Source organism: Rhodococcus sp. RCBS9 (assembly GCF_029457415.1).
GTDB lineage: Bacteria > Actinomycetota > Actinomycetes > Mycobacteriales > Mycobacteriaceae > Rhodococcus_F > Rhodococcus_F qingshengii.
In genome coordinates this window covers 5,327,995-5,789,367 of the sequence record NZ_CP120422.1, presented here as the reverse complement: position 1 = coordinate 5,789,367, position 461,373 = coordinate 5,327,995, and the positions used below count along the sequence as shown (strand labels likewise).

The following is a 461,373-nucleotide window of genomic DNA, read 5'->3' as shown; positions in this document are numbered from 1 at the left end:
CGCGCAAGGCAAGAAGCGGGCGCTCACAGTCATCAAGGCCGGTGAGAACCTCTCGCTCATGCTTGCGGCGGCTCAGCTGGGCATCACGATCTGCTCGATCCTCCTCGGTAAGGTCGCCGAGCCCGCCATTGCGCACCTCCTCGAGGTGCCGATGGAAGCCGTCGGCCTGCCCGACGGATTGCTGCACCCGATCTCGTTTGCCATCGCGCTGTCGCTCGTCGTCGTGCTGCACATCCTGCTTGGCGAGATGGTGCCCAAGAACATCGCGTTGGCCGGCCCCGAGAAGACGGCCATGCTGCTCGTTCCCGTGCATCTGGCGTTCATCAAGATCGCTCGCCCGATCATCGCGTTCTACAACCTGTGCGCGAACGGAGTGCTCAAGCTCCTGCGCGTCGAGCCCAAGGACGAACTCGACGTCACGGTCTCGGCGGTGGAGTTGTCCGCGATGATCGGTGAATCGCGATCCGAAGGTCTGATCGACGCCGAAGAACACCGGCGGTTGAAGCAGGCACTCGAATCGACCGATCGGACCGTCTCCGAGGTCCTGATCACTCTCGACAAGGTGCGGACCATTCCCCTCACACCGTCGGGAACAACACTGGGTGAGATCGAGCGTGCGGTCATCGAGACCGGATACTCGCGTTACCCGGTGCGAGCGAGCGACGGATCGCTGGCTGGGTACGTGCACCTCAAGGACGTGCTCGACGAGGTGCTCGACGAGGCCGCTGGACCGGACACCGTCGTTCCGACGTCGGATATCCGACCGCTGCCCATCGTTCCGCTCAGCACACCGCTGGCCGAAGCGTTGGCCGGCCTTCGTCGGGCCAGCTCGCACCTCGGCGCTGTCACGGACGCTGACGGAGTGGTGATCGGTATCGTCGCGCTCGAGGATCTCCTCGAGGAGTACGTCGGAACGGTCCGCGACGGCACGCACCGCGGCACGGATGCTGTTCCCGGACAAAGAAACAGCTGATCGATGACACGTTCGGTGCATTCACTCGCACTCGCGCAGAGCGAGTGGACGGCTCGGCGGGCACTTCACCTCGAGGAGGTGGAGAAGCTCGTCGAGCCGCACCGAGCGCGTCGTAGCGCCGGTATCTCTCACCCGGTGCACGACTTCCTCTTCACGTACTACAACTTCAAACCCGCTCAACTGCGCCGCTGGCACCCCGGGTACGGAGTCGCGCTCGAGAACGCCGCCGAATACGCAGCCTTCTCCGGCTACCGCGTCGACGATTCGGGTACCGCGACAGTCGAGGCCTCAGTACTGGAGCGTCGGCGTCACACAGTCGAATTCGTGTGGAATCTGTTGAATCAGACGTCTGCGCGGCCCGCTGTGCTGGGTTGTTTCGGCCTCCACGAGTGGGCGATGGTCTATCGCGGCGGCGAGGACGCAATCCGTCACCAGTCGGTGCCGCTTCGGCTCGGGTTCGCCGGTACCGACGCGGTCGTCGAATCCCTGCCACTCAAATGCACGCACTACGACGCGTTCCGGTTCTTCACACCGGACGCGGCCCCCAAGAACTCGCTCCCACTTGCACGCGAAACTCAGATCGATCACGAACAGCCGGGCTGCCTGCACGCCGGTATGGACCTGTACAAGTGGAGCTTCAAATTGTTGCCACTCGTCGATTCCGACCTGGTGATGCGGTGCTTCGAACACGCGCTCCTGGCCCGTGAACTCGACATGCGCGCGAGCCCATACGACCTCGCCGAGTACGGGTACTCCCCCATTCGTATCGAAACTCCCGCGGGCCGCGCCGAATACGTGCGTCAGCAACAACAGTTGGCGGATCGTGCTGCGCCGCTCCGCGATACGCTGGCAGAGAAGTGCCGGGAGCTTCTCGGCCACTGAACTGCCGAAAGGCGTCGCATGGATCACGGGTACGGGTTCTATCTCGACGAATACCAGCGTGACGTCGGGGTGCACACCGACGACCGACGCGGGCACATCGAATGCCCGGACGCGGCGGGCTTCCTTGCGGCGCACTTGCCGGTGTTCGACCTCGCTGCGGGCTCGGTAGCGGCGTTCGCCTCGGCGATTCATCGGTCAACCCGCCCGGGCGACGGACACTGGACCCTCGATCCCGAGCGCATCGCCGCGTCCTTCTCGAGCGACCGACTGTTCCGGATCGGCGGCGAGCCGATCAACGGGTTCTCCGAGCACTCGGGGTTCTTTGCCGCCCGCGACGGTTGGGTCCGCACGCACGGCAACTATCCGCACCATCGCGACCGCCTGCTCGCCGTCCTCGCGCTCGATCATGGATCACCCAAAGATGCAGTGGCGCAACGGATATCCGAACTCAGCGCCATCGAGATCGAGCAGCAGGCCGCCGAGATCGGAGCCATCGCGGTCCGTGTTCGTACCGAGACCGAGTGGCGCCTGAGTGAGCAGTGCGCAGCTGCGAGGTCTGCGCCTCTGGTATCCATCCGAGCACGCGACGAGGGAAAACCCCGCACGCATCCGACGCGCCCACGCGTTCTCGACCTGACCCGCGTCATCGCCGGTCCGGTCGCGACGCGTGCCCTGGCGTTGGTCGGCGCTGACGTTCTGCGGATCGATCCCCCGGCGATCCCCGAGATCGGATGGCAGCACCTCGACAGTGGACAGGGCAAGCGGTCGGCGCTTCTCGACCTGAAGTCCTCGGCCGGAGCGGCAGCGTTCCGAGAACTCCTCGAAACCGCAGACGTACTGGTCACCGGCTACCGGCCGGGTGCACTCGAAGCGCTCATCGGGCAGGATCTTCCCGCCCACCTGATTCACGGGCGCGTCAGCGCATGGGGATGGGAAGGTCCGTGGGCGAATCGCCGTGGCTTCGACAGCATCGTGCAGGCCGCGTCCGGCATTTCGTTCCTCGAGGGTGGTGAGAACCCTGGCGCACTTCCGGCGCAGGCACTCGACCACTCGACCGGATACTTCCTGGCAGCGGGGATCCTCGACGCGTTGACACTGCGCTCGCACGACGGCCGTGGCCGCGACGTCGACGTGTCGCTGGCAAGCACAGGCGCTCGTCTTCTCGACGCACCCGGCCGAACCGCCCATCCTGGTCTGCCGACGGCTCCCGGCCTGAATGTTGTTGTCAACCATGCCGACGTGACCACCGCACGACCCGCGCTGGCAGAGTTCGAGGACTACCCCGAACCGGCGCATCCGTGGGGATCGGATCGCGCGGAGTGGGCACACTGAGGGACCGGCACATTCAGGGCAAGATGGACCTGTGAAGTCACATACCTACACACTCGACCTTCAGTGGACGGGCGATCTGGGAACCGGAACGTCCAGCACGCAGGGATATTCGCGCAATCATGCAATATCCGCGGTCGGAAAGCCGGAACTTCTCGGCAGCTCCGATCCCTCGTTCCGCGGTGACGCGCAGCGATGGAACCCCGAGGAACTGCTCGTTGCCTCCCTCGCCCAGTGCCACATGCTCTGGTACCTCGGGCTGGCAGCTGCCGCTGGGGTCGTCGTTCTCGACTACAGCGATCAGCCGGTCGGCAGCATGATCGAGGAATCCGATGGCGGCGGCCAGTTCATCGAAGTGACGTTGAATCCGACGGTGTTGGTCGCGGAGGCGTCGATGGTCGAGAAGGCCCAGGAGCTTCACGGCCCCGCACACACGAAGTGCTTCATCGCTCGGTCGGTGAACTTCCCCGTCCTGCATTCCCCGACGATCCTGGTGGCCACCGATGAGTGACATGCACAAGCTCATCGTCGACGTCGACACCGGTATCGACGACTCGTTGGCGCTTCTCTATCTCCTTGCCAGCCCCGAAGCCGAGATACTGGGGATTGCGAGCACCGCCGGCAACGTTCCGGTGGAACAGGTCGCGGCCAACAACTTGAACTGGCTTGCGCTCTGCGGCGCCCCGGACATCGAGGTTGCACTCGGCGCCCGCGAGCCATTGGTCATACCGTTGCGCACCACCGAGGAGACACACGGTCCGCAAGGAATCGGCCATGCGGTCCTCCCCGATTCGGGTCGCAAGCGCTCGGTCCGAACCGCCACCGACCTCTGGGTGGATCTCGTCCGGGAGTACCCCGGACAACTCACCGGGCTGGTGACGGGGCCGCTCACCAACCTGGCCTTGGCGATCAGACGTGAACCCGATCTGCCGTCTCTGCTGAAGCGACTGGTAGTGATGGGTGGGTCGTTCAACTATCCGGGCAACACGACGCCGACCGCGGAGTGGAACGTCTCGGTCGATCCGCACGCCGCCAAGGAGGTGTTCGACGCGTTCTCCGTCGTACCCGCGCACCGGCGCCCGATCATCTGCGGCCTCAACGTCACCGAATCCATCGAGATGTTCCCCGAACATGTGCGTCGGCTCGCCGAAGCTGCCGGGAGCACCCCGGAAGAGATCATCTCGCCTGACGACGGTCCCGACGTCCGCAGTTCCGCGTCCAACAGCGTGATCAGGCATATGTCCGACGCAATCCGGTTCTACATGGAATTCCACCGTGAATACGACCAGGGATTTCTTGCTCACATGCATGATCCCTTCGCTGCTGCCGTCGCGCTCGATCCGAGCCTGGCGACGCTGAAACCGGCAACGGTAGATGTCGAAACCGAGAGTCCACTGCTGATCGGAACGACGGTCGCGGACTGGGTCGGGCACTGGCAGCGTGAGCCCAACGCGGATATCGCGGTCAGAACCGATCCGGCGGAATTCTTCGATCGACTTGTCCACCGAGTGGGAAATTACGCCCGCGTCGTGGGTTGACCGAGCCGGTCACCGGCTATGCTCGCATGGACAGAACACCAACGAACGAGAACAAAGGACCTGACGTGCAGATTTCCAGCCACGATGCCTCCCCGGCATTTGCGCTCGGATTGATGGCGTTCTGGCCCACTCGTCGTAGCGCATGCTTCGATCAGGCGTGTTGCTGAGCGGCGATTCTCGCTGCCTGCACCCCTGACTTTGTCGCTTCTTCGCTCGGAGTCTGTCTTCTCATGTTCAACCTTCTTTTGTTCACCCTTGTCGGCGTCGGCGCCCAGCTCGTCGACGGCGCCCTCGGTATGGCCTTCGGTGTCACCGCAACCACTCTGTTGATGATCGGTGGCCTCGGTCCGGCTCAGGCCAGCGCCGCTGTTCACCTGGCCGAGGTCGGCACCACCCTCGCTTCGGGTGTGTCGCATTGGAAGTTCAAGAACATCGACTGGAAGCTCGTCGCCAAGCTCGGTGTGCCCGGCGCAGTCGGTGCATTCATCGGCGCAACTGTGCTCTCGGGTCTGTCCACCGAAGCGGCAGTCCCCATCACGGCGACGATCCTGCTGGCCATCGGTATCTATGTGGCACTACGCTTTTCGGTCCGCCCACCGGCCGTCGCGGACGCTCGTACCACCCCGCACACTGCACGTTTCCTGTCCCCACTCGGCCTGTTCGGTGGTTTCATCGATGCATCCGGCGGTGGTGGTTGGGGTCCGATCACCACCAGCACGCTGCTCTCACGAGGAAAGACCGCGCCGCGCACCGTGATCGGCTCGGTCAGCGCCTCGGAGTTTCTGGTCGCGTCAGCCGCGTCGCTGGGATTCCTTGTCGGATTGGGACGTGAGTCGGCGGGAAACCTCCTCGTTGTCGCCGGTCTCGCGCTCGGCGGTGTCATCGCAGCTCCGTTCGCGGCGTGGCTGGTCAGCCGCGTACCTGCAACCTTGCTCGGAACGGCGGTGGGCGGCGTCATCGTGTTGACCAACGCACAGAAGCTGTTCAAATCCTTCGACATCACCGGGGCGGTCACAGTGGCCGGTTACCTGACCATTCTCGGCGCGTGGGCAGCGCTGCTGTTCTACGCGTGGAAGCGGTCCACTCTCACCCCGGCCGAGGCAGAAGGCGATTTCACGGGAGTCGAACTCGCTGTCGAGACCGAACTCACCGAGCCTGCAGTCAAACGCGAACGATAGCTCGTCACAGAAGAAATCCCGGGTATCCGCGCTCGGATACCCGGGATTTCGTTCTTTCCGCGCTAGTTGCTTCCGTCGAACGCGTCGAGAATTCGCCCCGCCGCCAACGCTGCCGTCAGCGAACCGTCACGCACGCTCTGCTCGACGTCGGCCCGGATCGCACGCACCCGATCGTTGCTCGAGAGCCTGCGTAGCAGCTGATCGTTGACCATCGTCCAGGTCCAATCGACCTGTTGCTTGCGACGCTTCTCCTCGAACTGTCCCGCTTCGGTGAGCACCTCACGGTGTTTGGTGACAGTTCCCCAGAACTCGTCCAGCCCGACACCTTCGAGACCGCTCATCGTGATGACGGGCGGCTTCCAGATGGCGTCGTGCGGGTAGATCAGGCGAAGCGCACCCGCCAATTCACGGGCAGCGCCCTTTGCCTCGCGCTCATGCTTGCCATCGGCCTTGTTGACCGCCACCAGATCTGCGAGCTCGAGGACACCCTTCTTGATGCCCTGGAGCTGATCACCGGTACGAGCGAGGGTCAGGAACGTGAAGCAGTCCACCATGTTGGCAACAGTGACTTCGGACTGGCCGACACCCACCGTTTCCACCAGGATGACGTCGAAACCGGCAGCTTCGAGAAGCACGATGGTCTCGCGGGTTGCCTTGGCAACACCACCGAGCGTGCCGGACGTCGGTGACGGCCGGATGTACGCATTCGGTTCGACGGTGAGCCGAGCCATGCGTGTCTTGTCGCCGAGAATCGAGCCGCCGGTGCGGGTGGACGACGGATCGACCGCCAACACCGCAACCCGATGTCCCTTGCTCAGCAAGTACATTCCGAGCGCGTCGATGAAGGTCGACTTGCCGACGCCGGGAACTCCGGTGATGCCGATCCGGTGCGCTCCCCCGGCCTCCGGCAGCAACTTCAGTAGAAGTTGCTGCGCGAGGGCCCGGTGGTCGTCGCGAGTGGACTCGACGAGGGTGATCGCCCGAGCGAGGCCGGCACGCTGATTTCCGCGCACCGCCTCGGCGAGGGAATCAATGTCGATGGGCTGACGTGCCATCTTCAGTGACCCCCTTCTCAGCTGTTGTCGTGACCCAGTTGGGCGGAGAGCTTCTCCAACAATCCGCTGGCAGCGTCGGCGATGACGGTGCCGGGCGGGAAGATGGCAGCAGCGCCGGCCTCGTAGAGTTCGTCGAAGTCACCGGGCGGAATGACGCCGCCGACGACGATCATGATGTCGGGACGACCGGCCGCAGCCAGAGCCTCCCGCAGCGCCGGCACCAAGGTGAGGTGACCGGCTGCCAACGACGACACACCGACTACGTGGACGTCGTTGTCGGCCGCCTGATTGGCGACCTCTTCGGGGGTCTGGAACAGCGGTCCGACGTCGACGTCGAATCCGATGTCCGCGAAGGCCGTGGAGATGACCTTCTGGCCACGGTCGTGACCGTCCTGGCCCATCTTCGCGACGAGGATGCGGGGACGACGTCCCTCGTCATCGGCGAACTTCTCGACCAGTTCCATCGCCTTGCTGATGTTGCTCACCGTTCCTGCCTCGTCGCGGTACACACCACTGATGGTGCGGATCTCGGCCTGGTGGCGTCCGTACACCTTTTCGAGGGCGTCGGAAATCTCGCCGACGGTAGCCATCGCGCGGGCGGCGACGACAGCGAGGGCGAGGAGGTTGTTCTCCATGCCGCCTTCGGTGGATGCGGCAGCTCGAGTAAGGTTCGCCAGTGCGGCCTCGACGGCTTCCGGATCACGTTCCGCGCGAAGACGAACCAACTTCTCGAGCTGTTCCTTCCGGACCTTGGAGTTCTCGACCTTGAGAACTTCGATGGTGTCGACCTCGTCGGGAACGTACTTGTTGACGCCGACGAGCGGCTGCCGACCGGAGTCGATGCGTGCCTGGGTGCGGGCGGCAGCCTCCTCGATGCGCAGCTTCGGGATGCCTTCGTTGATGGCCTGAGCCATTCCGCCGGCTTCCTCGACCTCTTCGATGTGCTTACGAGCCCGGTTGGCGAGTTCGTTGGTGAGCCACTCGACGTAGTACGAGCCACCCCACGGGTCGATGGGACGCACGGTGCCGGATTCCTGCTGCAGCAGCAACTGGGTGTTACGGGCGATGCGGGCGGAGAAGTCCGTCGGCAATGCGATCGCTTCGTCGAGTGCGTTGGTGTGCAAGGACTGAGTGTGGCCCTGGGTGGCAGCCATGGCTTCGACGCAGGTACGCGGAACGTTGTTGAAGACGTCCTGCGCGGTCAGGGACCAGCCGGAGGTCTGCGAGTGGGTACGCAGCGAGAGAGACTTCGCGCTCTTGGGATCGAACTTGGCGACAAGCTCGGCCCACAGGAGGCGTCCGGCGCGGAGCTTGGCGACCTCCATGAAGAAGTTCATGCCGATGGCCCAGAAGAAGGACAGGCGAGGTGCGAACTTGTCGATGTCCATACCGGCGTCGAGGCCGGCGCGGATGTACTCGACGCCGTCGGCGAGGGTGTACGCCAGTTCCAGATCGGCCGTCGCTCCGGCTTCCTGGATGTGGTAGCCCGAGATGGAGATGGAGTTGTACTTCGGCATTTCCGCGCTGGAGTACGCGAAGATGTCCGAGATGATCCGCATCGAGGGCTTCGGCGGATAGATGTAGGTGTTACGAACCATGAACTCTTTGAGGATGTCGTTCTGGATCGTTCCGGCCAGCTTGTCCGGAGTGACACCTTGCTCGCCTGCCGCAGCGACGTACAGCGCGAGAATCGGCAGCACGGCGCCGTTCATCGTCATCGAGACCGAGACCTGCGAGAGGTCGATTCCGTCGAAGAGCTGACGCATGTCGAGGATGGAATCGATTGCGACACCGGCCATTCCGACGTCACCGGCAACGCGAGGATGATCGGAGTCGTAGCCGCGGTGTGTGGCGAGGTCGAAGGCGACCGAGAGACCCTTCTGACCGGCCGCGAGGTTACGACGGTAGAACGCATTCGACTCCGCGGCAGTGGAGAATCCGGCGTACTGGCGAATGGTCCACGGCTGGTTCACGTACATGGTCGGGTACGGACCACGCAGGAACGGCGCTGCGCCCGGGAAGCTGTCGAGCGGGTAACCCGACTCGGCGGCGGCCGTGCGGTCCGCACCGGTGTACACCGGCTTGACGTCGATGCCTTCGGGGGTGGACCAGACAACCTGCTCGGCGGCGTAGTTGTTGGCGTTGGCGCCCTCTTCGATGAGCGCCTGGGCCTGCTCGACCGACGGCGGTGTGGGTGCCGGAGACTGCGGGTCCTCGAGTGGGACCTCGGCGAAACTGCCGATCACGTGCTTGACCTCTCGTGTCGTCACTTGGAGCTTCCCGTCTCGATGAAGTCGAGCAGTTCGGTCAGAGCCGACACTGCGTCGATGCGGGCGGTGAGGAATCCGTCCGGGCGAGAATCGCCGGTCGCGTCGGCGACTGCCTTCTCCGGTCCTGCGAGCAGCACCTTGGTGATGCCGGCGGCGCGAAGTTCGGCGACGGCCGCTGCGGCGCTCTCGCCGTAGCGCTTGTCCGTGCCGCACAGCACGGCGACGGTGGCACCGGAAGCCTTGACTGCAGCGGAGATGGCCTCGGCGCCCACCTCGAGCGGGCCGGGGTTGACTGCGTCGATACCACCCGAAGCGAGCAGGTTGGACGCAAACGTGGTGCGCACGTTGTGTTCTGCAACCGAGCCCAGCGGCGCGAGAAGCGCAGTGGGACGGGCGCCGCCGGCGGCGAGGAACGCGTCCGAACGGTCACGAAGCGCTTCGAATGCAGCTGCGTAGCGGGCGACGGACTGGCCGGGCTCGACGGCTTCGGCGGACAGCGGCGTTTCGCCGAGGTTCGGGAACTCGTTGACACCGGTGACCGTGGTCTTGCGGTGTGCGATGTCGGAGTCGCGCTTGGCCTTGGTAGCGGCGATGCGACCGGAGACGATTCCCGCTTCGAGTGCCGCCAGATATCCGCCGGCTGCTTCGATTTCCTGGAAGAACTCCCACGCGGTGGCGGCGATCTGCTGTGTCAGGTCCTCGACGTACCAAGACCCGGCCGACGGATCGAGGACACGGCCCAGGTGCGACTCCTCGAGCAGGAGCAGCTGTGTGTTGCGCGCGATGCGCGAGGAGAAGGACTTGCTGACACCGAGGGTGCCGTCGGCCAGGGCGACGTCGAACGGAAGAACAGTCACTGCATCTGCTCCGCCGACGCCGGCGCCGAATGCAGCGAGGGTCGTGCGCAGCATGTTCACCCAGGGATCACGCTGAGCCATCATCGCGGCGGAGGTGACTGCGTGCTGCGGCGCTCCACCAAAATCGGAAGCTCCGCAGACCTGGGCGATGCGTGCCCATACGAGACGTGCGGCGCGGAACTTCGCGATGGTCTGGAACTGATCGTCGGTTGCCGCGTAGCGGAAAGCCAACTGCGACAACGCAGCACCGATGGTCAGGCCGCTCTGGGCGGTGAGTGCACGGAGGTACTCGAGGCCGGCGGCGATTGCGGCTCCGAGTTCTTCGGCGTCGCCGGCACCCGCGTTGTGAAAGGCCGTGCCGTCCACGGTGATCGCGTGCACGGTTTCCGCACGAGCGGCGGCGAGGGCGGCCAACTCGACTGCGCCTGCAAATTCGACGTCGGCTGCGCCGGAGAACGAACTGGTCAGCGGTGCTGCACCGAGGTGAACTCGGATACTGCTGCGATCGCTGACACCGTCGCCGGCTTCGCTGCGTGCATCGAGGAGTGAGATGAGTGCTCGGGCTGCATCGTTTGTCGCTGCGCCTGCATCGAGCGTGAGCGGTGCGAGGTCGAGAAGCACGCCCTCGAGCGCAGCGGCGAGGTCGGTGACCGGAACGCCGTCGGCGCCCACCTTCAACCAGAGTGCGCTGACTCCGTTTTCGAGGGCGTCCAGGATGGCGCGATTGGTCTCGGCCGCCGAGGCGGTTCCGAATGCAGCGGAAACCAACCAACCGGCATTGACATCACGGTGAGCGTCGACGCCACGCACGTACGGAAACGTGCCCGGCAAGCTCTGCTCGGGACGCTCGTCGCGTGGGCTGTAGAGCGGTGCGACAGTGACACCGTCGTAGGTGACGGTTTCGAGCAGTTTCTGTGGCTCGGGGCCCAGTTCTGCCGCATCGACTCTGCGGGACTTGGCGAGCACACCGGCTACGGAGCGCTGCCACTCCGCGTACGCCTGCTCGACAGCCTCGGCTTCTGAAGCTAATGACACTGTGTCCGCTCCCTCTCATTTTTTGCGTGAGCGCTTTACCGATAATCGGATTTGTTCGTTAGTTCTGTGATGCTAACCCGCGGTTGAGCCCAGATATCGTGAGGATCACGTCATGTTCTTCACAGGGCTGTTCGTGGCCACTTTCCGACCGGCCGGGCGACGTGCGGATTCGGTCGTTCGTGCACGTGTAACCGGCCCTTACCTAGCGATTGTTCAGCATGTTTGCGGGTTACCCGCGAGTTCGTTTCACTGGCCGGGACTGCAGGTGAAGGCCACTCCGAAAGCCTAGTGGTTTTCGTCACAGCGCCGTTTCATTGTCGCCTGGAGCACGTCGCTTTCCCGCCCCCGTGGCGATGTTCGACTCACGATTGCGGGTCGGCAGTCGGCCCGGTTCACCGTTCGCAGGTAGCCTTGTGACCTGTGATGGGACGCCTGCTGGACCGAAGATTGATCGCAATAGTCCTGGTAGTGCTCGCTTTGTTCCTCGCAGCCCTCCTCGCCCCACATCCCACGGTGTCCCAGGTGCGAGAGTGGGCGGACTCGGTTGGCCCGGCGTTTCCCCTCGTGTTCTTCCTGGTTCATTCGATAGTCACCGTCGCGCCGTTCCCGCGCACCGTCTTCACGCTCAGCGCGGGGGTTCTTTTCGGCTCGGTGACCGGCATCGCTCTTACCGTGGCGGCAACGACTGTGAGCGCCGTTCTGGCCCTCTACCTGGTCCGCGCCATCGGCCGCGACGTCGTGTGGCAACGGATTTCGAGTCCGACGATCCGGCGGGTGGACGAGCGGATCGAAAAGCGGGGGTGGCTGGCCGTCGGGTCTCTGCGCTTGATCGCGTTTGTCCCCTTCTCGGTGGTGAACTACTGCTGCGGCATTTCGTCGATCCGGATCGTGCCCTACATCCTTGCCACCGTCGTCGGCATCTTGCCCGGCACTGTTGGGATTGTCGTTCTGGGCGATGCGCTCTCCGGCGAAGCCGATCCTCGTCTCCTGATTCTGTCCGGGATCTGCATTGCGATCGGCATCGCCGGTCTGGTGTTCGACGCTCGCCGTCAGCCTTCACCGGGCGAAACCATCGTTGACAACGGTCACCCCAAGAGGTTGATTTGATTGAGTCAACCCAAAACGATTGACTATTGAAAGTCAACTATCTAGCATTGACTAATGTTTGTACTGACGGTGGATCAGCGAGGTAGCCGACGGGATGTCGACCGCGTCGGGGACATCATCGACGACATGGCCGATTGCAGGCTCCTGCGGCCGTTCGAGCGCACAGCGGGCGACGAGATTCAAGCGGTGACCGACGATCCGGCGCTACTCGTCCTCGTCGCACTCGAGCTGATTCGGCGCGAGCACTGGAGTGTCGGGATCGGGATCGGTCCCGTCGAGCAGCCTCTCCCACGGCAGACCCGGGCCGGACGCGGACCGGCATTCGAAGCTGCTCGGATCGCCGTCGAGCGAGCCAAGCGAGCTCCGGCCAGAATTGCCGTCGAACAGGCGCCGGCGGATAGCTCACGCGACGAACTCGCCGCAGATGTCGATGCCGCGTTCACCTTGCTCGGAACGATCGTCACGAGACAGACGAAGGACGGACGCGAAGCCATCGCCCTGATGGACAGCGGACTCACTCAGGTCAGCGCAGCGGCCCACCTCGGAATCACCAAACAGGCCATGTCCAAGCGACTCCTGACAGCCGGGTGGCACGCAGAACTCGCCGGGCGCAGACTCGCAGAACGACTTTTGGTCAGACTCCAGCCCTAGACTGCTCACGCTCGCACCGGTACAAACTCGTCGACACAGCAGGGGGCTCGAATACATGGTCGTTCTGGCGTTGATCGCGCTCGCCGTCGCCGCCGCGGCACCAGCAGTTGCAGCGGCACTGGGACCGCTCAGTCGTGGTCGACTCGAAGTCCCCGAATGGGCGTCGTCCGTGGTGGCTCTTCCGGCGCTGGGTGTTGCCGCACTGGCATCGACCCGAACGACCCCGGTCACCGGTTTCGCTCTCGGGGCGACGCTTGTCCTGTGCGTACTTGCCGCCGCCACGGCCGGTGCACCGTTGGTACTTGCCACCTTCAAGATCGCTCGTCGCCAACCGGACGGGAGCCCGGCACCGGACGCCGGACCTCTTCGCGGCGGACGTGTGATCGGCATCCTCGAACGGCTCGCGGTGGCGGCATCGATTCTCGCAACCTGGCCGGAAGGCATCGCGATCGTCTTGGCAGTCAAGGGGCTCGCGCGGTACCCGGAACTTCGCGAACCTCATGCGTCCGAGCAGTTCATCATGGGAACCTTCGTCAGTGTCCTCTGGGCGATCGCCGTATGCGGAACGGGACGGGCACTCATCACGTAGGTGATGAGTGCCCGTCCCGATCAACGTTCGCTACGAGAGGCGTCTACTGGCGCTGGCCACCCTCGGGCGGCTGCCCCTGGTACGGGTACTTCTGCTGGAAATCTTCACGCTCGGGCGGCAGCGGCAACTGACCCGGCCAAGGATTTTCGCCCTGCTGTGGCAACGCGGGATCTACGAATCCAGGCTGCTCGGGCGCACTCTCACGGCGGTGCCTGACCGCAGCTGCCGGGTCTTCGACCGGTGTGCGTGCAGCAACTTCAGCAGCGCGCACTGCTTCCGCGATAGCCGGATCGGATTTGGTCTCGAACCACTCCGCCACCTCGGCTGAATCGTCCTCAGGATTGGGAAGATTCTCTTCGGCGGCCGGCGGCTCGTACCGGAAAACGCCATCCTGCCCTTGCGCGCCAAGCGTTTTGGCAAATCCCTTCAGCGCGTCACCGAAGTCGCTGGGTACGAGCCACACCTTGTTCGCATCGCCTTGCGCCATCTGCGGCAACGTCTGAAGATACTGGTATGCAAGCAATTCCGGAGTCGGCTTACCGGACTTGATTGCAGCAAAAACCTTCTCGATGGCCTTGGCCTCGCCTTGAGCCTGCAAGTACTTGGCCGCGCGGTCACCTTGAGCACGAAGGATCTGGGACTGACGCTCACCCTCGGCGTTGAGGATCGAGGCCTGCTTGTTTCCCTCGGCAGAAAGAATCTGGCTCTGCTTGGCACCCTCGGCGGTCTTGATAGCGGATTCGCGGTGACCTTCAGCCGTCAGAATCATCGCGCGCTTCTCGCGGTCCGCCTTCATCTGCTTTTCCATCGACTCCTGGATCGAGGGCGGCGGATCGATGCTCTTGAGCTCGACGCGGGCCACTCGCAGGCCCCAGCGACCGGTCGCCTCGTCGAGGACACCACGAAGCTGACCGTTGATGGAATCACGCGAGGTAAGCGTCTCTTCGAGGGTCATTCCGCCGACGACGTTTCGCAGCGTGGTGGTCGCCAACTGCTCGACGGCAGCGATGTAGTTGCTGATCTCGTACACCGCAGCTTGCGGATTGGTGACCTGGAAGTACACCACCGTGTCGATGGACAGTGTCAGGTTGTCCTGGGTGATCACCGGCTGCGGTGGGAAGGAGACCACACGCTCACGAAGATCCACCTTGGCGCGCACACGATCGGCGAACGGGATCAAGAACGTGAGCTGCCCGGACACCGTCTTCGAATACCTACCGAGCCGCTCGATCACCGCGGCTTCTGCCTGCGGTACCAGTGCTACCGACTTCGCGACCACCAAGATCACGAATAGCACCAACACACCGAGCACTATGAGTGCTGCCATTAAGGTCCCCTCCAGACGACTGCTGTTGCGCCGTTGATTTCCATCACCGTCACCTTGGTGCCCGGCGGGTACACCTCGGTGGTGTCGTACGGCCTGGCAGTCCACACCTCGCCGTCCAACTTGACCTGCCCGGAATGCTCGCCCACTTCTTCCAGAACCAGAGCGTGCTTACCTTCGAGTGCCTGTATTCCGGTCGGGGTCGGCGGCGGACTACCGAAGCGACGCAACATGATCGGTCGCACGCCCAGGACGAGGGCGGCGGAGAACACTCCGAACATGACGGCGTCGACCCACACCGGGAAGTCGGTGACAGCACTGACACCGGCAGTAGCGAGCGCCCCACCGGCGAGCATCAGCAGGAAGAAATCCCCCACCAGCGCTTCGGCCCCGGCGAGCACCAGTGCTCCGATCAGCCAAATAAGTGCAGCCACAACACCATCTAACCAGAATGTGTGACCCAGGCCGCCGCTACGTCAGTTCGGCTCGGTAACGAAATCGACAAGTTGTTCGACTGCACCGATCAAAGGAGCTTCCAGATCGCGGAAGCTCTCGACCGAGTTGTAGACCCGCCGCCAGCCCTCCTGAGGTGTCCCCCAGCCCAGTTCGCGGCAGATTCCCGTCTTCCAATCCTCGCCGCGTGGAATCTTCGGCCAGGAGGCGATTCCGACAGATTTGGGACGAACAGCCTCCCACACGTCGATGTACGGGTGCCCGGTCACCAACACGTCCGGGCCGAGGCCCTGAGTCAGTTGGGTTTCCTTGGAACCGGTGACCAGGTGGTCGACCAGGACCCCGACGCGGCGGCCGGGACCAGCCCCGAATTCGGCAAGCCGCTCCCCCAGATTGTCGAGTCCTTCGAGATGTTCGACGACAACACCTTCGACGCGAAGATCGTGACCCCACACCCGCTCGACGAGGGCAGCATCGTGTACTCCCTCCACCCAGATCCGGCTGGGCAGTGCCGTGCGGGCGCGTAAGCCTTCGACTCGCGTCGAACCCGAAGCCGACCGTGCGGGTTTGGTGGACACGGGCTTGGGGGCCGGGCGTACGAGGGTGACCGGTGCGCCGTCGATGAGGAAGGCCGCCTCGCGCATCGCGAACAACCGCGTTCGGGAACGACCGTCCTCGAGTCGCACGAAATCGCCGTCGTACGTGCGCTCGAAACCGACTACCGCACCGCAGAATCCCGTCGCCGCATCCTCGACGACAAGATCACGCTCGGCTGCCACTTCAGGCGTCACGCGCTTCTGTTTGCGGGTATGACCCGCAAAAATGTCACCGTATCCGTTGCCACCGCTCACGCCGGATCACGCTAGGTCACAACGCCGGGGCCGCGCATGTCGCCACGCCGAACTAAACTTCACGGTCATGAGTTCTCCCAGCGCAACCCTCACCGTGTGGGCAGCGTCATGGCTCGCCGGCGACGCTGCGCCGGACGACGTCATCGACGCCCTTGCCGCGTGGGCACCGATGCACCTGATCGGCGCCGCCGATGCGGAAACCGCGGTCCGCCACGATCTCGAATGGCCGGGAGTCACGGCTTCCGGTGTGCCCACCCTGCTCAGAATCGCGCGCTCGGAGGCTGCCGAGGTCCGCCTGGTCCTTCCCACGGCCGGTGATGTACGTGGTCTGCCCACCGGGACCGAGTTCGCGCGCGCTGCGATCGCAACGGGTGAAGGGTTACAGATCGGCGCCGTCGGCAAGCCGGGAGTCGGACTCGTGCCGTCGAAGGAAGGCCCGGACGTCCTGCGATGGACGGTCTTCTCCATTCCCACTGTGGCGGGCAGCGCCGAATCGATCGGACTCCGCGAAGCCGAATACGAACTGCGCCAAGCTGTTCGGGACGCAGCCGAGGTGCTCGGCGGGCTTCCGACCGTAGCCACCGGAATGCCTGGAAACGACGCTCGTACGCTGGTCGCCGAAGCCCTGCAGGCCCAGGCCGGACACCGCTGGCCGTCGACACTGTCACCTCGGCATTTACAGGTGATCGACACCGCCGACAACGTGGCAGCCATTCTCACCGTGGCTGCGTCGATATCGACCAATCAGGCCCCGAGCGTGTCCACTGCGCAGAGGCGTGACGACCTGCTGCGACGACTGTGGGACGTTGTTCGCACTGCCCGTGTCGCGTCGGCGAACAGCGTGTCGATCAGAGCTTGAGCACGAAGTTCCGGCGTTTCTCGGCAAACCCGTTGCGGTCACCGAACATGTCGATCTTCATCTCTTCGAGCTCACGCTCCTCGAAGGGCTCCACCGGATCACGTTCCAGTCGAAGACGTTTGCGCTCCAGCATCGATTCCAGCCGATCTCCTTCGAGCAAGTCGGTGGCGACCTCGCGCAACCACGCCTCGAACAGATCCGGCCGCCTGGGGCCGATCGCGTCGACAAGTCCGATGTCCAAGGCTCGACGGATGCCGATCGCACTGCACTCGGCCAGCAGACTGCGGGCCTGCTGCTCGCCGACCCGAGCCGGAAGTGTGTACGTGTGCAGTTCCGAGCCGAACAGGCCCATCGTGGCGTAATGAGGATTGAGAACCACACCGTCCCTGGCCACGACTACGTCGGCTCCAAGCGGGAGCATGACCCCGCCGGCACCGGCGTTGCCTGTGAATGCCGCCACCACAACCTGTTCCGTACAGGTGACGATCGCTTTCGCGATCTCGTTGATGGCCTTGATGTTGGCCCACGCTTCCCCGGCTTGATCCGACGCGGCCTCGATGACGTTGAGGTGGATACCGTTGCTGAATCTGTCGTAGTCACCCGTCAGGACAAGGATCTTGGTGTCCTGCGCGATCGCCCAGCGGAGCCTGGAGGCCAGTCGCGCGCATTGCTTCGTACTCATCGCACCGTTGTAGAAGCGGAACGAGATATATCCGATTTCGCCGTCGCGGTGATAGTCGGTCTCGGGGTAACGACTCTCCCAGACCTGTGGAACGAACACGTCCGGACGTACGACCGCGGTCGACGGAAGTTTGACATTGCCGGCGCCGACGAGCCGCGCATGTCCGATCCAAACGGAGCCCGCACCGGTGGCAACACGTATTGCCTGGTCGAAGTACTCGACGATGGTGCCGGGCGCTGCATCGACGTGGGTATCGAGGTGAGCGTCGTAGACGTAGACCCGGTCGAGCCCCAACTGAACGGCGACGCCGGGAAACCCGTCGGCGGCGTTGACGGCGCGGACGATGCTCGACGCGTCTTGCTCCCAGCTGAAAACGCGATCGGCCTGTTTCATGCTGGGCCTCGATCGGGTCGAAGCCACGGGCCGCGCAACTAGGTCCGATGGGATCGCCTGGAAGTCAGGAGTACGGAAATGTTCGACGACCTCCGTAATGCACTCCATCGCCGCGTCGGTGACTTCCTCGTTGTATACCGAGGATTTGGTTGCCCCGTTCCGGAGTTCGAACGTCCGCCAGGCCCACACCGGCCCGGCGTCGAGTTCCTCAGCGGCCTGCAATGCCGTGACACCCCAGATCGGTTCGCCATCGGTTATCGCCCAGTCCAGCGACGACGGCCCGCGATCTCCGGGCGGGCCGGGATGGATGATGATCGTCGTCCACCGCTGCCAAACAGATTCCGGGACATAGGCTTTCAAAAACGGGCAGATGACGAGGTCAAAATCTCCCGAAGAAGTCGCGGCCAGCACTGCGTCCGCGTCGGCGACGACGGCTGTACGGACTTGGTGTCCCGCCTCGCGAAGAACAAGACCGGCCCGCTGCGAGAGACCGTTGTCGGAGGTGACGAGAAGAAGCACGCTCAACGGTGGCGCGAAGGTCGTACGTGGGCGTGAGCGCCTGAACAGCGCCGCCGTCGCCGCTCGCAGACGGCCCCTGCCCGATACACCTTCACGTAGCTTAGCCGTTGCTACATCGCTGGAAATAGCCACAGAAGTCGTGAGCGCGGCCGATTTGGGCATCGGTCGTACTTCGGGGGTCGAAACCATGAATTCCTGCTCGCATGCTCGGGTATCTGCAGCGCAGACCAGACTCCCCCCAGAGCAGGACCGACGCACCGATAGATTGATTGAGGTATTTAGGGACTTTATACCTACCATCGGTTTGTTTCAATAGCTATTTTCAAGCAAACCGTTTGATCGATCAACCCACAGACTTGTGATTGATCGCGATATGGCGGTCGATGCGAATATGTTCATCCAGCGTCGGGTAGCGCAAACCGGTGTCCTGGCTGTACCCCTGACGGCGCAACCAATCCAGGACGTCGCCCCAGAACCAGATCCCCCCGGCAACCGAGTTGTACGGAATCGGGAAAGGCGTAGCCGCCTGCCGGACCCCTCGCACCCACTGCCCGACAGCTTGCCGCGTCACCCCCGCACGGTCGGCAATGTCCTGACGTGACACCAGATCGGGATGTGTCCGCTGGGGACGCACGCCTGCAGCCACCAACTGGTCCACCACGGTGATAGCCGTTGTCGCCGCTCGCATACCTTCCGAGGTGAGCGTCAGCAGCTGCAGCCCGCGTCGGTCCTCGACCCTTCCGCCCAAGCTCTCTTCGATCGCCTGCTCTTGCGAGACTGTCAGCATCTGAACGATGAATGTGAATTCGTAACGGTGATAGAGGTCTTCGGCCACGCAATGAACATAGCCGTAAGCTGCACTGTTTCCACATGGACACACCCGGGTCCCGCCCCCGCACGCACAATGGGCAGATGATCGACGTGGACGACAGCCAGTTCGAGGACATGGTCAAGCGGGCGCTCGACAGCCTGCCACCGAAATTGGGTGCGGAGATGGCCAATGTCGCAGTGACCGTTCAACTCGAAGGTGGACAACCGGGGCTACTCGGGCTGTATCAGGGCATCCCACTGACCAAGAGAACCACCACGTACGCCGGCGTCCTTCCCGACCGCATCACGATCTACCGCAGGGCCATCTGTGCGATCTGCAGCACCGAAGACGAGGTGATCGAGCAAGTTCGCCGAACAGTGATCCACGAAATCGGCCACCACTTCGGGATCGGAGATCCCCGGTTGCGTGAACTCGGATGGTGACAACCGACTCATCTACAAGTCGGAAATCAGCTAGAGGTTGATAATCGGCGAATTGTCATGTCAGCTGTACCAAGCCCGCAACAATTGAACACTTACAGGAGTTCGCATGGTCAATTTGATCCAGATCGCCCCGAAGAATGCCCCGACGTTCGCGATGAGCCGACAGAAGGCCGCAGAACTGCTGGGCATCTCGGTCGACAGCGTCGCGTTTCTCCTCAAGTCTCGCTATCTCCCGGATCTGGACGCCGGTCGGTTGATCAAGATGGCCAACCAGCCCTGGTTGTACTCGGACGGCGACTTTCCCGTCCTTCAGCAGGGCGCATCCGAACTTGCACCCAAGAAGATGCTGCCCGCACGTAAGTACATCGGCGAGAGCGCAATTCACTCCGACGCCGAATGCGTGGAGGCCAACCAGGGGCAGTGGGCGGGATTCAACGTCGACCATGTGCTCGGCGCCCGCTTCCTGCCTGTGACGCTGCGCAAGTTTCCGGTGTCGGTGCTGCAGATCCACGACGTCAACGACGACGACGAAGAACGCGTCTCGTTTGTCGCGACCCTCGCCGGGCGAGTCCGCGAACTGGGCGCGCCCGAACTCAACTACATAGACCCGTCACTGAGCCCCGAGGATCGACAGATCGTCGAGACGCTCCTCACCTCGCGCAGCACGTCCACCGTTCCCGGGCCCTGCGGAAAGCTCAAGCATCCGAACACCTGAGCGCCGGACCGTCAGCGGGGACGCTGAACGGCCGCGCAGCAATTGACCGCACACGAGAAACCGTTGGTGGTCGAGCCGAGCAGCGGCTCGACCCCCAGTCGCAGTGGCTGCTCGGCCTCGGTCAGTTCCCGAACGAGCGTGGGCACCAGCTGCGCAAAACGCTGATCGCGGCCGGGCGTTGCTGCCCGAACGAAATCCATCCCGAGTTCGGCTGCCTTGTCCTTGGCCTCGGTGTCCAGGTCCCACACCACTTCGAGGTGATCGGAGACGAAACCGACGGGGCACACGATCACGGCGCGAACATCCTTGGCGGACAACGTATCCAGGTGATCACAGATGTCGGGGTCCAGCCACGGAACCTGCGGCGGGCCTGATCGCGACTGCCACACCAGATCGAAATCCTCGGCGCCGACGGCCTCGGCAACCAACTTCGCGGCCTCGGCGACCTGTCGACTGTAGAGGTTTCCGCCCTCTGCCGGCGGCCCTGCATTGCGGTCTGCGGCACTCGGTACCGAATGCGCGGTGAACACCAGGCGCGCAGTATCGCGAGTCGGTTCGGGCAACTCTGCGCGGGCCGCGCGCACACCGTCGGCGAACGCGCCGACGACCAGCGGATGGTCGTAGTACTGGCGAAGTTTTGTCAGCGTCGGTGCGCCGTCACCGACCGCCTCACGGGCGCGGGCGATGTCCTCGTGGTACTGCCGACATCCGGAGTAACCACCCCACGCCGACGTGGCGAACACGGCGGCGTTGCGGACACCGTCCTCGCGCATCTTGGCAACGGTGTCTTCGACCATCGGGTGCCAGTTGCGGTTGCCGAAGTACACGGGCAAATCCACGCCGGCTGCTGCCAGCTCACCTTCGACCCGTTCGATCAGGTCTCGGTTGAGCGCGTTGATGGGCGAAACTCCACCGAAATGCATGTAGTGCTCGACGACGGCGTCGAGCCGCTCCGGTGGCACTCCCCTACCGCGCGTGACGTTTTCGAGGAACGGCCGTACGTCTTCGGGTTTTTCGGGACCGCCGAACGACAAAACGAGAAGAGCATCGAACTGCATGTCCATACTTACGGTCATGAGTTCAATCTTGCGCGATGCCGTTCGGCGGGAGTCACCCGGGTACTCACCTGCGTAGTAGAAGGGGTGCTACTAGCCGACCATCGCGTGGAAGCCGCCGTCGACGTAGATGATCGACGCGGTCGTGCCGGGCAACCAATCCGAGAGAACGGTGCAGACCGTTTTGGCGACCGGCTCGCGATCGTCGACGTCCCAGCCGATGGGCGCAGCACCGTCCCATGCGGTGTTCAGCTTGTCCAACTCCGCGCCCGGACCGGTGCTGTCGCCGGCAATGGCCTTGGCGGCCAGGGTCTTGATCGGGCCGGAGGACACCAGGTTCGAGCGGATGCCGCGGACGCCGACCTCTTTGGCCACGTACCGATTGACGGCCTCGAGGGTTGCCTTGGAGACACCCATCCAGTTGTAGAAGGGCATTGCGCGTGCCGGATCGAAGTCCATTCCGACGATGGACGCGTTGTCGTTGAGCACCGGCAGCAAGGCCTTGGCCAGTGCGCTGTACGAGTAGGCGGACACCTCGAGTGCGACCGCCACGTCTTCCCACGGCGCGTCCATGAACGGGCTTCCCAGGCAGGAGCGGGGAGCGAAGCCGATCGAGTGGACGACGCCGTCGATACCCTCGGGAGCCAGCTCGCGCACACGCTCGGCGAGAGAGGCGAGATCCTCCGAGCTCTGGACGTTGAGCGAGATTGCCGGCGGCACGGGCTGCGGCAGGCGCTGGGCGATGCGGTCGATGAGGCGCAGACGATCGAATCCGGTGATCAGTACCTTCGCGCCCTGCTCCTGCGCGACCTTGGCCACGTGGAACGCGATCGACGAATCGGTGATGATGCCGGTGACAAGAATGGTCTTACCCTCGAGCAAGCCGCCCATGAGATGTCCTCCTGATTTCAGACGTACGAGAAAGGTGTGTGTACGAAAAGCGGGTCAGTGCCCCATGCCGAGTCCACCGTCGACGGGGATGACCGCACCCGAGACGTAGGCCGAATCGTCGGAGGCGAGGAAACTGACAACTGCTGCAACATCTTCCGGCTTTCCGGTCCGCTGCAACGGGATGAACTCGGTGGCCTTGTCCTTGACGTCGTCGCCCAGTGCTGCCGTCATGTCGGTCTCGATGAACCCGGGAGCGACGACGTTGGCGGTGATCGAACGTGAGCCGAGTTCCCTTGTCAGGGAACGAGCGATACCGACGATGCCTGCTTTGGACGCGGCGTAGTTGACCTGGCCGGCTTGTCCTGCCAGACCCACCACAGAGCCGAGGAAGATGAACCGTCCGAAACGCGCGCGCAGCATCGACCGGGTCGCACGCTTCGAGAGGCGGAACGTACCGGTGAGGTTCGCGTCGACGACGCTCGTGAACTGCTCTTCGCTCATTCGCATGATCAGTGTGTCGTCGGTGACGCCGGCATTGGCGACGATGACCTCGACCGGCCCCTGGTGCGCTTCGACCTCTTTGAACGCACGGTCGATCGACTGGGTGTCGGTGACGTCGCACACGACGCCGAACAACCCTTCGGGGACACCGGAACCGCGGTGCGTGACGGCTACCTTGTGGCCGTCTGCGGCGAGCCGCTGAGCGACGGCCAAGCCGATTCCGCGGTTACCGCCGGTGACGAGCACCGAGCGAGGTGTGGTGACGGTCCGTTCGGAAACCACTGTCGTGGGAGGGGTAGACATGGCGATCAACCTATCAATTCTCTGCGGGCCGCGTACCAGCGGTATTTGGACAATTCGGAACTGCTCTCGATCAGGGCAGACGCTGCCTGCGTACCAGGGCAATCGTCAGACCAGCGGTCGCGAACACGACGCCGAGGACCAACCACGGTCGACTCGCGTCTCCTCGTGTCGTCTCGAAACCGATCTGCTCTTCGAGCGTGTCGTACACCTGGCGCAGTTCTTCGAGGCTCGATGCCGTGAAGAAACTTCCGCCGGAAAGGTTGGCGATCTCCTTCAATGACGCGTCGTCGACCGGGACGGGGATTCGGTCTCCTTCGATCTCGACTCGCCCGTATGTCGTTCCGAAGGAAATGGTCGAGATCGGAACGCCCTTGTCCTTGGCCTGACGGGCAGCGGTGAATCCGCCCCGCGGATCGTCCGAGTTCTCGGGAACGGTCTGCTTACCGTCGGACAGCAACACGATGCGCGCCGGTGGCGCCTGGTCGCTGCCGCCGAGAACAGCCGACAGCGTGTCGATCGACTGCAACGAGGTGAAGATCGCTTCGCCCGTCGCCGTTCGCTCACTGAGCTTGAGGTTGTCGATGGCGACCTTCGTCGCGTCACGATTCGTGGTGGGCGACACCAGAACCGAAGCCGTTCCGGCAAATGCGACCAACCCGAGGTTGATGCCGGGAGTCAGACCGTCGGCGAACGACTTCGCAGCTTCCTGCGCTGCTGCCAATCGCGTCGGCTCGACGTCGGTGGCCTGCATCGACAGCGACACGTCGATCACGAGGATCACCGTGGCACGGTTTCGCGGGACCTTCTTGTCTGCCGTCGGACCGGCAAGGGCGACGGTGAAGAACACCAATGCGATGACCATCAGAATCGCCGGAATATGACGCCACCGCCCGGGCCGCGAAGGCGCGACCTTCTCCAACAGTGCGAAGTTCGTGAACCGAAGTGTGTGCTTGGCTCGCTGCTTCTGCACGAGTACGTAACCGACCACCAACGCGGCGATGACAGCGAGGAACAGCAGCCACCACGGTGCGGTGAATTGAGAAAGACTCACGAACGAACGCCCCCAGTTCCGGCGCCGGCACCATAACTGTGTCGGCGTGCCGAGATGAATCTCACGACGTCGGCGATCCAGTCCCGATCGGTGTGCAGGGACATGAGCGGTGCGCCGCAACGACGTAGAGCTTGCCTGACCTCGACGCGGTGCTCGGCGGCGACTCTGGCGAAGTCGGCGCGCAATTGCGGCGTCGTGGTGAATTCTCTGGTCCGGCCGGACTCGGGATCGTGGAGCACCACGTCGCCCACGTCGGGCAGTTCGAGGTCTCGCGGATCGACCACTTCGACACCGAGCACGTCGTGCCGTCCTGAAATGGCGCGCAGCGAGCGTTCCCAGTCGATCGGTCCGAGGAAGTCACTGATGACCACCGCCAGTCCGCGCCGACGCTGTGGGCGTCTGAGCGCTTCGATCGCGCCGACCAGATCACCGCGTACCCCGTCCGGCGCGTGCGGAGTCGTCGCGATCTTGCGGAGCATCGCCTGTGCGTGAATTCGCCCACCGCGGGCCGGAATTCGAGTTGTCTGTGCGCCGGTCGAGATGATGGCGCCGACGCGGTTACCGCCCGAACTGGTCAGGTGAGTGATCGCCGCGGCTGCGGCGACGACCAGGTCGCGCTTCTCGCATCCGGCGGTCCCGAAGTCGAGACTTGCGGACAAGTCGATGACGAGCCACGTCTCGAGCTCACGATCTGCGACAGACTGACGCACGTGTGGGTGCGTCGTCCGTGCGGTGACGGACCAGTCCATCTGCCGCACGTCGTCGCCCGGCTGATACTCGCGGGCATCTCCCGGCTCCGAACCCGGACCGGGAATCAGGCCGAGATGATCGCCGTGCAGCACACCGTCGAGGCGACGGCGAACCGTCAGCTCGAGGGTGCGCAGCGCAGCGGTGAGTTTGGGGTCGCTGAGCTCGCCGGATCGGAACGACGGCGGAGAACCGGTGGATCCGGCGGGTGTCGCCTGGCCACCGTCGCGGCCTTCGGTCACTGCGGGCGACTCATCGTCTCAGCGGTCGCGATCGGCGCGCCGTTGCCCTGCGGATTAGCTGTGCCCTGTGGGTTAGCTGTGCCCGGTGCGTTGAACTGCGGTGCCTGCGGTGCGCCCTGCTGGGGCGGACCGGGAACGGTAGGAACCGGCCGCGCGGCGATCTGCGGCAGTCCGACGGTCTGCAGCACCCGGGCGATGACGGCGTCGGGAGTCACCTCGTCGGCCATGGCGTCGTAGGAAAGAACGAGGCGGTGACGCAACACGTCCGGGATCACCTCGATGACGTCCTGCGGCACTACGTAGTCGCGCCCGCGGACGAGAGCGAGAGCCCGCGACGCGGCGATGATGCCGAGCGTCGCGCGGGGTGAGGCGCCGTACGCGATCCAACCTGCGACGTCCTCGAGTCCGACCTCACGCGGCGTACGCGTAGCGGCGATGACCCGGACAACGTAATCGACGAGCGCGTGGTGAACGAAGACGTTGCTGGCGACGCGTTGGAGCCTGACCAACTCCTCCGGACCGAGGATCTGGTGCGGCTCCGGAGCCGCGACGCCCATCCGGTAGACGATTTCGCGTTCTTCCTCCACTGTCGGGTAATCGACGAGGATCTTGAACAGGAAGCGGTCGCGCTGCGCTTCGGGGAGCGGATAGACGCCCTCGTTCTCGATGGGGTTCTGCGTCGCCATCACCAGGAACGGATCGGGCATGTGGTACCGCTTGCCACCGATCGAGACGTGGCGTTCTGCCATCACCTCGAGGAGCGCGGACTGCACCTTGGCCGGGGCACGGTTGATCTCGTCGGCCAACACGAAGTTGGCGACGACGGGGCCGAGTTCGGTGTCGAACTCCTCGCGGCCCTGACGGTAGATGCGCGTGCCGATCAGGTCGGTGGGCACCAAGTCCGGGGTGAACTGGACGCGGGAGAACGAACCGCCGACGACCTTCGCGAAAGTCTCGACGGCCAGCGTCTTGGCGACACCGGGTACGCCTTCGAGGAGGACGTGCCCCTTGGCGAGAAGTCCGACGAGAATGCGCTCGACAAGCCGGTCCTGCCCGACGATGACTCGCTTGACCTCGTAAATCGCTCGTTCCAAGGTCTGAACGTCGGCTGCCAGGGAAGGTGCTGCTCCGTCCGCACTTCCACTCGCCTTGCTTACGTCGACCGTTCCGACCGAATCTTCACGTGAGGTCACCAAGAATCCATCGCTTTCACCTAGAAAAGTACCGACAGTAACGTGTTCCCCGTCAACTATTCCAGGTAGTTGCGCTCGATGCCGTAACACCACGTCGGGAACTTGATACTTCCCTGACAATGCGGGTGTCAGTGGCATTTCCTCTGACGGTCAGGACACCAGTCGGACGGCGTACGGCGTCATTCCACCCCACCGAACCGGTGAGACCATGACACTCGAACCGGATTGTGGTGCCTCGAGCATCTGACCGTTACCGAGGTAGAGCGCCACGTGTTGGCTGGCGTTGGGGCCGTAGAAGATCATGTCGCCGCGCTTCATCTCCGAAGACGGAACCTGAGTGCCTGCGGTGTACTGGTAGCCGGTGTAGTGCGGCAGCGAGATCCCGATGCCGGCAAAGGCATAAATCATCAAGCCGGAGCAGTCGAACCCGACCTTGTTGAAGTCGCCGTAACTGTCAGCGACGCCGCCGTCACGGATGCCTCGCGTCGGACCGTTCTCGTCGCCGCCGCCCCAGGCATACTGCACGCCTAGCTGAGACATTCCGCGGTCGATGACGGATTCGATTGCAGCGCTTCCGGTGACGGAAGGCTTCGGAGTGGTGGGTTTCGGCGTCGTCGGCTTCGGGGTGGTGGGCTTGGGCGTCGTGACCGTTTCCTCGTCGGTGCCGGTCTCTTCGTCCGTGCCTGTTTCCTCGTCGGTCCCTGTTTCTTCGTCAGTCCAGGTGTCGTCGTCCGGGATGACGGTCGGAGTCGGGTCTTCGACCGCGGTGTGCGGACGCTGGGCTGCTGCCAGTGCGGCAGCTCGATCCTTGGCTGCCTGGTCGGCTGCGGCACGGGCGGCGGCCTGAGCGGCCGCTTCCTTGGCAGCGGCTTCGAGAGCCTTCTGATGAGCTTCCTCGGCGCGGCGCTGTTCGTCCCAGGTCGCGTATGCCTGGCGTTGACCCTGCAAGCCGGCGACGGCGTTGCGGGCGGCGTCGAGCTGAGCCTGGGCAGAGTTGCGCTCGGCTTCGATCGCGGCCTTCTTGGCTACCTGCTGATCGAGAGCGTTGCGCGCGATCTGAATCGCCTGCTCCGCCAGATCCTTCAGCTGCGCGGCGACCTCGGCGGCGGCATCGGCCTGCTGCTTGGCCTGGCGGGTCGCGGAATCCTTGTTCGCCTGCTCGGTACGTGCTCGCTGGAGACCGTCGAGCACTGCACTCTGCGTATTGGCGAGAAGCTTGAGGACCTGGGCGCGGTCGAGAACGTCGCCAGGACCCTTGGCGTCGAGGAACGACGAGATCGACGCAGTATTGGTGCCCTTGACGTAGCTCGAGCGTGCGTACTTGTCGAAGTCCGTCTGAGCGACCTCGATCTGCGCCGACGCGTCCTTCAGAGCTTGTTTCGTGACTCCGACGGCCTGCGCTGCGGAGTCTGCGGCGCCGCGAGCGTTCTGCAGATCCACGAGAGTCTTGTTGACGTCTTCACGCTTGATCGCAACTTCGTTGTCGAGTGCCGACAACTGTTCGTTTGCCGATGCGACTTGATTGATGAGCGCGCTGACGGTGCCGACGCTCGACGAGACCTGCGAATCTGCCGCGGCGATATCCGAGTCACTCGGATTCGGCGGCGGTGGCGGTACGGCCGAGGACATGGCCGGCGTCCCGACGATCAGGGATCCGACGACGCCGAATCCGATGACCAGTTGCGCCAGGCGCATCGATTTACGGGAAGGACCACGACGGGACTCGCCGCCACGTGTTACTTGCCTCACAAATAACTCTCCCTCGCGTGTAACGCCACGGCCCGCTGGGTCGCCGATCCGTGCGGGGAGGGAATGCGCAGACCAAGCACCGGTCGCCCACAACCCGAGAGCTGCTCGTCGACCTGGACGTGTCGTACGAACGCCACCGTCGACACCTCGAGAACAAGGCAACCGACAAGTACGCGTCGAACAACATCAGCCTGTCTGCGACACTTCTTCCCCAAAAAGTGCCAGTTGTACCGTACGACACTCAAGCGTTCTTTGGAAACTTTAGCCACAAATAACACAAACGGTATTTGAGCTGGTCGAATGGCATGCAGGCACCAAAAAGGGCAGGTACTCACCGCAAACAGCAGTGAGTACCTGTTTTCGACGAGTTACTGAAAATCTCGCAAAAGGACCAAGGTCAGACGGAATCGGCCCGGTGGTCGGATGGTGCTGGTGTTTCCGAAGTCGAGGCGATATGTCTGGTTTGCGCGTTTTCTGGCTCTCGCCGCCACTTGACGGCAAAGGTAATTCCGGCAATAACCGCCACCACTGCGATGACAAGGACCGTGTAAAGCGTCCACGGCGGACCTGGCGCCACGATCTCGTGCGAGAAGCGGTCCGCGGTCACGCTTGCGCTTTCGCCGAAAGATCGGTCCTGTGCAGTTTCGAGCTGCACTCGACTGATCGAATCGCTGTAGCTACCCATCCAGTCAGGGCTCAGAACGAGAACCGTTCCGCCTTCTGTTTTGCCGACCGTCGTGGCCAGGTCTCGAAGATCGGACGGCCGGCCCGGATTTGCGTCGACTACTACGACGCTCAAGTCGACACCACGTTCACGAGCGTCGGTCACCACCGCGGTCAGCCCCGCAACATCATCCGCGGGGGCGGAGACGCCGTCCGTCGAAATGTCCGCGAGCACGTCGTCGAGATCGACGTCCGACGGAACAGCGACGTGCAACGGGGACTTCACGTGCACAGGCGCAAAAGCGTGATTTGTAGGAGCAGACATCTCTCATCCGGGTGCTGTTCGGATTCCGTCCACCGCTGAGATGCGGGGAGTTCTTCCGAGGTCGTTTTTCGGCGGCCGACCCGCGACGGGCCTGCATGCACCCTACTTCAGGTCGACTGCCACCAGGCGTCACACACAACCGCCGCGCGTGCCGCCCGAGCGGTAGCTGTGGGTGCGGTCACCCAGCCAAGCCTGCGTTGCGCAGGCCCGCAGTCTGCATGAAGATTGTTTCGGTCAACTTGCCCTGAATTCTCACAGGACAAGCGTACTGTTAGACTTGGACCAAGAGGTACCACCGGTCAGGACAGGTTCTACTGCAGCTCCGATGTTCGGACAGTTCTCACGCGAACTGTGCGATTGGCGTGAGCTACGGAGAATCTTCCCGGCCGAAGTACCTCGCTTCAGCTGCCGACACAGCCCCGTCGGTAGCGACCCTCATAGACGAGTGGAGCAGACGTGAGCACCAGTATCGATTCATTCGGAGCCAAGGGAACCCTCGAGGTCGGTGAGAACTCTTACGAGATCTTCCGCCTCTCGGCCGTCCCCGGCACCGAGAAATTGCCCTATTCCTTGAAGGTTCTCGCCGAGAACCTTCTCCGCACCGAAGACGGCGCCAACATCACCGCGGATCACATCCGCGCAATCGCAAGCTGGGATCCCTCAGCCGAGCCGAGCATCGAAATCCAGTTCACGCCTGCCCGCGTGATCATGCAGGACTTCACCGGCGTTCCTTGCATCGTCGACCTCGCCACCATGCGTGAGGCCGTCACCACCCTCGGCGGCGACCCGAACAAGGTCAACCCGCTCTCCCCCGCCGACATGGTCATCGACCACTCGGTCATCCTCGACGTCTTCGGCCAGGCCGACGCACTCGAGCGCAACGTCGACCTCGAATACGAGCGCAACGGCGAGCGTTACCAGTTCCTCCGTTGGGGCCAGGGCGCATTCGACGACTTCAAGGTCGTCCCCCCGGGAATGGGCATCGTTCACCAGGTCAACATCGAGTACCTGGCACCCACCGTCATGTCGCGTAACGGACAGGCATACCCCGACACCTGTGTCGGCACCGACTCGCACACCACGATGGTCAACGGCCTCGGCGTGCTCGGCTGGGGCGTCGGCGGCATCGAGGCCGAGGCAGCAATGCTCGGCCAGCCCGTCTCCATGCTGATCCCCCGCGTCGTCGGATTCAAGCTCTCCGGTGAGATCAAGCCCGGCGTCACCGCAACCGACGTCGTGCTCACCGCCACCGAGATGCTCCGTAAGCACGGCGTCGTCGGCAAGTTCGTCGAGTTCTACGGCAACGGTGTTGCCGAGGTTCCGCTCGCGAACCGCGCGACGCTGGGCAACATGAGCCCCGAATTCGGTTCCACCGCAGCGATCTTCCCGATCGATGCCGAGACCATCGAATACCTGCGCCTCACCGGCCGCAGCGACGAGCAGCTCGCTCTCGTCGAGGCGTACGCCAAGGAACAGGGCCTGTGGCACAACCCCGACAAGGAACCCGTCTTCTCGGAGTACATCGAGCTGGATCTGGGAACCGTTGTTCCCTCGATCGCCGGCCCGAAGCGCCCGCAGGACCGAATCCTGTTGTCGGAGTCCAAGACTGCGTTCCGCAAGGACATCCACAACTACGTGGAAGAGAACCACCCGACCGAGCACACTCAGCTCGACGAGGCCGTCGAAGAGTCCTTCCCGGCTTCCGATCCCGCGGTTCTGTCGTTTGCCGACGACGGAGCGGTCGACGTTCTCTCTGCTGCCAACGGTGCAGAAGGCCGTCCGAGCAAGCCGGTCGTCGTCAAGTCCGACGCCGGTGAGTTCGTTCTCGACCACGGCGCCGTCGTCGTTGCAGGTATCACCTCCTGCACCAACACGTCCAACCCGTCGGTCATGCTCGGTGCTGCACTGCTCGCACGCAACGCCGTCGAGAAGGGCCTCGCCACCAAGCCGTGGGTCAAGACCAACATGGCTCCCGGTTCGCAGGTCGTCACCGATTACTACGAGAAGGCCGGCCTGTGGCCGTACCTCGAGAAGCTCGGTTACTACCTCGGCGGTTACGGCTGCACCACGTGCATCGGTAACACCGGACCGCTGCCCGAGGCAGTCTCGAAGGCCATCAACGACAACGACCTCTCGGTCACCGCGGTGCTGTCGGGTAACCGTAACTTCGAGGGACGTATCTCCCCCGACGTCAAGATGAACTACCTGGCTTCCCCGCCGCTCGTGATTGCCTACGGCCTCGCCGGAACCATGGACTTCGACTTCGAGACCGATTCGCTCGGTAACGACACCGACGGAAACCCCGTCTACCTCAAGGACATCTGGCCGTCCACGCAGGAAATCGAAGAGACCATCAAGTCCTCGATCGACCAGGACATGTTCCGCAAGTCGTACGCAACCATCTTTGCGGGCGACAGCCGCTGGCAGAACCTCGAAACCCCGAAGGGTGACACCTTCGAGTGGGACGAGAACTCCACCTACGTGCGGAAGCCACCTTACTTCGACGGCATGACGATGGATCCGGCTCCGGTCAAGGACATCAAGGGCGCTCGCGTCCTCGCACTGCTCGGCGACTCGGTCACCACCGACCACATCAGCCCGGCAGGTCCGATCAAGGTCGGCACCCCCGCTGCGCAGTACCTCGACTCCCATGGCGTCGAGCGTGCGGATTACAACTCGCTCGGCTCGCGTCGCGGTAACCACGAGGTCATGATTCGCGGAACGTTCGCGAACATCCGTCTGCGCAACCAGCTCCTCGACGACGTCTCGGGTGGTTACACCCGCGACTTCACGCAGGAAGGCGCACCGCAGGCATTCATCTACGACGCGTCGCAGAACTACCAGGCAGCCGGCATCCCGCTGGTCGTCCTGGGCGGCAAGGAGTACGGTTCCGGATCCTCGCGTGACTGGGCAGCCAAGGGCACCAGCCTGCTCGGCGTCAAGGCCGTCATCACCGAGTCGTTCGAGCGCATCCACCGCTCCAACCTGATCGGCATGGGCGTTGTCCCGCTGCAGTTCCCGGTCGGCGAGTCCGCAGGTTCGCTCAAGCTCGACGGCACCGAGACCTTCGACATCGAAGGTGTCGAGAAGCTCAACGAGGGCGTCACCCCGAAGACCATGAAGGTCACGGCGACGCGCGAGAACGGCGAGAAGGTCGTGTTCGACGCAGTCGTGCGCATCGATACCCCCGGCGAAGCGGATTACTACCGCAACGGCGGCATCCTGCAGTACGTGCTTCGCAACATGATCCGCGGCTAGTAGGCACTACGTGCCTGTGAGCACTTTCGGCCCCTGACGGGTCACAAAGCGCTCACGACCACTTTCGCCGGAAGGCGAACCAGGTTTCATCGGTGGTCGTGAGCGCTTTGTGCACTGAGTCGACATTCAGCGCCTACGGCCGAAAGTGCTCACAGGCAACCCGACAAAGGAGGGATGCCCGTGCCCAAGGTCAGTGAAGACCATCTCGCGGCACGGCGCAGTCAGATCCTTGACGGCGCCCGCCGCTGCTTTGCGGAATACGGCTACGACGGCGCCACAGTTCGCCGTCTCGAAGAAGTCACCGGTTTGTCCCGCGGAGCGATCTTCCATCACTTCAAGGACAAGGACGGCCTGTTCCTCGCTCTCGCAAGCGAGGATGCGAGCCGGATGGCAGATGTCGTCGCCGAAGAGGGCCTCGTCCAGGTCATGCGGGACATGCTCGCGCAGCCCGACCAATTCGATTGGCTGGGAACGCGACTGGAGATAGCGCGTCGACTGCGCAACGACGCCGATTTCCGCGAGAAGTGGTCGCAGCGCTCCGTAGAACTGACGGAAGCGACCAGTGCGCGCCTCGCCAGACAGAAATCGGCCGGTCGGCTCCGTGACGACGTCCCCACCGAAATTCTGATCGGATACCTGGATCTGGTGATGGACGGCCTGGTCGCGAGAATCGCCTCCGGCCACGGCGTCGACAACCTGTCAGCGGTTCTCGATCTGGTCGAGGAATCGGTGCGGCGGAGAGATTGAGGGGCTTCGCCCCTGTGCGCCTTTTTGGTAGTTCCCACTACCAAAAAGGCGCACAGGGGTTTAGGCGAGCTGGATCAGCTCGAGGTACTCCTGCGACCAGTGGTCCTCGTTGCCGTCGGGCAGGAGGATGACTCGCTCGGGGTTGAGGGCCTCGGCAGCGCCCGGATCGTGGGTGACCAGGACGACGGCACCGGTGTAGCTGCGGAGCGCGTCGAGCACCTGCTCGCGTGAGATCGGGTCCAGGTTGTTGGTGGGCTCGTCGAGAAGCAGAACGTTGGCAGCGGACGACACCAGTCCGGCCAGAGCCAGACGCGTCTTTTCACCACCCGAGAGCGTTCCGGCCGGCTGTTCGAGCTGTGGGCCGGTGAACATGAAGGCACCGAGCAGAGAACGCAGTTCCTGCTCCCCTGTGTCCGGCGCGGCGTGGCGGATGTTCTCCCACACGGACGCGTCGTCGTCGAGGGTGTCGTGCTCCTGAGCGAAGTAGCCGACCTTGAGTCCGTGACCGGCGATCAGCTCACCAGCGTCCGCTTTCTCCGCGCCCGCGAGGATGCGGAGCAGTGTGGTCTTACCTGCACCGTTGAGTCCGAGGATAACCACACGAGACCCACGATCGATCGCGAGATCGACACCGGTGAAGATCTCGAGCGAGCCGTACACCTTGGTGAGGTTCTTGCCCATCAGCGGAGTCTTGCCACAAGCGGCGGGTTCGGGGAAACGAATCCGCGCAACCTTGTCCGAGACACGTTCGGCATCGAGGTTCGCCATCAATTTGTCGGCTCGCTTGGCCATGTTCTGAGCCGCGACGGCCTTGGTTGCCTTTGCGCCCATCTTGGCGGCCTGAATCCGCAGCGCACCGGCCTTCTTCTCGGCGTTGGCGCGCTCACGGCGACGACGCTGCTCGTCCGTGGCACGAGCGTCGAGGTACTTCTTCCAGTTCATGTTGTAGACGTCGGCCTCACCGCGGACGGCATCGAGGAACCACACGCGGTTGACGACGTCGTTGAGCAGGTCGACGTCGTGGCTGATGACCACCAGTCCACCCTCGTGGTTCTGGAGGAAGCCACGCAGCCAGGTGATGGAGTCGGCGTCGAGGTGGTTGGTGGGCTCGTCGAGCAGCAGAGTCGTGTCCGAGCGGGCACCGCTGCCGTCGGAGGCGGCGAAGAGGATGCGCGCCAATTCGACGCGACGACGCTGACCGCCGGACAGCGTGCTGAGCGGCTGCCCGAGAATGCGGTCTTCGAGACCGAGGCTGCTGGTGATGCGTGCAGCTTCACTCTCGGCTTCGTATCCGCCGAGGGCCGAGAACCGATCCTCGAGCTGACCGTACTTCTTGACCGCGCGGTCCTGCGATTCCTGATCGAGCACCTCGCCCATCAGAATCTGCTGCTTCTCCATCTCGCGGAGCATCGTGTCGAGGCCACGTGCGGAGAGAACCCGGTCCTTGGCGAGGACGCTCAGGTCGCCCTCTTTGGGGTCCTGCGGGAGGTATCCGAGTTCACCGGTACGTACGACGCTTCCCGCATATGCCTCACCTTCGCCGGCGAGGATGCGCAGTGTGGTCGTCTTTCCGGCTCCGTTACGTCCGACGAGTCCGATCCGGTCGCCCGGCTGGATGCGCAACGAAGGCCCGGGAGCCGTGAGAAGGGTGCGGACACCGGCACGAACTTCGAGGTCAGTGGCGGTAATCAAGCAAACTCCTCAGGAAAAACGACGAATACGGGTAAACAATGCCTGACTACAGACACAAGAACTATCGATTTTACCGTGACCTGACGGTCGTTCCGACCAGCAGCGTGTGAGTCCGCTAACGTTCGGGACATGACTAGCGAAAACAGCACTCGTCCTCGCGACCTCGAAGGCCGTGCCGCCATCGTCACCGGCGCAAGTCGCGGAATCGGCAAAGCTGTCGCCGCCGAACTCCTCGCTCGCGGTGCCGACGTCTTGATCACAGCCCGCAAGCCGGAGCCCCTCGAGGCCGCCGCATCCGAGCTGTCCGCTCTGGGGCACGGCGGAAAGGTCGTCGCATTCGCGGGCAACGCAGCCGATGCCGAAGCCCGCTCCGGTGCCGTCGACCGCGCCGTGTCCGAATTCGGTTCACTCGACATTCTGGTCAACAACACCGGAATCAACCCCGTCCTCGGTTCGCTCATGGAAGCGGACCTCGACGCCGTGCGCAAGATCTTCGACGTGAATGTGGTTGCCGCCCTCGGTTACGTCCAGCAAGCACATCGGGCATGGATGGGCGAACACGGTGGAGCCGTCGTGAACCTGGCAAGTGTGGCCGGGATCCGGTCGACGGGCGTCATCGCGGCGTACGGCGCGTCGAAGGCTGCGCTCATCCGCCTGACGGAAGAACTGGCCTGGCAACTGGGACCGAAGATTCGTGTCAACGCCGTAGCTCCCGGGATCGTCAAGACGCAGTTCGCGGCAGCCCTGGTCGCTGCCGGCGAGGACAAGGCGTCGGCGGGCTACCCGATGAAGCGGCTCGGCACCCCCGAGGACGTTGCCGGCTTGGTCGGCTTCCTCGTCTCCGACGCGGCGGCGTGGATCACGGGCGAAACGGTCCGGGTCGACGGCGGTCTGCTCGCAACGGGATCGATGTAGTGCGCCGGTCGTGAGCACAGACAACTCCTCCGCCGACGTGGTGATCGTCGGTGGCGGCCCGGCCGGGCGGGCACTCGCCACCCGCTGTATCGCCCGGCAACTCACCGTCGTCGTTGTCGATCCGCATCCCCATCGGGTGTGGACGCCGACCTATTCGGCGTGGGCTGACGAGCTGCCGTCGTGGCTGCCGGTCGATGTGATCGCAAGCCGGATCGAACGCCCGAGCGTGTGGACCCGCAGACAGAAAACGCTTGATCGCACATATTGCGTATTGAATACATCTTTACTGCAATCATTTCTCTCGGGCACATCCGTACAGTTCAGAGCCTTGCGTGCTCAAACACTGTCACCTACCGCCGTCCTGTGCGTGGACGGATCGCAGCTGACAGGTTCCGTCGTCATCGACGCCCGGGGTACCGAACTGACGGTGACAACCGCCCAGCAGACCGCCTTCGGAGTGATCGTCGACCGCGCTCTGGCCGATCCGATTCTGGGTGGAGGCGAAGCCTGGTTCATGGACTGGCGAACAGACAACGGCGCCTCCGACGCCGACGCCCCGTCGTTCCTCTATGCGGTCCCACTCGATGACGAGCGAGTCCTCCTCGAGGAGACCTGCCTCGTCGGCCGGCCGGCGTTGGGGCTCCGCGAACTCGAAGCGCGTCTGCGCACCCGGCTTCGCAATCGGGGCTGCGAAGTCCCCGACGACGCACCGGTCGAGCGAGTCCGTTTTGCAGTCGAAGGCCCGAAGGAGTCGTTCCCCGACGGTGTCCTCCGGTTCGGCGGGCGAGGCGGTCTGATGCATCCGGGAACCGGATACAGCGTTGCCTCGTCACTCGCCGAGGCAGACGCTGTCGCCAAAGCAATCGCCGACGGTGGAGATCCCAACGCGGCGCTCTGGCCGCGGTCGGCCAAGGCGGTGTCTGCCCTTCGCCGCGTTGGCCTGAACGCACTTCTCACCCTCGGCTCGGGAGAGGTCGCGACATTCTTCGACACGTTCTTCGATCTACCGGTCGAGGCTCAGCGGTCCTACCTGTCCGATCGGCGGGACGCGTCCGCGACGGCGAAGGTGATGGCAACCCTGTTCCGATCGTCACCGTGGCACGTCCGAAAGACGTTGATGCGCGCGCCGTTTCTGAGGTGAGCACTCCGGACCGACTACTGCGCTCCCATCGAGCCGGCGATCATCGGCCAGGAATTGTGTAGGTCGTCCTGCCAGTAGCCCCACGAGTGGGTTCCGGTCGGCTTGAAGTCGAAGGTCGCGGGGATGCCCAGTGCGTTCAGTCGGTCCGCCAAGCCGTGCGTGCACCCGTTGACCGCGGATTCGATGATGCCGCCGACGACGATCTGATTAAGGAGGGCTCCGGGATTTCCGTTCACATCGGGTGCCTGAAGGTTGTCGTGCGGACCTGGCAGCCCGGATCCGGTGGAAACGTACAGTGCGGTCCCCCGCAACTTCTCCGCGTTCACGACCGGATCGTTCTCGCGCCACCCCGGACCGTCGAACGGTCCCCACATGTTTGTCGGATCAGCGCCACCCCGCGCGCCGACCACCAACCGCACATAGTCCTGACCCGGCTGGGTGGAAGTCTCCGCGCACCCGCTGTAGGCCCCGACACTCCGATAAAGGCCTGGTGCCGAGATCGCGAGATTGAGTACCGACGTCGCCGTCATCGAAATCGCCGCGATGGAGTTGACCCCGTTGGTACCGAACTGCGCATCGATGACGGGCGGCAGTTCGCGAGTGAGGAACGTCTGCCACTTGTTGCGCCCGAGTACGGGATCGTCTTTCTGCCAGTCGGTGTAGTAGCTGAACGCTCCTTCCAGCGGCGTCACGACGTTGACGTTCTTGTCGGCGAAGAAGTCCAGGACATCGGTCCGTCCTTCCCACGTTGCACTGTCCTCGCCACCACCGGCGCCGTTGAGCAGATACAACGTAGGCCGTGGGGCGCTCGTGTCGGCGGGGAGGATCACCTCGAGTGGAATGTCGCGGCCCATCGCATCGGAGTGGACGCTGATGGTTACGGTGCGTGCCGGATCTGCGTTCGCGGGCCAAGGCGCAAACAGCAGTGGAACCAGTGAAATCGCCAGCGCCGCGGTGACGCGTCGACGGTAGGTTCGGATTCTCATCGGAGCGTCCCCCCAGGTGTGCGAGTCGGGTTCTCGAAGCGGATACCCGCTCGATACGCCCCGAACCGACCCATCCACACGCAACGGTTCGGGATCAACCGTGATCGTTTGCCTCGCGCAAACGGCCGGCGGCGACCATCATGGGAGGCATGCGCTCGATTTGGAAAGGCTCGATAGCCTTCGGTCTGGTCAACGTCCCGGTCAAGGTGTACTCGGCGACCGAGGACCACGACATCCGATTTCACCAGGTCCATGCAAAAGACGGTGGCCGCATCAAGTACAACCGTGTGTGTTCCGAGTGCGGAAACACGGTTCAGTTCGCGGACATCGACAAGGCGTACGACTCGGAAGACGGATCGCGCGTCATCTTGAGCGACGAGGACTTCAACAAACTCCCGGCTGCGGAGAAGCACGAGATTCCGGTGCTGGAATTCGTGCCGAACGATCAGATCGATCCGATCTTGTTCGAGAAGAGTTACTTCCTCGAGCCCGATTCGGCGTCGCCGAAGGCGTACGTCCTGCTTTCGACTGTGCTCACCGAGAGTGATCGAACGGCACTGGTGCATTTCACCCTGCGACAGAAGACGCGCCTGGCCGCGATGCGCGCTCGCGACGGTGTTCTGGTGATCCAGACCTTGCTGTGGCCCGACGAAGTTCGTGCAGCAGAGTTCCCTTCCCTCGACGACGTGGAGAAGCCGAAGGCGAAGGAACTGAAGATGGCGCAGACGCTCGTCGAGAGCATGGCGGGCGATTTCGATCCGACCGAGTTCACCGACGACTACCAGCTCCAACTGAGGCAGTTGCTCGACGAGATGATCGAGAACGGCGGCAAGAAGGTCATCCCCGCCGCCGAGGTCGACCAAGAGGGCACCGATGCGGAGGTGGTCGACCTGGTTGCCGCACTGCAGCGCAGTGTGGACGAAGCGAAGTCGAACGCCTCCAAGGCCGGCTCGTCGAAGTCGACCACACCGAGGAAGAAACGAGCCTGAGTCAGCCGCGCACGTCTTGGACCTCGATCAGAGCGTCCAACTCTGCGTCGACGTCCGGGGCCGCGTGACGACCCGTTCCGACCGCAAGGTTGATCACGGGTCCGATCGCCTCCAGACCTGCCTCGGTGAACATTTCGGCGTGTGACGTGGGCACCGGACGGTCGATGATCACCCCGGAGACGAACGGTCGCCACGCCGACGCGGTTCGCAGCGGGTCGAAGGTGTCGGCGTGTGCCGAGAAGAACAGCAGATCGCCCACGAACTTGCCCGGGCGGTATCGGTGAGCCAGTTCGGCGCCGGCGGAGTATTCCTCGAACAGTCGCTCGATCCGATCGCTCGAGACCAAAGGGTGATCGCCGATGGTTTCACGCAAGAGCGCTTCGGCGTCCTCGGATGTCAGATCACGCTCGCCGGTGTCCGGGACCGAGATCCCCAACCCGCCGATCAGTTCGGCGAGAGAAGGCTGCGCGCCCGCCATCGTCGGGTCTTCGAGAACGAAGCTGTCGAGCAGAATCAGGTCGGCGACGCTCTCACCCGCGGCTTGCAACTGCACCGCCGCCGCGTGAGCGATCAATCCGCCGATCGACCACCCCAGCAGGTGATACGGACCGTGCGGCTGAACTCCGCGAATTTCCTCGACGTACCGCGCCGCGAAGTCCTCGATCAGCTCCGCCCGAAATTCGGAGTCCGTCAGGACCGGCGACTGCAGGCCGTAGAGCGGCCGGCTGGAGTCGACGTAGCGATCGAGCGCTCCGTAGCACCAGGCCAATCCGATGGCCGGATGGATGCAGAACAGTGGCTCGGCGCGGCCTTCCGGACGTAGTGGCAGGACTACCGCAAGTGCGGAGGTATCCGCGTCACTTGTCACAACTGTTGCCTCGAGTTCGAAGAGTCTGCGCGCCAATGCCTCCGGAGTCGGGTCGGAGAATATCCACGCGACGGGGACGGTCATGCTGGTGCGTTCTTTGATGGCAGCGACCAAACGCGTTGCCATGAGTGAGTTGCCGCCGAGTTCGAAGAAACTCGAATCGGCGTACGTGTCTACGTCGGCCAGATCGAGTACCTCTGCGAAAGCAGCGCAGATCGCGATCTCGTCGCTGCCTTCCGGACTGCGTCCACTCGGCGACTCCCAGTTGGGAGCAGGCAGAGCGCTGCGATCGAGCTTGCCCGCCGGTGTGGTCGGGACTGCGCCGATCACGACAACAGCGGACGGGATCATGTGCGCAGGCAGCGATATACCTGCGTGACGGCGCAGCGCGGCGGCGTCGAAGTCCGCATGTGCCGGGACGACGTACGCGACGATCCGAGCGTCGACGCCCTCCCCGACGACGACGCTGACAGCCGAATGCACGGACGCTTCCGCTGCCAGCACCGCGTCGATTTCTCCGAGTTCGATTCGGAACCCTCGGATCTTGACCTGGTGGTCTGCGCGTCCGAGGTAGATCAGTGCCCCTGAGCGATCTTCGCGCACAAGATCCCCGGTGCGGTACATCCGAGCGCCTTCGGGTCCATGCGGGTCGGCGACGAAGCGCGCGGCTGTCAGTGCGGGGTTGCCGAGGTACCCGCGGGCGAGACCGTCGCCGCTGACGTAGAGCTCACCGACGACCTGGCCGGGAACCGAGTGCAGTCGGGAATCGAGAATCATCGCGTCCACGCCGCGGATCGGGCCGCCGATCGTCACGGGCTCCCCCGCGACCAGCGAATCACTGATGGTGACTGCGACGGTGGCCTCGGTCGGGCCGTACGCGTTGAACATTCGGCGCCCCGGTGCCCACCGAGATACGAGGTCGGCGGAACAGGCGTCGCCGCCGACGACGACGGCTTCGAGATGGTCGAGCCCGGCGGGATCGACAGTCGCCAAGGCGGCTGGAGTCACGAAAGCATGGGTGATCGTCTGCTCGTCGAGCAGTTCGTGCAATTCGACACCGCCGAGAACTGTCGGCGGCGCTATCACCATCGTTGCGCCGGCGCCGAAAGCCAGAAGGAGCTCGAGAACCGACGCGTCGAAGCTCGTCGAGGCGAAGCTCAGAGCGCGAGAGTGCGCGGTGACGCCGAAACGCTCCCGCTGTTCGTCGGCAAACGCTGCCAGTCCCGCATGAGTGACCAACACGCCCTTGGGTTTTCCTGTCGAGCCCGAGGTGTAGATCAAGTAGGCCGGGTTGTCGAACTCGAGTGGCGCGTCCGGCAGTGTCTCGGAATGGACTGCCTCGATTTCGGTGGTGAATTCGATCGCATCCAACTCGATCCACGATGTGACGCCCGGAAGGCCGGCCGCATACTCGCCCCTGGTGATACCGAGTACCGCTCCACTGTCGGTGAGCATGTGCTCGATCCGCTCGGCGGGGTACGCCGGATCCACGGGAAGAAACACTCCGCCGACTTTCGCTACGGCCCAGAGCGCGATCACATAGTCGGCCGACCTCGGAAGCGCCAGTGCCACAATCATTTCCGGCGCTATTCCGCGAGCGATCAACGCAAACGCCATAGCGTCGGAGCGTCGGTCGAGTTCGCCGTACGTGAGCGAGACGGAAGCGGCGACGTCGACGATTGCCGCAGCGTGCGGATCGGCAGCGCCGCGAAGCAGCAACTCCGGCAAGGTCAAAGCATCGCCGGCCGGACGTCCGGGCAACGCACGCAGGCGACGTCCCGCAAGATCCACGTCACCGACGACGGCGGAGGGCTGGGCAGTCAGTGTCTCGACGATCGTTTCCAGCATCACTGCAAACGACTCCGCCGTATCGGTGTCGAAGAGATCCTTCGCGTAGGTGAGGGAGGCCTCGTAGCCGCCGCCTTCCTCCGCGGTCTGTTCGACAACGGTGAACTGCAGGTCGTACTTGGCGATGTCCGGTGTGATCTCGTGGGCACGAACGGCAAGTCCAGGCAGGTCCCACGTCGTCGGGTGGGCGCCGTGGAACGAGATCATCGTCTGGAACACCGGATGACGGTCGGTGCTCCGGGTCGGCGCCACCACGTCCACGACCTGCTCGAACGGAATGTCCGCGTGGGCGAAGGCGTCGAGATCGACGGAGCGGACAGTACGCAGAACGTCGACGAACGTCGACCCGGGGTCGACCGTCGTGCGCAGTCCCACCGTGCCCACGAACATTCCCACGAGGTCGTCGAGAACTCGGTGTCCTCGCCCGGCGACCGGAGATCCGATCACGATGTCGGTGCTTCGACTCAGCCTGGACAGCAGGACGGCATAGGCAGCGTGCAGCACCATGAACGGCGTCGCCGCATTGGCTCCGGCAACCGCCTCGACCGCGATCCGGGTGTGCGCCGGAAGCGAGACCGCGGTGTGGGCACCGCTCAACGACTGGGTGAGCGGACGCGCTCGATCGCTCGGAAGGTCGATCAATTCAGGTGCGCCCCGCAACGTCTCCCGCCAGTACGACGCCTGTGCCCCGAGCACGCTCTCGGATTCGTTCACCGAGCCCAGCGCTTCCCGCTGCCAGATGGCGAAGTCCGCGTAGTGCACTTCGAGCGGGGTGAACTCGGGAGCGTGTCCCGAACTTCTCGCGACGTAGGCGGTGAGCACGTCCTTCATCAACGGCGCGATCGACCATCCGTCCGCCGCGATGTGGTGGATCACGATGACAAGTGTGTGGTGCTGCGGCGTCGATTCGAGCAGGAGCGCGCGAACGGGAGCTTGGGTCGTGATGTCGAATCCACGCGACGCGAATTCTCTGGCGAGCTCTGCCGGTTCACGGGTGTCCGCATTTCCGTACTCGAGCGAGGTGAATGCATCCTGGATCACCTGGTGTGGACCGGAGTCGGAGTCGGGGAACACCGTGCGCAGGATTTCGTGCCTTTCGATCACGTCGAGGACCGCAGCTTCGAGGGCCGGCACGTCGAGTGCACCGTCGAGGGAGATCGCAGCAGGGACGTTGTACGCGGGTGAGCCGGGATCCATCTGGTTGAGGAACCAGATGCGTGCTTGCGCGTAGGACAGCGGAATTCGCTCGGGGCGGTCTACGGCGGTGATCGGTGGAAGCGCCTTCGCCCCGGCGGATGTGTCGAGCGCGGTGGCAAGTTCCCGAATTTCGGGGTGCTCGAACAGCATTCGGACAGGCACCTGCCTGCCCAACGACTCGCCGAGTCGCTGGGCCAGTCTGGTGGCGAGCAGTGAGTTGCCACCGAGTTCGAAGAAACTGTCCGACGCACTGATCTGTTCGATACCCAGCAGTTCCGCCACGACGCCGGCAACCTGGAGTTCGGTCGCGGTCGTCAGCGGCTCGACACTTCGCTCGGACGAACGCAGTGTCGGCGCCGGCAATGCCGATCGGTCGAGCTTCCCGACGGGGGTCAGCGGTACGTGATCGATCGGGGTGATCGCCGACGGCACCATGAAGGCGGGCAGTGAGCGGCGCGCATGGCTCAGCAGCTCGTCCATCTCGACCGCATCGGCACCGAGCACTACGTACGACGCCAACATCGTCTCACCGGAAGCTGCGTCGACGCCCACGGTGACCGCGAACTCGACGCCGGGGTAAGTGCTGAGGACGGAGTCGATCTCGCCCAGTTCGATGCGGAATCCGCGCACTTTCACCTGGTGATCGGAGCGTCCAACGTATTCGATCGTCCCGAGCGGCGTCCACCGAACCAAGTCACCGGTCCGGTACATGCGGGTGCCGGCCGGGCCGAACGGCGCTGCCACGAATCGCGTCGCCGTCAAGGCGGGTTGGTCGAGGTAGCCGCGGGCAAGTCCCAGGCCGGCGATGTAGAGCTCACCGGTGACCCCGACGGGTACCGGCTGAGCCGAGCCGTCGAGAATTACCGCGGACACGCCGCGGACGGGCCCGCCGATGGTCACGGTCTCCCCCACGCTCAAGGCATCACTGATGCAGACCATGACGGTGGTTTCCGTCGGCCCGTAGCCGTTGAACAATCGGCGACCCGGTGCCCACTTACGGACCAGTTCGGGTGGGCATGCCTCGCCACCGACAACGATCGACTGCAAGACGTCCAGCCCGGTGGGATCGACCGAGGCCAGCGCTGCCGGTGTGATGAACGCGTGGGTCACCTGGTGATCGGTGACCAATTCGGCGAGGTCCTGGCCGCCGTAAACGTCGGGAGAGGCGATCACCATCGTCGCGCCTTCACCGACTGCGAGCAGCAGTTCGAGGATGGATGCGTCGAAGCTCGGTGAGGAGAAGTGCAGCGTCCGCGACTGCGCCGAGATGCCGTAACGCGCCGTCTGCTCGGCCGCCAACGCGCTCAGGCCACGGTGAGTGACGCTGACACCCTTGGGCTTTCCTGTCGATCCGGAGGTGTAGATGATGTAGGCGAGGTTGTCGATTCGGATCGGCGCGGCCGGAACCGGCTGCCCGACACCGTCGCCGTGGATGTCGTCCATTGTCATCCACGGAACCGGGCGGGGCAGTGATTCGATCACCGCTTCCGTCGTCACTCCGCGAGTGGCTCCGGAGTCGGTGAGCATGTGCAGAATGCGATCGGCGGGGTATCGCGGATCGACCGGAACAAACGCGGCGCCGGTCAAGGAAACGCCCCACAAGGCGACGATAGAGTCGATCGAGCGCGGAATCGCGATCGCCACAATGTCTTCGGCACCGATCCCTTCCGTGGTCAGACGGCGGGCAAGCGCCGATGCACGGGCGAAGAGATCTCGGTAGAGCACGGTGGTGTCACCGGATCGAAGGGCCACCGAATCGCCTGAACGGGTGGCGGTCCGCGTCAATATTTCGGCCAAGGTACGCGAGGCTGTCCACGCCGGACCTCGTACCGGCATCAGCGACGCCCGCTCGAGGGTGCTGAGGAAATCTAGGTCGCCGATCGCGGTCTCCGGATCTGCGGCGACGGCGCGGGCCACCGACTGCACACGCGCGGCGATCGTTTCCGCGGTGGCAATGTCGAAGAGCGCCTCGGCGAACCTGAGCGACCCGGTGATCTCGGTCTTCTCGGAATCGCCTGCCAGCAGGGTGAACTCGAGGTCGAACTTCGCGACGGACGGTTCGAGTGCTTGCGCTTCGAGATGCGCGTCGTGGACCGTGACCTGCGGCGAGACCACATTCTGGTGGTACGACAGCATGACCTGAAACAGGGGGTGTCGCGTAGTGGACCGGTCGAGATCGAGGGCGTCGACCAGCACCTCGAAGGGCAGCTCGGGGTGCGCGAAGGCGGCAAGGTCGCGTTCACGGACGACCTCGAGCAGGGAGGTGAACGACGCTCGGTGATCGACCGGCGTCCGAAGCGGTACCGAATTGACGAACATCCCGATCAGGGAATCCAGCTCGGGTCGCCCGCGGCCTGCCACCGGGGTGCCGACCACCACGTCGTCGGTTGCACCGAGACGCGCGAGAACAACCGCCAGGATCGCGTGTACGACCATGAACTGCGTCGAGCCACTGCGCCTCGCCAAGGCGGCGAGACGCTCCCCGGTCGCCGCGTCGATGACGATCGGCACCGATCCGACGGCGGTCGTGGAGACAGATCCGCGTGGGCGATCGACCGGTAGCAGTACCTCGTCCGGGGCACCAGCCATGGCAGTGGTCCAGAAGGTCAGTTCGCGGGCAGCCAGAGACTCCTGGTCGCCGACCTGTCCGAGCGAGTCTTGCTGCCACACCGCGTAGTCGGCGTACTGCACGTCGAGCGGTGTGAAAACCGGGGCGTCTCCGACGACGCGTGCGGAGTACGCCGCGACGAAATCTGCCGCAAAGGGAGTCAGGGACCAGCCGTCGAAGGCGATGTGATGGATGACGACGACCAGTACGTGAGCGCCGGCGTCCTCGCGCACCAGCATGGCCCGAATCGGCAGATCCGAACCGAGATCGAACCCACGCGCCGCGAACTCCGTCGTCGCCACGTCGACACCTTCGGATCCGCAGTAGCGCTCGACGGAGAACTGCACGTCGGAGAGCGCTCGGATGACCTGGCTCGGGCCGTCGGCGCTGTCGACGTAGATCGTTCGAAGCACCTCATGGCGTGCAATGACGTCCGTAAGCGCCTCCTCGAGTGCATCGCCGTGGATGTCTCCGGTGATGCGGATCGCGAACGGAATGTTGTAGACCGCGGACTGGGGGTCGAAGCGATTGACGAACCACAGGCGCTGTTGCGCGGCGGAGAGCGGTAGGCGGTCCGGCCGAGCACCGGCGCTCAGGGCAGGTCGATCGTCTGATGCTTCGGCGCTCGCCGCCAGACGTGCAGCGAGCGCTTCGACGGTCGGTGCTTCGAAGATCGAGCGCACGTCCACGGTGAGTCCCGTCGCTGCGCTCAACCGCGCGGACACCTGCGTCGCGACGAGCGAGTTGCCCCCGAGATCGAAGAAGCTGTCTCCAGCTCGGACCTCGGGTACGTCGAGCAGTGAAGCAAAAACGTCGGCAACGGTTCGTTCGAGTCCGGCCTCGGGTTCACGGCCCGTTCCGAGGATTTCGCGCGGTATCGGCGTCGGCAACGCTCTGCGATCGAGTTTGCCGACCGGAGTCAACGGAATGGCGTCGATCGGGGTGATCGACGACGGAATCATGTAGCGCGGCAGCGTGTCGGCGAGTCCCACGAACAGCGACTCGATATCAGCGTCGCCGCTCAGCAACACGTACGACGCCAGAGTGGTACCCGCGGCGGATTCGACGGGAATCGTCGTGGCGAACTGGACGAGGGGGGAATCCATCAGAGCAGCGTCGATCTCGCCGAGTTCGATGCGGAACCCGCGGATCTTGAGCTGATGATCGCTGCGGCCCACGTAGCGAAGGGTCAGGTCCTTGGTCCAGCGGACCAGGTCACCGGTTCTGTACATCCGGGCACCGGGCGTCGAGTACGGATGCGCGACAAACCGATCCGACGTCAGCGCGGGACGAAGGTGGTAACCACGTGCAAGGCCCGGCCCACCGATGTACAGCTCGCCGACGCCGCCGATCGGGACCGGTTGCAGCCGAGAGTCGAGCACCACGGCGTCGATTCCGCGGATGGGACCGCCGATGGTGATCGGCTCCCCCGGTGAGAGTGGGTCACTGATGGCAACCATGACAGTGGTTTCGGTCGGACCGTATCCGTTGTGCAGTCTGCGCCCGTTGCCCCAGCTCGAGACCAATTCCGGCGTGCACACGTCGCCGCCGACGACTACGCATTCCAGTGCCGTCACGCCCGCCGGATCGACGGTCGCCAGCGCAGCCGGAGTAATGAAGGCATGAGTGACCTCGTGGCTTCGGAGGAACTCGCTCAACGCCTCCCCTCCATAGATGTCGGGAGGGGCGATCACCATCGTCGCGCCGGTCGAACCGGCGAGCAGTAGCTCGAGTACGGCGCCGTCGAAGCTCGGTGACGCAAAATGCAGAGTTCGCGACCCGGCGGTGATCCGGTACCGATCCTGTTGTTCGCGAGCAAGATTGGCCAAACCCGCGTGAGTGACGACGGTGCCCTTCGGCACTCCGGTCGAGCCGGAGGTGTAGATGACGTACGCAGCCGACGCCGCAGTGATCGACGCTGTTCTGTCAGCGTCGTCGATGGCAGCGTCGGAGTAGGCGGCACATTCTGCAACCGTGTCCGCGTCGCCGAGGTCGATCCAGACTGCGACGTTCCCACCGGCTGCCGGACCGGCCGCAACCTCGGCGGACCGAATTCCGATCCGCACACCCGAATCCGCGAGCATGTGCGCAACTCGATCTGCGGGATAACGGGGATCGACCGGGACGAAAACGCCACCGGCTTTGGTGACCGACCAGACTGCGAGCACGGAGTCGACCGATCGGGCAACTGCCAGTGCGACCGGTGTCTCGGGGCCGACGCCCAGGTCCATGAGGTATCGAGCGATCCGATTCGATCGACGCTCCAGCTCCCCGTACGAGAGTGAGCGCTCGGAGTCTTCGAGGGCGATCGCGTCGGGATACTTCCTCGCGGTGTCTCCGAGGATCTGCGCCAGCGTCGATTCGCCCACCGAAGCCACACCGCGTCGCGGCAACGTCGCGGCACTCTCCCGCGATCCGAGTACACGAAGGTCACCAACCGGTGCAGTCGGTTCCGACACTGCCGATTCCACGAGGGTCACGAAGTTTCGCGCCAACGCTTCGACGGTCGCGCTGTCGAACAGGTCGGTGGAATAGGTGAACGTGGCATCGATCCCAGCTGCAGCTCCGGCCTCGTGACGTTCGGTGACGGTGAGCTCGAGGTCGAACTTGGTCAGCCCCGTCTCGACTGCCCGCGCCGTCATCGACACCCCGGCCAGTTCGGCAGTGTGGGTGGTGGCTATCCGCGAGGTGATGGCCGCTTGAAAGACCGGGTGGTGCGCAGGCGAGCGGTCCAGTTCGAGCGCGTCCACGACGACGTCGAAAGGCACGTCCGCATTGTCGAAGGCATCCACGTCGACGGCCCTGACCTGCGACAGGTGTGCGGCAAACGTTGCGTCCCGATCGACGACGGTCCGCAAGGCCAGAGTGTTGACGAACATGCCGACGAGCAGATCGAGAGATCTGTCCCCTCGTCCGGCCACCGGTGTTCCGATGACGATGTCGTCCGTGCCGCTGTACCTGGCCAGAAGCAGGGCGAAGCACGCGTGCAGGGCGATGAACGGCGTGGCGTCGTGATCGGCGGCGAGTACAACGAGCTTCTGATGCGTGGAAGCGCCGATTCTGATGTCGACTCCGGCTCCGCGCATGGTCGGGTCGAGTGCGCGCGGACGGTCCGTCGGCAGGTGGAGCTGCTCGGGCGCTCCCGCCAGCTGCTGCTTCCAGAACGCGATCTGTGAGTGGGCAAGTGAATCGGTGGATGACGCGTCGCCGAGGTGTTCTCGGTGCCAGAGCGTGTAGTCGGCGTACTGCACCGGAAGGGGTGCCCACTGCGGGCTGTTGCCGCCGACGCGGGCGGCGTAGGCGCCGGTGAGATCAGCAGCCAACGGCGCGAGCGACCAACCGTCGGCCACCATGTGGTGCAGAACCACTACGAGGACAGCTTCCTCGTCATCGCCTTCCTTCTCGGCGGCGACAGTGATCAGCAGGTAGCGCACCGGACGTTCGCGGACCAGATCGAAACCGGCCGAAGAGAATTCGAAGATCACTCTCTCGAGGCTTCCGCGTTCCACGTCGATCGACTCGAGCCCTGCGATCCCCTCGCCCAGGCCCAGAACCTTCTGCGTCGCGTTGTCCCCGATCTGAGGAAACACGGTGCGTAGTGACTCGTGACGTGTCACGACGTCCACGATCGCGGCACTGAGTGCGTCGGGATCGACGGCGCCGCGCAACGACACCGCCAGTGGAATGTTGTACGCACCTGATTCCGGTGCCACGCGGTTCAGGAACCACAGTCGCTGCTGCGCGGGAGCGAGAGGCAGTACAGCAGGCCGGGCCACGACCTGAATACCGTCGGCGTCCGGGGTCTGTGCCGCACGCTCGATCGTCGCCGCGATCCCAGACACCGTGGGATGGTCGAAGAGTGCACGCAGCGGCATTTTAACCCCGGTGGCTTCGGTCAAGCGCGCTACCGCCGTCGTCGCTACCAGCGAGTTTCCGCCCAGATGGAAGAAATTATCGTCGAGTCCGAGCGGTCCACTACTCAGGATGTCAGCCAGAACCGCCGCAACCTTGCCCTCGGTCGGGGTCGTCGGGGGTCGGAAGACCTTGGTGGAGGCCAGGATAGGCGAAGGCAGCGCACGCCGGTCCAGTTTTCCGTTGGTGGTCAACGGAATCGAATCGAGGACCATGAAGGCATCGGGAACCATGTAGGTCGGGAGGGCTTCGGCGGCGTGAGCTCGGAGGGCGTCGGCGTCCACGACGTCGGAAGCGGTCACATAGGTCACGAGAGCGCCGCCCGCCGGCGTCGGAGCCACGACGGTCACGGCATCGTCGATTCCCGGCGCGCTGAGGATGACGGAGTCGATTTCGCCGAGTTCGATCCGGAATCCGCGGATCTTGACCTGCGCGTCGCCGCGTCCGAGGTACTCGAGTTGTCCGGGCACAATCCATCGTGCGCGGTCGCCGGACCGGTACAACCGTCGTCCGCCGGCATTGAACGGATCGGCAACGAACCGGCCCGCGGTGAGGTCTGGACGGCCCAGATAGCCACGGGCGAGTTGACCGCCCGCGACATAGATCTCCCCCGCGATCCCCACCGGGACCGGGGAGAGATGCTCGTCGAGCAGGTACACACGAAGTCCGTCGATCGCGTCACCGATCCGGCTGCCGGTCAGCGCACTCGCGCTCGCCCGGTCGAGTTCGAGATGGGTGACGTGCACCGTCGTCTCGGTGATGCCGTACATGTTGACGAGTGCAGGCGCGGATTCCGTGTGACTTTCGTACCCCGGGTGATTGTCGTACCAGCGCCCGAGTCGACGCAGGTCCAAGGCTTCGCCACCGAAGATCACGTACCGGAGCCGGGTCTCCGAATCGGCCCGAAGGTCGGCTTCGATGTACTGGTAGAAGGCCGAGGGCGTCTGATTGAGCACGGTGACGCCTTCTGCGGCGACCAGCGCCCGGAAGGCGTCAGGGTCGCGTGATACCTCGTGATCGACCAGGACCAGCGTTCCGCCGTGGAGCAGCGCGCCCCACAGTTCCCAGACCGAGAAGTCGAAGGCGAACGAGTGGAACATCGTCCACACGTCGTTGCCGTCGAATCCGAATTCGACGTGCGTGTTCTCGAACAATCGCACCACGGTGGCGTGGGTGACGGAGACGCCCTTGGGTCGGCCCGTCGACCCCGAGGTGTAGATCACGTACGCCAGATTGTCGGCTCCGTGTCCGCGCGGGCGCTCATCGGTTTCCAGACTCTCACCGGAGTACTCGTCGGACTCGACCCCGACGACCACCACGTCAGAGTTCGGGAAGGCGGAGTTCGGGAAAGTGGAGTTCGGGAAAGTGGAATCGGAGATGACGCACACCGGTTGCGCATCCTCGACCACATACGCCAAACGCTCGGCGGGGTGCGCACCATCGAGTGGGAGGTATCCGCCGCCGGCCTTCACTACCGCGACAGCGGCAACGATCATGTCCACGGATTTCGGCAGCATGATTCCGACCAACGACTCGGATCGCACGCCATGATCGACGAGCTTGCGCGCCAACTGATTCGATCGTCGATCGAGTTCGCGGTACGACACGCGCTCGCTACCTGCGACAACGGCGATCGCTTCCGGGGTCGCCCGAATGCGGTCGGAAAGGATCTCGGAGAGCGTTCGGACCGGGGTCATCGGCAGAACGGGCGGCACCAGCGCCTGGCGCGCGTCCGGGCGCAGTAGATCCACTGAGCCGAGCGCCGAGTGCGGAGCACCGACCATCGCGGTCAAGATTCGTAGATAACGGTCGGCGAGGTCCTCGGCTTGCTCCTTCGTGCCGAGCCAATCCAGAACACCGGAGATCGGCTGATCGAAATCGGCATGCTCACCAGTCGGAATCGCCAGGGAGACAAACAGTTCCGGCACGGTGGCCAGATCCGATCCGATAGGCGCACCGACCATGAGCCCCGGAAATCTCGGGTGAGCATCCAGCGGCTCCTCGAAGCAGACCATCGCCCGGAACAACGGGCCCGTCTCGACCCAGCGGCCGTCACCGAGTGCGGCGGTCACCGAAGACAGAAGAATGTCTGCGTGTTCGAGAGCTTCGATTGCGACGGTGTCCACCGCACCGACCAGGTCGGTGAGCGTCATGGTGTTCGACACCGTCGAGCGAAGCACCAACTGGTTGGCGAACATCGAGACGAAATCGTCCGGATTGGAGGCGCCGTACCCTCGGACCGAGACGCCGATCGACACCTCGTCGGCCGAACCGACGCGGCGCAGCAGTCCGGCCATCGCAGACTGGAACAGCACGAACAGACTCGTGTTCATCGTCGTCGCCATCGTCTCGAGGCTCCGGCAGAGGCCTGCCTCGATCTCGAGGGGCGTGGACGTTCGACCGGTTCCGGCGACGACCGGCAAACCCAGTTCCTCGGCGGGGTTCGACAAGGTCGCAGACCAGTACTCGACGTTGCGGGCGTGTTGGACTTCGGCGATCCATTTCCCCGCGGCGTCGGGGTCGATGTCCATCAATCGAGTTCCCGATTCTGCGGCGCAGAATAATTCGAGGAATTCGAGGAAACGCCGGTGGTGACGCGAGATGTCCTCGTTGGTGTACAGGTCTGGGTTCGCGGCGAAGTCGATCTGGATCTCTTCGGCTGCGGAAGTCTGATAGACGTTGACGGAGAGGTCTTCGATCGGCCCGGTCGAGATCACGTTCAGTTCGCCGTGCGCGTCCCCGAGAGTGATTCCGGAATGGAACAGCATGAGGTTGATCAACGGCCCGTGGAAGCCTCGTCCGTCGGCAATGCTGTGATCACCGGCGTTGAGGTCGCGTCGTAGGTCCTCGTGGCGGTACTTCTGATGACGCAGTGCGCCGGTGAGTTCGATCTTCACCTCGTGCAGCAGGTCCCCGACCGCGAAATGCGGATCGACGCTCGCACGTATCGGGACGACGTTCGACATCATTCCGCCGGACCTGCGAGCAGCTTTTGTCGTCCGCCCCGAGACCGGCAGGCTGAGGACCACGTCGCGGGTCCCGGTGGCCCGGGCGAGGTAAGCCGCCAGAGCACCGATCACCACTGACGACGTCGTCACATCGTGGGCGGAGGCCAGCCGTTCGAGGGAGCTCCGCAGTTCCGTAGGTACCGTCGCCGACCGTAGGCGAGACCATGCCTGCGACGGAGCAGTCGAGGACGCGAGCGAGGTTCCGCCCGGTTTGTCGGCCATCTTGGTGTTCCAGTAGTCGCGATCGCGCTCCCACCGCGTGGAGCCCAGATAGTCGGCCTCTGCCTTCACCAACGATTGGAGGGGGGCAGTTACCGCTGGGGGAACTGGTAGATCGCGCACCACAGCGGTGTAGATCTCGGCTGTGCGGTTCATCATCGACATCGCGCCGAAACCGTCGAGCGCTACGTGATGAATACGGCTGTACCAGTAGTAATGGTCGTCGCGAAGCACCAGGACTGCCAGCCTGACCAGGCGATCGGTGAACGGATCGATGGCAGCAGTGTGCTCTCTGCGCATCCATTCCTGCGCTGCAGATTCCGGATCCGATTCGGCGCGAAGATCGACCACGTCGAGGGAGTCGTCCATGTCGAGATCGAGCCACTGACGCGCAACCCCGTCCACCTCGACCAGGCGCAGATATCCGGAGCCGATCTCACGGCCGGTCTGTTTGCTGGCAGCGGTCAGCAGTTCGATGTCGAGTGGGCCGTCCACGTCCACGTACTGAGCGATGCTGACGGGAATCTCGGGTCGAAGCTGTTGTGCGACAAGCAGGGAAAGTTGCGCGGCAGAAAGAGGGAAGGTGAGTTCGTCGTCCGGACGAGCTGCGGAAACGATTCCTCGGTCGGGACTGCCATCCACACGAATCTCCCTCTTACAACTTGATCATGATGCAAACAGGTTTATGCGTCCGCTGGACGCTTCGAACTGATCGGGGCACTTCGAAAATGAGACGAATACTTTGGAAAGCTCGGGTGGAAACTGGCAAATCGCCCGCCGGAGATCACATCGTGACAATCAGCTGCGATGTTACCGATCAGTCAGCTTCCAGCAAATATTCATCAAACAACCATTTGGGACTATTGTCCTGAATATCATGGCTAAAACGGCCCTATATAACAAACCGAAGCGCCGGTACCCGACGAACGGGCACCGACGCTCCGGTGAAATGTATTCAGTTGATCGTGCCGAGGTTGCTTGTCAGACCGTGAAGCCGAGTGCGCGCAGTTGCTCGCGTCCGTCTTCGGTGATCTTGTCCGGTCCCCACGGCGGCAACCACACCCAGTTGATCTTCATGTCGGTACACAGATCGCTACGCACAAGTGCGCCGCGCGCCTGGTCCTCGATCACGTCGGTCAACGGGCACGCCGCCGACGTCAAAGTCATGTCGATCGTGACGACACCGTCGTCTTCGAAGAGTCCGTAGACCAAGCCGAGATCGACGACGTTGATTCCCAGTTCGGGATCGACGACGTCGCGCATCGCTTCTTCGAGTTCGTCGAGTCGCTCAGGCGACGGGACAGTGCCACTGCCCTGTGCGCCACCGAATTCCGCAGTGGAATCGGGATTCGGATTCACCGGAGCGCCGACCTCGGCGTCCTGCACTGGTTGTGTCTCGGTCATGATCCCTGTCCTTCAGTCGTGTCGACCAATTCACTGCTGCTGTCCGCCGTCGACACAGCACTGCCGTCGACAATCTGGACTACAGCATCCTTGAATGCCATCCATCCGAGCAAGGCGCACTTCACGCGTGCCGGGTACTTCGAGACACCGACGAACGCGATGCCGTCGCCGAGAACGTCCTCGTCCCCCTCGACGGTGCCCCGACTGCTCACCATCTCGTTGAACGCCGTCACCGTCTTCAGTGCGTCGGTGACCTGCATCCCGATGACGAGGTCGTTGAGCACCGACGTCGACGCCTGGCTGATCGAACAACCCTGACCGTCGTACGAGACGTCGGAGACCGTTCCGTCCTCGGATATCTGGACGCGCAACGTCACCTCGTCGCCACACGTCGGGTTGACGTGGTGCACCTCGGCGCCGAACGGCTCACGGAGTCCGCGGCCGTGCGGATGTTTGTAGTGATCGAGGATCACTTCCTGATACATCTGCTCCATGCGCATGATTCAGTTCAACTCCCCTGCGACACCGAAAAATTCCTGCGCACGCTTGATCGCGGCAACGAGAACATCGATTTCCGCGGTGGTGTTGTAGAGCGCAAACGACGCACGGGCCGTCGCAGCGACACCGAACTTACGATGCAGCGGCCACGCACAATGGTGTCCGACGCGAATCGCGACGCCCTCGTCGTCGAGGATCTGTCCGAGGTCGTGGGCGTGAATACCGTCCACGACAAAGGAAATCGCTCCGCCGCGGTTCTCGGACGTCTGCGGTCCGATGATGCGCAGACCTTCGATCGCCGACAACTTTTCGAGAGCAGCCTCCACCAACACGTGCTCGTGCGCGGCGACTGCGTCCATCCCGAAGGTGTTCAGGTAATCCACGGCAGCGCCCAACCCGACCACCTGTGAGGTCATCGGTACGCCGGCTTCGAAACGCTGAGGCGGTGGCGCGTAAGTGCTGACCTCCATGGTGACCGTCTCGATCATCGACCCGCCGGTGATGAACGGAGGCATCGCTGCCAGCAGTTCACGACGGCCGTAGAGAACTCCGACCCCCGAAGGGCCGAGCATCTTGTGGCCCGAGAACGCCGCGTAGTCCACTCCCAGTTCGTGGAAGTCGACGGCCATGTGAGGCACCGACTGGCACGCGTCGAGCACGACGAGTGCACCGACGGCGCGTGCTCGTCGCACCAATTCCTCGACGGGCGCGATCGCGCCGGTCACGTTGGACTGGTGGGTGAACGAAACGACCTTCACCGCGTCTGTCAGCTCCAGCGAATCGAGATCGATCCGGCCGTCGTCGGTGACGCCGTACCACTTGAGCGTCGCGCCGGTTCGGCGCGCAAGTTCCTGCCAGGGAACGAGGTTGGCGTGGTGTTCGAGTTCGGTGATGACGATTTCGTCGCCAGGACCGACATGGCGGTCGAAGCGATCGTCACCGAGAACGTAGGTCACCAGATTGAGAGCCTCGGTGGCGTTCTTGGTGAACACCAACTCGTCCGAATCCGCACCCACGAAGGAAGCGATGGTGGCGCGAGCATTCTCGTACGCGTCAGTCGCCTCTTCTGCGAGCTGATGAGCACCCCGGTGTACTGCCGCGTTACACGTGGTCAGGAAGTCCCGTTCGGCATCGAGAACCTGGACCGGACGCTGTGAGGTAGCGCCGGAATCCAAGTACACCAAAGGTTTTCCGTCGCGCACGGTTCGCGCCAGGATCGGGAAGTCGGCCCGAACCGCTGTGACGTCGAGCTCGCGCACCGAGGTGGTCATCGTGATTACGCTCCCTGGGTAGCTGCGGTGTCCGCGGTGAAACGAACGTAGCCGTTGGTCTCGAGCTCGTCGGCCAGCTCCGGTCCACCGGACTCGACGATGCGGCCACCGACGAACACGTGAACGAAGTCGGGGTTGATGTAGCGCAGAATGCGCGTGTAGTGCGTGATCAGCAGAACGCCGCCGTTCTCGCGCTCCTTGTAGCGGTTGACGCCTTCCGAGACGGTGCGCAGAGCGTCGACGTCGAGGCCGGAGTCGGTCTCGTCGAGGATCGCGATCTTCGGCTTGAGCATGCCCAACTGCAGGATCTCGTGGCGCTTCTTCTCGCCACCGGAGAAGCCTTCGTTGACCGAGCGCTCGATGAACGAGGGATCGATCTCGAGCTCGCTGAGGGCTTCCTTGACTTCCTTGACCCAGTGGCGCAGCTTGGGAGCCTCGCCTCGCACGGCCGTAGCGGCGGTGCGCAGGAAGTTGGACATGGAAACGCCGGGAACCTCGACGGGGTACTGCATGGCCAGGAAGAGCCCGGCACGCGCACGCTCGTCGACGCTCATTGCGAGGACGTCTTCACCGTTGAGGGTGATGGAGCCGGACGTGACCTGGTACTTGGGGTGACCGGCGATGGCGTACGACAGAGTCGACTTGCCGGAGCCGTTGGGGCCCATGATCGCGTGGGTCTCCCCCGAGCGGACCGTCAGGTCGACGCCCTTGAGGATCTGGATGGGCTCGGCGTTGGCATCGGAGTTGGCGACCTCGACGTGCAGGTCACGAACCTCGAGGACCGAGGTGGTGGTGTTGTCACTGGTAGACATGAAATTCCTTCAAGATGAGGCGGGCGAGCGTAGCGACGGGGTGGTGTCGCCGGCGGGGCGGTCAGGAGCCGACGGCTGCGAGTTCGGCTTCGACTGCGGCTTCGAGGCGATCGCGCACCTCGGGAACAGCGATCTTGTTGATGATTTCGTGGAAGAACCCACGTACGACCAGACGACGAGCCTGATCCTCCGGGATACCACGAGCACGCAGGTAGAACAGCTGCTCGTCGTCGAAACGTCCCGTTGCACTTGCGTGGCCGGCCCCGACGATCTCACCGGTTTCGATTTCGAGGTTCGGAACCGAGTCGGCGCGGGCGCCGTCGGTCAGCACCAGGTTGCGGTTGAGCTCGAACGTGTCGGTGCCCTCCGCTGCGGCGCGGATGAGAACGTCGCCGATCCACACGGTGTGCGCGTCGGGCTTGCCGGATCCGGGATCTCCCTGAAGCGCACCCTTGTAGACCACGTTGGACTTGCAGTTGGGCTGCGAATGGTCCACCAGCAGACGCTGTTCCAGATGCTGGCCGGCGTCGGCGAAGTACAGGCCGAGCAGTTCGGCGTCGCCGCCCGGTCCGTCGTACTTGACGGTGGCGGACAGGCGAACCAGGTCGCCGCCCAGGCTGATCGAGGTGTATCGAAGCACTGCGTCGCGGTTCAGGCGAGCGTGGTGTGACGTCACGTGAACTGCGTCGTCCGCCCAGTCCTGGATGGCCACCACCGTCAGCTGCGCACTGTCACCGAGAACGAATTCGATGTTCTCCGCGAAGGTTCCGCTGCCGCGCTGGTCGATCACGAACGTCGCCTTGGCGAACTGCGCCAGACGAATCTGGGTGTGTCCGTAGGCGACGTTGTCGACTCCGGGGCCGGTCATGGTGACCACGACGGGCTTCTCGACCTCGACCTCGGCGCCAACCGAGATGACCGTTGCCGTCTCGAAGCTCGAATACGCCTGCGCTGCAATGCGATCAGCGGGAACGCCGGCTTTGCCCAGACGTGCGTCGTCACGGCCGACGGTCTCGACGGTGATGTCGCTTCCGCCGTCGACCTCGACGGTGACCTGTCCGTTGGCGACGGCGCTGCCGTCGTGCAATCCCCGGAGACGACGCAGCGGGGTGAACCGCCAGATCTCGTCACGTCCGCCGGGAACCTCGAAAGCATTGACGTCGAACGAGGAGAACTGCTCACCCTTGTTCGTGATGGGTGAGCCTGTGGCTGCACCCTTTACAGGAGCGGTCGGGTTCTCCCCGGCAACAGCTCCGATGACTCCGGTCTCTGGCGTGGTCACTAACCCACAGCCCCTTCCATCTGAAGTTCGATAAGGCGGTTGAGCTCGAGCGCGTACTCCATCGGGAGTTCCTTCGCGATGGGCTCGACGAATCCACGCACGATGGTGGCCATCGCCTCGTCCTCGGTCAGTCCGCGGCTCATCAGGTAGAAGAGCTGATCGTCACTGACCTTCGAAACGGTGGCCTCGTGACCCATGGTGACGTCGTCCTCGCGGATGTCGACGTACGGGTAGGTGTCGCTTCGGCTGATCTGGTCGACCAGCAGAGCGTCACACTTGACGGTCGACTTGGAGCCGTGGGCACCCTTGTTGACCTGCACCAGACCGCGGTACGACGCACGTCCACCACCACGGGCGACAGACTTGCTGATGATGGTCGAGGACGTGTGCGGCGCGAGGTGGAGCATCTTGGCGCCGGTGTCCTGGTGCTGGCCCTCGCCGGAGAACGCAACGGAGAGAACCTCACCGCGGGCGTACTCGCCCATCAGCCACACGGCCGGGTACTTCATGGTGACCTTGGAGCCGATGTTGCCGTCGACCCACTCCATGGATCCGCCGGCCTCGACCTTGGTGCGCTTGGTCACCAGGTTGTAGACGTTGTTGGACCAGTTCTGGATGGTCGTGTAGCGGCAGTGGCCGCCCTTCTTCACGATGATCTCGACGACGGCCGAGTGCAGTGAATCGGACTTGTAGATCGGCGCGGTGCAACCCTCGACATAGTGCACGGAGGCATCTTCGTCGACGATGATCAGGGTGCGCTCGAACTGACCCATGTTCTCGGTGTTGATGCGGAAGTACGCCTGCAACGGGATGTCCACGTGGACTCCCGGCGGAACGTAGATGAACGAGCCACCGGACCACACGGCGGTGTTCAGCGCGGAGAACTTGTTGTCGCCGGCCGGGATGACCGATCCGAAGTACTCCTTGAACAGCTCCGGGTGCTGCTTGAGACCGGTGTCCGTGTCGAGGAAGATGACGCCCTGCTCCTCGAGGTCCTCACGGATCGAGTGGTAGACGACCTCGGACTCGTACTGAGCTGCGACGCCGGCAACGAGGCGCTGCTTCTCCGCCTCGGGGATGCCGAGCTTGTCGTACGTGTTCTTGATGTCCTCGGGCAGGTCTTCCCACGACTCGGCCTGCTTCTCGCTGGACCGGACGAAGTACTTGATGTTGTCGAAGTGAATACCTTCGAGGTCGCTGCCCCAGTTCGGCATCGGCTTCTTGTCGAAGGTGCGCAGCGCCTTGAGGCGGATGTCGAGCATCCACTCGGGCTCGCTCTTCTTGGCGGAGATGTCCCGCACGACAGCCTCGGACAACCCGCGCTGCGCGCTGGCTCCGGCTTCGTCGGAATCGGACCAGCCGTAGCCGTAATGACCGAGGGACGCGATGGTCTCTTCCTGCGTGAGCGGCTCGGTGCCTGCTGCCGCAGTGGTAGTCGCCTGGTCTGATGTGACGGTCATGCGAGCTCCTTCCGGAGTCTTGTTTCTTGACGGCTGCTCGGGTTCAGCGAGGGCTGGTCGCTGTGGTCGAGCAGTTCTGACTTTGAAGAACTAGCTGAAAAATCTCTATTCGAACGCTGCACGGTGGCAACGCTCTGTAGAACACTCTGGTCCGGTCATCTACTCCCGGTGGACACGAGGGGCACGTGCGTCGTGCAGGCGCAGTCACCGTTGGCGATGGTCGCCAGACGCTGAACATGAGTCCCGAGCAATTGCCGGAATGCTTGCTGCTCTGCCTCGCACAGTTCCGGAAACTCTTCTGCCACATGGGAAACCGGGCAATGGTGTTGGCAGATCTGCACGCCGTTGCCGACCGGCCGGGTCGACGCTGCGAACCCCACCGCGTTGAAGGCTTCGGCGATTGCGTCCGCTGTCGCCTCGACGTTGTCGACATCTGTCGGATCAGCCGGTTCGACGTCGCCGACGATCGCCTGAACCCGACGCTTGGCGAACTCCTCGATTGCCGCGTCTCCGCCGATTTCACGGAGTTGCCGCATCGCGGCTCCCGCCAGATCGTCGTAGGTGTGGCCGAGGCGGCCGCGGCCGGTCGCGGTGATCTGGAACTGCTTGGCGGGACGACCTCGTCCGCGCTGACGCAGCGACGCCGCCGAAGCGGTACGGGCTTCGCCGGACTCGATCAACGCATCCAAGTGACGTCGGACACCTGCGGCACTCAAACCGAGGCGCGTGCCGATTTCGGAGGCGGTAATGGGGCCTTCTTCGAGTAGCAGCTTGACCACTGCGGCCCGGGTCTGGCCTTCGACGCTCACCGTCACCGGATTTGCGGCAGCACTCGGCGAGGTCGCTACAGTGGGCTGACCTGCAACTTCCTTGCTTCGAGGGTCTGACGCATTTCTTTTCACAACACAAGTGTGACGGAATTCTTTTCGCAGGTCTACTAAGGGCAACCTGCATTACATTCGGGAATATCCGGACAACGTACGTTGTTTGTGCTTGTCTGTCCGGCTGGATGGAGCCGCTACGCTGCCTGGTGTGCCGCAGACCCCCGAGAAGACGACGACCGCGCGATCGGCGCGCGCGATCCTGCTGGAAAAACCCAAGGCACTCGCGCTTTCCACAATCGGCGTTCGACCTTTCGGATCCGCTCCCCGGCAGAGTATGGCCGCGGTGCTGCACGGCGACGAGGACGAGCGCCCTGGCCTGAACGCGAAGGAAACCGCACAACTGCGAGGGATTCGCCGATTCGGCGCAACCGGCGCGGTCTTGATGGCAGTCGGAGCGCTCGGCGCCGGCGCACAACCCGTCCTGCAGAATCCGACCGCAGGACTTCGAGTCCTCAGCCTTCCCGGACGTATGCCGACGGTCTCACTCACCATGACGATGACCGGAACCGTGCTCGTCGTTCTGGCCTGGCTGATGATGGGCCGATTTGCAGTCGGGGACATACGCAGCCGTTCCGGCGCACCGCGGCGCATGACCCGTTCCCAGTTGGACCGCACACTCCTGCTGTGGATCCTGCCGCTCTCGGTCGCACCGCCGATGTTCAGCCGCGACGTCTACTCGTATCTGGCTCAAAGCGAAATCGCGGCCCGTGGACTCGATCCGTACGCCATCGGCCCCAAGGCGGCACTGGGCGTCGACCACGTTCTCACCCGCACGGTTCCGACGATCTGGCGCGACACCCCGGCTCCGTACGGTCCGTTCTTCCTGTGGCTGGGACGCGGGATCAGCTCACTGACCGGCGACAACATCGTGGCCGGAATCTTCTTGCACCGCTTGCTCGCATTGGCCGGCGTCGCGCTCATCGTGTGGGCGATACCGCGACTGGCCAAGCGATGCGGTGTCTCTGCCGTCAGTTCGCTCTGGCTCGGTGCCGCGAACCCGCTGTTGCTCTTCCACTTGGTGGCCGGCATCCACAACGAAGCGCTCATGCTCGGGTTGATGCTCGCCGGAATCGAGATCGCCCTCCGCGCAGTCGAAGGGTCCGGGCCCATCCGTGGGCGAGCGCTGTTCTATCTCGTTGCGGGATCAGGTTTGATCGCGTTGTCGTCGACCGTCAAAATTCCGTCCTTGCTTGCGCTGGGATTTGTCGGCATGGCCTTGGCTCGGCGTTGGGGTGGAACCTGGAAAGCCCTGGCGGGAGCCGCGATTCTCCTGGGCATCGTTGCCGCTGTCGTCACGTTTGTCATCAGCGTGGCCAGTGGGCTCGGTATGGGTTGGATCAACACCCTCGACACCGCCACGGCAGTCCGGAGTTGGATGTCCATCCCGACGCTCCTGGGCGTCGGCACGGGATTGGCCGGTGTACTACTCGGACTCGGCGATCACACGACGGCGATCCTCACGATCACGCGGCCCATCGCAACTCTCGTCGCCATGCTCGTCACCGCACGGATGATGATCTCGGTGTACATGGGCCGCATCCACCCGGTCGGCGGACTCGGCATCGCGCTCGGCGCGATCGTTCTCCTGTTCCCCGTCGTTCAGCCGTGGTACCTGCTGTGGGCGATCCTTCCGTTGGCGGCGTGGGCCACCGCGCCGATTTTCCGCATCCCTGCCGTCGTCTTCACCTCGATCGTCAGCGTCATGTTGATGTCCAACGGCGCCGAATACCTTCCGTTCATGATCGTGCAGGCCGTCATCGCGACCATCCTCACCGCCGGAACGCTCATCGTCTTCACCCGCAATTCACTCCCCTGGCGTAGCGACAAGCCAGTAGCGGAGATCACGAAAGGCGGACCGGTAGACGAAGACAACTCGGCGGGGGCTTACGCTGATTCCCCGTGACCTCGAGAGCCTCCAGATCGTCGACGCCGGCGGTACAGATCCAGGGTGTCGTCAAGTCCTTCGACGGTGTTCGAGCCGTCGACGGTATCGATCTCACTGTCGAGACGGCCCAGGTCGTTGCCCTGCTCGGCCCCAACGGAGCCGGTAAGACAACCACCGTCGAGATGTGCGAAGGGTTTGTCACCCCCGATGCCGGCACGGTTCGAGTGCTCGGTCTCGACCCCATCGCCGACTCCGGTGAAGTCCGCTCGCGAATCGGCGTCATGCTGCAGGGCGGCGGCGCGTACCCCGGGTCCAAGGCCGGGGAAATGCTCGACCTCGTGGCCGCATACTCGGCCGACCCGCTCGATCCCGCCTGGCTCCTTTCCAAACTCGGCCTCACCGATGCGCGCAAGACCCCGTACCGCCGCCTCTCCGGAGGCCAGCAGCAACGACTGTCCCTGGCGTGCGCGCTGGTCGGGCGTCCCGAGTTGGTATTTCTGGACGAACCCACCGCCGGCCTCGACGCTCAGGCGCGCCTGCTCGTGTGGGAACTCATCGACGCTCTGCGACGCGACGGCGTGAGCGTCCTGCTCACCACACACCTCATGGACGAGGCCGAAGCGCTCGCCGACGAACTGGTCATCATCGACCACGGCAAGATCGTCGCGTCGGGAACGCCGGCCGAGGTCACCAGCAAGGGCGCCGAAGGACAACTCCGTCTGACGACGATTCCCGGTTTGAGCCTCGATTCGCTGGCCGGTTCACTCCCCGGGTTCCGCATCGAGGAATCCAACCCCGGCACCTACGTCGTCGAAGGTGCAATCGATCCGGCAACCGTGGCAACAGTTGCGACGTGGTGTGCCGATCAGGACGTGCTGATCAACGACATTCGCGTCGATCAACGGAGTCTGGAAGACGTCTTCCTCGAATTGACGGGCCGGGAACTGAGGGGATGACGGAGATCAAGGTCATGAACGAAACAGCGTCGAACGGCCAGAGCAGTCCCATCAGCGTTGCCAGAGACCGACGGCTCGCCGAGAACCGCTTCGAGCCACGCACCTTCTCGCCGGATCCCCGCCCCAATTCGGCGGCCAAAATGCTGGCGGCGCAGACCAAACTGGAGCTGACTCTTCTGCTCCGCAACGGTGAGCAGTTGCTGCTCACCATGTTCATCCCGATCACCCTGCTCATCGGACTGTGTCTACTCCCGATCGGCGATTTGGGCGATTCTCGGGTCGATACCGTGCTCCCTGGTGTCATGATGGTTGCCGTGATGTCGACGGCGTTCACCGGACAGGCCATCGCCGTCGGATTCGACCGCCGATACGGCGCGCTCAAGCGACTCGGTGCAACGCCGCTACCGCGGTGGGGAATCATCGCAGGCAAGAGCGCTGCCGTCATCATCGTCGTGGCTCTGCAGTCACTCTTGCTCGGCGCTATTGGTTTGGCGTTGGGATGGCGTCCGTCGTTCGTCGAACTTGTACTCGGCGCAGTGGTCATTGCCATCGGTACTGTCACATTTGCAGCGCTTGGCCTACTGCTCGGCGGTACTTTGCGAGCAGAGATCGTTCTCGCTCTCGCCAACATCCTGTGGTTCATCATGGTGGGCATCGGCAGTGTGGTCTTCGCCAGTGGTGAACTTCCGACCGCCGTCCACACGCTGGTCCGCATTGTTCCGTCCGGCGCTCTCGCACACGCACTCGAAGCGGCCCTCGACACCTCGATGGACTGGTTCTCGATTCTCGTACTTCTCATCTGGGCCGCAGTGGCCGGAGTCTGCGCAGCAAGGTGGTTCAAGTTCACGTGAGTACACGACGGACAGCTCAGATCGTCGGCTGTGTGGCCGCAACAGTCATGTTGTGTGCCGGACCCGCAACGGCGACCCCTTCGGTGTCCGGTCCCCTCGCACCTGCAAATCCGTACCTCGGTCCCGTCGGTACTTCCACCATGCACGGTGACGCGGGCTCGTCCGACGTCACGCCGCTGCCTGGTCCAGGAACCGGCCCACACGAGGTGACAGCTTTCCCGATGATGGCCGCCTGCCCGACGGTCCTCCAGGGTTCCGACGGCATGGTCGTCTCGCTCTGCACGACGATGATCGGCCAGATCCCGACCATCCATTTGATCGATCCGAAGGCCGACGCCACGCCGTTGGGTAGATCCGTAGCACAACTGCCGCTCGCGAAGGGCAGTCTGCTCGGCGGCGTCTACGCCTACCTCGACAACGAGAACCGTCTCGTAGCCGTCGACGGAAACCGTCAACTGGTCCGCATTTCCCATGCGCAGAATCCGGACGGCAGTTGGCGGCTGGAACTCGCGGAGGTCATCGATCTCAGTGGTGCGGTTGCCGCCGACGACAACGTCACCGGCCTCGCTCCGGACTGGGACGGCAATGTCTGGTTCGCCACCGGGCACGGCACCGTCGGGTATGTCGGCGCGGATCGAATCGCGCACAGCATTGCGCTCCCCGAAGGTGAACAGGTGCAGAACAGCATCTCCACCTCCCCGACGGGCACTGCCGTCGCAACGACCCACGCGCTCTACCAACTGAAGCGAAATGGCGACGAGGTCGTCATCGACTGGCGTCAGCCGTACGACCGCGGGCCGGCCCGTAATCCGGGTCAGCTCAGCTGGGGAACCGGATCGACGCCGACATACTTCGGCCCGTCGACGGGCAGCGATTTCTTGACCATCGTCGACAACGCCCACCCGACAGTGAGCTTGCATGTCTATCGCGCTGACACGGGCGCCGAGGTGTGCACGCAGCCGGTGTTGTCCGCTGCCAGCCAGGACGGCTCACCGAGCGGCAGCGAGAACTCCCCCGTCGGCATCGGTCATTCCGTCTACGTCGCCGGCACTTACGGATACCCGTACCCCACGACTCCTGAAGGTGCCGGTCCAGCGGTCCCCGCCACGGCACCCTTCAACGGCGGAATGACCCGCGTCGACATCGATCCGGCCGGTTGCCATGTCGTGTGGGACAACACGATTCGTAGCTCCGCGGTACCCCACCTCTCGACGGCTGACGGCTCGATTTACACGGTGACACGGGACGGTGCTCCGAACACCTCTCCGCTGGACGGTTACTCCTTCGCGGTGATCGACTCGAAGGACGGGGCGCAGATAGGTTCGACTCCCCTGCCGTCGACCATCCTCAACGACACCCTTCAGATGTCTGCACTCATCACCGAGTCGGGCGAGTACTTCCAGGGAACGATCTCGGGAATCGTGCGAGTTCGCGCGAACTGACGCGAGCTGGCCCCACGGCTGCGCAGTTCTGGTCTCGACGAGTCGGGGCAGGCGCGGAGCGAGGGGGCCCAACGACGCGGGGCAGGCGCGGAGCGAGCTGGCCCCAACGACGCGGGGCAGGCGCGGAGCGAGCTGGCCCCAACGACGCGGGGCAGGCGCGGAGCGAGCTGGCCCCAACGACGCGGGGCAGGCGCGGAGCGAGCTGGCCCCAACGACACTGTGTAGTTGATGGGGAACTACGATCGTTGGCGTGGTGAATCGTGTGTATGCCGGATTTTTACGCTTGGTGGATCGACTACCTCTCCCCTCGCTGAAAACGCAGAAAATCATCGCGTTCATCGTGATCCTGACGCAGGGCGGCATCGCTGTCACCGGCGCGGTGGTGCGCGTGACGGACTCGGGACTCGGTTGCCCGACGTGGCCGCAGTGCTTCCCCGGTAGCTTCGTCCCGGTCGGCCACGGACAGGTCGCGGTGATTCACCAAGCCGTCGAGTTCGGCAACCGCCTGCTGACCTTCCTGGTCGTCATCGTCGCCGCTGCGATCGTGCTTGCGGTGACTCGCGCTCGCCGACGCAAAGAGGTGCTTGTCTACGCCTGGATGATGCCGCTCGGCACTGTCGTTCAGGCAGTGATCGGCGGTATCACCGTCCTCACAGGCTTGCTGTGGTGGACGGTCGCCATTCACCTGGTTGCGTCGATGCTGATGGTCTGGGTTGCCACGGTGATGTACGCGAAGATCGCGGAACCCGACGAAGCAACAACTCTGGTCGTGATGCCGAAGCCGCTGCGCTGGCTTACCGCGCTGTCAGGTGTCGCGCTCGCCGGCGTTTTGGTCGCTGGAACTCTCGTAACGGGCGCAGGCCCGCACGCCGGCGACAAGGGGCTGGACCGGACGGTGCCTCGCCTGGAGATCGAGATCGTGACGCTAGTCCATCTGCACTCACAGCTTCTGGTCGGATATCTCGCGCTGGTCGTGGGTCTGACCTTCGGCCTGTATGCGGTCGGGACATCCGCAGCCGTGAAGATCCGTCTGAAGGTCCTGCTGGGACTGATCCTCGCGCAGTCGCTCATCGGTGTCGTGCAGTACTTCACCGATGTGCCGGAAGTTCTGGTGATCATGCACGTCGCCGGTGCGGGACTGTGCACGGCTGCGACCGCAGCAGTTTGGGCTGCGGGTAAGACCCGCCAGTACACGCCGACCAATTCGCCCATACCAGCTGTCTGACGCTTCAAGACACGTGTGGGGCGTAGGAACACCAAAAGGTGTTCCTACGCCCCACACGTCATTTCAGGATTCGTTGCGAGCTTTCGGGAACCGAGTCTGGTTGGCGACCCAACCGGCCATCTTCTTGAAATGGCCTTCCTGCGGGGTGACGATGCTCGTCAGTTCGCGCTCCCACTCGGCGACGGTGACGTTGTCGAAGGACGCGACGACCGCGTTTGCCGTGGCGAGGTCCTCGACGACCTGATCACCGAGGATGCCGTCGGCACCTACGAGGGTGATGCGAACGCCGGCCAGGCCGACCGGCTGGATGACGGCGCTGGCGGAGCCGCCGTGCTCGGCGACGAACTTGGTGATGGCGTTCACCGTGGACTTCGGCAGTTCCGGCGCGGACGGGGTGGCGTCCGACTTCTCGGTATCGGTGCTCATGACTCGACAATACTGGTCGGTAGCCCGGAAGCGACACCAGGCATGGACTGAGCGTCGGCCGCCTCGGGTGTAGAACAGAAACCATGCGAGCCATCTACGTGACCGAGACCGGCGGACCAGACGTTCTGACTCTGACCGAACAACCCGAACCGACACCCGGCCCAGGCGATCTACTCGTCAAGACCGAAGCGATCGGCATCAATTTCATCGACACGTACTTCCGAATGGGCCAGTACAAGCGTCCGCTCCCCTACATTCCCGGCGACGAGGGCAGCGGTGTTGTCGAAGCTGTCGGCTCCGACGTCAACGAATTCTCCGTGGGCGACCGGGTCGCGTGGGCCGCTGCCACTGGCAGCTATGCCGAGAAGGTGGCTGTTCCCGCCGCAGTCGCCGTGAAAGTGCCTGACGGTGTCCCTGCATCGGCCGCAGCGTCGGCGCTCCTGCAGGGGATGACGGCGCACTACCTCGCGAAGTCGACGTATCCGATCCAGAGCGGCGACACCGTGCTCGTGCACGCAGGCGCGGGCGGCGTCGGGTTGATCCTGACGCAGATGGCCGTCAGCCTCGGGGCGAAGGTCATCACGACTGTGTCATCGGATGCAAAGGAAGAACTCTCGCGCGGCGCGGGTGCCTCGGAGGTTCTGCGGTACGACGAGGACATCGCAGCGCGAGTCCGGGAGTTGACCGGCGGCGAAGGAGTAGCGGCGGCATACGACGGGGTCGGCGCGACAACTTTTGATTCGAGCTTGGCTTCCGTGCGCATCCGCGGCACGGTCGCTTTGTTCGGTGCGGCCAGTGGACCGGTTCCGCCGGTTGATCCGCAGCGGCTCAATTCGTCGGGTTCGCTGTTCCTGACGCGTCCGACGCTCGCGCATCACATTCGCACTCGAGAGGAACTGACCTGGCGTGCCGGCGATGTCTTCGACGCCATTGCGGCCGGGAAACTCGATATTCGCGTCGGCGCCGAGTATCCCCTCGCCGATGCGGCAACAGCGCATCGGGATCTGGAAGGTCGAGCAACGACCGGGTCGATCGTTCTGATCCCCTAGCGAAGTGCTGTGCGCCTTTATTAACCGCCCGCGGTTAATAAAGGCGCACAGCAGAATCAGCTGAGCATGTCGCTGATCGTCTGCAGTCCGAGAACCGAGTCGACAGCGAGGCCGACGAACACGATCGCAAGATAGTTGTTGGACTGCAGGAACAGGCGGAGCGGTTTGACCTGGGCACCACCGCGAACGCTGCGGTACAGCTGATGTGCCATGAGCAGGAACCACGCACCGGCAACGATGGTGATGGCGGCGTAGATGACTCCCGATGCGGGCACGAGGACAAGCGTCGTGACGACCATTGCCCAGCTGTAGAACAGAATCTGCTTGGTGACGTGCTCTTCGGTGGCGATCACCGGAAGCATGGGAACACCGGCAGCTTTGTAGTCCTCTTTGTATCGCATCGCCAGCGCCCAGGTGTGCGGCGGCGTCCAGAAGAAGATGATCAGGAACAGCACGACGGGCTGCCAGCTCAGCGAACCGGTGACAGCGGCCCAGCCCACAAGGACGGGCATACATCCGGCTGCGCCACCCCAGATGACGTTCTGCCAGGTACGACGCTTGAGAACCATCGTGTAGATGAGGACGTAGAACGCGATCGTGATCACGACGAGGATGCCGGCCAAGAGGTTGGCTCGCCACCACAGCCACAGGAACGACGCGAGTCCGAGAAGGAGCCCGAAGACGAGCGCGTTGCGCGTCGGCACCGCCTCGCGGGCCAGCGGACGCTTCGCCGTGCGCTTCATGACCTTGTCGATGTCGGCGTCGACGACGCAGTTGAGCGAGTTCGCACTCGCCGCGCCCATCCAGCCACCGAAGAGGGTGCTGAGGATCAGAACGATGTCGACTGTTCCGCGATCGGCCAGCAGCATTGCCGGAATGGTTGCCACCAACAGCAATTCGATCACTCGCGGCTTCGTGAGCGCGATATAAGCCAGAACCTTGCCCGTTGCGCGACCCCACACCGTATCGGTATTGGTCGCCCGCGGGGCGGCACCTGGGCTGCCGAAGCCATGTCCGCTCGGCTGTTGCCCTGTCCGCACGTTCTCTCCTTGCACCACGCGTTACCGCACTAACTCTTCACGACACACTGCTGACACTGTTCTCTACTACGAACGATGGTAGACCGCAGCCATTGAGGAACCGAATCGACCCGGACAGCCAGGACCATTAGGCTGGGTTACGCAGTGGAGGGACACCCCACCCTCGCAATCCACGTACACCATGTCAGGAGACATCTGCCAGTGTCGATCACAGACGAGATCCACGTCCTCACGCAACCCGTCCACCCCTCGGACTGGACCGACCTGGACACCAAGGCTGTCGATACCGCCCGCGTGCTCGCCGCCGACGCGGTTCAGAAGGTCGGCAACGGCCATCCCGGAACTGCAATGAGCTTGGCGCCGTTGGCATACACCCTCTTCCAGCGCGTCATGCGCCACGATCCTTCGGATGCAGAATGGGTCGGCCGTGACCGCTTCGTTCTCTCCTGTGGCCATTCATCCTTGACGCTGTACACCCAGCTCTACCTGTCGGGCTACGGTCTCGAGCTCGCTGACCTCGAAGCTCTCCGCACGTGGGGCGCACTGACCCCCGGCCACCCCGAGGTCGGCCACACCGTCGGCGTCGAGATGACCACCGGTCCGCTGGGCCAGGGCCTTGCGTCCGCAGTCGGTATGGCGATGGCTGCGCGTCGTGAGCGTGGGTTGTTCGATCCGGAGACCCCGGTCGGCTCCTCCCCCTTCGACCATCACATCTACGTGATCGCGTCCGACGGTGACATCGAAGAAGGCGTTACGTCCGAGGCCTCGTCTCTCGCCGGTGTCCAGGAACTGGGCAACCTCATCGTCTTCTACGACGACAACAAGATCTCCATCGAGCACGACACCACCATCGCTCTCGGCGAAGACGTCGGAAAGCGATACGAGGCATACGGCTGGCACGTTCAGCACGTCGAAGGTGGCGAGAACGTCTCCGGCATCCTCGACGCGGTTGCCGCGGCCAAGGCCGTCGTCGATCGTCCCTCCATCATCTTGCTCCGCACCATCATCGGTTTCCCGGCTCCGAAGAAGATGAACACCGGCGACGTCCACGGCTCCGCTCTCGGTGCCGACGAAGTTGCAGCGGTCAAGGAAGCCCTCGGCTTCGATCCGGCCAGGTCCTTCGACGTCGACGCCGACGCTCTGGCTCACGCCCGTGAGGTCGTCTCCCGCGGCGCCGACGCACGCAAGGCATGGCAGGTCGAGTTCGACGCGTGGGCTGCACGTGAGACTGAGCGCAAGGAACTCTTCGACCGCCTGTTCGCCGGTGAGTTCCCCGCCGGCTGGGCCGACGCTCTCCCGACCTACGAGGCCGACGCCAAGGGCGTTGCGACTCGCAAGGCCTCCGGTTCGGCACTCAACGCGCTCGGACCGATCCTGCCCGAGCTGTGGGGCGGCTCCGCCGACCTCGCCGGCAGCAACAACACCACCATCAAGGGCGCAGATTCGTTCGGCCCGTTCTCCATCTCCACCAACGACTGGAATGCGCAGCCTTACGGCCGCACGCTCCACTTCGGCATCCGCGAGCACGCGATGGGCTCGATCCTCAACGGCATCGCGCTTCACGGACCCACCCGCCCGTACGGCGGAACCTTCATGGTCTTCTCCGACTACATGCGTCCGGCGGTTCGCCTGGCCGCACTGATGAAGACTGCCGTCACCTACGTCTGGACCCACGACTCCATCGGTCTCGGCGAAGACGGCCCGACCCACCAGCCGGTCGAGCACCTCGCTGCTCTTCGTGCGATCCCGAACCTCGCCGTCGTCCGCCCGGGTGACGCCAACGAGACCTCGTTCGCATGGCAGGCAGCACTCGAGAACAAGACGGGCCCGACGGCTCTGGCACTCACTCGCCAGGACATCCCGGTTCTCGAAGGCACCAAGGAGAAGGCTGCCGAGGGTGTCAAGCGCGGCGCTTACGTCCTCGTCGACGCAGCCAACGGTTCGCCCGAGGTCATCTTGCTGGCGACCGGTTCCGAACTGCATCTGGCCACCGAGGCTCGCGAAACCCTCGAAGCTCAGGGCGTCGCAACCCGCGTCGTTTCCGTGCCGTGCCTCGATTGGTTCCTCGAGCAGGATCAGGCGTACCGCGACGAGGTCATTCCGCCCGCCGTGCGCGCGCGTGTGTCCGTCGAAGCCGGCATCGCGATGCCGTGGTGGCGCATCCTCGGCGACGCCGGTCAGGCCGTCTCGCTCGAGCACTACGGCGCTTCCGCCGATTACAAGACCTTGTTCCGGGAGTTCGGCATCACTGCCGACGCGACTGTCGAAGCCGCGCAGCGCTCCCTCGCAGCTGTGAAGGGATGATCTCGATGACACAGAACGTGAATACCGAAAAGCTCTCCGCTGCAGGCGTTTCCATCTGGCTCGACGACCTCTCGCGGGATCGCATCCAGTCCGGCAACCTGCAGAACCTCATCGACACGAAGTCGATCGTGGGTGTCACGACCAACCCGTCGATCTTCCAGGCGGCACTGTCCAAGGGATCGGCGTACGACGCTCAGGTCCGTGAGCTCGCACAGCGCGGCGCCGATGTCGACGCCACCATCACCGCGGTGACCACCGACGACGTGCGTGCTGCGTGCGACATCCTGGCTCCGCAGTTCGAGGCGTCGAACGGCGTCGACGGCCGCGTGTCCATCGAAGTCGATCCTCGCCTGGCTCACGACACCGACGCCACCGTCGCGCAGGCGATCGAGCTGCACAAGATCGTCGATCGTCCGAACGTCCTGATCAAGATCCCCGCGACGCTGGCAGGCATTCCCGCCATCGCCAAGGTGATCGGTGAGGGCATCAGCGTCAACGTCACCTTGATCTTCTCGGTCGAGCGCTACGAAGCTGTCATGGGCGCATACCTGGAAGGTCTGGACACCGCCAAGGCTGCCGGCCGCGACATCTCGTCCATCGAGTCGGTCGCCTCGTTCTTCGTCTCCCGCGTGGATTCCGAGATCGACAACCGCCTCACGGCAATCGGCACGCCGGAAGCCCTCGAGCTTCGTGGCAAGGCTGCACTCGCAAACGCGCGTCTGGCGTACAACGCGTACCAGCAGATCTTCGAGGTGCAGCCGCGCTTCCAGGCTCTTCTGGCCGACGGCGCCAAGGCTCAGCGTCCGCTGTGGGCGTCGACCGGCGTGAAGAACCCGGATTACCCTGACACTCTCTACGTCACCGAGTTGGTTGCGCCGAACACGGTCAACACCATGCCGGAGAAGACGCTCGACGCTCTCGCCGACCACGGCGAGATCACCGGCGACACGATCTCGGGCACCGCTCAGGAGTCACAGGCGGTCTTCGATCAGCTCGCTGCAGTCGGCATCGATCTTGCGGACGTGTTCAAGGTCCTCGAGACAGAGGGCGTCGACAAGTTCGAGGTGTCCTGGAACGAGTTGCTCGACGCAACCGCCGAGCAGCTCCGCGCAGCAACCCAGAAGAGCTGAGCCTGTGAGCGATTCCGCGGCGGCATCAGATTGGGTGAATCCCCTTCGGGACAGCACCGACAAACGGCTTCCGCACATTGCGGGGCCCTGCGCCCTGGTGATTTTCGGTGTTACCGGCGACCTTGCCAGGCGCAAGCTCATGCCCGCCATCTACGACCTCGCCAACCGTGGACTGTTGCCGCCCGGATTCGCTCTGGTCGGGTTCGCCCGGCGTGACTGGACGGACGAGGACTTCGCGAACGTCGTCCTCGAAGCAGTCAAGGACGGTGCTCGCACCAAGTTCCGTCAGGACGTCTGGGAGAGGCTCGCTGAAGGTATCCGGTTCGTGGAGGGCAGTTTCGACGAGGCCGAGGCCTTCCAGAACCTGTCCGACACGTTGGCAACGCTCGACAACGAACGTGGTATCGGCGGCAATCACGGTTTCTACCTTGCGATTCCGCCCAACGCGTTTCCTCAGGTGCTCGAGCAACTGTCGGCGTCGGGCCTCGCGCAGGCCGAGGACGGTCAGTGGCGACGAGTCGTCATCGAGAAGCCGTTCGGCCACGACCTCGAGAGCGCTCGCGAACTGAACGCCGTCGTCAACAAGGTGTTCCCCGAGGACACGGTCTTCCGTATCGACCACTACCTCGGTAAGGAAACCGTCCAGAACATTCTGGCTCTGCGCTTCGCGAACCAGTTGTTCGATCCGATCTGGAACGCGCACTACGTCGACCACGTTCAGATCACGATGGCCGAGGACATCGGCCTCGGTGGACGCGCCGGGTACTACGACGGCATCGGCGCGGCCCGTGACGTGATCCAGAACCACCTGCTGCAGTTGCTCGCGTTCACGGCGATGGAAGAACCCATCAGCTTCGAGCCGCTCAATCTGCAGGCGGAGAAGATCAAGGTCCTCTCGGCCACTCGCCTTGCCGAGCCCCTCGACGAGACCACCGCACGCGGCCAGTACGCGGGCGGCTGGCAGGGTGGGCTGCCGGTGGTCGGGCTCCTCGAAGAAGACGGCTTCGCAGCGGACTCCATCACGGAGACCTTTGCCGCCATCACCCTCGAGGTCGACACCCGCCGCTGGGCGGGTGTGCCGTTCTACCTGCGCACGGGCAAACGACTCGGACGCCGTGTCACCGAGATCGCGGTGGTGTTCAAACGTGCACCGCACCTACCGTTCGACAAGACGATGACCGAAGACCTCGGCCAGAACGCTCTGGTCATCCGCGTGCAGCCCGACGAGGGTGTCACCATGCGGTTCGGTTCGAAGGTTCCCGGATCGAGCATGGAAGTCCGTGACGTCAACATGGACTTCTCGTACGGCCAGGCTTTCACCGAGTCGTCACCGGAGGCGTACGAGCGACTCATTCTCGACGTGTTGCTCGGTGAGCCGTCACTCTTCCCGGTCAACGCCGAAGTCGAATTGTCTTGGGAAATCCTCGATCCCGTCCTCGAACACTGGGCTGCCGGCGGTAAGCCGGAACCCTACGAGGCCGGAACGTGGGGACCACCGTCTGCGGACGAAATGATGCAACGCACCGGACGCGAATGGAGGCGACCCTAGTGATTCTCGATTTGCCGTCCACCACCACGGTCCAGGTCAGCAAGAAACTGGTCGAGGTACGTAAGACCGGCGGCGCTGTCACCTTGGGACGAGTGTTGACGCTCGTCGTCTGCACCAGGGACACCGGGAATGCCGAGGAAGCCATCGAGGCCGCCAACGAAGCAAGCCGCGAGCACCCATGCCGCGTCATCGTGCTTCTGCGTGGCGACGAGCAGAGTGAGCCCAGGCTCGATGCTCAGATCCGTGTCGGCGGGGACGCCGGCGCCTCGGAGGTTGTCGTGTTGCGTCTCTACGGTCCGCTTGCGGATCACGAGAGCAGCGTCGTCATCCCGTTCCTGCTCCCCGATACACCGGTAGTCGCGTGGTGGCCCCTCGAGGCACCCGAGATTCCGGCCAAGGATCCCGTCGGGAAGCTCGCGATACGGCGCATCACCGATGCCACCGGCGCCCCCGATCCGACCGCCACCATCAAGGGGCGACTCGCGTCGTACACCGCCGGCGATACCGATCTCGCCTGGAGTCGCGTCACCTACTGGCGCGCGCTCCTCGCGTCGGCTCTCGATCAGCCGCCGCACGAGAAGATCACCTCAGCGGTGGTCTCCGGTCTCAAAACCGAACCGGCACTGGATATTCTCGCCGGTTGGTTGGCGGCCAAGATCGACGGTCCGGTCATTCGACGTACGGGTGAGCTGACGGTCGAGTTGAAGCTCGAGACCCGCAGTATCTCCATCAGTCGTCCGCAGGAGGGCACGACCGCTACGTTGATCCGCACCGGTCAGCCTGACGCGCTGGTTTCTCTGGGTCGTCGAGAGACACGCGATTGCCTCGCCGAGGAATTGCGTCGGCTCGATCCGGACGAGATCTACGAAGAAGCTCTGGCCGGATTGGAGAAGGTGACCTATGAGTGATGTTGTCGTGGAGAAGTTTTCCGACGCCGGCCAACTTGTCGACGCTGCCGCCGCACGCCTGGTCACGACCATCGTCGATGCCCAGAAGGCTCGCGGGTTTGCGTCCATCGTGCTGACTGGCGGTGGAACCGGCATCGCACTTCTCGAGAAGTTGCGTGAAGCTCCCGGCGACATCGACTGGTCGCAGATCGATCTGTACTGGGGCGACGAACGGTTCCTGCCGTCCGGCGATCCCGAGCGGAACGAAGTGCAAGCACGTGAGGCGCTTCTCGATCATGTGCCGGTCGATCCCGACAGGGTACATGCGATGGCCGCATCCGACGGTATCTACGACGGTGATCCACACGGGGCGGCGACGGCGTACGAACAACTGCTGGGCGCTCAGGCACACGGGAATCAGGTTCCGACGTTCGACGTGCACCTGCTCGGTATGGGCGGCGAAGGACACGTCAACTCGTTGTTCCCGCACACCGACGCTGTTCGCGAAGAAGCGCGTTTCGTAGTCGCGGTGACGGACTCCCCCAAGCCGCCACCGGTGCGGATCACCCTCACGTTGCCTGCTGTTCGGCGAGCCAAAGAGGTCTGGCTGCTCGTCTCGGGTGCTGCAAAGGCCGAGGCCGTTGCCAAAGCCGTCGGAGGTGCTTCGGCCGAGGACTGGCCGTCCGCCGGCGCCACCGGTTTGGTTGCGACACGTTGGTTCCTCGATACGGACGCTGCCTCGCAGCTTCCCTGATCTGATTTCACAGATCTGATTTCACACCGGTCGGGAATCGTCTTCCGGCGATTCCCGGCTTGGTGGTACGTCGACGACTTTCTCACCGTGGCGACTTTCGACTACCCGCCGAGTCCGGATCCGATGCGAATTTCCTTTTGACGGAACGGAACTCAATCCCGAGATCCCGTTTCTCCAACCGGCACTGCGCCCCACACAACGATTCATCTCTCCCCCTGCCTCCTTCATCCGAGTGATTACTACCTTGGACGCCGCGAAGTAAGGTTCGGTTCCGCAGATCGCGTTCACTCTTGAACGAAGCAATCCAGGCGAGAACAATCGAACAATGTCGTGGACACCGAATCCGGACGCACTTCGCGGGCGAGTGGCTGTAGTTGCCGGGGCGACGAGGGGCGCCGGACGCGGAATCGCCGCGGCCTTGGGCGAGGCCGGTGCAACCGTCATCTGCACTGGTCGGAGCACATCTGCCGGAATTCTTCAGTCGGACTATCCGCGCGGAGAGACCATCGAAGAGACGGCAGAGTTGGTCACCGAACTGGGCGGCGTCGGCGTGCCGATTGCCGTCGATCATCTCAAGAGCAAACAAGTGGCTGATCTCGCCGAACGCTTGCGAATCGACTATCACCATATCGACATCTTGGTCAACGACATCTGGGGCGCGGAATTACTCAAGGGTGGGCCGGCGGAGTGGAACACGCCGGTATGGGAACACGATCTGGACAAGGGGTTTCACATTCTGCGCCTGGCGATCGACACCCACATCACCACGTCGCACCACCTCCTGCCGCTCATGACCGATAGGCCAGGCGGACTGGTCGCCGAAATAACCGATGGCACTACCGAATACAACGCATCGAACTATCGTATCTCGGTGTTCTACGACTTGGCCAAGGTGTCCGTGAACAGGCTCGCATTTTCGCAAGGCCACGAACTTGCCCCGTTCGGATGTACTGCCGTCGCCATCACTCCCGGGTTCCTGCGATCGGAGATGATGCTGGACAATTTTGGTGTCGGCGAATCGAATTGGCGGGACGCTCTGTTGCCGGAGCGGGATGGTCCGACTGCGCCCGCGGATTTCGCACGCTCCGAGTCACCAAGATTCATCGGACGTGCGATCGCGGCCATCGCTGCCGATCCGAATCGACAGCGATGGAATCAGCGATCGGTCAGTTCAGGCGAACTCGGAACGGAATACGGGTTCACCGACGCGGACGGCAGCCGCCCCGATTTCTGGCGGACCAAATGAATCCGGCTGCGATTATGATCCGCGCATGGCCGAATTCGTGACGATCGACGAATACATCGCTTCGTTTCCCACCGACGTGCAACCAGCCCTCGAGAGTATCCGCGAGACGATTCACAACACGGTTCCAGGCCTCGATGAGACCATCAGCTATCAGATGCCGACCATGACGGTGAACGGAAAGAACCTGATTCACTTCGCAGGCTGGAAAAACCACATCTCGATGTACCCGCTCCCGGCGGGTGACGCCGAGTTCGAGAAGTCCGTCGACCCTTACCGGGCTGCGAAATCAACCGTGAAGTTCCCGCTGAACAGACCGATCCCTCTCGATCTCGTGGCTCGGATCGTCGAATTGCTCGCGCAGCGCCACTAACGTCCGTTCTCGTCGGAGCCTTGTGAGAACGTATGGCTGTGCAGAGACAACCCATCCGCCGCATCAAGGCCGGGCCATCGTCGGGCGCCGACGTAGGCAGCTGGCCGATGACGGTGCCTGCAGTCGCGCAGATCGTTCAGCACGGTCTCGAGCTTCCACCGGGTGTCACCATTCTGGTCGGCGAAAACGGAGCGGGAAAGTCGACCGTCATCGAAATTATTGCCGCCGTTCTCGGTCTCAACGCCGAAGGCGGGTCGACCAATACGCGGCATCAGACTCGATCGAGTGAACCGGGCGGCCTCGACCTTGTGATCGAGCGGAGTCCCGGAGCATCGAAGTGGGCGTACTACCTCCGAGACGAAACCCTGCACGGTTTGTACACGTACTTGGAGGACAACCCCAATCCCAAGCGACCTGAACCGCTTTACCATCACCTCTCCCACGGTGAGGCGCTGCTCGAGATCCTGTCGTCGAGGACCTCCGACGGCGGCTTCTATCTCATCGACGAACCCGATGCCGCACTCTCCTTCCAAGGAACCCTGACACTGGCGGCGCTGCTCGGCGAGCTGGTGGAATCCGGCGCGCAGGCGGTGATCGCGACGCACTCGCCGATCATCGCGGCGCTGCCGAACGCCAACCTGCTCGAGATCGGAGAATGGGGAATCCGAGCCTCGAGCTGGGAGGACCTCGATCTGGTGTCGAACTGGCAGCGGTTCCTTCACGACCCGCACACGTACCTGCGCCATCTGATCTAACCTGGAACTCCACCCCAGGAGGCCTCCATGGCATACGACAAAGCGCTGGCTGAGCGTATCCGCGATGCGCTCTCGGGCGAGGACGACGTCGAGGAAGTAAAGATGTTCGGTGGGCTGAGCTTCATGGTGAACGGGAAGCTGGCCGCCAGTGCGAACTCACACGGCAACATCATGGTTCGGTGTGACCCCGATCGAGTCGACGAGCTTCTGACGCACAAGGGTGCAAGCTGGCCCGAGATGCGGGGTAAGCCGATGAGCAAGGGATGGATCGTCGTCGACCGAACCGGGACGAGTTCGAACGTCGAATTCAACGCGTGGATCAAGGAAGCTCTGGACTTCGTTCACTGACAGCTAGCGCGCGATGCTAAAGGTAGCTGCTGAGACCCTGCTCGCGCAGTGTCGCAGCGATCCGCGCCATCTCCGGAGGGCACAGAGATCGACGGTTCGCGATATTGAGTGCACCTAGCCGGTCGCGAAGTACAGACCGCGCTGTTGCACTGCGCTGCGGGCAGCCCCACAGTGCCGTGCACACAACGGGGATAAGCAGCAGCGCAATGACTGCTCATAGGATGGCGACGACCGCCGCCAAAAGGAAGATGAGGGGCACGTGTAACTCCCGCGGTAGTGCGGGAACGTGACACGAAATTATCTACGCGCAGAGCCGATCTCGCTGGTTTACTGATGTCTAGAATCAACCGGCCACCGGTGGGACCGCGAGTGACTTGTGGATGGGTCGCCACCAGGTGCCCCCGGGATTCGCCTACCCAAAATAGTCGAGTAGCCCACGATCGAACCAGATCCCTTGCTGTTTCGCGCATTCTGCGCAGTAGCAGAACAAGGAATGCAGTAGCAGAACAAGGAATTGGGTCCCGAACACTCGAAGAGTTGGACCGGAGAGCGGCTCGTACGAGTAGGCGCTCGACGGTCCTCGCGCAAAGATCTGCCCAGTCTTGCGCGGGCACGGAAGCGATGAATGAACCGGTGTCCCGTAGCGCTAGCTCGAGATGGTCTATGTCAAGACGGCCGCAGCGGGAAACCATAGCCGCCACGATGGACGAGGCCTTTCCCGACAGGGTCGGCAAGCAGAGAACAATAGGACCGATGACACACTGCCCGGGCTGAACCGCAATAGATCGAAGCTCCCCTTGGAGCTCCAGGGGCCCTCCGCAGGGTCTTCGATCACGCGAATCTTCGTGAGGTCGAACCCTGGTGGGATGGTGCAGCGCGACGACTCCCCATCAGCTGAACTGGCCACATCGAGCGTGCACCCAGACATACTTGGGTCCGCCAGATGTTCGCTTATTCCTGTGTCTTTCCTGGGGAACCACAGGGTACTCACTAGTCGAGAAAGTAGGCGAGGACCTTCTCGTCGGAATCCAAGACCTCTTCCGATGCCACCCCGAGATCGAGTGCGAGCTCTACGGATCCGAGGAGGGCGACCTCCAGGTCAGGTGAGAAGGCCCGTTCGAGCAACCCGAGGTAGTCGGACATTCTCGCATCGAGCTTCTCGATGAGCTCCCCGTACTCAGCGGCGAGTTGCTCGTCGAGCGCCCGCTGTTCGCCGACGTATTGCGCGATCAGCGAAGCCTCCCGCTGGGAGAGGGAGGACGAGACGGTCTTGTACATGATGATGCCGACGGTGTTGCCGATCACGGCGCCGAGGACGGGCACTGGGATGAGAGCCTGCCCGACGCAGGAGGACAGGGCGCTGACGGCGGTCTCGAGGCAGACGAGCTCCGCGTTCTCGATGAACTCGAGCTCGTCGATCTCGCCACGACGAAGCTTGTTCGCCTGCTCCGCGACGCCGAAGGCCGCGGTGACGATCGAGCTGGCGACAGCGGCGGAGGTGGCGGTGAAGTTCGTAAGCCAGTAGATGCTGAACCCTCGGACACCGCCTTTGGCGACGCCGAAACCGCCTTCGCCCGCGATGTCGGCCCAGTCCCCACCAGTGAAATCTCTGAGATGCTTCCCCGCACGCCGTCTCTCGACCAAGGCCAGCACCACGGCGGTCCCGCCCTCGATCGCGGCGGCCGCAAGGGTGGCCTTCGTGCCCTCGCGCAGGGTCGGGCGGCTTTCCTGGTAGGCATCGCCGCGCAGGGACTGGTCGGTGGAGCGGAGGGAACCCTCCTCTGTCTCCAGCGTTGCGCTGTAAGCGCCCTTCTGCACCTCGGAGTACTCCAGGTGCGAGGGTTCGAGGGACTCGATGCCGACAGAGCCTTCGTCGAAGAATGCGTGGATCCGGTTCCAGTCCTTGAGCGAGGGGCCGTCGCCGCCGAGTGTCAGGAGCTTGCCAGCATCCTCGCGTGGCATGGCGTGCAGCTTCCGGATCACCTCGAAGTGGTCGCGGGGGATCTGGTATTTTCCACCGTTTTCGACGAAGTCGGGATACTTCTCGAGGTGTTCGGCGATCGCGCCGAGGCCGAAGCGGCCGCCGGCCGCGACGAACTTCTGCTGAATCTCCACGCCGCCGCGCATCAGGTCCACGGGGCCGTTGTCATTGACCCACTGATAGACAGGGACGTTACCGAGGATCTGGCTGCGAGCGTTGCCGAGGCCCACCTCTGCGACCTCGGCGATGAAGCCGTGCATGCCCTTGACTCCGCCGCGATTAGCGGCAACCACCTCGAGGTCGATTCTCCGCATCGCGTCGTGGAGGCTGGCGAGCGCGTCCAGGAGGTTCACGTCCTGCCGGTTGAGGGCGCTCAGCAGGTTTTCCAGTCGGAGCTGGTTGAGGTAGTTCACCCAGGCAGCGACAGCCTGTTCCTGGTTGCTCTTGCCTAGTGTTGCAGCGTCACTCGTCAGTGTTGCCGCGTCACTCGTCATCGGGGTCCTGCTCGATTCGCTTGCCCAGCAGGGCCGCGCCTGCCTTTGTGTTGTTCACCAGCGCGGCGAGCTGGGACTGCTGCGGCGCAGGCAGCGCGCGGAAGTCGGCGCCGAAGTATCCCAGCGCGTCGCCGTAGCTCTGCAGGAGCAGCTCACGAAGGGAGGTGGTGCGCCGGAGGAGGTCGTCGATCTGAGCGTCCATGCCCTTGACGAGCACGGTGTTCTGCTTCACCGCGGTCAGCGCCTCCTGTTTCGCCGCGCGGTTCTCGAACTTGTTCTTCGCGAACAGCCCGATTGATGCGAGGAGGGTGGCCCCCGCGACTGTCCAGCCGACGGGGCCGGCCAGAGCGAGCAAGGCGCCACCTGCCGCAGTGCCTCCGCCTCCGGCCGCGATGGCTCCTCCTCCGAGCCAGGCCAGAGCAGCCTTGGTCGCGACGGCTCCGGAGAGAGTGGAGATCGCGGTGCCGGTCGATGCGGTACCGAAGGTGGTGGCGACCCACAATGCAGCTGTCGGAGCCATGCTCGCGACCGCGGCGCCCGCGGTGAACCCAGCGCCTGCTCCGGCAGCCGACTTGCGCGCGGCTTCGAGGTCCTTGCGTGCGAACTCCTCCGCCTCCAGGAAGTCGGTCTTGTGGACGTGGATCTCGTCGAAGTCGGTCTCGAACGTCTTGGGGGTGTGAGCGACGCTGTTCACCAGCAGCTCGACGAGCTCGATCAGATCCGTCGAGCGTTCGCGCTGGCGTAGGAGAGAAAGGCCCTTGTCGTTCATCGAAGTGAACGCGCCGTTGTACTGGGCTATGGCCTCCTCGTAGGGGTCTGGCTTCTTCGTGGTCAGCTTCCCGCCGTTGCCTACGGCGACGTCCTCGAGGTCGCTGGTCTGCTCGATCAGCTGCTTTGAGCTATTCCGCGCGAACTTTCCGAAGCTGCCAACAGCTTTGTCAAAGCCCTGTTTGGCCTTGTCCATCCTGAGCGGTTCAACCATCGAGATCTCCGAACTCCCTTGTTGTGTTCCTGGCAACAGGACAGTATCGGACACGCCAGACAAAGTGGACGCACCGGTTGGTTTCAAAGTGACTAATTACGCCATGACTCCCCCAACTAATGCCATCGCTCTGCGGCCGCCCCTTGGCGGCTATGGGCCACTTGCGACAACCGGGCCTCCTCGCGTCCCAGACGAACCGGCCTTCGGCCTTCATTGCGGAAGTTCTTCGCTTTGTCCCGTCTACGAATCGGCGACGTGCACAAATTGGCAGTTTCGTAAGGTAAGCGCCTCGATGATGCGGGCGCTGCCCATCATCGAACTCGATCGACTGGCCGCGGAGTTTCCAGCGGCCAGGGCCACACGGCCCTCCTGGACCACCGGTTGAAATTCTTGTAGATCGCGTTCCAGTTCCGCCTACCGCGGGTTCGATCAATTTCGCTCGATTCGGCAAAAGTGAACTGGGCGGCCCTTAGACTCCGGAAAAGCATCGGATTGGGCGGCTCGACGCCGCGGAGGAAAGGTGGTCCGTCGCGTGACGTTCACACCCAATCAGCCGGATCACCAACACGCCTTCGGGTTTCAGACGCCGTCGACCCGCGCAATTCCCTCCCTCATGCCCGACCGTTTCGGACCTAGCCTCATCGGATCGCTCTGGGCGTGCGCCGGGATCGTCGCCGGAAGCCTCGGCCCGTGGACGTCATCCTCCGCACTGGACCACAGTGGTATCGACGAATGCGGAGTGATCACTCTCGTCCTCGCTCTCTGCGCGGTGACCGCGCTGATCACCCTCATGGTTCGAGACGTCACGCCCGAGATCAAGAATCACTGCACCGGCCCTTTGGTCGGAATCGCGGTCTTGATCGTTGCCGTCGGAAACGCCGCGTCCATCGTGCGACGTAGTACCGAGTTCGCAGGGCACACTGCCGGACCGTCCATCGGGTGGGGACTGTGGGTGGTCATCGCGTCCGCAGTGATCCTGTGCATCATGTCGTCGACCGTCGCGCACATGATCAGGTTTCAGGCAGCAATGATCACAAGGTCTTGATCAGACCGCCGTCGATCACGAAATCCGCGCCTGTCACGTTCCCCGCACGATCGCTGGCGAGGAACAACACCAGGTCGGCAACCTCTTCGGGGAAGGTGAACCGCCCAGTCTCGGCTCCGGCCGCGGCGCTTTCGACGATGTCGTCGGCGGCTGATCCGCTCGCCTTCGCCAGCGTCGAGGCCACTCCGTGCTTGCCGAGCCACAACTCCGTTTGCACCGGGCCAGGGCTGACGGTATTGACGCGGATCCCCTGCCCGCCCAGTTCTTTCGACAACGACTTCGAGAAGTTGGTCAACGCCGCTTTGGCGGCGCTGTAGTCGATCACCGTGGGGTCAGGTAAGAATGCGTTGACCGAACTGATCGTCACGATGCTCCCGCCACCTCGGCGGATCAACTCCGGCAGCGCAGCGCGAACAGTGCGTACAGCCGACAAGAACGTCAGATTGAACGACGCCGCCCACTCTTCGTCTGTGATGGCCGCGAAACCGCTCGTTCTCGGGGTGACGGCGCCGACGTTGTTGACCAGGATGTCGACGCCGCCCCTCACTGCTGCAACCTCGAGCAGTCGGGTTGATCCTTCGACACTCGCGAGGTCGACGCCGACAAAGGTGACGGCGCCGCCGGACTGCAGCGATTCGAGTTCCGGCGAGAGCGTCCGCGAGCCCGCGACGACGTGGACTCCCTCGGCCACCAGGGCCCGAGTGATCGCCAACCCGATACCTTTTCCCGCGCCGGTAACGACGGCAGTTCGTCCGTCCAATTGCAGATCCACTGCGGTCCCCGTTCGGTCCGGTGTGCAGCGTTGGGTGTGCGTGCGACAGCTCTAGAGTCGCCGCACGCACCCCCTGGTAAACCTGCAGAACCAGCCGCTGTTACCTAGCCACTGTTACGAAGCGCAGTGGCCAGGCCGTTCATCGTCAGCTGGATACCCCGACGCACCTGATCGCTCTCGTCGCCGGAACGGTACCGACGGATCAGCTCGACCTGTAGATGGTTGAGAGGTTCGAGGTACGGGAACCGGTTGTGGACCGAACGCTCGAGGCCCGAGTTGTCGGCAAAGAGGTTCTCGTTGCCCGTGATTGCCTTGTACATGCGAATTGTGCGTTCGTGCTCGTCGGTGATCATTCCGAAGACTCGATCGCGCAGTTCGGCGTCGGGCACGAGGTCCGCGTACCGGGCCGCCAAACCGAGATCCGACTTCGACATCACCATGGCCATGTTCGAGAGCACGGTTCGGAAGAACGGCCACTTCTCGTACAGGGCCGTCAACGTGGCAAGCCGAGTGTCGTCTCCGTCTATCCATCTTTCGAACGCGGCGCCGGTTCCGTACCAACCCGGAAGCATCACGCGAGACTGACTCCACGAGAGCACCCAGGGAATCGCTCGCAGGTCGGAGATCGCCTTGGTCTGCTTGCGAGAGGCCGGACGAGAGCCGATGTTGAGTGCCCCGATCTCGGCGACCGGTGTCGACGCTTCGAAGTACTGCACGAATCCTGGTGTGTCGTGCACCAGTTCGCTGTACGCAGTGCGGGCGAGGGCAGCAAGCTCGTCCAGTACCGCATAGGCCGCGTCTGCATCGCTGCCGAGACCTTCTACGTCGAGCAACGTCGACTCGATAGTCGCTGCGATCAGTGTTTCGAGGTTGCGATGCGCCAGGCGCGGTTCGGCGTACTTGGCGGCAATCACCTCACCCTGCTCGGTGATTCGCAAAGAACCAGCGACTGCACCGGGAGGCTGGGCCAGAATCGCTTCGTAGCTCGGTCCGCCGCCACGTCCGACGGTTCCGCCGCGGCCGTGGAAGAGCCTCAACCTGATTCCGCTCTTACGCGCGGCATCGACGAGGTCGAGTTCGGCACGGTACAGCGCCCAGTTGGCTGCCAGGTACCCGCCGTCCTTGTTCGAGTCGGAGTACCCGAGCATCACTTCTTGACTGTCACCACGGGAACGGACGATCGCACGATAGATCGGGATGTCGAGCGTCGCCAGCAATGTGTCGGCGCCGCCCTGCAGATCCTCGATCGTCTCGAACAACGGCACGATGCCGATCGGGCACGAGGGCTCGCTACCGACGCCCGGATCGAGCACCCCGACCTCTTTGAGCAGCACTGCGGCCTCGAGCATGTCACTGACCGAGGTACACATGCTGATGATGTAGTTGGGTACCGCACCCGCTCCGAGAACCCGCACTGCCTTGGCACCGGCCGCCATGATGGCCAGTTCCTTGGTGGTCAATTCGCTGAACTCGGCGTCCGGCGAAGTCAGTGGTCGCCGCGTCGTCAACTCGGCCGACAGCAATTCGACTCGATCGGCTTCCGGCAAGGACGCGTAGTCCGGGTGAACTCCGGCCCACGCCAGAAGTTCTGCGACGACGCTTTCGTGTACCTCGGAGTTCTGCCGCATGTCCAGACCGGACAGGTGAAAGCCGAACACCTCCACCGCTTCTCGGAGCCGATCGAGTCGATCGTCGGCGATGGTCTCGTCACCGAAACGACGCAACGAGGTGTCGATGATTCCGAGATCCCGCTGCAACTGTGCCGGGTCGGTGTACGCCTCGAGTCCGTCGTCGGACCCGTGGGCGGGCAACTCCCCCAGTACCGTCAGTGCTGTGGCGCTCAAGCGCCCGCGGATACCGCGAATCGCGCGACGGTACGGCTCGTCGGCCCTGAAGGCAGAGTCGTCGCCGGAGGTAGACGCCAGCAGATCGAGTTCGGGCGTGACGGAAACCAGCCGCGCCGACATCGACAGTTCACGCTCGAGATGTTCGAGTTCCTCGAGGTGATGCTCGAGAGCAGTCGCCGCAGCGCGCGACGTGGCGCGCTGGACGATTTCGCCGGTCACGTACGGATTGCCGTCTCGGTCACCGCCGATCCACGAACCCGGCCTCAGGATCGGTTCCGGCAGGAGCCCGGCGTCCGGCCAACGAGTGCGCAGAGCTTTGCGAACCTCGGCGTTGATCTTCGGAATCACCTCGAACAACGCTGCGTCGTAGTAGCGCAGGCCTACCTCGATTTCATCCTGGATGCGGAGGCGGCTGAGCCGGATCAGAGCCGTCTGCCACAGGGTCAGGATCTGACGGCGCAATTGCAGATCGACATCAGCGGTTTCTGCGACGCTCAGCGCCGTGCGCTCGCGGTATCGCATCAACTCGGTGATCCGACTCTGCGTCTCGAACACCGTACGGCGTCGAGTCTCCGTCGGGTGAGCGGTGATGACGGGTGAGACCAGGGCGCCCCGCAGCGCTTCTTCGACGGTGGCCGAATCGATATCGGCTGCATCAAGTTTGGTGTACGTGGCCGCGAGAGTGCTGTCGCGGGGCGGTTCCCCCGCATTGACGTGGATGGCCCGTCGACGCTCGCGATGGATGTCCTCGGCCAGGTTGGCGAGCAGTGCGAAGTGACTGAACGCCCGGATGACGGGAATGGCGTCGTCCGTACTGATTTCGGCGAACAGCGACACCAGTTCGGCGCGATCGATCTCCGAACGACGGACTCGGAACGACTCGACACGGGCTCGCTCGACCAGATCGAACACATTGTCGCCGGCTTGCTCTCGCACTATTTGTCCGAGTATTCCGCCGAGAAGCCGGATGTCTTCGCGCAGCGGCTCGGTGGCCTCTCGCGGTGTTTCTCGATGCGACGCGGTTTCAGTCATCACACAATTATCGACCGAAACAAAGAACCCCGCTCGATAGGCGGGGTTCCGTGTCTGAAATTCGTGTGTGAAAAACTACCGGCTGTAAGTCATGAGCCGAGAATCAGGCGAACTTGATCTCCAGGCCGATGCCGACGATCGAAATGAGCCAGATCAACGCGGTGAAGACCGTCAACCGGTCGAGGTTCTTCTCGACAACAGTCGATCCGGACAGGCTGGACTGGACACCGCCACCGAACAGACTCGACAAACCGCCGCCCTTACCGCGATGCAGGAGCACCAAGGCGATGAGGAGCAAGCTGGTGATGACCAGCAGGATATCCAGGAACAGTTTCATGTCTGTCTACGTCCACCAATCCAATAGGGACAACTACAACCGATAACACCATACAGGCGCGCGCAGATAGCCTGACCACATACCCGCCTCGCACATAACTTTGCACCCGGCCAGGCACGACTCTTGGTCAGTGGCATCGATCACACTGTCGAGATACCGATTCAGTAGTTTTTCAGTTGACGCGACTCTACCTCCGAAAGGCCGGCTCCATGCTTTCCGACACTGCCCTGCCCGACACACCACGTCTGGCTTCGATTCACAACTTCCGCGACGTGGCCGGCCCCGGGTACGTCACGACCAGCGGACAGGCGATGAGCCGCGGAGTCTTCTACCGTGCAAACGTACTGACGCCCTCGCCCGAGGATCTTGCAATCGTGGAATCGCTGGGGCTGACCGCCGTCTATGACGTGCGCTCCGAAACCGAGGCGAACGAAACTCCCGACATCGTGCCGGCGCCGGCGATGTACGCCCACATTCCCATCCTGTCCGGAAACATCCACGCCGAAGCGATGGCTCTCCGAACAGCGGACGCTGCAACAGCTTTCATGCAGAACATCAATCGCAGCTTTGTCGCAGACCCCGTCACTCGGAACGGATTTTCGCAGTTGTTCGCCGCCCTGGCGACCACCGCGGGGCCGCAACTCTTCCACTGCACGGCGGGCAAGGACCGAACAGGTTGGGCGGCAGCACTACTGCAGACACTCGCTGGTGTACCGCGCGAAACGATCACGGCGGACTACCTGCTCACGAACACGTACTCGGCCGAGTACATCGATGCAACAGTCGCGAAGATCGCCGCTGCCACAGATGCAGACAAGGGCGAGGTGATCCGGTTGCTGCTTTCCGTCGACGCGAGTTACCTGGGCGCTGCCTTCGAGCAGGTCGAGCACCACTACGGGACCGTCGAGAACTATCTGACCGCCGGGTTGGAGCTTGCTCCCGAACTCGTCGGCGCTCTGGAAACCAAACTGGTGAGCTGAATCGCGAACAAAAAACTGCGGGCGTGTAACCTAGTCGGTCACACACCCGCAGTCTTAGTCTCGAGCAGTTTCAGCTCACTACCCGATCATCACGGGAGTGGACCGCCTGCAGCGATCGCAGACAGTGTCGCGAACTCGTCAGCCTTGAGTGACGCGCCTCCGACAAGAGCGCCGTCGACGTCGGCCTGGCCGACGATCTCTCCGACGTTCTTGGAGCTGACGCTACCGCCGTACAGAACGCGAACGCCGGCCGCGACCTCGGCGTCGGCAAGTTCGGCCACTGTTGCTCGTACCGCAGCACACACTTCCTGTGCATCGGCGGCAGAAGCGACACGGCCGGTGCCGATGGCCCAGACAGGTTCGTACGCAATGACGATCTTGGAGATCTCCTCCGCGCTCAGGCCCGCCAACGAACCCTTGAGCTGTTCGACGTTGTAGGCGACATGCTCGCCCGCTTCGCGGATCTCGAGGCCTTCGCCGATGCACACGATCGGCGTGAGGCCGTTCTTGAGAGCGGCCTTCGTCTTCGCGAGGACGGTCTCGTTGGTCTCACCGTGAAGGGTGCGACGCTCGGAGTGACCGACCACGACGAAGGTGCAACCGAGCTTGGCCAGCATGGAGCCGCTGATCTCGCCCGTGAACGCACCCGAGTCATGAGCCGAGACATCTTGCGCGCCGTACGTGAGGAGGAGCTTGTCGCCCTCGATCAGCGTCTGGACGCTTCGGATGTCGGTGAACGGCGGGATGACCGTGACGTCCACTTTGTCGAAGTACTTCGCAGGCAAAGAGAAAGCGATCTTCTGCACCAGGGCGATAGCCTCGAGGTGGTTCAGATTCATCTTCCAGTTGCCGGCGATCAACGGCTTACGTGCCATGTCGGATCAGCCTTCCAGTACTGCGATGCCAGGCAGCTCTTTGCCCTCGAGGTACTCGAGGGAAGCGCCACCACCGGTGGAAATGTGCGAGAAGCCCTCGTCCGGGATACCGAGCTGACGAACGGCTGCTGCGGAGTCGCCGCCGCCGACGACGCTGAAGGCGCCCTTCTCGGTTGCCTCCACGATTGCCTCGGCGACACCGCGGGTGCCTGCCTCGAACTTCGGGAACTCGAACACGCCCATCGGGCCGTTCCAGAACACCGTCTTGGCGCCGGTCAGGATCGCGGCAAAGCGCTTGACCGACTCCGGTCCGATGTCCAGACCCATCCAGCCGTCGGGAATCTTGTCGAACGGAACGATCTTCGACTCGGCATCGGCCGAGAAGGAGTCCGCGACGACAACATCCTGAGGGATGTGGATGACGTCGGCGTACCGGTCGAGGAGATCCTTGCAGGTCTCGATCATGGACTCTTCGCACAGCGAATTGCCCACGGACACACCCTGAGCCGCGAGGAACGTGTAGAACATTCCGCCGCCGATCACCAGAGTGTCGACCTTCGGCGCCAGTGCCTCGATGACGGCCAGCTTGTCCGAGACCTTGGAGCCACCGAGCACCACCGCGTACGGACGCGCCGCGTCCTGCGTGAGCTTGGCGAGCACCTCGACCTCGGCGCCGACCAGGTATCCGGCGTAATGCGGGAGCAGCTTCGCGACGTCGAAGACCGACGCCTGCTTACGGTGAACAACACCGAATCCGTCGGAGACGAATGCGCCGTCGTCACCGACCAGCTCGACGAGAGCCTTGGCGAGCTTGACCCGCTCGGCTTCGTCCTTGCTGGTCTCGCGAGGGTCGAAACGGATGTTCTCGAGCATCAGGACGTCACCGTCGGTGAGTCCTTCGGAACGAGCCAGCGCGTCCTGTCCCACGACGTCACCGGCGAGTTGCACGTTGCGACCGAGGATTTCGGCCAACTTCGCGGCAACCGGTGCGAGGGAGAACTTGGGATCGGGCTGACCGTCGGGGCGCCCGAGGTGCGCGGTCACGATGACCTTCGCTCCACCCTCGGCAAGTGCCCGCAGGGTGGGAGCGGACGCGACGATGCGACCCGGGTCCGTGATTTCTCCGCCATCCAACGGGACGTTGAGGTCGGAACGCACCAGTACGGTGCGCCCTTCGACCCCAGCGTCCAGCAGATCCTTCAGCGTCTGAACTGCCACTGTTATCGAAACTCCGCTCAGAGAGACTTGGCGACGAGGCCGATGAGGTCGGCGAGGCGGTTGGAGTAGCCCCACTCGTTGTCGTACCAGGAGACGATCTTGACCTGGTCGTCGATGACCTTCGTCAGACCCGAGTCGAAGATCGACGAGTGCGGGTCGGTGACGATGTCCGAGGAGACGATCGGTGCGTCGGTGTACTTCAGGATGCCCTTGAGGGGTCCTTCGGCAGCAGCCTTCATCGCAGCGTTGATCTCGTCGGCGGTGGCCGACTTCTTCAGGTTCGCGGTGAGGTCGGTGACCGAGCCCGTGGGGATCGGCACGCGCAGTGCGTAGCCGTCGAGCTTGCCGAGCAGCTGCGGGAGAACCAGGCCGATTGCCTTGGCTGCACCGGTACCGGTGGGAACGATGTTGAGGGCAGCTGCGCGGGCGCGACGGAGGTCTGCGTGCGGAGCGTCCTGCAGGTTCTGATCCTGGGTGTACGCGTGGATCGTGGTCATCAGACCCTTGACGATGCCGAACTCGTCGTCGAGAACCTTGGCGATGGGGCCGAGGCAGTTGGTGGTGCACGACGCGTTGGAGATGATGTTCTGGCTGCCGTCGTACTTGTCGTCGTTGACGCCCATCACGATGGTGATGTCTTCACCCTTGGCCGGAGCCGAGATGATGACCTTCTTGGCGCCGGCTTCGAGGTGTCCCTTGGCCTTTGCGGCGTCGGTGAAGATGCCGGTGGACTCGACGACGACGTCGACGCCCAGCTCGCCCCAGGGAAGTTCGTTCAACGGGCCACGGTGTGCGAGGGCCTTGATGCGCTGATCGCCGACGACGATCGTGTCGTCACCGTCGAGCGACACGTCGTACGGCAAACGGCCGAGGATGGAGTCGTACTTCAGCAGGTGAGCGAGCGTCGCGTTGTCAGTCAGGTCGTTGACTGCCACGATCTCGATATCGGTGGTTCCGAGCGCCTTCTGCGCATCCACCGCCCTGAAGAAGTTACGTCCGATACGGCCGAAACCGTTTACGCCAACCCGGACAGTCACAATTCGCTCCTTTGACCATGATTCTGGTGTGCAACTTGACCCACGCATACTCCGAATCCGTGTGTGCACGACGCGGACGTGGGGTTCATCGGTCGATGTGACTCATACCCTAATGCGCGTGGCCCGAACGTGCGCAGCCCACCCTGACGGAGGGCAGGTCACCCCTCTTCGAGTAGCTCCACATTCACTGCGGATTCGGTGTCGGGTATGCCCGTTTCCTTGGCCTTGCGATCAGCCATCGACAGCAGGCGACGGATACGTCCGGCAACGGCGTCCTTGGTCATCGGCGGGTCGGCCAACTGGCCGAGTTCTTCGAGGGACGCCTGCCGATGCTCGACGCGCAGTGCACCCGCCGCCGCGAGGTGATCGGGCACGTCCTCACCGAGGATCTCCAACGCACGCTCGACGCGCGCAGCAGCCGCAACGGCAGCGCGAGCAGAGCGTCGCAGGTTTGCGTCGTCGAAATTGGCGAGACGATTGGCGGTGGCGCGGACCTCGCGTCGCATCCGCCTCTCCTCCCACACCAGACGTGTGTCCTGGGCTCCCATTCGGGTCAGGAGATCGCCGATGGCCTCACCGTCGCGGATCACCACACGATCCGTTCCGCGAACCTCACGTGCCTTCGCCGAGATCCCCAGACGCCGCGCAGCTCCAACCAGAGCAAGTGCGGCTTCCGGGCCCGGGCAGCTCACTTCGAGCGCCGACGAACGGCCGGGTTCGGTCAGGGAACCGTGCGCGAGGAACGCACCGCGCCACGCTGCTTCGGCGTCGCCGACACTTCCGCCGACGACCTGCGCAGGCAAGCCGCGAACCGGGCGCCCGCGAAGATCGAGCAGTCCCGTCTGGCGCGCGAGGGCCTCACCCTCCTTCGCCACACGCACGATGTAGCGAGCGGACTTTCGAAGCCCGCCCGCACTGAGTACGTGTACATCGGCACTGTAGGTGAACAGGTCGAATATCTCCCGGCGCAGACGTCGCGCCGTGGAGCCCAGATCCACCTCTGCTTCGACGACCACCCGGCCGCCGACGATGTGGAGCCCACCGGCAAAGCGCAGCAACGCGGAGACCTCTGCCTTGCGGCAGCTGACCTGAGTCACCACTAACCGGCTCAGTTCGTCCTTGACCTCCGCTGTCATTGCCACGAAGCGTTCTCCCTCTGTTCTTCGGATTGCTGTTCTTGCAGGGAAGACTGTGTCGAATCCCCTACTGCCGCACTGCTCGACAGTTCAGCCAGTACATCGGCCAGTTTTGCCGGATCGTGTACATGCGCTGCGCCCGGTGAGGTGTCCGCGACATCCGCGTACCTGACTTCGGCTGAAAATTGATCCGCCGCACGCTGCAGATGTTCACGTTCACGCCCGGCCGGTACCGACGCCGAGTCGACCACCACGTAGTCGACCCGGAAATCGGGCACGTGTTGGGAGAGTACGTGCAGGTGACGCTCCGCGGAGAATCCGGCGGTCTCCCCCGGCTCGGGTGCGAGATTGAGCACCAGTACCTTTCGAGCCGTCGTCGACGACAGTGATTCGACGAGTTCGGGTACCAGGACGTGTGGGATCACGCTCGAGAACCACGATCCCGGGCCGAGAACCACGAGATCGGCACGATCGATCGCAGTCACGGCATCGGGGCACGCGGGCGGATTGGACGGGAGCAGTCTCACACGCCGAACCTTGCCCGGGGTGGTCGCGACGGCAACCTGTCCACGAATGCAGCGGCTGACGCGGGGGTCCTCTTCGAGTCCCTGAACGTCGGCTTCGATCTCGAGCGCGATCGGCGACATCGGCAGCACACGGCCACGGATTCGCAGCAGTCGCGCCATCTCGTCGAGCGCGACGACCGGATCGCCGAGCACCTCGGTCAGTCCGGCCAGGATGAGATTGCCCACCGAGTGCCCGGCAAGTGCGCCGACACCGCCGAAGCGATGCTGAATGGTCCGAGTCCAGTCGACTATCTCGGGTTCGTCCGACGCGAGAGCTGCCAGCGCCATCCGGAGGTCTCCAGGCGGGATGACGCCGAGTTCGGCGCGCAGCCGGCCCGACGAACCACCGTCGTCGGCGACCGTGACCACGGCGGTGACGTCGACCGTCAAGCGTCTGACGGCCTGGAGCGTGGCGAACAATCCGTGCCCGCCGCCGAGCGCGACGATGGCCGGCCCCTCGGGTGTCTCCCGCGAGCGATGTGTCGGTTCACTCATTCGCGCCCCAGATCCCGGTGCACGATGCTGACCGAGATGTCGTCCTCGGAACCCAAACGCCTCGCGAGAGCTTCGGACATGGCTACGCTTCGGTGCTTACCGCCGGTGCATCCGACCGCAATTGTCATGTAGCGCTTTCCTTCTCGTCGATATCCGGCGATCGTCAAATCCACCAGATGTCGGTAGGTGTCGAGATAGTCTTCCGCGCCCTCGCGCGACAACACGTAGTCGCGAACGTCGGCGTCCTGACCGGTGTGCGGGCGAAGTTCAGGGATCCAGTGGGGATTGGGCAGGAAACGAACGTCACAGACGAGATCGGCGTCCATGGGCAGGCCGTACTTGAATCCGAACGACTGGACCGTCACCTTCATCGTTCGGTTGGCATCGTTTCCGAACGCCGTTTCGATCTTCTGACGCAGCTGATGCGCCTTCAGTGCCGACGTGTCGATGACCAGATCGGCGGCCGCCTTCACCACGGCCAACTGCCGACGCTCGGCTGCGATCCCTTCGGACAACGTGCCGTCGATGCCGTCGTTCTGCAACGGATGACTGCGGCGCACCTGTTCGAACCGTCGGATCAACACGTCGTCCGACGCTTCGAGGTACAGCACCCGAGTGTGGATCGGTTCCGCCTCGAGTTCGGTGAGCACCCACCCGAGATCGCCGGTGAAGAGTCGACTCCGCACGTCGATCACGACGGCGAGACGATCGACCGGCGGATCGGAGGTCAAGCTCAGACCGACCATTCGGGAAATGAGCTCAGGTGGCAAATTGTCCGCGACATACCAGCCGAGGTCTTCGAGCACCTTGGCAGCGGTACTCAAACCTGCTCCGGACAATCCCGTCACCAGCAGGAAATCCATCGTTCGACTGTCTTTGGCGCTGTCGGTAGTCACTGTGCACTCGGCCCCGTCGTCGGCATGGACAATTCTCGCGACTCGGAGCCCTCGTCATCGCTACCGGATTCGGCGCTGGGCGCGTCAGCAGACGTAACAGACGATTCGGATTCCGTGTCCAGCTCATCATCCCCTACCGCGGCTGGCAGCGCTCGAGCTTCAGCACCCGCGTCGGCTGCAGCCGAATCCGTGCCGAGTGCGGCCAGAACTGCTGTGGCGGTGGTCTCACCGATACCGGGGACCTGCATGATCTCCTCGACCGTTGCCGTTTTCAGCTTCGCCACGGAACCGAAGTGAGCCACCAGAGCGGTTCGACGAGTTTCACCGAGCCCCTTGACCGAATCCAGAGCCGAAGCCGTCATCCGCCTCGAGCGTTTGCTGCGATGGAACGTGATCGCGAAGCGGTGGGCTTCGTCTCGGATGCGCTGCAGTAGATACAACGACTCGCTCGTCCGAGGGAGGATGACCGGATCTTCTTCCCCCGGTACCCATACCTCTTCGAGTCTTTTGGCCAACCCGACTACCGCGACGTCGGTCACCCCCAACTCGTCGAGGACCGCCGCTGCCGCCGTGACCTGAGGGGCGCCGCCGTCCACGACGAACAGATTGGGCGGATAGGCGAACCGCCGAGGCCGGCCCGTCGCCGGGTCGATCGCCGCTTCGGGAGCCAGGTCCCTACCGTCCGAGTCCATGGTCGACGCCGACGCCGCGAGGACGCCCAGGTCGCGGTTGTGGCGCAGGAACCGCCGACGCGTGATCTCGGCGATACTCGCGACGTCGTCGGAATGACCGTCGCCGGCGGCTTCCTTGATCGCGTAGTGGCGGTAGTCCGACTTACGCGGGAGCCCGTCCTCGAACACGACCAGTGACGCCACGACGTCGGTTCCCTGGACGTGACTGATGTCGATGCATTCGATTCGTAGCGGAGCCGAGTCCAGGTCCAGTGCTTCCTGGATGCCCTGCAGCGCCGCGGAACGCGAAGTGAAGTCGCCGGCGCGCTTGAGCTTGTGCTGCGCCAGAGCCTCTTTCGCGTTTCGCTGGACTGTTTCGGCGAGGTCTTTCTTGTCGCCGCGTTGCGGAACCCGCAGTTGCACTTGCGATCCCCGAAGCTTGCTCAGCCACGCCTGGATCTCGGTCGCGTTTGCCGGCAGAACCGGCACCAGAACTTCCTTGGGAACTGCGCTGATCCCGGCCTCGGAACCCGCTCCCGGGTCGAGGGCCGCCTGCTCCCCGTAGAACTGGGTGAGGAACTGCTCGACCAGGATCGGCAGGTCGGACTCGGCGTCGAGTGCGGCCCAGTCGATGGCGTCGCCTGCCTTCTCCACGACCCATCCACGCTGACCCCGCACGCGTCCGCCCCGCACGTGGAACACCTGAACGGCGGCTTCGAGATCATCAGTGGCAAAGGCGACGAGATCGGCGTCGGTGCCGTCACCGAGTACGACGGCCTGCTTCTCGAGCGCCTTGCGCAAAGCCCCGATATCGTCACGCAGACGGGCTGCGGTCTCGAAGTCGAGGTCCTCGGAAGCCTGCTGCATGCGCTTTTCGAGATCTTTGACCAACTTGTCCGTGCGGCCGGCGAGGAAGTCGCAGAAATCTTCGACGATCTGACGATGCTCCTCGGCGCTGACTCGCCCGACGCAGGGCGCCGAGCACTTGTCGATGTAGCCGAGCAGACACGGCCGGCCGATCTGGTTGTGTCGTTTGAAGACTCCGGACGAGCACGTTCGTGCGGGAAAGACTCGTAGCAGCAGATCGAGTGTTTCGCGGATGGCCCAGGCATGGGAGTAGGGACCGAAGTACCGGACACCCTTGCGCCGCGGACCGCGGTAGACGAACAAGCGCGGGAACTCTTCGTTGAGCGTCACCGCGAGAACCGGATACGTCTTGTCGTCGCGGTACCGAACGTTGAACCGCGGATCGAATTCCTTGATCCAGTTGTACTCGAGCTGAAGCGCTTCGACTTCGGTACTGACGACGGTCCACTCGACGCTGCCGGCGGTGGTCACCATCTGCCGAGTACGGGGATGCAGTGTCGTGACGTCCGCGAAGTACGAGTTCAAACGTGAACGGAGGCTTTTCGCCTTTCCGACGTAAATGACCCGACCATGCGGATCGCGAAATTTGTAGACGCCCGGCGCAGCCGGAATGGTTCCGGTAGCGGGGCGGTAAGTCGAGGGATCCGGCACGGCTTCAGGTTAGTCGCCGCCACCGACCGACTCGGAAACGCGCAGGATGCGGGCACCGAACCGGTCGGAAGACGTCAGTTGCTCTTGTGCGCGACCGGTGCGTAGCGGTCGGCCAGTTCGCGGAACTTACCGACCGTGTCGACGGCGTACTCGCGGTCGTTGGACTGGATCGCCATCACTGCCATGTACTCGTCGTCGGGCAATTCGATGCGTGCCCAGGCGGCACCGTCGGGGAACGAGAGTCCCTCGAACAGATCCCAGTCGACGATCTTCTCGCCCAGGATGTTTCGTACGGCAATACCCTGCTTGCCCACCTTGACCCGGGGCCGCGTCAACATCAGCACACCGAGAGCCAGAATGGTGCCGATGCCTGCCATCGCGATCTGGTCCGCGGCACGGAAGTACACGCCGGTGGACCCCTGGCGAAGCAGGAGTGCCAGTGTGACGTGAACGATCACCAGGAGGACGGCAACTCCGATCGCGTATCGCGTCGACTTACGCGGTGACGCGATCAGTTCCCAGTTCTCGTTGTCGCCGGGTGTACTCATCGAAACGAATCCTCGGTCCATGGTGCTCGGAGATGGCGCAGGGTCACTGCGGTGTCCAGTGCGGCGGCGCAGGCCTGTGCGCCCTTGTCCTCGACGCTACCCGGCAGACCCGAACGGTCAAGAGCCTGCTGCTCGGTGTCGGTGGTCAGGACACCGTTCCCCACGGGGGTGCTTTCGTCGAGCGAGACGCGTGTGAGGCCCGCGGTGACCGCGTCGCACACGTACTCGAAGTGCGGCGTGCCGCCGCGGATGACAACACCGAGAGCGACGACGGCGTCGTGCGTGCGCGCCAATGCCTGCGCAACGACCGGCAGTTCGATCGCGCCGGCGACACGGACCAGTGTCACGTCCTTGATCTGTGCTTCCTGCGCGACGCGCTGCGCGCCGGCGATCAGGGCCTCGGAGATCGTCGCGTGCCACTGCCCGGCAACGATCGCCAGCTTCAGATCCTTGGCCTCGGCGATCGCGAGCTGCGGCTGACCTTCGCCGCTCACAGTGCGGTTCCCGGCTGTGCGGTGTTCTGGTTCGCCTCGTACTCGTCCAGTCCGATCAGATCGTGCCCCATCCGATCGCGCTTGGTGCGCAGGTAGGTGAGGTTCTCCGCATTCGCGCGCAGCGGCATCGGAACACGATCGGTGATCTGCAGGCCGTAGCCGTCCAGACCCACACGCTTGGCCGGGTTGTTGGTCAGCAGACGCATCGACGAGATCCCCAGATCGACGAGGATCTGGGCACCGATGCCGTAGTCACGGGCGTCCGCCGGTAGGCCGAGTTCGAGATTGGCGTCGACGGTGTCGGAACCGGCGTCCTGGAGCTGGTAGGCCTGCAGCTTGTGCATGAGACCGATGCCACGACCCTCGTGCCCGCGCATGTACAGAACAACGCCGCGGCCCTCCTGGGCGACCATGTCCAGTGCGGCGTCGAGCTGCGGGCCGCAATCGCACCGCAGCGAACCGAAGACGTCGCCGGTGAGGCACTCGGAGTGAACGCGGACGAGTACGTCGCTACCGTCTCCGTCGGGGCCTGCGATGTCGCCGCGCACCAGCGCAACGTGCTCGACCTCGTCGTAGATGCTCGTGTAGCCGACAGCGGTGAACTCACCGTGGCGGGTGGGGATGCGGGCCTCGGCGATACGCAGCACGTGCTTCTCGTGCTTGCGACGCCACGCGATGAGGTCCGCGATCGAGATCAGAGCAAGGTTGTGTTCGTCGGCAAATACTCGCAGCTCGTCGGTCTGAGCCATTGCGCCTTCGTCCTTCTGGCTGACGATTTCGCAGATGACGCCGGCAGGACGCAGGTCCGCCATGCGGGCGAGGTCGACTGCAGCTTCCGTGTGGCCAGGACGACGCAGTACTCCGCCTTCCTTCGCGCGGAGCGGAACGACGTGACCGGGGCGAGTGAAATCGTTGGCACCGGATTCGGGGTTGGCGAGCAGACGCATCGTCGCAGCGCGGTCCGACGCCGAGATGCCGGTACCGATTCCCTCACGGGCGTCGACGGTGACGGTGTACGCCGTGCCGTGCTTGTCCTGGTTGGTGGCGTACATCGGGGGCAGGCCCAGCCGATCGCAATCGTCACCGTCGAGCGGCACGCACAGGTAGCCGGAGGTGTACCGGACCATGAACGCCACCAGTTCCGGGGTGGCTTTCTCGGCGGCGAAGATGAGGTCGCCCTCGTTCTCGCGATCCTCGTCGTCCACGACGACAACAGCTTTACCTGCAGCGATATCTGCTACTGCGCGCTCGATACTGTCGAACCTGGTCACGTGCTCGCACTCCAAAGTCTTGACTTTTCACATCATCGAATACAACAAGTGCATCCGACGGATGCACTGACAACCCTACGACCAATCGGACGGGTCCGATCAGCCTGGTCCTACCGACCGGCAGAGTGAAGCCGCTCGACGTACTTCGCGATCACGTCCACCTCGAGGTTGACCGGCGTACCGACCACAGCGGTTCCGAGCGTCGTCAACTCGAGCGTTGTCGGGATCAGCGAGATCTCGAAGTACTCGAACCCGCGGTCTCCGCCCAGCGCGGAGACCGTCAGCGAGACTCCGTCGACGGTGATCGAACCCTTCTCCACGACGTAACGGGAAATGGAGTCGGGCAGTGCGATCCGCACTACCTCCCAGTTCTCGGACGGCGAGCGGGAAATGACGTGGCCTGTTCCATCGACATGCCCTTGAACCAGGTGGCCGCCGAGTCGGCTGTTCAGCGCCGCGGCACGCTCGAGGTTGACGCGAGAGCCGACATCCAATTTCGCCAGGCTCGAGCGGTTCAGGGTTTCCTGCATGACATCTGCGGTGAACGAACCGTCGGCAAGCACGTCGACCACCGTCAGGCACACTCCGTTGACCGCGATCGAATCACCGTGGCCGGCGTCGGAGGTGACCAGTGGCCCGCGCACCGTGAAACGTGCAGCATCGACCAGTTCTTCCTTGGCGACGATTTCGCCGAGTTCTTCCACAATTCCTGTGAACACGCGCCCTACTCCTCGTTCCCCGGAGCAGAACTCTCCGGAACCAGACTCAACAAAATATCGGGGCCGATCGTTACCGCAGACTCCAAACGGAATCGGTGGGCGTCGGTGATGGTGTGCACTCCGGCATCGACGAGTGCGGAGGCGCCCGCGCCGAGCAGGATCGGAGCGATGTATGCCTCTATGACGTCGACATATCCGGCGGCAAGGAATGCTCCGGCTAGACGGGGCCCACCCTCGAGAAGTACGTCCGTGTACTCCCCCAACGCCTCGACTACTTCGTCGACGTTGTCGGTGTTGAGCACCAGAGTCGGTGCGGTGTCGTCGAGAATGCTTGCCGTCGAGGGTATTTCGCGCTTTCCGACGACGACACGAACGGGCTGGTGCGCCGCGAGCTCACCGGTGGGCTGACGTGCGGTCAGCCACGGATCGTCGGCGAACACGGTGCCGGTACCGACCACGATCGCATCGATCTGCGCTCGCTGCGCATGCACGCGCGCCCTCGCCTGCGGACCGGTGATCCACTGACTCGTTCCGTCCTCGGCGGCGCTGCGTCCGTCCAGACTGGCCGCGTACTTCCACGTGATGTGCGGGCGACCGGTGCGCTGTTTGTGCAGCCAGGCCCGCAGTGGACCAGCTTCCACCTCGGATGCTCGCAGTCCGGCCGTGACGCTGATTCCAGCGCGCATGAGCGTCGCTGCGCCGCCGGAAGCCTCGGGATTGGGATCACCGACGGCGTAGACAACCGCCGAGACTCCGGCGTCGATCAATGCCTGCGAGCAAGGGCCGGTTCGTCCCTGGTGATTGCACGGTTCCAGTGTCACCACGGCCGTACCGCCACGTGCCGCATCGCCGGCCTCGTCGAGAGCCACGACCTCCGCGTGCGGTCCACCGGGCGGTTGCGTCATACCGACGCCCGCGATGGTTCCGTCGGCAGCGAGGATGACCGCGCCGACCGGTGGGTTGGGGCTGGTGAATCCGCGCGCGGAATCAGCTGCGGCCAGCGCGATCTGCATCGCGGCGTCGAGATCAGCCGTCGACGCCTGTCCACCCTTTGCCATCGAGCGGCTCAGACCGACAGCGTCAGGTGCGGCGACGCCGAGGCGGCCTGCGCGCGCAGCTTGCGCACCGCCTCACCGGGATCACTCGCTCCGTACACCGCCGAACCGGCGACGAAGCAGTCGATCCCTGCTTCGGCGGCCTGCTCGATCGTGGAAGCGTTGATGCCGCCGTCGATTTCGACAAGGAGCGTCAGCTCACCCGAGTCGACGAGCTTTCGAACTGCGCGTGCCTTGTCGAGCACCTGAGGCATGAAGGACTGACCACCGAATCCGGGTTCGACGCTCATGATCAAGAGGGTGTCGAAGTCCTCGAGGATTTCCAGGTAGTCGTCGATCGGGGTTCCAGGCTTGATGCTCAGCCCCGCCTTGGCACCAGCTGCACGAATATCGCGGGCAACCGAACGCGGATCGTCGGTGGCCTCGGCGTGAAACGTGACGTTGTACGCACCGGCCTCGGCGTACGGCGGCGCCCAGCGCTCCGGATTCTCGATCATGAGATGGCAGTCGAGCGGAATATCCGTCGCCTTCAGCAGACTCTCGACCACCGGCAGACCCAGCGTGAGATTGGGAACGAAATGCGCGTCCATCACGTCGACGTGAAGCCAGTCGGAGCCGGACACGGCAGTCGCTTCATCAGCGAGTCGAGCAAAATCTGCGGACAGAATGGACGGTGCAATCATCGGGGAAGCCACGACGCCGAGTTTAGCTGTGTCTCATTGCCGACCGTGCATGCACATCGGAGCCGGTGAAATCCGATCAGTTCTTGACGACGGTGTGGAGCTTTCGCACCTTGGCCGGTGCCTTGATACGCCACGCGTCTTCGAGCATCTCACCCAACTGCACCTCGTCGATCAGTTCGAGGTGCACCAGGATCGAGCCGTGCCCGTGATAGTGATCGGTGGTGAAGAAAGCCGCCTCGCCACTGGCGAGTAGCGCCTCCTTCTCGTCCAGACCGCACATCACGACCAAAGCACCCTCCGCTTCGGTGCGGAGCCGCGCAAAAGTTTTACCTGCCACCTTGAGTGCCGGGGTGTTGTACGAGGTCGACTCTTCCACGGAGGGAAGAGCCGAACCCAGTACTACAACCTGTTCCCACGTAACCATGTAGGCACCATACGACTACCGATGCCCAGAAGTCATCCGATCAGGCCAGCGGCTTGCGCAAAGCGGCCATGAACATAGCGTCCGTGCCGTGTCGATGCGGCCACAACTGAACCGACGATCCGTCTCCGACGTCCGGGACACCTGGCACCAATTCCTTGGTGTCGAGTTCCACGACGCCGTGACGCCGCACCGCATCGGCGACCACTGCCAGCGTTTCCGACAAGTGCGGCGAGCACGTGGAGTACAGCACCACTCCGCCGGGGCGAACCAGTTCGATTGCGGCAGCAAGCAATTCACGCTGCAACTTCACGAGCGGAGCCACATCGGACGGCTGGCGACGCCAACGTGCCTCCGGGCGCCGACGCAGCGCACCCAACCCGGTGCAGGGAGCGTCGACGAGGATGCGGTCGTATCCGGGTTCGAGCCCGGATTCGCGGCCGTCCGCCACGTGTACGTCCACGGGAAGCTCGCGAGTGGTCTTGCGAATCAACTCGGCACGGTGTTCGACGGGCTCGACGGCGTCGAGTCGCCCGCCTTCGATACCGGCGAGAGCGCCGAGAAGCGCTGCCTTACCGCCCGGACCTGCGCAGAGATCGAGCCAGCGTCCGGAGTCTTCACCTTCGAGAGGAGCAATGCTGAGGGCGCGGGCCACCAGCTGACTGCCCTCGTCCTGCACGCCCGCCAAGCCTTGGCGGACCGCCTCGAGCTGTCCGGGGTCACCGCCGTCGAGATGCACGGCGTACGGCGAGTACGGCCCGATCTCGCCGCCGGTCACCAGTGCTAGCTCCTCGGCGGAGATCTCGCCGGGGCGGGCGACGAGGTGTACTGCAGGGCGGGCGTCGTCGGCGATCAGGACGTCTTCGAGTTCACCGGCAGCAGCGCCGAGCGAGTCGGCAAATACCTGCGCGATCCACAGGGGGTGAGCGTGCTCGAAGGCGAGCCGGCCGACCGGGTCCTTCGGGGCCAGCAGCTCGACCCACTCCTCCTGGGTGCGTTCGGAAACACGGCGCAGGACCGCATTGACGAATCCTGCTCGGCCCTGGCCGTTTTCGGCGCGGACCAGATCGACCGAGGTTGCGACGGCAGCGTGCGGTGCGACACGAGTGCGCAGCAATTGGTACGAGCCGAGTCGGAGTACATCGAGCAGCGTTCCGTCGATCTCTTCGATCGGCCGACCCGCTGCATGGGCGATCACCGCATCCAGCAGTCCCTGAGCACGTGCCGCGCCGTACGCCAGTTCGGTTGCCAGCGCAGCGTCGCGTGCGTCGAGTTTGCGGTCACGCAGGAGCCCTGGCAGAACCAGGTTCGCGTACGCGTCACGCTCACGGACCGCGCGCAGGACGTCACGCGCCGCCAGACGCGGTTGATCGAGCCCGGCGGTTGCCGGATCAGGCCGCTTGGCCTGCTTCGGCTTGGTGTTCTTGGCGCCGCCGCCGTTCTTGGCTCCGGGACCCTGTGTCCGCCGTGCCGGTCGTCGTGATTCGGTCACTGTGCTCGTACCTCCGCGTCGAGTCGGGCACCGCGTGCCCAGTCCCCTGCCGACATCAATTTCTTGCCCGGGGGCTGAATCTGCCCGAGTCGCACCGCGGTGGTCGCGGTACCGATGTACAGACCATCCTTGCGTACCGAGATCTCACCGACTGCCAGGGTCTCGTCCGTGACGGTGATCGGGCCGACCTTGACTCGAAGATCACCGATCATCGTCCATGCCCCGGGTGCGGGTGTGACGGCTCGGATATGCCGGTCCACTGTGCGAGCGGGCAGTTCCCACCGCACGCGGGCCGCGTCCACCGTCACCTTGGGGGCATACGAGACGCCGTCGGCAGACTGCGGAACCGCGTTGATCTCGCCGGCCTCGAGTCCGTCGAGTACCGATTCGAGGAGGGCAGCGCCGTTTTCCGCGAGACGTCCGAGCAGGTCGCCCGCCGTATCGGTGTCGCGAATCCGCTCGGTCATCACTCCGTACACGGGGCCGGTATCCATCCCGGCTTCCAAACGGAACGCGCTCGCACCCGTCACCTCGTCACCGGCACTGATCGCGGCCTGCACCGGCGCGGCGCCGCGCCACGCGGGAAGCAACGAGAAATGCAGATTGACCCAACCGTATTTCGGAATGTCGAGGACGTTCTGTGGCAACAGGTTTCCGTAGGCGACGACGGGTGCACAGTCCGGTTCGAGGCGGGCGAGTTCGGCCGCGAAGTCGGGATCGGACGCCTTGGCCGGCGTCAGCACCGGGATGCCGTGCTCGTCGGCAAGCAGACCGATCGGCGATCGGGTGACTTTTCGACCGCGGCCCGCCACAGCGTCCGGACGCGTGACGACGGCTACCACTTCGTGGTCGGCGGATTCGATGAGCCGACGCAGTGAAGGAACCGCGGGTTCGGGTGTTCCGGCGAACACGACGCGCATGTCAGCTCTCCCGTTTCGTTGGGCTCTTCGGACTCTGATCAGCCGATCGGCCTGTCGAACGCGGTGGACTGCAACTCACGAAAATGCTCCCGGATGTGTCGGTGGGTGGAACTGTCAGTCTAAGGACTGCGAGAGCTACGACCTACCTCGCGCCGCACCGAACCACTTTCTCAGCAATTTCTTTGATCAGAACCCTGCACATTCACCGGTCCTCGGTATTGACTGTTTCTGTCGTCGCCACTCGGCGGAGGCTGATACGGGATACACCGATCACACGGAGGAACTTAGATGGCAGGCATCGACAGTAAGTTCGACAAGGCCTACGCAGGAAAGTCCGTCGAAGAATTGGCGGACGCCCCGGTCGCGGCACTCAACGGCGTAAGCGATTCGGACGCAGAACATTTGAAGGCAGCGTTCAACATCAAGACCGTCCGCGACCTCGGAACGAACAAGTTCTTCCTGTGGGCGCAGGCCACTGCCAAGCTCGCCGAGTAAACATCCCGACCCACGTGATCTCGGTGCTCACGAGTTAGCAGCTCACGAATTTGCAGCTCACGAATTTGCGTCGATGACCACTTGCGGAATATCCGTGCCGAGCGGCACCGCGCTGCACGAAGCGTGCCGCTCGGCATCGGGGTCGAGGACCGTCCGGATGACGTCGATCACGTAGGGGTCGTACGGCATGCGGAAGTGGCCGGTCAGGTTCGACGGGCACAGATCCTGGAGGACGATGTTTTCTGCACCGGCATCGCGGAGCGCGATGTTCGAGGACGGCTGGATCATCTCGTCGACAGTGGACCCGATGGTCGTGTAGCGCACTCCGGGTACGGTGTCGCCGCCGTCGTTGAGGGCGTTCAACATATCCGACCCCTGCATCTGCTCACGGACAGCTCGCGAAAAGACGTCTTCGACAAAGTCCTCTCCGCCGGGGATCGCGCGGACGATCGGAACCAACCCGAACATCACCCCGCCGTAGGTCGGCGAAGCCAAACCGACCCAATGATCGACGTAGGCGTCGCCGCCCATCTTGTTGACGTAGTACCGCGTCACCGTCGCGCCTTGGGAATAGCCGATCACGTCGACCTTGTCCGCTCCGGTCGCGGTCAGCACCTGATCGACGAAAGAACCGAACGCGGTGGCACTACCGACTATGTCGCCGACGCCGTAGGTCTCGTGTGCGACGTCCCCGTCTTCTTCTTTGATCGCACCGCCGTAATTGAGAGCGAAGACGCAGTAGCCGTCAGCTGCCAGTGCCGGCGACAGGGCCGCCCAATCCGCGTACGCCTCGGTGTCGGTTCCGTGGGCGAGTACAACCGGTCGGGGATGCGTGGCGGAAGGCTCACAGCCGAAATCGTTCGATCCGGCAGGTGCGGATCCTGGATGAGCATGAGCGAATGCGGTGGCTACCGAACGCGACACCTGGCCTGGGCCGATGACGAGGGGAACATCCATCGCGTCGGCACTCGCAGACGGGAGCGTCGGTGCTGCAGCCGATATCGCCGGCGGTGCTCCAATCAGCAGCGCCACTGCTACCGAAAATGTCAGTCCCACAGACCGTTTGACGCCAGACATTGTTCCTGCTCCTGCTCTGATCCTACGAGGGAGCTGACCGTAACACCAGAAACTTCGAGGCGCATACCCTACCGAACAGTAGGTATCCGACGTCTCAATTGCCGCCTTCATCGGAGTCATCACCGGCAAGCACTCGGTAGAGCGATTTGCGCGCCTCGACAAGCACGTCGGCTGCGGCCTTGACCTGCGCTGGTGTGCCTACAGCAGCCACTTGACCGGCCGCGCCCATCAGCTGGCCGATCAGTTCTCGAAGGTCCTGCTCCGGCTCCCCTACGCTGAGACGAACGTCATCCCACGGCGCCCCGAGATCGGCGCGATGTTCCTCGACGTACGCGACGCCTTCTTCTGTCAGCTTGGCGGTTTTGCGGCCGGCAACCTTTTCGATGATCACCAGTCCTTCGTCCTCGAGTTGGGACAGCGCGGGATAAATGGAGCCCGGACTCGGCTTCCAGACGCCGCCGCTGCGCTCGACGATCTGCTGAATCAATTCGTAGCCGTGCATCGGCTCTTCCGCGATCAACAGCAGAATCGCAGCGCGCACATCTCCTCGACGACCTCGTCCGCCACGTCCTCGCCCGCGACCGAACTGAGCGCCCGGACCGAAGCCGGGGCCGGGTCCGCCGTCTGGACCGAAACGCCCCCGCCGATGGCCTCTGCGTGGCATGTCACCGAAGCCCGGCCGCTCGTGCGGTCGACCGCGTCGTCCACCGTCTCGATCGCCGGGACCATCGCCCGACGCGCCGTCGTCCGTCGGCACCCACATCACAAATGGTGGCCGTTGCTCACGGCCGAAACCGCCGAAGAAACCGCGCCGGCCGAACATCCCCTCGTTCGGGAAACTTGCATCCATCGTCGAACCTCCATCACTATCGTTGATAGTTCGACGATATATCGTCATATCGGGTAGCGCAAGGATTCCTCCGACAACTCGAAACTCAGCCGATGCGGCGTGGGTCGATCTGAATGCGGACCGGACCCGAAGACTTCCGCGCACTGCGCGCGGCCCTCGCATGTGCCAGAGCGTCCGCAAGGCCGCGACCGTCCTTGCGTGGAACGCGGACCAGCATTCGCTCCGGCGCGACACCGCTCTCGTCCTCACCGGAATACGGAAGCCTCTCCCCCGCAGGCAGTTCCACTGGTCCGAGCAGTACAGCACTTGCCGGCAGATCAGCTGAATCCACCAACTCCGCAATTGCCGCGGATCCACCGTCGATCGCAGCCATGTGAACGGCCGGAGGAAAGCCGACCTCGTCTCGCTCCTCGAATTGAGACTGTGCGTGCCCCACTGGATCCCATCGGACCAACGCCTGCACCGTCGGGATACCCGAGTCTGCGACAACCACAACTTCACCGCCTTCGGACAGCGGAATCACCATGGCAGCAGCCGACATCCAGCGTCTGAGTGTTTCCTCGGCGGCGCGAAGATCGGGCCGGCCGAGCAGTGCCCAGCCGTCGAGCAAGAGCGCGGCGCCGTAGCCGCCGGTCATCACCGGCTCCGCACCCACTGTCGAGACCACCAACGCGGGCCCATGTGGCAGTTCCTTGACCACATCACTGCCCCCGGACAGAACAACTTTCACACCGGGAAACGCCCGCCCGAGTTCTTCGGCGGTCCGGCCGGCACCGACCACCACTGCGCGCAACGCTTTCGCCCCGCACGCGTGACATCGGTAGGCGGCATCGGCAACCCCGCACCAGCGGCACGCCGGTGTCCCGGCGCCGTCGGGACCTGCCGCAGCGGGAAGAGCCAGTGGGCCGTTGCACCGACGGCACCGTGCCGGGGCACGGCACTTTCCGCAGGCCAGGGTCGGTACGTACCCCCGCCGAGGCACCTGCACCAGGACTCCGTTGCCCTCACCCAGAGCGCGCCGGGCGGCCGCGAATGCAATAGCGGGCAAACGAGCCGCTCTGGCTCCCGGATCGCGGGCCAAGGCTTGATCGCTGTCGGCGAGCGCGGTGATCTTGGGTGCGTGGGCACGAACGACGTCCCGCGTAGCGACCAGATCGTGCGCCCATCCCGAGTCGACGAGTACCTGCGCTTCTGCCGTACGGGAGAACCCACCGATCACGACGGCGCACCCGGCGACGTAGCCACGCAGGACGGCAACTTCGCGGGCATGTGGATACGGCGACCGCGGCTCGGACAAGTTGTCGTCGCCGTCGTCCCAGACGACGACAAGACCGGTCTCGGCCGTCGGCGCAAAAACAGCACTCCGCGTGCCGACGACGATCCGGGCGGTCCCGCGCAGTGCAGCGAGCCACCTTCGGTATCGCATGGCCGGCCCCAGGCCCGCGGACAGACCTACCACCGCATCCGCTCCGGAGAGTTCGGTACAAGCGGCGACGACGCGGTCCAGGTCGCGTTGATCGGGCACAACCAGGATCGCGGATTTACCACTTGCCGCTACGGCCCCGGCCAGTTCGGCCAGGCGCAGTGGCCAGTTTTCACCAGGCAACGCCTGCCAGACCGCACGTGGGCTTTTCGACTCGCGAATGGCGGACAGGAAGGCGTCACCGAATCTGTAGAGATGCCAACCATTTTCGATCGGTTCAGGAGCGGACGGCGGCTCGGCGGGCCCCCACGGTTCCGCCTCGACCTTCGCGTGCCGCGGCGGTACCGCCAAACGGAGAACATCGGCACGGGTTCCGGCATAACGCTCCGCCACACGATCGACGACTTGCGCGATTTCGGCCGTCAAGACCCGCTCGGACGAGATGACGCGTTCGAGCCAGCCGAACTTCCCCTGATGGTCACTGGTCGCCTCGCGCGAGACGATGAAACCGTCCACCAGACGACCAGCGAAGCGGATGCGCACCCGGACTCCGGGCTGCGCATCCGCTTCGAGTTCACGAGGAACGAGGTAGTCGAATTCACGGTCGAGGTGAGCGAGCGGGAGCATCGGCAGCACCCGGGCGACCGGATCGACTTCTGCCGCTACTCTTTCCGCGCCCACCCGCGCCCCGTCTGTACGTCAGTGATCAGAGACCAGCTGCGCTACGCAGCTTGTCGGCGCGATCGGTGCTCTCCCACGGGAGGTCGATATCGGTGCGACCGAAGTGACCGTATGCCGCCGTCTGCGCGTAGATCGGGCGCAGCAGGTCGAGGTCGCGGATGATCGCTCCCGGACGCAGGTCGAAGATCTCGGTGATCGCCTTCTGGATCCGTGCCGGATCGGTCTTCTCGGTGCCGAAGGTTTCGACGAAGAGTCCGACCGGAGCTGCCTTGCCGATGGCGTAGGCGACCTGAACCTCGATGCGGTCGGCCAGACCTGCGGCAACAGCGTTCTTGGCCACCCAGCGCATGGCGTAGGCAGCGCTGCGGTCGACCTTTGACGGGTCCTTGCCGGAGAACGCGCCGCCACCGTGGCGAGCCATTCCGCCGTAGGTGTCGACGATGATCTTGCGCCCGGTCAAACCGGCGTCACCCATCGGGCCACCGAGGACGAACTTGCCCGTCGGGTTCACCAGCAGACGAACATCGGAGGTGTCGAGATCGGTGAGGTTGACGTCGGTCAGCACCGAGTGAAGCACCTTCTCACGAAGATCGGGCGTCAACAGGTTGTCGAGGTCGATGTCAGCGGCATGCTGGGTGGAGATGACCACGGTGTCGAGACGGACAGCCTTGTCACCGTCGTACTCGATGGTGACCTGGGTCTTGCCGTCCGGGCGCAGGTACGGCAGCACGCCGGACTTACGGACCTCGGTCAACCGGCGAGAGAGACGATGAGCCAGCGCGATGGGCAGCGGCATCAGTTCCGGCGTGTCGGTGGTGGCGTAGCCGAACATCAGGCCCTGGTCGCCCGCACCCTGACGGTCGATCTCGTCGTCGCTGATTCCGTCGACGCGAGCCTCGTGCGAGTGATCGACACCCTGCGCGATCTCGGGCGACTGGGCGCCGATCGCGACGTTGACGCCGCACGAATTTCCGTCGAAGCCCTTTGCGGAGCTGTCGTAGCCGATTTCGAGGACTGTGTCGCGCACGATCTTCGGAATGTCCGCGTACGCAGTGGTCGTGACCTCACCGGCTACGTGAACCTGGCCGGTGGTGACCAGTGTCTCGACGGCCACGCGGGCGCGCGGGTCCTGGGTGAGCAGCGCGTCGAGGATCGAGTCGCTGATCGCGTCACAGATCTTGTCCGGGTGCCCCTCGGTGACGGACTCGCTGGTGAATAGCCGACTGCCGGACTTGCTCACAGATCTCCCTCTCGACGACTGAGTTCTTGACTACAGCTTATTGAAGTATCCGAATCACCGTTCGGTGACCGTTTTGTCATGCTTTGTTAGCTGGGGGCTGAGCCGACGATAACGGTTGGACCGCCTGCGCAACACCCTTGTACTCACCCGATTATCGTGGGGTAACTCTCACCACCGGGCGCGTGTCGCTACTCGGGAAAGAGCTTGACCAGGGCGTCGAGTACTCGACTGGCCATCAAAGCCTTGGATCCGTGTTCGAGAGCGGACTCCGAGCCGTCGGAACCGAGCAACCAACCGTCGTTGTGATCGACCTCGAACGCCTTGCCCTCGCCGACCGCATTGACCACGAGGAGATCGCAACCTTTGCGGGCAAGCTTGGAGCGGGCATAGGTGAGAACGTCACCATGGGCGTCACCGGTCTCAGCGGCGAATCCGACGATCACCGTTCGAGCATCCAAGTCGCCGTCACGACGCGCTTCGACGAGACCGGCGAGGATGTCGGCATTTCTGGTGAGGCTGATCGAGTCGGGTTCGTTTGCGCCCTTCTTGATCTTGCTGCCTTCGACGGTGGTGGGGCGGAAGTCCGCGACAGCCGCAGCCATGACGACTCCGTCGTGTCCCGGTGCGTGCTTTTCCACTGCCAACCGGAGATCTTCGGCCGTCTTGATGTGCACGACGTCGACAGCGGCGGGGTCGGCGAGATCAGCCGTGTACCCGGCGATCAGTGTCACGTGCGCGCCGCGTTGCGCGGCAAGACGGGCGAGCGCGTAGCCCTGCTTGCCCGAGCTGCGATTACCGAGAAAGCGCACGGGATCGAGCGGCTCGCGAGTACCGCCGGCGGTGACCAGAATGCGGCGACCCTCCAGGTCGCGCGGCAACGCGTCCGAGCGCTCGAGGAGCAACGATGCCAACCCGACGATCTCGTCGGGTTCGGGAAGTCGACCGGCTCCGGTGTCTTTCCCGGTCAAACGCCCGGAGGCAGGTTCGATCACGTGGACGCCGCGCGAACGCAGTGTCGCCACGTTCGAGACCGTTGCGGGGTGCTCCCACATCTCGGTGTGCATTGCTGGGGCGAAGACGACCGGACAGCGCGCGGTCAACAAAGTGGCCGTCAACAGGTCGTCTGCGCGACCCATGACCGCTCGCGCCATCAGATCAGCGGTTGCCGGCGCGATGACGACCAGATCGGCTTCCTGTCCGAGACGGACATGCGGAACCTGCGGGACGTCGTTGAAGACGCCGGTGTGAACCGGGTTGCCGGAGAGTGCTTCGAACGTCGCGCGCCCGACGAACTCCAGAGCGGATTCAGTCGGAATCACGCGGACGTGATGACCGCTCTCGGTGAAGCTGCGGATGATCGAGCACGCCTTGTACGCGGCGATACCCCCACCGACACCGACGACAATGCGCTTACGTATCGATGTGGGCGCGTCGGACACTCCCCCGACACCCGAACGAGGTTCGGGTGCGGCAGATGTGGTGCTCACTCGCCTTCGGTGTGCTCGAGGAGATCAGCGTGGATTTCACGCAACGCGATGGACAGCGGCTTTTCCTGCAGACCGGGCTCGACCAGAGGTCCGACGTATTCGAGGATGCCGTCACCGAGCTGGTTGTAGTAGTCGTTGATCTGGCGCGCGCGCTTGGCCGAGTAGATGACCAGGGCGTACTTGGAAGAGGTGCGTTCGAGCAACTCGTCGATCGGCGGGTTGGTGATGCCGAGCGGGGTGTCGTAGGCAGGCAGAGCGCCCTGACCTGCTGCGGACGCGGCTGAAGTGCTGCTCACTCTTGTGTCTCCTGAATTAGATCTTCATTGAAGAACTAGTTTTATCGATCCGGATATCTGAGAAACGGGGTGGAAATCGGTTCCCGAAGGGTGCGGAATCAGTTCCCAACCAACAAGGATACCAACTCATCGCAAGCACGGCTTACATCCTCGTTCACGATGACCGTGTCGAACTCGTCCTGTGCGGCCAATTCCACTCGGGCCGTCTCGAGTCGGCGCGCCACGACGTCTTCCGTTTCGGTTCCACGTCCGGTCAGCCGTTGCACCAGAACGTCCCAGCTCGGTGGAGCCATGAACACCAACAGAGCCTCGGGCATCGCCTTGCGGACAGCTCGTGCTCCGGCGAGATCGACCTCGACGAGAACGGGCTTTCCAGCTTCGAGCGCTTCTTCGACCGGAGCTGCGGGGGTGCCGGAGCGCTGCAGGCCGCCGTGGATTTCCGCCCATTCGAGAAGTTCACCGGAGTCGATCATCCGTTGAAATTCTTCACGGGAGGTGAATCGGTAGTCCTTGCCGTCCACTTCACCTGGACGGGGATCGCGAGTGGTCGCCGAAACACTGAAAACGAGTTCAGGCAACCGAGTTCTCAGCTCGCGAACGACGCTGGACTTACCGACAGCCGAAGGGCCGGCCAGTACAACCAGCCGACCCCTCCGCACTGCGGTCTTACTCTCTGACACTGTTGCGTCAGCAATCATCAGACACTGCCGCGTCAGCAATCATCACTTGTCGGCTCAGGCCTCGAAGTCAAACTTGGTGAGCAGAGCCTTGCGCTGCCGATCACCGAGGCCACGAAGGCGACGGGTCGGTGCAATCTCCAGCTCGGTCATGATCTCCTGAGCCTTGACCTTGCCCACCTTGGGCAGCGCCTCGAGCAGTGCCGAAACCTTCATCTTGCCCAAGATTTCGTTGTCTTCGGCGTCCTTGAGGACCTGCTTGAGGTCGGTGCCGCCACGCTTCAGGCGCTCCTTGAGCTCAGCCCTGGCCTTGCGGGCAGCAGCTGCCTTCTCCAAAGCAGCAGCGCGCTGCTCATCAGTCAACTGGGGAAGGGCCACGGTTCCTCCGTCTCGTCGTGTGCAAATTTTGTCTATTCCGCTGATAACCAGCAGCGATAGCGACCGTACTCACGCCTGGCGCGAATTGCTAACCCACCCCCCGCGGTCCGATGCAGATCGCGGTGGGTTATGCGCGTCGAATCGATGTCACGGATCGTCACCGTTTTCGGCTGGATCGAGACGAATTCGACGCCACACGAACGTGCGTACAGTACCGAAATAGACTGTAACACAATGTATTTCGACCCATAGCGTGCGACACCCCCGTGCGAGTGTGCGAAATCGTTACCTGCGGGAATGAACGTGGTCGCCGACACATCCAAAATTTTCGAGCATTTTCGGCGCCTATGCGCGTGTCGCGGCCCGTTTTCAGGTCTGCAGCGACGATTTCGGATCGCCGGCGTCGACCGTCTCGGGTTCGATGCGACTCACGCCGGGGGCGGCCAGAGCGAGCACTACCGCGAGGCTCGCCCAGAGCAATGAATTCTCCAGCACGAAGCCGACTACCGGGATATCCATGTCCGCGCCGACTCGAGGAAGCCGAAACAGCACTACGACAGCGGTGAGACCGATCGCGATCCAGGACCACACAGGGACCGATCGAGTGCCCTCCCCCACGCCAGACTTGATCGGAACGAGGAGTACACCGACCGCCGGCACCAACCACACGAAATGGTGCGTCCAGGCAATGGGAGTCACGATTGCCGCCAGCAGAGCCACCACCGTGAAACCGGCGAGATCGCCCCGCAGGCGCTGAGCGCGCCGCGTCGCGACAATTCCGAGGACACCCAACACCGCACAGGCGACGAGCCATGCCGGACCCACCAGGCCCTCGGGAAGTAGCCGCAAGGCCATTCCACGCACGGACTGGTTACCGAACACGGACGGGTCACCGACGGCGACGCGCCCCGAGAGTGAGGCGATGTCGCCGAAGTAGTCGATCGTCTGGCGTGGGAGAACCGCAAAGCCCAGAGCCGTGGCGCCGAGGAAGCCGGCGAGGCCGCCCGCAACTGCTTTCCAGCGCCCGGTGATCACGTAGTAACCGATGTAGACGAGTGGCACCAGTTTGACCGCGCCGGCGATCCCCACCAGCACGCCCTCGGGAATCCACCGTGGTCGAGCCAGCACGTCGATCAAGCACAGGAGAGTCAGAAACAACCCGACCTGGCCGTACCCGAGGTGATCGGAGATCGGCGATGCCGCCGTCCACAGGACCAGGAAACCCACGTAGACGACGACTGGCCGCTTACGTGTGAACGGGACTTCGCGATAGCTGAGCACGATGATCGCGGCCAGCATCAGGAGGCTGACGAAACTCCATCCCCACTGGACCGCACCCCAGGAACCCAGGGCGACTGGAACGGCGACGAGCGCAGCGAAGGGCGGATACGTGAACGGCAGTCTCGCGTTGAACGACTCGTCGTACAGGTTCGAGCCGTCGAGGACGGCCTGACCCGCTGTCCGGTACACGGCGAGATCGTCGCCGTGTACGCCGGTGACGGATTGGAACCCGGTGGCCAGCAGCGCGCACGCCGCGACGAGAAGTCCGATCTGCCACCAACGATTCACCGACGGACGGTACCACCGGGTTCCACCGCTCGAACGAGCCTCGAGGTCACTCACGGATCAGTTCGCCAATGCGGCTTCGATCTCGTCTCGGTCACGCATTGCTGCCTCCCGAAGTGCCGATACCGAAGGACCATGCTTGAGCACCCCACGGGAAGTGTTCGGCAGCAGGAGCTCGGTCGATCCCGCGAAGATGTCTGCGAGATCCGCTGCCGTCGCACCCTGAGCGCCGAGTCCCGGAGCGAGAATCGGGCCGTTGAACTGCGACAGGTCCAGACCGTGGTCCCGAGTTGCACCGACCACCAGTCCGACGGTGTCACGGCCGTCGCCGTTCGCATCGACCGCAGCGTCGACGATCGACTGAGCCACGCTCACACCGTCAGTCGACGACTGTTGAAGTACGCCGCCTTCCGGATTGGAGGTTCGTGCCAGGACGAAGATCCCGCGGGCGTTCTGCCGTGCCAGTTCGAGTGTCGGAGTCAGCGCCCCGAATCCCAGGTACGGCGAAACGGTGACCGAGTCGGAGGCCAACGGCGAATCACCCAACCAGGCTTGCGCGTACGCGTCCATCGTCGAACCGATGTCACCGCGCTTGGCATCCGCGACGACCAGAGTTCCCGCATCGCGAAGAACCGAGATGGTCCGCTCCAACACGGCGAAGCCGGCGCTGCCGTAAGCCTCGAAGAACGCGACCTGAGGTTTGACCAGTCCGACCTCACCGGTGAAGGCCTCGACGCAGATCTCGGCGAAAGTCTCGAGACCTTCGGCCGTACGCGGCAGTCCCCACGCGTCGAGAAGCGCGGGATGCGGGTCGATACCGACGCACAGCCGCCCCCGGTCCGCGATCGCGGACCGGAGACGCTGCCCCCAACTGTGACTCACGACTGCTGTGCCGGCTGACGAAGACCTGCGTGCAATTCCTGCAGGGAGTGAACTCCGATGTCGCCGCGAATGGCTGCTTCGATGCCCTGCACGGCAGCCGAGGCGCCCTGCACCGTCGTGATGCACGGGATGTTCGACGCAACCGCTGCGCTTCGGATCTCGTAGCCGTCGACACGCGGGCCGTTGTTGCCGTACGGCGTGTTGATGACCATGGCGACCTCGCCGCTGCGGATCTGGTCGACGATGGTCTCGGCACCGGCCGGAACATCTTCACCCGACTGCTTGTACACCTGCTTGCACTCGATACCGTTGCGCCGCAAAACATCTGCGGTTCCTTCGGTGGCAAGAATGGTGAATCCGAGGTCTGCCAGGCGCTTGACCGGGAAGATCAGCGAACGCTTGTCCTTGTTGGCGACCGAGACGAACACCGCGCCCGTGGTGGGCAACGAACCGTAGGCGGCAGTCTGCGACTTGGCAAAAGCCGTACCGAAGTCGAAGTCGATTCCCATGACTTCACCGGTGGACTTCATTTCCGGGCTGAGCAAGGTATCCACGCCGGTACCGTCGGCGCGGCGGAAGCGGTTGAACGGCAACACAGCTTCCTTGACCGCGATCGGTGCACCGGCCGGGGTGTTTCCGCCGTCGCCCTTCGCCGGCAGAATGCCGCTCGCACGCAGTTCCGCGATGGATTCGCCGAGCATGACGCGGGCGCATGCCTTGGCCAGCTGGACGGCCGTCGCCTTGGACACGAACGGAACCGTGCGGCTGGCGCGGGGATTTGCTTCCAGCACGTAGAGGATGTCGTCCTTGAGGGCGTACTGGACGTTGAGCAGGCCCTTGACGCCGATGCCCTTCGCGAGAGCCTCGGTGGAGCGGCGGACGTTCTCGAGATCCGCCCGGCCCAGAGTGATGGGCGGGAGCGCACACGCCGAGTCACCGGAGTGAATGCCGGCTTCCTCGATGTGCTCCATGACGCCGCCGAGGTACACCTCGGTGCCGTCACACAGAGCGTCGACGTCGATCTCGACCGCGTCTTCGAGGAAGCGGTCGACCAGGACCGGACGATCGTCGGAGATCTCCGTGGCGCGCGAGATGTAGTCGGCGAGGGAAGCCTCGTCGTAGACGATCTCCATGCCGCGTCCACCGAGCACGTACGACGGACGCACCAGCACCGGGTAGCCGATGCCTGCTGCGATCTCGCGGGCGCCGTCGAACGTGGTGGCGGTACCGAACTTCGGTGCAGGCAGACCGGCTTCGGTGAGCACGCGACCGAATTCGCCGCGGTCCTCCGCCAGGTCGATGGCTGCGGGGCTGGTTCCCACGATGGGGACGCCGGCAGCTTCGAGACGCTTCGCCAGTCCGAGCGGGGTCTGGCCGCCGAGCTGGACGATGACGCCGGCAACGGTTCCCGACTGCGCCTCCGCGCGGTAGACCTCGAAGACGTCCTCGAACGTCAGCGGCTCGAAGTACAGGCGATCAGCGGTGTCGTAGTCCGTGGAGACGGTCTCGGGGTTGCAGTTGACCATGACGGTCTCGTACCCGGCCTCGGACAGCGTCTGCGCCGCGTGGACACACGAGTAGTCGAACTCGATGCCCTGACCGATGCGGTTGGGGCCGGATCCGAGGATCAGAACCTTGGGTCGCTCGGTCTGCGGAGCAACTTCGGACTCGGCCTCGGGATCGAGCTCGTAGGTCGAGTAGTGGTACGGCGTCTTGGCCTCGAACTCTGCGGCGCAGGTGTCGACGGTCTTGTAGACGGGGCGCACGCCCAGCTGATCACGCAGAGCGCGAACGGCGTCCTCACCTGCGTGCGTGTCACCACCGAGTTCGGGGCGCAGAGCCGCGATCTGGCGGTCCGAGATGCCGTGGTACTTGGCCTGACGCAGGGAAGCCTCGTCGAAAGACTCTGCAGCGCGCAGCTTTTCACCGAGCTCGTGAATCTGCTGGAACTGGTCGAGGAACCACGGATCGATCTTGGTGGCGTCGAAGAGCTGCTCGACAGTTGCGCCGAGCGCGAATGCCTTCTCGATGCCGTACATGCGGCCGTCCTGCGGAACGCTCAGATCGGCGAGCAGTGCATCCAGGCTCTCCGTCTCGATGTCGGCGCCGGTCCAGTAACCCGCACGCTTGGTCTCGAGCGAACGCATGACCTTGCCGAAAGCCTCGGTGAAGTTGCGGCCGATGCTCATGGCCTCGCCCACCGACTTCATCGTGGTGGTCAGAGTTCCGTCGGCACCGGGGAACTTCTCGAAAGCGAACCGCGGAGCCTTGACGACGACGTAGTCGAGCGTCGGCTCGAAGCAAGCCGGGGTTTCCTTGGTGATGTCGTTGACGATCTCGTCGAGCGTGTAGCCGATGGCAAGCTTGGCCGCCATCTTCGCGATCGGGTAACCGGTCGCCTTCGACGCCAGAGCCGACGAGCGGGAGACACGCGGGTTCATCTCGATGACGACCAGGCGGCCGTCCTTCGGGTCCATCGCGAACTGGATGTTGCAGCCGCCGGTGTCGACGCCCACCTCACGCAGAATGTCGATGGAAAGGTCGCGCATCGCCTGGTACTCGCGGTCGGTCAGCGTCATCGCCGGGGCGACGGTGACCGAGTCTCCGGTGTGGACACCGACCGGGTCGACGTTCTCGATGGAGCAGACGATCACGACGTTGTCGCGACTGTCGCGCATGAGCTCGAGTTCGTATTCCTTCCAGCCGAGGATGGATTCCTCGATCAGGACGTTCGCCGTCGGCGACGCGGCCAGACCGCCACCGGCGATGCGGTTGAGATCGTCGACGTCGTACGCCATGCCGGAACCGAGGCCGCCCATGGTGAAGGACGGACGCACGACAACCGGGTAGCCGAGTTCGGCGACCGTGGCGTGTACTTCGTCCATCGTGTAGCAAACTGCGGACTTCGCGGATTCGCCACCGACCTTGGCGACGATGTCCTTGAACTTCTGGCGATCCTCGCCGCGCTGAATGGCGTCGAAGTCTGCGCCGATCAGTTCGACGTCGTACTTCTCGAGGATGCCCTGCTCGTGCAGCGCCACTGCGGCGTTGAGCGCAGTCTGACCGCCGAGCGTCGCGAGGACGGCGTCGATCTTGTTGCCCTGCAAGGCTTCCTTGGCGATGACCTTCTCGAGGAACTCGGCCGTGATCGGCTCGACGTACGTGGCGTCGGCGAACTCGGGGTCCGTCATGATGGTGGCCGGGTTGGAGTTGACCAGGCTGACGCGCAGGCCCTCCTCCTGGAGGACGCGGCAGGCCTGGGTGCCCGAGTAGTCGAACTCGCAGGCCTGACCGATGACGATCGGACCGGAGCCGATTACCAGGATGTGCTTGAGATCTGTACGGCGTGGCATTAGTTCTTGACTCCGGTTTCTTTCCGTGCGGAGAGCAGGCTGGTGAAGCGGTCGAAGAGGTACGCGGCGTCGTGCGGGCCGGCTGCCGCCTCGGGGTGGTACTGCACCGAGAAGGCCGAATCGTCCAGCAGGCGAACACCTTCGACGGCTCCGTCGTTGGCGCAGGTGTGGCTGACCACCGCGCGGCCGAACGGGGTGTCGAATTCCTGACCGGCTTCGCCTTCGAGCGCGAAGCCGTGGTTCTGAGCGGTGATCGCGATGCGACCGGTCTGATGCTCGATCACCGGGATGTTGATTCCGCGGTGGCCGAACTTCATCTTGTAGGTGCTCAGGCCCAGGGCGCGGCCCAGGATCTGGTTGCCGAAGCAGATACCGAACAGCGGCAAGCCCTGTCCGATGACCTCTTTCGTGAGGTGGACTGCGCCGTCGGCGGTGGCTGGGTCACCGGGACCGTTGGAGAGGAACACTCCGTCGGCCTTCAGGTCGAGGATCTGTTCGAGACTCGCGTTGGACGGCAACACGTGGACGCGGATACCGCGCTCGGCGAACATGCGCGGGGTGTTGGTCTTGATACCGAGGTCGATGGCGGCAACCGTGTACAGCGCCTCCCCGCCCTTCGGCTCGACGACGTAGCCGCTGGTGGTGCTGACCTCACCGGCAAGATCGGCGCCGAGCATGGTCGGCTGATCCTGAACCCGTCGGACCAGTTCGTCATCGGCGGCGATGGCTTCACCGGAAAAAATTCCGGCCTTCATCGAACCGCGAGTACGCAGGTGGCGAACCAGGGCGCGGGTGTCGATCCCGGCGATTCCGACGATGCCCTGCTCTTCGAGCTTGGCCTGGAGCGAACCGGTTGCACGCCAGCTCGAGGTGACGCGCGAGGGGTCACGAACGACGTACCCGGCAACCCAGATCTTGGCGCCGGCACGCTCGCCGGTCGGTCCAACCGACTCGTCGTCTTCGTCGTTCCAGCCGGTGTTGCCGATCTGCGGTGCGGTGGAGACGACGATCTGGCGGTGGTAGCTGGGATCGGTGAGCGTTTCCTGGTAGCCGGTCATTCCGGTGCTGAACACCGCTTCGCCCAGGGTCTGTCCAACCGCACCGAAGGTGGTTCCGCGGAACACCCGTCCGTCTTCGAGGACCAGTACTGCGGGGCTGTTGTCAAAGCCGCTCATGCGTTCTTTCCGTTCTGCTCGATGTCGCCAGAGCTTGCGTCTTCGTTGTCATTCGTCTTGTTCGAAGCGGTCTTGTTCGAAGCAGTCACCGGCTTGACCCAGTCCGGATAAACCGTCTTGTCGTCACCGCGCACGCCCGTGTCGATCTCGGTTCCGCTCGGCAATTCCCAGCGAATCACCAGGACGCCGTCCTTGCTCATGACCTTGCCGGCAAGACCGTTCTCCGTGCGGATCGCGCGGATCGACTTCTCCGGAATCCAGATCGCCGACGCGCCGTCACGCTCGACCAGAATTCCGCCGCTGTAGCGGCTGATCTCGCAGGTGGCGCGGAAACCGAGGTCGCCGACGGCGATTCGGTCCTGCCAACTGGGTGCGATGGTGCTGCCGACGTACAGGCCGGTGGTCGGCAGGACGAGCAGTTCACCCAGGGTTGCCGGTACCGTCGGCAGTTCGCCGATCTTGTCTTTCTGGCGTCGAGCGCGTCCACGCCAGCCGACGTACATCAGGCCGATCATCGCGACCCAGAAGATCGCCAGACCGATGATCCACAGTGCTCTGTCCATGACGCGCTACTCCTCGCTACTCCGCAGCCGCACATTCCCGTCGTGTGCGGTGATGCGGCCACGTAACAGTGTGGTCGTGACCCGAGCGGGCAATGTCATCGACTCGTACGGAGTGTTATGCGCGACACTCGCCAGGTCGGGACCGTGGACCGTCCACTCGGCCGACGGATCGACCAATGTCAGGTTCGCGGGCTCCCCCACCTCGATGGGACGGCCCTGATCGTCGAGGCCGACGATTGCCGCGGGGCGCTCGCTCATGACCCGGGCAACACCGCGCCAGTCCAACAGGCCGGGCTGGACCATCGTCTGCACGATGATCGAGAGTGCGGTCTCGAGGCCGAGCATTCCAGGGCGAGCGGCTGCGAACTCGCAGCACTTGTCCTGCTCGGCGTGCGGAGCATGGTCGGTCGCGACGCAGTCGATGATTCCCTCGGCCAGACCCTTGCGCAGCGCGGCAACGTCACTGGCCTCACGCAAGGGCGGGTTGACCTTGTTGATCGCGTCGTACGTCTCGAGCCGTGAATCGTCGAGGAGCAGGTGATGCGGGGTGACCTCGGCGGTGATCGAAATCCCTTGGCTGCGAGCCCACTTCACGAGTTCGACGGTTCCGGCGGTGGAGGCGTGGCAGATGTGAACGCGGGCGCCGGCGTCACGCGCGAGCAGTGCGTCGCGGGCCACGATCGATTCTTCGGCTGCTCGCGGCCATCCGGCCAGGCCGAGACGCGCGGCCGTGGGGCCCTCGTGGGCGACCGCACCGACGGTCAAGCGCGGCTCTTCCGCGTGCTGGGCGATCAGGACGCCCAGTGAGCTGGAGTATTCGAGCGCGCGACGCATGATCAGTGGGTCGTAGACGCAGTGGCCGTCGTCGGAGAACATCTTGACCTTGCCGACGCCTGCGGCCATGGTCGCCATCTCGGCGAGTTGCTTGCCTTCCAGGCCTGCTGTGACTGCGCCGACGGGGTGGACGTCGACGAGGCCGACTTCCTGCCCGCGTCGCCAGACGTGATCGGTGATGACCACCGAATCGGCGACGGGACTCGTGTTGGCCATCGCGAAGACCGCGGTGTATCCACCCAGAGCCGCTGCCGAGCTTCCGGTTTCGATGGTCTCGGTGTCTTCGCGGCCGGGCTCACGCAGATGTGTGTGCAGGTCCACGAAGCCGGGAAGCAGGATCTGCCCGCCGGCATCGATCACCTCGGATGCCGTGGCCGGATCGAGGTCCACGCCGATCTCGAGGATCGTGCCGTCGCCGACGAGTACGTCGGTGGGCTCACCTTCTCCGTAGATCAGGACTCCGCGGAGCAGGACACTCACGGGTGATTCTCCGTTCTCGTTTCTGGTCACAGCGCACCGTCCTCCGACCCGACCAGCAGTCGGAACAAGACAGCCATGCGCATGTGTACGCCGTTGGTAACCTGTTGCAGTACAGCAGTTTTGGAGGAATCGGCAACGGCGGATGCAATCTCCATGCCGCGCAGCATCGGGCCGGGGTGCAGGACCACCGCGTGATCGGCCAGCATCGCCAGCCGCTTCTCGGACAGGCCGTAGTTGATCGAGTACTCGCGCTGCGACGGGAAGAAGCCACCGTTCATGCGTTCGGCCTGAACCCGCAGCATCAGCACCGCGTCGAGTCCGGGCAGTTCCGCGTCGAGCGAATGCGAGACCGTGACCGGCCACGTGTGCGCACCGACCGGCAGCAGTGTCGGCGGCGCAACAAGAACAACCTCGGCACCGAGCATCGAGAGCAGCAGTGCGTTGGAGCGGGCGACACGGCTGTGCAGGATGTCGCCGACGATGGCGATCCGCTTGCCCTCGATGTCGCCGAGACGCTGGCGAAGGGTCAAAGCGTCGAGAAGCGCCTGAGTGGGGTGCTCGTGCGTGCCGTCACCTGCGTTGATGACTGCCGGGCCACCGTCGTCGGCCGCTCCGGTCCACTTTGCGATCTGGTGGGCGGCGCCCGAAGCCGGGTGGCGCACGATGAGTGCGTCGGCACCGGCCGCGCGCAGGGTCATCGCGGTATCGCGCAGGGATTCACCTTTGGACACCGAGGAACTGGATGCGCTGACATTGATGACGTCGGCACTCATCCATTTGCCTGCCACCTCGAAAGACACCCGGGTGCGCGTCGAGTTCTCGAAGAACACCGTCATGACCGTGCGTCCGCGCAGCGTCGGGAGCTTGCGTACCTCTCGTCCCAGAAGTGCCTGCTCGAACCGTTCTGCCTCGTCGAGAAGTTCTACCGCGGACTCACGATCGAGGTCCGCGATGGAAAGTAGGTGCTTCACGCGCTCTTACCCCCGGAGATGACTACCGCTTCCCTGCCGTCGTGCTCCTGGAGGAGAACCTTGACGTCCTCGGACCTCGCGGTCGGGACGTTCTTGCCGACGTAGTCGGCGCGCAGCGGGAGTTCGCGGTGACCACGATCCACGAGCACTGCGAGTTGGACCGCGCGGGGGCGGCCCAGATCGCGCAACGCGTCAAGTGCCGAGCGCACGGTGCGACCGGAGAAGAGGACGTCGTCCACGAGAACGACCAGCGCATTGTCGACGCCACCTTCGGGGACGGACGTGCGCTCGAGCGGGCGGTGCGGCTTGTTCCGGAGATCGTCGCGGTAGAGGGTGATGTCGAGAGATCCGATGGGAAGACGCACACCGGAGAATTCTTCGATCTTGGCGCGCAGTCGCGTGGCGAGGGTGGTTCCACGCGTCGGGATCCCGATCAGGACCACACGAGGGGCAGTTCCCTCGGGTCCGTCGAGTGCGGTCTTCTCGATGATCTCGTGAGCGATCCGCGCGATGGTCCGGCCCACATCCTGGGCGGACAACAATTCGCGGGTTTCGCTACCTGCCTCGGCACCGACCGGCGCCTTCGAGTTACCTGGACCTGCAAGATCGGATGGGCGAGACCCTTCGGGCACGCTCATGCAGCGACCTCCTTCTCCGCCTCACTGGACGGATCGTTAAAGGATGTCTGACGGTCCCCACCCTATCAGCCGACAGACCTGATCCCGCCGTGCGAGCAGCGACTCCGACCGGTTGTGTGCAGACACACAACGCGCTCGGTGACACTCGCACGGCGGTGGTGGAACAAAACTTGCTACTCGGTACCCGAATCCGATTCCTGCGCGCGCTGGGAGGTCGCGGCCGCAGCCGATCGAACCTGCGGCGCAACGAGAACGACCTGGCCGAGGATTCCGTTGACGAATCCCGGAGAGTCGTCCGTCGAGAGCTGCTTCGCGAGTTCGACGGCCTCGTCCACGGCGACAACCGGCGGAACGTCCGTCGCGTGGAAGAGCTCCCACACGGCGATACGCAGAATCGCACGGTCGACGGCGGGCAGACGCTCGAGCGTCCAGTCCTGCAGATGCGAGGAGATGACCTGATCGATCCGGTCCAGATTCTCCGCAACGCCGGACACCAACGTGACGGTGTAGGCCGCTACGGGTGCTACCGCGTCGTCCTTGACGGACAGATCGGAACGCTCCGACGCCAGTGCGACCGGATCGAGGTCACGTGCCTCGGCTTCGAAGAGGAAGTCGACGGCACGCTTGCGCGCCTTGTGGCGTGCACCGAGTTTCTTATGTGTGCCGGACACTCAGGAATTCACACGCCCGAGGTAGTTGCCGTCACGAGAATCGACCTTGAGCTTGTCACCGGTGTTGATGAAGAGCGGGACGTTGATCTCGGCACCGGTCTCGAGGGTCGCAGGCTTGGTGCCGCCGGTGGAGCGGTCGCCCTGCAGGCCCGGATCGGTGTGCTTGACGACGAGCTCGACGGTGACCGGAAGCTCGACGAAGAGGGGAACGTCTTCGTGGGTCGCGACCTGGACTGCCATGTTCTCGAGCAGGAAACGCGACTGGTCGCCGACGGTGGATTCGCTGATCGACACCTGGTCGTAGGTGTCGCCGTCCATGAAGATGTAGTCGCTGCCGTCGTGGTACAGGTACGTCATGTCACGACGGTCGACCGTGGCGGTCTCGACCTTCACACCGGCGTTGAACGTCTTGTCCACTACCTTGCCCGAGAGCACGTTCTTGAGCTTGGTGCGCACGAAGGCAGGGCCCTTGCCGGGCTTGACGTGCTGGAACTCGATGATCGTCCACAGCTGGCCTTCGATCTGCAGAACCAGACCATTCTTGAAATCACTGGTGGAAGCCACTTGCTTCGCGTCTCCTAGGGGTCGGGAAACCGTCTCAGACGACGGTAAGGTCTTTTGCGGTCAGTGTGAGCAGCTCTGGCCCCTGCTCACGAACAACGAGCGTGTCCTCGATCCGTACACCTCCGCGCCCGGAGAAGTACACGCCCGGCTCGACGGTCACCGCCGCGCCGGAAAGAAGTGTACCGGTGCCGAGCTTGCCGATCCCCGGTGCTTCGTGGATTTCGAGCCCCACACCGTGGCCGAGGCCGTGCAGGAACAACTCGCCGTAGCCTGCATCGTCGATCACCGCACGGGCGACGGCGTCGACTGCCGCACATTCGACACCCGGCGCGAGCGCGTCGCAACCGGCAGCTTGCGAACGCGCGACGAGCTCGTAGATCTCCCGTTGCCAATCGGAAACGGACTCGAGCACGTAGGTCCGTGTCATGTCCGAGTGGTACCCACCGACCTGGGCTCCGAAGTCGAGTTTGACGAAGTCACCCGACGCCAGGATCGCATCGGTCGGTCGGTGATGCGGAATCGCCGAGTTGGCGCCGGCCGCCACGATCGTCTCGAAGGAAATACCGTCCGCCCCGTTGTCGAGCATCAGATTTTCCAGCTCGCGGCCGACCTCTCGTTCCGTTCGGCCAGGTCGCAGGCCACCGCGAGCGATCAACTGCGCCAACGCGACATCGGCTGCGGTGCACGCGGCTCGCAACAACTCCACCTCGTACTCGTCCTTGACCATGCGCAATTGTTCGACGAGTCCGCTCACCGGTTCGAACCGGATCTTCGGCGCTGCTTCGGTCCAAGCCCGATGTTCGGCGAACGTCGCCACATGTGACTCGAACGCAAGAACGGGCGCCGTGGACTTCTCGATCAAGTGCGCAGCACTCGAACGGGCGATTTCGGCCCGAAGGTCCGGCACCTGCTCTGACACCTGCGTCACGTAGCGGCCGTCGGTGCAGATCACCGTCTCACGCTCGTCGGACGCTGAATCCGATGCACTGACGACGAGCGCCGCATTGGAACCGGTGAAACCGGTGAGGTATCTGATGTTGAGGAGATCTGTGACGAGAATCGCGTCGAGTTCGCGCTCCGAGAGGAGGCGTCTGAGGGATTCACGGCGTGTTCTGAAGTCGACCGGCATCCCTCGAACCTACCGCCCGCGCAGACCTGCCGATCAACTCGAAACTCGCGGTTACAGCAATAAGTGTGGGTTAGGCCACAAGGTGTAATGGGTTCTAGTTAGGCTGTACCCATGAATGCGTGGTTGGTACGTGGCCTCGGCATGGCCCTGATACATGTTGTGTTTCGTGCGTTGCTCGGTGCAGCGATCGCACAGTGGCCACTTCAGGGGTCCACCCTGCGCTGGCTGTCCCTGTTGATCGTCATCGTCTTCGCCGCGATCTGGGGTGGTATCGACGGCATTCGTGACCGCCGGAACTTCCCCGAACCCGAGGACGGCGCCGATCTGACCATGCTGTGGCTCAAGGCCGCATTGGTCGGCGGGTTCGTCTCCGGCGCTGCCAGCTGGGCACTCAGCCTCGTCCCCTCCCTCGAACTGACCCAGCAGGGCTTGTTCTTCGAGGTGACCTCCGGTGCGGCGTTCACGATCCTTCTCATCTTCGTCCCCGCCATGATCGCCATCACTGTCGGACGCTTCTTCGTCAGCCGTGAACAGCGCAAGAACGGAACAGCTCCGCAGACCCCGTCCCACGAGCGTCACCACGAACCGGTGCCCGTCAGCGAGGGCTACGACTCCCCCACCGAGCAGCACGCATACAGCGGAGCCGCCATGTCCGTCGAGGAATCCGACGCCGATACCGCGGTCTTCCCGGCGATCGATCTGGGCAAGCGCGAGCAGTAACGCCCGCCGTCCACACAACCGAATGCGGCCCCGAGGATATTCTCCTCGGGGCCGCATTCGTGTGACTGTTTTTTCGACTTGCCTCGTTCAGCCTCGCTCGGCGAGGAACCTGATCGCCAGCGGATACGCGGCGACGCCGAGTCCGACGATCACTCCGGTCGCAATCGGACTCAGGTAGGAGTGGTGCCGAAACTCTTCTCGCGCATGAACGTTCGAGATGTGTACCTCGACGAGACCTGCGGTCAGTTCGGCGCATGCATCTCGCAGGACCACCGACGTGTGCGTCAAGCCACCGGCATTGAGGATCACCGGTTCCCCCGCGTCCGCCGCGTCGTGGATCCAACCGAGCAGATCGCCTTCGTGATCGCTCTGACGGACGATCACCTCGACACCGAGCTCCTTGCCTGCCGCGACGCACAATTCGATCAGATCGTCGTGTGTGGTCGCGCCGTAGACCTCGGGCTGACGCTTACCCAGACGCCCCAGATTGGGTCCGTTGACGACGTTGATCCTCACAGCAGGACCGTTCCGCCGGCCGGCCGCGCATCGCGGGCAATCGCGGAGTACGCCGCAACCAGCAGACTCGGATCCGGCCCCTCGAGGCGACCCGGCTTGGCCAGTCCGTCGAGGACCACGAAACGCAGCAGCCCGGCACGGTTCTTCTTGTCGGTCTGCATTCCCTTCATCAGATCGCCGAACGCATCACCGTCGTACGACGTCGGCAGCCCGACGAGATCGAGGATCGACTTGTGACGATCCGCGGTGGCGTCGTCGAGTCGGCCCGCGAGCCGTCCGAGTTCGGCAGCGAAGACCAGGCCGACGGAGACAGCGGCACCGTGGCGCCACTTGTAGCGCTCACGACGTTCGATCGCGTGGCCGAGGGTGTGGCCGTAGTTGAGGATTTCGCGCAGATCCGACTCGCGCAGGTCCGCGGCCACGACCTTGGCCTTGACCTCTACGGAGCGCCGAATCAACTCGGGCAGAACAGTTCCCGACGGATCGAGAGCTGCCTTGGGATCGGCTTCGATGAGATCCAGGATCACCGGGTCGGCGATGAATCCGGTCTTGATGACCTCGGCCATACCTGCAACGATCTCGTTGTGCGGCACAGTCTCGAGCGTCGCGAGATCGATGAACACCGCTCCCGGTTCGTGGAACGAACCGACGAGGTTCTTGCCCGCTTCGGTGTTGATACCGGTCTTGCCGCCCACTGCTGCGTCGACCATCGCGAGCAAGGTGGTGGGGACGTGAACTACCTTGACACCGCGCATCCACGTAGCCGCGACGAAGCCGGTGAGGTCGGTCGCCGCTCCCCCGCCCAAGCTCATGATCGCGTCGCTGCGAGTCAGGCCGATCCGGCCGAGCACGTCCCAGCAGAAGCCCGCGACAGCAAGATCCTTGCCGTCCTCGGCATCGGGGATCTCGATACGGTGGGCGTCGATTCCCTTCTCCGCCAACGCAGCCCGTACGGCCTCCGCGGTCTCTGCCAGCGGCGGCTGATGGAAGATCGCGACAGTGCGCGCGCCGTCGAACTCGGCAACGAGATCACCGAGCAGGCCGCGGCCGATCACGACCGGGTAAGGACTTGCGGTCTTCACCTCTACACGTACGGGTTCGGTCACTGCTCCACTACTCCGCTCCGGTTGTTCATTTGTCTTGAAGTTTCGACACCAGTTGCCCGACGACACGCGCCGGACTTCGGCCGTCGGTCCGAATCCGAATCGTGGCCGAACGCCGGTACAGCGGACGACGACGCCTCATCAACTCCTGGTACTTGACCTTGGGATCTCCGCCGGCCAGCAGCGGGCGATGATTGTTCGCCCCCGTGCGGCGAAGCCCTTCGGCGACACTGATCTCGAGGTAGATGACCGTGTGCCCCTGGAGCAGTTCGCGCGTGCGATCGGAGAGGATCGCACCACCGCCGAGCGAGACGATTCCGTCGGTGGACTGCAATGCTTCGCGAACCACCGATTCCTCGATTTCACGAAACCGAGGCTCTCCGTCATGGGTGAAGATCTCCGGGATCGTCCTACCCGTGGTCCGTTCGATCTCGGCGTCGGTATCGACCAACTCGAGTTCGAGTGCCTGCGCGAGACGTCGACCGATGGTCGATTTGCCGGCACCGGGCGGACCGATGAGTACAGCCTTCGGCTTCATCGATACGTGAGTCCTATCGAGGCGGTCGGGCTGCGATGCCCTCGGCGTAACGACGGTAGTTGGCAGTGGTTTCAGCAATGGAATCACCACCGAACTTTTCGAGTGCGGCCTGAGCCACCACGAGCGCGACCATCGACTCGGCGACGACGCCGGCGGCCGGAACCGCGCACACGTCGCTGCGCTGGTGGATGGCAACCGCTTCCTCGCCGCTCTCCATGTCGACCGTCGCCAGAGCGCGCGGAACCGTCGAGATCGGCTTCATCGCGGCGCGAACTCGAAGAGCCTCACCATTGGTCATGCCACCTTCGATACCGCCTGCGCGGTTCGTGGAGCGCACGATGCCGTCCGGGCCCGGGCGGATTTCGTCGTGAGCTTCGCTGCCACGACGGCGCGCGGTCTCGAAGCCGTCGCCGACCTCGACACCCTTGATGGCCTGAATTCCCATGAGAGCAGCAGCAAGTCGTGAATCGAGACGCTCGGCGCCGCTGACGAAAGTGCCGAGTCCGACCGGCAGGCCGTGGATGACGACCTCCACGACGCCACCGAGGGTGTCGCCGTCCTTCTTCGCCGATTCGATTTCGGCGATCATCGACTCTTCTGCAGCCTTGTCGAATGCGCGGACCGGGCTCGCGTCGATCGCGTCGAGATCCTTGCCCTCCGGCACGGGTCCGACGTACGGCTCGGAAGCACCGATGGAAATAACGTGTGAAACGACCTCGGCACCGAATACCTGACGCAGGAAGGACCGTGCGACGGTTCCAGCGGCCACGCGGGCTGCGGTCTCGCGAGCGCTGGCGCGCTCGAGGACGGGACGCGCATCGTTGAAGCCGTACTTGAGCATGCCGCTGTAATCGGCGTGTCCGGGACGCGGGCGCGTCAACGGGGCATTGCGAGCCTGATCGGCGAGCAGGTCCGGGTCGACCGGGTCGGCGGACATGATGGTTTCCCACTTGGGCCACTCGGTGTTGCCGATCTCGATGGCCACGGGGCCACCGAGCGTAAATCCGTGGCGGACACCGCCGATGATGGTGACCTTGTCGGCCTCGAACTTCATCCGTGCGCCACGGCCGTAACCGAGTCGACGACGGGCAAGTTCCGACGAGATGGCCTCAGAGGTCACTTCGACCCCCGCGACCATGCCCTCGAGCATCGCGACGAGGGCGGGACCATGGGATTCTCCGGCAGTTATCCAACGCAGCACGCCGACCATCTTTCCACGTCGCAGACCTCAGTTGTCACAGTGGTCCTCCCGGTGAACACAGATGGCCCACACGCACGAGGCGTGTGGGCCATCTCAGAGGTACCTGTGGGTCTAGAACAGGCGGAATCCTCCACCGTTTGCGTTGATGTCAGCCAAACCGATGTTGATGTCCGCCGAGTTGTCGGGAGCGTGGAACGGCGGCGGAAGCGGCTCGAAGCAGTACGGCGGGTAGCCGTTGCTGATCAAGCCCACCAGGCGGTCACCGACGACGAGCGGTCCACCGGAATCACCGGGAATCGAGCACGTGTGCTCGACGATCTCACCGTAGACGGAGTCGTAACCCCAGGTGATACCGCACGTGTTGCCGGTCGAACGGCCTTCCTTGCACACGATCGTGCCCGGGGCCGGCGGGGCGCCGATTCCGTTGATCGTCGTGCCGCCGACGGTACGCAGCGGAGCTACCTTGGCGTCGTCGAGATCGATCACGGCGATGTCCGAGACCGGACTCGAGTAAGAGAACCGACCGATGGGTCCGGCCTCGGGCAGGTACTCGGCGAACACCCGGTCCCCGACAACTCCGCAGTGTCCGGCGGTGAGTGCCACGAGAGAACCGGCGTTGTCGTAGCCGACCGCGGTCAACGTGCATGCTGCAACTCGGTCAGGATCGGAGTGATCCACGTCCGGCAGCAGGATTCCTGAGCCCCCGCCCAGTGCCACCGATGAAGGTGCAGGCGCGGCGCCGGCGACGCCCGCTCCTGCAGCCACAGCCGCCAAACAGGCTGCCGCAGCGACGAAAAGCCTTGTGCGCATAGGTTCCCCCGATAATCGAGTGCGAAACGAGATTCGTTTTGTCCCATTTCCGAAACCTCAGTGAACGTCAGGGTGTGGACATTCGGCAAGTCCGACTCGCCGCATACTGGGACCGCGCGCTGGCAATACCCGCATTTATGAAACCGACGGTTACGTCTTTCCTGCAGTTCACCGTCCGTCGTTGAACGGTCAATAACGCCAGACTTCTCGCGGATGTTGCACTCGTCACGTCAGCCAGGCAAACGCAATCGAACCGCAGGCTGCCAGGCACATCGAGGGTCCGTGCGCAATGGGCGAATTGTGGGCTACCGGCCCTCGTCTTCGCAGTTCCAGCGCGGTGCCCAGCGTTGCGGTGAGCACCGAGGCAGACACCAACGACCACAGCCAGGCGTCCGCTCCCACCAATCCGGTCACGGCGCCCAGAGGAAGCGAGAGCTTCACATCGCCGACGCCCATGGAACCAGGCGACATCACGTGCGCCAGGAGGTGGATTCCGGCGAGCAGTGCCGACCCCACCACCGCCACCCACACCGTTCCCGACACCGTCGCGTAGACCATCACGACGGCGTAGCCCGGCAGCGTGAAACTGTTGGGCAGCCGACGCACAGCCAGGTCGACAGTCGAGATCGCGACGCACCACCACACCACGGCGAGACCGGAAAATAACTGCACCACCGAGGTATTCAGCGCACCGACGACAACCCAGCCTGTTGCGACGGCGCACTGCGGCACACAACAGAAAGTCACGACTGGTCGATAACCGTGTCGCCGCAACCAATTGTCGACGATCGCCCGAGCTCCGAAGCCAGCGACTACCCCCGAGCCTGCCAAGACCATCAACGTCCACATGGTTTCGAGCTTGGCGTCTGCCGTTCGCCAGCGGCAGACTACGAATCGTCTTGTGGACTACCTCGACACTGTGAACAGACCTAAGCGATAGCGGCTGCCATCGCCTCTCGCGGAGCGGGCTTGCCCGTGAACTGCTCTACCTGCCCGAAGGCCTGATTGAGCAACATCTCGAGGCCACCGATCACCGTGCCACCGGCCGCCTCGACAACCGAAGCAAGTGGCGTCGGCCAGGGGTTGTAGATCGCGTCGAGGACAAATCGCGCCTTCCCCAATTGCTGGGCAAAGGGCGCTGCCGCTTCCGCGGGAACGGTACTGACCAAGACCGAGGATTCGGCACAGATCCCGCCTAGCCGTGCGTCGTCGAAGGCGACCAGATCAATGTCCAACCCGACAGCACCGCCGCATTCGATGGCACCGGATGCGCGCCCCGGATCACGCGCGACCACGGTGACTGTCCGAACTCCCATGTCGGCCAACGCGACCAATGCCGGCCGCGCGGTGCCGCCCGCGCCGACAACTACCGCCGAAGTGCCGCTGAGATCGCCGACACCGCCGGCGATCAACGCACCGCTGACTCCGTCGACGTCCGTGCAGTCGGCACGCCAACCGCCGTCGATGCGAACCAGGGTGTTGGCCGAGCCGATGGTCACCGCTCGCGGTGTGCGTTCGGTGGCATATTCGAGTGCTGCGATCTTGCCCGGCATCGTCACCGAGAGGCCGATCCATTCGGGGCCGAGTGAGTCGACGAGGGCAGGCAACTGCTCGCCGGTGCATTCGATCCGCTCGTAGGTCCAATCGCTCAGCCCCAAAGCCGCGTACGCCGCAAGATGCAGCAACGGGGACTTCGAGTGAGCGATCGGGCTTCCGAGAACTGCCGCCTTACGGGGCGTCGCGAGCGAAGTCGCGGTACTACCGTCCACTGTCGAGAATCCCACTTTGCTGTGCCAGTTCGATGTTGGCCAAATGCTCCTCGTAGCTCTTGGTGAAGAGCGTCTGGCCTTCCTTGTTGATCGTGACGAAGTACAACCAGTCACCGGCCGCCGGCGATTCCACGGCCTTCAGTGCGTCGATGCTCGGCGAAGCGATGGGCGTTGCAGGCAGACCCGGCATTGCGTACGTGTTCCACGGCGTGACGCGCTCACGGTCGGCATCCGTGGTTGCGACCTCGGTGGTGTCGAGTGAATAGTTGACCGTGGAGTCGAACTGCAGAGGCTGATCGACTGCGAGTCGGTTGACGATCACCCGCGCGACCTTGGCCATGTCAGCGGGCAACGCCTCACGCTCGACCAGCGACGCTGCCACCAACAACTGGTACGGAGACATTCCGACCCCGCTGCCGGCTGTCAGAATTCCCGTGGCCTCGTACTTGGCGGCGCTACCCTCGACCAACGACCGCAGGATCTCGGTCGGTGTCGCAGTGGGATCGAAATCCCAACTGCTGGCGGCGATCAGGCCTTCGAGCTGACGGTCCTTGTCCGGCACGCTCTTGACCGACGACATCGCCCATTCGGGCACGCCGAGCGAAGCCAGATCGGAAGATGCTCCCGCAGTGTTCAATTCGTCTGTCGAGACACATTTCTGAGCGGAAACCGGGCCGACACAACTCGCCTCGGAAATGAGGTTGTAGATGCCCTTCTTGAGCGAGCCGGTCTGCGCGTCCGAACTGTCGTGCAGCTGACGCCCTTCGGCGATGACAACACTGCCGACTCGGGAGTCCGGGGCAACCAAGGTGTCGAGTGCGCTCGCGGCGCTACTCTGCACCGGCACCTGGTAGAAGCCGGGTTGCACCTTCTGGATCTCAGACGGATTGGCGATCGCCGCGTTGTAGAAAGCAGCGGAACTCGCGACGACGTTCTTCGCCTCGAGCGTCGCACCGATCTCCGATGCAGTTTCTCCACTGTTGATCTGGATGACCACGGGTGCGCCGCCGGGGCCGGCAAAATCCTCCGCGGTCTTGTTGCGATCCATGTACCAGAGAGCGCCGTATGCACCGACACCGAGGACTGCGATCACCAACACCAGCAGGGCGAGAACGCCGACCTTCTTGCCACGCTTGGCGCGCTTGTTGCGCGCTTCGCGTTGCTTGCGTGCCTCGGCTCGCGACATATGCGGCGGATCGATGTTCTGCGGCAGTGCACGCATGACCATGGTCTCGTCGTTGTCGAAGTCGAACGAACTGGTGGGCCGGCTTCCGCCGCCCTCATCCCACCGCGCGTTCACAGATCGCCCTCCAGTGCAGCGTCCTTCGACGACTCCCCTGGTTTCACAGCTCTACTCCGCTCGTCCAGCCAGCCTTGCAGGATTTCCACCGCCGCAGCCTGATCGATCATCGGTCGCTGGCCGCGTGCCTTGACTCCACTTTCGCGGAGATTGCGCGCAGCCGTGACGGTCGTCAGTCGTTCGTCGGACAGTCTCACCGGGATCGGTTCGACGGCCCGCTGCAGTCGTTTGGCGAATGCAGTCGCGATACCGGCGGCTTTACCTTGCTCACCGCGCAGCGTCTGTGGCAGTCCGACGATAACCTCAACGGCCTCGTATTCGGACACGATGGCGATAATGCGCCGGATATCCGGCGCGTCGGGCCCACGCTCCTTCGAGCGTGGAACCGTTTCCACCGGTGTCGCGAGGATGCCGTCGGGGTCGCTGGACGCGACGCCGATGCGAACACTGCCCACGTCGATGGCGATGCGCCGCCCGCGACCAGGGTCGTCGATGCCGGGGCGATCGGGACCCTGCTGCGTAGCCATCACCGTCAGCTGCCGCCCGCCAGCTCTCCGACTCTGTCCCGGATCGCATCGAGCGCCGCCGGGATTCCTGCGGAGTCCGAACCCGAACCCTGGGCCATGTCGGGCTTTCCGCCGCCGCGGCCGCCGATCTTGGGACCGAACGACGCGACCAGCTCACCGGCCTTCACACCGAGACCTTGAGCTGCCTTGCTCGAGGCGACCACGAACGGAACCTTGCCGTCGACGTCACCGAGCAGAGCTACGACGGCAGGTTCGGAGCCGAGGCGACCCTTGATGTCCGTGACGAGGCTGCGCAGGTCGTTTCCGCCGACTCCGGCGGGAGCAGGCTCGGCGATGACGAGGACACTGCCGATGCGCTTGGCCTTGGCGACGTACTCGCCTGCTGACGCCAGCACTGCCTTGGCCTTTGTCTGTTCGAGTTCCTTCTCGGCCACCTTGAGTCGCTCGACGAGCGCCTCGACGCGGGCGGGCACCTCTTCCGAAGGAACCTTCAGCGAGGAGGAGAGTCCGGCCAGGAGCGCGCGTTCCTTGGCGAGGTAGCGGTAGGAGTCCAAACCGACGTACGCCTCGACGCGTCGGATTCCGGAGCCGACCGACTGTTCACCGAGCAGCGTTACCTGACCGATCTGTGCGGAGCTTCCGACGTGAGTGCCACCGCACAGTTCCATCGAGAACGGGCCGCCGATTTCGACGACACGAACCTCGTCGCCGTAGTTCTCACCGAAGAGTGCCATCGCACCCATCGCCTTGGCCTTGTCGAGATCCGTGACAAATGTGTTGACCGCGTAGTTCGACGCCACGGCTTCGTTGGTGAGTGCCTCGATGTCCTGCTTCTGGGAGTCGGACAGCGCGCCCTGCCAGGAGAAGTCGAAGCGGAGGTAACCCGGCTTGTTGAGCGAGCCTGCCTGCACCGCGTTGGGGCCGAGCACCTGACGCAGCGCCGCGTGCACCATGTGGGTACCGGAGTGCCCCTGGGTTGCACCCTTGCGCCACTCGGCGTCGACGTGCGCGAGCACGACGTCGCCCTCGGTGATCTCGCCCTTCTGCACCGTCACCTTGTGCGTCCAGACCTTCTTGGCGATCTTCTGTACGTCGTTGACCTTGGCTTCGAGGCCCGGCGCGGTGAGCGAACCGATGTCGGCGATCTGTCCACCGGACTCTGCGTAGAGCGGGCTGCGGTCGAGGATGACCTCGACGTCCTGACCGGCCTTCGCGACCGGGACACGGACGCCGTCGACGATCAGTGCGAGGACGTGAGCCTCGGAGACCAGCTCGTCGAAACCGGTGAACTCGGTGGCGCCTCGGTCGAGCAGTTCCTTGTAGACCGTGAGGTCGGCGTGGGCGTGCTTACGAGCCTGAGCGTCGTCCTTGGCGCGCTTGCGCTGCTCGGCCATGAGCGTGCGGAAGCCGTCCTCGTCCACGGTGAGACCGGCCTCGGACGCCATCTCGAGCGTGAGATCGATCGGGAAGCCGTAGGTGTCGTGCAGTGCAAATGCCTGATCGCCGGCGATGACCGACTTTCCGGACGACTTGACCGTCTCGGCAGCATTCTCGAACAGAGCAGAACCCGAAGCCAGCGTCTTGAGGAACGCGGTCTCCTCGCCGACGGCGACGTTCTCGATGCGCGTGAAGTCGGTTTCCAAAACCGGGTACGACGGCGCCATCGTGTCGCGGACGACGACCATGAACTCGCGCATGGTGGGCTGCTCGCTGCCGAGCAGTTTGGCCGAACGCACGATGCGACGCAGCAACCGGCGCAGGACGTAGCCGCGGCCGTAGTTGCCGGGGTTCACACCGTCGGCGATCAACATCGCTGCGGTGCGTGCGTGGTCGGCGATGACGCGGAAACGGACGTCTGAAGTGTGGTCGGTCCCGTAGACACTGCCGGTCAGTTCGGCGGCCTTGTCGATGACGGGGCGGAGAAGATCTGTCTCGTAGACGTTTTCGACGCCCTGCAGGAGGAACGCAACGCGCTCGACGCCCATGCCGGTGTCGATGTTCTTCTTCGGCAACGGTCCGAGGATCGGGTAGTCGCCCTTGTTGGTGCCCTCGCCGCGCTCGTTCTGCATGAACACGAGGTTCCAGATCTCGATGTAGCGATCCTCGTCGGCTTCGGGGCCACCCTCGACGCCGTATTCGGCGCCGCGGTCGTAGAAGATCTCCGAGCAGGGGCCGCACGGCCCGGGAATGCCCATGGACCAGTAGTTGTCCTTCATGCCGCGGCGCTGGATGCGCTCTTCGGGCACTCCTACCTCGTCGCGCCAGATCGAGAATGCTTCGTCGTCGTCGAGGTAGACGGTGGCCCACAGGCGCGTGGGATCGATGCCGTATCCGCCGTCCTCGACCGAACCTGTCAGCAACTGCCAGGCGTGGGAGATGGCTTCCTTCTTGAAGTAGTCACCGAAGGAGAAGTTGCCCGCCATCTGGAAGAAGGTGTTGTGGCGGGTGGTGATGCCGACCTCTTCGATGTCCAGGGTGCGGACGCACTTCTGCACGGACGTCGCCCGTGAGTAGGACGGCGTCTGCTGCCCGAGGAAGAACGGCACGAACGGAACCATGCCCGCGTTGACGAACAGAAGGTTCGGGTCGTCGAGAATCAGCGAGGCGCTGGGCACCTCGGTGTGGCCGGCCTTGACGAAGTGGTCGAGGAATCGCCTGCGGATCTCGTGGGTTTGCACTAACCGGTCCTTACCTTCAAGAGCGTCGAGCTATGGGTGTCCAGACTAACGCGTCGGCCGGTGGAACCTGGCAGGCGTCAGCCACGAACTATTCGGCGAAGTTTGCTCACCCGATCGGCGATCTCCCGCTCGTTGCCGTGCGCGGTGGGCTGGTAATAGTCGACACCCACCAGATCGTCCGGTGGATACTGTTGCCGCAGAACACCATCACGTGTGTCGTGCGGGTACTTGTATCCGACTGCGTTGCCCAATTGCTCGGCGCCCTTGTAGTGCCCGTCACGCAGGTGCGGCGGTACCAGTCCGGATTTTCCGGCGGCCACGTCGGCCATGGCCGCGCCGAGTGCGGCGATGACCGCACCCGATTTGGGAGCCGTCGCCAGATGAATGGTGGCCTGTGCCAGCGCCAGACGAGCCTCCGGCATACCGATCAGCTGCACTGCCTGCGCCGCGGCGGTGGCAGTCTGCAGCGCCATCGGATCAGCCATGCCGATGTCTTCGCTGGCGTGAACCACCAGACGCCGTGCGATGAAGCGAGGGTCTTCGCCCGCGGTCAGCATCCGTGCGAGGTAGTGCAGGGCGGCGTCGACGTCTGATCCACGAATGCTCTTGATGAATGCACTGATGACGTCGTAGTGCTGATCTCCGGCACGGTCGTACCGAACCGCGGCCTTGTCGACACTGGCCTCGACGGTCGCGAGGTCGAGCACCACCGGGCCCGAAGCGTCACCTGCGGTGTCCAGTGCAGCCCCGGCGGCAGCCTCGAGTGCCGTCAGGGCTCGGCGGGCGTCGCCGGCCGCCAGACGAACGAGGTGTTCCATCGCGTCGTCGTCGATCGTGATCGCTCCGCCGAACCCGCGTTCGTCGGCGACAGCGCGCTCGAGCAGTTCCTGGACATCCGCAGCGGTGAGCGATTGCAGTTGCAGGACCAACGAGCGCGACAACAGAGCGGAGACGACCGAGAACGACGGGTTCTCGGTGGTCGCGCCGACCAAGAGCACGATGCGGTTCTCGACCGCGGCGAGCAAGGCGTCCTGCTGGGTCTTGGAGAAGCGATGAACTTCGTCGATGAACAAGACGGTTTGTTCGCCGTTCAGCAGGCGGCGGCGCGCGAGTTCGATGACACCGCGGACTTCTTTGACTCCGGCGGACAGAGCCGACAGAGCCTCGAACCGGCGGCCGGTAGCACCCGAGATCAACGATGCGAGCGTGGTCTTGCCGGTGCCGGGAGGTCCGTACAGAAGTACCGATGCGGCGCCGGACCCCTCGACCATTCTGCGGAGTGGCGCGCCGGGCCCGAGTAAGTGCTGTTGACCGACAACTTCACCAAGAGTGAGCGGACGCATGCGGACAGCCAGAGGAGCTCCGGGCGGCACCGAGGACAGGGCGCGCTCGGCTACAGACACGACATCTGGTTCGTCGACGATCGCGGATTCCTCCGGAGTTGCCTCGAACAGGCCGTCTTCCGCCACCACGCCGTCTTTCGCCCCCACACTGTCTTCCGCTTGCCAATCGCTCACGAATCGACGCTACTAGAGACCACCGACGCCCGACACAATCCGCTGTTCCGCCAGCCCTCACCCAGTCGTGAATCCGCATTGGATAGCGTTGTCGCCATGAGCACCTCCGAGATCGCCACCGTCCTCGCGTGGCACGATGCACTCAACTCCCAAGACGTCGACACTCTGCTGCAGTTGTCGAGTGACGACATCGAGGTAGGCGGCCCCAAGGGCGCGAGCCAGGGACTCGCTGCCCTGCGCGAGTGGGCCACCAACGCCGGCATCACGCTCGTCCCCGGAAAGATGTACGTCCACCACGGCGTGGTCGTCGTCGAACAGACCGCAACGTGGGCGGCCGAACCGGACAAGTCCGCGACCCTGGCCTCTGCTTTCCGAGTCGTGGCCGACCAGGTGACGTCGACGTTCCGGCATCCCGATCTGGCGACGGCGCTCGCGGCGACGGACCTGTCCGAGAACGATCTGGTCTCCGACAACTGAGCGGACTCGACCGAGAAAGGGCGCTCGTGCTTCGTGCACGGGCGCCCTTCTGTGTGTGATCGGTCAGGGCCTCAGCTGAACTCGGTCCGCAGCGCCGCCACGACGTCGCGGGCGTGTGCCTCGACGGCGGCGTTGCCGGCGAGCTGAGCCGAGCGTGCGAGCCTGGCCCAGCGTCCGACCAGTGCGTCGGCGCGTGGAATCGAGAGATAATGTTCGCGGACGGCGGCGATACGCGAATGATCCTCGGGCAGGTACAGATAGGTACTGAGCCAGACCCAGATGAGTTGGGCCTCGACAATCCGGCGGCCCAATTCGGCCTCGTCGGCCAGGGCGGGCCACATCCCCACGACCTCGGCCCGCCAGGCATCGACCATCGCCGACGCCCGCTCTTCGGTCAGGTCGATGTTGCACAGGCAACCGGGGAAAGACACCAACGCGTAGGTGATGTCGAGGAGGGCATCGCGGTAGCCACCCCACTCGTAGTCGAGGAACTGCACGCCGTCGTCGTTGACGATGATGTTGTCGGGGCACAGGTCCGACGGACTGAAGGCACGGAACCGGCCACCGCTGAACAGTGTCTGCGCATGCTGAACCTGCTCGAGAATGTCCGAACTCACATCGATGCCGAGACTTTCCACCAGCATCGCGGGAACACCGGCCACGGCACGTCCCACCTGATCCGCAACTTCATCGGAGCAATGGGCAACCTCGGCTCGACGCAGCAGTGCGGTGAAGTCGTCCTCCCGGCCGACGGTCGCGGCGTGCATGCGTCCCATTGCCTGAGCCATGGCCATCAACGTGTAAGTGACGGTGTCCGGGTCGGAGTCTTCGAGTCGGACGCTGATTGCGGTGGCGTCGCCGAGATCACTCAGGATCAGGAGGCGAGCATCGAGGTCGGACGCCAACAGTTCGGCGCCGGGGCGTGCGTCCTTGGCAAGCGCGTTGGCGAACTGATACGACACCGCTTCACGAAGGAATGCGGTCTCGACGTCGAAGTCACCTTCGGACGCGGCCGGGAGCGCAATCGCTGTTTTGGTAGCTCCCTGGAAGTTGTCGCGGACCTGCTTGATCACCAAAGTTCGGGGCAGGGAGAACGGGTTCTCGGCGACACGAACGCGCAGCACGACGGTGCGGCCACTCCCCCCGAGATCTACGGGATCCACCAGGGTTACGGGTGCCCCTGTGCGGCGTGTCAGCAACTGCTCAGCAGCTGCGACGACTTCGGAAACGGGGTCTGCCAGTAATGCGGTCATCACCGACCAACTTACCCGTTAGTGACTCCGATCATGCCCAGCTCGTCCGCTCGCAGCGGAGAATTCAAGGCCTCACAGCAACAGAAATTGCCGACTACCTGCGGCGATGACAAAAGTCCCCAATCGCCACACCGGCACACAGTTCTCTCGAGAATTTTGCTGTCGGTGAGCAGAACTCCGAACCTGCGACGTCATGGAGTTTTGTCCTCGTCGACAAATCGAGAAATGCCTTTCAACGCTGCTTCGAATTCCTCGTCGGCCCGGGTTCTGAGCCAGAGAACAAGCACGCAGGCAGTGACGATCCCGAGCAGGTTGACAGCCAGTTGCAGAGACGACAACCCGGCGATCCGCCATTCTCCGTTTGCTGCCGCAACCACCGCGAAACCGGCGGCAGGAACCGTGGTGACAGAGATGAACACCCCGACCAAGGCAGCGGACTTCGACGAGACGAGTGCCAGCATCCCAGCCGCACCGGCAAGAAGCGCGACGACAAACGAAATGGGCCCGACCTTGTATACGAAATCGACCTCGTGGAGTGACTCGAGACTGACGACGTCCATCCATCCGAAGAACTTCACCACGAACGTTGCGGCAAGCGTCACGCCCATCGCGATGGGGAATCCGACGGCAAGCGCGAGAATCGAACGCCGACGCAACCGTCGATCCCGCCGTACGAGTGCGACTGCCAAAGCAGCCAGCGGACCGAACTCCGGACCGACGACCATGGCGCCGACGATCGTGATCTGAGAGTCGGTCACGACGCCGATCGCGGCCAGCAGACACGCAATGGTCAGGAACGCGACGAACAATCCGTTGAGAGTCGACTCTTCGCGAGTGCGGGACAGCAATTCCTCCCACACGACGGAATCCGCGGGATCACCAGGCACGTCACGCTCGGCTTTGCGCGCCGCCGCCGACAACACCGTCTCAACCGGTACGAGCGTCATTCCGCCGTCCTCGGCGACGCCGAGTTCGTTCAGGGCATCGACGACGTCGTTTGCCGCCTCACGGGCGACGTCGGCCTCCACCATGTCGCCGGCAGGATGAACCGCGACGTCGCGCATCACGACGATGTGTGTCGCGCCCCGCTGCGACGCGAGCGCACCGAGAACTTGCTCGGTGCGCTCGGTCGGGCAGATCACCCGCAAATGCAGCATGGCGATCCGGTGTCGGCTCTACTTGGCTTCGCCGGTGTCGCCTTCGGACTTCTTGTCCTCTGACTTTTTCTCGGGCTTCGCGTCGATGCCCGATTCCTTGCGCTGCTGAGCCGAGATCGGTGCCGGAGCATCCGTCAGCGGGTCGACGCCGCCGCCGGACTTCGGGAACGCGATGACCTCACGGATGGAATCCATGCCGGCGAGGAGCGCGGTGATGCGGTCCCAGCCGAATGCGATTCCGCCGTGCGGCGGCGCACCGAAGGCGAAGGCGTCGAGGAGGAAGCCGAACTGCTCCTGCGCCTCGTCCTCGGAGATACCCATCACCTTGAACACTCGTTCCTGAATGTCCTTGCGGTGGATACGAATACTGCCGCCGCCGATCTCGTTGCCGTTGCAGACGATGTCGTACGCGTAGGCGAGAGCGGAATCCGGATCGGTGTCGAACGTGTCGAAGAACTCCGGCTTCGGCGACGTGAACGCGTGGTGCACGGCGGTCCACGCGGAGTGGCCGAGAGCGACGTCACCGGATGCAGTGGCGTCGGCGGTCGGCTCGAACATCGGAGCGTCGACGATCCACACGAAGGCCCACGCGTCAGGATCGATGAGGTCCTTCTTGCGGGCGATCTCACCACGGGCAGCGCCGAGGAGGGCGCGCATCGGCTTCGTTGCACCAGCTGCGAAGAAGACGCAGTCTCCCGGCTGAGCTCCGACGTGGGCGGCCAGGCCCTCACGCTCGGCGTCGGTCAGGTTCTTGGCAACAGGTCCACCGAGAGTGCCGTCTTCACCGACCAACACGTACGCCAGACCCTTGGCCCCACGCTGCTTGGCCCATTCCTGCCAGGCGTCGAGTTGCTTGCGCGGCTGGCTTGCACCGCCGGGCATCACAACGGCGCCGACGTACTCCGCCTGGAACACGCGGAACGTCGTGTCCTTGAAGAAGTCCATGCACTCGACGAGTTCGATGTCGAAACGCAGGTCCGGCTTGTCGCTGCCGTAACGACGCATTGCCTCGGTGTAGGTCATGCGGTCGATCGGCGTCTTGATCTCGTGGCCGACGAGCTTCCAGAGCGCCGTGAGGATTTCCTCGGCGAGCAGGATGATGTCGTCCTGGTTGACGAAAGCCATCTCGATGTCGAGCTGAGTGAACTCGGGCTGGCGATCGGCGCGGAAATCCTCGTCGCGGTAGCAACGTGCGATCTGGTAGTAGCGCTCGATGCCGCCGACCATGAGGAGCTGCTTGAACAGCTGCGGGCTCTGCGGCAGTGCGTAGAAGCTACCGGGCTGAAGGCGCGACGGCACCAGGAAGTCACGGGCACCCTCGGGCGTCGAGCGCGTGAGCGTCGGAGTCTCGACCTCGACGAACTCGTGATGCGCGAGAACGCCGCGCGCTGCAGCACTTACCTTGGAGCGCAAGCGAATTGCGGAGCCGGGGCCTTCACGACGCAGGTCGAGGTAGCGGTACTTGAGGCGCGCTTCTTCGCCGACCTGATCGTCGAGCTGGAACGGCAGCGGTGCGCTTTCGTTGAGAACCTCGAGTTCTGTGGCGTTGACCTCGATCGCTCCGGTGGGGATCTCGAAGTTCTGGTTGCCCTCGGGGCGAACCTCGACCGTTCCGGTCACGCGAACGCAGTATTCCGCGCGCAGACGGTGCGCCTGCTCGGCCACGTCACCTGCCCGGAAAACTACCTGCGCAACTCCGGATGCATCACGGAGATCGATGAAGATCACTCCGCCGTGATCACGACGCCTGGCTACCCAACCGGTGAGCGTTACGGTCTGCTCTGCCTGCTCGGGTCGCAATGAACCGGCGAGATGTGTGCGCAGCACGGGATTCCTTTCGAACTACTTCCAATAACCGACGACCGACTACTTTGCCTGCGATCCTACGGAGCGAACTGCACAGAGCGGAAACGCGGACCCGCATCGCATGCGAAGCTATCTCCAGAAGTGACGGCAAGCACTTGTTCACGACAGCAGAAAGCGGACATAGATGACCTTCAACGAGGGGGCCCGCGGCGAAGCGGGACGCGTTCAGGTTCAAGGCGGCGGGGGTGGCGGTGGCCGCGGCGGCAAAATCGCGATCGGCGGTGGCGCGGGCGGCATCATCGTTCTGATCCTGGCGCTGTTGTTCGGCGGTGACCCCGGCTCATTACTGGGCACGTCCACCGAGACTTCGAGTTCGTCGACCGGACTGTCGTCGGTCGACGAGTGCACCGGCGCTCAGGCCAACGCCGATGTGAACTGCCGAGTAACGCTGACCGTCGGAAGCCTCGACGACGTTTGGGAACAGCAGTTGGTGAAGCAGACCGGCACGGCGTACGTGCGTCCCGAAGTTGTCTTGTTCAGCGGTTCGGTCAACACCGGTTGCGGCCAGGCGTCGAGTGACGTCGGTCCGTTCTACTGCCCGGCGGACCAAACGGCGTACTTCGACACGAGTTTCTTCCAACTACTCGTCGACCGTTTCGGTTCCAGCGCCGGACCGCTCGCACAGGAGTACGTGGTCGCGCACGAGTTCGGACATCACATCCAGAATCAGCTCGGCGACATCGGCCGCGCGCAGGCCGACCCGCAGGGTGAGCAGTCGGGTGCGGTTCGCACCGAACTCCAGGCCGATTGCTACGCCGGCGTCTGGGCACATTTTGCGGACACGATTCCCGACGAAGCGACCGGTCAACCATTCCTGAAGCCCTTGTCCGAGAGCGATATTCGAGACGCCCTCTCGGCGGCGTCATCGGTGGGCGACGACCGCATCCAGAAGTCCACGACCGGTCGGGTCAACCCCGAAGGCTGGACACACGGCTCCTCCGCACAGCGGCAGGCGTGGTTCAAGACCGGATACCAGACCGGCCAGATTTCGTCGTGTGACACGTACTCGGCGCGGGATCTGAACAACCCGCCCGACCTCAAGCGATAGCGAACCTCCGAAACCATCCCACCGACAATTTTTTCTGTCTTGACAGATTCAGTTGTCGGTGGGATGGTTTTCTCATGTTGGACGTAGCAGTCATCGATCGCCCCGGAGCTGCCGAGGCGTCGCTCGATCCGATTCGGCAACGGATTCTGGCCGAATTGGCGGTGCCGGGATCGGCATCCTCGCTGGCGCCCCGGATCGGGCTGACACGCCAGAAGGTGAACTATCACCTGCGCACTCTCGAAGACCACGGACTTGTCGAGCTCGTCGAGGAACGCAAGCGAGGCAACATGACCGAGCGAATCATGCAGGCCAGTGCCGCGTCGTACGTCATATCCCCTGCCGCCATGTCGGCGCTCGCCCCGGACCCGGGCCGGTTCCCCGATCAACTCTCGGCGCGCTGGCTCGTCAGTCTCGCAGCGCGGATCGTCCGAGAGGTCGGCGAACTGATCGCCGGAGCAACTGCAGCCGGAAAACCGTTGGCGTCCTTTGCCATCGACAGCGACATCACCTTTGCCACGGCGGCCGACCGTGCCGCCTTCGCCGGCGAACTCGGCGAGTCGATCAACTCACTCGTCGCCAAGTATCACGACGGCAATTCCGAAGGCGGACGCAAACACCGCCTCGTTGTCGCCCTGCATCCCAGCCTCACCACACCCCAAACCATCACAACCCAAGCGATCGACGCGCCCGAAACGGAGAAGTAGCAATGTCCGAGAAATTCGAAATCCGCCGCGAGGTGGTCGTCCCAGGAACCCCCGAGCAGATCTGGGCCGCCATCTCGGCCGAAACGGCCGGCTGGATGTTCCCCTCCCCTCTCGAGATCCCCGCCGACGGCAGCCGCCCGGACAGCCCGATCATCGCCACGTGGGAGCCACCCCGCGAACTCGCCATCCACATGCAAGGCCCCGACGGCTGGTTCAACAACCTTGAATACGTCGTCGAGGCCCGCGACGAGAGCACCGCCGTTGTCCGCTACGTCCACGCCGGAGTGTTTGCCGATGACTGGGACAACCAGTACGACGGCGCGAGCAAGCACACGGACTTCTACCTGCACAGTCTCGGCCAATACGTGCGGTACTTCGCCGGAAAACCCGTCACCTATGTCTCGGCCGAAGGCCCGGAATCCTCGTCCGCGCCGCAAGCGATGGGAACGCTTCGCAGCGCCCTCGGAATCACCTCGGGCGCCGCTGTCGGTGACTCCGCGTCGGTGGAAGTCCCCGGAATCGGAACCGTCGACGCGATTGTCGACTACATCAACGACTGGTTCATCGGCTTGCGCACCGAGGACGCATTGCTGCGGTTCTACGGCCGAAATGCTTTCGGCGGCAACGTCGACGCGGCCCATCACCTCTTCGCAGAGGGCGCTGACGGTGGATCAGCAACGGCAGCGTGGCAGGGCTGGCTCGACGGCGTGTTCGCCTGAGTCGTCACACTCCCCGCTCTGCTGACACGCGACCGTCGTCGATCGCGGTCAGCAGAGCGGCATGATCGCGTGCATTGCGCTTGGCGTAGGCAGCCGCGAACTCCCCGATCGCGAAATCGAATTCGGTTCCGTCGCCGAGATATTCGGCGATCGCTATCCGATCGGACGAGCGAGCGTGTGCGTAGGCAAGGACCCTGGCGCACAGGCGCCCGTAGAGTTCCAGCCCCTGCGGCACCATCTCTTCGATGACTGCCGACCCTTTACCGTCACGCAGTTGACGAATGTAGAAATCGTGCTCACCCTCGTCGAGCCCCGGCCCTCGTTCCCAGCCGAGAAAGATGTCGCTTGTCGCTTGCATCAAGCGTTGCCCGTTGACGACGCGTTCCCCTTCGTTCTTGAAGGTCGGACCATCGACGTAGCCGGACAATACCGAGGGTTGCGCTTCCTTGACCTGCAGGATCAACGGATCGTCGTCGTCGACGCCTTTCATGAGGATCATCCATGCGCGTGTTCCGACGCTCCCGACACCGACAACCTTCCGCGCAATGTGCGTCATCTCGAAGCTTTCGAGCAACACCCGACGGTCCCACTGCAGCGTGCTCCGATACGACCGAACGCGCTGACGTAGCAACTCCTCGATCTGCGTGAGATCGGTCCCTGCGAACAACTCGTTTGCGGGCACGATCAGCGGCGGATCACTGATGAATTGCCGCCGGCCGTCGACGATTTCGGTGAACTTGCCTGCCGCCTGCACACTGTCGCGGCGACGAGCCTTGTCCAGCGTCGCTTGTGTGCGAGCAAGCATGCGCTTCTTCAGGTCGATCTGGAGAGCCTCGAGCCCGTCCTCGGGTGCGATGTGCGAGTACCAGACTGCAAGATTTCCCAATCCTGCCTGGGTGATCATGGTTTCCCGATACTCGGCCGCGCATCCGCGAACGATCTTCTTCCGCTCCTTGCCCGAAAATCCGTTGTCCTTTGCGGCGATCACCAAACTTGCGGCCAGTCGTTTCACGTCCCATTCGAACGGTCCCGGGTACGTTTCGTCGAAGTCGTTGATGTCGAACGCGAGTTTTCGCTCGGGCGTCGCATAGATACCGAAGTTGCTCAGGTGCGCGTCGCCGCAGAGTTGGCTGGCAAGACCCGAATCCGGACTGCGTGACAAATCGTCGGCCATCACCAGAGCAGCGCCGCGGAAGAACGAGAACCGCGATGCCGACATCCGCCCGTATCGGATGGGCACCAGGTCCTGTACCCGCGACTTCGCCTGCAATTCGAGCAGTGATATCGGATCACGGTCACTCTCTGCCAGATCCGCGAGCGCGGCCAATGGCGTATCTCTACGCGCCTGACGGCCGCGCGCCCGCCTTTCGTCGACCGTGAGATGCTCGGTACGCACTGCTGTCATCTGCCCGACCTTTCACTCGCAACGGCTATCGCTACGAACTCGACGCGTCGGGCGTCGTGCGGCCTCCTGATCCGCGCGCTGCGCGTACCAGGAGTTCCGGACTTGACACCAACGCCTTGCGCCACGGAAGTACCCCGTCGATCTCGATCTGAATCGACAGGCTCAGCACGGTCCGAATAAGAACGATCATGCCCAGAACTGCGGCGTCTGTCAGCGACGGCGACGACGTCACCGTCTTCACCAGATCAGCGGCGACAAGGATCTCGAGGCCGAGAAGGATGACCGCGCCCATGGTCTCGCGCAGAGTACGAAACGCCGAACTACCGTCCCGCGTTCGACTCCATGCGCGCCCCGCGATCACGAATGCGAACACGAACCCGAGAACCATGGCGACAACACCGAGTACCTCGAACCATTCGGTGACCAGCTCGAAGAACCTGATTTTGTCCATGGTCATGATTCTCGAGGTAATGCACCGATAAGTCGAGGTGACACGACGGCGTCAGCTGAAGATCCGCTCGATGTCGTCGAGTCGCAGCTCGGTCGCGCGGGGAGAATAGCCCGAGCCCCACAGGCTGTCGTCGACGTAATGGACGTTCCCCGAGCGGACAGCGGGAAGACGCTCCCAGAGCGGGTTCATCGCCAACTGCGCGCGGACGTCCTGCTGGTCCTGGAATGCGCCCACGATGATCACGTCGCTGGTCACCTGATCGAGTTGCTCCGCTGTGAGTGTGCGCGTGAACTCCTCCGATGTAGCTCGTTCGCCGGGGAAACCGAGGGCGTCGAGAAGAGCGTCGACCTGGTTGTAGACGACACCGTTCTCGCCGGTGCGGAGGAGGGTCACCGACGGCAACGAACCGAGGGCGGAGAGTCGATCCTTGATTGTGAGGAGGCGGTCTTCCGTTCGCGCGTTCAATTCGGCCGCCGCGTCTTCGCGTCGGACCGCGACGCCCATCGAGGTGACCAATTTCTTCATCTCGTCCCACGTGAGGAACCCGTTGAAGCCGGCGAACACCGGCACGCCTGTGGCAGAGAGTTCGTCGTAAGACTTTGCTGCGTAAGCATTTCCGGCCGTCAGGAGCATGACGATCAGATCCGGCGACACGCCGATGATTGCTTCCTTGTTCCACGTTCCCGCCGTGCCGAGGTTCGGGATGTTCGCAGCCTCCGGCATCGTGCGCAACACCGCGTCACCGCTCACACCCTCGAGACCGAAGAAGCCGCCGACGATCTTCTCCGGCGGCACACCGAGGTCGAGCACCGTCGCCATGGCGCTGACATGGGCGATGACCATTCGCTGCGGATCCGAAGGGATCTCGACACTGCCCGTCTCGTCCTGCACCGTGACGAGACCGCCTGACTCCAAGCCATTTTCGTCACTGCTGCACGCTGCCAGCAAGGTCGCGGCCGCGGCACCGAGCCCGGCGCCGAGGAAACCCCTGCGCGTCAGCGCATCGACGATGCGTTTCCACTGCTCCTCTGTATCGAGTGCGGTGTTATCGAGTGCGGGCGCCAGGCAGATCGAGTTCGGCACAGTTCGGTCCATTCGTTCGAGCGGTCGAGAATCACCTCGATTGTGGCTATCGAACCGTCGAAACTGAACAGGATTTCGAGCCGACAACTATCGCTGTCCGGTCACACCTTCTTGACGACGCTCGACTTCAATTGCATCGGTCCGATGCCGTCGACCTTGCAGTCGATGTCGTGGTCACCAACACCCTGAACAAGGCGGATGTTGCGAACTTTCGTACCTGACTTGATGCCGGTCGGACTGCCCTTCACCTTGAGCGTCTTGACGACCGTCACCGTGTCGCCGTCCGCAAGAATGTTGCCTACGGCATCTTTCACCACACCCAGGTCCTCGCCGGCACTATCGGTCGGCGCCCACTCGTGCGCGCAGGACGGGCAGACCATCAACGCGCCCATCTCGTAGGTGTATTCGCCGGCGCATTCAGGGCAAGGGGGCAAGGTGTCTTCCACGCGGTTCATCCTATCCACCAGGCACCCGATCCCCATTTTTGCATTTCATGAGGCATTCTTGGGCGAAATATTGCATTCGATGAAACTTTGCACTCTGTGCAATTATGGATGAAATGGGAACCGAAACTCTCGGATTGCGCGAACGAAAACGAATTGCGACGAGGCAGCTGATCGAGCACACCGCCGTCGAACTCGTTCTCGACCTGGGCTATGACGAAGTGACCGTCGAGAAAATCTGCGAAGCCTGCAATCTGTCGACCCGCACGTTCTTCAACTACTTCCCCACCAAGGACGCAGCGATCGGTGGGCTCATGCTCGTCGTGCCAAGTGAGACGACCATGCTCACGCTCATCGGCGAGCACCCGGACGATCCGCTGCGCGGCGCCCTCGCGGTATTCGAGGCGGCGATGCAAATCGTCGACGAGCGACCCGATCTGCTCGCGCATCGACGCGAATTGTTCGAGCGTCATCCCACGCTGTTGCAACAACATCTGGCCACCTTCCACGATCTTGAAGACACGCTCACCCGGATCCTCACGCGGGAGTTGTCGAACAGAACCGAGTATCGCCGCCTGCACTCGGACACAGCCGCTGCCGACGAAGCCACAGCAACGGTCATCACCGCAGGCGCCGCGATGCGTTACGTCTTCCGAAAATGGCAGAACAGTGAACGGGCAAGCCCCAGAACAGATTTGCTCGATCCGGCACTACTCCTGATGGCTCGAATACTGAGGTCCGAGAGCTGATCCACACTCTCGCACCCGCCGTCACTCAACTAAGGAACTACATGTCCACTCGAGAAGCTGCGACCGTCGAGCCCGACGGCACGCATACCGACACCGAGGCCTCGCCGGACAAACGGTCGATCATCCTCGTTTTTGTCGGGCTGATGATCACGATGCTTCTGGCTTCGCTCGACCAGATGATCTTCAGTACCGCTTTGCCCACCATCGTGGGCGAATTGAACGGCGTCAACCACATGGTCTGGGTGACGACGGCATACATCCTCGCCTCGACCGTCATGATGCCGGTGTACGGAAAACTCGGTGACCTGATCGGCCGCAAGGGCCTCTTCATCGGCGCCATCAGCATTTTCATCGTCGGTTCGGTGATCGGCGGTCTGTCCCACGACATGACCACACTCATCGCTGGTCGAGCCGTGCAGGGACTCGGCGGCGGCGGATTGATCCTGCTGTCCCAGGCGATCATCGCCGACGTCGTCCCCGCCAGGCAACGCGGCCGGTACATGGGTGCGATGGGCGGGGTGTTCGCACTGGCTTCGGTTGCCGGTCCCCTACTCGGCGGCTGGTTCACCGAAGGCATCGGTTGGCGTTGGGCCTTCTGGATCAACATCCCCCTAGGCCTACTCGCCATCGCGAGCGCGATGGCATTTCTGCACCTGCGGAAGCCGAACCTCGGCAAGCCTCGCATCGACTATCTGGGCATGGTTCTCGTCGCGACGGCAGCGACGTGTCTGATCCTGTTCACGACCTGGGGCGGAAACACCTACGCCTGGGGATCGGCCGTCATCATCGGGTTGATCGTCGGCTGCGTCGTGACGGCAGTGGCTTTTGTCTTCGTCGAAAAGCGTGCCGACGAACCGGTGATTCCGATGCACCTGTTCGCTCAGCGCAACTTCGTGTTGACCACCGTCGCCGGCCTGATCATCGGAATCGCCATGTTCGGTGCGCTCGCTTACCTGCCGACCTACATCCAAATGGTGACAGGCAAGAACGCCACCGAAGCTGGATTGATGATGATTCCCATGATGGCGGGCCTGCTCGTCGCCTCCATCGGGTCCGGCCAGCTGGTCAGCAAGACCGGCCGCTACAAGATCTTCCCCATCGTCGGAACATCCATCGTCGCTGTTGCTCTGGTCCTGCTCTCACGTCTGACGCCGTCGACCTCACTGCTGGTCTTCGGTTGCTACATCGCACTCATGGGTATCGGACTCGGCCTCGTCATGCAGATCTTGATCTTGATCGTGCAGAACACCTTCCCCGCGGCCGAAGTGGGAACGGCCACCGCGTCGAACAACTTCTTCCGCCAGATCGGTGCGTCGTTGGGCAGCGCGATCGTGGGCAGCCTGTTCGCCTCGCATCTGACCAATCTCCTGGCCGAGCGACTCCCGGCGAATGGCGGCGCGGTCGGTGGTGACGAGAACTCCTTGACCCCGGGAATCCTTTGGAAGTTGCCGAGCCAGGTTCGCGAGATCATCGTCGGTGCATACAACGACGCGCTGGCGCCGATCTTCCTGTACCTCGTCCCCTTGGTCATCGCGGCGGTTGTCCTGTTGCTCTTCGTCAAGGAGAAGCCCCTCGCGACGACGATCGATCGCTCGGCGCCCCCGCTCGAGTAATTGACTATCGTGGCGTGATGTCGCACGCACCGAATACGCCCAGACGCACTCTCGCTGTTCTGGGCGTATTCGGCGTTGTGGTGGTCGTAGTTGTCGCCGGCGCACTGTGGTGGTTCGCGCGCGGCGACGACGCTCTTGCCGGCGAGAATCTCGATTCGTTCCCGGCCGTCGACCACAGCATTCTCAGCGCTCAGCAGAGTGCGCTACTGGGCGTCCTCGAGCAGGAGTGGGAGTCAGGGAGTCCCGGCACCAAATACGCCGAGGGTGTCGAAGAATCGTGGTGTGCCGATTTCGTGAGCTGGTCGATGAACCAGATCGGCACGCCGTTCTCGAACCCCAACTCAGGGTCGTGGCGCATCCCCGGGGTGTACACGCTGCAGGAGTATTACGAGTCCGTCGACGCGTTTGTCCCCTACGGTCGGGACTACCAACCCAAGGTCGGCGACACGATCCTGTACGGCGACTCGAGCCCCTTCGGCCAACACGTCAACGTCGTTCTGGTCAACGACGGCGGCACTCTGACGACCGTCGGCGGCAACGAGAACAACAAGGTCATGCTCCATCGCATCGTCCCGTCGGAAGTCCCGGGGATCGTCGGGTTCGGCGTCATCTGAGCCCGAGCCCCACCGTCGTTGCTTGATGGTTCTTGCGAAGTGCAGAGGTGAGGCTACAGATTCGGGGTTGCCGTTGGATGGGACTTGCTATCAACCAATATTCGGATAATTCGGTGTTTCCGTCATTGACAGATATTAGACATCTGTGAAGAAGTTTCCCTGCCAACTAGATTCGTATCCAGCTGTCCCCCACCCAGAACAGGAATTCGATGCGCCCTGGTGAGCTGACCACCCTCGAGCAGATACAGCTCATGGCCCGCGCTGCTGCTGCGCAGGTCATGAGCACGCCGTCGATGCTCCGACTGCGGCTCGGCCGCTACCCCACTCGCACACCCGAGCTGCGCAAACGCCCACTCCCCGACACCAAGCTGTGCAGCGAAGCGCTCGATCACGCCAGAGGAACCCTGTCCCCCGCGGTCTTGAACCACAGCCTGCGCTGCTGGATCTGGGCCGACGCCTTCGCGCAGATCGATGCGATCGAGTACGACCCCGAAGATCTCTTCACTGCGTGCGCCCTTCACGATGTCGGACTGGGCGCAGAAGGATCGGCCGAGCACGGGTGTTTCACCTACATCAGTGCCGCAGACGCAGAAGAACTCGCGACCAGAGTGGGAACTTCGGAGAGGTCGGTACAGCGAATCGGCGAAGCGATCCGTCTGCACATGGATCTGACCGTCGACCGCGGCGCGGGCGCTGACGCCTACCTACTGCATGCCGCAGCGCATTTCGACGTTGCCGGTCGGCGTGCGCCCGAAATTCCGCGAGCAACTGTTGATGCAACAATCGCGGAGTACCCGCGAACAGGGTTCACCGACGAGTTCGCGCAGTCGATGCGGCGCGAGGTCGAGCTTCGTCCTCACTCTCGCGCGGCGACGCTCTGGAGATCGGGAATGGCCTTGCCGTTGCGTACCAATCCCCTGGATTGGAAGAGCCGGTAACTACGAAAAGTCCTCGAGCACTGCGGTTCGCGCCCCTCCGACGTTCCCGGTATTCACCACGCCAACGGGTTCGATCAACATCACCTCCGCTTCGTCCTCGGCGATCGGGCAATGTTCGACTCCGCGCGGTACCACGAACAGTTCACCGGGCCCCAGCGAAACATCTCCGTCGCGCAGTTGGATTCGGATCTGCCCCTTTGTCACCAGGAACATTTCGTCGGTGTCGGTGTGGGAGTGCCAGACGAATTCACCTTTGATCTTGACGATCTTGATCTCGTAATCATTGAGGGCCGCAATCTTCTTGGGCGACCAGTGCTCGGTGAACTGACCGAACTTCTCGCGGAGCGATACCGCTGTTGCCGAACTGTTCATGTTGTTCCTCCCTCGGGCGCGCCACCATCGCGATGACGACCCCGCCACTCTTCGTCACCCGAGGCAGCTGCGTCTTGTACGTTTCTGACATGGATCCCCGCGGCGCACAGATCACCGCGTGGGCACCGGGCCTCGCGGGAATCACCGAGGTCTTCCATGCCGATTTCGTCGGACACGCCTATCCCAAACACACGCACGATCAGTGGTCTCTGATGCTCGTCGACCGCGGCACGATTGCATACGACCTCGATCATCGCGCTCATGGCGCGGCACCCGAGATCGTGACTCTGTTGCCGCCAGGCATCGCACACGACGGAGTTCCGGTCACCGAGGCCGGATTTCGTCAACGAATCCTCTACCTCGACACGTCAGTTCTCGGCGAGGTCCTCATAGGCCCGGCGGTGGACAGCCCCGAGATTCGAGACCCTCTGCTGCGCCATCGCATCGATCAACTGCACTCTGCACTCGGCCCGGACGGCGAATCACTCGAGGCCGAAAGTCGCCTGGGATTCCTCGCTGAAAGATTGAACGAGATCCTCACACCGGCCACAGGTCGATCCCGTCACACGCGGACCGTTGACGAACGCGTTGCCGATCAACTTCGGGACCTGCTCGATGCGCGACTCACAACGGGAATCACGATGCGGGAAGCGTCGAACATCCTGCAGCGGAACCCCACGTATCTGATCAAGAACTTCGCGAAGCATTTCGGGCTTCCGCCTCACAAGTACGTGACGGGACGACGAATCGATCTGGCGCGACGAGCAATCCTCGCCGGGCGCGAATTGGCGGACGTGGCCGTCGACGTCGGATTCCACGATCAATCCCACCTGTCGCGGCACTTCGTCAAGCATGTCGGGGCGCCGCCCGGCAAATACTCACTGAACGTGGCCAGTGGAGCGCGCTAGTCGCAGCACCTGGCACCGGTTTCGTCGAGCAGGCACTGGTTCCGGTCAGCTGGAGTCTGTGTCCACTGAATGAAAACGGTGTCAGGTCCCAACGATCAAGCAGCCGTCTCGAGGTCGACCAGGAGGAAGTCCTCGCGCCGCGGCCCGTATTCACGATCGGTCAGCTGATACGAGCGCAACGCGCGAGGTGCACGGGCCAACTCGTAGAAGCGCTCGGAGCCAGGCACGAGTTGCCTCGTAGCCCAACCCCAGTTCGGGCCGTGCGGAAACTTCGGGTCGGGCAGCATGTCGGACTCCATCGACATGAGCCGCAGGCGCCGAACTACCCCGGTCGTGGCGGCACTCTCGTCGAAATCGATCCATGCCTGACGGGCATTTGTGTCGTCACGAGGAGTTCCGGCGCGTAGTTGCAAAGCGCCCGCGGCTTCGATCCGAGAAGGCAACGGTGGTTCGGCGTCGAACATGAATTGCAGTGCAGCGACGCGAGCGATCGCCGGCTGGACCGGCTCCCGAATGCCTGACCCGTCGCGAGGCAGTCTCCACATCAATGGTTTCGAACTCGTGCGCACTTCCGCCGTCAAGACCCACGCCGGCTCGACTACCGCCCACCTGCTCGGGCTGTCGACATTCCAGGAGAGTCCCCATCGGACGGTCTCCCCCAATTCGGGAGGGACAAACCACCGAAGACGCAGACCGTCGATGACTACCGGCGTGATCATCGTGTCGAGGTTCGCCGACGCACCGACCATTCGACCGGCTCGACCGCATCGTCCAGCCCGAGAACCACGCGAGCTGCATTGCGCCCTTGATCGAACAGGGACTGGCGAACCGTTGTCAGGCCGGCGTCCGATGCGGCTGTTGTGTCGTCCCATCCGACGACTGCGACATCGTCGGGCAGCGCGAGGCCGAGTTCGCGGATCGCGTCCAAAACCCCCAGAGCCAGTTCGTCACTCATCGCCAAGATGACATCGGGCCTTCGGCTCTCGGGAACGTCGAGCAGGGACCGAGCCATCCGCGCACCCTCGCTCCGCTCGTTGACGGTGACCACCCCCACCCGCACCGAGGACCAATCGAGGCCCGCATCGCGGACGGCGCGCTCGTAGCCCTCGAGCCGATGGCGGGACACCGGAAAGAACGCTTCACCTGGATCCACGTCCATCCGAATCTCGGACCGACGCTCACGATCCCACGGAAGGCTGATCACCGCGGGCCGCTGCGCCCCCGACAACCCGACTGCCGCGATCGCAACGGCGCCGGCAACATCGTCCATCCCGACGAGATCCACACCCTCGTGCAACGGACCACCCTGGATGCATGCGGGTTTTCCGGTGCCGACAATCGCGTCGAGGATGGGATCGTCGAAGACGGTGGTCCAGACGACAAAACCGTCTACTGCTGCGTCGCGAACTCTGTCGACGTCTCCCGGTTTCCCCGAGTTCGGCAGCATCATCAGCCCGGCGTTCGCGTCCAGGCACGCTTCGGCGACTCCCGAGAGGAATCGCCGAGCTACTGCGTCTTCGAAGGCGTACGTCAGCTTCTCGCTGAAGACGACCGCGATGTTGTTGAATTTCCCGCTCCGCAAGGACTGCGCCGCCCGGTTCGGGCCCGCGTACTCGAGCTCTTCGGCGGCGGCGAACACCTTGGCCCGCGTTGATTCAGACACGCGCTCGGGCTGCGCGAAGGAGTACGACACCGACATCACCGACACGCCTGCGGCCTTGGCGACGTCGGCCATCGTCGGACGACTCGAACGCTGCGCACGTATGGCCATGAGCCTCAGCATAGCGAGTGCAAAATATCCATTGCGCAGTTGTGTATCGATACATGTATCGTTACACAACATGACTGCTCGACTGCCGAAGGCAACCACGCTACGGCTGATGACACTGGCCGGAGCAGCCTTCGCCTACGTGACGGCCGAAATGCTCCCCGTCGGACTGCTCAGCGAAATCTCGACGGACCTCGACGTCACCGAAGGGCGTGTCGGCCTACTGCTGACCTTCTACGCATACGGTGTCGCGGTCTTGACGCTTCCGCTGATCGGAGCGGTCAAAACCTGGCCGCGACGACGCGTCGTCGTTCTGACGGTGGCCACCCTCGCGGTGTCGCAACTGGTCGCAGCATTGGCCGTCAACTATCCGATGCTCGTGATCGGACGATTGCTCTGCGCTGCGACGCACGGAGTGTTCTGGGCTGTCGTTGCACCGGTCGCTGCCACCCTGGTTCCGCGCGGACAACAGGGCAAGGCCATCGCGATGGTGTATGCCGGTACGTCTCTCGCTTTTGTTCTCGGAGGACCCCTGTCTTCGGCGATCGGCCAGTCCTGGGGTTGGCGGACCGCGTCGGCGGCAATCGGTGTGGTGGCAGTGGGCATTGCTTTCTCACTGCATCGTGCGTTGCCAGAAATGCCGGTCGATCAACACCATCGGAGTAAGCGAGACAAACCGAAGCCGACACCGGCGATGAAACGGGCACTCGCCGTCATCTGCGCGGCAACGCTGTTTGCCGCCCTTGGGCAATTCGCTTCGTACACGTTCTTCACACTTCTGGTGGAGGAAAGCCTCGGCTCGTCCGGTGGCATCCGTACCGCGATGCTTCTGGTCTACGGCGCCGCCGGCGCCGTCGGAGTGTGGGTCGCCGGCAAGTACTACGACCGCCAACCACGCCTCTTCACGCTCATCTCGATCGCGACGGTGGCAGGCGCGCTGGCCATCTTCTGGCTCTTGGCGCCGTCGATGGGAGCGTTCGCTGTCGTCGCCACGATCTTGTGGGGTGCGGCGTTCACCACCGTTCCGATCTGCCTCCAGTCCTCGGTTCTGCGCGCCGTCCCTATCGGGACCGACCGTGCCTCGGCCATCTACGTTGTCGTGTTCCAGATCGCGATTGCAACGGGCGCTCTGCTCGGTGCGGCCGTCGTCGACAGTGGCGGGCTCTCACATCTGGCGGGCATCGGGGTCGCTCTGATGATCGCTTCGTTGGCGATAGTCGGGTTCGGCCGACGCGCGTTTCCCCAGGAACCGGAACGGTCTACTCACTCCCCCACCGACGCGCCGGCCGGACTCTCGTCGTAGATCAGGGTGTATCGCCAGAACAGTCGTCTCCTGATCCGGCTACCTGGCAGACACAACGAGGCCGCGCGTCGGACGTCAGCCATCGACTCCCCCGGTTCCGCGGTGGGAGCTGTCATCGCCTTCAGTGGCTCGGAGGCAACCCGTCGATGCTTGACGACGCCGACGACGGGATTGCACACGGTCGCCAACACCGACAGGAGTGCGTCGGTGGCTGTGGTCGATCGATAACACCCGACCACGACGAGCCGCCCGCCCGGTTCGAGCAGGCTACTCAGCTGCTTCATCGACTCTTCGAGTGGCAGATGATGCAACGCTGCGACGACTGTGATCGCGTCGTACTTCGCCTCGGATGCAAAGTCCTCGATCCGCTGCGCGTCGAAGATCACGTTCTCGTCGTCGACAAACCTTGCGCGCACGGCGGCCGAGGTTGTCAGGTCGGGTTCCACACCGACCACCACGTCGAACCGCCGACGCAAGAGGTCGATCAGATTGCCGGTCCCGCACCCCACGTCGAGAGCGCGACCGGACCTGACCCCGCGCAGATTACGTAGAACCCACCGGCCGTAGTGATCGTTGTGACTCCACGGATGGCGTCGGTTGAAACCGTCCACGCGAGCAATCACACCCATACCCGACGGTATCAATCCGAGCCTGCGCACCGGCCGTCACAACCGCGGGTCGACCGGCTCCGATTCGAGAGCCAACACCGCGAACACGGCCTGGTGCGCTCGCCACAAAGGTTCACGGTCGACGAGCCTGGATACCGCCTCCATGCCGAGCGCGTACTCGCGCAGCGCCATCGACTGCTTGTGTCCGAGGTTGCGATTGCGTAGCCGAGCAAGTGTCGACGGTTCGAGGTAGTCGGCACCGTAGATCAACCGTAGGTACTCCCGGCCGCGGACCTTGATCCCTGGCTGAACCTTCGCGTCGTACCCCCGCGGTCCGTGAATCTGATTCGCCAGCGGTTTGACGACCATCCCCTCACCACCGTCGCCGGTGAGCGACTCCCACCACTTCGTCGCTTCGAACACCGAGTCCTCGGAACCGAGATCGACCACCAGGCGACGTGTAGTGGTAAATCGACTCGGGTCGGCCGCGGCCAGGCGGTCCGAAATACCGAGGTGCCATTCGTGATCCCGTTCCCCGTACGACTGGCCCTCGGCCGCCAGAATCTGGAACGGCGCGATGGTGACGCCGTCCAGTCCGTTCGTCGGCCACACGTACCGTCGGTACGCCTCGCCGAAGCGCTCGATACTGGCGGCCCGAACAGTTGTCTTTTCGAACATCTCCGCCACGTCCAGGCCCCGCGACCCGGCCCGCGCCAACACGGCCTCGCGAGCTGTGAGGTCTGATCGCCCGGCCGCCGCGACCGACGCGTACTGCGAGCGCAGCAGACCTTCCGCTTTGACGTTCCACGGCAACAGTTCGCAGTCGAGGAGCAGCCAGTCGGTGCCCAACTCTTCCCACAACCCAGCGGAGGTGACTGCGGCGGCGACGTCGTCGATCAACTGCTGAGTCAGGTCGTCGTCGAAGAACTGGCGGCCGGTGCGGGTGTGCACCATCCCGGTGAGCGCATCCGGAGCGTCGAAGCGGGACTGAGCAACCGATCGATCACGGCACACGAGCACCACTGCCCGCGAACCCATGTGCTTCTCTTCGCAGATCACTGTTCCGATTCCGCCGGCCAGGTATGCGTCGAACGCGGTCGACGGGTGTTCCAGATAGTCATCGGATTGGGCGCTCGCGCAGGGCGCCATGGTCGGCGGTAGGTACCGCAGCCATTGCGGCGCGACCGCGAATCGGCTCATCACTTCCAGGGCGCCGGCAGCGTTGTCGGTGCGAACGGACACTCGACCGCGCAGTTCGGTGTCGACGCCGGTCGTTTCGAGGACGTCGGCGAGATCGAGCACGTCCGGATCACGAGTCGGCGGTGCCAGCGGTACCACCGGCTCGTACCAAACCTGCTCCGCCGGAACCGACACGATCTCTCGTTCCGGGTATCGAAGAGCCGTGAGGGATCCACCGAACACACAGCCGGTGTCGAGGCACGCGGTGTTGTTGATCCATTCCACCTCGTGCACCGGCGTGTGACCGTAGAGGACCATGGCTGATCCTCGGTAGTCCTGCGCCCACGGGTATCGAACGGGTAAGCCGAATTCGTCCGTTTCACCGGTGGTTTCACCGTAGAGCGCAAAGCTTCGCACTCGGCCGGACGCCCTGTTGTGGTAGTCCTCCTTGAGACCGGCGTGCGCAACCACGAGTTTGCCGTCGTCCAGAACGAGGTGCGCGACGAGCCCGTCACAGAAGTCGACGACGCTGTCCCGGAACTCCGCCGACTCGGTGGCAATCTGCTCGAGGGTCTCGGCGAGTCCGTGACTCGGCGTGACCTTCTTGCCGCGCAGCGCCTTGACGAGTTTGTTCTCGTGGTTACCCGGAACCGCTATCGCGTGTCCCGCCGCGACCATCCCCATGACCAGACGCAGCACACCGACCGAATCCGGACCTCGATCCACGTAGTCACCGAGGAAGACGGCAGTTCGCCCGACCGGCGGCACCGCATCGACAGCTCTGCCATCCGTCCCGAAGTCGATGGTGTAGCCGAGTTTCACGAGGAGCGTCTCGAGCTCGCTTCGACATCCGTGGATGTCACCGATGACGTCGAACGGACCACGCTCGACACGCAGATCGCTGCGGAGCGGGTGGCGCAAGAATGTGGCTTCGGAAACCGCGTCCTCACCTCTGAGTATGTGAACCGAACGGAAACCTTCCTTGCCCAACCCGCGAAGCGAGCGAGTCAGCTGTTGGTGCTGGCGGCGAATGACGTCGCGTCCGAACGTCCGATCAGAGCGTGCGTCGTTGCGCGCAGAACAGACCGATTCCGGAATATCGAGCACGACTGCCACCGGCAGTATGTCGTGCTCGCGAGCCAACGCAACGAGTCGCTTGCGCGCGGCGGGCTGGACGTTGGTCGCGTCGACCACCGTGAGGCGTCCGCGTCGCAAACGCTTGGCCGCGACGAACTCCAGCACTTCGAAAGCATCGGACGTCGACTCCTGTGAGTTCGGATCATCACTGACCCACCCTCTGAATGTGTCACTCGAGAGAGTTTCGAACTCACCGAAGTGACGCGCCGCGAAGGTCGACTTTCCCGAGCCACTGACGCCGATGAGTACTACCAGGGCGAGATCTGGAATCTCGTACACCGTCATGACGTTCGTGCCTCCTTCGTGAAGATTGCCATCTGTGTCGGCCCGCCAAGGACCGGATCAATTGCTCCGACAAATTCGAACTCCACGCAATAGCCGTGGACTCGGGCCGTTTCGGTTGCCCAGTCGCGGAATTGGGTTCGGGAGAACTCGAACCTGTGATCGGGGTGCCTGAACTCTCCCGCGGCCAATGCCGGATACAGCACGTTGTAGTCGGCATTCGGAGTAGTCAGCAGCACATACTGCGGTGCTGCGTCCACGAAGACCGATCTGACCAGCGCCGGCAGGCGCGCCGTGTCGACGTGCTCGACCACCTCCATCAGCACGGCTGCGTCGAAGCCTTTCAAGCGTGCGTCGCGGTACGTCGCGGACGACTGCATCAAAGACACACGTTCACGTTGGGCGTCGGACATTTCGGAGAACTTCAATCTGCGTTGCGCCCGTGTCAGTTCGCGCGCGCTCACATCGACGCCGACAAGTTTGTCGAATTGAGCGTGCGGCATCAGCACCTCGATCAGTTTGCCTTCGCCGCAACCGATGTCGACAATCGTTCTGACGTGCAGTCGCTGAAGCGTCGCCAAAACTGCGTCGACGCGAAGCCGTGCCAGCGGCGGATCCGGTCGCGGTACTTCGATCTGCGCCTCTGCTTGTTCGGGAATCAGTCGATCGACCACCGATTCGACCAGGTCGCGTCGACGCGCCAGGTAGCGGGACATGATCAGCGCGGAATCCGGATGCGACGCCAACCACTCTCCAGCGACGCGGATCAACTTGTCTGCCTCGTCGGGTCCCACCCAGTAGTGCTTCACGTCGTCGAGGACCGGCAACAGCACGTAGAGGTGCCGAAGGGCACTCTGCACCGTGTGTTCCCCGGTGAGCGTCAACGACACGAAGTCGGAGTTTCCCCACGTCGGCAGGTGCGGATCAAGCTGCACCGGTATCGCGGTCACATCCCAGCCCAGCGGCTCGAACAACCGACGAGGCAATTCCGCATCGCCGCCACACGGAACCACCGGAATCGAGACGGTCAACGCGAGTTCGGTTCCGACGAGTTCCGGGTGCGACTTGCACGTTCCCGTCAACGCGGTGCGAAACAGCTTCGACAGAGCAACCGAGAGTATGGACGACGCCGCATACGGCCGATCATTGACATACTCACCCAGCGAAAAGTTGTCGCCACTCTTGCCGCGTCGATACCTACTCTGCACAAGTTCGATGGGGTCGACCTCCACAATCACTGCCACCGTGGTCTTTTCGGCTGAGGCCTCCGGGTACAGAACCGTGGCGGTGCCGATCGCCAAGTCGAAGCTTTGCACGCGGTCGGGATGTTTGTGCAGCAGGTAGCTCAACGCGGTCGCATCAGGAGTCTGCGGGGTCGGGGTGGACGTCAGTGTGAGTAGCACCAGGCGAATGTAGCCCGGCAAACGTCCGGGGCGCCTCCGATTTACGCGCCCGCGGCCGTCAGAACAAAGTGAGAGCTGCTCCCGCACCCACCAGTTCCCGGGGCGCCTCACGCGGCTCACTGCCAGCTGCACTGACGTCTCGATGCTCCGAACGACCACCCAACCCATGGCGCTCGACCAATGGCTCGACACGGCTTGCGAGCCAACGCTTGTATTCGGGAGTGACATACGCGCCCCGCCCGTACAGCTCGCGGTAGCGACGGATGAGCGCCGGATGTTCCTGAGCAAGCCAATTCATGAACCAACCCCGAGTACTCCCCCGCAGGTGCATCGGGAAGACCGTCACACTCGTCGCACCGGCTTCGGACAGTGCCTCGAACAGCCCGTCGAGATGACTGGTGGAATCGGTGAGGAACGGAATGACCGGCGCCACCATGACATTGCACGAGAATCCCGCGTCGGTGATGGCGCGGATCATCTCGAGACGCGCCCGCGGCGACGGGGTACCAGGCTCGATCTGCTTCTGAAGTGCAGCGTCGTTGATCGCCAACGACACTCCGATTCCGACGTCGACCTGCGCCGCCGCCATTTTCAACAGCGGCAGGTCCCGTCGGAGCAAAGTTCCCTTCGTCAAGATCGAGAAGGGAGTTCCGGATTCGGTCAACGCGCGAATAATGCCGGGCATCAAGCGGTATCGGCCCTCCGCTCGCTGATAGGGATCGGTGTTGGTACCCAGTGCCACCGCCTCCCGCTTCCAGGACTTTCGCGCCAACTCTTTGCGGAGCACCGCGGCAATGTTCGTCTTCACGACCACTTGGGAATCGAAATCCGCGCCGGCGTCGAGGTCGAGATACTCGTGACTCGGTCTCGCGAAACAATATCGGCATGCGTGCGAGCAACCACGAAAAGCGTTGACGGTGAAGCTGAACGGCAACGTCGACTCTTCGGGCATCTTGTTGAGCGCGCTCTTGCAGAGCACCTCGTGAAACGTGATTCCCTCGAACTCGGGAGTCTGCACGGAGCGAACCAACCCGGCTCGTTCGAGTCCGGGTAGCGCTCCGTCATCTGCATCCAATGCCTGACCCGACCACCTCATGGCCCCAAGTCGAACACTTGTTCTAAGGTATGTCAAGATGGAGCGAATACCCGACCGTGCCTCACCACGGCCGGGAAGTTGTTGGCAGAATTCGGTGCATGTCGAACAGAATCAATATTTCGTCCGGTTCCGAATGGGAACCCAAGATCGGTTACTCCCGTGCCGTGCGCATCGGTAACCAGATCGCAGTCTCCGGCACCACCGCTCCTGGTGAGACCCTCACAGATCAGACCCGCGCGGCGCTCGAAACTATCAAGGCAGCACTTGCCGAGGCCGGCGCCTCGCTCGACGACGTCATCCGCACTCGCATGTACCTGCGCGACATGACGCAGTGGGAGCAGGCCGCTCTCGCGCACGGTGAAGTGTTCGGCGAGATTCGTCCCGCCACGACGATCCTCGAGGTCAGCTCGCTGATCGACCCCGCTCTGCTCATCGAGATCGAGGCCGACGCGGTTCTCAGCTGATCGCCAATCCGGACATTTGTGAAATGGGCGCCTAGTCTGAGCCGATGAAACCGATGCGGCTGTATCCGTTGACGCTCGCGCTCGGCATCACCGCCGCTTTCCTCTCGCCCGGTTCTGCACTCGCAGAACCGGGCGAGAGTCTTTCGACGGCTTGCGGCAGCCAGTTGAGCAATGCCGAGGTGGGCCGGATTGCCGAACTCAGCGACGTCACGACCCTGAACGGTGCCGGACTGCCTCGGCTCGAGACCGCTGTCGAACGTCATCGTGAGATCACGTCGATCCTCGTCTCACACCACGATTGGCGAGGCTTGTTCTCCATCGGCCTGGACGCTGTCGAACACGAGGCGGTGATGCCGCTGCAGCGAGACCCTGCGGCCTTCGCCGATGACGAGTGGGCCCATTCCGTCAGCTTCGAATTGCTGCGCAGGTACCTGGTGAACGTCCATGCAGAGTTCACCGGTACTCCCACCGATCCGGCGTGGAGCAACTACTTCGCCCTGACACGTCAGTGCGACGCCAGTCCAGCACGGGTCGCCATGGCCGGCTACAACGCGCATCTCACCGTCGACCTCGCTCACGCCGTCGCCACGTCCGGAACCACTGCGGAGGATGTCCCCGATTTTTACAAGATCGTCGATTCCATTGCCGTCAAGGGTGGTTCGATCGTGACCCTCACCAAGGCCGAGTACGACGCCGATCTGGGGCCGCTCTGGCGGTTCTACTTCGTCGGCGAAGGACTCGACCGATTGGCCGGAAACTCGCAGCCCTCGGAATTGTTGCTCCGCGCCGCCGACAGCGGATACAACACCATCACGCTGGCCAACGGATTCGCCCTCCAGAATCCGCAGACACGTCCTGGCGCAGAACAGGAGATCGACGCGCTCTGGCGTACTACAGATTCCGCTCTCGACGTACTCTCGCGACTCGGTGGTCTCTGACATCTCACCCTCCGATGCCTGAACCGGACACACCTGCGACAATGACCCCATGACGGGGCACTCGACGGGGCAAGGCATGCAGAGTCCCGCCATGCGCCGGGTGCGAGACCTGTTGCGCGGGCCCGCAATTGTCTGCGATGGCCGGGCAACCATCCGCGAGGCCGCGAAGTTGATGACCGATGCGGGCCGCCGCGCTGTTGTGATCCCGACGGAGACAACCGGTTTCGGAATCTTCACCGAAGGTGACCTACGTGCTCGTGTGGTAGTCGGTGGTATCGACAGCAATCAGCCGGTATCAACGGTGATGACGCCGTCAGCAGTGACAGTCGATCCGGATCGATTGGGCGCCGACGCCGTGACCGACATGCTCGAGTACGGATTGCGCCATCTCCCGGTCGTGACCGAGGCAGGCGCACTGATGGGCGTGCTCGAACTCAGCGACCTCCTGACTTCGGCCACCAATCAGGGTTTCGAACTGCGCGCAGCGCTCGCCACAGCACAGGATGACGCCCACCTCGTCGAAACAGCCCGCGCGGTCCCTGTTCTGGTGACGGAATTGGTGGCGTCACGGGTCTCACCGCTCGACATCGGTGCGACGCTGGCGGTGCTGATCGACGTGACGGTCAGGCGCGCCATCGAATTGGTGGTGGGCGGAGATGAGCGACCGGATTTCGCGTGGCTGTCGCTCGGCAGCGTCGCCAGACGTGAAGCGCTCCCCTCTTCGGATATCGACAGTGCGCTGGTGTGGGGCGGCGAATCTCATCACGAGGGAGCCGACGCCGCGAAGACCATCCACGACATCCTCGATCTCTGCGGGTTCCCTCGCGACACCAAGAACGCCGTCGCGACCCAGGCCAGGTTCGCTCGGACGCTCCCACAATGGCGCACTGCGCTGCGGAAATGGGTATCCAATCCGTACCAGGACCAGGCCCTGGTCATGTTGTCGATGCTGGCGGATGCCCGCGTCGTCGCGGGCGATCCGGCGTTGGATCCTCGCCCTGCGGCGTTGGATCAACTGCGACTGCACCCGGCCGTCATGCGACTGCTCCTTCGCGAAGCCGTCGGAGACAAGGCAAAGCTCCATTCGTTCAAGGACGTGATGACGCGTCGGACCGGAACCGTCGACCTCAAAGCCAGCGCCGTCCAACCGATCGTGAACATCGCTCGTTGGGCGGGGATTTCCGTGGGCGCCCGCACGAGTTCGACACTCGAACGCCTCAAGGCTGCAGCGGGAAGCGGTTTCCTACTCGACGACGACGCCCAGGTACTGATCGAATCTTTCGAGGTGTTGCAGCAGATTCGTGTCCGCCACCAGACCGATCAGTTCGCGGCAGGTCGGCCACCGACCGACGAAGTCGTGATCTCCGAACTCACTCCGCTCTCGCGGAGCTTGCTGAGCAATGCAGTGCGCGAGGTCGCAGGTGTGCAACGACGACTCGAATATGCCGCGTCCGCGTCGGCGCTACCCGACATCGATCCGTGAATCGCACTGCGCTCGAACAGGTTCTGGCGGCGGAGCGCCTCGAAGGCTGGGATCCGAGCGATGAACAGATCGCGGAACTCGAGGCCGTGATGATCGGGATGCTCTCTCGGCGTGAGTATTTCGAGCAGGAATTGGCGCGAGCCGTCGGCCTCTCGTCAGCAATTCCCCCGCGAATCCGCTGGCGACGATCAGCGCCGTACGTCTATCGCGGTACATCGGTTCTCGAGAACAATTTCGACGTACGAGATCCCGCCGCACTGCAATCACTCGAGTTCGCGGCGACCGCGCTTCGCCTGGGTGAGGCGCATCTCGGCAGCGACCTCGTACCGCACACGCGAGACACAGCCGAACTTCTCCTACTTCACCAGCACGTTTTCCAAGATCTGTACCAGTGGGCCGGCCACATCAGAACCGTCGACATCAGGAAAGGTGCGGCAACGTTTGCTCCGGTCTCGGCGATTCGGAACTACCTGTCCGAGGTGGAAGAGATCATCGCCGCCGTCGATTGGGTAGCGCTCGATAACGGCGCTGCGTCGTTCGCGCTCGCATCGGTGTACTCGACGCTCAATCATGCCCACCCGTTTCGGGAAGGAAACGGGCGAACCGGAACCCTCTTCCTGCACCGACTCGCCGCGGACACCCGGTATCAGCTCGACTTGTCGCGGGTGAGCAGAACCGAGTGGGTATCCGCGTCGAGGGATTCTGCGCCTTTCCGGCCCACCGGAACCCCGTCACCTCGCCCGTTCACCGATCTGTTCAATCGCGCGCTGACTCGCTGACGCAGACATCTGCAACCGTTCCAGGCGGACTGAACACCGTTACTGCTGAGTGAGCACCGCTTCCGCCACACTCGAAGCGGTGCTCACTCTAAGACGACTGTGCTCACTCGACCATCAACCGGGCAGCGCGAACTCCCCTGCGTCGGACCAGCGCTGACGCTCGGCCCCGAACGCGACGGACTGCATCGCGCGGAACTCCTCGATCGAGCGCGAGTTCGACGCGAGGAACTCCTGATGCTCGGCCAGCGAGAAGCTGCCGTCCTCGATCTCGACGCCCCCGCCGCGGCCGGCGGCGGTGTCCGCGCGCAGATCCATCAACTCTTCCGGCTCGACGGGGTACCAGGAGATCCGGTCGAAGAATCGCAGCAACCACGGAGTGCCCTCCTCGAACGGCCCGGACTTCGCGGGGTGGCGGTGATTCCACACCTGCGTCGTACGTCCGACGAACTGGTACCCGCCTGGGCCTTCCATGCCGTAGATGCAGAGGTACGCCCCACCGATCCCGACGGCGTTTTCGGGGGTCCAGGTGCGGGCGGGGTTGTACTTGGTCGTGACCAGACGATGACGCGGATCGAGCGGCGTCGCGACCGGCGCTCCGAGGTAGACGTCACCGAGTCCGAGCACCATGTATTCGGCGCCGAAGACGGTGTCGAACACGTCGTTCACGGATTCGAGACCGTTCATCCGGCGGATGAACTCGATGTTCCACGGGCACCACGGCGCGTCGGCGCGAACCCCGTGCATGTACCGCTGGATCGCTTCGCGCGTTGCCGGGTCGTCCCACGACAGTGGCATCCGCACAGTGCGACTGGGCACAACGAGTTCGTTGGCCGCCGGCAAGGTGTCCTCCGCCTCGGCGAGCATTCCCATCAGCTTGCGGACGGGCAGCACGTCCGGGTCAACGCGGACCTGCAGGCTGCGGATTCCCGGGGTGAGATCGAGTAGTCCGGCCGGCTTCTCGGCTTCGAGTCGCTGATGCAGTGCATGAGCACGCGCACGTAACGCCAGGTCGAGATTCATGTCGCCGTATTCGACCAAAACGTTGTCGTCGCCTGAGCGCCGGTACGTGACCGTGGTGTCGCCGTCACGACGGGCTATGACGCCGTCGTCGCCGTCACCACCAGAGGAATGAACAACCGAATTGGACGCTCGACGCGATACTCCGAGGTCACGCCGGGAGGCTGCCCGTTCGGCGCGGACCGGCACGAAGCGAATCTTGTTCCCGGGAGCCAACTGTCCGAGCTTCCAGCGATCAGCGGACACCACTGTGATCGGGCAGACGAAGCCGCCGAGGCTCGGTCCGTCTGGTCCGAGGAGGATGGGCGTGTCGCCGGTGAAGTCGAGTGCACCGATCGAATACGCGTTGTCGTGGATGTTCGAAGGGTGAAGTCCCGCTTCGCCGCCGGTGGTTCTGGCCCAGTCTGGTTTCGGACCTATCAACCGGACACCGGTGCGGTCGGAGTTGTAGTGGACCTCGTACTCGGTCGCGTACAGCGTGTCGATGTCGGAGCGGGTGAAGAACTCCGGCGCCCCGTGCGGGCCCTCGGTCACCGCAAGTTCCCAGCACGTGTGTATCGCCGGAACATGCTCGGCGGGAACAGCTCCCGCGACCCCGGTCGCCTGTCCGAGTTTGAGAACGTCTCCTGCCCGCAGAGTCCTACCTTCGTGTCCCCCAAACCTGCCCAGGGTGAAGGTCGACGCACTGCCGAGATAGTCGTCGGTCTCGATTCCGCCCTGTACGAGTACGTAGATGCGCAGTCCCGGGCCGCTGACCGTTCCGACGTCGAGCACCGATCCAGCGGGGACGAGAACGGGACGCCACTGACCGTGTACGACGCCGTCGACGGTCACCGACACCGGGGCACCTGTGATGCAGACCGTGGTGTCTTCGTCGAACGTCATGGCAGGTCCGGCCATCGCGCATTCGATGCCGGGGGCGCCTTCGGGGTTTCCGAGTGCGGTGTTTCCCAACCGAAACGACAGGTCGTCCATCGGGCCCGATGGTGGGACTCCGATCTGCCAGTATCCGACGCGTCCTGGATAGTCCTGAACCGTCGTCAGCATTCCGGGACGCACGATGGTCAGTTTTGCGTTCATTCGTCTGCTCCCGGCCGTGTGACGATCATGCGGACGGCCGTGGGATCGAAGCCGTTGCACGGGTTGTTGATCTGCGGGCAGTTGGACACGAGGACGAGCACGTCACGTTCGGCACGCAACGCGAGCCGCTTGCCTGGTGCCGACAGTCCGTCGACGATTCCGAGTGTGCCGTCGGGGTCGACCGGGACGTTCATGAAGAAGTTGATGTTGGACACCAGGTCCCGCTTACCGAGCCCCCATTTTGCGCCCTCGACGAGGAAGTTCTCGACGCACGCGTGCTGATGCTTGGTGTGGTGGCCGTATCGCAGGGTGTTCGATTCCTGTGAGCACGCGCCGCCGACGGTGTCGTGGTTTCCGACCTCGTCTGCGACCAGGGTCATGAGTGGAGTTCCGTCGTCACTGCGGAGCACGGAGCCTGTGGACAGAAACAGGTTCTTCTGGGCTGTGACCGTCGCTGCTGCCGAGTACCGAACGCTGTGATCGTCACCGGCGTAGACGAGGGTGTCGACGGCTTGATTTCCGTGTAGATCGACGATGGTCAGAACGTCACCGGCACGGACAACTGCGGACCACGGCCCGAATGCGTCAGCAATCTCGTCGAGGATCACCGTTCCGGGAACGAGGGCGGGGACATCCAAGGTGGTGGTCATGCGATCTCCTCCAGGTTCGAAGCCGTCCAGGCATCTTCGGTATTGAGCACTGCGCGTTGGTATTCCGGCCCGAGATCGTCAAGGCCGCCGAGTTCGTCGGCCGCGTTCCACGCGAGCACTTCGAGGGACGTGGTGGGAAACTGCGGCGCCGGATCGAGTGGGTGCGCGGTGTTGGCGATCATCACGATGACGGGCAGGTGGATCAGAAGGTCGACCGTTGCGCCCGAGCCGGCGGACCCCGTACTGGTGAGAGCGCCGTCCGCCTCGACGCGGACACCATGGAAGAAGGACAACGGCGGCGCAATGTCCTGCGGCCCGAGCCCGTTTTTCGCGGCAGCGACGGTGAACAGTTCACGACCGGCGGGTGAGGCACTGTGCAGCGAACCCTGCCCGTACTTCGCCTCGTTGGTGGCGCGTGACGTCGTTCCGCAGAACGCGTCGTGGTGACCCGACGTGTCTGCGACCACGGTCGCAAGTACTCGCCCCTGATCGGAGAGCAACGGGTGCCCGACGCCGAGATAGGCCTGCCATGGCACCTTGACGGTATCGGCGACGTTGAGACGCTCCCAGGGGGCGTCGGCGCGATAGAGCAAGATGTTTGCGCAGGCGCTGCCAGCGATGTCGCGAAGTCGCAATCGGGTTCCACGTGCGAGAACCTTGGTCGTGTACCGCCCACCCGGCACGGTCTCAGCCCAGGTCAGACGTTCGGGAGCGACGTCTTCGGGTGGGTTCGGCCAACGCGTTGCCGGCAATACGGGCATGGAATCGGTGATCGTTCCAGCTTGAGACCGGGCATGCTCGCGTGCTCCGGCGGTGGTCTGAGTACTCATGGTCAGGCTCCGATCGTGACGGGATTCGGGGTGGCGCGGCCACGTGGGAAGCAAGCGACTCCCAGCCCCACGACCAGCGCTACCGTGATGGGCGCGGCCCACTGCAGAATGGGGTACTCCCCGGTGGGGTTGAAGATCTCGGCTCGTGGCCAGGACAGGTTGATCACCATCAGCGTGCCGTACACAACCGCGGCGATGTTGACCGGAACTCCCCAGATGCCCAGGGAGAAAAGCTTTTTGCCTTCGGCGTCGAACTTGGGGCCGACTGCCGTGCGAGGCCATCCCTTGAGACGCTGAACCAGCAGCGGCACCGTCACCATGAGGTAGGCCAAGTAGATCAAGATGATGCATACGCTGGACAGGGTTGCAAAAATTGCCGAGTTGCCCACGTTGACGGCCAGGACGGCAATGCAGACCAGACCGATGAGGACGGACGGCGCGATAGGTGTTCCGGTGCGGGGGTTGACCTTTGCCAGTACCTGCGAGGCAGGAAGCCGCCCGTCGCGGGCCATCGAGAACATCAGCCGTGAAGCAGCAGTCTGAATGGCCAAGGTGCACACGAACACTGCGATCGAGACGTCGATCAACAAGACCGTGCCCCACGGGGAACTGAGAATCGATGTCAGTACGTACGGCAAACCTTCCGTGGCCAGGCGTCCGTCGGTGAGTGAGGGCGCTGCCATCAACGCGCCGAGGATCATCAAGCCGCCGCCGAGCGCGGAAGCGGACAGTGCAAGCCGGATCGTACGAGGTGCGACGCGTCGGGGGTTGCGGGTCTCCTCGGCCAGTTCGCCTGCCGAACCGAAGCCGACCATGACGTAAGCAGCCATCAGTCCGGACATGATCCACGCCCAGGCGTATCCGGGCTGACCGCCGGCACTGCCGGTGTCGAAGACGACGTCCGGTCCGCGCTGAGCGTGGGTGAAGAACATCCCGATCACTGCGATCACACCGACGATTTCGCAGGTCACGCCGATGTTGTTAATACGCGACATCCAATTGACGCCGATGCAGTTGATGAAGGTGGTCAGAACCAGAAGTACCGATCCGAGCAGCACGGCGTTGGCGGCACCACTCGATGAGGTGAGTGCGCTGTCCTCGCCGATGATCTGGAACCCGCTCCACACATTGGGGAGCACGACCTGCAAGGCGATCGCGGCGGCCGATGCAGTGACGATCTGAGCGAGAATCATGAACCAACCGGCGAACCAGCCGACGATCTCACCACCCATCCGCCGCGACCACTGGTAGATGGCACCCGAAATCGGATATCTGGCAGCAAGTTCCGCGAAGTTGAGAGCGACCATGAACTGACCGATGAAGACGACCGGCCACGTCCAGAAGAATGCCGGACCCGCGAAACCGAAACCGAGGCCGAACAATTGGAAGATCGTGGTCAGGATGGAGACGAAGGAGAAGCCCGCGGCGAAAGACGCGAACTTTCCCAGCGATCGATGCAGCTGCTGCTCGTAGCCGAACTCCGCGAGGTCACCGTCGTCGTGAGGCGAAGAGGCGAGTGCGGATGCGGTGATGGGCTGCGCAGCCGGGGTGGTTGCACTCAACGGCGTACTCCTTCGGCGAAGCGATTCAGAGGCGAATAACTGTCGATTGATAGTTTTCGCGAAATCCACTCGCCGCAGGTGACGCCCGCGTATACGATTCGCCTGATTCTGTAACAGGCTCGTTGAGTACGTTTCGAGCACGTGACCGAATGCTCACAGCTGCGGCCATCCCGCACGTAAGGCCGCAGCCTGCCACTATGGAAGGCGTGACCAACGCCGGCCCCGGACGACCCCGCCTGACCGCTCGCCGACGCCCGGGTGGCACTGCCCGGGCGGAGATCTTGGATGCAGCCGCTGAACTGTTCACCACCCGAGGCTTCGCCGCGACGTCCACACGCCACATCGCCGAAGCAGTCGGAATGCGTCAGGCGTCGCTGTACAACCATTTCGCCACCAAGGACGACATTCTGGTTGCACTTCTCGCCGACACCGTGACGCCGGCGCTCGACTTCGCGGAGAATCTCAGGCCACTCGGCACCTCACCCGAGGTGAAGCTGTACGCACTTTCGTACATCGACGCGGCACAACTGATCACCGGACGGTGGAACCTCGGCGTCCTTTATCTCTTACCGGAACTGAGAAGTGACAGGTTCATGTCGTTCCGAGCCGATCGCGATCGGCTTCGCGAGCAATACCGGGCACTCGCCCAGGATGTGCTCGACGCGATTGACGATCCATCATCAACGCACCTGGCCGAGCTTCCGTTTCGCCTGGTAGAAAGCGTGATCAGCGCGCGAGCCGACGCGCTCGAAGGCACCCCGATTCCCGACGCCGCTGTCATCGCCGGGTCGGCGCTGCACATTCTTGGGTGGCGCCAGGATCTTGACCCCATCCATACGGAAGCGGCAACGCTCATTGCGAACGCAGAAACGCCGAAATTGTCCGGGGCTGCATCGGCTCCGGACAATTTCGACGCATTGAGGACCTAAACGGCCACGAGACTAGACCGAGAGGGACTGTCCCGGGAAGATCAGGTTGATGTTCGGAACCTGGCTGGCGAGGTTCTCGAGCGAGATGCCGTGTGCAGCAGCGATCTTCGACAGGGTGTCGCCTGCCTTGACCACGTAGTTGCCGCTTCCGGTGCTTGCTGCCGGAGCCGACTCGACGGAAGCCTCAGCGGTGACGGGGGCGGCTGCGGCCTCGTAGTTGCCTGCGGTGGTGCCGGTGGTCAGGTACTGACCGCAGACGGGCCATGCGCCGACGCCCTGGCCTGCGAGAACGTTCTCGGCGACACGGATCTGCTCGGCCTGGCTGGCGTTGGCAGCGTTGCCCGATCCACCGAATGCGTTCCAGGTGCTCTGCGTGAACTGCAGACCACCGTAGAAGCCGTTTCCGGTGTTGGCGGCCCAGTTACCGGAGGACTCGCAGTTTGCGACTCCGGACCAGTCGTGGCCGGCTGCCGAAGCGGTGCCGGTGCTCATGGCGAGCGGGATCGCGACGACTGCGCCTGCGGTTGCAACTGCGCCGAGGGCGCGCTTGAAGGTGATGCTGGTCATTGGGTAAATCCTCTCCGCTACCGCGGACGAGGTCGGCCCGGACGCTTTCACGTCTCGTCGATCGACTCGTCTGTTTCACTCCTGCCCCGCGAAGGTTTCGGGAGTACCGGACCCGCGGGGCAGAAGCACGCAGTTGCGGGTCGGTGTTTGCCCGGTAGTTTCGGGCTGTCAACGACCGTAGGTGATGGTCACGGATTGGTCACGGGGCAGTTTTCCGGCACTGCTGTACCAGACTCAGTCGAAACTCGAGCAATAACCACAGGTCAACTAATTGATTCGAGCTTCAACCATACCGATCGTTATCCGTCCGTTATGTGGCAACCGTCACGGTGATTTTGTGACCCACCACACCGAAACAGGCCGTGTCGGACCGCCAACGAGGATCCTGGGGATGTTAAGAGATTCCTGGCAACGGGAAAAACCAACCGCCCCAATCATTATGGAGAATGGACTGGTGATCATCGCAGTAGAAGGACCCAGCGCCGCCGGCAAGACCACCTGGTGCCGAACCCAACTCGGTGGCGAATCCGCGGCGGAGAGATTCGTCGCCGAGTATCAGCCCACCGGGTTCGAGCCGGACGGTACGGATCTCGACCTTCAGGCAAGTTACTGGACAACGGTCAATTCGAAGCGATGGTCGCAAGCGGAAGATCTCGAAGCGAGAACCGGTATCGCGCTCTGCGACAGCGACCCGCTGAAACTGCACTACAGCTGGTGTCTCGCTGCGGTGGGCGCAGCACCTCGGGAGCGATTCGAGTACGAGCTCGCGGCAGTCGAGACAGCTTTCGAGCACCTCGAACTGGGTTTCGCGGATCTGACCGTCATCTCGATACCGTCACCGGAGCAGCTTCTACTTCAGCGCGAAGGTGACCCCAGCCGCCGCCGACGGCATTTCGAGCTTCACGCGGCGCTCGCCGAGCCCCTCACCCACTGGTACTCGGCGGTGAACAGGGTAGATCCAGGTCGCGTTGTGTGGCGCTTTCCGACACAGCTCGATCTTTCGCGCTGTCCCCCACCTCGATCGGATCGCAGCGATCTGGGCCTTCTTCGCGCCGTGATCGACGAATTGCCGCCTCTCCCCAGGTAGGGAGCGGCTGCTCGATCTCAGCGCGCTCGTTCGACCCTGGCCTCGTCCCACACCGGAGACTCGCTCTCGTACACGTTCCCGTCCGATCCGAATACCAGGAACCTGTCGAACGCGCGCGCGAACCAGCGATCGTGCGTGACCGAGATGACCGTGCCGGCAAACTGAGCAATGCCCTGCTCGAGCGCATCCGCCGAATGAAGGTCGAGGTTGTCGGTCGGTTCGTCGAGCAACAACATCGTGGCGCCGGAGAGCTCGAGGAGCAGAATCTGCAATCGTGCCTGCTGACCGCCGGACAGGTCGTCGTACTTCTGTTCCGCAGCTTGGGACAATCCGTAACGGTCCAGCGCGCGGCTCGCCGCTTCGCGTCCCATTCCGCTGCGGTGTTCGTCGCCCATGTGCAGGATCTCGAGCAGCGTGTTTCCGGTCAGATCGGGCCTGGAGTGTGTCTGCGCAAACAATCCGGGACGTACCCGGGCACCCAGCGTCGCAGCACCCCCGTGCTCGACCGGCGCGATGTCGAGCGCCTCGACGGGCAGATGCTCGCTCCCCGGATCGGTCCCCCCACCCGCCAAGAGCCGAAGGAAATGCGACTTTCCGGATCCATTGGAGCCCAGCACGGCAACCCGATCTCCGTACCAGATCTCGGTGTCGAAAGGCTTCATCAATCCGGTCAGCTCGAGATCTTGACATACCAACGCGCGCTTGGCGGTTCGCCCGCCCGCCAGCCGAACCGTCACCTTCTGCTGAAGTGGAATCGCTTCGGGTGGCCCTGCCTCCTCGAACTTCGCCAACCTCGTTTGCGAGGCGTGATACCGCGCAGCGACGCCGTCGTTGAACTTGGCCTTTTCACGCAATCGCAGAACCAGGGCACGCAGTTTCGCGTGCTCCTCGTCCCAGCGTCGGCGCAGTTCTTCGAATCGAGCGTTGCGATCCTCGCGGGCTTGGTGGTAGCTGGCCAGCCCAGCACCGTGGGTCCACGACGTTGCGCCGCTGATTCCGGGCTCGAGCGTCACGATGTGGGTGGCCGCGTTGGCGATCAGTTCGCGGTCGTGGCTGACGAACAAAACCACTTTCGACGATTCCGAGATCGTCTTTTCCAGCCATCGCTTGCCCGGAACATCGAGGTAGTTGTCCGGCTCGTCCAGTAGGAGTGCGTCGTCGGGCCCAGCGAACAGTGCTTCGAGAACCAACCGTTTCTGCTCGCCACCACTGAGGGAGTTGGCCGCGCGCCACTTCGCACGGTCATAGGGAACACCGAGAGCCGCGGTAGTGACCTTGTCCCAGAAGTCTTCGGTCTCGTAGCCGCCCACGTCGGCCCAATCGGCCAGCGCATGCGAATACTTCATTTGAGTTGATTCCTCGTCGCGCTCGATCATCGCGTTTTCTGCCGTATCGAGCGCCAGTGCTGCGTCCCGGATCCGTGCCGGCGAGACGGACAACAGAAGATCGCGCACGGTGGACTCGTCGCGAACCTGGCCGACGAATTGCCGCATCACGCCCAGTGTTCCGGATCGAGTGACAGCGCCCTCGTCGGCGACGACGTCTCCGGCGACAATGCGGAGCAACGTCGTCTTACCAGTCCCGTTGGGGCCTATCAGTGCAGTTTTTGCACCGTTGCCGACCCGAAAGCTGACACCGCTGAGCAGTTGCCGACCATCAGGGAGAAAGTAGTCGACGTCGGCGATGTTGAGGTGGGTCACGCTGTCAAGAGAACCCTACCCACGGCGATCTGCCAAACCATTATTCCTGCCTTCGGTCTCGAGCTCACTACCGTCGCGGGATCGTCCGACCGCATCGAGCGCCGCCAGATATCCGAAAACCATTGCGGGACCGATAGTTGCACCTGGACCGGCATAGGTATGACCCATCACCGGTGAGCTGGTGTTACCTGCTGCATAGAGCCCGTCGATGACCGAACCGTCGGCGCGCAACGCTCGCGCGCGAGCGTCCGTGTTGATGCCGCCTTTGGTCCCCAGGTCTCCAGGCACCATCTTCGCGGCATAGAACGGACCCTTCGTAAGTTCTCCGAGGCTGGGGTTGGGCTTGTTGGTGCAGTCGCCGTAGTAGTGGTCGTATCTGCTTGTCCCACGGCCGAAGTCGCGATCGACTCCGTCGCGCGCGTGACTGTTGAATCGTGTGATGGTGGCGGACAGCGCATCGCCCGGCACTCCGATCTCGGCAGCGAGTTCGGCAATCGATCCAGCTCGCACAATCGCACCCGATTCGATCCACGACCGAGGTATCGGCCTGCGCGCCGGAACCCCCGCGAACAGGTAACGGTCACGGTACGTCTGATCGAAGATCAGCCAAGCCGGGATGTTCTCAGCGGGTCCTTCACCTCGGCCGTACTTTCCGCCGAACATGGCGTGTGCCGCTTCGACATAGGGAAGCGACTCGTTCATGAAGCGCTGACCGCTGGCGTTGACCATGAGGCTGCGAGGCAACGAGCGTTCCGCCAAGGCGAACCACGGGCCTTTGGGCAGTGGAATCGACGGGGCCCACCACGCGTCGTCCATGTACGAAATTGCGGCGTCGACGCGTAGAGCTGCACGGATACCGTCCCCGGTATTGGTCGGTGCCCCGAGAGTCCACTGCGCGCTACTCGGCCGGCGCTGGTACTCGCCTCGCATGTCGTCGTTGTTGTCGAACCCGCCGCACGCGAGGATGACACCGCATCGAGCATGCATGGTGGTCTGCACTCCCCCGGACTCGAGTCGCACACCCACGACACGATCACTGTCGGTCACCAAATCCACAAGCCTCGTCCCGAGCTCCACCGTCACTCCGGCGTCCCGAACTCCGAGCATCAGTTCGGCCATGAGCGCCGGCCCGAGCCCGATCAGCTTCTTCTTCCGAGCTCTTGCGGCCAGGGATCTCATTCCTACCCGAAGCATCCGCACCGGACCCCGCCAATGCCGGATCCCCGTGCTCAGCCAACGGTAATCAGATTGTTGGACAACCATGTTGAGCGGAACCTTCATGTACGGCGGATGAAGTGTCGCAAGATCGTCGCCCAGAGCTCGCGCGTCGAACGGGCGCGGCTCGCACGAGCGGCCGCTTGCACGTCCGCCAGGTGCCTCGGGAAAGTAGTCGGAGTACCCCTTCACCCATTCGAGCTCCAACGCAGAGTGACGAATCAGGAAATCGAGGGCTTCCGGACCCCGATCGATATACGTGTCGATTCGGTCGGCGTCTGCATCCTCTCCGACAATGCTCTTCAGATATGTTCGTGCAGAGTCGATATCATCTGTCGGCGCCTCGCGGCGAAGTATCGAGTTTCCCGGAATCCACACGCCGCCCCCGGACCGGGACGACGAACCGCCCCAGTATTCGGACTTCTCCACGAGTATCGTCGAGAGTCCGTTGCGGGCTGCGGTGATGGCTGCGGACATGCCGGCAGCCCCCGATCCGACAACAACTACATCCACTACGGGCGGCACGGCGCCCTGAGAGTTCTCGTCCATCACTGGTCACGACCTTTCGTGTCATCTTCGTCCTGCGCGTGCCACCGGGATCCTCGAACAGCGTCTAGCGCCCCCTCGACGCACACGGGAAGTGATGCCCCGCGCTTGTGAGGGTTACGTATCCATTGCCGATAACCGAACTCCGCCGCCGCCAACATCAAATGAACGAGAAGTCCTGGGCGGCTGTCGTTTTCCGGATCGAGTTGCATAAGTTGTGCCACCAACTCGACCAGCCGATCACGATGTTCGGGCGCGATCAGCGCGACTCGATCCATCAGGTGCGGCGCGGTACGGAACGCCGATCGCCACTGATCGATCTCCGAGGACTCGAAAGCATTGGAACGCTCGAGGATTGCCCGTGAGATCGCAAGATCAGCCGACTCGGATGCCGGGCGCTCCTCGAGGAGCGTCACGATTCCGGCACCGCCCTGCCTGACCGGATCCAACAGCAGATCCTCCTTGTTACGGACGTGCCGGAAGTACGTACTCGCCGATACCCCCGCTGCCGCCGCAATCTGCTCGGTGGTCACATCCTCGAAACCGTCACGCGCGAACAGATCGAATGCCGCACGTTGAATGTCTGCTCGCACCTGCAACCGCTGTCTCTCCCGTAGTGACATCAGCAACGTCCTCCCGCCTCGGCCGAGATCCGGCCGTTCTCGATAATGCGAGTCTCACCTATTGTGACAGTCACTGTCAATATCCAATTCTCTGTCAGATATCAGCAGACCCGGGCATTTCGTTGACAGGGCATTCGATGCCACGACAAGCTTCGAAGATGAAACGATGGTTCGCGGCGGGCTTCGGAACGGCGATCGTCTCGCGATCGCTACTGCGCCAAGCGCTGATCTTCAAGTTCCGACGCGACGTCCGCGCGCTCAATTCCGGCAACTATCAGCCGCTGTTGAATTCCTATCACCGCGACGCGGTGCTGAGATTCGCGGATGGTGATCACCGGTGGTCAGGAGTGCATTCCGGACGGGACCGAATCGAGACGTTTCTCCAAGAATTTGTCGATGCGGGGCTTCAAGGCGCGGTCACCGAAGCGTATTTCGGTGGTCCACTCTGGCGCATGACCCTGCTCGCCCGTTTCGACGACCGAGCCCTCGGCCCCGACGGCACCGTCATCTATCGAAATCGAACAGTGCTTCTCGTTCGGACTAAGTGGGAAAGATCATCGAGCAAGAGGACTACTACGAGGACACCGCCAGAATCGGTGACTTCGACAGGCGGCTCCGCGAAATCGAAGCCGGACGAGCCTGTGGCACAGTCGTGGAATGACAGACGTCAGGATTGACCGCCACCGAAAGCTGTCGGCGTTCCTGTCTTCCCAGAACGATGTCGAACTGGCCCGACTGGTCGACACCGTTCAAATCTCGAGTGTCGGCGTAGGTGGCGCCGCAGGAGTGATCAGGGTCTATGACAACAGGCTCAACGGCGTTCCGGTATTCACCAAACGCATCCCACTGAGCGTGCGGGAAATCGCCGAGGTGGGCTCTACTTCCAACCATTTCGATCTGCCGACGTTCTGCCAGTACGGCATTGGTGGCCCAAGCTTCAACGCCTGGCGAGAACTGGCCGCGAACATCGTGGTCACCGATGCCGTTCTGGCCGGCGAAACACAGTCGTTCCCAATGCTTTACCACTGGCGGATACTTCCCGGACGTTCGCCCGTTGCGGCCGAACACGCCGACATCGATTCCGTTCACACCGCCGGCGCCAGCCGTGAAGTGCGGACCCGTCTCGAAGCGCTTGCCGCTGCGCCGTGCAGCCTCGTACTGTTCTGCGAGTACATCGAACACCCGATCTCGAATTGGCTGGAAGACAACCCGTCCGCCAAAGCTGCCGAAGTCGAGCGACAGTTTTCGGAGATCGTGGCATTCTTGCGCGATCGACAGTTGCTGCACATGGACGGACATTTCGGCAACATGCGCACCGACATGGAGCGGATCTATCTCACCGACTTCGGACTGGCCACATCCCCACACTTCGACCTGTCGACTGCCGAGCACGACTTCGTCCGGCGCCACGCCACTCATGACGCCGACTACGCCGCCATGCTTCTGGTCAACTGGCTGGTGACCGAGGTCTGCGGGGTACCGAGGCCGACGAGCGGCGGACCAGTCGCCCGCAACCAGTACGTACGACGATGCGCCACAGGTCATATTCCAGGTGATGTGACACCAGAGGTGGCCGCGATCGTGACACGGCACGCGCCCGTCGCTGCGAGGATGAACGACTTCTACTGGCGATTGTTCGACGGCGACTTCGATGGGCCCTACCCGCAGGCCGCGCCAGTTCCGACTTCCGGTCGAGCACAGGGTTTTCCCTGAACTGCCGTATTCACATCTCAGGGTTCATGTCATCCTCGGGACCGATGTGCTGGTCAGTGCCGGTAGGGCACAGTTCTCCTCATGATTGAACTGAGGGGATTGACCAAGGTTTACGGACCGACGAAAGCGGTGGACGATTTGTCGTTCACAGTCAAGCCGGGCATCGTGACGGGCTTTCTGGGCCCGAACGGTGCCGGTAAGTCGACGACGATGCGGATGATCCTGGGTTTGGATCAGCCGACGTCGGGTGCGGCGTTGATCGAGGGCAAGCCGTACCGGGAGCTCAAGACGCCGTTGCGGACGGTGGGTGCGTTGTTGGATGCGAAGTGGGTGCACCCCAATCGCAGTGCGCGGGCGCATCTGCAGTGGATGGCTGCTTCGAACGGGATCCTGAAGTCCCGCGTCGACGAGGTGCTCGGGTTGGTCGGGTTGTCCGAGGTGGCGGGTAAGAAGGCCGGCGGGTTCTCGCTCGGTATGTCGCAGCGTCTGGGGTTGGCGGGTGCGTTGTTGGGGGATCCGAAGGTGTTGTTGTTCGACGAGCCGGTCAACGGTCTCGATCCGGAGGGCATCGTCTGGATTCGTAAGTTCATGCAGCGGTTGGCGGCTGAGGGCCGCACGGTGTTGGTGTCGAGTCACCTTCTGTCGGAGATGGCGCTCACGGCGGAGCAGTTGGTGGTGATCGGTCGGGGTCGGTTGATTTCGGATTCGACGGTGGCGGAGTTCGTGGATCGTTCGTCGGAGTCGACGGTGCGCGTGCGCAGCCCACAATTGGACGCTCTCCATGCCGCATTGACTGCCCAGGGACTGACTGTCCGCGAGGAACATTCAGGATCGGAGCCGGTGTTGGTGGTCGTGGATTCGACCACCGATGTGATCGGTGGTTTGGCTGGTTCGCAGGGAATCGTGTTGCACGAGTTGGCTTCTGTGCAGGGATCGCTCGAGGATGCGTTCATGAAGTTGACCGGAGACGATGTCCAGTACCACGCATCCGGTATCGATCCGGGCGCCGGAGCCCACCACGCAAACACACAGCACGCTATGGGAGGTGCACTGTAATGGCTGTTCTCAGTGCTGAACGTATCAAGATCACCACGACCAAGTCGCCGCTGTGGTGCACGATCACAATCATCGTCCTAGGGTTGGGCGTCGCCTGGATGATCGGGCGTTCGTCGAGTTCGAGCATTCAGGCGTACAACGACGAAGCCGCATCAGGAACTCCTGATTTCGAGAAATTCCTCCCCACGTTCAACGACGCGGGGCTAGGAGTATCCGGATTCGGCGTCATGGTCCTGATGATCATGGCAGCGCTCGCGATCACCAGCGAGTACCGCTTCGGCATCATCCGTACCACCTTCCAGGCCATCCCGAGTCGGGCTTCGGTTCTGATCGCCAAAGCCGGCCTGATCGGGGCTTTCGGCGCGGTGCTGTCCTTCGTTCTCATGCTCGGCGCGGTATTCATCACCAAAGCTGCGGCAGGCTCTGAAGGCTCCACCAATCTGGCACTGGACAACGCCGACGCCTGGCGCGCCGTTTACGGCGTACCGATCTTCGCGTTCCTCTGCGTTGCCCTTGCCATCGCCGTCGGAGCACTCCTTCGTCAGTCCGCCGGCGCCATTGCACTACTGCTGCTGTGGCCACTGCTCATCGAGAGCCTGTTCGGCATGTTCGGATCCTTCGGCAGAAACGTCACACCGTTCCTCCCGTTCGCCAACGCCGACCACTTCCTCTCTTCGGGTTCGAGCACCAATTTCCATTGGGGCCCTTGGGGAAGCTTGTTCTACTTCGCAGCGTTTGTGCTGGTGATATTCGGAATCAGCATCGCCGTCGTCAACAAGCGCGACGCCTGACCGAGTCGCAAACCGACCAAGACCAAAACTGGCCGCACCGGAGCCCTTCCGGTGCGGCCAGTTTCGCGTTGACAGAACCCGCAGCGCTTGTCGATCACGCCAAGGAACAGGGCACGCGCGGGTTCGCGTCACTCTGCCCCGCGGACGCGGCACCTCGAAATAAGACCTGGTCGAGTTCCTGGCAGACTGACCTTACGCGTCAGCGTTCCAGTTGCGCGGCAAGCTCTTTCATCCAATCGAGGAATGCCTGCGGGCCGTCGAACTGGACGCCGTCGACAGCAGCCACTTCCGGTGCGATGTCGTCGCCCTTGACCACCAACGCTTCTCCACCCGAGGCAAGGACAGCGGCAAAGGCCGGTAGGTCACCCCGGTCGTCGCCCGCGTACGCGACGACGTCGACCCCTGCGGCCGCGATCGCGCGAAGGAGGCCTGTCCCCTTGTCCTCCTCAACGGGTGGGCGCAATTCCTCGACCAACTTGCCGGGCTCACGCCGCAACCCGGTCCGGCTCGCGATTTCTGTCGTCGCTGCTTCCACCAGGCGCTGCGCGACCGCACGATCCGCGGCCCGACGCCAATGCACGGCCACCGCAAGGCCTTTGCTCTCGACATGGATGCCAGGAATTGCCGGAGAGTCGAACAAGCGTCGCAATTCGGCTTCTGCTTCGGCGACAGCATCACTGAACGCCGCGACGGCCGGAAGCACGTGGATTCCGTCGTCCGTCCAGGTCTCGACGCCGTAGGAACCCATGAGCACAACGGAATTCAAGCTGAGCCGCTCTCGCAAGAACGACACCGGCCGTCCCGAGAGCAAGCCGACAACACCGAGATGCTCGGCCAGGGTCGCAAGCACGTCTTCGGCGCCGGGCAGTAGCGCACTCGCCGACGGATCGTCGACGATGGGTGCAAGCACGCCGTCGAAATCCATCACCAGTCCACAGCGAGCTGGATCGGACGTGAGTCGGAGGATGACGTCCGAAGCGGTTCGCATGGTTCGAGTGTGCCAAATCGATCGCACTCGCAATACCAACACCGGAGCCGAATGTAATCTCTGCCACTTCGTCCAGGTTGTCCGGAACCGCTGAGTAGGTCGCGTCGTCTCCCTGTAAGGGCCCACAGTGGTCCGCTAAAGTTCTCACGACGCTTACCAACTGGGGGGTAATGATGAGCGAATTGACTGTCGCCACTGACGGCATCCGAAAGTACGGCTCGACGTCGACCGAAGCGGCAGGACGCATCGCGCAGGCCGCCGCCGTCGATCTGGGTGCAAACATCGCAGCAGTCGCACCGGCCGTGGGCCCCGTCGGGATCGAATTTCTCGAAGCATTCGCGCGCGCTCAGGCCACACACACCAAAGATGTTGCAGCACTCGCCACGTTCTACGCCGGCAACGCCGCGACGGCCGGTGCAGCCGCGCAGGCCTACGACACCACAGATCATGCAATCGCAACAGATCTGACCGCTGCGGCCGGATCGACGGGCGCGACCGCGTGAGCACCGAAGACGACTCGACGACCGTCATCGAATTCCTTCACGGTGGCGCTCCTGCCCCGGTACTGCCGAACAATGTGGTCGAATCGATGCTCGCCGGCATACCGGTACCGGCACTCCCCGGAATCGAAGATCTGTTCGCGCCCTTGATCGAACTCGGGAAGAGTCTCGGCACAGGCTCTTTTGCGGGCATCGATCCCGTCGGCATCTTCGATCAGGCGTCCACTCTCATCGACCACGCCATGGGACTGTCCCGAAGCGCGGTCGCCGACGTGGGCCAGACCTGGAACAGCACCGGCAGTGACGCCGCGACCGAACTGTCGCGATCCGCCCAGAACAGCGGCGCAGAATTGAGCGAACGCGGAACCGCGATATCGAAAACTGCTGCCGCCGCCGCGGAATCGGTGCAGCGAGGCAACGCGAATCTCGCGGCAATCGCGCAGTCCTTCGCCACCACGGTTGCAGCTGCCGCGCCCATCGCGTGGACACCACCAGGACAGGCGATGTTGCTTGCCTCGGCAGCTGAACACATGCAGGCAGCCGTCGCGGCGGTGACTCGGACGCGTGGGGAGATGCTCGGGCACACCGCAGCCATGAACGCCCTTGCCGGACCGATCCCCGTGCCGACCCCACCGACCAGTGAGGCACTCTCCAACCTGGTCACTGCGGAGGCAATCAACAACGCCGCCCGTCAGATCGCCCAACCTCTTTCTGCCTCAACCGATGCCGGTGATGCGCCGTACTCCACCCACCCGGACTCCACTCAGCCAGGCACAGAGGCTGTTCGAACTTCGGCTGCACGGGCCGGCGCCGGGCTTCCGACCGGCGTCGACAAGCTGTGGGGCGCAGGCAATCCGTCGACGTCACTCGCAGCCGGCGCGTCGCCGTCACCCAGTGCGACGGCAAGCTCTGGCGGAGCATGGGTGAGCGGAAGCGGTGGCACTACCGGCGGAATGGTGAGGGGTGCAGCGGGAGTTGCTGCAGTTCAACCGGTTCCGGTAACAACGCCCGGCCTGGGTGCACCATCGTCGGCAGTCGCCAGTAGCGGCATGTCGCCGGGCGGCATGCTGGGCGGTGGACCCCGCGGATCTCGGGACGACGAGTCGTCACGCACTACCCCGAGGTATCTCGTCACTGCCGGCGACGAGAATTCGATGGTCGACGATCTGCCGATGGTGTCGCCGCCCGTGCTCGGGGCTGACGATCCCGATCAGTACCTGTTCCGAGATCTCTGATCAAGACAAACCTCAGACGAAGCCCAACTCCCGCACCGCCGCACGCTCCTGCTCCAGTTCGCTGACGGACAGGTCAATCCGTTCGCGCGAGAAGTCGTCGATCGCGAGGTCGGGAACGATAGCGAACTCGCCATCGGCACAGGTCACCGGGAAGGACGAGATCAATCCTTCGGGCACCCCGTAGGAACCGTCCGAACAGACGGCCATGGATACCCAGTCGTCCTCGGCGGTGCCGATCACCCAGTCGCGGACGTGGTCGATCGACGCACTGGCCGCACTCGCCGCAGAGGACGATCCCCGCGCAGCGATGATGGCGGTGCCTCGCACCTGCACAGTCGGGATGAAATCGTTCTCCACCCAGTCGCGGTCGTCGATCACCGCGAGTGCAGGCTCACCTGCGACAGTCGCGTGGGACAGGTCCGGGTACTGCGTCGCCGAATGGTTTCCCCAGACGGACACCTTGCGCACCGACGACGCACGAACCCCGGTCTTCTTCACCACCTGCGCGATCGCTCGGTTGTGGTCGAGACGTGTCAGCGCACTGAACCGAGCATCGGGCACATCCGGTGCATTGTTCATCGCGATGAGCGCGTTGGTGTTGGCCGGGTTTCCCACGACCAGTACCTTGACGTCCGAGGCTGCGTTGTTGTTGATCGCCTTCCCATGCGCTGTGAATATCGCGCCGTTCGCACTCAGCAAGTCGGCACGCTCCATCCCCTTGCTCCGCGGACGTGCGCCGACCAGCATCCCGACGTTCGCGCGGGAGAAGGCGACATCGGGATCGTCAGTGATGTCGATGGAGCTCAGCAACGGAAATGCGCCGTCTTCGAGTTCCATCGCAACGCCTTCGGCAGCGGACACGGCGGCAGGAATCTCGAGCAGTCGAAGTTTGATCGGGACGTCAGCGCCGAGCATCTCCCCCGCAGCTATGCGGAAAAGCATTCCGTATGCGATCTGACCCGACGCTCCGGTTACCGTGACGGTTACGGGCGCAATACTCATTGCCGACTCCTCACCTGCCGTTTTCACGACTGTCCGTTCTACAACGCTGTAAGAACGGTTTCCACGCTAGTCGAGTAAACCGGCCACTTCGTGGTCTGTCAGTGTGGTTCTCGGCACTCGTCCCTCCGCCGTCACGAGTTCGACGGCGCGGTAGAGCGGACGCTCGGCGAGTCCGGCGCCGCGGGCTTCGGCACGCAACTGTTCGATCAGCACCGAGGACAACGCGGCAGCCGGTACCAACTCGCTGGCCGCCAGCGCGTCGGCGAGCTTGCGGAGTGCAAGGATCTCCAACTCGCGCCCACCCCCCGCGGTATACAGCGCGAGCGGGATCCGCACGGTGGACCGTCCGTCGCCGAGCGTCAAGCTGACTTCGCTGATCCGGCCGGATCGCACCGTCAATGCCGCCGTGAGTACCTCGGCCACGTCGACGACGTTGGTTCGAAAACCAGCTTGCGCACGAACTCTGTTGCCGTACAACGTGATGTGCCGGCGCAGCGTCATCAGGATCGCAAGTGACGTCGGCACCGCGATGACGGCACCGACGATCACTCCAACGGTCGCCGTCGAGAACACACTGACGATCAACCCGACGACCACACCGAACACCACGACAACAACGGCGAATTTCTTCAACCGCGGCGCGATCAACGCCACGGGAACCAGATCGAGCGAAACCGGTTCGGCCTCAGTGCTCAACGAGTTCCCCGAGCTTGTCGACAACCTGGTCGAGCGCCACTGTCTCCTGCTCACCTGTTGCCAACTGTTTGACAACGACAACGCCCTCTTCGAGTTCACGCTCGCCGAGAACCAAAGCGATCGCGGCACCCGAACGATCAGCTGCCTTCATCGAGCCCTTCACGCCACGGTTTCCGTACGCCAGGTCGACGCGAATCCCATTGGCACGCAACTGATGTGCGATCTTCACCAGTGCAGCCTTCGCCTCGGCACCCATCGGTACACAGAAGACGTCGACACGCGCCGCTGGCGCAACGGACTTGCCCTCGGCCTCGAGCGCGAGAACCGTGCGGTCGACGCCGATTCCGAACCCGATGCCCGAGAGCGGCTGTCCACCCAGCTGTTCCATCAGACCGTCGTAACGACCACCACCACCGATTCCGGACTGCGCACCCAGTCCGTCGTGCACGAATTCGAAGGTTGTCTTGGTGTAGTAGTCGAGGCCGCGGACCATGCGCGGGTTGACGACGTACGGAACGCCCAATGCGTCCAGGTGCGCGAGCACCTCGTCGAAGTGCGCCTTGCAGCTCTCGGACAGGTGATCGAGCATCAGCGGTGCGCCGGCCGTCATCTCGCGTACATCCGGGCGCTTGTCGTCGAGCACGCGGAGCGGGTTGATCTCGGCACGTCGACGCGTGTCTTCGTCGAGCGGGAGTGCAAAGAGAAACTCCTGAAGCAGTTCGCGATACTGCGGCCGGCAGGTGTCGTCACCGAGAGAGGTGATTTCGAGGCGGAAGCCGTCGAGCCCCAACGACCGGAATCCGGCGTCGGCGATCGCGATGACCTCAGCGTCGAGCGCGGGGTCGTCGATCCCGATGGCTTCTACGCCGACCTGCTGCAACTGGCGGTAGCGACCGGCCTGCGGGCGCTCGTAGCGGAAGAACGGGCCCGCGTAACTGACCTTGACCGGCAACTGTCCACGATCGAGGCTGTGCTCGATGACCGCACGCATGACTCCGGCGGTTCCCTCGGGACGCAACGTCACCGAACGGTCACCGCGGTCGGCGAATGTGTACATCTCTTTGCTGACGACGTCGGTCGACTCACCGACACCGCGAGCGAACAGGCCGGTGTCCTCGAAGATCGGCAATTCGATGTGGCCGTATCCGGCCAACCTCGCGGCGCGCGTCAAACCGTCACGAACGGCGACGAATTCGGCTGACTGCGGCGGAACGTAGTCCGGAATGCCCTTGGGTGCAGAGAAGGTGCTGGCTTTACTCACGAGAGGTACTTTTCCTTATTTCTGTGCGCTGAGTCCAACGAGAAACGGGTTCGAGCTTCGCTCGGCGCCGATCGAACTGTTGCCACCGTGCCCGGGCAGGACCACGGTCTCGTCACCGAGTATCAGTAGCTTGCGGGCGATCGAAGCGAGCAACTGCTCGTGATTTCCGCCGGGCAGGTCGCTGCGCCCGATGGAACCCTGGAACAGGGTGTCACCTGTGAACGCCAAGTCCACGGGCCCGCTCTCGGTGTTCGCCTGGGTGCGGAACACCACCGATCCCTGCGTGTGCCCGGGCGTGTGGTCCACGACGAACGTCATTCCGGCCTCGGTGATCTTGTCTCCGTCGCTCAGTTCGATCACCTCGTCCGGCTCCACGAACGTCATGCCCTGAATGAATTCCTTCATCGTCGGGCCGATCCCCCGTGCCGGATCGCTGAGCATGTAGCGATCCTCGGGATGGATGTAGGCGGGCACGGAGTACCGCTCACAGACCTCGCGGGCCGACCACACATGATCAAGGTGACCGTGGGTCAGAAGTACCGCATTGACCGACATGTCCTTGGAGTCGAGATATTCGAAGAGCGGCTCGGCTGCATCCTGACCCGGATCGACGACTACGCATTCGCACGCGTCGTCCTGAGCGAGTATGTAGCAGTTGGTTTGGAACATCCCGGCCGGAAAACCAGTGACGAGCACGGGGGCAACTCCTCTTCGAAGGGTGGAAACGAACAACACGCTGTCGGTTACAGCCTAAGCTGCTGCCCCGCCAGTAAGTTCTCAGGTTGCAATGGGAGACTCTGACGACGAGTAGAGCCGCTTGCCGAAGCCGACCCCCAGGGTGTCGCTCGGCCGGCCGACCACGATCCACCCGCGATACGGAGGACTACAGCAGTGCCGAGTAACGAGCAACGCCGCGAGGCGGCGAAACGCAAGCTCGAGCGTCAGCTCGAACGTCGCGCAGAACGTGCCCGCAAGCGCAAGCAGATGACGATAGCCGGAACTGCGCTCGGCGTGGTCGTCGTAGTCGGCGTCGTCGGTGGACTCATCTGGCTGAGCAATCGCAGTGACGACGACGCGAACACCACCAACACTGCTGCCGACGACTCGAGCCTCACGCCACAGACCGCGGGTGCAATGCCGGCCGGTCTGTCGACGCCACTGGCCGACACGGTCTCCTGCTCGTATCCAGCCGACGGCGCTACCGCGTCCAAGGCCAACAACCCTCCTCGTACCGACGGGATTCCCACCACCGCGCCGGACGCGACGCCGAGCATCAGCGTCGAGACCTCGCAGGGAAACATCGGGCTCACACTCGACGGAACGAAGTCTCCGTGCACGGTCAACAGCTTCGTGAGCTTGGCGCAGCAGGACTACTTCAACGACACCACCTGCCACCGCATGACGACGAGCCCCTCGCTCCAGGTGCTGCAGTGCGGTGACCCGTCGGGCACCGGCACCGGCGGACCGGGCTACGGATTCGACAACGAATTCCCCACCACGGCGTATTCCACCACCGACCCGGCAGCGCAGGAGCCCGTCACCTACGCGCGCGGCACGGTTGCGATGGCCAACACCGGGGCACCCGGTAGCAACGGCAGCCAGTTCTTCCTCGTCTACGGCGACTCACAACTCCCCCCGCAGTACACGGTTTTCGGCACGATCGACGAAACCGGGCTCGCCACTTTGGACAAGGTCGCGGCCGGCGGATCGACGCCAGAGGGTGACGGCAAGCCGAATCTGACCACCGACATCAAGACAGTAAGGCTCGACTGATGCGACGTAAACCTGTGATGCGCTTTCCTGTAGTTATTGCCGCCGCAAGCGCCGCGGCGCTGCTTCTGGCTGGTTGTTCCAGTGATTCCGGTAGCTCGGACTCGCCGTCCAGCACCTCCAAGGCGAAGACGACAACGGCTGCCATGCCGCCGCTCGACATGTCACAGTTCGACGCACTCCCGCCTGTCCCGACTCCGGCCTCGGCGACCGTCGACTGCTCGTACCCGAGCGCGGCGGGTGCAGCAAAAACCGTCAATCCGCCGAACTCCACGGGTGTGTCCACCGAGGGAACCGTCAACGTCGCGCTCACGACTACGGCCGGCCCGATCGGGATGGAACTGAACCGGGCGGAAGCCCCCTGCACGGTCAACAGCATCGTGAGCTTGACCGAGCAGAAGTACTTCGACGACACCCCGTGCCATCGACTCGTCACCACACCCGGTCTACAGATCCTGCAGTGCGGCGATCCCTCGGGCAAGGGCACGGGCGGACCAGGCTATGGCTTCGACAACGAGTACCCGACCACTGCCTACCCGGCTAACGATCCGGCACTCTCCTTGCCTGCCGTCTACCCCCGCGGCACGCTGGCAATGGCCAACTCGGGTAAACCGGGCAGCAACGGCAGTCAGTTCTTCCTCGTCTACGAGGATTCGGTCTTGCCGCCCAACTACACGGTCTTCGGAAAGATCGACGACGCCGGCCTGGCGACGATCGAGAAGATCGCGGCCGACGGCGACGACGGTGGCATGGGAGCAACCGGCGGCGGTGCACCCAACACCCCGATCACCATCGAGACTGCAATAGTCGCCTGACCCCCTGTGCGCCTTTATTAACCGCCCGCGGTTAATAAAGGCGCACAGCAGTTTACGAGGCAGAGGTCACGCGGTAGACGTCGTAGACGCCTTCCACGTTACGAACCACGTTGAGAACATGACCCAAGTGCTTCGGGTCACCCATCTCGAAGGTGAACTTGCTGATCGCCACTCGGTCACCTGAGGTGGTGACCGAGGCCGACAGGATGTTCACCTTCTCGTCGGCCAACGCCTTGGTGACGTCGGAAAGCAACCGATGACGATCGAGCGCCTCTATCTGGATCGCGACCAGGAACACCGATGTCGCTGACGGTGCCCATTCGACGTCGATGATTCGCTCCGATTGATCGTGGAGCGAGTTGGCGTTGGTGCAGTCGGTACGGTGCACGCTGACCGCGCCGCCACGCGTGACGAAGCCCAGAATCGAATCGCCCGGTACCGGCGTGCAACACTTCGCGAGTTTTGCCACCGTGCCCGGTGCTCCGGGAACCAGAATTCCGGAGTCACCCGTACTGCGGGTGCGCACCGGCATGGTCGACGGCGTCGAACGCTCGGCCAGTTCCTCCTCGACGGCGCCGACGCCGCCCAGATGAGCAACCAGTCGCTGCACGACGTGGTGCGCCGACACCTGGCTCTCGCCTACGGCCGTGTACAACGCCGAGACGTCGGGATAGCGAAGTTCGTGCGCGATCGTGCTCATCGATTCGGCATTCATCAACCGCTGCAACGGAAGTCCCACGCGGCGGACTTCCTTCGCGATCTGATCCTTGCCGGACTCGAGCGCCTCCTCGCGGCGTTCCTTCGCGAACCACTGCCGGATCTTCGCCTTGGCACGCGGCGAGACGACAAACGTCTGCCAATCTCGGCTCGGCCCGGCGGTGGCAGCCTTCGACGTGAAGACCTCTACCACTTCGCCGTTTTCGAGAGTTCGTTCCAGCGCGACCAACCGGCCGTTGACCCTGGCACCGATGCATCGGTGCCCGACCTCGGTGTGCACCGCATACGCGAAATCGACGGGAGTCGATCCGGCAGGCAACGTGATCACGTCACCCTTTGGCGTGAAGACGAAGATCTCCTTGACCGCGAGGTCGTAACGCAACGATTCGAGGAACTCCCCCGGATCGGCCGCTTCACGTTGCCAGTCGAGTAGCTGACGCATCCACGCCATGTCGTCGACCTCGGCGATGTCGCCCGCGTGCTTGCCCTTGGTCTCCTTGTACCGCCAGTGCGCGGCGATACCGAACTCGGCGGTCCGGTGCATGTCCTGGGTCCGGATCTGGACCTCCAGGGGCTTGCCTTCCGGTCCCACGACGGTGGTGTGCAGCGACTGGTAGACGCCGTAGCGCGGCTGTGCGATGTAGTCCTTGAAGCGTCCGGCCATCGGCTGCCACAGCGAGTGGACAACACCGACCGCGGCGTAACAGTCACGCACCTCTTCGCACAGAATGCGCACGCCGACCAGATCGTGGATGTCGTCGAAATCGCGGCCCTTGACGATCATCTTCTGGTAGATCGACCAGTAGTGCTTGGGCCGGCCCTCGACGATGGCATTGATCCGCGAGGCGGACAGAGTCGAGTTGATCTCGGCGCGAACCTTGGCCAGATAAGTGTCTCGAGAGGGCGCGCGATCGGCGACCAGTCGAACGATCTCGTCGTACTTCTTCGGGTGCAGGATCGCGAACGAAAGGTCCTCGAGTTCCCACTTGACGGTCGCCATTCCGAGTCGATGCGCAAGTGGTGCAATGACTTCGAGAGTCTCACGCGCCTTACGTGCCTGCTTTTCGGGCGGCAGGAATCGCATCGTGCGCATGTTGTGCAGACGATCCGCAACCTTGATCACGAGCACGCGCGGGTCCCGCGCCATCGCGATGATCATCTTGCGGATGGTTTCGCCCTCGGCGGCGGTGCCCAGAACGACCTTGTCGAGTTTGGTGACTCCGTCGACAAGGTGAGCGACCTCGTCACCGAAATCCTTGGTCAACTCTTCGAGTGAGTAACCGGTGTCCTCGACGGTGTCGTGCAGAAGGGCTGCGACGAGGGTGGTGGTGTCCATTCCCAGCTCGGCCAGAATGCTCGCGACGGCCAACGGATGCGTGATGTACGGATCGCCGGACTTGCGCCGCTGGCTCGAATGTCTGTCCTCGGCGACGTCGTACGCACGCTGGAGCAGCGCGAGGTCGGCCTTCGGATACAGCTCACGGTGGAGGCTGACCAACGGCTCGAGCACCGGGCGGATGGTGGCGTTGCGCTGACCGGTGATGCGTCGAGCAAGCCGAGCGCGCACCCTACGGGAGGCGGAAGCGGGCACGGCCAGATTCTGCCCACCCCGATTGCCGGTAGTTTGCGCAGATCCCGAATCGTCGGGCACCGCGGACTTCGATGGTGTCGTCTCCGGAGCCGGAACTGCACCCGTCTCCTGCGACACTGCACCCGAGTTCTGTGATCGATCAAGATTCGACGTCATGTCGCCACCTCCTACCACCGAGTTGGTTGAGGCAACCGCCCTGCATCGGGTAATTGCCCTGGAGGTCTAACTCGACCCCCAGGAGACAACTTTAATACTCAGACCTTCACCAGTGATGTCAGTGGGTACTTCAAGAAGCGATCTCGACCGCGCAGTTCCTCGATCTCGAGCACCACTGCGACGCCGACGACGTTCGCTCCACCCAACTCGACCAACTGTACCGCCGCCTCGAGTGTCCCTCCGGTAGCCAGAACGTCGTCGATCACCAGAACATTCCGCCCGGTGAGATCGAAGCCGTTTGCGGGAATCTCGAGAGTCGAGGATCCGTACTCGAGGCTGTACGAACGAGAGAGTACCGGCGGCGGCAGTTTGCCGACCTTCCGCACGGCCACCACCCCAGCACCCATCTTCGCAGCCGCGCCGGCACCGAGCAGGAACCCGCGAGCATCGACGGCGGCAATCGTGTCGGCGTCCGGAGCACAGGCGACAAGGGCGTCGAGCACGGCCCCGAACCCCTCGGCGTCGGCGAACACCGGAGTCAGATCGGCGAACCGAACCCCGGGCCCGGGAAAGTTGTCTGCCCAGCGAGTCAGCCGAACAACGGCGTCTCCGGCAGCCCGGTGGATTGCGATCAATTCTTCAGGCGTGTGCAAGGCAACACCATTCGAGACGCTCATCTGCGTAATACCCATCTGTCCATGTTCCAGCCGGTAGCGGCCCGAGTCGGATTGACCAACACTGCCGACATGCCTGGAGCTACAGCGACAGTTCGTAGTTGATTGAACAGTGGAATCGTAGGCACCTGGGTCCAAAGGATGTTCTCCGCCTCCACCGAGAGTCCCAATTGCGCACTCGTGCTCGCATCCACGTTCAACTGATCGATGATCTGATCGATCCTGGCATTTCCGTACGTACCGAGGTTTGCGCCGTTGCCCGATCGCAGCGCTCCGCGCGCGTCGATCATGCTCACTGTTCCGCCTGCCCCGACTTTGCCTGCCATGCCGGAAAGCACAGCGTCGACTCCCCCGGACTGCAGACTCGCAGGATCGAAGCTGTCGGTACTCGCGTCCTCGATCGTAATTCCCGCCGGAGCACACGCGGCTTTCGCTTCGGAGACGATCTGCGCCCGCACCGGGTCCGGTGCGAGGTACCCGACCCGGACGGTCAACTGGTCGAGATCGGCTTCCGACAACGACGTCTTCGCGGCATCGACGTCGGCATTGGCGTACCGGTCACCGTCGACCGCAGCGGCGTCGCTGTACACGAGTGAATCCGGCGCCATCAGTCGCGAATCGACCACGCCGGAACCCAGACCAGCCTGCGGCGCGTTATCCGTCTGCCCGAACTTCTCGAACAGAGTTGTCCGCGGAACACAATGCGCGAACGCTCGACGGGCGGCTTCGTCGCCCAGCGAACCAGACGTCGCGAGAACGAACTGCTCGATCGACCGCGACGGAATCTGTTGGACGTCGAACCCGGACGGAGTACCGAGTTCGCCAGCCGAGCCGGAAGCGACGTCGACTACCTCGATCGAGTTCTTGTCGAGATCCTCGGTCAGATTCACACCACGTGGCCAGACGACGATGCGATCGGTCGCAGGCTTGTTGCCCCACCACCGCTCGTTCGCGACCAGCACCAGGCCGTCGTCGGTACTGTACGAGTCGATTCGATACGGACCAGCGGAGGGCAGTACGGAGGTGTCCACCTGACCTGGAGTCAGGTTCCACCCGGTGTTCCAGAAGTCCGCGATCTTCGACAACGCTTCGGTGTCACCGGCATTCACCGCGCTCACCACGTCGCTGACACCCGTGCGCTGCGTCACGACGTGTGAAGGCATCAACGCAGTCGCACCGAACAACGACCGCCAATCGGTGAACGATCGCCCGGGTCTGAAGAACACCGTCGCGTCCTTCGCCCCGCTCTGGCAGTCGATCCGGTCGATGTCCGCGTATCCGAGATTGTTCGCCGTGTCGAACATGGGGTTCACGGCACCATCGACGTCTTCGGTGAACTTGCCACTCGACGCCGCCCAGGTGAGGACGAGATCGTCACAGGACATCGGAATCCCGTCGGAGTACACGGACGCCGGATTGAGCTTGTACGAGACCGTGAGCACGTCACCGGGCAACTCAGACGCCGTTCCGATGTCGGTGTCGGAGACAGGTGCTCCGGCCGGGCCGGTGAACGTGAAGCCGGGAAGCACCCGGCCGAACGCGGCCATCGCCCCGGACACCGATCCAGCTGTCGTGTTGGCGTTGTACGTGGAGATGGAGTTGTCGATGGCATATCCGATGGACGGAACCTGCTCGGCGCTTTCCGAGCAGGCCGCCAACGAACCCGCAGCCACAGCGGTGGCCGCAACGAACGTCATCGATCGAACCAGTGTGCGTGTTCTTGGGAGCATGTTCAGTGCCCCTTCTTGTTTCGCTTTCCGGTCGGCCGCGCACCCGGCTGCGGAGCAACCGGAGCACGGCGTGCAACTGGTGCGCCGACGGCAACCGTCTGCGTACCTTTCTCGGCCAGCGTAGCCCGGCGCGAGAGCACCTTACGAGTGTGCGCGGCAACGGGTCCCCAGCGTTCCTTCATCGACACCAGGAGCGGCGTCGCGAAGAAGATCGAGGAGTACGCACCCACGATGATGCCGACGAGCTGAACGAGCGCAAGGTCCTTGAGTGTGCCGACGCCGAGCATCCAGACCGCGACAACCATCAGAGCGATCACCGGGAGCACGCTGATGACCGTCGTGTTGATCGATCGCATCAAGGTCTGATTCACCGCGAGGTTGGCCTGCTCGCCGTACGTCCGGCGCGTCAGATGCAGAACACCGCGGGTGTTCTCTTCGACCTTGTCGAACACCACCACGGTGTCGTACAGCGAGAAGCCGAGAATGGTGAGCAAACCGATCACCGTCGCGGGCGTCACCTCGAAACCGACGAGCGAGTAGACGCCGGCAGTGACGATGATGTCGAAGAACAACGCAACGATCGCAGCTACCGCCATGTCCCGCTCGAAGCGGATGGCGATGTAGATACTCACGATCACCAGGAACACAATCAGCGCGATCAGCGCCTTCTTGGTGATCTGGCCGCCCCAGGTTTCACTCACGTCCGCAAAACTGATGGCTTGCGCCGACGGGTTCCCGTTCTTGTCCTTGGGCTGGAACTCGTCGAAGAGAGCCGACTGAAGATCGTTGATCTGCGTCGCGTTCAACGTCTCCGACCGGATCTGCACGGTTGCGCTGGCACCCGAGCCGACTGTCTGCACGCTGACCGGTTCGAACCCGAGTGTGTCGGAGTAGACGGTTTCCACCGCCGACGTCTCGACTCCACCCTCGGCCGGGAACTGAATGCGTGATCCGCCTTCGAAATCGATACCGAAGGTGAAGCCGCGCAGGATGATGCTCAGCAGCGCAATGGCGACCAGAGCGCCGGTCAGTCCGTAGTAGAAGCGACGCTTGCCGACGACCTCGAACGCACCCGTTCCGGTGTACAGCCGCGAGAGCCAGCTGTGCTTGGGCATCGCGCCCTGATCGACGCCTGAGTCGGTGATCTCCGACCGGGCCGCCGCATCGGCGGATTCGGCGGCGGAACTGTTGGTGGACCCCACCGGGGAGTTGTTGGACTCGCTCATGCTCGTGTCTCCTTAGCCGACGCAGCGGCGGCAACCTTACGTTCGCGGGCAACCTCTTGCACTGCGCCGAGACCGTTGACGCTGGGCTTGGACCAGAACGCCGAACGGGACGCCATGCTGACCAGTGGCCACGTCACGAGGAACACGACAATCACGTCGAGAATGGTCGTCAGACCCAAGGTGAAGGCGAAGCCTCGCACCTGTCCGACCGCCAGCACGTACAGAACCGCAGCGGCGATGAAGCTCACCGCGTTGCCGGAAAGAATTGTTCGGCGTGCTCTTGCCCAACCGCGTGGCACCGCCGAGCGGAAGCTACGGCCCTCACGCATTTCGTCCTTGATGCGTTCGAAGAACACGACGAACGAGTCGGCGGTCATACCGATACCGATGATCAGACCAGCCATGCCGGCCAAGTCGAGCGTGAAGCCGATGTATCTGCCGAGCAGAACCATGATCGCGTAGACCATGACTCCGGAGAGAATCAGCGACAACGCCGTCAGGACGCCGAGCATGCGGTAGTAGACGAGGCAGTACAGCAGAACGAGAACGAGACCGACCGCGCCGGCGATCAATGCCGCCTGCAGTGAGGCCAGGCCGAGCGTGGCCGAGACCGTCTCGGCCTCAGAGGCTGCGAACGAGAGCGGAAGCGAACCGTACTTCAGTGTGTTGGCAAGTTCTTTGGCACTCTCGGCAGTGAAACTGCCCGTGATCGAGGTGGCGCTACCCGCAGGCGTTGCACCTTGAATCGTGGGAGCGCTGACGACCTTCGAGTCGAGCGTGAACGCTGCCTGCTTGCCGATGTTGGCTGAGGTGAACTCGGCCCAGGTGTTGCTGCCGGTCGTCTTGAACGAGAGGCTGATCTCGTGGCGCGACTGCTGCGAGTTGAAGACCGAAGACGCGTCGGCAATCTCCTGTCCGTCGATGATCGAAGGACCGAGGAGATAGATGTTCAGTCCGTCTTGCGAGCAGGCGACCAGCGGCAGGGTCGGGTCGTCGTTTCCACGGAGCGGATCCGCGACGGAGCAGTCGAGGTTCGCCACTGCTTGCTGCTGCACTGTCGGATCGCTGCTCTGCCGGAGGGCGCGCGCTGCGGCGATTTCCGCTGCTGCTGCGTCGCCTTCGTCGGTGCCGTCGCTCGGCGCGTCCCCGGTGGGGGCCGGAGTCGTTGTCTGCGGCGCGGGCGTTGCCTCGGGAGTAGTCGGGTCCTGAGCCAGGAACGGACGGTTCTGCGGCGTCTGCGTCCCGTCAGCGGGTGCTTCGGGGGCCGGTGCATCAGTGGCCGGAGTTTCGGCCGCCGGCGCCTCAGGCGTAGCTGTCCGATTCGCGTCACGGGTGGCGACGTCGATCGAACCCGTCACCGGGCGGATGTACAGACGAGCGGTCTGGCCGAGCGAGCGAGCCTGCGCACTGTCGTCGCCGGGAACGGTGATGACGAGGTTGTCACCGTCGACAACGACCTCGGAACCGGAAACGCCGAGACCGTTGACGCGGGTCTCGATGATTTCCTGAGCCTGCTTGAGACTGTCCTGACTGGGAGCGCTGCCGTCCGGGGTACGAGCGGTCAACGTGACGCGCGTTCCACCCTGCAGGTCGATGCCGAGTTTCGGCGTGGCCGACTTGTCTCCAGTGAAGAACACCAGGGCATACAGTGCCACTACCAGGACCCCGAAAAGGGCCAGGTAGCGGACCGGATGCACCGTTCCGGTGGAAGGTGCCACGATCTTTAAGTCTCCTCGGTAGGTGCAGAGCTTCAGTAAGTGCACGGCTCGGGTGGTCGACGACCACCCGAGCTGCGGCGTTCGAACTGCAACGATTGATCAACGGGGTGAACTGAGCTGCTGGTGTAAGAGCGGACAAGACAATCTGGACGTGTGTCCGAGTTCACAACTCTAGAACACGTACCAGTTCGACGAAGTCAGGACTCCTTGGTGAGCCGGATTTCGGTGTCGGCAGCAGACTCTTCGATCTCGGAAATCGAGTCGTCGTCGTACTCGTCGGTCTCGGTCGTCTCGACGACGCGCTCACGGATGACCAGACGCGACCAGGTGGTGATGACACCGTCCGCGATCTCGAGGTCCACGGTGTCGTCGTCCAGCGAAGCGATCGTGGCGTAGAGCCCGGCCGTGGTCTGCACCCGATCGCCGACCTGCAGCGAGTCCTGCATCTCGGAAGTCGCGGCCAAGGCCTTCTTCTGCTTGCGCATGCCCAGGAACATGGGCACCAGCAGTGCGAGGATCAAGAGGGGGAAAAGCAAACTCGACATGTGTTGATCAACCTCGGTTGTGTTGCACGTTTTACGCCGCGATGGTCCCGGATGGACCTACGCAATACACCAGTGTGCCATTAGTTGCTGAGGATTCCTGACAGATCGGCCGTTCAAGTAGGCCTTTCCAGTCGAAATTCACTCGCCGTTCGGATCGAACAACGTGGCCTGCGGTTCGTTGACACGAACCTCGATACCGCCCGCTGCGGCATCCGGCGGCGGTGTCATTCCGAGTTGAGTCCAGGCAGCGGCGGTAGCCACACGTCCTCGCGGCGTCCGGGCGATCATTCCGGCCCGGACCAGGAACGGCTCGCACACTTCTTCCACCGTCGACGGTTCCTCGCCGACGGCCACCGCAAGCGTCGACACGCCGACGGGCCCGCCGCCGAACGAACGCACCAAAGCACTCAGTACCGAACGGTCGAGACGGTCCAAGCCCAACTGGTCCACGTCGTAGACGGCCAAGGCCGCCTGAGCGACGTCCATGGTGACGATTCCGTCGGCGCGCACCTCGGCGAAGTCGCGAACCCGGCGCAGCAATCGGTTCGCGATACGCGGTGTCCCCCGCGAGCGTCGTGCGATTTCGGCGCCGGCGTCAACTTCGAGATCGACGCCCAGAATTCCGGCCGAACGCATCAGAATCTGTTGCAGCTCTTCGGGTTCGTAGAAATCCATGTGCGCGGTGAATCCGAAACGATCGCGCAGCGGACCGGTCAGCGCACCGGATCGGGTAGTCGCACCGACCAGCGTGAACGGTGCAACCTCCAGAGGAATCGACGTGGCACCCGGCCCCTTACCGACGACGACGTCGACACGGAAGTCTTCCATCGCCAGGTACAACATCTCCTCGGCCGGACGAGCGATTCGGTGAATCTCGTCGATGAACAACACGTCGCCCTCGACGAGGTTGCTCAGCATCGCGGCCAGGTCTCCGGCGCGTTCGAGCGCCGGTCCGGACGTCAACCGCAGAGAAGAGCCCAACTCCCCCGCGATGATCATCGCCATCGACGTCTTGCCCAGCCCGGGGGGACCGGACATCAGGATGTGATCAGGCGTGCTGCCGCGAAGTTTTGCTCCGGTGAGCACGAGCTGCAGTTGTTCGCGAACACGAGGTTGACCGATGAAGTCGTCGAGACTCTTGGGGCGCAGACTCGCTTCGACATCACCGTCTCCCGCCACCAATTCGGCAGAGACCTGCGACTCGTCGTCGAAATCGTCGATCGGGTCGAAGTTCATCGAGTCTTACCGAGCAGCGACAGAGCAGAACGCAGTGCGACCGACGTGGTGGCCTCGGGCGATTCCGCCAGAACCGAATCCGTGGCCTGCTCAGCCTGCTTGATCGGGAAGCCCAGACCTTCGAGAGCCTCGACGATCTGATCACGGATCGAGCTGCCGACGACGACACCGGACGCCGCGCCAGCCGTCGTCGCGACGGCGTCGACCTTGTCACGCAGTTCGACAACCATGCGCTCGGCGCCGCGTTTTCCGATACCGGGCACCCTCGTCAACGCCGTCAGGTTGCCTTCCGAGAGCGCCCGCCGCAACGCGTCCGGTTCGAGAACTGCGAGAGTTGCCATCGCCAGGCGCGGTCCGACTCCGGAAACCGTCTGCAGGAGGCTGAACAGGTCCTTCGACTCGGTATCGGAAAAACCGTACAGCGTCATCGAGTCTTCGCGAACGATCATCGTCGTGAACAGTCGCGCTTCGCTTCCCCGGTGCAGCGCACCGAGAGTCACCGGGGTGGCATTGACCCGATAGCCGACACCTGACGCTTCGATGACCGCGTGATCGAGCGCAATATCGAGTACCTCGCCGCGTACCGACGCGATCATCGTGAACCTGCCTTCTTCGTCTCGGCCAATTTTGCCTGATACTTACGCATTTGTTCAGCGGCCATCGCCTCGGCGCGGGCCATCCGCTCGATCATCGGTGCTCGCCAGCAGTGACAGATCGCCAGCGCCAGAGCGTCGGCAGCGTCAGCCGGTTTCGGCGCCGTCTTCAAATTCAGGATTCGCGTCACCATCGCAGTGACCTGCGCCTTGTCTGCGTTACCGCTGCCGGTGACGGCGGCCTTCACCTCGCTGGGCGTGTGGAAACACACCGGAATGCCGCGTCTGGCGGCAGCGAGCGCGACAACTCCGCCTGCTTGCGCCGTCCCCATCGCGGTACTGACGTTGTGCTGCGCGAACACGCGCTCGATCGCGACCACCTCCGGCTTGTACTGCTCGATCCACAGTTCAGCCGCATCGGAGATCCGCAGAAGCCGAGAACCGAGGTCCATCTCGGCCGGAGTCCGCACCACGTCGACCGCAATGGGGCGCACTTTCCTGCCGTTGCTCCCGTCGACCACTCCCAACCCGCAGCGAGTCAAGCCTGGGTCCACTCCGAGCACGCGCACTTGTCACACCTCTCCATACCGAACAGCTGTTCGATAGCTTAGCGGTGCGCGGGACTACTACCCCGCATCAACACGCAACCCGGCCCGGACGCGGACGTCAGGGCCGGGTTGAGTTGAAAAACAATCAGTCTTCGAGAGCCGCGAGAACCTCGTCGGACAGATCGATGTTGGTGTAGACGTTCTGCACGTCGTCAGAATCTTCGAGCGCGTCGACGAGCTTGAAGATCTTGCGTGCGCCGTCGACATCCAAGGGAACCTCGACGGAAGCGCGAAAATCGGCTTCGGCGGAGTCGTAGTCGATGCCGGCTTCCTGAAGTGCCGACCGTACGGCAACCAGATCCTGTGGCTCACTGACGATTTCGAAGGTTTCACCGAGATCGGTGACTTCCTCGGCACCGGCGTCGAGCACAGCCATCAGCACGTCGTCCTCCGACTGGCCGTTCTTCTCGAGTGTGACGACACCCTTGCGAGCAAACAGGTAGGAGACCGAACCCGGGTCAGCGAGGTTGCCACCGTTACGGGTCATCGCGGTGCGAACTTCACCGGCTGCGCGGTTGCGGTTGTCGGTGAGGCACTCGATCAGAACGGCGACGCCGTTGGGTCCGTAGCCCTCGTACATGATGGTCTGCCAGTCTGCGCCGCCCGCTTCTTCACCGGCGCCGCGCTTGCGCGCACGCTCGATGTTGTCATTGGGAACAGACGTCTTCTTCGCCTTCTGGATGGCGTCGTACAAGGTGGGGTTGCCCGTGGGATCGCCACCGCCGGTTCGTGCCGCCACCTCGATGTTCTTGATCAGCTTCGCGAAGGATTTGCCACGACGTGCGTCGATCACAGCCTTCTTGTGCTTGGTGGTGGCCCATTTTGAGTGGCCGCTCATGCGATTCAAGCCCCTTTCCTGCTGCGTTGCGCACGCCGAATGCGCGTCTTTCAGCTCTGCCGATGTTACCCGTCCCAACGTCACAACTCGCTGCATCCCCCGACACGAATTAGTCAAACCACGCATTGTTTGCATAGAATGCAAACATGTTGGTGCGAATAGATCACGCCTCCACAACTCCACTCGCGGAGCAGATTGCGGCCGGGGTTCGTGGCTCGGTCATCCGCGGTGAGATCGGTCCCGGTGACCGTCTGCCGTCCGCTCGCGCTCTCGCCGAGTCGATCGACGTCAATCTCCACACAGTTCTTCGGGCGTACGCAACACTGCGCGACGAAGGCCTGATCGACCTCCGACGCGGACGTGGCGCCGTCATTCGCGCCGAATTCGACTCGGGAAGAACAGCTCTCAACGAATCTGCGCGCGAGTTCGTACGGCAGGCCCGAAATCTCGGACTCGACACTGCGCACATGCTCGACCTCATCAAGGAGACCAGCACACAATGACGACCAGCAAGATCCGACTCTGGACAGCAGCTTCGCTGACTCTGACCCCGACCCTGATCCTGGTTCTCGCACGCTTCGCGTGGGGTGACCGCCTACCCGAGACCGTCGCGAGCCATTGGTCCGGATCGACCCCGGACGGCTTCAGCACCACGACGACGTTTTTCGCCATCGCGCTGGTGATTTCACTGGTGGCAGTCGTTTGCGCGTGTGTCGTCGCGGCCCGTTCGAGCGACAACGCGCCCTTGTTTCTCGCCGTAACCTCGATCTCGAGTGCGACACTGGCGACGATCTGGATTCTGAGCGTCGCCCTGACGATCGACGCCGGGTCGCCGGAAGCCGCGCGTATCGGCTGGTGGATTCTTGCGCCGATCGCGGCGGTACTCGTAGGAGTTCTGGCATACGCGCTGCCTGACCAGCAACGAAGCGGCCCGGAGTCGCCACTGCCGACCCCGACGCTCGACACTCCGCTGACGGCCTCCGAACGTGCAGTGTGGGTCGGGCAGGTCCGCAGCGTCTGGCCGTGGATCGTTACCGCCGGCCTCGTAGTTCTCGTGATCGCGACTGCCGCGTACTCGGATTGGTGGGTTGCCGTGATCCTGGGTGTGTCCACCCTCGCCGTCACAGCATTCGCGTCGGTCACCGTGCGCGTCGACCGTCACAGTGTCGGCATCAGTTCCTGGGGCGTTCGATGGAAGAAGATCCCCATCTCGAAGGTGAAGTCCGCATCGGTCGACGCGATACGTCCGGCCGAATGGGGTGGATGGGGTTACCGGATCACACCTCGCGGAACAGCCGTCACTCTCCGCTCGGGTGAGGCCATCGTGGTCACTCTCGAGAACGGACGACTGTTCGCCGTGACCGTCGATCACCCGGAAGACGGTGTGAAGCTGATCAATTCGTTGGTTCAGGCTGGTTGATTCACGAACAACGTCAATTCACGAACAACACGGCAGCGGCATTGCCGGCGAGGTAGAAGCCGGCAATGCCGAACACCCAACCCATCGCGCTGTCGCCGTGGCGTGAGATGAACGAGTCCACCCCGCTCAGCGGCTTGTCCAGTCGGTCGCCGGCCACGATCCGCCCGCACAACAGAAGCACTGCCGGAGTGGCCATGATCAGGCAGTATCCGGCAAGTATCGACGCAGACGTGACTGCGGACAGCCCAGCAGCGGTGATCATCGCGATCGCCGCCAAGTAGGGCAGCATCGTCACCAACTCGGCGGTCCCGGCAGCAATTGCCAGAAGTACAACACTTCTCGCGGAACTGCCCGAGCCGAGCACCCGCTCTCGCCAAACATGAGTTCGATCGGCCTGACCGGATGTGCGCCTCTTCTCGGAATCGAATCGAAAGCTCCACGCGAACAACGCGATACCGAGTATCAACTGCGTACCGCGGGCGGCGGGGGTTTCGAGCAGCGGGGCGACGACAGGCATACCTGCCCGTGCCGTCGTCCAGACTGCCACCCCGACAACAAAATAGAACGTCGTGATGACCACCAGATACGTCAGCAGCCTGCGAACCTGCGGTCGTCCCGGCATCAACAACATCCAGACCGGGACGACCAATGTTCCGATGCTCGTACTGTCCAGCAGGGCGAGCCCGCCCAGCGTGGTGAGCAGGACGAGTTCCACCTCAGTCGTTTCGGCGCTCGGGTATCGCTGTCTCCCTCGTTCGGACTGCATTCACGATGTCGAAGGCACCGATGATCGCGAGGATCACGCCGAGTGGCCCGCCGCGAAACCAGAAGAACTCGGCGTCACGCGCGAACAGCCACAGACAGCCGCCACCGACGACCAAGAGAATGCCGATCATCAACTCGAAACGAATCTTCATACGCCGAGCCTGTCTTCTCTCTCGAATCCGCACATCAGTCATCGGAACAAAGCCGACCTCATCATTTGGTATGACAGGTCAGGCGCACCGATGTGCTCTGATAAGTCTGTGGTGACCAGAAGTCGGAGTGTCGGCAAGTGGAACGATCCGCTCATCGCCTTCGGCCTGTTCGCGATCGGGGTACTCCTCTACCTGGTCGGCCTGTACCAAATGTGGACCGATGTCGGAGGTGTCGCCGACGTTCCCGCCGCGGTTCGGATCGCGATGTTGGCTCTGCTGTGTGCGATCGACTCGTTCCGGCGGGTGCATCCGGCAACAGCCTTGGCGGCGGGGGCCGTCATCGTCGCGGTCGACGCCGCCCTGGGACCCACCCTGCCGATGTGGCTGGTCCTCTCGGATCTCACCTACGCCGCAGTTCTGTACGGGACGGCGCGGTTGGGCCGAGTGGTCTGTTCTCTGACCGCAGTGACGGTTGCCGCGCTCACCGCCCTCGTCTACCTGTCCACCCAGGACGTCCGCGCTGCGGCTGGGGCGGGCGTCGTGACCGCTCTGTTCTTCGGTACACCGGTGTGGTGGGCACTGGTCATCCGTCGACAAGTCGAACTGACCGAGGCCGAACGCGAGCGTTCCAGAGTCCACGAAGCACTCGCCGCTCTGGACCGCGAGGCCGCGGTCGCTCACGAACGCGCGACCATGGCGCGCGATCTGCACGACGTGATCGCAAGCCACCTCTCCGCCATCGCCATCCACTCGGAGGCGGCACTGTCCACCTCAGCTCTCTCCGGTGAACGGGGCGAACCAGACGACGGCTTGCGGGAGATGATCGGGGCGATCAGATCGAGCAGTCTCGCGGGCCTTTCCGAGATGCGCTCGATGATCGAACTGCTCCACGCCGGGGACGACGAGACCCCGGACCCGCGTTCCTCTCCGCCGCGGCTGACCGAGTTGCCCGTCGTCCTGGACGCAGTTCGGGCAGCCGGCGGCACTGTGCACGTTGCGATCGACGTCGATGCTGCCAACCTGCCGAGCGTGGTCGATCACACGGCGTATCGGATCACCCAAGAAGCCTTGACCAACGCACTCAAGCATGCGCCTGGCGCGCCAATCTCGATGTCGATCTCTCTCCAGCACAATGCATTACAGATCGAGATCCGAAACCCCGTCGGTCGCGACACATCCAATTTTCGGGCGGGAACGCACGGACTTGCAAACATGCGTCACCGCGCCGAACTGCTGGGCGGTTCACTCGACGCACTTCCGGTCGACGGAGAATGGACGGTATGCGCACAGATACCGGTCCCCGCGCCGAACGGAACGGATCGGTGATCACCGTCGCCCTGGTCGACGACCACGCCGCGATCCGGTCGGGACTCGCGATGATCCTGCGGCAGCACGACGACATCGATGTCGTCGCAGAAGCCGGTGACGGAGCGTCGGCGATCACCGTCACCCGCACGCATCAACCCGACATCGTACTCATGGACGTCCGGATGCCAGGCACCGACGGCATCGAGGCGACGCGTCAGATCATCGGGACGACCCGCAGCCGGGTTCTGGTGTTGACCACCTTCGACCTCGACGAATACGTCTTCGCGGCCCTGCGCGCCGGTGCTTCGGGATTCCTGCTCAAGACTGCGACCGCGGACGAGCTGACCAGCGCTATCCGCAACGTCGCGGCCGGAGATGCAGTGCTCGCTCCGCGCGCGGCGCGTGTCCTGATCGGCGAGTTCGTGCAGCGCGCACCCAAACCCACCGAACCGCTGGGATTGAGCGAGCTCACCGACCGTGAACGCGAGGTCCTCGCGCTGTTGGGGACGGGTATGTCCAACGCCGAACTGTCGCGTGAACTCGGAGTCGGTGCTCCGACGGTGAAGTCGCACGTGTCGCGAGTTCTGTCGAAGTTGCACCTCACCTCACGCGTCCAGGCGGCGATCCTTGCCCGCGAACTGGAGCTGTAGGTTCGGCCGAGGCTGACTACTCCAGTTATCCGCGAACCAGATCGACGAACATCTCGTGCACTCGACGGTCCCCGGTAACCTCGGGATGGAAAGAAGTGGCGATCACCGAGCCCTGCCGAACCGCGACGATCCGGCCTGCGGCCTCCCCCGCGGCGGCGGGAACCTGCGCAAGGACCTCAACGCCCGGCCCAACTCGCTCCACCCACGGCGCGCGGATGAAGACGGCGCGAATGGGATCACCGATGATGCCCTCGAACTCCAGGTCGGACTCGAAAGAATCGACCTGCCGACCGAAAGCGTTGCGGCGCACCGTCATGTCGATGGCGCCGAGATGCTCGGCGTCCGGCCGGGTGTCTAGTACCTCGCTGGCGAGCAGAATCATGCCCGCACACGATCCGTAGGCCGGCAGCCCGCCGCGGAGTCGCTCACGAAGCGGTTCCAGCAGCTCGAATACCTGCAGAAGCCGGCTCATCGTGGTGGATTCGCCACCGGGGATCACGATGCCGTCGACCTTGTCGAGTTCCTCCGGGCGCCGGATACCCACCGCATCCGCTCCCGAATCATCGAGTGCGGCAAGGTGTTCGCGAACATCACCTTGGAGGGCGAGTACACCGATCAACGGACGCGTCATCACACAGTTCCTGTCTTGTTCTCACGGCTGTTCTTGCTCTCATGGCTGTCGGGTTCGCGTTCGAGACGCGTCAAACCCTCCTGAACCACCGCTGCCACCATGTTGCCATCGCGATCGTAGATACGCCCCTGAGTGAGCGCGCGACCAAAACCTGCCGACGGCGACGTCTGGTCGTAGAGCAACCACTCGTCGGCCCGGAACGGACGCAGGAACCACATCGCGTGATCGAGCGAAGCAGTCTGCGTCTTCACGCCGCGGTGCGGGACTTTGGAAGTTCCGAGCAGGGTCATGTCACTGAGGTACGCGAGGGTGCAGATGTGCAGCAGCGGACGATCCGGCAGAGCCTCGCGGTAGCGCATCCACACGCGCTGTTGCGCAGCGAGATCCGGCGCTGACGCGCTCTGCTCAGCGGGCACAATTCTGATGTCCCAGTTCTTCCACTCCTGATAGAACTGCGATTCAGCCAACTTCGGAACGGTCTGCGCGTCCGGCAAGTCCTCCGGCGCCGGAACGGAGGGCATCCGGTCCTGGTGCTCGATACCTTCGTCGTCGACGTGGAACGAGGCCGACATCGTGAAGATCGTCTTGCCGTCCTGAACTGCATTCACCCGGCGGGTGCAGAACGAGCGCCCGTCGCGGATGCGGTCCACCAGGTAGACCGTCGGAATCTTCGGATTGCCCGGGCGCAGGAAATATCCGTGCAACGAGTGCACGTGGTAGCTCTCGTCAACGGTGCTCACGGCAGAAACCAACGACTGCCCGGCAACCTGCCCGCCGAACGTCCGTTGAAGTGCGGTGGGATGGACCGCACCACGGAAGATGTCCTTCTCCAGGTGTTCGAGCGCGAGGATCTCCTCGATACCAACCATGAGTCCTCCGAAAACATAGACCGCCGCACTGGGCGCGATGACGGTTCACAATATCGCCTCGGCGAGCGGGCACGGCACCATGGTGGGCGTGAGTACATTCATCCCGTCCAGTCCCCTCGCCTTGGCCGAGCAGATTGCAACGCTTAGCGGATCGTTTCCGTCGGTGGCGGTAGTAGCGATCGACGGACCTGATTGTGCACAGCCGTCTCGGCTCGCGGATCTGGTTGGCACCGCCCTCGAGTCGCGCGACAGGCCGAGTGCTGTTGTGTCACTGCACGACTACGTACGGCCGGCTTCGCTGCGATACGAGTTCGGCCACGAGGATGCGCTGAGTTACCGCACTATCTGGTTCGACTATCGGGCACTCGATCGTGAAGTGATCACCGCAGCCCGCACCAAACGGGCGTTCTTGCCGAAACTCTGGGACGAACCCACCGATCGATCGGCTCGTTCGACCCGTATCCCCGTCCATGAGCGCGCGGTCATCGTGATCGCCGGTCCGATGTTGCTCGGGCGCGGGCTGGAGTTCGACGTCAGCGTCCGCCTGGACATGAGCGAACCTGCCATGCGGCGGCACACACCGGAGGCAGATCTGTGGACCGTCGAGGCACTCCTCGAACACCGATCAGAAGTGTCCGAGGAGGTCGATTTCGAGGTCAGATACGACCATCCGGCCCGGCCTGCGGTGCGGTCTCGCCAGTGAAGGTCTCACTGCGATTGTTCTCACGTCGGCCGACCTCACTTCGGGCGATACAGCCTGGTCAGACCCTCCTGGACGACTGCAGCAACCATATTTCCTCGGCTGTCGAAGATTCGTCCCTGCGTCAGGGCGCGACCGAAGCCCGCTGACGGCGACGTCTGGTCGTACAACAGCCACTCGTCGGCGCGGAACGGCCGCAGGAACCACATGGCGTGATCGAGCGAAGCGCTTTGCATGGCGACGTCCATGTGGGGGCCGCGGGAAGATCCGAGCAGCGTCATGTCGCTCATGTAGGCAAGCGTGCACACGTGAAATACCGGGTCGTCCGGGAGTGCCTCGCGGGAACGGAACCACACTTGCTGCTGCGCGGCAGCGCCCGGACGTTTGTCGATGTCGGCCTTCGGCACCATTCGAAGGTCCCAATCGGACCACTCACGCGCCAGCCACGCAGTCTCGGGATCCTCCGAATCCTGGGCGATGGCCAAGGTCTCGGGGTCAGGAACGGGTGGCATCTCGTCCTGGTGCTCGATGCCTTCGTCTTGGACGTGGAAGGACGCCGACATCGTGAAAATGGCTTGCCCGTCTTGAATTCCGGTGACCAAGCGGGTCGCGAACGATCGACCGTCCCGAACACGATCAACCAGAAAAACCGTCGGCTCCATCGGATTTCCCGGACGCAGGAAATATCCGTGCAACGAATGAACCGAGTAGGCCGGATCGACCGTGCGTACCGCCGACACCAATGCCTGTCCGGCGACCTGGCCGCCGAAAGTGCGGGTCAGGGTGGTCTCCGCGATGATTCCTCGAAAGATGTCCCGCTCGAGGCGTTCCAACTCCAGAATTTCTTCGATCCTCGCCATCGATGCTCCACATCTTCCCGTGTACCGACGTCTACCGACCTTCACACAATGCCTGACGCACCCCCGGCCACCAAAGTGGGCATCCGAAAACACTGAGCGACGGGGCGCATCGACTCAGAATGGCGGTGGATCGTCTCCGCCGTCGAAGGTCCTCCTCTGTGCCTTCTTCATCCGCCGGTGCATCCGTATCCGCTGACGCCGGCGTTCCCCCCACACACGAGCGGCCTTGTTCTCCAGACGTGTGCGCCGACGCCGACCACCCTCGGGCAGTACAGGCTCGAGCATTCCCGCCAGCAGACCTGACGGCCTCGTTCGGTAGCAATGTCCGGTCGGCGAGGTCAGCATGACACTCCGGTCCGGGTTCGAGATATGCAACCACTGACCGGAATGCTTGAGGCGGTGATGGTTTCGACAATACGCACTCAGATTCGACGCCACGGTCTTTCCACCACAAGTGGGATCGCGATGATCAAAGGGCTCAGTGTGATCAAGATCTGAATTCCATGCAGCGACATCGCAGTGCAACCACTGGCAGCTTCCTGCGATCACCCGCACCCAGGTGTCGAGGACAGCGCCGGGGCGGTAGACCGACGCCGAAGGAACAACGGGCGGAGGTACTGGCTCGCCCTCACCGGAAGACTCGAGCGCGGCATCGGCTGGTACCTTCACCTTCCGAATCAGCGCACCCGCGGCGATGTCACGCGCATGCTCTGCACTGATCACTCCATAACCGTCGAGGTGAGCGGGTTCGTCTGCACCTGGTGCGTCACCGCCCTGAAGCGTTGATTCCAGCATGACCACGTGAACCAACGGCCGACGCACCACCACAATCCCGCTTCGATCTTGTGGGCACTCGTCCCGGCCGCAATCGCACGGCAGAATCGTCGACCCGGATACCAACGCTCCCAATGCGTCAGCTCGTCGTTGCTCGTACTTACGGGAATCGTGTCGACACACCGACATTGCCAACTCCCGCAACCGACGGTCGAAAGCCCGTGCTTCCTCCGCCGGAATACTCCCCAATATCCGCGCCATTCCATCCTCGGCAGCGCTCACACCCACGAACCGATCAGCCAGGGCGCGGCGTCGACGTTCGCGTATCCCCTCGGGATCCACCACGGCGACGATCCGGTCGATAGCCGCTGTCAATCGGCGACCCGTCAAGCCGGTACCGCCAGGCATCGGTGGCGCCGAGATCTTCTCGAGGAGTTGCCGTTCCACCTCGTCGATCAAATCGTCGGCTACGTTGGCCGTAGCGGAGTCGATCAATCCGACTCGATACAGATCCAGTTCTCCGCGCGCCATGGCGGCACGCGTGCGATGGAGGCGAGTCTTGAGAGAAAAGCCGAGACCGATCAACTTTCCCGCTGCGGCACGGCCCATGGTCAATGCCGCGCCGAGCTCGGCCTCAGCCAGTTCGTGAGCGGTAGACGACCAAGCACCGTTATCAGTGTGGTCAGCGCTGCGACGCTCGAAAAACTCGGCAATGGCAGCCAGTTTCCGTTCCACGAGCATCGATTCGCGCGCATGCAGATCGGCGATGAGATCGATGAGGGCGCAGTCGGATTCAGCACCGGACAGCTGCGCTGCGGTACCCGAACTTCCTACTCCGTCATCGAACATTCCTCAACATTATTCGAATATACGTTCGATATCCATGATTTCCAGGAATCCAGTCCGAACAATCCTGATTGACCGAAAATTGTTGAGGAGCAACCTTTGCGGCCACTCGTGTTCCGGCAACGGATTCCCCTACTGAACCAGGGCCTTGATAATGCGGGCAGCTTCGGCCGGGTAGATGGGGCGGTCGGACCCACCACTCAATACCCAGTGGACTGGACTACCTTCGTCTAGGACTCGGAGTTGCACGTCGAGCGGAAACGCATCGATGTCAGCCGAGTCGACTGCAAAGACATGGACAATCTCATGCCCAGGTCGCCCCTCGAACTCGAAGATGTTCTCTACGACCTCGAGCAACTCGACGCTTCCCAACGTGACGCCGAGTTCCTCCGCGAACTCGCGCCGCAGCGCTGCCTCGGCCGTCTCACCGAACTCGATACCGCCACCGATCAATCGATGAAAGTTCTCCCCCGTGACAGAGTCCGTGCCGTCGAGTATGAGTATGTGACCGGAACGGACAGGTATCCCCAGTGAGATGTTACGAATTGACGACATACGACACAGTTTAGGTGGCCAACTCGAACACCATTTTGAATCCGACGACGGCGAATATCACCAAAAGTGATGGGGTGGGCGCAAATACGACTTGGACTTGCCGAGACTCCCGATGACAGACTCGAACACCATTCCCGGACAAAAGAACCCATTGAGGAACCGATGAACGACGCAAGTACCTGGACCGCACGACTCGCCGCACTCGACCTGACCCTCCCGCCTGTTGCCACCCCCGCAGGCTCATACCTTCCCGCCGTTCAGACGGGGTCATACGTCTATACATCGGGGCAATTGCCGCTCGTCGACGGCACTACGACGTGCATCGGCAAGTTGGGCGAGGGCGTCTCCGTCGAAGACGCCGCCCAGGCGGCGCGGTTGTGCACTCTCAACGGACTCGCGGCAGTCGATGCCTTGGTCGGGCTCGATCGCATCGTTCGGGTCGTCAAGGTCGTTGGATTTGTTGCGTCCGGATCCGGATTTTCGCAGCAACCCCAGGTGATCAACGGTGCGTCCGACCTGCTGGCCGAGATCTTCGGTTCGGCTGGACAACACGCCCGCTCAGCGATCGGCGTCGCCGAACTACCCCGAAACAGTGCCGTCGAGGTCGAGTTCGTGTTCGAGGTATCGGACAGCATCTGATCGGTCTGCCACACCCCGAAGGGGCGGCGGTTGCCAACGCAACCGCCGCCCCTTCGTCTGTGAGGACTTTCAGGCACTGAGCCCGGTCGTCGAACCTGCTGTCACCAACCGCGCTCTGCGAGGCGGTGTCCGACGGGCAGGTCGTCGACGTTGATACCGACCATTGCCTCGCCGAGCCCGCGCGAGACCTTGGCGAGCACGTCCGGGTCGTCGTAGAACGTGGTGGCCTTGACGATGGCCTCGGCGCGCTGCTTCGGGTTGCCGGACTTGAAGATGCCCGATCCGACGAACACGCCCTCGGCGCCGAGCTGCATCATCATGGCAGCGTCTGCCGGGGTGGCGATGCCGCCGGCGGTGAACATGGTGACCGGCAGCTTGCCGGCCTTGGCGACCTCGACGACCAGTTCGTACGGGGCCTGCAGTTCCTTGGCGGCTACGTACAGTTCGTCCTCGCTCAGCGAGGTCAACCGGCGGATCTCGCCGCGGATGGTGCGCATATGGGTGGTGGCGTTGGAGACGTCTCCGGTGCCTGCTTCACCCTTCGAGCGGATCATGGCCGCGCCTTCGTTGATGCGACGGAGCGCTTCGCCGAGGTTGGTGGCGCCACAGACGAAGGGAGCGGTGAACTTCCACTTGTCGATGTGGTTGGCGTAGTCGGCCGGGGTCAGGACCTCGGACTCGTCGATGTAGTCGACGCCGAGGCTCTGCAGGATCTGCGCTTCGACGAAGTGACCGATGCGTGCCTTGGCCATGACGGGGATGCTGACGGTGGAGATGATGCTGTCGATCATGTCCGGGTCGCTCATGCGCGAGACGCCGCCCTGTGCGCGAATGTCTGCGGGGACCCGCTCGAGTGCCATGACGGCGACGGCGCCTGCGTCTTCGGCGATCTTGGCCTGCTCAGCGGTGACCACGTCCATGATCACACCGCCCTTGAGCATTTCAGCCATGCCGCGCTTGACGCGGGCGGTGCCGATGGCGGTGGTGGGGGCAGAGTCGGGGGTGCTCACAGCAAACTCCTGCAGTAGTGGCGTGACGAAAGAAACGAGGCACGGCGAACACACGAGTTCATTCGCTCGGAGGCCTCTGGCCAGAACTCTAGGACTAACCGGCCTTCGATTCCGTATCCAATTTGCCATTGCTGGCCTTAAACTGCCCGCGAGCACTGAACGACCGAACGATCAGCGGATGGAACGCACTTCCGGATCCTCGGTACCGTCCGCGATCGTCGCCGCTTCCACCAGGAGGTTTGCCAGATCCAACGGGTAGACCGGCTCACCGGACTTGGCCAATTGGCGGATCTCGTCGGCGCTGCACCAGCGATGGCCGGTGATGGCACGCTGCTCCAATTCCGTGTGGCCTTGGAAGACCGGCTCGAAGCCGTGAGTGCGCGTAGCGAAGAACAGCTCTTCCGAACGGATCAGCTCACCGTCGAACGGGAAGATCGCCACCCGACGCCAGAGCGGACCTCGCAGATTCTCCGGATCCACGACGAATCCGGTCTCCTCCTCGATCTCACGAACGGCAGCCGCTCGCAGATGTTCGCCGCGTTCGAGCCCGCCGCCGACGGTGAACCAGAAGTAAGTGTTCGGGATCTTGGGATCGTGCCCGCGCAACAGCAGCACCCGATCTTCCTCGTCCAGCATCACCACGCGGGCAGAGGTCCGTGACGTATCCACGGTGATGCCCTCGGGCACCGCCGCCGCGGTCGTGCGCTCCGATATCTCGAAGTACTGAGGTAGCGGTGCCGTTCCCCCGAGGTGCAGCCAGCGAACAAGTCGACGCGTACGCAACGCGAGAGTGTCGCGCACCGCGTCGTTGTGGAACCGCCGAGCGATCAGGACCCTCGCCTCGGCATCGGCCAACTCGGCCACCAGTTGAGGTCGCAGCGACGTCGTGCCGTAGGCAGCGAGAGCATTGGACAGCCGGTTCTCGGCAAGCTCGCGATCCTGACGATCCGCACGTTCGGCGGCGTCCGCCAAGGTGACGAATCTGCGGGCGTCGTCGGCGCTCATGTCCACAGCCGCCGCGCGGACAACCGCGGCACGACGGGACAGAGCCGCATCGAGCGCCAACCACGACTGATCCGAACGCACATGCAGTCGATCGAGTCGGTTCGCCGTCCCGTACGCCCACAGTCCGACGACCAGGACGACGGCAGCGACGAGCCCGAGAATGAAGATCGTCAGAGCGGAGAAGGTCATGAACCCACCACGCGTACGCCGGTACCGCCGACCGTGACGGTCTCGTAGACACGCAGGATCTGCTCGGCTACCACCGGCCAGTCGTATTCGGCAACAACACTTGTCGCGGTGTTGACCAGCGCGCGTCGTCGATCCGGGTCACCGAGAACGGAATCGATTGCCTCGGCCAAGGCATCGGAGTTCCCGATGGGGACCAGCAAGCCGGCCTGACCGTCGCGAAGAACACGGCGAAAAGCGTCCAACTCACTGGCCACGACGGCAGTGCCAGCCGCCATGGCCTCGACCAGCACGATCCCGAAGCTCTCACCGCCGAGATTGGGCGCGCAGTAGACGTCCGCACTGCGAAGCGCCGACGCTTTCTCCTCGTCACTGACCTGCCCGAGCAGGCGGAGATGCTTGAAGTACTTACCCGCCTCTTTGCGGAGTTTCTCCTCGTCGCCGCGTCCGACCACGATCACTTCGAGATCCGGGTGACGCTCGACCAACTCCGGCAGCGCACCGAGGAGGACGGCCATCCCCTTGCGCGGTTCGTCGTAGCGACCGAGGAACAGAATGGTTCCACCTTCGCGCGGGTAGCCGGGCAACAGATCGGCTTCGGCAAACGCTGCGACATCGACGCCGTTGGGGATCTCGACCGCGTCGGATCCGAGAGACTCGACCTGCCAACGACGCGCCAACTCCGAGACTGCGATCCGGCCGCTGATCTTCTCGAGATACGGAGCCAAGACACCCTGAAACGTGCTCAGCACCAACGACTTCGTGGTCGACGTGTGGAAGGTGGCGACGATCGGGCCTTCCGCGATGCGCAACGCGAGCATGGACAGACTCGGCGCATTGGGTTCGTGGATATGTAGAACGTCGAAGTCACCTTCCGCGATGAACTTGCGGAGGCGGTTGTTCGCCGTCGGGCCGAAAGACAACCGCGCAACAGAACCGTTGTAGGGAATCGCGACGGCTTTACCTGCGGAAACCACAAAATCCGGCAACTCGTCGTCATCGGACGACGGCGCAAGCACACTCACTTTGTGACCACGTTCGATCAGCACCTCGGCCAGATCCACCACGTGCGCCTGGACGCCGCCGGGGACGTCGAAGGAGTACGGGCAGATCATGCCGATTTTCATTCACCCTCCATGCGGGCGAGCCGCGATTCGGAAAGGTCCGAGCGCCACAGCGGTTGAAGCATGTGCCAGTCAGCGGGGTGCGCTGCGATGTTGACCGCGAAACGGTCGGCAAGTGCTTGCGTGGCCGGGCCGACTCCGCCGGATACGTCGATCGGTGGGTCGATCTTGAAACCCCATCCGTCGGGTGTGAACCAGCAGTGGACCGGAAGTAGCGGCGCGCCGGTGTCGATCGCGAGCTTCGCTGGGCCCGCGGGCATCCGAGTAGGTTCGCCGAAGAAGGTAACGGGCACACCCTTCTTCGCCAGATCGCGCTCCCCCAACAGGCACACGATCTTGTTCTCACGCAGATGCTTGGAGAGTTCGACGAACGGTGGATGCTCCCCGCCGCTGAGCGGGAAGATCTCGAAGCCGAGACTCTCGCGATAGTCGACGAACCGTTCGTACAGGGATTCGGGCTTGAGCCGCTCGGCAACGGAGGTCAACCCGCCCCACTGCTGAACGCACCACACGCCGGCCATGTCCCAATTACCGCTGTGAGGCAGCGCCAATACCGCGCCATGACCTGCCGCCATTGCCTTTTCCAGATGCTCCTGGCCCTCGACCAGCGCATGCAGCGCCTTACCTGTCGCGACCAGGTCCATCGACGGAAGACGAAACGCCTCACGCCAATACCGGGCGTACGAGCGCATCGAATCCTTGATCAACTGATCCGGAACTTGCTCCGGCGTCGTGCCCAGAACTCTCGCGAGGTTCTTCCTGAGTTGTTCGGGTCCGCCCTTGCGTACCGCGAAATCCGCTCCGGCGTCGAACAGCTTGACCGCCACCGATTCCGGCAGGCTTCGCACCAGACGCCAACCCGCGGCGTATCCCAGATCTGTTGCACGCTCGGCAAAGCTCATTTCTCTGCCTCGCCGTCCGTGTCCGGCGCACCTTCGACCGTCGATGCGGCCGGGGCGATCGGCAGAAGTTCCCGAGCGCCAGGGGAATTGCGCACCGCGAGCACTCGCTGGAAGACCGTCACGATGCTTCCGGCGGCAAGTACCCACATCGCGATGTGGATTGCCCACGGAAGACCCATACCCGTCAGGCCGGATCCGACCAACACGATGATCAGTCGGTCCGGGCGCTCGATCCACCCGCCGTCCGCAGTCAGCCCGCTCGCCTCCGCACGCGCCTTCGCGTACGAGATGACCTGCGAGGTGACGAGGCAGATGAGCGTCGCGACGAGCAGCCACTTGCTGTTCTCGTGGTAGACCGCCCACCAGGCCAGGCCGGCAAAAATCGCGCCGTCGGCTACGCGGTCGCAGGTCGCGTCCAATACCGCCCCGTACCGCGTTCCGCCGCCGCGAGCACGAGCCATTGCGCCGTCGAGCATGTCGAACATGACGAAGAACCAGATGAACATGGTTCCCCAGAACAGATGTCCGGACGGAAACAGCGTCACCGCACCGGCGACGCTTGCCACCGTGCCGATCACCGTCACCGAGTCCGGCGTCAGACCGGTCTTGACCAGCGCCTTCCCCATAGGTGCCGTCACCTTGGACACCGATGCGCGCCCGAAGAAGCTCAACACCGCAGGAACCCTCCCCGTCGTGAGTTCCGGTTCGGAACTCGTTGCAGCAATGCATCCTGCCATGAAGCCGGATGCGTCAACCTATTGTTGCCAGGCACCGGCGAGTAGTCCCCTGGTCTCCCGCAGCAATTGCGGCATCACCTTGACCCCACCGAGCACGGTGATGAAGTTGGCGTCGCCGCCCCAACGTGGCACTACGTGTTGGTGAAGGTGCTCGGACAGCGAACCGCCCGCAGCGGCACCGAGATTCAGGCCGACGTTGAATCCGTGAGGATTCGACACGCTCTTGATCACCCGCAACGCCTGCTGGGTGAACGCCATCAACTCGGCGCTCTCCTCCGGCGTCAGGTCTTCGAGTGCCGCGACCTTGCGGTACGGAACCACCATCAGGTGCCCCGGGTTGTATGGATACAGGTTCAGAACCGCATAGACATGCTCACCGCGGGCAACGATCAGTCCTTCTTCGTCCGACATCTTCGGAATGTCGATGAACGGTTCACCTGTCGTGCCCGGGGTGTTGGGCGCCTCGGTGATGTACGACATCCGATGCGGCGACCAAATGCGCTGCAAATGGTCAGGGTCACCGACGCCGTGGTCGATCAGCGAACCTGGACCGTCGTCACCGGGGGCGCTCACTGCGCCACGCTTGGCTGCACCAGTTCGGCTGTCGGCGAGGCGTTCTCGCGGCGGCCGATCCACTCGGTGATGATCCGGACGGCGTCGTCGACGGGAATGCCGTTGATCTGCGTGCCGTCACGGAAACGGAAGCTGACCGCGCCGGCCTCCACGTCACGCTCGCCCGCGAGGAGCATGAACGGGACCTTCTGCGTGGTGTGGTTACGGATCTTCTTCTGCATACGGTCGTCACTGAAGTCGACCTCGGCGCGCACACCGGCAGCCTTGAGCTTCTTCGTGACGTCGAACAGGTGATCGGCGAACGCCTCGGCCACCGGGATTCCGACAACCTGCACCGGTGCCAGCCACGCTGGGAAAGCGCCGGCGTAGTGCTCGGTCAGCACACCGAAGAACCGTTCGATCGAGCCGAACAGCGCGCGGTGGATCATGACCGGACGAGTCTTGACGCCGTCGTTGCCGGTGTATTCGAGCTCGAACCGCTCGGGCAGGTTGAAGTCGAGCTGGATGGTCGACATCTGCCAGGTGCGGCCGAGGGCGTCCTTGACCTGAACGGAAATCTTGGGACCGTAGAAGGCGGCTCCGCCCGGATCCGGCACCAGCGTCAGGCCGGAAGCTTCGCCGACCTCGGCGAGCGTTGCGGTCGCCTCTTCCCAGACGTCGTCGCTACCGACGAACTTGTCCGGGTTTTTGGTGGACAGTTCGAGGTAGAAGTCGTCGAGGCCGTAGTCCTTGAGCAGGTTCAGAACGAACTGCAGGGTGGTGGTCAGCTCGTCGCGCATCTGCTCACGGGTGCAGTAGATGTGAGCGTCGTCCTGGGTCATGCCGCGCACGCGGGTCAGGCCGTGGATGACGCCGGACTTCTCGTAGCGGTAGACCGAGCCGAATTCGAAGAGCCGCAACGGCAATTCACGGTACGAGCGTCCGCGAGCACGGAAGATCAGGTTGTGCATCGGGCAGTTCATCGGCTTGAGGTAGTAGTCCTGGCCCGGCTTGCGCACGGTGCCGTCCTCGTTCAGTTCCTCGTCGACGTGCATCGCCGGGAACATGCCGTCGCGGTACCAGTCGAGGTGACCGGAAACCTCGTACAGATGCCCCTTGGTGATGTGCGGAGTGTTGACGAACTCGTAGCCCGCCTCGATGTGACGGCTGCGCGAGTAGTTCTCCATCTCGGTGCGGATGATGCCGCCCTTGGGATGGAACACCGGCAGACCCGAACCGAGCTCGTCGGGGAAGCTGAAGAGGTCCAGTTCGGTACCGAGCTTGCGGTGATCACGACGCTCGGCCTCGGCGAGCAGTTCGAGGTATTCGTCCTGAGCCTCGGTGGACTCCCACGCGGTGCCGTAGACACGCTGAAGATCGGCGTTGTCCTGGTTGCCACGCCAGTAGGCGGCGGAGCTTCGGGTCAACTTGAAGGCCGGGATGTGCTTGGTGGTCGGAATGTGCGGGCCGCGGCACAGATCGGACCAGATCTTGTCGCCGGTACGAGGATCGAGATTGTCGTAGATGGTCAGCTCGTTGCCGCCCACCTCCATGATCTCGGGATCGTCGATACCGGACTTGTCGTCGATCAATTCGAGCTTGAACGGCTCGTCGGCCAACTCGACCCGAGCGTCTTCGATCGAATCGACCACTCGACGCGAAAAGCGCTGTGATCCCTTGATGATCTGCTTCATACGCTTTTCGAGCTTGGCCAGATCCTCCGGAGTGAACGGGCGGTCCACCGCGAAGTCGTAGTAGAAGCCGTCCTTGATCGGCGGACCGATGCCGAGCTTCGCGTCGGGGAATTCTTTCTGAACCGCCTGCGCGAGGACGTGGGCCGCGGAGTGCCGGATGACGCTGCGGCCGTCTTCGGTGGATGCTGCCACCGGCTCGACGTCGACATCGACCTCAGGTGTCCACGACAGATCCTTGAGCGTTCCCTCGCCATCGCGGACAACGACGATCACGTCGGGCCCCTTCGTGGGGTATCCGGCTTCGCGCACTGCAGTCCCGGCGGTCGTCCCCGCGGGCACCCGAAGTGGGGCGGCTGAGTGCTCTGGCGCGGGACTGGTCACGGCGATGTGCTCCTAAAGGTATTGCGACAAGTTAGACAGGCGTCGTACCCACTACGAGCACGCGCACGATCATGTTATCGGCCCTACCGACATGGTGAGACAACCGAGTGAAGGAAACCGGGCCGCGTTCAACTCACAGCGGCGACTCGAGCCACGAGTAGTCCAGGCCCACCCATGTCCCGATCAGGCCGAAAGTGCCGAGCACCCACAAAGTCGCCAAGACGATCACTGTGGTGAACAGAACGCCCAACCCTTTGACGAACAGCGACTGCTTGCCGAACCATTCCATGAACCGGTCGTATCGAGCCTTCGCGAAATGAAGGAGTCGATGTGCCCACGCGAACTCCGACGCCAGGATGCCGAGGCCGGCGAAAACGATGAGCCAACCGGGCCCGGGGTACGGAATAGCCACGATGCCGGCGGCGAACACGATCGTGCCCACGACTCCGACGCCGATGCGGTACGCAAGATTGAGGGTGGGCCGCGCGGCGATTCCCGCGCGCCACCGCTCCCAGCGGGACTCTGCGTCCTGGAAGACGGACAGGTCTGAATCGTCGACGGAAGAATCGACCTTTTCGGTACTCAAAGCAGTCACCTTTTCGGTCGCGAAATGTCTCTTCGACCAGGCTACCGAAATCATCGCCCGGCGACCTGCGACGACGGTCTGCATCCCGAAATAACCGTGCCCTCGAACAGCTGTGCTCTCAAACGACTGAAGGCGTCCCCGATGATCGGGAACGCCTTCAGTGTTTTTCTGTGGTCCCGGCTGGGATCGAACCAGCGACCTTCCGCGTGTGAAGCGGACGCTCTCCCACTGAGCCACGGGACCGTAAGTCGTACGAACGCATGCGCTCGAACGAGTTGGAACATTAACACGGCTGCGCGATGAATACGAATCACCAGGTTGGCATTCGTTTTGCTCCAGGCCGCTCCGAAATCTACGAATTCGAACTGATTTCAGACCGTATTCATCGCCAAGACGGACAGTTGCAACGCGCGCGACGGGCCGATTCGACTCCGAACACGCCACTGAGCTGGTGATTTGTGTGTATCCGACACGGTCGGCTAATGTTTCCAACGCACCGAGGAGAGCGAGCAGCTCCCCAAGCAACACGGTGCGATGCGGACGTGGCGCAGCTGGTAGCGCACAACCTTGCCAAGGTTGGGGTCGCGGGTTCGAATCCCGTCGTCCGCTCGAGAGGTGTGACTCAACCTTTTACGGTGGAGTGGCCGAGTGGTGAGGCAACGGCCTGCAAAGCCGTGCACACGGGTTCGATTCCCGTCTCCACCTCGCGCGATTAGCTCAGCGGGAGAGCGCTTCCCTGACACGGAAGAGGTCACTGGTTCAATCCCAGTATCGCGCACCACGTCAGGCCCTAGGGCCTGATGGTCAAGACCTGCTTGCAGGTCTGATAAGTTAGAAAAGTACTGAGTTCCGGTAACGGAGTTCATTGCTCATGCGGACGTGGCGCAGCTGGTAGCGCACAACCTTGCCAAGGTTGGGGTCGCGGGTTCGAATCCCGTCGTCCGCTCCATTTTTCTCCAGAACCCGCGCGATTAGCTCAGCGGGAGAGCGCTTCCCTGACACGGAAGAGGTCACTGGTTCAATCCCAGTATCGCGCACCATTTGAGAATGCAAGAAGCCGGAACCTCAGGGTTCCGGCTTTTTGCGTTCGAGCGCCGAACACACGGGCCGCAGTACTGACGCAAGCCCCCTCGGGAATCCACGTCAGTACTGCGGTTGATGTAGCTGATCAGATTGTTGTAACTGCTCAGTGAGAGAAGCGGTTCGCTGCCGAAGTCATCGCGCGCAGCGAGGACTCCGTCGACGACTCCGCAATACCCATCGCCCAGCTCCGACGGCCGTCGCACTCGGTGAAGATGAACGTCGCAGTGCGGTGGCCGATCTGGTGCTGATGGAAAGACAGGATCTCGAGCGAGATTCCCGCGTCGTGCAGCATCGACGTCATGGCCGAGATCGCGCCGGTCGAGGTGGCGGACGCTTTCTGGATACGCTCCCCCAGACCGAGAGTCGCTTCGAAGGTCCAACGACCCGGCGCAATCTTCTCGGAGGACCACGCACCCAGACGGATCGGGCCGCTCATAGCCGCATACGTGGACTCGAACTCGGTCCACGACATCGCTGAGCATTCGGCACGCAAGCCGGCGGGCAGAGATTTGCCGTGACGCGCCGCGAAGGGATCAGCAGCAGAAGAAGAATCAGAAGCGAAAGCGAAGTTGTAAGTCATGATCGTGGTCTTCCTGGAATGAAGTGGAGGACCAACTGGTAGCAAGACGACCCGCAGCGAGGGGTCGGTCCGATTCAGACCCCGCTACGGCGGCTTACTACGAGAATTCGCTTCATGAGAGACGAGGCTAGGCGGCCCGGTTCGAGAATGCAACCCAGACCGCCTCCGCACAGGTCAGACCTGAGCCGCTTTGTGCTCGGCGATGAGGGCGCGATACCACTCGAACGAGGTCTTCGGAGTGCGCTTCTGGGTGTCGAAATCGACGTGCACCAGGCCGAATCGCTCCTTGTATCCCGCAGCCCATTCGAAGTTGTCGAGAAGTGACCACACAAAATAACCGCGGACGTCGACACCGTCGTCCATTGCCGATCGGAGGGCGCGAAGGTGCGCATCGTGGTAGTCGATTCGTGCTTCGTCGTCGACGACGCCTGCGGCATCCGGGGCGTCGTGGAATGAACATCCGCTTTCGGTGATGTAGATCGGCGGCAGTGCGTCACCGAAGCGGGCGTGGAACGTCCGCAAGATCTCGCCCAGCCCCTCGGGAACGATCGGCCAACCGAAATCGGTTGTGGGATAACCGGTAATCGCGACAGGGGCAAAGGGCAGGCCCGGGGGCAGGTCGACTTCGAGCACACCTTCGGTCCCCTGGCCTTCCACCGGAGCAGCAATCATCGTCGGCTCGTAGTAGTTGATCCCGTACCAGTCGAGCGGCGCCCCGATGATTTTCAAGTCCTCGTCGACAGGACCGCTGAGCAGCTGAGCGAATTCGTCGGCCGGGTACTTCCCGACCAGAACCGGGTCGGCGAACATCCAATTGACGACGTGGTCGTAGATGTCGGCAGCCATCACGTCTTCCGGCGAATCCGAAGCGGCACGCACCGGAGCATGGTTCGAGGCGATTCCGATGTTCGTGCATCCGGTTGCCCGAAGCGCTTCGACAGCGAGGCCATGCCCGAGCAGCTGGTGATGTGCGGCTTGGAAAGCCTCGAACCCCAAGGCCAGTCCGGGGGCGTGAACTCCGAGGGCATGCCCGTAAAGCGTGTGCACAACTGGTTCGTTGAGCGGCATCCACATTCCGACCCGATCCGACAGCCGCTCGCCGACGACCTGCGCATACTCCCCCAGCCGATACGAGGTGTCGCGGTTCATCCAGCCGCCCTGCTCCTGCAAGGCAAGGGGCAGATCCCAGTGAAAGAGCGTGACAGCGGCAGTAATTCCCGCCGAACACAGTCGGTCGATCAGGCGGTCGTAGAAGTCGAGCCCCTTCGCATTCACTGCCCCCGATCCGGTGGGCAGAATGCGCGACCACGACAGAGACAGCCGATAAGCGTCGAGCCCGAGCTGATTCATCAGCTCGATGTCCGACTCCCAGCGGTGATAATGATCGGCAGCGACCGTCCCGGTGTCGCCCCCGACGACAACACCGGGACGGTCACAGAACTCGTCCCAGATCGACGGTCCGCGACCGTCTTCGGCCACAGCTCCTTCGATTTGATAGGCCGCAGTGGCGGTTCCCCAGACGAAGGAAGTCGGAAATTCTGGTGTCGGCTGCCGAGTCATGTCGGTCAGTTAATCAAAGAACCGTGCAAAACACGCAGCTTTGTTGGACACTCGACCAGTATCAAGATCCAGTACCGTTCGGCCTAACCGAACGAACGAGACAAAGGCCCTGCTTGATGACGGATAACACCCGCACCCTGACGAGGGCTCGGATCGCCACTTCGGTGGCCTTCGGACTTCAAGGATTTCTGCTCGCCGCCATTCTGACGCAGCTGCCGCAGTACAAGGACTTGTTCGAGCTGAGCGAGACACTGGTTGTGGTTGCGGTTGTCACCGTGTCCGTCATCGCCGGGCTCGGCAGCGTGCTCGCCGAGATGCTGGCCGTGAGAACGTCGAGCAAGATGACCCTGCGAACTGGGCTCGCCGTCATCGCAGTCTTCGGCGGGGCAACCGGAATTGCGCCCAACGCAGCGATGTTCTTCGTCTTCCTGGCGATCTACGGCATCGGACTCGGCATGGTCGACGCGGCCGCCAACATGCAGGCAGTCTCGATCCAACACGCCAAGGGCCGCTTCATCCTCTCCTCGTTCCATGCTTCCTGGAGCGTCGGAGCGATTGTCGGCGCCCTGTTCATCTCTGCTACCGCAGGCCTCGACATTTCGATCCGCGTCACGCAGGTGATCGCTGGAGTTGTTGTCGGACTGATGCTTCTGGCCTTCGGCCCGCAACTGCTCGATCGGTCCGAGTCTCCGGTTGCCGAGGCAAACATCACGAGCACCGCGAAATTCGCGGTACCCACCCGCGCCTTCGTCCTCCTCGGCGTCGCGATGGCATTGTTCTACGCGGTCGACTTCAGCGTCGGAAACTGGTCGACTCTGTACGTCAAGGACGAACTGCTCGCCGACGCCGGGACCGCTGCCCTTTCCGTGGCGGCGTATCAGATCGCGGCACTTGTCGCACGACTGACCGGGGACTACTGGGTCGGGAAATTCGGTGAGACCACCGTCGTGCGGATCGGCTCTCTCATCGGCGTAGTCGGTATGACAGTTGTCGTCCTCGCGCAATCTCCCGCCGTTGCCATCGCCGGGTTCCTCATCGTCGGGCTCGGGGTACCGGTGATCGCTCCGATCTGCTTCAGCGCTGCCGGCAGGATGGCTCCCCCGGATCAGGTCGATGCGGTGATCGCACGCATCAACCTCTTCAACTACGTCGGCACAGTCGTCGGCGGCGGCATCGTCGGCGCGGTCGCTGCCTTCAGTGACCTTCGAATCGGGTTCCTGATTCCGCTGGCGTTCTGCGCGATCTTGATAGTTCTTGCTCCCGCGTTCGCACCGAAACGAGCCACAACTCCGGTCGCCGAGAACGCCGCTTGAGCATTGCGCCCGAGGAAAGTGGTGTACTTGATCGACCGAATTGTGTGCGCGAGAGGCAGAAACTGACGTGACGATCACCGTTGACCGGGCCGGGATCTGGGATTCCGAAGCAATCGCCGACGTGGCAGCGGTGACATTTCCACTGGCGTGTCCGCCGGACGCGTCGGACGACGACATCAGTGCCTTCATCGACAACGTTCTCTCCGTCGACAAGTTCTCCGAGTACCTGACCGATCCGACGCGAACCGTTCTCAAGGTCATTCGCGACGGTTCGATCGTCGGCTACGCGATGCTTGTCGACGACGAGCCCGCCGACCCGGACGTCAAAGCTGCTGTGACACTTCGCCCGACAACAGAACTGAGCAAGTTGTACGTGCTTCCGGGTAACCACGGAACCGGCGCGGCAGCATCCTTGATGGACGCGGTTGTCGACCACGCACGACGCAGTGGAAGTGCCGGGATCTGGCTGGGCGTCAATCAGGAGAACCTGCGCGCCCAGAAGTTCTACGCAAAGCACGGTTTCACACAGGTCGGCACGAAGACTTTCCTCGTGGGCGCACAACTCCACCACGATTTCGTGATGGAGCGCCCCGTCAGCTGACAGGCGTGCAGACTAGCCGGCCGCGACCTCGAAACGAGAAAGTGCGAGCAGGCGCGAGGTCGCGCGCAAGTACTTCTTCTTGTACCCACCGGCGAGCATCTCGGGGGTGAAGATCTCGTCGAGGCGTGCGCCGGAAACGGTGACCGGGATGCTCGCGTCGTACAGGCGGTCGGCGAGAACCACGATGCGCAGTGCAACGGACTGATCCGTTGCCGGGTGGACACCGTCGATGAACACGGCCTTCACACCCTCGACCAGCTTGTTGTACCGCGACGGGTGCAGGGTGCTGAGGTGCTTGCACAGCTCGTCGAAGTTGTCGAGCGTGGCGCCGTCGATGGCGTCGGCCCGAGAGACCAACTCCTCCGAGGAGACGGGCTCGGGTGCGGGCGGGAGATCGCGGTGACGGTAGTCGGGGCCGTCGACGCGAATCGTCTCGAAGATCGAGCCGAGCTTCTTGATCTCGCGCAGGAAGTCCTGGGCGGCGAAGCGACCCTCCCCGAGCTGGCCGGGAAGCGTGTTCGACGTCGCGACGATGGACACGCCGCGCGCGGAAAGCTCCGAGAGGAGGCGGGATACGAGCATGGTGTCGCCCGGATCGTCGAGCTCGAACTCGTCGATGCAGAGAACGCTGTGGTCGGCGAGCGCTTCGACCGCCTTGTTGAAGCCGAGAGCGCCGACGACGTGTGTCAGCTCGACGAAGGTTCCGAAAGCCTTCGGCGACGGAACGCTGTGGAAGATCGACGCCAGCAAGTGAGTCTTACCGACACCGAACCCGCCGTCGAGGTACAGGCCGGCGCCGGTCGCCTGGGTCTTCTTGCCGAACAGTCCGCGGCGTCCACCACTACGGATCTTGGTGACGCGCTTGGAGAATTCCTCGGCCTTGGCGACAGCAGCTGCCTGGCTCGGTTCCTTCGGATCAGGAATGTAGGACGCAAAACTCACCTCGTCGAACATTGCGGGAGGCACCATTTGAGCTACCAGTTGATCGGCGGGTACCACCGGGCTGCGATCGACAAGACGTTCATGCATCCGTCAAGGGTATCTACGTGATGTGATCTCTCATGTGCACCGTATGGATATTGCGACCTACTTCACACCAGGCCACGACGACGAACTCCGCGGCTTGTACGCCTATCCGGAGAACCTCTCGCAACCCTGGATGCGCGTGAACTTCGTTTCCAGCATCGACGGGTGCGTCGCCGTCGACGGAGTGAGCGGTGGACTGGGCACACCGGCAGACAAGTCGGTATTCGGGATCTTGCGCGAACTTTGTGACGTCGTCGTGGTCGGCGCAGGCACAGCGCGAGCCGAGAACTACGGGGGTGTGCAGGTCTCGGACGAAGCCCGGGCGCGTCGCACTGCCGACGGCCTCGCTCCGGTCCCACCGATCCTCGTCGTCTCGGCGCACGCGTCGATCGACCCCGAAAGCCGACTCCTTCGCGATACCGAAGTTCCACCGATCCTTGTTGTCGGTCGCGACGCGGACTCCGCGGCAATTTCGGCGCTGAGATCTGCCGGAGCGCAGGTGGAGGTGACGGACTCACCGAACGTCACCAGCGGCGACATCGACAGGGCCTTGTCGGCTCGCAAGCTCCGTCGCGTGCTGTGCGAGGGCGGACCATCACTTTTCGGGCAGTTGATCGAGGACAATGCCGTCGACGAACTCTGCATCACCACGTCACCTCAACTGGTGGGGAGCAAAGTCGGCCGAATCTCCCTCTCCCCCAACGCAATGCCCACAGCCATGCGTCCCGCGCACATTCTCGGTGATACGGACGGCACGATCCTCACTCGATGGGTTCGTCAGCAGCCACGTCGGTGAACCTGGCACTCTGGTCGGCATGCGCAGAGTTGCTTTGATGGCCGTCGTCCTCGCGACGTGTTGTGCGTGCGGCGCCGGTCCGTCGCTTCGGCCCGCCGTCGCGGTCGAAGGCCGCACCGACGGCAGCCCTGCCCAGAGCGAGGGACCGTCGCCCGATGCGCCGCCGGTTGACCCTGGCGTCCCGACCGATGACATACCGTGGCGAGACTGCACCGGCACGTCACTCGCCGACCAGGCTCTCGCGGCGTCGAGCGCCGGCGTCATTCTCGAATGCGCGGAATTCAATGCCCCCATCGACGTGACCGGCGCCATCGACGGCAACTTCACTGCCGGCTTGACCCGCGCTCGGACCTCGTCGACGCCTGCCGACGCGTATCCGATCGTGTTCACATCGGGCACCGATCGTTCGTCGGGAAACTCTCTGGCCATGCTCGCCGCATCCGGCTTGAACACGGTTCTCGCCGAACATCCCGTGGTTGCCCTCGATCGACGCGGAATCGACAGGTCCACCGCAATCGACTGCATGACGCCGGAAATTCGGCGTGGCCTTCACGATCTGGGCCAGTTCGACGCGGATTCCACCGGTGACGCCGCCGATGCGGTCGCCGCTCTCGGTCACGACGCCACCATTGCCTGCACCGACTACCTCGACCCTCAAGAACTGAAGTTCGGCGCGGACTCCGCTGCCGAGGACATCGACGCTCTACGTACGCGGTGGGGCGTCGAGACGATCGCTCTGTGGTCGGCAGGGTCCGGCTCGGACATCGCGCTGAGCTACGCGGCAGCCCACCCCGAGAACCTCGCGAGGTTGATCCTCGATTCTCCCGCTCCGGTGGCCACCGACGCTGCCACCGAGGCCGAGAGCCGCGTGCAGGGCGAGGAAGCGGCGTTGACCGCATTCGCTCAGCGATGTGTGGCGTTGGGGTGCTCTCTCGGACCTGATCCGAAGAAAGCGGTCACGGACCTGATGGAGCGCGCTCGGGCCGATGAATTCCAGCCGCTGTCCGCCGCTGCGGTGTCGAACGCGATTTCGGCCAGCCTGTGGACTGCCGGAACCAACCGTGAGCAGGAGACCCGCTCACTGTCCGACGCTCTGTCCGCGCTCGGTACCGGCAACGCTTCGCCGATTCGAGAACGCGCCGCCCGGGCGGAGAACGAGGTGGACGGCGACGGCCAGTTCATCGGACGGTGCACCGACGGCATGCAATGGCCGGGCATCGGGCGTGCGCGCGAGCTTGCGGACACCTGGGGCACCAACTATCCGGTGTTCGGGCGAGAAGCCGCGCTCGGGTTGCTGGCGTGCGCCAGCTGGCCGTCGACCGCCAACTCCCCCCTGCCGAATCAGTTGAAGCCCCCAGTCCTCGTGCTGAGCGGGCAGGGTGACCCGGCCGTCGGGAACTCCGGACTCTCGACCGTCACCGGCGTCGTGACCAATGCAGGATCGCGCTTCGCAACTCTGGACTGGCAAGGTGCGGGTCACCCCGCGGCACAATCCACCTGCGCTCAACAGGCGATGCGCCTCTACCTCAGCGACGCCTCCCTGCCCAGTAACGGAAGCGTGTGCCCGGCCTGACTCGGGCGCTCGTCCACCACGACCGAAAAGGGGTGCATCCCCCGATCACACCCTGCTCCGGTGTACCGTGCCGAAGTGTTCCTTCGACAGCTCGAGCCGCGTACCGGGCGGACAACCCAACAAGTCGTCAACTTCGTTTTGTGGCCGATCGCCGTGATGACAGTGCTCAATCGTGTCATCATCACAGCAGTCAACGGCGCCATCACCGATGACTTCCGACCGGTCTACAACGCCGCGCTGGCGTTCTGGAACGGGCGCGACGTCTACACCGCAGATTTCAACTCCGTAGACCCCCATTACCTGTACCCGCCATCGGGTTCCTTGTTGATGGCCCCCCTGGCGATCCTCGATCCCGAGCGCTCACGGTGGCTGTTCATCGGTGTCAATGCCGTCGCCATTCTCGTGGCTCTCTACCTGCTGTTGCGCTTGTTCGACCTGACGATCAGTTCCATCGCGGCGCCGATTCTGGTGCTCGGCGCGTTCATGTCGGAGACGGTCACCAACACGTTGGTGTTCACCAACATCAACGGCCTCGTCCTGCTCGGCGAAGTTGCCTTCCTCCTGTTGCTGATGCGCAAGAAGGATCTGTGGGCCGGCGCCGCGATCGGTCTCACCATCGCAGTGAAACCCACTCTCGCGCCGCTGCTCCTGCTGCCACTCGTTCGCGGTCAGTGGAAGGTGTTGGTCACCGCCCTGGGCATGCCGTTCATTCTCACGGTCGTGGCATGGCCGCTGGCGTCGGATCCGATGGACTTCGTCCGCCGCACCGTGCCGTACCTGCTCGAATCTCGTGACTACTTCAACAGTTCGATTGTCGGAAACGGCGCTTACTTCGGTCTGCCCGAATGGTTGATCCTGCTCTTGCGCGTCGTGTTGGCCGCTATGGTCGTCGTCTCTCTGTGGCTTCTGTACCGCTACTACCGCAACGACGAACTCTTCTTCCTCACCACCGCGACCGGTGTGATCATGACCGCGTCGTTCCTGCTGCCCTCGCTCGGCCAGATGTACTACTCGATGATGCTGCTCCCGCTCCTGATGTCCGTGGTACTCAAGAACTCGGTCATGCGGAACTGGCCGGCGTGGCTTGCGGTCTACGGCTTCATGACGTTCGACAGCTGGTGGTCGAACCGCTGGCCGACCTTCGGCCGGGCGGCCGAATACACCAAGAGCACCCTCGGCTGGAGCCTTCTGCTGATCGTGATCTTCTGTGTCCTCGGATACCGGTATCTGGTCGCGCGTCGAGAGGGCCGTTTGGATCGGGGAATCGATCCCGCGTACCTCCTCGATCCCCCACTCGATGCCGTCTCACCTGCCCACGAAGCCGAAACGGCGACAAAGCATTAGCGTGGAGGCATGAGTTCTTCACACGATGGCATCGACAGCACACCTGAGGTCACGTACACCGAGAGCGAGTGGCGCGAAAAACTGACGCCGGAGGAGTTCGCCGTCCTGCGCCAAGCCGGCACCGAACGCCCCTTCGTCGGCGAGTACACCGACACCACCACGGAAGGTGTCTACTCCTGCCGGGCCTGCGGAGCCGAACTGTTCCGTAGCACCGAGAAGTTCGAATCGCACTGCGGGTGGCCGTCCTTCTTCGATCCGGCGGATTCGGATGCCGTGATCCTGAAGGAAGACAGCTCACTCGGGATGCGCCGCGTCGAGGTCATCTGCAAGAAGTGCCACAGCCACCTCGGTCACGTCTTCGAGGGTGAGGGGTACCCGACGCCGACCGATCAGCGGTACTGCATCAACTCGATCTCGCTGGTCCTCAAGCCCGCTCAGTAGCCAGGTCGTGGGCTACCCCGTGTCACTGGTAGCCCACGATTCGAGACTTTCCACTCAGAAGTCCCAGTTCAGCGCAGTCGGGCTCAGACCGGCCGCATTCAGGTCCTCGTTGCGAGCGACAAGTCCGTCTTTGACGGAACCGATCCCGCCACCGATCGCGCCGGAAGTGATGTCAGTCAACGAGGCGTCGCCGCCCGTGACTTCCTTCGTCACGATCGCAGCGGACGCTCCCGACACCGCGTCGTCGAAGGCGCCCCGCGCGATCTCCTGCACTCTCGAACCGGTCGGGAGCGGGTTCGGGTCAGGGCCGACACGATCCGGCGTCGTCTTCAACCCTCCGTTCGCAAGTCCCTTGATGAAACCGTCGCGCCCCTCGGTCACGACCTTGCCACCGTCGATCGACTGGCGATGATCCATCGTCATCTGCCCGAGTTGAATGGCGAGGCCGGAGAAGACGGCAGCGGCAGCTTCCACTGCCGCAGCCTCGATCACTCGTATCAACAATTGCTGCAACAACATTCGGACCGTGAGTGTTGTTGCGACCTCAGCCGCCACGACCCCGGCGGTACTGACACCCAGTGTCGGGACAGCAGCCGCCACCATGGCGGCAATCTCGAGCGCCAGTGCGCCCAGCGCCGCGAGGATCGACAGTTTGGTGTACTCGATGTCCGTGCCGGTATCGGTGCATGACTGACCCAGTTCGGCCGCGGCAGAGGACAACCGCTCGAAGACCTCCGCAACTCCCCCGGCCTCGGACCAATACCGAGACAACGAGTCGCCGGCTCGACCGTCGATCGATGCCAGTACTGCCTGCAATCCGTAACCACCGGCAGCGGCCGAAGCCTCGATCCGATCGGCCGCACCTGACCAGGCATCACCCAACCTCCACAGTGCCGTTTCGTCTCCTTGCGGCCAGTCACTGCCCACCGCGACCGACGCAACCGCCTGTAACCAGCCGGGAATCTCGAGTCCCATCAGAGCCCACCCGCCATGTCGTCGGCAAGCGAGGTGTCGATCGATTCGAAACGATCGGTGATCTCGATCAGCGTGGCGGTCAATTCGCGGAGCGCGCCCGCGACCAGTGTCATCCCACCGACTGCTGACTCCGCACCGGGAACATATGCGCCTGAGAATGCGGATCCGAACTGGTCAGTGCCCCAGCAACCCTCTTCGGCGGCGACCACTGCGTCGAGAGCGCTCCGCGCCTCGTCGAGATCGGCAGCGACCACCGCGAAGGCTGGTGCAGCACTTTTCATCGCGGCCACATTCACGCCCAGTTCAGACATTGCCGGAGCTCCTCAGAACGGTGCGGTCCCAGTTCTCGTCGCAGGAAGCCGGTGTGGAGCTCGGACGAGGTTCGAGAATCTCGCGCAATCCGAGCACGCCCGGAACCAGATCCGGCAAGTCGATTCCGGCCGCCTCCGTGAGCGGCTTCGTCATCTCGGCAACCTGTCGGCGTATGTCTTCTGCCGCAGACGCGGCCGTAGCCAGGATCAGATTCCCCAACGCTGCCGGCGAATGCTTGGCGTAAGAACTCCCCGAGAGATCGACTCCCACCACCGCCCCCGAGGCGTCGACGACGATTTCCACGCTGCCGTCACTCGAACGCGCGCTCGCCGTCGCTCGAGCGATCCTCTCCTGCAAGTCCGCCAGCGATCGAGTCCGCTCCAACAGAACGTGCTGCATCGAATCGATCTGAGCCCGAAGTACTTCGACTTGCCCCCGCATCGAACCAACATCCGCTGCACTCACGATGGCCCCCACCTTCGATAGATCGTGACACCTGATTCAGGCGCTCACGAGGTTCGACGCGAGAGGTGGCCGATCGGTTCCGTCAGCGTGAACGAAGCACGGGCGGATCGAATGCCTTGACCGGCGGCAGGGCCCCGTCGAATTTCTCGATCTGCACCAGAACGTGCTGGCCGGTGCACCCGTGCGAGAGTGACGACGTGCCGACGTCCGGTGTCAGAACGTTGGGATTGCCGTGCACACACAGAGAGTCGGGATCGGCAGGATCGAGCGGGTCGTACCAGGCACCGGTGGAAAGTTGGACGACGTCGCTCCGCAAGTCCGAGTCGACGATCACACCAGCAAGGCACGCTCCGCGATCGTTGAACACCCGCACCACGTCTCCTGCCGAGACGCCGCGCGCGGCCGCTGCATCGGGGTGCATACGAATCGGCTCGCGTCCCTGAATCTTCGACGCCTGGCTCGCAGCGCCGTGATCGAGTTGGCTGTGCAGACGCGTCTTGGGCTGATTGGCGATCAAGTGAAGCGGGAATTGCGAGGCTCGCGGTCCACCCAGCCACTCGTCGGGCTCGTACCAGCGCGGATGGCCGGCGCAGTCGTCGTAGCCGAAGGACTCGATGGTCTCGGAGAAGATCTCGATCTTCCCACTCGGAGTCGAGAGCGGATATTTCTCGGGATTCTCACGGAAGTCACCGAAGAGCACGAGGTTGTCTTCGGTTCGCATCCGGTAGTGCCCTTCTGCCCAGAAGTCCTCGAACGTCGGTGTGTTGCCGCCGTCTGCATCGACGAACGGCCGCCATTGACCGTAGAGATGCTCGATCCACTCCTGTGAGGATCGCCCCTCGGTGAACTGTTCCCCGAATCCGAGCGCAGAAGCGAGAGCGGCAAACGTGTCGTAGTCGTCACGCGAGTTCTCGAAAGGTGGAACGACCTGCTGCATCGCGACCAGAAGCGGGTCGTTTCGAGTGCAGCTCAGGTCATTTCGTTCGAGCGAGGTGGTCGACGGGACAACGATGTCGGCGTTGCGGGCCATCGGCGTCCAGTACGGATCGTGAACGACGATCGTGTCCGGACGCGCAAATGCCCGTCGCAGCCTCGGGAGATCCTGATGGTGGTGAAACGGATTGCCACCGGCCCAGTAGACCAACCGGATGTCGGGATAGGTCAAGCGCCGGCCGTCGTAATCGAACTCCTCCCCGGGCGAAAGCAGCAGGTCGGAAATCGCGGCTACCGGAATGAAATCCGACACCGGATTCACACCTTGCGAGAAGGTCGGCAAGGGATACGGCACCGGAGCCAGACCCGGCTCGTTCATCGAACCGTAGCCGTGCCCGAAACCTCCACCCGGAAGCCCGAATTGGCCGAGCATCGCTGCGAGTGTCACGCCCATCCACGGTGCCTGTTCACCGTGTTTGATGCGTTGCAACGACCACGTGACGGTCACCAGCGTCCGGCCAGACGCCATTCTCCGAGCCAGGTCGGTGATGAACTCCGCCGACACACCGGAGATCTTCTGCGCCCAGCGCGGATCCTTCGGTACACCGTCGGAACGTCCGAGCAGGTAGTCCTCGAAGCGTTCGTAACCGACGCAGAAACGGCCCAGGAAATCGCGATCGTGCAGGTCCTCCGACGCCAGGACAAACGCCAGGGCAAGCATGATTGCAACGTCGGTTCCCGGAACGGGTGCGATCCACTCGCAGTCACCCTCGACGTCGTCACGCAACGGACTGAAGGAGACGATCTTTCCGCCGCGGGCACGAAACGCGTCGAGCGCCCCGCGCGTCGGATGATCGCTCGTACCACCGGCATTGACTCCGGTGTTCTTGATCGGCACTCCTCCGAACGAGACGAGGAGATCGGAGTGCTTCGCGATGACGTCCCACGACGTGGAGCGCGCGAACAACTTCCAGTGCGTTCCGACCACACGCGGCATGATGACGCCGGTGGCACCGAGCGAGTAGCTGTGAACTGACTTGGTGTATCCACCCAGCTGATTCAGAAATCGGTGAACTTGGCTCTGCGCGTGATGGAATCGGCCGGCGCTGGCCCAGCCGTACGAGCCGCCGAAGATCGCGTTGTTTCCGTGCGCGTCGACCACGCGACGCAGTTCACGCGAGAGGAGTTCGGTCAGTTCGTCCCAGGAGACCGAGACGAATTCGTCGGCTCCACGTCGGTCGCTGGGACCCGGCCCGTTCTCGAGCCAACCCCGACGCACCGCCGGGCCCGAAACACGAGCCCGACTGCGCACCGAACCGGCGAGGTTCCCGAGCATCGGCGAAGGATTCGCATCACCCTCGTACGGATGCACGGCGGTCACCTCGCCGGCGACCGATTCGGCGGTGAACATTCCCCAATGGGACATGTGTTGACGACGCCGGTTCGGTGCAGTTGTCACAGAAACTACTTTCGAAGCAGATCAGGGAAGGGAAAGGACCAGCTTCTCGATGTCCACGCGCGGGCCGGTGAAGAACGGCACCTCTTCGCGAACGTGCAAGCGAGCTTCGGTGGCACGTAGATCGCGCATCAGATCGACGATACGAATGAGCTCGGGTGCTTCGAACGCGAGAATCCACTCGTAGTCCCCCAGGGCGAAGGCCGGGACCGTGTTGGCGCGAACGTCCTTGTACGAACGAGCAGCCATACCGTGATCGGCGAGCATCTTGCGACGCTCCTCGTCGGGGAGCAGGTACCACTCGTACGAGCGGACGAACGGGTAGACGCAGATGTAGTCGCCCGGATCCTCACCCGCGATGAACGAGGGCACGTGGCTCTTGTTGAACTCCGCGGGGCGGTGCACCGCCGAGTTGCTCCAGATGGGAGCACTGGCCTGTCCGAGGACGGTGGTGCGACGGAAATCCGCGTACGCGGCCTGCAGTTCCTCGATGGTGGCCGCGTGGGTCCAGATCATGAAGTCCGCGTCGGCGCGCAGGCCGGCGACGTCGTAGATCCCGCGAACCACGACGCCCTTGTCTTCGAGACCCTCGAAGAACAAGCGGGCGTCCTTGACCGCAGCTTCCCGATCATCGCCCAGCACACCGGGTTCCACCTGGAACACGGAGAACATGAGGTAACGGATTTCAGAGTTCAGTTTGTCGAAATCAAGGCGTGCCATGGGTCTATCGTGCCACTCGCTCGAATATCCGTGTAGCCGCCGTCGTGCCGACTGCGACACACGCCGGAACCCCGACGCCGTGCAGCCACGACCCGGCCAGGGCGAGGCCGTCGAACTGCGTCATCCCGGACTCGATTTCAGCCACGATTTCCGTGTGACCTGGGGCGTATTGGGGAAGACCTCCGTGCCACCGCTGTACGAAGGTCGCGCCTGGCTCCTCGGTGATTCCGGTCACGGTCTCGAGATCGGCGCGCGCGAAGTCGATCAACTCACCATCCGGCCGGTCGACGATCTCCGATGCACCGAATCGACCGAACGACACCCGAACGAGGTGCTCACCGCGATCAGCGAGGTGTGTCCACTTTCGGCTCGACAGCGTGAACGCCTTGGCGGTCAGGTCGGCGTCGGTGGCTACCAGGATCCCTGAATTCTGCGGAAGTTCGACCTGCCCGGACAACCGGAGCGCCACCACCGCGGACGACGCCAGTTCGATCCGAGCGACGGTACTCGCAACATCCGCATCGACTCCGGCCAACAGCGCCGCCGCGCGCGGCGCCGGGACGGCCAGAATCACCGCGTCGACGCTTCCGAGCGGATCGACGTTCCAACCAGCCCCGTCGCTGCGCAACCCAGAAGCCTCGCCACGGACGAAGGTCGCGTCGGCGGCCTGCTGCAGCGCATCGAGCAGGATGCCGTACCCGTCTCTGAGCGCTCCGAACACCGGCCCCGGTGCAGGCGTCGGCAATGCGGCTGCGACTGCATCCGTGAGGCTCCGAGCGCCCGCATCGAGGGCCGCAGCGAGTGTCGGCAAAGCTGCACGCACGCCGATGGTCTCCGCCAGCCCCGAGTACACCCCACCGAGAAGCGGATCCACCGATCGGCTGACCACCTGATCACCGAATCGCTGCGAAACCAGTTCGGCAACACTGCAATCGGAACCGCGGGTCCACTCCAGCGGGACGCCGGCCTCGGCCGCTATGCGCGCCAGGGTCTGCTCGTCGACAAGATCTCGAACCGACTCCGCCGAAGCCGGGATTCCCATCAGGGTTCCGGTCGGCAACCGATTCAGTGAGCCCTGAGACCAGATCAACGGACTCAGGCCCGCGGGATAGACGATCTGATCGGTCAGTCCCAGCTCGGCGAGAAGCGCAGGAACTTCCGGCCGACGGGCGATGAAAGCCTCGGCACCGATGTCGATCGGGCCACCGCCCAGATCAATCGTTCGCAGCTTCCCGCCCAGCCGCGGTGAGTCGTCGACGATCGTGATGTCCGCTTCGGAGCCCAGACTGCGCCGAAGCCGGTACGCGGCAACCAGACCGGAGATTCCTCCTCCGATCACCGCGACCGATGGCCGATTGGTCGTCACAGCGAGTGCACCAGCTCCACCGCCGCGGTGATCGCCGTGGGATCGGTGTCGGGAAGAACTCCGTGGCCGAGGTTGAAGATGTGGCCGATGGCACCGGCCTCGATCGCGCGGTCCCCTTCGGCGGCGATCCGGCGCACCTCACGATCGATCACCTCGGGGCCCGCGAACAGTACGGCGGGATCGAGGTTGCCCTGCAGCGCCTTACCCGGACCGACACGACCAGCCGCGACGTCGAGCGGAATCCGCCAGTCGACACCCACGACGTCGGCGCCTGCCTCCCCCATCGCGCCGAGAAGTTCACCGGTGCCGACACCGAAGTGGATACGCGGGACGCCGGCAGCGGCAACCTCGGCGAACACTCGCTCGGAATGCGGCAGGACAAATTCCCGATAATCGGCCAGCGAGAGCGCGCCGGCCCACGAGTCGAACAGCTGGACCGCGTCGACGCCCGCCTTGAGCTGCGCCTGCAGGAAGCAGATCGTGGTGTCGGCCAAACTTCCGAGCAACGCGTGCCAGGTCTTCGGATCGGAGTGCATGAGCGCTTTGGTCTTCTCGTGGTTCCGGCTCGGACCACCTTCGACCAGATACGACGCCAGAGTGAACGGCGCTCCGGCAAAGCCGATCAGCGGCGTGGAGCCCAACTCGGTGGTGAGAAGCCGAACGGCCTGCGCGATTGCGCCTACCTCTTCGGGAACCAGTCGCGGGAGTGCTGCAACGTCGGCGATGGAGCGAATCGGATTGGCGACCACCGGTCCGACGCCGGCAACGATGTCGAGATCAATTCCCGCGGCTTTGAGTGGAACGACGATGTCCGAGAACAGGATTGCCGCGTCCACGTCGTGACGGCGCACCGGCTGCATCGTGATCTCACAGACCAGCGCCGGATCGAAACAAGATTCCAACATGCCGATCCCGGCGCGGATCTCGCGGTACTCCGGCAACGAACGCCCGGCCTGACGCATGAACCACACCGGCCGTCGACTCGGAGTGCGTCCGGTCGCCGCGGCAAGCAACGGTGCGTCGGGCAAGACTCGCCGAGCGCTGTATTCCGCCGACCCGGTAATGCCTGAATTCATGTTGTCCAACCCGCTCATCAGTCCTCGCGCTCTCCGCCAACGTGTGTCTTCGATCGACTCAATGCTGCCACGTCCCACACTCGGGATCGGACACCCGAGCGGTTCGTGAGCGGCCACACACCCGAGCCACACTCGGTCGGCGCGCCTCCACCTCCCCGCCCGCATCCCCGACTAACGTCCTGACCTGTGACGACATCCGGATCGACAGCCGACCCGGCCGAGTTCCGTGCCGCCGTGGAGGCGATGACCGCTGCGCGGGTTCGGCCCGAGATAGAGGTCGGTCCCATCCGCCCGCCGCAGCGCCTCGCTCCGTACAGCCACGCGGTGGGGGCCGAGGTTCTCCACCCGGACTCCGACGTCGTGGCCGAGCAGTCCGAAGGTGACGCTTTCGGCCGCCTGATCCTGTTGTTCGATCCGGACGGCGACGAGGCGTGGAACGGCACCATGCGGTTGGTGGCGTACATCCAGGCCGATCTCGACGAAGCCGTCGCCGCGGATCCACTACTTCCCGAAGTAGCCTGGAGTTGGCTGGTGGACGCTTTGGAGGCCGGACCGGAACCTTTTGTGGCCCTGGGCGGTACGGTCACAGCTACAACTTCCGTGCGGTACGGCGACATCGCCGGGCCTCCGCGAGCCCATCAACTGGAGTTGCGAGCGTCCTGGACTGCAACTTCGTCCGAATTGGCTCACCACGTCGAGGCTTTCTGCGAGGTTCTCGCGTACGCGGCGGGGCTTCCGCCTGCCGGGATAACCACGCTGTCGCGGCAGAACGACTGACTCTGTCACTCGTTTGAGCATTCCCCCGGAAAAATACTAGAACCTGTTCTAGAATGAGTCATGCAACGTCTCAGCGGACTCGACGCGACCTTCCTCTACTTGGAAACACCGACCCAGCTATTGCACGTTTGTGGACTTGTCCTGCTCGACCCCACGACCATCCCGGGCGGCTACGACTACCGGAAGCTGCTTCGCGAGTTGGACTCGCGAATGGCCACCATGCCGACCTTCCGGCGCAAACTCAAAGATTCCCGTCTCAATCTCGACTACCCCGTGTGGGTCGACGATCACGATTTCGACATCGAGCGGCACTGCCATCGGACCGCGGTACCTGCTCCCGGCACACACGCGGAACTGGCAGAGCTCGCCGGACACATCGCGAGCCAACCGCTGGATCGTTCCCGACCGCTGTGGGAGATGTGGGTCATCGAGGGACTTGCCGACGGACAGATCGCCGTCATGTCGAAGATCCATCACAGCGCTGCCGACGGTGTCACCGGCGCGAACATCCTGGCTCAGCTGTGCAGTCTCGAACCGGATTCACCGGCGCTCGTGGATCCCACAGCACAGGGTGCGGGCGACGCGGGAACGCTGGACATCGCGATCGGCGGACTCATGGCCGTCATCGCCCGGCCCGCAAGAATTGCCCGTCTGGTCCCGGGCGGAATCGCCATGCTCCCGAAGTGGGTGACGCGTGCGCGAAAGGGTGAAGCGATGCCTGCTCCGTTCACCGCGCCGCGGACCTCGTTCAACGGCGCGATCACCGGTCACCGCAACGTCGCGTTCAGCCAACTCGATCTCGCGAAGGTCAAAGCCGTCAAGGACCGTCACGGCGTCAAGGTCAACGACGTGGTTCTCGCGCTCTGCGCCGGGGCACTGCGTAAGTATCTGGAGGACCGGGACGAACTGCCGGAGGACTCCCTCGTCGCCATGGTGCCGGTGTCGGTCCACGGCAAATCCGATCGTCCGGGCACGAACCAGATCTCGGGCATGTTCACGCAACTCGGCACCCAGATCGCCGATCCGGTCGAACGCCTGCACGCGATCAGCGATTACAACGCCACCTCGAAGAACCACAACGAGGCTCTGGGCGCGAACATGCTCCAGGACTGGTCGCAGTTCGCTTCGCCGGCGGTGTTCGGCGCCGCCATGCGCGTGTACTCGTCGCTCAAACTCGCCGAGCGTCACCCCGTCGTGTCCAACCTGGTCGTGTCGAATGTGCCTGGACCGCCGGTGCCGCTCTACTTCCTCGGTGCCCAGATCAAGGGAATGTTCCCGCTCGGCCCGATCTTTCACGGAGCAGGTCTCAACGTGACTGTGATGTCTCTCGACGGAAAACTCGACGTCGGCATCGTCAGTTGCTCCGATCTGGCCCCCGAATTGGACCAGCTCGCGCAAGGTTTCGGAGCCGCACTCGACGAACTGTTCGACGCTGAGGTGACAACCCCGGCCCCGACTGCGACGTAGAGTCAGTGACCATGTCCGAAGTCACCGATGATGCAACCGAGCCCACCTCCGACGTAGTTCCGCTGCTCGTTCCGCGTGACGGAGTTCCGGACGTCATCACCACTGCCGCCGGTGTCACCGACGCCGCGGCCGCGCTGGCCTCCGGCCACGGCCCGCTCGCCGTGGACGCCGAGCGCGCATCCGGATTCCGCTATTCGGCACGGGCGTACCTGATCCAGCTTCGACGCGAAGGAGCAGGATCGTTCCTGCTCGACCCGATTCCGACAGCGCAAGACCTGCAGCCGTTGGCCGAGGTGATCAACCCGTTGCAATGGGTGCTGCACTCTGCCGATCAGGATCTCCCCGGCCTCGCCGAACTGAGCCTGACGCCGGCCGAGCTGTTCGACACCGAACTGGCCGGACGACTGGCCGGGTTCGAGCGAGTCGGACTCGCCGCGATCGTGGAACGAACCCTGCGAGTGGAACTTCGCAAGGGTCACGGGGCTGCGGACTGGTCGACACGTCCGCTGCCGGACGCCTGGTTGAACTACGCCGCCCTCGACGTCGAAGTGCTTCTCGAACTGCGCGACGCAATGGAAGCCGAACTCGAATCCCAAGGCAAGCTCGAGTGGGCGAAGGAAGAGTTCGAGTACATCCGTCTGGCCGGCCCGCCCAAGCCCAAACCGGACCGCTGGCGTCGTACGTCGCACATCACCTCACTCAAGACCACCCGTCAGTTGGCGGCGGTACGGGCGCTGTGGCAGGCGCGCGAGGATCTCGCACGCAAGCGCGACGTGTCTCCGAGTCGGGTTCTTCCTGACTCCGCGATCATCGATGCCGCTCTCAAAGATCCTCGGTCGTTGGACGCGCTCCGCTCGCTTCCCGTCTTCGGCGGACCACGTCAACGCCGTTATTCGCGTATCTGGATGGATGCACTGGAAGCCGCGCGCAAGCTCCCCGACAGCGAGCTTCCGCCGAAAACCCCGCCCATCGTCGGGCCGCCCGCTGCCGGTCGCTGGGCCCGCCAGGATCCAGCGGCGGCTGATCGGTTGACCGCGGCGCGCGCAGCACTGTCGGACCTGAGCAAAGAGGTTTCGGTGCCCGTGGAGAATCTGCTCCAACCCGACCTGGTCAGGCGCCTGTGCTGGGACTGGAAACTGGAACCCGACTCGGACATCGCCGAAGTCGAGACTGCGATCGAGACCAAGCTCACTTCCGGTGGCGCACGTGGCTGGCAACGCACTTTGACCGTTCCCGTCCTCGCCGAGGCACTGAACTCCGTGGTCCCGGCCGAGCCCGAAGTGGAAGAGCCGGAATCCTGACCTGACCCCGGTGTGAGGTTGGAGCAATTCGGCACGTTAAGTTACCGGTCAGTAATGGGCAGTAGTACGCTCGATACGAGGCCGGACGCCTGGCCGTGATCGCCGAACCAACGTCTCACCGCCCTTCGGTGCGGTGGGCAGCTCCATCAGGAGGAATTCGCGTGGCTCCATCCACAAACAACCAACGCAACGTCGTCTTCGTCGACGGCATTCGCACCCCGTTCGGCAAGGCCGGCCCGAAAGGCATGTACGCCGACACGCGCGCAGACGATCTCGTCGTCAAGGCGATTCGTGAGCTGCTTCGCCGCAACCCGCAGCTCGATCCCGCACGGATCGACGAAGTTGCCGTTGCAGCCACCACGCAGACCGGCGACCAGGGCCTGACCATCGGCCGCACCGCTGCGATCCTCGCCGGTCTCCCCGAAACCGTTCCAGGATTCGCCATCGACCGCATGTGTGCCGGCGCGATGACCGCCGTCACCACGACCGCGTCGGGCATCGGCTTCGGCCAGTACGACGTCGTGATCGCCGGTGGCGTCGAGCACATGGGTCACCACCCGATGGGTGAGGGCGCAGACCCCAACCCGCGTTTCCTCGCCGACCGCCTGGTCGACCCGAGCGCCCTCGTGATGGGTAACACCGCCGAGAACCTGCACGACCGGTTCCCGACCATCACCAAGGACCGCACGGACGCCTACGCCGTCAACAGCCAGAACAAGTACGACGCTGCCAAGAAGGCCGGCTTCATCGCCGACACCCTGGTCCCCGTCGCCACCCGCAGTTCCGCGGGCTGGGGTCTGGCCACCGAAGACGAGCCGCCGCGCCCCGGAACCACCGTCGAAGATCTCGCGAAGCTCAAGACGCCGTTCCGCCCGGCCGGACGCATCACCGCCGGTAACGCAGCCGGACTCAACGACGGTGCCACCGCAGCACTGCTCGCCGGTGAGGACACCGCAGCCGAGCTCGGCCTGCCGGTCGGCATGCGCATGGTGGGCTTCGCCTACCAGGGCGTCGACCCCGCCGTCATGGGCATCGGCCCGGTTCCCGCCACCGAGAAGCTGCTGGCACGCACCGGCCTCAAGATCGAGGACATCGGACTCTTCGAGATCAACGAGGCGTTCGCCGTTCAGGTCCTCGCGTTCCTCGAGCACTACGGAATCGCCGACGACGACCCGCGCGTCAACCAGTGGGGCGGCGCCATCGCGTGTGGCCACCCCCTCGCTTCCTCGGGCGTTCGCCTGATGACGCAGCTCTCCCGCCAGTTCGCGACACGCCCCGACGTGCGCTACGGCTTGACCACCATGTGCATCGGCCTCGGCATGGGCGGCACCGTCATCTGGGAGAACCCGAACCACGCTGACTACCAGGCAGGAGTCAACTAAATGTCTGATATTGCAACAGCATTCGCCGACGAGGTCGTGACGAACGCCTACACGAAGATCATCTCGGTCCCCGGCATCGAGGGCCCGTTTGCACTGATCACCCTCGACAACGGCTTCGACCACACCAAGCCGTCGTCCTTCGGTCCCGGCGGACTCGCAGCATTCGACGCCGCCCTCGACGAAGCCTTTGCCGCCAACCCGGTTGCCATCGCCGTCACCGGCAAGCCGTTCATCTTCGCCGCCGGCGCGGACCTCAAGGGTGTTCCCGCGATCACCTCTCGTGAGCAGGGACTCGAGCTGGGCCGCTTGGGCCACAAGGTGTTCCGACGCCTGCGTGAGTCGTCCGTTCCCACGTTCGCCTTCATCAACGGTGTCGCTCTGGGCGGCGGCCTCGAGGTCGGACTGCACAGCCACTACCGCACGGTTGCCGCCAATGCGGGCGCACTGGGTCTTCCGGAAGCATTCCTCGGTCTGGTCCCCGGTTGGGGCGGAACGCAGTTGCTCCCCAACCTCGTCGGCCCGTCGAACGCCGTCACCGTGGTTATCGAGAACTCGCTGAACCAGAACAAGGTGCTCTCCCCCAAGAAGGCACTCGAACTCGGCGTCGTCGACGTCGTTCTCGATTCCGCCGACTTCATCGAGCAGTCCCTCACCTGGGCGTCGCAGGTCCTCGCCGGCACAGTGTCCCCCGCTCGCCCCGAGATCGATCGTGGCCAGGGCTGGGACGACGCGATTGCTCGTGCGAAGGCGATCGTCGACGGCAAGACCAAGGGCAACGCTCCCGGCGCCGTCAAGGCCGTCGAGTTGCTCGAACTGGCTCGCAGCACCGACATCACCGATGCCGCCTCGCTCGACAAGGGCTTCGCGGCCGAGGACGAGGCTCTTGCCGATCTTCTGCTGACGGACGAGCTCCGGGCTGGTCTGTACGCCTTCGATCTGGTGAACAAGCGCGCCAAGCGTCCCGCCGGAGCACCCGACCGCTCGCTCGCTCGTAAGGTCAGCGGCGTCGGCATCGTCGGCGCCGGCCTCATGGCCAGCCAGCTCGCGCTGCTCTTCGTCCGCCAGCTCAAGGTGCCGGTCATCCTGACCGACATCGACCAGGAACGCATCGACAAGGGTGTCGGCTACGTCCACACCGAAATCGAGAAGCTCCAGGGCAAGGGGCGCCTGTCCCCCGACGCTGCGAACCGCCTCAAGGCGCTCGTCTCCGGTTCCCTCGACAAGGCCGCGTTCGCCAAGACCGACTTCGTCATCGAAGCCGTCTTCGAGAACATGGACGTCAAGAAGAAGGTCTTCGCGGAACTCGAGCAGTTCATTGCTCCCGAAACCATCCTCGCCACCAACACCTCTTCGCTCTCCATCACGGAAATGGCGTCCGGCCTCGAGCATCCCGAGCGTGTGGTCGGCTTCCACTTCTTCAACCCGGTGGCCGTTCTTCCCCTCCTCGAGATCATCAAGGGCAGCAAGACCGATGATGCCACTCTCGCAACGGCTTTCGCCACCGCGAAGTCGCTGAAGAAGTCCGCCGTCCTCTGCGGCGACAAGGCCGGCTTCGTCTTCAACCGCCTCGTCACCCGCACCTTGGGTGAGGTCATGTCCGCCGTCGACGAAGGCACCCCCTTCGACGTCGCAGACAATGCCATCGCCGAACTCGGCATGCCCATGTCGCCGTTCACCTTGCTGGCCCTCGTCGGACCCGCAGTGGCACTGCACACCGGTGAGACCCTGCAGGAGTCGTACCCGGACCGGTTCAAGAGCTCACCCGGACTCGAAGCACTCGTCGAGGCCCGCAAGCCCGGCGTGTGGACCTGGGGCGAGAACGGTCAGGCCGTCGACCCCGAGGTCGCCGCACTGTGGCCGCAGGGTGACAAGGTGTCCACTTCGGAAGAGGTCCTCGAGCGCACACGTCGTGCATTTGCCGAGGAAATTCAGATCATGCTCGACGAGGGCGTCGTAGCGGCAGCCGAGGACATCGACCTCTGCCTGCTGCTCGGCGGCGGATTCGGATTCTGGAACGGCGGCATCACGCCGTACCTGGACCGGACCGGTACCTCCGAGGCCGTCAACGGCAAGCGCTTCCTCGCGCCCGGTGTTGCCAGCGTCTGATTCTCTCGCTCTGACAAAGCCGAACGGCGCACTCGAATTTTCCGGGTGCGCCGTTCGCGATAGTTCACACTGTACGCAGCTCAAAACACTGTTCCGACATCCTCTTTCACGATGTTCTCGAGCGCGCGCTCCGCGACGGCGGCGATGGTCATCGACGGGTTGCACGCAGCGGAGTTTCCCGGCAGCAGAGCGCCGTCGAGCACGTACAACCCCCGCTGGCCCAGAACCCGCCCATCAAGATCGCACACCGAGTTCATGCAGGCACCGCCGAGGGGATGCCAGGTGGACGGCAGTAACGCGTTGGTGTCGGTGAGCAGTCCTCCTGCCGCGATCTGCTGGGCGGCCGGCCCAATGTGGCCTTGCTGGATCGCCGAATCCCCGTCCTTCGGCCAACGGAGCACCGCCTCACCCCGCGCTGAGTCGTACACGAACCGACCTCGGTCGTGGCTCACACCGAATCCGACCATCACCGTGCTGTGAGCGTCGAACGCCACCGGCGGGAACGACGCCTGAATGACGGTGAACGCATTATGCGGGTCGTCCCAGTTCCGGCTGCCGTAGACGACCGGCCCGCCCTGCGTCGCACCGAAGTTCTCGGCGAGATCCGACCAGATGTAGATCCGATCGGCATTGGTCCCCCACCCTGCGCCGAGCTCGTCCGGCAGATCCGTGATCCGCCCCGTCGCCGCGGCGCGGACCAGGAGTTTGGTGGTGTTCATGCTGCCGGCAGCCATGACGAGCGCATCCGTCGTCAAGATCTTGTTCTCGAGAATCTTGCCGGAAATGTCGGTCCGGTCCACGTACACGCGCCACCGTCCGTCGGCGGCCCGCTCGACATCGGTGACCTGGTGCAGAGTCTCCACATTCACCAATCCGGTCGCTTCCGCAGCCGCAATGTAGGTGACATCCACCGAATGCTTGCCACCGTTGTTGACACCGAGCGCGCCGTCACCGTTGGTGTAAGACGGCTTCATCTCACCCCTCAGTTCGGCCAACGCGAAGTTCCAGTCGATCGGCATCGGAATCTTCGACACGGGTAGACCGGAACGCGTTGCGTTACGCGCGAATACACGTGCCGCCTCGTAGTTCGGGCTGGAAATCAGTTCGTCTGGTGCAGTTTCCACTTGCAGCATCCGCGCCACCCGCGGGTAATGGACGCGGTCCATTCGTGCGTAATCGAGCTCCTCCGGAAAGTGTGTGTTGAAGACCGCTTCTTCCGGTTGCAGCGTCATCCCTTGGTACACAAGCGATCCGCCGCCCACACCGGCTGCGCAGATCGCGGTCATGTTCTCACCGGTCACCGTCTCCAACAACCCCGCGTATGGCTCGAAGATCGCCGGCCTGCCGAACAGAGTCGGGTTGGACTGATGCCAGAGGATGCGCTTGTCCGGGCTGGCGGGGTGCGGGAAAGTTTCGGCATTCGGCCCGGTCTGCCACCGAATCCCTCTCTCCAGCAAAGTGACCGGAACCCCCGCCTCGGCCAGGCGAAGTGCCGTCACCCCGCCGCCGAACCCCGATCCGATAACCACGACACGGTGCACTTCACGTGTCAGCGGAATCCCTGTTGCAGCCCTGGCAGTGCGTGGCGCCATCATCGCGACTCCCACGGCGGCCGTACCGGCCAAGAACGATCTACGTTTCACTCCGGACATGACTGGTGCTCCCTCGAAGAATGTCGCCAGAGAATTCCGGGCACGCCAAAACTAGACACTCTAACGCTCGAGTGTCAAGGTTTTGGCGGAGCAGGCAAGGAACTACGAGGTCGACCGGATTGCGGGCCCGAGCCACCTCGAGAGAAAGGCCCGCAAGGAGTCGTCGGAATGTACGAGGTCACTGTCGAATGCAACAACCGAAAGCCCCAGTCGCACGGCAATTTCCACTATCTCATCCAACTCCGCCTCGGTGGCGAGGCCACGTTCGACCATAGGGGTGAGCATCTGACCAGCGAAAGGTATTGCTCGACTCATCATTTCGAGATCGAAGACAGGGTTTCCCCGCTCGGCGAGGAGCAGAGTCGCGAGCACCGGGTGAGCACGCACGGCAGTTCGCGCGGCAACGATGAATTCGACGACGTATTCACACGCCGTGTCGACCGACTCCACCTGTGCCGTGATCTCCCCGAGAACCTCGACAGCGAGACCGCCCATTGCCTGGGAGACGACCTCTTCACGTGTGCCGAAAATCGAGTACACCGTCTGGCGCGAGACACCGGCCGCGGTGGCAACTGCGGCGATGTTCACAGCCTCGAATCCGCCACCTTCGATCAGTCCGAGGGCGGCACCGAGAATCTTCTGCTGTGATCGCACGAGGAAAGTATTGCCCACCGAAACGGTGCACTGAGAAACGCGGTCCAGATCCGACTCCCACCTGCATAAACGGCACAATCGGTTTCGTTTGGCTGCCGAAATTCAGTAGGTTAGGCTGCCCTTCATGAAAACTTCTGTTCGGGGCTTCACTGCCCTCGGTGCGGCTGCAATCGCGGTCACCGCACTTGTCTCGTGCTCCTCGGATTCAGGCACATCCACGCCATCCCAAGGTACGGACGGATTCCCCGTCAGCATCGAGAACACCTTCGGCACCACGACCATCGACTCGAAACCCGAGCGCCTCGTCACCCTCGGATGGAACGCGCAGGACATCCTGTACGCACTCGATCTGACTCCGGTCGGACAGCCCAAGTACACCTACGGCGCGGACGATAACGGCGTCATGCCCTGGGCGCAGGACTACTTCGACGCGGACAAGACAACGCTCTTCGACATGCCGGCCAGCGGAGAACCGCCGATCGAGTCCATCGCGTCGTTGACCCCCGACGTCATCCTCGCGCCGTACGAGGGCTTCGAGGAATCCGTCTACAACCAACTGAGCAAGATCGCACCGACGGCCGCCTACCCCGGCGCGGCCTGGCAGACATCCTGGCAGGACCAGACCCGCATCGTCGGCAAGGCAGTCGGCAAGAGCGAAGAGGCCGACAAGCTCGTCGACGGCCTCGACGCGACTCTCGCCGATACCGCCACAGCCCACCCGGAGTTCGCCGGAAAGACATTGGCAGTGGTCAACTTCGACACCGATTCGAGCAACATCAACGTCTATCTGCCCACTGATCCGCGGGTCCAGGTGCTGACCGAACTCGGGTTCGTCAACGCACCGGGCGTCGAGAAGCTAGCCGCGGACAATGCAGGTGGATCGTTCTTCAAGACGATCTCCTACGAGAACATCGCCGACATCGACGCCGATGTGATCGTCGGCTTCACCGACGGCTCCGGTGATCCGTCCGGCATACCCGCAGTCGGTGGACTCGGCGCGGTCAAGCGTGGATCCACCGCATTCCTCAGCGACACCCGGGTCATCGGCGGACTGAGCAACGTCAACGTCCTGAGCACGCCGTGGGTCCTCGGCCAGATCACACCGACGTTGAGCGAAGCCGCAAAGCGCGCCTCCGCCTAGAAAAGATGCAGTGTCGGTCACGGTCTTTATGCTCACCTGCATGGCAGAACTTTCGATCTCCGTAACCAGGCACGTCAACGCACCGGCAGACACTGTGTGGCAGGTCCTGACGGACCTCGACAACGCTGCCGACACCCTCTCCGGCGTGATCCGTATCGAACGGCTCGCCGGAGAGGGATACGCCGTCGGCACCAAGTGGCGTGAAACTCGGAAGATGATGGGCAAGGAAGCAACCGAGGACATGTGGGTCACCGAGGTCGAGGCTCCCACCCGCACCGTCGTCAAAGCCAACTCCCACGGCATGAACTACACGAGTGGGTTCACGCTGAAGCCTGACGCCACAGGCACGATCCTCGAGATGCATTTCTCCGGTGAATCCGAATCCACTTCACGTATCTCGAAGATCTTCACAGCGGTATTCGGTCGGTTGGGCGCGCGGGTGACCCGGAAATTCATGGCGAAGGATCTCGAAGACATCGCAGCAAAAGCCGAGCGTCTCTCGGGCGAGTAAAGCGCCCTCACCTGCACTTACCATATTGTTTGCATAATAACTGCAATCAATAGGACATCACTGTGTCCAGCTGATTCGCTGCGGGAATGGACTCAGCTGGGTAACGGCGCGTGAGTCCCCGCCAAATCTGCCCCGGTGGGCGTAGCGTGCAGAGTGCTCGCGGATGGATCGGCGCATCGGGGTGTCGACCGTAGGGCCTTTGAGGGGGCAGGAATGGCATTCAGCGGAACCGCCTCCGGCGGAGGATCAGGCGCTACTCGCGCCGACGTCGGACATGCAGTGCTCTTCGCCGGCGCCGCCGCGCTCGGCGGTTTTCTGTTCGGATACGACACCGCCGTCATCAACGGGGCGGTCGGTGCGATCCGAGACAAGTACGACATCGGCGCCTCGGGCACCGGGCTCACGGTCTCACTGACTCTGCTCGGCGCAGCACTCGGCGCCTGGATCGCAGGCACACTCGCCGACCGACTCGGCCGCATCCGCGTCATGCAGATAGCCGCGGTGTTGTTCATCATCGGCGCCGTAGGCTCCGCAATTCCGTTCAGCGTCTACGACCTCACGTTCTGGCGCGTGGTCGGCGGCCTGGCAGTGGGTTTCGCGTCAGTCATCGCCCCGGCCTACATCGCGGAGATCTCCCCCGCCGCGATTCGCGGACGTCTCGGCTCGATGTACCAACTGGCGATCGTTCTCGGAATCGCCGTGTCGCAGTTGGTCAATTACGCCCTCCAAGCCGCGGCCGGTGGTGATCGCAATCAGATCGCAGGCCTCGAAGCCTGGCAGTGGATGCTGATGCTCGAGGCGGTTCCCGCAGTCCTGTACCTGATCATGACAACCACGATTCCCGAATCTCCACGGTTCCTCGTGGCGCAGGGCAAGGACGATCGTGCTCGCAAGATCATCTCCGATCTCGAAGGTGGAGATCACGACGCCGTCACCGAACGCATGAACGAGATCCGCGAATCTCTGACGGAGAAGCAAGCCAAGACCACAGTCCGCCAACTCTTCTCGAAGCGGCTCGGGGTCTCCCATCTGGTGTGGGTCGGTATTGCACTCGCCGCATTGCAGCAGTTGGTCGGTATCAACGTGATCTTCTACTACTCGAGCACCCTCTGGCAGGCGGTCGGATTCGGCGCCGACCGATCCCTGCTGATCAGCGTCGTGAGCGCCTTGGTCAACATCGTCGGTACGTTCGTCGCCATCGCCGTCATCGACCGGGTCGGTCGAAAGCCGTTGTTGCTGGTCGGTTCCGCCGGTATGGCCATCTCACTGGGCACCGCAGCGTTCTGTTTCCATTCGGCAACAGTGACCAAGAACGAGATCGGCGAATCCGTGGCCACACTGACCGGAGCCAATGCCACTATCGCTCTTATCGGGGCGAACGCATTCGTGTTCTTCTTCGCCTTGTCCTGGGGCCCGGTCGTCTGGGTGTTGATCTCCGAAATGTTCCCCAACCGCGTGCGTGCTGCAGCAGTCGGAATTGCGACCGCCACCAACTGGGTCGCGAACTTCCTGGTGTCCTGGACGTTCCCGGCACTGGCCGATTGGAATCTGTCGTACACCTACGCCGGCTACGCCGTCATGGCAGTGTTGTCGCTGTTCGTCGTCCTGAGGTTCGTGAAGGAAACGCGAGGCAGCACACTCGAATCCGTCCAGTAGCGAACTCTCACGATTTCACCGAAAGCGGTGGCCCTCGGATTGATCCGTGGGCCACCGCTTTTCGAGATCGTAGTGAAGATTATCGTGAGACGAGCTGTCAGCCTTGCGCGACTTCACCTTGAGCCGACGCCGAGGACGCGTCTTCCTGGACGTGGACGCCGACGCTACCCATCCCCGCCACCCAGCCGGTGATCTTGCGGGAGAGGTCCTGAGCCGTGAGTCCGAGTTCCTTGTGGATGGCTTCGCGGCTGGCGTGATCGAGGAACTGCTGGGGAACGCCCATGTCGCGGCACGACGTGTGCACTCCGGCTGCCCGCATCGCGGCCGAGACCGTCGAACCGATGCCGCCGTGCAGACCACCGTCTTCGATGGTGACCACGAGGGCGTACTTGTCCGCCATCTTCACCAGCGAATCCGCGACCGGCAGAACCCACCGCGGATCGACGACGGCAACCGAGATGCCCTGCTTGTCGAGCCGCTCGGCAATCTCGAGTGCCAGGGATGCAAACGGGCCCACCGCGACGAGGAGCACGTCGCCGCGCTCACCCTCGCTGGACTTGAGAACGTCGACCATTCCGTCGAGTCGCTTCACGGCCGGAATCGCTTCGGGTACAGCGCCCTTCGGGAAACGAACGACGGTTGGGCCGTCGTCGACGAGAAGTGCCTCGTCCAGTTCTTCGCGCAGTGTGTCGGCGTCGCGCGGTGCCGCGACACGGATCCCGGGGATGATTCCGAGCAGCGAAAGATCCCAGACCCCGTTATGGCTGGCACCGTCGACTCCGGTGACCCCGGCGCGGTCGAGCACGACTGTCACCGGCTGCTTGAGCAGAGCGACGTCCATCAACAACTGGTCGAAAGCCCGATTGAGGAAGGTCGAGTAGATAGCAACGACGGGGTGAAGTCCGCCCAGTGCAAGACCGGCGGCCGAGGTCATCGCGTGCTGCTCGGCGATACCGACGTCGAAGATCCGATCGGGGAACTTCTCACCGAAGGCCGCGAGGCCGGTGGGCCCGGCCATCGCCGCGGTGATGGCGACGATGTCCTCACGACGCGAAGCCTGCTCGATCAACGCGGCCGAGAAGACCGACGTCCAGTCCGGCGCGGACGACTTGGTGCCGCGACCGGTGACGGGATCGATGACACCGGTGGCATGCATCTGGTCGGCCACGTCGTTCTCGGCGTGTGCGTAACCGTTGCCCTTACGAGTGACGGCATGCACGATGACCGGTCCGCCGTAGGCCTTCGCCCGGCGCAATGCCGATTCCATGGCGGCTTCGTCGTGTCCGTCCACCGGTCCGAGGTATTTGATACCGAGATCGGTGAACATGACCTGAGGGCTGACCGCGTCTTTGAGACCCGCCTTCATTCCGTGCAGGACGGAGTACGCGGTGCGCCCCACCCAGGGCAGTCTCTTGACCATGCGTCGGCCACTGTCGAGGGCGCGCTCGTAACTCGGCGCAGTGCGCAGTGCCGAGAGATGGTCGGCGAGTCCGCCGATGGTCGGTGCGTACGAGCGACCGTTGTCGTTGACGACGATCACCACCGAACGGTCCTTGCCTGCCGCGATGTTGTTGAGAGCTTCCCAACACATTCCGCCGGTCAGCGCGCCGTCACCGACGACGGCAACTACGTGGCGATTCTGACCCGTCAGCGCGAAGGCCTTCGCGAGGCCGTCGGCATAGGACAACGCGGCGGAAGCGTGAGAAGACTCGACCCAGTCGTGTTCGCTCTCGGCGCGGCACGGATACCCGGACAGTCCACCCTGCTTACGCAGAGTGTCGAACTGATCCTGACGACCGGTGAGGATCTTGTGTACATAGGCCTGATGGCCCGTGTCGAAGATGATCGCGTCCTGCGGCGAGTCGAAAATTCGGTGCAGTGCGAGGGTCAACTCCACGACGCCCAAGTTGGGCCCGAGGTGACCACCGGTCGCAGCGACCTTCAGCACGAGGAACTCACGAATCTCGTCGGCCAACTCCGTCATCTCGGCGTGGCTCAACTGACGTAGATCGTCAGGACCCTGAATGCGGGCAAGAACACCCAACGAGATCGCTCCCTCCGTGCTTCACAGCTGCACCGGTGCGCGCCGCGGCTGTCTTCGCGACAGTGCTGCCAGTCTACGGAGCGTTCCGGCGAACCGACACGCGGACTCGGCCCGATTCCGGTGTGACTTCGCGTAACAGCGAAATCCCGCGGATCGCTCGTGATCGCAATCACAGACAAATGGGATCCGTCGCGATCGACTCGGCAACTCTTCTTCCACAAAACGACCGCCATGTCAGCTTAAGGTCGACGTATGGGAACTGTGGTCGACGACCTGATAACGCGAGTGTTCGACGAAGTCCGATCACTCGACGAAGGCGAGTTGGCCGACTACATCCCCGAACTCGCGGCGGTCGCCCCCGATTCGTTCGGAATCTGCATCGCCACCGTAGACGGTTACGTCTACGAGATCGGTGACTCGCGAATCCCGTTCACCATTCAGTCGATCTCGAAGCCCTTCACCTACGCCTTGGCTCTCGCCGATCGAGGAAGCGAGGCGGTTGCCGCGAAAATCGACGTCGAACCATCCGGCGAGCCGTTCAACGAAATCAGCCTCGACCCGCTCACCGAACGGCCACGAAACCCCATGATCAATGCCGGGGCTATCACCGCTGCATCACTGGTTGCCGGACCGAATCCCGAGGCCCGCTTCGAGCGCATCCGCTCGGCGTACTCGCGATACGCAGGCCGCGAGCTGACCTTCAACGAAGCCGTCTACACCTCCGAGGCCCGCACCGGTCACCGCAACCGTGCGATCGGCCACATGCTGCGATCCTTCGACGTCATCACCGGCAATCCCGACGAGGCCGTCGACCTGTATTTCCGTCAATGCTCGATCGACGTGACCTGCCGCGACCTGAGTCTGATGGCTGCGACGATGGCGAACAACGGTGTCAATCCGCTCACCCACGAGCGCGCGCTGGCACCCGCAGGCGTCGAACAGGTCCTCAGCGTCATGGCTACGTGCGGAATGTACGACGGCGCCGGCAAGTGGCTGGTAGAGGTCGGATTGCCGGCCAAGAGCGGTGTCGGCGGCGGAGTGCTGGCGGTTCTGCCGGGCCAGATCGGCATCGCCGTGTACTCCCCCAGGCTCGACGTTCACGGCAACAGTGTTCGCGGAGTTGCTTCTGCCCGGGCACTGTCGAAGGAACTCGAACTGCACTTCCTCCACGTGACGCGGGCGTCACGCTCGTCGATCCGGGCCAGATACAGCGTCATCGAAGCACCGTCGCGAGTACGACGCACCCCGACCGAACAAGCCGTGCTCGACGACGTCGGCAAGCGCAGCCGGGTCTACGAACTGCACGGCGATCTCCTCTTCACCGGTGCCGAATCGGCGGTCCGCGAAATCGGCTCGGTGGACGAGGGCCTCGAAGTTGTCGTCATCGACGTCCGCCGCGTCGACGACGCCAGCGACGTCGCGGTACGCATGATCACTGCGCTGCAGGTTCAGCTGGCCGCGCAGGCTTGTGCTGTGGCCGTCGTCGATCCGCAAGGACTGCTGGGACAACGAAGTTCGAGCATCGACCCCGCCAGAAGAAGTGGTCGGGTTTTTGCGGATCTCGATTCCGCCATGCAGTGGTGCGAAGACACGCTGCTTGCGGTGCATTGTGAGGCCGATCGGCAGGCGTCGACGATCTCGATCGAGGACCACCCAGTTCTCGATGCTCTGTCCGCGGCGCAGATCGAGGGATTCTCCGCAGAACTGGAGACGCGAACCTATGCCCGCGGCGAGAAGATCGCCCGCCGAGGCGAAGCGGCCTCGGGGTTCTATCTGATTCTCAGTGGCCAGGTCAGCACCATGTTCACCGACGCGCACGGGGTCGAGCACCGCATCACGACGCTCTCCGCCGGAATGACGTTCGGCGAGATGACGATGTTCCTCGACACTCCGTTCCTCAACGACATCCGCGCCGATTCCACGGTCACCGTGGCCGTGCTGACTCCGGAGCGATATGCAGAACTGACCGCACAGGCACCCGAGTTGAAACTTGCGCTTCTCGAACGACTGGCTGCGGGCGCCTACGAGCAATTGGACCTGATGTTGCGGAGTGTCATATCCGCCGGACGAATCGGATAGGAACCACACGTGCCCACCACCGCCTTCACCTCGGAGCCGTCCACTGTCACGGTGACCGGAACCGCCACTGCAACAGCTGTTCCCGACATCGTGCGATTGACGATCGGAGTATCGGTGACACAGACGGCCGTTTCCGACGCGTTCGACGCCGTCGCACGTCTGTCCACTGCCCTGACCGAGACCCTGCACGCGCGCGGTGTGCGCGGAGCGGACCTCACCACCGCCGGGCTGAGCGTCCATCCGCAGACTCACTGGAGCGACGGAGGCCGCCAGGAGACAACAGGATTCACGGCATCGACAACTTTCCGAGTCGTACTGCGAGAGCTGGAGCCGGAAGCGGCGAACTCCCCCGCTGACGTCATCGCGGCATGTGTATCGGTGGGTGGCGACGCGATACGGCTCGACGGACTGGAGTTCGATCTCGACGACCGCAGCGATCTGGTGACAAGAGCACGCGAATTGGCCTGGACGGCAGCCGAATCGAAAGCCAGACAGTTCGCGGACCTGGCAGACAAAGATCTGGTCGAAGTCCTCGAGGTGCTCGAGGACTTCGACCAGATCGTGCCGATGCGCGGACGTGTCGCGGCGATGAAAGCGGATTCGGCCCCGATAGCCGTCGAACGCGGAGAGATCGAAGAATCGATCTCGGTCCGCGTTCGATGGGCTATGGCGTGACAACAGTAATTCAGAAGACGCGGCCGGCAGTAGACCAGCCGGGCTTGCGGATCAGCGAGTGAGGTTCTTCTCCTCGTTCTTCTCTTCGCGTTCTTCTTCGAACTTCTGCTCGGCGTCGGGGGTTGCCATGTCGATGGTGGTGCGCAACGGACGGTTCGGGATGAAGATGACCGACACGAGCGTGACCACGGCGACGACCGCTGCGACCAGGAAGATCCGTCCTGTTGCGTCGCCGTAGGCGAACCGAACGATCTGCGAGACGAAGTCAGGCATATTGCTCAGGTCGAGGCCGTCCTGGAGGCTCTTGCCAGCTACTGCCTGCTGCTCGGGCGGCAAGGTGGAGACCGAATCGACTGTCAGTGTCTTGACGCGGGTCGCAAGAATCGAACCGAGCACCGACACGCCGATCGCGCCGCCGAAGGTGCGGAAGAACGCCACGATACTGCTGGCCGCGCCGATGTTCTCGACGCTGACCGTGTTCTGCACGGCGAGCACGATGTTCTGCATCAGCATGCCGGTACCGAGACCCACGATGGCGATGAAGATTCCGATGGTCCAGAGGCTGGTTGCGTGGTCGATCGTCGACAGCAGCCCGAAACCGACCAGCAGCAGAACTGCGCCGGCGACGATGAAGGGCTTCCACTGACCGAACTTGGTGATCAGCTGGCCCGAGCCGACCGAGGCGACGAGCATGCCTGCGACCATCGGAATAGTGAGCAATCCGGCTTCGGTGGGATCGAATCCGCGTGCGGTCTGGAAGTACTGCGTCAGGAACGTCGTCGCGCCGAAGAGGCCGACACCAACTGCGATCGAGGCGATGATCGCGAGAGCCGTGGTGCGCTCGGTGATGATCTTGATCGGCAGGATCGGATCCTTGACCTTGGATTCGACGAACATCGTCAGGCCGAGCAGGGCCAGACCACCGATGACGAAGAAGGCCGACTCCTTCGAGAACCAGGCGTAGTAGTCGTCCTGACCGGCAAACGAAACCCAGATCAGTAGGACGCTGACACCGGCGGTGAGCAAGGTGGCGCCCATCCAGTCGATGGAGACGTTGTCCTTCTTCACGGTCTCGACGTGCAGTGTGCGCTGAAGCAGGAACAATGCGATGACTGCCAGTGGAACACATACGTAGAAGCACCAGCGCCAGCCGGCAGTGTCCACGAGGACGCCGCCGAGGATCGGTCCACCGGACATCGAGACGGCCATGGCCGCACCCATGTATCCGGAGTAGCGACCGCGATCTCGCGGCGGGATGATCGTGCCGATGATGGCTACGACGAGAGCGGTCAGACCGCCCATACCGATGCCCTGGATGACACGCGCACCGAGCAGCAACGGAACGTTGTGCGCCGCGCCGGCGATGACCGAGCCGATCACGAAGATGACGATCGCGGTCTGGACCAGGACCTTCTTGTTGTAGAGGTCGGCAAGCTTGCCCCAGATCGGCGTCGACGCCGCGGTGGCGAGCAACGCTGTCGTGATGATCCAGGCGTACTGCGTCTGAGTTCCGTGCAGTTCACCGATGATCGTGGGAAGCGCTGTGGAAACGATGGTGCTACTGAGCAGCGCGGTGAACAGCGCTGCGATGAGTCCGGTGAGTGCTTCGAGAATTTCGCGGTGAGTCATCGCGCCCGCTTCGCGAGCCGATCCGTCACCTCCGGTACTTGCCCGGGTTTCTCCTACTGTTGCTGCCATGTGCCTTATCTCCCAATACTTTCTACGCCCGTGTGCGGAACTGCCGGTGAGGCCTGCCGATTCGATGCGCCGAACGTCTCGTTGAGACGTTGCAGCGATGTCACTGCGGCCATGGCCTCTTCCTGGCTCCAGTCTTCGAGCATGTTGCGCAAACGCGCCGCACGCCGCTGCGTGGTTCTCCGTAAAACGTCGTGTCCCTCTTCCGATACTCGGATGCGGAACGCCCGCTTGTCAGCCGGATCGGGATTTCTCTCGACATACCCAGCGTCGACCAGATCCGACATTTGTCGGCTGAGCGACGACTGACTGACACACAGATCGACGGCCAATTCGTTCTGTCGGCACTCCCCACGCGCTGCCAGCATGAACAACACACTGACCAGCGCAGGCGGCAGCAGGCTGTCTGCACCGGTGGTGACCGCGGCTCGCAGCGATCTGCCGAACATGAAGATCGTGTCGACGAGCGCTTGGGCCGTCTCCGGCTGTACCGACATTGCCTACCCCTGAATTCGAGTGGCCCGAACGAGCCGTGACTTGAAAACGGAAAACTACTTGCAGAACGAAACTATACGATTAGTTGCGTAATGCAAGCAACTGTTGTGAACGCGAGAAGCGTCACACCGTTTCAGGGAAAGATTTCGGGACGTCTCAGCGTTCGAGGAGCGCGATGCACTCCATGTGGTGAGTCTGGGGGAACGCGTCGAACGCCCGGAGGCCACCGATTCTGAAGCCCTGCTCCAGGTAGAGGCCGATATCGCGACCGAACGACGCCGGGTCGCACCCGATGTGGACTATCCGCTCAGCGCCCGTTGAGGCGAGAGCTTCCACGACCGGACGGCCGGCCCCCGCACGTGGCGGGTCGAGCACGACGACAGCAGGCGAACGCTCCAGATCCGCGATGATGTTCTCGACGCGGGCGCTGTGGAAGCGCACCTGACCGAGATCGGACAGCGCTGCCTGCCCGTCCGCGACTGCACGCGCCGAAGATTCGACGGACTCCACCACGCCGGACGGACCGACAAGCTCGGCGAGCGCTGCTGCGAACACGCCGACACCGCCGTAGAGATCCCAGGCCGTGTCCGCGGTAGCGGCTCCGGCCCACTCCCCGACCACCTGTGAGTAAGTGGCCGCCGCGCCGCGATGGGCCTGCCAGAAACCGGTCGCGGCCAGCGCCCATTCTCGACTGCCGACGCGCTCGGTCACTGTGTCCGATCCGATGGCAACTCGGGTCTTTCGCGGGCCGCCGCTTGCCGCTCGGCGTGCCATCGCGCCGCGTCGCCCGGGCGTCCGCCGTCCCGTCTTGGACACCGCGGGTGCCGCGATTTCCACGACGTGCCGCTCGCCCGCAGCGTCGAGAACGACCTGCAGCTCGCTACCTGGCGCCCACTGCGCACCGCCGAGACCGTCGTACGCGCTCTGATGGATCTGGGTGCACCGCAGGTCTGTGACGATCCGGTTGCTGCGGTACGCGTGGTATCCGGCGACACCGTGCCCGTCCACCGCCAACCGGACTCGCGTGCGCCAACCCGTTCCGCCTCCGGTTCCGGGCAGTTCCTCTACCTCGACGTCCGATTCGACACGAGCCAGTCGCAGAAGCTGCTCCCGCACGACCGAGGTCTTCATCTCACGTTGGACGCTCAGATCCGCATGCGAGTAGTCGCAGCAGCCCGCCCCGCCCGGGCCGGAGATCGGGCATGTCGGATCGATCCGATGCGGAGAAGCGTCGAGAACGGTGATCGCGTCGGCGCGGCAAAACGATCCGCCCTTGTCCTCGGTCACCCGGACCAGCGCACGCTCCCCCGGCAAACCGTGACGGACGAACACGACCCGCCCCTCGTGCCGGGCGACGACGAACCCGCCGTGACCGGGGTTGCCCAGATCGACCTCGAAGGTCTGTCCGGTCCAATTCTCACTCAACGAACTACGCCTGCCATTTCGATGTTGCCGATCATTTTTCGCCGGTGATCATTTCTCGCCGGTGTCGTAACCGCGACGCGTGGCACCTGCGGTCTTCTCGATGTCGAGCGGCTTCGCCTTTGCCGACGAACTCAGCTGCCACGGAACGCTGGTCACCATCACGCCGGGCTGGAAAAGCAGACGACTCTTCAGACGAAGCGCGCTCTGATTGTGCAGGATCTGCTCCCACCAGTGTCCGACGACGTACTCGGGAATGAAGACGGTGACGACGTCACGCGGAGCATCGCGTCGTACGCGCTTGACGTAATCGAGAACCGGCTTGGTGATTTCGCGGTACGGCGACTCGATCACCTTGAGCGGAACCGTCACGTCGCTCTTCTCCCACTCACGCACGAGTGCACGGGTGTCCGGCTCGTCGACATTGACCGTGATGGCTTCGAGGGTGTCCGGTCGCGTGGCTCGCGCGTAGGCGAGAGCTCGCATCGTCGGCATGTGCAACTTCGAGACGAGCACGATCGAGTGCGTGCGGCTGGGCAGTACGCCGTCCCACTCCTGCTCCTCGAGCTCGGCTGCGACGCTGTCGTAGTGCTTGCGGATCATCTTCATCACGATGAAGATCGCGACCATCGCGACGATGGCGATCCATGCGCCGGCAGCGAACTTGGTGATCAGAACGATGATCAAGACGGTGGCAGTCATTGCCAGACCGATCGAATTGATCACTCGCGAGCGCTGCATACGGGCCCGTTGCGCCTTGTCGGTCTCGGACTTCAGATGCCGAGTCCAGTGCTTGATCATGCCCGTCTGGCTGAGCACGAACGAGACGAAGACGCCGACGATGTACAACTGGATGAGCTTGGTGACCTCGGCGCCGAACACCACGACGAATGCGATGGCAGCACCGGAGAGGAAGAGGATTCCGTTGCTGAATGCCAGTCGGTCGCCGCGCGTGTGCAGCTGACGCGGTAGGTACCGATCCTGCGCCAGGATCGATCCGAGTACCGGAAATCCGTTGAACGCGGTGTTCGCGGCCAGAACCAGGATCAGTGCCGTGACGATCGCCATGAAGAAGAAACCGATCGGGAAACCACTGAACACGGCTTCGGCGATCTGCGCGATCAAGGTCTTCTGATGGTAGCCCTCCGGCGCTCCGACCAGCTGTTCCTGCGGATTGTGTGCGTAGACGATGCCGATCTTCTGAGCCAGGATGATGATGCCCATCAGCAGGACGATGGCGATCGACCCGAGCAGCAGCAAGGTCGTGGCAGCGTTGCGCGACTTCGGCTTCTGGAACGCCGGTACGCCGTTGCTGATGGCCTCGACGCCGGTCAGTGCGGCACAGCCCGAGGAGAATGCGCGGGCGATCAGGAACGCGAAGGCAATTCCGTACAGATGCGAATCCTCGGCGTTGAGCGTGAACGACGACGATTCCGCGTGCACATCCTCACCGAGGACGTAGACCCGGAAGAATCCCCACCCGAGCATCAGGAACATGCCGACGATGAATGCGTAGGTCGGAATTGCGAACGCGGTCCCCGATTCACGGATACCGCGAAGGTTGACCGCGGTCAGCAACACGATCGCCGCAACCGCGAACAACACCTTGTGCTGCGCGACGAACGGCAGAGCCGAGCCGATGTTCGACGCCGCCGACGAGATCGACACGGCGACCGTCAGCACGTAGTCGACCATCAGCGCACTACCGACGGTCAGACCGGCGGTCGGGCCGAGGTTGACCGTCGCGACCTCGTAGTCGCCGCCACCGGAGGGGTATGCGTGGACGTTCTGGCGGTAGCTCGCCACCACCACAGCCATGACGATGGCGACGGACAATCCGATCCAGGGTGTGTACGCATACGCGGAAATACCCGCGACGGAGAGAACCAGGAAGATTTCTTCGGGGGCATACGCGACGGACGACATCGCGTCGGACGCGAAGACCGGTAGTGCAATTCGCTTGGGTAGCAGCGTGTGCCCGAGTTTGTCGCTTCGGAACGGCCGACCGAGCAGGAGCCGCTTGGTAGCGGTCGAGAGCTTAGACACGTGCAAAGCGTAAGCCGTCTCGCCCGATTCGGAGTCATCAGAGCCCCAACTTCACCTTTTGTCGTGACAACCGGCACGCGAGCGACCGTTGTACTTGCTCTTCCCGTGAGGGGCTGTACCGTTCGATTCGGCGTGCAATCGCGCCATGAGGGTCCATGAACGGAGTAGGGCGTGTATGTCGTCATCATGGGGTGCGGTCGAGTGGGTTCTTCCCTCGCCGCGTCTCTGACCAGGATCGGACATGAGGTCGCCGTCATCGACCGCGATCAGAGTGCGTTTCTGCGTCTCGATCTCGACTTCCCGGGAACCAAGGTTCTGGGAATGGGGTTCGACCGTGACGTGCTGGTCCGGGCGGGAATCGAGCGGGCCGACGCCTTTGCCGCGGTGTCCTCGGGAGACAATTCCAACATCATCGCAGCGCGAGTCGCACGCGAGACTTTCGGCGTCGAACGCGTCGTCGCACGTATTTACGACGCCAAGCGTGCCGCCGTTTACGAGCGACTCGGCATTCCCACGGTCGCCACCGTGCCGTGGTCGACGGATCGTTTCCTGCACACGTTGACCAAGGAAAGTCAGACTGCGAAGTGGCGCGATCCTTCGGGCACTGTCGCCATCACCGAACTTGCCCTGCACGAGGATTGGGCGGGCAAGCCGATCGCGCTCCTCGAGGGCGCGACCAGTTCGAGAGTCGCCTTCATCATCCGCTTCGGGACCGGCATTCTCCCCGACCGCAAGACTGTCATCCAGGCCGACGATCAGGTCTACATCGCCGCCGTGTCGGGAACCGTCGCCGAAGCTGTCGCACTGGCCGGCAACCCGCCGCCGAGCGACGACTGAGGGAGGCCGCAGATGACTGATCCGTACGCCGCCCCCCACAACAAGACTGCGACTGTGTTGCACTACAACGTGATTGGAAGTTCTCGATGAAGGTCGCCATCGCCGGAGCCGGCGCCGTAGGCCGTTCCATTGCGCGAGAGCTGATTCGAAGCTCACATGACGTCATGCTGATCGAACGCAAACTCGATCACATCGAACCGGAGTCGGTGCCCGAGGCGAAGTGGGTGCACGCGGACGCCTGCGAACTCAGCAGACTCGAGGACGCGTCGATGGAGTCGTACGAGGTCGTGATTGCCGCGACCGGAGACGACAAGGCAAACCTGGTCCTCAGTCTGCTCGCGAAAACCGAGTTCGGTGTTCGCCGAGTTGTCGCCCGCGTCAACGATCCCCGCAACGAGTGGCTCTTCGACGAGTCCTGGGGCGTGGACGTCGCCGTCTCGACACCGCGGATGCTCGCTTCGCTCGTCGAAGAGGCCGTCTCGGTCGGTGACCTGGTCAAACTGATGACACTGCGGCAGGGACAGGCCAACCTCGTCGAGATCACGTTGCCCGACAACACACCTCTTGCCGGAAAAGCCGTCAAGAAACTCGAACTTCCGCGAGACTGCGCACTGGTCACCATCCTGCGTGGCGGACGCGTGATCGTCCCGCAGATGGACGATCCCATCGAAGGCGGGGACGAACTGCTCTTCGTTGCGGCCGTCGACGCCGAGGATCAGTTGCGCGTTGCACTCCGCCTGGAGAATTGACCGACGAACACACTGACGACGAAAGGGAATCACATGGCACAAGCGCCCGAAAACACCGTAGTCACCGACAATCCGGCCCAGAGCCGGTACGAGATCCATGCCGACGGCGACCTCGCCGGGATCGAGGACTACACCACCTCCGGTGACGTCGTCTCGTTCAACCACACCGAGATCTACCCCGCCTTCGAAGGTTTCGGATTGGCCGGGGTTCTCGTCCGCCAGGCTCTGGACGACCTACGAGCACGCGGCCTCAAGGTTCATCCGGTGTGCCCGTACGTCGTGAAGTTCCTCGACAAGCACCCCGAGTACCAGGACCTGATCAGCTGAGATCGCGGTCTTCGCGCGGCTTCGTCAGATTCACCGAGCCCACCTCTTCGGACCCTGCGTCCGTGGCGGTGGGCTCGCTGCTTTCGGGCTCCACAACCGGTTCAGGCTCGACGATGCGATCGGCCTTACGCACAGCCCAGACCGTCACGAGCAGCACCAAACCGGTCAACGGCCACCCCATGCCGATACGCGCGACTGCGAGCCATCCGGTGTGGTCGGTGTCGTAGAGCTGTGACTGAACGAGATACCGCGCACCGAAGACCAACGCCCACGCTGCCGTCGCGACGTCGTAGAGCCGGACGGCGGAGCTGTGCTTGCGCCAGAGATTGCCGTGCCCGTTGAGATAACCCCAGATGATTCCGACCAGGGGCCAGCGCACGAGGATGGAAATCAGGAAGACCGCACCGTAGGCGAGGCTCGTGTAGATACCGAAGAGGAAATATCCTTTGGCGTCGCCGGTGCGGTAGGCGATGAATGCGGAAACTCCGACTCCGAGAAAACCGGAAATAGCGGGTTGGAGGGAATCCTTGCGGAAGAGGCGCCAGGCCGCGATAGCGACAGCGACGCCCAATGCGGCCCAGATTGCCGCGGTGAGATTCCAGATGCTGTTGACCGGGACAAAAATCAGAATCGGCAAAGACGAATAGATCAGACCACTCAGCCCGCCGAGTTGGTCGATTACCGATCGCTGTTGTGTTTCAGTCACCTGTCGAGGGTGCCACAGTCACCGAGTTGCACGGTAAATGCGGGAAACGCGCCTATTCGCCGCGCAGTTCGTAGTAAGGGTTGAAGATCGCCTTGCGACCGTCACGCTCGCCCACACGACCGCGGATCAGCAGGGTCTTGCCGGTCTCGATTCCCGGGATCCGGCGACGCCCGATCCAGACGAGATTGATCACCTCGGTGCCATCGAAGAACTCGGCCTCGATGCTGGCATTTCCCGACTTGGGACACGCGTCGACGCTGCGGAGTCGGCCCACCATCGTGACTTCTTCACCGCGACGACAATCGCATGCCTTCTGACCTCCGGAAGCCTTGTTGGACTCGGCCATCTCCTGGGCGTCCAACTGGTCGACGTCCTCGGTCAGACGCTGGGTCAGTCGACGAAAATATCCTGCGGCGGCGGGTGCCATTGCGCGCTCCTGCGAACATGTGTGACGCAAGGGTTTCGCGTCACGTGAAGGGCTGTGTGATCGCCACTGTAGACCCATTACGAGCGTGTAACCACACCGGTCAGTCCGCGTCTCGGGGGCACCGGGCAAGATCAAGAGATGCAGAACTCTGAATCGGCGACCGTTGCCGTCGTTCTCCCAGGTACAGGCTCTGACGCCCACTTCGCGGACCGCGCATTCCGGGCGCCGCTGGAGGCTCTGGGTGTGCGCATCGTCGCAATTGAACCGGACCCTCGGCGTGTCGTGGACGGCTATCTGGACGCGATGGACAGAGCCGCGGACACGCACGGCCGAATCATCGTCGGAGGGGTCTCGATCGGAGCGGCCGTTGCACTCCAGTGGGCCGCCGACAATCCCGATCGAACCGTGAGTGTGTTGGCAGCGCTTCCGGCCTGGACGGGCTCGGCCGACGACGCCCCCGCAGCAGCGAGCGCGCGGTTCACCGCCGGGCAACTGCGCTCCGAAGGCTTGGAGTCGGTGATCGCTGCGATGCTCGCGTCGAGTCCGGCGTGGCTCGGAGCCGAACTCGAGCGCTCCTGGCGCTCTCAGTGGCCCGATCTCCCGGCTGCGCTCGACGAGGCGGCGTCGTACCACTCACTCGGCGAGAGCGCGCTACGGGCGGTAGGCGTTCCGGTCGGCATTGCGTCGGCGGTGGACGATCCGGTTCATCCCGCGTCAGTGGCGCAGGCCTGGGCGGCTTCGCTCCCCCGCGGCGCAGTCGCCACGACGACGCTCGACATGATCGGGCGCGACCCCGCGATTCTCGGGTCCAACTGCATCAAAGCGCTCGCGGCGATCGAATCCGATACCACCGCGAGCGCCTGAAGAAAATCCTGTTACTGACCCAATTGCTGCATGGCAGAACCGGATTCGCCGCTACGAGGCGGCGGGGTCGGCCGTGCTGGAGGTGCCGGCGGAGCGGGCGGTGCTGACTGCTGTTGCTGCTGGGCGGCGACCTGTTGCTGCTGCGCTGCCGCCAACTGCTGCTCGTGTGCGGCCGCCAACTGCTCGGCGAGCACCTGCGGGAGCACCACGGGCAGCGGTGTCCGCACCGGATGCGGCTCTGATCCTCGGTTGACGACGGTGTCACGCAAAATGTCCCGTGCGATTGCCACCAGAGGGGCGTTCGCGGCGGTGGATCCACTCGGACCCGCGACCACGCAGCGCACCATCCACCGGGGACCGTCGACGCCGATGAACCGCAAGTCCATGTTGGCCGTCACAGCAGCCAGTTCACGGCCCCACGGGCCGTTCTCGACGCTCACCGCGGAATTGTCATCGCGAAGCGACTGCGCGAGCTCGGCAACGACCTCACGCCACTGACCGGGCGATTTCGGGGCGGCGTAGGCAGCAACCGTGATGCGGCCGTGCTCGGTGACCAGGTGCACGGCCTGCGGCGAACCGTTGGGCGCCATCTCGACCTGCAACTGCCCGCCGGCCGGCATCGGCACCAGAACGGAACCGAGATCAAGACGCTGACCGTCACGGCCTGCCGTCGGATCGTCGGAATCGATCTCCGAGATGTCGTAAGGGCCTTCCGATTCGTCACCGAACTCGTCGCCGGTGACTTCGAGATCGTCTTCGAGATCGTCTTCGACCTCGTCGATCTCCACCGACTCGTCGTTCTCGTCACCGAAGAAGCTGGTGGTTTCCTCGTCGACGTCTGTCTTCTTCTTGCGTCCGAACATGATTCAGACTCCCTCTCCGACTACCGCGCCAGGCGCATCGGTATCGAGTATCGCGTGCCCGCCGCTGGAACCGTAGCCTCCGGTTCCTCTGGTCGTGTCGTCCAGCGATTCGACTTCCTCGAAAACCGGAAGTTCGACTCGTTGAACCACGAGCTGAGCGATTCGGTCACCGCGGCGGATGTCTATGGCTGTGGCCGGATCGAGATTGATCAAGCAGACCTTGAGTTCGCCCCGGTATCCCGCGTCCACGGTTCCGGGCGCATTCACGATCGACAGTCCCGATTTGGCGGCGAGTCCGGAACGCGGATGGATCAACCCGACGGTGCCCACCGGCAAAGCGATCGCGATCCCCGTTCCGACCAGTGTTCGGTGGCCGGGTTCGATGGTGACGTCGCTGGTGGAGCACAGATCCACACCCGCATCTCCGGGATGCGCACGCTGTGGAACGGGCAGGTCTGGATCCAGTCGCTTCAAGGCGATGGAGAGATGGTCGCTCACGTGGGCCAAGACTACTCGTAGCGACGGACTATCCTTGACAGGTGCCCGAAACATCTCGACCTGACGTCGCCACCACAACGCCCCCGTCCACGACGCTGTACTCCGAGCGCCTGTGGGTGCCGATCTGGTGGTGGATCGCCGGGTTGGCCGTAGCCGGACTCCTCGCGGCCGAGGTCCACATGGGCCGCCCGGGGCTTCTCTCGTACCTGGCGTACGTCGTACTACTCCCGATCCCGATCTGGGCGGCATTCTGGCTCAGCCGGATGCGCGTCGAGGTGGTGGAGACAGAAGGGGTGAAGGAATTGCACGTGGGTAGAGCCCACCTGCCGGTCGAATTGATTTCACGGGCGGCAGCAGTGCCGGCTTCCGCGAAGAGTGCTGCGATGGGGCGCCAACTCGATCCGTCGGCGTTCGTCCAGCATCGCCCATGGGTCAAGACAATGGTGTTGATCGTGCTCGACGACCCGGAGGATCCCACGCCGTACTGGTTGGTGAGCACACGTCGTCCCGCTGATCTGCTGGCTGCGCTGGATCTCTGACCAGCGCGGTCACAGCAAAGCAGTACTTCCCGACCCTTGGTCGACCCTCGCGCTGACGGGTCGACCACCGGGAAGGGAGATCAGGCAGCGCAGTCCATGCAGACGAGCTGTCCGTTGGCATCACTGGCCAGGCGGCTGCGGTGATGAACCAGGAAGCAGCTCGAACACGTGAACTCGTCTGCCTGCTTCGGAACAACTCGAACCGAGAGTTCCTCGCCGGAAAGGTCGGCACCCGGCAGCTCGAAGGACTCCGCGGTGTCCGTCTCGTCGATGTCGACGACGGCTGACTGTGCTTCGTTGCGTCGCGCCTTCAGCTCCTCGAGCGAGTCCTCCGAAACCTCGTCGGACTCTGTACGCCTCGGTGCGTCGTAGTCAGTTGCCATCTCGTCTACCCCATCCTCTTCGTGTATCCCGGTCCCGTGTGCGCCGAGAATCCGGTAGATCCTTGATGCGCATGGAAACCGCCGTGGCATCCAGATCATTCCCTGTCGCTGCATAACGCTGCAGGACTGGAATTAGTGCCCGGAAGTTCCTTCCGAGAACGTGATCTGCGCCTCATTTGGTTGTCATTTCGGCGTCCGGCCGATGCCCAGTTGAACGACCTGGGCCGCCAGACAGTAGCCGACGTGAGCACGAAAGTAGTAACCGAATCGGAAATTTCCGAAAAATGACTGCGAATTGTCACCAAGGCAAGAGCAAGCTGTGACCTTTCCACGATGTTTTCGGGCCGAATCCGGGTAGAAACAGGCCGGTAATCGGCCAACTGCCGTTTCGCAATCGACAAGGACTCGACGCGTCGAGCCTCGCTTCGGCTGTCTCGTCACACAGGCCCTCTAAGGTAGGCACCGAACGTCATGCCGGCGCCGCTCGGCCCGATGGCGAAGTAGAAGTTTCGTCAAGAAAGTCGAGGGATACCGTGGTTTCTCTGATCACCGAAGGCAGCTCTACCGATGACCAGGGACGTCCGTTCCGCCGTCGGCGCGCGTGGCCGGTGATCGCCGTGTTCGCGGTACTCGCATTGATCGGCAGTGTCTTGTGGGTCCGCATCCTGAGCGCCGAGGCGGAAGTCAGTGACACCGTCGCCTGCAACCTGCCGCAACCTTCGTCCGATCCTTCGGCAGCGGCGCCACTACCGCTGGGAACCGTCGTCGACCGCTCGAAGCTGCTCGACGTGGATCCCGCTCCCCTCGCCGCCACCAAGGTTCGTGTGTTCAACGCCAACGGTGAACACGGCCAAGCAGCCCAGGTGGCAGCGCAACTGAGCGAGTTCGGCTTCTCCAGCGCGCCGGACGTCCAGGTCGGAAACGACCCCGTCTACGTCGACCAGAACATGGAGTGCCAGGGTCAGATCCGATTCGGAGCGAACGGCCTCGCCGCCGCCAGTTCCGTCTGGCTGGTCGCCCCCTGCGCCGAACTGGTCCAGGACGGCCGCGGCGACGACACCGTCGACCTGGCTCTCGGCACCTACAACAAGGGCGCCCTGACCCCCAACACCGACGCCACCGCGATCTTGCATGCTCTGGCCGAGCAGCCCGCAAACGCCGAAGTCGCTCCGATGGACATCGCACTGCTCAAAGCAGCGCGCACGGCGCGCTGCTGACAGGCCTCAGCTCGGAATCGGCTGATCTGCGCCGATCGAACTGAGCATGTGCGCGAACTGCTCGGCGATCGCCGGAGCGACTGCGTAAACGACATCGCCGTCGGCGGACGTGGAATTGGGCGCCGGGACGTTGATCACGGCGCCCGCTTCGGAAGCGATCAAGGAGCCGGCTGCCCAGTCCCACGGACTCAGTCCGTGTTCGAAGTGAGCGTCGACCCGGCCGGTGGCAACCATGCACAGATCCAACGCAGCCGAACCGATGCGTCGGATGTCGCGGACCTGCGGCAGGATCTGCCCGATCAACGTGCCCTGCACCTTCCGGCGATCCGCTCCGTAACCGAAGCCGGTGGCCAACAGCGCCATTGACAGCTCGGTCACCTCATTGGCTTGCAGGTCGCTGACGACGCCGTCGGCCGTGGTCATGGTTGCACCGCCGCCCCGATGCGCGGCATACGTGGTTTCCAACGACACGTCGACGACAGCCCCGGCTACCGAGAACCCGTCGATCTGTACGGCCACCGAGATGGCGAACGCGGGGATTCCGTAGAGAAAATTCACCGTGCCGTCGATGGGATCGACAACCCATCGAACTCCCGCGGAATCGTCGGTGTCTCCGCCACCTTCCTCACCCAGGATCGAATCTGCAGGGCGCCATTGCGCCAGAAGGTCGCGAATCACCTGTTCGGTTTCGGTATCGACCACCGTGACGGGATCGGTGGGCGTGCTCTTCGCCGCAACCGAACCACCCTCGGCGGCACCGGAACCCACCAGGCCGAATACCTCGGGCCGACGCAAGCGGACGTGTTCGGCTGCGCGTTCGGCGACGGCTACGGCTACTTCCCGCAACTGTGCGGGGTCCAGAGAATCGGCGGAAAAGTCGGGCAACGTTCTTTCTGAAGGGCGCACCGGACCATCGCAACACATCTCTACCGAGGGGCACCACTCGAACGTCTCGAGGCGGGCGGTTCGAGAGGACGCGCCCGGGTCCTTGTTCGGGTTAGTGTTTGCAACGGTAGATCGTGACCTCGAATTCGACACTCAGGAGCGCAGGACGATGACAACCACAGGTTTCGGGATCGACGTCGGCGGTAGCGGCGTCAAGGGCGGCACGATCGACCTGAGCACCGGGGAAATGATCGGTGAACGCATCAAGATCCTGACCCCGCAGCCGTCCACACCCGATGCGATCGCGGGCACTGTCGCCGAGATCGTCGAGCAGGCCAAGTGGACCGGTCCGGTCGGCATCACCTTGCCCGCTGTCGTGACCGGCGGCGTCGCGCGCAGCGCCGCGAACATCGACAAGTCCTGGATCGACACCGACGCCGCCGCGCTCTTCGGCAAGGCCCTGGGCGGGCGCGAAGTCACCGTCCTCAACGACGCCGACGCTGCCGGAATCGCCGAGGACTCGTTCGGAGCGGGCAAGGACACCTCCGGCGTCGTGATCTTGTTGACCTTCGGCACCGGAATCGGATCTGCCGTGTTGCACAACGGAGTTCTGTTGCCCAACACCGAGTTCGGCCACCTCGAGGTCGACGGCAAGGAAGCCGAGCATCGAGCGGCGTCGTCGGTGAAGGAAAAGAAGGACTGGAGCTACAAGGAGTGGGCGGTCGAGGTCTCCCGAGTTCTGACCACCTTCGAGAACCTGCTGTGGCCTGATCTCTTCATCGCCGGAGGCGGAATCAGCCGCAAGCACGAGAAGTGGATTCCGCACCTGACCAACCGCACGAAGGTCGTCCCCGCCACCCTCCTCAACACCGCCGGAATTGCCGGAGCTGCGCTCGCATCGGTCGGACTGACCAGGCCGGCCCCCGTCGCCGGATGAGAAAACCCGCACGTGAAAAGCGGAAAATCTACCTGTTACGGCCCGCCGTGACGTAAGAGTTTCCTGAGAGTCGTTACAATGGTGAAGTCCGGCTGCGCGCCGGCCAACAACCATTGACCTCTCCGCCGGATCACCACTCTGGCGTGACGCCGCACGACACCGTCACGAAAGGGCGTACGTGGCAGCCACCGATACACGTCAGACTGCTGATTCTCCATCAGAGTCAGAGCCACAATCTCCAGCCGTGGAGGCGGCCACCGTCACCGCTCCGGCAGCCAAGAAGGCTCCGGCGAAAAAGGCCCCCGCCAAGAAGGCAGCAGCAAAGAAGGCTCCGGCCAAGAAAGCTCCGGCCAAGAAGGCAGCAGCTAAGAAGGCCAGCCCCAAGAAGGCCGGCGATCCTGACGCCGAAGACGGCGATGTCGAGTTGGAAGACATCGACATCACGGACGGCGACCTTGCCGAGGTCGAGTCCGATGTCGTCGAGGTCGTAGCAGTCGGCGAAGACGAAGAGACCGCTGCAGAGCCGTCCGAGAAGGACAAGGCTTCCGGCGACTTCGTCTGGGACGAGGAAGAGTCCGAGGCTCTCCGCCAGGCACGCAAGGATGCCGAACTGACGGCGTCCGCCGACTCGGTTCGCGCTTACCTCAAGCAGATCGGCAAGGTCGCACTCCTCAACGCCGAAGAGGAAGTCGAACTGGCCAAGCGCATCGAGGCCGGCCTCTACGCCGTGCAGATCATGCAGGACCTCGCTGACAAGGGCGAGAAGTTGCCTGCGGCTCAGCGACGCGACATGAGCTGGATCTGCCGCGACGGCAACCGCGCCAAGAACCACCTCCTCGAGGCCAACCTCCGCCTGGTCGTCTCGCTGGCCAAGCGCTACACGGGCCGCGGCATGGCGTTCCTGGACCTCATCCAGGAAGGCAACCTCGGTCTGATCCGTGCAGTCGAGAAGTTCGACTACACCAAGGGTTACAAGTTCTCGACCTACGCCACGTGGTGGATCCGTCAGGCCATCACCCGCGCAATGGCCGACCAGGCTCGCACCATCCGTATCCCGGTGCACATGGTCGAGGTCATCAACAAGCTCGGCCGTATCCAGCGTGAGCTGCTCCAGGACCTGGGCCGTGAGCCCACGCCGGAAGAGCTCGCCAAGGAAATGGACATCACGCCGGAGAAGGTGCTGGAAATCCAGCAGTACGCGCGTGAGCCGATCTCTCTCGACCAGACCATCGGCGACGAGGGCGACAGCCAGCTCGGTGACTTCATCGAGGACTCCGAAGCTGTTGTCGCAGTCGATGCCGTCTCGTTCACCTTGCTGCAGGATCAGCTGCAGTCGGTACTCGAGACGCTGTCCGAGCGCGAAGCCGGCGTGGTTCGCCTCCGCTTCGGTCTCACCGACGGTCAGCCGAGGACTTTAGACGAAATCGGACAGGTCTACGGCGTCACGCGTGAGCGTATCCGCCAGATCGAATCGAAGACGATGTCGAAGCTGCGCCACCCGTCGCGTTCGCAGGTTCTGCGCGACTACCTCGACTAGTCACACCAGCTATGCACACAAGAGCCGCTCTCCGGATCTCCGGAGAGCGGCTCTTGTGCGTTTGCCGCCTCAGACCAAGAGTGTGTCCCGGAGTTGTGCGACATCGTCCTCGCTCAACTGAAGGCCGTCCCGGACGTAGTTGTCGAAGTTGCCGTACACCCGATCCACCGTGGCGAAAGACGTGTCCAGCCAAGACTGTTCGACGCCGTCGATGAACGCGCTCCCCGTGCGGGGTCCGGTGAGGTACTGATTGCTGAGCATGTAATCGGCGTTCACGTCGGTGCGACTCACGCCGAGGACGGTCAGGAGAACTGCGGTCATCCAACCGGTACGGTCCTTGCCCGCCGAGCAGTGGTAGAGGACTGCACCGTCGGTGTTCGCGACGTTCACCAGCGCGTCGTGGAATGCGCGGCTCGCCCCCGGATCGGTCACCATCAACGCGTACATCGTCGGCATGTCCACCAGCGCCGGGAGGTTGGCGGGGTTGGTTCCGATGACGTCGAACCAGTTGCTTCGCGCCCCGTTCGGAAGGCGATCCTGCGAGAGCGTTCGTTCGACGACCGTACGGAAGTCGTCGACCGATTCCACTCCGCGTTCGCTCAACGACGCGAGATCCGACGGTGTCAGCTTGTCGAGGGCATTCGAGCGAAATACCTTCCCCCACCGAACGGTCTGCCCGTCCGCGGCGTCGTAGCCACCGATGTCACGCGCGTTCGACGCACCCTCGAGGTGCAGCGATCGATCCGCGGCAACCTGCGCAGCTGTGGGTCCGGCGTGGTCGAGAGCGGGAATTCCACCGGCGAGCGCCGGGACCGGTGCACACGAGATGATCAGCGCACACAGAGCGGTCGCGGCGGGACGGGCGATTCTGTTCGACATCCGGACAGAATAGGACCGCAATCAGGACTTCGTACGAACCTTGATGTACAACGAGGCGACCGGTTCGATAACTCTTGCCGCCACCGGGCCGATGACCGCCATCAGGAGCACGTAAGCAGTTGCCAATGCGGCAAGTTCGGCGTCGACGGCGCCTGCGGACACCGCGAGGCCGGCGATGATGATGGAGAACTCACCGCGGGCGATCAGAGCGGCACCGGCGCGCGCCTGACCCATTCGCGCGACACCCTGACGTCTGGCCGCCCAGGCGCCGGTTACCAGCTTCGTGATCGCCGTGACCACTGCCAGGATCGCGGCCCATCCGAGGACTGGCGGAATGGAACTGGGATCGGTGTTGAGACCGAAGACCACGAAGAACATTGCGGCGAACAGATCTCGAAGGGGCTCGAGCACGCGACTGGCATTGTGCGCCGTCGACCCCGAGATCGCGATTCCGAGGAGGAATGCGCCCACAGCCGCCGACACCTGCATCGCCGAACTGATGCCGGCGACCAACAGTGCGGCACCGAGCAGCTTGAGCAGGAGCGTCTCACTGTCGGGACTGTCGAGGAGGGCAGAGACGTACCGTCCGTATCGGAGGGCCACGACAAGAACCACGGTGATGACCAACAACGAGATCCCGACCGCTTCGAGCCCGCCCATGAAGCTCACGCCCGCGAGCATCGCGGTCAGAATCGGCAGGTACAGCGCCATCGCCAGGTCTTCGAACACCAGAATCGAAAGCACGACCGGTGTCTCGCGGTTACCGAGGCGCCCCAGGTCGCTGAGCACCTTGGCGATGATTCCCGAAGACGAGATGTAGGTGACGCCGGCCATGACCGTCGCCCCCACGACGCCCCAACCGAGCATCAAGCCGACAACCGCGCCAGGGGTGGCGTTGAGGACGATGTCGACGATGCCGGCTACCCGCGAGCGTTTGAGACCGGTGACGAGCTCGGCCGCAGTGTATTCGAGCCCCAACAGCAGCAAGAGCAGGACGATCCCGATCTCACTTGCCAGATGGGAGAACTCGCCGATGTCGCCGAGCTGGATGAAACCGCCCTGTCCGAAGCACAGGCCGCCGATCAGGTAGAACGGGATCGGCGACATGCCGACGCGAGCAGCGAGCCGTCCGAGCAGTCCGAGCGCGAAGAAGACCGCGCCGAGTTCGATCAGTGCGAGGGTGGTTGTGTCCACGCGCCAGTCAGCCGTTGGCCAAGATTTTTGCCGCTGCAGCCAAACCGTCCGGCGTTCCGACTGCCACGAGAAGGTCTCCCCCGGTGAACGTGAAGTCGGGGTTCGGAGACGGGCTCACCTGTCCTGCGCGCATGACGGCGACGATGGACACTCCGGTGCGCGTGCGCATGCCGGTGTCCCCGAGGGTCTGTCCGTCGTAGCGAGAACCGTCCTTGATGTAGAGCTGTTTGGTTCGAATGCCCGGAAGGTCACGGTGCTCTTCCTCGAGCTGAGCAACGAGCTGTGGGGCACCCAGGAGATTGCTGAGCGCTGCCGCTTCCTCGGTGGTCAGAGGCAGCGAGGCAGCACACGCGTCAGGGTCGTCTGCCTTGGAAACGATGAGGTCGGTATGACCGTCCCGATGGGTGACGACACCCACGCGACGACCGGAAGACAGAACAAAATCCTTGCGCGTCCCGATCCCCGGTAGTGGGGTGACTTCTACGTTCATACACCAACGGTAGCGCCGATCGGTGACCTGCATCGCGGGAGGGCCGTTATCCGCGGGGAGCACTTCGCGGCGAGCGAACCGGCGACCTACCGAACCGGCGAAAACACGCCGTTCTCGCCCGGAAAATACTCGACGACAGCGGTGACGGCTGCGACGGGAATCGGGGCGTACAGATGCGGGAATCGCATCGATTCCGGGTCCGAGGGGACACCCGGTTCGTACTTGACCTGACCGACGAGCAAGGCCGGATCGATAGCCAGAAGGACTATGTCGTCACGGCCGGCAAAGATCCGATTGGCCGGGAGATGAACTTGCGCCGGAGTCGACATGTGGACAAATCCCTCCGCCTCGAATCCGTCGGGGATACGTTCACCGAGCTGTTGTGCCCGCGCCCACTCCTCGCGCGTGCACATGTGGAGCAACTCGACGCTCTCGTCGACAAGTGGTTCGCGTCCCGGGTTCATCCGCCCAGAATATCGGGCTGAGGTCGGCGATCCGAATCAGCTGTCAGCGAACAATCTTCACCCGAGAATGCCTGCCCAGCGCATTTCCAGTGAGACACAACACTAAGAAACGCCTTCGGGAACAACCCGTAAACCCCAAACGTCTGTAAGAGTGGATCTACCGCGCCATTCCGACGCGGCGGACCAGGCCCCAGGCACGCGGCCCGAATGCCGCAAAGCCAGTACGGAGGAGTCATGCCCGGAACACTGACCAGCCCACAGTTGACCGCTGCCGACCGGTGCGACCGGTGCGGTGCCGGAGCACGCGTACGCGCCGTGCTTCCCACCGGCGGCGAGCTTCTCTTCTGCGGACACCACGCAACCGAACACGCGGATCGACTTCGCGAGATGAATGCCGTCGTCTCCGAAAGCGAACCCGCAATCTGACCTGTCAGCCGGGGGTGGCCTCTTCACGAGGCGCGCCATGAACGCCAGAACGGGCGATCACAGTCACTGTGATCGCCCGTTCTGCCGTTCCGGGGCCGCAAGCACGCGAAGCGTGCGGGACCGGTATCGGCTGCTACCAGCTGCGGAGAATCGCGATGCGTTCGGTCAGCTGATCGACAGTAGCGATGGCCGTCGGCGGACCGCCGCACACCCGGCGCAGTTCCGCGTGAATGATGCCGTGCGGCTTACCAGTGCGGTGAACGTTCATCGCCACCAACCCGTTGAGCTCCTTGCGGAGCGCACCGAGCTGATCTGCCGTGGCCGCTCGATCGGATACCACTGCCGCCGTGGGTTGCGGGGCGGCGGCCTTGGCCGAGTTGGCCTCGACCTGCGTCTGCTGGCGTTGACGCAGCAATGCCCGCATCTGATCGGCGTCGAGTAGGCCTGGCAGACCGAGGTAGTCGGCTTCCTCGTCACTTCCGGCGAATGTCGCGGTACCGAAGGATGATCCGTCGTAGATCACCTGGTCGAGTTCGGCATCGGCGCCCAGGGACGTGAACGCCTTCTCCTCCTCGCCCAGCTCGTCCTTCTGCTTGTTCGCATCGGCGAGCAGGTCGTCTTCGAGGCCGTCCTTCTCACGATGCGGCTTGCCGAGTACGTGATCACGCTGGGCCTCGAGCTGTGCGGCAAGGTCGAGAAGCACCGGCACCGACGGCAGGAAGACGCTGGCAGTTTCGCCCTTACGACGCGAACGTACGAAGCGCCCGATCGCCTGAGCGAAGTACAGCGGAGTCGACGCGCTGGTCGCGTACACACCGACCGCCAGACGGGGAACGTCGACGCCCTCGGACACCATGCGGACCGCGACCATCCATTTCTGGTCGCTCGCACCGAATTCGGCGATTCGCTTGGACGCGGTGGGGTCGTCGGACAGCACGACGGCCGGCTGTTCGCCGGTGATCGCGGTCAGGGCCTTCGCGTACTCGCGGGCCACTGTCTGGTCCGTCGCGATGACAAGTCCGCCGGCATCGGGCATACCGGTACTGCGCAGCTGCGCCAAACGGGTGTCTGCTGCTTGCAGCACGGCAGGAATCCAGTCGCCGGCAGGGTCCAAGGCCGTACGCCAGGCCCGAGTCGTCTGCTCGGCGCTCAGCGGCTCGCCGAGTCGAGCGGTGAATTCCTCGCCGGCGTTGTTTCGCCACCGTGCCTCGCCCGAGTAGGCGAGAAACACGACGGGGCGAACCACGCCGTCCTTGAGGGCATCCGAATATCCGTAGGAGTGGTCGGCTTTCGAGCGGAGCAGACCTTCCTTGTCCGGCTCGTACTCGACAAAAGGAATGGCACTGTCGTCACTGCGGAACGGGGTTCCGGTCAGTGCGAGACGCCTGGTCGCGTCGCCAAACGCTTCACGAATGGCGTCGCCCCAGCTCTTGGCGTCGCCGCCGTGGTGGATCTCGTCGAGGATGACCAGCGTCTTGCGGCCCTCGGTCCGCACACGATGCTTCGACGGGTGCGAGGCAACCTGGGCGTAGGTCAGCACGACGCCGTGATAGTCACTCGAGGTCTGGCCGGTCGAGTTGGAGAACCGCGAGTCCAATGCGAGGCCGGAGCGCTGTGCGGACTCCGCCCACTGGTGTTTGAGGTGCTCGGTCGGCGCCACGACGGTTATCTGGTCGACCGTCCGGTCACGGAGCAATTCCGAAGCTACCCGCAGAGCGAAGGTGGTCTTACCTGCTCCCGGCGTTGCGACCGCCAGAAAGTCACGCGGACTGCTGGAAAGGTACTTGGTCAGTGCACGGCGCTGCCATGCACGAAGGGAACCGGTAGGGGCGCCAGGTTGGGTTCCCGCGGATTGAGCTCCGGCGGGTTCGGGCGACTTGCCGAACTCGGCTGCCACGGTCTCAGACGTCATAGGCCGCGCCTCCACTGGAATCGCACTGTTGTCTCGCGCTCCTCGAATTTTCATCAATGTCCGGCGACGAGCCTAGCCGCCGCCACCGACGAAAGCCGCACTCGAAGCGCGTACTCATGGCCGTTCTCACTCCGGCCGGCGAGGTTTCGCTTCTCTCGCATCCTGCCGACCTGCACGCGAATTGTCTCAGAAATGTGCGACACGTCGGCGCCATGGTTGGGCAACCGGGTGTGTCGTCAGGGATGCTGGAGACATCATGAGTGAAGCGCGAGGCGAGAAGTCGAGCGGAAGTGATCTGCACCACCGCAGATTGCATCCGCTACGCCGCACCGGGCAGTTGATCGGTCGAACCCTGAGCAAGGCCTGGGACGATTCCATCTTCGGAAAGGCGGCTACGGCCGCGTTCTGGCAAACGCTGTCGCTTGCTCCCCTGCTGCTCGGCCTTCTGGGAATGATCGGCTACATCGGTGGGTGGTTCGGACCCAACACCGTCGAGATCATCGAATCCAAGATCGTCACGTTCAGCGGAACGATCTTCAGCGAAAGCGTCGTCGACCAGATCATCCGCCCGACGGTGACGGACGTCCTTCAGCGCGGACGCCCGGAGATCATCTCGGTGGGCTTCCTGCTGTCCCTGTGGGCGGGATCATCGGCGATCAGTACGTTCGTCGACTCGATCGTGGAAGCACACGGGCAGCAGGATGCCCGCAATCCCATCTGGCAGCGCATCTTCGCCCTGCTGCTCTACGTGATGTTCCTGGTGATGGCGGTGTTCATCCTGCCGCTGGTAGCTCTGGGGCCGACGCTCGTCGGACGAGCACTGCCGGCCTCCTGGTACGTGGTCGGATCGAATCTGGTCGACACGTTCTACTACCCCGCTGTCGGTCTGCTGGTGATCATCGGCCTCACGACGCTCTACAAGGTCGCTCTGCCGAAGTCGCTGCCGTGGCATCGGCTGCTCGCGGGCGCCCTGGTCGCCGGTGTGTTCTTCATGGCCGCCAGCACCGGATTGCGCTGGTACCTGGGATTCGTCACCAGCACCGGCTACACGTACGGCGCGTTGGCAACGCCGATCGCGTTTCTGCTCTTCACGTTCTTCCTCGGTTTTGCCGTCGTCCTCGGCGCCGAGTTCAACGCGACGGTTCAGGAGTTCTGGCCCGCTCGTGCCACTCGGATGGAGCAGATGCGAGAGTGGCTTGCGGCTCAGAACACCGACGAAAAGACCGGTCCGGTCACCAACCTGACCTGGCACCTGGCCACCAGCCCGATCCGCATCTCGGGCGACAAAGCGGACCCGGCCACGGTCCCCTCGTACGGGCGGCCCCGCAGCAGACAAACCGAGAGCAGACAATCGGAGTCGCGCCAGAACTCGTGCGTCGACCAAGATCCCTGCGATGAACCGCACGCAGACGCGAAGAGCCCGGCGGCCGACTGCGTCGAGGCTGTCGATCCGCCGAGCTCCGGAAGTACTCCCGCTCGCCTGACCCGAGGTCAGTCGCCCTTACGGAGTCCTTCGTAAATCTTCTTGCAGTCCGGGCACACCGGTGATCCCGGCTTGGCGGACTTCGTCACGGGAAACACCTCACCGCACAGCGCGACGACATGGGTTCCCATGACGGCGCTCTCGGCGATCTTGTTCTTCTTCACGTAGTGGAAGAACTTCGGGGTGTCGTCGTCGGTCGTTTCGTCGGTGGAGACGTCGGGACGTTCCTTGGTTTGAGTGCTCACCCCTCCAATAATGCCGTCTCCGTCACAGCGGTGCGACCCACGGGTCGTGTGCAATTGTCGGCCGAGAGTGGAACAGTGGAGTCATGGCACGAAATGGCGCGTTCGGCAGGTCCGACGAGGCCGGGACTCCCGACAATCCCGTACTGATCACCGAAGCGCAGCAGTCCGTCGAAGAACAGCACAAAGCCCGAGTGCGCAAGTACATGATCATCATGTCCTTCCGGTTCCCGGCGTTGATCCTCGCGGCGATCGCGTACGGCATCTGGGCCAACGCCTGGATCTCGATGCTCATCATCGGTGCATCCATTCCGCTTCCCTGGATCGCCGTCCTGATCGCCAACGACCGACCACCGCGCACCAAGGACGAACCGAGTCGATACGACGGACGAAAGAAGACCGCAGGCGAGATCGAATCCGCGACGCACCACACCATCGAAGGCTGACAAGTTCCGCCTGCGAGAATGACAGGGTGAGAAGCGAAACGCTCCTGTCCATCACCCCTGCGCTGCGTGAGGCTCTGCTTCGCAATCGATTCGACACCGGAACCATGCTCGAGGCGTTGGGTCCCGAAGTTCACGCTGCTCTCGGTCGAAGTGAGCCGGTGCCCGTGCGCCGCGCCACCCGAGAACTCGGGGACCTGGGCGTTCTCATCAGACTGTTCCTTCTCGCCGATGACTGCCCGGCCGGCGACGTCGCCGCGGCGCTGGCTCCGCTGACAATCGCGCAGTGCGTCGACGCCGGTCTGCTCGAAGGTGAGAACTTCGACAGTGAGAATCCGCTCGTGCGGGCCGCGGTGGATCTTCGCCCCATCGACGTCGGCGACGGCGATCGTTGGGTGATCTCGGATCTCGACGGCGGAATCCGTCCCAAGAAGGCCACGGCCGATCATGTGCTGGGCGTCGGGCATGCGTCACTGTCCTTGCTGCAGGCCACGCCCACCGCGAGGGTCGGCAGCGTGCTCGACCTCGGTACGGGATGCGGCATCCAAGCCCTGCACGCGAACACGTACGCCGATTCGGTCACCGCAACCGACATCAATCAACGCGCTGTCGACCTCACGGCAGCAACCATGGCCCTCAACGGACTGGACGTCGAACTCCTTCAAGGGTCCTGGTTCGAACCCGTCGAGGGTCGAACCTTCGACCAGGTGGTCGCCAATCCGCCGTTTGTCGTCGGCGAGGCACGCGTCCATCACACGTACCGCGATTCCGGCCTCGATCTCGACGGTGCGAGCGAATTGATGATCTCGCAATCGATCGACTACCTGAACCCCGGCGGCACGGCAGCTCTGCTGGCGTCCTGGGTGCACGTCGAAGGCCAGGACTGGCGGTCGCGGATCGCGTCGTGGCTGCCGGCCCACGGCGTCGATGCCTGGGTGGTCCAGCGCGATGTCGCGGATCCGGCTCTGTACGTCGGTACGTGGCTCAAGGACGGCGGGCAGGATCCGCGAGATCCTGAAACGGCATCGAGAGCAAACGCCTGGCTGGATCACCTCGAAGAATCCGACGTCGAGGGCGTCGGCTTCGGTTTCGTGTTCCTTCGCCGCACCGACTCCCCCACCGACCTGATGGCCGAGGACCTCATGCACGGCTTCTCGGACCCGCTCGGGGCCGAGGCGCTCGCTTACTTCGACCGTCTTGCCTGGTTGCGTGAACACGACGTCCTCGAGGAACGCTTCGTCCTCGATCCGGACACGGCTCTCGAACGCGTCTACCTCCCCGGTGACGAGGGATGGCAACAAGTGGTCACGCGTGTGCACCGCGGCAACGGACCGCACTGGCAGCACGAGATCGACGAGCTCGGTGCTGCGCTGTTGGCCGGACTCCGAGCGGATGGACTGGTGGTCGACGAATTGATCGAACTTCTTGCCGCGGCGAACGGCGAAGACCCGAACCAGCTACGTGAGGCCGTCGTCACAATGATGGTCTCGCTGGTTCGACACGGGTTGGTGCTTCCCGTCACGAACTGAGTTCCCGGTGAGTTGCAGATTTTTGTGTTCTCAGCAACTTCTCAGGACGACTGGGAAATAACTGCAGGTCACGGCGATTTAGCGGAAATCGGCACGGGAACTTTCCCGGAACTCTCACACGTTGAACTGTGTGAGAGACCGCCGATAGGGAGGCAAGTCATGACAAGCCCCAGCACCACTACTCGCATTCGTCCGAGCGCCGCAGATCTGGACGCCCAGAGCCCGGCCGCAGACCTGGTCCGCGTCTACCTGAACGGGATCGGTCGTACTGCACTGCTGACAGCAGCAGACGAGGTCGAACTGGCGAAGCGAATCGAAGCGGGGCTGTACGCCAGCCACGTCCTTGCCACGGGAAAGCGCCTGACAGTCGCCAAGAAGAGGGATCTCGCAACGATCGTTCGCGAGGGACAGTCGGCACGTAGCCACCTCCTGGAAGCGAACCTGCGACTCGTCGTGTCGCTGGCCAAGCGCTACACCGGCCGCGGCATGCCGCTCCTCGATCTGATTCAAGAAGGCAACCTCGGACTCATCCGTGCGATGGAGAAGTTCGACTACGCCAAGGGCTTCAAGTTCTCGACGTACGCCACCTGGTGGATCCGTCAGGCAATCACCCGCGGAATGGCTGATCAGAGCCGCACCATCCGGCTCCCAGTCCACCTCGTGGAGCAGGTCAACAAGCTCGCCCGCATCAAGCGCGAACTGCACCAGCAGCTCGGGCGAGAAGCCACGGACGACGAGTTGGCCGAAGAGTCGGGCATCCCGGCGCACAAGATTGCCGACCTGCTCGACCACAGCCGCGACCCGGTAAGCCTGGACATGCCTGTGGGCAACGACGAAGAAGCGCCCTTGGGCGATTTCATCGAAGATTCCGAGGCGACCTCGGCCGAGAACGCCGTCATCGCCGGTCTGCTGCACAGCGATGTGCGCAGCGTGCTCGGGACGCTCGACGAGCGGGAGCAGCAGGTCATCCGACTTCGCTACGGTCTCGACGACGGCCAGCCCCGCACCCTCGATCAGATCGGCAAGCTCTTCGGCCTCTCGCGTGAGCGGGTTCGTCAGATCGAGCGTGAGGTCATGGGCAAGCTCCGCGTCGGCGATCGCGCCGAGAAACTGCGGTCCTACGCGAGCTGATCAAACAACACAGCACGTGCGTCAGCGCGCCACACCACTCGCGCTGACGCACCGCACAAAGCACCGGCCACCGCTACTTCCCTCCCCCTCGGGAATGTGCGGTGGCCGGTGTTGTTCGCTGTGTCTACCGCAGCCGCCTGGGCCCCAGGTCGATTGCGCTCGGCTCAGGTCCGATTCGGACACGTGAATCGGTGATCTCCGCGCCGGTAGCCGAAGCGAGTACCGGCTCACAGGCCAGTTCGCGGACTTCGGGAATGTCGTCGGCCAGCGCCGAGATGCGCTGGACCAGATCAACCAACGCACCCTTGTTGACCGGAACGGCGTTGCGGTATCCGGAGAGAAGCGGCGCGGCCTTGGGCGCGTCGATCAATTCCGTAGCAGCGTCCTCGGTGAGAGGCAGTACGCGATAGGCACGGTCACCGAGGAGATCGGAGATCACACCGGCAAGCCCGAACGAGATCAGCGAACCGAACGACGGGTCGTCTTGGACACCAACCACACATCCGATGCCCTTGGTTGCCATTTTCTGCACGTGCAGCAGCGGTTCACCCGACGCTGCCGCAAGATCTCGGTAAGCGAGGCGCACCGATTCCGGTCCACTCAGATCCAGCCTGACACCGCCCAGATCCGGTCGGTGTCGCCACATTTCGCCGGTTGCCTTGACCGCGACCGGGTAGCCGACAGCATCCGCTGCCTCTACTGCTTCGTCTTCGCTCAGGACCGAACGGAATTCGACGACGGCGACCCCGTAACACTCGAGCAGCGCCGCCGCTTCCACATCTGAAAGCCAACGGCCAGGAGAGTTTTCAAGCCAATCTGCCACCATCTTCTGGGCTCGCTCGGAGTCGATACCCACGGGGCGAACCACCTTCGACGCAGGCTTGCTGCGCCACTCCGCATATCGCCAAGCCCTCGCCAACGCCAGGGCGGCACGCTCCGGCCCCGGGTAGGACGGCACCGAACCGCGGGTCGGGTTACCGACTTCGTCACGAACCGCCAGGACGTCCGGCACACCCTCAGCTGCGAGGAACGTGGTGAGAATCGGCTTGTCCGAGCCTGCGACGGCGTCCTTGAGTGCTTTCGCGAACGGCTCGACCGGAATGGCGACCGGAGGAACGAAGACGGCAATGACGGCATCGACGTCGAACGACGCCAAAGCGTCGCGCACGGCAGTGGCGAACAGTTCCGGACTCGCCTGGGCGCCGAGGTCGACCGGGTCGCTGACCTGCAGACCTTCACTGCGGGCCGCGTCCGCAGCAAGGACACCGAGCGCGGTCGAGTTGCCGATGACCGCAAGCCGGGGGCCGGCGGGCAACGGTTGGTATCCGAAGAGCAAGGCGCAGTCGAACAATTGTGAAATGGACCCGACCTGAATGACGCCCGCCTGTTCGAAGAGGGCGCGGACGATCGAATCGTCGATCTCGACTCCGGTGGCGGCGAGCACCGGCGGAACCGCGTGCCGACCGCTCTTCACTGCGACGATCGGCTTCTTCCGCGCAACTCGACGCGCGATGCGAGAGAACTTCCGTGGGTTGCCGAAGCTCTCCAGATAGAGAAGGACCACTTCGGTGGACTGGTCGGAATCCCAGTACTGCAGAAGGTCGTTACCCGAGACGTCCGCACGGTTACCGGCGGAAACGAAGGCGGACAATCCGATTCGGCTGCGCGCGGCTTCGTCGAGAATGGCGATACCGAGCGCGCCGGACTGACAGAAGAAGCCGACGTTGCCTGCCACCGGCAAGACCGGCGCGAGCGTCGCATTCAACGAAATCGCCGGGTCGTTGTTCGCGACACCCAGCGCATTCGGGCCGATGAGGCGCATACCGTGAGCGCGCGCTGCATGGACCAGTTTGCGTTCGGACGAGCGCCCGTCCGGACCACTCTCACTGAAGCCCGACGAGACGACCACCAGCGCTTTGACGCCCTTGTCGAGGCAGTCGTCGAGTACCGAATTGATCGATTCTGCAGGTACAGCCACGACGGCGAGATCGACGTCGTCGGGGATGTCACGAACCGTCGGATATGCCCGAACGCCGTGTACCGAACGATGCTCCGCGTTGACGGGATAGACCGGTCCGGTGAATCCGCCGCGCAGCAGGTTGGTCAACACCGCGTTACCCACTTTGGCCGGGTCCGCTGATGCGCCGATCACCGCCACCGATCGCGGGCTGAGCACGTTTCCCATGCTGCGGGCCTCAGCTGCCCGCTCACGCGAATTGCGTACTGAAACAAGCGCTTCCGTCGGGTCGATCGCGAATTCGAGTCTCAGCACGCCACCGTCGAAAGAGCGGCTCACCTGATACCCCGCCTCACGGAACACCGTCACCATGTTGCGGTTCTCGGAGAGGACCTCGGCGACGAACATCGTCAGACCGTTCTCGGCCGCTGCCGCTGCCAGGTACTCGAGCAGGATCGGGCCGAGGCCGCGCCCCTGGTGTGCGTCGGCGACGACGAAGGCGACCTCGGCAGACTTTCCGTCACCGACGTCGAGCAGTCGCTCGTATCGACCCACCGCGATGATCTCGTCGCCGAGCATCATCACGAACGCCACACGGTTGTGGTGGTCGACCGTCGTGAAGTTCTTGACGTCGCGCGCCGACATCATGGGGTACGGGCCGAAGTAGCGCAGATACCGGGTGCGCTCGGAGAGTTTGCCGTGGAATTCGACGAGCTTGTCCGCGTCTTCGGGAACGATGGGTCGCAACGCCACCGCTCCGCCGTCGGAGGCGAGAACATCGACTACCCAGGAATGGGGATAGGTGTGAGCGGGGTCGGTCTTCGGCGCCTGGCCGCTCGCCTCGCCGCCGGCAGCTTCGGTATCGGACTGTTCAGTCACGGGGATCCTCCGGGTCGAGTCCGAGTAGCGGGAACGAAGCGCGACGTGTCGCGATGATCGCCGAGTCGATACGGGTGAGTGCACGGTCCACCGAGGCGACACCTGTCTCCGGTGTACCACCCGGGCCGTCCCACGGCGTGTAGGCGACATCGCCGCCGTCCCCCATGGTCGGCGGGAGGTCGACGCTCGGCGCTCGCAGCTTCGTCGATTCCTTCCAGTCTTCCGGGACAGCGGTGTCGACGTCGATCTCGCGATCGAGCGCTGCAGCGATCAAGTGAGTCCATGCCCTCGGCACGACGCGCACCAGTCCGTATCCCCCGCCTCCGACTGCCAGCCACCGCCCCTCGGAGTAGCGGTCGGCGAGGTCACGCATCGCCAAAAACGCGGCGCGCTGACCGTCGACGGTGAGGGCGAGATCCGCGAGCGGGTCCTCGCGGTGCGAGTCGACTCCGCACTGGCTGATGATGATCTGCGGGCGGAAGGCTGCAATGGCTCCCGGGACGACGGCGTGAAATGCACGCAGCCACAACGCGTCGACGGTTCCGGGCAGCACCGGGATGTTCACCGCCGTACCTTCGGCGGCCCCGTCGCCGACCTCGCTCGACCATCCGGTGTTCGGCCACAAGGTTGCCGGGTGCTGATGCAGCGAGACCGTGAGCACCCGCGGGTCCCCGAGGAACGCATGTTGCACTCCGTCGCCGTGGTGAGCGTCGACGTCGATGTAGGCGATGCGGTCGTAGCCGTTGTCGAGCAGCCACGAAATCGCAACCGCCGCATCGTTGTAGACGCAGAATCCAGAGGCCCAATCCGCCATCGCGTGGTGCATGCCGCCGCCGATGCTGACCGCGCGCCTCGTACGTCCCGAAGCGATTTCCTGCGCTGCGGCCAGCGAGCCGCCGGCGAGGATCGCACTGGCTTCGTGCATGTGCGGGAAGACCGGGTTGTCCTCGGTACCGAGCCCGTGGGGAACATCCTGGCCGCTCACACCGTTGTTCGCAGAGTTACCCGCGTCTTTGACCGCTGCAAGATATGCCGGTGTGTGGATTCTGAGGAGGTCGGCATCGGACGCGGCACTCGGTTCGAGAAATTCGATGCCCTCGAGAAGTCCGAGGCTTCGCGAGAGTGCCATCGTGAGATCGAGGCGAGTGGGATTCATCGGGTGATCGGCGCTCCACCGATAGCTCAGGTACTCCGGACTCCACACCACGACTCGATTCGCTCGAGACGCCGCGGGGTCCCCGTCAGATCTGATCGACGCGGTCATGGGATCACGCTACTTCCTTCTCGTTTCGTGCTGCACACCACACTCGTGGCCCGCTTCGGAGACCGAGATCGAGTGACACGAATCCAATTCGGACACGCGCTGGACTCGCCGCGGTGGAGGCGGCACCGGAACCACGAACTGAACGGTAGAATGATCAACTGACGAAGGGGTTGAGTGTGAAGGATCTAGTCGACACCACGGAGATGTATCTCCGGACGATCTACGACTTGGAAGAAGAGGGCGTAGTCCCACTCCGGGCGCGGATCGCCGAACGGCTCGAACAGAGCGGACCCACCGTCAGCCAGACTGTTGCGCGTATGGAGCGTGACGGCTTGCTGATGGTCGCCGGCGATCGACATCTGGAACTCACCGACAAGGGTCGCGATCTCGCGATCTCTGTCATGCGTAAGCACCGGTTGGCAGAGCGCCTGCTGGTGGACGTCATCGGTCTCAAATGGGAAGACGTACATGCCGAGGCATGCCGTTGGGAGCACGTGATGAGCGAGGAGGTCGAGCGTCGGCTCGTCGTCGTTCTGAACAACCCCACGACGTCGCCCTACGGCAACCCGATTCCGGGCTTGGACCAGTTGGGACTCGACGGCCCGGTTGCCACCACCGAAACATTGGTGCGCCTGACCGATATTCCGCACGGCGCACAGACAGCTGTGGTCGTTCGGCGACTGGCCGAGCACGTGCAGTCCGATCCCGAGGTGATCGCGCAGCTGCGTGACGCCGGCGTCGTTCCCGACGCCAGGGTGACGGTCGAAACCCGTCCGGGCTCGGTGACGATCATCGTGCCGGGTCACAGCGGGTTCGACCTGTCCGAGGAAATGGCTCACGCCGTTCAGGTCAAGCAGGTCTGAGGAAGTAGATGAAACTCCTGGTCACCGGCGGCGCCGGTTACGTCGGCAGTGTGTGCAGCACTGTGTTGCTCGAGCGTGGACACGAGGTTGTCGTCATCGACGACCTCTCCACCGGAAATGCCGACGCGGTGCCTGCCGGTGCCGAGTTCATCGAAGGAGACGTGGGAGCGCTTGCTGCCGACGTCCTCGGCAGTGCGGGTTCACCGGTTTTCGACGGTGTGCTTCACTTCGCGGCGCAGTCGCTGGTCGGCGAATCGGTGCTGCACCCCGAAAAGTACTGGCGCGGAAACGTCGTCACGACCATCGAGTTGCTCGAGGCGATCCGTGTCTCCGGTACTCCGCGCCTCGTGTTCTCGTCCACCGCCGCAACGTACGGCGAACCGGAGCAGTCCCCGATCGTGGAGACCGCTCCGACCCGCCCCACCAATCCGTACGGCGCGACCAAGCTCGCGATCGATCATGCGATCACCTCGTACTCGATCGCTCACGGCCTCGGTGCGACGAGCTTGCGCTACTTCAACGTCGCGGGCGCGTACAAGTCCGCCGGTGAGAACCGGGTGATCGAAACCCACCTGATTCCGCTCGTCCTTCAGGTCGCACTCGAGCAGCGGGACAAGATCTCGGTCTTCGGAACCGACTGGCCCACGCCGGACGGAACCGCGGTACGCGACTACATCCACGTGCTGGACCTCGCCGAAGCACATCTACTGGCGCTCGAATCCTCGGTTCCCGGCGAGCACCGCATCTACAACCTCGGAAGCGGTGCCGGCTTCAGCGTGCGCGAGGTGATCGCCGCCTGTGCGCGGGTCACCGGCCTGCCGATCAACGTCGAGGACGCGTCACGACGGCTGGGTGATCCGGCAGTACTGATCGCATCGAGCGACAAGGCGATTGCCGAGCTCGGTTGGACGCCCACGCGTACCGATCTCGACGTCATCGTCGCCGACGCATGGCAGTTCCTCCAGGATCTGGGCGACCGCTCACACGCTGCTCGCTAGCTTCCATTCGGCAGTGCCGGCGGCAAGCCGGTGATTCCGAGCGATTCCCCGATGGACAATCCGACAGCCGCGAGGTCACGGATTCCGTCGGGGCGCATACCGGATTGCAGCGATAGATCCAGCAATCCCGCCAAGGTGTGTTCCGAATCGGCCGACAGCGCGGCCGACAGCGCAACACCTGCCAGAGGTCCGTCGCCACGCACGTATGCAAAGAAGCCGAGAAGTGTTGCCGGCCAAGCTCGTTCGGGCAACGGGACTTCATGGGTGAGCACGAGCCACAATTGCTCAGCATGTGCCGCAACGGACGTGATCGCCAATCCCAGCAGCACGTCGCGCACGCGTACGTCCGTCAATGCGACCACCAGATCGGCGCATTCCTGCGGGTCAGGGCGGTGAGCGCCTGCCTCGACACGGCGGACGTGTTCCAACACCAGATCGATCCGGCACTGAACTGCGGTTTCACCGCTCGGTCCCCCACTGTGCGCGCTCGACTCTCGTCGGCTCGCGATCAGTCGGGCAATCGTGTCGTGATTGCGAGCGGCGCCGTGTACCCACCGGACCAGTTCCTCACGCGAACGGCGAATGACCCTCCCGCCCAACACCTGTGCTGCTGCAACCGACGAAGATGCCGGGTCTGGCAGGGTGCCGCGGTGAATCGAACGCATGACGCTCGTCCACGGCTGGCCAGATTCTATTGCGGCCGTGCACAATACGTCGGCCAGCTCGACGCAGGTTCCGCCGAGCATGTCTTCGAATACCTCGGCCAGCTCGATGGTTTCATCGATCAGAGTTTCAGCTGCCGAGCAATCGGTGATCACCACGAGAACGACCGCACGCGCGCCTTCCCCGTCACAGACGGCGGCGAACTGGCGCAGCGCCGCGCTCATCTGCCTCGCGGGCTTTCCCCTGACACTGGGAAAGTAGTCGTGCCGCATCACTGGTCCGAGCGTCGAGGCGGAGGCGCCCATCAGAGACAGCGCAACCACAGAGTTGGACGGATGGAAGCCCAGGAGTGCGGGTATTGCCGCGATCAATTCGCCTGGATCGGAGACGCGTTCGACGCATCCGAGAAGGGCGGCAAGGTCGTCGTCGGAGAATTCGAATTCTCCCGGAAGAGGTGATGTCGTCATGCACACACCGTCGCTGATCACCCTGACCCGGCCGTCTGCTCGACCAGGGAAAACAGCTGCGTCCAAGTCGTCTGTGGATTACCGCATTTGTTGGGGACCAAGTACCGCGCCGCACCGAGCAGTTCCGCTACTTGTCGGACCTGTGTGCTGCGAAATCACTTGCCTGCTTTGACCTTCTGTACGGCTGCGGTGAACGCTTGATCCAGCGGTGCCGTCGAGGGCGTCGCAGAACCGAACGTCATCAGTGTTGTCGCCACCCGTACGTCGCCGACCTGCGCGATCAAGGTCAGCATCGTCTGATCACCGGCTGTGGCCTTGGGGGACACGACAGTGCGGCGAAGTGACATCGTCTTGTCGGCATCGATCGGCGACGGCGGAAGAATTTCCGTCGTCACTGTCGTAGTGACGCCGTTCGCAGTGACAGTCATGGACGGGCACTGCCGAGTCTGCGCTTCCAACTCGTCCAGTGGTGCATCGACCTTCGTGAGTTCGACCGAAATCGTTGCCCTCGTCGCATTGTCGGTCCCGACCGCCATCACGGTCCCGTTCGGACCGTAATCCTGTTCCGGTGGCTCACATTCGGACGGATCGACGGTGGCACCGCGCGGGACGCCGACTAGATCCGGCGCTGCCATCGGAACGGCTTGCGGGGGCAGCACAACAGCGCCGAAGGGCTCGGGGAATTCCTCGGGAGTCAGCAGCAGTTCGGACAGCGGTGCCGCCGTTTTCGGAGAGGTGGATTTCGGCGTCGAGGATTTGGGTGCAGCCGTCGTACTCGGCGCCGCCGTGCCGCTGTCGGTCGCACCGGCAGTCGCCGGCGCGGAGTCCGGAACGGGTGCTCCTTGGACCGACCCGGAGCAGCCCGCGAGTAGTGCAACGGCGGCCACCGCAGCAAGTGAGCATGCGGCCACTCGCCTGGACGATCGTGGACACACCCGCATGTAAGCCTCCGCACTCGACCGATCCCGACAATCGACCAATCCATTTCGGACAAATCGGCCGTGCCGACCTTGTGTTCCACTCTGCCATGTCCGAAGCCGCGCACCCGACATCTAACGAACGCCCAGGCCAAGTGTCGAAAGATACCGCTCAGCTTCGCTCTCGGCGAACGCCCGTCTCGTCGGATCGGGAATGATCGGTCACCGACTCGGTGTTCTTACCGATGAACGTCTGATCCAGTGCTGTCGGGCACCTGACTCCGATGCTGTCGCGCGTGCGCCGATAGTGGACACTTGAGATCAAGACCGAAGAGCGAAGGGGACTGCGATGGACGAACAGTCGAGGATGTACGAGCTGGAATTTCCGGCGCCCCAGTTGGCGGCTGCCGACGGCCAGGGACCGATCCTGATTCACGGACTCGAGGGTTACTCCGACGCCGGTCACGCCGTGAAGTTGGCGACGACGCATCTGCGCGAAAGCCTCGAGACCGAGCTTGTCGCGTCGTTTGCTGTCGACGAGCTGATCGACTACCGCTCACGTCGACCGACGATGACGTTCAAGGCCGATCATTTCTCCGATTACGACGCTCCGGCGCTCAATCTGTACGCACTGCGCGATACGGCCGGCACGCCGTTCCTGCTGCTCGCGGGGATGGAACCGGACCTCAAGTGGGAGCGGTTCACCACAGCCGTTCGTCTGTTGTCCGAACAGTTGGGAGTGCGTCGAACCATCGGGCTCAACGCGATTCCGATGGCAATCCCGCACACCCGACCGCTGGGTGTGACAGCACATTCGACCAACAAGGACCTGATCCAGGACCATCAGCGTTGGTCAGGTGAACTGCAGGTTCCCGGCAGCGCATCATCACTGCTCGAGCTTCGTATGTCTCAGCACGGGCACGAGGCGATGGGCTTTTCGGTGCATGTCCCCCACTACCTCGCGCAAACGGACTACCCGGGCGCCGCAGAAACTTTGCTCGAAAACGTTTCCGAGGTTTCGGATCTGGAGTTGCCCTTGGTTGCACTGGGTGAGGCCGCGGCGCGCGTTCGGGAACAGGTTAACGAGCACATAGCCGGGAACGAAGAAGTTCAGACTGTAGTCCACGCTTTGGAGCGTCAATACGACACTTTTGTCGCCGCTCAGGAACAACAGTCGTCCCTTCTGGCCGGCGAGGCCGACCTTCCCAGCGGTGACGAGATCGGCGCAGAGTTCGAAAAGTTCCTGGCCGAACAGGCAGGAAATGACGACTTCGGCTCAGCTGGAGACCTCGATCGAGGCGACAACTGACGAAAATGTGACGGGCGGGGCGCATAATTCGACATTGTGCGCATTCCGCAACCCCTCCGTTACCTGGGCTGTTGTTCAGGACACATCCGTCGGATAGCCTCAAACTCTGTGTGATTTTCGTTGACGGCTCAACAACTGGAGCAGACAGTCAACGTGGTCACACGCCGAGCCAGGAGGCGACATGAGCAGACCACGGAACCGTCAGCTCCGACCGGTCCCCGACGAGGAACCGCGGATGATGTTCCGGACGATTCACGGCTACCGACGCGCATTTCGGATAGCCGGCGAGGGTCCGGCAGTACTGCTCCTGCACGGAATCGGCGACAACTCGTCGACGTGGACCGAGATCATTCCCCACCTCGCCAAGAAGTACACGGTCATCGCACCTGACCTGTTGGGTCACGGCCGTTCCGACAAGCCACGCGCGGATTACTCGGTAGCCGCGTACGCCAACGGCATGCGGGATCTTCTGTCGACGCTCGGCATCGAGCACGTCACCGTCATCGGGCACTCGCTCGGCGGCGGCGTAGCGATGCAGTTCTCCTACCAATTCCCACACATGGTGGATCGCCTCGTGCTGGTCTCGGCCGGTGGCGTCACCAAGGACGTCCATCCGCTGCTTCGCCTCATGTCCGTTCCGGTGGTCAACGAGGTGGTAAAGCTGCTCCGGATACCTGGTGCGATGCCGCTCGTCCGGATGGCCGGGAACCTTGCCGGCGTAGTTCACGGTTCAAATCTGCGTCCCGGCACCATGTTGCACGACACACCGGACCTGATTCGCGTGCTCGCTGATCTCCCCGACCCCACTGCCTACGAGGCCTACCTTCGTACGCTGCGGGCCGTCGTGGACTGGCGCGGACAGGTCGTCACGATGCTCGACCGCTGTTATCTGACCGAGAATCTGCCGGTTCAACTGATCTGGGGCGACGACGACTCCGTCATTCCCGTCTCCCACGCTCATCTCGCGCACGCGGCGATGCCGAACTCACGCCTCGAAGTCTTCCGCGGCTCGGGCCACTTCCCGTTCCGCGACGATCCGATGCGTTTCCTGCAGATCGTCGAAGATTTTCTTTCCAGCACCGCACCACTCGTCTTCGACGAGGCTCGCTGGCGCCACATGCTGATCTCCGGGGTCGGCGAGAACACCATCACCGGAACGTCGTCCACCCGCATGGCTGTGCTCGACGCCATGGGCTCGGACGAGCGAAGCGCAACCTGATCCACGGTTGCGGCTAGCCTGTACGAGTGCTGCTGACGGAACTTCTCCCCGACAACGCGGATCCTGATTCCGTTTTCGACGCCTTCTCTTCGTGGACCATCGAACGAGGTTTGACGCTCTACCCGGCCCAAGAAGAGGCCGTCATGGAGTTGGTCTCGGGTGCAAACGTGATCCTTGCGACGCCGACCGGGTCAGGCAAATCGATGGTGGCGATCGGCGCGCATTTCTATGCGATGTCGCTCGGCAAGCGCACGTACTACACAGCGCCGATCAAGGCGCTCGTGAGCGAGAAGTTCTTTGCACTGTGTGAGGTCTTCGGTGCCGAGAACGTCGGCATGATGACCGGCGACGCCGCCGTGAACTCGTCGGCGCCGATCATTTGTGCGACGGCCGAAATCGTCGCGAATCTTGCACTGCGCGAGGGCCCGAACTCCGATATCGGCCAGGTCGTGATGGACGAGTTCCACTTCTACTCCGAACCCGATCGAGGTTGGGCGTGGCAGGTTCCGCTCATCGAGTTGCCGCACGCCCAGTTCCTGTTGATGTCGGCAACTCTCGGTGAAGTCGACTTCTTCTCCGAAGATCTGACGCGCCGTACCGGGAAACCCACCACCGTCGTCTCCGGCACAGAACGCCCCGTGCCGCTGATGTTCTCGTATGCGACCACGCCGGTCGGCGAAACCATCGAAGATCTGGTGACCACCAACCAGTCCCCCGTCTACATCGTGCATTTCACGCAGGCCGCCGCCCTCGAACGCGCCCAGGCACTGACGAGCGTCAACTTCTGTTCCAAAGAAGAGAAGGAAGCGATCGCCGAGGCGCTGGGTGGTTTCCGCTTCACCACCGGGTTCGGAAAAACACTCTCCCGCCTGGTCCGGCACGGCATCGGCGTTCACCATGCGGGCATGCTGCCCAAGTACCGACGGCTCATCGAAGTTCTCGCACAGGACGGGCTTCTCAAGGTGATTTGCGGTACCGACACCCTCGGCGTCGGCATCAACGTCCCGATCCGCACGGTGCTGCTCACGGGTCTGGCCAAGTACGACGGCGTCCGCACTCGGCATCTGAAAGCCCGCGAGTTCCATCAGATCGCCGGTCGCGCGGGTCGTGCAGGCTACGACACGATGGGCACCGTCGTCGTCCAGGCACCCGAACACGAAGTAGAGAATCTGCGGGCAGTCGCCAAGGCCGGCGACGATCCGAAGAAGATCAAAAAGATTCAACGCAAGAAGGCTCCCGAGGGGTTTGTGTCCTGGAGCGAAGCGACGTTCGATCGCTTGGTCGCCGCATCGCCCGAGCCGTTGGTGTCGCGATTCTCGGTCAGCAACTCGATGCTGCTCAATGTCATTGCCCGCCCGGGTAACTGCTTCGACGCGATGCGGCACCTGTTGGAGGACAACCACGAATCGCGTCCGGCGCAGCGCAAGCACATCCTCAAAGCGATCTCGCTGTATCGCGGATTGCTCAGCGCCGGCATCGTGGAACGCCTCGACGAACCCGACGAGTACGGCCGCATGGCTCGGTTGACGATGGACCTGCAACGCGACTTCGCCTTGAACCAGCCACTCTCACCGTTCGCCTTGGCGGCATTCGAACTTCTCGACGTCGAATCCGACAGTTACGCACTCGATGTCGTCTCGATCATCGAGTCGACGCTCGACGATCCGCGTCAGGTTCTGATGGCGCAGCAGCACTTCGCTCGTGGCGAAGCGGTTGCGCAGATGAAGGCCGACGGCATCGAGTACGAGGAGCGCATGGAACTCCTCGAAGAGGTTACGTGGCCGAAACCGTTGTCGGACTTGCTGTTCCCGGCTTTCGAAATGTACCGGGGTGGCCACCCGTGGATCACCGAGTTCGCCCTCTCCCCCAAGTCCGTGGTGCGCGACATGATCGAACGCGCCATGACGTTTGCCGAGTTGATCAGCCATTACGGACTCACCCGGTCCGAGGGCCTCGTCCTGCGCTACCTCGCCGACGCCTACCGCGCGCTGCGACAGACCGTCCCGACGGAAGCGCGCACCGAGGAACTCGAAGACATCATCGAGTGGTTGGGCGAGCTGATCCGTCAGGTCGACTCGAGCCTGCTCGACGAATGGGAGTCACTCACCGACCCCGGAGCCGAGGCAGATACGGAAGAGGTTGCGTTCGGCGCCGACATTCCCCGTCCCATCTCGGCGAACCCGCGCGCATTCCGCGTCATGGTGCGCAATGCGATGTTCCGACGCATCGACCTCGCGTCGCGTCGGCAGTGGAACGAGCTGGAAAACCTCGAGGACGGTATCGACGCCGCCGAGTGGGAGGAGCAACTACTCCCGTACTTCGAGGAGTACGCAACAATCGGAACCGGGCCATCGGCGCGCGGGCCGGCGCTCTTCCAGGTCACCGAAGAGGGTGAGTTCTGGCGGGTGCGGCAGGTGCTCGAGGATCCGGAGGGCGATCACGGATGGGCACTGCTTGCCGTCGTCGACATCCCGGAATCGGATGCCGCGGGTGAAATCGTGTTCGACGAGCTGAGCGTCGTGGAAGGCTAGCGCCTGTGCGCCTTTTTGGTAGTCATCGCTACCAAAAAGGCGCACAGGGGGCGTCAGCCCCTACGAGCCTTCCGCGGCTGATTACGACGCGCAGCGCGCTTTTCCTTGATGCGAATGTTCTCGGCCCGCACCTCGGCCTGAACAGCGCGTTCCTTTTCGAGCCATTCGGGCTTCTCTTCGAGGAGTGCGGCGATCTGATCCGTGGTGAGTGCTTCTTCGACGCCGCCGCGGGCCAGGCCGGCGATCGATACGCCCAGCTTGGCTGCGATGACCGGGCGAGGATGCGGTCCGGTGCGTCGCAGCTCCAGCAGCCACTCCGGCGGATCGGTCTGCAGAGCGGTCAGCTCGTCACGAGTCACGTCGCCTTCCTGGAACTGCGCAGGTGTTGCTTCCAGGTACACACCCAGCTTCTTGGCAGCCGTCGTCGGCTTCATCGTCTGGGGAGTTTTGTTCGACGTCATGCAACAAGAGTAACCAGCCGATACGGGTGCTTTTACCAAGGCGGTAGCCTTGCCTGGTGACAGACGCGGATAGTCAGGCAATTTTTCGACTCGCGTACGCCCCGGGGGTGACGCCCACCAAGTGGGTCCGGGTGTGGCACGAGCGGCTCCCCGAGGTGCGTCTGGAACTTGTTCAGTTCCCGGTTCTCGAACTCGAAGCTGCACTTCGCGCCGGTGAAGCAGATGCAGGTTTGGTTCGACTGCCGATCGACCGGACCGGCATCAGCGCCATCTCGCTGTACGCGGAAACCCCGGTGGTGGTGGTACCGAAAGATCACGTATTCACCACTGTCGATCAGATTTCCGTCGACGATCTGGCCGACGAGATAGTGCTCGATCCTCTCGACGACAGACTCGACTGGCCGACCCGTCCCGGAAAGACCGCCGCCGAGCGACCCGCGACCATCGCCGACGCCATCGAGTTGGTGGCCGCCGGCGTCGGAGTTGTCGTGGTTCCCCATTCGCTGGCGCGGTTCCACCATCGCAAGGACCTGACCTTCCGTCCGGTGGACGGTGCGCCCGAGGCTCCTGTGGCTTTGGCATGGATGGAGTCCAAGACCACAGATCTGGTCGAGGAACTGATCGGCATCGTGCGGGGCCGAACGGCGCAGAGTTCCCGCGGCCGAAACGGTGAGCCGGCGGCGAAGATCAAGGGCTCCGTCAAGGCCAAGATCGCGGCCCGCGAGCGTCGCGCAGAAGCTGCCAAGAACGGGCAGAAAGCAAAGGGCGCCGGCACCGCGAAGAACATTTCCGGCCGCAACGCCGGTTCCGGTAAGGCCAAGGCGGGTGGCAAATCGGGTAGCGGCAAGTCAGGTGGGACCAAGAGTTCGGGTGGCCGGTTCTCCGGAAAGCAGAAGGGCCGCTAGGGCTTCAACTGGCAACTCGGAGGATCGCTGCCGGACAACGCTGAACTGTTCAGGCGGGACAGAGTCGGGCTGTGGTCTCGCGAATTGGCGCATCGTCGAACTCCGTCGAGCATGATGAGAGTATGACTCCCGCGAGTTCTTCAGCCCTCGACGAATTGGTAGCGGCACTCCCCGAGGGAGCGGTCCTGCTGGATCCGGGTGTGACCGCGGGCTACCGCCAGGACTGGGCCGCCGACCCGACTGCCGGCCATCCCGCTGCCGTGGTTCGCGCAACGTGCACCGAAGACATCCAAACAGTGATGCGCTGGGCAACCGCCAACCGCGTACCGGTGGTTCCCAGAGGTGCCGGCTCGGGCCTTTCCGGTGGATCCAGCGCCGTCGACGGTTGCATCGTGGTCAGCACCGAGCGAATGCGACAGATCACGATCGACCCGGTCGCCCGTGTGGCGGTTACTCAGCCCGGCTTGATGAATGCGGAGGTCAAGAAAGCCGCCGCAGAGCACGGACTCTGGTACCCACCTGACCCGTCGTCCTTCGAGATCTGTTCCATCGGCGGCAATGCAGCCACCAACGCCGGCGGACTCTGCTGCGTCAAGTACGGAGTTACCACCGACTACGTTCTCGGACTCCGGGTCGTGCTGGCAGACGGGACAGCGGTCAGCCTCGGAGGTCCCCTTCTCAAGGACGTCGCCGGACTCTCACTCACCAAACTGTTCGTGGGCAGCGAGGGCACTCTCGGCATCATCACGGAAATCACGTTGCGTTTGATTCCCGCGCAGCCGCCCGCATCAACCGTCGTCGCGTCGTTCGACTCAGTACAAGAAGCTGCCGACGCGGTCTTGGCGATCACCAGCAACATGCGTCCGGCGATGCTCGAGTTCATGGATCACGCCAGTATCAATGCTGTCGAGGATTCGGTACGCATGGGTCTGAACCGCAAGGCTCACGCACTACTGCTCGCGCAGTCCGACGCACCCGGCGCGGCAGGCGTGCTGGAAATCGAGACGATTGTTCAGGCGTGCGAAAACAACGGAGCCACCGAAGTATTCGCCACCGATGACCAGGCCGAAGGTGACGCTTTTGCGGCGGCACGGCGAGCGGTGTTCCCGGCCGTGCTCGCGATGGGAAGTCTGCTTCTCGAAGACGTGGGCGTTCCCATGCGCGCACTCCCCCAGCTGGTAACCGGGGTCGAAGCCATCGCCGACGACCTCGACGTCCTGATCTGCACGGTGGCGCACGCCGGAGACGGAAACACACACCCGCTCATCGTCTTCGACCCCGCAGACCCGGACATGTCCGAACGCGCACAGATCGCATTCGGACGGGTGATGGATCTCGCCATCGCGCTCGGCGGCACGATCACCGGCGAACACGGGGTGGGTCGACTCAAGCGCGACTGGCTGCCGTCACAGTTGGGTGAAGACGTCATGGCCCTCAATCGCAAGGTCAAGGATGCGCTCGACCCGCTGGGAATTCTCAATCCCGGAGCCGTCATTGCCGTGAAAGAAGGCTCTCTCGACTAGCTTTCACGTCGACGTCGAACGAGTTACGTCATCGAGGAACCGTCGGGCTGACCGAACGGACCAGCTCGGCCAGCTGACGGAATCCTTCTGCTCGGCCACTCGACGAGCGGAACACGACGCCGATCGTGCGACCTGGAGCCGGCGAAGCGAAACGCGCCGTCGACAAGTCCCCGCGTCGAACCTCCACTGCAACAGCCGATTCCGGGACCAAGGTCACCCCGAGTCCCCCGGCCACACATTGCACGACTGTCGCGAGAGAGGTCGCCCGCGTGTCGCCGGCAAGCGGATGGGCGTCTACCGAACGGCACAGATCCAACGTCTGGTCGCGCAGGCAGTGGCCGTCGTCGAGCAAGAGCAACGGCAGCGCGTCGAGCACGTCCGCCGTGAGATCGACACGTCCGGCCAAGGAATGATCGTTCGGCACGACCATCACAAAATCCTCTTCGTACACAGGAACTTCCACCAGGCCAGGTGTTCCGGCAGGAAGCGCCAACACCGCGACGTCGAGCGCTCCCGATCGCAGGGCATCAAGCAAGCGCGCCGTTTGATCCTCGACTATTTGCGGCGCCAACGACGGCAGCTTCTCGCGCAGCTCCGGCAACAACCCTGGAAGAATGTAGGGCGCAACGGTCGGGATCAACCCGATGCGTAGCGGTCCGGTCAGAGAGTCGCCGGAGCCGGCCGCGCTCGCGACGAAACCGTCGGCAGCCTCGAGGATTTGCTTGGCCTGACCGAGCAAGCGCTGTCCGTCCGCGGTCACGAGCACGCGCCGCGTACTACGTTCGATCAGTTTGACCCCTAGTCCCGCCTCGAGAGCTGCCAGCGCCTGCGACAGTGTGGGTTGGCTCACACCGGAACGCGCTGCGGCAGTACCGAAGTGCCGGTACTCGGCCACCGACACAAAGGCACGCAGCTGTGACAAGGAAGGTTGATAAGTCTGATCAGACATGCCTATCAGTGTAGTGCCACCCATCACCTTTACCTTTTGAACGGTTTGATGCAGAATGGACTCATACCAAAAAGCGCCGGTCACAACCTCGACACTCCAGTCGAAACCGTCCGACCCGCTGACGGTGACAAACCCTCTCGATCCAGCACGTTCGGCCGTCACAGTCCGAACAGCCGGATCGTGTGCGCAAGAAATTCCTGTTCACGAGACACGTAGGAGAATGAGACACATGGCTCTGCTCACAATCGGCGACCAGTTCCCCGCTTACAACCTCACGGCTGTCATCGGCGGCGACCTGTCCAAGGTCGATGCCCAGCAGCCCGATGACTACTTCACCACCGTCACCAGTGACGACTACGCAGGCAAGTGGCGCATCGTCTTCTTCTGGCCCAAGGACTTCACCTTCGTGTGCCCCACCGAGATTGCTGCATTCGGCAAGCTCAACGAAGAGTTCGCAGACCGTGATGCTCAGGTTCTCGGCGCTTCCGTCGACAACGAGTTCGTGCACTTCCAGTGGCGTGCACAGCACGAAGAGCTCAAGACCCTCCCCTTCCCGATGCTCTCGGACCTCAAGCGCGAGCTTGCCGAGGCCACCGGCGTCCTCAACGCCGACGGCGTTGCAGACCGCGCGACGTTCATCGTCGACCCCAACAACGAGATCCAGTTCGTCTCCGTCACAGCCGGTTCCGTCGGCCGTAACGTCGACGAGGTTCTCCGCGTCCTCGACGCTCTCCAGAGCGACGAGCTGTGCGCATGCAACTGGAAGAAGGGCGACCCGACCATCAACGCCGGCGAGCTCCTGACTGCGAGCGTCTGAGTATGAGCGTCGAGAACCTCAAGAACTCGCTTCCCGAGTACGCGAAGGACCTCAAGCTCAACCTGAGTTCCATTGCGCGCACGACGGTCCTGAACGAGCAGCAGTTGTGGGGAACGCTCCTCGCAACGGCCGCAGCCACCAAGTCTGCGTCCACGCTCAAGGAGATTGCTTCCGAGGCTGCCGACAACCTGTCGGCAGAGGCATACAACGCCGCTCTCGGCGCAGCGTCGATCATGGGCATGAACAACGTCTTCTACCGCACCAAGGGCTACCTCGACGGTAAGTACGACGACCTTCGTGCCGGCCTGCGGATGAACATCATCGGCAACCCGGGCGTCGACAAGGCCGACTTCGAATTGTGGTCGCTTGCAGTGTCCGCGATCAACGGCTGCAACCACTGCCTCGAAGCTCACGAGAACACCCTCCGCCAGGAAGGTGTCGACCGCGAGGTCATCTTCGAAGCGATCCGCGCCGGTTCCATCGTCGCGGGCGTCGCACAGGCTGTCGAAGCCAACGAGATCCTCTCTGCTGCACAGGTCTGATCACTCGGACCTGAGTGCAGTTCGACGAGCCCTCCCCACCGTGAAGGTGGGGAGGGCTTTTCGCGCGCTAGGGTGGACCGATGGGTATCGAGGTGAGTGTGGTCCGGGTCTTCACGGACGAGAACGGCAAGCACGGGAATCCGTTGGGAATCGTCGACGCGTCCACGGTTGCAGAATCGGATCGACAAGCCGTCGCGAAGGAACTCGACTACAGCGAGACCATCTTCATCGACGTTCCGGATGACGGCGCCTCGCGTGCGCGGGTCCAGATCTTCACTCCGGCAGCAGAACTCCCCTTCGCCGGACACCCGACCGTCGGTGCCACGTGGTGGCTGGGCGAACAGGGCCGTCGCGTGAGCGCCCTCGACGTTCCTGCCGGCAGTGTCGACGTCCGCCAATCCGGCGCTTTGACGTGGGTACGCGCGCGTGCCGAATGGGCACCGGAATTCGCGATCTATCCGATGGACACGGTGGACGACGTCATCGACGCAGATCCGTCCGACTACGAGGCGGATCATTCGTATCTGTGGGCGTGGCAGGACAAGCTCGAAGCTGCCATCCGCGCACGCATGTTCGCACCGGTGATGGGAATCGCCGAGGACGAGGCAACCGGATCTGCAGCGCTGCGCATCACGGACCGATTGAGGAAATCACTGCTCATCACCCAGGGACGCGGATCGGTGCTTCACACCACCTTCTCTCCGGAAGGTTGGCTCGAAGTCGGCGGCCGCGTCGTCGCCGAGCCGTCACGAACCTTGTGAGTACCCGGCGGGATTGCGTCCGGCCTCGAGGTCACGTGCACTCAGTGATACCGAGATCTCGTCACCGAGCGCAACTCCCGGCGCGAGGGGCAACTGATCTCCACTCCAGAACTTGCCCGGGTCGAACCAGTTGACACGACGATTGCCGACGAGCAGACCCATCGCTTCATAGGTCTTGGCAACCACTTCGGCGCAGTAGGCGCTCTCGACGGCCACTGCCGATACGTCGGACTTCTTGCGCAGCTTCGGGATTCGGCCTCCGAACCAGCGCGAAGCAAGCTTGGCCGTCGACGGGAAAGGCGTACCGTCCAGCCGCGCGATCGTCTCGAGCAGAGCGTCTTCCTGCTCCCGGGTGACTTCGTGGTCGAGCTGGCGCAACCATCCACGCTGCCCGTACTTGGCGCCCCAGACCTGAACGGCCGATCGCAGATCGTGCAGTTGGACACCACGCTGGAAGCGTCCGGTCCACATGTCCTGCAGCGAGTGACCGAGTTCCGCATGCCACATCAGCGGCGGGAGGTCGTCGATCACGACCGACATTCCGACGTGGTTGACGGGACTGTTGGTCAGTGTCTGAATGGCCCGGTCCGCCGTCGACTCTCCACGGAAGATCCAGATGTCGCCCGTGCGGGTCGCCGCAGCGGCCTCGTCGAGACTCACCTGCGAAAGCAATCGTCGGTCCATGCCTCTAGCGTAGAGGGATGAAACTCCGTACTCCTCTGCGCGCCTCGCACGTTTGGAAACTGGTCGGCCTCGCCGGTGCAATGGGCGTTGCCGCCACCGGGGTTCTCGTTGCGCGCGGCGAACGCCAGCGTCGGGCCTACTCTCCGGACGAAATTCGCTCGGTACTGCACGAGCGGTACACCCAGGCCTACGCCAAGCAGTCGGAACAAGAGGTTCTGGAACTCGAACCTGCACCCAACGCTGTGCGGCGCCGAATCGAGAAATTCTTCCGGCGCCGCAGCTGACTTCAGCCGAGGGCTGCGAGGATCCCTGCTGCCATCTCCGCGACCTGATCATCGGTCATGACGAACGTCGGCGAAATCTGCATCGCACCCTGACCCGCCGCGCGACCCGAAATACCGTGCTCACGAAGCGTCTTCACAAACGGCAACGCCTCCGCCGGATCAGCCAACTGCACCGCAGCAACCGCACCGAGCCCACTACGAACCTCCGCCACCCGCGGATGCTCCGCCAACGGCTGCAGATGCGTATGCAACGACGCCTCCAAACGCTTCGACTCCGCGAGCAGATTCTCACGCTCGAGAATGTCCAGGTTCGCCATCGCCGCCGCAGCAGCACCGGCATGCCCGCCGTAGGTGTACCCATGGCGCCACCACGAACCCGCATAGAACGGCTCCGCCACCCGCGGCGCGATGAACACCGCACCCATCGGAACGTAACCCGACGTCAAACCCTTTGCCGTGGTCATCATGTCGGGCTGCAAATCGAAACGGGTGGACGCGAACCACTCACCACCGATCCGGCCGAAACCGGTCACGACCTCGTCGACGACAAACAGAATGTCGTGCTCACGGCAGATGTCACGCACCTCGGCCAGATACCCCTCCGGCGGCAGATACACCCCACCCGCACCGATGATCGGCTCCGCGAAGAACGCAGCGATCTTGTTCGCACCGATCTTCTCGATCAACTCGAGCAGGCTCTTCGCATCGTCCCAGCCGACGGTCGCCGCATCCGCCATCAGCTCGCCGTACCCCTCACGGTTCACCGGAATACCAGCGAGAGCCGTTCCGGCAACGTGCATTCCGTGATACGCCTTCTGGCGTCCGACGATGATCGTCTTCTCCGGCTGCCCCACCTCGTGCCAGTACCGGCGAGCCAGCTTCGCCGCAGTGTCCACCGAATCCGAACCACCCGAGGTGAAGAAGATCTTGCTCCCGGCAACCGGCGCGATGGCCGCCAACCGCTCGGCCAACACCTGCGTGGTTTCGGGAACAAAATCACCGAAGTTGGAGAAATGAGCGATCTTCGACAACTGAGCCGCTACCGCATCCGCGATCTCCGTGCGCCCGTGCCCGACATTGGTGAACCACAGGCCCGCCGTCGCATCCAGATACCGAGTGCCCTCGCGGTCCCAGATGTACGCGCCCTCACCGCGTGAGACGACAAACGCGCCGTTCTTCTCCACAGCGCCCATGTCCGCGAACCCGTGCCACAATGCCGAAGCCATCATTGTCCCCTTCGAATACAAACGATGCTGGTGTGCAAACGATGTGCTGCGACTATATCGACACCAGGAATCCGCGCACGACGGCGCTCGCCCGGCACCGGCTTTCACGGGCGCACCCGTAATCTGTCGACCATGACTTTTGCCGACAATCTTGCAGCACTGCCCGCCATCGATCATCTGGCCGCCATCGAGGTACTCGACGCCGACGGAACCGTCCTCGACACCGTCGAGAACAAGCCCGGAAAGTCCGGCTCGGTCAAGGTGTACAACCATCTCGCTCAGGTCTACGGCGCGCTGACACCCGAAGCCGCCTCGGCAGGATTGACGATCTTCGCCGAGCACACCGAGGACGCCCGGGCGAACCCCGGTAAGCACCCGAACGTGGACCGCCTCGAGCAGGTGCTCGCCTCCGGCAATCCCCTAGGACTTCGCAGCGTTCCGTCCGCGTAACCCGGCTCCCAGCCGTCCGACGGCATTGACCGCCAACGCCATCAGGGCCATCGCGATGCCCAGTACGATGAATCCGATGAACAGGGCCAGATAGCCCTGGTGGCGAGGATCCATGAACGGATACGGATACCAGTCGACGATCGGCCCTCGAATCAACGTGTACACGCCGTACACGACCGGGAACAGCAACCACTGCAGTGAACGTGCTTCGGAGATCCTGTGCCTCGAGGCGAAGAACACCCAGTCGAGCAGCATGACCAACGGAAGAATCCGATGCAGTGCCGAGTTGATCCAGGCATCGTTCAAATTGACGTCGATATCTGCCAGGAGGACGGCATAGATGATGCCGGTGATCACCATGTACAGCGTCACCGCCCCGCGGATCGACTGCCACGCCTGCGATTGTGGATCTCGAATTGCACCGATCAGCAACACGATCACTGCAAGAATGTTGCTCTCGATGGTGAAGTAGCTCAGATAGTTCGACAGAGACAGCTCAGCCGCGTCACGGATCGGGATCCACAGCAAAGCGGCAAGTCCGAACACAGCAAACAACAGTCTCAGGGCTCGCACGGCGATCGGCGTCGACAAGACAGGCACCGATGACTCATTTGCGGTATTTGTCGTCACTGGTCGATATTTGCACATCAGCACGATCTGCGAGCGGTAGTTGTGAACGCGTTCGATAGGCTGTCATCAGCATGTCTACAACACCACCGGCCCCGCTCTCCCCCAAGCGGAGTGACCTGAAGAGCGCGCTGGCGCAGGTCTCACTCCGCGACGAGAGTCGACTCCGTCGCAAACTCGACCGTGCCCGCACACCAGACGCTTTGGTGGCGCTGGCCGAGGAAATCGAAACGGCGCGCACGCGGTTGGCCGCACGCTCCGCCAATGTTCCCGCAGTCTCGTATCCGGAAGCTCTGCCCGTCAGTCAGCGCAAGGACGACATCGCGACCGCGATCTCGGAGAATCAGGTTGTCATCGTCGCCGGCGAGACCGGCTCGGGTAAGACAACCCAGATCCCGAAGATCTGTCTCGAACTCGGACGTGGCGTCCGCGGTCTGATCGGACACACACAGCCGCGCCGGTTGGCAGCACGCACCGTTGCCGAACGTATCGCCGAAGAACTCGACACCGAACTCGGCGACGCCGTCGGATACACCGTGCGCTTCACCGACCAGGTCTCGGACCGCACCTACGTCAAGCTCATGACCGACGGCATTCTCCTGGCCGAAATTCAGCGCGACCGTATGCTCCGACGCTACGACACGCTGATCATCGACGAAGCGCACGAACGCAGCCTCAACATCGACTTCATCCTCGGTTACCTGGCTCAGCTGCTCCCCCGCCGACCCGATCTCAAGGTCATCATCACGTCGGCGACCATCGATCCCGAGCGCTTCGCCAAGCACTTCGCTGTCGACGGTAAGCCCGCGCCGATCGTCGAGGTATCCGGGCGAACATTCCCTGTCGAAATGCGTTACCGGCCACTGACCGTCGAATCCGGCGACATCACCTTCGACCGCGATCCCGTCGACGCGGTCTGCGAGGCGGTCGACGAGCTGAGCGCGGAGGGCGAAGGCGACATCTTGGTCTTCCTCTCCGGCGAACGCGAAATTCGCGACACCGCAGATGCTTTACGCGATCGGCGTCTTCGCAACACCGAAATCGTCCCGCTGTACGCGCGGCTGTCTGCCGCCGAGCAACACAAAGTGTTCTCGCCGCACACCGGCCGACGCGTCGTCCTTGCCACCAACGTGGCCGAGACCTCGCTGACCGTTCCCGGCATTCGGTACGTCGTCGATCCGGGAACCGCGCGCATTTCGCGATATTCGGTGCGCACCAAGGTTCAGCGGTTGCCGATCGAGCCCATTTCGCAGGCGTCAGCTCGTCAGCGTTCCGGGCGTTGCGGCCGCGTCGCCGAAGGAATCTGCATCCGCCTGTATTCCGAGGAGGACTTCGAGTCACGGCCGGCATTCACCGAACCGGAGATCCTGCGAACCAACCTCGCATCCGTGATCTTGCAGATGACGGCCCTCGGCCTGGGCGACATCGCGGCATTCCCCTTCGTCGAACCGCCGGACCAGCGCGCCGTGAAGGACGGAATCGGACTCCTCGAGGAACTCGGCGCCATCGCGCGAGGTTCCGAGGCCAGCCACCCCGAACTGACGCCGGTCGGCCGCGAGCTGGCCCAGATTCCGGTGGATCCGCGGATGGCACGGATGCTGGTGGAAGCCAAGAACAACGGTTGCCTTCACGAAACCCTTGTCATCGTCGCGGCGTTGTCGATCCAGGACGTTCGCGAGCGGCCCGCCGAGTTCCAGCAAGCCGCCGACGAAAAGCACGCCCGCTTCAACGTCGAGAACTCCGACTTCCTGGCCTACCTGAAACTGTGGGACTACTTACGCGAACAACGTAACGATCTGTCCTCCAACCAGTTTCGCAAGATGTGCCGGAACGAGTTCCTGCACTGGCTCCGCATCCGCGAATGGCAGGATCTGCACGGGCAACTCCGGCAGATCACCCGCGGTCTCGGCTGGACAGTGGGAGAGACACCGGCAAGCGAGAACGCGATCCATCAGTCGCTCCTTGCCGGATTGCTCTCGCATATCGGGCTACGCGAGGGTGAGAAGCGGGACTACCTCGGCGCCAGGGGCAGCCACTTCGCGATCTTCCCCGGATCGGGACTGTTCAAGAAGCCACCACGCTGGGTCATGGCCGCCGAACTCGTGGAAACGTCGAGGCTGTGGGCGCGCATGTCCGCGCGTATCGAACCCGAGTGGGCTGAAAAGCTCGCCCCGCACCTGGTGAAACGGACCTATTCCGAACCGCACTGGTCCTCCAAGCGCGGCTCGGCGATGGCATACGAGCGGGTCACTCTCTACGGAGTTCCTCTGGTAACCGGCCGCGCAGTGACGTACTCACGAATCGATCCCGAGGCCTCTCGCGATCTCTTCATCCGCCATGCGCTCGTGCAGGGCGAATGGCAGACGAACCACAAGTTCTTCCACGAAAACCGTGCACTCCTCGACAACGTCGAAGAACTCGAGAACCGCGCGCGCCGACGCGACATCCTCGTCGACGACGAAACTCTCTACGAGTTCTACGACGAACGTATCGGCCAGGAAGCCGTATCCGCCAAGCATTTCGACCAGTGGTGGAAGACCGAGCGGCGCAAGAATCCGAGTCTGCTGACTTTCACACCGGAAACGGTGGTCAACTCCGACGCAGCTGCAGTACTGGGCGGCGAGTACCCGGACGCCTGGCGCCAAGGCGACATGCAGTTTCCACTCACTTACCAATTCGAGCCGGGAAAAGACGACGACGGCGTCAGCGCGCACATCCCGGTCGGCCTGCTCGCGCAACTTCAGCCGGTCGGCTTCGACTGGTTGGTCCCCGGTATGCGCGTCGATCTCGTTACCGCTCTGATCAAGACGTTGCCCAAGAACATTCGACGCGCTGTCGTTCCGGCTCCGGATTATGCCGCCGCAGCATTGGCAGCAGTCAAACCTCGATCCGAGCCGTTGATGACCGCAATGGCCCGCGAACTCTCGCACTTGGGCGGGATCCAGATCGACGCCAAGGACTTCGATCCCGCCGCGCTGCCCGACCATCTTCGGATGACATTTGTCGTCGAGGACGAATCGGGCAAGGTTCTCGCGAAGGGTAAGGATCTGGCGCAGCTACGACGCACGCTCGCCCCGCGCGTGCAGAAGGAAGTGGCCAAGGCGGCAACCGGAACCGAACGGGCAGCGGCAACCGTCTGGACATCCGAAACGCTGGGCGCATTGGAACAGACCATCACTCGCTCCATCGGCGGACAGCAGGTGACCGGCTACCCAGCTCTGGTGCCGGAGAACGGCGGAGTTGCCGTTCGTGTCCTGAGTACGCCGGCCGCGCAGGCGCAGGCGATGAGGGAAGGTACGCGGGCGCTTCTCCTCGCGGCCGTTCCCACCCAACTCAAGGCAGTGACCGCCGGCTTGTCGAACACGCAGCGTCTGGCTCTCGGCCAGAATCCGGACGGCGGCTTGGAGGCCCTCGTCGAAGATTGCCGGGTGGCAGCTGCCAACGAAGTGATCGCGGCTCACGGTGGACCGGTACGCACGCCTGAAGCGTTCGATGCCCTGGTGAAGATCGCACGCTCCGAACTGGCCGGACGCGTTTCCGCGATCCTGCGCATGATTGTTCCGATCCTCGAACAAGCACACCGACTGAGCGTCGTGCTGGACCGCTCGCGCGGCGAGGCAGCCGACGACGTCCGAGAACAGTTGACCTCACTGCTGTTTCCGGGATTTGTCGCCGAACTGGGATCGGCCCGCCTACGCGATTTACCGCGGTATCTCGCCGCAGCAAAATTCCGTCTCGAAGCTCTGCCCGCAAGTGCACAACGAGATCAGCAGGCGATGGATGTCCTCGACCGGGTGTACGCAGCGTACGACCGGTTGTTGAGTTCGCTTCCCGAAGAGCGTCGCACTGCTCGAGATGTCGACGCGATCAGTTGGATGATCGAGGAACTGCGCGTGAGCCTGTTTGCGCAGTCCCTCGGTACACCCACACCGATTTCCGAAAAGCGAGTCCTGAAAGCTATCGAAGCGATCAAGCGTTGATGTTCGGCGGGAATTGCGCGATCAGTAGATTGTCTGAATGTTGACGTTGGTGAGGAAACCGCCAAAGGTGGCAACAGTGTTGGCGAACCCGAGGGTTACCAGGCTGTTCACGACTCCGAGAACTGCAACTAAGTTCATAACGCCTCCGTGAAGATCCGAGATGCGGACGAACGTACCTGGTAGACACTAAGCGAATAACGTGCCCGATTTGTTCGATTGTTCGCTTTGTGTTCTCAGCGTTACCTAAGACCGCTCTGTGCTCTCAGCGTTATCTGAGGCGAAGGCCTCAGTCGACGGAAACGGTCTCGGCGCCGGGAGCCTTCTCGGCGGCACGGGTCTCTGCATGCTCGCGCATGTCGGTGATCTCACGTTCGAAATCCGCAGCCGAGCTGAAGGACTTGTACACCGATGCGAATCGCAGGTAGGCGACTTCGTCGAGATTTCGAAGCGGATCGAGGATCGCGAGCCCTACCTCGTTACTGGGAATTTCGGCAGAACCCGAAGCTCGAACGGCATCTTCAACCTGTTGGGCGAGCAAATTCAGCGAATCGTTGTCCACTTGGCGGCCCTGGCATGCGCGACGCACACCTTTGACAACCTTTTCTCGGCTGAAAGGCTCCGTGACGCCGCTGCGCTTCACGACCGAGAGAACTGCCGTCTCGACCGTGGTGAATCGGCGGCCACACTCGGGGCACGAACGGCGCCGCCTGATCGCCTGGCCCTCGTCGGCCTCGCGCGAATCGACCACTCGGGAATCAGGGTGCCGGCAGAACGGGCAATGCATCGGGGTTCCTTCGTTGTCGCCGAAATGGCCGCAACTCAGATTCGCTACCGACTGCAAATCCTCCGACGATTTACAGAGCAGATCCACGTACTCAACGCGACCACCCGAGGTGGTGGGACTGTCAAGTGGACAGCTTACTCGCTGTGAACGGACTGCTCTCACGCTCGGTACGCCCCCGCCTGGTACGGGGTAGGTCAGCGCCCCGAGGCCGGCACGATCAGCGTTTGTCCCACTGACAGTCCGGAACTCGACATCGCATTGAGATCCATGATCTGCTCGATCACCGAACCGACCGCCTGGCCAGGTGCAACCTTGGCAGCAATATCACTGAGGGATTCACCCGCGGCAACGCGAACCACTTCGGTCGCGCCGTTTGTCGCAGCTACGTCACCACTCGACAAAGCGCCGATCCCCACCAACGCCAACACTGCGAATGCGGTGAATACGGCGCCCAGGAAAACCGTCTTCCAACTGACATCCTCGGCGGCCACTTCATGTTCGACCCGTGACACACCGACCCTGTTTCGGTGCGCGAAACTTCCTCCGTACGGGCGTGACGAATCGTGCTCGCTGTCCCACCGGCGAGGAGATTCGCGCAATGAACGCGAACCTGAAACCGCGCCCACCGCCGGAACCCGGCGAACGACGGCCGCCTGCGGTTCGTTGTCGACATCCCTGGCCACGCCATGCATTTCGGCCGCTCCGCGCCGTTCGAAGGACACAGCGTCTGCATCGGGCCCATAGAACGAGGGGTGGTACTTCAGTGCCGACGTACCGTCGAAACCAAACGCGTCGAAACCAATCGCGTCGTCGAAAACCCTGTTGCTTTTCAGTGCTGCGTTACCCATCGTGACCTCCGCTGGTCGACACCGATCGATGTGTTCGATCATGCGTTCGATGGAACGCATGTTCGAATTTCTACCACGCCTGGCCGACAATGTCTCTACTTGGAGCGACACGAATCGAACAGATGTTTGAAACCGCGAGCAAATCCGGCTAGATTCGTGTCAGACCACACAGCGGGAATTGCGAAAGCCTCCGTGTTTGTCGACAGCTCGAATGTTGGCAGGAGGCACCGACAGGTTTCTGCGCGACTTGCACCAGGCACTTTTGCAGGCAGTTTTCAGACACGACTTGTTCAGACACGACTTCTTCAGACACGACTTCTTCAGACACGGAGGCAACAGGCCATGAAGGACGATCGCTCCAGCACAGCCGCGGAGGCAGGAGCTTCTGCAGTTCCGTCTCCGTCGAGCGAGACGCTCACCGAGCGTCAGCGGCGCGTTCTCGAAGTGATCCGCGATTCGGTGACGGAGCGCGGGTATCCGCCGAGCATTCGCGAAATCGGGGATGCGGTGGGGCTTACCTCCACGTCGTCGGTCGCGCATCAACTGCGAACGTTGGAGCGCAAGGGCTTCCTTCGACGCGATCCCAATCGCCCTCGTGCAGTCGATGTTCGGGGTCTCGACGAGGTTGCGGCCGATACCGCCATCGCGTCGGTGTCGAAGCATTCCGGCGAGTACAACAGTGCCGACCCGCTGCCAGAGCCGGCGTTCGTCCCCATCCTGGGCCGCATCGCTGCCGGCGGACCGATCCTCGCCGAGGAAGCTGTGGAGGATGTGTTTCCACTCCCCCGCGAGCTCGTCGGCCAAGGTTCGCTCTTCATGCTCAAGGTTGTCGGTGAGTCGATGATCGATGCAGCGATCTGCGATGGCGACTGGGTTGTCGTCCGTCAGCAGAACGTCGCCGAGAACGGTGACATCGTGGCCGCAATGATCGACGGCGAAGCCACCGTGAAGACGTTCAAGCGTACGAAGAAGGAGGTGTGGCTGATGCCGCACAACGACCTCTTCGAGCCGATTCCCGGCAACAACGCCGTCATCTTGGGCAAGGTTGTCACGGTCATGCGGAAGATCTGAATTCGCTCGCATCCCACGACCTAAAGACTCTGGGCCCCGGCATCAGCCGGGGCCCAGAGTCTTTACGTGACGATCAGCGGTCCATCACCCGAATCAGAGGTTCAGCGAGCGTCCGATGATCTCCTTCATGATCTCGGTTGTGCCACCGTAGATGGTCTGCACACGAGAGTCCATGTACGCCTTGGCAACCGGGTATTCCTTCATGTAGCCGTAGCCTCCGTGCAGCTGGAGGCAGCGGTCGATGAGCTTGACCTGAGCTTCGGTGGTCCACCACTTTGCCATCGCAGCTTCCTGCACGGTCAGCTTCTCGGCATTGAGCTGCTCGATGAACTTGTCCACCAGGATGCGCACTGCCGTGGTCTCCGTTGCCAATTCGGCCAGTACGAATCGGGTGTTCTGGAAGCTGCCGATCGACTTGCCGAATGCCTTGCGGTCACGGCAGTACTGGATCGTGCTCTCGAGAACCGATTCCATTGCGGCGGCAGCAACGACGGCGATCGAGAGTCGTTCCTGGGGAAGGTTCTTCATCAAGTAGAAGAAGCCCATTCCCTCTTCGCCCAGCAGGTTGGCAGCGGGAACGCGTACGTCGGTGAAGCTGAGTTCGGCGGTGTCCTGAGCCTTCATGCCGATCTTGTCGAGATTGCGTCCACGCTCGAAGCCGGGCATGTCCCGCTCGACCACGAGGAGGCTGAAGCCCTGAGCACCCTTGTCCGGGTCGGTGCACGCAACAACGATGATGATGTCGGCGTTGATTCCGTTGGTGATGAAGGTCTTCGAACCGTTGAGTACCCAGTGGTCCCCGTCGCGAACTGCTTTCGTCTTGATGCCCTGCAGGTCGCTACCGGTACCCGGTTCGGTCATCGCGATCGCCGAGATCAGCTCACCCGACGCGAATCCGGGTAGCCAACGCTGCTTCTGCTCCTCGTTGGTCAACTCCAGGAGGTACGGCGCCACCACGTCGTTGTGCAGCGTGAAGCCGATACCACTGAAGCCACCCTTGGTGGTTTCCTCGGTGATGATCGCGTTGTAGCGGAAATCCTTGACACCGCCGCCGCCGAATTCCTCAGGTACCGCGGTTCCCAGGAATCCCTGCTTTCCGGCCTCGACCCAGACGTCACGATCGACGATGTTCTGCTCTTCCCACTTCTCGTGGTTCGGTGCCACGTGCTGTGCCAAGAACTTCTGGTACGACTCCCGGAAGAGTTCATGTTCCGGTTCGAACAGGGTGCGCTCCACGCCGACTCCTTGCAATTCGATATACGGCACTTCAGTGATGTACCCGGTGGGGACGATGTACCCGGTCGGGATGTTTTCGCTGAGACTGGGCACGCCGAAGTTCGCGGGCCCACGTCACTGCCTCCGACGGTAGAACCTGTTGCGATACCCGTCGATGACCCGAACGATCACGATTCGTGACTGTAGCGGTTATCTGTTACTCGAAGTACGGAATTTGGCGAGGTATCGCATGATCGGGTAGGCGACCAGGATGCCGATCGACCCCCAAGCGATGCCGCCCAGCTCGACCGAACCAATGGTCAGCGTCAGGTTCCCGATGCCGGCAACCAGTGCGGCAGCGGCGACGGTCAGGTTGACCGGATCGGTGAAGTCCACCTTCGCTTCCATCCAGATGCGCACACCGAGAATGCCGATGAGTCCGTAGAGAACCATCGTCGCACCGCCGATGACGCCGTTCGGAACCGTGAAGACCAGTGCACCGAATTTGGGCGAAAATGCCAGGATCACGGCGGTGGCGGCCGCTACCCAGTACGCCGCGGTCGAGTACACACGCGTCGCTGCCATGACACCGATGTTCTCGGCATACGTGGTGGTTCCGGATCCGCCGCCGGCGCCCGCCAAGGTCGTGGCGAGACCGTCTGCAAACAGCGCATTGCCGGCCAGGTCATCGAGGGACTTCCCCGTCATGGCCGATACCGCCTTGACGTGTCCGACGTTCTCGGCGACCAGAACGATCACCACGGGCAGCGCGAGCACGATCACCGACCAGTCGAACGACGGTCCGTGCAGACTCGGCAGCCCGAACCAGTCGGCTTCGCGCAGAGCGGACACTCGTTCACTGTCGAGACCACCGATGACCGCGGCGAAGACCCAGCCGATCACGACGCCGACCAGAATGCCCAACCGGCCGAGCAGCCCGGGACCGACGACCGTGACCAGCAGGATCGAAACGAGCGTCACCGTGGCGATCAGCGGCTGCGATTCGAAGGAACCGACCGCCGTCGGAGCGAGGTTGAGACCGATCAGCGCGACGACGGCGCCTGTCACTACCGGCGGCATGACGGCGTCGATGACCCGGCTGCCGATCAGACGTACGGCGACGCCGATCAACATCAACACGATGCCGACGGCCATGACGGCACCGAGCTGCGCGGCCGGGCCCGATCCTGCCGACGCTGTCAGCGGGGCGATGAACGCGAAGGACGAACCGAGATAGCTCGGGATCCGGCCCCGGGTGATGAGCAGGAACAGCGCGGTGCCGATACCCGAGAACAACAGCGTCGTCGTGACGGGGAAGCCGGTGATGGTCGGAACGAGCAGTGTCGCTCCGAACATCGCGATGACGTGTTGCATCCCGATTCCGATGGTGCGCGGCCAACTCAGTCGTTCGTCCGGCGCCACGACGGCTCCGTCGGCGATCCGCTTGCCGTCTCCGTGGACAGTCCAGCCGATTCCGCCGGCCCCGGTCATTGTTTCTCGTTCGATCACAGGTCGAAATACTAGAGGTCAGGCGCTCGGTCTCCGACCGAGACCAACGAAACCAGTTCAGCTGATTGCGTCGGCCGCCGCTTTGCGCGCTGCCACCGGATCACCGGTTGCCAGCACCGCCGCCGCAGCCGCCTCACATTGCGCCATGGTGACTGACCCGACCTTCGCTCCCACACCCGCGACCGACGCCGCAGCGCACGACAGCGAGGAAACTCCGAGTCCGGCCAGAACACACGCCAACAGTGGATCGGCGGCCGCCTCACCGCAGACGCCGACGCGCTTGCCTGCCGCCTGACCTGCCTGGGCCGTACGTGCGACAAGGGCGAGCACCGCGGGCTGCCACGGATCGGTCAGGTCGGCGAGTTCGGAGGACATCCGATCAGCGGCCATCGTGTACTGAGCGAGGTCGTTGGTACCGATCGAGAGGAATTCGACGTGTTCGAGAATCTGGTCGGCCAACAGCGCCGCCGCCGGGATCTCCACCATCACACCGGGAACAAGATCGCGTGCCCGCACCGCATCGGCAAAACGTTTCGCCTCGGCCGGGGTGGCGATCATCGGTGCCATGACCCACGGGGACGAGTTGGTCGACGCCGCGGCTGCCGCGATCGCGTCGAGCTGGCGGTCGAGAATTCCCATGTCCTGCCAGGCGATTCGGACCCCACGAACGCCGAGGGCCGGATTCGCTTCCTCTTGATGGTTGGCGAATTTGAGCGGCTTGTCCGAACCCGCGTCCAACGTGCGAATGATGACCTTCTTTCCTGCGAAGGCCTCGAGAACTTCGGCGTAGATCGCCGCCTGCTCGTCTACGGTCGGTTCGGTCTCACGGCCGAGGAAGCAGAGTTCGGTCCGGAAGAGCCCGATGCCTCCCGCTGCGGTCAACGCCGCGGCGCGAGCGCCCGCGCCGTCTTGAACATTGGCGAGAACGTCTACCGGCCGACCGTCCGACGTCCGGCCTGGTCCGGTCCACGTGCTGACGCGTTCGCGATCGATCCGGGATTGTTCGACCAGTTCGCGCGCCTGTTCGGGATCCGGCTCCGCGATCACGTCGCCGGTGGTTCCGTCGATCAGAATCGGTGTTCCGGCCGCGATGGATTCCAATTCCTTCGCAGCCACGATGCACGGGATGCCCAACTGCCTCGCGATGATTGCCGTGTGGCTGGTCGGGCCGCCGAAGATGGTCACGAGACCGATGATCTTGGTTGCATCGAGGCCCGCGGTGTCCGCAGGAGCCAGATCGTCCGCGCACAGCACCGACGGCGTCTCGGGCATCGGAACTCCGGGTTCGGGCAATCCGGAGAGTTCGGCGATCACGCGGTCGCGGATGTCCTCGAGATCGGTGACGCGCTCGGCCATCACACCGCCGACCTTGGTGAACAGCACCACGAACTGCTCCGTCGCGGCGATCGCAGCCTGCACCGGGGGCACTCCGCCGGCGATCGACTTCTTTGCCGCCCCGATCCAGCCGCGATCGGCTGCCATCGCCGCGTTGGCCTGCAAGACCTCGGCGGCCGCGCCTGTGGCTTCGGCAGCCCGTCCGAGAAGGCGGTTCTCGACAGCCTTCGCTGCTGCGACGAAGGCGTCTGCAGCGGCCTCTCGATCGGCCTCGCCGAGTGCGGGCGCATCGGTGACGAGTTCTGGTCGGCTGGACGGCCAGATAGCCGGGCCGTAGGCAATTCCGGGCACGACGGGGGTGCCGTGCACGGTGATTCGGTTGAGCTGTTCGGTCATCTGTCCTCCTTGAGCGATGGGCCCGGTGTCACACCGGATCACCTCGAGCGCGTAAAGCCCTCACCTTCGTTGTGACGAAGATTACTCCCAAGTCTTGACATGTCAACACACTCGGGCGTAAAACAACATAAAGCAACATTCACTGTGATCCACAACGCACCGTCGGATCACATTTCGGAATCGGAGAGCACGTGTACGCGGAAGAACGCCAACAAGCGATCGGCACCATGGTGTCGCAGCGCGGACGCATGTCCGTGGCGGCGCTGTCGGAGACCTTCGGTGTGACCACCGAGACCGTGCGTCGCGATCTGGCCTTCCTCGAGCGGATCGGACAGATCAGGCGTGTACACGGCGGCGCCGTTCCGACCGGATCCCTCCACGTGACCGAACCGGGCATGGCGGAACGCGATCAGACCCGCGCGCAACAGAAGGACCGGATCGCCCGCTGCGCGGTCACCTATCTCCCTCCTACCGGCGGCAGCGTCATCTTCGACGCGGGCACGACCACGGGCCGCATGATCCCCGAACTACCGACCGAGAACGACTTCACGGCCGTGACCAATTCCGTGCCGATCGGCGCACGACTGGCATCGATGAACTCGATTTCCCTGATCCTGCTCGGCGGACGAGTACGCGGGGTGACGCAAGCCGCGGTCGGCGAGGACGCTCTACGCCTGCTGAGCACGTTGCGGGTCGACGTCGCCTTCGTCGGAACCAACGCGATCAGCGTCGGGCACGGACTCTCCACCCCGGACAGCGAAGAGGCCGCCGTCAAACGAGCGATGGTCAAGGCCGCCAATCACGTTGTCGTGGTGGCCGATTCCAGCAAAGTCGGCCGCGAGCACTTGATCAGCTTCGCACCACTCGACAGCATCGACGTCCTCATCACCGACGAAGAGATCAGTCCCACAGACACATCCGAGTTCCACGACCACGGAATCGAGGTGGTGATCGCATGATCGTCACACTGACAGCCAACCCGAGTATCGATCGGACCGTACAACTCGAGCAACGGCTCGAACGAGGCTCCGTCCTACGCGCCCACTCCACTCGCAGCGACCCCGGCGGCAAGGGGGTCAACGTGGCGCGTGTTATCGCCGCAGCCGACCTCGACGTGCTCGCGGTGCTGCCGGGAAACGGTGGTGACCCTCTGCTCTCGGCGCTCGCAACCGGTGGGATTCCCCACATCGGCGTCGCCACAACGGGTCCGGCTCGCACCAACATCACCATCGCGGAACCGGACGGGACCACGACGAAGATCAACGAACCGGGCGCAACGCTGTCCGGTTCGACGCTCGACGCCCTGGCACAGGAGTTGATCGTCCGCGCCGATACCGCACTGTGGTTCGCGCTGTCCGGCTCACTGCCTCCCGGCGTTCCGCTGGGGTGGTACGGCGAACTTGTCGCGGCGCTGCGCGATCACCCGTGCAAGGTGGCGGTCGACACCTCGGACGCCCCGCTGACGGCACTCGCCGAAGGCTTCCCCGGCTCGGCACCCGACCTGCTCAAACCCAACGGCGAGGAACTCGCGCAACTGACCGGCGTCGACGGCCACGTCCTCGAACGTGCTGCCGAGAACGGTGATCCCGGGCCTGCGATCACGGCGGCACAGCGATTGGTCGATCGCGGCGTCGGCAGTGTGCTCGCCACACTCGGCGCAGCCGGTGCCGTCCTCGTCACGTCCGACGGCGCGTGGATCGCCACCGCTCCCCCGATTGTCGCAGTCAGTACCGTCGGCGCAGGCGATTCGTCGCTGGCCGGCTACATCCTCGCCGAAGCGGGCGGCGGCTCGGAATCCGAGCGGCTACGTCACGCGGTCGCCTACGGAAGCGCCGCTGCCTCCCTTCCCGGCACAACCCTTCCCACACCCGAACAGATCGATCTGGCAGCGGTTTCGGTATCTGCAGCAGATGCCGCCTCTCCCATCCCCGTCCCCACCGAACTCGCCTGACGCCCTAAGGAACCTGACATGTCCGATACCACCGCAGCCGGCAGTTCCGGCCCGGAGATCATCAGTCCCGAACTGATCTCACTCGACACCGACCTGGGTTCGACCAAGGAAGATGTCATTCGTTCTCTCGCAGCGCGATTGACTGCAGCGGGACGGGCGAGCGACGCCGCGGGACTGGTCGATGCCGCACTCGCTCGCGAAGCGCAGTCCGCGACCGGACTGCCCGGCGGAATCGCAATTCCCCACTGCCGCGCCGAGGCTGTCTCGTCCGCGTCCCTGGGGTTTGCTCGACTCGATCCGAAGGTCGACTTCGGTGCACCCGACGGCCCCGCCGATCTGGTCTTCCTGATCGCGGCACCCGAAGGCGCCGGGGCCGAGCACATGAAGCTGCTCTCCTCCTTGGCCCGAGCACTCGTCAGGCCCGCGTTCGTCACGTCACTTCGTGAAGCGTCGACGCCGGACGAGATCGTGAGACTGGTCGACGAGGTACTCAATCCCGCACCGAAGGATCCTGCAGCAAATGCTGCGGCAGCGACACCCCCGGCACCTGTTTCCACCGGGAAACACGCTACCGAGGAGACCCCGGCACCAGCGCCCGCGGAGCGTCACATCGTCGCGGTCACCGCCTGCCCGACCGGAATCGCTCACACCTACATGGCGGCGGACTCACTCGTCGCCGCGGGTGAACGCGCCGGCGTCAAGGTGCACGTCGAAACGCAAGGTTCGAGCGGAAGCACCCCCCTTGACCCTTCGGTGATCGCGGGAGCCGCCGCGGTCATCTTCGCCACCGACGTCGGAGTGAAGGGCCGCGAACGATTCGCCGGTAAGCCCGTCGTCGCTTCCGGTGTGAAGCGGGCAATCAACGAGCCGGACAAGATGCTCGCAGAAGCGTTGCGCGCCTCCGAGAATCCCGCCGCCGCCACCGTTGACGGCACCGCCGCAGCGGCCGCGGATTCCGATGCCGGTTCCGTAGGGTTCGGCACCCACCTCCGTCAGGTCCTCTTGACCGGTGTCAGCTACATGATCCCGTTCGTCGCGGCCGGCGGTCTGCTGATCGCACTCGGCTTCCTGCTCGGCGGATACGAGATCTCCGGTCCGGCCAAGGACATCGTTCTCAACAACTCGATCACCAACCTTCCCGACGGTGGTCTGGCCACCTATCTCGGCGCAGTGCTGTTCCAGATCGGTTCCTTGGCATTCAGCTTCCTGGTGCCCGCCTTGGCCGGCTACATCGCCTTCGCCATCGCCGACCGGCCTGGCATCGCTCCCGGCTTCACAGCCGGCGCGGTCGCCGTGTTCGTCGGTGCCGGTTTCATCGGCGGCTTGGTCGGTGGTCTCATCGCCGGTGTCGTCGCGCTCTACATCGGCCGGATCGCCGTCCCGCAGTGGCTGCGAGGCCTGATGCCGGTGGTGATCATTCCGCTGTTCGCGACGCTGGTCGTCGGAGCACTGATGTTCATCGTCCTCGGGCGTCCGCTCGCCGCGATCACCTCCGGTCTCACCGACTGGCTCAACGGACTGTCCGGCAGCTCGGCCATCTTCCTCGGCATCATTCTCGGCCTGATGATGTGCTTCGACCTCGGTGGACCGGTCAACAAGGCGGCTTACGCCTTCGCCGTCGCCGGACTCAACGTCAACGACCCGGCCACTTTGCGCATCATGGCGGCTGTCATGGCTGCCGGTATGGTTCCGCCGCTTGCCATGGCACTTGCCTCGACGGTGCTGCGTCCCAAGCTCTTCAGCGAAGCCGAACGGGAGAACGGAAAGGCTGCCTGGTTGCTGGGTTCGGCATTCATCTCCGAGGGCGCGATTCCGTTCGCCGCTGCCGACCCGCTTCGCGTGATCCCCTCGATGATGGCGGGCGGCGCGGTCACCGGCGCGCTGATCATGGCTTTCGACGTCACTCTCAGCGCCCCGCACGGCGGCATCTTCGTCTTCTTCGCAGTCGGCGGAATCGGCTGGTTCCTGGTCTCGCTCGCCGCGGGAACCGTGGTAGCTGCGCTCGCCGTCGTCGGAGCCAAGGAGTTCTTCCGCAAGGGGCCGTCCGATGCCGAACTCGACCCCGAAATCGTGCCCGCTGCGGCATGATCGACAGCAGGCAACACTGCAGTCACCACCTGAGTCACCAGATCTGCCCGAACACCCCATAACGTCCGCAACGACAGTTCTACAACGAGGAGATCCCATGCCCAGCAAGACAGTTGCCGTCGGTTCCGCAGTCGGCCTCCACGCCCGCCCCGCCGCTCTCATCGCCGAAGCAGTCGGAGCCTCCGGCGCCACGGTCACCCTCGCAGTCGCCGACGGCGAACCGGTGGATGCAGGGTCGGCACTGATGATCATGACGCTCGGAGCCGCCAAGGACACCGAAGTAACCATCGAGTCCGACGACGCCGACGCACTCGCCAAGGTCGCCGAGCTGGTAGCCGCTGATCTCGACGCCTGACCTGATGTCAGTCGGTGCTGTGCAGCGGGCCGGACACTCTCACGGAGTCAGTGCGAGTGTCCGGCCCAGCCAGTCCATTTCGAGTTCCAGAGCAGTGCCCCACACATCACCCGAGTGCCCGCCGGGAAGGGTGTAGTAGTCCACGTTCATGTCGGCGGCGCGTGCAGCCTCGAACATGATCTCCTGCTGAGGGCGGTAGATGTCGTCGTCCTCACCCGCGACAAATACACCCGACAACTGCGGATACCGATTCTGCGCCATCAGGTCTCGGGCGTTGACCGCGTCGAACGCGCTTTCGTCACCGTCGAACATGGCCGCCACGGTGTCCTCGTGATCACCGGTCGACGGTTCGTCCTGGCCGGAGAAGTCCAGGAACGACGGGTATCGGTCCGGGAAGTTCACGGCCATCTCGATCGCGCATGTCCCGCCGTAGGAGAACCCACCGATAGCCCATTGCGCAGCGTCCGGATTCACTTGAAGGTTCGATTCGATCCAGTTCGGGACGTCCTGGTCCAGATACGTCGCGACGTTGCCGAGCGCAGAATCCATGCAGCCGGGGTTGGCGTCGTAGTCCCCCAACGCGTCGGGCACCACCACGACGGGAGCAAGCCCGGAATGCCTCGACGCATAGGCGTCGACGGTGGTCGCGAGCCGGCCACTGTCCAGCCAGTCGCTGGGGCTGCCGGGCTCACCCGCCACCAACACCAGTACGGGCAACTCGGCACGCGGATCGGCAAGATAGGCCGGCGGGAGATACAGCGTCGCAGGCCTCGCGTCGAATCCCGAAACGTTTCCTGGAATCGCCGCTTCCGTCACGACACCGTTGCTCGGCATCCGCACCGGAACCTGCCAATGAGTTTCGGTGGGCAGTCCCCGTTGTACCCAAGGTTCGGCCCCGGGGAGCGAATCGAAGGCAACGTTCTCGACCGAGCCCACCGGCCAGTGCCCGACCAGTGAGCCGAGTGTGGGATAGGTGCCGGTCTGCGCGTTGACCTGACCTACTGCGACGATCGCGGCCAGCCCGGCGAATGCCGTCACCGAAAGGCCACGCGCAAGCCCTGGGCGCCGAAGGAGAACGAGTGCGGCGCCGATGACTCCGAACATCGCCAGCGCTATCCAGACAAAATTCGACGCCGGTAGCTGCGCGGGCAGCGGCCGAAAGCTGAGCCACACGAACGTCGCACCGGTGGCTGATCCGAGCACTGACAGAACTAGCGCAACCAACGCGGCCCGACGCGGCAACCACCGAAGCAGAAGCAACGTGCCGACGCCGACGATGACGGAACCCACGAGCAGCACTGCGGTGATGTGTCCGTGCTCGAGTGACATACGCGAGAGCCGCGTCAGGAGTTGATGCCCGTGCATTCGTTCCAGTATCCACATCTACCGGCGGTCTGCGAATTCGTGGAATTATTTGGGAATCAGCGGCGTCGTCGAAATCTCACGAACGCCGCGCCCCCGATCGCACATCCTGCCGCGACCAACCCGGCCCACACGAATGTCCACGGATCGACCCCGACACCGACCGAACCGTCAGACGAGTCAGCCGTCGCTTCTGTCGCGTCCACGAGCGCTCGCATCACGTACACCGGCGGCAACGCTCCGCCGGCAGATTCAGAACCGATCAGAACATCGCCCGCATCGTTGAATGCCACCGCCTCACCCTGAGGCTCCTTCGGGAGCGGGATCCGCAGCGGTTCGGTACCGGTGAGCGTCGCGCCGATTCCGCCGTCCACGACTTCGTACACGTACAGGTCGGAGTAACTCCGAAGTGCGATCGCCGAACCGTCCGACGACACCGCTCCCCCGGTGAACATCACCGACACGGGCTTCTCCGGTCCGAGGGACACGGCTCCGACGCGCTTGAGCGGCGTCGGGCCGGGCTGCGCCAAGTCACTCAGTTTCTGATCCCCGACCGGTGTGTAGACACTGCTTTCGCCGAACAATTCCTTGGTCACGACAAAAACGTGGCCGTCGGGGTCGAGCAGTATCGACTCGGTGTCGTGCGCACCGTCCGGGTACGTGAGGCGGTGCAACGTACCGCCACCGGAATCGAGGTCCATCGTGATGAACGCCACTGTTTCGCGGGTCCGGAGGTTGTCACCGGTGTCCGACAGAACGAGCGTTCGCCCACTCACCGCAAGATCTTCGACGTCGTAAGGGTCTATCGGGACCGGAATCTGTTTCTGGACAACACAGTTCAGGTCCATTTCGAATACGAAGTCGTCACTGCCGCCGTCGCCCATCGCGTAGATCCGATCGTCGACGACGACCATCCCCGACAACTCCTGGAGCGCAGGATCGGTAGGCGTACAGAGTGGGGCAAACTCGCTCGGTTCGAACGACGACGCCTGTGCGAGCGCTCCGGGAAGCAGTGCGGTTGCCGTAGTCGCAGCAATCACCGCGACCACGGCCCCGAAACTACGCACTAGGTGCGTACTCGACCAATGCCGAGGCCAACATCTGTGGCACGCGTGCGTGCACCCGCGTTCCCGCCTCTTCGTGAGTCGATTCCAAAATCGTTCCGTCCGAGTGGATTCGAGCCATCAAGTCACCGCGCGTGTACGGCACCAGCACGTCGACCTCGACCTCCGGCCGAACCAGCACCTCGCTGAGATGTGCTCTTAGTTCGGCGATTCCCTCACCCGTCCGCGCCGAGACGAACACGGCACCAGGCAACAGACCACGTAGTTGCGTCAACGTAACCGGATCTGCCGCGTCGATCTTGTTGACCACGATCAACTCCGGCGGAGCCTTCGAATCCGTCTCGCGCAGAACATCGGTGACGACTTCCCGCACAGCCTTGATCTGTTCTGTCGGCAACGGATCCGAACCGTCGACGACGTGCAGCAGCAGATCCGCGTCGGTTACTTCCTCGAGAGTCGAGCGGAATGCCTCGACCAACTGAGTCGGCAGGTGTCGCACGAAGCCGACCGTGTCGGTGAGTACGTACTCGCGGCCGTCGTCGAGTGCTGCGCGGCGAGTGGTCGGGTCCAAGGTGGCGAACAACGCGTTCTCCACGAGCACACCCGATCCGGTGAGCGAATTGAGCAGACTCGACTTGCCCGCGTTGGTGTATCCGACGATGGCGATCGACGGGATGTCGCTCTGCAGTCGACGTGTGCGCTTGGTGTCGCGAGCGGCCTTCATGCCCTTGATCTCGCGGCGTAGTTTTGCCATGCGCTCACGAATACGGCGACGGTCCGTCTCGATTTTCGTTTCACCGGGACCACGCAGGCCCACACCGCCGTTACTGCCGGCACGGCCACCGGCCTGGCGCGACATCGACTCGCCCCAACCACGCAGACGCGGGAGCATGTACTCCATCTGAGCAAAAGCCACCTGGGCTTTACCCTCACGAGACGTGGCGTGCTGAGCAAAGATGTCGAGAATCAGAGCTGTCCGGTCGATGACCTTGACCTTGACGATCTTCTCCAGCGCCGTGAGCTGCGCCGGCGTCAGCTCACCGTCGCAGACGACGGTGTCGGCGCCGGTCGCCAGGACTACTTCGCGCAGTTCCTGCGCCTTGCCGGAACCGATGTAGGTGGCAGCGTCGGGTTTGTCGCGACGCTGAACCAGTCCTTCGAGGACCTCGGAGCCGGCCGTCTCGGCAAGTGCGGCCAACTCGGTCATGCTCGCCTCGGCCTGCTCGGCAGTTCCCTGCGTCCAGACGCCGACCAGGACAACTCTTTCGAGTCGAAGCTGGCGGTACTCGACTTCGGTGACGTCCTCGAGCTCGGTCGACAGACCGGCCACGCGGCGCAGGGCGCCGCGATCTGCGAGTTGCATCTCACCGGTCGACGGGTTGCCCGATGCGGACGCTGCCGTGTATTCGGCTTGCGCGTACTCGGACTGCTCGTGAGCGGTGGACTCTTCGTTTTCATGTGTGTTCGTCATACAAGATCCATGGTCCCACGAAACCTGGCCACGGTGCATCCGTATTTCCTGCAGGCGTATTTCCCGCGGGCGATATCACACAAGCGATTGCCACCACGCGTCGCTGATCGTTCCGCTCGCCACCAGAACCGAGGGCCCCCGCAACGACCCTTTGCCGCCTTCGACGGTGACCTGTACCTCGCCGCCGAGCACGCGCACCAGTACCGAGCCTTCATCGCGGCCGTCGTACCTCAGCGCCGCGGCCGCAGCTGCGACCGTTCCGGTTCCGCAGGAACGAGTCTCGCCCACACCGCGCTCGTGGACGCGCATGTGAACCCCACCGTCGTGGATCGGAGTCACAATCTCGATGTTGACGCCGTGCGGGAAGAACCCGGGATCGAAGCCCGGCGAAACACTCAAATCGAGCGAACTCAACACTTCTGGCGTCACGTGCTCGTCGACACACGCCAAATGCGGATTACCGACGTCGATGCCGACGCCGGCGAAGACGCGGCCGTCGATTGTTGCCGAGCTGGTGCCGAGGTCCTTGATCGGGCCCATCGCCACGGTCACGTCACCATGTGTGGCGTCGTAGCCGTGCACCACGACCGGACGTGCTCCGGCGCGGCTGCCGACCACGAACTCGTCCTTGCTCTCCAAGCCCGAGGCCTTGAGATAGTGGGCGAATACGCGAACGCCGTTTCCGCACATCTCGGCGATGGAGCCGTCGCTGTTGCGGTAGTCCATGAACCAGTCTTCGGCAGCGACGCCGTCGGGCAGCGCACCGAGCACGCCCGCGTCCCCAAGTGCGCCTGCCCGGGCGACACGAAGGATGCCGTCGGCGCCGAGGCCACGCTGACGATCACACAACGCTGAAACTCGCGCCGGCTCGAGATCGATCCGAACGTCGAGGTCAGGGAGAACAACGAAGTCGTTCTGCGTGCCGTGGCCCTTACTGAAATCCATGGTCGCCATCCTATCCGGACCTACCGAGCGACTTACGCAGGTGACGCGGTGACCACGACGTTCTGTTCGTACGTGAAGCCGGACGGCAACGAGGGGTCGGGCACCGTTGCGCCGCCGCAGGTCACCAGGACAAGCCTGGGCGCACCGGATTCGGAGAAGAACTCCGCAGGCAAAGCCACCTTTTCGTACAACTTCAGGCTCGCTGCGTGATAGGTGAACATCGTTCCGGTGTCGTCACTGACATAGATCGGTGTTCCGGGCTTCATCTGGTGCAGCGCCCACAAGGCGCCGTGCGTGCGGTCACCGTCGTCGACGTGGCCGGCAACAAGATTGGTACCCTCCGAAGATCCGAACTGCACGCCGTTGGTGAAATGCGAAACCTTGTCAGGATGCGGAAGGATCATTCCGCGGTTGGCGCCGAACCCACTGGTCACGATGTCGGCTCGCACATCCAGATCGGGAATCGCGAGCGTGTTCGGCGGCAGATCCGTTGGCGCAGGCGCCCACGTCGCCCCTGGATCGGTTGGGGCTCCCACGTCGAAGGGCGCTTCGGGAACAGGTGCGCTGATGGGCTTCCCGGCCGCACTCACCGCAAAGTAGATCAGTACCCCGCCGACCGTGAGAAATGTGACGAGCAGAAGAACCAGCGGTAGCCGACCCGCGCGTCGACGTTTCGGATGCGCGTGCGCCGCGGTCTGCGCCATGCTCGTTGACCTCCAGTTCATCGCTCGCGAAACCGATCGATCGCGAAATAGCTAACTGTAAGATAGCTGATCCGCTCGATCGTGTTACAGACCGCGATCTGCGAGCGCCGCGAAGGCGGAGTTGGGCAGCTCCGGATCGGCACCGTCGAGCCAGTGCACGCGTGCGTCACGACGGAACCATGATCGTTGTCGGCGAACATAGCGCCGTGTCCCGATGAACGTCCGTTCGAGTGCTTCGGCCAGATCGTATTCACCGTCGAAATGTGCGAGCACCTGTGCGTAGCCGATGGCTCGCGGCGCTGTGACGCCCTCACGCAATCCTTGCTCGACGAGCACTGCAACTTCGTCGACAAGTCCGCCTGAAAACATCAGCTCGGTTCGCAACCGAATCCGGGCGTCGAGTTCTTCCGTATCCCGATCCACGCCGAGAATGCGGGTTCCCCATCGAGGGTCACCGATCTGCGGAGCCGAGGCCGCGAACGGCAGACCTGTCAGCTCGACGACCTCGAGCGCCCGAACCATCCGCCGGCCGTCCGTCGGCAGTATCGACGCCGCTGCTACCGGATCAGCAGCCACCAGCGCCGTATGCACCGCACCGACCCCACCGTCGGCCAGCACCGCCTCCCACTTCGCACGAACCTCGGGATCGGTTGCCGGAAAGGACCATTCGTCGAGCAAAGACTGGACGTACATCATGGATCCGCCGACGATCACCGGAACCTTGCCCGCCGCGATCAGATCCTCGGCGATCGCGATCGCGTCGCTTTGATAACGCGCGACGGTGGCGGTCTCCTTCACATCGAGAACGTCGAGCAGGTGATGCGGAATCCCACGGCGCTCGGCCGGTGTCAGTTTGGCGGTCCCGATATCCATGCCGCGATAGAGCTGCATCGCGTCGATGTTGATGATTTCACCGCCGAATTCCTCGGCCAGTGCCAACGCGAGATCGGACTTTCCCGACGCTGTCGGACCGACAACTGCGATCGGGCGAAGTTCTTCAGGGACGTTCACGGCCGCCACGTCCCGACGTGGTAACCGACGCCGAACGGCGCATCGCTGTAGTCGACCGTCGCGCGAGGATGGGCCGACCGAGACGAGCCCGTAAAGGCACCGGCCAGGACCTGCCACGCCGCGCGCCCCTGGGCTCCGACACTCCGGCAGAGCTGGGGATCGAGAGCAAGAAGCGCCTCCGGGTCACCGGCCGTCAGGGCGTCGTCGATGGCCGACTGCACACCCGCGGCGCGCTCGTCGAAGCTTCCTGGCGCCTTTGCCGTCAGCGTGGACGCACCGTCAGCAACGATCAGAAGCCCTTGCGGTCGGTTGTCGCTGTCGAGTTGCTTGCGCAGCTGCTGCCCGAACTCACGACATTCATTCGCCGACGCCTTTGCACTGACGACGTGCATGTCGACGGTTATCTCCACGTCTGTTCGGCCACGCAGCCAGCCGGCAACAAGGGCGCACAGTTCGAGAGATGGCATCGGTTCGCCTGCCGCATCCGCGTCCAGTGACGTCCGGACATCGGCGCCGAATCCAGCGAACGTACCGATCTGCCCACGTCCGACGCCCGATCGCCAGAGTTCGCCTGCTGCTTTCTCGGGTTCTGCATTCTCGGGGCCGACGCCGACGCCCACCCAGTGCACGGCCTCGTGAGCGAGCCGGCGCACGGCGGTTGTCGCTGCAGCACGCACCTGAGCGGACTCGGCCGAATCACCGGACAATTCCGGCACGAGTAACGGCGCCGAGGGGACGAGAACAGCGGAAGTCAACACAGTTGCCACGCTAGTCGACCCCGAGGTGGCGACCTCACACCCTCTTACCTGATTCAATAGTCGGAGAACGTGAGTACCGGGTTCAATGGAACCAGGAATGCGATCAGGCAGCCGTGACGCGCGGCAGAGACGAGGACCGATGACCGAGAACAGTGAACCCACCACCGGCGCCGACAGCAGTTCGGCCAGCCCGAGCCCGGCAGCACCCAAACCCGGCGCTCCCAAACCTGGTGGACCACGCCCCGGTGCGCCCCGCCCCGGAGCACCTCGCCCCGGACCAGCAGCCTCGCATGCCGTCACCGCCGCACCGGCCAGCGACCCGAGCAAGTTCGGACGCGTCGAGGAAGACGGAACCGCCTGGGTGAAGACCGCTGACGGTGAACGTCAGATCGGTTCGTGGCAGGCCGGCGACGCCACCGAGGGCCTCGCCCATTTCGGTCGTCGCTACGACGACCTCGCGACCGAGGTCTCGCTACTCGAGGCGCGACTGACGTCGGGCGCCGGAGACGCCAAGAAGACCAAGGCTGCCGCCATCGCTCTGTCCGAATCCCTCTCGACCGCTGCAGTGATCGGTGACCTCGACGCTTTGGCTCGCCGACTCGACGTGATCGTTGCCGGTTCCGACGAGGCCGCAGCGCACGCGAAGGAAGAGAAGGAACAGTCGCGCGCGGCAAGCACCGCCCGCAAGGAGGCCCTCGCAGTCGAGGCCGAGCAGATCGGCTCGGAGTCGACCCAGTGGAAGACCGCGGGTGATCGACTGCGCGAGATTCTCGACGAGTGGAAGACGATTCGCGGAATCGACCGCAAGGTCGACGACGCGCTGTGGAAGCGGTACTCCAAGGCTCGCGAGTCCTTCAACCGACGACGTGGAGCGCACTTCGCCGAACTCGACCGGGATCGTGCGAGCGCCCGTTCGACGAAGGAAGAACTGGTCGAGCGCGCCGAGAAGCTGTCGACCTCCACTGAATGGGGACAGACCGCCGGGGAATTCCGCGATCTGCTCAGCGAGTGGAAGGCTGCCGGCCGCGCACCGCGCGAGGCCGACGACAACCTGTGGAAGCGCTTCAAGGGCGCTCAGGACGTGTTCTTCGCCGCGCGCAACGCTGCTGCATCCGAGCGCGATGCCGAATTCGAGCAGAACGCGGTTGCAAAAGAGGAGCTGCTCGCTGCCAATGCGAACATCGATCCGGCGCACGGACTCGAGAACGCCCGCGCAGCGCTTCGCGACCTGCAGGAGAAGTGGGACGCGATCGGCAAGGTGCCGCGCGACCGAATGCAGGAACTCGAAGCGAAGCTCCGGGCCATCGAAACCAAGGTGCGCGACGCGGTCGACGCCGAGTGGCGTCGCACCGATCCGGAAGCACTTGCCCGGGTCGCGCAGTTCAAGGAGCGGGTGAGCCAGTTCGAGGAGCAGGCCGCCAAGGCTCAGGCTGCCGGCAAGACGAAGGACGCCGAGAAGGCTCTCGCTCAGGCCAAGCAGTGGCGTGAGTGGGCCGAAGCTGCCGAAAGCGCCGTCAACGAGTAATCGACGACGAGCTGTAAAGACAACAAAAACGCCGGCTGACTCCGAAAGGAGTCAGCCGGCGTTGTCTTGTGCTTTGGACGGACGGCCTGCTGTGTCAGCCGACGTTCCATTCCTGATGCTTCTCGGCTTCGGCCGCAGCGATCCGGCGTTGCTCCTCGGCAGCGAGCTGAATGTTGGTTCGTGTCCAGACCACCTTGAGCCAATGGAACGTCAAGAACACGACGGCAAACCATCCGATGATCAGCCCGATCGACGGTCCTGCCACATTGAAACCGGCGGGAATGGTCTGACGCGACCAGACGGCCATCATGCCGAGAGCGCTCGCCACGGCACTGCCGGCGAGTGCGACCCAGGCCAGACTCCAACGCCGCGTGACCAGCGCGAGCATCGAGAATCCGATGCCGAAGATGACGACGAACCACACGAACAAGCGTGAGAACAGTGCAATCCGTTCGGTTTCCGCGTCCTGGTTGTACGCGAGCACATCCCAGCCGTTCGCAACTCCCGCATGGGGCAGGGCAAGGGTGCCGACCAGCACGAGCACCGCAACCGCGACAACCATGGCGCGCACACCCGGGTCGATTTCTCCCGCGACCTTGCGTTCCGCGTCGTCGAGATCCTTGCGGTAGCCCTCGAAGGCGTCGTCGCCCGGCTGTGGTGTCGTGTTCTCGTGTTGCGAGGTCATGCGTTGCATCCCATCTGAACGGGTTGTGGGGCCGGGGCACCGATCTTCGGTAGTCCGAGACCTACGCCGATGGGCGGGGTCTTGGGTGTGATGCCCTTTTCGAACGAATCACCGGCGCGGGTCCGACGGTGCGTGAGCACTCCGTCATCTGCCACGAGGTGATGAGGGGCTCCGTGGGTGACGACGACCGTCACCACGTCACCGGGTCGGATTGTGCCGTCGAGGTTTCCCTCGGGGCGGAAATGCACCAGGCGGCCGTCTCGCGCGCGACCACTGAGACGGTGAGTCGCCGCGTTCTTCCGCCCCTCCCCCGCTGCCACCAAGAGTTCGACCTCGGTGCCGACGAGCTTGCGATTTTCCTCGATGTTCACTTCTTCCTGAACGGCGAGCAATCGCATGTAGCGTTCCTGGACAACCTCTTTGGGGAGTTGATCGGCCATCTCCGCCGCCGGCGTGCCCGGGCGCTTGGAGTACTGGAAGGTGTAGGCGTTGGAGAATCGCGCCTTACGCACGACGTCCAGCGTCTCCTCGAAATCCTCCTCCGTCTCCCCCGGGAACCCGACGATGATGTCCGTGGTGATGGCGGCGTGCGGCATTGCGGCGCGCACCTTCTCGATGATCCCGAGGTACTTCGACTTGCGGTACGAGCGCTTCATCGCTTTGAGAACCTTGTCCGAACCGGACTGCAACGGCATGTGCAGCTGCGGGCAGACGTTGGGAGTGGTTGCCATCGCTTCGATGACGTCGTCGGTGAATTCTGCCGGGTGCGGCGATGTGAACCTCACCCGTTCGAGGCCGTCGATGTGTCCACATGCCTTCAAGAGGGAGGCGAAGGCTCCGCGATCGCGCGGTTGTTCCGGATCGGCGAACGACACGCCGTAGGCATTGACGTTCTGTCCGAGCAGGGTTACTTCCGAGACACCCTCGTCGACGAGTGCCTGCACCTCGGCCAGAATGTCGCCGGGACGTCGATCCACTTCCTTGCCACGCAGGGCCGGAACGATGCAGAACGTACACGTGTTGTTGCAGCCCACCGATATGGAAACCCAACCTGCATAAGCAGATTCGCGTTTGGCTGGCAGTGTCGAGGGAAACGCCTCGAGCGCGTCGAGGATTTCGACCTCGGCGCGCTGATTGTGACGCGCACGATCGAGCAGCGCGGGAAGCGAGCCGATGTTGTGAGTGCCGAAGACGACATCGACGAACGGCGCCTTCTTGACGACGGTGTCACGATCCTTCTGCGCCAGGCACCCGCCGACCGCGATCTGCATGTCGGGGTTCGCCTCCTTGTTCGGGGCGAGCTGGCTGAGGTTGCCGTACAACTTGTTGTCCGCGTTCTCGCGGACCGCACACGTGTTGAAGACGACAAGATCAGGATCGGTTCCGGTCTCCGCCTTCGAATACCCGGCGTCCTCGAGCAGACCGGACAGTCGCTCGGAATCGTGGACGTTCATCTGACAGCCGTACGTCCGCACCTCGTAGGTGCGAACAGACTTCGCAGTCGGCTCCGGAACTGCAGTCGGCTCCGGAAGTACAGGGGACATTTCGTCTATCAGTGACACGCTTCAGCCTAGCTCACGTCCACTACGACGTGTAATAACGCCCTGATAAACAGCCGAAACGCGACATAAACGTCGTCACAGTAAAATTTCCATTACATATGGCAAGAACCATGGCGAAATCACGGGCGTCGACGCAAACTACGCCTAAGGTTCTCGTTTATGACCCAAGCCGACGATGCGACGACGCCGACCACCTCCGGCGATTCCACATCCATGATTTCGATGACCTCGGTGAACAAACACTTCGGGGAACTTCACGTCCTGCAAGAGGTCAATCTCGAAGTACCCAAGGGCCAAGTGGTGATCGTCCTTGGTCCGTCGGGCTCCGGTAAGTCGACTCTGTGCCGCACCATCAATCGCCTCGAACCCATCGACTCGGGCACCATCGCCGTCGACGGCAAGACGCTCCCCGAGGAGGGCAAAGCACTTGCCGCACTTCGTGCCGACGTCGGGATGGTCTTTCAGTCCTTCAACCTGTTCGCACACAAGACGATCCTCGAGAACGTCATGCTCGCACCGATGAAGGTCCGCAAGGCAAAAAAGGACGAAGCCAAGAAGACCGCGCAGGCATTGCTCGAGCGCGTCGGTATCGCCAATCAGGCCGACAAGTACCCGGCGCAGCTTTCCGGCGGTCAGCAACAGCGTGTCGCCATTGCTCGCGCTCTCGCGATGCAGCCGAAGGTGATGTTGTTCGACGAGCCCACCTCCGCTCTCGACCCCGAGATGGTCAACGAAGTCCTCGACGTCATGACCTCCCTCGCGAAGGAAGGCATGACCATGCTCGTGGTCACGCACGAGATGGGATTCGCCCGCAAAGCCGGCGATCGTGTGCTGTTCATGGCTGACGGCCAGGTCGTCGAAGACACCACGCCCGAAGAGTTCTTCACCCATCCCAAGTCGGATCGGGCCAAGGACTTCCTCGGCAAGATCCTCACGCACTGATTACAGTCTCCCCTCCGACAGTCCTGTCCTCGTCCACAAGACAACTTGCTCGACTGCACCGTTCACCTCGGCTGCACCGTTCATCTCGACTGCACTGTTCGTGTGTCGACAACTGAGAGGATCTTCATGAAGATCAATCGTTCCGTCCGTTTCGGAATCGGAATCATGGCCATCGCGTTCGCTGCCACGGCCTGTGGCGGCGGCGAGGAGAACAAGTCGATCACCGAGAGCGCTTCCGACGGCACTCTCACCGTCGGCATCAAGTTCGATCAGCCCGGCCTCGGTCAGCGCAACCCTGACGGCACCTTCTCCGGCTTCGACGTCGAGGTAGCCCGTTACATCGCAAACGAACTGGGCGTAAAGCCCGAAGGCATCACCTTCAAGGAATCTCCGTCAGCCCAGCGCGAGACCCTGATCCAGAACGGCGAGGTCGACTACATCGTCGCGACATACTCGATCACCGACACGCGCAAGGAAAAGGTCAGCTTCGGCGGCCCGTACTTCATCGCAGGCCAGTCGCTGCTCGTTCGCTCCGACAACACCGACATCACCGGCCCCGATTCCCTGACCGGCGGCAAGAAGCTCTGCTCGGTGTCGGGTTCGACTCCGGCGCAGAACATCCAGGACAACTACGCCAAGGATGTCCAGCTCCAGCCGCTCGACACGTACTCCGCTTGTGTCGAGGCTCTGCGTAACGGCGCTGTCGACGCTGTCACCACCGACGACATCATCCTCGCCGGCTACGCTGCCCAGTACCCGGGCGAGCTGAAGGTAGTCGGAGAACCGTTCACGACCGAAAAGTACGGCGTCGGCCTGGCCAAGGACGATTCCGAGGGTCGCGGCAAGATCAACGACGCCATCGAGAAGATGATCTCCACCGGCGCATGGGAAGAAGCCTTCAACAACACCGTTGGCGCTTCGGGCTACCCCATCCCGGCACCGCCCACCGTTGATCGTTACTGACCTGCTTTTTTCACCGTCAATCTCGCTGCGGCTCCCCACTTCGGGAGCCGCAGCGCGTGACGCCACCAACGGAGATCCCGTGATCTGGGGAGACGGCAAGTGAACCTTCTGAGCAAGTACGGCGACCAGATTCTGGAAGCCTTCTGGACCACGATCCAGCTGACGTTCTTCTCCGCGATCGGCGCCGTCATCATCGGTGTCCTGATTGCGGCAATGCGCGTGTCACCGGTCCCGGTCGCCCGATTCCTGGGTACCGCGTACGTGACCGTGTTCCGAAACACCCCCCTGACACTGATTCTGCTGTTCTGCCTGTTCGGTCTTTCGCAGACGCTCGGAGTCAACCTCGCCAAGTCGGACTCACCGACGTTCTTGACAGACAACAACTTCCGACTCGCCGTACTCGGCCTCAGTGTCTACACCGCCGCGTTCGTGTGTGAGTCACTTCGATCGGGAATCAATACCGTTCCGGTCGGCCAGGCCGAAGCGGGCCGATCACTCGGTCTGTCGTTTGCACAAAATCTTCGGCTGATCGTCTTGCCTCAGGCTTTTCGCGCGGTCACAGCACCGCTGGGTAGCGTGCTGATCGCACTGACCAAGAACTCGACCATCGCCGCGGTGATCGGCGTTTCCGAAGCGTCAGCGCTGATGAAGAAGATGATCGAGAACGAAGCCGCGATCTTCGTCGTCGGTGGAATCTTCGCTGTCGGTTTCGTGATCCTGACACTTCCCATGGGCTTGATCTTCGGCAAGCTGAGCAAGCGATTCGAGGTTTCACGATGAGCAACCGCGCAACAGTCCTCTACGACGCGCCAGGTCCGAGAGCGCGAAATCTCTACCGATTCGCGTCCCTTGTCGTCGCTGCACTCATGGTCGCAATCGGTTACGTCATCTACCGCGCACTCGACGAAAAGGGCCAGCTGACAGCAGCGAAGTGGGATCCGTTCCTCGAATCCACGTCGTGGACAACGTATCTGATACCCGGCATCCGGGGAACGCTGATCGCGGCTGCGATGTCCATCGTCTTCGCGCTCATCCTCGGTTCTGCACTGGGTATCGGCCGACTCTCCGAGCACAACATCATTCGGAAGATTTGCGGCGTCATCGTCGAATTGTTCCGAGCAGTACCGGTTCTGATTCTGATGATCTTCTCGTATCAGGTGTTCGCCGAATACGAGGTCTTCAAGTCCAAGTACCTCGCACTCGCGGCAGTCGTCGTGGGTCTGACTCTGTACAACGGTTCTGTGATCGCCGAGATCGTCCGTGCCGGAATCAACTCACTCCCACGAGGGCAAAGTGAGGCCGCCAAGGCACTTGGTATGCGCAAGACGCAGATCATGGTGACGATCCTGCTCCCCCAGGCGGTTACCGCCATGCTCCCGGCCCTGATTTCACAGATGGTCGTGGCGTTGAAGGACTCCGCCCTCGGTTACCTGATCGGATATGTCGAGCTGGTGCGTCAGGCCCAACAGCTCGGCACCTTCTACGGAAACTTCCTGCCGGCGCTCATCGTGGTCGCCGCGATCATGATCGCTCTCAACTCGGCTCTGACCTTCCTGGCAACCAAGGTGGAGAAGCGCCTGCGGTCCGGGAAGCGAAAGGGCAAGGGCCCCATCGCGGCTCCGTCCGCCGACCCAGCTGTTTCGGTTCCGGGTATGGACCTGACCAAGCCGTGAATCAGATGGAGCCGTGAGTCGAATCCAGCCGCGTTAGCGTGAATACACAACAGGGCGGGGGTACCACCGAATTTCGGTGGTACCCCCGCCCTGTTGTTCTGAATGCTGCACTTCGCTACGAGTCGGTGACCGCCGCCATCTCGGCTTTGACCACCTCGTAGGACATCCCCGCTGAATATCCCTTGCGTGCCAGCATCGAGACCAGTCGACGCGTGGCCTTGTCGCGATCATCGACGGGCTTGTTCTTCAGCTTCCGCCGAACCAGCTCCGCTGCTCGCTCGCGTTCATCTTCCGGATCGATCTGTGACAACGCTTCGGAAGCGGTGTCCTGGTCGATTCCTTTGAGCCGCAACTCGACTGCAAGCGCACGCTTTCCCTTGCCCGAGTACGTATGCCGCGAATGAACCCACTGGTTCGCGAAGTCTGCGTCGTCGATCAACCCGATTTCTTGGAGTCGATCGAGGACCTTGGCAATGATCTCGGGCTCGAAGCCGCGCCCGCTCAGCTTTGTTTCCAGCTCGGAACGACTGCGCGCCCGGTCGGTCAGGAGGCGTAGGCAAGCATCTTTGGCCTGCGCCTCCGTCCCACCTTCTGCGCGTTGCGACGGCTTCTCGGATCGTTGACGGGATCGACGCCGAGGAGCGCCGTACTCTTCACGAGCATTCTCGCCGTTGTCACCGTCGTCGAAGCTCATGACTGAACTCAGAAGTCGGCGGGAGCTTCGTCGGTTGCAGTGACGTCAGCACCGATACCGAGCTTTTCCTTGATCTTCTTCTCGATCTCGTCACGGATATCGGTGTTCTCCAGCAAGAACTTACGAGCATTTTCCTTGCCCTGACCCAACTGGTCACCTTCGTAGGTGTACCAGGAGCCGGACTTGCGGATGAACCCGTGCTCGACACCCATGTCGATGAGCGAGCCTTCCTTGCTGATGCCCTGGCCGTAGAGAATGTCGAACTCGGCCTGCTTGAACGGCGGCGCGACCTTGTTCTTGACGACCTTGACGCGAGTGCGGTTACCCACTGCGTCGGTACCGTCCTTGAGAGTTTCGATACGACGGATGTCGAGGCGGACCGAAGCGTAGAACTTCAGTGCCTTACCACCGGTGGTGGTTTCGGGAGAACCGAACATCACACCGATCTTCTCGCGAAGCTGGTTGATGAAGATGACGGTGGTGCCCGAGTTGTTCATGGCACCGGTGATCTTGCGCAGCGCCTGGCTCATCAGTCGAGCCTGCAAACCGACGTGGCTGTCACCCATCTCGCCTTCGATCTCGGCGCGAGGAACAAGAGCGGCCACGGAGTCGATCACGACGATGTCGAGGGCGCCTGAACGGATCAGCATGTCGGTGATTTCGAGGGCCTGCTCACCCGTATCGGGCTGCGAGACCAGGAGTGCATCGGTATCGACGCCCAGCTTGGCTGCATAGTCGGGATCGAGTGCGTGCTCCGCGTCGATGAACGCCGCGATGCCGCCGTTGGCCTGAGCATTGGCAACTGCGTGCAGTGCCACGGTGGTCTTACCCGAGGACTCCGGGCCGTAGATCTCGATGACGCGGCCACGCGGCAGTCCGCCGATACCCAGCGCGACGTCGAGCGCGATGGAACCGGTGGGAATGACGGCGATGGGCTGGCGGACACCCTCACCCAGGCGCATCACCGAACCCTTGCCGAAGTTCTTGTCGATCTGCGCCAACGCGAGGTCGAGTGCCTTGTCCCGATCAGGTGCCTGTGGTGCCATCGTGATCCCCATCCTTGTTTCAGTCTTCAGTGCCTGCCTGAGCAGACTCCGTCTCTTCAGCGCCTGCCTGAGCCGACCCTGTTGGTGTGTTGCGATCAGAGTAGATCCGGCCACCGACAGACTTTTCGATCTTGCTTTAGCGCTTGTCGATCACCGCGTTTGTAGGTCACCGCGTTTGTAGAACATCGAAAGTTCGCAGTTACCAAAGAAGCGTCACCACCGAACAGGTTCAGCATAGACGAACACGTGTTCGAACAGAAGATGGGAGACGTTCGACACGCCGAAGAATCAGCGGCGGGCGGGTGGTACGTCGAACTCCACACAGAGCGCACGCCACACTTCGCGAGGCTCCCAGCCTGCTTCGACGGCCTCCGCGGCAGTCATTCCGTCGAGACTCTGGAGTACATGGTCGATCAGCATCGAGTCGCCTCGTACCTGCCCGAACTCTTCGCGCACCATTTCATGAAATTCGGTCAACCGCACAGCCGCCACCGTAGTCCACAGAGCGGTGCACCTGCATTCAGGCGCAACGTGCTCACGCCGTCACACCTCCGTTGACCACCTGTCGGCACACCGCCACCGGATCGGTGACCTGCGACGCAGTCGCGGCAGCCGCTCTCGCAGCTTCCGCGAATCGTTTGTCGGAGAGCACCTGCAGTACGGCATCGCGAATCGACTGAGCATCTGCGGGCCGCACGATCACCGACGTCCCTGCCCGCGCAGCGCGATTGGCCAACTCCCACTGGTCCCCGCCCCCGGGAACGACGACCGTCGGCACGCCGGCCAGCAGGGCCTTCGCCAACATGCCGTGCCCGCCGCCACATACCAACACCGACGCGTCACGCAGCATCGCGTCCTGGCGTCCGAGACCTGCACGAACCCAATCAGGATGCTCACCTTCAGCCCCGTCGAGCATCGACGCGATCAGCCGCACACCGGCTCCGCCGAGTCCTTCGACCGTGCCCTCGAACATTCCCACTGCGCCGGTGTGCGCCGTGGAGGGCGCCACCATAACCAGCGGTTCGTCACCTGGCGGTGGATCCAGAATCACCTCGGTCGGCTCCCACAGAAGCGGTCCGACGACGTGAGCGCGCTCCGGCCAGTCGGGGCGAGGCACTTCGAGTGCCGGAAGTGTTGCGATCAGCCGCGCTTGCGGACCGGGATCCAGAGCGGGCAGTCCGACACCGACACGGGCCTGGGATCGCTGGGCCAACCCTTGCTTGATCGAACGTCCCGTCGCTGCGCGCATCAGGGTATCGCGGAGTCGACCACGAATTCCGACGCCGGGAGCGAGCCCACTGCCGATCGGCGGCAACCCCCGTGAAGGTGAGTACAGCGGGTGAGGCGAGAGTTCCACCCAGGGGATGCCAAGTCTTTCGGCGGCCAATCCGCCTCCGGCAGTGAGGATGTCGGAAACGACGAGATCCGGGGAGACGGACTTCAGGTCGGGAAGCAGTTCGGTGGAAATATAGGCGGCGCGCGAATGAATCCGAGCGCCTGCATCAAGATCGTCGTCTCCCGGCCGCGGGGCCAAGCCCTTGAGCGGCTCGGCTTCCACGCCGGCTGCTCGCGCTGCCTCGACCCACCGGGTCCCCGTGTACAGGATCGGTTCGTCGCCGGCCTGGATCAACGCCAGCGACAACGCTATTGCGGGAAAAGCATGACCCGGGTCCGGCCCGGCAACAACGGCTACACGCACCGGATCAGAGTGTCACACCGAGTGAAAGGCCTGTTCCGCCGCACCCAGTGCGCGTTCGCGATCCGAAGCCACCAATCCGATTCTCGTCCTGCGATCGAGGACGTCGTCGACGTCGAGGGCGCCTTCATGCGACACCGCGAAATCGAACTCGGCACCGCAGATCTCCAAGTCCGCAACCGACCGGAGACGATCGCCGCTCGCCGCGGCAACGACCTCGGCCTCGGTGCCGTATCGCGCCACCAATGACGCGGGTGCCTTGATCTTCTTCAATTCCGCCGGTGATGCAGCGCCTACCAGCGGCAACGCGCGTGTCCGACATGCCCCGGCGCTCAGCGACCCGACCTCGACCGCAGCGTCGACGGCGTCTTCGGCCATCTTGCGGTACGTCGTGAGTTTTCCGCCTACCACCGTGACCAAGCCCGAGTCCGAACGGACTACAGCGTGATTGCGCGAGAGGTCGGCCGTCGAGCCTTCACCGGTGTCCAGCAGCGGACGCAGACCCGCGAAGGTCCCCAAGACGTCCCCACGGGTCAGCGGAACTTCCAACGCCGTGTTCACGGTGTCGAGCAGGAAGTCGATCTCGTCCTCTGACGCCGACGGCACGTCTGGCACCGGTCCCGGCGCTGCTTCGTCGGTCAACCCGAGGTAGATCCGGCCGAGCTGGGCGGGCAGGGCGAAGACGAAACGGTTGGTCTCGCCGGGAATCGGCACGGTCAGCGCTGCCGTGGGGTTCCCCAATCGCGCTGCATCGAGCACCAGGTGCGTCCCGCGGCTGGGGCGCAGGGTGATGCTGGAGTCGACCTGATCAGCCCAGACACCGGTCGCATTGACCACGACGCGGGCACGCATCAAGAACTCGGATCCGGTCAACTCGTCGCGCAAGGTGGCCGACGTTCCGGATACGTCGTATGCACCGACGCGGGTCAGGATTCGCGCGCCGTGCGACGCTGCGGTTCTGGCGATACCGACGACGAGGCGGGCGTCGTCGATGAGCTGCCCGTCGAACGCGGTCAAGGCGCCTCGTAGGTTCTCCTGCTTGACCGCGGGAGCCAATTCGCGCGCCCGCGCAGCGCTGACCGTCCGTGATCTGGGCAGCACCGAAGCCGGGGTTCGCGCCGACATGCGCAGAGCGTCACCGGCCAGGAAACCGGTACGCACCAGGGCCTTCCCGAAGAACGACGTTTCGGGCAACAGCGGTACGAGTTGAGGCATGGCGCGAACGAGGTGCGGCGCGGTGCGCGTCATGAGGATGCCGCGCTCGACCGCACTTTCACGCGCTATACCGACATTGCCGGAAGCCAGGTACCGAAGGCCGCCGTGTGCGAGTTTCGAACTCCAGCGGCTGGTGCCGAACGCGAGGTCGTGCTTTTCGACCAGCGCAACACTGAGCCCACGAGTCACGGCGTCGAGAGCGACACCGACACCGGTGATTCCGCCGCCGATCACCAGGACGTCGACCGAATCGCCGTTCGCCAACTGCTCGAGTTCACGAGTACGCCGTTGTGCGTTGAGCGCTGAATCGCTGCCTGCTGAATCTAGGGGGCTCACAGCTATTCTCCCGAATTCTTGACGGGTGCCAGATAAGCAGCGACCGCATATCGAAGTTGCTCGACCGACGCATCGGAGGAAAGCTCCGGCTCGAGAGTCGGCGCAGAAATGACGACGGACTGAGCCATCAGTAGAACCATCGCCGCGATCTCGTTGACGCTTCCCTCGCGAATCGAACCATCCTGTTGGCCGGCCGCGACAACGGATGTGATCAGCTCGAGAATCGACTTCTGGCTCGCGCCGAGCCGGTCCACGATGTAGGTCGTCAGCAATTCTTGATCGGCTTGCCGAATTTTCACGAAGAGCGGATGGTCGCGAATCTGGCCGACGACGTCACCGATCGCCTCCACGAGCAACGTGCCGGCAGACCCGTTGAAGGTCACCTCGGGCAGCACCGATCGGATCTCCCGGGTGAGCAGGTCCGCGACGACAGCTCGCGTGTCCGGCCATCGCCGGTAGACCGTCGGTCGGCTCACGCCGGCCCGACGCGAGATCTCGGCAAGTGTGGTTCGCTGCATTCCGAAATCGAGGACACACGACCTTGCTGCGTCGAGAATCACGTCGTCGATCTCGCGGCTGGGGATGCGCTGACCATCTGCCTTGCGAGGGGCAATTGAGTCATCTGCGTTACGGATTACCATCGTGTGTAACACAATACCGGACAAGTCACCGGTAATCCCGTCGGGACTTGCGATTTCTCTCGCTCAGAGATCATCAGAAATAGTACAACTCGAAACCAACTGCTCGCTCGGCGTCGAAACCAGGCTTCGGTCCGCTGACCATGTCGATCTGTGCGCGCGCCTGTTCCCGGATCGGCGTGGAACTCAGCGCCGCCAGATATCGCGCATGTTCCGCGAGCGAATCCACGGCGCGATCGACCGTCGACGTCACGTCGACGCAGTGTGTGGGAGTCATCGTATTGACCGCAACCCACCGAACACCGGACCACGGCGCCAGTCCCTGCGCTGTCAATGAGGGAAAGATCCATTCGTTCGCTGCGTCGGCAGTTGCGTCGAGAACGCTGATCCCGAGTGCACGGTGATCTGCGCTGTTCAGATAGCCGGGGCCCCAGGTGTGGGAGAAGTTCATCGTCACCACCAATTCCGGACGGTGGCGGCGAATTGCTGCGGCGAGAGTCGAGCGCAACTCCAGGCCTTCCACGAGACGACCGTCGGGCAGGCCGAGGAACTCCACCTCACCGACACCGACGATCGCGGCCGAGCGACGCTCTTCTTCCTCGCGGATCGGGCCGGACTCCTCGGGCGACAGACCGGCGATTCCGGCCTCGCCGCGCGTGGCCAGGATATATCGCACGTCTTTGCCGCGATCGGTCCACTGCGCCACTGCTGCGGCTGCGCCGTATTCGATGTCATCGGGATGCGCCACGATGACAATCGCGCGCTGCCAGTCCTCGGGGAAGTTTTCCATAGGGCAGATCTTGCCCGTCAGAACCGCGAAGCGGGCGAATTGTCGTCACTTCCCGACATCGCCTTCACCAGGAAGTAGATTCCGAAGCCGACAGCGCCGACCACCAGAACCCAGAAAAGCCCCTTGATCAGCGCACCGACCACCGCGAGTGCGACCCACACCAGTACGACGGCCAAGACGATCTTCCAAAACATGCTTACCTCCAACGTGCCGTTGAATAATCAGTCGAATCGGACAGGTGCTGCGTGGTCCGTAGAACCAGCCTGACAGGTCTGGCGTGACAAAGCAGCAGCTCAGCGGCAAGTTCAGGTAAAGATCAGGGTTCACCCCGAGACCGGCCCTCACGCAGGTCAGGTGTCCAACCCATGGGTGCCTGCTCCTGGCGTAAACTCGCGAAGTTCGATCCCGTATGCCGAAGGAGCACGTCCGCAGTGTCTACGACCCGTTTCCCCGCTCGCGATCTCGCGCATGTAGCCGTCTTCGCCGCACTCATCATCGCGCTGGGCCTACCCGGGTCGATCAACATCGGCATTTCCGGCGTGCCGATCACCCTTCAGTCCATGGGCGTCATGATGGCCGGCGCTCTACTCGGACCGCGCAAGGGTGTTCTCGCCGTCCTGACGGTCATTGCTCTGGGATTGGTCGGTCTACCGGTCCTTGCCGGCGGTCGCACCGCACTCGTGTCTCTATCGAGCCCGACAGCCGGATTCCTCATCGGTTGGATCCCGACGGCGTTTGTTATCGGATGGCTGACCGCCAAGATGCTGCCCAAGTACCGGATCATCGCGGGCATCGGCATCAACCTTCTCGGCGGCGTCGTCGTTCTCTACGCGTTCGGCATCGTTGGAATGATGGTCCGCGGACACATGAGCTTCGTTGCCGCATGGTCGGCCAACGCCGCCTTCATCCCGCTCGACGCCGCAAAAGCAGTCGTCACCGCGTTGGTCGCGTCCCAGGTTCACCGGGCATACCCGGCACTACTGCGCGACTCGGTGATCTCGTCGAACAAGACCGTGGTGGCGAATTAATCTCCGATGAGTGAGATCGTCTTCGAGAACGTCGGACACAGCTTCGGTGAACGAACGGTCCTGCAGCAGATAGATCTGCGACTGAGCGAGCAGCGAATCGGAATCGTGGGTGCGAACGGAAGCGGCAAGTCGACGCTCGCTCGCATGATCAACGGACTGGTCGTTCCGACGGAAGGACACGTCCACGTCAACGGCTTGGACACGGCGAAGAAGGGCCGCGACGTACGCAAGCAGGTCGGATTCGTCTTCACCGATCCCAACCACCAGATCGTGATGCCGACGGTTGCCGAGGACATCGAATTCTCGCTCCGCCGTAGCGGATTGGGCAAAGCCGAGCGCGCCGCAAAGGTGGCCTCGGTGCTCGAACGCTACGGTCTCGCCGGGCACGCCGACCATCCCACCCACCAGCTTTCCGGTGGGCAGAAGCAGCTACTCGCGCTCGCGGCCATCATGGTGACAGAGCCGAACGTACTCGTCGCCGACGAGCCCACCACGCTCCTCGATCTTCGCAACTCGCGACTCATCAGCTCGGTGTTCGAGTCACTCGATCAACAACTGATCGTCGTGACCCACCAACTCGACCTCCTCGAATCATTCGAACGGGTGTTGGTTGTCGACCAAGGCCGTGTCGTCGCCGACGGCTCCCCCGCCGACTCGATCGGCCATTACCGGTCGTTGGTCTCGTGACCACTCTCGGCGTCTACCGGCCGGGCACATCGCTCCTGCACCGGATGCCGACGGGGATCAAGCTCTTCGCATTGATCGTGGCGATCCTGGCCGTCTCGATCTTCGTACGTGAGCCGTGGCAGCTGGCAGCTCCCGCGATCGTCGTCATCGCCCTGTACGTCATTGCGCGCATCCCGCCGATGACGGCGATCCGGCAGCTGCGACCCGCACTGTGGATGTTGCTGTTCATCGGCGCGTTCCAGCTGGTGGTCGCGGGGTGGCAGCGAGCGACCGTCGTGTGCGGCGTCCTGATCATCTCGATCGCCTTCGCGGCGATCATGGGTCTGACCACGCGGATCTCCGAGATGCTCGACGCGATCACCCGGTTCCTGACACCCTTGCGACGCTTCGGCGTCAATCCCGAACGGATCGCCTTGCTCCTGGCAATGACGATCCGGTGCATTCCGCTGATGTTCGAGGTCATCACACAGGTGTCCGAAGCACGCAAGGCACGAGGGCTCGGCTTCTCGCTGCGTTCCTTCGCAGTGCCGGTCATCGTCGGCACCCTGATGACCGCAGATGCGATGGGTGAAGCATTGGCAGCCCGCGGCGCCGACGACTGAGCGCCGATCAGACCAGGAACTGTCAGTTGTACTTGCGGGTGATGTCGTCCACCTCGCCGATGGCGTCGGCAAGCGCCGAAAGTCGCTCGGCGGCCGCGTGCAGCGCCGAGAGTTCTCGGTTGAATCCCACCAGAGCCGAAGGGCTGTGAGGCGCTGTCAATGCAGCTGCGGAGGTCACCAGATCCTCGTACTGATCCAACCCCGACTGCAACTCAAGAACTGCGCCGTCGATGGTGGGATCAAGAGGTTCGGTCACCTTGGGTGTAGCGGCCACGGCGCGTTCCATTGCGACGACATCCGAAGACACCGCGAACATCGCTCTCAATGCCGAATCGGCGGTAACAGTGATTTCGTCCAACTCACCGGGGTCGATGGTGTCGGCGCGCCTGAGCACACTCAAGATCTCGAACAACGAAGTCTCGGCGCCGATGAGGCGAGACATCGGGATGAACGCGCGAGACGACGACGGTGGCAAGCGCCGGCGAATCGGCGCCGACGGCGGTGGGCCGGAACTCATCGAACGGTAGCGGCCGACCGCGATGACGGCGGGAACCGCGAACAGTGCCGCTCCCCCGCCTGCCACGACCACCGACCACTCGGGGGCCGACGCAACAGCAAGGCCGGCCGTGCCGACCACTGATCCGCCGGACATGAAACCCCAACGCTGAGCGCGTCGACGTGCACGGGCACGTTTGCGCTCGAATTTGGCGCGCGGGTCCTGCCACCGCCGAGCGGCATCCGCCGCAGACAGTCCGACCTCGCGCAATGTGTCCGCGGTGCGTCCCAACGCTCCGAAGGCGCCGGATACGGAAACGGGAACGGCCGACCGGGGCTCGCGCCCAGATCGACCGTCTCGTGAAGAAAACATCAGAGCATCACTGCCGACATCGAGGATTCGGCTACTGCCCGGTCTGACCGGCAGCCGGGGGCTGCTTCTCGACGGACGGAGTCGCAGGAGTGGCTGCTGCGCCGCCGGACGGCAGTGCCTCGCCCTTCATGGAAGCACGAATCTGCTCGAGGCGACTGTGCCCTGCCATCTGGACCGAGGCCTGCTGGACCTCCATCATGCGGCCTTGAACGGAGTTCTGAGCGAGTTCGGCAGAGCCGAGTGCGTCGGCGTAACGCCGCTCGATCTTGTCGCGCACAGCATCGAGGCTGGGTGTGTTGCCGGGAGCCGACAGCGTGCTGTCCATGGACCGAAGGGACTCGCTCACGCGCTCCTGCATCTTGGCCTGCTCCAGCTGGCTGAGCAGCTTGGTGCGCTCGGCAACCTTTGCCTGCAGAGTCATCGCGTTCTGCTCGACAGCCTTCTTGGCCTGAGCGGCGGCCTGCAAGGACTGGTCGTGCAGTGCCTTCAGATCTTCGACGCCCTGCTCGGCCGTCACCAACTGGGCCGCAAAAGCTTCGGCAGCGTTGGTGTACTGGATCGCCTTGTCGTTGTCGCCGGCAGCAGCGGCCTGATCGGCGAGGTTGACGGCCTGGCGCGCGTTGGCGTTGAGCTTTTCGACCTCGTCGAGTTGACGGCTGAGCTTCATCTCGAGTTGACGCTGATTACCGATCACCGACGCAGCCTGCTGGGACAACGCCTGATGCTGGCGCTGTGCGTCCTCGATCGCCTGCTGAATCTGAACCTTTGGATCTGCCTTCTCATCGATCTTCGAATTGAAGAGCGCCATCAGGTACTTCCAGCCCTTGACGAAAGGATTAGCCATTGGTTTGATCCTGCCTCCATCTGATGCGCCGCGCCGAACGCGACCCGGAGCGCGACCGTCGCGCACCGAAACAAGGGCTGCGCCCTATCTGCTCTGACCCCACCTGCTGGAAACCGGCGGTTACGTACAAAATCTATCGGTTACGGCCGGTAGTGGCTACGCCGCCGCCAACCTTCGAGCGTTCGGTGCCGGAATCACGACGCGGGTATCGCGTGCGATTGTCGGCGAACCGGAAGCCGAGACCGAACCGGAAGCCGACACCGCAGGTTCGGCGACCTGTCGACCAGCTACCGGAGCGCTCTTCTTCGTGGCCAGGGTCTCGCTCACGTCGACCAGCACGTCGGACAGTGGGACTGCGAGCGCATCACAGATCGCCGCCAACAGTTCGCTCGATGCTTCCTTACGTCCACGTTCCACTTCGGACAGATAGCCCAAGCTCACACGCGCGCTGTTCGACACCTCACGTAGCGTGCGGCTCTGCGAAACGCGCGTACGCCGGAGACTGTCACCGATTGCCTCACGCAATAGCAGCGCCATCTCGCTCCTCCTTCATCCGTGACCTCATCGTGCATGGTCGTACGTCTTCACAATCGTCAACGTCCGAACACATCCGATTGGTTCCCGAGCCTATCGTGCCGCACGCTCTGCGACACGATCACGTAACCGCGACACGGCAGTTGCGACTGCGGTTGTCCGAATCTCCCACCGTTCGCCGCCGAGCGCGAGGGGTACGCATTCGGTTCCGTCCGGGCCGGCGATACCGAGAAACACCGTTCCGACCGAGTGTCCGTCCTGCTCACTCGGACCGGCGACTCCGGTCAGTCCGATACCCCAGTCGGCGCCGCACCTCGTCCGGGCGCCGAGCGCCAAAGCCACGGCGGTGCTCTCGGACACGGGGCCGTCCGTTGCCAGACGCTCGGGATCCACGCCCGCCAGCGTCGCTTTCAGGTCGGTCGCATACACGACCAGGCCCCCACGCAGCACCGCGCTCGACCCTGGCACGGACGCGACCGCAGCCGTGAACAAGCCAGCCGTCAGAGATTCGGCGGCGGCGACAGTCTGCCTCGCGGCGCCAAGGGCGTCGACGAGTTCGACCACTCCGAGTGCGAGCAGCGGGTCCGTCATGACTCGACTGCGCGAACTCCGGCGCGAAGCCTGATCGCCTGCACGATGTATTCGATTCCCGTCGCCACCGTCAGTACGACGGCAGCAGCCATCAGCAATCCGCTGACGATGTCCCAACTGCTCGGCAGCGGGCAGAGGTAGAACCCGATCGCGACGGCCTGCACGAGGGTCTTGAGCTTGCCGCCCTTGCCCGCCGGGATGACCGCGTGCCGCAGTACCGCGAACCGCAACAGCGTGATTCCGAGTTCTCTGGCGATGATCACTCCGGTCACCCACCACGACAGGTCACCGAGAACCGAGAGACCGATCAGCGCGGCGCCGATCAGTGCCTTGTCCGCGATCGGGTCCATGAGTTTGCCGAAATCGGTGACCAGACCGTACTTCCGAGCCAATTGGCCGTCGATCCGATCCGTGATCGCGGCGACGATGAACACGCCCATTGCCCCGAGACGCCACCACGTCGAGTGTCCGCCGTCGACGAACAGAACAACGAGAAAAACCGGAACGAGAACCATTCGGACCATCGTGAGAATGTTCGCGATGTTCAGCAACGGAACCGGGTTGTCCGCGACAGGTGTGCCGTCGGACGGGCCGACGGCGGCGCGATGGGCGTCGGTCTGATCGCGCGGGGTACTCATCGGATCACCGCACAGGCGGTGAGCCGAACCCGGGACAAAGCCGAGCGGCGCGGGAATTGCGTGGGGCGGACAGGCACGCGACTTAGAATATCGGTAGGGCCATTGACTAATGTGCACCACATGACTTCGACCGCGCCGACCTATACCGAGAGCCAGTTGATCGTGCGTCGCGCGCGAACGTCGGACATCCCCGAAATCAAGCGTCTGATCGACATCTACGCCGGCAAGATCCTCCTCGAGAAGAATCTCGTGACGCTGTACGAGGCAGTCCAGGAGTTCTGGGTCGCCGAGCGAGGTGACCAGGTAATCGCTTGCGGCGCACTGCATGTGCTGTGGGCGGACCTGGGTGAGATCCGCACCGTCGCAGTCGATCCGACTGCCAAAGGCCAGGGCGCAGGTTTCCACGTCGTCGACAAACTCATCGAGGTCGCCAAGGAATTGGAGTTGGAACGGTTGTTCGTTTTGACGTTCGAGACCGAGTTCTTCCACCGTCACGGATTCGCGGAGATCGACGGCACCCCCGTCACCGCCGAGGTCTATGCGGAAATGTGTCGGTCCTACGACGCCGGCGTCGCCGAGTTCCTCGATCTGAGCTATGTGAAACCCAACACACTCGGCAATACTCGCATGCTCCTGACTCTCTGAACCGTTCAGACTCTTCACACACCACCCTCTCGATCACCAGCCCCGAAAGCGGTTCACGATGTCGTTGTTCCTCGTCGAATACACCTACGCGCCCGAGAAGATCGCTCAGCGCGACGAAGTCCGTAGCGATCACCGCGCGTGGCTCGCGGATCTGGTTTCCCGCTCGATCGTCTTGTCATCCGGCCCGTTTGCAGATGGAAACGGCGCGCTGATCATCGTCGACGCCGCAGACGCCGACACCGTTTCCCTCCTCTTCACCCACGATCCGTTCGCGATCGCCGATTTGATCGAGAAGGTCCGGATCACCGAGTGGGTTCCGGTGTTGGGTCAGTTCAGCGCCTGAGAGCCCCGGCCCCGGCTTACTCCCCCGCCCGGTCGCGAGTCTTCAACAGGCTCGCGACCGTCGTCACCGCCAATACTCCGATGATCACTCCGAGTGAGAGTGCCGTGGAGATTTCCGGGACGGAGACGTGTTCACCTCCGTTGACGAACGAGAGGGTGTTCTCGTGCAACGCGTGAAGTACCAATTTCACACCGATGAACGCCAGGATTATCGAGAGCCCGTACGAGAGATAGACCAGCCGTTCGAGCAACCCACCGATCAGGAAGTACAGCTGCCGTAGACCCATCAGCGCGAAGGCGTTGGCGGTGAACACCAGATACGGTTCCTGGGTCAGACCGTAGATCGCCGGAATCGAATCGAGCGCGAAGAGCACGTCGGCAAACCCGATTGCGATGAGCGCCAACAACAACGGTGTCACGACGCGCTTGCCGTCGATCCGGGTGATCAGTTTGTCCCCGTCGTATTCCTCGGTTGTCGGCAGCACCCGCTTCACGAGTGAGATGATGCGACTGTCGCGCTTCTCCTCGGCTTCCTTCTCATGCCCGTGATCGCGGATCAGGGTGTACGCGGTGTAGATCAGGAACGCACCGAAGAGGTAGAACACCCAGCTGTACGCATTGATGGCGGCCGCACCGACTCCGATGAAGATTCCGCGCATCACCAATGCGAGGACGATACCGATCAGCAGGACTTTCTGCTGGAACTCTCGCGGGACGGCGAACGTCGACATGATGATCACGAAGACGAACAGATTGTCGACCGAGAGCGCCTTCTCCGTGACGTAGCCGGCGAAGTACTCACCGCCGTACGTGGTGCCCCAGATCCACATCACGACGAGGCCGAAGACGATGGCGATCGAAATGTAGACCGTCGACCAGAATGCGGACTCCCGGAAGGTCGGCGCATGCGGAGTGCGGACGTGGGCGAAGAAGTCGAAGACGAACAGGCCGAGGATCACCACGATCGTGATTCCCCAAGCCAACGGCGTCACATGCACGGGTTCCTCCGGTCGTCTGTCGACGGCTTCTCCGCCGAGGTGTCCCTACTCGTCTGCAGGTGCCTCATCCGGGTCGCCGCCGCGTATCGACCACAGCAGACCGTCGAGCTCCTCGGGCTTCATGAGCACCTCGCGTGCCTTCGAGCCCTCGCTGGGTCCGACGACGCCGCGGTTTTCCATGAGGTCCATCAGTCTGCCGGCCTTGGCGAACCCGACTCGTAGCTTGCGCTGCAACATCGACGTCGAACCGAATTGACTCGTGATGACCAATTCCACGGCCTGCAGGAGGACATCCATGTCGTCGCCGATGTCGGGGTCGACGTCTTTCTTCTCCCCTGCCTTCTGTGCGGTGACACCTTCGGTGTACTCGGGCTCGGCCTGGTTTTTCGCGAAGTCGACAACCGCCGAGATTTCCTCGTCGGTGATGAACGCGCCCTGCATACGGGTCGGCTTACCCGCGCCCATGGGCAGGAACAGGCCGTCACCCATACCGATGAGCTTCTCGGCGCCGGGCTGATCGAGGATGACTCGCGAGTCCGTCAGTGAAGACGTCGCGAACGCCAGACGCGAAGGCACGTTGGTCTTGATCAGGCCGGTGACGACGTCGACGGACGGGCGCTGCGTTGCCAGCACCAGGTGGATACCGGCAGCACGGGCTTTCTGCGTGATGCGGACGATTGCTTCTTCGACGTCGCGCGGCGCGGTCATCATGAGGTCTGCCAGCTCGTCCACGATCGCGAGGATGTAGGGGTACGGACGGTAGACGCGCTCGCTGCCCAGCGGGGCGGTGATTTCGCCGGACTTGACCTTGGAGTTGAAGTCGTCGATATGACGCACCCGGTTGGCCTGCATGTCCTGGTAGCGCTGTTCCATCTCCTCGACCAACCAGGCCAGCGCTGCCGCTGCCTTCTTCGGCTGAGTGATGATCGGCGTGATCAGGTGCGGGATACCTTCGTACGGCGTGAGCTCGACCATCTTGGGGTCGATGAGGATCATCCGTACTTCTTCCGGCGTTGCTCGGGTGAGCAACGAGACGAGCATCGAGTTCACGAAGCTCGACTTACCCGAGCCGGTCGAGCCTGCCACCAGAAGGTGGGGCATCTTCGCGAGGTTCGCACTGACGAAGTCACCTTCGATGTCCTTACCCAGACCGATCACCAGCGGATGGTGATCGCGTCGGGTGCTCGGCGCGTTCAAAACGTCGGCGAGGCGGACCATTTCGCGGTCGGAGTTCGGTACCTCGATACCCACCGCGGACTTACCCGGAATGGGGGCCAGGAGGCGGACGTTGTCGGTTGCCACGGCGTACGCGATGTTGCGGGCGAGCGCGGTGATCTTCTCGACCTTCACGCCTGGGCCGAGTTCGACCTCGTAGCGCGTCACCGTCGGTCCGCGGGTGAAACCGGTAACAGCGGCATCGATCTTGAACTGTTCGAGGACTTCGCTGATCGCCTCGATCATCGCGTCGTTCGCAGAACTGCGGAGCTTGGGCGGGTCTCCCTCGATCAGCAACGTCGTCGGCGGGAGGTTGTAGTCGCCGTCGGTGACCCGATCGGTGACGAAGTGTTCCTTCTCCTCCGGCTCCGGTTCGGGTTTCGGCACGGGCTTGGCGATGGGGACCGAACGCGCAGGCACCTTGGGGCGCGGTGCCGGCGTCTCCACGACGGGCGCTGCCGCAGCCGCGACGGGCTCGTCGGGTACTGCGGTGTCGTCGGCGTTCCACAGACCGAGGACTTCGGTCTTCTTGTCTCCGGATTCGAACTCGTCCGTCGGGTAGTTGTCGATCGGTGCGCGTCGGCTGGTCCGCTTGGCGGGCTTGAGCGGCGGCTCGGCGTAGGTGTCGACCGGGTAGCCGTCGGCGTCGAACAGTGAAGGATCGTAAGCAGATTCGCCGTAGTGGTGCTCACCGTCCTCGTCGAATTCGGATCCGTAGTCGCCGTATTCATCCGAGCGATACGAGGCGCCGAAGAAGGACTGGAACTTGCTCGGCACCTCACGCAGAGTCGTTCCGGTCAGAAGGAGGATTCCGAATCCGGCGGCGATGACCAGCAGCGGCGCAGACAGCCAGACGGTGAGCCCGTTGGTGAGCGGGCCGCCCACGACGTATCCGACAAACCCTGCGCCGTTGGAGCGACCGGTGGCGTCTGTCGGTGAACCCGAGATGATGTGCCAGAGGCCGAGCGCCGGCAGACCGACCAGCAAGGATCCCATGATCAGTCGGGGCCGGATCTCAGGTTTCGGTTCGGTGCGCATCAACAGGATCGCGAGGCCGACGCCGACGATGGGGAGCACGGCCGAGGCCGCGCCGAAGATCGCCCGCACGAGGGTGTCGATGCCGCCGCCGATCGGACCACCGGCCTTGAACCAGACGCCACCGGCGATGACGACGCTGAATGCGATCAGGCCGAGCGCTATTCCGTCGCGGCGGTGGCCGGCTTCGATCTCGCCGACCTTACTGACGGTGCGTGTGGTGGCGCCGACGCCGCGGGCAGCCAGGGACCACCCGGCTCCGATTCCCTTGCCCACAGCGGCCAACGGGCTGGCCCGCTGAGAGGTTTTCGATACCGGGCGGCGCGCGGCCGACGACGTACCGGACGCCTTCTTGGGCGCCGGCTTGGAGCCTTTGCCCGACGCGGGGCGCCCACCAGCCCTGGCCGAAGTCGTGACATTTCGAGGAGTCGATACGGTTCGCGTGGTGCGCGAGGCACGAGGTTTTGCGGTTGCGCGCGCGCTCGGAGTAGAGGCTGACGACCTGGTCGATGCCCTGGACGTAGACGTGCTTGTACTGGATCCCCGGGCGCTCGACTTACCTGCCATGGAGTTCAGGCTAGTCTGTGCGACCCCATCTGGACCATCCGCAACACCAGCAACACTGGTGGCGAGTGCGAAACGTGATCTTCACAACCCGTCTGTCGAGCTCGGCTCCGGCAGAAGGGGGCCATCAGAAACTGCGATCGAGCGCCATCACGGATTGAACGTCGGCCAGTTCACCTTTGGCTTCGATCTTCACCTCGTTGCGACCGAAAGCGTGCAGCAGCAACTCGGCGGGTTCACCCTGCAGGACAACACTGCGAGAGCCGGATTTGTGGACGACCGCACTCTCGCCGGACGGAAGTTCGAAAATGACCTCGACAGCGGCTTTGCGGTAACCCATCTTGCCGATCTGCCGGGCGGACTTCCACAGCTGAGCCTGCCGACCCTCCGACAACGGACGCGGCGCCCAGTTCAGATGTGCGCGTCGTACATCTTCGTGGTGGACGAACATTTCCGTGGTATTCACCTGCGCGTCGAGCCAGTACATCGGCGACCACCGAGGCGGCCCACTCCGAACGTCGTCGAGGATCTCCTCCCACGGACGCGCCGCTGCGGCCTTACGCACGCTCTCGGTGTGACCGGCAAGAGGGCTCAACATGATTCCGGGAGCGGCGTCGAGACGCCGCTCCCGGACTATCAGATGTGCTGCCAGGTCACGATTGGTCCACTCCCCACACAGTGTCGGAGCATCGGGGCCGAATTCGACCATGCTGTCCACCAGGGCGAGTCGTTCGTCATGAGCGAAGGTCACCTTCGCCAAAGTACTCGAACCGGACCGGGTTCGAGCGGAAGCGACCTGCTGTGCCGAATCTACGGAACCGCGATGACCGTCGGAATGATCATCGGACGGCGGCGGTACTTGTCCGCGACCCAACGTCCGACGACGCGGCGCACCGACTGCGCGATGCGATGAGCGTCGATGACGCCTTCGCTCGCCAACCGGGCCAGGTCCGATTCCACGAGATCCGCGGCAGCCTTGAGCGCTGTCGGATCGTCGGAGAAGCCGCGACCGGACACCTCGGGGGTGCTGACCGCACGGCCCGTCGACTCGTTGATGACGATGGTGATCGCGATGAAGCCGCCCTCACCGAGCACGAGGCGATCGGACAGCGTCGGCTCACCGACGTCGCCGACGGACAGACCGTCGACGTAGACGTGTCCGACCGGTACGCGTCCGACGATCTCGGCGAGGCCGTCCACCATGTCGACCACGACGCCGTCCTCGGCCAATACGATGCGCTCTTCCGGCACGCCGGTTGCCTTTGCCAGCGCGGCGTTGGCACGCAGGTGCCGCCATTCACCGTGGACGGGCATGGCATTGGTGGGCCGAACCGCGTTGTACAGGTAGAGCAACTCACCGGCGGACGCGTGGCCCGAGACGTGAACCTTGGCGCTCTGCTGGGTCACGACGGTGGCACCGCGCTTGGCCAAACCGTTGACCACGGCAAAAACGGAGTTCTCGTTGCCCGGGATCAGCGAAGACGCGAGAACGACAAGGTCGTTGGCGCGGATGTTGATCTGACGGTGTTCGCCGCGCGCCATCCGCGAGAGCGCTGCCAACGGCTCACCCTGCGAACCCGTCGAAATGAGCACCAGGCGATCGTCGGGAAGGGTGGCGGCGGTGTCGATGTCTACGACGAGGCCGTCGGGCACCGTCAGGTAGCCCAGATCCTGGGCGATCTGCATGTTGCGGACCATCGAGCGGCCGACGAAGACGATGCGGCGGTTGTACCGAGCGGCTACGTCGACGACCTGCTGGATGCGATGCACATGGCTGGCGAACGATGCCACGATGACGCGCTGCTTCGCCTTGCCGATGACATTGTCGAGCACTCCCCCGATTTCGCGCTCGGGTGTGACGAATCCCGGAACCTCGGCGTTCGTCGAGTCGACGAGGAACAGGTCGACGCCCTCGTCGCCCAGGCGGGAGAATCCGGCGAGGTCGGTCAGGCGGCCGTCGAGAGGCAGCTGATCGAGCTTGATGTCACCGGTGTGCAGTACGACGCCGGCGTCGGTGCGAATCGCGATCGCGAGAGCGTCGGGAATCGAGTGGTTGACCGCGAAGTACTCGCAGTCGAACGGGCCATGGGTGGTGGTGTTTCCCTCGACGACCTCGACCAGGTTCGGACGCAGGCGATGCTCGCGGCACTTGGCGGCAACGAGAGCGAGAGTGAACTTCGCGCCGATGACCGGAATGTCCGCGCGCAGACGCAGCAAGAACGGCAGAGCACCGATGTGGTCCTCGTGTCCGTGAGTCAAGATGACGGCTTCGACGTCGTCCATACGGTCTTCGATGTAGCGGAAGTCCGGGAGGATCAGGTCGACGCCAGGCTGCTGGTCCTCGGGGAACAGCACACCGCAGTCGACGATCAGCAACTTGCCACGGTGCTCGAACACCGTCATGTTGCGACCGATTTCGCCGATGCCGCCCAGCGCGACGATGCGCAGACCCGATGCCGGCGCCTTCGGGGGTGTTCCGAGGCGACCCGTGGGATCGACGGCCGGACGGTTCTCGGGGCGCTTGTTTCCGCGCCCGTTGCCCGACTTCGATGCTGCCGGTCGGTTACCGCCGGAAGATTTGCGCGGCGACCTCTCTTCGGTCGACTTCTTGGGTGCAGCAGATTTGGTGGCAGCGGACTTGGTTGCTGCAGATTTGGTTGCTGCGGCCTTCTTGGCCGGGGCGGCTGCGGCGGGGGCCGCTTCTGCCGCCGGCGCAGCTGGTGCCTCTACCGGTGCGGCCTTTGCGGCCGTTTCGGGAGCCGGAGGCGAAGGCGGACCGGCTTGACGACTGGCACTACGACGTCGGGGGGGACGGGTCATTTACAAAACTCCTGCCGCATGCAGATCGGCGGCAAGACCGTCGATCTGCTCTTTAGTGGGTGCAACCTGCGGAAGGCGTGGTTCTCCGACATCGATTCCGATGAGTCGCAGACCCGCCTTCGAAGCGCTGACACCGCCGAGGCGGGCAACGGAACGAATCACAGGGATCAAACTGAGGTTTATCTCGCGTGCGCGAGCGATGTCGCCGGACACGAACGCGGTGTGAAGGTCACGGAGACGACCCGGAACAAGATGGCCGATGACGCTGACGAAGCCGGTGGCGCCGACAGCGAGCCACGGCAGATTCAGCGGGTCGTCGCCGGAGAAGAACTGAAGCTCGGTGGTGCCGATCAACTCTGCGCCGGCGTTGAGGTCGCCCTTGGCGTCCTTGACGGCCTTGATTCGCGGGTGCTCGGCGAGTCGGCGGATCGTCTCGGTCTCGATGGGAACGACGGAGCGGGGCGGAATGTCGTACAACATGACGGGCAGGTCGGTCGCGTTGGCGACGGCGGTGAAGTGTGCAAACAGTCCGGCCTGGGGCGGACGTGAGTAATACGGGGTGACGACGAGCAGACCGTGCGCTCCGGCGCGAGCCGCGTCACGTGCGAGTTCGACGCTGTGAGCGGTGTCGTTGCTGCCGGCGCCTGCAACGATCTTCGCGCGGTTACCGACGGCGTCGATCACTGCGCGGAGCAGGTCGAGCTTCTCGGACTCGGTGGTGGTGGGAGATTCACCGGTGGTACCGGCAAGAACGAGGCCGTCACAGCCGTTGTCGACGAGATGGGCTGCGAGGCGCACTCCCGCGTCGACGTCCAACTTCCCGTCGGCAGTGAACGGGGTCACCATCGCAACGGAAATGGTGCCGAACGGACGCTCGACAAGAGAAGCGGAATCACCGTAGGTCATGGTCAGAAGGTTACCCGGTTCAGCTCTTACTTCTGCACACGAGTCACGACTCGGCCGCAAATGCGCTGACGGCAATTTCCGATCCGTCGCTTCCGCGAAGAATCTCGTAGTCCCCGAACACATTTGGCGCGACATCACGAAGCTGACGCAGGCACTCGACCGCGACTCGCCGGATCTCGACATCCGCATGTTCGGTGGCACGCATCTCGACGAAGTGCCGCCAGGCCCGATAGTTCCCGGTCACGACCAAGCGCGTCTCGGTGGCGTTGGGCAGCACCGAGCGCGCAGCCTGCCTGGCTTGCTTGCCCCGCATCGGGGCACCGGGCACCGATTGCAGTTTCCCTTCGAGGGCAGTCAGCAGTTCCCCGTAAGCGCGACGGCTTTCGTCGGTGGCATTCAGAAACAGTGCTTCGAGCTCGGGATCACCTTCGACAGCAGGAGGCACGACGACGTTTGCATCGTTCTCACGGACGAATCGCTGCGAGAGTTGCGAGTACGAGAAGTGCCGGTGACGAATCAATTCGTGAGTGCACGAGCGCGAGATACCGGTGATGTAGAAGCTCACTGTCGCATGCTCGAGCACCGAAACGTGTCCGACCTCGAGCAGATGCCTCAGATAGCCGGCGTTGGTTGCGGTTCGCGGATTCGGCTTGGACCAACTCTGGTAGCAGGCTCGACCGGAGAACTCGACCAGCGCTTCGCCACCATCCGCGTCCGTCTCCCACGGAATGTCCTCGGGCGGGAAGAACTCGGACTTCGCCACCAACTGCACTTTCAGTGACACCGTGTTCGGCACAACCCACTCCTCGACAAGCACGAAACGACCAGCACGAAACCCGGGCGCCGTTCGCCTCAGGTGCTGGGCAACTCTATAGCGGTCGACCGCTCTCGATACCGAGTGACGTCATCACATCCTTGACTGACGTCACTTTTGACGCCACTGTGGTGTCATGGACATTTCGGAGTACACCGCAAAGCTGCAGAACGACCTCGCCACTGCAGCCGAACTCGGCGACGATCACACGCGCCGGATTGCGGCGTCGTTGTCCGCCGCCATCGAACCCTCGGTCCGCCTGGTCTTGTTGGCCGCGGCGACGGAACTGGCCAAGGAGATCGGGGCGAAGCTGGGCGACCGAGAGGTCAAGGTGAATCTCGACGGAAGCGAATTACTGGTCGACATTGTTCGCCCGCCGAACTCGACCGGCGGCGAAGGTGCAAACGAGAAGGCAGACGACGAGAAGAAGGACTCAACCTACTCGTTCGACGACGTCAGCGGAGATATCAGCCGGGTGACGTTGAGGATGATGGAACAGATCAAAGCCCGCGCCGAGGAGGCCGCCAATCAGAACGGAGTCTCCCTCAACTCGTGGGTTTCACAAGCCGTCCAGGGCGCATTGCGGGACCAGATGCGCAAGAACGGCATGGACTAGCTCGACGCCAACCCGATCACCGAATGATCTAATTGCGCAACTGCAGTAATCACGAACCGTTGCCGCAAGGCGAGAAGGAGCACGTTCATGGCCGTTTCGGGCGTCAAGGAATTCGAGATCAAGGCTGATCCGGAAACGGTGATGAAGGCCGTAGCAGCCGTCGATCGGCTGCCGGAGTGGTCGTCTGCACACAAGAAGATCACCATCGAGAGCACCCACGACGACGGTCGCCCCCATCGCGTTCGCATGGCCGTGTCCATTCTGGGAATCAACGACGAGCAGGTAGTCGACTACACCTTCGAGGGCGACGAGAAGGTGACCTGGACCCTCGTGGAGAGCGGTCAGCAGAACCAGCAGGACGGCTCGTACGTCTTGACTCCCACCGACGGTGGAACCAAAGTCACCTTCGAACTGACCATCGATCCCAAGATCCCGCTGCCGGGCTTCCTGGTGAAGAAGGCACAGAAGACGGCGCTGGAAACAGCGAGCAAGGGCCTGACGAAGTTCGTCGAAAACTTCTGAGCGCACACGCAATTCAGGCGGCCCTTACTTCCGGCGTTCATCGCCGGGTAGGGGCCGTTTGCCGTGAAGCCGAGCTGTGTTTTCGCGGAAGTCCCTGCCGATGTTGAAGATTCGCCGGTAGCCGGGGACCGCCCGGAGTAACGTCGGCCGCGTGTCCGCCGAGACCGCAGAGCCCAACTCCATGGCACCCGTGCGCATCCTCGTCTACAGCGACGACGCACACACGCGCGAGCAAGTTCGGCTCGCTCTCGGAGAGCGCCCACATCCGTCGATGCCCACCATCGACTACATCGAGGTCGCGACGGCACCGATCGTCGTAGCCAAGCTCGATGCCGGCGGAATCGACCTCGCCATTCTCGACGGCGAGGCGAGTCCGGCGGGCGGCATGGGCGTCGCGAAACAACTCAAGGACGAGATCGCCGACTGTCCACCGATCCTCGTACTGACCGGTCGACCCGACGATGCGTGGCTGGCGTCGTGGTCGAGAGCGGAAGCCTCAGTGCCGCAGCCGATAGATCCGATCGAACTTGCTTCCACCGTCATCGCGCTTCTGCGTCGACAACTGAGCCGGTGAGCACCCGTTGCAGCGGTGATTCGTTGCGGCGCCGACTACTTCGGACTTTCGAGAGCGAAACTCGGCACCCCGAAAACGAACCCAATGTCGGAGGCCTCCCCTAGTGTGGGTGTCGCAGGTCACATAAGTATCGAATTGCTGGCAGTATCGAAATCGAACGGCACCTTCGGGCTGGGCGGACATCCGCACAGCGGAGAGGAGTTCGGGTGACATGAACGCTTACATCCCCATTCTCGTCCTCGGGGTCATCGCGATGGCCTTCGCTGTGGTGTCGGTTGTTCTCGCGTCCGTGGTCGGCCCGAAGCGGTACAACAGGGCGAAACTCGAAGCCTACGAATGCGGAATCGAACCGGCACCCCGTACCGCCGGTGGCGGGCGGTTTCCCGTCAAGTTCTATCTGACGGCAATGCTGTTCATCATCTTCGACATCGAGATCGTTTTCCTCTACCCGTGGGCGGTGCATTTCGATTCGCTCGGCTTGTTCGGCCTCGCGGCGATGGGCCTTTTCATAGGCAACGTCTCGGTGGCATACGCATACGAATGGCGACGAGGCGGTCTCGGTTGGGACTAGGCCAGCGGACACAGGTACAGCACACATACGTCAGACAAAACCGGTCACACCGCAGCTGTTACGACTGAAAAGAGTCGGATATGGGTCTCGAAGAAAAGCTCCCCAGCGGATTTCTACTGACCACTGTCGAGGGCCTGGCAGGGTATGCCCGCAAAGGATCACTGTGGCCTGCCACCTTCGGGCTCGCGTGCTGCGCGATCGAGATGATGGCAACCACGTCAGGTCGCTTCGACCTGGCGCGGTTCGGCATGGAGGCATTCCGCGCGTCGCCGCGACAGGCAGACCTTCTGATCGTGGCCGGGCGGGTCAGTCAAAAGATGGGGCCGGTACTTCGTCAGGTCTACGACCAGATGGCCGAGCCGAAATGGGTTCTGGCCATGGGTGTGTGTGCGTCGTCCGGCGGTATGTTCAACAACTACGCAGTGGTACAGGGCGTCGACCACATCGTGCCGGTCGACATCTACTTGCCCGGCTGTCCGCCGCGGCCGGAGATGCTCCTGAACGCGATCATCGAACTGCACCGAAAGATCCAGGAGATGCCCCTCGGCGTGAACCGCGAAGAGGCACGCGCGGCAGCCGAGCGCGCCGCACTGGCATCCACCCCCACCATCGACATGAAGGGGCTTCTGCGATGACCGCGGGCAACAACGGATCGAGGGGGATGTTCGGGGTCCGCGGCAGTGGTGACACCTCGGGCTACAGCCGGCTCGCCCCGCCGATCTCAGTAGAGGACAAGGCCTCTCGACCGTTCGGTGGATACTTCGACGAAGTTGCAGACTCCTTGGATGCCGCATTGCGCAGCGCGGGCAGCACTTTCACCGATGCAATCGAGCGGGTAGTGATCTTTCGAGACGAGATGACGCTGCATGTCGAACGGTCTCACCTCCCGCAGGTCGCGCGCAGACTGCGCGACGAATCGGAACTGCGCTTCGAACTTTGCCTGGGTGTCGATGGAGTCCACTATCCGCAGGACACCGGTCGCGAGCTCCACGCCGCATATCCATTTGCTTCGATCACGCACAACCGCCGGATCAGACTGGAAGTGTCCGTGCCGGACACCGATCCACATATTCCGTCCATCGTCGGGATATACCCCACCAACGATTGGCACGAGCGTGAGACCTACGACTTCTTCGGGATCGTCTTCGACGGTCACCCGGCCCTGACCCGTATCGAGATGCCCGACGACTGGAAGGGCCACCCACAGCGCAAGGACTATCCGCTCGGCGGTATCCCGGTCGAGTACAAGGGCGCCCAGACTCCTCCACCCGACGAGCGTAGGTCGTACAACTGATGAACGAGACGACAGGAAGCAACTCCGGTGCCACGACGGAAACCGTCGTCACAGCATCGGGTCAGGACTGGAACGACATCGTCACCGCGGCCGCTCGCCAGCGAACCGGCGAGGCCGAACGGATCGTGGTCAACATGGGCCCGCAGCATCCGTCCACTCACGGCGTCTTGCGCCTCATTCTCGAAATCGAGGGTGAGACAGTCGTGGAAGCTCGGTGTGGAATCGGCTACCTGCACACCGGAATCGAAAAGAATCTCGAATACCGGAACTGGACGCAGGGCGTCACTTTCGTTACTCGAATGGACTACCTGTCACCGTTCTTCAACGAAACCGCGTACTGCCTCGGAGTCGAAAAACTTCTCGGCATCACCGACGACATTCCCGAGCGAGCCACCGTCATTCGCGTGATGATGATGGAGCTCAATCGAATCTCGTCGCACCTTGTCGCCCTGGCAACCGGTGGAATGGAACTGGGCGCCGTGACGGCGATGCTGTTCGGATTCCGCGAACGCGAATTGATTCTGGACGTGTTCGAGACGATCACCGGACTGCGGATGAATCACGCCTACATCAGGCCTGGTGGTCTCGCTCAGGATCTACCCGACGGGTCGGTCGCGAAGGTACGAGAACTGTTGAAGGTCCTACCGAAACGGTTGCGTGACGTCGAACTGATGCTCAGCGACAACTCCATCTGGAAAGCCCGCACCCAGGGAATCGGATATCTCGATCTCACCGGCTGCATGGCGCTCGGCGTGACGGGGCCGGTCCTACGCGCCACGGGTCTCCCCCACGATCAGCGTCGAGCGCAGCCCTACTGCGGCTACGAGAACTACGAGTTCGACGTCGTGACGCACGACGGATCCGATTGCTACGGAAGGTACGTCATCCGTGTCGAGGAGATGAAGGAGTCCCTCAAGATCGTCGAGCAGTGCCTCGACAAACTGCAACCGGGGCCGGTCATGGTGGACGACAAGAAGATCGCCTGGCCTGCCGATCTCGCTGTCGGACCGGATGGCCTCGGCAATTCGCAGAAGCACATCGCCAAGATCATGGAGTCGTCCATGGAGGGTCTGATTCACCATTTCAAACTGGTCACCGAAGGAATCCGCGTGCCGCCCGGCCAGGTGTACGTCGCCGTCGAGTCCCCGCGTGGCGAGTTGGGTGTGCACATGGTCAGCGACGGGGGAACCCGGCCGTACCGCGTCCATTTCCGGGATCCGTCATTCACCAACCTTCAAGCGGTAGCGGCGATGTGCGAGGGAGGCATGGTGTCCGACGTGATCGCCTCGGTTGCCAGTATCGATCCCGTCATGGGCGGAGTGGACCGATGACCGGCCCGAACGGCTCGTCACGGGTGTTCATCGAACTCGGGCCGCGCCCGGACGATCCCACGCAACTGGTACGCCCTGGCGCACGATCGAGTTATCCGCCTGACGTACTCGCCCGACTCGACGCCGATGCCGAAACCGTCATCGCTCGTTACCGTGAGCCTGACGCCGCGGCGACCACCAGTCGATCAGCCCTCCTGCCGCTCCTTCATCTCGTGCAGTCCGAGGACGGGTACATCACCCCGGCCGGGATCGATTTCTGCAGTGCCAAGCTGGGTTTGACCGGCGCCGAGATTGCCGCCGTTTCCACCTTCTACTCGATGTATCGCCGTGGTCCGACGGGTGAGTATCTGGTCGGAGTCTGCACCAACACGCTGTGCGCGATCATGGGCGGAGACGACATCCTCGCAGCACTCGAAGAGCATCTCGGGTCAGCAGGCTCCAGAGACGAAGGCGGACACTCCATCTCGACGTCCGACGGCAAGATCACCCTCGAACACATCGAGTGCAATGCGGCGTGCGACTACGCCCCCGTCATGATGATCAACTGGGAGTTCTTCGACAACCAGACTCCGGAATCGGCGCGCTCACTCGTCGATGCGCTCCGCGCCGGAGAGCGCGTGACACCCAGTCGCGGTGCCACACTGTGTTCGTTCCGACAGACCGCACGCACCTTGGCCGGGTTCCCGGATACGCGAATCGAAGCAGCCGAAGCACAAACAATCGGCGGGGCAACTCTTGCCGGACTGCGTATCAGCCGATCTCACGACGACAACCCACCCGGCTCGGCCTCAGCAGCCGACGCTCCCGGCGAAGGGAAGTGACATGACACTCGCCCCCGTCCTGAGTCGCTACTGGGATCAACCGAACTCGTGGACTCTCGACAGCTACCTTCGTCACGACGGCTACCAAGCCCTACGCAAAGCGCTAGCCATGTCCCCAGACGCCGTGATCGAAACGGTCAAGGACGCGGGCCTTCGTGGGCGCGGTGGCGCCGGTTTCCCGACGGGCCTCAAGTGGAGTTTCATCCCACAGAGCACCGAAGACAAGCCAGGAGACGGCAAGCCCCACTATCTCGTCGTCAATGCCGACGAGTCCGAACCGGGCACATGCAAGGACATGCCGTTGATGATGGCGACCCCACACACGTTGGTCGAGGGAGTCATCATCGCGGCGTATGCAATTCGAGCGGCCAAGGCGTTCATCTACGTCCGGGGCGAGGTGGTCCCGGTCCTGCGACGTCTGCAGACCGCTGTGGCCGAGGCCTACGCGGCCGGATACCTGGGCCGAAACATCCTCGATTCGGGATACGACTTGGATCTCGTCGTGCACGCCGGGGCAGGCGCGTACATCTGTGGTGAGGAGACAGCCCTCCTCGATTCGTTGGAGGGACGACGCGGTCAGCCTCGACTGCGGCCGCCATTCCCCGCCGTCGCCGGCCTCTACGCCTGCCCGACCGTCGTCAACAACGTCGAGTCCATCGCGAGTGTGCCGTCGATCGTCCTGGGCGGCCCGGAGTGGTTCCGGTCGATGGGAAGCGAGAAGTCGCCGGGGTTCACGTTGTACTCGCTCTCTGGTCATGTCACCACTCCCGGCCAGTACGAGGCGCCGCTCGGCATCACGTTGCGAGAACTTCTCGATTACGCGGGCGGCGTTCGCACCGGGCACACCCTCAAGTTCTGGACTCCCGGCGGATCCTCGACTCCGATCTTCACCGACGAACATCTCGATGTCCCACTCGACTACGAGGGTGTCGGCGCGGCGGGATCGATGCTCGGCACCAAGGCACTGCAGATATTCGACGACACAACCTGCATCGTGCGCGCGGTGCTGCGGTGGACCGAGTTCTACGCCCACGAATCTTGCGGTAAATGCACGCCGTGCCGCGAAGGCACGTACTGGCTGGTGCAGATCCTGCGGCGACTCGAAGGCGGAACAGGTACTGAAGCTGATCTCACCAAACTTCTCGACATCTCGGACACCATCCTCGGAAAATCCTTCTGCGCGTTGGGCGACGGAGCGACCAGCCCGATCATGTCCTCCCTGAAGTACTTCCGCGAGGAATACGTAGCGCATTTCGACGGCAACGGATGCCCGTTCGATCCTCGCCGGTCCGTTCTCGCGACAGGAGCGTTCGTCTCATGACTGCAGCCGACGCCACCACTGGAACCGATGCGGCACCGCCGATTGATCTCGTCACCCTCACCATCGACGGCCGGGAACTCCAGGTACCCAAGGGCACGTTGATCATTCGCGCTGCAGAGATGATCGGCACACAGATTCCGCGGTTCTGCGATCATCCTCTTCTGGACCCGGTCGGGGCGTGCCGACAGTGCATCGTGGAGGTCGAAGGTCAACGCAAGCCGGTGGCGTCCTGCACGACACCGGTTGCGGACGGAATGGTCGTCACCACACAGCTCACGTCACCGGTGGCGGAGAAGGCGCAGCGCGGGGTGATGGAACTCCTGCTCATCAACCACCCTCTGGACTGCCCCGTGTGCGACAAGGGTGGCGAGTGTCCGCTTCAAAACCAGGCGATGTCGACCGGTCGCACCGAATCCCGGTTCGGTGAGGAGAAAAGGACCTATCCCAAGCCCATCCCACTCTCGTCCGAAATCCTCCTCGACCGCGAGCGTTGCGTCCTCTGCGCCAGATGCACGCGGTTTTCGGGCCAGATCGCCGGCGACCCGTTCATCGATCTCCTCGAGCGTGGCGCGCTTCAACAGGTCGGGATCTACGCCAACGAGCCCTTCGAGTCCTACTTCTCGGGCAACACCATCCAGGTGTGCCCGGTCGGCGCGCTTACCAGTACGGCATACCGATTCCGGGCGCGACCGTTCGATCTGGTGTCCAGCCCCAGCGTGTGTGAACACTGCGCCGACGGATGTGCTCAGCGCACGGACCACCGTCGCGGAAAGGTTCTCCGCCGTCTCGCCGGGGACGACCCCGCAGTCAACGAGGAATGGAACTGCGACAAGGGCCGTTTCGCATTCACGTACACGACCCAAGGTGATCGGATCACCACTCCCCTGATCCGCAACGCTGACGGCGAATTGATTCCGGCGTCGTGGCCCATGGCACTCGACCTCGTTGCGCGATCCTTCGCGCAGGCCCGCGGTGACGCAGGCGTACTCGTCGGCGGACGCTCTACCTTGGAGGACGCCTACGCCTACGGCAAGTTCGCGCGAGTTGCTCTCGCTACCAACAACATCGACTTCCGAATCCGTGCTCACTCAGCCGAAGAGGCAGGTTTCCTCTCAGCACACGTCGCCGGCCGCACACTCGAAGAGGCGGTGACGTACCAGGACCTCGAGTCGGCCCCGACCGCATTGCTGGTAGCTCTCGAGCCCGAGGAGGAGTCACCGATCATCTTCCTGCGGCTACGCAAAGCCGCACGTTTCGGCAAGACGACGGTGCTCTCCAGCGCGCCATTCGCTACGCGCGGCCTGCAGAAGATGGGCGGCTCTTTGCTTCGGACCGTACCCGGAAGTGAAGCAGCTCTGATGGATTCGTTGGCTCGCCCTGGAAATGAGGAGGGCCAGCTCCTCCGGCAGCCCGGTGCAGTGATCCTGTTGGGCGAACGACTCAGTGAGGTGGCGGGCGGCTTCGCCGCGGCGGTACGTCTCGCCGAAGCGACAGGAGCTTGTTTGGCTTGGGTCCCACGCCGCGCTGGTGATCGCGGCGCCGTCGAGGCCGGCGCACTACCGGGATTGCTTCCCGGCGGACGCCCCGTTGCGGACCCGGCAGCACGTCAGGAGGTGGAATCAGTGTGGGGGGCCTCCATCCCGGCATCCGACGGGCGCGACGCCGCGAGTCTGCTGGATCCGGGGCAGACGACTGCTGCCCTTCTTGTCGGCGGCGTCGAATTGAGTGATCTCCCGAACCCGGCGAAGGCAAGGGCCGCGATCGAAGCAGCAGGTTTCGTGGTGAGTTTGGAGATCCGTCACAGCGGAGTCACCGAACTCGCCGACGTCGTCTTCCCGGTGGCACCGGTCGCCGAGAAGCCCGGAACCTTCCTCGATTGGGAAGGCCGCGAGCGCGTGTTCGACACCGCATTGAGAACGACAGGAGTGATGCCGGATCAGCGCGTCCTTCACGCGATCGCAGCCGAGATGGGCATCGATCTGGGCCTACCCGACGCAGATTCCGCACGCTCGGAGATACACCGCCTCGGCGCGTGGTCCGGATCGCGCCCCATCTCGCCTCAGGTGCCGTCAGGCACCATGCCCACACCGGCACTGGGCGAGGCAGTGTTGTCGAGCTGGCGAATGCTGCTCGACAACGGCCGATTGCAAGACGGCGAGCCCAACCTGGCGGGTACGGCACGGCTCCCACTCGTGCGTTTGTCTGCCGAGACCGCTGCCGAGATCGGCGCCGACAACGGCGATCACGTTGCGGTGTCGACTGAATCCGGTTCCATCACATTACCGTTGGAGATCACCGAACTCCCGCCTCGAACAGTCTGGCTCCCGCTCAATTCACCGGGTAGCACGATCTACGAAACGCTCTGCGTTACCGCGGGTTCCGTGGTGAAGATTGCGAAGGCGGGAGCGCAATGACCACCCACGAGTACGGGACCGTGTCAGCTCCGGTCGACCTGTCGGCGTTCGGGCACGACCCGTGGTGGTTGGTGATCGGCAAGGCTCTCGCCATTTTCGTGTTCCTCGTACTCACACCGCTGGTGGCAATTTACGCGGAACGAAAGGTCATGGCACGCATGCAGATGCGTGTCGGACCGAACCGCGTCGGCCCCCGTGGAATGCTCCAGAGTCTCGCTGACGGAATCAAGCTCGCCCTCAAGGAGGGCATCACACCGACCGGCGCCGACAAACCGATTTATCTCCTCGCGCCCGTCATCGCAGTCGTGCCCGCGTTCATGGCCTTTGCCGTCATCCCGTTCGGTCCGCAGGTCTCGATCTTCGGAACCCTTTCACCCCTGCAACTGACCGATCTGCCGGTCGGAGTTCTCTACATCCTCGCCGTAACTTCAATCGGTGTGTACGGGATCGTGCTTGCCGGCTGGTCGTCCGGATCGACGTATCCACTACTGGGCGCACTTCGATCGACCGCGCAGGTCATCTCCTACGAAGTAGCAATGGGGCTGTCCTTCGCCGCAGTCTTCCTCTACGCCGGCACGATGTCCACGTCCGGCATCGTCAGCGCCCAACAAGGTGCCTGGTACGTCTTTCTCCTCCTGCCGTCCTTCTTGATCTACGTGACAGCCATGGTCGGCGAAACCAACAGGGCTCCCTTCGACCTTCCCGAGGCCGAGGGTGAACTGGTGGGTGGGTTCCACACCGAGTACTCCTCACTCAAGTTCGCGATGTTCATGCTGGCCGAGTACGTGAACATGGTGACGGTGTCCGCTCTGGCCACGACACTGTTCCTGGGCGGGTGGCACGCACCGTTCCCGTTCAACCTGTGGGACGGCGCCAATTCCGGTTGGTGGCCGGTGCTGTGGTTTGTCGCCAAGGTGTGGGGCTTCCTCTTCGTCTTCATCTGGTTGCGCAGCACGCTTCCTCGATTGCGCTACGACCAGTTCATGAATCTCGGCTGGAAGGTTCTGATCCCCGCAGCTTTGGTATGGGTGATGGTGATCGCGACTGTTCGTGCCTTCCGCAACGAGGGTTACAACACCTGGGTCGTACTTCTCTGCGTCGCACTGGTTCTCGGAGCTGCGCTCCTGATCGTGTTGGCCGGGACTTACCGCAGCCGACGCCGAACCGCCGCGTTGGTGCCCGATTCGGGGACCCGGCCTTTCGATGCGATGTCGGGCGGCTTCCCGGTTCCACCCCTACCTGGTCAAACGCTGCCGACCCGAAAACTACCGGGTCAGAACGTGCCACCGCCGCGGCGGACAGATGTTTCCGACACATCGGAGGACTCCCATGCCTGATTTCCTCGGACCTATCGCGGGTTTCGGAGTGACGCTCTCGACAATGTTCAAGAAACCCGAGACCGAGTTCTATCCGGAGGAGAAGCGGCCCACCGCGCCCGGATACCACGGTCGCCATCAACTCAACCGGTATGCAGACGGACTCGAGAAGTGCATCGGTTGCGAACTGTGTGCCTGGGCCTGCCCCGCCGACGCGATCTATGTCGAGGGTGCTGACAACACCGAAGAAGAACGGTTCTCCCCCGGCGAGCGTTACGGGCGGGTGTATCAGATCAACTACCTGCGGTGCATCGGCTGTGGCCTCTGCGTCGAGGCTTGCCCCACTCGGGCTCTCACCATGACCAACGAGTACGAGATGACCGACGACAACCGAGCCGGATTGATCTACGAGAAGGACCGCCTTCTCGCGCCCCTGAAACCCGACATGGCAGCGCCACCACACGCGCTGCGTCCCGGCACAACTCAGGACGACTACTACCGCGGCGACATCACAGCAGCTCCCGAACAGGCAGTACCCGAGCAAGAGCCGAACCCGGAGACCGAGAAATGATCGCGGCGGTCACGACCACGATCCTGGCGGAGGGAACGATGACATCGACCTCCACCGGCGAGGCGGTGCAGTTCTGGATCCTCGGAACCCTTGCGGTGATCAGCGCTTTGGGTGTGGTCGCCGCCCCCAAGGCCGTCTACTCTGCGCTCTTCCTTGCAATGACGATGATCATCCTGGCCGTCTTCTACATCGTGCAGGGCGCACTGTTCCTGGGTGTCGTCCAGATCGTCGTCTATACCGGCGCAGTGATGATGTTGTTCCTGTTCGTCCTGATGCTGGTCGGCGTGGATTCTTCGGACTCCTTGGTCGAAACGCTACGGGGACAACGCGTCAGCGCGATCGTGATCGGTGTCGGATTCGGACTGCTCCTCATCGGCGGACTCGGAAATGCGTCGATCTCGGGCTTCACCGGATTCACCGGACTCGACCAGGGCAACATCGACGCTCTCGCCGATCTCATCTTCATCCGCTACGTCTGGGCCTTCGAACTGACCGGCGCAATGCTGATCACGGCGACACTTGGCGCAATGATGCTCGCGCATCGGGAGAAGATCGGAGCCACACTCAGCCAACGCGAACTCTCGCAGCAACGATTCGCGTACCTGGGCAGCGATGAGAGCAATCCCGACAAGGGCTCGGCCACTCCCCTCCCCAGTCCCGGCGTGTACGCACGTCACAACGCAGTGGACATGCCGGCACTGTTGCCCGACGGGACGTTCTCGACGCTCTCCGTCAGCAGCGCCCTCACTCCGCGTTCCCCGGATCCGAGTACCGGTGAGGAGTCTGCGCGATGAATCCCGAGAATTACCTGTATCTGTCGGTCCTGTTGTTCACCATCGGGGCTGCGGGAGTCCTCCTGCGACGCAACGCCATCGTGGTGTTCATGTGTATCGAATTGATGCTCAACGCCGCGAACCTGGCATTCGTGACCTTCGCGCGCATGCACGGCAATCTGGACGGCCAGATCTTCGCCTTCTTCACGATGGTGGTAGCTGCGGCCGAAGTAGTCGTCGGCTTGGCAATCATCATGATCATCTTCCGATCTCGGCGTTCTGTATCCGTCGACGACGCAGACCTGCTGAAGTACTGACATGTCAGGAGGAATCACGTCCGCCATCTGGTTGCTCCCCGCCCTGCCCCTGTGCGGCGCCGCTGTCCTGTTGCTGGCGGGTCGTCGCACGAACGCGTGGGGCCACCTGTTCGCCTGCGTCATGGCACTCGCGTCGTTTGTCGTCGCAGTGGTGTTTTTCATCGCCATGCTCGGCCGCGACACCGCCGACCGCACCGTCACCGAGCACCTGTTCAGTTGGGTCCCGGTCGACAGTCTTCAGGTCGAGTTCGGACTGCAGCTTGATCAACTGTCGATGTGTTTCGTCCTGCTCATCACCGGTGTAGGTTCGCTGATCCACATCTACTCGGTCGGCTACATGGCGCACGACCCCGAGCGTCGTAAGTTCTTCGCCTACCTCAATCTCTTCCTCGCTGCGATGCTGCTCCTCGTGCTCGCCGACAACTTCCTCGGGCTCTACGTCGGCTGGGAAGGCGTCGGTTTGGCGTCGTACCTGCTGATCGGTTTCTGGCAGCACAAGCCGTCGGCGGCGACCGCTGCCAAGAAGGCTTTTGTCGTCAATCGGGTGGGCGACATCGGATTGATGATCGCGATGATGTTGATGTTCAGCACGTTCGGCTCGCTCTCGTTCAGCAGCGTCTTCGCCGACGCGTCTGGTGCAAGCGAAGGTGTCCTGACGGCGATCGGCCTGATGCTCCTCCTCGCTGCATGCGCGAAGTCCGCGCAGGTGCCACTGCAGTCGTGGCTCGGCGACGCGATGGAGGGCCCCACCCCCGTCTCGGCTCTGATTCACGCGGCCACGATGGTCACGGCCGGCGTCTACCTGATCGTGCGCTCCAATCCGATCTTCGATCTCGCACCCGACGCTCAGCTCGTGGTTGTCATCGTCGGTGCCGTGACGCTGCTGTTCGGTGCGATCATCGGCTGCGCGAAGGACGACATCAAGAAAGCGCTCGCCGCATCGACCATGAGTCAGATCGGATACATGGTCCTGGCAGCGGGTCTCGGACCAGCTGGATACGCCTTCGCAATCCTTCATCTGATCACCCACGGATTCTTCAAGGCAGGCCTGTTCCTCGGTGCGGGTTCGGTGATGCACGCGATGAACGACGAAACCGACATGCGGCGCTACGGCGGGCTCCGAGCGTTCATGCCACTGACTTTTGTCACGTTCGGGCTCGGATACCTTGCCATCATCGGTGTTCCGCCGTTTGCCGGGTTCTTCTCCAAGGACAAGATCATCGAGGTTGCGATCGGCGAGGGTGGCGTCAAGGGTGTTGTGCTGGGCATCGTCACCCTGTTGGGTGCGGCCCTCACTGCCTTCTACATGAGCCGCGTGATGCTGATGACCTTCTTCGGGAAGGCCCGCTGGGAGAACCAGAAACCTCACGAATCTCCGGCGGTGATGACGTCTCCGATGATAATCCTGGCGGTGGGGTCCGTCGGCGCCGGGATGCTCCTGACCATCGGGTCCAGCTTGCAGAACTGGCTCGAACCGGTTGTCGGCTCACATCACGTCGAACCGCAGATACCCGCATGGTCGATCACCGCGCTGGCGCTGCTCGCAGTTGCCGCCGGCGTCGCGATTGCGTATCGCGAGTACGCCACCCGGGAGATTCCACTTGTGGCACCGACTCCGGTTTCACCGTTGACCGGTGCGGCTCGCCGCGATCTGTACGGTGACGCCTTCAACGAGACGGTGTTCATGAAGCCTGGACAACAACTCACCAAGTCGTTGGAAGTGTTCGACACCAAGGGAATAGGTGGCGTCGTGGGCAGCTTTGCGGTGGTCGTCACCGGGCTGTCCGCGCTCACGCGGAAGCTACAGACCGGGTTTGTTCGCTCGTACGCGCTGGTGATGTTTGTCGGAGCAACACTCGTGGTCGCGACAATGATGGCGGTGACACTGTGGTGATCGAAGCGGCGGTGAGCGACTCTGTGACCAATACCGGCTTCCCTGCGCTGACGGTGCTCTGGTTGCTTCCGCTCATCGGAGCGGGTGTTGTCCTCGCTCTGCCGGCACGGTCGTACCAATTTGCGAAGTCTCTCGCATTGGCTGTGTCCGTGGCAGTCCTGGTGGTCGCCGCCGTTCTCGGAGTTGCGTTCGACCGCGGCGGCGAACAATTTCAATTTGTCGAAAGCCACAGCTGGATACCGGCTTTCGGTACCAGCTACACACTCGGACTCGACGGGATCGCACTCGTTCTGGTTCTTCTCACCGCCGTGCTGGTGCCGTTACTCCTGATCGCGGGCTGGAATGACGTCCCGGCAGACCCGGCATCACCCAAGAGAATGCCGCACACCTATTTCGCGCTGATCCTTGTTGTCGAGTCCATGGTGATGATTTCGTTCAGCGCCTTGGACATTCTCTTGTTCTACATTTTCTTCGAGGCCATGCTGATACCGATGTATTTCCTCATCGGCGGGTTCGGCGGAGTGGGCAGATCTCGCGCAGCCGTGAAGTTTCTGCTCTACAACCTCCTCGGCGGCCTGGTCATGCTCGCTGCAGTCATCGGCCTGTATGTGGTCACCACGCGCGACGAGAGTCCCTTCGCCAGCGGCACTTTCGACTTCCGGGCGATCGCCTCAGCGGCAAACAGCGGTGAACTCGGTGTGGGACCCGGGGTGCTCAACGCCTTGTTCCTCGGATTCATGTTCGCGTTCGCGGTGAAAGCACCGCTCTGGCCGCTGCACAGTTGGTTGCCGGACTCCGCGGTGGAATCGACTCCGTCGACAGCAGTGCTGATGATGGCGGTCGTGGACAAGGTGGGCACGTTCGCGATGATTCGCTATTGCCTGCAACTGTTCCCGGAGTCGTCGTCGACCTTTGCACCGTGGATCATCACGCTCGCCGTTATCGGGATCGTCTACGGCGCAATACTGGCGATCGCGCAAACAGACGTCATGAGACTGATCGCCTACACGTCGATTTCGCACTTCGGCTTCATCATTCTCGGAATCTTCGCGATGACCAGCCAGAGCCAGGCGGGTTCCGCGCTGTACATGGTCAATCACGGAGTCTCCACTGCGGCTCTGTTCTTGATTGCGGGATTCCTCGTCTCGCAGCGAGGTACTCGATCGATCGCGGCGTACGGCGGCGTCCAGAAAGTTGCACCCGTACTTGCCGGCACATTCCTCGTTGCGGGGTTGGCAACGCTGTCGCTGCCGGGTCTCGCGCCGTTCGTCAGTGAGTTCCTGGTGCTGATCGGGACGTACTCGCGATACCACGTGGCCGCTATCGCGGCGACTGCCGCGCTTGTCCTGTCCGCGATCTACATACTCTGGCTCTACCAGCGCATGATGGGCGGACCTGTGAAGGAAGAGCAGGGAACGATCCGCGACCTCGCTCGACGCGAACTCGTGGTGGTCGCCCCTCTGATCGCACTCCTGTTGCTTCTCGGCATCTACCCCAAGCCTGCCTTGGACGTCATCACTCCTGCAGTGAGCCATACGGTCGTCGACGAGGCTCCGACCCCGCTCGTCGCCGACCACGAAGGAGGTGCCCACAAATGAGTTCCTTCAACGACGTGACCATCCTCGGCTCAGCCGGCACGGCGTCACCCAGTGTCGAATACAGCTTGCTCTCGCCAATGTTGATCGTGTTCGGTGTTGCGGTTGTGGGCGTACTCATCGAGGCATTTGCACCCCGGCGTTTTCGATACCCCGTGCAACTCGTCCTCGGTGTCGCAGGCTTGGCGGCCGCATTCGTGGCAGTGCTTCTGCTCGCCGGCACGCGGTCGACGGCGATGATGGGTTCTGTAGCGGTCGACGGTCCGACCCTTTTCCTGCAGGCCACGATCCTTCTCGTGTCGATCCCCGCAGTACTGCTGATCGCCGAGCGAGGCTCGGGCAACACCGCCGAGGTGATCGCGCAACACGACGCGCTCGGCGGTTTCACCCCTCAAGCGTCGAGCGTCCCCGGAAGTGTTGCGGAACAAGAAGCGGTCAAGGTCGGTATCGCCCAGACCGAGGTCTTTCCGCTCACCCTCTTCGCTGTCGGCGGCATGCTCCTCTTTCCCGCGTCCAACGATCTGCTGACGATGTTCGTTGCGCTCGAAGTGTTCTCACTGCCTCTGTATCTCCTGTGTGGTCTGGCACGCCGACGTCGCCTGCTCTCCCAGGAAGCTGCGCTCAAGTACTTTCTGCTCGGGGCATTTTCGTCGGCGTTCTTCGTTTTCGGAATCGCATTGCTGTACGGCTATGCCGGGACGGTCACGCTCTCCGGTATCGCCGACGCAGCACGCAGCGGGTCGGGTACCGATGCCTTCCTGTGGCTCGGGACAGCACTCGTGGCCGTGGGATTACTGTTCAAAGTCGGTGCCGTGCCGTTCCATTCGTGGATTCCCGACGTCTATCAAGGGGCGCCGACGCCGATCACCAGTTTCATGGCTACTGCGACCAAGATCGCCGCATTCGGTGCCATCCTTCGTGTCTTCTATGTGGCTCTGCCCAACGAGTACGTGAACTGGCGTCCACTGATGTGGGCGGTCGCGATTCTCACGATGGTTGTCGGATCGATCGTCGCTGTGACGCAAACCGATATGAAGCGGATGCTCGCGTATTCGGCCATCGCGCACACCGGATTCATTCTGACCGCCGTGGTGGCGAACTCGGATGCCGGCCTCGCCTCGGCGATGTTCTACCTTCTGGCCTACGGATTCAGCACCGTGGGCGCGTTCGCCGTCGTGAGTCTGGTTCGGGACGCAGACGGTGAGGTCGCGACGCTCTCGCGCTGGGCCGGATTGGGCCGGCGCTCACCGCTGGTCGGAGTTGTGTTTGCACTGTTCCTGTTGGCTTTCGCCGGGATCCCGTTGACCAGTGGGTTCATCGGAAAGTTCGCGGTGTTCAGCGCGGCAGCCGAGGGCGGGGCCGCACCTCTCGTGATCGTCGGCGTCCTGTGCAGCGCGATCGCCGCGTACTTCTACGTGCGAGTGATCGTGTTGATGTTCTTCACCGAATCGGCCGCAGACGCTCCGACCGTCGTGGTGCCGAGTGCACTGACCAGCAGTGTGATCGGCCTCGGCGCCGGTGTCACGCTCATCCTCGGCATACTCCCCCAGCCGGCGCTCGACCTCGCCGAGCGTGCAGCGGACTTCCTACACTGAGCCGATGCGTGAATCTGACCTCGACCCCGGGCTGCCGAGCATCATCCGGGCCCCATGGTTCGTCGTGTTTTCAGCGGTAGCGATTGTCCATCTGATCCTCAATGCCGCTGATGCTGCGCCCTGGGACGGGATCACCAAGGTCATGCTCGCTCCGATTCTGGCTGCCTGGGTTGTCGCCCGACGCGGACCTCGAATTGTTGCTGCTGCGCTGATTGCCTGTGCTTTCGGAGATTTGTTCCTGATCTGGGAGACCACGTTTGTCATCGGGATGGCAGCCTTCGCGATCGGTCACCTCTGCTTCATCCGATTCTTTCTCTCACACGGCGCTCTTCGGGAGATACGAAGGCGGCCATGGTTTCTGTGCGCTTACACCGTCGCTGGGATCGCTCTTGTGTCGTACACCTGGACCGGTCTCGAACCTGAACTTCGAATTGCCGTCCCCGTGTACGCCGCAATCCTGGTGGGAACCGCATCAACCGCACTGACGTACAACTCGATCACCGGTATCGGCGGCGCGCTGTTCCTCACCTCTGACGCCCTCATCCTGCTCGGCCAGGCGAACAAGTGGCAGCCCGCCGCTGCGGGCATCTGGATCATGACGCTGTACATCCTCGCTCTGTTGCTTCTGACAGTGGGAGTTCTCGGCCGGAGTAACACGCCAAACCGTCCATTAGCTCAGAGGCTGTAAGGATCAGCAACCAGCCGGACATCTCTTCATATGACCCCGAAATCCGAGGAACAACCGCCGCCGAGCGGCGAAGAGCGGTTCACCGCCCTGTGGGACGCCTACGCCGGTCGGGTGTTCGCGTATACCTGTCGCCACGTTGATCATCACAGCGCGCAGGAGGTTGTCTCCGAGACGTTCCTCGTTGCCTGGCGACGCTTGGACGAAGTGCCCGAGCAGGCACTTCCATGGCTGTTGGTGGTGGCTCGAAACACCGTGAACAATAACCGTCGCAGCGTTCGGCGCCTTGACGCGCTCACCGAGAAGATGGGACGCATCGAGCAGATTGCGGCATCGACGCCGGGCGCCGACGTCACTGTCACCGAACGCACGGAACTGCTCGAAGCACTGGCAACACTCACCGTCACCGAACGTGAAGCCCTGCTCCTGACTGCCTGGGACGGGTTGACCGCCACCGAAGCCGCGCGGGTCGCTGGGTGTTCGGTTCCGGCCATGCATGTTCGTCTCTTTCGCGCTCGGCGTCGATTGCGCGCCGGGTTGACTTCAGAATCCGTCACCGTAATCCCGATGAACACCGCCCGACCTTGCGCTGCCGCCGAACACGGGAGTACCCCATGACCAAAGATCTGCTGACCACGCTCGAGAAGCTGCGGCCGAGCGATACGGTTTCCGCCGAACTCTGGCCCGAGAACGTCCAAGATGCCGTACGCACCCGAATCATGGCTACCGAAAACAACATTGGGGCAACCAAGGCTCCACGCCGTCGCGTCGGTGCCATCGTTCTCGTCGCGGCGATCTGCGCAGCAGTGGTGGTGGGCTGCGCCGCTGCCACGGGGATGATGCCGAAAGCGTTCACCGACATGTACTCGGGTTGGCAGACGATGCCGGGAACCAACGGCGGAATAGATCCGTCCACCGCCGAGCGGGTCGGGTCCATTCCCGGACCTGACGGAACCTTGTTCAGCGTCTTTGTCGCCCACGGCGCCAATGGCTGGAGGTGCGTCGCCCCGGTTTTCGAGGCGTCAGCCGACATCGACAAGGTTGGTCCGTCGAAATTCATCGGCCTCGGACACGGCTGCAGATCAATTGACTTGTACGGCGCAGATTCATTCGGGGGCGGCGCCGGGTACGAGGCCGGTCCGCACGAGGCGACCTACGACGCAGGGGCGGGAGGTGCTGTCCGAGCCGAACTTCACACCGCAGACGGCCAGATCTATCCGACAATTCTTGCCGAAGACCGCTTCTACGGATGGATTCCCCTGTCGCTCACGTCCCCTCGTCCAACCCTCGTCGGATATGCCGCAGACGGGACGGTCGTCGGCACCCGGTGAGCTGTCGGTACCCTCGAAAGATGACTGCACACGCCCCGAACGAGCGCATCCCCAGCCAGTGGGAAGAGATCACTGCAGCCGACTCGACGCATTCCACACGATATGTCGAGCGTTTCCGTTCCATGAGAGCGGACGGCAAGGACATTGTCGGGGAAGCACGTTTGATCGACGCGATGCTCGGACGCGGTGGCCGGGTTCTCGATGCAGGGTGCGGGCCTGGCCGACTCGGCGGTTATCTGCACGACGTCGGGCATGTGGTTGTCGGAGTCGATGTCGACCCGGTTCTCATCGCTGCCGCAGAAGAAGACCACCCCGGACCGACGTGGCTTGTCGGCGATCTCGCCGAACTCGATCTGCCGGCCCGCGGTGTCGAGGCAGATTTCGACGTCATCGTGTCGGCAGGCAACGTGGTGGCGTTTCTCGCGCCGTCCACCAGGCAAGCAGTATTGTCAGGATTTGCTCGTCATCTCGCTCCGAGCGGCCGAGTGGTCATCGGATTCGGTGCCGGCCGTGGCTACGAGTTCCCCGAGTTTCTCGCCGACGCGACCGCGAGTGGCCTCGAGGCTGATCTGCTGCTCTCCACGTGGGATCTTCGCCCGTTCAAGGAGGATTCCGAATTCCTGGTCGCGGTGTTCTCCCGCGCCTGACCCGGCACTTCCCCCGCACTCCCTGCGATCCGTCACACGGCGATCAACTCACCCTGATCACAATGGTGGCGACTGTTGTTCACTACGAACATAATTGGATCAATGCGGGTGTGGCCGAGCGGCAAGGCAGCGGTCTGCAAAACCGTCCACGCAGGTTCGACTCCTGCCATCCGCTCCCCTTGCGAACCAGCGACTCATGTCGCAACCCCCACCTAGGAATGACATTCGGTGCACGCAGCCTGCATCGCTCCGCTCCGTCTCCGCGCACATGGCTCCGGACAGTTACCCTCGATCGATGCACCCTCTCCCCGAGACAGGACAGTTACCTCCCGGACCGATGGCTTTGCAAGTGGAACACCTCTGCATGGCGTTCGGCGCGAAAGTTGCTGTGAACGACCTTTCTCTTGCGGTGCCCTCAGGTTCGTTGTTCGGTCTGGTTGGCCCGAATGGTGCGGGAAAAACGACCACATTGTCGATGGCTGTCGGATTGCTTCGCCCGCACTACGGTCGCAGCCTGGTGTACGGCTACGACGTGTGGAACGACCCTGTGGCAGCGAAGAGTCTGCTCGGCGTTCTACCCGACGGTCTGGCGCTACCCGCCCAGTTCACCGGCCATGAACTACTCACCTATTTCGGACGCCTGCGCGGTATGCCAGAGGACGTCATCGCGTCACGACGCGACGAACTGTTGGCCGCGCTCGATCTCGCCGATGCAGGTGGAACGGTCATCGCCGATTATTCAGCGGGCATGACGAAGAAAATCGGGTTGGCCTCGGCCTTGTTGCACGGCCCTCGCTTACTGGTACTGGATGAGCCGTTCGAAGCTGTCGACCCCATTTCTTCGGCCGGAATTCGGAGCATTCTGCTCTCGTTCGTCCACTCAGGTGGCTCGGTCATTCTTTCCAGTCACGTGATGGCCCTTGTCGAACAACTGTGTACTCACATCGGAGTCATCGCAGACGGTCGCGTCGTGGCTTCAGGAACGGTCGACGAGGTGCGCGCAGGCAACACTCTCGACGAGGCATTCGTTCGCCTTGTCGGTAGCCGCAGTCCCAATCCCGACGGACTGTCATGGATGCGCGCATGACCACCACCAGCTTTTCACCGACACGCTGGAACCCGTCGGTCTCTGTGTGGCGCACTGTTCTCCGCATGCGCATGACCCTCTACAAACGTCAGTTCACCGGTGGAAGAGCTGTAATCAAGGTCATTGCAGCGTTGTTCGGGGTTCTGGGGGCAGCGCTACTGTGCCTACGAGCTTCGGGAAAGAACGGTGTTTCTCCCGATCTCGTCAGCGGCACAACCAGTCTCGCACTTTCGGCTATCGCCGTGATGTGGATCTTGATGCCGATCATGTCTGGTCTGTCAGATGACAATCTTCACCCCAGACATTTCCAACTACTCCCCCTGGAACCCGTCCGACTCGCCAGAGCACTGTTCTCGACGTCGCTGGTCGGTATGACCGTGCCGATTACCGCGTTGGCTGCAGCAGCGATTCCAATTTATGCCGCTACACACCACCCTGCCGCACTGCCATTGGCCATTATCGCTTGGCCCGCAACGGTCCTGCTCATTGTCGGCACCTCACGGGTCGCGATGCTGGCGATGTCGCAGCTCCTGCGGAGTCGTCGCAGCCGCGAACTGGGACTGTTGGCATTCGGCACGTTCTTCGGCGGACTGTATCTGCTGCAATTTCCGCTGCAGAGTCGCCTCGGCACGGTCGTGGACGGCGACGTCACGTGGCCGCTCACGATCGCGCATTCGATCCCGTTCGCGTGGGGAATCACCAGTGTCGACGCAGCAGCAGGAGGCGCCTGGCTCCTCGCCGCCGGAGCAGTCCTCGCCCTGGTGCTGGTCGATCTCGCACTGCTGTGGTCATGGCAACGCCTGGTCGTTCGCTACTTCAACGGGAAGGTCGCAGAATCAGCGGGCGCCACTTCCGTGCAATTGAAGAACCAGGGCCGCGACATTCGAACCGGTTGGCGCGCATCCCGACTGGGCACCGTCATCTCTCGCGAGCTTTCGCTCTGGCACGGAGACATGCGCCGACGAACACAACTGCTCTCCGTTGCCATCATGACCTTGGTCTCCGGCTTCGGACCGCTGATCTCGTCATCGATCCCCTTCTCCGCCGCATGGGGTGCCTGGTTCCTGATCTACCTGGCAATGGCAGCCGGATCGAATCTGTACGGATTCGACGGCGCATCGATCTGGCATCTGGTGATGATCCCCGAAGCCGCTGCCGCTGACGTCCGGGGCCGACAAATCGCGTGGGCAATCGTGATGACACCCTTCGTGGTCGTCGCAACAGCTGCTGTACGGATCTTCGGGGACCTCGGGACCGACCGACTGGCCGTGCCGATCGCCGTCGGCATTTCGATGATGGGAGTCGGTGCAGGATTGGTAGTGGCGATATCCGCCAAAGCGCCCTACCCGGTTCCGGAGATGAAGAAGACGTTCTCCTTCAACACCCGCGGGTCCTTCAACGGCTCGTCCTTCGGACTGATCATCCTCGCCATCGTCATCTTCGCCGCGACAACGGCGCCCGGCGTTCTACTCGGGGCGCTGCTACCGAACCCGGTGAACTATTTCGCCATCCCTGTCGCTGTTGCGATTGGTGCACTTGGTGCTTGGATCGGGGGCCGCGTCGCGATCACCCGTATGCAACGCGAGCCGGATCGGATTCTGTTCGCGGTTACCACCACATGATCGTTGCCCAGATAGTCCGAGAATTTCTGGGCGTCAGCGCAGTACCCGCAACTTGCACCAAAAAACTCAGTCTGGGCAATCGGATTATCAGGGATCCAGGTAGCGCAGCTCAACGGGTTCGGTCCTCGCATATCGCCGCCGGGCTTTCGTGACATAGCTTCCGCTCGAGCCGAACCATTGCCCTGGAAACATCGCACCACCAAGATGTTTGGCATGCCCCCGGAGCACTACGGTTCCGTACGTGTCGCCGAACGTCCCGGCCGATGCGGGAACTGCGCGCACCCCGCCCCTTCGCTGGAGCGCGGCTGGATCGAGCGCTGCCTCAGGTTCGCACCGCAGCCCGCTCGGTGTGCAGAAATCCTGGTGATGGACCACTACACCGGAGCGATGGAATTCTGCCGGTGCCGACATCCGTTCCACGGGTCCTGATCGCGCCGGATCCTCGAGATCCGCTGTCGAGCCGAGTCCCTCGGCGCCCCGGCTCAACAGCGAAATCACACCTGAATCAGCTCAGCGAGCTCAGCAGCGGCTCGAGAAGCTTGTAGAGCTCGAAGATTCCGATGATCGTTGAAATAGAACCCATGATGATCCTCCGTGATTCGTGAACTTTCCGTGACGTCGCGTCACAGGCAGAAAGCTAACAAACCCGGCATTCAAACGGGGACCTTGGATGTGTCCGGCAGATGAACTCCCTGCTCGGAGAAGCATTTTGGTGACCAGCGTCATGCTCATCGAGAAATGAGCCCCATCGTCACATCGCCTGACACCAACCGACGGTAGCAGCAAAAGTCTGCCCGTTGCGATCTGGCGATACATGGCACCATTTCCACCCCATCCGACCCTTGCTTTGTGCGCTGAATCGCATTACATTTCTCCACAATAACGGTACGCGTAACGAAATAAAGAGACGGTCTACTTCACAGCCCGATATATCCAGTGCCACAACCCTTCCGGGCTCTTGGAGGGGCGGCGTTTCGTCGCGTCCATAAGCTCCTCACTCCCCGATCGAAAGAGAGCACGATGACCACAGAGAGCGTCTCCGGCAATCAGCCGCGACCGGTAGCAACTATCGCAAGCCTGACCCTGCTGATCGCTGCCGTGGCCGCGCTCGAAAGCATCATCGTCCCCGCACTCCCCCTGATACAGAGAGACTTCGGAGTGACGGCCGACATCGGAGCGCTCGCATCCGTCGCTCTGACGTTGAGCACTGTCCTCGTCACGCCGATGGCCGGGCGAATAGCCGACGTGTACGGCGCCCGCCCCACCTTGCTCGCGATCACGACAATCGTTGTCCTGGGCGGCAGCGTGTCCGCTCTCGCAACGATCTTCCCGCTGTTCGTCCTCGGCCAATTTCTCCAGGGATTCGGGCTCGGGTTGCTTCCCGTGAGCTTCGTGGTCCTACGACGCACTTTGTCCTCGGACCGACTGAAGACGGCCACGGGTTTGCTCGGGGCTGTCGTAGTGGCCGGCGGCGCTCTGGGAGTCGTGCTGGCGGGACCCGTCGCGGAAAACGTCTCACGCAGCGCGATGTATGCAGTTCCGACCGCGTTCGTTTTGCTCGGCGCAATTGCTTTTGCCGTGAGCACACCACGAGATCACATGTCGAACGTCGGCGGCCGACTCGATTGGCCGGGAGCGGGCGGATTGGCTCTGGGGTTGTTGACGCTGACGGCGTGGCTTGCGAGCGCGTCGAGCAACGGGTGGGGCGCACCGACGTCGATGCTGCTGGTTCTCGCTTCCGCTGCCGTGTTCACGATCTGGGCCAGGTATCAGAGCCGGACAACCGAGCCGATGGTCGACCTGACGATGATGCGGCATCGTTCGATGTGGAGCGCCGTGGTCGTCGGCGTGGTTTTCGGGTTCACCTACGGCGCTGTTGTCTATCTACTTCCGCAACAACTCGCCGTGCCGGCAGAGAGCGGATTCGGCCGCGGTGCATCGACAAGTGCCATCGGAATCCTGCTGTGCATCGGTTACGGCGCAGCGGTGATCGCGTCGGTGATTTCCGGAAAGCTCGCACAACGGGTCGGCACGAAAGCCATTGCGGTAGCGGGAGTTGCCTTCCTCGGCCTGAGCGGCGCCGTCGGGGTCTTTGCAACCACGATGTGGCAGATCGTTGTGGTGCTGATCCTTGCGGGTACCGGCGTTGCCGCCGCGTCGACGGCAGTGTTCGTCATCTCCGCCGACAGCGCACCGGCAGACCGCGTAGGTGTCACGACGGCAATAGTCACGATCGCCAGATCGCTGGGTTCTGCTGTGGGAACCCAAATTGCCGCCGGGATCATCGCGAGCGCGACTTCATCCGGCGGCCTTCCCCAGCACTCGGCATTCGCCACGGCTTTCGGAGTGGCGGCAATCGTTGCGATTGTCGGACTCGTTGTCGCGGTGACGATGCCGAAACCGGCGTCAACCGATGTTCAGTGGTCGTCGTCGTCCTCGTCGAAGTCTGCGACTCCGCGCTTCCAGTAGCCCGTGATCAGGTAGTCGCCCGAACTCAGGCCGAGTTCGTCGCGCACGAATCTGCGAATCGGCTTGAGACTGGTGGCCTCACCGGAGATCCAGGCGTAGAGGCGCTCACCTTCGGGCACGGTGACCGTCCGTACTGCCTGCTCGAGCAGATCCGAGTGACCGGCTGGGACGTCACCGCGGTGCAGCCATCGCACCTCGACGCCTTCCGGAACAGTGAGTTCGATTTCCTGTGAAGGGTCGGTGATCTCGACGAACACCCACCCGGCGGCAGCAGCGGGCATCATCTCGAGCCAACGAGCAATGGCGGGAAGGGCGGTGATGTCACCGGCCAGCAGATAGCGGTCGTACGTCCACGGAACCACGACGCCACCGGGCGGACCTGCCACGTGCACCCGAGTGCCGACGGTCGCCGCCTGAGCCCAATCAGAGGCGTACCCACCTTCGTGGAGCGCGAAGTCGAGGTCCAGCTCCCCCGCCTCGGCGTCGTATCGACGGACGGTGTACTCACGCGAGATCGGCAATGGACGAGGCCACTTCAGGCTGAATCCGTCGCGTTCGGGTAGACGTAAAGTTCCGTCTGCATCCGGGTAGACCAGGCGAACATGCTCGTCGGGAGCGTGCGATTCGAAGCCCGCCAACTCCGGTCCACCCAAGGTCAGACGCAACAGTCCGGTCCCGACCATTTCGCTGCGAACGACTTCGAGTTCGCGAATGCCGATGGGGTACGGCACTTTTGCGCCGGTGGTTCCCGCCAGAACTTCGGCGATGGTCGCGAGGTGGTCTCCTCGGTTCATGAACTACCTTCCTTTTCCGGCGGAGCATTCCCCACCGGCACAGTGTTTTCGGAGAGATCGACTTCGTTGATCTCCGAAGTTACCCGGCGCACCGAACCCAATGCTGCCAGGAGCACCAGGCCCAGTGTCACACCGGCGAGCCCCAAGACCAGTAGCGCGGCGCCAGGCTCGAGCCACTGCCCGAGGAACCCGGCTGCCATCGAACCGATCGCCGTACCCGTGACGGCTTGCACCATCCACAGACTGGACACGCGTCCGCGCAATTCGTCCGGCGTGTTCTGTTGAAGGACTGCAAATCTCAGAATGTCGTTGAGTGCGCGGCCGAGGCCGAATCCGGCCAGGCCCAGGAACGCGACAATCGCTGCTCCCGACGCACCCAGTACCACCAGGCCGAGAGGCATCAGCGCAACAGAGATCAACATCGCGGCGCCGTTGCGGTGGACTCGTCCGGTCCAACCGCTGGTGAGGGAACCGACCACAGCGCCGACAGCGGGGGCGCCGTAGAGCAGACCGAGCATGGTGGGTCCGCCGCCGAGAACCTGGTCGACGAAGGCAGGCAGCAACACCATCGGCCCGCTGACGAACATGACCAACAGACCGCTGATCAGGATGCCGCGAATGACTGTGTGCGTGCCGGCGAATTTCACGCCGGTCACCAGCGCGCGCATCGGGCTTTCGTGATTCGTGCCCGGTGCCGGGGAAGGGCCGATGGCTTGGAACAACGTGACAGTTGCTGCGGTGGCCACCGCAGCAACAAAGTATGTCGCGGGAATGCCGCCGGAGGCGATGATCACGCCGGCGATTGCCGGCGAGATCATCGTCCCGATGTCGGTGGTCAGCGCTACCAAAGCGCCGGCCGCAGCCATCTTGTTGCGCGGCAACAACGTCGGCATCAAAGCCATCAAGGCCGAGCTGCTGACACCGCCGGCCAAGCCGTCGACAGCTGCCGCGACGTAGATGACCCACATCGACGGGTGTGGCAAGAGCGCATTGCACCCGAGAATGACAAAGCCGAGACCCGCAGCACTGCGGGCCAACTGGATGGTGCGTCGCCGATCGTAACGGTCAGCGAGCACGCCGCCGAACAGGCTGCCGAAGAACATGGCGATGGCCATCGCCGTGGACACTCCGGCAACCTGCAAGGTCGAGCCGGTGAGCTGGTACGTCTGCGCGGGGACGGCTACGACGAGCAGTCCGATCCCGAGCAGCGAGATCAATCGCGCGGAAAAGGCGTACCTGAAGGGACGGCTGGTCCGCAAGGGTGAAACATCGATCACCAGCCCACCGAATCGAGTCATGCGAAGGTCTGGCCGATCAGGTCGAGGGTAGCCATTGCGCCGTCGTAGTCAGGACGGTAGCTGCTGGCGGGGAGCTCGAACGTCGTGCCTGCCTTGAAGGACGGCAACTGCGAGTAAAGCGGATCGGTGGCAAGTTCGGCCATCGGGCGACCGGACACCGGAATCACAAAGGCGACAGGAGCATCGGCGACCTGCGAGAGCAGTTCCGGGCTGACCTCGAACGAGTCACCCGAGCCGAAGAGCTGCGGGTTGCCGGCCTTGGCCATGACGTCGTCGGCCTTGAAACCGAGCTCGGCGAGCATCGCGGGCAGCGCGGCCGTCGGCGGAACGAGGTACGGCTTGTTGCTCGAGACCGAGAGGAAGTAGACGACGTTGCCCTCGGGAACCTTGATCTTGCCCTTGACCTCTTTGACCTTGTCCTCGTATGCGCTCATCAGCGCCGGAACCTGGTCGGAACGGCCCGCCGCGTCGGCGACGATTTCGAGCTGCTTGTCCCACGCGGCGACCGTCTTGGGGACCAAGACGGTGGGCGCGATAGCAGTGAGCTGATCGTAGAGTTCCTCGGACTGAACGGAGGTGATTCCCTGGCCACCGCCGATGATCAGGTCGGGCTCAGCCGCCGCGACGGCTTCGATGTTGAGCTGCTCGCCGGCCGGCAATTCCTTGGTGCCCTGCGCCTTTGCGGCGTCCGCCCAAGCCGGCGGGAATCCACCGTCGAGGTTCGTGACACCGAGGACGCGGGTATCGGTGGCAACCACCGGTGCGTCCAGGGCGTACAGGTATCCGGCGAGACCGCCGCTCAGAACCACGATGCGCTCCGCCGACGCGGGCACGGTGACCGAGCCCTTCTCGGTCTCGATCACGCGGGTCGTGGGCTCTGCAGCCTTGGTCGGTTCGTCGTTCGAATCGCTACTGCAACCGATCATCGCCACGAGTGCGACGATCAGCAACCCTGCGATGGCGACGAAACGTCGCCAACTCCGTATCGCGAGGGGCGGTGTGGACTTCATCATTGAGCTCCCATTGTGTTTCAACTGTGTGGTTTTCGAACTATGTAGCCGTGCGTTTCGACAAATAGCTGTCGAGCAGCGGGGCAATCGCCGCCCACCCGGCTGGGGTCACCAAACCGGCGTGGTCGTACGGCAGATGGTGTACTGCCATGTCCTGGTCCCCGCGGACTCCGCGCCAGCGATCAGCCAGCAGCTGTCCGGACGCCTCGGCGTCGGCGGTGATCAGAGTAACCGGTCCGTCGTAGGTTGTGTCGGTCGAGCTGGCCACGAGCAAACGAGTGGCATCAAAACCCGCCCGAACAGCGTCGACCAGTCCCGGTGCCTGAGTGAGGATCTCGGGTGGCAGGGCGGCGGCCAGATCTCGGTCGTCGGCATCGTCGCGACCGCGATCGTCACGATCTCCCAGTGGATGAGTATCGATCAGACCGGCGAACTCCACTGTCTCGCCGATATCGACCAGCTGAGCCGCCATCGCGGCAACGACGTTGCCACCGAACGAGTAGCCGAGCAGGTGGTACGGCCCGCTCGGTTGCACGCCGCGAATCGTGTCGACGTACATCGCTGCCAGTTGGTCCACGTTCGTCGGTTCGAGTGGCTCACCGGCAACTGTGGGCAGTTGCAGGCCGAACAGTGGACGGTCGGCATCGAGAACACCGGTCAAAGGCGCAAAGGGCCAAGCGAATCCACCGGCCGGATGCACACAGAACAGTGGTTCTCCGCTGCCTTCGGCTCGCAGTGTCAGGAGGCGATCGCGACTCAGATCGATTTCGGACGCCGACTCGTCAAGGTGTACTGCAAGTTCTGCAACTGTCGGACGGGCCATCAGCGTTCCCACACCGACGCTCACCGACAGGTCGTGCTCCATCTCCCCCACCAGTCGCATAGCTCGAAGCGAGTCGCCGCCGAGATCGAAGAAACTCTCTTCGGGATCGACTGCCTCGACGCCGAGTACCCGCGCAAAGACCTGGCACAGTTGCCTTTCCATCTCGGTTCGCGGTGCTCGGGCCGCTGCTCGGGCGGGGGGTGCCGGCAACGCACCGCGGTCCAGTTTTCCGTTGGGCGTCAACGGGATCGAATCCACGACGACGATGTCCGACGGAACCAGGTGTGCCGGTACGCGTTCCCGCAACGCAGCTCGCAGATCGACTGGATCAGCGCCGGGTTCTTCGATGACGTAGCCGACCAGTCGCGGCGGCGCACCGCCTTCGCTACGGACTGACGCTGCCGCTCGCAACACTCCCGGCAACGACGCCAGCGCGGATTCGACTTCACCCAATTCGATCCGAATGCCTCGGATCTTGACCTGATGGTCTGCGCGACCCAGATATTCGAGTTCGCCGTCGCGGCGACGCAGTACAACGTCACCCGTGCGGTACATGCGCTTGCCGACGGAGTAGGGATCAGCAACGAACACAGCGGAGGTCAACGCGGTCCGGTGAAGGTAACCCATCGCCGTTCCGTCTCCGGACATGTACAGCTCGCCCGCCGCTCCGATCGGTACCTCCCGCAGACCCGAATCGAGTACCCGCGCAGACGCGTTCAGAATCGGACGACCCAAGCAGGGTGTCTCGCTCCCCTGAACCGGGGATCCCATCGCGTTGATCGTGAACTCCGTCGGCCCGTAAAGGTCGTACCCGTCGACACCGTCCTGATCGCGCAATCGCGACCACAACTCGGCAGGTACAGCTTCTCCGCCGAGCATGACCAACACCGGCGTCCGCTCACCGTCGAGGAGACCGGCGGCCATCAGTTCCCGTGCATACGAGGGGGTTACATTCACGACGTCGATACCGACTTCGCGGTAATGCTTCACCAGAGACGCGGGGTCCAGTCGCGCCTGCTCGTCGATCACGTGAACTTCGTGCCCCGCGAGCAACCAGAACAGTTCCTCCCACGACATGTCGAACGAGAACGAGACTGTATGCGCGATGCGCAGACGTCGGCCACCCACACTGTTTTCGGTCGGCGTGAATATCTCGGCCTTGTGATTGTGATACATCGTCGTCAACCCGCGGTGACCCACCACGACGCCCTTGGGTTTTCCGGTACTGCCCGAGGTGTAGATGACGTAGGCAGGCTGGTCCGGTGAGGTCGGCCCGCAGACCGCAGCCTCGTCGACAACTGGTGCCGAAGACTGCCCGTCGAGTACCCCGGCCACGTCCGGGTCGTCGAGGACCAGACATGGCTGTCCATCGGGAACAACGAGGTCACGCGTCTGAGTCGTGGTGACTACCAGCGCCGCATCGCTGTCGAGGATGAGTTCGCGCAGGCGTGCCGGCGGGTGAGCCAGATCCAAGGGAAGGTAGGCCGCTCCGGTTCTCATGACGGCGAAGATCGCGACGACGTGATCGGCAGTACGCGGAAGCGCGAGCGCGACAACACGGGTCGGTCCCCCGCCTGGTACCGACTGCCCCAGCGCCGAAGCGAGTATCCGTGCCAGTCTGTCCACCCGAGAGTTCATCTCGGCTGCGCTCAGTGTGACGTCTCCGAAGACCAGCGCCGTCTCGTCCGGAGTTGCCGCTGCCCTTTCGCGCAGTAGTGCGTCCACGCTACCGCCGGCCTGGTCCGGCCGTGGCATCACGACGTGCTCCGAAGCGAATTCCGCGGGGGTGCGCGAAAGCGGAACCGCCGTGTCCGCCACCGTGGCGGTATCGGAATTCGCCATCACTTCGAGAATCGTGATGGTGCGGGACAGGATGTCCTGAGCCACGTCGTGCGGAATCAGGTCAGGACGGTTTTCGAGTGTGAGCGCCATCGCCGCGTCCCCGACACCCGGATCCACGTCGAGCGTGAGCGCATAGTGCGTGCCGTCCACCGCATCGAACCCGACGATTCCACTGCGACCGAACGTGTCTCGACGTGCCTGTTCGTCGCGAGGGGTGTTGCGGAAAACGTAGAGCGTGTCGAAGAGCGTGGCGAACCCTGCACTTCGCTGCACGTCGCCGAGCCCGAGATGGTGATGCCCCAGCAGCGAACCTTGTTCACGGAACAGGCGTCCGAGCAACGCCGAGATCTCCTCGCCTGGCCGGACCCGGACACGCACGGGAATGGTGTTGAGCGCCAAGCCCACCATTCGGTCGGCGCCCTCGACCTCGGGTGAACGTCCCGAAACCGTCGATCCGAAGACCACGTCGTCACGGCCCGTCACGGCGCGCAATGCCAGGCCCCACGCCGCAGAAACCACGGTGGACAGCGTCACTCCGCTACGTCTGGCCAGCTCGCGTACGTGCTCGGTGATGCTCTGTTCGAGCTGAACCCGGGTGAACACCGGCAACGGAGCGCGCCCGCCTGATCCCGTACCACCCACGAGTGTGGGTTGCTCGAGATCCGCGAGGTAGTCCTTCCAGGACGAGATGGCGTCCGTGCGATCCGCTTCGGCGATCCATCGCAGGTGATCACGGAAGTCCGCAGGCTTGTCGAGCGCGCCGTCGAGTCCAACCGGGTCCGTGCCGTGTGTGCGAGCAAACTCGTAGAGCGCAAACAACTCCGCGTACATCAAGGTCTGCGACCAACCGTCGGTCAGCAGGTGGTGCTGAGTGAAGACGAGGTGCGCTCCCCCACCTGGCAACCAGACCAACACCATTCGAATGAGTGGCGGCGCACTCAAGTCGAACAGCCTGCCGAATTCAGCCTCGTCGACGGCGCGGACCTCGATATCCAAGTCGTCGGGTGCGACTGCGCTCAGATCGATTTCGCGGAAAGGCATTTCGGCTGCCCTGGGCACGAACTGCACCGGAGCGTCGAAACCGGCGTGTGTGAAGCCGGCCCGCAGGTTCGGATAGCGCCGCAAGAGCGCATCCCCCGCTGCTCGGATTGAGCGAACGTCGACGGCGGCATCGGCGGAGAACTCGAATCGCGGCTGCATGTGATAGACATCCGTGCCGCCGGCGCCGTCGAGAACCGACTGGAAGTACATGCCTTCCTGCAAGGGACCGAGTGGCAGCACGTCCTGCCAGCCCGGGCTCAGCGACTCGAGCCGTGCCCGACGATCCGCATCGACGGCCACGAGCGGACTCTGCACGCGATCCGGCGCGGTGTCGGGCAATGCCTTCCGGTCCACCTTCCCGTTGAGGGTGAGTGGTAGCGCCTCGAGCACCGTGATGGTCTGCGGCACCATGTGTTCGGGTAGGAGCCGCGCAATCTCCTTGCGCACCAGTACCGAATCGAGCGTGGTTGCACCTTCGGGAACCACATACCCGTGCAAACTTCCGGTACCCGCCGCATCGACGCGAACGGTGGCTGCCGCGCGGAACACACCTGCCACCGATCCGAGCGCGCCTTCGACTTCGCCGAGCTCGATGCGGAAACCGCGAACCTTCACCTGATCGTCCGCACGACGAAGGAAGTGCAAAACCCCTCGCCGGCGTCGGACCAGATCGCCGGTGCGGTAGAGGCGTGCCCCCGGCAGAGAAGGATCGGCGACGAACCGAGCGACGGTCAGATCGGGGCGGTTCAGGTATCCGCGGACCACCTGCGCACCGCCCAGATACAGCTCGCCCGCAACGCCTTCCGGAACCTCACGCAGGTCGTCGTCGAGGATTCGCACGTGCACATCGGTCCAGGGCTGACCGATCGTGACTCGGTCGCCGGTCGTGATGACCGAAGATGTCGCCCACACCGTGGCCTCGGTGGGTCCATAGACATTCCGGACCGAAGCAGCGTTGGCCACCAGATCGTCGGCCAGATCCTGCGGGAGGGCTTCCCCTCCCACCAGGGCTCGCACCATGGCGAGTCCGACTGCGTTCTCGTGTTCGGTGACCACTCGCCACAGCGCCGGCGTTGCCTGCATCACTGTCGCATCGCTTGCGATGATCAACGCCGACAACGCATCCGGATCGCGAACCGTCCTGCGGTCTGCGATCACGACAGTCGCGCCCGCCGCGAGCGGGCACAGCAACTCGAGTGCCGCGATGTCGAACGACACCGTTGTCACCGCGACGATGCGATCGCCCGGCCTGATCCAGCAATCCTCGAGTACCGTGTCCGCGAAGGCTGCGAGGTTGCCCGTCGAGACCATCACGCCCTTGGGGCGACCCGTCGAACCGGAGGTGTGGATCATGTAGGCGAGGTGATCACCCGCCGCGGGCGGCGGAGGAAGCACGACACCCGAGTTGGTGAACTCACCGTCCACGAAGACACTCGTGGCGACCGTCAACGGAAGTTGCCCGGCGCTGTCGATACTGGTCAGGACACACACCGGAGCCGCGTCCTCGATCATGAACTCGAGCCGCTCAGTCGGGTAATCGACGTCGAGTGGCAGGTACGCAGCGCCGATGCGCAGTACCGCGAGCAGTCCGGCCACCAGATCCGCATTTCGATCCAGCGCGACGGCGACTACCTTCTCGGGTCCGGCGCCGACCGCGAGAAGTTCGCGGGCCAGCTCGTCGACGCGCGCCGACAGTTCCCCGTAGGTAATTCCGACCTCGCCGGAGATCACCGCGATGGCGTCGGGGTGGCGGCTGACGTGTCGAGCGAACAACTGCGAGATCCCCGACGGCGGCGTCGCGCGTCGGCCCGGGTCGCGATCCGGCTTGTTTTCCGCCAGTCGCAGATCCGCGACGACAGTGCTGATTTCGTGACCGAGGACCGCGATCACACCGTCGAGCAATGCGTCCGCAGTCGCGGCGTCGAACAGCCCGGCATCAACCGTCAATCGAAGTTCTGTTGCGGTTCGGACGAATTCGAGGTCGACGCTCTTTCCGGGCGAGTGACCGACACGGGCAGCGAACAGGCTGCTCGTCGGACGCCCGAGTAGATCGGCGATTCGGTCGAGGCTGACATCGGAATGCGCAAGTGCCTCGGAGACAGCGTTTTCGACTCGCCGAACGACATCGGCAATTCTAGGCCGACCGGACAGGTCGACCCGAATCAGGGTGTCAGTCCCTTCCGAGACCAGTCCGACCGCAAGGTCCCGACCACCGCCGAAGCTGTTCAGCGTCGCCGCCACGGCGGCCAACAGCACCGCGTCGAATCCTGGTTCGTCACCGAACCGGGCATCGCGTAGCTGACGGAGGTAGGTGTGCGGGCGGTACTCTTCGCCGCGCGGGCGGTCATACGGAAGGTCCGTTTCGAGGGGCAGGTCCGCGAGCGTGCGAACCCAGTACCGCTCGTGATCAGGATTTCCCGCCACCGCCGGGGCGCGGAACGTCGCCACGGTCACGACGGGTCGATCGACGCCAACGACCGAATCCGGCGAGAACTTCGTCCGATCGACGCGTGCGGCCACGGCAAGACCGAGGGGGGTCGGGGTGTCGAAGACATCCGAGACGACGACGCGAATTCCCAGCTTGCGCAGGCTTCCCACCAACCGCATCGCAGTGAGCGAGTGACCGCCGAGAGTGAAGAAATTGTCGCCCGGATCGACGTCGGGAATCTCCAACACCGTTGCGACACAGGCGCACACTGCATCCACGACCGCGGGATCGACATCGATCGCAGGATCGGACGCGGCCACCTTTTTCGTGACAGCGACATTTTTCGCGGCAGACACCGCATCGGCAACGGACGCTGCCTGTCGGACTACCGTGAGCACCGCGGATGCGGGAGCTGTCGGCTCGGTCAGCAACCCACGCAGGATCTCCGCGAGCCGTGTGACCATTCGCTCCGCCGTGGCGTCGGAGACAACTGCCGGATCGTGGTACAGAACCAGATCCAGACCGGTGCTCGGCGGCGCCATCAACGTCATCGGATAGTGCGTGACTCCGCGGTTGGTGAATCCCTCGACCCGCAGTGTGTGCGATGCAGGCTGTCCTGCACCGGAGTTCGGGAAGTTCTCGAACACCAGGAGCGTGTCGAACAGTTGCCCGATTCCGGCGATGCGTTCGATCTCGGCCAAACTGGTGTGTTCGACGTCCACGATGTCGAATTGGGCGTTCTGGAGATCGACGAACTGATCGAGCAAAGGCCGGTCCGCGACGATGTCGAGGCGGGCCGGAATCGTGTTGCTGAACAACCCGACCATTCCCTCCACCCCCGAGAGTTCGGCAGGTCGGCCGGACACCGTGGCCCCGAACACGACGTCCCACTGTCCTGTCGCTTCGGCGAGCGCTGCTGCCCACGCACCCTGAACCAGGGTGTTGACCGTCAGCGCTCGCGCACGGCCGAGTTCGATCAGCGCTTCGGCGTCCGATGTCGCGAGAGGAACCTCGAGCGCGACGGGCACACTTCGCGGCGCTCCGGCATCGGCAACGAGAGTCGGCGCGGTGAGCCCACGCAAACGCTCGCTCCACGCTGCGCGGGCAGAGTCCTGATCACGGCCGGCGATCCATGCCAAGTAGTCGCGATACGGCGTCGGCGCAGGGAGGCGGCTGTCGCCGTCGTGGTAGACGTTCATCAGCTCGCGCAGGACGATCGGAGTCGACCAACCGTCGGTGAGCAGGTGGTGCGCGTTGAGGACCAAACGGTGCACCCCGCCGGGCAGCCGAACCAGTAGTGCACGCAGCAGAGGCGGTGTACTGACGTCGAAGACATGCTTGGCGGCCTCGTCCTCGAGCTGATCTGCAGAGCGGAATGCAGTGTCAGCTGGAACGGAGGTCAGATCGACCGAACGCCACTCGACTTTTGCGCCGCGCGGAATGATCTGAACGGGCCGTTCGAACTGCTCGTAGTGAAAAGCTGCGCGAAGGTTCGGGTGCCTGTCGATCACGGTCTCGAACGCGTCGGCCAACTTCGCCTCGTCCAGTGGCCCGGAGAGGTCGAAGCGTGCAGTGAGCGTGTAGACGTCTGCGGCTCCGTCACGGACCGCATGGAACAGGAGACCTTCTTGTAGCGGCGAGAGCGGAAGGACGTCGGCAAGCGGTCCGTGGACGGCTTCGAGTTCGTTGATCCCTGCCTGATCGACCACCGCGCCCTGGCCGAAGATCGTCGCCGAGCAATCGGAAGGCGTCAAACCACCCTCGAAGAGCGCGGCATGCGCGGTCAGGGCAGCGAGCGCACGTTCCCAATGCTCTTGCAGCTCGACGATCGTCGCGCCGTCGAGCACTGAACCCGCCGCAGTCCATTCGACTGCCAGCGTCGTCGAGTCGTCCTCTCGGACAAATGCGTTGAGCGCCAGCACTTCCGACATAACCTTCGTCGCCGGCTCGATGACCGCGAATGGATCCTGCTCCGGCAATCGCCATCCGGTTCCGGGCAAGGACGGGAAGCGGCCCAGATAGTTGAGCAGCAGTTCGGGTGTAGCGCACGCGGAAAGGTCAGGTGCGGTGTCGGGATCCAGATGCCGCAGAACTCCATAGCCGACTCCGCCTCCGGGTACGGCGCGTTTTGCCTCCTTCACCGCACGAAGGAGATGCCCCGCAGCTGCTCCGCCGCTCAGTGCGTCGGCAAGATCGTCTGCGGTGAGCAGTGCATCGGTGGGAACCCGGACGGGGAACTCACTGGTGAACCACCCGATGGTTCCGGCGAAGTCGGTGTCGCTGGTGAGCGCGTCGCGGCCATGACCTTCGACGGTAACTGTCTGCGCGGGCAGCCCGATGAGGCCGCGGCCGTGCTGCCATGAGCGCAAGGCAAGCATCAAACCCGAGAGAAGCACTTCGTCGGCCTTGGCTCGATACGCCGCCGGAAGCGTGGTCAACAGCGCGTCGGTGACGGCCGGGGGCGCAATGGTTGTCGTGCGAGAGGCGGTTGCGGTCACGTCGATCTTCGGGTCGAGACGACGACTGCCGATCGGCTCGTCGTCCGCCTGTACCGACGCAGACTTCCAGTACTCGAGCTCTGACGCCCTGCTGCCAGAGGCCCCGAATTCCGCGAGCAACCCTGCGTATCGACGCCACGAACTTCCGCCTGCAGCCAACCGGGCCGACCTACGCTCGCGTGCAGCATCGGTGGCTTCGTGGAGGTCTGGAAGCAGAATTCGCCAGGACACACCGTCGACGATCAAATGGTGAGCCACGACGATCAATTGGTCGGGTCGTCCGGCCTCGGTATTGACCAGTACGACTCGCAGGAGTTCACCGGCACGTGGGTCGAGACCCGCCGCCGACGCCTCCGCGAGGTCTCTGATCCGGGACGGCTCGGAGGTGTCGGACACCTCTCGAACGAGTCCCTCGCTGCGCACCGCGCCGGGGTCCCGGACGATCAATTCGGTAGTGCCGCTGTCGTTGTCACGGCGCAGGAGCAGGCGTAGAGCGTCATGGTGATCGAGGATCGTCTGCACGCCGGACTGCAGGTCACCCAGTGAAAGGCTGTCGTCGATGCGCACTGCGGTCCACTGCGCGTAGCCCGCGATTGCCTCGTCTGTCGGATTCTTGTCGATCAGTGCTCGAACGATCGGCGGGGCGATCACGGTGCCGGTCGCCACGTCCGCAACCGAGGCTACGGCGTCGGCGTCATCGGCAATCTCACGTGCCGCAGCGGCGATGGTTCCCAGATCTCGCTGTGCCAGTAGTTCTTTGGGAGCAACGATCAGTCCGCGCACCCGCAGTCGACTGCTGACACTGATCGCCGTGATGCTGTCACCACCGAGGCCGAAGAAGTCCTCGTCCACGCCGACGCGTTCGCGGCCGAGCACCTCGGCCACCACGTCACAGAGGATTTCCTCGCGCGGTGTGGATGCGGCGCGCCCTGCCGATTCGGCAGCCGGGGCAGGTAGTGCCGCACGATCGAGCTTTCCGTTCACCGTGACGGGCAGTTCGTCCAGAACGACGATTGCGGCGGGAACCAGATGATCCGGTACGCGACCGGCGAGGTCACGGCGCAATTCTTCCTGCGGCGGAAGCGTCGCGCCGGCGGCGGCTACAACGTAGCCGACGAGGCTGGGCCGTCCCCCATCCGTGCGGATCAACGCAGCAGCCGCGCCGATTCGGGGTACCGATCCGAGAACAGCCTCGACCTCGCTCAACTCGACTCGATGTCCGCGAATCTTCACCTGCTTGTCGCTGCGACCGATGAAGTCGTAGCCCCGCCCCGGCACCCACCGCGCCACGTCCCCGGCGCGGTACATCAGATCTCCCGGAGCCCCGAAAGGATCTGCGACAAAACGCTCGGAGGTCGCGCCGGCGCGGCCGAGGTAGCCCCTGGCCAATTGCGGTCCCGCCAGGTAGAGCTCACCTCGTTCACCGTCGGCGACCGGCTCGAGCGCGCTGTCGAGCAGGTACGCACGGGTACCCGCGAGCGGGTACCCGATACGCGGTCCGGCACCTTCGACCGTGGTCGCGATCGCGTCGACCGTCGTTTCTGTGGGGCCGTACAGGTTTCGAGCCGGAACACCGGATTCGATGATCGCGTCCCACAGTGCGGGCGGTGCCGCCTCGCCACCCACGACGAGGAGCTGCAACCGCTGCGTACGCAGCAACCCGTTGTCCACCATCGCTGCCGCCATCGACGGCGTCGTGTCGACCACGTCGACGCAATCTCGCTCGAACGCCGCGACCAGAGCGACCGCGTCCTTCTGCAGTTCCTCGTCGTATACGTGCACCCGATGACCACACAGCAGCCACAACAGTTGATCGAGAGACGCATCGAAGGCGAACGACGCTGTGTGCGCGGTGTGCAGTTGGCGGTTCCCGACGCGCTCGGCGGTGTCCCGGTAGATGGTGGCGCGATGGTGGTGAAGCAGGTGCGCCAATCCACCGCCTCTGACCAGCACACCCTTGGGCTTGCCTGTCGATCCCGAGGTGTAGATGACATACGCCAGGTGATCACCATGCCGTGCTGTCGCCAGTTCACCGAGTTCGAGTGGAAGCTCGGAATTGGCACGGAGTTCTTCGCGGACTGCGTCGGAATCGAGGACGAGGGGGTCGGGCCGAGAACCTCCGACGAGTTGCTCGGCCAGAGTGGAAGTGGTGATCACGACCTTCGGCTGCGCGTCGTCGATCAGATCTCGCAACCGCTCGGCCGGGTGCTGCGGATCCAGGGCCACGTACGCTGCGCCCGCGTTCAATGTCGCGAGCAGAGCCACCACCATCTCGGAAGTACGCGGAAGCGCAAGTCCGACAATGTCGTCCGGGCCGACATCGCGGGCCCGAAGCAACCGGGCGAGCTTGTGGACGCGGCCACCGAGTTCTGCGCCTGTCAAACGTTCGTCACCGCACACGAGGACTGTGTCATCCGCGTGCTCGACAACGATGCGGTCGAACACGTCGGGAACGAGTTCGACCGAGCCGGGCAGCAGTGCAGTTTCGCGGCCGGCGAGAATCCGCGCGGCTTCGGCCGCAGGCATCATCTCCACCTGACCGACGGCAGGATCTCCCTCCCCGACCATCGCGTTGACGATGCTGACGAAACCGGCGAGGCGACGCTGAACCGATTCCCGAGTATTGGTACGCGCGTCCACTTCGAATCCGAGTAGAACTTCGCCGTCCGCAATGGGCGTCACCGTCAAACCCAGGTCCTCCGGCGGTCCCCCGGCGACGTTTCGCAGTACACCCACAGCGCCGGCGAAATCGAGGGCGAAGTCGAAAGCCTTGAGATTGATTCCGATCCCGTGAAGCAGTGCGCCGGTTCCGGCGACGCCCAGGTCCCGAGCAAGATTCTCACCGCGGTAGCGCTGGTGTGCGCGCAGGCTTTTCATCGTGGCGGCCACCTGCTTGCTCAGGTCACCGAGTCGATCGTGGCTGCGAATCGTCAACCGGAGAGGCAGAACGTTGACTGCCATGGCCGGCGTCTTGAGTGCCGTGCGACCTACGCGCGCCATGAGTGGCATCGCGATGACAACATCCGTCTCGCCGAGCAGTCGGTGGAGAAACGCGCCGTAGCAGGCGATCAGTGCCTCGGCCCACGTTGTTCCCGTCGCGTCTGCCACGTCTTTGAGGCGGTTGAGGGCGTCGGCGGTAATGATCTCGCGAACCTGGATCGTTCGTTCCGCCGGACCGGTGACCTGCTGGCCGCGTCCGTCCAACGCGGGCAACGGCGTCAGGACATCACGCCAGTAGTCACGATCTTCCGCGAACTGCTCGCCAGCCCGGTACGCCTCGTCCTCGCTGACCAGATCTGTCATAGAACCGAATCGCGTTGGCGCGACCTCGGTTCCCTTCTTCGCGGCCGTGTAGTGCGCGGCGACTCGGCGCGAAATCATTGCTGCGCTGTATCCGTCGACGATCAGGTGGTGATAGAGCTGGATGCACCAGATCTCGCGATCGGAGAGCCTGATCAGCGAGTAGGTGTACAGCGGACGCTCCACCATCAGGCGGCAGTACTCGGACGCCCGGCTGCGCTCGGCGTCGACCAGTGCGTGCGCCACGGCTACGGGATCGCGCTCGTCACGGACGTCGGTGATCGGGATGATGCCAACCGGCTCGTCGGAGATGTACTGACGCGGGCCGTCCGCCGTCTCGATCATCCGCAGCCGCATGGTTTCGGCTTCACCGATCGTCGCCGTGATGGCGGCTGTCAGCAGTTCGGTGTCGATCGGTTCGTCGCCCGAGATTTCGAGCACCTCACCGACGAGGTAGCTCCGAGATTCGGGATCAAGCCTCTGTGCGTTCCAAATCCCGAGTTGAGCTCCTGTGAGAGCAAACGTAGCTTCGCTCGCCGCTCCGGAGTTCGAACCTGGAAGAACGCTCACACTGATCCCCTCGTCTGTGGACACACGTCACCCAAGGGTGACCTAACGTCGTTTTGGGTAGCCTAAACTAAATGTCAATGAATCGGGGAATCCGCCTCGCCGGTGACCCGAGAACCGACGGCTCCCGACGCGTCAATCAGAGGACACGCGCTTCTACAACCGCTTGCGGGACAGTCTCTTTCGTGAATCGAAACGAGAAAGTGAAGGCTAGTCCATCAGCGTTGCCGCGACGGTTCCGCCCAGTTCATAACAACCATCGCGGACAGATTTGTCCACGCTCACAGTCACTTCGAGCGGATCCGCCACCGCGACCAATCCGAGCCCGGTGGCGAGTTTGCGCACCGAGGACACTGCACCGGCAGTGTCGTTGTTGCCGTGAACCCACAGGCCGTACGGTCGATCCGAAACCGCGCCGAGGCATTGGTAGTACGTGGTGTCGAAGAAGTATTTCAGCGCGCCCGACATGTAACCGAAATTGGCGGTGGTTCCGAAAAGATAGCCGTCAGCAGCGAGGACGTCGGGCACCGTCGCCGCCAACGCCGGCATCACCTTCACCTCGACGCCCTCGATCTCGGGATCGCGAGCCCCGGCCAGGACTGCATCCAACAATTCGTGGGTTGTCGGCGAGGGCGAGTGGTGAACCACCAACAGAGTCTTCACACATCTGACAATACGGCGACGGGTGGCGCACCCGTCGCCGTTCACGCCTACGCCGAAACGGTTTCCGCGCTCATCGCCTTGACCAGGTCGTCGGTTCGGGTGACCGAGGCGCAGCGCCCGGCCGCGTACTCGAGCGCACCGACATGCTCGTCCAGGGAGAAGTCGGCTACCGCGTCGCCCACGAAGAAGATCTGCACGTCTTGCATGAACCCGTCCAAAGCGGTAGTCAGGCAACCGATGTGGGCATAGATTCCGGTGATGATCAGCTGGTCACGCCCACTCTCGCGCAGCCGCTCACGCAGATCCGTCTTGATGAAGGCGCTGTAGCGCCATTTTGTGAGCATCACGTCGTCCGAATGCGGAGCCAACTCGGCGATCACGTCGGTGTGAGCGGGATCTGCCTTCAGACCCGGTCCCCAGAAATCCGACAGCAACGCACGCTCCTCGGGATCCTGATCACCGGGTTGCGCGGTGTAGACGATCGGGATTCCGGCAGCTCGCGCCGACGAACGAAGCCGGTCGATGTTCGGAACCACGGTTTGGAGCGGGTCGACGCTTCGGTCGTACGCGTTCACGAAATATTCCTGCATGTCGTGCAGAAGCAACACCGCTCGGGAAGGATCGAGAGTCCAGTCGACCCGATTTTGCGGAAACTCGGTGGGCATCTCGTATCGCACTGCTGTGGGTAGCGCCATGATGAATCTCCTCGAAAATGTGGGGGTGGGAACCGATCAACTCGACAGAGTCTGTGCGGCAATCGATTCGCTGAGAACACGGCGCAAGGCCGCCTTGCTGGTCTTTCCGACGCCGGTGACGGGGAACTCGGTCACGAACTCCACTCGATCCGGAACCTTGTACGCCGCAACGCCTCGGCCTCGTATGTATCGCTTGATCTCGCCGACGGTCGGGGCATCTCCGGAAATCACCAGAACAGCACAGGTTCGTTCGCCCAGGTACTCGTCGGGAACGGCGACGACGGCCGCATCGTGGACAGCCGGATGCGAGAGCAGGTGGTTCTCGATCTCCTCGGCCGCAACCTTCTCACCGCCGCGGTTGATCTGGTCTTTTGCGCGTCCCTCGACTATCAGATGTCCTGAATCGGTGACGCTGACCAGATCGCCGGTGCGATAGAAACCTTCGGCGTCGAAGACCTCGGCATTGTGCGCATCCGCCCGGTAATAGCCGCGGATCGTGTACGGACCCCGAGTCAGTAAGTGCCCCGTGGTTCCGGGCGCGACGAGCGCGCCTTCGTCGTCGACCACACGAACCTCGTCGTCGGGTGAAATGGGCCGGCCCTGAGTGCTGACGATCAATTCTTGCGTGTCGTCGAGGCGGGTGTAGTTGACCAGCCCCTCGGCCATCCCGAACACCTGCTGGAGGGTGCAGCCCAACTCCGTGGGTACGCGTGCAGCGGCTTCGGCGCTGAACTTCGCTCCGCCGACGCCGAGAACCCGCAAGCTCGACAGATCGTGATCTGCCTTACTGGGGGCGGCCATCCAGGCCAACGCGATCGGTGGAACCAAGGAAGCGTGCGTGACTCGCTCTGATTCGATCAGACCGAAAGCTGTGGAGGGCATGGTGTCCGGCGCCAGAACCACGGAGCCGCCCGCGTGGAGAACGCCCAGGATGCCCGGCGAACTCATCGGAAAATTATGCGCTGCAGGAAGAACCACCAACATGCGCGTCGAGTCGTCGACGCCACAGATCGGGTTGGACGCTCGCACCGAGTAGAGGTAGTCGGCGTGCGTTCGCGGAATCAGCTTCGGAACACCGGTCGTGCCACCGGAAAGCTGAAGAAAGGCGACCGACAACGGATCGACGTCGGCAAGAACGGGAACCTCGTATCCGCGCAGCGAATCGAAACCGACAAACTCTTCGGGGTCACCGGCCACGATCACAACAGGCGGAGTCTCGAGGCCTTCGTTCACCTCACGCGCCAGCGCGCGGTAGTCGAACCCGCCATGACGGTCGGCGACGATATAGGCAGCGACATCAGCGAACTGGCAGAAGTATCCGATTTCGGTTCGGCGATGCGCCGGCAACCCGAATACCGGCAGGGCGCCGAGTTTCAACACACCGAACAATGCTTCGACGTATTCCACGATGTTCGGCAGCTGCAGAAGCACCCGGTCACCGGCGCGAACACCCAAGCCGGACAGGCCTCCGGCCACGGCCGAGCTGCGACGATCGAGGTCGGAATACGTCAGCCGTGTCTGTGTGCCAAAGGCATCGCTGCCGACCACCGCTTCGTTGTCGGGATGCCGTGCGGCCGCGGCCGTGACGAATCCGGCCAGCGTCTCGTCAGTCCAATAGCCTCGTTCCCGATAATACGTCACCAAATCGGGTGGATACTGTGCGACGGGTGCCAAGGGCTCGCGAGCGATCCTCGAGGTCATGCAAGTGACTCCTGTTCGAAAGTACTGTCAGCAAATACGTCTCACGCTTTGAGCGTCGCTCCACCGTCGACGTACAGCGCCTGCATGGTGATGTGGGCCGCCCGGTCGGACAGCAGGAAGTGCACCGAGTCCGCGATATCGTCTGCGGTGGCCAGTTTTCCGAGCGGAATACCCAGGCGATAGCTCGCCAGATTGCCTTCGATGACCGCGTCGGCACCCGAATCGTCGGAAGGGTCCGACCACAGTGACCGCTGCATCGCTGTGTCGGTGGATCCCGGAGCGACCACGTTGACACGAATGCCGTCAGTAGCCAGCTCCAGTCCAGCGGTTCGAACCAACATGGTGGCAGCAGCTTTGGACGAACCGTAAGCACCCATCCCGATACGTGGGACACCGGCCGCGTTCGACGAGACGACCACGATCGCCCCGGCCCGACGGCGACGCATTTCCAGTCCCACGCTTTGCAGCACGTTCAGCAATCCGAAGACGTTGACGCCGAATATCTTCCGCCACTGGTCCGGATCGGAGTCCAGCACCGATCCGGTGTCGAGAATTCCGGCGACGTGCGCGAGCGCGTCGATCCGGCCGAACGTGTCCATCGTCGAGGCCACTGCAGCGTCGACTGCCTGCCGATCGGTCACGTCCACGACGTGACTCTCGATATCGGCGCCTTCGACGATTGTTTCTGCCAATTCCGCAGTTACCCGCTTCAATTCGACGTCGTCGCGATCGAGCAACGCCAGCGAATACCCGTCGCGCGCAAGCGTACGGGCCACTGCGGCGCCGATCCCCGCCGCAGCACCGGTGACCACGGCGATTCGGCGCTCGCTCACTGCGGGCACAGGACCTGAACCCAGGCATTGATCGTGGGCTCTTCTGCCAACTCCGCGAAGTCGGCATCCGCGCCCGCTCCCCGCCACCGTTCGACGAGCGTCATCAAGCGAACCGAGTCAAGGCCTTCGTCACCCAGGTCCGCGTCGTCGCCGAGTTGTTCTGCCCTCATCGACAGAACCTCGGCGACGTCGCGCACGATCTGGTCACGGTCCACGGTGTTGCTCATCGGTCTCCTCGAGTAGTGGTCGACGCGCTCAGATCGAGCCAACCCAACCTCGTGTCGACCCCGTCCGCACGCCTTGACTTTAGGCCAGCCTAACCATAACGGTACGGAAGTACACAACCCGGACGCTCGCAACACAAATTCACCCAAACTAAGGCTAGCCTCAACATAACAAGCAATCTGTCGAACTGGAAGGGTGTCCATGTCAGCACTCGCCGAAGTCTCCGAATTCCCGTTGCGCAACAACCGGACTGACGATGAAACGGACTCCGTTTTCCTGCTCTCACGTAGGCAAACGTCGATCCGCACTTCGGGAGTAGTCGAAGAATTCGACTCGGCCTTCGACGCTGCCGAAGCCCTCAAGACCGGGCGCATCGACTCGGTCGTCGGCGCCCTGCCGTTCTCCCCGGAGACGCCGTCCGCCCTCACCGCGCCACTGAGTTTCACACGAGTCCGCGGTGATCTATATCACTCGAACATCCCGTCATTACCCACTTCGCGGGTAGCCGGATTCGAACCCAGCCCGCAGATCCACACCGACAGGGTCCGCGGAGCCATCGAACGACTTCGAGCAGGCGAACTCGACAAAGTTGTCCTCGCACGCTCCCTGACCATCGAGGCCGAGTCCACGATCTTCCCCGCCGCTCTGGCCGAGAAACTGATTGCACTCGATCACGCGCACAACGGTTTCTGCGTCGACCTGTCCCCCGCCGGAGGAAAGTACCGCGGGCGTTCGCTGGTCGGTTCGACGCCCGAGGTTCTGATCGAAAGGCGAGGCGGCGTCGTCACCTGCCACCCGCTGGCGGGCTCGATTGCACGCCATCCGAATTCGGATCAGGACGAGGCGAATGCCGAGCAACTCCGCGCGTCGACCAAAGATCTGGCCGAACACGCGTTTGTCGTCGACTCCATCAGCGCGATACTCGGACCACTGTGCACGTCCTTCAATGCACCCAGCGCACCGGAAATCCTTCGGACACCGCAACTGTGGCATCTCGGGACCAAGATCGAAGGTGTCCTGATCGACCCGAGCCTGACCTCGCTCGAACTCGCAATGGCGCTGCATCCGACTCCCGCTGTCTGCGGCACACCGACGGTCGCCGCACGCGAGCACATCACCGCAACCGAAGCCGATCGTGGGTTCTATGCCGGTGCCGTGGGCTGGTGCGACCGGACTGGAGACGGCGAGTGGATGGTTGCTATTCGTTGCGCCGAGATCGCAGCAGACGGCCTCTCGGCGCGGGCCTACGCCGGCGGCGGCATCGTCGCTACTTCCGACCCGGAAATCGAATTGAGAGAGACCAGTACAAAATTCCGCACGCTACTCAGTGCGTTCGACCTCGCTGAACATCATCTCTGACAGGGCGTCACTTCTTCGAGGTGTTCAGGGCAATCGCGGCGTGAACGAGTGCCTTGAACGCCTTTTCGTCGACGGCTTGGCCCTCGTGGAAATCGATCGCCCGTCGCGTATTGCCCTCGAGGCTGGAGTTGAAGAGTCCTGAAGCGTCGTCGAGTGATGCGCCTTTGGCAAAGGTCACCTTCACTGCGCTCTTGTAAGTCTCACCGGTACAGATCATTCCGGCGTGGTACCACACGGGAACACCTCGCCACTTCCATTCCTCCACCACATCCGGATCCACTTCTTTGATCAGAGTTCGTATCCGGGCGAGCATCTCGCCCCGCCAGTCTCCGAGTTCCTCGATTCGCTTGTCGATCAACCGAGACGGGGAATCTGCGCCTTGCTTGTCGGACTCACTCTTCGCCATCGCTTCGTCACTTCCTGCTCGTCGCCGCCGATCTCCGGTGAGTCGAGTATCCCCTCCTGCACGCGGATTCACTCGGTGAATCACTGACGCATCACGGCGTCTCGGCAGATGCGATTTCTTGCAGTTTCGGTCAAAGTGAGACGGACGTCCAGTATTCTCTGGGTACTAAGTCCCGATTCTTCGGCCTGGAGGACTGCATCGTGATCTGGAATCGACCGCTCACCCACTCAGTCGCTTGGGCTGCCGGATCGGTTGTTCTCGCCGCCGCGATTGTCGGCGTTCACACTGTTCCTGCGGCGGCGCAACAGGCCCGCGTCTTCGACGTACTGTGCACACCCACCGATGCAGGCCTTTCCGAGCTGTCCGGACTCACCGTCACCGCGGCCGGGATGTACGCAATCGGCGACAGCGGCTCCGACGATCGGGTCGCCGAACTCGATTCGAACTGCCACGTGCAGCGCTGGATCAGCGTGGGCACCCCTCGTGTCGACGTCGAGGATCTGTCGTCGACTCCCGACGGCCATCTGTGGCTGGCAGACATCGGCGACAACAACGCGGTACGAACGTCGGTCGGGCTGATCGACCTCGATCCGGCTTCAGGTGCGGCGACCTCCTACCCCCTGGTCTATCCCGACGGCGGGCACGACGCCGAGACACTACTGATCCAGAGCGACGGGGTTCCCGTCATCGTCACCAAGGACTACCTGGGTGCAAGCGTGGTCTACACAACCGCTGAGCGACAGCAGGTTCAGGATCTGAGTACGGGCTCGCCGACCATGTTGGCCAAAGTAGGTCAGCTCAGATTTACTCCCACCCTCACACCCGGTGGGCCCGTCCCCCACGCCGGCACGATGGCTGTCACCGGCGGCGCCGTGAGCAAGGACGGCACGGTGGTAGCGCTCCGCACGTATACCGACGCTTACCTGTACGCAGCTCCCGACGGCGATGTCGTGAAAGCGTTGAACACCAACCCGATTCGCGTCCCCCTTCCCGACGAGCCACAAGGTGAGGCGATCGCGTTCGACGCTGCCGGTGATCTGATCAGTGGCTCCGAGGCATACCGAGGGCCATTACCACCAATCCGAATTCTTCGCGGCGCCAGCGACATCGCACTGTCGGGCGGAGCGAGCGGCTCTCTCGGGTCGTAGTCGATTCGCGTCCCCGGGAAAGCGGACAGGCGCCGCTATCATGGCCGAGTGAACAAACAACTTCGAGCGACAGTGGTGGTCTCGGCAGTTCTCGCACTGGCTTCGTGTGCGAATTCCCTCGAAGGATCACCGCGCCCGGATGCGTTTGTTCCGAGCATCGACAACCCGGATCCGTCCGAAGCCATCGACGGAGTTGTCACGGTCGACTACCCAGCAGCCCAACACGTACGCCCGAACGAACGCGTGGCGTACACATATTCACCGCCCTTCGGCGGCCGTCATGACTCGGTCTGGGCAAACTGCACCGGAGTTGTTTATCCACAAGCGATTCGGACCGAGAATGCGGTCCATTCTCTCGAGCACGGGGCCGTGTGGATCACGTACAACCCCGACCTCGTCTCGAGCGAGGATCAGGCTCGCTTGGCACAGCGAGTCGAGGGCATGAGCTACACGTTGATGTCGCCGTATCCGACCCTGGATTCGCCGATCTCGCTGCAGTCGTGGGGCCGTCAGCTCAAGCTCGACAACGCCGCGGACGCGCGCATCGATCAGTTCGTCTCGGCTCTGCGCGTCAACCCGAACACGTATCCCGAAGTGGGCGCGACCTGTTCGGTGCCGGTGACGAGCTTCGACCCGAACAACCCGCCGCCATTCGACCCCACCACTCCGGATCCGTCATCTCCCACAACCGTTCCGGAGCGGTAGCGTCTCAGCAGGCCCCGCTTCGCGGCGTAGACACCTACTTGCCTCGTGAACGGCGTTCCAGTTCGACTGCCCGTCGCATGGTTTCCCGAGCCCGGCTTCGGTCACCGGCATAGTCGTAGGCGCGAGCAAGTCGGAAGTTCTGCTTCCAGTTGTCCGGGTCTGCTTCCCAGTCGACCTTGATCTGGGCGAACAACTCGTCGGCAGCCGCTCGCTCGATCCGGCCCGAAGGCAATTTCGGAAGCGCAGACGCATCGACAGCGAGGCCCTCGTCGTGAATCTGCTGCGCGAGGCGCTGGTGCGTGAAGCCGGCACGGAGCGTGGCGATGACGAGCCACAGCCCCAGGAACGGCAGGATCAGCACGCCGACCCCGAGACCGATCGCGGCGCCGCCACCGTCCTGGATGAGCTGGATTCCGCGCTGGCCGAGCAGCACGAAGTACACCGCGAGCGCAATGCAAATCGCGACGATCAGTGCGACGGTGCGGGTGGTCTTGTTCATAGATCGAGAAAGGAATCGATACCGACCGTCAGACCCGGACGCGAGCCGATCTGGCGGACACCGAGCAGAACGCCCGGCGCGAACGAATTCCGGTCGATCGAGTCGTGGCGAATGGTCAGCGTCTCGCCCTGAGTTCCGAGAATCACTTCCTGATGCGCGACCAGTCCGGCCATCCGCACGGAGTGAACCCGGACGCCGTCGACGTCGGCTCCACGCGCACCCTCGAGCTCGGTCGTGGTGGCGTCAGGGCTACGTCCGACGCCTGCTTCCGCGCGAGCCTCGGCGATCATGGCGGCCGTTCGGTATGCGGTGCCCGAGGGAGCATCTGCCTTGTTGGGGTGATGGAGTTCGATGACCTCGACGGAATCGAAGAAGCGCGCCGCGGCAGCCGAGAAGCGCATCAACAGCACAGCACCGATGGCGAAGTTCGGGGCGATCAGAACACCCGTTGCCGGCTGGGCGTCGAGCCAGGACTGCACAGTCGCAAGCCTGGACTCGTCGAAACCGGTGGTGCCGATCACTGCGTGAATTCCGTTGGCCACGAGGAATTCCAGATTTCCCATGACGACGTCGGGGTGCGTGAAATCGACCACTACCTGAGTGCGGGTGTCGACAAACGTCTCGATGCGATCACCGGTGTCGACCTGAGCGACGAGTTCCAGATCGGGAGCAGCTTCCACTGCCTCGCAGATCGCTCGACCGACCTTGCCCTTGGCTCCCAGAACCCCGACCCTGATGGGTGCTGCACTCACGTCTTCCACGCTCCGTCCGATGCATTGTTTGAGGTGAAGCCTACGCAATCACCCCGATGCGCTCACCATCAGTCGGGCGGGAGTTATGTCACCACTGGCACACTGGACGTAGTGAGCAACCGTCCGCAAGTCCGCGAAACCGGCAACCTTCGACCACTCGAGTTGGCAACGGGTGCCGTCATGGCCGGATTCACGGTCGCGTTGTCCGTCATTGCCACGGTCATCCCCATGGCCAGCGCCCTCAACCTCGTGGCCGCCGTTCCGATGGGAATTGTTGCCCAGCGCTTCCGAGTCCGCGCCGTGACGACGGCCGGTATCTCGGCTACGGCAGTCGCCTTCGTCGCGGCGGGTTCGGGATCTGCGGCGGCGGTCGCATTGAGCGCTCTCCTCGGCGGAATCATCGGTACGGTCAAGCGGCGCGGTCTCGGCTTCGTCTCCGCATTGCTGTCGTCATTGGTCATCGGGCCCGCGCTGGCGTTGTTCTCCATAGTCCTGTTGCTTGTTCTCGCTCCGCTGCGCACCTTGTTGTTGACCTCGCTCGAGAACACCGCGTTGGGCGTGGCCGAGATCTTGAAGCGTGCCCCCACACTCGTCGGCGCAGCCGAATGGATCGAGAACAGCATCGGCTCGATCATCGACTACTGGTGGTTGTGGATCGGCGTGTCCATCATCTCCGGAATCGTCCTCAGTACCGTCGTCTCCTATTTCGTCCTCGGCGCCGTCCTCGACCGATTGGCTGCACTCCCTTCGGCCGACCCGCTCCAGACAGCACCCGACGACCGTCCGATCGATCCGTTGCCGGTCACTTTCGATCACGTGGGCTTCACCTATCCGGGTGCAACGACACCGGCCCTCGTCGACGTCAACTTCACCGTGCGACGAGGAGAGTTCGTCACCGTCGTCGGCCACAACGGCTCGGGCAAGTCCACACTCACCCGGTTGCTCGCCGGTCGCGCGCCGACTGTCGGGACGCTGACGAGACCCGGGTCCGCCGGTCTCGGCCGACACGGCGGAACCGCCGTCGTCCTCCAACGACCCGAAAGCCAGATCCTCGGAACCCGCGTCGCGGACGACGTCGTCTGGGGGCTTCCCCCCGAGTCGCATCCCGACGTCGATGCACTGCTGGCCGAGGTGGGACTCGCAGGCATGGGTATGCGTGAGACCTCCGGGCTGTCCGGTGGCGAGATGCAACGTCTGGCTGTTGCAGCCGCGCTGGCGCGGCGCCCCGCTCTGCTGATCGCGGACGAAGCCACCGCGATGGTCGATCAGGCCGGCCGGGAGGAATTGGTCTCGCTCCTTGCCGAACTTCCGCGACGCCACCCGATGGCCGTGGTACTGGTCACCCATCACCACGCCGACACCCGCAACGCAGATCGGGTGATTCAACTACAACGCGGACGGCAGATCGATCACCAACCAGGTTGGATGACGTCGACGTTCGGGGGTCCGCCGTCTGCGCCGTGGCCGGTCAGCACTCGAGCTGTCCTCCAACTCACCGATGTCACCCACACGTACAACGACCGGACTCCGTGGTCGCGGCGCGCACTGTCGGACGTCAATCTCACAATCGGCGACGGCGACGGGCTGCTGGTTCTGGGCGGCAACGGTTCCGGTAAATCGACTCTGGCCTGGATCATGGCGGGCTTGATCGCACCGAGCAAGGGAACCGCAGTCTTCGACGGCAAACCCGTCTCACGCCAACTCGGCACCGTCGGTCTCACGTTCCAGCATTCGCGACTGCAGCTGCAACGCCGAACCGTCGCCGAAGACATCGAGGCCGCCGGAGGTCCGGAGATCGGATCGGTGCAAGTCTCGTGGGCGCTCGACGCCGTCGGACTCGACCGTCACATCGCCGGCCGCAGCATCGACGAGTTGAGCGGCGGACAGATGCGACGCGTCGTCCTGGCCGGTCTCCTCGTGCGCCAACCGCGGGTACTCATCCTCGACGAACCGCTGGCCGGTCTGGATCCACCCGGTCGACACGAAATCCTGAACGTACTCAGGTGGATTCGTCGGAACGGAACCGCAGTAGTCGTCATCTCCCACGATGTCGACGGCATGGACGCCGTGTGCAGCAGAACAATTCGACTGTCGGAGGGTCGCATCCTCGACCCTGCCGCCAGCAGCGCCTTGGAAGGATCGACGACGTGACAACACTTCTGCGCGAAGTCCCGACTTCATCGCCGATCCACCGATTGTGGGCCGGAACGAAGATCGTTGCCGTCGTTCTCGTCAGCATCGTGGTCGTGACCGCTCCGTCCTGGCCGGCGATCGGCGTCGTACTCGGATTGTTGTTGCTGACCGCGGTGATCGGACGCATCCCCCCGACTGCAGTTCCGCGACCTCCGTGGTGGTTGTGGGCGCTGATCCTGCTCGGCGCGTTGATCAATCTTCCGATCGGCCTCGACGCAGTGTTCATCTACCTGCAAGCTGTGACGTTCGGTCTTGTATTGCTCTGCGTCTCACTGATGTTGGCATGGACCACGTCGATGAGCGATGTGGCGCCGGCACTGGCAACGCTCGGTAGACCGCTGCGATTCCTCAAGATCCCGGTCGACGAGTGGGCGATCGCGACGGCCCTCTGCATTCGTTCACTTCCGCTCTTGATCGACGAGATGCTCACTCTGGTGGCGGCGCGACGACTACGCCCGAAAGCTGTGGTGAACAGCGCTGCCGACAATTCGATAGTCGATCTGATCACCACGACCATGTCGGTGGCAATTCGGCGCTCTGCCGAGATGGGTGAAGCGATCTCCGCTCGCGGGGGCACCGGTTTGATCGCGGCGTACCCCAAGCGCCCTCAGCTCGCCGACCTGTTCGCGCTGATCGTCGTCATCGCCGCGTGCGTCAGCGCGGTTGTTTTGACTCTGGTTCTGCGCTGATCGGGTCACCGCTGACAGAATTTCCCTGGGCGATGATCGCAGAACCCATCCAGCGCCGTAGGTATCGCCGCAGTTCTTCGTCGCTCCGCTTCGGGTCGCCGGGCGCGAGGAAAAACGACTGCATCGTCCGCAGGACGTATTCGACCAGTTCCTGAAGTGATGCGTCGTCGTATCCGAAACGCACCCAGTCCACGTCGAAGCGGGTGATCATCGCCATTCCGAAGGCCTGCGCCTCCTGAGAGGTCAGACCTTCGGGATGAAGACTCGAATTCGTGCTGGTGAGCAGAATGCCGAGATGCGGCGTTCGGTGGACCTGGGTCAGGGTGTAGACGACACCCTCGGTCATCGCCTCGACGGGATCTTCGATGCCGCTCACGTGTGTGGTGAGTCGATCGAGATAGCCGTCGACCGACGCGATCGCCGCTGCCCGCATCAGAGCGTCAGCGCTGGGAAAGTATCGATACACGGTCTGCCGGATCACGCCCAGTGACTCGGCGACGTCGCCGATGCTGATTTCCGAACTTGTCCGTCCGATCAACTCGACCGCGGCCTCGACAATGCGACGAGACGCATCTTCGTCACTGTCCGGTGGATTGCCGCCCCACCCACGCCTTCGTGCCACTGCCCACTTCCTCGCTCGAACGAGGCTCGAACCATGTCTTTGCGCTCGAAGTCCAAGAGCCACAGGCTAACACAGGCAGGTTTTGCGTCTGCGCCCCTCGAATTCACTCCCCTCGCCGAAAGTGAACATACAACTGCACACCAATATGTATGATTACCGCCACACGTGGCTTCGAGTGCCAGAGCGGCCACCTGACCAGCCCCTCCGAAAGACGGTTCGACAAGTGACCAACCTTCAACCCCGAAAAATGGACTTCGGATTCGAGGATCAGGACGTTCCCTTCCTGTGGAACCCGGAGAACCCGGCCTGGTCGAGCATGTCCAACGCGGTCTCGTTCCTGGCCATCGGTTTCGAGAAGATGATCGTGAAGATGATCATGCAGACCAAGTCGCGGATCAGCGATCCTGAAGTGGCCGAGGAAGCCGTGGCGTTCATGCGTCAGGAAGGCCATCACTCGACCGCGCACCGCCAGCATGTGAAGGCTCTGATCAGGCGCTACCCCGGACTACAGAACACGCTCGACGCTGTGATCGGTGAATTCGATCTACTGACCGAGGCGACCTCGCTGAACTACCGGCTTGCATACACCGCAGATCTGGAGGCGACCTTCACTCCGGTGTTCAAGCTGATGCTCGACAACGAGGCGACCTTGTTCCGCCCGGGAGACGACCGCGTCGCGTCACTGTTCATCTGGCACTTCGTCGAGGAGGTCGAGCATCGCAGCTCGGCACTGATCATCTTCAATTCCGTTGTCGGAAGCGAGCTTTACCGGATGCGAATGGCGCCGTCGATCTTCGCACACGTCATGAAGGTGATTCGTATCGCCTGCGCAGGCTTCAACCAGCACGTTCCGCTCTCCGAGCGGCAAGTCGACTCACTGTCGATGTTCGCCACCCACCGCACCAAGCAGAAGATTCTGACGTCGTTCGCTCCGTATCTGACCAAGGGCACGATGCCTCGCGCCTTCGATCACCTTCAACTCGGAGAACAACTCGTCGCACTCGGCGGTGTCTTCCGCAGCCAGATGCCCAATCACAACCCGGACCACGAGAAACTCCCCGCACTCGCCGACCAGTGGTTCAAGCGTTACGACGACGGCTACGACTGCACACGCTGGTACACCGCCGAATCTCAGGCACAAGCCGAGTCGATCACGTCAGGGGCCAACTGATGGCAGAACACTGCTCCCCCACGTTCTCCCAGCTCGCAACAGAACTCGGTTTCTCCTGTCAGGAAGCAGGTGGACTCGTCGAGTTCCGTAACCCCGCGGCGCTGGAGAACTGGACCCTGCCCGTCCTCGAATGGACCATCATCGTCGGCTCGGTGCTCGCACTGGTCCTGGCGATCGTGCGGTTGCGCCGCAACGGCGACCCCACCAATCTGGTTCTCTGGTTCGGCGCCACCGCCTACCTGTTCATCATCGAGCCTCCGCTGTACTTCCCGGCGGCGTTCGGCATCGAAGAACAAGTGGACACGATGTTCGCGCACAACGTGTTCACCGTCGACTTCATGTGGGGTCGACTGCCGCTGTACATCGTTGCCATCTATCCACTGATGGCGACGTTGGCCTTCGAAATAGTCAGAATGCTCGGCGTTTTCCGCAAATACGGTCCACTACTGGGCGCTGTCTGCGTCGGCTTCGTCCACCATGCGTTCTACGAAATCTTCGACCACCTGGGGCCCCAGTTGCGGTGGTGGGAGTGGTCGACGTCGAACCCGATCAACCAACCCATGTTCGACGCGGTTCCACTTCCCAGCGTGGTCGTCTTCGCCGCGCTGTGGCCGATGTCGTTGGCATTCTGCGTCCAGTACTTCGTCGGACGGCACGTCGATGCCGGCAAGCACTTCTCCGGACTTCAATTGGTATGGCGCACCATCGTGATCGGCCTGCTGGCCTCGCTGGGTACGTTCATTCTTCCGCTCCCGGCGACGGTCTTCGGTATGGGAAGCGACACTGTCCGCGGGTTCCTCTACGCCGCTGAACTTGCAGTCCTCACAGTGGTCGCGATCGTGGTTCTCGTCCGCCAATGGACGCACCTGCGCTCGGCAGAATCGAACACTCCTGCACACACCAACAGGTTCGTGCAGATCTACAGCGTGGTGTACCTGGTTGTCATGGCCGTCCTGTGGGCGAGTGCGCTTCCCGACTTCTTCGACGCGGTCGACGGTTCCACCAGCGCTGGAGATCCCATCGGGAACCTCTGGTACACAGTGGCGTGCTTCGTCATCGCAATCCTGTGCGTGAGCGCAACTTTCACCATTCCGAAGCGGAACTCCGGGACGGCCGACGCCGAGCTCCTCGGGGCAAACTCAGCGACTCCGGCTACCTAGGCGACCGGGACGAGACCGCTCGGGTCTCGTCCCGGTTTCTCGGTTTCACGGGACGCGGTGAGTCCACTCTTCGGTTCTGAACTTCGTGTCCACCAGCTTGCGCGCCTGCTCCAACTCCGAGTCCGTGTAATCGCTGTCGTGGGTGTCGTATTGACCTCGGAAGTGCTGCGCAAACGACTCCAGGATTGCTGCACGCGTCATTCCGGTCTGCGAACGCAGCGGATCGACGCGCTTGGCCGCACTCTTGGTTCCCTTGTCCGACATCTTCTCTCGTCCGATTCGCAACACCTGCGTCATCTTCTCAGCGTCGATGTCGTAGGCCATGGTCACGTGATGGAGCACAGTGCCGGACGCGAATCGTTTCTGAGCGGCGCCGGCGATCTTGCCCTTGTCCGAGGCGATGTCGTTGAGCGGCACATACCGAGCGTTGATACCGACCTCGGCAAGCGCTCCCATGACCCACTGATCGAGAAACGCGTAGGACTGCTCGAAACTCAAACCCTCGACCAATGACGCCGGTACTGCCAACGAGTACGTGATGCAGTTGCCCGGTTCCATGAACATCGCGCCGCCACCGGAGATTCGGCGCACCACCCCGATGCCGTACCGCGCAGCCGCCTCGGAGTCGACCTCGTTACGCACGGACTGGAACGATCCGATCACGACCAAGGGCGAGTCCCAGTCCCAGAAACGCAATGTCGGCGGACGCTCACCCGATGCGACCTCACGCGCGATGACCTCGTCCAGCGCGACGTGCATCGCGGGATCGAGAACCACCGGCGGGATGAGGTCGAAGGTGTGATCCGCCCAGCTCGTGGCGTGGCCGAGTGCGCGCCGGATCGCGATGCCGACCGACTGCGGCGTGAAGCCGATCATCGAGACGGACTCGTCGAGCGCAGTGGAGATGGCATGCGCCAACTGTTCTGCATCCGAGTCGGAGGGCATTCCGCGCAACGCCGCGTTGATGTCGTCGAGCGCGCTGTCGGGCTCGAGGAAGAAGTCCCCCGAGACTGCGACTTCGGACAGCCGACCGTCCGCCACCTCGACGTCGACCGCGACCAGTTTTCCACCAGGAACCTTGTACTCTCCACGCATCCGTCCAGCCTATCCCTGCGGGATTCTCTGCGGTGAGCGCCGTCGAAGATCACACCGCGCGCGCAGTGCGCATCTGTTCGGAAGGCAGGGCGACCAAGTAACCACACCTGTAAGTCGCTGCGGGGCTGCACAATCGCGCGGACGGGACCGCACGTGTCGACCCCTGGCAATTTGGCCGAGCAACGGCCCTGCTTCTGCCGACAGGCGAGATGATCTCTGTGGTGGGAGGATTGCCGCAACGAGCCAACTCCCTGGCGAGCCACAACGGAGGTAGACATGAAGGTCCCGGCGTTCCACTCGACGGTTCCTTCGGATCTCGACGTCTATCACGACAACGAAAGCTGCATTTTGGCCGCGCGCATCGCAGTGTCCCATCGTGCGCCCGGAGTCGACGGCCGACCGTGGTGCACTGCGTGTGCGTCTTTGGACTGACGAGCGACCACCAGCTCACTCACACCCACGTCGCCGATTCGGGGACAACCCCGTTGGCCCGAGCATTCGCATCGATGACAGCGCGGAGCCACACTGTCAGACCGGTCTCGACCTGCTCGTAGAACGCGGTGAATCCCGGATCGGCCACGTACATCCGTCCCAGACACACCTGCATCGAATGTGTGCAGTCGAAGTAAACCCCGATCGACGCTCGGTGCCGTTCTGCCAGCAAATTCGCCTCGCCGCTTCCCGGTTCGACACCGGATCGGCAGGCCAGCGCCAGATCTTCGTTGAGCGTCTCGACGCAGTCGGCGATCTTCTGCCAATCCTCAGCGGTCCTACCCGCCGACCGTTCCGCGTGCTGCGCCCACTGCGCACTGTCACCCCAACGCTCGTGCGCCTCAGGTCCCCATGACGGCTGCCAGTGTCGGCCGAAGATCGAGACCTGCTCGTGTGCCGGCAACAGCACACCCGACTTCCTGGCATCGATGATGCGATCCAAGGACTCGCCCAGTTCCTCCAAGTCGGCTATCCGTTGCCGCAACTCGGCGCGCTGCCCACGCAGCGTCTCGTCCACGTGGGCTGCGGGCGCATCGAGCAATATCCCGATCTCGTCGAGCGACAAACCCACGTCACGGTAGACAAGCACCCGGCCGATGCGACCGAGGTCCGCGTCGGTGTACAGCCGGTAGCCCCCGTCACTGCGCCCGGACGGACGCACCAAACCGATTGCGTCCCAATGATGGAGGGTACGTACGGTTATGCCTAGTCGTGATGCGGCAGCACCGACAGTGAGAGCACTGTCTGCCTCGTCTCCGAAGAGTTGGTCCGTCACGTGATCCAGTCTGACAGAAGCGGTTCGGGAGGCCACAGCGTCAGACCTCGGTTCAGTCGTCGGGTCCGTCAATTCCCATGCCTCGCAGATGCTCGGCCTCGGCACTGTTCGGGTCGTACGGACGAGCGGCCGTCATGATCACGCGCGCGTTCTCCGGTGTCACAATCTCCAACTCCAGTGAATTCCACGGCTTCAGATGTGGACCGCTGGTGCATCCGGGCCGCAATTCCTCACACGCCTGTGCTATCTGGTCCATCTGACTCAGCACACACGCAAAGCTCACACTGACGGACGGTGGTGAATCTGCACATTCGCCGGGCACGAGCAGAACGTCTTGAAATGCCCAGCGTCGCAGGTGCGTCAGTCGATCCGGTACCGAAAAGAGGTCGAAGAAACCGAGCCCACGGATCCAGAAGTCGGCAGATTCGGCCAGATCCGATGTCGGAACCGACACGAACATGGGCATTCCGTAGAGACCTCGGAACTGTTCCGGAGGCACGGCGTCTGTAGCGGGGACAGGGACGGGGCTGATGTCGAATGCCGGGTAAGTATCGGTCATGAAGCCATCGTGAGCCCTCACGCTACGTCAGGGTCAAATCGTGTGAAATCCGATCGAACCAGATTGCGCGATCACACCGTGCGTGCGAATGCGCCGTCGTCTGCGAATACCCGTTGGGCAAAGCGTTCGCCGATGAGACGGTGCGTCGCAGCGTCCGGATGGAGCTGATCGGGAAGCGGCAACTCTTCGTTCTCGGCCGCACCATAGAGATCGCACCCGTCGACGTAATGCAGATTGGGATCATCCGCCGATCGCTGGGTTACGATGCGCGCCAACTCTTCCCGAATAGAGCGCAGCGTCAGCTTTCCGGCTGCGCGCTCGGCGGGATCGCCGGTAGCAACGAATCGCATTTCGCCTCTGGCAAGCGCGTCGAAATCGAATGCACCAGGTCCAGGCGTGTCTTCGTGAATCGGGCAATAGACAGGCGAGACGACCAGCAGTGGAGCCACTGGATGACCGTCGCGGACCGTGTCGAGGAAGCCGTGCATTGCCGACGTGAAGGCCCGCAGGCGCATCACGTCGGAGTTGACCAGATTGATGCCCATCTTGATGCTGATGAGGTCGGCAGGAGTGTCTCGCATAGCGCGGGCGACGTACTGGTCCAGCAGAGCGCTGCCGCTGAACCCGAGGTTGATCAGATCCACGCCGCCGAGAGAGGCTGCGAGAGCAGGCCAAGTGCGGGAGGGACTTTCAGCGCCGGAGCCTTGACTGATCGAGCTTCCGTGATGGAGCCACACATCACGCTTCGTGCCGACTGCGAGTTCGAGCGGGGCGTCGGTTCGCAATGCGACAAGTTCGGTGGTTTCGTTGTGCGGCAACCAGATCTCGACGGTCTTGGATCGCGCGGGCAAGTCCGCGAAGCGGATGGTGCTGACGGGTCCGGATTGTCTCTGAGCGGTACCGGTCGCCATGTCGATCGTCACCGTGTTGCCACCCTCAGCGATTGCGTGCCCGGTTGGTTCGCCGTCGACGATCAGGTCGTACACCCCTTGCGGCCTCGGCGGAGCACCGATGTAGATCATTTTCGTGGGCAGAGTGTCGAGTTCGATGGCCGTAGCGCTGGTTCGGAACACCAGCCGCACTCCGGACGGTTGTGATTGCGCCATTGCCATCTGCCCGTCAGCGAATTGCGTGCGAGCTCTGGCAGGCAGACGGTGTGTCAGCACACCGCGTTCGGTCCGCTCGAGCTCGAGGGCTCCGCGCACGATGTCCTCGGAAATTACGGTAGTAATCCAGCTGCTCTGGCTGTTCATCTCATTCACCTGTAGATAAGTTGCGAAGGTTTTAACTACAGCACACAGTAATTTGCCTATACTATTTAGGCAAGCGGTTTCACTTCTCGACGAACAGGACCAACGGACATGCCTCGCGCAGGACTGACACCCGAACGCCTCGCCGTGGCGGGCGCCGAATTGGCCGACGAGGTGGGCTTCGAGCAGGTGACCGTATCGGCGGTCGCCAGAGCGTTCGACGTCAAGGTCGCAAGCCTGTACTCGCACGTGAAAAGTTCGAACGACCTCAAAACCAGAATCGCGCTGCTTGCCTTGGAAGAGATGGCCGACCAGGCTGCCGACGCCGTGGCCGGTCGGTCCGGCCGCGACGCCTTGACCGCCTTCGCGAACGTGTACCGCAACTACGCGAGGTCACACCCTGGTCGGTACGCCGCGTCACAGATGCGCCTCACCCCGGAGGCCGCGGCCGCGAGCGCGGGTTTCAGACACTCGCAGATGATGCGATCGATTCTGCGCGGGTACAACCTCACCGATCTCGATCAGACCCACGCAGTTCGGTTGCTCGGCAGCGTTTTTCATGGGTACGCCAGCCTCGAGCTGGGTGGATCGTTCAGCCACAGTGCACCGGACAGCGCCGAAAGCTGGGCAAGAATCCTCGAGGCTCTCGATTCGATGCTGACCAATTGGCCAGCGTCGAGTCCATGACCAGTCGTGATTCTTGCGCGCCAAGTTCTTGCGCCACTTGGTGATCGCACACGGCCAAGAAACCTCGGGCCCACCCCAGGAGCGGCGCCACACAATCGCGCGCTCCCGCAACCACAGGTCGCACTGGGACAGAAGAAGGTCCGAGTAGGCAAGAAGCCGGGCGTGGAGCTCCGCTTAGAGGAGAAGCTTGGCGCGCAGAGAGTCGACAGTGCCCTGGTCGACGCCGAGGCCCTCCCGTACGTAAGTATCCATACCGCCGTAGAGCCGGTCCACCTGTGCATACGCCGCATCGAGCCACGAAAGGTCCACCGCGTCGTCCCGGCCCAGGTACGTGTTCGACGCCATGAAATCGGCACTGATGAACTCACGCGGGACACCCAGAATGGTCAGCAGGATCGCGGTACCCCAACCGGTGCGGTCCTTCCCTGCACTGCAGTGGTAGACGGTTGCGCCGTCGGAGTTGTTCGCGATCGCAGTCAGCAGGTCACGGAAGGCGACATCGGAACCACGGTAGTTGACCATGAACGGGTAGCCGATGCTCTGGCCGATGTTCGAGGTTCCCTTGACTGCGCCGTCGATCAACGCGCGACCGAGGGTCAGGGGAACGAACTCGTGGAACGCGATGCCGTGTTCGATACTGACGACGTCGGCGACCTGGTAGGTGACCCCGGCGGGGATCCGATCGGGATCCTCCGCACGTTCGGAGGCGTTGCGCAGGTCGACGTCGAGGGTCAGGTTCGCGGCGGTGAGTTTTGCCAGATCAGTCTCATTGAGCGAGCTGAGCTTGTTGGAACGGAACACCAGGCCTGTCCGGACGGTCCTGCCGTCGGTAGTCCGATACCCGCCGATGTCGCGGAAGTTCCGCGCCTCGTCGAGCCTGATCTCGGCCGCGGACGGCGGTGGGATCTCCGGCAGCGGCGGTTGCTCCCCGGACGATCCGAACTGACTCGAACCCAATTGCAGGTCGCCGCTCGAGGCGGAGGCGAGTGTGGGGCCTGTCAGGGCCGCACCCACGGCGACCAGCGCAGCGAGGGCGATTCCGAAAGGGCGCGCCCCTCGGCGGCGCGTGTAGGCAGTTGTCACCTTCATCCTCTCATTGGTTGTGCGGGATACCCCGCGCCCCGCAAACTCCCGTGCGAGATTACAAGGGTGGCACGCTCCTCGTCCCGACTTTGCTCCAGAAACCGGACATGTGTTCAGGTGCCCGGCCAGCCGCCATCCGGCAGGAAGAAGCTCTTGCCCGTCACTGCGTCGCCATCGACCACGCCGGGCCCGTTCGAACGACAGACCGCGGCCGCGGCGGCAGCCGTAACTGCACAGCGCCGAACAACTTCACTGTCGAGCAACTGCACGAATCTCCACCTCGAGCTGGTAACCGTTGGGACGAAATCAATCTCATGCGCTACCTGCCGTCGACCATGACCAGTGCAGGCTGAGGAATGTCGGACGAAGCGTCTGCGAGAGCAGCAAGAGTGCCGTCGAGCGCGACAAGGTCCGCACGACGACCCGGCGCCAAGATCCCCACCCGTCCTTCGTCATGGACCAAGTACGCACTGTCCACAGTCATGGCCTGCACTGCACGCTGCACTCCGATCCGTTGGTGGGCGCCAAGCACGGCACCGCCCATGGTCAGCCGATTCACAGCAGTCCTAATCGTCTGGAGGGGATCCATCGGCGTTATCGGGCAATCCGAGTGCAGCCCGAATTTCAAGCCGATGTCATCGGCGCACGCCAGCGGGTCCAGGTTGCCGGCTCTCTCAGGACCGAGGAAACGGTCACGGTGACGATCGCCCCAATGAAAAACATGGTTGACGAAAAAGCTCACCCCGATCTCGGCATCACGTATCGCCTCGAGATCCGCAGGCCTACTCACCTGGCAGTGCTCGATACGGTGCCGCGCTCGACGTCCGTCACTGCGGTGCGCACTGCGCAGCGCCGCGATGGCGGCGGCTACAGCCGCATCGCCGTTGGCGTGCACCGCGACCTGACCTCCCTCGCGGTGCACCTGGAGAACCATGTCGTCGAGTTGCTCCTGCGGATAGAGCAGATCACCGTGATGGTTCGGGCTGCAGGTATACGGAGTTCGCAAGGCTGCAGACAATCCTTGAATGGACCCATCCGCCCAGAATTTGGCGCCGGCCAGGCGGAAGCGTGACCCTGGGGCCGGTGCAGCCGTGAAAGCGATGTTCCTTTCCTCCAGTTCTGCGATCGCGAGATCACCCCGAAGGAAGCCAACCGTGTGCACGGGCATCTCGCCCATGGTGTCCAGGGCACGATAGGCGGCCAACTCCTGCATGCCCGCCGACAGGCCGACCCCTAAATCGTGGACGGTCGTGATTCCTCGCGAACGCGCCAGTGTCAAGCTACGCAGCAACGCGGTCTGCACCTCTGCCTGTGTCAGGTCTGGTATCGCGCCGCTCAACCGTGCCACGGCGTCGATTTCCCAGGCCATCCCTGTGAGCCTCCCGTCCGCCCCACGCGGAAACTGCGAGTCCCCGGGATCCACCGTCGATTCGTCGATGCCTGCAGTTGCAAGCGCAACAGTGTTTGCCACCGCAAAGTGCCCCGAGATGTGCAGAACGATGATCGGGCGGTCGGTGCAGACTGCGTCGAGGTCATCGCGTGTGAGATGGCGACCTTCTCGAAGTTGTGTGTCGTCGTACCCCCATCCACGTATCCAGCCGTGAGTGGGAGTGGAGTTCCGCAGAGCCCCTTGGATATCCGTGATCGAGGCGCACGGTGGCGTCCGGCAATCGGCCCATCCGTCAGTCAAGCCGGAGTAGGTCGGGTGAATGTGCGACTCGATCAGCCCCGGGATCACAGTAGCGCCGGCGAGATCGAGCCGACGAGTTTCCGGTCCGGCGTACTCCCCCATGTCCTTTCGACTTCCGGTGGCGACAACCAGGCCTCCATCGAGGACGAGCGCCTCAACCTGGGGTGACGCTGCGTCTTGGGTGAGGATTGCATCTGCGGTGAGTAGTGTCCGAGTCATCGGATATCCGCCTTCGTGGTCGGGGCTGCGGGGCAAGGCACTGGTGCCGATCGATTTTCTGCACGGAGGCCCGAAACCGCTTCGACAGGAGGCCACATCACTCGGGTGGCGGACACGAACAACACGTTCAGAACGAGCGCTGCGGCACCGATGTTCATGCCTTTGTCCGCCAACCACATCGATACCGTGCCGTGTGTGTCGAGGTACAGCCAGAGCACCAGCACGTCGCCGAGCACCACGCCCATCGCGAGCGCTGCCGGTCGCAGCTTCCATCCGAAGATCATCGTCGCGAACACCACCACGGCCTGGGTCACCCCGTAATACGCGGTATTCACCAGCGTCAGCAGCAATTGGGGTGCGGCGAGGGTGAGGATCAGCGACAGGCCGAGGTAGGCGACGATGACCCCGCGCACCCACACTCTCTGACGTGATTCGGGTATTCCAGGAACGATGTTTCGCGAGACGATCGAGCCGATTCCCAGCGCCGAGCCACACAGAACAACGATCGCGCACAGTGCCGCACCACCCGCCACCACTCCGGTCAGCCAGTCCGGGAGCACGAGACGGGACAGTTGCAGGAGCACCTCATTGGACTCTGCGCCCTCGAGCTTGTTGGGCAGCAATGAAATTGCGCCGAAGGCAGCAGCGACGAGGAAGGGATACATGAGCATGTACAGCGGGTTGAATCGGGCGACTCGCTTGAGGGTTGCCTCGGACTTCGCCGATAGCACCGCTTGCACGATGAAGGGGAAAACGAAAAAACCGAGTGACTGGAACACAATTGTGGTGAGAACGAAGGTCAGCGACGAACCGGTGACGGTGGATTGCGAGGCCTGCCCGGCCCCATGGGATGCCGCATCGGCAAAGAGCTTCGTGATACCGCCCGATTTGGCCGTGGCGGCCAGTCCGATCAGGATCGCTCCCAACAGCAGAGCTGCGTCCTTGACGTAAGACACGAACGCCGGTGCACGCACACCCGAAAGCAGGAGGAAGAGCAGAGCAAGCGCAGCGCCGACGAAAACCGCCACCGTCGGGTTGATGGTGATGCCAAGTCCGCTCAGTGCGACCTGGAGGCCGGCAAGCTGCAACTGCCCCCAGGGAATGAGGAAGACTACCGAGGCAATCGCGATTGTCAGTTCCAACCCGCGCGACCGAAAGTGCCGCCCTGCCACATCGGGCAGCGTCATCGCGTTATACCGCTTGCCTGCCCGCCAGAGATAGGGCGCAAAGAAGTATCCGATCGGGTAGGCAAGCAAGATGTATCCGATGAACCAGACGCCGTAGCTTGCCCCGTGGGCGTACACACCCCCGGGAAATCCAATGAGCGTGCCGATGCTGTAGGCCTCACCTGCTCCCAGGATGAAAACCAGCACGGGACCGAAAGACCGCCCGCCCACGAGGTAGTCGGAGATCTCTTTTTTGCTTCCACGGCGTGAAAGCACTCCGGCGCCGAGCGCGAGGAGTAGCACGAGCGTAAATGTTGCAGCGATCATGTCGGATCCCCGATCTCGGTCTTGGCCTGAGCCAGTTCGTTTCGTTCCGCTTCCTCGAAGTCCTTGCGGTCAAAGAACTTCCATGCCATGTGGAGACACAACGAGGTCAGCGGCATCCACAGGAAAAGCCACGCGAACAAAATGGGAAATCCGAGAACAGTCAGTTCGGATCCGGAGAGCGCAACTATCCCGCCCAGCACCCCGACGAACGGAACTCCGATTGCGAGCAAGGCACTCTTCGCCTCGTTGGACATGATTGTGGCTCCTTAGCCGTTGATCGATCCGGAGCAGATGAGGCGAGGGGCGTTTTGCCGTCGAATCGTCGTCCGGTCTAGCGTTGAGTGTGCCTCCCGTCACTATGGCGGGACCATGGGTGAACCCCGGAATCCACGACGCTCGTTCGTGAAATTCACGGGACGCAAGACCAAGCACGCACAAAGGAGTAACCCCGTGGACGTAACCGACGTCGAAGAAGAAGACACGATCCGACGGTTGTGTCGCGAGGTTTCCGACGAGCTCGAAGCGCTCACCGAGCGCGCGGTACAACAGATTCGCAGCGAACTCCCGGCCTACTCCGCGGTACCAGTGGCCGAGCAAGGCAACTACATCCGCAAACAGTTGTCCGCAATGCTGTGTGCCGTCGCCGAGAACGAAACGATCACCACAGAAGACACCGACCGAAACCGCGAACTCGGGCGCCGTCGCGCGATGCAAGGGCTCCCCCTCTCCGATGTCATCGAGACCTATCACATTGCATCTCGTGAGCTCTGGGACACGATGGTCCAGCGGTCCACGAAACCAACACACGAGCTGCTGCAAGCAGGCGGCAAACTTTGGGACCTCGTTCACGCCGCGACGAGCGCAGTCGCAGTCGGACACTCCGAGGCAACGCGCAGCGAGCAGGCCATCCGCGCCGGCGTTCGATACCGATTCTTCGAAACACTGCACAGTGCAACGGATATGGAACTGAGCAACGCCCGAGAGCTGGCACAAACCCTCGGATTCGAAACACAGAAATCGTTCCAAGCACTGTCGGCCGTCGAGGACGAATGGTCAGAAGCACAAGTGGAACACCTGCAACGAACCCTGGATTCCGTGCATGTTGTCGCGCATTGCAGTCGACATGGCTCCCGAGTAATCGTGATGTGTCAGGGCGAACCAACCGAAGTCATCCACGCAATCATGCGAGATCATCCACGAACGTCACTAGGTATCGGGATGCCCCGGGTCGGGCTCGTCGGCGCAGCTCAAAGCATCACCGACGCCGAGCGCACATTGCAGTTGGCGACAGCGCCGGGCACGACGGTCAGTTTTGCCGACGAATGGCTCATCGCCACTCTTGCCACCCACCAGGACGAGCTGCTGCCGCTTCTACAGGCCGGGGCATCTGTGGCCGAAGAGCACTCACATCTGATGGACGCCGTCCGCGCCTTCGCGCGAAGCGGGTTCTCTGTCAGCGCCGCCGCCCGTGACATCCACCTACATGCGAACTCTGTCACCTATCGACTCGACCGCTGGCAGCATCTGACTGGATGGGATGCGCGAACCCTCGACGGCCTGATGAAATCCATGGTGAGCCTCGAATTGTTTCATCGTAAAACGCTCGCCAAGATCTGACACCGAACACAGTCCGCTTTTCCTCGGCACACTGAACCGCGCCCGTGCTTGTCACGCGGGGTCGGAGTCGAGTCGATTCCGAAGCCAAGCACCCATATCTAGCGCAGCACGCCGGGCAACAGGCGTTGGATGGTTTGTAAATCCATGCGGGACATCAGGATAGAGACGCAAGTCGACGTCGTTTCCGGCCGCCGACAGTCGCGCCACCATGGCAAGGTTCTCTGCCAGGACCACGTCTTCTGATCCAACGACAACGAGGGTCGGCGGCAGGCCGCTGAGGTCGCCGAATGTCGGAGAAATATCCGGAAGAGTGCGATCATCGACATGGCCGACGTAGGCTTCGATGAAGTATTCGTCGCTGATGGTGCGGCCCGCGGGAGTCTGGGCACTGACGTCGTACGTGCCCGCTTCCAGCACCGCACCCGAAAATGCCTTGGCCAGACCTCGATCACGAAGGCGCAGCAACGTCGTCGTCACCAAGGTTGCTCCCGCCGACATGCCACCGATGGCGAGCCTGGTCGTCCCGAACCGTTCGGCAGCGACCTCAAGCAGCCACAAGGCGACTGCCTCACAATCGTCCGGCGCTGCCGGCCAAGGGAATTCCGGTGCAAGCCGGTAATCGACGGTAACCACTACTACCCCGACCTCGTCGGCAAGTCTCATGCTTCGGGCGTCAGCGCTGGCCGCTGAACTCATGTAGAAACCCCCACCCGGAAGATACAGATAGACCCCGTTGACATCGCCGTCTTTCGGAGTGACTACGCGCACCGAAACGGATCGGCCCTCGATGTCGAGTGTGTGTTCAACAGCCCGGCTCGCCGTGGGATCAACCACCCTGGATGCTCGCACCACAAGCAGTTCCTGCAGGGAACTCGGACCGACACCGGCAGGCCGCGACGCATAGAACGCTCGCGTACTCGCCAAATCGTCACGAGGCATTTGTTCGATCAGATCAGTCAATGCAAGCTTCACCAGGGCTCCCTCGGGTCGAGACTTGTCGACAATGATGACACCTCCAGCAGGAGCACGTGTCCGACGTGTTCTCGGCAACGCGGGGCCGTGACAGGTATGAGCAAACCGCGCCGGAAAGAGGTCTTCTCACGCTAGCCTCGACTCGGAATTGGACGTTTGTCTAGAAAGGTCGATGGATGCGTGCGCTGTTGCTTGCCACCCTCGCAATCCTGGTCCTCCAGATTGCAACTCCGGCGGCGAACGCTGCACCACCGGATCCGGGCTGGACTCTCCCCCAACTGACCGTCGCAGATCGAACGATCAAGGACGTCGACGGACGAACGGTGTTGCTCCGCGGCGTGAACGCCAACGGTCTCAATGACTACGCAACCAACGGCACCGGTCTACCCACCGTTACGCCGCTGGGAAGAACGGACTTCGCGCAGATGGCAGCGCTGGGCTTCAACGTCGTCCGACTCAACGTCGCGTGGTCCCTCCTGGAACCGACCCGCGGTGCATTCGACACTGCGTACGTCGACCGCGTTCGAGTAGCGGTCGAGGATGCAAAAGACCACGGCATCTACACCATTCTCGACATGCATCAGGATGCATGGGGCCCGTACGTCGGCACCCCGAGCGACCAGTCGTGCCCGTCTTTCATGGAGCCGGGAGTCGGCTGGGACGGCGCACCCGAGTGGGCAACCCTGACCGGCGGATGGACAACCTGCAACATCGGTGGACTCAGGGAAGCCGCACCCGCGATCGCCCATGCCTTCCAGGCGTTCTACGACGACGAGCAAGGAATCCAGAGTCGCCTCGTCGCGACGTGGGCGCGGTTGGCTGCCGAGTTCAAAGACGAACCAGCTGTAGCCGGATACGACCTGTTGAACGAACCGAACCCCGGCCTGCGCGATCCATTCACGGCAGCTGATCAGATCGGGCAGTTCTACAAGCGGGCTACCGACGCCATCAGACAGGCCGAAGCAGGAGGATTTCCACACCTCGTGTTCTTCGAGCCCAGCGCGATCTGGTCGGCTTTCGGCCTCGACGCGCTGCCTCCACGCCATTACCTGACCGATCCCCTGGTGGTCTTCTCGCCCCATCTCTACAGCGAATCGATAACGGTCAGTAGCGAATTTCCCGGAATCGAAGACGGATTCAAGATCGCCGACCTCGCTGCCGCCTGGTACGACGCACCGTTGTGGACAGGTGAATGGGGTTGGTTCGGCGACGCCGACGAGCAGAGAGCAGACGTCGACCGCTTCGTCGATGCCACCGACAGGTACCGGATGGGCGGCGCGTGGTGGTCGTGGACACAAGCGTGCGGTGACCCCCACCCGGTTCGCGACGGCAATACCCACCAGCCACAGGGAAATCTGAATCGCATCGACTGCCCGTCCGGTGAATCACTCGGGCTCGTAGAGGGATTCGCCGCGCCACTCTCGCGAGCGTATCCGCGGGCAGCGCCCGGCACGCTGACGGAGGTATCGCGTGACGGGTTTGACGGGAGCGGCACCGGACGGGTCGAGGCCTGGTACCCCGGCACCGACCGGCCACAGCTCGAGACCACGAATCTCTCCGACGTCCGACTGTCCCCGATCGAGGGCGGATGGCAACTGATCGGCCACGCCGACGGCGACTACGCGGTCAAGCGCGCCTGATCGAACGATCATCCGGGAATCGCGCGTTCACACCACGCGAAAGAGCGGGTATCAGAAGATTCCGCCAATTCCCTTGCCGATCAGAACAACTCCGACGACCAAGATCAACACACTCATCACCGTGGTGTTGTTGTCCTGGAGCCAGACTTTGAGATTGGCCAACGGCTTTCGCAGGCGATCAGCAGCCACCACGTATCCGATGACCGGGATCGCGACAGTTGAACTGGCGATGACCGTGAAGACGAGAATCGAGGTGATCGCTCCGCTGGTCGCCAACGACGCCGAGCCGATCGACACTCCGGCCGCGATGCACATGAGCAGGTTCTTCGGGTTGATCGCGGCGAGCGCGAATCCAAGGCCCAATCCCTTGGCCGCGGTCATCTCGTCGACGGCTTGCATCCACTTCGGTGTTTCGTGCTCGCCGCTGCGCCCCCGCCACTGCTTGACCCCGACGGCCAACAGAAGGACACCGAGAGCTAGTTTGATCCACGAAACCGTGGCGGACGGTCCGTCGTCTGACGTGCTGACGACACTGGACAAGATGACGAAAAGAACTGTAGCGATGAAGATTCCGAGTAACCAGCCCACCGCGAACCCGGCGCTGGTGCTACCCGCTCGCTTGGAGAGCAACATCAAGATAGTGGCGATGACGGCCACCGGCGACACGGCGACACCGACGGCCAATGGGAGAAGTTCTCCGACAACGGAACCCATGTCAAAACTCATTTCTGATTGCAGCAAGCAGGATAGGCGGTAGGCGAGAAAAGGCGCCCCTGTCCGCCACGACGGACAACAGAGCACAGCTGATACCGCTGCGCGACAATGCTGACACTGCGAGCGCCTGCGTAGTTGATGCCTCATTCGAAAGGGATGAGTGCCTGAACCGCAGGCCTCGATTCCCCACCGAAGATCGCGAAAAGACTTGGCTAACGGTGTGTCGGCTGCGCTCGCAGCAGAGCGCAGCCGACATCATCGAGGAGGATCACCAGACACAATCTCGAGTAGTGACCTCACGCGTAAAGACGGGTTACTTCGCGCAGCCACTGCCCTCGAACGCGAGCTTGGACGTATATTGCCCGTCCGGCAAATACTCTCCCATCACGGCCTTCTCGTCGCCGGGCGTCTTGGTATCGTGTGCAGCGTGGCTGAAGTCCTTGGCCGGCAGCATGTTCCGCATGATCAAGAGGGAATCGTCGGGATGCCCTGCGCCGTCACCGGCCGGCGAGAGCGAAAGCCATGACACCCCACATTCCTTCGTAGCGTTTGCGGGTCGGTCTTCAGGGAGCGACGCGACAATCGTGTAGCGACCATCCGCATCAGTGGCCATCTGCTCGTCGAACAGACACGTCGCTACCTTCGTCGTTGCCAGCGATTCATTGCTGCACATCGACCAGAACCGCATGTCGACTGCGCTGTCGAGATTCTTTGCGCCGCCTGTCGTCTTCGGAGTCCTCGGCAACTCTCCCCGAAGTACTAGAACTTCGCCGAACCCACGGTTGACTTCGGCGGTGACGTAGCTGTTGTCGATGTTGGAGTACTGCCCGCCCACCCGCTGGGGTGTGCCATCGCATTTGCCGAGATAGGTACAGCCGAGCGTGAACTCGGCGCTGTAGTACGCCCGCCAGACTGGTGTCTGCTCGGAAGGGAATGTCGCAGGCTTGCCCGGTTGGTCACGCAATGCCTTGTACGTGTCCAGCGGCAGCGAAGCCGGCTTCAAGATTCCGTTGTCCGCACCGACCGCTGAACACAGATCCTGCCCGCGCAACACCTGACCACCGGAAAGGTGCAGCTCTGGCTCCGGCAGTCCAACGCCGCCGGTGAGATCACGCCCGTTGTCCGGCAGGTAGATGCGATAAAGCAGGCTTATCCGGTCCTGACCTGGCACACCGGCATACAAGGTGTTGGGTTTCGGCTCAGCAGGCGAGGCCTCGTTGAGGACGGAAGCCGTGTACGACCTGGCACTTTCGTTCGATCGATCGGCACCGGGAAGATAGGTGTTGCGCGAACCTGCGTCGGGAGCTGTCGAAATGTCATTGAGGACGGCGGTCGGCATCGCGGTTGCCGCGTTGTACGAGTTCAACGACTGATAGCGAGCATGCGCATACTGCCCTCGGATAACCAACTCGGCGTTCTCGGGGATTGTGAACTGCGCAGCCCAGTAAATCGCCGCAGTGTCAGGAAAGGCGTAGTTGAGCTGTGGGTCCGCGCGCTCGGGATTGATCGGCACGGACCAGAAGCAGGTCGACACCGGATGCTCGACGTCCGGTCCGCCGGATCCGAAATCGACAGAACCAGATTCGGATCCGCTAGCCGAACCGGTTCCTGATCCGGATCCGCTCGACGAACCGAAATCGACAGATCCGACCGCCGGCGCGGCGACCGCGGACCCAGCCCCGGCAAATACAGTGATCGCGCTCAGCGCCACCGCAGCTACGAGTGTTCTTGATGAATGCATCGCGCTCCTTGTTAGATAGCTGACAAACAGTGATAGAACGATCTAGAGCGAGTACTCCCGGTCCAACGACGAGAGACCGTCACGAGGTCCGCACTCCGCACTACTACTTGGTGGGTTGAAAGTCGTTCGTCAGAGCGCCGCGAATCGCGTCGGTGTCCGACTGAGACCAGTTGTCGGGGTGCAGGATCCGCGCCCACATGTCCGCCGCCTCGGCACCGTAGTTGTGCCCGTGACCTGGCGGAACGTCCGCCGAGAAGACCATGTCGAGTGTCACCTGCCAGAATGTCACGAACGGTATCCACGTCATTCCCGGATCGACATCACGGCCGAGAGGCTCGGCAAGCCAGTCCGGCTTGTTCAGAAGCAGGTCGAAAGACCACCAGACAATTGGGTCGCTGGCGTGCTGCCAGTACACGACGCGTGAGTCGTTCCACGGCACATCCAGTTCGAGATCCTCCGGATAGGCAGCGAAACGAATCGACTGCCCGTCGTCGATCACCGGCACGGCTTCCCGTGAGCCGGAGTCACGACTGCTGGTGATCTCCTGCCATTGAGCGGTGAAGTTCGGAGTCCCCGACCACAACGCCCCATCCACCCGCGTCGCCATGTCCTGTGCTCCCGCGAACGCGGCCTGTCCCCCGTACGATCCGAGGCTCTCGCCGAAAACGACAAGCTTGGGGCGCTTGTCGAGCGGCAGATCGATCCACTTCGCATAGACAGAGTTGAACAGCGCCCGGCCTGCGGCCATCGGGGTTTCGCGATCGGCGATGAATGCCAAAGGGCTGGGAAGGAACGAGTACTGCATCGCCGCGATGGCGGTGTCGCCGCCCTGGACGTATTCGAAAGCGGACGCCACGTCGTCGTTCACCCAGCCGCGGCCGGTGGTGGTCACTACTGCCAGGACGGCACGGTCGAAGCCGCCGGTGCGCTCGAGTTCGTTGACGACCCGCTGCGCGACACCGTCGACGGAATCCGACGACTCACGGCCGGCGTACACGCGGATGGGTTGCTTCGCGTCCCGGCCGGTCAGCGCGGAAATCTGCACCGCAGACGGCCCGCTACCCATGAAAGTGCGACCCTCCTTGCCCAGCGAATCCCATGCCTCGGCAGACATGGGTGAACCACTGCGTTCGGCGATCAGAGGCTGGTCGATACCATCGGGCGTGTCGTTGTCCGCGCCGGAGAAACTCCAGTTCGCAAAAGCGATGAGCCCGTTGTAGAGGGCACCGTTGACGACGAAGATCGCCAACGCGAAGACGACGACCAAGCTCGCGACTTTCGCTGCTTCCTTGGGAACAAACCGCAGAGCAACGGCAGCGAGCCCTCTGGTGAGATGCCGCAGACCGCGACCCGCCTCCAACAAGATCAACCACACCACCAGCGAAATCAGCAGCACCAGAAGATAGTTCGCCCGGTTCACGCGAGGCGCCTCGACCAGATCACGGACGATCTGCTGCCACCATGAACCCAAGATCAGAAAAAGAGGCACCAATATCACTGCCAGTACGGCGAGTACGGCCCAACCGATCCGCTTGGTCCGGTCCGACCATGTCGGTTCGACTCCGCATTTGCGGATCATCCACGCCACGCTCACACCGATGCCGTACCCGGTGGCGACGGAAATACCGGTTGCCACGCCCTGCAGGTACCACGCGCGCGGTAAGAGGGACGGGCTCATCGAGAGGACGAAAAACACCAGACCGAACGACAACCCGACCGAGTGCAGTGTCTTGCCGTAGCGCCGCACACCTTCCCACACACGTTTCATGCCCGAATCGTAAGTGCGCCAGAAAGATGAAATGCGCCTCTCATCCCTTTCGAATGAGGCGCGAACTACGTCGGTGGAAAGTGTTCGCTATTCCGCGTCATGCACCGAAAAGCTTCGACCCAACGGCAATCACGGACAAACACCGGTGGTGCGTTGACAGATTTCACACACGCGATTCCGCGTACACTGTGTGGGGTCAATCCACTCAGCACGTACAAATTCGGCGCGATTCTCATGGCGGCAAAACGAGGAAACCTACCGATCGAACTGAGCAGTTTCGTCGGTCGCCGGTCCGAGGCCAAAGAAGTCCGACGCCTGCTGTCGGACTACCGGCTCGTGACCCTTACGGGCCTGGGTGGGGTCGGCAAAACCCGCTTGGCGCTCCGTGCCGCCGATGATTCCTCTCGTGCGTTCCCCGGGGGCGTCTGGTTCGTCGACTTCAGCGAACTGCGGGAGCCGGCACTTCTCGATCAGACGATTCTTGCCGCACTCGGAGTACAAGACCGATCTACGCGGTCACCGCGATCGGTACTGATCGGCCGTCTCGTCGACGAACGTGTCCTGCTTGTTCTGGACAATTGCGAACACCTCATCGGCTGGGTGGCCGACACCGCCGCCGAACTCCTCCGGTGCTGTGCCCGATTGGCACTTCTGGCGACCAGCCGAGAACCGCTCGACATTCCCGGCGAGATGGTATTACGGGTGCCGCCTCTGCGATTTCCCACCGAGGCGCCGTCGCCAACCGACACCCGTGATGGTGATGCGATGATGCTGTTCGAGCAGCGGGCACGTTCCTCCGTGACGGACTTCCGCATCACCAGCGAGAACAGCGCGGCTGTGGAGAAGATCGTCCGCCGGTTGGAAGGACTACCGCTGCCGATCGAGTTGGCGGCTGCCCGACTGAGGGCGATGTCGGTCGATCAGATCCTGCAAAAACTCGACGACCGCTTCCAACTGCTGACGCGGGGCAGCCGGAACGCTCCAGCGCGTCAACAAACGCTTGCACAGAGTATCGACTGGAGCTTCGATCTGTGTACGCCGCCGGAGAAGTCGTTGTGGGCGAACTCGAGCGTATTTGCGGGTAGCTTCGATCTCGGGTCCGTCGAAGGAATTCTCGCCGACGAAGCACAGAACGACGACTTGGGCGATCTCGTGATGTCCCTTGTCGACAAGTCGATCCTCATCCGTGAACAAAACGGCTCGTACGTCCGCTACCGCCTACTCGAGACTCTTCGCGACTACGGGCGTGAACTGGTGTCAGTCGACGAGTGGGTCTCGCTGCAGCGCAGGCACAGTGAGTGGTTCAGGCAACTCGTCTTCCGCGCCGGAGTCGACTGGACGGGGCCGCACCAAATCGACTGGATGACGCGGATCGACCGCGACTTACCCAACGTGCGCACCGCGTTGGAATTCGGTCTGACCGAACCCGACTCGGTCGAAGCCACATTGCGTACCGCAAGTGCCTTGCATGATTACTGGCTTGCACGTGGTCGATTCAACGAAGGTCGCTACTGGTTGGGTCGCGCCCTGGCCGAGGTGCCCGAACTGACCGAGGGCACTCTCGGTGAGGCGGTAGTCGAGGCCGCCGCGACAGGCGCACTGCTGGCAGCCCTCCAACGAGATATCGCTTCGGCGACAAGCATTGCCGAAGAGGCTCGGCGACAGGCCGAGATGCAGCGGAACGACGACGGTCGCATACTGGCGCGGTACACGCTCGGATTCGTCGCGGTCGCCGACGGCGATCTCGTGCGCGGCGCCGAGTACCTGGAGCAGGCTGTCGCAGCATTCCGGGCAAACGACGACATCGCCCGTCTGGTACCCGCGCTCTACTGGTTCGCCTTCGTCGTCGACGCACTCGGCGAAACTGACCGGGCTGCAAGTATTTACGAGGAGGAGTTGGCCCTCACCGAATCGCGCGGCGAAATCTTGTGGCGGTCGATGACGATGTCGGACTACGGATCCGCCCTATGGCGTCATGGCAACCACGCTCGCGGTATCGAGCTACTCGAAGATTCTCTCCGATTGCTGCGAGGGCTGGGTAACCAGTTCGGATGTGCATGGTGCCTCGAGGAAATCGCGTGGACGCTTGTCGACCGGGACGCAAAGCTGGCAGCCACACTGATGGGAGCTGCCAACACGCTGTTCACCGCCACGGGCAGCCCGATGGACACCTTCAGGAGCATGGTCCCGTACCACGAAAACAGCGTGACCGAGGCTCGTAACCGGCTCGGAGACAGGGTGTTTCAAACAGCATTCGATCATGGACGAGCTCTGACTCTCGACGACGCAGCGGCCCGCGCGCTGAGAGGGCAACCGCCCGGTGGATCACCGAAATCGGCGGCCGACGAAGTGCTGACTCCGCGGGAGCAGCAGGTGGCCGAACTCGTCGCACAGGGCCTGACAAACCGAGCAATCGCGGACAAGCTGGTCATTTCTCAGCGCACTGTCGACGGCCACGTCGATCACATACTGAACAAACTGGGGTACGGCTCGCGCACCAGGATTGCGGCCTGGGTGCTCCAGCGCACAAACGACTTCCGCAACCCTTCGACCTCGTGACGGTCGGTGTCTTCGATCGATCGCGGCGCGGCGGGTAACCCGGCCGAATCCTGTCGCAAGAATCCGACCGTCGAAAGTTTTCTCAGCCTTCGTGATCAGCGAGAGTCCAGTGTCCTGCACCGCGCAGTTCGAGTTGTCGATTGTGAAAAACGTCGAGAGTGCTGCGATGCCCGACGCTGACAATGATGCTGTCGGGCAGTTCACGGCGAAGGATGTCGTAGAGCGTGTACTCGAGGCCTTCGTCGATTCCGGATGTCGCCTCGTCGAGAAATGCGGTTCGCGGTCGGATCAGGAGGACTCGGGCGAACGCCAACCGTTGTTGTTCGCCCGGCGACAGAATTCGAGTCCAATCAGCCGGCTCGTCGAGCCGACCGATCAAATGTGCGAGATGCACCTCGGCGAGCGCGTCGTGGAGCCTGCGGTCGTCGAAGTTCGAGCGCCCGGTGTTCGGCTGACCTGAGGGCAACTGGTCCGGATATGCCAAACCCGCGCGCAGAGAACCCAATGGTAGGTATGGCCGTTGTGAGAGGAACAGGACGTCTCCGACCGGGGTGGTCACGGAACCGTTTGTGTACGGCCACAACTGCGCGATGCTGCGGAGCAGCGTGGTTTTGCCGCTACCCGACGGACCCTTCACCAGCAGTGCATCGCCGGGCCCCAGTGACATGTCGAGTTCGGAGATCAACGCCTCACCAACCGGCGTGCGCACGTCGAGTCCCCGAACAACCAAATGACTGCCAGCGGAGAACGCGTCGAGCACGGGAAGTGCGCGGGCACGTCGATTGGCATCGGCGAGCCCGGTCAAACGGATCAGTGTGGCCCGGAAACTTGCAAAATCGGCATAAGACTCTCGAAAGAACGACAACGAATTGTGCACCTGGCCGAATGCTTGAGCAGTTTGCATCACTTCGCCGAAAGTGATCTGCCCGCTGAACAATCGAGATCCCTGGACCAGAAACGGAAACACCACCGCTGTCTGATCCACTGCCAGATTGAAGCCACTGAACTTGAGCGTCCGGAAGACGATCGCCCACATATTGCGGATCACTGCAGCAAAACGTAGTCCGAGCGTGCGTCGTTCGACGTTCTCTCCGCGATAGAAGGCGATGCTTTCGCCGTACTCCCGTAGTCGAACCAACGCGTACCGGAAGCTGGCGCCGAGTTTCTCGTTCAAGAAGTTCAGCATGATCAAAGGCCGGCCGATCCAGAATGCGAGTGCCGTGGTCACCAACACGTAGGTGTAGACGAGAAAGATCATCGCTCGCGGAATCTCGGCACCGAAAACAGTCAAGGGACCGGACAGATCCCACAGGATCTTGGTGAAGCTGACGATCGAGACCATTGCGGCGACGGCGCCCATGGACAACGTGCGGGACGACGTCGCGAATGCGGTGATGTCTGCCTGAATACGTTGGTCCGGATTGTCGACCGGGTTCTCCAGGAAGTTTCCGCGATAGTAGGCGCGGCCGTCGAGCCAATCGTCGGTCAATGTGTCATTGAGCCAACTGCGCCAATTGATATCGAGTGTTTGGCCTACCAGGTAGACGACGAGTGAGCTGGCGACGTGGACTGCGGCCAATATCGCGAACACTCGCAGGTAGTGCCAGAAAGCGGTTTCGTCGAGGTTCTGAATGGCGTCGTAGAAATCCTTGTACCAGTACGAGAACAACACCGTCACGCGGACACCGAATATCGTGAGCAGCAGCAGTAACGCGAGAATCGACAGCGGAATGACGGTGCGCCGGGGATCGAAGTAGGGCCAAGCCATTCGCCGAAACTGGTTGCCCCAGAAGGTATACCGAGCAAGCAGCAGCGCGGTGACGACGAGAACCACTACCGTGATCGCATATGCCTCTGCCAACCACAGTGCGCTGTCCGTTACCGCGCTACCCCAATTCACCGTAGCCTCCGTCCTGGAGGGGAACTGACGATCACATATCGGTCGACAGCATTCGGTTCGCGATCCGCAATCCCGAGTCTTCCGCGGCATCCAATGCACGTGATTGCTCTGCCGTTATCCTGTCGCACACCCAATCCCAGTGCATCGTCACCACAGCGCCGGGGACGGGCATCGCCGCAAGCGCGTTGCCCTCGACCCTCCACCGCACTCTCTGCGTTGCCGGTCGGCCGCGTGCGAGTTGCTCACCGTCGAACTCGAGCGGGGACGAAACCACCAATGCATGCTCCTCGCCGACGTCCTCGACCACTCCCCATCTGATCCGGCAGTTCTGGAGGACGGACAGTGGGACCGCACCGCGCTTCCGAAGAAGCTTGACCCACGGATACACCAGAAATACGTGAAAACTGTGGTGCGCGAGCGCGCGGTCCCGACCCCCGAGGACGGGGAGGAACCCGGTGTTCTCGCGTTCACCGAATGCCCCCCTCAAGTGCTGTAACAACTTCCCCGAATCGAGAGAGTCGAGGAGATCACCTCCCACCCAATAGGCTTCGATCACTCGCGGATCCAGGGGGTCGTCGATGCCCGCTCCTACAGCCAATGCCTCGAGGTACGGCCACGCACCGTCGAATTGACGAGCGTGATCACGGTCGCCGCTGCCCGAGTTGCCGCTGGCCAGACGAAGCAGCACTGAAGGATCGTCGGGTCCGCAGTAACCCAACTCGTTCGGCGGATACGCGTAGCGGGCAAACAATGCCGGCCCGTTCATACCGACGGCAGTCATCAGCAGATCCGAGGAAGTTGTTCACCTGCCGGCAAATCCACTACCCGATTGCCTCCCAATGCCGTACGCGCCACCACCATTGTGCGATGTTCGGCCACGCACTCCCCGATCACGGCGGCTCCCACACTCAGTGGATTGCCGTGCATCGCTTCCAGAACCAGGGCGGCATCTTCGCGTGGAACGAAAGCGATCAACTTGCCCTCGTTTGCGACGTACAACGGATCCAAGCCGAGTAGCCCACAGGCGTCGCGCACGTCAGCGGGAATCGGCAGATCTCGCTCCACCAGCGCAACCCCGATGTTCGACGCCTGAGCGATCTCGTTGAGGGTCGCGGCGACTCCGCCCCGCGTAGGGTCGCGCAGGACGTGGATGTCGACACCGGTGGCAATCATGTCGGCCACCACGCCGTTCAGGGCCGCACAATCACTGCGCACTTCGGTCCCGAATTCGAGACCTTCGCGACAACTCATCACGGCCACGCCGTGAACGCCGATGTCGCCGCTGACGATCACGACGTCACCCACTTGTGCGCGAGTGGGGCTGATGTCCACCCCGTCTGCGACAATCCCGATTCCTGCGGTGTTGATGAAGACTCCGTCGCCGTGACCGGCATCGACGACCTTGGTATCACCTGTCACCAGCCGAACGCCGGCAACGTGCGCGGCCTCACCGAGCGCCTTCGCGATTCCCGCGATGTCGGTCAGCGCCGTCCCTTCTTCCAGGATGAATGCCGTCGACATCACCAATGGCTGCGCTCCCGCCATCGCCAGGTCGTTCACCGTTCCGTTGACAGCGAGATCGCCGATAGTTCCGCCGGGAAACACCATGGGTTTGACGACATACGAGTCGGTCGAGAACGCGAGCCGCACCCCGCCGACGTCGAATACGGCCGAGTCACCGAGTTCTGCATCGGCAGCGCTTCCGAACGAGGGCAGGAACAGGTGCTCGATGAGCTCGGCGGACATCGCTCCTCCACCACCGTGCCCCATGACGATGTTCGGCGAATCACGCAGCGGCAGTGGGCAGACCCACGCCGACAAGTCCACGACAGCGGTCTCCTCAGCCGGCATGACCCGCCTCCTGAAGTTCCAGGCGCCGGTACAGGTAGTACGCGGCGCACGCCCCCTCGGACGACACCATCGTGGCACCGAGCGGATTCCGCGGAGTGCATTCCTTCCCGAAGGCACTGCACTCGTGTGGCTTGATCAAACCTTGCAACACTTCTCCGGAACGGCAGACGCTCGACTCGTCAGTGTGGATATCGGTCACCGAAAAACGCTCTTCGGCATCAAAATACGCATACTTCGGTGCCAGCTGCCAACCGCTGTCCGGGATCGATCCGATGCCGCGCCACGTCCGGTCCGACACGGCGAACACATCCTCGAGCATCGCTTTCGCTGCGGTGTTGCCCTGCGCGGTGACGGCACGGGCGTAGGCATTTTCGACCTCGTATCGACCCGATTCCAACTGCAGCACCGTCTTTCGGATGCCCTCCAGCAGATCCAGCGGCTCGAATCCGGTGACGACGATCGGGACCTTGTACTTCTCGGCCAGCGCCGGGTACTCCGACGTTCCCATCACACTGCATACATGCCCGGCCGCCAGAAATGCCTGCACGCGGCACTCTGGCGAATCCATGATCGCGGCCATCGCCGGCGGGACCAGAACGTGCGAGACGAGTAGCGAGAAGTTCTCGATACCCAGGCGATTGGCCTGATAGACGGTCATGGCGTTGGCCGGCGCGGTGGTCTCGAATCCGATCCCGAAGAACACCACTTGCCGGCCCGGATTCTCCTTGGCAATAGTCAGTGCATCCAACGGTGAGTACACCACCCGCACGTCACCGCCGGCGCTCTTGATGCGGAACAGATCCGACGAACTCCCCGGAACTCGCAACATGTCCCCGAAGGAGCAGAAAATGACATCGGGTCTTGCCGCGATTTCGAGAGCTTTGTCGATGATCTCGAGCGGGGTGACACAGACCGGGCATCCGGGTCCGTGGATCATCTCGATCTGTTGGGGAAGTAATTGATCGATGCCGTGTCTGATGATCGAATGTGTCTGACCACCACACACTTCCATGATCGCCCATCGCCGTGTGGCCAGCGCACGGATCTGATCCAGCAGTTTGCCGGCCAGTTCCGGATCGGAGAACTCGTCCAGATATTTCATGATTCTTTCTCCTTCGGTTCGATCCCCGCGGCCCGGGCAGCCCTTTCGAACCCGTCACCGAATTCCTCTTCCAGTACGCCGAGGTGCTCGAATTCCGCCAGCGTGCTGCGAGCGGATTCCTCGTCGAGTCGCTGGATGGCAAATCCGACGTGCACCACGACGTACTCGCCGACTTGGGCGCCCGGAATGTACTCGAGGCACACTTCTTTTCGGACGCCACCGAAGTTCACCACCGACATCGTCGTTCCGTCGCGTTCCTCCAGGGACTCGATACGTCCCGGTACGGCTAGGCACATGACACAACTCCTGACCTCATGACGAACTCCCCACCAGCACTTGGCCGTAGGCGAGACCGCCGTCGTTCGGCGGCAACTCCAGTCCTGTCAACGGCGTGAATCCAGCGTCTGAGAGCAGAGCACACGCCCGAACGAGCAGTAGAGGGTTCTGAAAGACACCTCCGGTGAGTACTACCTCGTCCACTCCCGCCAGTTCCCGGCCACGAATTGCCCACTCGAGCACCAGGTGCGCTACGGATTCGTGGAAACGGGCGCCGATCACTTCAGCGGGCAACTTCTCCCGGAGATCGCGGACAACAGCCCGAATGACCGACCGCGGATCTGCTGTCCACGAATCGTCGTCCGACTGCGTCCAATCGAAGGTGTACCGCGAACCGGCGCTGTCGACTCCCCTCGACACCCCCTCCAACTCGATGGCAGCCTGCGCTTCGTAGTCGACCCTCTGACGGACCCCGGTCAGCGAGGAGACTGCGTCGAACAACCGCCCCATGCTCGAGGTGTCCACGCACCCGAAACCGGTTTCCATCTGGTGAAGTAGGACCGACTGCTCTCGGGGCGGACAGGCTGCCACGGGCGCGAGGTCGGATTCCCAGTCCAACCCGGCATGCCACAGGTGGGCGAGCGCCATTCGGTACGGCCGTTCCACTCCGGCATCGCCCCCGGGCAGCAGTACGTATCCCAGATGCGCGAGACGGCGATAACCCTTGTACGTCGCCAGCAGTAGTTCCCCTCCCCACACTGCGCCGTCCGCCCCGTAGCCGGTGCCGTCGAACGCTATTCCGAGAACTGGTTCGCTCCCGTCCCGGCCGTTCTCCCCCATCACGGAAGCCACATGTGCGTGGTGATGCCCGACGATGCGCACCGGTCGGTCACCACTACGACTGCGAGCCCACGAGGACGAGCGATACCGCGGATGCTCGTCACAGGCGATCTGGTGCGGCACCACCCCCGTGATCGATTCGAAGTGACTCTCCGACGCAGCAAAACTGTCGATGACAGCGAGGTCGCCCATGTCTCCGATGTGCTGACTCGGCCACACATATCCGTCCTCGGCAAGACAGAAGGTGTTCTTCAGGTCGGCCCCGACCGCCAAGGTAGGCGGTACGTCGAACGGCGCGGTGACGGGCAGCGGAGCATATCCGCGCGAGCGACGAAGCAACTGTCTTCCACTGCCGACTATTCGCATCACCGAGTCGTCACACGGCATCAAGATCGGACGGTTGTGGGTCAATACCCCGTCGGCCAGGTCACCCAATCGTTCGAGATCGTTGTCGGAGTACAGAATCGGCTCACCGCCGATGTTCGCCGATGTCATGACCAACACCGCTGGGCCCGCCTCTTCTCCGACCAAACCCAGAAGAAGATGCTGAATCGGGTTGTAGGCCAGCATGATTCCGATATCCGGAATGCCGGGGGCAATCAAGGGGGAAAGCGCGTATCCAGACGCTTTGGCAACCAGCACAATCGGGCGCTCGCGCGAGGACATGGCATCAGCCTCGGCATCACCGACCACACCCAACTCTCTGGCTTCTGGCACATCGCGCACCATCACCGCCAACGGCTTGCTTGCTCGATGCTTGCGTTCACGCAACTCGTGAACCGCGCGGTCGTCGCGGGCATCACAAGCCAGGTGAAATCCTCCGATTCCCTTGACAGCAAGAATCTTCCCGTCTCGCAGTAGGGATCGGGCTCGTAGCAGTGCACCCTCACCGGTCACGGCGGGCGCGTCCCCTTCCACGAACGATAGCGTTGGACCGCACTGCGGGCAGGCAATCGGTTGCGCATGAAACCGGCGGTCGGCGGGATCCACGTACTCCGCCGCACAGTTCGCGCACAACGGGAATCGCTTCATCGTCGTAGCGGCCCGGTCGTAGGGCAGCGATTCGATGATCGTGAATCGCGGACCGCAGTTGGTGCAGGTGATGAATGGATGACGATATCGCCGATCGCTCGGATCAGTCAGTTCCCGGAGGCAGTCGTCGCAGATCCCGACATCCGCCGGCGCCAAGGTTCGCCCGACCGACCCCGCATCCGTCTCGACTATGCGAAACCCCTCACGACCAACCGGCCGCGAGTCCTCGCGCTCCACCGACTCCACCCGTGCCAGCGGTGGGGGGCGGTTTCGCACCCGAGCGACAAATGCATCGATTGTCTCTCCGTCGCCTTCGACGTCGATCACGACACCGAGAGCAGAATTTCCCACCGAACCCGACAGTCCCAGTTCGGTGGCGGTCGCATGGACGAACGGCCGGAAGCCCACCCCCTGGACTACGCCACGAACGATGACACGGCAGGCGATCTTCATGTCCCGACCTCGCCGTTACCAGTATCGGAGTCGACTACCTCACCGTCGTGGCCACCACGGCCCATCAGTTCGAGGCCGGCCCGAGCATGGCGAGCTCCCTGCTCGTCGACCTTCTCGACTGCAAAGCCCATGTGGATCACCACCCAGTCACCTGCCGTGACGGTGCCTTCGTCGAGCATTCCGATGTTGACCTTGCGTGGTGCCCCCTCCACGTCGACGAGAGCGAGTTGACCTCCGTATCCGTCCAGTAGCTCGCGTACCCGTCCCGGAATCCCCAGACACATGACTCACACCTCCGGCCCCAGTGTGGTGGCATCACAGTCCACGTCGATGGACCGGACGAGTGCCAGCACCGCAGAAGCGGCTTGCCTTACCGAATCACGCATCTCCGCACTCAATCCGATTCCGTCGCCGATCGATTTCGCATGTGCCCCCACCACGAACGTCCGCGGGAGTGTTCCGCCGAGGGCCTGCAGGCTGGCAAACACCGAACTCGGATGCATCGAGTGCGCGTCGAAACCTCCTTGCGGGCCTTCACTTTCGGGGTCCACTTCGATGATCGCGAGCTTGCCCGGGACTCCGGTCGCCGGTAAGGCATCGATCAGGACCAGGGCGTCCCACGACTCCAACAAGTCGTACGCCAGATGCACGCCCCGAATCCCGTAGTCGACCAGGCGAGCTCCCGATGGGAGATTCTCATGCTGCAGCGCCCGAACAACTTCGGGGCCGAATCCGTCGTCTTCGAGAAATATGTTTCCGACACCTGCAATCAGCACGCGCACAGCGCTTTACATCTTTCGCATTCGCAGATAGCGCTGGATGTCCGGCATCGACACCACCAGGACGATCGCGGCTGCGATCGCGGTGGCGCCGAGAAGTGCCGTCGACAGCAATCCCATGCTCCTCATGGCGAGTTCTCCTCTCGATAGCTGTGAAGTTCGATAGCTGTGAGTACGTCACGCGCTGTCGCGCGGCATCGGCTCTATCTCGTCCGGCGCGAAGTACAGGTAGCGGCCGTACCAGTTGTGCAGATCGGCGGCCGGATCGTCCAACAGTGTCACCCCAACATGAATGTCGCCGTCCACGTCTTCATGAATGGTGGCGACGTGGGCGATCCGGCCGTCGAAGAACAGGTCCTGAGCATCAGCGCGGCGTGAGGGGTGGAGCCGAACCGTACTTCCACCAGAGACACGGACGCCGTTGATCAGAACTGCGTCGGTGCGTGGTTGAACACTGGTGTCGGCTTCCGGGGTCCACCAGTCCACACCGTCAGGCACCTCGGGTATCAGATCAGAACCGGCATTCGAATCTCGCAGCACGCCGTGCAGGCCGGCTAGATCGTCGTCCGTCAATCGCTCACATCGGTCGATGATGTCGGCAGCTCTGGAGTCGGTAGCTCGCGCCCGCGCCTTTTCCTCGTCGGTCATGGCAAGGATTCTCAGGGTGAGAATTTCGTCGATCTCGGTCGAGTCGAAGAGAGATCCCTCGCTCTGCGGCGCAATCTCGGGAAAGTCGTACAGGATGATCGGTGACACCAGAACGGTGGGAGATGTGCCAGGGTGAGTGGGGTCCTCGGTCCCCGCAAGCACCGGATAACAGCGATTTTGCCGCAACTGCTCCGAGTGATCTGCTTCTTCGAACAACGACAGGAACCTCGAGCCTGTGCAGTTCACAATGACGTGAGTCCCCAGCATCGATTGCGCGGTGGCCGTGCCCTTGTCCCGTGCGTCGACGCTCGTGGCGTTCATGATCGTCACGGAAATCACCGTGCGTCCGTCCCCGGCGGAGGCGCTCACTGCCAAGAGGCCATTCACCGGAAGCCGTGTCCGAACGATCCGTCCGACCACCCTGCCCCGAGAGTCCGACAAAGTCTCTCCTTCGACAACTCCGGCCGCACAGAAGGTTTCTTCGACGCCGGCCTCGAGTTCGTCCAGACCCCACGGACCCAACACGATCTCGGACTCGGTGGCTTCGTCCCACGAGATCGACTCCCGCTCGCCGACTACCAACCGATCGACCGGGATCCACGCCCCGCCGGCGCCGAGTCGTTCAACCGTCCGCGACTGGTGGTGCAGAAATCTCACAGTCGCAGAAACTTCGACGCCGTTCCGCTCGAATTCGCCGAGCAGACATTGCGCGGACATCGACGGTTCCTCGCCGACTCCGACCTCGGCGGCGCCGGGCGGTCCGAGAACCCCGAACTGCCAACGGGATTGATTCTTCGCCGAGCCGGCCCGGTAGGGATAGAGAAGATATCCCTCGTACAGGACGGCGTCGGCCACGGCCCGAACGTCGTGATCCATCCCCGTTCGAGTCATCGCGGCACCTGGCTCGCCGTCAGCAACTGCCGCACGGCTGAATCGAGGTCCGTGAGGCCGTGCGCTGCCTTGAACCGCACGAGATCGGCAATCGTCTCATGGTCGAGGCGTACCCAACCAGACGCCGGATAATGCGCAGCCATCAGCTGTTTCCACACGTCGACCGGCAATTCGTAGGCAGCAGATCTGTCCCACGGGATCTGCTGCACGGAGAACCCACGCGGTCCGTCGGTGAATACCGTGCCGCTCAGTAGAACCACGATCGGAATCGTTCCGTCTCCGAGTGCGTGCATGTACTTCGACGCCGTCACCGAGAAGTCGTACGTACACGCCATGGGCAAGGCCGCGACCGTTGTTCCGGTGAATCCTTGAACGACCGTGGAACATTCCATCCACAGGAAGGTGCGCAGCGTACTCGACCAACGCTCCCGCGGACCGAAGAGATCGCGCAGACCTTCGCCTTCGGCGTCGGAGTACGGTCGGCGGTGTGGTTCGATTCGTACCTGCGCGCGCAGAGCCACCGCACGGACGGTCGTGCCGGTGGATTCCGACATTCTCAATCTCACCGTCAGATTCGGCGTAACCGCGTACGGTTCTACCTCCATGTTGTCGATCGAGAAGTCGAGAACAGTCATGCCGACCTGCTTCGCGCCTCGACGCGCCCGAAGAACTCGTCCACTGCGCGTGCGGCATCCTGGCCACCGTCGAATCCGCGCCACACGGTGCGCAATCGTCCCACCAGTTCGTAACAGGCGTCGATGGGAACAACGAAGCATCTCGGCGATTGTCCTGACGTGGGCACCGACACGATCAACGCCTCGACGTCGGCCCGCATCTGCGCGAGCCCCGGATTCTCCTCGAGCACAGTCTCGAACGAGTCGATGGGCAACTCGGATTCGGTAGCTCCGGCCGGTCCCGGATAGAAGACTATGTACTTGTCGACGAGTGAGTTGCGGAAGAAGAATGCCAGGCCGACGGGGATTTCCAGAGACTCCCACCGGCCAGGGCCGAGGTCGAAGTCCGGAAACTCGAGGTACCGATCGGGAACCGCTTTGTATCGAAGGTCCGCGTCGACCGGTGCAAAGAGTAGATAGCACGGTCGGCACACGCACATCAGGCTCCGGACCTGTACGTCCACGACGTGCTGGTGTTCGTCGCCTATGCCCGCCGCACACATCTCACACCTCGGTCCGGTCGGAACGACACGCGACGAGGCGATTCGTGTGAGCACCTCTCCCACAGTGACTTTCATGACGGGGCTGCGTTCACGGCTAGGTCACCGGTATCACAGACTCGTCAGCAAGCGCGACCGAGAGCACTCCGTCGCGAATCAGCACCGGCACAGGCGCCAGGTGCTCGGAGCCGGTGCCCACCCGCGCTCCCGCCCCGTACACACTGAAGTGGGCAGAGCACGTCGGACAGGTGAGGACAGCGGCGTCTCGGGCAGGACGGCCCATCATGCGTTCGAGCACAGCCCCCGCCATCGAGTGCTCACACACCGGGCAATGGTCGCGATACGCGTACAGATCGTCACCGGAGCGGCAGACCAACAGATCGGTGCCCGACACGCGGAAGCCCGCGACCTCTCCCACCTCGACTTCGGCGAATTCGGGGACCTCCACCCAGTGCGTACCTCCCCCGTCGGCGTGAACGTGCGAGAACAGGGACTCGACCGAAATCACACCCGACTTCAGCTCGTGCGAATCTGGTGTTTCGACGTCGATTCCGGTGGTCTCGGGTGCCGCCGCCTGCACCGCGTCCTGGACCGCGGTTTCGAGGGTCACCGAGGACGAAGGGCAACTGTTACAGCTTCCGAGAAGCCGTAGTCGCACCACGCCGTCCGCCACCTCGATCAGTTCGACGTCGCCTCCGTGCGAACCGAGGTACGGACGCACGCTGTCGAGCGCAGTGCGGACGCGGGTCTCCACGTCGTGCGGGTGAAGTCCGTGCACCAGTAGCAGGCTGGACACCAGATCGTCGCGAACCATCGCATCCATCGTGGCCGGATCTGCCAGAGCGACGGTGCGTTCGAGTGCTGCGCCGTACAACTGCACGACCTCACGCACCAGTTGCTCGGCGCGATCTCTCGCCACCGGGCCTGCGCCGGCGTTGGCCTGCAACAACGTCTCGATGCGCTCACCTGCTCCGCGCCAATAGTCGGCCGATTGCTCCATCGATCACTCCCCGGTCACGGACTGCGTCGGAGAGTGCAACTTCTCCAGGGTCTTGCCACCGCCGAGATACATGTGAACACCACACGGCAGGCAGGGATCGAAACTACGCACGGTCCGCATGATGTCGATGCCCTTGAAGTGGTCTCGATCGTTCTCCTCGAAGATCGGCTGACCCTGCACGGCATCCTCGTACGGACCGGGGGTTCCGTAGCTGTCGCGCGGGCTCGCATTCCACGGTGTCGGTGGGTACGGGTGATAGTTCGCGATTTTTCCGTCACGAATCACCATGTGGTGTGAGAGAACTCCGCGGACGGCTTCGGTGAATCCGCAACCGATACCCTCGTCCGGGACCTCGAACGACTCCCACGTCTTGGTCCGGCCGGCCCGGATCTCGACAAGCGCCTTCTCGGCGAAATGAAGGGCAGCCGCGGCTGCGTATGCCTGGAAATACGTTCGCGCGCGGTTTCTTTCGAGGGTATTGCTGCCATGTTCGGGAATCTTCCACTCGAGCGAGACAGGACCCTTCAGTGCTGTTTTCGGAAGATTGATCTTCACACTGTGTCCGGTCGACTCCAGGTATCCGATGTCGACCAGGCCGGCCAGAGCGGTGCTCCACAGACGAGCCAATGCTCCCCCGCCCGTGTCCAGAGCAAGGTTGTCTTTTCCGTCGAACCATCGCGGTGACATGACCCAGCTGTACTTGTCCTCGAGGTTCCGCTTCTGCGGGTGGGGGTTGGTGTGCTGATTCCACGGGTGCCTGCGATCGACCGGGTTACCCAGCGGATCGGTTTTGACGAACATCTCCTGATCACTCCAGTCCTCGTAATACGAGGAGCCCAGCATGATTCGGATACCGAGGTTGATGTCCACCAGATCCGTGGTGACCAACTTTCCGTCGACAACCACACCGGGAGTGACAAACATCTTCCGGCCCCAGTCGGTCATGTCCTTGTAGGAGAAATTGCAGTACTCGGGGTCTTGGAACGATCCCCAACAACCCAGCAGGGTCCGCCGCAGGCCAACCTTTTCGTAACCAGGCATCGCCTGGTAGAAGAAGTCGAACAGGTCGTCGTGCATCGGCACGACCTTCTTCATGAATTCGACGTACCGCATCAGCCGCGACATGTAGTCCGTCATCAGTTCGATCGTCGCGACGGTGCCGACGCCGCCGGGATAGAGCGTCGACGGGTGAACGTGCCTGCCCTCCATCAAGCAGAACATTTCGCGAGTCGAACGCGAGACTTGCAACGCTTCGCGATAGAACTCACCCGTGAACGGATTGAGAGTCCGCATGATGTCCGCGATCGTGCGATACCCGTGCTGCTCCTCGTGCGGGCAGCGCGTGTTCTCTGCCTGCGCCAGCACACCGGGATTCGTCTCGGAGACCATCTTCTCGCAGTAGTCGACGGCGACAAGATTCTCTTGAAAGATGTTGTGGTCGAACATGTACTCGGCGGCCTCGCCGAGATTGACGATCCACTCGCCCAGATGCGGCGGCTTGACGCCGTACGCCATGTTCTGTGCGTAGCACGAGCATGTGGCGTGATTGTCACCGCAGATGCCGCAGATACGACTGGTGATGAAATGCGCGTCGCGCGGGTCCTTCCCCTTCATGAACAGGGAATACCCGCGAAAGATCGACGACGTGCTGTGGCACTCCACCACTTCGCGATTGGCGAAGTCGATCTTGGTGTAGATGCCCAGACTGCCGACGATTCGGGTGATGGGGTCCCACGCCATCTCGACAAGACCGTCGCGGTCCGCAGTCGAGGTGGGTTCGGGAACGATGGCCGTCATTGCAGTGCCTCCCAGAGACGTTGCTCACGAACTGATTTGAATGTATCCGGTCGGTCACCACGTACGCGTCGCACCAGTGAGTAATTTCGACCCGCGCTCGCGCCAGTGCGGTTCCTTGTCCAACGTGTTTCCGGTGAGCCGGCGGAGACTGTGGATCACGGACCCGTACATTCCCACCGCATTGGTGGAGAGTTTGCCGCCGGGCGGTTCATCCATGAACGGCATGAACTTGTCGGGGAACCCCGGCATCGTGCACCCGATGCAGATCCCGCCGACGTTGGGACACCCGCCGACTCCGTTGATCCAACCACGTTTGGGGACATTGCATTTCACGACCGGTCCCCAACATCCGAGTTTGACGATGCACTTCGGTGACCCGTACTCCGTCGCGAACTCACCCTGCTCGTAGTACCCACCACGGTCACAGCCCTCGTGTACGGTGGCACCGAAAAGCCACTGCGGGCGCAGGGATTCGTCCAAGGGAATCATCGGCGCCTGATCAGTGGCCATGTACAGAAGGTAGGTCAGGGTCTCGGAGAGGTTGTCCGGCTGAATGGGACACCCGGGAACGCAGACGATCGGGATGCCCGCCTTCGATTTCCAGGTCCACCCGAGATAGTCCGGCACGCCCATCGCACCGGTCGGATTGCCGGCCATCGCATGTATGCCGCCGTAGGTCGCGCACGTACCGACCGCAACTACCGCAGTGGCTTTCGGTGCCAGCTTGTCGAGCCATTCGCTCGTGGTGACCGGTTGGCCGGTTTCGCGATTGTTCCCGAAGCCACACCAATACCCCTCGTCGTGAAGTTTCTCGTTCGGTATCGATCCTTCGACGACAAGAACAAAGGGTTCCAGTTCTCCGCGGTCGGCTTTCCAAAACCACTCCAGGAAATCGTCAGCGCCACCCTGCGGTCCGCATTCGAAGTCGATGAGCGGCCAATGAACCGCTACCTGCGGCAGCCCGGGCAAGGCGCCGAGCGCGATCTCCTCGATACTGGGTTGCGTGGCTGCAGTGAGCGCCACCGAATCTCCGTCGCAACTGAGACCGGCATTGATCCACAGCACGTGGATCAGAGTTTCTTCCGCTTTGGCCGCTGCGCTTGCGGGGGTAGCTGCGCTTTCGGAGGCAGGTTCCGCCGTGGTGCCAGCAGTCGATTTTTGTGTGTCCATGTCAGCCGCTTTCACGGGTGCACTTGCGCCTTGACTCTCAGCGCCGCGACTGGCCTGACACGCTATGGCCTCAAGACTCTGTGGCCTCGAATTGCCGCGGCACCGAAACGCTGACGCCACCGGAGTCGAACCTCGGCCCACTTGCGTGGCACCCACTCATTTCATTAACTACCCGAGCAGATCAGTTGTCAACGGCCACCGGAGAAATCGCCGAACGACTACCGATCCACTCGTACCACTCGTCCATGCCCTCACCTGTCGTGGCAGACAAAACAACAACGCGCACAGCAGGATTGAGTATTCTCGCCTGCTCGACGCAGGCATCGACGTCGAACTCGACGTATGGGAGCAAGTCGATCTTGTTGATCACCACGAGGTCCGCGACAGCGAAGATGTGTGGGTACTTTTTCGGCTTGTCTGCCCCCTCCGGCGTCGAAATTAGGACAACCTTGCCTTCCTCGCCGAGGTCGAAGAGCGCGGGGCACACCAGGTTTCCGACGTTTTCGATCAGAAGCAGCGATTCTTCAGCGGGATCCAAGGCGCGCAGTGCGCGGTCGATCATCGCGGCATCGAGGTGACATCCGGCCCCGGTATTCACCTGCACCACCGACGCGCCGGTCTCTCGGATCCGCTCGGCGTCGAGCCGGGTTTCCTGGTCACCTTCGATCACGGCTATCGGTCGCTGACATCCGAGCTCCCGGATGGTTCGCGCCAGCAATGTCGTCTTCCCCGCGCCGGGGGAACTCATGATGTTGAGCGCCGTGATTCGGCGGTTCCGCATCCACTGACGATTGTGAACCGCAATGCCGTCGTTCTTGGCGAGCACCTGCTGCTCGAGAATCACGGTGTGGTCGGGGTGGCCGCGCTCATGGTCATGCTCGTGACCGTGCCCATGACCGTGCCCATGATCGTCGTGTTCCTGCTCGTGTTCTCCGTCTGCGACTACCGACACCCGAGGTCCTGTGGTGTCCCCGCACCCACACGTCGCGCACATGCTCAGCTCACTTCCATCGACAGGATCCGTAACTCTCGGCCGGCAAGCACCTCGACATCAGCACTGCCGCATTCACACAGCAAGAACATGTCGGGCGGCGAGAACATCACGCCGCAGCTTTTGCATCGCGCGCTGGTTGCAATCTCATCGATGTGCAAGCTGGCACCTTCGGCGTGAGTACCCGCGGTGACGACGTCGAAGCAGAACAGCAGAGAGTGTGGAACCACCGCGCAGAGTTGCCCTACTTCAAGCCGCACGCTCGATACTCGTCGCTCGCCGGCACGCTCACACACGGCTTCGACCACACTCTGCGCAATGGACAGCTCGTGCACGGTGAAACCCACGATTCGTGATCCGGAAACCTCCCTTCCACGATAAGCACCAACGGTCTCTGTGCGTAACCCGTACACGAAAACAGGCTGCGATCCGCAACTATTGCGGATCGCAGCCTGTGACAGCGTTATTCGTGTGACGAACGCCGGCGAGAAGGATTACGGGTTCGGAACCGGCACCTTCGTCGTCGTGGTCGTCGACGTCACTGTCGTAGTCGGGGGCGCCGTCGTTGCATCCGTTCCCGCTACCGGTGTGGTCGGAACTGTCGACGTCGGCGTCACTGCCGCCGAACCCGTCGGAGTGGCAACCGCTCCCGATGTGACCGACGCCGATCCTGCCGCAGGCACCTGTGACGTGGTTGCGGGCGCTCCAGCAGATCCCGTGGAGCCAGTGGTCCCGGCCGGTGCCTGACCGGTTCCGGTGCCTTCAGCCACCGCGGCGTCGCCCTCAGCATTGCCGTCAGCCATGTAGGCATCGACAGCAGCACTGATCTGTTCCGGGGTCGGCTTCGCAGTTGTGTCGACGGGCTTTCCTTCCTTCGCCTGCTGGGCGAGGTAGGTGAGCCAGGCCGCTGCGTACTCAGCTGAAGTCAACGGCTTGCCGTTGGCCGCATCCGCATCTCGCCAGTAATCGAAGTGGTGTCCGACGTCTGGAGCGAGTGTCTGCTGGTAGGGGTCGCTCAAGATCACGGGAATCGTGTTCTGGTTGGTAGCAATCAGACCGACAATCTCCTTGAAAAGCTTCTGCGGCAGATATGCCAGCGGAGACACCTTGTCGGTGGACACCGTCTCGCCCTCGGCTACCGGCGCCGGCGCGGGTGTTTTTCCGGGCTTGTACTCCGGATCCGAGACCTTGAGCATCACCTGAAGGAATGTCTCGTCACTCTGCATCCAGTTGGGATTGGACGAAATGTCTGCGAACGCCTCGAAGACGATCTGGCCGAACACCACCGCGACGTCCTGACCGGTGGCCGGGTTCAGACCCTGCGCTTCGAGTTGGTCGATGTTCAACTGCCGACCGACATTTGCCGCCAAGATCAACAGAGAGATGTTGCTGGGAGCCGAGCAGGTGAAGTCACCGTCCGAGCAGAAGGACGCGACCTTGCCGTTCAGCTTGCCGAAACCTCCGGCAGTGCCGGGGAGTACACCTTCGCCAGGTGTCGCGGAGGTTCCGTTCTGGTACTTCGTATTGAAGTTATCCGGGTTCGTGAACGGATTCGTGGCACCGAGGAACGTGCCGTCGCCCGCTTCACGGCCTGCATCCGCCAGCATGACCACACCGACAACCTTGTCCGGGTCGACCCCGAACTCGTTGTTCTCCTGCGTACCGATGTCCATCGCGACGCGACGCACCACATCGGCGCCTTCGCTGTACCCGACGATCGAGAACTGAGTCTTCGGGCATTCCTTGGCGATGGCACTCATCACGGACTGCGTATTTGCAGCGCCGGCAGCGACGGCATCCTCGTAGGACGCCATGTTGGCCGGGTACGCGATATACACAGCCGCGTACGAGCCGGGCTTGTTCGCGTTGACGGAGCCTGCCGGGTTGATCACCTGGTCGACGCGTTCACTCTTGTAGTCACCGGACAGGGCGGCCGGCAGCGGCTTCCCGTCGGCTCCCAGCAACATCTTCACCGTCGAAGCGTCCGGTGTGTCGTGTCGACCGGCAACCGCGATGCTGACCATGTCGTGACACTCGGTGACCGACGACGTCAATTGTGTCTCGATCGTGCGTGACTCCGGAGAGTCCACAGCGACCGCAACCGCGACCAGTGCGGCCACGCCGAGCGCTGCGGGCGCTACTGCACCCGCCAGTATTCGATGTCGCGAAAAGAACCCACGAACCGGCATATCTTCTCCCCAATCAACTTTTGGAAAACGTACGACCGACCCCCGGGGCGTCACGCAACGTCATTCGAGTAGTCGTCCAGTACGAGAGGAGCGTTACAACGGGTAACGATTTTCCGTGGCGACTCGGGAGGGAATCGGGGGCGCAAACGCCTCATTTCCGCTGCATAACACCGACGTGCACCTACTCCGCGTCGAAGATAATGACCTGTCGGATTGCTTTTCCGTCGGCGAGTTCGTCCATACCCGAATTGATGTCGGCCAATTCGATTCGCGAGGAAATGAGCTTCTCGACCGGCAGCTTCCCGTCGCGCCACAACTGCGCGTAGATCGGGATGTCGCGGGACGGGACCGCAGATCCCAGGTAGCTGCCGATAATGGTCCGCGCTTCGGCGACCAGTCCGAGAGGTGAGATCGACGAGCGCGCGTCAGGCGCCGGCAACCCGACCGTGACGGTCGTGCCACCCGCTGCCGTCGCAGCCACCGCTGTCTCGAAGGCCCGAGCATTTCCCGCGGCCTCGACGACGATGTCTGCGCGAACGCCACTCTCGGACAGGCCGGACGGTGTGAAGACCTCGGTCGCGCCCAGTTCCAGCGCCTGAGCCAGCTTGGATTCCAGTGCGTCGACACCGATGACGTTCTCGACCCCGAGTGCCCTCGCCGTCAGGATTGCGGCCATCCCGACGCCACCCAAGCCGACCACCATCACGGTGTCTGCCGGGCGAGGCTTCGCCGCGTTGAGGAGCGCTCCCCCACCGGTCAACACCGCACAACCGAGTACGGCTGCAATTTCGGCCGGGATGTCGTCGTCGACGGGAACAACCGACTTGGCGTTGACCACAGCATGCGTCGCGAAACCCGAAACACCGAGATGATGTTTGACGTTCTCGCCGGAGCGCCGCAGTCGATGCGCGCCACCGAGCAAACTGCCGTCGTTGTTGGCAGCGCTACCCACCGTGCAAGGCATCCGGCCGTCAGTGGCGCATCCCGCACATTCACCGCACCGTGGAAGAAAAGTCATCACGACGCGGGTGCCCACCGACAACGAATCAACTCCGTCGCCGAGTTCGATGATTCGACCTGCCGCCTCATGGCCCAACAACATCGGCACGGGTCGTACCCGATTGCCGTCGACCACGGAGAGGTCGGAGTGACAAAGCCCGGCAGCTTCGATCTTGACCAGGATCTCACCCGGGCCCGGGGATTCGAGGTCGAGTTCCGAAATCGAAATCGGAGTCGACTCTGCGAAGGGACGCTTCCGGCCGATCTCTTCGAGCACTGCACCACGGATCTTCAACTGTACACCCCGATTTCGATAGTTCGAACTACTTGCCCACGATCCCGCGTACCGACGCGGGGAGGTCACGAACCCGCTTGTACGGACCCACGACGGCGGCTGCAAACGGCCTCGTCAAGAGCACCTGCGCCACCTCGAGCACCTCTTCGGAGGTGACTGCGTCGATGGTCGCGAGCGTCTGCGCAACACTGCGATGGTTGCCGTAGTTCAGTTCGCTGCGACCGATACGGTTCATGCGTGAGCCTGAATCTTCCAGTGCCAGAACCAATCCGCCGCGCAGCGATCCCTTGGCGCGGGCGATCTCGGCATCGGTGATTCCGTCCGTCGCCACGTTCGCGAGTACCTCGCGGATAACCGTGGCAACCTCCCCGAGGTTCTCCGGCTGGCAACCTGCATACACGGAGAACGCTCCGGTGTCCGCGAAGGTGTCGACGCCGGAATAGACGGAGTACGCCAGCCCGCGCTTCTCCCGAATCTCTTGGAACAGACGAGAACTCAGCCCACCGCCCACTGCGGCGTTGAGCACCGACAGCGCCCAGCGATGGCCCTCGTGCCGGCCGAACGCGCGTACCCCGAGCGCAAGGTGGACCTGCTCGCTGTCGCGGTGGGTCAAGCTCAGTTCAGGCATCGTTCGCAAACGCAGAGTGCCTTCGCGCCGCGGCGTCGGCTTGACCCCGCGCTCGAGATGTCCGGCAAATGCACGGCGAGCGAGCGTCACAACCTGCTTGTGGTCGACGTTTCCCGCTACGGCCAGCACCATCCGCTGCGGTGTGTAACGCCGAACATGGAAGGAATGCAACTGATTGCGCGACATCGACTCGATCGATTCGACGCTACCGATGATCGGACGGCCGACAGGATGATCGCCGAACAACGCGGTCAGGAACGCGTCGCCGAGCAAGTCTTCCGGATCGTCGTCACGCATCGCGATCTCTTCGAGCACTACTTGCCGCTCGACATCGACGTCCGCGGTTCTGCAACGCCCTCGCAGCACGACGTCGGCGACAAGGTCAACCGCCATCGGAAGGTCGTCGTCGATCACGTGCGCGTAGAAACAGGTGTGTTCCTTCGACGTGAATGCATTGAGTTCGCCGCCCACACCATCCATGACCTGCGCGATGTCCAACGCCGTCCGTGACGGCGTCGACTTGAACAGCAGGTGCTCGAGAAAATGCGCGGCACCGGCCACACTCGGCTGCTCGTCGCGCGAGCCGACTCCGACCCACACACCGACGGAGGCGGAACGCACACCGGGAATGAACTCGGTGACGACGCGCAGGCCGCCGGGAAGGACCGTGCGCTGTACTCCGGATTCGGGAGTCGCATCGATCGGCGATTTCAGCACAGCGCTGCGGCTGCGCGTGGTGTTGGGAGTGGTCTTTGCCATGAAAAGGTTCAGCAGTCCTCGGTGCAAGTGGTCAATCAGGTATCTACAGGCTCTGTGTCTACAGACAGTACAGATGCGGCCCCGCACGGAAATCCGCGCGGGGCCGCATCAGAGTACGAAGTGAGATCTACTCGGAAGCAGCCTCGTCGGCGGCCGGAGCGGCAGCCTCGTCGTTGCCCTCTTCGACCGGGATCAGCGAGATCTTGCCGCGAGCATCGATGTCGGCGATCTCGACGCGGATCTTGGATCCGACGTTGACCACGTCTTCGACCTTGGCAATGCGCTTACCGCTGCCCAGCTTCGAGATGTGCACCAGTCCGTCGCGTCCCGGCAGGAGCGAAACGAAGGCACCGAAGGCGGTGGTCTTGACGACCGTGCCCAGGAACCGCTCGCCGACCTTGGGGAGCTGCGGGTTGGCAATGGCGTTGATCATGTCGATCGCGGCCTGTGCAGACGGTCCATCGGTGGCGCCGACGAACACGGTGCCGTCGTCTTCGATGGAGATGTTGGCACCGGTCTGCTCGGTGATGGAGTTGATCATCTTGCCCTTGGGGCCGATGACCTCACCGATCTTGTCGACGGGGACCTTGATGGCCGTCACGCGGGGAGCGAACGGGCTCATCGCGTCCGGGGTGTCGATGGCTTCCGCCATGACCTCGAGGATCGTGGTCCGTGCGTCCTTGGCCTGCGAGAGTGCACCGGCAAGGACCTGCGACGGGATGCCGTCGAGCTTCGTGTCCAGCTGCAGGGCCGTGACGAAGTCCTTGGTACCTGCGACCTTGAAGTCCATGTCGCCGAAGGCGTCTTCGGCGCCGAGGATGTCGGTCAGCGCGACGTAGCGGGTTTCGCCGTCGACCTGGTCGGAAACCAGACCCATGGCGATACCGGCAACCGGAGCGCGAAGCGGCACACCGGCGTTGAGCAGTGCGAGCGTGGACGCGCACACCGAGCCCATCGAGGTGGAACCGTTGGAGCTCAGAGCCTCGGAGACCTGGCGAATCGCGTAAGGGAACTCTTCGACGCTGGGCAGAACCGGCATGAGAGCGCGCTCGGCGAGTGCACCGTGACCGATTTCGCGACGCTTCGGCGAACCGACGCGGCCCGTCTCACCGGTGGAGTACGGCGGGAAGTTGTAATGATGCATGTAGCGCTTGGTGGTCTCGGGACCGAGCGAGTCGACCTGCTGAGCCATCTTCACCATGTCGAGAGTGGTCACACCCAGGATCTGGGTCTCGCCACGCTCGAACAGTGCGGAGCCGTGTGCGCGCGGGATGATCGCAACCTCGGCGGACAGCGAACGGATGTCCGTGACGCCGCGGCCGTCGATGCGGAACTGATCGCGCAGGATGCGCTGGCGAACCAGCTTCTTGGTGAGCGAGCGGAACGCTGCTCCCAGTTCCTTCTCGCGGCCTTCGAAGTTGGGTGCAACCTGCTCGAGAACCTCGACCTTGACCTCGTCGGTCTTGTCGTCGCGTTCCTGCTTGCCGGCGATTGTCAGTGCGGCATTGAGCTTTTCGGACGCAGCAGCCTCGACGGCAGCAAAAACGTCGTCCTGGTACGCCGGGAAGACCGGGTAGTCACCCGTGGGCTTTGCAGCCTTGGATGCAAGTGCTGCCTGTGCAGCGCACAGGCGTGCGATGAACGGCTTGGCGGCCTCGAGGCCCTCGGCGACAATGGCCTCGGTCGGTGCCTGAGCGCCGTCGGCGATCTTCGCGATGACGTTGTCGGTGGCCTCGGCCTCGACCATCATGATCGCGACGTCGGCGTTGTCACCGCTACCGGAAACGACGCGGCCGGCGACGACCATGTCGAAGACGGCGTTCTCGAGCTGATCGACCGTCGGGAATGCAACCCACTGGCCGGTCTTGTTCTCGTCCGAGACGATGAGTGCAACGCGCACGCCACCGACGGGTCCGGAGAACGGCAGGCCCGCGATCTGCGTCGACGCGGAAGCAGCGTTGATGGCCACGACGTCGTACAGATCCTGCGGGTTGAGGCTCATGACCGTGACGACGACCTGGATCTCGTTACGGAGACCGTCGACGAAGGACGGGCGCAGCGGCCGGTCGATGAGGCGGCAAGTCAGGATCGCGTCGGTGGAGGGGCGTCCCTCACGACGGAAGAACGAACCGGGGATGCGGCCCGCTGCGTACATACGCTCTTCGACGTCCACCGTCAGGGGGAAGAAGTCGAAGTGCTCCTTGGGGTGCTTGCTGGCGCTCGTGGCGGACAGCAGCATGGTCTCGTCGTCCAGGTAAGCAACGACGGCGCCGGCGGCCTGCTGAGAAAGGCGTCCGGTCTCGAAACGGATGGTGCGGGTACCGAAGGACCCGTTGTCGATCACGGCGGTGGATTCGAACACGCCTTCGTCGACCTCTACTACGGAATTCTCTGTCATTCTTTTCTCTTCACTTCCCTCTCGTCTTCGCCGTACCCGCGCGGGCGTTTCCACCCTCCTGGTGGAAACTGCGCACCGAGGGACGTCCCCCTCTTGAATTGCAGACGCTCCTTGCGATGCGAGCGATTTCTGCTTCGGGACGTCACGACGTTCGGGCGGCCGTCGATCGAAGTCCGCCGGAGCTTTCGGGCACTTGCCCGGTCCGGAGAACCACTACCGACAACCGACACCACGTTCTCTGGTGCATACGGTGTGCTGGCTGCGCACTGCACAACTGCGCATAAACAACTGCGCCTGGACAACTGTGCATAGCGCCGACAGCGGAAACTGCCTTGCGGCAGCTAACGCCGAAAGCCAGCGAAGCCAAGTATATGCGTGGCTTCGCCGGCTGACGGAGTGTTCGGCAAACCGAAGCATGCCGTGTTGCTTTCGATCAGCGTCGTGAGAAAAATCTAGCGACGCAGGCCGAGACGCTCGATGAGCGTGCGGTAGCGAGCGACGTCGGTCTTTGCCACGTACTTCAGCAGACGACGACGGCGACCGACCATCAAGAGCAGTCCACGACGCGAGTGGTGGTCATGCTTGTGGGTCTTGAGGTGCTCGGTGAGATCGGTGATGCGCTTGGTGAGCATTGCCACCTGAGCTTCAGGCGATCCCGTGTCGGTCTCGTGCAAGCCGTACTCGCCGAGAACGGCCTTCTTTTCTTCCGTGGTCAATGCCACTTGATTCACTCCTGTGATGACGTTTGCGTGAAAGGAACTAGATCGGGCGCGGCCACCGCAAACCGCAGCACGCACCGAGAGAAGATCCTACCAGCAGCAATGAGGCGCTCTCGCCCACCTGGAGCGAATGTGGCGGCCGCCACTGACACAGGAGGAACTCAACCGACGCTACGTTCTGCATCCTCACTCAGAATCCGGCGTGCGCGTTCGACATCTCGGTTCATCGCCGTGATGAGCGACTCGATCGAGTCGAACTTCTCCATACCGCGAATCCGCGAAACCAGGTCGACCGCGACGTGTTGTCCGTACAGGTCTGCTTCGGTGTCGAGAACGTATGCCTCGACGGTTCGGGTCCGGCCGGAGAAGGTCGGATTGGTACCCACAGACACCGCGGCTTGGTATCGGCGACCGGGAACGACGGTTCCGAGTTCCTCGCCGGCACCGAGCACCGTGAACCACGCCGCGTACACGCCGTCGGCCGGAATCGCCGAAAACATCGGCGGTGCAACGTTGGCCGTCGGGAACCCCAACTCGCGTCCACGCTTGTCACCGTGGACGACCACACCTTCGACACGATGTGGACGGCCCAGAGCTTCGGTAGCCGCTTCCATGTCGCCTGCGTCGACGCACGAGCGGATGTAGGTCGACGAGAACGTCACCGCATGCTCGGCGAGCAGCTGGACGCCGTCGACGGCAAAGCCGAAGCGAGCGCCCATTTCACGAAGAAGATCGACATTGCCGAGCGCCTTCTTGCCGAAGGTGAAGTTGTCCCCCACCACGACCTCGGCGACATGTAGACGTTCGACGAGAATCTCGTGGACGTAGCGCTCCGGCGTCAGCTTCATGAAATCAGCGGTGAACGGCATCACGCAGAACACGTCGATGCCCAGATCCTGAGCCAATTCCGCACGCCGTTGCAGCGTCGTCAACTGGGCTGGATGACTACCCGGCCGCACAACCTCCATGGGATGCGGGTCGAACGTCATCAACACGCTCGGAACACCACGTTTGCGGGCAGCGGTAACCGCTCTCGCTATCAATTGGGCATGCCCACGATGCACACCGTCGAACACACCGATAGTGAGCACACAACGACCCCAATCGGCCGGAACTTCGTCGAGACCACGCCATCTCAGCACGATTGGCAGCCTACGGGTCCACCGGCGGCGGGTCACGTTCGGACCCGCCCAGCGAATCACCGCTGTGCTGCCGCTCACGTACGGAAGTTCCGGATTTCGTAGCCTAAGCTAAGCGTTGTGGCAGCTCACAAGACCGGAACCTCGGAAGCATCATCGACGTCGGATGGCGACAGCACTTCGGCGCACGACGCGGCAATCGACACGCTCGCACTCTCGTCGGTGGCCCAGGACTACCTCAAGGTCATCTGGACTATCCAGGAGTGGTCCCACGAGCGGGTTTCCACCAAGCTCCTGTCCGAGAAAATGAGCGTCTCGGCCTCGACGGTCTCCGAGGCGATCCGCAAACTCTCGGACCAAGGCCTGGTCGATCACGCCCGCTACGGATCCATCGCCCTGACCGACAGCGGCCGCGCCGCCGCCGTCTCCATGGTCCGGCGCCACCGGTTGATCGAGACCTATCTGGTTCAGGAACTCGGATACGGCTGGGACGAAGTCCACGACGAGGCCGAAGTCCTCGAACACGCCGTTTCCGATCTGATGATCTCTCGGATGGACGCCAAACTGGGCTTCCCCGAACGTGACCCGCACGGTGATCCCATTCCCGCCACCGACGGTTCGGTGCCGACACCCCCGGCCCGCCAGCTCAGCGACTTCGCCAACGGTGAGCGGGGCCGCGTTGCCCGGATCTCCGATTCCGATCCCGAAATGCTCCGGTACTTCGATTCCGTCGGCGTCAGTCTCGATGTCGAGATCACCGTCGAGGAGCGCCGCGATTTCGCCGGGACAGTGTCCGTTCGACTCGGCGACAGCCCCAACACCATCGACTTGGGAAGTCCAGTCGCTCAAGCAATTTGGCTCGTCTAGCCGAGGTAGTCAAAGCGGCAGTCGGTATCGGCGTTCCACGGGCCGGACGCCGTCGGTCCGGGTCCAGTCGGCGAGCCTCTCGTCGACGTACACCCACCCTCGACGCTCGTACAGTGCGATCGCCGGCAGAGCGTCGTCGACGACGTCGAGCACCAGTTCCAACCGACTCTCGGCTGCGAAATCCGTCACGGCATCGAGTAGCGCATCGCTGAGGCCGTTTCCACGTGAGCCAGGATGAACGAACAATCGCGACACGGCTATCGATCCCGCGGTTGTGGGCGCACCTGCGACCTCGCTGTCGACGGCCACATGGCCGACAACACGACCGTCGCTCTCACCGACCCACGCCTTCACCACCGTGGGCGAACTGAGCCAGCGGTGCGGGTTCTGCGGCCACGTGTTCGGATATCCGTCGCACTCGTGGACCTGTGCCAGCGCGTCGACGCAACCGTCGAGGTCGCCGTCGACACGCTCGCGGACGATCACCCGCGAAGCGTCGCCGGTCGCACGACCATCACCGAACTGGCGCGTCGACCCTTCTCCTGCAGAAGCGCAATCGTGTGACCGGTGGGATCGATCGCCGCACAGATCCCCTTCATCCCGATCGGCTCGAGCCAGCGCCCCTGGCTGATCGCCTCGGCTTCCTCCGCCGTGATCTGCCGATGCGGAAAAGCCGTCTGCGCGGCCTGATCGATGTCGAGGCTCACACCCGGCTGATCCGCGAGATCTTCGAGCGTGCGCGCATGTTCGAGAGTGAACGGCCCGACGCGGGTGCGGCGCAATGCCGTCAAATGACCGCCGACGCCCAATTCACGACCGAGGTCGCGGGCAAGCGAGCGGATGTACGTACCGGACGAGCACTCCACGTCGACGTCCAGATCGACGAAGCCACCCGGGACATCTCGCCGAGCCAGAACCTCGAAAGTCGACACCGTTACCGGACGCGGCGCCAGCTCGACGGTTTCTCCCGCACGCACCAGAGCATGTGCGCGCTGACCGTCCACCTTGATAGCGCTCACGCTCGCCGGGATCTGCTTGATGTCTCCGGTCAGCGTGGCCACGATCGCCGCGATCTCCGCGTCCGTCACTTGCGATGCGTCTGTGGAAGTCAGGACCTCACCCTCGGCGTCGTCCGTGTCCGTCGCTGCACCGAGGCGAATGGTCGCCGAATACGCCTTGGTGGTCAGCGCCAGGAGTCCGAGCAACTTGGTCGCACGCTCCACACCGAGAACAAGGACGCCGGTCGCCATGGGATCCAGCGTCCCGGCATGTCCCACTTTGCGGGTGTTCAACAACTTGCGGCACCGAGCGACCACGTCGTGGCTGGTGATACCCGCCTCTTTGTCGACAATCAGAATTCCGGCGCCGACAAGACCGGAGGAAGGCTTTTCACGAGCTGACACGTGTGCCGATTCTGCCAGTCGCGCTCACTGCACCGAAATTGCCGTCAGGATGAGCCCGTCCGACACCAACCACCTGCCGTCGAAAGAAGTGAGCGGCGGACCGGACGTCGCCTCACCGGGGACCAGCAGACGCGAGTTGAAAGTGCCGGACGTTTCCGACTCCGCCTCGAACGTGATGTGGGCGTCCTCGAAACCCAACCAGCGCCCGGTGAGCGGAAACCACGCCTTGTACGTGGCTTCCTTCGCGCAGAAGAGCACTCGATCCCAGTGCACCGGACCGCCGGTTTCCTGAGTGTCCAACCACGTTCGTTCCGCCTCGATGCTGACCGCGGGCAATACCCCGTCCGGCAGCGGGCCGTGCGGTTCGGCGTCGATACCGAGTGAGCGGACCTGCATGGAGTACGCCAGGACAGCGCCGCGGTAGCCGTCGCAATGGGCGAGGCTCCCGACCACTCCCTGCGGCCAGAGTGGGGCACCACGCTCGCCGCGCATGACAGCGGCAGACGGAACACCGAGCTTGCCCATCGCCTGACGCGCAAGGTGCCGGGTAGTCACGAACTCACGACGACGCTTCTCGACCGCGCGGCCGATCAACGCCTCCTCACTGGGGTGCGGAACCAGACCGGGCGGATCCACGAAGGCCTCGGCCGTCGCAACTCCACCGGGAAGAATCTGTTCGATCACGTAGCGATACCTCTCAGCGTCCGGCGCGCATGCGCTCGACTTCGGCTTCCTGCTCCGGCGTGACCTTGAAGTGGCCACCCCACTTGTTGAGCGTTCCCGGCGGGTACTCCGGAACGGGAAGAATCTGACGCAACAACTTCTCCGGCAGTCCACGCCGACGCCACTCGCGCGGGTATCCGAGTGAGACTTCCTCGAAGCGGACGCCGTCGTAGTACGTGGTTCGAGGAATGTGCAGGTGCCCGTACACCGAGCACACCGCGTTGTACTTCACATGCCAGTCGGCGGTCGCGGTGGTTCCGCACCACAACGCGAACTCCGGATACATGAGCACGTCCGTCGGCTGCCGGACCATCGGGAAATGGTTCACGAGAACGGTTTTTGTGCCTTCAGGGAGCGCGTCCAACCGTGCCTGGGTGTATTCGATTCTCGCCCGGCACCACGCGTCGCGCGTTGCATACGGCTGCGGCGAGAGCAGGAACTCGTCGGTGGCGACGACGTTCTTGTCCCGCGCGATCTCGAGCCCGTGTTCCTTGTCTCGCGCGCCTTCCGGCAGGAAGGAGTAGTCGTAGAGAAGGAACATCGGGACGACCGTGACCGGGCCCTCGACTCCCTCCCACACCGGGAACGGGTCCTCGGGCGTGATGACGTCGAGTTCGCGGCACATGTTGACCAGGTACTCGTACCGCGGCGCTCCGTGAATCTGAACCGGATCCTTGGCGGTCGTCCACAGTTCGTGGTTGCCAGGAATCCAGATGACCTTTGCGAATCGGCTGCGAAGGAGCTTCAACGCCCACCGAATGTCGTCAGTTTTCTCGGAAACATCTCCGGCGAGAATGAGCCAGTCGTCAGGCGAATCCGGGAACAGTTCCTCCGTCATCGGCTTGTTGCCGTTGTGACCGACATGAATGTCGCTCACCGCCATCAACTTTGCTGCCACGATCCCTCTGCTTCCTCAGTTGAACTTCCGCGCCTCGCCGTCGCCGGACCTGTCACTGCCCACTTGCCGGAAAACGCTCGCCACGACACCGCGACCATCCGAAGTACTACGAACACGGTAAGCCCTGCCCAAATTCCGGCCAGACCCCAGTCGTAGGCGAGGGAGAGCCAGATCGCGGGCAGAAACCCGAGAACTGCGCAGAGCATGGTCGCGTTGCGCAGAAACACCACGTCCCCGGCGCCGAGTAGAACACCGTCGAGTGCGAAGACGATTCCCGCCACCGGCATGATCGCGACGAAGAACCACCATGCGATCGACATCTGACCGAGCACCTCGGCGTCGGACGTGAAGAGTCCGGGGATCACGGAGTGGCCGGCGGCGAAGAAGATCGCGAGCACCACGGCAAATACCGTCGACCAAGCGGTGATCCGCCAGGTCATCCTTTTCGCCGCGGCTGCGAATCCACCGCCGAGCGCCGCTCCGATCAGCGTCTGAGCTGCGATCGCCAAGGAATCGAGAAGGAGCGAAACCAGGTTCCACAGTTGGAGGACGACTTGGTGCGCACCGACTACAGCCGCACCGAACCTCGACGCCACTGCAGCCGCGGAAACGAAACACGCTTGGAATGCGAGGCTGCGCAGAATCAGGTCACGGCCCATCAGCATCTGCGCCCGCATGATCGCAAAATGTG

At 63.2% G+C, this 461,373-nt stretch carries 415 protein-coding genes, 7 tRNA genes and 1 pseudogene (2 of these 423 cut by a window edge); 166 read left to right on the top strand and 257 right to left on the bottom strand.

Going from position 1 to position 461,373, the window contains the following annotated elements; all coding sequences use genetic code 11:
- The 6 genes from P0M12_RS27190 to P0M12_RS27165 form a co-directional block, all read left to right on the top strand.
- Nucleotides 1-973: the 3' portion of a hemolysin family protein gene (locus P0M12_RS27190; RefSeq protein WP_003944826.1), read on the top strand. The gene continues 116 nt to the left of window position 1, outside the view; 973 of the gene's 1,089 nt are visible here — the last part of the coding sequence; its start codon lies off the left edge, out of view; its stop codon occupies nucleotides 971-973.
- A gap of 3 nt (nucleotides 974-976) precedes the next feature.
- A complete protein-coding gene (locus tag P0M12_RS27185; RefSeq protein ID WP_064075308.1) occupies nucleotides 977-1,855 on the top strand; it encodes a hypothetical protein in 879 nt (292 codons plus the stop codon).
- A gap of 18 nt (nucleotides 1,856-1,873) precedes the next feature.
- Complete coding sequence (locus P0M12_RS27180) at nucleotides 1,874-3,187, top strand: CoA transferase (protein ID WP_277377106.1); 1,314 nt, start codon at nucleotides 1,874-1,876, stop codon at nucleotides 3,185-3,187.
- 31 nt (nucleotides 3,188-3,218) lie between these two features.
- Entirely contained in the window at nucleotides 3,219-3,695 is a 477-nt protein-coding gene (locus P0M12_RS27175; RefSeq protein WP_007727816.1) for an OsmC family protein, read from the top strand.
- Nucleotides 3,688-4,722 carry a nucleoside hydrolase gene (locus P0M12_RS27170; protein WP_003945017.1) on the top strand — a complete coding sequence of 345 codons (1,035 nt, stop codon included), beginning with the start codon at nucleotides 3,688-3,690 and terminating at the stop codon, nucleotides 4,720-4,722. Before P0M12_RS27175 ends, P0M12_RS27170 begins: the two co-directional genes overlap by 8 nt.
- Nucleotides 4,723-4,952: 230 nt before the next feature.
- The gene (locus tag P0M12_RS27165) at nucleotides 4,953-5,900 is read left to right on the top strand and encodes a sulfite exporter TauE/SafE family protein (protein WP_007727818.1); all 948 of its coding nucleotides are present in this window, start codon (nucleotides 4,953-4,955) and stop codon (nucleotides 5,898-5,900) included.
- A gap of 62 nt (nucleotides 5,901-5,962) precedes the next feature.
- Here the strand turns inward: P0M12_RS27165 and meaB are convergent, their stop codons facing one another.
- From meaB to mutA, 3 genes are read right to left on the bottom strand one after another with little or no spacing between them, the layout of a single operon-like run.
- Nucleotides 5,963-6,955, bottom strand: coding sequence for a methylmalonyl Co-A mutase-associated GTPase MeaB (meaB, locus tag P0M12_RS27160; protein WP_007727819.1), 993 nt, complete (start codon nucleotides 6,953-6,955; stop codon nucleotides 5,963-5,965).
- 17 nt (nucleotides 6,956-6,972) lie between these two features.
- Nucleotides 6,973-9,225 (bottom strand): methylmalonyl-CoA mutase, encoded by a 2,253-nt coding sequence (scpA, locus tag P0M12_RS27155; protein WP_042449118.1) that lies wholly within the window; start codon nucleotides 9,223-9,225, stop codon nucleotides 6,973-6,975.
- Nucleotides 9,222-11,117: a methylmalonyl-CoA mutase small subunit gene (gene mutA, locus P0M12_RS27150; protein ID WP_054188231.1), complete on the bottom strand. Its 1,896-nt coding sequence runs from the start codon at nucleotides 11,115-11,117 to the stop codon at nucleotides 9,222-9,224. Before mutA ends, scpA begins: the two co-directional genes overlap by 4 nt.
- A 423-nt stretch (nucleotides 11,118-11,540) precedes the next feature.
- On the opposite strand from mutA, the gene P0M12_RS27145 reads away from it, so the two are divergent.
- Genes P0M12_RS27145 through P0M12_RS27135 form a run of 3 tightly spaced genes read left to right on the top strand, consistent with a single transcriptional unit; the run spans nucleotide 11,541 to nucleotide 13,464 of the window.
- Nucleotides 11,541-12,224: a TVP38/TMEM64 family protein gene (locus tag P0M12_RS27145; protein ID WP_277377936.1), complete on the top strand. Its 684-nt coding sequence runs from the start codon at nucleotides 11,541-11,543 to the stop codon at nucleotides 12,222-12,224.
- Nucleotides 12,225-12,278: 54 nt separating this feature from the next.
- Nucleotides 12,279-12,875 carry a hypothetical protein gene (locus P0M12_RS27140; protein ID WP_042449124.1) on the top strand — a complete coding sequence of 199 codons (597 nt, stop codon included), beginning with the start codon at nucleotides 12,279-12,281 and terminating at the stop codon, nucleotides 12,873-12,875.
- 55 nt (nucleotides 12,876-12,930) lie between these two features.
- The gene (locus tag P0M12_RS27135; protein ID WP_003944797.1) at nucleotides 12,931-13,464 is read left to right on the top strand and encodes a hypothetical protein; all 534 of its coding nucleotides are present in this window, start codon (nucleotides 12,931-12,933) and stop codon (nucleotides 13,462-13,464) included.
- 43 nt (nucleotides 13,465-13,507) lie between these two features.
- Here the strand turns inward: P0M12_RS27135 and P0M12_RS27130 are convergent, their stop codons facing one another.
- From P0M12_RS27130 to P0M12_RS27120, 3 genes are read right to left on the bottom strand one after another with little or no spacing between them, the layout of a single operon-like run.
- Complete coding sequence (locus tag P0M12_RS27130; protein ID WP_030536387.1) at nucleotides 13,508-14,791, bottom strand: SPFH domain-containing protein; 1,284 nt, start codon at nucleotides 14,789-14,791, stop codon at nucleotides 13,508-13,510.
- Nucleotides 14,791-15,222 carry an NfeD family protein gene (locus P0M12_RS27125; RefSeq protein WP_003944877.1) on the bottom strand — a complete coding sequence of 144 codons (432 nt, stop codon included), beginning with the start codon at nucleotides 15,220-15,222 and terminating at the stop codon, nucleotides 14,791-14,793. Before P0M12_RS27125 ends, P0M12_RS27130 begins: the two co-directional genes overlap by 1 nt.
- Nucleotides 15,223-15,264: 42 nt before the next feature.
- A complete protein-coding gene (locus tag P0M12_RS27120) occupies nucleotides 15,265-16,092 on the bottom strand; it encodes a DUF3097 domain-containing protein (protein WP_277377103.1) in 828 nt (275 codons plus the stop codon).
- 67 nt (nucleotides 16,093-16,159) lie between these two features.
- Here P0M12_RS27120 and P0M12_RS27115 point away from each other — a divergent pair, with 67 nt between their 5' ends.
- Nucleotides 16,160-16,951, top strand: a complete 792-nt coding sequence (locus tag P0M12_RS27115) for a hypothetical protein (protein ID WP_058038783.1) — start codon at nucleotides 16,160-16,162, stop codon at nucleotides 16,949-16,951.
- On the opposite strand, the gene P0M12_RS27110 is transcribed toward P0M12_RS27115, so the two are convergent.
- Both P0M12_RS27110 and P0M12_RS27105 read right to left on the bottom strand, forming a co-directional pair.
- Nucleotides 16,941-18,734, bottom strand: a complete 1,794-nt coding sequence (locus P0M12_RS27110; RefSeq protein ID WP_277377102.1) for an enoyl-CoA hydratase-related protein — start codon at nucleotides 18,732-18,734, stop codon at nucleotides 16,941-16,943. The two genes, P0M12_RS27115 and P0M12_RS27110, sit on opposite strands and share 11 nt — an antisense overlap.
- A 154-nt stretch (nucleotides 18,735-18,888) precedes the next feature.
- Nucleotides 18,889-19,380: a hypothetical protein gene (locus P0M12_RS27105; protein WP_030536391.1), complete on the bottom strand. Its 492-nt coding sequence runs from the start codon at nucleotides 19,378-19,380 to the stop codon at nucleotides 18,889-18,891.
- A 77-nt stretch (nucleotides 19,381-19,457) separates the two neighbouring features.
- Here P0M12_RS27105 and P0M12_RS27100 point away from each other — a divergent pair, with 77 nt between their 5' ends.
- Both P0M12_RS27100 and P0M12_RS27095 read left to right on the top strand, forming a co-directional pair.
- A complete protein-coding gene (locus P0M12_RS27100) occupies nucleotides 19,458-19,799 on the top strand; it encodes a metallopeptidase family protein (protein WP_277377935.1) in 342 nt (113 codons plus the stop codon).
- Between the two features lie 106 nt (nucleotides 19,800-19,905).
- On the top strand, nucleotides 19,906-20,514 hold the full coding sequence (locus P0M12_RS27095) for a transcriptional regulator (protein ID WP_007727873.1): 609 nt from the start codon (nucleotides 19,906-19,908) through the stop codon (nucleotides 20,512-20,514).
- Nucleotides 20,515-20,525: 11 nt separating this feature from the next.
- Here the strand turns inward: P0M12_RS27095 and P0M12_RS27090 are convergent, their stop codons facing one another.
- The 8 genes from P0M12_RS27090 to P0M12_RS27055 form a co-directional block, all read right to left on the bottom strand.
- Nucleotides 20,526-21,590, bottom strand: a complete 1,065-nt coding sequence (locus P0M12_RS27090; protein WP_277377101.1) for a ferrochelatase — start codon at nucleotides 21,588-21,590, stop codon at nucleotides 20,526-20,528.
- Between the two features lie 72 nt (nucleotides 21,591-21,662).
- Nucleotides 21,663-22,460 carry an NADH-dependent enoyl-ACP reductase InhA gene (inhA, locus tag P0M12_RS27085; protein WP_003944803.1) on the bottom strand — a complete coding sequence of 266 codons (798 nt, stop codon included), beginning with the start codon at nucleotides 22,458-22,460 and terminating at the stop codon, nucleotides 21,663-21,665.
- Nucleotides 22,461-22,514: 54 nt separating this feature from the next.
- Nucleotides 22,515-23,264: a 3-oxoacyl-ACP reductase FabG1 gene (fabG1, locus tag P0M12_RS27080; protein ID WP_081557866.1), complete on the bottom strand. Its 750-nt coding sequence runs from the start codon at nucleotides 23,262-23,264 to the stop codon at nucleotides 22,515-22,517.
- A gap of 70 nt (nucleotides 23,265-23,334) precedes the next feature.
- Nucleotides 23,335-24,315 (bottom strand): VWA domain-containing protein, encoded by a 981-nt coding sequence (locus tag P0M12_RS27075; protein WP_003944878.1) that lies wholly within the window; start codon nucleotides 24,313-24,315, stop codon nucleotides 23,335-23,337.
- Entirely contained in the window at nucleotides 24,312-25,304 is a 993-nt protein-coding gene (locus P0M12_RS27070; protein WP_003944991.1) for a DUF58 domain-containing protein, read from the bottom strand. Before P0M12_RS27070 ends, P0M12_RS27075 begins: the two co-directional genes overlap by 4 nt.
- Nucleotides 25,301-26,419 carry a MoxR family ATPase gene (locus tag P0M12_RS27065; protein WP_223304533.1) on the bottom strand — a complete coding sequence of 373 codons (1,119 nt, stop codon included), beginning with the start codon at nucleotides 26,417-26,419 and terminating at the stop codon, nucleotides 25,301-25,303. Before P0M12_RS27065 ends, P0M12_RS27070 begins: the two co-directional genes overlap by 4 nt.
- A 228-nt stretch (nucleotides 26,420-26,647) precedes the next feature.
- Nucleotides 26,648-28,192 carry an NlpC/P60 family protein gene (locus tag P0M12_RS27060; protein ID WP_058038779.1) on the bottom strand — a complete coding sequence of 515 codons (1,545 nt, stop codon included), beginning with the start codon at nucleotides 28,190-28,192 and terminating at the stop codon, nucleotides 26,648-26,650.
- 451 nt (nucleotides 28,193-28,643) lie between these two features.
- Nucleotides 28,644-29,234 carry a DUF6676 family protein gene (locus tag P0M12_RS27055; protein ID WP_021332993.1) on the bottom strand — a complete coding sequence of 197 codons (591 nt, stop codon included), beginning with the start codon at nucleotides 29,232-29,234 and terminating at the stop codon, nucleotides 28,644-28,646.
- Nucleotides 29,235-29,690: 456 nt separating this feature from the next.
- Between P0M12_RS27055 and acnA the strand changes: the two genes are divergently transcribed.
- Nucleotides 29,691-32,492: an aconitate hydratase AcnA gene (gene acnA / locus P0M12_RS27050; RefSeq protein ID WP_007727883.1), complete on the top strand. Its 2,802-nt coding sequence runs from the start codon at nucleotides 29,691-29,693 to the stop codon at nucleotides 32,490-32,492.
- 180 nt (nucleotides 32,493-32,672) lie between these two features.
- Complete coding sequence (locus P0M12_RS27045; protein WP_003944970.1) at nucleotides 32,673-33,239, top strand: TetR/AcrR family transcriptional regulator; 567 nt, start codon at nucleotides 32,673-32,675, stop codon at nucleotides 33,237-33,239.
- A gap of 60 nt (nucleotides 33,240-33,299) precedes the next feature.
- Here the strand turns inward: P0M12_RS27045 and P0M12_RS27040 are convergent, their stop codons facing one another.
- A complete protein-coding gene (locus P0M12_RS27040; protein WP_003944932.1) occupies nucleotides 33,300-34,931 on the bottom strand; it encodes an ABC-F family ATP-binding cassette domain-containing protein in 1,632 nt (543 codons plus the stop codon).
- A gap of 129 nt (nucleotides 34,932-35,060) precedes the next feature.
- Between P0M12_RS27040 and P0M12_RS27035 the strand changes: the two genes are divergently transcribed.
- Both P0M12_RS27035 and P0M12_RS27030 read left to right on the top strand, forming a co-directional pair.
- Complete coding sequence (locus P0M12_RS27035; protein ID WP_125051061.1) at nucleotides 35,061-35,846, top strand: SDR family oxidoreductase; 786 nt, start codon at nucleotides 35,061-35,063, stop codon at nucleotides 35,844-35,846.
- A gap of 10 nt (nucleotides 35,847-35,856) precedes the next feature.
- Nucleotides 35,857-36,987, top strand: a complete 1,131-nt coding sequence (locus P0M12_RS27030; RefSeq protein ID WP_042445625.1) for a lycopene cyclase family protein — start codon at nucleotides 35,857-35,859, stop codon at nucleotides 36,985-36,987.
- A gap of 14 nt (nucleotides 36,988-37,001) precedes the next feature.
- Here P0M12_RS27030 and P0M12_RS27025 read toward each other — a convergent pair whose 3' ends face one another.
- Entirely contained in the window at nucleotides 37,002-37,973 is a 972-nt protein-coding gene (locus P0M12_RS27025; protein ID WP_003944869.1) for an alpha/beta hydrolase family protein, read from the bottom strand.
- 140 nt (nucleotides 37,974-38,113) lie between these two features.
- Here P0M12_RS27025 and P0M12_RS27020 point away from each other — a divergent pair, with 140 nt between their 5' ends.
- Nucleotides 38,114-38,962: a Ku protein gene (locus P0M12_RS27020; protein ID WP_020907736.1), complete on the top strand. Its 849-nt coding sequence runs from the start codon at nucleotides 38,114-38,116 to the stop codon at nucleotides 38,960-38,962.
- A 1-nt stretch (nucleotide 38,963) separates the two neighbouring features.
- Here P0M12_RS27020 and P0M12_RS27015 read toward each other — a convergent pair whose 3' ends face one another.
- The 8 genes from P0M12_RS27015 to P0M12_RS26980 all read right to left on the bottom strand — a co-directional run bounded on the left by P0M12_RS27015 (nucleotide 38,964) and on the right by P0M12_RS26980 (nucleotide 60,251).
- On the bottom strand, nucleotides 38,964-53,264 hold the full coding sequence (locus P0M12_RS27015) for a non-ribosomal peptide synthetase (protein ID WP_277377100.1): 14,301 nt from the start codon (nucleotides 53,262-53,264) through the stop codon (nucleotides 38,964-38,966).
- 339 nt (nucleotides 53,265-53,603) lie between these two features.
- Nucleotides 53,604-54,026, bottom strand: coding sequence for a metal-sulfur cluster assembly factor (locus P0M12_RS27010; protein ID WP_003944963.1), 423 nt, complete (start codon nucleotides 54,024-54,026; stop codon nucleotides 53,604-53,606).
- The gene (gene sufU, locus P0M12_RS27005) at nucleotides 54,023-54,526 is read right to left on the bottom strand and encodes a Fe-S cluster assembly sulfur transfer protein SufU (protein ID WP_277377099.1); all 504 of its coding nucleotides are present in this window, start codon (nucleotides 54,524-54,526) and stop codon (nucleotides 54,023-54,025) included. The genes P0M12_RS27010 and sufU overlap by 4 nt, the downstream gene beginning before the upstream one ends.
- A gap of 3 nt (nucleotides 54,527-54,529) precedes the next feature.
- The gene (locus tag P0M12_RS27000; protein ID WP_003944865.1) at nucleotides 54,530-55,795 is read right to left on the bottom strand and encodes a cysteine desulfurase; all 1,266 of its coding nucleotides are present in this window, start codon (nucleotides 55,793-55,795) and stop codon (nucleotides 54,530-54,532) included.
- A gap of 5 nt (nucleotides 55,796-55,800) precedes the next feature.
- Nucleotides 55,801-56,607: a Fe-S cluster assembly ATPase SufC gene (gene sufC, locus P0M12_RS26995; protein ID WP_003944795.1), complete on the bottom strand. Its 807-nt coding sequence runs from the start codon at nucleotides 56,605-56,607 to the stop codon at nucleotides 55,801-55,803.
- 61 nt (nucleotides 56,608-56,668) lie between these two features.
- Entirely contained in the window at nucleotides 56,669-57,889 is a 1,221-nt protein-coding gene (gene sufD / locus P0M12_RS26990) for a Fe-S cluster assembly protein SufD (RefSeq protein WP_042919809.1), read from the bottom strand.
- Nucleotides 57,889-59,349 (bottom strand): Fe-S cluster assembly protein SufB, encoded by a 1,461-nt coding sequence (gene sufB, locus P0M12_RS26985; RefSeq protein WP_003944799.1) that lies wholly within the window; start codon nucleotides 59,347-59,349, stop codon nucleotides 57,889-57,891. The genes sufD and sufB overlap by 1 nt, the downstream gene beginning before the upstream one ends.
- A gap of 155 nt (nucleotides 59,350-59,504) precedes the next feature.
- Nucleotides 59,505-60,251, bottom strand: a complete 747-nt coding sequence (locus tag P0M12_RS26980; RefSeq protein ID WP_076948451.1) for a metalloregulator ArsR/SmtB family transcription factor — start codon at nucleotides 60,249-60,251, stop codon at nucleotides 59,505-59,507.
- 130 nt (nucleotides 60,252-60,381) lie between these two features.
- Between P0M12_RS26980 and mptB the strand changes: the two genes are divergently transcribed.
- The 5 genes from mptB to P0M12_RS26955 all read left to right on the top strand — a co-directional run bounded on the left by mptB (nucleotide 60,382) and on the right by P0M12_RS26955 (nucleotide 66,592).
- The gene (mptB, locus tag P0M12_RS26975) at nucleotides 60,382-62,136 is read left to right on the top strand and encodes a polyprenol phosphomannose-dependent alpha 1,6 mannosyltransferase MptB (RefSeq protein WP_003944776.1); all 1,755 of its coding nucleotides are present in this window, start codon (nucleotides 60,382-60,384) and stop codon (nucleotides 62,134-62,136) included.
- Entirely contained in the window at nucleotides 62,133-63,074 is a 942-nt protein-coding gene (locus P0M12_RS26970; protein WP_003944819.1) for an ABC transporter ATP-binding protein, read from the top strand. Before mptB ends, P0M12_RS26970 begins: the two co-directional genes overlap by 4 nt.
- On the top strand, nucleotides 63,071-63,925 hold the full coding sequence (locus tag P0M12_RS26965) for an ABC transporter permease (RefSeq protein ID WP_080712737.1): 855 nt from the start codon (nucleotides 63,071-63,073) through the stop codon (nucleotides 63,923-63,925). The genes P0M12_RS26970 and P0M12_RS26965 overlap by 4 nt, the downstream gene beginning before the upstream one ends.
- 47 nt (nucleotides 63,926-63,972) lie before the next feature.
- Entirely contained in the window at nucleotides 63,973-65,367 is a 1,395-nt protein-coding gene (locus P0M12_RS26960) for a hypothetical protein (RefSeq protein WP_277377934.1), read from the top strand.
- A 250-nt stretch (nucleotides 65,368-65,617) separates the two neighbouring features.
- Complete coding sequence (locus P0M12_RS26955) at nucleotides 65,618-66,592, top strand: heme A synthase (protein WP_021332987.1); 975 nt, start codon at nucleotides 65,618-65,620, stop codon at nucleotides 66,590-66,592.
- 63 nt (nucleotides 66,593-66,655) lie between these two features.
- Here P0M12_RS26955 and P0M12_RS26950 read toward each other — a convergent pair whose 3' ends face one another.
- The gene (locus P0M12_RS26950; protein WP_003945032.1) at nucleotides 66,656-67,018 is read right to left on the bottom strand and encodes a hypothetical protein; all 363 of its coding nucleotides are present in this window, start codon (nucleotides 67,016-67,018) and stop codon (nucleotides 66,656-66,658) included.
- A gap of 83 nt (nucleotides 67,019-67,101) precedes the next feature.
- Here P0M12_RS26950 and P0M12_RS26945 point away from each other — a divergent pair, with 83 nt between their 5' ends.
- Complete coding sequence (locus P0M12_RS26945; protein ID WP_021332986.1) at nucleotides 67,102-68,067, top strand: quinone oxidoreductase; 966 nt, start codon at nucleotides 67,102-67,104, stop codon at nucleotides 68,065-68,067.
- A gap of 56 nt (nucleotides 68,068-68,123) precedes the next feature.
- Here P0M12_RS26945 and P0M12_RS26940 read toward each other — a convergent pair whose 3' ends face one another.
- A complete protein-coding gene (locus P0M12_RS26940) occupies nucleotides 68,124-69,107 on the bottom strand; it encodes a heme o synthase (RefSeq protein WP_003944994.1) in 984 nt (327 codons plus the stop codon).
- Between the two features lie 201 nt (nucleotides 69,108-69,308).
- Here P0M12_RS26940 and tkt point away from each other — a divergent pair, with 201 nt between their 5' ends.
- From tkt to P0M12_RS26895, 9 genes are all read left to right on the top strand, one after another.
- Nucleotides 69,309-71,411: a transketolase gene (gene tkt / locus P0M12_RS26935; protein ID WP_277377097.1), complete on the top strand. Its 2,103-nt coding sequence runs from the start codon at nucleotides 69,309-69,311 to the stop codon at nucleotides 71,409-71,411.
- Between the two features lie 5 nt (nucleotides 71,412-71,416).
- The gene (gene tal / locus P0M12_RS26930) at nucleotides 71,417-72,541 is read left to right on the top strand and encodes a transaldolase (RefSeq protein ID WP_039972890.1); all 1,125 of its coding nucleotides are present in this window, start codon (nucleotides 71,417-71,419) and stop codon (nucleotides 72,539-72,541) included.
- Nucleotides 72,542-72,545: 4 nt separating this feature from the next.
- Nucleotides 72,546-74,090 (top strand): glucose-6-phosphate dehydrogenase, encoded by a 1,545-nt coding sequence (gene zwf / locus P0M12_RS26925; RefSeq protein WP_003944956.1) that lies wholly within the window; start codon nucleotides 72,546-72,548, stop codon nucleotides 74,088-74,090.
- Nucleotides 74,090-74,998 carry a glucose-6-phosphate dehydrogenase assembly protein OpcA gene (gene opcA / locus P0M12_RS26920; protein WP_003944921.1) on the top strand — a complete coding sequence of 303 codons (909 nt, stop codon included), beginning with the start codon at nucleotides 74,090-74,092 and terminating at the stop codon, nucleotides 74,996-74,998. Before zwf ends, opcA begins: the two co-directional genes overlap by 1 nt.
- Nucleotides 74,991-75,731, top strand: a complete 741-nt coding sequence (gene pgl / locus P0M12_RS26915) for a 6-phosphogluconolactonase (RefSeq protein ID WP_007727943.1) — start codon at nucleotides 74,991-74,993, stop codon at nucleotides 75,729-75,731. The genes opcA and pgl overlap by 8 nt, the downstream gene beginning before the upstream one ends.
- A gap of 325 nt (nucleotides 75,732-76,056) precedes the next feature.
- Nucleotides 76,057-76,977, top strand: coding sequence for an SDR family oxidoreductase (locus tag P0M12_RS26910; RefSeq protein WP_064075321.1), 921 nt, complete (start codon nucleotides 76,057-76,059; stop codon nucleotides 76,975-76,977).
- A gap of 25 nt (nucleotides 76,978-77,002) precedes the next feature.
- Entirely contained in the window at nucleotides 77,003-77,347 is a 345-nt protein-coding gene (locus tag P0M12_RS26905; RefSeq protein WP_054801926.1) for a DUF1801 domain-containing protein, read from the top strand.
- A gap of 32 nt (nucleotides 77,348-77,379) precedes the next feature.
- Entirely contained in the window at nucleotides 77,380-78,102 is a 723-nt protein-coding gene (locus P0M12_RS26900) for an AAA family ATPase (RefSeq protein WP_118607249.1), read from the top strand.
- Nucleotides 78,103-78,129: 27 nt separating this feature from the next.
- A complete protein-coding gene (locus P0M12_RS26895) occupies nucleotides 78,130-78,450 on the top strand; it encodes a TfoX/Sxy family protein (protein ID WP_003944891.1) in 321 nt (106 codons plus the stop codon).
- A 990-nt stretch (nucleotides 78,451-79,440) separates the two neighbouring features.
- Here the strand turns inward: P0M12_RS26895 and P0M12_RS26890 are convergent.
- Nucleotides 79,441-80,925 (bottom strand): hypothetical protein, encoded by a 1,485-nt coding sequence (locus P0M12_RS26890; RefSeq protein ID WP_277377096.1) that lies wholly within the window; start codon nucleotides 80,923-80,925, stop codon nucleotides 79,441-79,443.
- Nucleotides 80,915-81,907, bottom strand: coding sequence for a hypothetical protein (locus tag P0M12_RS26885; protein WP_193595306.1), 993 nt, complete (start codon nucleotides 81,905-81,907; stop codon nucleotides 80,915-80,917). The genes P0M12_RS26890 and P0M12_RS26885 overlap by 11 nt, the downstream gene beginning before the upstream one ends.
- Nucleotides 81,908-82,439: 532 nt before the next feature.
- Between P0M12_RS26885 and P0M12_RS26880 the strand changes: the two genes are divergently transcribed.
- Nucleotides 82,440-82,952 carry a hypothetical protein gene (locus tag P0M12_RS26880; protein ID WP_277377095.1) on the top strand — a complete coding sequence of 171 codons (513 nt, stop codon included), beginning with the start codon at nucleotides 82,440-82,442 and terminating at the stop codon, nucleotides 82,950-82,952.
- Here the strand turns inward: P0M12_RS26880 and P0M12_RS26875 are convergent.
- The 3 genes from P0M12_RS26875 to secG form a co-directional block, all read right to left on the bottom strand.
- Nucleotides 82,939-83,724, bottom strand: coding sequence for an oxidoreductase (locus P0M12_RS26875; RefSeq protein ID WP_007727953.1), 786 nt, complete (start codon nucleotides 83,722-83,724; stop codon nucleotides 82,939-82,941). The two genes, P0M12_RS26880 and P0M12_RS26875, sit on opposite strands and share 14 nt — an antisense overlap.
- A gap of 104 nt (nucleotides 83,725-83,828) precedes the next feature.
- Nucleotides 83,829-86,603 (bottom strand): phosphoenolpyruvate carboxylase, encoded by a 2,775-nt coding sequence (ppc, locus tag P0M12_RS26870; RefSeq protein WP_030536411.1) that lies wholly within the window; start codon nucleotides 86,601-86,603, stop codon nucleotides 83,829-83,831.
- Nucleotides 86,604-86,706: 103 nt separating this feature from the next.
- Nucleotides 86,707-86,940, bottom strand: coding sequence for a preprotein translocase subunit SecG (secG, locus tag P0M12_RS26865; RefSeq protein WP_003944946.1), 234 nt, complete (start codon nucleotides 86,938-86,940; stop codon nucleotides 86,707-86,709).
- A gap of 209 nt (nucleotides 86,941-87,149) precedes the next feature.
- On the opposite strand from secG, the gene P0M12_RS26860 reads away from it, so the two are divergent.
- Nucleotides 87,150-87,920, top strand: coding sequence for a tyrosine-protein phosphatase (locus P0M12_RS26860; RefSeq protein ID WP_277377093.1), 771 nt, complete (start codon nucleotides 87,150-87,152; stop codon nucleotides 87,918-87,920).
- An 89-nt stretch (nucleotides 87,921-88,009) separates the two neighbouring features.
- Here the strand turns inward: P0M12_RS26860 and tpiA are convergent, their stop codons facing one another.
- The 16 genes from tpiA to fmt form a co-directional block, all read right to left on the bottom strand.
- Nucleotides 88,010-88,795, bottom strand: a complete 786-nt coding sequence (gene tpiA, locus P0M12_RS26855; RefSeq protein ID WP_162113539.1) for a triose-phosphate isomerase — start codon at nucleotides 88,793-88,795, stop codon at nucleotides 88,010-88,012.
- Between the two features lie 6 nt (nucleotides 88,796-88,801).
- Nucleotides 88,802-90,013, bottom strand: coding sequence for a phosphoglycerate kinase (locus tag P0M12_RS26850; RefSeq protein WP_003944901.1), 1,212 nt, complete (start codon nucleotides 90,011-90,013; stop codon nucleotides 88,802-88,804).
- A gap of 17 nt (nucleotides 90,014-90,030) precedes the next feature.
- A complete protein-coding gene (gene gap, locus P0M12_RS26845) occupies nucleotides 90,031-91,050 on the bottom strand; it encodes a type I glyceraldehyde-3-phosphate dehydrogenase (RefSeq protein WP_003944851.1) in 1,020 nt (339 codons plus the stop codon).
- A gap of 158 nt (nucleotides 91,051-91,208) precedes the next feature.
- On the bottom strand, nucleotides 91,209-92,186 hold the full coding sequence (whiA, locus tag P0M12_RS26840; RefSeq protein WP_021344225.1) for a DNA-binding protein WhiA: 978 nt from the start codon (nucleotides 92,184-92,186) through the stop codon (nucleotides 91,209-91,211).
- Nucleotides 92,183-93,247 (bottom strand): uridine diphosphate-N-acetylglucosamine-binding protein YvcK, encoded by a 1,065-nt coding sequence (gene yvcK, locus P0M12_RS26835; RefSeq protein ID WP_064688254.1) that lies wholly within the window; start codon nucleotides 93,245-93,247, stop codon nucleotides 92,183-92,185. Before yvcK ends, whiA begins: the two co-directional genes overlap by 4 nt.
- Nucleotides 93,244-94,143: an RNase adapter RapZ gene (gene rapZ, locus P0M12_RS26830; RefSeq protein ID WP_003944872.1), complete on the bottom strand. Its 900-nt coding sequence runs from the start codon at nucleotides 94,141-94,143 to the stop codon at nucleotides 93,244-93,246. Before rapZ ends, yvcK begins: the two co-directional genes overlap by 4 nt.
- On the bottom strand, nucleotides 94,140-96,332 hold the full coding sequence (gene uvrC / locus P0M12_RS26825) for an excinuclease ABC subunit UvrC (RefSeq protein ID WP_277377092.1): 2,193 nt from the start codon (nucleotides 96,330-96,332) through the stop codon (nucleotides 94,140-94,142). The genes rapZ and uvrC overlap by 4 nt, the downstream gene beginning before the upstream one ends.
- Nucleotides 96,333-96,406: 74 nt before the next feature.
- The gene (locus tag P0M12_RS26820) at nucleotides 96,407-96,880 is read right to left on the bottom strand and encodes a PH domain-containing protein (protein WP_003944987.1); all 474 of its coding nucleotides are present in this window, start codon (nucleotides 96,878-96,880) and stop codon (nucleotides 96,407-96,409) included.
- Nucleotides 96,877-97,374: a 6,7-dimethyl-8-ribityllumazine synthase gene (ribH, locus tag P0M12_RS26815; RefSeq protein ID WP_003944999.1), complete on the bottom strand. Its 498-nt coding sequence runs from the start codon at nucleotides 97,372-97,374 to the stop codon at nucleotides 96,877-96,879. Before ribH ends, P0M12_RS26820 begins: the two co-directional genes overlap by 4 nt.
- Nucleotides 97,371-98,645 carry a bifunctional 3,4-dihydroxy-2-butanone-4-phosphate synthase/GTP cyclohydrolase II gene (locus P0M12_RS26810; protein ID WP_003944833.1) on the bottom strand — a complete coding sequence of 425 codons (1,275 nt, stop codon included), beginning with the start codon at nucleotides 98,643-98,645 and terminating at the stop codon, nucleotides 97,371-97,373. The genes ribH and P0M12_RS26810 overlap by 4 nt, the downstream gene beginning before the upstream one ends.
- A 110-nt stretch (nucleotides 98,646-98,755) precedes the next feature.
- Complete coding sequence (locus tag P0M12_RS26805) at nucleotides 98,756-99,364, bottom strand: riboflavin synthase (protein WP_003944892.1); 609 nt, start codon at nucleotides 99,362-99,364, stop codon at nucleotides 98,756-98,758.
- 5 nt (nucleotides 99,365-99,369) lie between these two features.
- Entirely contained in the window at nucleotides 99,370-100,422 is a 1,053-nt protein-coding gene (gene ribD / locus P0M12_RS26800) for a bifunctional diaminohydroxyphosphoribosylaminopyrimidine deaminase/5-amino-6-(5-phosphoribosylamino)uracil reductase RibD (protein WP_277377091.1), read from the bottom strand.
- Between the two features lie 8 nt (nucleotides 100,423-100,430).
- The gene (rpe, locus tag P0M12_RS26795) at nucleotides 100,431-101,114 is read right to left on the bottom strand and encodes a ribulose-phosphate 3-epimerase (RefSeq protein WP_030536417.1); all 684 of its coding nucleotides are present in this window, start codon (nucleotides 101,112-101,114) and stop codon (nucleotides 100,431-100,433) included.
- Between the two features lie 64 nt (nucleotides 101,115-101,178).
- Nucleotides 101,179-101,526: an MmcQ/YjbR family DNA-binding protein gene (locus P0M12_RS26790; protein ID WP_003944924.1), complete on the bottom strand. Its 348-nt coding sequence runs from the start codon at nucleotides 101,524-101,526 to the stop codon at nucleotides 101,179-101,181.
- 40 nt (nucleotides 101,527-101,566) lie between these two features.
- Nucleotides 101,567-103,015: a transcription antitermination factor NusB gene (locus tag P0M12_RS26785; RefSeq protein WP_003944903.1), complete on the bottom strand. Its 1,449-nt coding sequence runs from the start codon at nucleotides 103,013-103,015 to the stop codon at nucleotides 101,567-101,569.
- Nucleotides 103,012-103,935: a methionyl-tRNA formyltransferase gene (gene fmt / locus P0M12_RS26780; RefSeq protein WP_042445672.1), complete on the bottom strand. Its 924-nt coding sequence runs from the start codon at nucleotides 103,933-103,935 to the stop codon at nucleotides 103,012-103,014. Before fmt ends, P0M12_RS26785 begins: the two co-directional genes overlap by 4 nt.
- 288 nt (nucleotides 103,936-104,223) lie before the next feature.
- On the opposite strand from fmt, the gene P0M12_RS26775 reads away from it, so the two are divergent.
- Complete coding sequence (locus P0M12_RS26775) at nucleotides 104,224-104,430, top strand: hypothetical protein (protein ID WP_003944900.1); 207 nt, start codon at nucleotides 104,224-104,226, stop codon at nucleotides 104,428-104,430.
- Nucleotides 104,431-104,487: 57 nt separating this feature from the next.
- Here the strand turns inward: P0M12_RS26775 and P0M12_RS26770 are convergent, their stop codons facing one another.
- From P0M12_RS26770 to P0M12_RS26680, 19 genes are all read right to left on the bottom strand, one after another.
- A complete protein-coding gene (locus P0M12_RS26770; RefSeq protein ID WP_277377090.1) occupies nucleotides 104,488-105,507 on the bottom strand; it encodes an alpha/beta fold hydrolase in 1,020 nt (339 codons plus the stop codon).
- Between the two features lie 94 nt (nucleotides 105,508-105,601).
- Entirely contained in the window at nucleotides 105,602-106,357 is a 756-nt protein-coding gene (locus P0M12_RS26765; protein ID WP_306300747.1) for a PadR family transcriptional regulator, read from the bottom strand.
- An 85-nt stretch (nucleotides 106,358-106,442) separates the two neighbouring features.
- On the bottom strand, nucleotides 106,443-108,461 hold the full coding sequence (locus tag P0M12_RS26760) for a primosomal protein N' (RefSeq protein WP_082239108.1): 2,019 nt from the start codon (nucleotides 108,459-108,461) through the stop codon (nucleotides 106,443-106,445).
- A 25-nt stretch (nucleotides 108,462-108,486) separates the two neighbouring features.
- Nucleotides 108,487-109,701 carry a methionine adenosyltransferase gene (metK, locus tag P0M12_RS26755; protein ID WP_003944827.1) on the bottom strand — a complete coding sequence of 405 codons (1,215 nt, stop codon included), beginning with the start codon at nucleotides 109,699-109,701 and terminating at the stop codon, nucleotides 108,487-108,489.
- A 188-nt stretch (nucleotides 109,702-109,889) separates the two neighbouring features.
- Nucleotides 109,890-111,140 carry a bifunctional phosphopantothenoylcysteine decarboxylase/phosphopantothenate--cysteine ligase CoaBC gene (gene coaBC / locus P0M12_RS26750; protein WP_085989960.1) on the bottom strand — a complete coding sequence of 417 codons (1,251 nt, stop codon included), beginning with the start codon at nucleotides 111,138-111,140 and terminating at the stop codon, nucleotides 109,890-109,892.
- Between the two features lie 44 nt (nucleotides 111,141-111,184).
- On the bottom strand, nucleotides 111,185-111,484 hold the full coding sequence (gene rpoZ, locus P0M12_RS26745; RefSeq protein WP_003944996.1) for a DNA-directed RNA polymerase subunit omega: 300 nt from the start codon (nucleotides 111,482-111,484) through the stop codon (nucleotides 111,185-111,187).
- Between the two features lie 98 nt (nucleotides 111,485-111,582).
- Nucleotides 111,583-112,182, bottom strand: coding sequence for a guanylate kinase (gene gmk, locus P0M12_RS26740; RefSeq protein ID WP_003944801.1), 600 nt, complete (start codon nucleotides 112,180-112,182; stop codon nucleotides 111,583-111,585).
- Between the two features lie 36 nt (nucleotides 112,183-112,218).
- Entirely contained in the window at nucleotides 112,219-112,539 is a 321-nt protein-coding gene (gene mihF, locus P0M12_RS26735; protein WP_003944825.1) for an integration host factor, actinobacterial type, read from the bottom strand.
- Nucleotides 112,540-112,908: 369 nt separating this feature from the next.
- Entirely contained in the window at nucleotides 112,909-114,108 is a 1,200-nt protein-coding gene (locus P0M12_RS26730) for a glycosyltransferase 87 family protein (protein WP_225320370.1), read from the bottom strand.
- Nucleotides 114,109-114,165: 57 nt separating this feature from the next.
- Nucleotides 114,166-114,987, bottom strand: a complete 822-nt coding sequence (pyrF, locus tag P0M12_RS26725; protein ID WP_007728008.1) for an orotidine-5'-phosphate decarboxylase — start codon at nucleotides 114,985-114,987, stop codon at nucleotides 114,166-114,168.
- Nucleotides 114,984-118,340: a carbamoyl-phosphate synthase large subunit gene (gene carB / locus P0M12_RS26720; RefSeq protein ID WP_003945010.1), complete on the bottom strand. Its 3,357-nt coding sequence runs from the start codon at nucleotides 118,338-118,340 to the stop codon at nucleotides 114,984-114,986. Before carB ends, pyrF begins: the two co-directional genes overlap by 4 nt.
- On the bottom strand, nucleotides 118,340-119,515 hold the full coding sequence (gene carA / locus P0M12_RS26715) for a glutamine-hydrolyzing carbamoyl-phosphate synthase small subunit (protein ID WP_007728009.1): 1,176 nt from the start codon (nucleotides 119,513-119,515) through the stop codon (nucleotides 118,340-118,342). Before carA ends, carB begins: the two co-directional genes overlap by 1 nt.
- On the bottom strand, nucleotides 119,512-120,078 hold the full coding sequence (locus P0M12_RS26710; protein WP_003944773.1) for a transporter: 567 nt from the start codon (nucleotides 120,076-120,078) through the stop codon (nucleotides 119,512-119,514). The genes carA and P0M12_RS26710 overlap by 4 nt, the downstream gene beginning before the upstream one ends.
- Before the next feature lie 6 nt (nucleotides 120,079-120,084).
- Nucleotides 120,085-121,392, bottom strand: coding sequence for a dihydroorotase (locus P0M12_RS26705; protein WP_003944990.1), 1,308 nt, complete (start codon nucleotides 121,390-121,392; stop codon nucleotides 120,085-120,087).
- Between the two features lie 26 nt (nucleotides 121,393-121,418).
- On the bottom strand, nucleotides 121,419-122,363 hold the full coding sequence (locus P0M12_RS26700; RefSeq protein WP_003944883.1) for an aspartate carbamoyltransferase catalytic subunit: 945 nt from the start codon (nucleotides 122,361-122,363) through the stop codon (nucleotides 121,419-121,421).
- Nucleotides 122,360-123,001 (bottom strand): bifunctional pyr operon transcriptional regulator/uracil phosphoribosyltransferase PyrR, encoded by a 642-nt coding sequence (pyrR, locus tag P0M12_RS26695; RefSeq protein ID WP_003944977.1) that lies wholly within the window; start codon nucleotides 122,999-123,001, stop codon nucleotides 122,360-122,362. The genes P0M12_RS26700 and pyrR overlap by 4 nt, the downstream gene beginning before the upstream one ends.
- A gap of 173 nt (nucleotides 123,002-123,174) precedes the next feature.
- Nucleotides 123,175-123,672, bottom strand: coding sequence for a transcription antitermination factor NusB (nusB, locus tag P0M12_RS26690; protein ID WP_007728014.1), 498 nt, complete (start codon nucleotides 123,670-123,672; stop codon nucleotides 123,175-123,177).
- The gene (efp, locus tag P0M12_RS26685) at nucleotides 123,673-124,236 is read right to left on the bottom strand and encodes an elongation factor P (RefSeq protein WP_003944958.1); all 564 of its coding nucleotides are present in this window, start codon (nucleotides 124,234-124,236) and stop codon (nucleotides 123,673-123,675) included.
- Nucleotides 124,237-124,270: 34 nt separating this feature from the next.
- Nucleotides 124,271-125,365: a Xaa-Pro peptidase family protein gene (locus P0M12_RS26680; RefSeq protein ID WP_003944812.1), complete on the bottom strand. Its 1,095-nt coding sequence runs from the start codon at nucleotides 125,363-125,365 to the stop codon at nucleotides 124,271-124,273.
- Nucleotides 125,366-125,476: 111 nt separating this feature from the next.
- Between P0M12_RS26680 and P0M12_RS26675 the strand changes: the two genes are divergently transcribed.
- A complete protein-coding gene (locus P0M12_RS26675; RefSeq protein ID WP_042919837.1) occupies nucleotides 125,477-126,085 on the top strand; it encodes a B-4DMT family transporter in 609 nt (202 codons plus the stop codon).
- Nucleotides 126,086-126,172: 87 nt separating this feature from the next.
- Here P0M12_RS26675 and aroQ read toward each other — a convergent pair whose 3' ends face one another.
- The 11 genes from aroQ to P0M12_RS26620 form a co-directional block, all read right to left on the bottom strand.
- Nucleotides 126,173-126,601, bottom strand: a complete 429-nt coding sequence (aroQ, locus tag P0M12_RS26670) for a type II 3-dehydroquinate dehydratase (protein ID WP_003944916.1) — start codon at nucleotides 126,599-126,601, stop codon at nucleotides 126,173-126,175.
- Nucleotides 126,598-127,707, bottom strand: a complete 1,110-nt coding sequence (aroB, locus tag P0M12_RS26665) for a 3-dehydroquinate synthase (protein ID WP_003944873.1) — start codon at nucleotides 127,705-127,707, stop codon at nucleotides 126,598-126,600. Before aroB ends, aroQ begins: the two co-directional genes overlap by 4 nt.
- A 25-nt stretch (nucleotides 127,708-127,732) precedes the next feature.
- Entirely contained in the window at nucleotides 127,733-128,242 is a 510-nt protein-coding gene (locus P0M12_RS26660) for a shikimate kinase (protein ID WP_003944778.1), read from the bottom strand.
- Between the two features lie 13 nt (nucleotides 128,243-128,255).
- Complete coding sequence (gene aroC / locus P0M12_RS26655) at nucleotides 128,256-129,443, bottom strand: chorismate synthase (RefSeq protein WP_003944974.1); 1,188 nt, start codon at nucleotides 129,441-129,443, stop codon at nucleotides 128,256-128,258.
- Between the two features lie 111 nt (nucleotides 129,444-129,554).
- Nucleotides 129,555-130,253: a S1 family peptidase gene (locus tag P0M12_RS26650; RefSeq protein ID WP_007728030.1), complete on the bottom strand. Its 699-nt coding sequence runs from the start codon at nucleotides 130,251-130,253 to the stop codon at nucleotides 129,555-129,557.
- Nucleotides 130,254-130,478: 225 nt separating this feature from the next.
- A complete protein-coding gene (locus tag P0M12_RS26645; RefSeq protein WP_261943840.1) occupies nucleotides 130,479-130,985 on the bottom strand; it encodes an A24 family peptidase in 507 nt (168 codons plus the stop codon).
- Nucleotides 130,986-131,182: 197 nt separating this feature from the next.
- Nucleotides 131,183-132,022, bottom strand: coding sequence for a shikimate dehydrogenase (locus tag P0M12_RS26640; RefSeq protein ID WP_047270380.1), 840 nt, complete (start codon nucleotides 132,020-132,022; stop codon nucleotides 131,183-131,185).
- Entirely contained in the window at nucleotides 132,012-133,322 is a 1,311-nt protein-coding gene (gene mltG / locus P0M12_RS26635) for an endolytic transglycosylase MltG (protein ID WP_042445689.1), read from the bottom strand. Before mltG ends, P0M12_RS26640 begins: the two co-directional genes overlap by 11 nt.
- Nucleotides 133,319-133,852, bottom strand: coding sequence for a Holliday junction resolvase RuvX (gene ruvX, locus P0M12_RS26630; RefSeq protein ID WP_156519475.1), 534 nt, complete (start codon nucleotides 133,850-133,852; stop codon nucleotides 133,319-133,321). The genes mltG and ruvX overlap by 4 nt, the downstream gene beginning before the upstream one ends.
- Before the next feature lie 2 nt (nucleotides 133,853-133,854).
- Entirely contained in the window at nucleotides 133,855-136,527 is a 2,673-nt protein-coding gene (gene alaS / locus P0M12_RS26625; RefSeq protein WP_030536427.1) for an alanine--tRNA ligase, read from the bottom strand.
- Nucleotides 136,528-136,604: 77 nt separating this feature from the next.
- A complete protein-coding gene (locus P0M12_RS26620) occupies nucleotides 136,605-137,930 on the bottom strand; it encodes a replication-associated recombination protein A (protein ID WP_223304671.1) in 1,326 nt (441 codons plus the stop codon).
- A gap of 210 nt (nucleotides 137,931-138,140) precedes the next feature.
- Between P0M12_RS26620 and P0M12_RS26615 the strand changes: the two genes are divergently transcribed.
- Nucleotides 138,141-138,521 carry a nuclear transport factor 2 family protein gene (locus P0M12_RS26615; protein ID WP_003944973.1) on the top strand — a complete coding sequence of 127 codons (381 nt, stop codon included), beginning with the start codon at nucleotides 138,141-138,143 and terminating at the stop codon, nucleotides 138,519-138,521.
- A 71-nt stretch (nucleotides 138,522-138,592) separates the two neighbouring features.
- Here the strand turns inward: P0M12_RS26615 and P0M12_RS26610 are convergent, their stop codons facing one another.
- The 3 genes from P0M12_RS26610 to aspS all read right to left on the bottom strand — a co-directional run bounded on the left by P0M12_RS26610 (nucleotide 138,593) and on the right by aspS (nucleotide 142,758).
- Nucleotides 138,593-139,774, bottom strand: a complete 1,182-nt coding sequence (locus P0M12_RS26610; RefSeq protein WP_047270379.1) for a kinase — start codon at nucleotides 139,772-139,774, stop codon at nucleotides 138,593-138,595.
- Between the two features lie 191 nt (nucleotides 139,775-139,965).
- Nucleotides 139,966-140,931, bottom strand: a complete 966-nt coding sequence (locus P0M12_RS26605) for a DUF389 domain-containing protein (protein ID WP_007728045.1) — start codon at nucleotides 140,929-140,931, stop codon at nucleotides 139,966-139,968.
- A gap of 18 nt (nucleotides 140,932-140,949) precedes the next feature.
- A complete protein-coding gene (aspS, locus tag P0M12_RS26600; protein WP_050656336.1) occupies nucleotides 140,950-142,758 on the bottom strand; it encodes an aspartate--tRNA ligase in 1,809 nt (602 codons plus the stop codon).
- 163 nt (nucleotides 142,759-142,921) lie between these two features.
- On the opposite strand from aspS, the gene P0M12_RS26595 reads away from it, so the two are divergent.
- The 3 genes from P0M12_RS26595 to P0M12_RS26585 all read left to right on the top strand — a co-directional run bounded on the left by P0M12_RS26595 (nucleotide 142,922) and on the right by P0M12_RS26585 (nucleotide 145,268).
- Nucleotides 142,922-143,845, top strand: a complete 924-nt coding sequence (locus P0M12_RS26595) for a neutral zinc metallopeptidase (RefSeq protein WP_042448761.1) — start codon at nucleotides 142,922-142,924, stop codon at nucleotides 143,843-143,845.
- Between the two features lie 74 nt (nucleotides 143,846-143,919).
- Nucleotides 143,920-144,549, top strand: a complete 630-nt coding sequence (locus P0M12_RS26590; RefSeq protein WP_007728048.1) for a helix-turn-helix domain-containing protein — start codon at nucleotides 143,920-143,922, stop codon at nucleotides 144,547-144,549.
- Nucleotides 144,550-144,551: 2 nt separating this feature from the next.
- On the top strand, nucleotides 144,552-145,268 hold the full coding sequence (locus tag P0M12_RS26585) for an ATPase (protein WP_042448753.1): 717 nt from the start codon (nucleotides 144,552-144,554) through the stop codon (nucleotides 145,266-145,268).
- A gap of 4 nt (nucleotides 145,269-145,272) precedes the next feature.
- Here the strand turns inward: P0M12_RS26585 and P0M12_RS26580 are convergent, their stop codons facing one another.
- The 4 genes from P0M12_RS26580 to P0M12_RS26565 form a co-directional block, all read right to left on the bottom strand.
- A complete protein-coding gene (locus P0M12_RS26580; protein ID WP_007728051.1) occupies nucleotides 145,273-146,673 on the bottom strand; it encodes a DUF2252 domain-containing protein in 1,401 nt (466 codons plus the stop codon).
- A gap of 31 nt (nucleotides 146,674-146,704) precedes the next feature.
- Nucleotides 146,705-147,124: a DUF1622 domain-containing protein gene (locus P0M12_RS26575; protein ID WP_007728052.1), complete on the bottom strand. Its 420-nt coding sequence runs from the start codon at nucleotides 147,122-147,124 to the stop codon at nucleotides 146,705-146,707.
- 51 nt (nucleotides 147,125-147,175) lie between these two features.
- Nucleotides 147,176-148,207: an ABC transporter substrate-binding protein gene (locus tag P0M12_RS26570; protein ID WP_232330039.1), complete on the bottom strand. Its 1,032-nt coding sequence runs from the start codon at nucleotides 148,205-148,207 to the stop codon at nucleotides 147,176-147,178.
- A gap of 101 nt (nucleotides 148,208-148,308) precedes the next feature.
- The gene (locus P0M12_RS26565) at nucleotides 148,309-148,653 is read right to left on the bottom strand and encodes a zinc ribbon domain-containing protein YjdM (RefSeq protein WP_003944988.1); all 345 of its coding nucleotides are present in this window, start codon (nucleotides 148,651-148,653) and stop codon (nucleotides 148,309-148,311) included.
- A 113-nt stretch (nucleotides 148,654-148,766) separates the two neighbouring features.
- On the opposite strand from P0M12_RS26565, the gene P0M12_RS26560 reads away from it, so the two are divergent.
- From P0M12_RS26560 to P0M12_RS26545, 4 genes are all read left to right on the top strand, one after another.
- A complete protein-coding gene (locus tag P0M12_RS26560) occupies nucleotides 148,767-149,399 on the top strand; it encodes a TetR/AcrR family transcriptional regulator (protein WP_003944787.1) in 633 nt (210 codons plus the stop codon).
- 41 nt (nucleotides 149,400-149,440) lie between these two features.
- On the top strand, nucleotides 149,441-151,012 hold the full coding sequence (locus P0M12_RS26555) for an MDR family MFS transporter (protein WP_277377084.1): 1,572 nt from the start codon (nucleotides 149,441-149,443) through the stop codon (nucleotides 151,010-151,012).
- 17 nt (nucleotides 151,013-151,029) lie between these two features.
- Complete coding sequence (locus P0M12_RS26550) at nucleotides 151,030-151,626, top strand: CHAP domain-containing protein (RefSeq protein ID WP_191908673.1); 597 nt, start codon at nucleotides 151,030-151,032, stop codon at nucleotides 151,624-151,626.
- A 209-nt stretch (nucleotides 151,627-151,835) separates the two neighbouring features.
- Nucleotides 151,836-152,564 (top strand): HD domain-containing protein, encoded by a 729-nt coding sequence (locus P0M12_RS26545; protein WP_042448744.1) that lies wholly within the window; start codon nucleotides 151,836-151,838, stop codon nucleotides 152,562-152,564.
- Here P0M12_RS26545 and P0M12_RS26540 read toward each other — a convergent pair whose 3' ends face one another.
- Nucleotides 152,565-152,936 (bottom strand): cupin domain-containing protein, encoded by a 372-nt coding sequence (locus P0M12_RS26540; protein WP_277377083.1) that lies wholly within the window; start codon nucleotides 152,934-152,936, stop codon nucleotides 152,565-152,567.
- Nucleotides 152,937-153,025: 89 nt separating this feature from the next.
- Here P0M12_RS26540 and P0M12_RS26535 point away from each other — a divergent pair, with 89 nt between their 5' ends.
- The gene (locus tag P0M12_RS26535) at nucleotides 153,026-153,844 is read left to right on the top strand and encodes an AraC family transcriptional regulator (RefSeq protein WP_054188204.1); all 819 of its coding nucleotides are present in this window, start codon (nucleotides 153,026-153,028) and stop codon (nucleotides 153,842-153,844) included.
- 95 nt (nucleotides 153,845-153,939) lie between these two features.
- On the opposite strand, the gene P0M12_RS26530 is transcribed toward P0M12_RS26535, so the two are convergent.
- Together P0M12_RS26530 and P0M12_RS26525 are read right to left on the bottom strand one after the other, a co-directional pair.
- Nucleotides 153,940-154,563, bottom strand: coding sequence for a hypothetical protein (locus tag P0M12_RS26530; RefSeq protein WP_228402241.1), 624 nt, complete (start codon nucleotides 154,561-154,563; stop codon nucleotides 153,940-153,942).
- On the bottom strand, nucleotides 154,560-155,615 hold the full coding sequence (locus P0M12_RS26525; RefSeq protein WP_230793240.1) for a LacI family DNA-binding transcriptional regulator: 1,056 nt from the start codon (nucleotides 155,613-155,615) through the stop codon (nucleotides 154,560-154,562). Before P0M12_RS26525 ends, P0M12_RS26530 begins: the two co-directional genes overlap by 4 nt.
- Nucleotides 155,616-155,685: 70 nt before the next feature.
- Here P0M12_RS26525 and P0M12_RS26520 point away from each other — a divergent pair, with 70 nt between their 5' ends.
- Nucleotides 155,686-156,915, top strand: a complete 1,230-nt coding sequence (locus P0M12_RS26520; protein WP_064114379.1) for an MFS transporter — start codon at nucleotides 155,686-155,688, stop codon at nucleotides 156,913-156,915.
- Here the strand turns inward: P0M12_RS26520 and P0M12_RS26515 are convergent.
- The 4 genes from P0M12_RS26515 to P0M12_RS26500 are packed head-to-tail and all read right to left on the bottom strand — an operon-like array spanning nucleotide 156,876 to nucleotide 162,620.
- Nucleotides 156,876-157,544, bottom strand: coding sequence for a class I SAM-dependent methyltransferase (locus P0M12_RS26515; protein WP_277377082.1), 669 nt, complete (start codon nucleotides 157,542-157,544; stop codon nucleotides 156,876-156,878). The two genes, P0M12_RS26520 and P0M12_RS26515, sit on opposite strands and share 40 nt — an antisense overlap.
- Before the next feature lie 36 nt (nucleotides 157,545-157,580).
- Entirely contained in the window at nucleotides 157,581-160,124 is a 2,544-nt protein-coding gene (locus P0M12_RS26510) for a polynucleotide kinase-phosphatase (RefSeq protein ID WP_277377081.1), read from the bottom strand.
- Nucleotides 160,121-161,545: a 3' terminal RNA ribose 2'-O-methyltransferase Hen1 gene (locus P0M12_RS26505; RefSeq protein ID WP_192712453.1), complete on the bottom strand. Its 1,425-nt coding sequence runs from the start codon at nucleotides 161,543-161,545 to the stop codon at nucleotides 160,121-160,123. The genes P0M12_RS26510 and P0M12_RS26505 overlap by 4 nt, the downstream gene beginning before the upstream one ends.
- A gap of 37 nt (nucleotides 161,546-161,582) precedes the next feature.
- Nucleotides 161,583-162,620, bottom strand: coding sequence for an Rv2578c family radical SAM protein (locus P0M12_RS26500; protein ID WP_003944842.1), 1,038 nt, complete (start codon nucleotides 162,618-162,620; stop codon nucleotides 161,583-161,585).
- A gap of 98 nt (nucleotides 162,621-162,718) precedes the next feature.
- On the opposite strand from P0M12_RS26500, the gene P0M12_RS26495 reads away from it, so the two are divergent.
- From P0M12_RS26495 to P0M12_RS26480, 4 genes are read left to right on the top strand one after another with little or no spacing between them, the layout of a single operon-like run.
- A complete protein-coding gene (locus P0M12_RS26495) occupies nucleotides 162,719-163,084 on the top strand; it encodes a RidA family protein (RefSeq protein WP_019748335.1) in 366 nt (121 codons plus the stop codon).
- A gap of 53 nt (nucleotides 163,085-163,137) precedes the next feature.
- Nucleotides 163,138-164,022: a DUF5995 family protein gene (locus tag P0M12_RS26490; protein WP_081305406.1), complete on the top strand. Its 885-nt coding sequence runs from the start codon at nucleotides 163,138-163,140 to the stop codon at nucleotides 164,020-164,022.
- A 49-nt stretch (nucleotides 164,023-164,071) separates the two neighbouring features.
- A complete protein-coding gene (locus tag P0M12_RS26485) occupies nucleotides 164,072-165,505 on the top strand; it encodes a putative nucleotidyltransferase substrate binding domain-containing protein (RefSeq protein ID WP_228232711.1) in 1,434 nt (477 codons plus the stop codon).
- A complete protein-coding gene (locus P0M12_RS26480; RefSeq protein ID WP_030536444.1) occupies nucleotides 165,502-166,284 on the top strand; it encodes a Fic family protein in 783 nt (260 codons plus the stop codon). Before P0M12_RS26485 ends, P0M12_RS26480 begins: the two co-directional genes overlap by 4 nt.
- Before the next feature lie 114 nt (nucleotides 166,285-166,398).
- Here the strand turns inward: P0M12_RS26480 and P0M12_RS26475 are convergent, their stop codons facing one another.
- From P0M12_RS26475 to P0M12_RS26460, 4 genes are read right to left on the bottom strand one after another with little or no spacing between them, the layout of a single operon-like run.
- Nucleotides 166,399-168,381 carry a 5-oxoprolinase/urea amidolyase family protein gene (locus tag P0M12_RS26475; RefSeq protein ID WP_214926892.1) on the bottom strand — a complete coding sequence of 661 codons (1,983 nt, stop codon included), beginning with the start codon at nucleotides 168,379-168,381 and terminating at the stop codon, nucleotides 166,399-166,401.
- A complete protein-coding gene (locus P0M12_RS26470; RefSeq protein ID WP_007728099.1) occupies nucleotides 168,378-169,031 on the bottom strand; it encodes an urea amidolyase associated protein UAAP2 in 654 nt (217 codons plus the stop codon). Before P0M12_RS26470 ends, P0M12_RS26475 begins: the two co-directional genes overlap by 4 nt.
- The gene (locus P0M12_RS26465) at nucleotides 169,028-169,861 is read right to left on the bottom strand and encodes an urea amidolyase associated protein UAAP1 (RefSeq protein ID WP_064075360.1); all 834 of its coding nucleotides are present in this window, start codon (nucleotides 169,859-169,861) and stop codon (nucleotides 169,028-169,030) included. Before P0M12_RS26465 ends, P0M12_RS26470 begins: the two co-directional genes overlap by 4 nt.
- Before the next feature lie 2 nt (nucleotides 169,862-169,863).
- On the bottom strand, nucleotides 169,864-171,393 hold the full coding sequence (locus tag P0M12_RS26460; protein ID WP_215515915.1) for an amino acid permease: 1,530 nt from the start codon (nucleotides 171,391-171,393) through the stop codon (nucleotides 169,864-169,866).
- A 227-nt stretch (nucleotides 171,394-171,620) separates the two neighbouring features.
- Here P0M12_RS26460 and P0M12_RS26455 point away from each other — a divergent pair, with 227 nt between their 5' ends.
- Complete coding sequence (locus tag P0M12_RS26455; protein WP_065455705.1) at nucleotides 171,621-172,352, top strand: TetR/AcrR family transcriptional regulator; 732 nt, start codon at nucleotides 171,621-171,623, stop codon at nucleotides 172,350-172,352.
- Between the two features lie 12 nt (nucleotides 172,353-172,364).
- Here P0M12_RS26455 and P0M12_RS26450 read toward each other — a convergent pair whose 3' ends face one another.
- Nucleotides 172,365-172,919 carry a transglycosylase family protein gene (locus tag P0M12_RS26450; RefSeq protein WP_003944949.1) on the bottom strand — a complete coding sequence of 185 codons (555 nt, stop codon included), beginning with the start codon at nucleotides 172,917-172,919 and terminating at the stop codon, nucleotides 172,365-172,367.
- A gap of 439 nt (nucleotides 172,920-173,358) precedes the next feature.
- On the opposite strand from P0M12_RS26450, the gene P0M12_RS26445 reads away from it, so the two are divergent.
- Nucleotides 173,359-174,006 carry a hypothetical protein gene (locus tag P0M12_RS26445; RefSeq protein WP_116056766.1) on the top strand — a complete coding sequence of 216 codons (648 nt, stop codon included), beginning with the start codon at nucleotides 173,359-173,361 and terminating at the stop codon, nucleotides 174,004-174,006.
- 17 nt (nucleotides 174,007-174,023) lie between these two features.
- Here P0M12_RS26445 and P0M12_RS26440 read toward each other — a convergent pair whose 3' ends face one another.
- The 3 genes from P0M12_RS26440 to P0M12_RS26430 are packed head-to-tail and all read right to left on the bottom strand — an operon-like array spanning nucleotide 174,024 to nucleotide 178,090.
- Nucleotides 174,024-175,706 (bottom strand): ATP-binding cassette domain-containing protein, encoded by a 1,683-nt coding sequence (locus tag P0M12_RS26440; protein WP_277377078.1) that lies wholly within the window; start codon nucleotides 175,704-175,706, stop codon nucleotides 174,024-174,026.
- A 15-nt stretch (nucleotides 175,707-175,721) separates the two neighbouring features.
- Complete coding sequence (kstD, locus tag P0M12_RS26435; RefSeq protein ID WP_076948455.1) at nucleotides 175,722-177,470, bottom strand: 3-oxosteroid 1-dehydrogenase; 1,749 nt, start codon at nucleotides 177,468-177,470, stop codon at nucleotides 175,722-175,724.
- Entirely contained in the window at nucleotides 177,470-178,090 is a 621-nt protein-coding gene (locus P0M12_RS26430) for a TetR/AcrR family transcriptional regulator (protein WP_277377076.1), read from the bottom strand. The genes kstD and P0M12_RS26430 overlap by 1 nt, the downstream gene beginning before the upstream one ends.
- A 158-nt stretch (nucleotides 178,091-178,248) precedes the next feature.
- Between P0M12_RS26430 and P0M12_RS26425 the strand changes: the two genes are divergently transcribed.
- The 4 genes from P0M12_RS26425 (at nucleotide 178,249) to P0M12_RS26410 (ending at nucleotide 181,650) form a co-directional block, all read left to right on the top strand.
- A complete protein-coding gene (locus tag P0M12_RS26425; protein WP_277377075.1) occupies nucleotides 178,249-178,767 on the top strand; it encodes a hypothetical protein in 519 nt (172 codons plus the stop codon).
- Nucleotides 178,748-179,803 (top strand): serine/threonine protein phosphatase, encoded by a 1,056-nt coding sequence (locus P0M12_RS26420; RefSeq protein ID WP_277377074.1) that lies wholly within the window; start codon nucleotides 178,748-178,750, stop codon nucleotides 179,801-179,803. Before P0M12_RS26425 ends, P0M12_RS26420 begins: the two co-directional genes overlap by 20 nt.
- 81 nt (nucleotides 179,804-179,884) lie before the next feature.
- On the top strand, nucleotides 179,885-180,859 hold the full coding sequence (locus P0M12_RS26415) for an ATP-binding cassette domain-containing protein (RefSeq protein ID WP_277377073.1): 975 nt from the start codon (nucleotides 179,885-179,887) through the stop codon (nucleotides 180,857-180,859).
- A complete protein-coding gene (locus P0M12_RS26410; protein ID WP_003943323.1) occupies nucleotides 180,859-181,650 on the top strand; it encodes an ABC transporter permease subunit in 792 nt (263 codons plus the stop codon). The genes P0M12_RS26415 and P0M12_RS26410 overlap by 1 nt, the downstream gene beginning before the upstream one ends.
- A gap of 199 nt (nucleotides 181,651-181,849) precedes the next feature.
- Here the strand turns inward: P0M12_RS26410 and otsB are convergent, their stop codons facing one another.
- On the bottom strand, nucleotides 181,850-182,638 hold the full coding sequence (gene otsB / locus P0M12_RS26405; protein ID WP_218960102.1) for a trehalose-phosphatase: 789 nt from the start codon (nucleotides 182,636-182,638) through the stop codon (nucleotides 181,850-181,852).
- A gap of 173 nt (nucleotides 182,639-182,811) precedes the next feature.
- Between otsB and P0M12_RS26400 the strand changes: the two genes are divergently transcribed.
- The gene (locus tag P0M12_RS26400) at nucleotides 182,812-183,141 is read left to right on the top strand and encodes a type VII secretion target (RefSeq protein ID WP_037130770.1); all 330 of its coding nucleotides are present in this window, start codon (nucleotides 182,812-182,814) and stop codon (nucleotides 183,139-183,141) included.
- Nucleotides 183,138-184,373, top strand: coding sequence for a hypothetical protein (locus P0M12_RS26395; RefSeq protein ID WP_277377072.1), 1,236 nt, complete (start codon nucleotides 183,138-183,140; stop codon nucleotides 184,371-184,373). The genes P0M12_RS26400 and P0M12_RS26395 overlap by 4 nt, the downstream gene beginning before the upstream one ends.
- A gap of 12 nt (nucleotides 184,374-184,385) precedes the next feature.
- Here P0M12_RS26395 and P0M12_RS26390 read toward each other — a convergent pair whose 3' ends face one another.
- The 4 genes from P0M12_RS26390 to P0M12_RS26375 all read right to left on the bottom strand — a co-directional run bounded on the left by P0M12_RS26390 (nucleotide 184,386) and on the right by P0M12_RS26375 (nucleotide 188,028).
- Nucleotides 184,386-185,375 (bottom strand): malate dehydrogenase, encoded by a 990-nt coding sequence (locus tag P0M12_RS26390; protein WP_277377071.1) that lies wholly within the window; start codon nucleotides 185,373-185,375, stop codon nucleotides 184,386-184,388.
- A gap of 66 nt (nucleotides 185,376-185,441) precedes the next feature.
- Complete coding sequence (locus tag P0M12_RS26385; protein ID WP_007732974.1) at nucleotides 185,442-186,071, bottom strand: hypothetical protein; 630 nt, start codon at nucleotides 186,069-186,071, stop codon at nucleotides 185,442-185,444.
- Nucleotides 186,061-187,332 carry a histidine--tRNA ligase gene (gene hisS / locus P0M12_RS26380; RefSeq protein WP_054188496.1) on the bottom strand — a complete coding sequence of 424 codons (1,272 nt, stop codon included), beginning with the start codon at nucleotides 187,330-187,332 and terminating at the stop codon, nucleotides 186,061-186,063. The genes P0M12_RS26385 and hisS overlap by 11 nt, the downstream gene beginning before the upstream one ends.
- Nucleotides 187,333-187,347: 15 nt before the next feature.
- The gene (locus P0M12_RS26375) at nucleotides 187,348-188,028 is read right to left on the bottom strand and encodes an MBL fold metallo-hydrolase (RefSeq protein ID WP_136473535.1); all 681 of its coding nucleotides are present in this window, start codon (nucleotides 188,026-188,028) and stop codon (nucleotides 187,348-187,350) included.
- Nucleotides 188,029-188,223: 195 nt separating this feature from the next.
- Between P0M12_RS26375 and P0M12_RS26370 the strand changes: the two genes are divergently transcribed.
- Together P0M12_RS26370 and P0M12_RS26365 are read left to right on the top strand one after the other, a co-directional pair.
- Entirely contained in the window at nucleotides 188,224-189,105 is an 882-nt protein-coding gene (locus tag P0M12_RS26370) for a peptidylprolyl isomerase (protein WP_003943303.1), read from the top strand.
- 17 nt (nucleotides 189,106-189,122) lie between these two features.
- Nucleotides 189,123-189,917 (top strand): peptidylprolyl isomerase, encoded by a 795-nt coding sequence (locus P0M12_RS26365; protein ID WP_054188497.1) that lies wholly within the window; start codon nucleotides 189,123-189,125, stop codon nucleotides 189,915-189,917.
- A gap of 52 nt (nucleotides 189,918-189,969) precedes the next feature.
- Here the strand turns inward: P0M12_RS26365 and P0M12_RS26360 are convergent, their stop codons facing one another.
- The 10 genes from P0M12_RS26360 to P0M12_RS26315 all read right to left on the bottom strand — a co-directional run bounded on the left by P0M12_RS26360 (nucleotide 189,970) and on the right by P0M12_RS26315 (nucleotide 201,549).
- Nucleotides 189,970-192,381, bottom strand: coding sequence for a RelA/SpoT family protein (locus P0M12_RS26360; RefSeq protein ID WP_003943344.1), 2,412 nt, complete (start codon nucleotides 192,379-192,381; stop codon nucleotides 189,970-189,972).
- A gap of 98 nt (nucleotides 192,382-192,479) precedes the next feature.
- On the bottom strand, nucleotides 192,480-193,013 hold the full coding sequence (locus tag P0M12_RS26355) for an adenine phosphoribosyltransferase (protein WP_029255289.1): 534 nt from the start codon (nucleotides 193,011-193,013) through the stop codon (nucleotides 192,480-192,482).
- 41 nt (nucleotides 193,014-193,054) lie between these two features.
- On the bottom strand, nucleotides 193,055-194,785 hold the full coding sequence (locus tag P0M12_RS26350; RefSeq protein WP_346772256.1) for an ABC transporter substrate-binding protein: 1,731 nt from the start codon (nucleotides 194,783-194,785) through the stop codon (nucleotides 193,055-193,057).
- A 2-nt stretch (nucleotides 194,786-194,787) separates the two neighbouring features.
- Nucleotides 194,788-196,011, bottom strand: a complete 1,224-nt coding sequence (secF, locus tag P0M12_RS26345) for a protein translocase subunit SecF (RefSeq protein WP_007732958.1) — start codon at nucleotides 196,009-196,011, stop codon at nucleotides 194,788-194,790.
- The gene (secD, locus tag P0M12_RS26340; protein WP_007732956.1) at nucleotides 196,008-197,729 is read right to left on the bottom strand and encodes a protein translocase subunit SecD; all 1,722 of its coding nucleotides are present in this window, start codon (nucleotides 197,727-197,729) and stop codon (nucleotides 196,008-196,010) included. Before secD ends, secF begins: the two co-directional genes overlap by 4 nt.
- A gap of 197 nt (nucleotides 197,730-197,926) precedes the next feature.
- Complete coding sequence (gene yajC, locus P0M12_RS26335; protein WP_003943339.1) at nucleotides 197,927-198,274, bottom strand: preprotein translocase subunit YajC; 348 nt, start codon at nucleotides 198,272-198,274, stop codon at nucleotides 197,927-197,929.
- 138 nt (nucleotides 198,275-198,412) lie between these two features.
- Nucleotides 198,413-199,510 (bottom strand): Holliday junction branch migration DNA helicase RuvB, encoded by a 1,098-nt coding sequence (gene ruvB, locus P0M12_RS26330; RefSeq protein ID WP_003943304.1) that lies wholly within the window; start codon nucleotides 199,508-199,510, stop codon nucleotides 198,413-198,415.
- Nucleotides 199,507-200,106, bottom strand: a complete 600-nt coding sequence (gene ruvA / locus P0M12_RS26325) for a Holliday junction branch migration protein RuvA (RefSeq protein ID WP_007732953.1) — start codon at nucleotides 200,104-200,106, stop codon at nucleotides 199,507-199,509. Before ruvA ends, ruvB begins: the two co-directional genes overlap by 4 nt.
- Nucleotides 200,103-200,672: a crossover junction endodeoxyribonuclease RuvC gene (ruvC, locus tag P0M12_RS26320; RefSeq protein WP_003943325.1), complete on the bottom strand. Its 570-nt coding sequence runs from the start codon at nucleotides 200,670-200,672 to the stop codon at nucleotides 200,103-200,105. Before ruvC ends, ruvA begins: the two co-directional genes overlap by 4 nt.
- A 124-nt stretch (nucleotides 200,673-200,796) precedes the next feature.
- Nucleotides 200,797-201,549: a YebC/PmpR family DNA-binding transcriptional regulator gene (locus P0M12_RS26315; protein ID WP_007732951.1), complete on the bottom strand. Its 753-nt coding sequence runs from the start codon at nucleotides 201,547-201,549 to the stop codon at nucleotides 200,797-200,799.
- A gap of 146 nt (nucleotides 201,550-201,695) precedes the next feature.
- Between P0M12_RS26315 and P0M12_RS26310 the strand changes: the two genes are divergently transcribed.
- Together P0M12_RS26310 and P0M12_RS26305 are read left to right on the top strand one after the other, a co-directional pair.
- On the top strand, nucleotides 201,696-202,052 hold the full coding sequence (locus tag P0M12_RS26310) for a GntR family transcriptional regulator (RefSeq protein WP_003943322.1): 357 nt from the start codon (nucleotides 201,696-201,698) through the stop codon (nucleotides 202,050-202,052).
- On the top strand, nucleotides 202,049-202,969 hold the full coding sequence (locus P0M12_RS26305) for a hypothetical protein (protein WP_116056772.1): 921 nt from the start codon (nucleotides 202,049-202,051) through the stop codon (nucleotides 202,967-202,969). The genes P0M12_RS26310 and P0M12_RS26305 overlap by 4 nt, the downstream gene beginning before the upstream one ends.
- A gap of 13 nt (nucleotides 202,970-202,982) precedes the next feature.
- Here the strand turns inward: P0M12_RS26305 and P0M12_RS26300 are convergent, their stop codons facing one another.
- Both P0M12_RS26300 and P0M12_RS26295 read right to left on the bottom strand, forming a co-directional pair.
- Nucleotides 202,983-203,684, bottom strand: coding sequence for a GAP family protein (locus P0M12_RS26300; protein ID WP_277377067.1), 702 nt, complete (start codon nucleotides 203,682-203,684; stop codon nucleotides 202,983-202,985).
- 1 nt (nucleotide 203,685) lies between these two features.
- The gene (locus tag P0M12_RS26295; protein WP_003943331.1) at nucleotides 203,686-203,886 is read right to left on the bottom strand and encodes a hypothetical protein; all 201 of its coding nucleotides are present in this window, start codon (nucleotides 203,884-203,886) and stop codon (nucleotides 203,686-203,688) included.
- A gap of 111 nt (nucleotides 203,887-203,997) precedes the next feature.
- On the opposite strand from P0M12_RS26295, the gene P0M12_RS26290 reads away from it, so the two are divergent.
- Together P0M12_RS26290 and P0M12_RS26285 are read left to right on the top strand one after the other, a co-directional pair.
- On the top strand, nucleotides 203,998-205,212 hold the full coding sequence (locus P0M12_RS26290) for a histidine kinase (protein ID WP_257233192.1): 1,215 nt from the start codon (nucleotides 203,998-204,000) through the stop codon (nucleotides 205,210-205,212).
- Nucleotides 205,167-205,844 (top strand): response regulator transcription factor, encoded by a 678-nt coding sequence (locus P0M12_RS26285; RefSeq protein ID WP_064444552.1) that lies wholly within the window; start codon nucleotides 205,167-205,169, stop codon nucleotides 205,842-205,844. Before P0M12_RS26290 ends, P0M12_RS26285 begins: the two co-directional genes overlap by 46 nt.
- Nucleotides 205,845-205,869: 25 nt before the next feature.
- On the opposite strand, the gene pdxT is transcribed toward P0M12_RS26285, so the two are convergent.
- Nucleotides 205,870-206,475 carry a pyridoxal 5'-phosphate synthase glutaminase subunit PdxT gene (pdxT, locus tag P0M12_RS26280; protein WP_007732937.1) on the bottom strand — a complete coding sequence of 202 codons (606 nt, stop codon included), beginning with the start codon at nucleotides 206,473-206,475 and terminating at the stop codon, nucleotides 205,870-205,872.
- Entirely contained in the window at nucleotides 206,475-207,344 is an 870-nt protein-coding gene (tesB, locus tag P0M12_RS26275) for an acyl-CoA thioesterase II (RefSeq protein WP_007732935.1), read from the bottom strand. The genes pdxT and tesB overlap by 1 nt, the downstream gene beginning before the upstream one ends.
- Nucleotides 207,345-207,423: 79 nt before the next feature.
- Here tesB and P0M12_RS26270 point away from each other — a divergent pair, with 79 nt between their 5' ends.
- Nucleotides 207,424-208,047 carry a hypothetical protein gene (locus tag P0M12_RS26270; protein ID WP_125052600.1) on the top strand — a complete coding sequence of 208 codons (624 nt, stop codon included), beginning with the start codon at nucleotides 207,424-207,426 and terminating at the stop codon, nucleotides 208,045-208,047.
- A gap of 35 nt (nucleotides 208,048-208,082) precedes the next feature.
- Here P0M12_RS26270 and P0M12_RS26265 read toward each other — a convergent pair whose 3' ends face one another.
- From P0M12_RS26265 to P0M12_RS26255, 3 genes are all read right to left on the bottom strand, one after another.
- Complete coding sequence (locus P0M12_RS26265) at nucleotides 208,083-208,904, bottom strand: acyl-CoA thioesterase II (protein WP_003943337.1); 822 nt, start codon at nucleotides 208,902-208,904, stop codon at nucleotides 208,083-208,085.
- Between the two features lie 114 nt (nucleotides 208,905-209,018).
- Nucleotides 209,019-210,527, bottom strand: a complete 1,509-nt coding sequence (locus tag P0M12_RS26260; protein ID WP_277377066.1) for an HNH endonuclease signature motif containing protein — start codon at nucleotides 210,525-210,527, stop codon at nucleotides 209,019-209,021.
- Between the two features lie 129 nt (nucleotides 210,528-210,656).
- Nucleotides 210,657-211,079, bottom strand: a complete 423-nt coding sequence (locus P0M12_RS26255; RefSeq protein WP_042452073.1) for an NUDIX domain-containing protein — start codon at nucleotides 211,077-211,079, stop codon at nucleotides 210,657-210,659.
- Between the two features lie 162 nt (nucleotides 211,080-211,241).
- Between P0M12_RS26255 and P0M12_RS26250 the strand changes: the two genes are divergently transcribed.
- Entirely contained in the window at nucleotides 211,242-211,718 is a 477-nt protein-coding gene (locus P0M12_RS26250) for a RidA family protein (RefSeq protein ID WP_050656607.1), read from the top strand.
- 101 nt (nucleotides 211,719-211,819) lie between these two features.
- Here P0M12_RS26250 and pdxS read toward each other — a convergent pair whose 3' ends face one another.
- The 9 genes from pdxS to P0M12_RS26205 form a co-directional block, all read right to left on the bottom strand.
- Nucleotides 211,820-212,728, bottom strand: coding sequence for a pyridoxal 5'-phosphate synthase lyase subunit PdxS (gene pdxS / locus P0M12_RS26245; RefSeq protein WP_003943338.1), 909 nt, complete (start codon nucleotides 212,726-212,728; stop codon nucleotides 211,820-211,822).
- Nucleotides 212,729-212,899: 171 nt separating this feature from the next.
- On the bottom strand, nucleotides 212,900-213,922 hold the full coding sequence (locus tag P0M12_RS26240) for an NUDIX domain-containing protein (protein ID WP_050656608.1): 1,023 nt from the start codon (nucleotides 213,920-213,922) through the stop codon (nucleotides 212,900-212,902).
- Entirely contained in the window at nucleotides 213,919-215,046 is a 1,128-nt protein-coding gene (locus P0M12_RS26235; RefSeq protein WP_003943332.1) for a glycosyltransferase family 4 protein, read from the bottom strand. Before P0M12_RS26235 ends, P0M12_RS26240 begins: the two co-directional genes overlap by 4 nt.
- Complete coding sequence (locus tag P0M12_RS26230) at nucleotides 215,043-215,945, bottom strand: phosphatidylinositol mannoside acyltransferase (protein ID WP_030536867.1); 903 nt, start codon at nucleotides 215,943-215,945, stop codon at nucleotides 215,043-215,045. The genes P0M12_RS26235 and P0M12_RS26230 overlap by 4 nt, the downstream gene beginning before the upstream one ends.
- Entirely contained in the window at nucleotides 215,942-216,619 is a 678-nt protein-coding gene (pgsA, locus tag P0M12_RS26225) for a phosphatidylinositol phosphate synthase (protein WP_007732918.1), read from the bottom strand. Before pgsA (P0M12_RS26225) ends, P0M12_RS26230 begins: the two co-directional genes overlap by 4 nt.
- A gap of 81 nt (nucleotides 216,620-216,700) precedes the next feature.
- Nucleotides 216,701-217,255, bottom strand: coding sequence for an HIT domain-containing protein (locus tag P0M12_RS26220; RefSeq protein WP_003943307.1), 555 nt, complete (start codon nucleotides 217,253-217,255; stop codon nucleotides 216,701-216,703).
- Nucleotides 217,252-219,309 carry a threonine--tRNA ligase gene (thrS, locus tag P0M12_RS26215; protein ID WP_007732914.1) on the bottom strand — a complete coding sequence of 686 codons (2,058 nt, stop codon included), beginning with the start codon at nucleotides 219,307-219,309 and terminating at the stop codon, nucleotides 217,252-217,254. Before thrS ends, P0M12_RS26220 begins: the two co-directional genes overlap by 4 nt.
- Nucleotides 219,310-219,442: 133 nt before the next feature.
- A complete protein-coding gene (locus P0M12_RS26210; protein WP_030536868.1) occupies nucleotides 219,443-219,895 on the bottom strand; it encodes a TIGR02611 family protein in 453 nt (150 codons plus the stop codon).
- 171 nt (nucleotides 219,896-220,066) lie between these two features.
- Nucleotides 220,067-220,138, bottom strand: a tRNA-Val gene (locus P0M12_RS26205).
- 293 nt (nucleotides 220,139-220,431) lie between these two features.
- On the opposite strand from P0M12_RS26205, the gene P0M12_RS26200 reads away from it, so the two are divergent.
- The 5 genes from P0M12_RS26200 to P0M12_RS26180 all read left to right on the top strand — a co-directional run bounded on the left by P0M12_RS26200 (nucleotide 220,432) and on the right by P0M12_RS26180 (nucleotide 220,935).
- A tRNA-Gly gene (locus P0M12_RS26200) sits at nucleotides 220,432-220,504 on the top strand.
- 25 nt (nucleotides 220,505-220,529) lie between these two features.
- Nucleotides 220,530-220,600 (top strand) — tRNA-Cys (locus P0M12_RS26195).
- A gap of 1 nt (nucleotide 220,601) precedes the next feature.
- Nucleotides 220,602-220,676, top strand: a tRNA-Val gene (locus P0M12_RS26190).
- Nucleotides 220,677-220,768: 92 nt separating this feature from the next.
- Nucleotides 220,769-220,844, top strand: a tRNA-Gly gene (locus P0M12_RS26185).
- 16 nt (nucleotides 220,845-220,860) lie between these two features.
- Nucleotides 220,861-220,935, top strand: a tRNA-Val gene (locus P0M12_RS26180).
- Between the two features lie 146 nt (nucleotides 220,936-221,081).
- Here the strand turns inward: P0M12_RS26180 and P0M12_RS26175 are convergent.
- Both P0M12_RS26175 and P0M12_RS26170 read right to left on the bottom strand, forming a co-directional pair.
- The gene (locus tag P0M12_RS26175; RefSeq protein WP_003942597.1) at nucleotides 221,082-221,558 is read right to left on the bottom strand and encodes an alpha-isopropylmalate synthase regulatory domain-containing protein; all 477 of its coding nucleotides are present in this window, start codon (nucleotides 221,556-221,558) and stop codon (nucleotides 221,082-221,084) included.
- 174 nt (nucleotides 221,559-221,732) lie between these two features.
- Nucleotides 221,733-223,118, bottom strand: coding sequence for a GH1 family beta-glucosidase (locus tag P0M12_RS26170; protein ID WP_003942640.1), 1,386 nt, complete (start codon nucleotides 223,116-223,118; stop codon nucleotides 221,733-221,735).
- Nucleotides 223,119-223,234: 116 nt separating this feature from the next.
- On the opposite strand from P0M12_RS26170, the gene P0M12_RS26165 reads away from it, so the two are divergent.
- Nucleotides 223,235-224,431 (top strand): MFS transporter, encoded by a 1,197-nt coding sequence (locus tag P0M12_RS26165; protein ID WP_007732911.1) that lies wholly within the window; start codon nucleotides 223,235-223,237, stop codon nucleotides 224,429-224,431.
- Between the two features lie 67 nt (nucleotides 224,432-224,498).
- Complete coding sequence (locus P0M12_RS26160; RefSeq protein ID WP_003942603.1) at nucleotides 224,499-225,032, top strand: GNAT family N-acetyltransferase; 534 nt, start codon at nucleotides 224,499-224,501, stop codon at nucleotides 225,030-225,032.
- 12 nt (nucleotides 225,033-225,044) lie between these two features.
- Here P0M12_RS26160 and zapE read toward each other — a convergent pair whose 3' ends face one another.
- Nucleotides 225,045-226,061 carry a cell division protein ZapE gene (gene zapE, locus P0M12_RS26155; RefSeq protein WP_116056779.1) on the bottom strand — a complete coding sequence of 339 codons (1,017 nt, stop codon included), beginning with the start codon at nucleotides 226,059-226,061 and terminating at the stop codon, nucleotides 225,045-225,047.
- A gap of 43 nt (nucleotides 226,062-226,104) precedes the next feature.
- Here zapE and P0M12_RS26150 point away from each other — a divergent pair, with 43 nt between their 5' ends.
- Genes P0M12_RS26150 through msrB form a run of 4 tightly spaced genes read left to right on the top strand, consistent with a single transcriptional unit; the run spans nucleotide 226,105 to nucleotide 230,212 of the window.
- Complete coding sequence (locus tag P0M12_RS26150) at nucleotides 226,105-226,854, top strand: pyrimidine reductase family protein (protein ID WP_042919913.1); 750 nt, start codon at nucleotides 226,105-226,107, stop codon at nucleotides 226,852-226,854.
- Nucleotides 226,855-226,873: 19 nt separating this feature from the next.
- Nucleotides 226,874-228,427, top strand: a complete 1,554-nt coding sequence (locus P0M12_RS26145) for an alpha/beta hydrolase (RefSeq protein WP_209923004.1) — start codon at nucleotides 226,874-226,876, stop codon at nucleotides 228,425-228,427.
- A gap of 60 nt (nucleotides 228,428-228,487) precedes the next feature.
- A complete protein-coding gene (locus tag P0M12_RS26140) occupies nucleotides 228,488-229,771 on the top strand; it encodes a glycosyltransferase family 87 protein (protein ID WP_277377063.1) in 1,284 nt (427 codons plus the stop codon).
- Nucleotides 229,772-229,780: 9 nt separating this feature from the next.
- Nucleotides 229,781-230,212 (top strand): peptide-methionine (R)-S-oxide reductase MsrB, encoded by a 432-nt coding sequence (msrB, locus tag P0M12_RS26135; protein WP_003942631.1) that lies wholly within the window; start codon nucleotides 229,781-229,783, stop codon nucleotides 230,210-230,212.
- A gap of 54 nt (nucleotides 230,213-230,266) precedes the next feature.
- Here msrB and P0M12_RS26130 read toward each other — a convergent pair whose 3' ends face one another.
- The 7 genes from P0M12_RS26130 to hemE form a co-directional block, all read right to left on the bottom strand.
- Nucleotides 230,267-231,187: a hypothetical protein gene (locus tag P0M12_RS26130; protein WP_003942627.1), complete on the bottom strand. Its 921-nt coding sequence runs from the start codon at nucleotides 231,185-231,187 to the stop codon at nucleotides 230,267-230,269.
- On the bottom strand, nucleotides 231,187-231,498 hold the full coding sequence (locus P0M12_RS26125) for a hypothetical protein (RefSeq protein ID WP_003942588.1): 312 nt from the start codon (nucleotides 231,496-231,498) through the stop codon (nucleotides 231,187-231,189). Before P0M12_RS26125 ends, P0M12_RS26130 begins: the two co-directional genes overlap by 1 nt.
- Nucleotides 231,491-231,964 (bottom strand): YbaB/EbfC family nucleoid-associated protein, encoded by a 474-nt coding sequence (locus tag P0M12_RS26120; protein WP_223304570.1) that lies wholly within the window; start codon nucleotides 231,962-231,964, stop codon nucleotides 231,491-231,493. Before P0M12_RS26120 ends, P0M12_RS26125 begins: the two co-directional genes overlap by 8 nt.
- Before the next feature lie 82 nt (nucleotides 231,965-232,046).
- Nucleotides 232,047-234,323, bottom strand: a complete 2,277-nt coding sequence (locus P0M12_RS26115) for a molybdopterin guanine dinucleotide-containing S/N-oxide reductase (protein WP_064112891.1) — start codon at nucleotides 234,321-234,323, stop codon at nucleotides 232,047-232,049.
- A gap of 54 nt (nucleotides 234,324-234,377) precedes the next feature.
- Complete coding sequence (gene hemQ / locus P0M12_RS26110; protein ID WP_003942644.1) at nucleotides 234,378-235,073, bottom strand: hydrogen peroxide-dependent heme synthase; 696 nt, start codon at nucleotides 235,071-235,073, stop codon at nucleotides 234,378-234,380.
- A gap of 4 nt (nucleotides 235,074-235,077) precedes the next feature.
- Complete coding sequence (locus tag P0M12_RS26105) at nucleotides 235,078-236,439, bottom strand: protoporphyrinogen oxidase (protein WP_277377061.1); 1,362 nt, start codon at nucleotides 236,437-236,439, stop codon at nucleotides 235,078-235,080.
- A complete protein-coding gene (hemE, locus tag P0M12_RS26100) occupies nucleotides 236,436-237,503 on the bottom strand; it encodes a uroporphyrinogen decarboxylase (RefSeq protein ID WP_172827084.1) in 1,068 nt (355 codons plus the stop codon). The genes P0M12_RS26105 and hemE overlap by 4 nt, the downstream gene beginning before the upstream one ends.
- A gap of 198 nt (nucleotides 237,504-237,701) precedes the next feature.
- Between hemE and P0M12_RS26095 the strand changes: the two genes are divergently transcribed.
- The 5 genes from P0M12_RS26095 to P0M12_RS26075 all read left to right on the top strand — a co-directional run bounded on the left by P0M12_RS26095 (nucleotide 237,702) and on the right by P0M12_RS26075 (nucleotide 244,548).
- Complete coding sequence (locus P0M12_RS26095) at nucleotides 237,702-238,292, top strand: DUF3000 domain-containing protein (protein ID WP_003942604.1); 591 nt, start codon at nucleotides 237,702-237,704, stop codon at nucleotides 238,290-238,292.
- 60 nt (nucleotides 238,293-238,352) lie between these two features.
- The gene (locus P0M12_RS26090) at nucleotides 238,353-239,759 is read left to right on the top strand and encodes a wax ester/triacylglycerol synthase family O-acyltransferase (RefSeq protein ID WP_003942594.1); all 1,407 of its coding nucleotides are present in this window, start codon (nucleotides 238,353-238,355) and stop codon (nucleotides 239,757-239,759) included.
- Nucleotides 239,760-239,770: 11 nt separating this feature from the next.
- Nucleotides 239,771-241,060, top strand: a complete 1,290-nt coding sequence (locus P0M12_RS26085; RefSeq protein WP_230359829.1) for a ribonuclease D — start codon at nucleotides 239,771-239,773, stop codon at nucleotides 241,058-241,060.
- Nucleotides 241,061-241,221: 161 nt separating this feature from the next.
- A complete protein-coding gene (locus P0M12_RS26080; protein WP_003942598.1) occupies nucleotides 241,222-242,442 on the top strand; it encodes a thiolase family protein in 1,221 nt (406 codons plus the stop codon).
- Nucleotides 242,443-244,548: a 3-hydroxyacyl-CoA dehydrogenase NAD-binding domain-containing protein gene (locus P0M12_RS26075; protein ID WP_277377060.1), complete on the top strand. Its 2,106-nt coding sequence runs from the start codon at nucleotides 242,443-242,445 to the stop codon at nucleotides 244,546-244,548.
- Between the two features lie 80 nt (nucleotides 244,549-244,628).
- Here the strand turns inward: P0M12_RS26075 and P0M12_RS26070 are convergent, their stop codons facing one another.
- Both P0M12_RS26070 and P0M12_RS26065 read right to left on the bottom strand, forming a co-directional pair.
- Nucleotides 244,629-246,200: a GMC oxidoreductase gene (locus P0M12_RS26070; RefSeq protein ID WP_277377059.1), complete on the bottom strand. Its 1,572-nt coding sequence runs from the start codon at nucleotides 246,198-246,200 to the stop codon at nucleotides 244,629-244,631.
- Between the two features lie 102 nt (nucleotides 246,201-246,302).
- The gene (locus P0M12_RS26065; protein ID WP_042920005.1) at nucleotides 246,303-246,854 is read right to left on the bottom strand and encodes a TetR/AcrR family transcriptional regulator; all 552 of its coding nucleotides are present in this window, start codon (nucleotides 246,852-246,854) and stop codon (nucleotides 246,303-246,305) included.
- A 124-nt stretch (nucleotides 246,855-246,978) separates the two neighbouring features.
- On the opposite strand from P0M12_RS26065, the gene P0M12_RS26060 reads away from it, so the two are divergent.
- From P0M12_RS26060 to P0M12_RS26050, 3 genes are all read left to right on the top strand, one after another.
- On the top strand, nucleotides 246,979-247,995 hold the full coding sequence (locus P0M12_RS26060) for an iron-siderophore ABC transporter substrate-binding protein (protein ID WP_058227947.1): 1,017 nt from the start codon (nucleotides 246,979-246,981) through the stop codon (nucleotides 247,993-247,995).
- Nucleotides 247,996-248,035: 40 nt separating this feature from the next.
- Nucleotides 248,036-248,506, top strand: coding sequence for an SRPBCC family protein (locus P0M12_RS26055; RefSeq protein WP_277377058.1), 471 nt, complete (start codon nucleotides 248,036-248,038; stop codon nucleotides 248,504-248,506).
- 213 nt (nucleotides 248,507-248,719) lie between these two features.
- On the top strand, nucleotides 248,720-250,162 hold the full coding sequence (locus P0M12_RS26050; protein ID WP_007732869.1) for a sugar porter family MFS transporter: 1,443 nt from the start codon (nucleotides 248,720-248,722) through the stop codon (nucleotides 250,160-250,162).
- 97 nt (nucleotides 250,163-250,259) lie between these two features.
- Here P0M12_RS26050 and dxs read toward each other — a convergent pair whose 3' ends face one another.
- Nucleotides 250,260-252,206, bottom strand: coding sequence for a 1-deoxy-D-xylulose-5-phosphate synthase (gene dxs / locus P0M12_RS26045; protein ID WP_007732868.1), 1,947 nt, complete (start codon nucleotides 252,204-252,206; stop codon nucleotides 250,260-250,262).
- Between the two features lie 252 nt (nucleotides 252,207-252,458).
- On the opposite strand from dxs, the gene glsA reads away from it, so the two are divergent.
- Both glsA and P0M12_RS26035 read left to right on the top strand, forming a co-directional pair.
- Entirely contained in the window at nucleotides 252,459-254,285 is a 1,827-nt protein-coding gene (gene glsA / locus P0M12_RS26040; protein ID WP_125051007.1) for a glutaminase A, read from the top strand.
- Nucleotides 254,286-254,294: 9 nt separating this feature from the next.
- Nucleotides 254,295-254,960, top strand: a complete 666-nt coding sequence (locus P0M12_RS26035) for an SIMPL domain-containing protein (protein WP_277377056.1) — start codon at nucleotides 254,295-254,297, stop codon at nucleotides 254,958-254,960.
- Nucleotides 254,961-255,011: 51 nt separating this feature from the next.
- Here the strand turns inward: P0M12_RS26035 and P0M12_RS26030 are convergent, their stop codons facing one another.
- From P0M12_RS26030 to P0M12_RS26015, 4 genes are all read right to left on the bottom strand, one after another.
- Nucleotides 255,012-256,589: an MDR family MFS transporter gene (locus P0M12_RS26030; RefSeq protein ID WP_047269338.1), complete on the bottom strand. Its 1,578-nt coding sequence runs from the start codon at nucleotides 256,587-256,589 to the stop codon at nucleotides 255,012-255,014.
- A 74-nt stretch (nucleotides 256,590-256,663) separates the two neighbouring features.
- Entirely contained in the window at nucleotides 256,664-257,152 is a 489-nt protein-coding gene (locus P0M12_RS26025; protein WP_003942624.1) for a MarR family winged helix-turn-helix transcriptional regulator, read from the bottom strand.
- A 154-nt stretch (nucleotides 257,153-257,306) separates the two neighbouring features.
- Entirely contained in the window at nucleotides 257,307-258,575 is a 1,269-nt protein-coding gene (locus P0M12_RS26020; RefSeq protein ID WP_277377055.1) for a TRAM domain-containing protein, read from the bottom strand.
- A gap of 48 nt (nucleotides 258,576-258,623) precedes the next feature.
- On the bottom strand, nucleotides 258,624-260,618 hold the full coding sequence (locus P0M12_RS26015; RefSeq protein ID WP_277377054.1) for an APC family permease: 1,995 nt from the start codon (nucleotides 260,616-260,618) through the stop codon (nucleotides 258,624-258,626).
- Nucleotides 260,619-260,789: 171 nt separating this feature from the next.
- Here P0M12_RS26015 and P0M12_RS26010 point away from each other — a divergent pair, with 171 nt between their 5' ends.
- The 3 genes from P0M12_RS26010 (at nucleotide 260,790) to P0M12_RS26000 (ending at nucleotide 262,531) form a co-directional block, all read left to right on the top strand.
- A complete protein-coding gene (locus tag P0M12_RS26010) occupies nucleotides 260,790-261,455 on the top strand; it encodes a TrkA family potassium uptake protein (RefSeq protein ID WP_003942587.1) in 666 nt (221 codons plus the stop codon).
- Nucleotides 261,456-261,541: 86 nt separating this feature from the next.
- On the top strand, nucleotides 261,542-262,204 hold the full coding sequence (locus tag P0M12_RS26005; RefSeq protein ID WP_003942632.1) for a TrkA family potassium uptake protein: 663 nt from the start codon (nucleotides 261,542-261,544) through the stop codon (nucleotides 262,202-262,204).
- A 33-nt stretch (nucleotides 262,205-262,237) separates the two neighbouring features.
- Nucleotides 262,238-262,531, top strand: coding sequence for a GNAT family N-acetyltransferase (locus P0M12_RS26000; protein ID WP_003942641.1), 294 nt, complete (start codon nucleotides 262,238-262,240; stop codon nucleotides 262,529-262,531).
- Here P0M12_RS26000 and P0M12_RS25995 read toward each other — a convergent pair.
- Together P0M12_RS25995 and P0M12_RS25990 are read right to left on the bottom strand one after the other, a co-directional pair.
- Nucleotides 262,524-263,237 (bottom strand): DUF3159 domain-containing protein, encoded by a 714-nt coding sequence (locus P0M12_RS25995; protein WP_003942611.1) that lies wholly within the window; start codon nucleotides 263,235-263,237, stop codon nucleotides 262,524-262,526. The two genes, P0M12_RS26000 and P0M12_RS25995, sit on opposite strands and share 8 nt — an antisense overlap.
- 52 nt (nucleotides 263,238-263,289) lie before the next feature.
- Nucleotides 263,290-263,664, bottom strand: coding sequence for an OB-fold nucleic acid binding domain-containing protein (locus P0M12_RS25990; protein WP_003942613.1), 375 nt, complete (start codon nucleotides 263,662-263,664; stop codon nucleotides 263,290-263,292).
- 138 nt (nucleotides 263,665-263,802) lie between these two features.
- Here P0M12_RS25990 and P0M12_RS25985 point away from each other — a divergent pair, with 138 nt between their 5' ends.
- On the top strand, nucleotides 263,803-264,528 hold the full coding sequence (locus tag P0M12_RS25985) for an alpha/beta hydrolase (protein ID WP_277377053.1): 726 nt from the start codon (nucleotides 263,803-263,805) through the stop codon (nucleotides 264,526-264,528).
- Between the two features lie 11 nt (nucleotides 264,529-264,539).
- Here the strand turns inward: P0M12_RS25985 and P0M12_RS25980 are convergent, their stop codons facing one another.
- Both P0M12_RS25980 and dut read right to left on the bottom strand, forming a co-directional pair.
- Entirely contained in the window at nucleotides 264,540-265,391 is an 852-nt protein-coding gene (locus P0M12_RS25980) for a DUF3710 domain-containing protein (protein WP_277377052.1), read from the bottom strand.
- 3 nt (nucleotides 265,392-265,394) lie between these two features.
- Nucleotides 265,395-265,889 (bottom strand): dUTP diphosphatase, encoded by a 495-nt coding sequence (dut, locus tag P0M12_RS25975; protein WP_003942635.1) that lies wholly within the window; start codon nucleotides 265,887-265,889, stop codon nucleotides 265,395-265,397.
- Between the two features lie 41 nt (nucleotides 265,890-265,930).
- Here dut and P0M12_RS25970 point away from each other — a divergent pair, with 41 nt between their 5' ends.
- The gene (locus P0M12_RS25970; protein WP_277377051.1) at nucleotides 265,931-266,428 is read left to right on the top strand and encodes a DUF3093 domain-containing protein; all 498 of its coding nucleotides are present in this window, start codon (nucleotides 265,931-265,933) and stop codon (nucleotides 266,426-266,428) included.
- 80 nt (nucleotides 266,429-266,508) lie between these two features.
- On the opposite strand, the gene P0M12_RS25965 is transcribed toward P0M12_RS25970, so the two are convergent.
- Nucleotides 266,509-266,811 (bottom strand): DUF4193 domain-containing protein, encoded by a 303-nt coding sequence (locus tag P0M12_RS25965; protein ID WP_003942593.1) that lies wholly within the window; start codon nucleotides 266,809-266,811, stop codon nucleotides 266,509-266,511.
- 533 nt (nucleotides 266,812-267,344) lie between these two features.
- Between P0M12_RS25965 and cei the strand changes: the two genes are divergently transcribed.
- Nucleotides 267,345-268,028, top strand: coding sequence for an envelope integrity protein Cei (gene cei / locus P0M12_RS25960; protein WP_003942618.1), 684 nt, complete (start codon nucleotides 267,345-267,347; stop codon nucleotides 268,026-268,028).
- 6 nt (nucleotides 268,029-268,034) lie between these two features.
- Here cei and P0M12_RS25955 read toward each other — a convergent pair whose 3' ends face one another.
- On the bottom strand, nucleotides 268,035-268,913 hold the full coding sequence (locus P0M12_RS25955) for an inositol monophosphatase family protein (protein WP_214926232.1): 879 nt from the start codon (nucleotides 268,911-268,913) through the stop codon (nucleotides 268,035-268,037).
- A 169-nt stretch (nucleotides 268,914-269,082) separates the two neighbouring features.
- On the opposite strand from P0M12_RS25955, the gene ppgK reads away from it, so the two are divergent.
- Nucleotides 269,083-269,850, top strand: a complete 768-nt coding sequence (gene ppgK / locus P0M12_RS25950) for a polyphosphate--glucose phosphotransferase (RefSeq protein ID WP_064112879.1) — start codon at nucleotides 269,083-269,085, stop codon at nucleotides 269,848-269,850.
- A 178-nt stretch (nucleotides 269,851-270,028) separates the two neighbouring features.
- A complete protein-coding gene (locus P0M12_RS25945) occupies nucleotides 270,029-271,387 on the top strand; it encodes an RNA polymerase sigma factor (RefSeq protein ID WP_019748245.1) in 1,359 nt (452 codons plus the stop codon).
- A 69-nt stretch (nucleotides 271,388-271,456) separates the two neighbouring features.
- On the opposite strand, the gene P0M12_RS25940 is transcribed toward P0M12_RS25945, so the two are convergent.
- The 4 genes from P0M12_RS25940 to P0M12_RS25925 form a co-directional block, all read right to left on the bottom strand.
- Nucleotides 271,457-272,266 carry a tyrosine-protein phosphatase gene (locus P0M12_RS25940; protein ID WP_042449914.1) on the bottom strand — a complete coding sequence of 270 codons (810 nt, stop codon included), beginning with the start codon at nucleotides 272,264-272,266 and terminating at the stop codon, nucleotides 271,457-271,459.
- 21 nt (nucleotides 272,267-272,287) lie between these two features.
- Nucleotides 272,288-273,460: a cation:proton antiporter gene (locus P0M12_RS25935; protein ID WP_003942634.1), complete on the bottom strand. Its 1,173-nt coding sequence runs from the start codon at nucleotides 273,458-273,460 to the stop codon at nucleotides 272,288-272,290.
- Between the two features lie 7 nt (nucleotides 273,461-273,467).
- Complete coding sequence (locus P0M12_RS25930; protein ID WP_021344116.1) at nucleotides 273,468-273,950, bottom strand: cation:proton antiporter regulatory subunit; 483 nt, start codon at nucleotides 273,948-273,950, stop codon at nucleotides 273,468-273,470.
- Nucleotides 273,951-274,036: 86 nt separating this feature from the next.
- Entirely contained in the window at nucleotides 274,037-274,414 is a 378-nt protein-coding gene (locus P0M12_RS25925; protein ID WP_064112866.1) for a DUF952 domain-containing protein, read from the bottom strand.
- A 234-nt stretch (nucleotides 274,415-274,648) separates the two neighbouring features.
- Here P0M12_RS25925 and P0M12_RS25920 point away from each other — a divergent pair, with 234 nt between their 5' ends.
- Nucleotides 274,649-274,840: a hypothetical protein gene (locus P0M12_RS25920; RefSeq protein WP_003942643.1), complete on the top strand. Its 192-nt coding sequence runs from the start codon at nucleotides 274,649-274,651 to the stop codon at nucleotides 274,838-274,840.
- A 133-nt stretch (nucleotides 274,841-274,973) separates the two neighbouring features.
- Here the strand turns inward: P0M12_RS25920 and P0M12_RS25915 are convergent, their stop codons facing one another.
- Nucleotides 274,974-276,752, bottom strand: a complete 1,779-nt coding sequence (locus P0M12_RS25915) for a DEAD/DEAH box helicase (protein ID WP_003942642.1) — start codon at nucleotides 276,750-276,752, stop codon at nucleotides 274,974-274,976.
- Between the two features lie 256 nt (nucleotides 276,753-277,008).
- Here P0M12_RS25915 and P0M12_RS25910 point away from each other — a divergent pair, with 256 nt between their 5' ends.
- Nucleotides 277,009-278,271: a YihY/virulence factor BrkB family protein gene (locus P0M12_RS25910; protein WP_214926229.1), complete on the top strand. Its 1,263-nt coding sequence runs from the start codon at nucleotides 277,009-277,011 to the stop codon at nucleotides 278,269-278,271.
- Here the strand turns inward: P0M12_RS25910 and P0M12_RS25905 are convergent.
- The gene (locus tag P0M12_RS25905; protein WP_003942602.1) at nucleotides 278,244-278,480 is read right to left on the bottom strand and encodes a DUF3039 domain-containing protein; all 237 of its coding nucleotides are present in this window, start codon (nucleotides 278,478-278,480) and stop codon (nucleotides 278,244-278,246) included. The genes P0M12_RS25910 and P0M12_RS25905 overlap by 28 nt on opposite strands.
- 83 nt (nucleotides 278,481-278,563) lie before the next feature.
- On the opposite strand from P0M12_RS25905, the gene P0M12_RS25900 reads away from it, so the two are divergent.
- The 3 genes from P0M12_RS25900 to P0M12_RS25890 all read left to right on the top strand — a co-directional run bounded on the left by P0M12_RS25900 (nucleotide 278,564) and on the right by P0M12_RS25890 (nucleotide 281,580).
- On the top strand, nucleotides 278,564-278,923 hold the full coding sequence (locus P0M12_RS25900; protein ID WP_003942638.1) for a DUF3099 domain-containing protein: 360 nt from the start codon (nucleotides 278,564-278,566) through the stop codon (nucleotides 278,921-278,923).
- Between the two features lie 26 nt (nucleotides 278,924-278,949).
- Nucleotides 278,950-280,449, top strand: a complete 1,500-nt coding sequence (locus P0M12_RS25895) for a class I SAM-dependent methyltransferase (RefSeq protein WP_058038713.1) — start codon at nucleotides 278,950-278,952, stop codon at nucleotides 280,447-280,449.
- A gap of 159 nt (nucleotides 280,450-280,608) precedes the next feature.
- Entirely contained in the window at nucleotides 280,609-281,580 is a 972-nt protein-coding gene (locus P0M12_RS25890) for a sigma-70 family RNA polymerase sigma factor (RefSeq protein WP_003942639.1), read from the top strand.
- A 124-nt stretch (nucleotides 281,581-281,704) separates the two neighbouring features.
- On the opposite strand, the gene P0M12_RS25885 is transcribed toward P0M12_RS25890, so the two are convergent.
- A complete protein-coding gene (locus P0M12_RS25885; protein WP_277377050.1) occupies nucleotides 281,705-284,416 on the bottom strand; it encodes a GNAT family N-acetyltransferase in 2,712 nt (903 codons plus the stop codon).
- Nucleotides 284,409-285,680 carry an acetoin utilization protein AcuC gene (locus P0M12_RS25880; RefSeq protein ID WP_003942159.1) on the bottom strand — a complete coding sequence of 424 codons (1,272 nt, stop codon included), beginning with the start codon at nucleotides 285,678-285,680 and terminating at the stop codon, nucleotides 284,409-284,411. Before P0M12_RS25880 ends, P0M12_RS25885 begins: the two co-directional genes overlap by 8 nt.
- Nucleotides 285,681-285,856: 176 nt before the next feature.
- Between P0M12_RS25880 and P0M12_RS25875 the strand changes: the two genes are divergently transcribed.
- Nucleotides 285,857-286,543 (top strand): metal-dependent transcriptional regulator, encoded by a 687-nt coding sequence (locus P0M12_RS25875; RefSeq protein ID WP_003942150.1) that lies wholly within the window; start codon nucleotides 285,857-285,859, stop codon nucleotides 286,541-286,543.
- Nucleotides 286,544-286,551: 8 nt separating this feature from the next.
- Nucleotides 286,552-287,541, top strand: coding sequence for a UDP-glucose 4-epimerase GalE (gene galE, locus P0M12_RS25870; RefSeq protein WP_003942257.1), 990 nt, complete (start codon nucleotides 286,552-286,554; stop codon nucleotides 287,539-287,541).
- Here the strand turns inward: galE and P0M12_RS25865 are convergent.
- On the bottom strand, nucleotides 287,538-288,671 hold the full coding sequence (locus tag P0M12_RS25865) for a DUF4192 domain-containing protein (RefSeq protein WP_193595340.1): 1,134 nt from the start codon (nucleotides 288,669-288,671) through the stop codon (nucleotides 287,538-287,540). The two genes, galE and P0M12_RS25865, sit on opposite strands and share 4 nt — an antisense overlap.
- A 155-nt stretch (nucleotides 288,672-288,826) precedes the next feature.
- Nucleotides 288,827-289,582, bottom strand: a complete 756-nt coding sequence (locus tag P0M12_RS25860; RefSeq protein ID WP_042919947.1) for a sensor domain-containing protein — start codon at nucleotides 289,580-289,582, stop codon at nucleotides 288,827-288,829.
- Between the two features lie 355 nt (nucleotides 289,583-289,937).
- Between P0M12_RS25860 and P0M12_RS25855 the strand changes: the two genes are divergently transcribed.
- The 3 genes from P0M12_RS25855 (at nucleotide 289,938) to P0M12_RS25845 (ending at nucleotide 294,647) form a co-directional block, all read left to right on the top strand.
- Nucleotides 289,938-290,897, top strand: a complete 960-nt coding sequence (locus P0M12_RS25855; protein WP_003942198.1) for a PAC2 family protein — start codon at nucleotides 289,938-289,940, stop codon at nucleotides 290,895-290,897.
- Between the two features lie 181 nt (nucleotides 290,898-291,078).
- On the top strand, nucleotides 291,079-292,116 hold the full coding sequence (locus P0M12_RS25850; RefSeq protein ID WP_007732813.1) for an alpha/beta hydrolase: 1,038 nt from the start codon (nucleotides 291,079-291,081) through the stop codon (nucleotides 292,114-292,116).
- Nucleotides 292,117-292,142: 26 nt separating this feature from the next.
- Nucleotides 292,143-294,647 (top strand): DEAD/DEAH box helicase, encoded by a 2,505-nt coding sequence (locus P0M12_RS25845; protein WP_003942173.1) that lies wholly within the window; start codon nucleotides 292,143-292,145, stop codon nucleotides 294,645-294,647.
- Between the two features lie 53 nt (nucleotides 294,648-294,700).
- On the opposite strand, the gene P0M12_RS25840 is transcribed toward P0M12_RS25845, so the two are convergent.
- On the bottom strand, nucleotides 294,701-295,108 hold the full coding sequence (locus P0M12_RS25840) for a DUF5997 family protein (protein WP_193595343.1): 408 nt from the start codon (nucleotides 295,106-295,108) through the stop codon (nucleotides 294,701-294,703).
- 56 nt (nucleotides 295,109-295,164) lie between these two features.
- On the opposite strand from P0M12_RS25840, the gene P0M12_RS25835 reads away from it, so the two are divergent.
- Both P0M12_RS25835 and P0M12_RS25830 read left to right on the top strand, forming a co-directional pair.
- The gene (locus P0M12_RS25835) at nucleotides 295,165-296,013 is read left to right on the top strand and encodes a LysR substrate-binding domain-containing protein (RefSeq protein ID WP_193595344.1); all 849 of its coding nucleotides are present in this window, start codon (nucleotides 295,165-295,167) and stop codon (nucleotides 296,011-296,013) included.
- Between the two features lie 122 nt (nucleotides 296,014-296,135).
- A complete protein-coding gene (locus tag P0M12_RS25830) occupies nucleotides 296,136-297,536 on the top strand; it encodes an FAD-linked oxidase C-terminal domain-containing protein (protein WP_277377049.1) in 1,401 nt (466 codons plus the stop codon).
- A gap of 28 nt (nucleotides 297,537-297,564) precedes the next feature.
- Here P0M12_RS25830 and P0M12_RS25825 read toward each other — a convergent pair whose 3' ends face one another.
- Nucleotides 297,565-298,485 (bottom strand): hydrogen peroxide-inducible genes activator, encoded by a 921-nt coding sequence (locus P0M12_RS25825; RefSeq protein WP_042920013.1) that lies wholly within the window; start codon nucleotides 298,483-298,485, stop codon nucleotides 297,565-297,567.
- A 229-nt stretch (nucleotides 298,486-298,714) separates the two neighbouring features.
- Between P0M12_RS25825 and P0M12_RS25820 the strand changes: the two genes are divergently transcribed.
- The 3 genes from P0M12_RS25820 (at nucleotide 298,715) to P0M12_RS25810 (ending at nucleotide 300,605) form a co-directional block, all read left to right on the top strand.
- Entirely contained in the window at nucleotides 298,715-299,302 is a 588-nt protein-coding gene (locus P0M12_RS25820) for a peroxiredoxin (RefSeq protein WP_003942119.1), read from the top strand.
- Between the two features lie 2 nt (nucleotides 299,303-299,304).
- A complete protein-coding gene (locus P0M12_RS25815; protein WP_003942122.1) occupies nucleotides 299,305-299,844 on the top strand; it encodes a carboxymuconolactone decarboxylase family protein in 540 nt (179 codons plus the stop codon).
- 80 nt (nucleotides 299,845-299,924) lie between these two features.
- Complete coding sequence (locus P0M12_RS25810) at nucleotides 299,925-300,605, top strand: PhzF family phenazine biosynthesis protein (protein WP_003942237.1); 681 nt, start codon at nucleotides 299,925-299,927, stop codon at nucleotides 300,603-300,605.
- Here P0M12_RS25810 and P0M12_RS25805 read toward each other — a convergent pair.
- Nucleotides 300,591-301,289: a hypothetical protein gene (locus tag P0M12_RS25805; RefSeq protein ID WP_003942163.1), complete on the bottom strand. Its 699-nt coding sequence runs from the start codon at nucleotides 301,287-301,289 to the stop codon at nucleotides 300,591-300,593. The two genes, P0M12_RS25810 and P0M12_RS25805, sit on opposite strands and share 15 nt — an antisense overlap.
- A gap of 17 nt (nucleotides 301,290-301,306) precedes the next feature.
- On the opposite strand from P0M12_RS25805, the gene P0M12_RS25800 reads away from it, so the two are divergent.
- Entirely contained in the window at nucleotides 301,307-301,573 is a 267-nt protein-coding gene (locus P0M12_RS25800) for a hypothetical protein (RefSeq protein WP_042919958.1), read from the top strand.
- Between the two features lie 2 nt (nucleotides 301,574-301,575).
- Here the strand turns inward: P0M12_RS25800 and P0M12_RS25795 are convergent, their stop codons facing one another.
- Nucleotides 301,576-302,799: an aminotransferase class III-fold pyridoxal phosphate-dependent enzyme gene (locus P0M12_RS25795; RefSeq protein ID WP_058039339.1), complete on the bottom strand. Its 1,224-nt coding sequence runs from the start codon at nucleotides 302,797-302,799 to the stop codon at nucleotides 301,576-301,578.
- A 132-nt stretch (nucleotides 302,800-302,931) separates the two neighbouring features.
- Between P0M12_RS25795 and P0M12_RS25790 the strand changes: the two genes are divergently transcribed.
- Complete coding sequence (locus P0M12_RS25790; RefSeq protein ID WP_030535540.1) at nucleotides 302,932-303,249, top strand: DUF2322 family protein; 318 nt, start codon at nucleotides 302,932-302,934, stop codon at nucleotides 303,247-303,249.
- Here P0M12_RS25790 and P0M12_RS25785 read toward each other — a convergent pair.
- Nucleotides 303,220-303,849, bottom strand: coding sequence for a Pr6Pr family membrane protein (locus P0M12_RS25785; protein WP_054827528.1), 630 nt, complete (start codon nucleotides 303,847-303,849; stop codon nucleotides 303,220-303,222). The two genes, P0M12_RS25790 and P0M12_RS25785, sit on opposite strands and share 30 nt — an antisense overlap.
- 101 nt (nucleotides 303,850-303,950) lie before the next feature.
- On the opposite strand from P0M12_RS25785, the gene hrpA reads away from it, so the two are divergent.
- Nucleotides 303,951-307,856, top strand: a complete 3,906-nt coding sequence (gene hrpA / locus P0M12_RS25780; protein WP_054188524.1) for an ATP-dependent RNA helicase HrpA — start codon at nucleotides 303,951-303,953, stop codon at nucleotides 307,854-307,856.
- 286 nt (nucleotides 307,857-308,142) lie between these two features.
- Here hrpA and nrdR read toward each other — a convergent pair whose 3' ends face one another.
- Together nrdR and P0M12_RS25770 are read right to left on the bottom strand one after the other, a co-directional pair.
- The gene (nrdR, locus tag P0M12_RS25775; RefSeq protein WP_030535543.1) at nucleotides 308,143-308,640 is read right to left on the bottom strand and encodes a transcriptional regulator NrdR; all 498 of its coding nucleotides are present in this window, start codon (nucleotides 308,638-308,640) and stop codon (nucleotides 308,143-308,145) included.
- A gap of 194 nt (nucleotides 308,641-308,834) precedes the next feature.
- Complete coding sequence (locus tag P0M12_RS25770; RefSeq protein ID WP_030535544.1) at nucleotides 308,835-309,548, bottom strand: LysM peptidoglycan-binding domain-containing protein; 714 nt, start codon at nucleotides 309,546-309,548, stop codon at nucleotides 308,835-308,837.
- Between the two features lie 282 nt (nucleotides 309,549-309,830).
- Here P0M12_RS25770 and lexA point away from each other — a divergent pair, with 282 nt between their 5' ends.
- A complete protein-coding gene (gene lexA / locus P0M12_RS25765) occupies nucleotides 309,831-310,559 on the top strand; it encodes a transcriptional repressor LexA (RefSeq protein WP_007735195.1) in 729 nt (242 codons plus the stop codon).
- Nucleotides 310,560-310,652: 93 nt separating this feature from the next.
- Here lexA and P0M12_RS25760 read toward each other — a convergent pair whose 3' ends face one another.
- From P0M12_RS25760 to P0M12_RS25750, 3 genes are all read right to left on the bottom strand, one after another.
- Entirely contained in the window at nucleotides 310,653-311,795 is a 1,143-nt protein-coding gene (locus P0M12_RS25760; RefSeq protein ID WP_007735194.1) for an acyl-CoA dehydrogenase family protein, read from the bottom strand.
- Nucleotides 311,796-311,984: 189 nt separating this feature from the next.
- Nucleotides 311,985-313,265, bottom strand: coding sequence for a solute carrier family 23 protein (locus P0M12_RS25755; protein WP_020907537.1), 1,281 nt, complete (start codon nucleotides 313,263-313,265; stop codon nucleotides 311,985-311,987).
- Nucleotides 313,266-313,340: 75 nt separating this feature from the next.
- Entirely contained in the window at nucleotides 313,341-315,014 is a 1,674-nt protein-coding gene (locus P0M12_RS25750; protein ID WP_277377046.1) for a putative PEP-binding protein, read from the bottom strand.
- A gap of 191 nt (nucleotides 315,015-315,205) precedes the next feature.
- On the opposite strand from P0M12_RS25750, the gene P0M12_RS25745 reads away from it, so the two are divergent.
- The 4 genes from P0M12_RS25745 to P0M12_RS25730 all read left to right on the top strand — a co-directional run bounded on the left by P0M12_RS25745 (nucleotide 315,206) and on the right by P0M12_RS25730 (nucleotide 319,408).
- Nucleotides 315,206-315,973 (top strand): DeoR/GlpR family DNA-binding transcription regulator, encoded by a 768-nt coding sequence (locus tag P0M12_RS25745; protein ID WP_003942134.1) that lies wholly within the window; start codon nucleotides 315,206-315,208, stop codon nucleotides 315,971-315,973.
- On the top strand, nucleotides 315,970-316,965 hold the full coding sequence (locus P0M12_RS25740; protein ID WP_277377045.1) for a 1-phosphofructokinase family hexose kinase: 996 nt from the start codon (nucleotides 315,970-315,972) through the stop codon (nucleotides 316,963-316,965). Before P0M12_RS25745 ends, P0M12_RS25740 begins: the two co-directional genes overlap by 4 nt.
- An 18-nt stretch (nucleotides 316,966-316,983) precedes the next feature.
- A complete protein-coding gene (locus tag P0M12_RS25735) occupies nucleotides 316,984-319,053 on the top strand; it encodes a fructose-specific PTS transporter subunit EIIC (RefSeq protein WP_064075597.1) in 2,070 nt (689 codons plus the stop codon).
- A gap of 97 nt (nucleotides 319,054-319,150) precedes the next feature.
- Nucleotides 319,151-319,408 carry an HPr family phosphocarrier protein gene (locus P0M12_RS25730; RefSeq protein ID WP_003942144.1) on the top strand — a complete coding sequence of 86 codons (258 nt, stop codon included), beginning with the start codon at nucleotides 319,151-319,153 and terminating at the stop codon, nucleotides 319,406-319,408.
- A 39-nt stretch (nucleotides 319,409-319,447) separates the two neighbouring features.
- On the opposite strand, the gene P0M12_RS25725 is transcribed toward P0M12_RS25730, so the two are convergent.
- From P0M12_RS25725 to P0M12_RS25695, 7 genes are all read right to left on the bottom strand, one after another.
- Nucleotides 319,448-320,773, bottom strand: a complete 1,326-nt coding sequence (locus P0M12_RS25725) for an alpha/beta hydrolase-fold protein (protein WP_234551384.1) — start codon at nucleotides 320,771-320,773, stop codon at nucleotides 319,448-319,450.
- A gap of 56 nt (nucleotides 320,774-320,829) precedes the next feature.
- Nucleotides 320,830-321,819, bottom strand: a complete 990-nt coding sequence (locus P0M12_RS25720; RefSeq protein ID WP_256082993.1) for a hypothetical protein — start codon at nucleotides 321,817-321,819, stop codon at nucleotides 320,830-320,832.
- A gap of 10 nt (nucleotides 321,820-321,829) precedes the next feature.
- Nucleotides 321,830-323,305, bottom strand: coding sequence for a GTPase HflX (hflX, locus tag P0M12_RS25715; RefSeq protein WP_003942213.1), 1,476 nt, complete (start codon nucleotides 323,303-323,305; stop codon nucleotides 321,830-321,832).
- 75 nt (nucleotides 323,306-323,380) lie between these two features.
- A complete protein-coding gene (gene dapF / locus P0M12_RS25710) occupies nucleotides 323,381-324,250 on the bottom strand; it encodes a diaminopimelate epimerase (RefSeq protein ID WP_277377044.1) in 870 nt (289 codons plus the stop codon).
- A gap of 32 nt (nucleotides 324,251-324,282) precedes the next feature.
- Nucleotides 324,283-324,954, bottom strand: coding sequence for a class F sortase (locus P0M12_RS25705; RefSeq protein WP_003942243.1), 672 nt, complete (start codon nucleotides 324,952-324,954; stop codon nucleotides 324,283-324,285).
- Between the two features lie 84 nt (nucleotides 324,955-325,038).
- Nucleotides 325,039-325,974, bottom strand: a complete 936-nt coding sequence (gene miaA, locus P0M12_RS25700; protein WP_277377042.1) for a tRNA (adenosine(37)-N6)-dimethylallyltransferase MiaA — start codon at nucleotides 325,972-325,974, stop codon at nucleotides 325,039-325,041.
- The gene (locus tag P0M12_RS25695) at nucleotides 325,962-326,723 is read right to left on the bottom strand and encodes a class III extradiol dioxygenase subunit B-like domain-containing protein (RefSeq protein ID WP_277377041.1); all 762 of its coding nucleotides are present in this window, start codon (nucleotides 326,721-326,723) and stop codon (nucleotides 325,962-325,964) included. The genes miaA and P0M12_RS25695 overlap by 13 nt, the downstream gene beginning before the upstream one ends.
- A gap of 139 nt (nucleotides 326,724-326,862) precedes the next feature.
- On the opposite strand from P0M12_RS25695, the gene P0M12_RS25690 reads away from it, so the two are divergent.
- Nucleotides 326,863-328,248: a DUF349 domain-containing protein gene (locus P0M12_RS25690; RefSeq protein ID WP_003942193.1), complete on the top strand. Its 1,386-nt coding sequence runs from the start codon at nucleotides 326,863-326,865 to the stop codon at nucleotides 328,246-328,248.
- 94 nt (nucleotides 328,249-328,342) lie between these two features.
- Here P0M12_RS25690 and P0M12_RS25685 read toward each other — a convergent pair whose 3' ends face one another.
- Both P0M12_RS25685 and miaB read right to left on the bottom strand, forming a co-directional pair.
- A complete protein-coding gene (locus tag P0M12_RS25685) occupies nucleotides 328,343-328,933 on the bottom strand; it encodes a hypothetical protein (protein WP_003942155.1) in 591 nt (196 codons plus the stop codon).
- The gene (gene miaB, locus P0M12_RS25680) at nucleotides 328,930-330,477 is read right to left on the bottom strand and encodes a tRNA (N6-isopentenyl adenosine(37)-C2)-methylthiotransferase MiaB (protein WP_277377040.1); all 1,548 of its coding nucleotides are present in this window, start codon (nucleotides 330,475-330,477) and stop codon (nucleotides 328,930-328,932) included. Before miaB ends, P0M12_RS25685 begins: the two co-directional genes overlap by 4 nt.
- A 231-nt stretch (nucleotides 330,478-330,708) precedes the next feature.
- Between miaB and gluA the strand changes: the two genes are divergently transcribed.
- The 4 genes from gluA to P0M12_RS25660 all read left to right on the top strand — a co-directional run bounded on the left by gluA (nucleotide 330,709) and on the right by P0M12_RS25660 (nucleotide 334,073).
- Entirely contained in the window at nucleotides 330,709-331,437 is a 729-nt protein-coding gene (gluA, locus tag P0M12_RS25675; RefSeq protein ID WP_007735175.1) for a glutamate ABC transporter ATP-binding protein GluA, read from the top strand.
- Between the two features lie 126 nt (nucleotides 331,438-331,563).
- Nucleotides 331,564-332,400, top strand: coding sequence for a glutamate ABC transporter substrate-binding protein (locus P0M12_RS25670; protein ID WP_020907523.1), 837 nt, complete (start codon nucleotides 331,564-331,566; stop codon nucleotides 332,398-332,400).
- 99 nt (nucleotides 332,401-332,499) lie between these two features.
- Nucleotides 332,500-333,180 carry an amino acid ABC transporter permease gene (locus tag P0M12_RS25665; RefSeq protein WP_019748198.1) on the top strand — a complete coding sequence of 227 codons (681 nt, stop codon included), beginning with the start codon at nucleotides 332,500-332,502 and terminating at the stop codon, nucleotides 333,178-333,180.
- A complete protein-coding gene (locus P0M12_RS25660) occupies nucleotides 333,177-334,073 on the top strand; it encodes an amino acid ABC transporter permease (protein ID WP_007735172.1) in 897 nt (298 codons plus the stop codon). The genes P0M12_RS25665 and P0M12_RS25660 overlap by 4 nt, the downstream gene beginning before the upstream one ends.
- Before the next feature lie 115 nt (nucleotides 334,074-334,188).
- On the opposite strand, the gene recX is transcribed toward P0M12_RS25660, so the two are convergent.
- From recX to P0M12_RS25620, 8 genes are all read right to left on the bottom strand, one after another.
- On the bottom strand, nucleotides 334,189-334,767 hold the full coding sequence (gene recX / locus P0M12_RS25655; RefSeq protein WP_050655795.1) for a recombination regulator RecX: 579 nt from the start codon (nucleotides 334,765-334,767) through the stop codon (nucleotides 334,189-334,191).
- Between the two features lie 8 nt (nucleotides 334,768-334,775).
- The gene (gene recA / locus P0M12_RS25650) at nucleotides 334,776-335,813 is read right to left on the bottom strand and encodes a recombinase RecA (protein ID WP_007735170.1); all 1,038 of its coding nucleotides are present in this window, start codon (nucleotides 335,811-335,813) and stop codon (nucleotides 334,776-334,778) included.
- Nucleotides 335,814-336,101: 288 nt separating this feature from the next.
- The gene (locus P0M12_RS25645; RefSeq protein ID WP_003942185.1) at nucleotides 336,102-336,296 is read right to left on the bottom strand and encodes a DUF3046 domain-containing protein; all 195 of its coding nucleotides are present in this window, start codon (nucleotides 336,294-336,296) and stop codon (nucleotides 336,102-336,104) included.
- Between the two features lie 52 nt (nucleotides 336,297-336,348).
- Nucleotides 336,349-337,512: a nucleotide disphospho-sugar-binding domain-containing protein gene (locus tag P0M12_RS25640; protein WP_042450679.1), complete on the bottom strand. Its 1,164-nt coding sequence runs from the start codon at nucleotides 337,510-337,512 to the stop codon at nucleotides 336,349-336,351.
- A 12-nt stretch (nucleotides 337,513-337,524) separates the two neighbouring features.
- The gene (locus P0M12_RS25635; protein ID WP_064444528.1) at nucleotides 337,525-339,060 is read right to left on the bottom strand and encodes a glycerol-3-phosphate dehydrogenase/oxidase; all 1,536 of its coding nucleotides are present in this window, start codon (nucleotides 339,058-339,060) and stop codon (nucleotides 337,525-337,527) included.
- A gap of 2 nt (nucleotides 339,061-339,062) precedes the next feature.
- The gene (locus tag P0M12_RS25630) at nucleotides 339,063-339,701 is read right to left on the bottom strand and encodes a TetR/AcrR family transcriptional regulator (RefSeq protein ID WP_003942216.1); all 639 of its coding nucleotides are present in this window, start codon (nucleotides 339,699-339,701) and stop codon (nucleotides 339,063-339,065) included.
- 73 nt (nucleotides 339,702-339,774) lie between these two features.
- Nucleotides 339,775-340,488 (bottom strand): PIG-L deacetylase family protein, encoded by a 714-nt coding sequence (locus tag P0M12_RS25625; protein ID WP_063316521.1) that lies wholly within the window; start codon nucleotides 340,486-340,488, stop codon nucleotides 339,775-339,777.
- 17 nt (nucleotides 340,489-340,505) lie between these two features.
- Entirely contained in the window at nucleotides 340,506-340,682 is a 177-nt protein-coding gene (locus P0M12_RS25620) for a hypothetical protein (RefSeq protein WP_003942133.1), read from the bottom strand.
- Between the two features lie 237 nt (nucleotides 340,683-340,919).
- Here P0M12_RS25620 and P0M12_RS25615 point away from each other — a divergent pair, with 237 nt between their 5' ends.
- From P0M12_RS25615 to P0M12_RS25605, 3 genes are read left to right on the top strand one after another with little or no spacing between them, the layout of a single operon-like run.
- Complete coding sequence (locus tag P0M12_RS25615; protein WP_007735162.1) at nucleotides 340,920-341,516, top strand: biotin transporter BioY; 597 nt, start codon at nucleotides 340,920-340,922, stop codon at nucleotides 341,514-341,516.
- Nucleotides 341,517-341,522: 6 nt separating this feature from the next.
- Entirely contained in the window at nucleotides 341,523-342,203 is a 681-nt protein-coding gene (locus P0M12_RS25610) for an ABC transporter ATP-binding protein (protein ID WP_054828100.1), read from the top strand.
- Complete coding sequence (locus tag P0M12_RS25605; protein ID WP_054825715.1) at nucleotides 342,200-342,805, top strand: energy-coupling factor transporter transmembrane protein EcfT; 606 nt, start codon at nucleotides 342,200-342,202, stop codon at nucleotides 342,803-342,805. Before P0M12_RS25610 ends, P0M12_RS25605 begins: the two co-directional genes overlap by 4 nt.
- A 22-nt stretch (nucleotides 342,806-342,827) precedes the next feature.
- Here P0M12_RS25605 and P0M12_RS25600 read toward each other — a convergent pair whose 3' ends face one another.
- The 5 genes from P0M12_RS25600 to pgsA (P0M12_RS25580) all read right to left on the bottom strand — a co-directional run bounded on the left by P0M12_RS25600 (nucleotide 342,828) and on the right by pgsA (P0M12_RS25580) (nucleotide 346,280).
- Entirely contained in the window at nucleotides 342,828-343,673 is an 846-nt protein-coding gene (locus P0M12_RS25600) for a hypothetical protein (RefSeq protein ID WP_231917320.1), read from the bottom strand.
- 31 nt (nucleotides 343,674-343,704) lie between these two features.
- The gene (pspA, locus tag P0M12_RS25595) at nucleotides 343,705-344,517 is read right to left on the bottom strand and encodes a phage shock protein PspA (protein WP_003942098.1); all 813 of its coding nucleotides are present in this window, start codon (nucleotides 344,515-344,517) and stop codon (nucleotides 343,705-343,707) included.
- A gap of 156 nt (nucleotides 344,518-344,673) precedes the next feature.
- The gene (locus P0M12_RS25590) at nucleotides 344,674-345,054 is read right to left on the bottom strand and encodes a helix-turn-helix transcriptional regulator (RefSeq protein ID WP_003942191.1); all 381 of its coding nucleotides are present in this window, start codon (nucleotides 345,052-345,054) and stop codon (nucleotides 344,674-344,676) included.
- A 90-nt stretch (nucleotides 345,055-345,144) separates the two neighbouring features.
- The gene (locus P0M12_RS25585) at nucleotides 345,145-345,642 is read right to left on the bottom strand and encodes a CinA family protein (protein WP_042450683.1); all 498 of its coding nucleotides are present in this window, start codon (nucleotides 345,640-345,642) and stop codon (nucleotides 345,145-345,147) included.
- Complete coding sequence (gene pgsA, locus P0M12_RS25580; protein WP_003942125.1) at nucleotides 345,639-346,280, bottom strand: CDP-diacylglycerol--glycerol-3-phosphate 3-phosphatidyltransferase; 642 nt, start codon at nucleotides 346,278-346,280, stop codon at nucleotides 345,639-345,641. Before pgsA (P0M12_RS25580) ends, P0M12_RS25585 begins: the two co-directional genes overlap by 4 nt.
- Before the next feature lie 120 nt (nucleotides 346,281-346,400).
- Here pgsA (P0M12_RS25580) and P0M12_RS25575 point away from each other — a divergent pair, with 120 nt between their 5' ends.
- Both P0M12_RS25575 and P0M12_RS25570 read left to right on the top strand, forming a co-directional pair.
- Nucleotides 346,401-346,925, top strand: coding sequence for an amino-acid N-acetyltransferase (locus tag P0M12_RS25575; protein WP_019748183.1), 525 nt, complete (start codon nucleotides 346,401-346,403; stop codon nucleotides 346,923-346,925).
- Between the two features lie 58 nt (nucleotides 346,926-346,983).
- Complete coding sequence (locus P0M12_RS25570; protein WP_058226271.1) at nucleotides 346,984-347,268, top strand: YciI family protein; 285 nt, start codon at nucleotides 346,984-346,986, stop codon at nucleotides 347,266-347,268.
- 16 nt (nucleotides 347,269-347,284) lie between these two features.
- Here P0M12_RS25570 and P0M12_RS25565 read toward each other — a convergent pair whose 3' ends face one another.
- From P0M12_RS25565 to thyX, 6 genes are all read right to left on the bottom strand, one after another.
- The gene (locus P0M12_RS25565) at nucleotides 347,285-348,265 is read right to left on the bottom strand and encodes a TerC family protein (RefSeq protein ID WP_019748181.1); all 981 of its coding nucleotides are present in this window, start codon (nucleotides 348,263-348,265) and stop codon (nucleotides 347,285-347,287) included.
- Nucleotides 348,266-348,310: 45 nt separating this feature from the next.
- The gene (locus P0M12_RS25560; protein WP_030535561.1) at nucleotides 348,311-351,082 is read right to left on the bottom strand and encodes a DNA translocase FtsK; all 2,772 of its coding nucleotides are present in this window, start codon (nucleotides 351,080-351,082) and stop codon (nucleotides 348,311-348,313) included.
- A gap of 124 nt (nucleotides 351,083-351,206) precedes the next feature.
- On the bottom strand, nucleotides 351,207-351,830 hold the full coding sequence (locus P0M12_RS25555; protein ID WP_277377038.1) for a TIGR03085 family metal-binding protein: 624 nt from the start codon (nucleotides 351,828-351,830) through the stop codon (nucleotides 351,207-351,209).
- Between the two features lie 59 nt (nucleotides 351,831-351,889).
- Nucleotides 351,890-353,899 carry a ribonuclease J gene (locus P0M12_RS25550; RefSeq protein ID WP_277377037.1) on the bottom strand — a complete coding sequence of 670 codons (2,010 nt, stop codon included), beginning with the start codon at nucleotides 353,897-353,899 and terminating at the stop codon, nucleotides 351,890-351,892.
- Entirely contained in the window at nucleotides 353,900-354,805 is a 906-nt protein-coding gene (gene dapA / locus P0M12_RS25545; RefSeq protein WP_003942142.1) for a 4-hydroxy-tetrahydrodipicolinate synthase, read from the bottom strand.
- Nucleotides 354,806-354,848: 43 nt separating this feature from the next.
- Nucleotides 354,849-355,601, bottom strand: a complete 753-nt coding sequence (thyX, locus tag P0M12_RS25540; protein WP_003942250.1) for an FAD-dependent thymidylate synthase — start codon at nucleotides 355,599-355,601, stop codon at nucleotides 354,849-354,851.
- A gap of 154 nt (nucleotides 355,602-355,755) precedes the next feature.
- On the opposite strand from thyX, the gene P0M12_RS25535 reads away from it, so the two are divergent.
- The 24 genes and pseudogenes from P0M12_RS25535 (at nucleotide 355,756) to P0M12_RS25420 (ending at nucleotide 378,516) form a co-directional block, all read left to right on the top strand.
- Nucleotides 355,756-356,235 carry a toxin-antitoxin system HicB family antitoxin gene (locus P0M12_RS25535; RefSeq protein ID WP_277377036.1) on the top strand — a complete coding sequence of 160 codons (480 nt, stop codon included), beginning with the start codon at nucleotides 355,756-355,758 and terminating at the stop codon, nucleotides 356,233-356,235.
- 87 nt (nucleotides 356,236-356,322) lie between these two features.
- On the top strand, nucleotides 356,323-356,757 hold the full coding sequence (locus tag P0M12_RS25530) for an SRPBCC family protein (protein WP_003942203.1): 435 nt from the start codon (nucleotides 356,323-356,325) through the stop codon (nucleotides 356,755-356,757).
- Between the two features lie 181 nt (nucleotides 356,758-356,938).
- Nucleotides 356,939-357,331, top strand: a complete 393-nt coding sequence (locus P0M12_RS25525; protein WP_042450864.1) for a response regulator transcription factor — start codon at nucleotides 356,939-356,941, stop codon at nucleotides 357,329-357,331.
- A gap of 211 nt (nucleotides 357,332-357,542) precedes the next feature.
- Nucleotides 357,543-357,902, top strand: a complete 360-nt coding sequence (locus tag P0M12_RS25520) for an NADH-quinone oxidoreductase subunit A (RefSeq protein ID WP_277377035.1) — start codon at nucleotides 357,543-357,545, stop codon at nucleotides 357,900-357,902.
- Between the two features lie 80 nt (nucleotides 357,903-357,982).
- Nucleotides 357,983-358,537 carry an NADH-quinone oxidoreductase subunit B gene (locus tag P0M12_RS25515; RefSeq protein ID WP_003942234.1) on the top strand — a complete coding sequence of 185 codons (555 nt, stop codon included), beginning with the start codon at nucleotides 357,983-357,985 and terminating at the stop codon, nucleotides 358,535-358,537.
- 20 nt (nucleotides 358,538-358,557) lie between these two features.
- Nucleotides 358,558-359,196, top strand: a pseudogene (locus P0M12_RS25510) (NADH-quinone oxidoreductase subunit C); the annotation flags it as partial.
- Nucleotides 359,196-360,527 (top strand): NADH dehydrogenase (quinone) subunit D, encoded by a 1,332-nt coding sequence (gene nuoD / locus P0M12_RS25505; protein WP_277377034.1) that lies wholly within the window; start codon nucleotides 359,196-359,198, stop codon nucleotides 360,525-360,527. The pseudogene P0M12_RS25510 and the gene nuoD, both read left to right, overlap by 1 nt.
- Nucleotides 360,524-361,348 (top strand): NADH-quinone oxidoreductase subunit NuoE, encoded by an 825-nt coding sequence (gene nuoE, locus P0M12_RS25500; RefSeq protein ID WP_277377033.1) that lies wholly within the window; start codon nucleotides 360,524-360,526, stop codon nucleotides 361,346-361,348. The genes nuoD and nuoE overlap by 4 nt, the downstream gene beginning before the upstream one ends.
- A 1-nt stretch (nucleotide 361,349) precedes the next feature.
- Nucleotides 361,350-362,669 (top strand): NADH-quinone oxidoreductase subunit NuoF, encoded by a 1,320-nt coding sequence (gene nuoF / locus P0M12_RS25495; protein ID WP_047271446.1) that lies wholly within the window; start codon nucleotides 361,350-361,352, stop codon nucleotides 362,667-362,669.
- On the top strand, nucleotides 362,666-365,083 hold the full coding sequence (locus P0M12_RS25490) for an NADH-quinone oxidoreductase subunit G (protein ID WP_277377032.1): 2,418 nt from the start codon (nucleotides 362,666-362,668) through the stop codon (nucleotides 365,081-365,083). The genes nuoF and P0M12_RS25490 overlap by 4 nt, the downstream gene beginning before the upstream one ends.
- Nucleotides 365,080-366,420 carry an NADH-quinone oxidoreductase subunit NuoH gene (nuoH, locus tag P0M12_RS25485; RefSeq protein WP_047271442.1) on the top strand — a complete coding sequence of 447 codons (1,341 nt, stop codon included), beginning with the start codon at nucleotides 365,080-365,082 and terminating at the stop codon, nucleotides 366,418-366,420. Before P0M12_RS25490 ends, nuoH begins: the two co-directional genes overlap by 4 nt.
- On the top strand, nucleotides 366,413-366,970 hold the full coding sequence (nuoI, locus tag P0M12_RS25480; RefSeq protein ID WP_003942192.1) for an NADH-quinone oxidoreductase subunit NuoI: 558 nt from the start codon (nucleotides 366,413-366,415) through the stop codon (nucleotides 366,968-366,970). The genes nuoH and nuoI overlap by 8 nt, the downstream gene beginning before the upstream one ends.
- Nucleotides 366,967-367,764, top strand: coding sequence for an NADH-quinone oxidoreductase subunit J (locus P0M12_RS25475; protein ID WP_047271440.1), 798 nt, complete (start codon nucleotides 366,967-366,969; stop codon nucleotides 367,762-367,764). The genes nuoI and P0M12_RS25475 overlap by 4 nt, the downstream gene beginning before the upstream one ends.
- Nucleotides 367,761-368,060 carry an NADH-quinone oxidoreductase subunit NuoK gene (gene nuoK, locus P0M12_RS25470; RefSeq protein WP_003942238.1) on the top strand — a complete coding sequence of 100 codons (300 nt, stop codon included), beginning with the start codon at nucleotides 367,761-367,763 and terminating at the stop codon, nucleotides 368,058-368,060. The genes P0M12_RS25475 and nuoK overlap by 4 nt, the downstream gene beginning before the upstream one ends.
- A gap of 1 nt (nucleotide 368,061) precedes the next feature.
- Nucleotides 368,062-369,954 (top strand): NADH-quinone oxidoreductase subunit L, encoded by a 1,893-nt coding sequence (gene nuoL, locus P0M12_RS25465; protein ID WP_277377030.1) that lies wholly within the window; start codon nucleotides 368,062-368,064, stop codon nucleotides 369,952-369,954.
- The gene (locus P0M12_RS25460) at nucleotides 369,948-371,552 is read left to right on the top strand and encodes an NADH-quinone oxidoreductase subunit M (RefSeq protein WP_042450689.1); all 1,605 of its coding nucleotides are present in this window, start codon (nucleotides 369,948-369,950) and stop codon (nucleotides 371,550-371,552) included. Before nuoL ends, P0M12_RS25460 begins: the two co-directional genes overlap by 7 nt.
- Entirely contained in the window at nucleotides 371,549-373,144 is a 1,596-nt protein-coding gene (gene nuoN / locus P0M12_RS25455) for an NADH-quinone oxidoreductase subunit NuoN (RefSeq protein WP_030535569.1), read from the top strand. The genes P0M12_RS25460 and nuoN overlap by 4 nt, the downstream gene beginning before the upstream one ends.
- Nucleotides 373,145-373,148: 4 nt before the next feature.
- Nucleotides 373,149-373,832 (top strand): lysoplasmalogenase, encoded by a 684-nt coding sequence (locus tag P0M12_RS25450; protein WP_007735138.1) that lies wholly within the window; start codon nucleotides 373,149-373,151, stop codon nucleotides 373,830-373,832.
- A gap of 30 nt (nucleotides 373,833-373,862) precedes the next feature.
- On the top strand, nucleotides 373,863-374,447 hold the full coding sequence (locus tag P0M12_RS25445) for a sigma-70 family RNA polymerase sigma factor (protein WP_003942139.1): 585 nt from the start codon (nucleotides 373,863-373,865) through the stop codon (nucleotides 374,445-374,447).
- Nucleotides 374,444-375,160 (top strand): hypothetical protein, encoded by a 717-nt coding sequence (locus tag P0M12_RS25440; protein ID WP_030535570.1) that lies wholly within the window; start codon nucleotides 374,444-374,446, stop codon nucleotides 375,158-375,160. The genes P0M12_RS25445 and P0M12_RS25440 overlap by 4 nt, the downstream gene beginning before the upstream one ends.
- Before the next feature lie 20 nt (nucleotides 375,161-375,180).
- Nucleotides 375,181-375,807 (top strand): class I SAM-dependent methyltransferase, encoded by a 627-nt coding sequence (locus tag P0M12_RS25435; RefSeq protein ID WP_003942244.1) that lies wholly within the window; start codon nucleotides 375,181-375,183, stop codon nucleotides 375,805-375,807.
- Between the two features lie 104 nt (nucleotides 375,808-375,911).
- A tRNA-Cys gene (locus P0M12_RS25430) sits at nucleotides 375,912-375,982 on the top strand.
- Nucleotides 375,983-376,102: 120 nt separating this feature from the next.
- Nucleotides 376,103-376,894 carry an ABC transporter ATP-binding protein gene (locus P0M12_RS25425; protein ID WP_019748159.1) on the top strand — a complete coding sequence of 264 codons (792 nt, stop codon included), beginning with the start codon at nucleotides 376,103-376,105 and terminating at the stop codon, nucleotides 376,892-376,894.
- Nucleotides 376,891-378,516, top strand: a complete 1,626-nt coding sequence (locus P0M12_RS25420) for a hypothetical protein (protein ID WP_007735131.1) — start codon at nucleotides 376,891-376,893, stop codon at nucleotides 378,514-378,516. The genes P0M12_RS25425 and P0M12_RS25420 overlap by 4 nt, the downstream gene beginning before the upstream one ends.
- Nucleotides 378,517-378,603: 87 nt before the next feature.
- Here P0M12_RS25420 and P0M12_RS25415 read toward each other — a convergent pair whose 3' ends face one another.
- Entirely contained in the window at nucleotides 378,604-379,014 is a 411-nt protein-coding gene (locus tag P0M12_RS25415) for a hypothetical protein (RefSeq protein ID WP_030535571.1), read from the bottom strand.
- 522 nt (nucleotides 379,015-379,536) lie between these two features.
- Between P0M12_RS25415 and P0M12_RS25410 the strand changes: the two genes are divergently transcribed.
- A complete protein-coding gene (locus P0M12_RS25410; protein ID WP_030535572.1) occupies nucleotides 379,537-380,985 on the top strand; it encodes an MFS transporter in 1,449 nt (482 codons plus the stop codon).
- On the opposite strand, the gene P0M12_RS25405 is transcribed toward P0M12_RS25410, so the two are convergent.
- The 9 genes from P0M12_RS25405 to P0M12_RS25365 form a co-directional block, all read right to left on the bottom strand.
- Nucleotides 380,934-381,779, bottom strand: coding sequence for a siderophore-interacting protein (locus P0M12_RS25405; protein ID WP_030535573.1), 846 nt, complete (start codon nucleotides 381,777-381,779; stop codon nucleotides 380,934-380,936). The genes P0M12_RS25410 and P0M12_RS25405 overlap by 52 nt on opposite strands.
- Nucleotides 381,776-383,077 (bottom strand): enterobactin transporter EntS, encoded by a 1,302-nt coding sequence (gene entS, locus P0M12_RS25400; RefSeq protein WP_007735127.1) that lies wholly within the window; start codon nucleotides 383,075-383,077, stop codon nucleotides 381,776-381,778. The genes P0M12_RS25405 and entS overlap by 4 nt, the downstream gene beginning before the upstream one ends.
- A complete protein-coding gene (locus P0M12_RS25395) occupies nucleotides 383,074-384,087 on the bottom strand; it encodes an ABC transporter substrate-binding protein (RefSeq protein WP_003942170.1) in 1,014 nt (337 codons plus the stop codon). Before P0M12_RS25395 ends, entS begins: the two co-directional genes overlap by 4 nt.
- A 40-nt stretch (nucleotides 384,088-384,127) precedes the next feature.
- Nucleotides 384,128-396,589, bottom strand: coding sequence for a non-ribosomal peptide synthetase (locus tag P0M12_RS25390; protein ID WP_230793252.1), 12,462 nt, complete (start codon nucleotides 396,587-396,589; stop codon nucleotides 384,128-384,130).
- A 207-nt stretch (nucleotides 396,590-396,796) separates the two neighbouring features.
- Nucleotides 396,797-397,249, bottom strand: coding sequence for a flavodoxin family protein (locus tag P0M12_RS25385; protein WP_003942217.1), 453 nt, complete (start codon nucleotides 397,247-397,249; stop codon nucleotides 396,797-396,799).
- Nucleotides 397,250-397,296: 47 nt separating this feature from the next.
- Nucleotides 397,297-397,944: an isochorismatase family protein gene (locus P0M12_RS25380; RefSeq protein WP_003942132.1), complete on the bottom strand. Its 648-nt coding sequence runs from the start codon at nucleotides 397,942-397,944 to the stop codon at nucleotides 397,297-397,299.
- 36 nt (nucleotides 397,945-397,980) lie between these two features.
- A complete protein-coding gene (locus P0M12_RS25375) occupies nucleotides 397,981-399,645 on the bottom strand; it encodes a (2,3-dihydroxybenzoyl)adenylate synthase (RefSeq protein WP_042450693.1) in 1,665 nt (554 codons plus the stop codon).
- A gap of 41 nt (nucleotides 399,646-399,686) precedes the next feature.
- Nucleotides 399,687-400,487, bottom strand: coding sequence for a 2,3-dihydro-2,3-dihydroxybenzoate dehydrogenase (locus P0M12_RS25370; RefSeq protein ID WP_003942103.1), 801 nt, complete (start codon nucleotides 400,485-400,487; stop codon nucleotides 399,687-399,689).
- Nucleotides 400,475-400,705, bottom strand: a complete 231-nt coding sequence (locus P0M12_RS25365; RefSeq protein WP_003942230.1) for a phosphopantetheine-binding protein — start codon at nucleotides 400,703-400,705, stop codon at nucleotides 400,475-400,477. Before P0M12_RS25365 ends, P0M12_RS25370 begins: the two co-directional genes overlap by 13 nt.
- A 199-nt stretch (nucleotides 400,706-400,904) precedes the next feature.
- On the opposite strand from P0M12_RS25365, the gene P0M12_RS25360 reads away from it, so the two are divergent.
- A complete protein-coding gene (locus P0M12_RS25360; RefSeq protein ID WP_020969440.1) occupies nucleotides 400,905-402,062 on the top strand; it encodes an isochorismate synthase in 1,158 nt (385 codons plus the stop codon).
- Between the two features lie 7 nt (nucleotides 402,063-402,069).
- Here the strand turns inward: P0M12_RS25360 and P0M12_RS25355 are convergent, their stop codons facing one another.
- Nucleotides 402,070-402,468: a DUF1801 domain-containing protein gene (locus tag P0M12_RS25355; protein ID WP_007735116.1), complete on the bottom strand. Its 399-nt coding sequence runs from the start codon at nucleotides 402,466-402,468 to the stop codon at nucleotides 402,070-402,072.
- Nucleotides 402,469-402,668: 200 nt separating this feature from the next.
- Here P0M12_RS25355 and P0M12_RS25350 point away from each other — a divergent pair, with 200 nt between their 5' ends.
- Nucleotides 402,669-403,616, top strand: a complete 948-nt coding sequence (locus P0M12_RS25350; RefSeq protein WP_030535576.1) for a hypothetical protein — start codon at nucleotides 402,669-402,671, stop codon at nucleotides 403,614-403,616.
- Between the two features lie 96 nt (nucleotides 403,617-403,712).
- The gene (locus P0M12_RS25345; protein ID WP_202427056.1) at nucleotides 403,713-404,321 is read left to right on the top strand and encodes a DUF3105 domain-containing protein; all 609 of its coding nucleotides are present in this window, start codon (nucleotides 403,713-403,715) and stop codon (nucleotides 404,319-404,321) included.
- A 34-nt stretch (nucleotides 404,322-404,355) separates the two neighbouring features.
- Here P0M12_RS25345 and P0M12_RS25340 read toward each other — a convergent pair whose 3' ends face one another.
- Both P0M12_RS25340 and dapB read right to left on the bottom strand, forming a co-directional pair.
- Nucleotides 404,356-404,820, bottom strand: a complete 465-nt coding sequence (locus P0M12_RS25340; protein WP_030535577.1) for a hypothetical protein — start codon at nucleotides 404,818-404,820, stop codon at nucleotides 404,356-404,358.
- Complete coding sequence (gene dapB, locus P0M12_RS25335) at nucleotides 404,817-405,581, bottom strand: 4-hydroxy-tetrahydrodipicolinate reductase (RefSeq protein ID WP_003942179.1); 765 nt, start codon at nucleotides 405,579-405,581, stop codon at nucleotides 404,817-404,819. The genes P0M12_RS25340 and dapB overlap by 4 nt, the downstream gene beginning before the upstream one ends.
- 102 nt (nucleotides 405,582-405,683) lie before the next feature.
- Here dapB and P0M12_RS25330 point away from each other — a divergent pair, with 102 nt between their 5' ends.
- Together P0M12_RS25330 and P0M12_RS25325 are read left to right on the top strand one after the other, a co-directional pair.
- Nucleotides 405,684-407,723, top strand: coding sequence for an ATP-binding cassette domain-containing protein (locus P0M12_RS25330; RefSeq protein WP_030535578.1), 2,040 nt, complete (start codon nucleotides 405,684-405,686; stop codon nucleotides 407,721-407,723).
- Nucleotides 407,720-408,454, top strand: a complete 735-nt coding sequence (locus P0M12_RS25325) for an energy-coupling factor transporter transmembrane protein EcfT (RefSeq protein WP_042450697.1) — start codon at nucleotides 407,720-407,722, stop codon at nucleotides 408,452-408,454. Before P0M12_RS25330 ends, P0M12_RS25325 begins: the two co-directional genes overlap by 4 nt.
- Here the strand turns inward: P0M12_RS25325 and P0M12_RS25320 are convergent.
- Complete coding sequence (locus P0M12_RS25320; RefSeq protein WP_007735111.1) at nucleotides 408,420-409,076, bottom strand: TetR/AcrR family transcriptional regulator; 657 nt, start codon at nucleotides 409,074-409,076, stop codon at nucleotides 408,420-408,422. The genes P0M12_RS25325 and P0M12_RS25320 overlap by 35 nt on opposite strands.
- A 223-nt stretch (nucleotides 409,077-409,299) precedes the next feature.
- On the opposite strand from P0M12_RS25320, the gene P0M12_RS25315 reads away from it, so the two are divergent.
- Both P0M12_RS25315 and P0M12_RS25310 read left to right on the top strand, forming a co-directional pair.
- Complete coding sequence (locus tag P0M12_RS25315) at nucleotides 409,300-410,247, top strand: metal-dependent hydrolase (protein WP_030535581.1); 948 nt, start codon at nucleotides 409,300-409,302, stop codon at nucleotides 410,245-410,247.
- The gene (locus P0M12_RS25310; protein ID WP_030535582.1) at nucleotides 410,247-411,407 is read left to right on the top strand and encodes a hypothetical protein; all 1,161 of its coding nucleotides are present in this window, start codon (nucleotides 410,247-410,249) and stop codon (nucleotides 411,405-411,407) included. The genes P0M12_RS25315 and P0M12_RS25310 overlap by 1 nt, the downstream gene beginning before the upstream one ends.
- Before the next feature lie 45 nt (nucleotides 411,408-411,452).
- Here the strand turns inward: P0M12_RS25310 and P0M12_RS25305 are convergent, their stop codons facing one another.
- Nucleotides 411,453-412,502: a biotin/lipoate A/B protein ligase family protein gene (locus tag P0M12_RS25305; RefSeq protein ID WP_277377027.1), complete on the bottom strand. Its 1,050-nt coding sequence runs from the start codon at nucleotides 412,500-412,502 to the stop codon at nucleotides 411,453-411,455.
- Nucleotides 412,503-412,778: 276 nt separating this feature from the next.
- Between P0M12_RS25305 and P0M12_RS25300 the strand changes: the two genes are divergently transcribed.
- A complete protein-coding gene (locus tag P0M12_RS25300; RefSeq protein WP_003942131.1) occupies nucleotides 412,779-412,934 on the top strand; it encodes a hypothetical protein in 156 nt (51 codons plus the stop codon).
- Nucleotides 412,935-412,953: 19 nt separating this feature from the next.
- On the opposite strand, the gene P0M12_RS25295 is transcribed toward P0M12_RS25300, so the two are convergent.
- From P0M12_RS25295 to P0M12_RS25285, 3 genes are all read right to left on the bottom strand, one after another.
- On the bottom strand, nucleotides 412,954-413,769 hold the full coding sequence (locus P0M12_RS25295; protein ID WP_051720812.1) for a MerR family transcriptional regulator: 816 nt from the start codon (nucleotides 413,767-413,769) through the stop codon (nucleotides 412,954-412,956).
- Between the two features lie 52 nt (nucleotides 413,770-413,821).
- The gene (locus tag P0M12_RS25290; protein WP_030535584.1) at nucleotides 413,822-414,328 is read right to left on the bottom strand and encodes a glyoxalase/bleomycin resistance/dioxygenase family protein; all 507 of its coding nucleotides are present in this window, start codon (nucleotides 414,326-414,328) and stop codon (nucleotides 413,822-413,824) included.
- Between the two features lie 71 nt (nucleotides 414,329-414,399).
- Nucleotides 414,400-415,581: a GDSL-type esterase/lipase family protein gene (locus tag P0M12_RS25285; RefSeq protein WP_030535585.1), complete on the bottom strand. Its 1,182-nt coding sequence runs from the start codon at nucleotides 415,579-415,581 to the stop codon at nucleotides 414,400-414,402.
- A 108-nt stretch (nucleotides 415,582-415,689) separates the two neighbouring features.
- Here P0M12_RS25285 and P0M12_RS25280 point away from each other — a divergent pair, with 108 nt between their 5' ends.
- On the top strand, nucleotides 415,690-416,265 hold the full coding sequence (locus P0M12_RS25280) for a TetR/AcrR family transcriptional regulator (protein WP_030535586.1): 576 nt from the start codon (nucleotides 415,690-415,692) through the stop codon (nucleotides 416,263-416,265).
- 174 nt (nucleotides 416,266-416,439) lie between these two features.
- On the opposite strand, the gene P0M12_RS25275 is transcribed toward P0M12_RS25280, so the two are convergent.
- The 5 genes from P0M12_RS25275 to P0M12_RS25255 all read right to left on the bottom strand — a co-directional run bounded on the left by P0M12_RS25275 (nucleotide 416,440) and on the right by P0M12_RS25255 (nucleotide 421,004).
- Nucleotides 416,440-417,354, bottom strand: coding sequence for a tyrosine-protein phosphatase (locus P0M12_RS25275; protein WP_030535587.1), 915 nt, complete (start codon nucleotides 417,352-417,354; stop codon nucleotides 416,440-416,442).
- A 107-nt stretch (nucleotides 417,355-417,461) separates the two neighbouring features.
- A complete protein-coding gene (locus tag P0M12_RS25270; RefSeq protein ID WP_155277914.1) occupies nucleotides 417,462-417,617 on the bottom strand; it encodes a hypothetical protein in 156 nt (51 codons plus the stop codon).
- A gap of 50 nt (nucleotides 417,618-417,667) precedes the next feature.
- Nucleotides 417,668-419,257, bottom strand: a complete 1,590-nt coding sequence (locus P0M12_RS25265) for an amidohydrolase (protein WP_007735103.1) — start codon at nucleotides 419,255-419,257, stop codon at nucleotides 417,668-417,670.
- Nucleotides 419,254-420,750: a sodium:solute symporter gene (locus P0M12_RS25260; RefSeq protein ID WP_030535588.1), complete on the bottom strand. Its 1,497-nt coding sequence runs from the start codon at nucleotides 420,748-420,750 to the stop codon at nucleotides 419,254-419,256. Before P0M12_RS25260 ends, P0M12_RS25265 begins: the two co-directional genes overlap by 4 nt.
- Nucleotides 420,747-421,004, bottom strand: a complete 258-nt coding sequence (locus P0M12_RS25255; RefSeq protein ID WP_003942271.1) for a DUF3311 domain-containing protein — start codon at nucleotides 421,002-421,004, stop codon at nucleotides 420,747-420,749. Before P0M12_RS25255 ends, P0M12_RS25260 begins: the two co-directional genes overlap by 4 nt.
- Before the next feature lie 196 nt (nucleotides 421,005-421,200).
- On the opposite strand from P0M12_RS25255, the gene P0M12_RS25250 reads away from it, so the two are divergent.
- Complete coding sequence (locus P0M12_RS25250; RefSeq protein WP_030535589.1) at nucleotides 421,201-422,367, top strand: helix-turn-helix domain-containing protein; 1,167 nt, start codon at nucleotides 421,201-421,203, stop codon at nucleotides 422,365-422,367.
- Nucleotides 422,368-422,418: 51 nt separating this feature from the next.
- Here P0M12_RS25250 and P0M12_RS25245 read toward each other — a convergent pair whose 3' ends face one another.
- Nucleotides 422,419-423,339, bottom strand: coding sequence for an alpha/beta hydrolase (locus P0M12_RS25245; protein ID WP_030535590.1), 921 nt, complete (start codon nucleotides 423,337-423,339; stop codon nucleotides 422,419-422,421).
- Nucleotides 423,340-423,515: 176 nt separating this feature from the next.
- Between P0M12_RS25245 and P0M12_RS25240 the strand changes: the two genes are divergently transcribed.
- The gene (locus P0M12_RS25240; protein ID WP_277377024.1) at nucleotides 423,516-424,979 is read left to right on the top strand and encodes a cellulase family glycosylhydrolase; all 1,464 of its coding nucleotides are present in this window, start codon (nucleotides 423,516-423,518) and stop codon (nucleotides 424,977-424,979) included.
- A 51-nt stretch (nucleotides 424,980-425,030) separates the two neighbouring features.
- Here the strand turns inward: P0M12_RS25240 and P0M12_RS25235 are convergent, their stop codons facing one another.
- The 3 genes from P0M12_RS25235 to P0M12_RS25225 form a co-directional block, all read right to left on the bottom strand.
- A complete protein-coding gene (locus tag P0M12_RS25235; protein WP_030535592.1) occupies nucleotides 425,031-425,693 on the bottom strand; it encodes a GAP family protein in 663 nt (220 codons plus the stop codon).
- A gap of 313 nt (nucleotides 425,694-426,006) precedes the next feature.
- Entirely contained in the window at nucleotides 426,007-427,434 is a 1,428-nt protein-coding gene (locus tag P0M12_RS25230; RefSeq protein ID WP_054827139.1) for a hypothetical protein, read from the bottom strand.
- A gap of 103 nt (nucleotides 427,435-427,537) precedes the next feature.
- Nucleotides 427,538-429,202 carry an alpha/beta-hydrolase family protein gene (locus P0M12_RS25225; protein WP_277377022.1) on the bottom strand — a complete coding sequence of 555 codons (1,665 nt, stop codon included), beginning with the start codon at nucleotides 429,200-429,202 and terminating at the stop codon, nucleotides 427,538-427,540.
- Nucleotides 429,203-429,355: 153 nt separating this feature from the next.
- Between P0M12_RS25225 and P0M12_RS25220 the strand changes: the two genes are divergently transcribed.
- A complete protein-coding gene (locus P0M12_RS25220; protein WP_030535595.1) occupies nucleotides 429,356-431,761 on the top strand; it encodes a LuxR C-terminal-related transcriptional regulator in 2,406 nt (801 codons plus the stop codon).
- Between the two features lie 82 nt (nucleotides 431,762-431,843).
- Here the strand turns inward: P0M12_RS25220 and P0M12_RS25215 are convergent, their stop codons facing one another.
- From P0M12_RS25215 to P0M12_RS25110, 22 genes are all read right to left on the bottom strand, one after another.
- Nucleotides 431,844-433,661 carry an ABC transporter ATP-binding protein/permease gene (locus tag P0M12_RS25215; protein WP_277377020.1) on the bottom strand — a complete coding sequence of 606 codons (1,818 nt, stop codon included), beginning with the start codon at nucleotides 433,659-433,661 and terminating at the stop codon, nucleotides 431,844-431,846.
- A gap of 31 nt (nucleotides 433,662-433,692) precedes the next feature.
- Nucleotides 433,693-434,442 carry a DUF6390 family protein gene (locus tag P0M12_RS25210; protein ID WP_030535596.1) on the bottom strand — a complete coding sequence of 250 codons (750 nt, stop codon included), beginning with the start codon at nucleotides 434,440-434,442 and terminating at the stop codon, nucleotides 433,693-433,695.
- Complete coding sequence (gene hypE, locus P0M12_RS25205; protein ID WP_007735089.1) at nucleotides 434,442-435,512, bottom strand: hydrogenase expression/formation protein HypE; 1,071 nt, start codon at nucleotides 435,510-435,512, stop codon at nucleotides 434,442-434,444. The genes P0M12_RS25210 and hypE overlap by 1 nt, the downstream gene beginning before the upstream one ends.
- Nucleotides 435,502-436,614: a hydrogenase formation protein HypD gene (hypD, locus tag P0M12_RS25200; RefSeq protein ID WP_007735088.1), complete on the bottom strand. Its 1,113-nt coding sequence runs from the start codon at nucleotides 436,612-436,614 to the stop codon at nucleotides 435,502-435,504. The genes hypE and hypD overlap by 11 nt, the downstream gene beginning before the upstream one ends.
- Nucleotides 436,611-436,910, bottom strand: coding sequence for a HypC/HybG/HupF family hydrogenase formation chaperone (locus tag P0M12_RS25195; RefSeq protein WP_030535597.1), 300 nt, complete (start codon nucleotides 436,908-436,910; stop codon nucleotides 436,611-436,613). Before P0M12_RS25195 ends, hypD begins: the two co-directional genes overlap by 4 nt.
- A 16-nt stretch (nucleotides 436,911-436,926) precedes the next feature.
- On the bottom strand, nucleotides 436,927-439,215 hold the full coding sequence (gene hypF, locus P0M12_RS25190) for a carbamoyltransferase HypF (RefSeq protein WP_030535598.1): 2,289 nt from the start codon (nucleotides 439,213-439,215) through the stop codon (nucleotides 436,927-436,929).
- Nucleotides 439,212-439,499 carry a HypC/HybG/HupF family hydrogenase formation chaperone gene (locus P0M12_RS25185; RefSeq protein WP_007735086.1) on the bottom strand — a complete coding sequence of 96 codons (288 nt, stop codon included), beginning with the start codon at nucleotides 439,497-439,499 and terminating at the stop codon, nucleotides 439,212-439,214. Before P0M12_RS25185 ends, hypF begins: the two co-directional genes overlap by 4 nt.
- A gap of 3 nt (nucleotides 439,500-439,502) precedes the next feature.
- Nucleotides 439,503-439,997, bottom strand: a complete 495-nt coding sequence (locus P0M12_RS25180) for a hydrogenase maturation protease (RefSeq protein ID WP_030535599.1) — start codon at nucleotides 439,995-439,997, stop codon at nucleotides 439,503-439,505.
- A 174-nt stretch (nucleotides 439,998-440,171) separates the two neighbouring features.
- Nucleotides 440,172-441,533, bottom strand: coding sequence for a hypothetical protein (locus P0M12_RS25175; protein WP_030535600.1), 1,362 nt, complete (start codon nucleotides 441,531-441,533; stop codon nucleotides 440,172-440,174).
- Nucleotides 441,530-442,168, bottom strand: a complete 639-nt coding sequence (locus P0M12_RS25170; RefSeq protein WP_007735081.1) for a DUF6084 family protein — start codon at nucleotides 442,166-442,168, stop codon at nucleotides 441,530-441,532. Before P0M12_RS25170 ends, P0M12_RS25175 begins: the two co-directional genes overlap by 4 nt.
- Entirely contained in the window at nucleotides 442,165-442,785 is a 621-nt protein-coding gene (locus P0M12_RS25165) for a DUF5947 family protein (protein WP_030535601.1), read from the bottom strand. The genes P0M12_RS25170 and P0M12_RS25165 overlap by 4 nt, the downstream gene beginning before the upstream one ends.
- A gap of 19 nt (nucleotides 442,786-442,804) precedes the next feature.
- On the bottom strand, nucleotides 442,805-443,707 hold the full coding sequence (locus P0M12_RS25160) for a NifU family protein (protein ID WP_030535602.1): 903 nt from the start codon (nucleotides 443,705-443,707) through the stop codon (nucleotides 442,805-442,807).
- Nucleotides 443,708-443,710: 3 nt separating this feature from the next.
- Nucleotides 443,711-445,504 (bottom strand): nickel-dependent hydrogenase large subunit, encoded by a 1,794-nt coding sequence (locus tag P0M12_RS25155; RefSeq protein ID WP_007735075.1) that lies wholly within the window; start codon nucleotides 445,502-445,504, stop codon nucleotides 443,711-443,713.
- A gap of 54 nt (nucleotides 445,505-445,558) precedes the next feature.
- The gene (locus P0M12_RS25150; RefSeq protein WP_030535603.1) at nucleotides 445,559-446,674 is read right to left on the bottom strand and encodes a hydrogenase expression protein HypE; all 1,116 of its coding nucleotides are present in this window, start codon (nucleotides 446,672-446,674) and stop codon (nucleotides 445,559-445,561) included.
- A gap of 181 nt (nucleotides 446,675-446,855) precedes the next feature.
- On the bottom strand, nucleotides 446,856-447,668 hold the full coding sequence (gene hypB, locus P0M12_RS25145) for a hydrogenase nickel incorporation protein HypB (protein ID WP_030535604.1): 813 nt from the start codon (nucleotides 447,666-447,668) through the stop codon (nucleotides 446,856-446,858).
- Nucleotides 447,669-447,670: 2 nt separating this feature from the next.
- A complete protein-coding gene (hypA, locus tag P0M12_RS25140) occupies nucleotides 447,671-448,000 on the bottom strand; it encodes a hydrogenase maturation nickel metallochaperone HypA (protein WP_073512368.1) in 330 nt (109 codons plus the stop codon).
- A 159-nt stretch (nucleotides 448,001-448,159) separates the two neighbouring features.
- Nucleotides 448,160-449,854 carry a cutinase family protein gene (locus P0M12_RS25135; RefSeq protein ID WP_007735070.1) on the bottom strand — a complete coding sequence of 565 codons (1,695 nt, stop codon included), beginning with the start codon at nucleotides 449,852-449,854 and terminating at the stop codon, nucleotides 448,160-448,162.
- Between the two features lie 181 nt (nucleotides 449,855-450,035).
- Nucleotides 450,036-451,148 (bottom strand): alcohol dehydrogenase catalytic domain-containing protein, encoded by a 1,113-nt coding sequence (locus P0M12_RS25130; RefSeq protein ID WP_007735068.1) that lies wholly within the window; start codon nucleotides 451,146-451,148, stop codon nucleotides 450,036-450,038.
- A gap of 28 nt (nucleotides 451,149-451,176) precedes the next feature.
- Entirely contained in the window at nucleotides 451,177-452,535 is a 1,359-nt protein-coding gene (locus tag P0M12_RS25125) for a pitrilysin family protein (protein ID WP_030535606.1), read from the bottom strand.
- A gap of 127 nt (nucleotides 452,536-452,662) precedes the next feature.
- On the bottom strand, nucleotides 452,663-454,933 hold the full coding sequence (locus P0M12_RS25120) for a polyribonucleotide nucleotidyltransferase (RefSeq protein WP_277377019.1): 2,271 nt from the start codon (nucleotides 454,931-454,933) through the stop codon (nucleotides 452,663-452,665).
- Nucleotides 454,934-455,385: 452 nt separating this feature from the next.
- Complete coding sequence (rpsO, locus tag P0M12_RS25115; RefSeq protein ID WP_007735061.1) at nucleotides 455,386-455,655, bottom strand: 30S ribosomal protein S15; 270 nt, start codon at nucleotides 455,653-455,655, stop codon at nucleotides 455,386-455,388.
- Nucleotides 455,656-455,813: 158 nt separating this feature from the next.
- Nucleotides 455,814-456,794 (bottom strand): bifunctional riboflavin kinase/FAD synthetase, encoded by a 981-nt coding sequence (locus P0M12_RS25110; RefSeq protein WP_003942148.1) that lies wholly within the window; start codon nucleotides 456,792-456,794, stop codon nucleotides 455,814-455,816.
- Between the two features lie 117 nt (nucleotides 456,795-456,911).
- Here P0M12_RS25110 and P0M12_RS25105 point away from each other — a divergent pair, with 117 nt between their 5' ends.
- Nucleotides 456,912-457,658: a metal-dependent transcriptional regulator gene (locus P0M12_RS25105; protein ID WP_030535607.1), complete on the top strand. Its 747-nt coding sequence runs from the start codon at nucleotides 456,912-456,914 to the stop codon at nucleotides 457,656-457,658.
- Nucleotides 457,659-457,667: 9 nt separating this feature from the next.
- Here the strand turns inward: P0M12_RS25105 and P0M12_RS25100 are convergent, their stop codons facing one another.
- The 5 genes in view from P0M12_RS25100 to P0M12_RS25080 are tightly spaced (at most 24 nt apart) and all read right to left on the bottom strand, a layout consistent with a single transcriptional unit that may run on beyond the window.
- A complete protein-coding gene (locus tag P0M12_RS25100) occupies nucleotides 457,668-458,144 on the bottom strand; it encodes a GNAT family N-acetyltransferase (protein WP_030535608.1) in 477 nt (158 codons plus the stop codon).
- A complete protein-coding gene (gene truB / locus P0M12_RS25095; protein ID WP_030535609.1) occupies nucleotides 458,141-459,061 on the bottom strand; it encodes a tRNA pseudouridine(55) synthase TruB in 921 nt (306 codons plus the stop codon). Before truB ends, P0M12_RS25100 begins: the two co-directional genes overlap by 4 nt.
- Nucleotides 459,062-459,085: 24 nt before the next feature.
- Complete coding sequence (locus tag P0M12_RS25090) at nucleotides 459,086-459,745, bottom strand: 4'-phosphopantetheinyl transferase (RefSeq protein ID WP_003942126.1); 660 nt, start codon at nucleotides 459,743-459,745, stop codon at nucleotides 459,086-459,088.
- Between the two features lie 13 nt (nucleotides 459,746-459,758).
- The gene (locus tag P0M12_RS25085; RefSeq protein WP_030535610.1) at nucleotides 459,759-460,682 is read right to left on the bottom strand and encodes a metallophosphoesterase; all 924 of its coding nucleotides are present in this window, start codon (nucleotides 460,680-460,682) and stop codon (nucleotides 459,759-459,761) included.
- A protein-coding gene (locus P0M12_RS25080; RefSeq protein WP_269465956.1) for an MATE family efflux transporter crosses the window boundary here: on the bottom strand, nucleotides 460,667-461,373 show its 3' portion. 631 nt of this gene lie beyond the right edge of the window; 707 of the gene's 1,338 nt are visible here — the last part of the coding sequence; its start codon lies off the right edge, out of view; its stop codon occupies nucleotides 460,667-460,669. Before P0M12_RS25080 ends, P0M12_RS25085 begins: the two co-directional genes overlap by 16 nt.

Excerpts from the sequence above, each read along its gene's own strand:
- P0M12_RS27185 (WP_064075308.1), top strand. The coding sequence starts at position 977 with ATGACACGTTCGGTGCATTCACTCGCACTCGCGCAGAGCGAGTGGACG.
- P0M12_RS27180 (WP_277377106.1), top strand. The coding sequence starts at position 1,874 with ATGGATCACGGGTACGGGTTCTATCTCGACGAATACCAGCGTGACGTC.
- P0M12_RS27170 (WP_003945017.1), top strand. The coding sequence starts at position 3,688 with ATGAGTGACATGCACAAGCTCATCGTCGACGTCGACACCGGTATCGAC.
- P0M12_RS27165 (WP_007727818.1), top strand. The coding sequence starts at position 4,953 with ATGTTCAACCTTCTTTTGTTCACCCTTGTCGGCGTCGGCGCCCAGCTC.
- meaB (WP_007727819.1), bottom strand. The coding sequence starts at position 6,955 with ATGGCACGTCAGCCCATCGACATTGATTCCCTCGCCGAGGCGGTGCGC.
- P0M12_RS27145 (WP_277377936.1), top strand. The coding sequence starts at position 11,541 with ATGGGACGCCTGCTGGACCGAAGATTGATCGCAATAGTCCTGGTAGTG.
- P0M12_RS27140 (WP_042449124.1), top strand. The coding sequence starts at position 12,279 with ATGTTTGTACTGACGGTGGATCAGCGAGGTAGCCGACGGGATGTCGAC.
- P0M12_RS27135 (WP_003944797.1), top strand. The coding sequence starts at position 12,931 with ATGGTCGTTCTGGCGTTGATCGCGCTCGCCGTCGCCGCCGCGGCACCA.
- P0M12_RS27130 (WP_030536387.1), bottom strand. The coding sequence starts at position 14,791 with ATGGCAGCACTCATAGTGCTCGGTGTGTTGGTGCTATTCGTGATCTTG.
- P0M12_RS27115 (WP_058038783.1), top strand. The coding sequence starts at position 16,160 with ATGAGTTCTCCCAGCGCAACCCTCACCGTGTGGGCAGCGTCATGGCTC.
- P0M12_RS27110 (WP_277377102.1), bottom strand. The coding sequence starts at position 18,734 with ATGGTTTCGACCCCCGAAGTACGACCGATGCCCAAATCGGCCGCGCTC.
- P0M12_RS27100 (WP_277377935.1), top strand. The coding sequence starts at position 19,458 with ATGATCGACGTGGACGACAGCCAGTTCGAGGACATGGTCAAGCGGGCG.
- P0M12_RS27095 (WP_007727873.1), top strand. The coding sequence starts at position 19,906 with ATGGTCAATTTGATCCAGATCGCCCCGAAGAATGCCCCGACGTTCGCG.
- P0M12_RS27090 (WP_277377101.1), bottom strand. The coding sequence starts at position 21,590 with ATGACCGTAAGTATGGACATGCAGTTCGATGCTCTTCTCGTTTTGTCG.
- inhA (WP_003944803.1), bottom strand. The coding sequence starts at position 22,460 with ATGGGCGGCTTGCTCGAGGGTAAGACCATTCTTGTCACCGGCATCATC.
- fabG1 (WP_081557866.1), bottom strand. The coding sequence starts at position 23,264 with ATGTCTACCCCTCCCACGACAGTGGTTTCCGAACGGACCGTCACCACA.
- P0M12_RS27060 (WP_058038779.1), bottom strand. The coding sequence starts at position 28,192 with ATGCGCCTGGCGCAACTGGTCATCGGATTCGGCGTCGTCGGATCCCTG.
- P0M12_RS27055 (WP_021332993.1), bottom strand. The coding sequence starts at position 29,234 with ATGTCTGCTCCTACAAATCACGCTTTTGCGCCTGTGCACGTGAAGTCC.
- P0M12_RS27035 (WP_125051061.1), top strand. The coding sequence starts at position 35,061 with ATGACTAGCGAAAACAGCACTCGTCCTCGCGACCTCGAAGGCCGTGCC.
- P0M12_RS27025 (WP_003944869.1), bottom strand. The coding sequence starts at position 37,973 with ATGAGAATCCGAACCTACCGTCGACGCGTCACCGCGGCGCTGGCGATT.
- P0M12_RS27020 (WP_020907736.1), top strand. The coding sequence starts at position 38,114 with ATGGGAGGCATGCGCTCGATTTGGAAAGGCTCGATAGCCTTCGGTCTG.
- P0M12_RS27010 (WP_003944963.1), bottom strand. The coding sequence starts at position 54,026 with ATGACCGAGACACAACCAGTGCAGGACGCCGAGGTCGGCGCTCCGGTG.
- sufU (WP_277377099.1), bottom strand. The coding sequence starts at position 54,526 with ATGCGCATGGAGCAGATGTATCAGGAAGTGATCCTCGATCACTACAAA.
- P0M12_RS27000 (WP_003944865.1), bottom strand. The coding sequence starts at position 55,795 with ATGACCACCTCGGTGCGCGAGCTCGACGTCACAGCGGTTCGGGCCGAC.
- sufC (WP_003944795.1), bottom strand. The coding sequence starts at position 56,607 with ATGTCTACCAGTGACAACACCACCACCTCGGTCCTCGAGGTTCGTGAC.
- sufB (WP_003944799.1), bottom strand. The coding sequence starts at position 59,349 with ATGACCGTCACATCAGACCAGGCGACTACCACTGCGGCAGCAGGCACC.
- P0M12_RS26965 (WP_080712737.1), top strand. The coding sequence starts at position 63,071 with ATGACGGAGATCAAGGTCATGAACGAAACAGCGTCGAACGGCCAGAGC.
- P0M12_RS26960 (WP_277377934.1), top strand. The coding sequence starts at position 63,973 with ATGTTGTGTGCCGGACCCGCAACGGCGACCCCTTCGGTGTCCGGTCCC.
- P0M12_RS26950 (WP_003945032.1), bottom strand. The coding sequence starts at position 67,018 with ATGAGCACCGATACCGAGAAGTCGGACGCCACCCCGTCCGCGCCGGAA.
- P0M12_RS26945 (WP_021332986.1), top strand. The coding sequence starts at position 67,102 with ATGCGAGCCATCTACGTGACCGAGACCGGCGGACCAGACGTTCTGACT.
- tal (WP_039972890.1), top strand. The coding sequence starts at position 71,417 with ATGACACAGAACGTGAATACCGAAAAGCTCTCCGCTGCAGGCGTTTCC.
- pgl (WP_007727943.1), top strand. The coding sequence starts at position 74,991 with ATGAGTGATGTTGTCGTGGAGAAGTTTTCCGACGCCGGCCAACTTGTC.
- P0M12_RS26910 (WP_064075321.1), top strand. The coding sequence starts at position 76,057 with ATGTCGTGGACACCGAATCCGGACGCACTTCGCGGGCGAGTGGCTGTA.
- P0M12_RS26905 (WP_054801926.1), top strand. The coding sequence starts at position 77,003 with ATGGCCGAATTCGTGACGATCGACGAATACATCGCTTCGTTTCCCACC.
- P0M12_RS26900 (WP_118607249.1), top strand. The coding sequence starts at position 77,380 with ATGGCTGTGCAGAGACAACCCATCCGCCGCATCAAGGCCGGGCCATCG.
- P0M12_RS26895 (WP_003944891.1), top strand. The coding sequence starts at position 78,130 with ATGGCATACGACAAAGCGCTGGCTGAGCGTATCCGCGATGCGCTCTCG.
- P0M12_RS26890 (WP_277377096.1), bottom strand. The coding sequence starts at position 80,925 with ATGACGAGTGACGCGGCAACACTGACGAGTGACGCTGCAACACTAGGC.
- P0M12_RS26885 (WP_193595306.1), bottom strand. The coding sequence starts at position 81,907 with ATGGTTGAACCGCTCAGGATGGACAAGGCCAAACAGGGCTTTGACAAA.
- ppc (WP_030536411.1), bottom strand. The coding sequence starts at position 86,603 with ATGACTGAAACCGCGTCGCATCGAGAAACACCGCGAGAGGCCACCGAG.
- secG (WP_003944946.1), bottom strand. The coding sequence starts at position 86,940 with ATGAAACTGTTCCTGGATATCCTGCTGGTCATCACCAGCTTGCTCCTC.
- P0M12_RS26860 (WP_277377093.1), top strand. The coding sequence starts at position 87,150 with ATGCTTTCCGACACTGCCCTGCCCGACACACCACGTCTGGCTTCGATT.
- tpiA (WP_162113539.1), bottom strand. The coding sequence starts at position 88,795 with ATGGCACGTAAGCCGTTGATCGCCGGCAACTGGAAGATGAATCTGAAC.
- whiA (WP_021344225.1), bottom strand. The coding sequence starts at position 92,186 with ATGACAGCGGAGGTCAAGGACGAACTGAGCCGGTTAGTGGTGACTCAG.
- yvcK (WP_064688254.1), bottom strand. The coding sequence starts at position 93,247 with ATGAGTGAACCGACACATCGCTCGCGGGAGACACCCGAGGGGCCGGCC.
- P0M12_RS26820 (WP_003944987.1), bottom strand. The coding sequence starts at position 96,880 with ATGAGTACACCCGGCGACAACGAGAACTGGGAACTGATCGCGTCACCG.
- ribD (WP_277377091.1), bottom strand. The coding sequence starts at position 100,422 with ATGGCAAAGGGTGGACAGGCGTCGACGGCTGATCTCGACGCCGCGATG.
- P0M12_RS26790 (WP_003944924.1), bottom strand. The coding sequence starts at position 101,526 with ATGGTTACGTGGGAACAGGTTGTAGTACTGGGTTCGGCTCTTCCCTCC.
- fmt (WP_042445672.1), bottom strand. The coding sequence starts at position 103,935 with ATGCGCGTCGTGTTCGCCGGAACACCCGAACCCGCGGTTCCTTCACTG.
- P0M12_RS26775 (WP_003944900.1), top strand. The coding sequence starts at position 104,224 with ATGGCAGGCATCGACAGTAAGTTCGACAAGGCCTACGCAGGAAAGTCC.
- P0M12_RS26770 (WP_277377090.1), bottom strand. The coding sequence starts at position 105,507 with ATGTCTGGCGTCAAACGGTCTGTGGGACTGACATTTTCGGTAGCAGTG.
- P0M12_RS26765 (WP_306300747.1), bottom strand. The coding sequence starts at position 106,357 with ATGGATGCAAGTTTCCCGAACGAGGGGATGTTCGGCCGGCGCGGTTTC.
- gmk (WP_003944801.1), bottom strand. The coding sequence starts at position 112,182 with ATGATTGCTGACGCAACAGTGTCAGAGAGTAAGACCGCAGTGCGGAGG.
- carB (WP_003945010.1), bottom strand. The coding sequence starts at position 118,340 with ATGCCACGCCGTACAGATCTCAAGCACATCCTGGTAATCGGCTCCGGT.
- carA (WP_007728009.1), bottom strand. The coding sequence starts at position 119,515 with ATGAGCGGCTTTGACAACAGCCCCGCAGTACTGGTCCTCGAAGACGGA.
- P0M12_RS26710 (WP_003944773.1), bottom strand. The coding sequence starts at position 120,078 with ATGGACAGAGCACTGTGGATCATCGGTCTGGCGATCTTCTGGGTCGCG.
- pyrR (WP_003944977.1), bottom strand. The coding sequence starts at position 123,001 with ATGAGCGTGCCCGAAGGGTCTCGCCCATCCGATCTTGCAGGTCCAGGT.
- P0M12_RS26680 (WP_003944812.1), bottom strand. The coding sequence starts at position 125,365 with ATGCCGGTCGACTTCAGAACACGCCGTGAATCCCTCAGACGCCTCCTC.
- P0M12_RS26675 (WP_042919837.1), top strand. The coding sequence starts at position 125,477 with ATGAATGCGTGGTTGGTACGTGGCCTCGGCATGGCCCTGATACATGTT.
- P0M12_RS26660 (WP_003944778.1), bottom strand. The coding sequence starts at position 128,242 with ATGAAGCCGAAGGCTGTACTCATCGGTCCGCCCGGTGCCGGCAAATCG.
- P0M12_RS26650 (WP_007728030.1), bottom strand. The coding sequence starts at position 130,253 with ATGCGCACAAGGCTTTTCGTCGCTGCGGCAGCCTGTTTGGCGGCTGTG.
- P0M12_RS26615 (WP_003944973.1), top strand. The coding sequence starts at position 138,141 with ATGAGCACCTCCGAGATCGCCACCGTCCTCGCGTGGCACGATGCACTC.
- P0M12_RS26610 (WP_047270379.1), bottom strand. The coding sequence starts at position 139,774 with ATGACCGCATTACTGGCAGACCCCGTTTCCGAAGTCGTCGCAGCTGCT.
- P0M12_RS26605 (WP_007728045.1), bottom strand. The coding sequence starts at position 140,931 with ATGCTGCATTTGCGGGTGATCTGCCCGACCGAGCGCACCGAGCAAGTT.
- P0M12_RS26595 (WP_042448761.1), top strand. The coding sequence starts at position 142,922 with ATGACCTTCAACGAGGGGGCCCGCGGCGAAGCGGGACGCGTTCAGGTT.
- P0M12_RS26590 (WP_007728048.1), top strand. The coding sequence starts at position 143,920 with ATGTTGGACGTAGCAGTCATCGATCGCCCCGGAGCTGCCGAGGCGTCG.
- P0M12_RS26585 (WP_042448753.1), top strand. The coding sequence starts at position 144,552 with ATGTCCGAGAAATTCGAAATCCGCCGCGAGGTGGTCGTCCCAGGAACC.
- P0M12_RS26580 (WP_007728051.1), bottom strand. The coding sequence starts at position 146,673 with ATGACAGCAGTGCGTACCGAGCATCTCACGGTCGACGAAAGGCGGGCG.
- P0M12_RS26575 (WP_007728052.1), bottom strand. The coding sequence starts at position 147,124 with ATGGACAAAATCAGGTTCTTCGAGCTGGTCACCGAATGGTTCGAGGTA.
- P0M12_RS26560 (WP_003944787.1), top strand. The coding sequence starts at position 148,767 with ATGGGAACCGAAACTCTCGGATTGCGCGAACGAAAACGAATTGCGACG.
- P0M12_RS26555 (WP_277377084.1), top strand. The coding sequence starts at position 149,441 with ATGTCCACTCGAGAAGCTGCGACCGTCGAGCCCGACGGCACGCATACC.
- P0M12_RS26550 (WP_191908673.1), top strand. The coding sequence starts at position 151,030 with ATGTCGCACGCACCGAATACGCCCAGACGCACTCTCGCTGTTCTGGGC.
- P0M12_RS26545 (WP_042448744.1), top strand. The coding sequence starts at position 151,836 with ATGCGCCCTGGTGAGCTGACCACCCTCGAGCAGATACAGCTCATGGCC.
- P0M12_RS26540 (WP_277377083.1), bottom strand. The coding sequence starts at position 152,936 with ATGAACAGTTCGGCAACAGCGGTATCGCTCCGCGAGAAGTTCGGTCAG.
- P0M12_RS26535 (WP_054188204.1), top strand. The coding sequence starts at position 153,026 with ATGGATCCCCGCGGCGCACAGATCACCGCGTGGGCACCGGGCCTCGCG.
- P0M12_RS26530 (WP_228402241.1), bottom strand. The coding sequence starts at position 154,563 with ATGATCACGCCGGTAGTCATCGACGGTCTGCGTCTTCGGTGGTTTGTC.
- P0M12_RS26525 (WP_230793240.1), bottom strand. The coding sequence starts at position 155,615 with ATGGCCATACGTGCGCAGCGTTCGAGTCGTCCGACGATGGCCGACGTC.
- P0M12_RS26520 (WP_064114379.1), top strand. The coding sequence starts at position 155,686 with ATGACTGCTCGACTGCCGAAGGCAACCACGCTACGGCTGATGACACTG.
- P0M12_RS26515 (WP_277377082.1), bottom strand. The coding sequence starts at position 157,544 with ATGGGTGTGATTGCTCGCGTGGACGGTTTCAACCGACGCCATCCGTGG.
- P0M12_RS26510 (WP_277377081.1), bottom strand. The coding sequence starts at position 160,124 with ATGACGGTGTACGAGATTCCAGATCTCGCCCTGGTAGTACTCATCGGC.
- P0M12_RS26500 (WP_003944842.1), bottom strand. The coding sequence starts at position 162,620 with ATGAGGTGGTCGGGTCAGGCATTGGATGCAGATGACGGAGCGCTACCC.
- P0M12_RS26495 (WP_019748335.1), top strand. The coding sequence starts at position 162,719 with ATGTCGAACAGAATCAATATTTCGTCCGGTTCCGAATGGGAACCCAAG.
- P0M12_RS26490 (WP_081305406.1), top strand. The coding sequence starts at position 163,138 with ATGCGGCTGTATCCGTTGACGCTCGCGCTCGGCATCACCGCCGCTTTC.
- P0M12_RS26485 (WP_228232711.1), top strand. The coding sequence starts at position 164,072 with ATGACGGGGCACTCGACGGGGCAAGGCATGCAGAGTCCCGCCATGCGC.
- P0M12_RS26475 (WP_214926892.1), bottom strand. The coding sequence starts at position 168,381 with ATGAACGCAAAACTGACCATCGTGCGTCCCGGAATGCTGACGACGGTT.
- P0M12_RS26470 (WP_007728099.1), bottom strand. The coding sequence starts at position 169,031 with ATGACCACCACCTTGGATGTCCCCGCCCTCGTTCCCGGAACGGTGATC.
- P0M12_RS26465 (WP_064075360.1), bottom strand. The coding sequence starts at position 169,861 with ATGAGTACTCAGACCACCGCCGGAGCACGCGAGCATGCCCGGTCTCAA.
- P0M12_RS26455 (WP_065455705.1), top strand. The coding sequence starts at position 171,621 with ATGGAAGGCGTGACCAACGCCGGCCCCGGACGACCCCGCCTGACCGCT.
- P0M12_RS26450 (WP_003944949.1), bottom strand. The coding sequence starts at position 172,919 with ATGACCAGCATCACCTTCAAGCGCGCCCTCGGCGCAGTTGCAACCGCA.
- P0M12_RS26445 (WP_116056766.1), top strand. The coding sequence starts at position 173,359 with ATGGAGAATGGACTGGTGATCATCGCAGTAGAAGGACCCAGCGCCGCC.
- kstD (WP_076948455.1), bottom strand. The coding sequence starts at position 177,470 with ATGGACGAGAACTCTCAGGGCGCCGTGCCGCCCGTAGTGGATGTAGTT.
- P0M12_RS26430 (WP_277377076.1), bottom strand. The coding sequence starts at position 178,090 with ATGTCACTACGGGAGAGACAGCGGTTGCAGGTGCGAGCAGACATTCAA.
- P0M12_RS26425 (WP_277377075.1), top strand. The coding sequence starts at position 178,249 with ATGAAACGATGGTTCGCGGCGGGCTTCGGAACGGCGATCGTCTCGCGA.
- P0M12_RS26420 (WP_277377074.1), top strand. The coding sequence starts at position 178,748 with ATGACAGACGTCAGGATTGACCGCCACCGAAAGCTGTCGGCGTTCCTG.
- P0M12_RS26415 (WP_277377073.1), top strand. The coding sequence starts at position 179,885 with ATGATTGAACTGAGGGGATTGACCAAGGTTTACGGACCGACGAAAGCG.
- P0M12_RS26410 (WP_003943323.1), top strand. The coding sequence starts at position 180,859 with ATGGCTGTTCTCAGTGCTGAACGTATCAAGATCACCACGACCAAGTCG.
- otsB (WP_218960102.1), bottom strand. The coding sequence starts at position 182,638 with ATGCGAACCGCTTCGGACGTCATCCTCCGACTCACGTCCGATCCAGCT.
- P0M12_RS26400 (WP_037130770.1), top strand. The coding sequence starts at position 182,812 with ATGAGCGAATTGACTGTCGCCACTGACGGCATCCGAAAGTACGGCTCG.
- P0M12_RS26390 (WP_277377071.1), bottom strand. The coding sequence starts at position 185,375 with ATGAGTATTGCGCCCGTAACCGTCACGGTAACCGGAGCGTCGGGTCAG.
- P0M12_RS26365 (WP_054188497.1), top strand. The coding sequence starts at position 189,123 with ATGCGCTTTCCTGTAGTTATTGCCGCCGCAAGCGCCGCGGCGCTGCTT.
- P0M12_RS26360 (WP_003943344.1), bottom strand. The coding sequence starts at position 192,381 with ATGACGTCGAATCTTGATCGATCACAGAACTCGGGTGCAGTGTCGCAG.
- P0M12_RS26350 (WP_346772256.1), bottom strand. The coding sequence starts at position 194,785 with ATGCTCCCAAGAACACGCACACTGGTTCGATCGATGACGTTCGTTGCG.
- secF (WP_007732958.1), bottom strand. The coding sequence starts at position 196,011 with ATGAGCGAGTCCAACAACTCCCCGGTGGGGTCCACCAACAGTTCCGCC.
- yajC (WP_003943339.1), bottom strand. The coding sequence starts at position 198,274 with ATGTCGAGTTTGCTTTTCCCCCTCTTGATCCTCGCACTGCTGGTGCCC.
- ruvB (WP_003943304.1), bottom strand. The coding sequence starts at position 199,510 with ATGAACTTCGACCCGATCGACGATTTCGACGACGAGTCGCAGGTCTCT.
- ruvA (WP_007732953.1), bottom strand. The coding sequence starts at position 200,106 with ATGATCGCGTCGGTACGCGGCGAGGTACTCGATATTGCGCTCGATCAC.
- P0M12_RS26315 (WP_007732951.1), bottom strand. The coding sequence starts at position 201,549 with ATGAGCGGCCACTCAAAATGGGCCACCACCAAGCACAAGAAGGCTGTG.
- P0M12_RS26310 (WP_003943322.1), top strand. The coding sequence starts at position 201,696 with ATGTTGGTGCGAATAGATCACGCCTCCACAACTCCACTCGCGGAGCAG.
- P0M12_RS26305 (WP_116056772.1), top strand. The coding sequence starts at position 202,049 with ATGACGACCAGCAAGATCCGACTCTGGACAGCAGCTTCGCTGACTCTG.
- P0M12_RS26295 (WP_003943331.1), bottom strand. The coding sequence starts at position 203,886 with ATGAAGATTCGTTTCGAGTTGATGATCGGCATTCTCTTGGTCGTCGGT.
- P0M12_RS26285 (WP_064444552.1), top strand. The coding sequence starts at position 205,167 with ATGCGCACAGATACCGGTCCCCGCGCCGAACGGAACGGATCGGTGATC.
- pdxT (WP_007732937.1), bottom strand. The coding sequence starts at position 206,475 with ATGACGCGTCCGTTGATCGGTGTACTCGCCCTCCAAGGTGATGTTCGC.
- tesB (WP_007732935.1), bottom strand. The coding sequence starts at position 207,344 with ATGGTTGGTATCGAGGAGATCCTCGCGCTCGAACACCTGGAGAAGGAC.
- P0M12_RS26270 (WP_125052600.1), top strand. The coding sequence starts at position 207,424 with ATGGTGGGCGTGAGTACATTCATCCCGTCCAGTCCCCTCGCCTTGGCC.
- P0M12_RS26265 (WP_003943337.1), bottom strand. The coding sequence starts at position 208,904 with ATGGCGAGGATCGAAGAAATTCTGGAGTTGGAACGCCTCGAGCGGGAC.
- P0M12_RS26260 (WP_277377066.1), bottom strand. The coding sequence starts at position 210,527 with ATGTTCGATGACGGAGTAGGAAGTTCGGGTACCGCAGCGCAGCTGTCC.
- P0M12_RS26255 (WP_042452073.1), bottom strand. The coding sequence starts at position 211,079 with ATGTCGTCAATTCGTAACATCTCACTGGGGATACCTGTCCGTTCCGGT.
- P0M12_RS26250 (WP_050656607.1), top strand. The coding sequence starts at position 211,242 with ATGAACGACGCAAGTACCTGGACCGCACGACTCGCCGCACTCGACCTG.
- P0M12_RS26240 (WP_050656608.1), bottom strand. The coding sequence starts at position 213,922 with ATGACCTTCTCCGCTCTGACGATCTTCATTCTCGGGCTCGTCGCTGCC.
- P0M12_RS26235 (WP_003943332.1), bottom strand. The coding sequence starts at position 215,046 with ATGAAAATCGGCATGATCTGCCCGTACTCCTTCGACGTCCCCGGCGGC.
- P0M12_RS26230 (WP_030536867.1), bottom strand. The coding sequence starts at position 215,945 with ATGAGCTTTGCCGAGCGTGCAACAGATCTGGGATACGCCGCGGGTTGG.
- P0M12_RS26175 (WP_003942597.1), bottom strand. The coding sequence starts at position 221,558 with ATGACTTACAACTTCGCTTTCGCTTCTGATTCTTCTTCTGCTGCTGAT.
- P0M12_RS26170 (WP_003942640.1), bottom strand. The coding sequence starts at position 223,118 with ATGACTCGGCAGCCGACACCAGAATTTCCGACTTCCTTCGTCTGGGGA.
- P0M12_RS26165 (WP_007732911.1), top strand. The coding sequence starts at position 223,235 with ATGACGGATAACACCCGCACCCTGACGAGGGCTCGGATCGCCACTTCG.
- zapE (WP_116056779.1), bottom strand. The coding sequence starts at position 226,061 with ATGCATGAACGTCTTGTCGATCGCAGCCCGGTGGTACCCGCCGATCAA.
- P0M12_RS26150 (WP_042919913.1), top strand. The coding sequence starts at position 226,105 with ATGGATATTGCGACCTACTTCACACCAGGCCACGACGACGAACTCCGC.
- P0M12_RS26145 (WP_209923004.1), top strand. The coding sequence starts at position 226,874 with ATGCGCAGAGTTGCTTTGATGGCCGTCGTCCTCGCGACGTGTTGTGCG.
- msrB (WP_003942631.1), top strand. The coding sequence starts at position 229,781 with ATGAGTTCTTCACACGATGGCATCGACAGCACACCTGAGGTCACGTAC.
- P0M12_RS26130 (WP_003942627.1), bottom strand. The coding sequence starts at position 231,187 with ATGGGACTCGAGATTCCCGGCTGGTTACAGGCGGTTGCGTCGGTCGCG.
- P0M12_RS26125 (WP_003942588.1), bottom strand. The coding sequence starts at position 231,498 with ATGTCTGAACTGGGCGTGAATGTGGCCGCGATGAAAAGTGCTGCACCA.
- P0M12_RS26115 (WP_064112891.1), bottom strand. The coding sequence starts at position 234,323 with ATGTCCCATTGGGGAATGTTCACCGCCGAATCGGTCGCCGGCGAGGTG.
- hemQ (WP_003942644.1), bottom strand. The coding sequence starts at position 235,073 with ATGGCACGCCTTGATTTCGACAAACTGAACTCTGAAATCCGTTACCTC.
- P0M12_RS26090 (WP_003942594.1), top strand. The coding sequence starts at position 238,353 with ATGCAACGTCTCAGCGGACTCGACGCGACCTTCCTCTACTTGGAAACA.
- P0M12_RS26085 (WP_230359829.1), top strand. The coding sequence starts at position 239,771 with ATGTCCGAAGTCACCGATGATGCAACCGAGCCCACCTCCGACGTAGTT.
- P0M12_RS26075 (WP_277377060.1), top strand. The coding sequence starts at position 242,443 with ATGTCTGATATTGCAACAGCATTCGCCGACGAGGTCGTGACGAACGCC.
- P0M12_RS26070 (WP_277377059.1), bottom strand. The coding sequence starts at position 246,200 with ATGTCCGGAGTGAAACGTAGATCGTTCTTGGCCGGTACGGCCGCCGTG.
- P0M12_RS26060 (WP_058227947.1), top strand. The coding sequence starts at position 246,979 with ATGAAAACTTCTGTTCGGGGCTTCACTGCCCTCGGTGCGGCTGCAATC.
- P0M12_RS26055 (WP_277377058.1), top strand. The coding sequence starts at position 248,036 with ATGGCAGAACTTTCGATCTCCGTAACCAGGCACGTCAACGCACCGGCA.
- P0M12_RS26050 (WP_007732869.1), top strand. The coding sequence starts at position 248,720 with ATGGCATTCAGCGGAACCGCCTCCGGCGGAGGATCAGGCGCTACTCGC.
- glsA (WP_125051007.1), top strand. The coding sequence starts at position 252,459 with ATGGGAACTGTGGTCGACGACCTGATAACGCGAGTGTTCGACGAAGTC.
- P0M12_RS26030 (WP_047269338.1), bottom strand. The coding sequence starts at position 256,589 with ATGACTCACCGCGAAATTCTCGAAGCACTCACCGGACTCATCGCAGCG.
- P0M12_RS26025 (WP_003942624.1), bottom strand. The coding sequence starts at position 257,152 with ATGTCGGTACAGCCGGAGACGGCCCAAGCGCTCGTCGACACGATCTTC.
- P0M12_RS26005 (WP_003942632.1), top strand. The coding sequence starts at position 261,542 with ATGAAGGTCGCCATCGCCGGAGCCGGCGCCGTAGGCCGTTCCATTGCG.
- P0M12_RS26000 (WP_003942641.1), top strand. The coding sequence starts at position 262,238 with ATGGCACAAGCGCCCGAAAACACCGTAGTCACCGACAATCCGGCCCAG.
- P0M12_RS25990 (WP_003942613.1), bottom strand. The coding sequence starts at position 263,664 with ATGGCACCCGCCGCCGCAGGATATTTTCGTCGACTGACCCAGCGTCTG.
- P0M12_RS25985 (WP_277377053.1), top strand. The coding sequence starts at position 263,803 with ATGCAGAACTCTGAATCGGCGACCGTTGCCGTCGTTCTCCCAGGTACA.
- P0M12_RS25980 (WP_277377052.1), bottom strand. The coding sequence starts at position 265,391 with ATGTTCGGACGCAAGAAGAAGACAGACGTCGACGAGGAAACCACCAGC.
- P0M12_RS25965 (WP_003942593.1), bottom strand. The coding sequence starts at position 266,811 with ATGGCAACTGACTACGACGCACCGAGGCGTACAGAGTCCGACGAGGTT.
- ppgK (WP_064112879.1), top strand. The coding sequence starts at position 269,083 with ATGACAACCACAGGTTTCGGGATCGACGTCGGCGGTAGCGGCGTCAAG.
- P0M12_RS25940 (WP_042449914.1), bottom strand. The coding sequence starts at position 272,266 with ATGTCGAACAGAATCGCCCGTCCCGCCGCGACCGCTCTGTGTGCGCTG.
- P0M12_RS25930 (WP_021344116.1), bottom strand. The coding sequence starts at position 273,950 with ATGAACGTAGAAGTCACCCCACTACCGGGGATCGGGACGCGCAAGGAT.
- P0M12_RS25925 (WP_064112866.1), bottom strand. The coding sequence starts at position 274,414 with ATGAACCCGGGACGCGAACCACTTGTCGACGAGAGCGTCGAGTTGCTC.
- P0M12_RS25920 (WP_003942643.1), top strand. The coding sequence starts at position 274,649 with ATGCCCGGAACACTGACCAGCCCACAGTTGACCGCTGCCGACCGGTGC.
- P0M12_RS25915 (WP_003942642.1), bottom strand. The coding sequence starts at position 276,752 with ATGACGTCTGAGACCGTGGCAGCCGAGTTCGGCAAGTCGCCCGAACCC.
- P0M12_RS25910 (WP_214926229.1), top strand. The coding sequence starts at position 277,009 with ATGAGTGAAGCGCGAGGCGAGAAGTCGAGCGGAAGTGATCTGCACCAC.
- P0M12_RS25900 (WP_003942638.1), top strand. The coding sequence starts at position 278,564 with ATGGCACGAAATGGCGCGTTCGGCAGGTCCGACGAGGCCGGGACTCCC.
- P0M12_RS25890 (WP_003942639.1), top strand. The coding sequence starts at position 280,609 with ATGACAAGCCCCAGCACCACTACTCGCATTCGTCCGAGCGCCGCAGAT.
- P0M12_RS25880 (WP_003942159.1), bottom strand. The coding sequence starts at position 285,680 with ATGACCGCGTCGATCAGATCTGACGGGGACCCCGCGGCGTCTCGAGCG.
- galE (WP_003942257.1), top strand. The coding sequence starts at position 286,552 with ATGAAACTCCTGGTCACCGGCGGCGCCGGTTACGTCGGCAGTGTGTGC.
- P0M12_RS25865 (WP_193595340.1), bottom strand. The coding sequence starts at position 288,671 with ATGACGACATCACCTCTTCCGGGAGAATTCGAATTCTCCGACGACGAC.
- P0M12_RS25855 (WP_003942198.1), top strand. The coding sequence starts at position 289,938 with ATGGACGAACAGTCGAGGATGTACGAGCTGGAATTTCCGGCGCCCCAG.
- P0M12_RS25850 (WP_007732813.1), top strand. The coding sequence starts at position 291,079 with ATGAGCAGACCACGGAACCGTCAGCTCCGACCGGTCCCCGACGAGGAA.
- P0M12_RS25840 (WP_193595343.1), bottom strand. The coding sequence starts at position 295,108 with ATGACGTCGAACAAAACTCCCCAGACGATGAAGCCGACGACGGCTGCC.
- P0M12_RS25830 (WP_277377049.1), top strand. The coding sequence starts at position 296,136 with ATGACTCCCGCGAGTTCTTCAGCCCTCGACGAATTGGTAGCGGCACTC.
- P0M12_RS25825 (WP_042920013.1), bottom strand. The coding sequence starts at position 298,485 with ATGTCTGATCAGACTTATCAACCTTCCTTGTCACAGCTGCGTGCCTTT.
- P0M12_RS25820 (WP_003942119.1), top strand. The coding sequence starts at position 298,715 with ATGGCTCTGCTCACAATCGGCGACCAGTTCCCCGCTTACAACCTCACG.
- P0M12_RS25815 (WP_003942122.1), top strand. The coding sequence starts at position 299,305 with ATGAGCGTCGAGAACCTCAAGAACTCGCTTCCCGAGTACGCGAAGGAC.
- P0M12_RS25810 (WP_003942237.1), top strand. The coding sequence starts at position 299,925 with ATGGGTATCGAGGTGAGTGTGGTCCGGGTCTTCACGGACGAGAACGGC.
- P0M12_RS25805 (WP_003942163.1), bottom strand. The coding sequence starts at position 301,289 with ATGGACCGACGATTGCTTTCGCAGGTGAGTCTCGACGAGGCCGCTGCG.
- P0M12_RS25800 (WP_042919958.1), top strand. The coding sequence starts at position 301,307 with ATGAAACTCCGTACTCCTCTGCGCGCCTCGCACGTTTGGAAACTGGTC.
- P0M12_RS25795 (WP_058039339.1), bottom strand. The coding sequence starts at position 302,799 with ATGGCTTCGGCATTGTGGCACGGGTTCGCGGACATGGGCGCTGTGGAG.
- P0M12_RS25790 (WP_030535540.1), top strand. The coding sequence starts at position 302,932 with ATGACTTTTGCCGACAATCTTGCAGCACTGCCCGCCATCGATCATCTG.
- hrpA (WP_054188524.1), top strand. The coding sequence starts at position 303,951 with ATGTCTACAACACCACCGGCCCCGCTCTCCCCCAAGCGGAGTGACCTG.
- nrdR (WP_030535543.1), bottom strand. The coding sequence starts at position 308,640 with ATGCATTGCCCGTTCTGCCGGCACCCTGATTCCCGAGTGGTCGATTCG.
- P0M12_RS25770 (WP_030535544.1), bottom strand. The coding sequence starts at position 309,548 with ATGCGTTCCATCGAACGCATGATCGAACACATCGATCGGTGTCGACCA.
- lexA (WP_007735195.1), top strand. The coding sequence starts at position 309,831 with ATGAAGGACGATCGCTCCAGCACAGCCGCGGAGGCAGGAGCTTCTGCA.
- P0M12_RS25755 (WP_020907537.1), bottom strand. The coding sequence starts at position 313,265 with ATGACCGGGGCCGGCGGAATCGGCTGGACTGTCCACGGAGACGGCAAG.
- P0M12_RS25750 (WP_277377046.1), bottom strand. The coding sequence starts at position 315,014 with ATGACCGAACAGCTCAACCGAATCACCGTGCACGGCACCCCCGTCGTG.
- P0M12_RS25740 (WP_277377045.1), top strand. The coding sequence starts at position 315,970 with ATGATCGTCACACTGACAGCCAACCCGAGTATCGATCGGACCGTACAA.
- P0M12_RS25735 (WP_064075597.1), top strand. The coding sequence starts at position 316,984 with ATGTCCGATACCACCGCAGCCGGCAGTTCCGGCCCGGAGATCATCAGT.
- P0M12_RS25730 (WP_003942144.1), top strand. The coding sequence starts at position 319,151 with ATGCCCAGCAAGACAGTTGCCGTCGGTTCCGCAGTCGGCCTCCACGCC.
- P0M12_RS25725 (WP_234551384.1), bottom strand. The coding sequence starts at position 320,773 with ATGCACGGGCATCAACTCCTGACGCGGCTCTCGCGTATGTCACTCGAG.
- hflX (WP_003942213.1), bottom strand. The coding sequence starts at position 323,305 with ATGACGAACACACATGAAAACGAAGAGTCCACCGCTCACGAGCAGTCC.
- dapF (WP_277377044.1), bottom strand. The coding sequence starts at position 324,250 with ATGGATTTCAGTAAGGGCCACGGCACGCAGAACGACTTCGTTGTTCTC.
- P0M12_RS25705 (WP_003942243.1), bottom strand. The coding sequence starts at position 324,954 with ATGGCGCAGACCGCGGCGCACGCGCATCCGAAACGTCGACGCGCGGGT.
- P0M12_RS25690 (WP_003942193.1), top strand. The coding sequence starts at position 326,863 with ATGACCGAGAACAGTGAACCCACCACCGGCGCCGACAGCAGTTCGGCC.
- P0M12_RS25685 (WP_003942155.1), bottom strand. The coding sequence starts at position 328,933 with ATGACCTCGCAACACGAGAACACGACACCACAGCCGGGCGACGACGCC.
- miaB (WP_277377040.1), bottom strand. The coding sequence starts at position 330,477 with ATGTCCCCTGTACTTCCGGAGCCGACTGCAGTTCCGGAGCCGACTGCG.
- gluA (WP_007735175.1), top strand. The coding sequence starts at position 330,709 with ATGATTTCGATGACCTCGGTGAACAAACACTTCGGGGAACTTCACGTC.
- P0M12_RS25670 (WP_020907523.1), top strand. The coding sequence starts at position 331,564 with ATGAAGATCAATCGTTCCGTCCGTTTCGGAATCGGAATCATGGCCATC.
- P0M12_RS25660 (WP_007735172.1), top strand. The coding sequence starts at position 333,177 with ATGAGCAACCGCGCAACAGTCCTCTACGACGCGCCAGGTCCGAGAGCG.
- recX (WP_050655795.1), bottom strand. The coding sequence starts at position 334,767 with ATGAGCTTCGACGACGGTGACAACGGCGAGAATGCTCGTGAAGAGTAC.
- recA (WP_007735170.1), bottom strand. The coding sequence starts at position 335,813 with ATGGCACCACAGGCACCTGATCGGGACAAGGCACTCGACCTCGCGTTG.
- P0M12_RS25630 (WP_003942216.1), bottom strand. The coding sequence starts at position 339,701 with ATGGTAATCCGTAACGCAGATGACTCAATTGCCCCTCGCAAGGCAGAT.
- P0M12_RS25625 (WP_063316521.1), bottom strand. The coding sequence starts at position 340,488 with ATGGAAAACTTCCCCGAGGACTGGCAGCGCGCGATTGTCATCGTGGCG.
- P0M12_RS25620 (WP_003942133.1), bottom strand. The coding sequence starts at position 340,682 with ATGTTTTGGAAGATCGTCTTGGCCGTCGTACTGGTGTGGGTCGCACTC.
- P0M12_RS25610 (WP_054828100.1), top strand. The coding sequence starts at position 341,523 with ATGAGTGAGATCGTCTTCGAGAACGTCGGACACAGCTTCGGTGAACGA.
- P0M12_RS25600 (WP_231917320.1), bottom strand. The coding sequence starts at position 343,673 with ATGTTTTCTTCACGAGACGGTCGATCTGGGCGCGAGCCCCGGTCGGCC.
- pspA (WP_003942098.1), bottom strand. The coding sequence starts at position 344,517 with ATGGCTAATCCTTTCGTCAAGGGCTGGAAGTACCTGATGGCGCTCTTC.
- P0M12_RS25590 (WP_003942191.1), bottom strand. The coding sequence starts at position 345,054 with ATGGCGCTGCTATTGCGTGAGGCAATCGGTGACAGTCTCCGGCGTACG.
- P0M12_RS25585 (WP_042450683.1), bottom strand. The coding sequence starts at position 345,642 with ATGACGGACCCGCTGCTCGCACTCGGAGTGGTCGAACTCGTCGACGCC.
- pgsA (WP_003942125.1), bottom strand. The coding sequence starts at position 346,280 with ATGAGTACCCCGCGCGATCAGACCGACGCCCATCGCGCCGCCGTCGGC.
- P0M12_RS25575 (WP_019748183.1), top strand. The coding sequence starts at position 346,401 with ATGACTTCGACCGCGCCGACCTATACCGAGAGCCAGTTGATCGTGCGT.
- P0M12_RS25570 (WP_058226271.1), top strand. The coding sequence starts at position 346,984 with ATGTCGTTGTTCCTCGTCGAATACACCTACGCGCCCGAGAAGATCGCT.
- P0M12_RS25560 (WP_030535561.1), bottom strand. The coding sequence starts at position 351,082 with ATGGCAGGTAAGTCGAGCGCCCGGGGATCCAGTACAAGCACGTCTACG.
- P0M12_RS25550 (WP_277377037.1), bottom strand. The coding sequence starts at position 353,899 with ATGACCCGTCCCCCCCGACGTCGTAGTGCCAGTCGTCAAGCCGGTCCG.
- dapA (WP_003942142.1), bottom strand. The coding sequence starts at position 354,805 with ATGACCTACGGTGATTCCGCTTCTCTTGTCGAGCGTCCGTTCGGCACC.
- P0M12_RS25535 (WP_277377036.1), top strand. The coding sequence starts at position 355,756 with ATGGACATTTCGGAGTACACCGCAAAGCTGCAGAACGACCTCGCCACT.
- P0M12_RS25530 (WP_003942203.1), top strand. The coding sequence starts at position 356,323 with ATGGCCGTTTCGGGCGTCAAGGAATTCGAGATCAAGGCTGATCCGGAA.
- P0M12_RS25525 (WP_042450864.1), top strand. The coding sequence starts at position 356,939 with ATGGCACCCGTGCGCATCCTCGTCTACAGCGACGACGCACACACGCGC.
- P0M12_RS25520 (WP_277377035.1), top strand. The coding sequence starts at position 357,543 with ATGAACGCTTACATCCCCATTCTCGTCCTCGGGGTCATCGCGATGGCC.
- P0M12_RS25515 (WP_003942234.1), top strand. The coding sequence starts at position 357,983 with ATGGGTCTCGAAGAAAAGCTCCCCAGCGGATTTCTACTGACCACTGTC.
- nuoD (WP_277377034.1), top strand. The coding sequence starts at position 359,196 with ATGAACGAGACGACAGGAAGCAACTCCGGTGCCACGACGGAAACCGTC.
- nuoE (WP_277377033.1), top strand. The coding sequence starts at position 360,524 with ATGACCGGCCCGAACGGCTCGTCACGGGTGTTCATCGAACTCGGGCCG.
- nuoF (WP_047271446.1), top strand. The coding sequence starts at position 361,350 with ATGACACTCGCCCCCGTCCTGAGTCGCTACTGGGATCAACCGAACTCG.
- P0M12_RS25490 (WP_277377032.1), top strand. The coding sequence starts at position 362,666 with ATGACTGCAGCCGACGCCACCACTGGAACCGATGCGGCACCGCCGATT.
- nuoH (WP_047271442.1), top strand. The coding sequence starts at position 365,080 with ATGACCACCCACGAGTACGGGACCGTGTCAGCTCCGGTCGACCTGTCG.
- nuoI (WP_003942192.1), top strand. The coding sequence starts at position 366,413 with ATGCCTGATTTCCTCGGACCTATCGCGGGTTTCGGAGTGACGCTCTCG.
- P0M12_RS25475 (WP_047271440.1), top strand. The coding sequence starts at position 366,967 with ATGATCGCGGCGGTCACGACCACGATCCTGGCGGAGGGAACGATGACA.
- nuoK (WP_003942238.1), top strand. The coding sequence starts at position 367,761 with ATGAATCCCGAGAATTACCTGTATCTGTCGGTCCTGTTGTTCACCATC.
- nuoL (WP_277377030.1), top strand. The coding sequence starts at position 368,062 with ATGTCAGGAGGAATCACGTCCGCCATCTGGTTGCTCCCCGCCCTGCCC.
- nuoN (WP_030535569.1), top strand. The coding sequence starts at position 371,549 with ATGAGTTCCTTCAACGACGTGACCATCCTCGGCTCAGCCGGCACGGCG.
- P0M12_RS25450 (WP_007735138.1), top strand. The coding sequence starts at position 373,149 with ATGCGTGAATCTGACCTCGACCCCGGGCTGCCGAGCATCATCCGGGCC.
- P0M12_RS25445 (WP_003942139.1), top strand. The coding sequence starts at position 373,863 with ATGACCCCGAAATCCGAGGAACAACCGCCGCCGAGCGGCGAAGAGCGG.
- P0M12_RS25440 (WP_030535570.1), top strand. The coding sequence starts at position 374,444 with ATGACCAAAGATCTGCTGACCACGCTCGAGAAGCTGCGGCCGAGCGAT.
- P0M12_RS25435 (WP_003942244.1), top strand. The coding sequence starts at position 375,181 with ATGACTGCACACGCCCCGAACGAGCGCATCCCCAGCCAGTGGGAAGAG.
- P0M12_RS25425 (WP_019748159.1), top strand. The coding sequence starts at position 376,103 with ATGCACCCTCTCCCCGAGACAGGACAGTTACCTCCCGGACCGATGGCT.
- P0M12_RS25420 (WP_007735131.1), top strand. The coding sequence starts at position 376,891 with ATGACCACCACCAGCTTTTCACCGACACGCTGGAACCCGTCGGTCTCT.
- P0M12_RS25410 (WP_030535572.1), top strand. The coding sequence starts at position 379,537 with ATGACCACAGAGAGCGTCTCCGGCAATCAGCCGCGACCGGTAGCAACT.
- P0M12_RS25405 (WP_030535573.1), bottom strand. The coding sequence starts at position 381,779 with ATGAACCGAGGAGACCACCTCGCGACCATCGCCGAAGTTCTGGCGGGA.
- entS (WP_007735127.1), bottom strand. The coding sequence starts at position 383,077 with ATGACTCGATTCGGTGGGCTGGTGATCGATGTTTCACCCTTGCGGACC.
- P0M12_RS25395 (WP_003942170.1), bottom strand. The coding sequence starts at position 384,087 with ATGAAGTCCACACCGCCCCTCGCGATACGGAGTTGGCGACGTTTCGTC.
- P0M12_RS25380 (WP_003942132.1), bottom strand. The coding sequence starts at position 397,944 with ATGGCGCTACCCACAGCAGTGCGATACGAGATGCCCACCGAGTTTCCG.
- P0M12_RS25375 (WP_042450693.1), bottom strand. The coding sequence starts at position 399,645 with ATGACCTCGAGGATCGCTCGCGAGCCCTTGGCACCCGTCGCACAGTAT.
- P0M12_RS25365 (WP_003942230.1), bottom strand. The coding sequence starts at position 400,705 with ATGAGCAACACCGTGGACCGTGACCAGATCGTGCGCGACGTCGCCGAG.
- P0M12_RS25360 (WP_020969440.1), top strand. The coding sequence starts at position 400,905 with ATGTCAGCACTCGCCGAAGTCTCCGAATTCCCGTTGCGCAACAACCGG.
- P0M12_RS25355 (WP_007735116.1), bottom strand. The coding sequence starts at position 402,468 with ATGGCGAAGAGTGAGTCCGACAAGCAAGGCGCAGATTCCCCGTCTCGG.
- P0M12_RS25340 (WP_030535577.1), bottom strand. The coding sequence starts at position 404,820 with ATGAACAAGACCACCCGCACCGTCGCACTGATCGTCGCGATTTGCATT.
- P0M12_RS25310 (WP_030535582.1), top strand. The coding sequence starts at position 410,247 with ATGGCAGAACACTGCTCCCCCACGTTCTCCCAGCTCGCAACAGAACTC.
- P0M12_RS25305 (WP_277377027.1), bottom strand. The coding sequence starts at position 412,502 with ATGCGTGGAGAGTACAAGGTTCCTGGTGGAAAACTGGTCGCGGTCGAC.
- P0M12_RS25300 (WP_003942131.1), top strand. The coding sequence starts at position 412,779 with ATGAAGGTCCCGGCGTTCCACTCGACGGTTCCTTCGGATCTCGACGTC.
- P0M12_RS25290 (WP_030535584.1), bottom strand. The coding sequence starts at position 414,328 with ATGACCGATACTTACCCGGCATTCGACATCAGCCCCGTCCCTGTCCCC.
- P0M12_RS25285 (WP_030535585.1), bottom strand. The coding sequence starts at position 415,581 with ATGAACAGCCAGAGCAGCTGGATTACTACCGTAATTTCCGAGGACATC.
- P0M12_RS25280 (WP_030535586.1), top strand. The coding sequence starts at position 415,690 with ATGCCTCGCGCAGGACTGACACCCGAACGCCTCGCCGTGGCGGGCGCC.
- P0M12_RS25275 (WP_030535587.1), bottom strand. The coding sequence starts at position 417,354 with ATGAAGGTGACAACTGCCTACACGCGCCGCCGAGGGGCGCGCCCTTTC.
- P0M12_RS25265 (WP_007735103.1), bottom strand. The coding sequence starts at position 419,257 with ATGACTCGGACACTACTCACCGCAGATGCAATCCTCACCCAAGACGCA.
- P0M12_RS25260 (WP_030535588.1), bottom strand. The coding sequence starts at position 420,750 with ATGATCGCTGCAACATTTACGCTCGTGCTACTCCTCGCGCTCGGCGCC.
- P0M12_RS25255 (WP_003942271.1), bottom strand. The coding sequence starts at position 421,004 with ATGTCCAACGAGGCGAAGAGTGCCTTGCTCGCAATCGGAGTTCCGTTC.
- P0M12_RS25240 (WP_277377024.1), top strand. The coding sequence starts at position 423,516 with ATGCGTGCGCTGTTGCTTGCCACCCTCGCAATCCTGGTCCTCCAGATT.
- P0M12_RS25235 (WP_030535592.1), bottom strand. The coding sequence starts at position 425,693 with ATGGGTTCCGTTGTCGGAGAACTTCTCCCATTGGCCGTCGGTGTCGCC.
- P0M12_RS25230 (WP_054827139.1), bottom strand. The coding sequence starts at position 427,434 with ATGCATTCATCAAGAACACTCGTAGCTGCGGTGGCGCTGAGCGCGATC.
- P0M12_RS25225 (WP_277377022.1), bottom strand. The coding sequence starts at position 429,202 with ATGAAACGTGTGTGGGAAGGTGTGCGGCGCTACGGCAAGACACTGCAC.
- P0M12_RS25210 (WP_030535596.1), bottom strand. The coding sequence starts at position 434,442 with ATGACTGCCGTCGGTATGAACGGGCCGGCATTGTTTGCCCGCTACGCG.
- hypE (WP_007735089.1), bottom strand. The coding sequence starts at position 435,512 with ATGCCGGCTGAGGAGACCGCTGTCGTGGACTTGTCGGCGTGGGTCTGC.
- hypD (WP_007735088.1), bottom strand. The coding sequence starts at position 436,614 with ATGAAATATCTGGACGAGTTCTCCGATCCGGAACTGGCCGGCAAACTG.
- P0M12_RS25195 (WP_030535597.1), bottom strand. The coding sequence starts at position 436,910 with ATGTGCCTAGCCGTACCGGGACGTATCGAGTCCCTGGAGGAACGCGAC.
- hypF (WP_030535598.1), bottom strand. The coding sequence starts at position 439,215 with ATGAAGATCGCCTGCCGTGTCATCGTTCGTGGCGTAGTCCAGGGGGTG.
- P0M12_RS25185 (WP_007735086.1), bottom strand. The coding sequence starts at position 439,499 with ATGTGTCTGGGGATTCCGGGACGGGTACGCGAGCTACTGGACGGATAC.
- P0M12_RS25175 (WP_030535600.1), bottom strand. The coding sequence starts at position 441,533 with ATGACTCGAACGGGGATGGATCACGACGTTCGGGCCGTGGCCGACGCC.
- P0M12_RS25170 (WP_007735081.1), bottom strand. The coding sequence starts at position 442,168 with ATGACTGTTCTCGACTTCTCGATCGACAACATGGAGGTAGAACCGTAC.
- P0M12_RS25165 (WP_030535601.1), bottom strand. The coding sequence starts at position 442,785 with ATGAAAGTCACTGTGGGAGAGGTGCTCACACGAATCGCCTCGTCGCGT.
- P0M12_RS25160 (WP_030535602.1), bottom strand. The coding sequence starts at position 443,707 with ATGGAGCAATCGGCCGACTATTGGCGCGGAGCAGGTGAGCGCATCGAG.
- P0M12_RS25155 (WP_007735075.1), bottom strand. The coding sequence starts at position 445,504 with ATGACGGCCATCGTTCCCGAACCCACCTCGACTGCGGACCGCGACGGT.
- P0M12_RS25150 (WP_030535603.1), bottom strand. The coding sequence starts at position 446,674 with ATGGACACACAAAAATCGACTGCTGGCACCACGGCGGAACCTGCCTCC.
- hypB (WP_030535604.1), bottom strand. The coding sequence starts at position 447,668 with ATGTGCGCGACGTGTGGGTGCGGGGACACCACAGGACCTCGGGTGTCG.
- P0M12_RS25135 (WP_007735070.1), bottom strand. The coding sequence starts at position 449,854 with ATGCCGGTTCGTGGGTTCTTTTCGCGACATCGAATACTGGCGGGTGCA.
- P0M12_RS25125 (WP_030535606.1), bottom strand. The coding sequence starts at position 452,535 with ATGGCAAAGACCACTCCCAACACCACGCGCAGCCGCAGCGCTGTGCTG.
- P0M12_RS25120 (WP_277377019.1), bottom strand. The coding sequence starts at position 454,933 with ATGACAGAGAATTCCGTAGTAGAGGTCGACGAAGGCGTGTTCGAATCC.